Origin of the sequence: Rhodococcus sp. BH4, from assembly GCF_002079265.1 — a bacterium.
Taxonomy (GTDB): Bacteria; Actinomycetota; Actinomycetes; order Mycobacteriales; family Mycobacteriaceae; genus Rhodococcus_F; species Rhodococcus_F qingshengii.
The window spans coordinates 2,260,682-2,722,054 of sequence record NZ_CP014941.1; the positions used below are offsets into that span (position 1 = coordinate 2,260,682).

General features: G+C 62.9%; 440 protein-coding genes, 4 tRNA genes, 1 other RNA gene and 3 pseudogenes (2 of these 448 only partly in view). 293 read left to right on the forward strand and 155 right to left on the reverse strand.

Translation table 11 applies throughout. The annotated features are described in order from the left end of the window. Positions 1–1,149, reverse strand: the 5' portion of a protein-coding gene (gene hglS, locus A0W34_RS10475) for a 2-oxoadipate dioxygenase/decarboxylase (RefSeq protein ID WP_081557646.1). It extends 147 nt beyond the left edge of the window; the window shows 1,149 of its 1,296 coding nt (coding positions 1–1,149); its start codon is at positions 1,147–1,149; its stop codon lies off the left edge, out of view. 30 nt (positions 1,150–1,179) lie between these two features. Here hglS and A0W34_RS10480 point away from each other — a divergent pair, with 30 nt between their 5' ends. Together A0W34_RS10480 and lat are read left to right on the forward strand one after the other, a co-directional pair. Continuing rightward, entirely contained in the window at positions 1,180–1,644 is a 465-nt protein-coding gene (locus tag A0W34_RS10480; RefSeq protein ID WP_003940830.1) for an Lrp/AsnC family transcriptional regulator, read from the forward strand. 65 nt (positions 1,645–1,709) lie between these two features. Then, positions 1,710–3,038 carry an L-lysine 6-transaminase gene (gene lat, locus A0W34_RS10485; protein ID WP_081557647.1) on the forward strand — a complete coding sequence of 443 codons (1,329 nt, stop codon included), beginning with the start codon at positions 1,710–1,712 and terminating at the stop codon, positions 3,036–3,038. On the opposite strand, the gene A0W34_RS10490 is transcribed toward lat, so the two are convergent. From A0W34_RS10490 to uraD, 6 genes are all read right to left on the reverse strand, one after another. Further along, the gene (locus A0W34_RS10490) at positions 3,035–5,743 is read right to left on the reverse strand and encodes a molybdopterin-dependent oxidoreductase (RefSeq protein ID WP_081557648.1); all 2,709 of its coding nucleotides are present in this window, start codon (positions 5,741–5,743) and stop codon (positions 3,035–3,037) included. The two genes, lat and A0W34_RS10490, sit on opposite strands and share 4 nt — an antisense overlap. Beyond that, the gene (locus A0W34_RS10495) at positions 5,740–6,549 is read right to left on the reverse strand and encodes an FAD binding domain-containing protein (RefSeq protein ID WP_081557649.1); all 810 of its coding nucleotides are present in this window, start codon (positions 6,547–6,549) and stop codon (positions 5,740–5,742) included. Before A0W34_RS10495 ends, A0W34_RS10490 begins: the two co-directional genes overlap by 4 nt. Before the next feature lie 7 nt (positions 6,550–6,556). Further along, positions 6,557–7,870, reverse strand: coding sequence for an 8-oxoguanine deaminase (locus A0W34_RS10500; RefSeq protein ID WP_232330049.1), 1,314 nt, complete (start codon positions 7,868–7,870; stop codon positions 6,557–6,559). Between the two features lie 53 nt (positions 7,871–7,923). After that, positions 7,924–8,826, reverse strand: a complete 903-nt coding sequence (gene pucL, locus A0W34_RS10505; protein WP_037129153.1) for a factor-independent urate hydroxylase — start codon at positions 8,824–8,826, stop codon at positions 7,924–7,926. A 64-nt stretch (positions 8,827–8,890) separates the two neighbouring features. Then, a complete protein-coding gene (gene uraH, locus A0W34_RS10510; RefSeq protein ID WP_007727227.1) occupies positions 8,891–9,220 on the reverse strand; it encodes a hydroxyisourate hydrolase in 330 nt (109 codons plus the stop codon). Beyond that, the gene (gene uraD, locus A0W34_RS10515; RefSeq protein ID WP_030535033.1) at positions 9,217–9,735 is read right to left on the reverse strand and encodes a 2-oxo-4-hydroxy-4-carboxy-5-ureidoimidazoline decarboxylase; all 519 of its coding nucleotides are present in this window, start codon (positions 9,733–9,735) and stop codon (positions 9,217–9,219) included. The genes uraH and uraD overlap by 4 nt, the downstream gene beginning before the upstream one ends. 130 nt (positions 9,736–9,865) lie before the next feature. Between uraD and A0W34_RS10520 the strand changes: the two genes are divergently transcribed. Further along, entirely contained in the window at positions 9,866–10,666 is an 801-nt protein-coding gene (locus tag A0W34_RS10520; RefSeq protein ID WP_007727222.1) for a tyrosine-protein phosphatase, read from the forward strand. On the opposite strand, the gene A0W34_RS10525 is transcribed toward A0W34_RS10520, so the two are convergent. From A0W34_RS10525 to A0W34_RS10565, 9 genes are all read right to left on the reverse strand, one after another. After that, entirely contained in the window at positions 10,667–11,029 is a 363-nt protein-coding gene (locus A0W34_RS10525) for a VanZ family protein (protein WP_003940977.1), read from the reverse strand. Next, entirely contained in the window at positions 11,026–11,376 is a 351-nt protein-coding gene (locus tag A0W34_RS10530) for a hypothetical protein (protein WP_003940792.1), read from the reverse strand. The genes A0W34_RS10525 and A0W34_RS10530 overlap by 4 nt, the downstream gene beginning before the upstream one ends. Beyond that, the gene (locus tag A0W34_RS10535) at positions 11,376–11,801 is read right to left on the reverse strand and encodes a DUF1707 SHOCT-like domain-containing protein (RefSeq protein ID WP_003940708.1); all 426 of its coding nucleotides are present in this window, start codon (positions 11,799–11,801) and stop codon (positions 11,376–11,378) included. The genes A0W34_RS10530 and A0W34_RS10535 overlap by 1 nt, the downstream gene beginning before the upstream one ends. A 76-nt stretch (positions 11,802–11,877) precedes the next feature. Further along, a complete protein-coding gene (locus A0W34_RS10540) occupies positions 11,878–13,674 on the reverse strand; it encodes an acetyl/propionyl/methylcrotonyl-CoA carboxylase subunit alpha (protein ID WP_030535031.1) in 1,797 nt (598 codons plus the stop codon). A 138-nt stretch (positions 13,675–13,812) separates the two neighbouring features. Beyond that, positions 13,813–15,213 (reverse strand): condensation domain-containing protein, encoded by a 1,401-nt coding sequence (locus A0W34_RS10545; RefSeq protein WP_042449590.1) that lies wholly within the window; start codon positions 15,211–15,213, stop codon positions 13,813–13,815. A gap of 4 nt (positions 15,214–15,217) precedes the next feature. Next, positions 15,218–15,634 carry a SufE family protein gene (locus A0W34_RS10550; protein WP_003940804.1) on the reverse strand — a complete coding sequence of 139 codons (417 nt, stop codon included), beginning with the start codon at positions 15,632–15,634 and terminating at the stop codon, positions 15,218–15,220. Beyond that, complete coding sequence (locus A0W34_RS10555; RefSeq protein ID WP_003940962.1) at positions 15,631–16,536, reverse strand: sulfurtransferase; 906 nt, start codon at positions 16,534–16,536, stop codon at positions 15,631–15,633. The genes A0W34_RS10550 and A0W34_RS10555 overlap by 4 nt, the downstream gene beginning before the upstream one ends. Positions 16,537–16,654: 118 nt before the next feature. After that, positions 16,655–18,118 carry a condensation domain-containing protein gene (locus A0W34_RS10560; RefSeq protein ID WP_042449587.1) on the reverse strand — a complete coding sequence of 488 codons (1,464 nt, stop codon included), beginning with the start codon at positions 18,116–18,118 and terminating at the stop codon, positions 16,655–16,657. Beyond that, positions 18,118–19,611 carry a condensation domain-containing protein gene (locus A0W34_RS10565; protein ID WP_042449584.1) on the reverse strand — a complete coding sequence of 498 codons (1,494 nt, stop codon included), beginning with the start codon at positions 19,609–19,611 and terminating at the stop codon, positions 18,118–18,120. The genes A0W34_RS10560 and A0W34_RS10565 overlap by 1 nt, the downstream gene beginning before the upstream one ends. Before the next feature lie 150 nt (positions 19,612–19,761). Between A0W34_RS10565 and A0W34_RS10570 the strand changes: the two genes are divergently transcribed. Together A0W34_RS10570 and A0W34_RS10575 are read left to right on the forward strand one after the other, a co-directional pair. Further along, complete coding sequence (locus tag A0W34_RS10570; RefSeq protein WP_081557650.1) at positions 19,762–21,459, forward strand: MFS transporter; 1,698 nt, start codon at positions 19,762–19,764, stop codon at positions 21,457–21,459. A 61-nt stretch (positions 21,460–21,520) separates the two neighbouring features. Beyond that, positions 21,521–22,831, forward strand: coding sequence for an HNH endonuclease signature motif containing protein (locus tag A0W34_RS10575; protein WP_081557651.1), 1,311 nt, complete (start codon positions 21,521–21,523; stop codon positions 22,829–22,831). Between the two features lie 109 nt (positions 22,832–22,940). On the opposite strand, the gene A0W34_RS10580 is transcribed toward A0W34_RS10575, so the two are convergent. From A0W34_RS10580 to A0W34_RS10590, 3 genes are read right to left on the reverse strand one after another with little or no spacing between them, the layout of a single operon-like run. Then, the gene (locus tag A0W34_RS10580) at positions 22,941–23,582 is read right to left on the reverse strand and encodes a Maf family protein (RefSeq protein ID WP_081557652.1); all 642 of its coding nucleotides are present in this window, start codon (positions 23,580–23,582) and stop codon (positions 22,941–22,943) included. Between the two features lie 16 nt (positions 23,583–23,598). After that, positions 23,599–23,940, reverse strand: coding sequence for an acyl-CoA carboxylase subunit epsilon (locus A0W34_RS10585; RefSeq protein WP_007731147.1), 342 nt, complete (start codon positions 23,938–23,940; stop codon positions 23,599–23,601). Further along, the gene (locus tag A0W34_RS10590) at positions 23,937–25,577 is read right to left on the reverse strand and encodes an acyl-CoA carboxylase subunit beta (RefSeq protein WP_003940853.1); all 1,641 of its coding nucleotides are present in this window, start codon (positions 25,575–25,577) and stop codon (positions 23,937–23,939) included. The genes A0W34_RS10585 and A0W34_RS10590 overlap by 4 nt, the downstream gene beginning before the upstream one ends. A 115-nt stretch (positions 25,578–25,692) precedes the next feature. Between A0W34_RS10590 and A0W34_RS10595 the strand changes: the two genes are divergently transcribed. The 5 genes from A0W34_RS10595 to A0W34_RS10615 all read left to right on the forward strand — a co-directional run bounded on the left by A0W34_RS10595 (position 25,693) and on the right by A0W34_RS10615 (position 29,965). Then, complete coding sequence (locus A0W34_RS10595) at positions 25,693–26,547, forward strand: biotin--[acetyl-CoA-carboxylase] ligase (protein WP_081557653.1); 855 nt, start codon at positions 25,693–25,695, stop codon at positions 26,545–26,547. A 118-nt stretch (positions 26,548–26,665) separates the two neighbouring features. Further along, entirely contained in the window at positions 26,666–27,241 is a 576-nt protein-coding gene (locus A0W34_RS10600) for an HdeD family acid-resistance protein (RefSeq protein WP_003941007.1), read from the forward strand. 90 nt (positions 27,242–27,331) lie between these two features. Next, entirely contained in the window at positions 27,332–27,898 is a 567-nt protein-coding gene (locus tag A0W34_RS10605; protein ID WP_003941034.1) for a PH domain-containing protein, read from the forward strand. Positions 27,899–27,935: 37 nt separating this feature from the next. Continuing rightward, entirely contained in the window at positions 27,936–28,616 is a 681-nt protein-coding gene (locus A0W34_RS10610) for a response regulator transcription factor (RefSeq protein WP_081557654.1), read from the forward strand. A gap of 26 nt (positions 28,617–28,642) precedes the next feature. After that, positions 28,643–29,965, forward strand: a complete 1,323-nt coding sequence (locus tag A0W34_RS10615; protein ID WP_003940828.1) for a sensor histidine kinase — start codon at positions 28,643–28,645, stop codon at positions 29,963–29,965. Positions 29,966–29,991: 26 nt separating this feature from the next. Here the strand turns inward: A0W34_RS10615 and A0W34_RS10620 are convergent, their stop codons facing one another. Beyond that, positions 29,992–30,591 carry a GtrA family protein gene (locus A0W34_RS10620; protein WP_081557655.1) on the reverse strand — a complete coding sequence of 200 codons (600 nt, stop codon included), beginning with the start codon at positions 30,589–30,591 and terminating at the stop codon, positions 29,992–29,994. A 191-nt stretch (positions 30,592–30,782) separates the two neighbouring features. Here A0W34_RS10620 and A0W34_RS10625 point away from each other — a divergent pair, with 191 nt between their 5' ends. The 7 genes from A0W34_RS10625 (at position 30,783) to A0W34_RS10655 (ending at position 38,199) form a co-directional block, all read left to right on the forward strand. Next, positions 30,783–31,982, forward strand: a complete 1,200-nt coding sequence (locus tag A0W34_RS10625) for a 5-(carboxyamino)imidazole ribonucleotide synthase (RefSeq protein ID WP_397523929.1) — start codon at positions 30,783–30,785, stop codon at positions 31,980–31,982. Then, complete coding sequence (gene purE, locus A0W34_RS10630) at positions 31,966–32,478, forward strand: 5-(carboxyamino)imidazole ribonucleotide mutase (RefSeq protein WP_039973205.1); 513 nt, start codon at positions 31,966–31,968, stop codon at positions 32,476–32,478. The genes A0W34_RS10625 and purE overlap by 17 nt, the downstream gene beginning before the upstream one ends. A gap of 7 nt (positions 32,479–32,485) precedes the next feature. Beyond that, the gene (locus tag A0W34_RS10635; RefSeq protein WP_081557657.1) at positions 32,486–32,863 is read left to right on the forward strand and encodes a hypothetical protein; all 378 of its coding nucleotides are present in this window, start codon (positions 32,486–32,488) and stop codon (positions 32,861–32,863) included. A gap of 41 nt (positions 32,864–32,904) precedes the next feature. Continuing rightward, positions 32,905–34,092 (forward strand): sensor histidine kinase, encoded by a 1,188-nt coding sequence (locus tag A0W34_RS10640; protein ID WP_081557658.1) that lies wholly within the window; start codon positions 32,905–32,907, stop codon positions 34,090–34,092. A 35-nt stretch (positions 34,093–34,127) separates the two neighbouring features. Continuing rightward, positions 34,128–34,820, forward strand: a complete 693-nt coding sequence (locus A0W34_RS10645; RefSeq protein WP_003940960.1) for a response regulator — start codon at positions 34,128–34,130, stop codon at positions 34,818–34,820. A 134-nt stretch (positions 34,821–34,954) separates the two neighbouring features. Next, on the forward strand, positions 34,955–35,752 hold the full coding sequence (locus A0W34_RS10650; RefSeq protein WP_007731166.1) for an ABC transporter ATP-binding protein: 798 nt from the start codon (positions 34,955–34,957) through the stop codon (positions 35,750–35,752). After that, entirely contained in the window at positions 35,749–38,199 is a 2,451-nt protein-coding gene (locus A0W34_RS10655) for an ABC transporter permease (RefSeq protein ID WP_081557659.1), read from the forward strand. The genes A0W34_RS10650 and A0W34_RS10655 overlap by 4 nt, the downstream gene beginning before the upstream one ends. A gap of 3 nt (positions 38,200–38,202) precedes the next feature. On the opposite strand, the gene A0W34_RS10660 is transcribed toward A0W34_RS10655, so the two are convergent. Both A0W34_RS10660 and A0W34_RS10665 read right to left on the reverse strand, forming a co-directional pair. Next, on the reverse strand, positions 38,203–38,916 hold the full coding sequence (locus A0W34_RS10660) for a TIGR03089 family protein (protein ID WP_081557660.1): 714 nt from the start codon (positions 38,914–38,916) through the stop codon (positions 38,203–38,205). Positions 38,917–38,970: 54 nt separating this feature from the next. Further along, positions 38,971–40,503, reverse strand: coding sequence for an LCP family protein (locus A0W34_RS10665; RefSeq protein ID WP_269616166.1), 1,533 nt, complete (start codon positions 40,501–40,503; stop codon positions 38,971–38,973). A 66-nt stretch (positions 40,504–40,569) separates the two neighbouring features. On the opposite strand from A0W34_RS10665, the gene rfbD reads away from it, so the two are divergent. From rfbD to A0W34_RS10685, 4 genes are read left to right on the forward strand one after another with little or no spacing between them, the layout of a single operon-like run. Beyond that, complete coding sequence (gene rfbD, locus A0W34_RS10670) at positions 40,570–41,409, forward strand: dTDP-4-dehydrorhamnose reductase (RefSeq protein WP_042450118.1); 840 nt, start codon at positions 40,570–40,572, stop codon at positions 41,407–41,409. Between the two features lie 43 nt (positions 41,410–41,452). Beyond that, entirely contained in the window at positions 41,453–42,367 is a 915-nt protein-coding gene (locus A0W34_RS10675) for a glycosyltransferase family 2 protein (protein WP_003940999.1), read from the forward strand. Then, positions 42,364–43,446, forward strand: a complete 1,083-nt coding sequence (locus A0W34_RS10680; RefSeq protein WP_037125580.1) for a sugar phosphate nucleotidyltransferase — start codon at positions 42,364–42,366, stop codon at positions 43,444–43,446. Before A0W34_RS10675 ends, A0W34_RS10680 begins: the two co-directional genes overlap by 4 nt. 32 nt (positions 43,447–43,478) lie before the next feature. Beyond that, the gene (locus A0W34_RS10685) at positions 43,479–44,249 is read left to right on the forward strand and encodes an SGNH/GDSL hydrolase family protein (RefSeq protein WP_003940765.1); all 771 of its coding nucleotides are present in this window, start codon (positions 43,479–43,481) and stop codon (positions 44,247–44,249) included. Here the strand turns inward: A0W34_RS10685 and A0W34_RS10690 are convergent. Genes A0W34_RS10690 through cofD form a run of 3 tightly spaced genes read right to left on the reverse strand, consistent with a single transcriptional unit; the run spans position 44,240 to position 47,179 of the window. Continuing rightward, positions 44,240–44,800, reverse strand: coding sequence for an NUDIX hydrolase (locus A0W34_RS10690; RefSeq protein ID WP_081557661.1), 561 nt, complete (start codon positions 44,798–44,800; stop codon positions 44,240–44,242). The genes A0W34_RS10685 and A0W34_RS10690 overlap by 10 nt on opposite strands. Positions 44,801–44,804: 4 nt before the next feature. Then, the gene (locus A0W34_RS10695) at positions 44,805–46,190 is read right to left on the reverse strand and encodes a coenzyme F420-0:L-glutamate ligase (protein WP_054781918.1); all 1,386 of its coding nucleotides are present in this window, start codon (positions 46,188–46,190) and stop codon (positions 44,805–44,807) included. Continuing rightward, entirely contained in the window at positions 46,187–47,179 is a 993-nt protein-coding gene (gene cofD / locus A0W34_RS10700) for a 2-phospho-L-lactate transferase (protein WP_003940958.1), read from the reverse strand. The genes A0W34_RS10695 and cofD overlap by 4 nt, the downstream gene beginning before the upstream one ends. A 380-nt stretch (positions 47,180–47,559) precedes the next feature. Between cofD and A0W34_RS10705 the strand changes: the two genes are divergently transcribed. After that, the gene (locus tag A0W34_RS10705) at positions 47,560–47,838 is read left to right on the forward strand and encodes a WhiB family transcriptional regulator (RefSeq protein ID WP_020907098.1); all 279 of its coding nucleotides are present in this window, start codon (positions 47,560–47,562) and stop codon (positions 47,836–47,838) included. Positions 47,839–48,013: 175 nt separating this feature from the next. On the opposite strand, the gene A0W34_RS10710 is transcribed toward A0W34_RS10705, so the two are convergent. Next, complete coding sequence (locus tag A0W34_RS10710) at positions 48,014–48,502, reverse strand: metallopeptidase family protein (protein ID WP_003940797.1); 489 nt, start codon at positions 48,500–48,502, stop codon at positions 48,014–48,016. Between the two features lie 79 nt (positions 48,503–48,581). Between A0W34_RS10710 and A0W34_RS10715 the strand changes: the two genes are divergently transcribed. The 18 genes from A0W34_RS10715 to secA all read left to right on the forward strand — a co-directional run bounded on the left by A0W34_RS10715 (position 48,582) and on the right by secA (position 69,083). Then, positions 48,582–48,968 (forward strand): DUF3499 domain-containing protein, encoded by a 387-nt coding sequence (locus A0W34_RS10715; protein ID WP_007731177.1) that lies wholly within the window; start codon positions 48,582–48,584, stop codon positions 48,966–48,968. A 127-nt stretch (positions 48,969–49,095) separates the two neighbouring features. Beyond that, entirely contained in the window at positions 49,096–50,469 is a 1,374-nt protein-coding gene (locus tag A0W34_RS10720; RefSeq protein ID WP_003941022.1) for a phosphomannomutase/phosphoglucomutase, read from the forward strand. A gap of 163 nt (positions 50,470–50,632) precedes the next feature. After that, positions 50,633–51,727 (forward strand): hypothetical protein, encoded by a 1,095-nt coding sequence (locus A0W34_RS10725; RefSeq protein ID WP_064688945.1) that lies wholly within the window; start codon positions 50,633–50,635, stop codon positions 51,725–51,727. Then, positions 51,728–52,960: a mannose-6-phosphate isomerase, class I gene (gene manA / locus A0W34_RS10730; protein ID WP_064688946.1), complete on the forward strand. Its 1,233-nt coding sequence runs from the start codon at positions 51,728–51,730 to the stop codon at positions 52,958–52,960. 8 nt (positions 52,961–52,968) lie between these two features. Continuing rightward, a complete protein-coding gene (locus A0W34_RS10735) occupies positions 52,969–53,928 on the forward strand; it encodes a cation diffusion facilitator family transporter (RefSeq protein WP_064688947.1) in 960 nt (319 codons plus the stop codon). An 86-nt stretch (positions 53,929–54,014) separates the two neighbouring features. Then, the gene (locus A0W34_RS10740) at positions 54,015–55,511 is read left to right on the forward strand and encodes an amino acid permease (protein ID WP_030535015.1); all 1,497 of its coding nucleotides are present in this window, start codon (positions 54,015–54,017) and stop codon (positions 55,509–55,511) included. Between the two features lie 111 nt (positions 55,512–55,622). Next, a complete protein-coding gene (locus A0W34_RS10745) occupies positions 55,623–56,849 on the forward strand; it encodes an alkane 1-monooxygenase (protein ID WP_054781789.1) in 1,227 nt (408 codons plus the stop codon). Then, complete coding sequence (locus A0W34_RS10750; RefSeq protein ID WP_003940827.1) at positions 56,849–57,034, forward strand: rubredoxin; 186 nt, start codon at positions 56,849–56,851, stop codon at positions 57,032–57,034. Before A0W34_RS10745 ends, A0W34_RS10750 begins: the two co-directional genes overlap by 1 nt. Beyond that, positions 57,031–57,213 carry a rubredoxin gene (locus tag A0W34_RS10755; protein ID WP_003940894.1) on the forward strand — a complete coding sequence of 61 codons (183 nt, stop codon included), beginning with the start codon at positions 57,031–57,033 and terminating at the stop codon, positions 57,211–57,213. Before A0W34_RS10750 ends, A0W34_RS10755 begins: the two co-directional genes overlap by 4 nt. A gap of 48 nt (positions 57,214–57,261) precedes the next feature. After that, complete coding sequence (locus A0W34_RS10760; protein ID WP_003941024.1) at positions 57,262–57,903, forward strand: TetR family transcriptional regulator; 642 nt, start codon at positions 57,262–57,264, stop codon at positions 57,901–57,903. A gap of 60 nt (positions 57,904–57,963) precedes the next feature. Continuing rightward, on the forward strand, positions 57,964–59,442 hold the full coding sequence (ahcY, locus tag A0W34_RS10765) for an adenosylhomocysteinase (RefSeq protein ID WP_003940766.1): 1,479 nt from the start codon (positions 57,964–57,966) through the stop codon (positions 59,440–59,442). A gap of 80 nt (positions 59,443–59,522) precedes the next feature. After that, positions 59,523–60,164 carry a dTMP kinase gene (locus tag A0W34_RS10770; RefSeq protein ID WP_007731190.1) on the forward strand — a complete coding sequence of 214 codons (642 nt, stop codon included), beginning with the start codon at positions 59,523–59,525 and terminating at the stop codon, positions 60,162–60,164. Positions 60,165–60,280: 116 nt separating this feature from the next. Beyond that, positions 60,281–60,958 carry an MtrAB system response regulator MtrA gene (gene mtrA, locus A0W34_RS10775; RefSeq protein WP_003941013.1) on the forward strand — a complete coding sequence of 226 codons (678 nt, stop codon included), beginning with the start codon at positions 60,281–60,283 and terminating at the stop codon, positions 60,956–60,958. Beyond that, positions 60,955–62,694 carry an MtrAB system histidine kinase MtrB gene (mtrB, locus tag A0W34_RS10780; protein ID WP_081557662.1) on the forward strand — a complete coding sequence of 580 codons (1,740 nt, stop codon included), beginning with the start codon at positions 60,955–60,957 and terminating at the stop codon, positions 62,692–62,694. Before mtrA ends, mtrB begins: the two co-directional genes overlap by 4 nt. Continuing rightward, positions 62,691–64,469: an MtrAB system accessory lipoprotein LpqB gene (lpqB, locus tag A0W34_RS10785; RefSeq protein WP_081557663.1), complete on the forward strand. Its 1,779-nt coding sequence runs from the start codon at positions 62,691–62,693 to the stop codon at positions 64,467–64,469. Before mtrB ends, lpqB begins: the two co-directional genes overlap by 4 nt. A gap of 51 nt (positions 64,470–64,520) precedes the next feature. Further along, complete coding sequence (locus A0W34_RS10790) at positions 64,521–65,252, forward strand: ComF family protein (protein ID WP_081558788.1); 732 nt, start codon at positions 64,521–64,523, stop codon at positions 65,250–65,252. A gap of 175 nt (positions 65,253–65,427) precedes the next feature. Then, positions 65,428–66,108 (forward strand): ribosome hibernation-promoting factor, HPF/YfiA family, encoded by a 681-nt coding sequence (hpf, locus tag A0W34_RS10795; protein ID WP_003940893.1) that lies wholly within the window; start codon positions 65,428–65,430, stop codon positions 66,106–66,108. A gap of 131 nt (positions 66,109–66,239) precedes the next feature. Further along, complete coding sequence (gene secA, locus A0W34_RS10800) at positions 66,240–69,083, forward strand: preprotein translocase subunit SecA (protein ID WP_081557664.1); 2,844 nt, start codon at positions 66,240–66,242, stop codon at positions 69,081–69,083. A 36-nt stretch (positions 69,084–69,119) separates the two neighbouring features. Here the strand turns inward: secA and A0W34_RS10805 are convergent, their stop codons facing one another. Next, positions 69,120–69,638 (reverse strand): Rv3235 family protein, encoded by a 519-nt coding sequence (locus A0W34_RS10805; protein ID WP_232330014.1) that lies wholly within the window; start codon positions 69,636–69,638, stop codon positions 69,120–69,122. Between the two features lie 130 nt (positions 69,639–69,768). On the opposite strand from A0W34_RS10805, the gene A0W34_RS10810 reads away from it, so the two are divergent. From A0W34_RS10810 to A0W34_RS10835, 6 genes are all read left to right on the forward strand, one after another. After that, entirely contained in the window at positions 69,769–70,194 is a 426-nt protein-coding gene (locus A0W34_RS10810; protein ID WP_081557666.1) for an HAD-IA family hydrolase, read from the forward strand. Continuing rightward, positions 70,188–71,597: a WS/DGAT/MGAT family O-acyltransferase gene (locus A0W34_RS10815; protein WP_007731194.1), complete on the forward strand. Its 1,410-nt coding sequence runs from the start codon at positions 70,188–70,190 to the stop codon at positions 71,595–71,597. Before A0W34_RS10810 ends, A0W34_RS10815 begins: the two co-directional genes overlap by 7 nt. A gap of 23 nt (positions 71,598–71,620) precedes the next feature. Next, on the forward strand, positions 71,621–72,121 hold the full coding sequence (locus A0W34_RS10820; RefSeq protein WP_030535010.1) for a DUF6912 family protein: 501 nt from the start codon (positions 71,621–71,623) through the stop codon (positions 72,119–72,121). Between the two features lie 92 nt (positions 72,122–72,213). Continuing rightward, positions 72,214–73,332 carry a ferredoxin reductase gene (locus A0W34_RS10825; protein ID WP_003940928.1) on the forward strand — a complete coding sequence of 373 codons (1,119 nt, stop codon included), beginning with the start codon at positions 72,214–72,216 and terminating at the stop codon, positions 73,330–73,332. A 24-nt stretch (positions 73,333–73,356) separates the two neighbouring features. Next, positions 73,357–74,619, forward strand: a complete 1,263-nt coding sequence (locus A0W34_RS10830) for a fatty acid desaturase family protein (RefSeq protein WP_003940901.1) — start codon at positions 73,357–73,359, stop codon at positions 74,617–74,619. Between the two features lie 138 nt (positions 74,620–74,757). Next, positions 74,758–75,999, forward strand: coding sequence for a fatty acid desaturase family protein (locus tag A0W34_RS10835; RefSeq protein WP_003940700.1), 1,242 nt, complete (start codon positions 74,758–74,760; stop codon positions 75,997–75,999). Between the two features lie 98 nt (positions 76,000–76,097). Here the strand turns inward: A0W34_RS10835 and rsgA are convergent, their stop codons facing one another. Both rsgA and aroA read right to left on the reverse strand, forming a co-directional pair. Further along, positions 76,098–77,135 (reverse strand): ribosome small subunit-dependent GTPase A, encoded by a 1,038-nt coding sequence (gene rsgA, locus A0W34_RS10840; RefSeq protein WP_007731200.1) that lies wholly within the window; start codon positions 77,133–77,135, stop codon positions 76,098–76,100. Continuing rightward, positions 77,084–78,397, reverse strand: coding sequence for a 3-phosphoshikimate 1-carboxyvinyltransferase (gene aroA / locus A0W34_RS10845; RefSeq protein ID WP_081557667.1), 1,314 nt, complete (start codon positions 78,395–78,397; stop codon positions 77,084–77,086). The genes rsgA and aroA overlap by 52 nt, the downstream gene beginning before the upstream one ends. 49 nt (positions 78,398–78,446) lie before the next feature. Here aroA and A0W34_RS10850 point away from each other — a divergent pair, with 49 nt between their 5' ends. Then, positions 78,447–79,199 carry an SOS response-associated peptidase gene (locus A0W34_RS10850; RefSeq protein WP_007731203.1) on the forward strand — a complete coding sequence of 251 codons (753 nt, stop codon included), beginning with the start codon at positions 78,447–78,449 and terminating at the stop codon, positions 79,197–79,199. Positions 79,200–79,202: 3 nt separating this feature from the next. On the opposite strand, the gene A0W34_RS10855 is transcribed toward A0W34_RS10850, so the two are convergent. Then, a complete protein-coding gene (locus A0W34_RS10855; RefSeq protein ID WP_021332569.1) occupies positions 79,203–79,916 on the reverse strand; it encodes an SIMPL domain-containing protein in 714 nt (237 codons plus the stop codon). 24 nt (positions 79,917–79,940) lie between these two features. After that, entirely contained in the window at positions 79,941–80,435 is a 495-nt protein-coding gene (gene ybaK, locus A0W34_RS10860) for a Cys-tRNA(Pro) deacylase (protein WP_047271686.1), read from the reverse strand. Between the two features lie 207 nt (positions 80,436–80,642). On the opposite strand from ybaK, the gene A0W34_RS10865 reads away from it, so the two are divergent. Both A0W34_RS10865 and rsrA read left to right on the forward strand, forming a co-directional pair. Then, complete coding sequence (locus tag A0W34_RS10865) at positions 80,643–81,341, forward strand: sigma-70 family RNA polymerase sigma factor (RefSeq protein ID WP_042922166.1); 699 nt, start codon at positions 80,643–80,645, stop codon at positions 81,339–81,341. Continuing rightward, complete coding sequence (rsrA, locus tag A0W34_RS10870; protein ID WP_081557668.1) at positions 81,338–81,619, forward strand: mycothiol system anti-sigma-R factor; 282 nt, start codon at positions 81,338–81,340, stop codon at positions 81,617–81,619. The genes A0W34_RS10865 and rsrA overlap by 4 nt, the downstream gene beginning before the upstream one ends. Positions 81,620–81,721: 102 nt before the next feature. Here the strand turns inward: rsrA and A0W34_RS33815 are convergent, their stop codons facing one another. Then, a complete protein-coding gene (locus A0W34_RS33815) occupies positions 81,722–81,796 on the reverse strand; it encodes a 50S ribosomal protein bL37 (protein WP_022597109.1) in 75 nt (24 codons plus the stop codon). Between the two features lie 136 nt (positions 81,797–81,932). Here A0W34_RS33815 and A0W34_RS10875 point away from each other — a divergent pair, with 136 nt between their 5' ends. Continuing rightward, positions 81,933–82,148 (forward strand): biotin/lipoyl-binding carrier protein, encoded by a 216-nt coding sequence (locus A0W34_RS10875; protein ID WP_007731208.1) that lies wholly within the window; start codon positions 81,933–81,935, stop codon positions 82,146–82,148. Between the two features lie 8 nt (positions 82,149–82,156). After that, positions 82,157–83,659 carry a sensor histidine kinase gene (locus A0W34_RS10880; protein WP_003940890.1) on the forward strand — a complete coding sequence of 501 codons (1,503 nt, stop codon included), beginning with the start codon at positions 82,157–82,159 and terminating at the stop codon, positions 83,657–83,659. A 119-nt stretch (positions 83,660–83,778) separates the two neighbouring features. Here the strand turns inward: A0W34_RS10880 and A0W34_RS10885 are convergent, their stop codons facing one another. Both A0W34_RS10885 and A0W34_RS10890 read right to left on the reverse strand, forming a co-directional pair. Beyond that, positions 83,779–84,033, reverse strand: a complete 255-nt coding sequence (locus tag A0W34_RS10885) for a WhiB family transcriptional regulator (protein WP_003940950.1) — start codon at positions 84,031–84,033, stop codon at positions 83,779–83,781. A gap of 255 nt (positions 84,034–84,288) precedes the next feature. Beyond that, on the reverse strand, positions 84,289–85,245 hold the full coding sequence (locus A0W34_RS10890; protein WP_007731209.1) for a diacylglycerol/lipid kinase family protein: 957 nt from the start codon (positions 85,243–85,245) through the stop codon (positions 84,289–84,291). A gap of 41 nt (positions 85,246–85,286) precedes the next feature. On the opposite strand from A0W34_RS10890, the gene A0W34_RS10895 reads away from it, so the two are divergent. Then, on the forward strand, positions 85,287–85,757 hold the full coding sequence (locus A0W34_RS10895; protein WP_019747799.1) for a membrane protein: 471 nt from the start codon (positions 85,287–85,289) through the stop codon (positions 85,755–85,757). A 42-nt stretch (positions 85,758–85,799) separates the two neighbouring features. On the opposite strand, the gene A0W34_RS10900 is transcribed toward A0W34_RS10895, so the two are convergent. After that, positions 85,800–86,279 (reverse strand): GNAT family N-acetyltransferase, encoded by a 480-nt coding sequence (locus A0W34_RS10900; protein ID WP_003940724.1) that lies wholly within the window; start codon positions 86,277–86,279, stop codon positions 85,800–85,802. Between the two features lie 17 nt (positions 86,280–86,296). Then, positions 86,297–86,920, reverse strand: a complete 624-nt coding sequence (locus A0W34_RS10905; RefSeq protein ID WP_080552758.1) for an acid phosphatase — start codon at positions 86,918–86,920, stop codon at positions 86,297–86,299. Between the two features lie 71 nt (positions 86,921–86,991). Between A0W34_RS10905 and A0W34_RS10910 the strand changes: the two genes are divergently transcribed. Continuing rightward, positions 86,992–87,789: a ParA family protein gene (locus tag A0W34_RS10910; RefSeq protein WP_030535000.1), complete on the forward strand. Its 798-nt coding sequence runs from the start codon at positions 86,992–86,994 to the stop codon at positions 87,787–87,789. A 13-nt stretch (positions 87,790–87,802) separates the two neighbouring features. Here A0W34_RS10910 and A0W34_RS10915 read toward each other — a convergent pair whose 3' ends face one another. Both A0W34_RS10915 and A0W34_RS10920 read right to left on the reverse strand, forming a co-directional pair. Further along, on the reverse strand, positions 87,803–89,005 hold the full coding sequence (locus tag A0W34_RS10915) for an Rv3212 family protein (protein WP_030534999.1): 1,203 nt from the start codon (positions 89,003–89,005) through the stop codon (positions 87,803–87,805). Positions 89,006–89,014: 9 nt separating this feature from the next. Next, the gene (locus tag A0W34_RS10920; protein ID WP_081557670.1) at positions 89,015–90,619 is read right to left on the reverse strand and encodes a DEAD/DEAH box helicase; all 1,605 of its coding nucleotides are present in this window, start codon (positions 90,617–90,619) and stop codon (positions 89,015–89,017) included. Between the two features lie 377 nt (positions 90,620–90,996). Between A0W34_RS10920 and A0W34_RS10925 the strand changes: the two genes are divergently transcribed. Further along, positions 90,997–91,692, forward strand: a complete 696-nt coding sequence (locus A0W34_RS10925; protein WP_029255047.1) for a ferritin-like fold-containing protein — start codon at positions 90,997–90,999, stop codon at positions 91,690–91,692. A 107-nt stretch (positions 91,693–91,799) separates the two neighbouring features. Next, positions 91,800–92,030 carry a DUF3107 domain-containing protein gene (locus tag A0W34_RS10930; protein ID WP_003942312.1) on the forward strand — a complete coding sequence of 77 codons (231 nt, stop codon included), beginning with the start codon at positions 91,800–91,802 and terminating at the stop codon, positions 92,028–92,030. A gap of 75 nt (positions 92,031–92,105) precedes the next feature. Here the strand turns inward: A0W34_RS10930 and A0W34_RS10935 are convergent, their stop codons facing one another. Beyond that, entirely contained in the window at positions 92,106–92,777 is a 672-nt protein-coding gene (locus A0W34_RS10935) for a TetR/AcrR family transcriptional regulator (protein WP_003942309.1), read from the reverse strand. Between the two features lie 328 nt (positions 92,778–93,105). Here A0W34_RS10935 and A0W34_RS10940 point away from each other — a divergent pair, with 328 nt between their 5' ends. The 3 genes from A0W34_RS10940 to A0W34_RS10950 are packed head-to-tail and all read left to right on the forward strand — an operon-like array spanning position 93,106 to position 96,287. Then, positions 93,106–94,152 (forward strand): DUF3152 domain-containing protein, encoded by a 1,047-nt coding sequence (locus tag A0W34_RS10940; protein WP_007731223.1) that lies wholly within the window; start codon positions 93,106–93,108, stop codon positions 94,150–94,152. Positions 94,153–94,199: 47 nt separating this feature from the next. Beyond that, a complete protein-coding gene (gene moeZ, locus A0W34_RS10945) occupies positions 94,200–95,387 on the forward strand; it encodes an adenylyltransferase/sulfurtransferase MoeZ (RefSeq protein WP_081557671.1) in 1,188 nt (395 codons plus the stop codon). 45 nt (positions 95,388–95,432) lie between these two features. Beyond that, positions 95,433–96,287: a TIGR02569 family protein gene (locus A0W34_RS10950; protein WP_007731227.1), complete on the forward strand. Its 855-nt coding sequence runs from the start codon at positions 95,433–95,435 to the stop codon at positions 96,285–96,287. On the opposite strand, the gene A0W34_RS10955 is transcribed toward A0W34_RS10950, so the two are convergent. Further along, on the reverse strand, positions 96,284–96,964 hold the full coding sequence (locus A0W34_RS10955) for a FadR/GntR family transcriptional regulator (protein ID WP_003942319.1): 681 nt from the start codon (positions 96,962–96,964) through the stop codon (positions 96,284–96,286). The two genes, A0W34_RS10950 and A0W34_RS10955, sit on opposite strands and share 4 nt — an antisense overlap. A gap of 93 nt (positions 96,965–97,057) precedes the next feature. On the opposite strand from A0W34_RS10955, the gene A0W34_RS10960 reads away from it, so the two are divergent. The 8 genes and pseudogenes from A0W34_RS10960 to A0W34_RS10990 all read left to right on the forward strand — a co-directional run bounded on the left by A0W34_RS10960 (position 97,058) and on the right by A0W34_RS10990 (position 105,373). Continuing rightward, the gene (locus A0W34_RS10960; protein WP_063316627.1) at positions 97,058–98,320 is read left to right on the forward strand and encodes an MFS transporter; all 1,263 of its coding nucleotides are present in this window, start codon (positions 97,058–97,060) and stop codon (positions 98,318–98,320) included. 113 nt (positions 98,321–98,433) lie between these two features. Continuing rightward, positions 98,434–99,834, forward strand: coding sequence for an MFS transporter (locus A0W34_RS10965; protein WP_085989607.1), 1,401 nt, complete (start codon positions 98,434–98,436; stop codon positions 99,832–99,834). Positions 99,835–99,883: 49 nt separating this feature from the next. Continuing rightward, positions 99,884–102,385 carry a nitrite reductase large subunit NirB gene (gene nirB / locus A0W34_RS10970; RefSeq protein WP_081557672.1) on the forward strand — a complete coding sequence of 834 codons (2,502 nt, stop codon included), beginning with the start codon at positions 99,884–99,886 and terminating at the stop codon, positions 102,383–102,385. Between the two features lie 90 nt (positions 102,386–102,475). After that, on the forward strand, positions 102,476–102,889 hold the full coding sequence (nirD, locus tag A0W34_RS10975; protein WP_003942316.1) for a nitrite reductase small subunit NirD: 414 nt from the start codon (positions 102,476–102,478) through the stop codon (positions 102,887–102,889). Then, a complete protein-coding gene (locus A0W34_RS10980) occupies positions 102,886–104,046 on the forward strand; it encodes a uroporphyrinogen-III synthase (protein WP_003942336.1) in 1,161 nt (386 codons plus the stop codon). Before nirD ends, A0W34_RS10980 begins: the two co-directional genes overlap by 4 nt. Then, positions 104,033–104,782, forward strand: coding sequence for a sirohydrochlorin chelatase (locus A0W34_RS10985; RefSeq protein ID WP_037130090.1), 750 nt, complete (start codon positions 104,033–104,035; stop codon positions 104,780–104,782). Before A0W34_RS10980 ends, A0W34_RS10985 begins: the two co-directional genes overlap by 14 nt. Further along, positions 104,727–104,909: pseudogene (locus tag A0W34_RS33405) on the forward strand (maleylpyruvate isomerase N-terminal domain-containing protein); the annotation flags it as partial. The gene A0W34_RS10985 and the pseudogene A0W34_RS33405, both read left to right, overlap by 56 nt. Then, positions 104,858–105,373 carry a maleylpyruvate isomerase N-terminal domain-containing protein gene (locus tag A0W34_RS10990; protein WP_232330015.1) on the forward strand — a complete coding sequence of 172 codons (516 nt, stop codon included), beginning with the start codon at positions 104,858–104,860 and terminating at the stop codon, positions 105,371–105,373. The pseudogene A0W34_RS33405 and the gene A0W34_RS10990, both read left to right, overlap by 52 nt. 35 nt (positions 105,374–105,408) lie before the next feature. Here the strand turns inward: A0W34_RS10990 and A0W34_RS10995 are convergent, their stop codons facing one another. Beyond that, the gene (locus A0W34_RS10995; protein WP_081557673.1) at positions 105,409–106,176 is read right to left on the reverse strand and encodes an 8-oxoguanine DNA glycosylase OGG fold protein; all 768 of its coding nucleotides are present in this window, start codon (positions 106,174–106,176) and stop codon (positions 105,409–105,411) included. 89 nt (positions 106,177–106,265) lie between these two features. Here A0W34_RS10995 and A0W34_RS11000 point away from each other — a divergent pair, with 89 nt between their 5' ends. Together A0W34_RS11000 and A0W34_RS11005 are read left to right on the forward strand one after the other, a co-directional pair. Further along, a complete protein-coding gene (locus tag A0W34_RS11000; RefSeq protein WP_042922177.1) occupies positions 106,266–106,844 on the forward strand; it encodes a hypothetical protein in 579 nt (192 codons plus the stop codon). Further along, positions 106,841–107,185 carry a hypothetical protein gene (locus A0W34_RS11005; protein WP_081557674.1) on the forward strand — a complete coding sequence of 115 codons (345 nt, stop codon included), beginning with the start codon at positions 106,841–106,843 and terminating at the stop codon, positions 107,183–107,185. The genes A0W34_RS11000 and A0W34_RS11005 overlap by 4 nt, the downstream gene beginning before the upstream one ends. A gap of 5 nt (positions 107,186–107,190) precedes the next feature. Here the strand turns inward: A0W34_RS11005 and A0W34_RS11010 are convergent, their stop codons facing one another. Genes A0W34_RS11010 through A0W34_RS11020 form a run of 3 tightly spaced genes read right to left on the reverse strand, consistent with a single transcriptional unit; the run spans position 107,191 to position 110,082 of the window. Further along, positions 107,191–108,936 (reverse strand): NTP transferase domain-containing protein, encoded by a 1,746-nt coding sequence (locus A0W34_RS11010; RefSeq protein WP_058039128.1) that lies wholly within the window; start codon positions 108,934–108,936, stop codon positions 107,191–107,193. 50 nt (positions 108,937–108,986) lie between these two features. Beyond that, positions 108,987–109,283 carry an MGMT family protein gene (locus A0W34_RS11015; RefSeq protein ID WP_003942322.1) on the reverse strand — a complete coding sequence of 99 codons (297 nt, stop codon included), beginning with the start codon at positions 109,281–109,283 and terminating at the stop codon, positions 108,987–108,989. A gap of 10 nt (positions 109,284–109,293) precedes the next feature. After that, positions 109,294–110,082, reverse strand: coding sequence for an alpha/beta hydrolase (locus A0W34_RS11020; protein WP_064688954.1), 789 nt, complete (start codon positions 110,080–110,082; stop codon positions 109,294–109,296). Between the two features lie 52 nt (positions 110,083–110,134). On the opposite strand from A0W34_RS11020, the gene A0W34_RS11025 reads away from it, so the two are divergent. Both A0W34_RS11025 and A0W34_RS11030 read left to right on the forward strand, forming a co-directional pair. After that, positions 110,135–113,497: an ATP-dependent helicase gene (locus A0W34_RS11025; RefSeq protein WP_081557675.1), complete on the forward strand. Its 3,363-nt coding sequence runs from the start codon at positions 110,135–110,137 to the stop codon at positions 113,495–113,497. After that, positions 113,498–116,890, forward strand: coding sequence for an ATP-dependent helicase (locus tag A0W34_RS11030; RefSeq protein ID WP_064688956.1), 3,393 nt, complete (start codon positions 113,498–113,500; stop codon positions 116,888–116,890). Here A0W34_RS11030 and A0W34_RS11035 read toward each other — a convergent pair. Further along, positions 116,887–117,288, reverse strand: a complete 402-nt coding sequence (locus tag A0W34_RS11035; RefSeq protein ID WP_003942341.1) for a DoxX family protein — start codon at positions 117,286–117,288, stop codon at positions 116,887–116,889. The two genes, A0W34_RS11030 and A0W34_RS11035, sit on opposite strands and share 4 nt — an antisense overlap. Before the next feature lie 156 nt (positions 117,289–117,444). Here A0W34_RS11035 and A0W34_RS11040 point away from each other — a divergent pair, with 156 nt between their 5' ends. Both A0W34_RS11040 and nudC read left to right on the forward strand, forming a co-directional pair. Then, the gene (locus A0W34_RS11040) at positions 117,445–118,512 is read left to right on the forward strand and encodes a potassium channel family protein (protein ID WP_003942296.1); all 1,068 of its coding nucleotides are present in this window, start codon (positions 117,445–117,447) and stop codon (positions 118,510–118,512) included. A 38-nt stretch (positions 118,513–118,550) separates the two neighbouring features. Continuing rightward, a complete protein-coding gene (nudC, locus tag A0W34_RS11045) occupies positions 118,551–119,450 on the forward strand; it encodes an NAD(+) diphosphatase (protein ID WP_007731249.1) in 900 nt (299 codons plus the stop codon). A gap of 14 nt (positions 119,451–119,464) precedes the next feature. Here the strand turns inward: nudC and A0W34_RS11050 are convergent, their stop codons facing one another. Beyond that, a complete protein-coding gene (locus tag A0W34_RS11050) occupies positions 119,465–119,722 on the reverse strand; it encodes a mycoredoxin (protein ID WP_003942350.1) in 258 nt (85 codons plus the stop codon). A 103-nt stretch (positions 119,723–119,825) separates the two neighbouring features. On the opposite strand from A0W34_RS11050, the gene A0W34_RS11055 reads away from it, so the two are divergent. Further along, positions 119,826–121,964 (forward strand): ATP-dependent DNA helicase UvrD2, encoded by a 2,139-nt coding sequence (locus A0W34_RS11055; RefSeq protein ID WP_081557676.1) that lies wholly within the window; start codon positions 119,826–119,828, stop codon positions 121,962–121,964. A gap of 513 nt (positions 121,965–122,477) precedes the next feature. Then, positions 122,478–122,801, forward strand: coding sequence for a WhiB family transcriptional regulator (locus tag A0W34_RS11060; RefSeq protein WP_003942321.1), 324 nt, complete (start codon positions 122,478–122,480; stop codon positions 122,799–122,801). A gap of 26 nt (positions 122,802–122,827) precedes the next feature. Here the strand turns inward: A0W34_RS11060 and A0W34_RS11065 are convergent, their stop codons facing one another. The 3 genes from A0W34_RS11065 to A0W34_RS11075 all read right to left on the reverse strand — a co-directional run bounded on the left by A0W34_RS11065 (position 122,828) and on the right by A0W34_RS11075 (position 126,589). After that, the gene (locus tag A0W34_RS11065; protein WP_172403528.1) at positions 122,828–124,171 is read right to left on the reverse strand and encodes an ABC1 kinase family protein; all 1,344 of its coding nucleotides are present in this window, start codon (positions 124,169–124,171) and stop codon (positions 122,828–122,830) included. A 4-nt stretch (positions 124,172–124,175) separates the two neighbouring features. Beyond that, complete coding sequence (locus A0W34_RS11070; protein WP_081557677.1) at positions 124,176–125,090, reverse strand: hypothetical protein; 915 nt, start codon at positions 125,088–125,090, stop codon at positions 124,176–124,178. 98 nt (positions 125,091–125,188) lie between these two features. Further along, entirely contained in the window at positions 125,189–126,589 is a 1,401-nt protein-coding gene (locus tag A0W34_RS11075) for a zinc-dependent metalloprotease (protein ID WP_003942352.1), read from the reverse strand. Between the two features lie 123 nt (positions 126,590–126,712). On the opposite strand from A0W34_RS11075, the gene A0W34_RS11080 reads away from it, so the two are divergent. After that, positions 126,713–127,735: a YlbL family protein gene (locus A0W34_RS11080; RefSeq protein ID WP_058226487.1), complete on the forward strand. Its 1,023-nt coding sequence runs from the start codon at positions 126,713–126,715 to the stop codon at positions 127,733–127,735. 26 nt (positions 127,736–127,761) lie between these two features. Here A0W34_RS11080 and A0W34_RS11085 read toward each other — a convergent pair whose 3' ends face one another. Next, complete coding sequence (locus A0W34_RS11085; RefSeq protein ID WP_081557678.1) at positions 127,762–128,364, reverse strand: PPA1309 family protein; 603 nt, start codon at positions 128,362–128,364, stop codon at positions 127,762–127,764. A gap of 174 nt (positions 128,365–128,538) precedes the next feature. Between A0W34_RS11085 and A0W34_RS11090 the strand changes: the two genes are divergently transcribed. Beyond that, positions 128,539–131,454 carry a UPF0182 family protein gene (locus A0W34_RS11090; protein WP_207623849.1) on the forward strand — a complete coding sequence of 972 codons (2,916 nt, stop codon included), beginning with the start codon at positions 128,539–128,541 and terminating at the stop codon, positions 131,452–131,454. Between the two features lie 89 nt (positions 131,455–131,543). On the opposite strand, the gene A0W34_RS11095 is transcribed toward A0W34_RS11090, so the two are convergent. After that, complete coding sequence (locus tag A0W34_RS11095) at positions 131,544–132,098, reverse strand: transglycosylase family protein (RefSeq protein WP_003942299.1); 555 nt, start codon at positions 132,096–132,098, stop codon at positions 131,544–131,546. A gap of 450 nt (positions 132,099–132,548) precedes the next feature. On the opposite strand from A0W34_RS11095, the gene A0W34_RS11100 reads away from it, so the two are divergent. Further along, positions 132,549–132,622, forward strand: a tRNA-Met gene (locus A0W34_RS11100). 74 nt (positions 132,623–132,696) lie between these two features. Then, a complete protein-coding gene (locus A0W34_RS11105; RefSeq protein ID WP_081557679.1) occupies positions 132,697–133,473 on the forward strand; it encodes an esterase/lipase family protein in 777 nt (258 codons plus the stop codon). A 4-nt stretch (positions 133,474–133,477) separates the two neighbouring features. Here the strand turns inward: A0W34_RS11105 and A0W34_RS11110 are convergent, their stop codons facing one another. Genes A0W34_RS11110 through A0W34_RS11125 form a run of 4 tightly spaced genes read right to left on the reverse strand, consistent with a single transcriptional unit; the run spans position 133,478 to position 136,921 of the window. Beyond that, on the reverse strand, positions 133,478–134,122 hold the full coding sequence (locus A0W34_RS11110) for a GntR family transcriptional regulator (RefSeq protein WP_007731273.1): 645 nt from the start codon (positions 134,120–134,122) through the stop codon (positions 133,478–133,480). Between the two features lie 47 nt (positions 134,123–134,169). After that, positions 134,170–135,240: an isopenicillin N synthase family dioxygenase gene (locus tag A0W34_RS11115; RefSeq protein ID WP_081557680.1), complete on the reverse strand. Its 1,071-nt coding sequence runs from the start codon at positions 135,238–135,240 to the stop codon at positions 134,170–134,172. Further along, complete coding sequence (locus A0W34_RS11120; protein ID WP_007731277.1) at positions 135,237–136,142, reverse strand: ABC transporter permease; 906 nt, start codon at positions 136,140–136,142, stop codon at positions 135,237–135,239. The genes A0W34_RS11115 and A0W34_RS11120 overlap by 4 nt, the downstream gene beginning before the upstream one ends. Then, a complete protein-coding gene (locus tag A0W34_RS11125; RefSeq protein WP_003942349.1) occupies positions 136,139–136,921 on the reverse strand; it encodes an ABC transporter ATP-binding protein in 783 nt (260 codons plus the stop codon). Before A0W34_RS11125 ends, A0W34_RS11120 begins: the two co-directional genes overlap by 4 nt. Positions 136,922–137,172: 251 nt before the next feature. Here A0W34_RS11125 and A0W34_RS11130 point away from each other — a divergent pair, with 251 nt between their 5' ends. The 3 genes from A0W34_RS11130 to A0W34_RS11140 are packed head-to-tail and all read left to right on the forward strand — an operon-like array spanning position 137,173 to position 140,725. Beyond that, on the forward strand, positions 137,173–138,363 hold the full coding sequence (locus A0W34_RS11130) for a nitrate ABC transporter substrate-binding protein (protein ID WP_232330017.1): 1,191 nt from the start codon (positions 137,173–137,175) through the stop codon (positions 138,361–138,363). Between the two features lie 15 nt (positions 138,364–138,378). Then, positions 138,379–139,356 carry an isopenicillin N synthase family dioxygenase gene (locus A0W34_RS11135; protein ID WP_003942293.1) on the forward strand — a complete coding sequence of 326 codons (978 nt, stop codon included), beginning with the start codon at positions 138,379–138,381 and terminating at the stop codon, positions 139,354–139,356. Positions 139,357–139,396: 40 nt separating this feature from the next. Beyond that, positions 139,397–140,725, forward strand: a complete 1,329-nt coding sequence (locus tag A0W34_RS11140; RefSeq protein WP_003942357.1) for an amidohydrolase family protein — start codon at positions 139,397–139,399, stop codon at positions 140,723–140,725. A 6-nt stretch (positions 140,726–140,731) separates the two neighbouring features. Here the strand turns inward: A0W34_RS11140 and A0W34_RS11145 are convergent, their stop codons facing one another. From A0W34_RS11145 to A0W34_RS11155, 3 genes are all read right to left on the reverse strand, one after another. After that, positions 140,732–142,366, reverse strand: a complete 1,635-nt coding sequence (locus A0W34_RS11145) for an acyl-CoA synthetase (RefSeq protein ID WP_003942348.1) — start codon at positions 142,364–142,366, stop codon at positions 140,732–140,734. 156 nt (positions 142,367–142,522) lie between these two features. After that, positions 142,523–143,728: an acyl-CoA dehydrogenase family protein gene (locus A0W34_RS11150; RefSeq protein WP_003942363.1), complete on the reverse strand. Its 1,206-nt coding sequence runs from the start codon at positions 143,726–143,728 to the stop codon at positions 142,523–142,525. A 27-nt stretch (positions 143,729–143,755) separates the two neighbouring features. Beyond that, complete coding sequence (locus A0W34_RS11155; RefSeq protein WP_081558789.1) at positions 143,756–145,204, reverse strand: acyl-CoA dehydrogenase family protein; 1,449 nt, start codon at positions 145,202–145,204, stop codon at positions 143,756–143,758. Positions 145,205–145,307: 103 nt separating this feature from the next. Between A0W34_RS11155 and A0W34_RS11160 the strand changes: the two genes are divergently transcribed. Together A0W34_RS11160 and A0W34_RS11165 are read left to right on the forward strand one after the other, a co-directional pair. Continuing rightward, entirely contained in the window at positions 145,308–146,453 is a 1,146-nt protein-coding gene (locus A0W34_RS11160) for a sensor histidine kinase (RefSeq protein WP_232330018.1), read from the forward strand. Continuing rightward, the gene (locus A0W34_RS11165; RefSeq protein WP_081557682.1) at positions 146,450–147,088 is read left to right on the forward strand and encodes a response regulator; all 639 of its coding nucleotides are present in this window, start codon (positions 146,450–146,452) and stop codon (positions 147,086–147,088) included. The genes A0W34_RS11160 and A0W34_RS11165 overlap by 4 nt, the downstream gene beginning before the upstream one ends. Here the strand turns inward: A0W34_RS11165 and A0W34_RS11170 are convergent. From A0W34_RS11170 to A0W34_RS11180, 3 genes are all read right to left on the reverse strand, one after another. Further along, the gene (locus tag A0W34_RS11170; RefSeq protein ID WP_081557683.1) at positions 147,082–148,614 is read right to left on the reverse strand and encodes a multicopper oxidase family protein; all 1,533 of its coding nucleotides are present in this window, start codon (positions 148,612–148,614) and stop codon (positions 147,082–147,084) included. The two genes, A0W34_RS11165 and A0W34_RS11170, sit on opposite strands and share 7 nt — an antisense overlap. A 136-nt stretch (positions 148,615–148,750) precedes the next feature. Then, complete coding sequence (gene hisN / locus A0W34_RS11175) at positions 148,751–149,533, reverse strand: histidinol-phosphatase (RefSeq protein WP_081557684.1); 783 nt, start codon at positions 149,531–149,533, stop codon at positions 148,751–148,753. 19 nt (positions 149,534–149,552) lie between these two features. Continuing rightward, a complete protein-coding gene (locus A0W34_RS11180) occupies positions 149,553–150,047 on the reverse strand; it encodes a beta-class carbonic anhydrase (protein ID WP_007731285.1) in 495 nt (164 codons plus the stop codon). 109 nt (positions 150,048–150,156) lie between these two features. Between A0W34_RS11180 and prfB the strand changes: the two genes are divergently transcribed. The 7 genes from prfB to A0W34_RS11215 all read left to right on the forward strand — a co-directional run bounded on the left by prfB (position 150,157) and on the right by A0W34_RS11215 (position 155,807). After that, a complete protein-coding gene (gene prfB, locus A0W34_RS11185) occupies positions 150,157–151,263 on the forward strand; it encodes a peptide chain release factor 2 (protein ID WP_003942364.1) in 1,107 nt (368 codons plus the stop codon). A gap of 22 nt (positions 151,264–151,285) precedes the next feature. Beyond that, positions 151,286–152,170 (forward strand): mechanosensitive ion channel family protein, encoded by an 885-nt coding sequence (locus A0W34_RS11190; RefSeq protein ID WP_003942304.1) that lies wholly within the window; start codon positions 151,286–151,288, stop codon positions 152,168–152,170. After that, positions 152,167–152,652, forward strand: a complete 486-nt coding sequence (locus tag A0W34_RS33155) for a hypothetical protein (protein WP_081557685.1) — start codon at positions 152,167–152,169, stop codon at positions 152,650–152,652. Before A0W34_RS11190 ends, A0W34_RS33155 begins: the two co-directional genes overlap by 4 nt. A 71-nt stretch (positions 152,653–152,723) precedes the next feature. Then, positions 152,724–153,404, forward strand: coding sequence for a cell division ATP-binding protein FtsE (gene ftsE, locus A0W34_RS11200; protein ID WP_020969258.1), 681 nt, complete (start codon positions 152,724–152,726; stop codon positions 153,402–153,404). An 81-nt stretch (positions 153,405–153,485) separates the two neighbouring features. After that, positions 153,486–154,391, forward strand: coding sequence for a permease-like cell division protein FtsX (ftsX, locus tag A0W34_RS11205; protein WP_003942367.1), 906 nt, complete (start codon positions 153,486–153,488; stop codon positions 154,389–154,391). A gap of 76 nt (positions 154,392–154,467) precedes the next feature. Then, the gene (gene smpB / locus A0W34_RS11210; protein WP_003942330.1) at positions 154,468–154,941 is read left to right on the forward strand and encodes an SsrA-binding protein SmpB; all 474 of its coding nucleotides are present in this window, start codon (positions 154,468–154,470) and stop codon (positions 154,939–154,941) included. Between the two features lie 8 nt (positions 154,942–154,949). Then, a complete protein-coding gene (locus A0W34_RS11215; protein ID WP_081557686.1) occupies positions 154,950–155,807 on the forward strand; it encodes a DMT family transporter in 858 nt (285 codons plus the stop codon). Positions 155,808–155,843: 36 nt separating this feature from the next. On the opposite strand, the gene A0W34_RS11220 is transcribed toward A0W34_RS11215, so the two are convergent. Then, positions 155,844–156,428, reverse strand: coding sequence for a helix-turn-helix domain-containing protein (locus tag A0W34_RS11220; RefSeq protein ID WP_065455536.1), 585 nt, complete (start codon positions 156,426–156,428; stop codon positions 155,844–155,846). Between the two features lie 65 nt (positions 156,429–156,493). Between A0W34_RS11220 and A0W34_RS11225 the strand changes: the two genes are divergently transcribed. The 3 genes from A0W34_RS11225 to ssrA all read left to right on the forward strand — a co-directional run bounded on the left by A0W34_RS11225 (position 156,494) and on the right by ssrA (position 159,455). Further along, a complete protein-coding gene (locus A0W34_RS11225; protein WP_081558790.1) occupies positions 156,494–157,441 on the forward strand; it encodes an NAD(P)/FAD-dependent oxidoreductase in 948 nt (315 codons plus the stop codon). 20 nt (positions 157,442–157,461) lie between these two features. Further along, the gene (locus A0W34_RS11230) at positions 157,462–159,018 is read left to right on the forward strand and encodes an SDR family oxidoreductase (protein WP_058038581.1); all 1,557 of its coding nucleotides are present in this window, start codon (positions 157,462–157,464) and stop codon (positions 159,016–159,018) included. Positions 159,019–159,084: 66 nt separating this feature from the next. Beyond that, positions 159,085–159,455, forward strand: a transfer-messenger RNA (tmRNA) gene (ssrA, locus tag A0W34_RS11235). 101 nt (positions 159,456–159,556) lie between these two features. Here ssrA and A0W34_RS11240 read toward each other — a convergent pair. The 3 genes from A0W34_RS11240 to A0W34_RS11250 form a co-directional block, all read right to left on the reverse strand. After that, positions 159,557–160,537 (reverse strand): alkaline phosphatase family protein, encoded by a 981-nt coding sequence (locus A0W34_RS11240; protein ID WP_058038582.1) that lies wholly within the window; start codon positions 160,535–160,537, stop codon positions 159,557–159,559. Positions 160,538–160,638: 101 nt separating this feature from the next. Then, on the reverse strand, positions 160,639–161,940 hold the full coding sequence (locus A0W34_RS11245; RefSeq protein WP_081557687.1) for an HNH endonuclease signature motif containing protein: 1,302 nt from the start codon (positions 161,938–161,940) through the stop codon (positions 160,639–160,641). 109 nt (positions 161,941–162,049) lie between these two features. After that, entirely contained in the window at positions 162,050–162,871 is an 822-nt protein-coding gene (locus A0W34_RS11250; protein ID WP_081557688.1) for a GNAT family N-acetyltransferase, read from the reverse strand. Between the two features lie 53 nt (positions 162,872–162,924). Between A0W34_RS11250 and A0W34_RS11255 the strand changes: the two genes are divergently transcribed. From A0W34_RS11255 to A0W34_RS11320, 14 genes are all read left to right on the forward strand, one after another. Beyond that, positions 162,925–163,557 (forward strand): dienelactone hydrolase family protein, encoded by a 633-nt coding sequence (locus tag A0W34_RS11255; RefSeq protein ID WP_063316608.1) that lies wholly within the window; start codon positions 162,925–162,927, stop codon positions 163,555–163,557. Beyond that, positions 163,554–164,834, forward strand: a complete 1,281-nt coding sequence (locus tag A0W34_RS11260) for an NAD(P)/FAD-dependent oxidoreductase (protein ID WP_081557689.1) — start codon at positions 163,554–163,556, stop codon at positions 164,832–164,834. Before A0W34_RS11255 ends, A0W34_RS11260 begins: the two co-directional genes overlap by 4 nt. Then, positions 164,825–165,568, forward strand: coding sequence for a DUF1365 domain-containing protein (locus A0W34_RS11265; protein ID WP_054826108.1), 744 nt, complete (start codon positions 164,825–164,827; stop codon positions 165,566–165,568). The genes A0W34_RS11260 and A0W34_RS11265 overlap by 10 nt, the downstream gene beginning before the upstream one ends. After that, positions 165,565–166,854 (forward strand): SAM-dependent methyltransferase, encoded by a 1,290-nt coding sequence (locus tag A0W34_RS11270; RefSeq protein WP_003942339.1) that lies wholly within the window; start codon positions 165,565–165,567, stop codon positions 166,852–166,854. The genes A0W34_RS11265 and A0W34_RS11270 overlap by 4 nt, the downstream gene beginning before the upstream one ends. Continuing rightward, entirely contained in the window at positions 166,851–168,167 is a 1,317-nt protein-coding gene (locus A0W34_RS11275) for an SAM-dependent methyltransferase (protein WP_081557690.1), read from the forward strand. The genes A0W34_RS11270 and A0W34_RS11275 overlap by 4 nt, the downstream gene beginning before the upstream one ends. Next, positions 168,164–168,967 (forward strand): DUF1295 domain-containing protein, encoded by an 804-nt coding sequence (locus tag A0W34_RS11280; protein ID WP_037130102.1) that lies wholly within the window; start codon positions 168,164–168,166, stop codon positions 168,965–168,967. The genes A0W34_RS11275 and A0W34_RS11280 overlap by 4 nt, the downstream gene beginning before the upstream one ends. 23 nt (positions 168,968–168,990) lie before the next feature. Then, positions 168,991–169,368, forward strand: a complete 378-nt coding sequence (locus A0W34_RS11285) for a fluoride efflux transporter FluC (RefSeq protein WP_058038587.1) — start codon at positions 168,991–168,993, stop codon at positions 169,366–169,368. Continuing rightward, entirely contained in the window at positions 169,365–169,709 is a 345-nt protein-coding gene (crcB, locus tag A0W34_RS11290) for a fluoride efflux transporter CrcB (RefSeq protein ID WP_003942344.1), read from the forward strand. Before A0W34_RS11285 ends, crcB begins: the two co-directional genes overlap by 4 nt. A 97-nt stretch (positions 169,710–169,806) precedes the next feature. After that, entirely contained in the window at positions 169,807–171,444 is a 1,638-nt protein-coding gene (gene pgm / locus A0W34_RS11295; protein ID WP_081557691.1) for a phosphoglucomutase (alpha-D-glucose-1,6-bisphosphate-dependent), read from the forward strand. Between the two features lie 42 nt (positions 171,445–171,486). Beyond that, the gene (locus A0W34_RS11300; RefSeq protein WP_003942326.1) at positions 171,487–172,740 is read left to right on the forward strand and encodes an MFS transporter; all 1,254 of its coding nucleotides are present in this window, start codon (positions 171,487–171,489) and stop codon (positions 172,738–172,740) included. A 25-nt stretch (positions 172,741–172,765) separates the two neighbouring features. After that, the gene (locus A0W34_RS11305) at positions 172,766–173,254 is read left to right on the forward strand and encodes a MauE/DoxX family redox-associated membrane protein (RefSeq protein ID WP_003942318.1); all 489 of its coding nucleotides are present in this window, start codon (positions 172,766–172,768) and stop codon (positions 173,252–173,254) included. 42 nt (positions 173,255–173,296) lie between these two features. Then, positions 173,297–174,040: a DsbA family protein gene (locus A0W34_RS11310; RefSeq protein ID WP_007731305.1), complete on the forward strand. Its 744-nt coding sequence runs from the start codon at positions 173,297–173,299 to the stop codon at positions 174,038–174,040. A gap of 145 nt (positions 174,041–174,185) precedes the next feature. Continuing rightward, positions 174,186–174,258, forward strand: a tRNA-Ala gene (locus A0W34_RS11315). 125 nt (positions 174,259–174,383) lie between these two features. Beyond that, the gene (locus A0W34_RS11320) at positions 174,384–175,427 is read left to right on the forward strand and encodes an NAD(P)/FAD-dependent oxidoreductase (RefSeq protein ID WP_232330019.1); all 1,044 of its coding nucleotides are present in this window, start codon (positions 174,384–174,386) and stop codon (positions 175,425–175,427) included. Between the two features lie 10 nt (positions 175,428–175,437). Here the strand turns inward: A0W34_RS11320 and A0W34_RS11325 are convergent, their stop codons facing one another. After that, positions 175,438–177,972, reverse strand: coding sequence for an alpha/beta fold hydrolase (locus tag A0W34_RS11325; protein ID WP_081557692.1), 2,535 nt, complete (start codon positions 177,970–177,972; stop codon positions 175,438–175,440). Between the two features lie 178 nt (positions 177,973–178,150). Here A0W34_RS11325 and A0W34_RS11330 point away from each other — a divergent pair, with 178 nt between their 5' ends. From A0W34_RS11330 to bluB, 3 genes are all read left to right on the forward strand, one after another. Next, positions 178,151–178,759 carry a lipocalin family protein gene (locus A0W34_RS11330; protein WP_081557693.1) on the forward strand — a complete coding sequence of 203 codons (609 nt, stop codon included), beginning with the start codon at positions 178,151–178,153 and terminating at the stop codon, positions 178,757–178,759. An 81-nt stretch (positions 178,760–178,840) separates the two neighbouring features. Beyond that, positions 178,841–179,893 (forward strand): CobW family GTP-binding protein, encoded by a 1,053-nt coding sequence (locus A0W34_RS11335; protein WP_070162203.1) that lies wholly within the window; start codon positions 178,841–178,843, stop codon positions 179,891–179,893. Further along, a complete protein-coding gene (gene bluB, locus A0W34_RS11340) occupies positions 179,890–180,519 on the forward strand; it encodes a 5,6-dimethylbenzimidazole synthase (RefSeq protein WP_081557694.1) in 630 nt (209 codons plus the stop codon). The genes A0W34_RS11335 and bluB overlap by 4 nt, the downstream gene beginning before the upstream one ends. 14 nt (positions 180,520–180,533) lie before the next feature. Here the strand turns inward: bluB and A0W34_RS11345 are convergent, their stop codons facing one another. From A0W34_RS11345 to A0W34_RS11360, 4 genes are all read right to left on the reverse strand, one after another. Further along, complete coding sequence (locus A0W34_RS11345) at positions 180,534–181,973, reverse strand: DEAD/DEAH box helicase (RefSeq protein ID WP_042450056.1); 1,440 nt, start codon at positions 181,971–181,973, stop codon at positions 180,534–180,536. Positions 181,974–182,201: 228 nt separating this feature from the next. Continuing rightward, a complete protein-coding gene (locus A0W34_RS11350; protein WP_003944730.1) occupies positions 182,202–182,615 on the reverse strand; it encodes a molybdenum cofactor biosynthesis protein MoaE in 414 nt (137 codons plus the stop codon). Then, positions 182,608–183,594: a bifunctional molybdenum cofactor biosynthesis protein MoaC/MoaB gene (gene moaCB / locus A0W34_RS11355; protein ID WP_030534962.1), complete on the reverse strand. Its 987-nt coding sequence runs from the start codon at positions 183,592–183,594 to the stop codon at positions 182,608–182,610. The genes A0W34_RS11350 and moaCB overlap by 8 nt, the downstream gene beginning before the upstream one ends. A gap of 28 nt (positions 183,595–183,622) precedes the next feature. Further along, the gene (locus tag A0W34_RS11360; protein ID WP_081557695.1) at positions 183,623–184,825 is read right to left on the reverse strand and encodes a molybdopterin molybdotransferase MoeA; all 1,203 of its coding nucleotides are present in this window, start codon (positions 184,823–184,825) and stop codon (positions 183,623–183,625) included. Between the two features lie 111 nt (positions 184,826–184,936). On the opposite strand from A0W34_RS11360, the gene moaA reads away from it, so the two are divergent. The 3 genes from moaA to A0W34_RS11375 all read left to right on the forward strand — a co-directional run bounded on the left by moaA (position 184,937) and on the right by A0W34_RS11375 (position 187,315). After that, entirely contained in the window at positions 184,937–185,995 is a 1,059-nt protein-coding gene (moaA, locus tag A0W34_RS11365; RefSeq protein WP_081557696.1) for a GTP 3',8-cyclase MoaA, read from the forward strand. Further along, positions 185,988–186,245, forward strand: coding sequence for a MoaD/ThiS family protein (locus A0W34_RS11370; RefSeq protein ID WP_030534960.1), 258 nt, complete (start codon positions 185,988–185,990; stop codon positions 186,243–186,245). The genes moaA and A0W34_RS11370 overlap by 8 nt, the downstream gene beginning before the upstream one ends. A 314-nt stretch (positions 186,246–186,559) precedes the next feature. Beyond that, on the forward strand, positions 186,560–187,315 hold the full coding sequence (locus A0W34_RS11375; RefSeq protein WP_003944763.1) for a hypothetical protein: 756 nt from the start codon (positions 186,560–186,562) through the stop codon (positions 187,313–187,315). Positions 187,316–187,340: 25 nt separating this feature from the next. On the opposite strand, the gene nadE is transcribed toward A0W34_RS11375, so the two are convergent. Then, positions 187,341–188,165 (reverse strand): ammonia-dependent NAD(+) synthetase, encoded by an 825-nt coding sequence (gene nadE / locus A0W34_RS11380; RefSeq protein WP_003944695.1) that lies wholly within the window; start codon positions 188,163–188,165, stop codon positions 187,341–187,343. A gap of 68 nt (positions 188,166–188,233) precedes the next feature. Between nadE and A0W34_RS11385 the strand changes: the two genes are divergently transcribed. Beyond that, positions 188,234–188,788 (forward strand): nucleosidase, encoded by a 555-nt coding sequence (locus tag A0W34_RS11385; protein WP_003944766.1) that lies wholly within the window; start codon positions 188,234–188,236, stop codon positions 188,786–188,788. Positions 188,789–188,807: 19 nt separating this feature from the next. Here the strand turns inward: A0W34_RS11385 and A0W34_RS11390 are convergent, their stop codons facing one another. Further along, positions 188,808–189,587 (reverse strand): META domain-containing protein, encoded by a 780-nt coding sequence (locus tag A0W34_RS11390; protein WP_058038594.1) that lies wholly within the window; start codon positions 189,585–189,587, stop codon positions 188,808–188,810. Between the two features lie 35 nt (positions 189,588–189,622). Beyond that, a complete protein-coding gene (locus A0W34_RS11395; RefSeq protein WP_003944690.1) occupies positions 189,623–190,222 on the reverse strand; it encodes a TetR/AcrR family transcriptional regulator in 600 nt (199 codons plus the stop codon). Positions 190,223–190,328: 106 nt separating this feature from the next. Between A0W34_RS11395 and A0W34_RS11400 the strand changes: the two genes are divergently transcribed. Then, entirely contained in the window at positions 190,329–190,895 is a 567-nt protein-coding gene (locus A0W34_RS11400) for an NAD(P)H-dependent oxidoreductase (protein ID WP_003944689.1), read from the forward strand. 70 nt (positions 190,896–190,965) lie between these two features. On the opposite strand, the gene A0W34_RS11405 is transcribed toward A0W34_RS11400, so the two are convergent. Continuing rightward, positions 190,966–191,793 (reverse strand): siderophore-interacting protein, encoded by an 828-nt coding sequence (locus A0W34_RS11405; RefSeq protein WP_081557697.1) that lies wholly within the window; start codon positions 191,791–191,793, stop codon positions 190,966–190,968. Between the two features lie 291 nt (positions 191,794–192,084). On the opposite strand from A0W34_RS11405, the gene nrdH reads away from it, so the two are divergent. The 4 genes from nrdH (at position 192,085) to nrdF (ending at position 196,060) form a co-directional block, all read left to right on the forward strand. Continuing rightward, positions 192,085–192,315 carry a glutaredoxin-like protein NrdH gene (nrdH, locus tag A0W34_RS11410; protein WP_003944717.1) on the forward strand — a complete coding sequence of 77 codons (231 nt, stop codon included), beginning with the start codon at positions 192,085–192,087 and terminating at the stop codon, positions 192,313–192,315. An 82-nt stretch (positions 192,316–192,397) separates the two neighbouring features. Next, positions 192,398–192,877 (forward strand): class Ib ribonucleoside-diphosphate reductase assembly flavoprotein NrdI, encoded by a 480-nt coding sequence (gene nrdI, locus A0W34_RS11415; RefSeq protein WP_003944767.1) that lies wholly within the window; start codon positions 192,398–192,400, stop codon positions 192,875–192,877. Further along, positions 192,835–195,018 carry a class 1b ribonucleoside-diphosphate reductase subunit alpha gene (gene nrdE, locus A0W34_RS11420; RefSeq protein WP_003944756.1) on the forward strand — a complete coding sequence of 728 codons (2,184 nt, stop codon included), beginning with the start codon at positions 192,835–192,837 and terminating at the stop codon, positions 195,016–195,018. Before nrdI ends, nrdE begins: the two co-directional genes overlap by 43 nt. A gap of 76 nt (positions 195,019–195,094) precedes the next feature. Further along, a complete protein-coding gene (nrdF, locus tag A0W34_RS11425; RefSeq protein ID WP_003944744.1) occupies positions 195,095–196,060 on the forward strand; it encodes a class 1b ribonucleoside-diphosphate reductase subunit beta in 966 nt (321 codons plus the stop codon). Positions 196,061–196,133: 73 nt separating this feature from the next. Here the strand turns inward: nrdF and A0W34_RS11430 are convergent, their stop codons facing one another. From A0W34_RS11430 to A0W34_RS11440, 3 genes are all read right to left on the reverse strand, one after another. Further along, positions 196,134–196,607 carry an NUDIX hydrolase gene (locus A0W34_RS11430; protein ID WP_081557698.1) on the reverse strand — a complete coding sequence of 158 codons (474 nt, stop codon included), beginning with the start codon at positions 196,605–196,607 and terminating at the stop codon, positions 196,134–196,136. A gap of 66 nt (positions 196,608–196,673) precedes the next feature. Further along, positions 196,674–197,678, reverse strand: coding sequence for an iron-siderophore ABC transporter substrate-binding protein (locus A0W34_RS11435; RefSeq protein ID WP_231783550.1), 1,005 nt, complete (start codon positions 197,676–197,678; stop codon positions 196,674–196,676). 157 nt (positions 197,679–197,835) lie between these two features. Further along, complete coding sequence (locus tag A0W34_RS11440) at positions 197,836–198,831, reverse strand: ABC transporter substrate-binding protein (protein ID WP_081557699.1); 996 nt, start codon at positions 198,829–198,831, stop codon at positions 197,836–197,838. Between the two features lie 349 nt (positions 198,832–199,180). Here A0W34_RS11440 and ctaD point away from each other — a divergent pair, with 349 nt between their 5' ends. From ctaD to yczE, 4 genes are all read left to right on the forward strand, one after another. Beyond that, a complete protein-coding gene (gene ctaD / locus A0W34_RS11445; RefSeq protein WP_020907234.1) occupies positions 199,181–200,971 on the forward strand; it encodes an aa3-type cytochrome oxidase subunit I in 1,791 nt (596 codons plus the stop codon). Positions 200,972–201,087: 116 nt separating this feature from the next. After that, a complete protein-coding gene (gene serB, locus A0W34_RS11450; RefSeq protein WP_003944761.1) occupies positions 201,088–202,308 on the forward strand; it encodes a phosphoserine phosphatase SerB in 1,221 nt (406 codons plus the stop codon). Beyond that, entirely contained in the window at positions 202,305–203,090 is a 786-nt protein-coding gene (locus A0W34_RS11455) for a peptidyl-tRNA hydrolase (RefSeq protein WP_063836273.1), read from the forward strand. The genes serB and A0W34_RS11455 overlap by 4 nt, the downstream gene beginning before the upstream one ends. A 37-nt stretch (positions 203,091–203,127) precedes the next feature. Continuing rightward, entirely contained in the window at positions 203,128–203,922 is a 795-nt protein-coding gene (yczE, locus tag A0W34_RS33410) for a membrane protein YczE (protein ID WP_215515836.1), read from the forward strand. Here the strand turns inward: yczE and glgX are convergent. Further along, a pseudogene (glgX, locus tag A0W34_RS11465) lies at positions 203,835–205,877 on the reverse strand (glycogen debranching protein GlgX); the annotation flags it as partial. The gene yczE and the pseudogene glgX overlap by 88 nt on opposite strands. A gap of 51 nt (positions 205,878–205,928) precedes the next feature. Between glgX and A0W34_RS11470 the strand changes: the two are divergent. From A0W34_RS11470 to A0W34_RS11490, 5 genes are read left to right on the forward strand one after another with little or no spacing between them, the layout of a single operon-like run. Further along, on the forward strand, positions 205,929–206,750 hold the full coding sequence (locus A0W34_RS11470; RefSeq protein WP_003944728.1) for an ABC transporter ATP-binding protein: 822 nt from the start codon (positions 205,929–205,931) through the stop codon (positions 206,748–206,750). Positions 206,751–206,806: 56 nt separating this feature from the next. After that, a complete protein-coding gene (locus A0W34_RS11475; RefSeq protein WP_003944751.1) occupies positions 206,807–207,625 on the forward strand; it encodes an NUDIX hydrolase in 819 nt (272 codons plus the stop codon). Between the two features lie 10 nt (positions 207,626–207,635). Next, on the forward strand, positions 207,636–208,415 hold the full coding sequence (locus A0W34_RS11480) for an enoyl-CoA hydratase/isomerase family protein (protein ID WP_003944701.1): 780 nt from the start codon (positions 207,636–207,638) through the stop codon (positions 208,413–208,415). 53 nt (positions 208,416–208,468) lie between these two features. Next, complete coding sequence (locus tag A0W34_RS11485; RefSeq protein ID WP_003944733.1) at positions 208,469–209,485, forward strand: class I SAM-dependent methyltransferase; 1,017 nt, start codon at positions 208,469–208,471, stop codon at positions 209,483–209,485. A gap of 1 nt (position 209,486) precedes the next feature. After that, a complete protein-coding gene (locus A0W34_RS11490) occupies positions 209,487–210,644 on the forward strand; it encodes a THUMP-like domain-containing protein (protein WP_081557701.1) in 1,158 nt (385 codons plus the stop codon). A 1-nt stretch (position 210,645) separates the two neighbouring features. Here the strand turns inward: A0W34_RS11490 and A0W34_RS11495 are convergent, their stop codons facing one another. Further along, the gene (locus A0W34_RS11495) at positions 210,646–211,953 is read right to left on the reverse strand and encodes an outer membrane protein assembly factor BamB family protein (RefSeq protein WP_081557702.1); all 1,308 of its coding nucleotides are present in this window, start codon (positions 211,951–211,953) and stop codon (positions 210,646–210,648) included. A 137-nt stretch (positions 211,954–212,090) separates the two neighbouring features. Here A0W34_RS11495 and A0W34_RS11500 point away from each other — a divergent pair, with 137 nt between their 5' ends. Together A0W34_RS11500 and A0W34_RS11505 are read left to right on the forward strand one after the other, a co-directional pair. Beyond that, the gene (locus A0W34_RS11500) at positions 212,091–212,855 is read left to right on the forward strand and encodes an acyltransferase (RefSeq protein ID WP_003944741.1); all 765 of its coding nucleotides are present in this window, start codon (positions 212,091–212,093) and stop codon (positions 212,853–212,855) included. A 97-nt stretch (positions 212,856–212,952) separates the two neighbouring features. After that, on the forward strand, positions 212,953–213,588 hold the full coding sequence (locus A0W34_RS11505) for a maleylpyruvate isomerase family mycothiol-dependent enzyme (protein WP_065455553.1): 636 nt from the start codon (positions 212,953–212,955) through the stop codon (positions 213,586–213,588). Positions 213,589–213,598: 10 nt separating this feature from the next. Here A0W34_RS11505 and A0W34_RS11510 read toward each other — a convergent pair whose 3' ends face one another. From A0W34_RS11510 to A0W34_RS11520, 3 genes are read right to left on the reverse strand one after another with little or no spacing between them, the layout of a single operon-like run. Further along, on the reverse strand, positions 213,599–214,843 hold the full coding sequence (locus tag A0W34_RS11510) for a glycosyltransferase family 4 protein (RefSeq protein ID WP_058038602.1): 1,245 nt from the start codon (positions 214,841–214,843) through the stop codon (positions 213,599–213,601). Next, positions 214,840–216,366 carry a 1,4-alpha-glucan branching protein domain-containing protein gene (locus A0W34_RS11515; RefSeq protein ID WP_075835245.1) on the reverse strand — a complete coding sequence of 509 codons (1,527 nt, stop codon included), beginning with the start codon at positions 216,364–216,366 and terminating at the stop codon, positions 214,840–214,842. Before A0W34_RS11515 ends, A0W34_RS11510 begins: the two co-directional genes overlap by 4 nt. Positions 216,367–216,395: 29 nt before the next feature. Further along, a complete protein-coding gene (locus A0W34_RS11520) occupies positions 216,396–217,175 on the reverse strand; it encodes a class I SAM-dependent methyltransferase (protein WP_042451468.1) in 780 nt (259 codons plus the stop codon). Between the two features lie 271 nt (positions 217,176–217,446). Between A0W34_RS11520 and A0W34_RS11525 the strand changes: the two genes are divergently transcribed. The 9 genes from A0W34_RS11525 (at position 217,447) to A0W34_RS11565 (ending at position 227,235) form a co-directional block, all read left to right on the forward strand. Then, entirely contained in the window at positions 217,447–218,247 is an 801-nt protein-coding gene (locus A0W34_RS11525) for an electron transfer flavoprotein subunit beta/FixA family protein (RefSeq protein ID WP_003944754.1), read from the forward strand. 48 nt (positions 218,248–218,295) lie between these two features. Beyond that, positions 218,296–219,252 (forward strand): electron transfer flavoprotein subunit alpha/FixB family protein, encoded by a 957-nt coding sequence (locus A0W34_RS11530; protein ID WP_003944698.1) that lies wholly within the window; start codon positions 218,296–218,298, stop codon positions 219,250–219,252. Positions 219,253–219,387: 135 nt separating this feature from the next. Beyond that, positions 219,388–220,224 (forward strand): GNAT family N-acetyltransferase, encoded by an 837-nt coding sequence (locus tag A0W34_RS11535; RefSeq protein ID WP_003944707.1) that lies wholly within the window; start codon positions 219,388–219,390, stop codon positions 220,222–220,224. After that, positions 220,224–221,123: a lysophospholipid acyltransferase family protein gene (locus tag A0W34_RS11540; protein ID WP_050655131.1), complete on the forward strand. Its 900-nt coding sequence runs from the start codon at positions 220,224–220,226 to the stop codon at positions 221,121–221,123. Before A0W34_RS11535 ends, A0W34_RS11540 begins: the two co-directional genes overlap by 1 nt. Before the next feature lie 52 nt (positions 221,124–221,175). Continuing rightward, positions 221,176–222,405 (forward strand): cysteine desulfurase family protein, encoded by a 1,230-nt coding sequence (locus A0W34_RS11545; RefSeq protein WP_073512980.1) that lies wholly within the window; start codon positions 221,176–221,178, stop codon positions 222,403–222,405. Beyond that, complete coding sequence (mnmA, locus tag A0W34_RS11550; RefSeq protein ID WP_064688982.1) at positions 222,405–223,517, forward strand: tRNA 2-thiouridine(34) synthase MnmA; 1,113 nt, start codon at positions 222,405–222,407, stop codon at positions 223,515–223,517. The genes A0W34_RS11545 and mnmA overlap by 1 nt, the downstream gene beginning before the upstream one ends. Beyond that, positions 223,514–224,536, forward strand: coding sequence for a methionine synthase (locus A0W34_RS11555; RefSeq protein ID WP_081557703.1), 1,023 nt, complete (start codon positions 223,514–223,516; stop codon positions 224,534–224,536). The genes mnmA and A0W34_RS11555 overlap by 4 nt, the downstream gene beginning before the upstream one ends. An 81-nt stretch (positions 224,537–224,617) precedes the next feature. Then, positions 224,618–226,699 carry an NAD-dependent DNA ligase LigA gene (ligA, locus tag A0W34_RS11560; protein ID WP_442971948.1) on the forward strand — a complete coding sequence of 694 codons (2,082 nt, stop codon included), beginning with the start codon at positions 224,618–224,620 and terminating at the stop codon, positions 226,697–226,699. A 47-nt stretch (positions 226,700–226,746) separates the two neighbouring features. Next, positions 226,747–227,235 carry a GNAT family N-acetyltransferase gene (locus A0W34_RS11565; RefSeq protein WP_003944764.1) on the forward strand — a complete coding sequence of 163 codons (489 nt, stop codon included), beginning with the start codon at positions 226,747–226,749 and terminating at the stop codon, positions 227,233–227,235. A 13-nt stretch (positions 227,236–227,248) separates the two neighbouring features. On the opposite strand, the gene A0W34_RS11570 is transcribed toward A0W34_RS11565, so the two are convergent. Further along, positions 227,249–227,899, reverse strand: coding sequence for an amino acid-binding protein (locus A0W34_RS11570; protein WP_003944719.1), 651 nt, complete (start codon positions 227,897–227,899; stop codon positions 227,249–227,251). A gap of 280 nt (positions 227,900–228,179) precedes the next feature. Here A0W34_RS11570 and gatC point away from each other — a divergent pair, with 280 nt between their 5' ends. Beyond that, positions 228,180–228,479, forward strand: a complete 300-nt coding sequence (gene gatC / locus A0W34_RS11575; RefSeq protein ID WP_003944747.1) for an Asp-tRNA(Asn)/Glu-tRNA(Gln) amidotransferase subunit GatC — start codon at positions 228,180–228,182, stop codon at positions 228,477–228,479. Continuing rightward, positions 228,476–229,954, forward strand: coding sequence for an Asp-tRNA(Asn)/Glu-tRNA(Gln) amidotransferase subunit GatA (gene gatA, locus A0W34_RS11580; protein WP_007729384.1), 1,479 nt, complete (start codon positions 228,476–228,478; stop codon positions 229,952–229,954). Before gatC ends, gatA begins: the two co-directional genes overlap by 4 nt. Before the next feature lie 57 nt (positions 229,955–230,011). Here the strand turns inward: gatA and A0W34_RS11585 are convergent, their stop codons facing one another. After that, positions 230,012–231,412: an alpha/beta-hydrolase family protein gene (locus A0W34_RS11585; RefSeq protein ID WP_081557705.1), complete on the reverse strand. Its 1,401-nt coding sequence runs from the start codon at positions 231,410–231,412 to the stop codon at positions 230,012–230,014. Further along, positions 231,409–232,083, reverse strand: a complete 675-nt coding sequence (locus A0W34_RS11590) for a hypothetical protein (RefSeq protein WP_081558791.1) — start codon at positions 232,081–232,083, stop codon at positions 231,409–231,411. The genes A0W34_RS11585 and A0W34_RS11590 overlap by 4 nt, the downstream gene beginning before the upstream one ends. A gap of 164 nt (positions 232,084–232,247) precedes the next feature. Between A0W34_RS11590 and A0W34_RS11595 the strand changes: the two genes are divergently transcribed. The 4 genes from A0W34_RS11595 to gatB all read left to right on the forward strand — a co-directional run bounded on the left by A0W34_RS11595 (position 232,248) and on the right by gatB (position 236,878). Beyond that, a complete protein-coding gene (locus tag A0W34_RS11595) occupies positions 232,248–233,522 on the forward strand; it encodes a sensor histidine kinase (protein WP_081557706.1) in 1,275 nt (424 codons plus the stop codon). A gap of 9 nt (positions 233,523–233,531) precedes the next feature. Next, the gene (locus tag A0W34_RS11600; RefSeq protein ID WP_007729374.1) at positions 233,532–234,194 is read left to right on the forward strand and encodes a response regulator; all 663 of its coding nucleotides are present in this window, start codon (positions 233,532–233,534) and stop codon (positions 234,192–234,194) included. Between the two features lie 115 nt (positions 234,195–234,309). Beyond that, a complete protein-coding gene (locus A0W34_RS11605; RefSeq protein ID WP_019747919.1) occupies positions 234,310–235,341 on the forward strand; it encodes an ATP-dependent 6-phosphofructokinase in 1,032 nt (343 codons plus the stop codon). Positions 235,342–235,366: 25 nt separating this feature from the next. Next, entirely contained in the window at positions 235,367–236,878 is a 1,512-nt protein-coding gene (gatB, locus tag A0W34_RS11610) for an Asp-tRNA(Asn)/Glu-tRNA(Gln) amidotransferase subunit GatB (RefSeq protein WP_007729370.1), read from the forward strand. Positions 236,879–236,966: 88 nt separating this feature from the next. Here gatB and A0W34_RS11615 read toward each other — a convergent pair whose 3' ends face one another. Together A0W34_RS11615 and A0W34_RS11620 are read right to left on the reverse strand one after the other, a co-directional pair. Then, positions 236,967–238,013, reverse strand: a complete 1,047-nt coding sequence (locus A0W34_RS11615) for an NAD(P)-dependent alcohol dehydrogenase (protein ID WP_042447438.1) — start codon at positions 238,011–238,013, stop codon at positions 236,967–236,969. 127 nt (positions 238,014–238,140) lie between these two features. Next, on the reverse strand, positions 238,141–239,271 hold the full coding sequence (locus A0W34_RS11620; protein WP_003944688.1) for a PQQ-dependent sugar dehydrogenase: 1,131 nt from the start codon (positions 239,269–239,271) through the stop codon (positions 238,141–238,143). Between the two features lie 90 nt (positions 239,272–239,361). On the opposite strand from A0W34_RS11620, the gene A0W34_RS11625 reads away from it, so the two are divergent. Then, positions 239,362–240,189 carry a DoxX family protein gene (locus A0W34_RS11625; RefSeq protein WP_003944742.1) on the forward strand — a complete coding sequence of 276 codons (828 nt, stop codon included), beginning with the start codon at positions 239,362–239,364 and terminating at the stop codon, positions 240,187–240,189. 68 nt (positions 240,190–240,257) lie between these two features. On the opposite strand, the gene A0W34_RS11630 is transcribed toward A0W34_RS11625, so the two are convergent. The 3 genes from A0W34_RS11630 to A0W34_RS11640 form a co-directional block, all read right to left on the reverse strand. Further along, entirely contained in the window at positions 240,258–241,793 is a 1,536-nt protein-coding gene (locus tag A0W34_RS11630; protein WP_003944693.1) for an amino acid permease, read from the reverse strand. A 767-nt stretch (positions 241,794–242,560) separates the two neighbouring features. Beyond that, positions 242,561–244,402: a dihydroxy-acid dehydratase gene (ilvD, locus tag A0W34_RS11635; protein WP_007729361.1), complete on the reverse strand. Its 1,842-nt coding sequence runs from the start codon at positions 244,400–244,402 to the stop codon at positions 242,561–242,563. 72 nt (positions 244,403–244,474) lie between these two features. Then, the gene (locus A0W34_RS11640; RefSeq protein WP_081558792.1) at positions 244,475–244,984 is read right to left on the reverse strand and encodes a PH domain-containing protein; all 510 of its coding nucleotides are present in this window, start codon (positions 244,982–244,984) and stop codon (positions 244,475–244,477) included. Positions 244,985–245,250: 266 nt separating this feature from the next. On the opposite strand from A0W34_RS11640, the gene A0W34_RS11645 reads away from it, so the two are divergent. From A0W34_RS11645 to A0W34_RS11690, 10 genes are all read left to right on the forward strand, one after another. Then, positions 245,251–247,191: an acetolactate synthase large subunit gene (locus A0W34_RS11645; RefSeq protein ID WP_037131672.1), complete on the forward strand. Its 1,941-nt coding sequence runs from the start codon at positions 245,251–245,253 to the stop codon at positions 247,189–247,191. Beyond that, positions 247,188–247,691, forward strand: coding sequence for an acetolactate synthase small subunit (gene ilvN, locus A0W34_RS11650; protein WP_003944718.1), 504 nt, complete (start codon positions 247,188–247,190; stop codon positions 247,689–247,691). Before A0W34_RS11645 ends, ilvN begins: the two co-directional genes overlap by 4 nt. Before the next feature lie 53 nt (positions 247,692–247,744). Further along, positions 247,745–248,746, forward strand: a complete 1,002-nt coding sequence (gene ilvC / locus A0W34_RS11655; protein ID WP_030535412.1) for a ketol-acid reductoisomerase — start codon at positions 247,745–247,747, stop codon at positions 248,744–248,746. Between the two features lie 250 nt (positions 248,747–248,996). Then, positions 248,997–250,589 (forward strand): phosphoglycerate dehydrogenase, encoded by a 1,593-nt coding sequence (serA, locus tag A0W34_RS11660; RefSeq protein WP_003944758.1) that lies wholly within the window; start codon positions 248,997–248,999, stop codon positions 250,587–250,589. Between the two features lie 74 nt (positions 250,590–250,663). Continuing rightward, entirely contained in the window at positions 250,664–251,677 is a 1,014-nt protein-coding gene (locus A0W34_RS11665; protein ID WP_003944691.1) for a 3-isopropylmalate dehydrogenase, read from the forward strand. Between the two features lie 84 nt (positions 251,678–251,761). Next, the gene (locus tag A0W34_RS11670; RefSeq protein ID WP_003944722.1) at positions 251,762–252,535 is read left to right on the forward strand and encodes a fumarylacetoacetate hydrolase family protein; all 774 of its coding nucleotides are present in this window, start codon (positions 251,762–251,764) and stop codon (positions 252,533–252,535) included. 391 nt (positions 252,536–252,926) lie between these two features. Beyond that, entirely contained in the window at positions 252,927–254,087 is a 1,161-nt protein-coding gene (locus A0W34_RS11675; RefSeq protein ID WP_081557707.1) for an alkane 1-monooxygenase, read from the forward strand. 73 nt (positions 254,088–254,160) lie between these two features. Beyond that, positions 254,161–255,636: a glutamate--tRNA ligase gene (gltX, locus tag A0W34_RS11680; RefSeq protein ID WP_003944712.1), complete on the forward strand. Its 1,476-nt coding sequence runs from the start codon at positions 254,161–254,163 to the stop codon at positions 255,634–255,636. 156 nt (positions 255,637–255,792) lie between these two features. Next, positions 255,793–255,864, forward strand: a tRNA-Gln gene (locus A0W34_RS11685). 96 nt (positions 255,865–255,960) lie between these two features. Beyond that, positions 255,961–256,033: transfer RNA gene (locus tag A0W34_RS11690), tRNA-Glu, on the forward strand. Positions 256,034–256,172: 139 nt separating this feature from the next. On the opposite strand, the gene A0W34_RS11695 is transcribed toward A0W34_RS11690, so the two are convergent. From A0W34_RS11695 to A0W34_RS11705, 3 genes are all read right to left on the reverse strand, one after another. Next, complete coding sequence (locus A0W34_RS11695; RefSeq protein ID WP_007729345.1) at positions 256,173–256,370, reverse strand: DUF5302 domain-containing protein; 198 nt, start codon at positions 256,368–256,370, stop codon at positions 256,173–256,175. An 83-nt stretch (positions 256,371–256,453) separates the two neighbouring features. After that, complete coding sequence (locus A0W34_RS11700) at positions 256,454–256,957, reverse strand: pyridoxamine 5'-phosphate oxidase family protein (protein ID WP_081557708.1); 504 nt, start codon at positions 256,955–256,957, stop codon at positions 256,454–256,456. A 55-nt stretch (positions 256,958–257,012) separates the two neighbouring features. Then, positions 257,013–257,714: an IclR family transcriptional regulator gene (locus A0W34_RS11705; RefSeq protein WP_007729342.1), complete on the reverse strand. Its 702-nt coding sequence runs from the start codon at positions 257,712–257,714 to the stop codon at positions 257,013–257,015. A 158-nt stretch (positions 257,715–257,872) separates the two neighbouring features. Between A0W34_RS11705 and leuC the strand changes: the two genes are divergently transcribed. From leuC to A0W34_RS11720, 3 genes are all read left to right on the forward strand, one after another. Further along, positions 257,873–259,294 carry a 3-isopropylmalate dehydratase large subunit gene (leuC, locus tag A0W34_RS11710; RefSeq protein ID WP_003944727.1) on the forward strand — a complete coding sequence of 474 codons (1,422 nt, stop codon included), beginning with the start codon at positions 257,873–257,875 and terminating at the stop codon, positions 259,292–259,294. Between the two features lie 28 nt (positions 259,295–259,322). After that, the gene (leuD, locus tag A0W34_RS11715) at positions 259,323–259,931 is read left to right on the forward strand and encodes a 3-isopropylmalate dehydratase small subunit (RefSeq protein ID WP_003944724.1); all 609 of its coding nucleotides are present in this window, start codon (positions 259,323–259,325) and stop codon (positions 259,929–259,931) included. Positions 259,932–260,088: 157 nt separating this feature from the next. Beyond that, the gene (locus tag A0W34_RS11720; protein WP_047271271.1) at positions 260,089–260,775 is read left to right on the forward strand and encodes an HU family DNA-binding protein; all 687 of its coding nucleotides are present in this window, start codon (positions 260,089–260,091) and stop codon (positions 260,773–260,775) included. Between the two features lie 167 nt (positions 260,776–260,942). Here the strand turns inward: A0W34_RS11720 and A0W34_RS11725 are convergent, their stop codons facing one another. The 3 genes from A0W34_RS11725 to cofC are packed head-to-tail and all read right to left on the reverse strand — an operon-like array spanning position 260,943 to position 264,931. Beyond that, a complete protein-coding gene (locus A0W34_RS11725) occupies positions 260,943–261,869 on the reverse strand; it encodes a bifunctional NUDIX hydrolase/histidine phosphatase family protein (protein WP_003942778.1) in 927 nt (308 codons plus the stop codon). A 17-nt stretch (positions 261,870–261,886) separates the two neighbouring features. Continuing rightward, on the reverse strand, positions 261,887–264,130 hold the full coding sequence (locus A0W34_RS11730) for an RNA degradosome polyphosphate kinase (RefSeq protein WP_003942685.1): 2,244 nt from the start codon (positions 264,128–264,130) through the stop codon (positions 261,887–261,889). 51 nt (positions 264,131–264,181) lie between these two features. Next, the gene (cofC, locus tag A0W34_RS11735) at positions 264,182–264,931 is read right to left on the reverse strand and encodes a 2-phospho-L-lactate guanylyltransferase (RefSeq protein WP_080552786.1); all 750 of its coding nucleotides are present in this window, start codon (positions 264,929–264,931) and stop codon (positions 264,182–264,184) included. A 126-nt stretch (positions 264,932–265,057) separates the two neighbouring features. On the opposite strand from cofC, the gene A0W34_RS11740 reads away from it, so the two are divergent. From A0W34_RS11740 to A0W34_RS11750, 3 genes are all read left to right on the forward strand, one after another. Further along, positions 265,058–266,056: an NAD(P)H-dependent glycerol-3-phosphate dehydrogenase gene (locus tag A0W34_RS11740; RefSeq protein ID WP_030535420.1), complete on the forward strand. Its 999-nt coding sequence runs from the start codon at positions 265,058–265,060 to the stop codon at positions 266,054–266,056. After that, complete coding sequence (locus A0W34_RS11745; RefSeq protein ID WP_042925741.1) at positions 266,053–267,204, forward strand: cystathionine gamma-lyase; 1,152 nt, start codon at positions 266,053–266,055, stop codon at positions 267,202–267,204. Before A0W34_RS11740 ends, A0W34_RS11745 begins: the two co-directional genes overlap by 4 nt. Positions 267,205–267,275: 71 nt before the next feature. After that, a complete protein-coding gene (locus A0W34_RS11750) occupies positions 267,276–268,382 on the forward strand; it encodes a D-alanine--D-alanine ligase family protein (RefSeq protein WP_039973089.1) in 1,107 nt (368 codons plus the stop codon). Here the strand turns inward: A0W34_RS11750 and A0W34_RS11755 are convergent, their stop codons facing one another. Then, the gene (locus A0W34_RS11755; RefSeq protein WP_081557709.1) at positions 268,383–269,075 is read right to left on the reverse strand and encodes a DUF3515 domain-containing protein; all 693 of its coding nucleotides are present in this window, start codon (positions 269,073–269,075) and stop codon (positions 268,383–268,385) included. Positions 269,076–269,152: 77 nt separating this feature from the next. Here A0W34_RS11755 and A0W34_RS11760 point away from each other — a divergent pair, with 77 nt between their 5' ends. From A0W34_RS11760 to A0W34_RS11770, 3 genes are read left to right on the forward strand one after another with little or no spacing between them, the layout of a single operon-like run. Beyond that, positions 269,153–270,184, forward strand: coding sequence for a thiamine-phosphate kinase (locus A0W34_RS11760; RefSeq protein WP_081557710.1), 1,032 nt, complete (start codon positions 269,153–269,155; stop codon positions 270,182–270,184). 9 nt (positions 270,185–270,193) lie between these two features. Continuing rightward, on the forward strand, positions 270,194–270,715 hold the full coding sequence (locus tag A0W34_RS11765; protein ID WP_007729328.1) for a gamma carbonic anhydrase family protein: 522 nt from the start codon (positions 270,194–270,196) through the stop codon (positions 270,713–270,715). Beyond that, a complete protein-coding gene (locus A0W34_RS11770) occupies positions 270,715–271,386 on the forward strand; it encodes a uracil-DNA glycosylase (RefSeq protein ID WP_020907272.1) in 672 nt (223 codons plus the stop codon). The genes A0W34_RS11765 and A0W34_RS11770 overlap by 1 nt, the downstream gene beginning before the upstream one ends. Positions 271,387–271,452: 66 nt before the next feature. On the opposite strand, the gene A0W34_RS11775 is transcribed toward A0W34_RS11770, so the two are convergent. Together A0W34_RS11775 and rpmB are read right to left on the reverse strand one after the other, a co-directional pair. Further along, positions 271,453–272,247, reverse strand: coding sequence for an enoyl-CoA hydratase-related protein (locus A0W34_RS11775; RefSeq protein ID WP_003942812.1), 795 nt, complete (start codon positions 272,245–272,247; stop codon positions 271,453–271,455). 131 nt (positions 272,248–272,378) lie between these two features. Beyond that, positions 272,379–272,570, reverse strand: a complete 192-nt coding sequence (rpmB, locus tag A0W34_RS11780) for a 50S ribosomal protein L28 (protein ID WP_003942669.1) — start codon at positions 272,568–272,570, stop codon at positions 272,379–272,381. 333 nt (positions 272,571–272,903) lie between these two features. Between rpmB and A0W34_RS11785 the strand changes: the two genes are divergently transcribed. From A0W34_RS11785 to trmD, 24 genes are all read left to right on the forward strand, one after another. Next, positions 272,904–274,613: a DAK2 domain-containing protein gene (locus tag A0W34_RS11785; RefSeq protein WP_064444393.1), complete on the forward strand. Its 1,710-nt coding sequence runs from the start codon at positions 272,904–272,906 to the stop codon at positions 274,611–274,613. A gap of 73 nt (positions 274,614–274,686) precedes the next feature. Beyond that, positions 274,687–276,948: an ATP-dependent DNA helicase RecG gene (recG, locus tag A0W34_RS11790; RefSeq protein ID WP_003942757.1), complete on the forward strand. Its 2,262-nt coding sequence runs from the start codon at positions 274,687–274,689 to the stop codon at positions 276,946–276,948. Between the two features lie 120 nt (positions 276,949–277,068). Beyond that, positions 277,069–280,473 (forward strand): pyruvate carboxylase, encoded by a 3,405-nt coding sequence (locus A0W34_RS11795; RefSeq protein WP_003942675.1) that lies wholly within the window; start codon positions 277,069–277,071, stop codon positions 280,471–280,473. Further along, positions 280,470–281,036, forward strand: a complete 567-nt coding sequence (gene rsmD, locus A0W34_RS11800) for a 16S rRNA (guanine(966)-N(2))-methyltransferase RsmD (protein WP_030535425.1) — start codon at positions 280,470–280,472, stop codon at positions 281,034–281,036. The genes A0W34_RS11795 and rsmD overlap by 4 nt, the downstream gene beginning before the upstream one ends. Continuing rightward, on the forward strand, positions 281,033–281,527 hold the full coding sequence (coaD, locus tag A0W34_RS11805; RefSeq protein WP_003942776.1) for a pantetheine-phosphate adenylyltransferase: 495 nt from the start codon (positions 281,033–281,035) through the stop codon (positions 281,525–281,527). Before rsmD ends, coaD begins: the two co-directional genes overlap by 4 nt. A 131-nt stretch (positions 281,528–281,658) precedes the next feature. Next, entirely contained in the window at positions 281,659–282,420 is a 762-nt protein-coding gene (locus A0W34_RS11810) for a DivIVA domain-containing protein (protein ID WP_003942696.1), read from the forward strand. A gap of 189 nt (positions 282,421–282,609) precedes the next feature. Then, positions 282,610–283,170: a YceD family protein gene (locus A0W34_RS11815; RefSeq protein ID WP_007729319.1), complete on the forward strand. Its 561-nt coding sequence runs from the start codon at positions 282,610–282,612 to the stop codon at positions 283,168–283,170. Between the two features lie 2 nt (positions 283,171–283,172). Beyond that, a complete protein-coding gene (gene rpmF / locus A0W34_RS11820) occupies positions 283,173–283,355 on the forward strand; it encodes a 50S ribosomal protein L32 (RefSeq protein ID WP_007729318.1) in 183 nt (60 codons plus the stop codon). A 19-nt stretch (positions 283,356–283,374) separates the two neighbouring features. Further along, positions 283,375–284,148: a ribonuclease III gene (gene rnc, locus A0W34_RS11825; protein ID WP_081557711.1), complete on the forward strand. Its 774-nt coding sequence runs from the start codon at positions 283,375–283,377 to the stop codon at positions 284,146–284,148. A gap of 8 nt (positions 284,149–284,156) precedes the next feature. Then, on the forward strand, positions 284,157–285,026 hold the full coding sequence (mutM, locus tag A0W34_RS11830; protein WP_003942752.1) for a bifunctional DNA-formamidopyrimidine glycosylase/DNA-(apurinic or apyrimidinic site) lyase: 870 nt from the start codon (positions 284,157–284,159) through the stop codon (positions 285,024–285,026). A 42-nt stretch (positions 285,027–285,068) separates the two neighbouring features. Continuing rightward, the gene (locus tag A0W34_RS11835) at positions 285,069–285,521 is read left to right on the forward strand and encodes an OsmC family protein (RefSeq protein ID WP_081557712.1); all 453 of its coding nucleotides are present in this window, start codon (positions 285,069–285,071) and stop codon (positions 285,519–285,521) included. Further along, positions 285,521–286,444, forward strand: a complete 924-nt coding sequence (locus tag A0W34_RS11840; RefSeq protein WP_064444395.1) for an SMP-30/gluconolactonase/LRE family protein — start codon at positions 285,521–285,523, stop codon at positions 286,442–286,444. Before A0W34_RS11835 ends, A0W34_RS11840 begins: the two co-directional genes overlap by 1 nt. A gap of 5 nt (positions 286,445–286,449) precedes the next feature. Next, positions 286,450–286,734, forward strand: a complete 285-nt coding sequence (locus A0W34_RS11845; RefSeq protein ID WP_007729313.1) for an acylphosphatase — start codon at positions 286,450–286,452, stop codon at positions 286,732–286,734. 26 nt (positions 286,735–286,760) lie between these two features. Next, complete coding sequence (gene smc, locus A0W34_RS11850) at positions 286,761–290,348, forward strand: chromosome segregation protein SMC (protein ID WP_081557713.1); 3,588 nt, start codon at positions 286,761–286,763, stop codon at positions 290,346–290,348. A gap of 42 nt (positions 290,349–290,390) precedes the next feature. Then, on the forward strand, positions 290,391–291,818 hold the full coding sequence (ftsY, locus tag A0W34_RS11855; protein WP_030535428.1) for a signal recognition particle-docking protein FtsY: 1,428 nt from the start codon (positions 290,391–290,393) through the stop codon (positions 291,816–291,818). Positions 291,819–292,065: 247 nt separating this feature from the next. Continuing rightward, positions 292,066–293,325 carry an ammonium transporter gene (locus A0W34_RS11860; RefSeq protein WP_042450902.1) on the forward strand — a complete coding sequence of 420 codons (1,260 nt, stop codon included), beginning with the start codon at positions 292,066–292,068 and terminating at the stop codon, positions 293,323–293,325. A gap of 56 nt (positions 293,326–293,381) precedes the next feature. After that, positions 293,382–293,720, forward strand: a complete 339-nt coding sequence (locus tag A0W34_RS11865) for a P-II family nitrogen regulator (protein WP_003942772.1) — start codon at positions 293,382–293,384, stop codon at positions 293,718–293,720. Further along, complete coding sequence (locus A0W34_RS11870) at positions 293,710–296,217, forward strand: [protein-PII] uridylyltransferase (RefSeq protein WP_003942689.1); 2,508 nt, start codon at positions 293,710–293,712, stop codon at positions 296,215–296,217. Before A0W34_RS11865 ends, A0W34_RS11870 begins: the two co-directional genes overlap by 11 nt. A 115-nt stretch (positions 296,218–296,332) precedes the next feature. Then, entirely contained in the window at positions 296,333–297,910 is a 1,578-nt protein-coding gene (gene ffh / locus A0W34_RS11875; protein WP_081557714.1) for a signal recognition particle protein, read from the forward strand. Positions 297,911–297,913: 3 nt separating this feature from the next. Beyond that, positions 297,914–298,996 carry an amidohydrolase family protein gene (locus tag A0W34_RS11880; RefSeq protein ID WP_058038619.1) on the forward strand — a complete coding sequence of 361 codons (1,083 nt, stop codon included), beginning with the start codon at positions 297,914–297,916 and terminating at the stop codon, positions 298,994–298,996. 209 nt (positions 298,997–299,205) lie between these two features. Next, a complete protein-coding gene (rpsP, locus tag A0W34_RS11885; protein WP_003942818.1) occupies positions 299,206–299,676 on the forward strand; it encodes a 30S ribosomal protein S16 in 471 nt (156 codons plus the stop codon). Continuing rightward, entirely contained in the window at positions 299,673–299,915 is a 243-nt protein-coding gene (locus tag A0W34_RS11890; protein WP_003939023.1) for an RNA-binding protein, read from the forward strand. Before rpsP ends, A0W34_RS11890 begins: the two co-directional genes overlap by 4 nt. Positions 299,916–299,929: 14 nt before the next feature. Beyond that, a complete protein-coding gene (gene rimM / locus A0W34_RS11895) occupies positions 299,930–300,502 on the forward strand; it encodes a ribosome maturation factor RimM (protein WP_050656639.1) in 573 nt (190 codons plus the stop codon). Between the two features lie 9 nt (positions 300,503–300,511). Further along, the gene (trmD, locus tag A0W34_RS11900; RefSeq protein WP_003942745.1) at positions 300,512–301,216 is read left to right on the forward strand and encodes a tRNA (guanosine(37)-N1)-methyltransferase TrmD; all 705 of its coding nucleotides are present in this window, start codon (positions 300,512–300,514) and stop codon (positions 301,214–301,216) included. Here the strand turns inward: trmD and A0W34_RS11905 are convergent. Continuing rightward, positions 301,213–301,788: a dihydrofolate reductase family protein gene (locus tag A0W34_RS11905; protein ID WP_042450814.1), complete on the reverse strand. Its 576-nt coding sequence runs from the start codon at positions 301,786–301,788 to the stop codon at positions 301,213–301,215. The two genes, trmD and A0W34_RS11905, sit on opposite strands and share 4 nt — an antisense overlap. A gap of 68 nt (positions 301,789–301,856) precedes the next feature. On the opposite strand from A0W34_RS11905, the gene A0W34_RS11910 reads away from it, so the two are divergent. Beyond that, the gene (locus A0W34_RS11910; protein ID WP_042450812.1) at positions 301,857–302,435 is read left to right on the forward strand and encodes a TetR/AcrR family transcriptional regulator; all 579 of its coding nucleotides are present in this window, start codon (positions 301,857–301,859) and stop codon (positions 302,433–302,435) included. Positions 302,436–302,439: 4 nt separating this feature from the next. Here A0W34_RS11910 and A0W34_RS11915 read toward each other — a convergent pair whose 3' ends face one another. Together A0W34_RS11915 and A0W34_RS11920 are read right to left on the reverse strand one after the other, a co-directional pair. Further along, positions 302,440–302,886 carry a GtrA family protein gene (locus A0W34_RS11915; protein WP_058038622.1) on the reverse strand — a complete coding sequence of 149 codons (447 nt, stop codon included), beginning with the start codon at positions 302,884–302,886 and terminating at the stop codon, positions 302,440–302,442. Continuing rightward, the gene (locus A0W34_RS11920; protein ID WP_081558793.1) at positions 302,883–305,081 is read right to left on the reverse strand and encodes a hypothetical protein; all 2,199 of its coding nucleotides are present in this window, start codon (positions 305,079–305,081) and stop codon (positions 302,883–302,885) included. Before A0W34_RS11920 ends, A0W34_RS11915 begins: the two co-directional genes overlap by 4 nt. Positions 305,082–305,253: 172 nt before the next feature. Between A0W34_RS11920 and A0W34_RS11925 the strand changes: the two genes are divergently transcribed. Together A0W34_RS11925 and rffA are read left to right on the forward strand one after the other, a co-directional pair. Continuing rightward, a complete protein-coding gene (locus A0W34_RS11925; RefSeq protein ID WP_003942691.1) occupies positions 305,254–306,240 on the forward strand; it encodes a glycosyltransferase in 987 nt (328 codons plus the stop codon). Continuing rightward, complete coding sequence (gene rffA / locus A0W34_RS11930) at positions 306,230–307,372, forward strand: dTDP-4-amino-4,6-dideoxygalactose transaminase (RefSeq protein WP_003942806.1); 1,143 nt, start codon at positions 306,230–306,232, stop codon at positions 307,370–307,372. The genes A0W34_RS11925 and rffA overlap by 11 nt, the downstream gene beginning before the upstream one ends. Positions 307,373–307,398: 26 nt before the next feature. Here the strand turns inward: rffA and A0W34_RS11935 are convergent, their stop codons facing one another. Continuing rightward, on the reverse strand, positions 307,399–308,385 hold the full coding sequence (locus A0W34_RS11935) for a serine hydrolase (protein ID WP_007729299.1): 987 nt from the start codon (positions 308,383–308,385) through the stop codon (positions 307,399–307,401). 75 nt (positions 308,386–308,460) lie between these two features. On the opposite strand from A0W34_RS11935, the gene A0W34_RS11940 reads away from it, so the two are divergent. From A0W34_RS11940 to A0W34_RS11965, 6 genes are all read left to right on the forward strand, one after another. After that, positions 308,461–310,800 (forward strand): Tex family protein, encoded by a 2,340-nt coding sequence (locus tag A0W34_RS11940; RefSeq protein ID WP_007729297.1) that lies wholly within the window; start codon positions 308,461–308,463, stop codon positions 310,798–310,800. A 104-nt stretch (positions 310,801–310,904) separates the two neighbouring features. Beyond that, positions 310,905–311,792 (forward strand): hypothetical protein, encoded by an 888-nt coding sequence (locus tag A0W34_RS11945; RefSeq protein ID WP_003942742.1) that lies wholly within the window; start codon positions 310,905–310,907, stop codon positions 311,790–311,792. An 89-nt stretch (positions 311,793–311,881) separates the two neighbouring features. Beyond that, positions 311,882–312,223 (forward strand): 50S ribosomal protein L19, encoded by a 342-nt coding sequence (gene rplS, locus A0W34_RS11950; protein ID WP_003942791.1) that lies wholly within the window; start codon positions 311,882–311,884, stop codon positions 312,221–312,223. Positions 312,224–312,278: 55 nt separating this feature from the next. Next, on the forward strand, positions 312,279–313,082 hold the full coding sequence (gene lepB, locus A0W34_RS11955; protein WP_003942787.1) for a signal peptidase I: 804 nt from the start codon (positions 312,279–312,281) through the stop codon (positions 313,080–313,082). 50 nt (positions 313,083–313,132) lie between these two features. Then, the gene (locus A0W34_RS11960; protein ID WP_024487346.1) at positions 313,133–313,813 is read left to right on the forward strand and encodes a ribonuclease HII; all 681 of its coding nucleotides are present in this window, start codon (positions 313,133–313,135) and stop codon (positions 313,811–313,813) included. A gap of 37 nt (positions 313,814–313,850) precedes the next feature. Beyond that, positions 313,851–314,156 carry a DUF2469 domain-containing protein gene (locus A0W34_RS11965; RefSeq protein WP_003942715.1) on the forward strand — a complete coding sequence of 102 codons (306 nt, stop codon included), beginning with the start codon at positions 313,851–313,853 and terminating at the stop codon, positions 314,154–314,156. Between the two features lie 84 nt (positions 314,157–314,240). Here the strand turns inward: A0W34_RS11965 and A0W34_RS11970 are convergent, their stop codons facing one another. The 3 genes from A0W34_RS11970 to A0W34_RS11980 all read right to left on the reverse strand — a co-directional run bounded on the left by A0W34_RS11970 (position 314,241) and on the right by A0W34_RS11980 (position 316,842). Next, a complete protein-coding gene (locus A0W34_RS11970) occupies positions 314,241–315,422 on the reverse strand; it encodes an RtcB family protein (RefSeq protein WP_081557715.1) in 1,182 nt (393 codons plus the stop codon). Positions 315,423–315,519: 97 nt separating this feature from the next. Then, positions 315,520–315,753: a hypothetical protein gene (locus A0W34_RS11975; protein WP_058038626.1), complete on the reverse strand. Its 234-nt coding sequence runs from the start codon at positions 315,751–315,753 to the stop codon at positions 315,520–315,522. A gap of 81 nt (positions 315,754–315,834) precedes the next feature. Further along, positions 315,835–316,842: an iron-siderophore ABC transporter substrate-binding protein gene (locus A0W34_RS11980; RefSeq protein WP_223304440.1), complete on the reverse strand. Its 1,008-nt coding sequence runs from the start codon at positions 316,840–316,842 to the stop codon at positions 315,835–315,837. Positions 316,843–316,985: 143 nt separating this feature from the next. On the opposite strand from A0W34_RS11980, the gene A0W34_RS11985 reads away from it, so the two are divergent. Then, positions 316,986–317,792 carry a helix-turn-helix transcriptional regulator gene (locus A0W34_RS11985; protein ID WP_081557716.1) on the forward strand — a complete coding sequence of 269 codons (807 nt, stop codon included), beginning with the start codon at positions 316,986–316,988 and terminating at the stop codon, positions 317,790–317,792. Between the two features lie 114 nt (positions 317,793–317,906). Here the strand turns inward: A0W34_RS11985 and A0W34_RS11990 are convergent, their stop codons facing one another. Then, positions 317,907–318,641: a hypothetical protein gene (locus tag A0W34_RS11990; protein WP_007734864.1), complete on the reverse strand. Its 735-nt coding sequence runs from the start codon at positions 318,639–318,641 to the stop codon at positions 317,907–317,909. Positions 318,642–319,074: 433 nt separating this feature from the next. Between A0W34_RS11990 and A0W34_RS11995 the strand changes: the two genes are divergently transcribed. Beyond that, positions 319,075–321,507 (forward strand): GmrSD restriction endonuclease domain-containing protein, encoded by a 2,433-nt coding sequence (locus A0W34_RS11995; RefSeq protein ID WP_198035692.1) that lies wholly within the window; start codon positions 319,075–319,077, stop codon positions 321,505–321,507. Positions 321,508–321,779: 272 nt separating this feature from the next. Here the strand turns inward: A0W34_RS11995 and A0W34_RS12000 are convergent, their stop codons facing one another. The 3 genes from A0W34_RS12000 to A0W34_RS12010 all read right to left on the reverse strand — a co-directional run bounded on the left by A0W34_RS12000 (position 321,780) and on the right by A0W34_RS12010 (position 323,529). Then, on the reverse strand, positions 321,780–322,088 hold the full coding sequence (locus tag A0W34_RS12000; protein ID WP_081557717.1) for a hypothetical protein: 309 nt from the start codon (positions 322,086–322,088) through the stop codon (positions 321,780–321,782). 512 nt (positions 322,089–322,600) lie between these two features. Next, positions 322,601–322,867, reverse strand: a complete 267-nt coding sequence (locus tag A0W34_RS12005) for a hypothetical protein (protein WP_081557718.1) — start codon at positions 322,865–322,867, stop codon at positions 322,601–322,603. 14 nt (positions 322,868–322,881) lie between these two features. Further along, a complete protein-coding gene (locus A0W34_RS12010; protein WP_081557719.1) occupies positions 322,882–323,529 on the reverse strand; it encodes a hypothetical protein in 648 nt (215 codons plus the stop codon). 95 nt (positions 323,530–323,624) lie between these two features. Here A0W34_RS12010 and A0W34_RS33735 point away from each other — a divergent pair, with 95 nt between their 5' ends. From A0W34_RS33735 to A0W34_RS12025, 3 genes are all read left to right on the forward strand, one after another. Next, positions 323,625–324,230, forward strand: a complete 606-nt coding sequence (locus tag A0W34_RS33735; RefSeq protein ID WP_081557720.1) for a GIY-YIG nuclease family protein — start codon at positions 323,625–323,627, stop codon at positions 324,228–324,230. 465 nt (positions 324,231–324,695) lie between these two features. Then, positions 324,696–325,046: a hypothetical protein gene (locus tag A0W34_RS12020; protein ID WP_081557721.1), complete on the forward strand. Its 351-nt coding sequence runs from the start codon at positions 324,696–324,698 to the stop codon at positions 325,044–325,046. Between the two features lie 362 nt (positions 325,047–325,408). Continuing rightward, positions 325,409–325,969, forward strand: a complete 561-nt coding sequence (locus A0W34_RS12025; RefSeq protein WP_081557722.1) for a CAP domain-containing protein — start codon at positions 325,409–325,411, stop codon at positions 325,967–325,969. 111 nt (positions 325,970–326,080) lie between these two features. On the opposite strand, the gene A0W34_RS12030 is transcribed toward A0W34_RS12025, so the two are convergent. Beyond that, complete coding sequence (locus A0W34_RS12030; protein ID WP_232330022.1) at positions 326,081–326,503, reverse strand: hypothetical protein; 423 nt, start codon at positions 326,501–326,503, stop codon at positions 326,081–326,083. Between the two features lie 488 nt (positions 326,504–326,991). Here A0W34_RS12030 and A0W34_RS12035 point away from each other — a divergent pair, with 488 nt between their 5' ends. Continuing rightward, on the forward strand, positions 326,992–327,255 hold the full coding sequence (locus A0W34_RS12035; RefSeq protein ID WP_081557724.1) for a hypothetical protein: 264 nt from the start codon (positions 326,992–326,994) through the stop codon (positions 327,253–327,255). A 128-nt stretch (positions 327,256–327,383) separates the two neighbouring features. Continuing rightward, complete coding sequence (locus A0W34_RS32765; protein ID WP_156888920.1) at positions 327,384–328,088, forward strand: hypothetical protein; 705 nt, start codon at positions 327,384–327,386, stop codon at positions 328,086–328,088. Between the two features lie 729 nt (positions 328,089–328,817). Here the strand turns inward: A0W34_RS32765 and A0W34_RS12045 are convergent. Then, complete coding sequence (locus A0W34_RS12045; RefSeq protein WP_165638301.1) at positions 328,818–329,609, reverse strand: transglycosylase domain-containing protein; 792 nt, start codon at positions 329,607–329,609, stop codon at positions 328,818–328,820. Between the two features lie 193 nt (positions 329,610–329,802). Here A0W34_RS12045 and A0W34_RS12050 point away from each other — a divergent pair, with 193 nt between their 5' ends. The 5 genes from A0W34_RS12050 (at position 329,803) to A0W34_RS12070 (ending at position 334,676) form a co-directional block, all read left to right on the forward strand. Next, positions 329,803–330,159, forward strand: a complete 357-nt coding sequence (locus A0W34_RS12050; RefSeq protein ID WP_037130401.1) for a YraN family protein — start codon at positions 329,803–329,805, stop codon at positions 330,157–330,159. Next, positions 330,159–331,667 (forward strand): YifB family Mg chelatase-like AAA ATPase, encoded by a 1,509-nt coding sequence (locus tag A0W34_RS12055; RefSeq protein ID WP_007734866.1) that lies wholly within the window; start codon positions 330,159–330,161, stop codon positions 331,665–331,667. The genes A0W34_RS12050 and A0W34_RS12055 overlap by 1 nt, the downstream gene beginning before the upstream one ends. Then, positions 331,664–332,791, forward strand: a complete 1,128-nt coding sequence (dprA, locus tag A0W34_RS12060; protein WP_063316579.1) for a DNA-processing protein DprA — start codon at positions 331,664–331,666, stop codon at positions 332,789–332,791. The genes A0W34_RS12055 and dprA overlap by 4 nt, the downstream gene beginning before the upstream one ends. A 461-nt stretch (positions 332,792–333,252) precedes the next feature. After that, positions 333,253–333,612, forward strand: coding sequence for a histone-like nucleoid-structuring protein Lsr2 (locus tag A0W34_RS12065; protein ID WP_003942721.1), 360 nt, complete (start codon positions 333,253–333,255; stop codon positions 333,610–333,612). Between the two features lie 293 nt (positions 333,613–333,905). Further along, complete coding sequence (locus tag A0W34_RS12070; RefSeq protein ID WP_030535667.1) at positions 333,906–334,676, forward strand: siderophore-interacting protein; 771 nt, start codon at positions 333,906–333,908, stop codon at positions 334,674–334,676. Here the strand turns inward: A0W34_RS12070 and A0W34_RS12075 are convergent. After that, positions 334,673–335,845, reverse strand: coding sequence for a multidrug effflux MFS transporter (locus A0W34_RS12075; protein ID WP_007734871.1), 1,173 nt, complete (start codon positions 335,843–335,845; stop codon positions 334,673–334,675). The two genes, A0W34_RS12070 and A0W34_RS12075, sit on opposite strands and share 4 nt — an antisense overlap. 84 nt (positions 335,846–335,929) lie before the next feature. Between A0W34_RS12075 and A0W34_RS12080 the strand changes: the two genes are divergently transcribed. Both A0W34_RS12080 and A0W34_RS12085 read left to right on the forward strand, forming a co-directional pair. Next, a complete protein-coding gene (locus tag A0W34_RS12080; protein WP_003942767.1) occupies positions 335,930–336,856 on the forward strand; it encodes a tyrosine recombinase XerC in 927 nt (308 codons plus the stop codon). 123 nt (positions 336,857–336,979) lie between these two features. Next, positions 336,980–338,089, forward strand: coding sequence for a MinD/ParA family ATP-binding protein (locus A0W34_RS12085; RefSeq protein WP_081557727.1), 1,110 nt, complete (start codon positions 336,980–336,982; stop codon positions 338,087–338,089). A 25-nt stretch (positions 338,090–338,114) separates the two neighbouring features. Here A0W34_RS12085 and A0W34_RS12090 read toward each other — a convergent pair whose 3' ends face one another. Continuing rightward, entirely contained in the window at positions 338,115–338,615 is a 501-nt protein-coding gene (locus tag A0W34_RS12090; protein WP_042924423.1) for a M23 family metallopeptidase, read from the reverse strand. Positions 338,616–338,922: 307 nt separating this feature from the next. On the opposite strand from A0W34_RS12090, the gene rpsB reads away from it, so the two are divergent. The 6 genes from rpsB (at position 338,923) to A0W34_RS12120 (ending at position 343,970) form a co-directional block, all read left to right on the forward strand. After that, a complete protein-coding gene (rpsB, locus tag A0W34_RS12095; protein ID WP_003942709.1) occupies positions 338,923–339,780 on the forward strand; it encodes a 30S ribosomal protein S2 in 858 nt (285 codons plus the stop codon). Between the two features lie 152 nt (positions 339,781–339,932). Continuing rightward, positions 339,933–340,760: a translation elongation factor Ts gene (gene tsf / locus A0W34_RS12100; protein ID WP_007734877.1), complete on the forward strand. Its 828-nt coding sequence runs from the start codon at positions 339,933–339,935 to the stop codon at positions 340,758–340,760. Between the two features lie 200 nt (positions 340,761–340,960). Further along, complete coding sequence (pyrH, locus tag A0W34_RS12105; protein WP_003942722.1) at positions 340,961–341,689, forward strand: UMP kinase; 729 nt, start codon at positions 340,961–340,963, stop codon at positions 341,687–341,689. 43 nt (positions 341,690–341,732) lie between these two features. Beyond that, positions 341,733–342,290: a ribosome recycling factor gene (gene frr, locus A0W34_RS12110; protein WP_003942777.1), complete on the forward strand. Its 558-nt coding sequence runs from the start codon at positions 341,733–341,735 to the stop codon at positions 342,288–342,290. 48 nt (positions 342,291–342,338) lie between these two features. Then, positions 342,339–343,235: a phosphatidate cytidylyltransferase gene (locus A0W34_RS12115; RefSeq protein ID WP_003942673.1), complete on the forward strand. Its 897-nt coding sequence runs from the start codon at positions 342,339–342,341 to the stop codon at positions 343,233–343,235. Positions 343,236–343,241: 6 nt separating this feature from the next. After that, the gene (locus A0W34_RS12120) at positions 343,242–343,970 is read left to right on the forward strand and encodes a class I SAM-dependent methyltransferase (protein ID WP_081557728.1); all 729 of its coding nucleotides are present in this window, start codon (positions 343,242–343,244) and stop codon (positions 343,968–343,970) included. Between the two features lie 79 nt (positions 343,971–344,049). Here A0W34_RS12120 and A0W34_RS12125 read toward each other — a convergent pair whose 3' ends face one another. Both A0W34_RS12125 and A0W34_RS12130 read right to left on the reverse strand, forming a co-directional pair. Beyond that, positions 344,050–344,892 carry an HpcH/HpaI aldolase/citrate lyase family protein gene (locus tag A0W34_RS12125; protein WP_030535660.1) on the reverse strand — a complete coding sequence of 281 codons (843 nt, stop codon included), beginning with the start codon at positions 344,890–344,892 and terminating at the stop codon, positions 344,050–344,052. A gap of 95 nt (positions 344,893–344,987) precedes the next feature. Further along, the gene (locus A0W34_RS12130; protein ID WP_073512295.1) at positions 344,988–345,398 is read right to left on the reverse strand and encodes a LapA family protein; all 411 of its coding nucleotides are present in this window, start codon (positions 345,396–345,398) and stop codon (positions 344,988–344,990) included. A 102-nt stretch (positions 345,399–345,500) separates the two neighbouring features. On the opposite strand from A0W34_RS12130, the gene rlmN reads away from it, so the two are divergent. Beyond that, on the forward strand, positions 345,501–346,610 hold the full coding sequence (gene rlmN / locus A0W34_RS12135) for a 23S rRNA (adenine(2503)-C(2))-methyltransferase RlmN (RefSeq protein ID WP_003942816.1): 1,110 nt from the start codon (positions 345,501–345,503) through the stop codon (positions 346,608–346,610). Positions 346,611–346,688: 78 nt separating this feature from the next. Here the strand turns inward: rlmN and A0W34_RS12140 are convergent, their stop codons facing one another. Continuing rightward, positions 346,689–346,958, reverse strand: coding sequence for a DUF2631 domain-containing protein (locus A0W34_RS12140; protein WP_003942762.1), 270 nt, complete (start codon positions 346,956–346,958; stop codon positions 346,689–346,691). 120 nt (positions 346,959–347,078) lie between these two features. Here A0W34_RS12140 and dxr point away from each other — a divergent pair, with 120 nt between their 5' ends. The 5 genes from dxr to A0W34_RS12165 all read left to right on the forward strand — a co-directional run bounded on the left by dxr (position 347,079) and on the right by A0W34_RS12165 (position 353,538). Further along, positions 347,079–348,236 carry a 1-deoxy-D-xylulose-5-phosphate reductoisomerase gene (gene dxr, locus A0W34_RS12145; RefSeq protein ID WP_003942815.1) on the forward strand — a complete coding sequence of 386 codons (1,158 nt, stop codon included), beginning with the start codon at positions 347,079–347,081 and terminating at the stop codon, positions 348,234–348,236. A gap of 7 nt (positions 348,237–348,243) precedes the next feature. Further along, positions 348,244–349,461, forward strand: coding sequence for a M50 family metallopeptidase (locus A0W34_RS12150; RefSeq protein WP_042450803.1), 1,218 nt, complete (start codon positions 348,244–348,246; stop codon positions 349,459–349,461). 87 nt (positions 349,462–349,548) lie between these two features. Next, positions 349,549–350,706 carry a flavodoxin-dependent (E)-4-hydroxy-3-methylbut-2-enyl-diphosphate synthase gene (gene ispG / locus A0W34_RS12155; protein ID WP_007734888.1) on the forward strand — a complete coding sequence of 386 codons (1,158 nt, stop codon included), beginning with the start codon at positions 349,549–349,551 and terminating at the stop codon, positions 350,704–350,706. Positions 350,707–350,817: 111 nt separating this feature from the next. Next, the gene (locus A0W34_RS12160) at positions 350,818–351,654 is read left to right on the forward strand and encodes a GNAT family N-acetyltransferase (RefSeq protein ID WP_003942692.1); all 837 of its coding nucleotides are present in this window, start codon (positions 350,818–350,820) and stop codon (positions 351,652–351,654) included. A 69-nt stretch (positions 351,655–351,723) separates the two neighbouring features. Continuing rightward, a complete protein-coding gene (locus A0W34_RS12165) occupies positions 351,724–353,538 on the forward strand; it encodes a penicillin-binding transpeptidase domain-containing protein (protein ID WP_064688741.1) in 1,815 nt (604 codons plus the stop codon). Positions 353,539–353,542: 4 nt separating this feature from the next. Here the strand turns inward: A0W34_RS12165 and A0W34_RS12170 are convergent, their stop codons facing one another. Further along, entirely contained in the window at positions 353,543–354,352 is an 810-nt protein-coding gene (locus A0W34_RS12170) for a LuxR C-terminal-related transcriptional regulator (protein ID WP_042450799.1), read from the reverse strand. 179 nt (positions 354,353–354,531) lie between these two features. Between A0W34_RS12170 and A0W34_RS12175 the strand changes: the two genes are divergently transcribed. Further along, entirely contained in the window at positions 354,532–356,154 is a 1,623-nt protein-coding gene (locus tag A0W34_RS12175; RefSeq protein ID WP_003942743.1) for an AMP-binding protein, read from the forward strand. A 56-nt stretch (positions 356,155–356,210) separates the two neighbouring features. On the opposite strand, the gene A0W34_RS12180 is transcribed toward A0W34_RS12175, so the two are convergent. From A0W34_RS12180 to A0W34_RS12205, 6 genes are read right to left on the reverse strand one after another with little or no spacing between them, the layout of a single operon-like run. Continuing rightward, positions 356,211–356,996 (reverse strand): ABC transporter permease, encoded by a 786-nt coding sequence (locus tag A0W34_RS12180; protein ID WP_003942733.1) that lies wholly within the window; start codon positions 356,994–356,996, stop codon positions 356,211–356,213. Then, entirely contained in the window at positions 356,971–357,873 is a 903-nt protein-coding gene (locus A0W34_RS12185; RefSeq protein ID WP_081557729.1) for a 2-aminoethylphosphonate ABC transporter permease subunit, read from the reverse strand. The genes A0W34_RS12180 and A0W34_RS12185 overlap by 26 nt, the downstream gene beginning before the upstream one ends. Continuing rightward, positions 357,870–359,045, reverse strand: coding sequence for an ABC transporter ATP-binding protein (locus tag A0W34_RS12190; RefSeq protein WP_063316573.1), 1,176 nt, complete (start codon positions 359,043–359,045; stop codon positions 357,870–357,872). Before A0W34_RS12190 ends, A0W34_RS12185 begins: the two co-directional genes overlap by 4 nt. A 2-nt stretch (positions 359,046–359,047) precedes the next feature. Then, a complete protein-coding gene (locus A0W34_RS12195) occupies positions 359,048–360,097 on the reverse strand; it encodes a 2-aminoethylphosphonate ABC transporter substrate-binding protein (RefSeq protein WP_081557730.1) in 1,050 nt (349 codons plus the stop codon). A 25-nt stretch (positions 360,098–360,122) separates the two neighbouring features. Then, a complete protein-coding gene (locus tag A0W34_RS12200) occupies positions 360,123–360,800 on the reverse strand; it encodes a phosphonatase-like hydrolase (RefSeq protein ID WP_081557731.1) in 678 nt (225 codons plus the stop codon). A 25-nt stretch (positions 360,801–360,825) separates the two neighbouring features. Then, positions 360,826–361,953 carry a TIGR03364 family FAD-dependent oxidoreductase gene (locus A0W34_RS12205; protein WP_007734899.1) on the reverse strand — a complete coding sequence of 376 codons (1,128 nt, stop codon included), beginning with the start codon at positions 361,951–361,953 and terminating at the stop codon, positions 360,826–360,828. A 96-nt stretch (positions 361,954–362,049) separates the two neighbouring features. On the opposite strand from A0W34_RS12205, the gene A0W34_RS12210 reads away from it, so the two are divergent. From A0W34_RS12210 to A0W34_RS12220, 3 genes are read left to right on the forward strand one after another with little or no spacing between them, the layout of a single operon-like run. Then, entirely contained in the window at positions 362,050–362,793 is a 744-nt protein-coding gene (locus A0W34_RS12210) for a GntR family transcriptional regulator (protein WP_042450792.1), read from the forward strand. Positions 362,794–362,798: 5 nt separating this feature from the next. After that, positions 362,799–363,035 (forward strand): hypothetical protein, encoded by a 237-nt coding sequence (locus tag A0W34_RS12215; RefSeq protein WP_156888921.1) that lies wholly within the window; start codon positions 362,799–362,801, stop codon positions 363,033–363,035. A gap of 35 nt (positions 363,036–363,070) precedes the next feature. Further along, positions 363,071–363,394, forward strand: a complete 324-nt coding sequence (locus A0W34_RS12220) for a hypothetical protein (protein ID WP_081557733.1) — start codon at positions 363,071–363,073, stop codon at positions 363,392–363,394. A 20-nt stretch (positions 363,395–363,414) separates the two neighbouring features. Here the strand turns inward: A0W34_RS12220 and A0W34_RS12225 are convergent, their stop codons facing one another. The 8 genes from A0W34_RS12225 to A0W34_RS12255 form a co-directional block, all read right to left on the reverse strand. Continuing rightward, positions 363,415–364,542: an FAD-dependent oxidoreductase gene (locus tag A0W34_RS12225; protein WP_081557734.1), complete on the reverse strand. Its 1,128-nt coding sequence runs from the start codon at positions 364,540–364,542 to the stop codon at positions 363,415–363,417. 9 nt (positions 364,543–364,551) lie between these two features. Beyond that, entirely contained in the window at positions 364,552–364,953 is a 402-nt protein-coding gene (locus A0W34_RS33420; protein ID WP_232330023.1) for a TetR/AcrR family transcriptional regulator C-terminal domain-containing protein, read from the reverse strand. Next, positions 364,947–365,237, reverse strand: a complete 291-nt coding sequence (locus A0W34_RS33425) for a TetR/AcrR family transcriptional regulator (RefSeq protein ID WP_232330024.1) — start codon at positions 365,235–365,237, stop codon at positions 364,947–364,949. Before A0W34_RS33425 ends, A0W34_RS33420 begins: the two co-directional genes overlap by 7 nt. Positions 365,238–365,542: 305 nt before the next feature. Continuing rightward, positions 365,543–366,688, reverse strand: coding sequence for a serine hydrolase domain-containing protein (locus A0W34_RS12235; protein ID WP_081557735.1), 1,146 nt, complete (start codon positions 366,686–366,688; stop codon positions 365,543–365,545). A gap of 126 nt (positions 366,689–366,814) precedes the next feature. Continuing rightward, positions 366,815–367,720 carry a hypothetical protein gene (locus A0W34_RS12240; protein WP_230691733.1) on the reverse strand — a complete coding sequence of 302 codons (906 nt, stop codon included), beginning with the start codon at positions 367,718–367,720 and terminating at the stop codon, positions 366,815–366,817. Positions 367,721–367,846: 126 nt separating this feature from the next. Next, positions 367,847–369,205, reverse strand: a complete 1,359-nt coding sequence (locus A0W34_RS12245) for an L-serine ammonia-lyase (protein WP_081557736.1) — start codon at positions 369,203–369,205, stop codon at positions 367,847–367,849. Continuing rightward, entirely contained in the window at positions 369,202–370,416 is a 1,215-nt protein-coding gene (locus A0W34_RS12250; protein ID WP_047271326.1) for an amidohydrolase, read from the reverse strand. Before A0W34_RS12250 ends, A0W34_RS12245 begins: the two co-directional genes overlap by 4 nt. 52 nt (positions 370,417–370,468) lie before the next feature. Beyond that, complete coding sequence (locus A0W34_RS12255; RefSeq protein WP_081557737.1) at positions 370,469–371,812, reverse strand: DUF3100 domain-containing protein; 1,344 nt, start codon at positions 371,810–371,812, stop codon at positions 370,469–370,471. 136 nt (positions 371,813–371,948) lie between these two features. Between A0W34_RS12255 and A0W34_RS12260 the strand changes: the two genes are divergently transcribed. After that, positions 371,949–372,947 (forward strand): Lrp/AsnC family transcriptional regulator, encoded by a 999-nt coding sequence (locus A0W34_RS12260; RefSeq protein WP_228402203.1) that lies wholly within the window; start codon positions 371,949–371,951, stop codon positions 372,945–372,947. 36 nt (positions 372,948–372,983) lie between these two features. Here the strand turns inward: A0W34_RS12260 and A0W34_RS12265 are convergent, their stop codons facing one another. The 4 genes from A0W34_RS12265 to ppk2 are packed head-to-tail and all read right to left on the reverse strand — an operon-like array spanning position 372,984 to position 379,309. Then, a complete protein-coding gene (locus tag A0W34_RS12265) occupies positions 372,984–373,949 on the reverse strand; it encodes an endonuclease/exonuclease/phosphatase family protein (protein ID WP_081557738.1) in 966 nt (321 codons plus the stop codon). A gap of 48 nt (positions 373,950–373,997) precedes the next feature. Next, entirely contained in the window at positions 373,998–375,692 is a 1,695-nt protein-coding gene (locus A0W34_RS12270) for a SulP family inorganic anion transporter (RefSeq protein WP_050656482.1), read from the reverse strand. 17 nt (positions 375,693–375,709) lie between these two features. After that, positions 375,710–378,451 carry a cation-translocating P-type ATPase gene (locus A0W34_RS12275; protein ID WP_081557739.1) on the reverse strand — a complete coding sequence of 914 codons (2,742 nt, stop codon included), beginning with the start codon at positions 378,449–378,451 and terminating at the stop codon, positions 375,710–375,712. A 27-nt stretch (positions 378,452–378,478) separates the two neighbouring features. After that, positions 378,479–379,309, reverse strand: a complete 831-nt coding sequence (gene ppk2, locus A0W34_RS12280) for a polyphosphate kinase 2 (RefSeq protein ID WP_228402274.1) — start codon at positions 379,307–379,309, stop codon at positions 378,479–378,481. Between the two features lie 191 nt (positions 379,310–379,500). Here ppk2 and A0W34_RS33430 point away from each other — a divergent pair, with 191 nt between their 5' ends. Both A0W34_RS33430 and A0W34_RS12290 read left to right on the forward strand, forming a co-directional pair. Then, positions 379,501–379,752 (forward strand): three-helix bundle dimerization domain-containing protein, encoded by a 252-nt coding sequence (locus A0W34_RS33430; protein WP_007734945.1) that lies wholly within the window; start codon positions 379,501–379,503, stop codon positions 379,750–379,752. Between the two features lie 133 nt (positions 379,753–379,885). After that, positions 379,886–380,263, forward strand: coding sequence for an SHOCT domain-containing protein (locus A0W34_RS12290; RefSeq protein WP_003942794.1), 378 nt, complete (start codon positions 379,886–379,888; stop codon positions 380,261–380,263). Here A0W34_RS12290 and A0W34_RS12295 read toward each other — a convergent pair. Further along, complete coding sequence (locus tag A0W34_RS12295; protein WP_081557740.1) at positions 380,241–381,686, reverse strand: hypothetical protein; 1,446 nt, start codon at positions 381,684–381,686, stop codon at positions 380,241–380,243. The genes A0W34_RS12290 and A0W34_RS12295 overlap by 23 nt on opposite strands. Before the next feature lie 75 nt (positions 381,687–381,761). Beyond that, positions 381,762–382,160, reverse strand: coding sequence for a DUF7144 family membrane protein (locus tag A0W34_RS12300; protein ID WP_007734954.1), 399 nt, complete (start codon positions 382,158–382,160; stop codon positions 381,762–381,764). A 162-nt stretch (positions 382,161–382,322) separates the two neighbouring features. Between A0W34_RS12300 and A0W34_RS33435 the strand changes: the two genes are divergently transcribed. Beyond that, positions 382,323–382,565: a GNAT family N-acetyltransferase gene (locus A0W34_RS33435; protein ID WP_232330025.1), complete on the forward strand. Its 243-nt coding sequence runs from the start codon at positions 382,323–382,325 to the stop codon at positions 382,563–382,565. Positions 382,566–382,577: 12 nt separating this feature from the next. Continuing rightward, positions 382,578–382,916, forward strand: a pseudogene (locus A0W34_RS33440) (GNAT family N-acetyltransferase); the annotation flags it as partial. A 17-nt stretch (positions 382,917–382,933) separates the two neighbouring features. Here the strand turns inward: A0W34_RS33440 and A0W34_RS12310 are convergent. From A0W34_RS12310 to A0W34_RS12325, 4 genes are all read right to left on the reverse strand, one after another. After that, positions 382,934–384,010: an iron-siderophore ABC transporter substrate-binding protein gene (locus A0W34_RS12310; RefSeq protein WP_232330027.1), complete on the reverse strand. Its 1,077-nt coding sequence runs from the start codon at positions 384,008–384,010 to the stop codon at positions 382,934–382,936. A 142-nt stretch (positions 384,011–384,152) separates the two neighbouring features. Beyond that, the gene (locus A0W34_RS12315; RefSeq protein WP_030535637.1) at positions 384,153–384,989 is read right to left on the reverse strand and encodes a helix-turn-helix transcriptional regulator; all 837 of its coding nucleotides are present in this window, start codon (positions 384,987–384,989) and stop codon (positions 384,153–384,155) included. Positions 384,990–385,044: 55 nt separating this feature from the next. Continuing rightward, complete coding sequence (locus A0W34_RS12320; protein ID WP_003942819.1) at positions 385,045–385,371, reverse strand: DMT family transporter; 327 nt, start codon at positions 385,369–385,371, stop codon at positions 385,045–385,047. Next, positions 385,368–385,718: a DMT family transporter gene (locus tag A0W34_RS12325; RefSeq protein ID WP_064073692.1), complete on the reverse strand. Its 351-nt coding sequence runs from the start codon at positions 385,716–385,718 to the stop codon at positions 385,368–385,370. The genes A0W34_RS12320 and A0W34_RS12325 overlap by 4 nt, the downstream gene beginning before the upstream one ends. A gap of 53 nt (positions 385,719–385,771) precedes the next feature. Here A0W34_RS12325 and A0W34_RS12330 point away from each other — a divergent pair, with 53 nt between their 5' ends. The 5 genes from A0W34_RS12330 (at position 385,772) to A0W34_RS12350 (ending at position 390,462) form a co-directional block, all read left to right on the forward strand. Then, positions 385,772–386,491 (forward strand): transglutaminase domain-containing protein, encoded by a 720-nt coding sequence (locus A0W34_RS12330; protein WP_007734968.1) that lies wholly within the window; start codon positions 385,772–385,774, stop codon positions 386,489–386,491. A 29-nt stretch (positions 386,492–386,520) separates the two neighbouring features. Next, on the forward strand, positions 386,521–387,378 hold the full coding sequence (gene map, locus A0W34_RS12335; RefSeq protein ID WP_007734970.1) for a type I methionyl aminopeptidase: 858 nt from the start codon (positions 386,521–386,523) through the stop codon (positions 387,376–387,378). An 8-nt stretch (positions 387,379–387,386) separates the two neighbouring features. Further along, the gene (locus A0W34_RS12340) at positions 387,387–388,898 is read left to right on the forward strand and encodes a cobyric acid synthase (RefSeq protein WP_064688757.1); all 1,512 of its coding nucleotides are present in this window, start codon (positions 387,387–387,389) and stop codon (positions 388,896–388,898) included. Between the two features lie 84 nt (positions 388,899–388,982). Continuing rightward, entirely contained in the window at positions 388,983–389,552 is a 570-nt protein-coding gene (locus A0W34_RS12345; protein ID WP_081557742.1) for an RNA polymerase sigma factor, read from the forward strand. 76 nt (positions 389,553–389,628) lie between these two features. Continuing rightward, positions 389,629–390,462: a GAF and ANTAR domain-containing protein gene (locus tag A0W34_RS12350; RefSeq protein WP_054188597.1), complete on the forward strand. Its 834-nt coding sequence runs from the start codon at positions 389,629–389,631 to the stop codon at positions 390,460–390,462. Here the strand turns inward: A0W34_RS12350 and A0W34_RS12355 are convergent. Next, entirely contained in the window at positions 390,459–390,884 is a 426-nt protein-coding gene (locus A0W34_RS12355) for a DUF6069 family protein (RefSeq protein WP_054188580.1), read from the reverse strand. The two genes, A0W34_RS12350 and A0W34_RS12355, sit on opposite strands and share 4 nt — an antisense overlap. A gap of 88 nt (positions 390,885–390,972) precedes the next feature. Continuing rightward, positions 390,973–391,842: a PhzF family phenazine biosynthesis protein gene (locus A0W34_RS12360; protein WP_232330028.1), complete on the reverse strand. Its 870-nt coding sequence runs from the start codon at positions 391,840–391,842 to the stop codon at positions 390,973–390,975. Between the two features lie 120 nt (positions 391,843–391,962). Between A0W34_RS12360 and A0W34_RS12365 the strand changes: the two genes are divergently transcribed. Both A0W34_RS12365 and A0W34_RS12370 read left to right on the forward strand, forming a co-directional pair. Continuing rightward, complete coding sequence (locus A0W34_RS12365) at positions 391,963–392,424, forward strand: PPOX class F420-dependent oxidoreductase (protein ID WP_081558794.1); 462 nt, start codon at positions 391,963–391,965, stop codon at positions 392,422–392,424. 209 nt (positions 392,425–392,633) lie between these two features. Further along, the gene (locus A0W34_RS12370) at positions 392,634–393,179 is read left to right on the forward strand and encodes an alpha/beta fold hydrolase (protein ID WP_003942671.1); all 546 of its coding nucleotides are present in this window, start codon (positions 392,634–392,636) and stop codon (positions 393,177–393,179) included. A 77-nt stretch (positions 393,180–393,256) separates the two neighbouring features. Here the strand turns inward: A0W34_RS12370 and mtr are convergent, their stop codons facing one another. Both mtr and A0W34_RS12380 read right to left on the reverse strand, forming a co-directional pair. After that, positions 393,257–394,633, reverse strand: coding sequence for a mycothione reductase (mtr, locus tag A0W34_RS12375; RefSeq protein ID WP_042925811.1), 1,377 nt, complete (start codon positions 394,631–394,633; stop codon positions 393,257–393,259). After that, positions 394,630–395,679 carry an alpha/beta hydrolase gene (locus tag A0W34_RS12380; RefSeq protein WP_030535628.1) on the reverse strand — a complete coding sequence of 350 codons (1,050 nt, stop codon included), beginning with the start codon at positions 395,677–395,679 and terminating at the stop codon, positions 394,630–394,632. Before A0W34_RS12380 ends, mtr begins: the two co-directional genes overlap by 4 nt. A gap of 146 nt (positions 395,680–395,825) precedes the next feature. On the opposite strand from A0W34_RS12380, the gene mqo reads away from it, so the two are divergent. The 10 genes from mqo (at position 395,826) to A0W34_RS12430 (ending at position 407,225) form a co-directional block, all read left to right on the forward strand. Continuing rightward, on the forward strand, positions 395,826–397,364 hold the full coding sequence (mqo, locus tag A0W34_RS12385; protein ID WP_003942820.1) for a malate dehydrogenase (quinone): 1,539 nt from the start codon (positions 395,826–395,828) through the stop codon (positions 397,362–397,364). Positions 397,365–397,375: 11 nt separating this feature from the next. Then, on the forward strand, positions 397,376–397,852 hold the full coding sequence (locus A0W34_RS12390; protein ID WP_003942808.1) for a GNAT family N-acetyltransferase: 477 nt from the start codon (positions 397,376–397,378) through the stop codon (positions 397,850–397,852). 224 nt (positions 397,853–398,076) lie between these two features. Then, positions 398,077–400,038 (forward strand): magnesium chelatase subunit D family protein, encoded by a 1,962-nt coding sequence (locus A0W34_RS12395; protein WP_081558795.1) that lies wholly within the window; start codon positions 398,077–398,079, stop codon positions 400,036–400,038. 21 nt (positions 400,039–400,059) lie between these two features. Next, the gene (gene cobO / locus A0W34_RS12400; RefSeq protein ID WP_003942784.1) at positions 400,060–400,674 is read left to right on the forward strand and encodes a cob(I)yrinic acid a,c-diamide adenosyltransferase; all 615 of its coding nucleotides are present in this window, start codon (positions 400,060–400,062) and stop codon (positions 400,672–400,674) included. Beyond that, positions 400,668–402,044, forward strand: a complete 1,377-nt coding sequence (locus A0W34_RS12405; RefSeq protein ID WP_081557744.1) for a cobyrinate a,c-diamide synthase — start codon at positions 400,668–400,670, stop codon at positions 402,042–402,044. Before cobO ends, A0W34_RS12405 begins: the two co-directional genes overlap by 7 nt. Before the next feature lie 13 nt (positions 402,045–402,057). Continuing rightward, positions 402,058–402,441: a cobalamin biosynthesis protein gene (locus tag A0W34_RS12410; RefSeq protein ID WP_007734999.1), complete on the forward strand. Its 384-nt coding sequence runs from the start codon at positions 402,058–402,060 to the stop codon at positions 402,439–402,441. After that, a complete protein-coding gene (gene cobA / locus A0W34_RS12415; protein WP_007735001.1) occupies positions 402,438–403,664 on the forward strand; it encodes a uroporphyrinogen-III C-methyltransferase in 1,227 nt (408 codons plus the stop codon). The genes A0W34_RS12410 and cobA overlap by 4 nt, the downstream gene beginning before the upstream one ends. Positions 403,665–403,675: 11 nt before the next feature. Continuing rightward, on the forward strand, positions 403,676–405,172 hold the full coding sequence (locus A0W34_RS12420; protein ID WP_003942680.1) for an MFS transporter: 1,497 nt from the start codon (positions 403,676–403,678) through the stop codon (positions 405,170–405,172). Between the two features lie 80 nt (positions 405,173–405,252). Then, entirely contained in the window at positions 405,253–405,681 is a 429-nt protein-coding gene (locus tag A0W34_RS12425; protein WP_007735005.1) for a CBS domain-containing protein, read from the forward strand. 35 nt (positions 405,682–405,716) lie between these two features. After that, on the forward strand, positions 405,717–407,225 hold the full coding sequence (locus A0W34_RS12430; protein ID WP_198035694.1) for a protein adenylyltransferase SelO: 1,509 nt from the start codon (positions 405,717–405,719) through the stop codon (positions 407,223–407,225). A gap of 12 nt (positions 407,226–407,237) precedes the next feature. Here the strand turns inward: A0W34_RS12430 and yaaA are convergent, their stop codons facing one another. Next, positions 407,238–407,981, reverse strand: coding sequence for a peroxide stress protein YaaA (gene yaaA, locus A0W34_RS12435; protein WP_081557746.1), 744 nt, complete (start codon positions 407,979–407,981; stop codon positions 407,238–407,240). Positions 407,982–408,036: 55 nt separating this feature from the next. Here yaaA and A0W34_RS12440 point away from each other — a divergent pair, with 55 nt between their 5' ends. From A0W34_RS12440 to A0W34_RS12460, 5 genes are all read left to right on the forward strand, one after another. Then, the gene (locus A0W34_RS12440) at positions 408,037–409,782 is read left to right on the forward strand and encodes a proline--tRNA ligase (protein ID WP_054188575.1); all 1,746 of its coding nucleotides are present in this window, start codon (positions 408,037–408,039) and stop codon (positions 409,780–409,782) included. 79 nt (positions 409,783–409,861) lie between these two features. Next, positions 409,862–410,533 (forward strand): O-methyltransferase, encoded by a 672-nt coding sequence (locus A0W34_RS12445; RefSeq protein ID WP_081557747.1) that lies wholly within the window; start codon positions 409,862–409,864, stop codon positions 410,531–410,533. A gap of 22 nt (positions 410,534–410,555) precedes the next feature. Further along, positions 410,556–411,215 carry a rhomboid-like protein gene (locus tag A0W34_RS12450; RefSeq protein ID WP_021343988.1) on the forward strand — a complete coding sequence of 220 codons (660 nt, stop codon included), beginning with the start codon at positions 410,556–410,558 and terminating at the stop codon, positions 411,213–411,215. Between the two features lie 58 nt (positions 411,216–411,273). Next, the gene (locus A0W34_RS12455) at positions 411,274–413,004 is read left to right on the forward strand and encodes an acyl-CoA dehydrogenase family protein (RefSeq protein ID WP_007735018.1); all 1,731 of its coding nucleotides are present in this window, start codon (positions 411,274–411,276) and stop codon (positions 413,002–413,004) included. Beyond that, positions 413,001–413,780, forward strand: a complete 780-nt coding sequence (locus A0W34_RS12460) for a nuclear transport factor 2 family protein (RefSeq protein WP_081557748.1) — start codon at positions 413,001–413,003, stop codon at positions 413,778–413,780. Before A0W34_RS12455 ends, A0W34_RS12460 begins: the two co-directional genes overlap by 4 nt. 75 nt (positions 413,781–413,855) lie before the next feature. Here the strand turns inward: A0W34_RS12460 and A0W34_RS12465 are convergent, their stop codons facing one another. Beyond that, complete coding sequence (locus A0W34_RS12465) at positions 413,856–414,281, reverse strand: pyridoxamine 5'-phosphate oxidase family protein (protein ID WP_003942732.1); 426 nt, start codon at positions 414,279–414,281, stop codon at positions 413,856–413,858. Positions 414,282–414,440: 159 nt separating this feature from the next. Between A0W34_RS12465 and A0W34_RS12470 the strand changes: the two genes are divergently transcribed. Further along, on the forward strand, positions 414,441–415,736 hold the full coding sequence (locus A0W34_RS12470; RefSeq protein WP_039973469.1) for an MFS transporter: 1,296 nt from the start codon (positions 414,441–414,443) through the stop codon (positions 415,734–415,736). A gap of 91 nt (positions 415,737–415,827) precedes the next feature. Then, the gene (locus A0W34_RS12475) at positions 415,828–416,784 is read left to right on the forward strand and encodes a DMT family transporter (RefSeq protein WP_081558796.1); all 957 of its coding nucleotides are present in this window, start codon (positions 415,828–415,830) and stop codon (positions 416,782–416,784) included. On the opposite strand, the gene A0W34_RS12480 is transcribed toward A0W34_RS12475, so the two are convergent. The 3 genes from A0W34_RS12480 to A0W34_RS12490 form a co-directional block, all read right to left on the reverse strand. Then, positions 416,746–417,579, reverse strand: a complete 834-nt coding sequence (locus A0W34_RS12480) for an SDR family NAD(P)-dependent oxidoreductase (RefSeq protein WP_003942723.1) — start codon at positions 417,577–417,579, stop codon at positions 416,746–416,748. The genes A0W34_RS12475 and A0W34_RS12480 overlap by 39 nt on opposite strands. Beyond that, positions 417,576–418,073: a nuclear transport factor 2 family protein gene (locus tag A0W34_RS12485; RefSeq protein WP_081557749.1), complete on the reverse strand. Its 498-nt coding sequence runs from the start codon at positions 418,071–418,073 to the stop codon at positions 417,576–417,578. The genes A0W34_RS12480 and A0W34_RS12485 overlap by 4 nt, the downstream gene beginning before the upstream one ends. 93 nt (positions 418,074–418,166) lie before the next feature. Beyond that, complete coding sequence (locus A0W34_RS12490; RefSeq protein WP_003942694.1) at positions 418,167–418,802, reverse strand: TetR/AcrR family transcriptional regulator; 636 nt, start codon at positions 418,800–418,802, stop codon at positions 418,167–418,169. Positions 418,803–418,885: 83 nt separating this feature from the next. Here A0W34_RS12490 and A0W34_RS12495 point away from each other — a divergent pair, with 83 nt between their 5' ends. Continuing rightward, the gene (locus A0W34_RS12495; RefSeq protein ID WP_081557750.1) at positions 418,886–420,310 is read left to right on the forward strand and encodes an MFS transporter; all 1,425 of its coding nucleotides are present in this window, start codon (positions 418,886–418,888) and stop codon (positions 420,308–420,310) included. Positions 420,311–420,361: 51 nt separating this feature from the next. Here the strand turns inward: A0W34_RS12495 and A0W34_RS12500 are convergent, their stop codons facing one another. Together A0W34_RS12500 and A0W34_RS12505 are read right to left on the reverse strand one after the other, a co-directional pair. Then, entirely contained in the window at positions 420,362–420,817 is a 456-nt protein-coding gene (locus tag A0W34_RS12500; RefSeq protein ID WP_081557751.1) for a ferritin-like domain-containing protein, read from the reverse strand. Beyond that, positions 420,814–421,263 (reverse strand): hypothetical protein, encoded by a 450-nt coding sequence (locus A0W34_RS12505; protein WP_081558797.1) that lies wholly within the window; start codon positions 421,261–421,263, stop codon positions 420,814–420,816. Before A0W34_RS12505 ends, A0W34_RS12500 begins: the two co-directional genes overlap by 4 nt. 271 nt (positions 421,264–421,534) lie before the next feature. Between A0W34_RS12505 and rimP the strand changes: the two genes are divergently transcribed. The 12 genes from rimP to A0W34_RS12565 all read left to right on the forward strand — a co-directional run bounded on the left by rimP (position 421,535) and on the right by A0W34_RS12565 (position 433,209). Beyond that, the gene (gene rimP, locus A0W34_RS12510) at positions 421,535–422,155 is read left to right on the forward strand and encodes a ribosome maturation factor RimP (protein WP_003942795.1); all 621 of its coding nucleotides are present in this window, start codon (positions 421,535–421,537) and stop codon (positions 422,153–422,155) included. Continuing rightward, entirely contained in the window at positions 422,152–423,183 is a 1,032-nt protein-coding gene (nusA, locus tag A0W34_RS12515; protein ID WP_003942738.1) for a transcription termination factor NusA, read from the forward strand. The genes rimP and nusA overlap by 4 nt, the downstream gene beginning before the upstream one ends. 44 nt (positions 423,184–423,227) lie before the next feature. Then, on the forward strand, positions 423,228–423,578 hold the full coding sequence (locus A0W34_RS12520) for a YlxR family protein (RefSeq protein ID WP_019748063.1): 351 nt from the start codon (positions 423,228–423,230) through the stop codon (positions 423,576–423,578). Between the two features lie 108 nt (positions 423,579–423,686). Then, positions 423,687–426,641 (forward strand): translation initiation factor IF-2, encoded by a 2,955-nt coding sequence (gene infB / locus A0W34_RS12525; RefSeq protein WP_058038656.1) that lies wholly within the window; start codon positions 423,687–423,689, stop codon positions 426,639–426,641. 113 nt (positions 426,642–426,754) lie between these two features. Then, positions 426,755–427,045, forward strand: a complete 291-nt coding sequence (locus tag A0W34_RS12530; RefSeq protein ID WP_003942205.1) for a DUF503 domain-containing protein — start codon at positions 426,755–426,757, stop codon at positions 427,043–427,045. Between the two features lie 266 nt (positions 427,046–427,311). Then, entirely contained in the window at positions 427,312–427,791 is a 480-nt protein-coding gene (gene rbfA / locus A0W34_RS12535) for a 30S ribosome-binding factor RbfA (RefSeq protein ID WP_003942248.1), read from the forward strand. Between the two features lie 12 nt (positions 427,792–427,803). Continuing rightward, positions 427,804–428,796 carry a DHH family phosphoesterase gene (locus A0W34_RS12540; RefSeq protein ID WP_081557752.1) on the forward strand — a complete coding sequence of 331 codons (993 nt, stop codon included), beginning with the start codon at positions 427,804–427,806 and terminating at the stop codon, positions 428,794–428,796. Between the two features lie 10 nt (positions 428,797–428,806). Further along, a complete protein-coding gene (locus A0W34_RS12545) occupies positions 428,807–430,210 on the forward strand; it encodes an MATE family efflux transporter (RefSeq protein WP_232330029.1) in 1,404 nt (467 codons plus the stop codon). Continuing rightward, positions 430,195–431,118 (forward strand): metallophosphoesterase family protein, encoded by a 924-nt coding sequence (locus A0W34_RS12550; RefSeq protein ID WP_007735051.1) that lies wholly within the window; start codon positions 430,195–430,197, stop codon positions 431,116–431,118. The genes A0W34_RS12545 and A0W34_RS12550 overlap by 16 nt, the downstream gene beginning before the upstream one ends. Before the next feature lie 13 nt (positions 431,119–431,131). Beyond that, on the forward strand, positions 431,132–431,791 hold the full coding sequence (locus A0W34_RS12555; protein WP_081557754.1) for a 4'-phosphopantetheinyl transferase family protein: 660 nt from the start codon (positions 431,132–431,134) through the stop codon (positions 431,789–431,791). A gap of 24 nt (positions 431,792–431,815) precedes the next feature. Then, the gene (truB, locus tag A0W34_RS12560; RefSeq protein ID WP_020907442.1) at positions 431,816–432,736 is read left to right on the forward strand and encodes a tRNA pseudouridine(55) synthase TruB; all 921 of its coding nucleotides are present in this window, start codon (positions 431,816–431,818) and stop codon (positions 432,734–432,736) included. Next, complete coding sequence (locus tag A0W34_RS12565) at positions 432,733–433,209, forward strand: GNAT family N-acetyltransferase (protein ID WP_030535608.1); 477 nt, start codon at positions 432,733–432,735, stop codon at positions 433,207–433,209. The genes truB and A0W34_RS12565 overlap by 4 nt, the downstream gene beginning before the upstream one ends. A gap of 9 nt (positions 433,210–433,218) precedes the next feature. On the opposite strand, the gene A0W34_RS12570 is transcribed toward A0W34_RS12565, so the two are convergent. Next, positions 433,219–433,965, reverse strand: a complete 747-nt coding sequence (locus tag A0W34_RS12570; RefSeq protein ID WP_030535607.1) for a metal-dependent transcriptional regulator — start codon at positions 433,963–433,965, stop codon at positions 433,219–433,221. A 117-nt stretch (positions 433,966–434,082) separates the two neighbouring features. Between A0W34_RS12570 and A0W34_RS12575 the strand changes: the two genes are divergently transcribed. The 23 genes from A0W34_RS12575 to A0W34_RS12680 all read left to right on the forward strand — a co-directional run bounded on the left by A0W34_RS12575 (position 434,083) and on the right by A0W34_RS12680 (position 459,035). Next, positions 434,083–435,063 (forward strand): bifunctional riboflavin kinase/FAD synthetase, encoded by a 981-nt coding sequence (locus A0W34_RS12575; RefSeq protein ID WP_003942148.1) that lies wholly within the window; start codon positions 434,083–434,085, stop codon positions 435,061–435,063. A gap of 158 nt (positions 435,064–435,221) precedes the next feature. Further along, positions 435,222–435,491 (forward strand): 30S ribosomal protein S15, encoded by a 270-nt coding sequence (rpsO, locus tag A0W34_RS12580; protein ID WP_007735061.1) that lies wholly within the window; start codon positions 435,222–435,224, stop codon positions 435,489–435,491. A 466-nt stretch (positions 435,492–435,957) separates the two neighbouring features. Beyond that, the gene (locus A0W34_RS12585; protein ID WP_003942275.1) at positions 435,958–438,228 is read left to right on the forward strand and encodes a polyribonucleotide nucleotidyltransferase; all 2,271 of its coding nucleotides are present in this window, start codon (positions 435,958–435,960) and stop codon (positions 438,226–438,228) included. Between the two features lie 127 nt (positions 438,229–438,355). Then, positions 438,356–439,714 carry a M16 family metallopeptidase gene (locus A0W34_RS12590; RefSeq protein ID WP_003942169.1) on the forward strand — a complete coding sequence of 453 codons (1,359 nt, stop codon included), beginning with the start codon at positions 438,356–438,358 and terminating at the stop codon, positions 439,712–439,714. 28 nt (positions 439,715–439,742) lie between these two features. Next, complete coding sequence (locus tag A0W34_RS12595; RefSeq protein WP_007735068.1) at positions 439,743–440,855, forward strand: alcohol dehydrogenase catalytic domain-containing protein; 1,113 nt, start codon at positions 439,743–439,745, stop codon at positions 440,853–440,855. A 181-nt stretch (positions 440,856–441,036) separates the two neighbouring features. Then, entirely contained in the window at positions 441,037–442,731 is a 1,695-nt protein-coding gene (locus A0W34_RS12600) for a cutinase family protein (protein WP_007735070.1), read from the forward strand. A 159-nt stretch (positions 442,732–442,890) separates the two neighbouring features. After that, the gene (gene hypA, locus A0W34_RS12605; RefSeq protein WP_073512368.1) at positions 442,891–443,220 is read left to right on the forward strand and encodes a hydrogenase maturation nickel metallochaperone HypA; all 330 of its coding nucleotides are present in this window, start codon (positions 442,891–442,893) and stop codon (positions 443,218–443,220) included. Between the two features lie 2 nt (positions 443,221–443,222). Continuing rightward, positions 443,223–444,023 carry a hydrogenase nickel incorporation protein HypB gene (gene hypB, locus A0W34_RS12610; protein ID WP_081557755.1) on the forward strand — a complete coding sequence of 267 codons (801 nt, stop codon included), beginning with the start codon at positions 443,223–443,225 and terminating at the stop codon, positions 444,021–444,023. A 181-nt stretch (positions 444,024–444,204) separates the two neighbouring features. Continuing rightward, positions 444,205–445,320 (forward strand): NiFe hydrogenase small subunit, encoded by a 1,116-nt coding sequence (locus A0W34_RS12615; RefSeq protein ID WP_007735073.1) that lies wholly within the window; start codon positions 444,205–444,207, stop codon positions 445,318–445,320. A 54-nt stretch (positions 445,321–445,374) separates the two neighbouring features. After that, a complete protein-coding gene (locus A0W34_RS12620; RefSeq protein WP_007735075.1) occupies positions 445,375–447,168 on the forward strand; it encodes a nickel-dependent hydrogenase large subunit in 1,794 nt (597 codons plus the stop codon). A 3-nt stretch (positions 447,169–447,171) separates the two neighbouring features. Further along, the gene (locus A0W34_RS12625) at positions 447,172–448,074 is read left to right on the forward strand and encodes a NifU family protein (protein ID WP_030535602.1); all 903 of its coding nucleotides are present in this window, start codon (positions 447,172–447,174) and stop codon (positions 448,072–448,074) included. 19 nt (positions 448,075–448,093) lie between these two features. Continuing rightward, positions 448,094–448,714 (forward strand): DUF5947 family protein, encoded by a 621-nt coding sequence (locus A0W34_RS12630; RefSeq protein WP_168798986.1) that lies wholly within the window; start codon positions 448,094–448,096, stop codon positions 448,712–448,714. Next, complete coding sequence (locus A0W34_RS12635) at positions 448,711–449,349, forward strand: DUF6084 family protein (protein ID WP_007735081.1); 639 nt, start codon at positions 448,711–448,713, stop codon at positions 449,347–449,349. The genes A0W34_RS12630 and A0W34_RS12635 overlap by 4 nt, the downstream gene beginning before the upstream one ends. Next, complete coding sequence (locus A0W34_RS12640) at positions 449,346–450,707, forward strand: hypothetical protein (RefSeq protein WP_064444499.1); 1,362 nt, start codon at positions 449,346–449,348, stop codon at positions 450,705–450,707. Before A0W34_RS12635 ends, A0W34_RS12640 begins: the two co-directional genes overlap by 4 nt. 48 nt (positions 450,708–450,755) lie before the next feature. After that, entirely contained in the window at positions 450,756–450,875 is a 120-nt protein-coding gene (locus A0W34_RS33820) for a DUF6893 family small protein (protein ID WP_003942178.1), read from the forward strand. A gap of 6 nt (positions 450,876–450,881) precedes the next feature. Further along, entirely contained in the window at positions 450,882–451,376 is a 495-nt protein-coding gene (locus A0W34_RS12645) for a hydrogenase maturation protease (protein ID WP_081557756.1), read from the forward strand. Between the two features lie 3 nt (positions 451,377–451,379). Then, a complete protein-coding gene (locus tag A0W34_RS12650; RefSeq protein ID WP_007735086.1) occupies positions 451,380–451,667 on the forward strand; it encodes a HypC/HybG/HupF family hydrogenase formation chaperone in 288 nt (95 codons plus the stop codon). Next, the gene (hypF, locus tag A0W34_RS12655; protein WP_081557757.1) at positions 451,664–453,952 is read left to right on the forward strand and encodes a carbamoyltransferase HypF; all 2,289 of its coding nucleotides are present in this window, start codon (positions 451,664–451,666) and stop codon (positions 453,950–453,952) included. Before A0W34_RS12650 ends, hypF begins: the two co-directional genes overlap by 4 nt. Positions 453,953–453,968: 16 nt before the next feature. Further along, the gene (locus tag A0W34_RS12660) at positions 453,969–454,268 is read left to right on the forward strand and encodes a HypC/HybG/HupF family hydrogenase formation chaperone (protein WP_003942168.1); all 300 of its coding nucleotides are present in this window, start codon (positions 453,969–453,971) and stop codon (positions 454,266–454,268) included. Beyond that, positions 454,265–455,377 carry a hydrogenase formation protein HypD gene (gene hypD / locus A0W34_RS12665; protein WP_081557758.1) on the forward strand — a complete coding sequence of 371 codons (1,113 nt, stop codon included), beginning with the start codon at positions 454,265–454,267 and terminating at the stop codon, positions 455,375–455,377. The genes A0W34_RS12660 and hypD overlap by 4 nt, the downstream gene beginning before the upstream one ends. Then, entirely contained in the window at positions 455,367–456,437 is a 1,071-nt protein-coding gene (gene hypE, locus A0W34_RS12670; protein ID WP_064688775.1) for a hydrogenase expression/formation protein HypE, read from the forward strand. The genes hypD and hypE overlap by 11 nt, the downstream gene beginning before the upstream one ends. Then, positions 456,437–457,186, forward strand: a complete 750-nt coding sequence (locus A0W34_RS12675; RefSeq protein WP_042922579.1) for a DUF6390 family protein — start codon at positions 456,437–456,439, stop codon at positions 457,184–457,186. The genes hypE and A0W34_RS12675 overlap by 1 nt, the downstream gene beginning before the upstream one ends. A 31-nt stretch (positions 457,187–457,217) precedes the next feature. Beyond that, on the forward strand, positions 457,218–459,035 hold the full coding sequence (locus A0W34_RS12680) for an ABC transporter ATP-binding protein/permease (RefSeq protein WP_081557759.1): 1,818 nt from the start codon (positions 457,218–457,220) through the stop codon (positions 459,033–459,035). 82 nt (positions 459,036–459,117) lie between these two features. Here A0W34_RS12680 and A0W34_RS12685 read toward each other — a convergent pair whose 3' ends face one another. Next, positions 459,118–461,373: the 3' portion of a LuxR C-terminal-related transcriptional regulator gene (locus tag A0W34_RS12685; protein WP_081558799.1), read on the reverse strand. The gene runs 150 nt beyond the window's last position; 2,256 of the gene's 2,406 nt are visible here — the last part of the coding sequence; the start codon falls outside the window, past its right edge; the stop codon is at positions 459,118–459,120.

The following is a 461,373-nucleotide window of genomic DNA, read 5'->3' on the forward strand; positions in this document are numbered from 1 at the left end:
GCCGGGCGCATCGGAAACGAATCCGGTCACGGAATCGAGATTGGATGCGAAGATCCCGGCCGCGGAGGCAGGTAGGAAGTCCTCGTAGACGATCGGGTCGCGGACGACAACAGTTCCTTCGGTTCGGAACGTGAAGTACGCCAACCCCGCGGCATCGAGTTCGCTTTCGGAGTGCGGAAATTCGCTGTCCCAATCGGCGTCCTCGGGCGTGGCGATCAGTCGGTCGTAGATCGCTCGCCCGCTGCGGGTCAACGCGATTCCGCGTGCCTCCACCTCGCCGAATCTGACGCGGACGGGCTCAGTGGTGACCGATCCGTCGTGCTGACGGAAGAGTCTGTCTTCGGCCAATGCACGAAACGACGTCTGCCGCAGAAGTAGTGGTGGTCCGCTCCATCTCGGCGGGCCTTGGATGCGGTCGATCATGGTGATACCGCGCTCGGTCATGCGGCGGTACAACTCGTCGATGTCGAGCACTCGCGGGGTGAGGTGATTGACGTGGGTCGAGCCCTGCCCCGCAATGTCTGCAGCGACAGGCGAGATTGCGGCGAGTTCGCGGTACCAGCCCGCGTCGATGGGATCGGTGCCGAGCCGAAACGCCGAGGTCGCTGCATCGACGAACTGTGTCGCCTCGGGCTCCGTCAGGCCGCCCTCGCGACTCGATTGACGTGCCCACTGCAGAAGTTCGGGAGAGAACAGGGTCCGGCGACGCAGAAACCCGGTGATCCGACGCTCGAGGTCGGTGTCGAAGAACCTGGAATCGGAACTGGTCAGCACCGAGGTGAAAACGCGGAACGGGTTCCGGGCGAGTTCGGCGGGATCGGTGGGGCGAAATGCCGTCGAGACAACGGGAATGGGGGAGTCGGTGAGCCGGAGGTCGTAATAGCCGACCGGAAACATACCGAATCCGCCGAAGACGGTGGCTACGTCACGTAGTTCGTCGAGAGTCCCCAGTCTGATGGCGCCGTGACGCTCGGCGCTGACTCTCGCCAGGCTGCCCAGGCGCTCCGCAGAATCCGGATGTTCGGCGGCAAAATCACGGTTCACCTGCATCGTTACATCTACCAAGGTGTTGTAAGCGGGGACCTCGTCGCCATACATCTTGGCGAGGGCCGCTGCGAACCGTGCACGTAGCTCCCAGGTTTCAACCATACGAATGTCCGATTGCGTTAGCCTGCGCAGGTGCGAGAAACAGAAACCAGTGACGTTGCCGGTGTTCCGGTCGACGAAACCGATCGACTCTTGATGCGTGAATTGGTCTTGGACGGCCGTGCCACTCTCGCGAGTCTTGCTGAAAAGGCTGGACTCTCGATCTCCGCAGTCCAGTCGCGAGTGCGTCGTTTGGAATCTCGCAAGGTGATCCGTGGGTACTCCGCGAAGATCGATCCGGAGGCACTCGGTCACAATCTGTCCGCATTTGTCGCCATCACTCCTCTCGATCCCTCGCAGCCCGACGATGCGCCTGCCCGCTTGCGTCATCTGCCGGCGGTCGTCTCGTGTCACTCGGTAGCCGGGAGCGAAAGCTACGTCCTCCTGGTCCGGGTGGCGTCACCTCGGGCGTTGGAGCGATTGCTGCAGGAGATCCGTACGGCAGCCAACGTCAACACACGAAGCACCATCATCCTACAAACTTTTTACGACGAATGACGCTTGTTCAATAACTTTTACGGTCCTCTATCGACACTCCCGGAAAATTGACATAGCCTTCGCGTATGAGTACTGCAATGCGAGACTTCGGTGACAGTGCGCTCTTTCCGGTCTACGACGTGTTGAAGGCCAGCATCCTCGTCGACGGATTCGATCTGATTCTCGACGTCGAAGGGTCGCGGGGTTCCTATCTCCGTGACCTGCGAGACGGAACCGAGTATCTGGACATGTTCGGTTTCTTCGGCTCTTCGGCCCTGGGTATGAATCACCCTGCGATCACAGGCGACGAGGAGTTTCAACAGGAGTTGGCTGTCGTGGCCTCCAACAAGCCGAGTAACTCCGACATCTACACCGAACCCATGGCGCGCTTCGTTGCGGCTTTCGCTCGGGTACTGGGGGATTCGGCACTCCCACACTTGTTCTTCGTCGACGGCGGAGCCCTGGCGGTGGAAAATGCACTCAAGGTTGCCTTCGACTGGAAGAGTCGGTGGAACGAAAGCCGTGGGTTGTCAGCAGATCTGGGGACAAAGGTCCTGCACCTGACCGAGGCTTTTCACGGCCGCAGTGGCTACACGTTGTCGCTCACCAACACCGAACCGGGCAAGGTCGCGCGATTCCCCAAGTTCGACTGGCCACGTATCGACTCGCCGTACCTGGCAGACGGCCGCGATGTCGAAGCTGCGGAGAGGCAAGCTCTCGATCAAGCGCGCCGAGCTTTCGCCGACAACCCCGACGACATTGCCTGTTTCATCGCCGAGCCGATCCAGGGCGAGGGCGGCGACCATCACCTCAGGCCGGAATTTCTGCAGGCGATGCAGGAGTTGTGCCACGAAAACGACGCCCTCTTCATTCTCGACGAAGTACAGACCGGTTGCGGAATCACCGGAACTGCCTGGGCCTACCAACAATTGGGTCTGAGTCCGGATGTGGTGGCGTTCGGCAAGAAAACGCAGGTGTGCGGAATCATGGCCGGCGGGCGCGTGGATGAAGTGCATGACAACGTGTTTCACGTCAGTTCTCGGATCAATTCGACGTGGGGTGGCAACCTCACCGACATGGTTCGTGCCCGGCGGATACTCGAAGTCGTCGAGCAGGACCGACTGATCGACCGCGTGCGATTCACGGGTGCGCATCTCCTTGCCCGGTTGACCGAAGTCTGCGGGCGGTACGCGGCGGCAACCGAGCCGCGCGGTCGTGGCCTCATGTGCGCGATCACTCTGGAAGACAGTGACCTTCGCGATCGCGTCGTACAGCGACTGCGAGAAGACGAGCACGTGATGATACTGCCCACCGGGAAGAGGGGAATCAGATTCCGGCCCGCGCTGACGGTGACCACCAGTGAGCTGGACGACGCGGTCGACGCGGTCGAGCGCGTGCTCGCACGCGAGACCTAGGGCCTCTGTAGCTGTTCCCACACTCGATCCGGTGTCATCGGTGTGGAGTACATACGCACTCCACACGCGTTGGCAATCGCGTTTGCCAACGCCGGTGCTACAGGATTGAAGGGGGCCTCACTCATCGATTTCGCGCCGAAAGGCCCGAGCTTGTCGTACGTGTCGGCAAACAGTACTTCGGTGATCGGCAGATCCCCGATCTGGGGAACGTGATAATTGCGCAACTGCGGATTGATCACCCGACCTTCTTCGATGACGATCTCCTCCGACAGCGCAGCGCCGAGCGCTTGTCCCACACCGCCTTCCACCTGCCCTCGCAGTTGTGCCGGGTTCATGACGGTGCCGGCATCGGCGGCCTGAACCGACTGCAGGATCTTCACCCGGCCGGTGTTCGTGTCGACGGCAACGCGAAAACCGTGAACGTTGAACGAGACCGAGCGCGGTGTACCGTCGTGGCGACCGTCAGCGGCGAGCGGGCCACCTTCGAGTAGCGTCGCGAAATCGAGGCAACCGTGGGACGTTTCGACACCGTCCGGCGAAAGGTCGTCGATCTGCGCGCCGCGACCGCTCGATCGCACCGCACGGGTCAGTATTCGCTCGCGAAGGCGCTCGCAGGCGATCAGGAGCGCCTTGCCGGCGACCACCGTTCCCGTCGACCCGAATGCTCCGGTGTCGTATCCGCCGGCATCGGTGTCGGATTGAACAATCGTGATGCGATCGACTGTCGTCCGCAATTCGGTGGCCGCGATCTGTTGGTGAATCGTAGTGGTTCCGTTGCCGAACTCAGCGGTGCCGATGTTCACGACGTACCGACCGTCGGCCTCGAGTGCGACGGTGGTGTCGGAGAAGTGACCACGCGGCGGGATCGTCGCGATCATGGCAATTGCCATGCCCCGACCGATCTGCCAACGCGACCCTGCCGGTGCAGCCTCTCCGCGTCCGCTCGACAGTGCACTGTCGACGAGGTCGATGCACTGGTCCAGTCCGTAGCTGCCGAATTCGAGATCACCGTCTTCGACGTGCCAGTCGACAAAATCGTCTCCGGGAACGACGACGTTTCGCCGCCGAAACTCGAAGGGGTCCATGCCGAGACGATCAGCGAGCTGATCCATGGCCGATTCGACGGCGAAGATGATCTGGCCGAGCCCGTAACCACGAAAGGCCCCGGACGGAACGTTGTTCGTGTAGACCGCTTCGGCGTCGACGCGTTTGGTTGCAGCGCGATAGACCGCCATGGATTCGGCGCACCCATGGAACATGACTCCGATCGAATGGTTCCCGTACGCCCCCGCGTCGGAAAGCACGTCGATAGCGAGCGCAGTGAGAGTTCCGTCGGCGTCGGCGCCCGCACGCACCGATACTCGCATCGGATGCCGTGACGGTGCGATGGTGAACTGATCGCTTCGGCTGAACTCGTAGGCTACGGGCTTGCCGGTCTTCAAGACGGCCAGTGCGACCAGATCCTCGGTGAGTAGTTCCTGCTTCCCGCCGAAACCCCCGCCTACCCGTTTTGCGAACACCCGGATTCGGCTGCGATCGAGATCGAAGATGTGGGCCAATTCGTCCCGAACCAGAAACGGCACCTGTGTGCTGCTTCTGATGACGAGACGGCCCTCCTCGTCGAGCCACCCCACTGCGCCGTGAGTTTCCAAGGCCACGTGCTGGACTCGCGCAGTTTTCCACGTACCTTCGACGACTGCAGTCGCATCCGCGAGCGCACGGTCCAGATCGCCGACGCCATCGTGAAGCGCGGCAACCACGTTGCGGGGGGCCTCGGCGATCCGCGAGCTCTCGTCCTTGTCGCCGTGCAGGAGTGGAGCGCCGGGGGAACGCGCCAGATCTGGTTCGAATACCGCGTCGCGTACCTCGTAGTCGACTTCGATCAGCGAGAGTGCACGTTCCGCCTGCGTCGGGGTTTCGGCGATGACCGCGGCTACGCGCTGGCCGCGGAAACGGAGGGTGCTGTCGAACACGCGCGTGTCGTCCGGATCGTCGTTGCGGTCCTCGTGCCGGGCGGTCGAGAACAGCACGTCCGGACTGTCATGAAAAGTGAGGACCGCGGCGACGCCCGGCGCCGCTTCGGCTGCTGCCGTGTCTATCCGCGTTATGTGTGCGTGTGCGTGCGGACTGCCGAGTACTGCGACGTGAAGCAGGTCGACCGGCTTCTCACCCGGGGAGAAGTCCATGGTGTACTGCTCGGTTCCCGTGACGATGCGTGCGGACGCCGGGGCTGCGATCGAACGCCCCTGAGCCCCGCCTATTTTGGCGGTCTCCGTATTGGATGTACCGGCGAGAGCGTCACGAATGGACCGATAACCGGTGCAGCGGCACAGGTTACCTTTCATCGAGCACGCGAGATCGGATTTTTGCTCGACCGACAACGCTGATGCGGTGACTACCATTCCCGCTGTACAGAAACCGCATTGGAATCCGCCCGCGTCCACGAATGCCTGTTGAATGGGGTGAAGTTTCTCCGGTGTTCCGAGACCGGAGGCGGTGACGACGTCGCGGCCGTCGATGCGATGGGCGGGAAATATGCACGAATGGGTGGGGTGTCCGTCGACCAGCACCGAGCAGGCGCCGCAGTCTCCGGCATCGCACCCCTTCTTGACGGAGTTCGCTCCGTGCTCGCGGAGGAAGGTTCGCAGGCACTGTCCTGGGCGGGGCTGGTCGTCGCACGGAACTCCGTCCACCGAGTACTTCATTCCAGTTCACCTCGGATTTCTTCGGCAAGAAGCTCGGTCATCGCCTTCCGCCACGGCGCAGTTCCATGGACATCGGTGAAGTAGGCGTCTTCCGGAATCCTGCTGCGCAACGCATCCGCAAGTGCAGTGGCGTCGGGGAGTTCGTCGAATTTGAGAGCGTACGGACGGCGGGTCGCGGCGGTGATCGCCAGCGTGAAACCGTCGGCGCCGCAGCGTCCGGCCACGGCTACGGCCGATCGCCCGAGTGACGTCTGAGCCAGCTTTCGCATCGCGGTACGTGCAGTCAATGCATGCACGGGAATCCGGATACTGCGGATGATCTCGCCGGACCTGAGTACGTTTCGAGAATCGTCGATAACGAAATCGACTACGGGGAACGAGTATTCGGTACCATCCGGACGCCAGATCGTCAGTTCGGCGTCGAGAGCGGTACACAGAGTCGTCACCGCTCCGGCCGGGAAGGAGAGCGCGATGTTGCCGCCGACTGTCGCGTATCGCAACACCTTCCACGATGCGAGCAGTGCGTCAGCGCAGTGTTGGAACAGCGCTGCGGCGCGCCAGGATGCGGGAAGTTCGGCGCGGCACAGTTCCTCGATGGTGCAGGTGGCCGCGATCTCGAGACCGAGATCGCCGACCGCCACAGCTTCCCAGTCGAAGCCCGCAAGGTCGACAAGGGTGGTCAGGTGCGGCTGCGGTTCCGAGTACAGCCAGGTGCCGCCACCGATGAACCCGATGCCGGGTGACGCACAGGGGAGTTCGGCGCGGGTCCGCGGCACCAGAACTTCGTCGACGCTGTGCAGGTCCATCGCGACCTCAAGCCTTTCCGAGTAGATCGCGGTGTGCGCGTGCGACAGCCGAGGCCACGACGTCCTCGTCGACGGTGGTGACTCGTCCGTCGGCAACTACGATTCGCCCGTTGACGAGCAGTAACTTCAGCGGGGGAGTCGAGCCGAGTACGAGCGCCGCCACCGGATCGGTGATGCCGGCATGCGCGACGGTGTCGAGTTTCCACACCGCCAGGTCGGCAAGTTTTCCGACCTCGATCGATCCGATTTCGCCCTCGCGGCCCAGAACTCGTGCGCCGGCGATCGTTCCCAATTCCAAGGCTTTTCGCACCGTCATCGTCTGCGGTCCGCCCTTCGCGCGAGCAAACAGAAGTGCATGACGAGACTCCTCGATCAGGCTGCAAGCTTCATTGCTCGCCGCGCCGTCCACGCCGAGCCCCACGGTGACCCCGCCGTTCACCAGATCGGCGGCACGGGCGATACCGGCTCCCAGGCGCGCATTGGAGGTCGGGCAGTGCGCCGCCGCAGTTCCGGTTCGCGCCATCGTCTCGATACCGGCGTCGTCGAGATGGACTGCGTGGGCGTACCAGACGTCCGGGCCCACCCAGCCGACTCGTTCCATGTATTCGACCGGCGTGCAACCGAAATGCTCGCGGCAGAATCTCTCCTCGTCCAGTGTCTCGGCCAGATGCGTGTGCATACGCACGCCGTTTTCGCGGGCCAGCATCGCGGACTCGCGGAGCAATGCCTCCGTCACCGAGAAGGGTGAGCAGGGAGCTACCGCGATCTGCAGCATCGATCCGGGATTCGGGTCGTGCCAACGGTCGATCACCGACTGCGTGCCGGTCAGGATGTCATCGAGTTTTTCCACGACGTGATCCGGTGGCAGGCCGCCGGAACTCTGGCCGAGATCCATCGACCCACGACAGGGGTGGAATCGAAGGCCGACCTGCGCAGCCGCGGTGATCTCGGCCTCGAAAACGTCGCCGGCGTCGCGGGCAACGACGTAGTGGTGGTCGGTGGTGGTCGTACATCCGGTTTTCGCCAACCACGTGAGGCCGCCGGTGGCCGCCACGTGGACGGCGTCGGCGTCGATACCTGCCCAGACGGGGTACAGGGTGGTCAGCCACTCGAAAAGCGTCGAGTCCGCGGCCAGGCCTCGGGTGATCCATTGGTAGAGATGATGATGTGTGTTGACCAGACCCGGCGTGATCAGGCAACCACTCCCGTCGATCACTTGCGCACCCGGGTATTCGGGTGGCGTTCCGGCGCCGACGTCGACGATCTTGTTGCCCGAGATCACCACATAGCCGTCGGAGTACTCGGAGCGGTCGCCGTCCATCGTGACCACATGAGCGCCCGCCACGACGAGTGTTGCCCCGAGAGCTGATTCGGTCACGACAACCAACCGGCGTAGGTGGTCCACGACGGTCCCGCGTCTGGTGCGTCGGATCGGCTGACCGCAGCTTGGATCAGGCCGTACGGACGATCCGCAGCGTGGAACACCTCGTTGTCGTTCTCCACTCCGAAGCGGCCGAGTGCATATTCGAAATGATGCTTGTTGGGTGCGGACAGTCGAACCTCCGCGATGATCGGGAATTCCTCGAGGATTGCCTTGCCGATGTGGAAGAGCGTCTGCTGCAGGGCAAGTGAATGTACCTGTGCGAACTGCTTGACGATCTGTGCCTTGATGCCCGCGTAGACCGATTCCCAGTCGACGTCGGTGGTGACGAATCGCCACTGGGCGACCAACGTCGTCGCCATGACGCGGTCGTCGGTCGGCTCGAGAACGGTGTACGGATCTTCGAGAAAACCGGAGAACTCACTACCGGTCGATTTGAGGATCACCAGGTCCTTCAAGCCGCCGATCACCCATGTCCCGGTATCGGAGATGGTGATCGACGCCGTCCGAACTTCCTGACCCTTCCGAATCCAGGTGTAGTCGTGCTCGCTGCCGTCGACAATCGCACGCTCCCAGGCGTATTCCTCGATCTCGATCCGCGCGCCACTGACCGGTTCGATGTCGTCGACGAAATGACGGGCGAGTTCGAGTCCGTACGTCTCGATCGAGATCAGACCCTTTTCCTTGGCGTAGGAGTAGGCCGTTTGTTTCTGCGTGTCGGTCGGCAGAACCTTCGATTGATCACCGGTGAGGTACGCGTCGGCGAAATCTCCACGCAGGCAGGTGGAGACGTTGATGTCGTGAATTTCGTGACGGGGGGTGTCTCGATAGATTCGGACTACTCGATTTTCCGCTTTGCCGTACTGGTGACCCGATAGTTCGATCGATCCGCTCAACCGTTCGGTGTTCGTACTGCCGGTTGTGATGTTGCCGGTCGTGATGTTTTCGGTAGTCACGTGTTCAGCTCCCGCGATAGGTGGAATAAGCAAAGGGAGACAGCAACAGTGGGACGTGATAGCCCCGTGCCGTGTCGTCCACCCGGAAGGTCACTGTCACTTCCGGGTAGAAGTTTTCTTGTCCGTTGGTCTCGAAATACGTTCCGGTGTCGAAAGTCAGGGTGTAGTGACCGGCGGTCAGGCCACCGGGAGCAAGTTCGGGGATGCGGCCGTCGGAGTCGGTCTCCGCAGTGGTGACGGAGGCGCCGTCTCGATCACGAAGTTCGACGCGAATCCCCGCCGCGGGGTTGCCCGTCGTCGCGTCGAGAACGTGCGTGCTGAGGGTCTTGCTCATGCTGTGCCTCCGGCGAGTGCATCGATCAGACGGGCGAGTCTGATCCGATTGATGGCGGCCAATTCGGTTCGAAGCACGGAACGCTCGGTCGCCGGGTCGTTTCGGAGACGACCTCGAAGGATGTCGAGGAGCTCCGTTCCAGATTTCCCCGACGCGCAGACCAGGTAAACATGGCCGAATGTCTCTTCGTACTCGGCGTTCTTCCGTCGAAGTTCCGCGAGTACGTCTTCTGTCGCCGACGAGACTCCCGACTGTTCACGGGTAGAGGCCGCGCTCTCGCTTCGCTCACCGATTCGTGGGTGGCCGGAGAGAGCGTCGTCGATCTCGGACTCGGGAAGCTCGGCCAGCACCGCATCTGCTTTGTCGAACAGAGCTTCCAGATCGGCGAACGGGCGAGACGAGGCGATTTCCTGTGCCCACACGGCGGAATGGCAACACTCGAGCAGCGCCGCGACTGCCTGGTGGTCACCGAGCGCATCGAAGGCTCCGAGACCACTGGAATTCGTTGTAGGCATGTCCACAGGATTACTTGAGCATGTTACGGATCTGTAGCGCAGCAATTACGGGAGATGATGTGTCTCGATCTTATTTCTCCGGCTGCTCTTCCCCGATCACGGTTTCTCGGCGACCGATACATTCTCAGGTATGACCGATACTCCGAAGCTGTCTTCCGTCGTACCGTCCCTGGCGAACCTCCGAGACATCGGTGGCCCCGAATCGAGCTTCGGTGGCACCGTCCGCACCGGGAGCGTGTTTCGTTCCACCGATCTGGCATCGCTCAGTGCGGACGGCGCACAGACCCTCGCCGATCTGGGCATCGTCACGATCTACGATCTGCGCACCGAATCCGAACGCGAGACGGCACCGGATCTGACGCCGGACGGTATCCGAGAAATCGGCCTGGACGTATTGGCGGACAAGCAGTATCGCGCCATTCCGGCTCAGATGCAGCAGATGATCGCCGACCCGGCGTTTGCTGCCGAAGCGTTGGGCAGCGGCCAGGCGCTCGAGTACTTTCAGGGAAGTTACCGCGATTTCGTGACCTTGCCGAGTGCGGTCGCGTCGTACCGGCAACTGTTCGTCGACTTGGCGCAGCCGCCCAGCTCGCCGGCACTCATTCACTGCACCACGGGCAAGGATCGCACGGGTTGGGCAGCGGCCGCGTTACTGCTGTTCCTGGGTGCCTCCGAGGACGCGGTCTTCGCGGACTACCTCGAAACCAACAAGATTTTGTTGCCGATGTTCGCGCCGCTCCTCGAGCGATTCGAGGCCAAGGGGATCGACCCGACCCTGCTCGAGGGTGTCCTCGGTGTCAGGCGCGAGTACCTGGAGGCGTCGATGGCAGAGCTCGCGCAGGTACACGGATCCATCGAGGCCTACTTCACCGACGGCTTGAAGATCGACGCGTCGACCCAGGACCAATTGCGGAGCAACCTGCTCAGCTGATCAGGACCTGCTCGGCTCGTCTCGGCGGGAAGTTCGTCGCCTCGTCAAGAGGCTGACGATACCGATCCCGATGGCGATGCCGAGCAGGTCGGCGCTGCCGTCCCAGATCGAACCGGAACGCGAAATGGGCAGCGCTGCTTGAAGAACCTCGGACGTCGCGGCAAAGATCAACAACCACACAGCCGTGAGCCACACCGGGATCCGCGCGTGCAACGAGGTGATCGCCAATACCGCGAACATCAGCGTGTGAGTGATCTTGTCGGTGTTCTCCGGGCTCGAGGGCACGGTGGAACCCGGGGAGAAGAGCATGATCAGGGCAATGACCACGGCGATCGCCAACGGCCAGTATCGGTTGTTCTTCAATTCGTCTGCCCCTCGACGACGACGAGTCCGAGTGCACCTTCGGCGAATCTGGTGACGGCGTCGGCGGCCGTCGTGAGCGCCTCGGTGTGCCCGTCGCGGGCCCAGCCGGTGAGCAGGGCGGTGGAGTCGAGAGGCGTCAGAACGACCTCGGCGAGAAGCTCACCGGTGTTGGGTTGGCACACTGCCCAGGAGTAGACGCTGTTTTCGTGCCACTGAGCGCTTCGCTGACTCACGTAATCGGGGTCGGTGATACCACCATCGGCAAGGGCGGGGCGGTCGTCCACACGCTCGTCTGCGCGTAGTGCGCGTAGATACCAGCCGCCTGCGTTGATCTCGATCGGCTCCATCAGTCGGAGTCCCGCTCGCGGCGGCGCTTGGCTTTGCGTTCCCGGTCGGTACCGAACAGCAGTGCACCGGCCAGGGGAATCGCGAGGAACCACAACCAGGTGCCGGTGACGAAGAACAGGATCACCGCGAGAATCGGGACGACGGCCATGACGCGACCGGACCAGTCGGGGTTGAAGCCTCGCTCCGCCGGTGCGTCGGGAGGCGTCACCATCGACAGGGGAGCGGTGCCGGGGGCTTGGTAGTTGCCCGGAAGATCGGCGAACACCGGAACGAGTTCACTGCGAGTTGTTGCGGCACTGACGATTCCGCTTCTCTCGTCGAACTCGGTGACGGTGAGGCGGCCTGCGGCGAAGTGCTCGCTCAGGAGATCGAGTGCCTGCTCGCGTTCTGCAGTGCCGATGCGAATGTCGGGGACGTCAGCCATCGTTACAGCCTACTCAAACGACTGTGCGCCTCTCCGGTAGTGGGGACTACCGGAAAGGCGCACGGGGCCGGAGGCCCTACTTCAGTTCTGCGAGAACCGTTCCCTGCGTGATTGCTGCACCCGGCTCGACGGAGAGTCCGGTGACGACACCGGCCTTGTGGGCGTTGACGGGGTTTTCCATCTTCATGGCTTCGAGAACGGCGATCAGATCGCCTTCTGCGACTTCCTGGCCTTCGGTCACTGCAACCTTGACGACGGTGCCCTGCATCGGAGCCGTGACAGCGTCACCCGATGCTGCACCTCCGCCGGCGCCGCCGCGCTTGCGCGCCTTCGGCTTCTTGCGGATCGCACCGGAGGCAGCGCCGCCGCCGTTGCCGAGCGAGAACTGGCCCGGGAGGGAAACCTCGACGCGACGTCCACCGACCTCGACGACGACGTTCTGACGCGGCAGAGCCTCGTCCTCGTCGTCTACGGGAGCACCGGCGCCTGCGTACGGCTCGATGGGGTTGACCCAGTCGGTTTCGATCCACTTGGTGTAGATGTCGAACTTCTCGCCGTCACCGATGAACGCCGGGTTCTCGACGATGTGGCGGTGGAACGGGAGAACGGTCGCGAGGCCGTCGATCTCGAACTCGGCCAGAGCGCGCGATGCCCGCTGGAGGGCTTCTTCGCGGGTGGCGCCGGTGACGATGAGCTTGGCGAGCATGGAGTCGAACTGTCCGCCGATGACGTCGCCGGCAACGACACCGGAATCGACGCGAACGCCGGGGCCCGTGGGCTCACGGTAGACGGAGACCGGGCCGGGGGCAGGCATGAAGCCGCGGCCGGCGTCTTCGCCGTTGATGCGGAACTCGAAGGAGTGTCCACGCGGGGTGGGATCTTCCTTGATGGAGAGTTCTTCGCCGTTGGCGATGAGGAACTGCTGACGCACGAGGTCGATGCCCGCGGTCTCTTCCGTGACGGGGTGCTCGACCTGCAGGCGGGTGTTGACCTCGAGGAAGGAGATGGTGTCGCCCTGAACCAGGTACTCGACCGTTCCGGCGCCGTAGTAGCCGGCTTCCTTGCAGATGGCCTTGGCGGATGCGTGGATGCGTGCACGCTGGTCGTCCGTCAGGAAGGGAGCGGGAGCCTCTTCGACGAGCTTCTGGAAGCGACGCTGCAGCGAGCAGTCGCGGGTACCGGCGACGACGACGTTGCCGTGCTGGTCGGCGATGACCTGAGCCTCGACGTGGCGGGCCTTGTCCAGGTACTGCTCGACGAAGCACTCGCCGCGACCGAAGGCTGCGATGGCCTCACGGGTGGCCGACTCGAACAGCTCGGGGATTTCCTCGATGGTCTGGGCGACCTTCATGCCGCGTCCACCGCCACCGAAGGCAGCCTTGATCGCAACCGGGACGCCGTATTCCTTGGCGAATGCGACGACCTCGTCGGCGCCCTTGACGGGATCCTTGGTGCCGGCTGCCATCGGCGCCTTCGCGCGTTCTGCGATATGGCGTGCTGTGACCTTGTCGCCGAGGTCGCGGATGGACTGCGGTGACGGACCGATCCAGATGAGGTTCGCGTCGATGACGGCCTGGGCGAAGTCGGCGTTCTCGGAGAGGAAACCGTAGCCGGGGTGGATGGCGTCGGCGCCGGACTTCTTGGCTGCGTCGAGGATCTTGTCGAACACGAGGTAGGACTCGGCGGACGTCTGTCCACCGAGGGCAAATGCCTCGTCTGCGAGCTTCACGAACTGCGCGTCTGCATCGGGCTCGGCGTAAACGGCAACGCTGCCGTAGCCGGCATCCTTGGCCGCCCGGATGACCCGTACCGCGATTTCACCGCGGTTCGCGACAAGCACCTTCGTAATGTGCGCGCTGGCATGACTGGGCACTGAGCCTCCTGTGGTTCGCATAGTCTGTCTCCGCGGTGTATTCCTCTGGGATTTCACCATCGGGGGATTGGCATCACTTCGGAGTGTATGCATCGCTTCGGCGCTGGTTGTAACCGGATCGCTAAAGCCCACTCCGGCTTAGGAAACGGTTTCGAAAACTACCGATGAGTAGCTGTCGGAGGCGGCGGCGTCCGGTTCGGTGACGATTTCTTCGATGGTCCGGCGCAGTGCGGCCACGTAGGCGTGAACCGCGGCGTTCGCCGTCTCGTTGCCTGGGTACCTGACCGCGAGGTTGAGTCCCTGGGGTGTGCGGTTGATCCAGATGTAGACGTCGTGCGTATATGCCTTGCTTCGAAGTGCTCTGGCGTTCCATTCGGGCCACTGTGCGGCTTCGGGCACGAAGCGAACGTCCATGTAGGACACGACGAATCGCGGTCGGATCGGGGTTTCGAGGTGCTCACCGATCCGATCGAACGGGACAGCTGCGGCAGGCTTGACCGAAGCGATGGATTCGGCGGCGCGTGTCGCGAGGTCGCCGAACGAACAGTCCGATCCAACGGCGAACTCGACCGGGCACAGTCCGACGAACCAGCCGAGCGCACCCGCCCACTCCTGAGCGCTGCGGGTGTGAACCGGCGTCACGACCTCGAATCGATCGGATCCGGCGACTTCGCGACCTACAGCGGCAAGTCCGCCGAGAAGTCCGGCGAAGTACCCCACGCCGGTGGCTGCACACGTCGAACTGAAGGCCTTGGACTGGTCGGCGTCGAGCAGCCAGGTCGACAGGCCGTTCTGAGAATCGGTTCCACGGTCACCGATCGGTAGCGGGAACTGGGGTAGACCGTCCGTGCCGAGAGCCTTTCGCCAGATCTCGACCGCAGCCTTCTCGGCTTCCATGTCGGCCATCTGCTCGCGTTCGACGGCACCGAAATCGACGTAGCTGCCCACCGGAAACAGATTTGCAGCACTACCGGTCGAGGCCTCGCGGTACAGAGCTGCGATCTCGTGAGCGACCAGCACGATCGAGAACCCGTCGATGATCGAGTGGTCCGCCGCGAAGAACACGGTGAACGGACCGTCGCCACCGCGGGGCGTCAACGTCGCGAAGACGTACGACGGCCAACTGTGCGGGGACGCGTAATCGTCGAACAGGCGGTGAAGGTGGTCGAAGTTGTCCTGGCTGGACGCGTCGTAGCCGTGGCTGACGACCCCGATGTCGATTCCGCCGAGCGGGACCGTGTGCCGGGTGATCTCGCCGCTCGAGGGTTCGAGGACGGTATGCGAGCGCAGAACTTCGTGACGGTCGATCCACCGGCCGAGAGCGACTCGGAACGCATCGACGTCGAGCGGGCCGGAAATCTCGAAAGCTGTTCCCAGCCAAGACTTGTCGCCTGCGCCTGCAGCGGAACGGTTGAGATGTGCCTCGTGAATGTAGGAGACGGGCCGCGGATCCGGAACCCAGGGCCCGGTTGCGCACGGCAACCATTCGACGAGTGCGCCGGCCGGAATCGCATAGTCGGCCAGTTCGGTGAACTCCATGTTTTCAGCCCCGCAAGTGCCGCTTGATGCGCGCGAGCATGGCCGACATTCCGCGCAGACGGAGCGGGCTCACGGCTTCTGCGAGACCGAGCGCCGAATAGAAGTCGTCGGGTACACCGAGGATCTCGTCGGCGCTGTGGCCGTCGAGCCCCTGCGCGAGGATCGATGCGAAACCACGCGTCGTGGGAGCCTCGGGGGGAGCGCTGAAGTACAGACGGACGTTGTCGCGATCCGAATCGTCGACCGAGAGGAAGAGCGGCGACTGACATTCGGGGACCGGCTCCATCGCGCTCTGCTCGAGCTCCGCCGGCAACGGCGGCAGCTCTCGGCTGAACTCGAGAAGAAGGGTGAGCTTGTCCGAGGCGCCGACGGCCGCAAAGTCGTCGACGATCTCGGCCAGAGCCGAAGGAAGAGCGCTCATGACGCCGATACAGAGGACGGAACGGCGCCGGGCTCTTCGCCCTGGACGATCGGGACGCGCACGGCATTGCCCCACTCGGTCCACGAACCGTCGTAGTTACGAACGTTCGGGTAGCCGAGAAGATGAGTCAACACGAACCAGGTGTGACTGGAACGCTCACCGATGCGGCAGTACGCGACGATGTTGTCGTCGGCCGACAGGTCGCCGTAGATCTCGCCGAGTTCGGTACGGGTGCGGAAGCGGCTGTCCGGTGCCGCTGCCTTCGCCCACGGGATGCTGAGCGCGCTGGGAATGTGTCCACCACGCAACGCACCCTCTTCGGGGTAGTCGGGCATGTGGGTGCGCTCGCCGGTGTACTCCTGCGGAGATCGCACGTCGATGAGCGGCCCGTCGCCCAAGTGCGCGAGAACGTCGTCCTTGAATGCGCGGATGGGAGCGTCGTTGCGCTCGACGACCGGGTAATCGGTCGACGTGATGTCGGGAACGTCGAAAGCGGTGTCGCGGTTCTCGGCGATCCACGCATCGCGGCCACCGTCGAGAAGACGGACGTCCTCGTGGCCGAAAAGAGTGAAGACCCACAGTGCGTAGGCCGCCCACCAGTTGCTCTTGTCGCCGTAGATGACCACGGTGTCGTCGCGGCCGATGCCCTTGCGGTTCATCAACTCTGCGAACTTCGCACCGTCGATGTAGTCGCGGGTGACCGGATCGTTGAGGTCGAGATGCCAGTCGATCTTCACGGCTCCGGGGATGTGGCCGACGTCGTACAACAACACGTCTTCGTCGGATTCGACAACCTTGAGGCCCGGCGCACCGAGATTCGCCGAGAGCCATTCCGTCGAGACCAACCGGTCGGGATGCGCGAACTCGGCAAACGCGGTTGAGGGATCGGGGGCAACGGGCACGGGCGTACTCCTGAAGACGAATCGTTCGGTTCGAACACGGACTTGATCGATTCTATGCGCTGTGCGCAAGGTGAGACGCCCGGAAGCAGGTTCTGCCTGCTCGTGCCCGTTGCCGACCCTAAATCCTCGGTGTTCCTGCTCCGACGCTCGAATCTCTCAATTGTTCGGTGACACTTCCGATCGGCGTCACGCCCCGGGCGCAGACTTCTCTCAGAATCCGGTCGAGTTCGGTGAGGAAATTCACCATGGTTTCGTTTGCCGTCTCGGTATCGGGAAAGCGTGAACGCAGCGAGAGACCACGGTTCGTTCGCGAAATCCAGAACTGGGCATCGTCGGCGACCGTCACATTGCTGATGTGATGGGCGTTGAGGAGATCATGATCGTCTGTGCCGGGTAGTTTGCGGTAATCGATGTACGACACCATGAAGACGTCGGTGCGCGTGCGTCGAATCTTGTCGCCCAAAGCATCTCGAACCTGGGCCATGGTGACGCCCTCGAGCGTCAACGCAACTCGGAACGACGCGTGCGTATGTGCAAGGGATGCACCGAAATCCGCGTCGGGAGTGATCTGGACCGTGATCGGCGCGCTGGTGGTGAGCCAGCCGATCGCGTCGGCCCACCGCGGATCTTTGCGAATGTGAAGCGGAAATTGCAGCGGAAGCGTCGACTGGCCGGTGTACGAGTGGACGGAAAGTCCCATCGCAGTGAGGATTCCGGTGAACACGCTACCGCCGGCGGATAGGCAGATCTCGTCGAACGTCGCAGTCAATTCCTCGTCGAGCAGCACGCGCACATCGGCGCCCTGCGGCGCGGGCTTTCCGCCCTCGACGCCGAGATCCAAGGGGAAACTCGGTGATGTGCCACCGCAGATCTCGTAGAACCTTGCCCACTCTCGGATTCGAGGGTCGTTGTCGACGGGAAGCAGAGCGTCTGCCTCCAGTTCGCAGTACCGCACGAAACTTCCCGGGTCACCCAGTCGGCTCATCACTGCGTCGACGGCCTCGTGGTCGGTCAGGTCGGGTAGGGCGATCAGTCCCTCGTAGATCTGTCGCAGTTCCCCGAGAGCGATGACCAACGAGTAGCCGTCGACGAGTGTGTGATCGAACGCGCTCAGGACCGTGTAATGCTCTTCGCGTTCGACCGTGGCAAACGTGTATGCAGGGAAGGTCAGTGGATCGCATACCGTCGTGAATCGCTTCTTGAGATGCGCTCGGAGGTCTTCGGTCGAATCGAATTTCAGAGGTTCCGAAGTCTCGATGTGTGTGCCGTCTGGATCGAGTCCCATTCGGGTGGTGGTGAACTCGCCCACCTCGAATCCTGTGTGCAGAGTGTCATGGCGACTGATGAACAGGCGCAGCGCGAGATCGAGTGCAGGCCGATTCAGTTCTCCGGGAAGGTCGAATGCGGCTGCCATCCACACACTCCGGCCCATGCCGTGTGTTCGCGCAGTCTCGAGGTGAAAATGCTGGTTGTACGACGGTGGTACTTCCGACTCGGTGACGGCGCCGTCCGCGGGCTGGAGCGACCATTCGGTGACGATTCCGGGGTCGAGTCCGTATCGATCGATCGAGGTGACATGCATCAGGCCACTCCCTCTGGTGCCACGAACGAGTAGTCGCCTTGAGCTGCAACAGTTTTGATGATCTTCGAGACATGCTCGGCGAAGCGGGTGGCCGATTCGTGGGCAATGGGGGTGTCGGGGTGAGACACGGCGATCCAGGTTCCGGTGTGCATCCGGTTGATCCACATCGACGCGATCTGAGTCTCTTTGCCGCCGACGATTCCCGTTGCCTTCGTCTCGGCGTAACTGTATGGATCCGGCATGCGTCGGCCGTCGATGTACGAGACGATCGGCGGCGGGGTGAGCGTCTTCGACAGTCCGCCGGGTGCGGAATCCGACTCGGCCAAGCTCGACAGAACCAGATCGATGACCTGCTGCACAGAGACATCGAGGAGTGCCTTGCCGTCGTGGTACCCCTGCTGCCCGAGCTTTGCCAACTCGGTGAAGCGTCGCTTGTCGTCGACGTCGATGCCGACCGGGATCAGGTTGATGTACCAGCCCTGCGCAAACGAGTCGGCCTCGGTTCGTGTGCTGACCGGCGAGAGGGCGATGTACTTGTCGCGTCCGGCGAGTTCGAATTCCGCAATCGCGAGCGCGGTGAACATTCCGCCGATGAAGTTGGCGCCGTTGGCTTTACAAACCGCACCGAACTTCTCGCACTCGATATCGTCGGCCAGGTCGAAGCGTGAACCGATAGCCGGTTTGGGCGCGTCTTCGGCCCCGAGCGGGAGCGGAAATCCGGGGAACGAGCCGCCGCTGCGCATGAGGTAACCGAGCCACTGGTGCACTTCGGGTGACTGCATCGTCAGTTCGGTTGTTCGCTCGCGTTCGACGCGACCGAACTGTGCGTAACTTCCGGCCGGCCCGAGCTCGGGATGCGACCCGGTCGTTTCCGCGGCGTAGAGCTGACGCAATTCTGCGTACATCAGCACCATCGAGTTCATGTCCGAATGGGCGTGGTCGACTGCATGGAACAGGGTGAAGCTCGGATCGGCTTCGAGGTCGGCATGGTGGTGCTCGACGGCACCGAACACGAAGGCCGGCCACTGCAGCGCGCTGGTTTCGGTGGCGAACTTGGTCGCGACGAGCGCGCGGATCGCCTCGGATTCGGAGACGTCGTCGCCCACGCGGTACTCGAGTTCGATGCTTTCGACCGGCACCACGTGTCGACGGACCTCGAACGAGGTGTCCGCAGCGTCGGTGGTTGCTTCGTCGAACGAGAACCAGCTGTGCAGCGTGTCGTGGCGACGGATGTAGCGCTGAAGGGCTCGCGTCATGGCGTCGCGGTCCAGTGTTCCTGCAAAATCGAAGGCGATACCGATCCACGGAGACTGCGGATCGCCCTTCTCCGCGGTGACGCGGGCGCGTCGCAGGTGGCGATCCTGCATCGTGGTCGGGGGTAGTTCTCGGTCGATCTCGGCTTCGGCGGCTCGTTGAGCGGAAGCATGCGTGACGCCCCATTCGATTACCCGCCCAGGAAGCGGGTGCCAATGGGTGATCAAGTTCAGATCCATCGAGTAGAACTCCTGCGTGTGTCGTCGAGAAGCCTGCTCTGAAAATGGGCAGACGACGAACTATCCCATCTGGGGGACTGAATTGTCCGAAATACTACAATCTAAACAAGAACAGGTTCTAGAAGCGTTGTGTTCGATTAGGATCATTCGGTGCTTCCGGACCCTTTAGGTGACGCTGTCGGCGCCGACCACAAGGGCGGGCGGCGAGCTGGTTCTCTGACGCCCTGGCTCGGGTTGGCGACGAGTCTGGCGGCGGCATTCATGCAATTGCTCGACGCGACCATCGTCAACGTCGCGCTTCCGAGTATCGCCGTCGATCTTCAAGCAGGCGTATCGGCGCAGTTGCTCATGGTCAGCGTGTACATCCTGGCTTTCGCGTGTTCGTTGATCACTGCAGCGCGGCTGGGGGACCTGTTCGGCCGTAGAGTTGTTTTTCTGACCGCCCTGTCCATATTCGTGGTTGCCTCGTTGCTGTGCGGGCTCGCGCAGAGCGCGACGATGTTGATCGTCTTCCGGGGTCTGCAAGGATTGGCGGCCGGTTCGATGTCCGCCCAGACGTTCGCCATCATCTCGGGTCTGTTTCCGAAGGCCAGGCATCCGCGAGTCTTCGGGATCTACGGTGCGACCATCGGGCTCGCAACGGTCAGCGGGCCTCTGATCGGCGGGCTGCTGATCGAGTGGAATCTGTTCGACTGGGGCTGGCGCCTGATCTTCTTCGTCAACATCCCGATCGGCATCGCCGCCTTGATTCTCGGATATTTCCATCTCGTCGATGCTCGCGCTGAGCATGTGCGCTCACTGGACCTCATCGGCGCCGCACTGTCATCACTGGCGCTGTTCCTGCTGATCCTTCCCCTGGCCGAGGGAAGGGCGCGCGGATGGCCCACAGGTCTTGTCGTAATGCTCGCGATGTCGGCGCCGGTGGCAGTGGCGTTTGTGCTCTACGAATCGCGTTTGGCGAAACGAGGCGGCGATCCGGTCCTTCGTCTCGAGCTTTTCCGCGACCGAGCCTTCACAATCGGCGCGGTTCTTGCGTTCGTTTTCTTCGGAACCCTGACTTCCTTGATCTTCACCATCAGTCTCACCCTTCAGTTCGGCTTCGGGTTCTCCGCATTGCGAGCGGGCGTCATGACGCTGCCGTGGGCCGTCGGAATGGGCGTGGCGGCGGTTCTCTCATCGGCGGTGTACCGGATGCTCGGAAACCGTGTTCTGATCCTGGGGATGGTCGTCTTTGCCGGCTCGCTGATCGCGCTGTCGATCATCCTCGAACGCGAAGGAACCGATCCACGCTGGCTCGCGCTCGCCGGTCCGCTGCTTCTCGGGGGCGCAGGTCTCGGACTGTTCGTGGCACCACTGCAAACCGCGATCCTTGCGACGGTCGAACCCGCGCACGCGGGTTCGGTGTCGGGACTGCTTCCTACCGTTCAGCAGGTTGGCAGCTCCATCGGACTGGCCTTGATCGGAGTGGTGTTCTTCTCGCTCGTCGCGGGGCAAGCTCCGCAAGCAGTGCAGGGGGAGCGACCCGAGTACGTTGCGAACCTTGAAGCTGCCGGCGTTGGTCCCGGCCTGATCGACATCGCCGAAAAGGCCTATGTCGATTGCGCGACAAGCCAATTGGCATCCGGAACACCGATGGAGGTGGCGCCGGAATGTCGCCGGGACGGCTCCGCCGGTGCCGGGGGTCAATCCGTTCAGGTGGCAGTTGATGCCGCGTACGCATCGACTCGCGCGGCGGCCGGCGAAGCATTTCTCGAAGCGCAGCGCCGTGTGCTCGCGATCATCGCAGCAATTGCGCTCGGTATCGGATTGGCGTCGACTGCTCTGCCGCGGGTCAATTCGCCGGTCTGAAAATTGCCCTTGACTCGAACAGGTGTTCGACTACCCTGTGTGCAGGGGATCGGGGGATTCAATGAGTGTCTTGTTGTCGGACGTGGTGTCTGGTTCTGCGGTGGGGTTACGCGGACGGTTGTGGCAGTTGTCTGCTGCGGAGTTGCGTGCTGCTGCTGTCGAGGCGAGTGCGGAGATTCTGCGCCTCGAGGCGGTTCGTGTGTCTGTGGTGGACGAGTTGTCGTTGCGGCCGGATGATCAGGTGATTGCGAGCCGCGGGGTGGGGTCCTGGTTGGCGGCTAACACGATGCTGCAGGTTCGGGACGGGAAGAAGATCGCCGCGTTGGGTGCGGCTTTGCGGCCGTTTCCGGCGGTGGCTGCTCGGTTCGATGGCGGGGATTGCTCGTTCGATCATGCTGTGTTGATCGTGGCGTTCTGTGAGTCACCGCCGAAGGGGATGCCGGAGGAGGCGCTCCCTCGCTGTATCGATTTGTTGCTCGCTGCTGCGTCGGGTGTGGAGGCCACGACCACGAAGGTGCGGAACGTGATCGCGACGTTGGAGCGGTTGTTCGAATCGGATGAGATTCCGCCCGCTGAAGATGTCGATCTCAATGAGTTGCGGATCGCGTCGACGCTCAATGGTCGGGTGGTGGTGCGTGGGGATTTCGATGCCCTCACCGGGGAAATGTTGCTGTCGGCGTTGTCGAATCTGACGATGCCGACCCCGGCACCGGACGGGACTCCCGATGCTCGGTCGGCGGCGAAGCGGACTGCGGATGGGTTCACCGAACTGATCCGGCGTTATCTCGATTGCGCCAAGACCGGTACCGATGGTGGTCAGCGTCCGCATGTGAACGTGCACATCAATGCTCGTGATTTGGCTGAGCATCGGGATTGTGCCGCACAGTCTTCGGATTCGGGTGATGACGGCTCACTGGAGCTGTCCGATCTTGATGTCGGGCACATGCCCTGGCTGGGACCGCTGTCGGTGTCGCAGACCAGGCTTCTCGGGTGTGATTGTTTCCTCTCCACCGTCCTGCTCGACGATCACGGCGCGCCGCTCGATGCGAAACCAGGGAAGAGGTTGGTCACCGCCGAACAGCGAGTGGCGTTGATTGCCCGAGACAGAGGCTGTGCGTTCCCGGGTTGCACATGTGTACCGGCGTGGACCGATGCGCACCATATCCGGCACTGGGCGAACGGCGGCCCGACGGTGATGAACAACCTGGTCCTGCTGTGCCGTTCGCACCACCGGTTGATGCACCGGAAATCAGGGTTCGTCGGGAAATGGGATATCCGTATCGGTGTCGACAACAAACCGTGGTTCATTCCGCCGCCCTCGATCGACCCGCAGCAGCAACCGAGGCCGGCGAACACCACCTTCAAAACCTGAAGGGTCAAACCTTTTCGGTGACAACAAAAACGACCAGCTTCGCATCGGCATGGACCCGATGCGGGGCTGGTCAGTGGTGCTTGGAGAAAACGTGCTTGGAGAAAACGCGTCAGAAGATGCTCTGCGTGCGCCAGAGATCCGAGACGGAAACCCCGACACGCTCGAGAAGTGTTCGTACCAAAGGTAATCCGATACCGATGACACTCGAGGGATCACCCTCGATCCTCTCCACGAACCAGCCGCCGAGACTGTCGAGCGTGAATGCTCCGGCGACTTGGAGCGGCTCGCCCGTTGCCAGGTATGCCTCGAGATCCTCGGTGGACGGTTGCGCGAAATGAACCACTGTTGCGCTGTGATCCGAGGCCATGCGGACGATGCGGCCGTCGGCGACGCGTAGGACACAGTGCCCGGTCAAGAGAGTGGCGCTGCGTCCGGCCATTGCGGCCCATCGCTTTCGGGCGATATCGACGCTGCCCGGCTTGCCTTGAAGTTGCCCGTCGATCAGGAGCATCGAATCGCACCCGACAACGACTACGTCGGTGAGATTGTCGGCGGCGAGGCCGGAGACGATTTCGGCGGCCTTGGCCTCCGCCAGCACCGTCACGACTTTTTCGGGGGCGGCGTCGGGTCCGAGGTTGTCGGCGATCTTGTCCTCGTCGACGCCGGAGACACGCACAAGCGGCGAAACCCCGGCCGCCCGCAGAACTGCGAGGCGAGCCGGGGACGCTGAAGCTAGAACCAGTTGAGTCACGTCAGCAGAGTGATCGTCAGCTGCGACGGATCGCGGGGTTCAGGTACGCGTACGGCGAGAACGGCGCACGCGTGCGGTGGAACTGAGTCGGATCGCCCCAGGTCTCCGCGGGAACGTTCGACTCGGGAGCTTGACCGCTGCCGGCAGCCGCAGCAAGCACGCTGACCAGTGCCGCGATCTCGACGTCGGTGGGCGAACCCTTGACGATCTTGATGACCGACGCGTCGGAGGTCGACGTCTCGGTCAGCTCCGTGAGCGAAGCATCCGTCGCGGTTCCCTCGACGACCGCACCGTTGGTCGGTGCAGTCTCCGCCAGTGCGACATCTTCGCTGAGAATGTCCTCGGTGGTTGCGGTCATAGGGGAATGTTCCCATGCTTCTTGGGCGGAAGGGAAACGGCCTTGCGCTCGAGCAGTCGCAATGCGGAAACGATCTGCCCGCGGGTGTGCGACGGAGGAATGACAGCGTCGACGTATCCGCGCTCAGCGGCGACGTACGGGTTGACGAGGGTGTCCTCGTACTCGTTCTGCAGCTTGAGGCGCAATGCATCGACGTCTTCGCCGTTCTTCGCGGCTTCGAGAAGCTGCTTGCGGTAGACGAATCCGACTGCTCCGGATGCACCCATGACGGCGATCTGAGCGGTCGGCCATGCCAGGTTCACATCGGCGCCCATGTGCTTGGAGCCCATGACGTCGTACGCTCCGCCGTACGCCTTGCGGGTGATGACCGTGATTTTGCCGACCGTTGCTTCTCCGTATGCGTAGAGGAGCTTCGCGCCGCGGCGGATGATGCCGTTGTATTCCTGCTCGGTTCCGGGGAGGAAGCCGGGAACGTCGACGAGGGTGATGATCGGGACGTTGAACGCGTCGCAGGTACGCACGAAGCGAGCGGCCTTCTCCGAGGCGTCGATGTCGAGGCAGCCCGCGAACTGGGTGGGCTGGTTGGCGACGATGCCGACCGAGCGTCCGTCGACGCGACCGAAACCGACGATGATGTTCATCGCGCGCTCGGCCTGGACCTCGAGGAACTCGTCGTCGTCGAGGATGCGACGAATGACCTCGTGCATGTCGTACGGCTGGTTGGCCGAGTCCGGGATGAGGGTGTCGAGTTCGATGTCCTCGGCGGTCAGGCTGTCTTCGATCGAACCGACGATGGGGTCGGTGATCTCGCCGCGGGGAGCTGCTGCCTGGTTGTTGGACGGCAGGTAGCTGAGCAGGTCCTTGACGTAGTCGAGTGCGTCCTGCTCGCCGGAAGCGACGTAGTGGGCGACGCCGGACTTGACCATGTGGGTGCGAGCGCCGCCGAGGTCTTCCATCGTGACGTCTTCACCGGTGACCGTCTTGATGACGTCGGGGCCGGTGACGAACATCTGGGAGGTCTCGTCGACCATCACGACGAAGTCGGTCAGTGCGGGGGAGTACACGTGGCCGCCGGCGGCGGGTCCCATGATCAGTGAGATCTGGGGGATGACACCCGAGGCCTGGACGTTGCGGTGGAAGATCTCGCCGTAGAGGCCGAGCGAGACGACGCCTTCCTGAATGCGCGCGCCTGCACCTTCGTTGATGCCGACGAGGGGCCGTCCGGTGCGGATCGCGAGGTCCATGACCTTGACGATCTTCTCACCGTAGATTTCGCCGAGCGATCCGCCGAAAACGGTGGCGTCCTGTGAGAAGACACAGACGTCGCGGCCGTCGATGGTGCCGTAACCGGTGACGACGCCGTCGCCGACCGGGCGGTTGTCAGCGAGACCGAAGTTCACACTTCGGTGCCGTGCCAGTGCGTCGAGTTCGACGAAGGAGCCCTCGTCGAGGAGGGCGGTGATGCGCTCGCGGGCGGTCAGCTTGCCTTTGGCGTGCACCTTGTCGATGGCGGCTTCGCCGCTCGGTGCCTGCGCCTGGGCTTGGCGATTCCGCAGGTCCGCGAGCTTTCCCGCGGTCGTGTGGATATCGGGTGCGGCCGCCGCCTCCGGCGCGTTCGGCTCTTGGACAGTGGTCATGGACGTGAGCTTAACGAGAGTGCGTGGGGGGCTTCGAAGGCAGGTCCGATTGTCGCTGTCTTGCAGGCTCAAGCTACTGACCAGTACATTCTCGCCGTCGTCATAGGCTGGGGCTATGTGGACCGACTTGAACCGACCGCCCCTCGACGGCAATGCCCTACGACGCGCACTCGTGCGCAGTGACAACGACGACGCGCGCGTTTTCTGGAACCGCCTCGACGTTGTCGAGGAGACCGGTTCGACGAACGCGGATCTCCTTGCGCGAGCGGCAGATCCGGATGCCGACCGTCACGTTCTGATCGCCGAATATCAGGCGAGTGCCCGTGGCCGTCATTCGCGCACGTGGGTGAGTCCGCCGCAAGCGCAGATCTCGATGTCGGTTCTGCTGTCGATGCCCGGAATGAATCTCGCGGACATGGGTTGGCTCCCGCTATTGTCGGGAATCGCGGTCGTCGACGCGCTGCGCAACGTGGCCGAAGTGCCCGCAGAACTCAAGTGGCCGAACGACGTTCTCATCGGTGACAAGAAGGTCGCCGGCATTCTGGCCGAGGTGGCGAGGACGGCGCCCGATCCCGCGGTGGTGGTGGGGATCGGGCTGAACGTGAGCCTCGGCGTCGAGGAGCTGCCCGTCCCGACCGCTACGTCACTGCTGATCGAAGAAGCATCGACTGTCGACCGCGACACTCTCGTTCGCGCAATCGCCCGTGAATTGGCGATTCAATTCCGTGCTTGGGAATCGTCGAAATGGGATACATCTGTGTTGGCTGCCGAATACCGGCAGCGCTGCGGGACGCTGGGCAAACGAGTCCGCGCGGTCTTGCCGGGCGACAAGGAGGTGTTCGGTATCGCGACCGACGTCGACACTTCCGGACGCGTCGTCATCGAAATCGAGGGAACAGATGGGGAGACCTTTGCGGTCGCAGCAGGTGATATCACGCACCTTCGCGCCGCCCCGGTCACCGAATCGTGAACGTTGCCGGATTTTCTGGCACCAAAGTGCTAATTTTTGGCCCGGACCGGTTTTCGAACCAACCGTCCGTCCTTCATTTCACTCAACTGCGGGATTTACCGAGCTGCCTAGGGGCGTCATGACCACACCGATCGTTGTTCCGACCGAAGCCGAGACGGCCGAGAGCGCTCGCCGCGTACTCACCGGCGTGACGGTGCTGCTCGGTGTCCTCACATTGGGACTGGGTATCGCGGTACTCGCGTGGCCGGATGCCACCCTGTTCGTGGTCGCGGTTGTCATTGCGATCCAGCTGTTCGGATTCGGAATCGTCCAGATCATCCGTTCGTTCGCGGACGTGACGGCTTCGGGTGGAACTCGCACGCTCGTCGCGATCTCCGGCGCGTTGGCAGTGCTCCTCGGATTCCTGGTTCTCCGTAGCCCTTTGCAGACGGTGGTTCTGATCGCGTTGGTGATCGGTGCCTGGTGGGTATTCCGTGGCGTTCTCGATCTGGTCGACGCGGCGTCCGGGCACACCGTCGATCGCGGTCTGTCGATCGTGCTCGGAGTCATCAGCATCGTCGCGGGTGCAATCGTCCTTCTGCAGCCCGAACTCTCGCTCGACGTCTTCCGCATCGTGGTCGGCGTGTGGATGGTGCTGTACGGCATCATCATCGTCGTGACCCCGTTGGTGCTGCGAAAGATCGCGCAGCCCTGAGCGTTGCCCTGAAGGCGGGTGTGCCTGAAAGTCGGTGTGCCTGAAAGTCGGTATGCCTGAAAGTCGGTGCGGGGTGGCAGACTTCCCGTCATGGGATATCCCGAAGACGCCCTCGCTCAGGACGAGGAACTGATACTGCATCGCCATCCTCATTGGAAGATGTTGGTGCTTCCGGCGCTGACGTTCGTGCTTGCGACGGCCGTCGCCGGGTTCTTGTTGGGCCTCGCACAGACGAGATTGGACGGCACGGCTCGCACCGTGTCGTCCATTGCCGTCGGAATCATCTGGCTCGGTGTCGTGGCCTGGCGGTCGGTTGCGCCCTTCACGGTTTGGAAGTTCACGCATTTCATCGTCACCGATCGGCGAGTGCTCATCCGCCACGGAGTGCTCACGCACACGGGTATCGACATTCCCATGGGACGGATCAGCAATGTTCAGTTCCGTCACGGCCTGATCGATCGAATGCTCAAGACCGGAACTCTGGTCATCGCATCTGCCAGTGACGATCCGCTCGAGTTCGACGACATTCCTGACGTCGAGCACGTTCACGCCCTGCTGTATCACCAGGTTTTCGATTCCATGCAGCAGCCACCATCGCAGGCACCGCAGTGGCCGTCAGGTGAAAACGACGACCCGAATGATCGAAATGGCTGGTAATCAACGTGCAAAGGCGTGTTGTCCGTAGTCTGTTCGTGTGACTGCCGTATTGCTAGCCGAAGACGACGAGGCCATTGCTGCACCCCTTTCCCGCGCCTTGGGGCGTGAAGGGTATTCGGTGACGGTCGAACCGACCGGACCCGCTGCGTTGCAGCAGGCGCTCGAAGGTGATTTCGACCTGTTGATTCTCGATCTCGGCCTTCCGGGCATGGACGGCCTCGAGGTCTGCCGACAGATTCGTGCGCATCGCACCTCGCTCGCCGTGCTGATGTTGACCGCCAGGACCGACGAAGTCGACTTCGTGGTCGGGTTGGACGCGGGCGCCGACGACTACGTCAGCAAGCCGTTTCGTCTCGCCGAGTTGATGGCACGTGTGCGAGCACTCCTGCGTCGCCACGGTGGCCGCGAGGACACGATCGTCGAGGTCGGTGGCATCAGGCTCGAGCCCGCGGCACGACGCGTACTCGTCAACGGCTCCGAAATCGCCTTGGCCAACAAGGAATACGAGCTTCTGCGGGTCCTCCTCGAGCGCGCCGGGGAAGTGGTCTCGCGCGATACGATCCTTCGTGAGGTGTGGGGCGACGTCGAGCTTCGTGGATCGAAGACGCTCGACATGCACATGTCGTGGCTGCGCCGCAAGATCGGCGACGAGGGCCCCGCCGTGGAACGCAGGATTGCCACCGTCCGCGGTGTCGGTTTCCGAATCAACACCGACTAACTTCTCGAGAATCAGGAACTGCCGGCATGCGGCGTCGCATATTGCAGTCGATTCTCGCTGTCGTGATCATGACGGCGTTGCTCCTGGGGGTTCCGCTGATCTACACGGCGTGGCTCTGGGTGGAGGACGTGACGCGAAGTGATCTCCGGGTGCGCCTCGACCGGATGGCCGCTGAGGTCATCGCGCAAGAGGGGACGAACGGACTCGTCGAAGGTGCGTTGAACACCGATTCGCTCAAGGTTCTCACCCCGAACGACGGGCGCCTCGTCGTCGTGTATCCGACCGTCGTCGACGGCGCCGCACGCGTCGACGTCGGTGAGGCGACGGTCAAGAACGCACTCGTCGAATCGCTCGCGATGGGAACGTCCGGCTCGTTGCGTCTCGAGGTGCCGTCGGAGAACCTGCGCACCCAGCAGAAGCAGGCGGTGATGGCTGTCGGCGTGCTCGTGCTTCTGTCCATCACGGCAGGCACCGTGGTTGCTGTGGTCACTGCGCGTCGGCTTGCCGATCCGCTGCAGGATGTGGCCGACCGGGCGGCGCGCCTCGCCGAAGGCGACTTCCGGCCGGATCCTCGTCGGCACGACATCCCCGAACTCGACCGCGTGTCCGACGTCCTCGATGCGGCAACCGTGGAGATTTCGGTGCGGCTGCAACGAGAGCGCGCGCTGGTTGCGGATGTCTCGCATCAACTGCGCAGTCGACTGACTGCAGTGCGGCTGCGCCTGGACGAGTTGTCCGTTCACGAAGATCCTGACGTCGTGAACGAGGCCGAGGAAGCCATGGCGCAAGTGGACAGGCTCACCGACGGAATCGACGACCTGATTCGCTCGTCGCGCACCAGTGGGTCATCGGCGAGTCTGGTGTCGGTAGTCGGCGAGCTGGAACAGGTGACTCGCGACTGGCAGGCTCAGTTCGACGGAGAGGGACGCAGGCTGCGCCTACGCGGCGATCGCACGGTGATGGCTGCGACCACAGGTTCGCGTCTGCGTGAAGCTGTTTCCGTTCTGGTCGACAATTCGTTCGAACACGGTGAAGGCACGTGCACGGTGTCGGTGCGATTGATCGACGGTACGGGTCGCAGTTCGTCTCGCCGTGACTCGATGGTGTGCGTCGAGGTCACCGACGAAGGCTCCGGTGTGGAGAACGATCTGGCGCCGCACATCTTCGACAGAGGATTTTCGGGGGCGGGGTCCACCGGCGTCGGGTTGGCGCTCGCACGTGCACTGATCGAAGCCGACGGGGGCCGACTGGAACTGCAGAGGCGTAAGCCTGCCTTGTTCGCCGTCTTCCTGCCGGTGGCCAACACGGCGCCGACCGCGGACGTCGTTCCGCGCCGCGAACCGCGCTGACCGAAAGGCCGGCGCAGACGGAAAACTCAGGAGTGCCCGAGCTCCTCTTCGGCGTCAGGAATTACCGGCTCAGGCGCTGTGGTTTCGGATAACGCTGTGGTTTCGGGCAACCCTGTGGTGTCGGACAGTTCGAGCGGTTCCGGATTCTCGTCGGGAAACACGAACTTGCGGAAGGCCCAGAATCGGAACGCCATCTGCAGCAGGTTGCCGATGACATATGCACTGATGAAGTCGGCGATGTTCTCCGTCGCCAGGCTGACTTCGGGTACGCGCAGGTTGAAGACGTAACTGGAGATGTACAGCGGGATGAAGCTGATGACGACACCGATGGCGCTGATGATGAAGAACAGCGCAGCTTCGTGCGCTGGTTCACGGCCACCACGGTTCTTGAACGACCACTCGCGGTTGAGAATGTACGACGCGATCACCGCGACGACGCCGGCGATGATCTTGGCCGTGATCGGCTTGGATTCGAGGATCGACAGCTTGAGTGTGTAGAAGATGCCCGAGTCGATGAGGAAGGTCGTTCCGCCGACGATCGCGAATTTGATCAGCTCGCTGTGACGCAGAGCGATGTCACGAAACGGTTGGGGTATGCGGGCAATGACCCCGTCGACAAATGGCACAACAGATGAGTTTACGAAACGAAACCGCGTTACCACCAATTTGCCGCGGATTCATCAGCAGAATCACAGATTGGGAACGCTGAATGAACGGGCGAACGCGGCACATGACAACATAGAGAGCCGTGACCGGCAACAACGATCCCGCGCAGATCCCCGCCCGCCCGACCACCCCTCGACCGGCAAAAGCATCCATGCCCGTCGTCACCATGATCGGTGGCGGACAGTTGGCCAGGATGACTCACCAGGCGGCGGTGGCCCTGGGCCAGACGCTCCGAGTGCTCTCCGGGACTTCGGACGAGCCGGCAGCTCAGGTCAGCCCCGACGTCGTGCTCGGCAGCCACACCGACCTCGATGCTCTCCGCCGTGCAGCGGTCGGTTCCAATGCACTGACCTTCGACCACGAGCACGTGCCGACCGAGCACCTCGAGGTTCTTGTTGCCGAAGGCGTGAACGTTCAGCCGCCGCCGCAGGCTCTGATCTTCGCTCAGGACAAACTGCTCATGCGTCGCAAACTTGCCGAACTGGGCGCACCCGTACCCGCGTACGCCGAAGTGACGTGGGCGGAAGACGTCGTGCGTTTCGGCTCCGAACACGGTTGGCCGCTCGTCATCAAGGCAACACGCGGAGGCTACGACGGCCGCGGCGTCTGGATCACCGACGATCAGGACGAAGCAGAAGCCATCGTCACCGAGCAGCTGAACAAGGGTGTTCCGCTGATCGTCGAGGAAATGGTCTCGATGCGTCGGGAACTGTCCGCCATGGTCGCGCGGTCGCCGTTCGGCCAGGGCGCTACGTGGCCGGTCGTAGAGACCGTTCAGCGCAACGGCCAGTGCGCCGTCGTGATCGCACCTGCTCCCGCCCTTTCGAGTGCCGTTGCAGAGGAAGCCGAACAATTGGCGTTGCGCATCGCGTCCGAGCTCGGTGTTGTCGGCTCGATGGCCGTCGAACTCTTCGAGACGACTGACGGCACTCTCGTGGTCAACGAGCTGGCCATGCGCCCGCACAACTCCGGTCACTGGACGATGGACGGCGCACGCACCTCTCAGTTCGAACAGCATCTGCGTGCAGTTCTCGACTACCCGCTCGGCGACACCTCGCCGATCGCGCCGGTCACGGTGATGGCAAACGTTCTCGGTGCGCCGGAAGCGCCCGAGATGACGATGGACGAGCGCGTCCATCACCTGTTCGCGCGGATGCCTGACGCGAAGATCCACCTGTACGGCAAGGGTGAGCGCAAGGATCGCAAGATCGGACACGTCAACATCGTGGGCGGCGCCGGATCCATCGACGATCCGAATTACGTTGCCGCAGTTCGGGAACGCGCCGAGCGCGCAGCACATTGGCTTTCGTACGCAGTTTGGACCGACGGATGGGATGTACACGGTGAGTGAGAGCGCGCAGGTCGGCCTGATCATGGGCAGCGATTCGGATTGGCCGACCATGGAAGCTGCAGCCGAAGCTTTGGCCGAGTTCGGAATCCGCTTCGAGGTCGGTGTCGTCTCGGCGCACCGCACGCCTCAGCGGATGCTCGACTACGCCAAGGAAGCTTCCGGCCGCGGAATCAAGGTCATCATCGCCGGTGCCGGTGGCGCCGCGCATCTTCCGGGCATGGTTGCCTCGGCCACGCCGTTGCCCGTCATCGGTGTTCCGGTGCCGCTCAAGTACCTCGACGGTATGGATTCGCTGCTTTCGATCGTCCAGATGCCGGCCGGCGTCCCGGTGGCGACGGTCTCGATCGGTGGCGCTCGCAACGCCGGTCTGCTGGCTGCTCGGATTCTCGGTGCTTCGGATCCCGCACTGCAGCAGCGGATGGTGGCGTTCCAGGAGAGCCTCGAGTCGATGGTGCTCGACAAGGACAAGGCGCTCCGCGAAAAACTGCTGGGCTGATCTTCTCGTGTGTGCACGACGCGGGCTGCCGCTGATCCGAGCGAGTCGGGGCAGCGCGCAGTCCGCATTCGTCACCCGCGTCGCCCTGTTCTACGCCGGGATTCTCCGCGCGGACATCCGCTTCGACGACGAGTCCGGGATCTTCGTCGCTTCCGGGCTGCGCAGCGGGTTCGCCAGAGGGGGAACAACTCTCGGTGGTGTGTATCTCACGCGGCGAAACACGACGCGATCCGTCCTTCGCCACGAGGCAGTCCACGCGGACCAATGGGCCAGGTACGGAATCATATACGGGTTGTTGTACCTCCGTGAGGAACTGCGTCACAGGGGGCCGCGGAACCGATTCGAAATCGAGGCCGGTCTCGAAGACGGCGGTTACCGCGCCTGAGTTGAAGTTGCCGAAGCTGAGTAAAAGCTACTGTTGGCTGCATGGCTCGTTTTCCGACTAGTGAGCGCTTCGTCCGTTGGAGCGCGGATCATGCTCGCGGTGTGGACATCTGCATTGCGACGGTTGCCGCACTGTTCAGCGTTGTCGTGGCGGTCGAGGCGAGTCCGCTGGCGGTGTTCATCTCGCTGGGTATGACCGTTCCGTTGGTTTGGCGACGCTCGCGCCCCGAACTCTCCGGCATGGTGATCGCAGGATTCGCGGTTCTACACGTGATCTTCATCGGCAACACACTGCTCGCATCGGCCGTTGTCGTACCCATCTCCCTGTACGCGCTGGCCGCCTATGGTGCTCGGTGGAGTTCACTCACCGGCCTGGTGCTTGCGTTGCTCGGCTCGATTGCCGGGACTGTTCGATACTTCGGCTACGACGGAATCCCGGTGTCCTCGCAGGTCATGCAGTCCGTGGCTGTCATGATCTTCATGCTCGCGGTCTGGGCGTTCGGTGATTTGCGTCGAGTTCGCACCAAACAATTGGAAGGTCTGACCGAGCGCGCACGGTTGCTCGAACTCGAGCGTGCGCAGGAAGCGGAAATCGCGACGATCAGCGAACGCTCGCGGATTGCGCGCGAGATGCACGACATCGTCGCGCATTCGTTGACCGTTGTCATCGCTCAGGCCGACGGTGGACGCTACAGCGCGGCCAAGGATCCTCAGGCTGCAATTCAGGCACTCGAAACAATTGCCTCCACCGGCCGCCAAGCGTTGACCGACATGCGATCGCTGCTGTCCGTCCTGCGTGAGGACACGCCCCGTGATTTCTCGGTGATCCCGGGCGCCGGCGACATCGACAGTCTCTTCCACGAGTTACGCAGCAGCGGACTCGACATCGCCGTCAGCGTGACCGGGGAACCACGCGAACTCTCTGCGGGTGCGGGGTTGACTGCGTATCGCATCGTGCAGGAATCGCTGACGAACGTTCTCAAACATGCGGGGCCTGGAGCACAGGCGAGCGTCGAGATGACATGGGCTGAAACCGAACTCGTTCTCGGTATCACCGACGACGGACGAGGCGGCAGCGCCGCGCTGGTCGAATCGTCACCAGGCGGACAGGGACTGATCGGAATGGCCGAGCGAGCCAAGCTGCACGGAGGCAAAGTGACCGCCGGACCGAAATCAGGCGGCGGATACAGCGTCCGGGCCGTCTTGCCGTACGAACGAACGTCTGGGTAGGTCTTGAAACGTCCGAAGGTCTTAAGGTGAGTGGCATGGACGAACACGTGGCTCCGATCGCAGTGGCACTGATCGACGATCAGCAGCTGGTCCGCGCAGGTTTTCGAATGGTCATCGACTCACAGCCGGATCTGTCGGTGGTTGTCGAGGCTTCGGACGGTCAGCAGGCGCTGACCGAGTTGGCCGCCCGTCATGTCGACGTCGTTCTGATGGATGTCCAGATGCCGAAGATGGACGGCATCGAGGCGACTCGTCGGCTCCTGGCCGACCCCGATGCGCCGAAGGTCGTGGTGCTCACCACCTTCGACAACGACGAGTACGTGATGTCGGCTATCCGGGCGGGCGCCAGTGGTTTCCTGCTCAAGGACGTGCCACCGGAGCAGTTGCTCGACGCCATCCGCACCGTGCACCGCGGGGACGCGGTGATCGAAGCCCGGGCCACTCGGCGACTGCTTCAGCACGTCGGGCCACTCCTGGAAGGCTCGGCGCCCGAAGCGCAGTTGCCCGAAGAGTTGACGCCGCGCGAGGTCGAGGTGCTCGAAGCCATGGCGTACGGGCTGTCGAATTCGGAGATCGCTGCGAAATTCCACGTCTCCGAGACGACAGTGAAAACCCATGTCGGACGGGTTCTTTCGAAGACTCATTCTCGTGATCGTGTACAGGCAGTCGTCTTCGCCTTCCAGATCGGACTTGTCCGGCGCGCAGATCTCCTCGGCACCGAGGGCTGACACGCCGCCCTGTCCAGTCCTACCCCGGGATGACACCGGGCTCTCCAAGATCGCCCCGCACTCCGACGCGGAGAAAACTTGCGCTGCAATAACGTCGATTCCGTCATAGCGAGAAGCTTTACGGAGGGCAAAAAATGCATGCGCACACCACGACGGAACCAGCCGCAGTGCCGGCGATCACTGCCCGCGGTGTCACCAAGGTGTACGGCACCGGTGAGACCACGGTTCACGCGCTCGGCGGAGTCGACGTGGACTTCGGTCGCGAGCGGTTCACCGCGATCATGGGCCCGTCCGGCTCCGGAAAGTCGACGCTCATGCACTGCCTGGCCGGACTCGACACGGTCTCGGGTGGGCAGGTTTTCCTGGGCGACACCGAAGTCACGAAACTCGGCGACACGGAGCTCACCGAACTGCGACGCGAGCGGATCGGATTCGTCTTCCAAGCGTTCAACCTGCTACCGGTGCTCACTGCTCGGGAGAACATGCTGCTGCCGATGAAGCTGGCAGGTAGTGAACCCTCGTCCGAGTGGATGGACGAGGTGATCGGAAAGCTGGGCCTGTCGCAGCGCCTCGACCACCTGCCGCACGAGTTGTCCGGCGGTCAGCAGCAACGTGTAGCTGTCGCCCGTGCATTACTGCCCCAGCCCGACGTGATCTTTGCCGACGAGCCTACCGGCAACCTGGATTCCCGTTCCGGGACAGAGGTTCTGGGACTCTTGCGCACCAGTGTCCGGGAGACCGGTCAGACGGTCGTGATGGTGACACACGATCCGGTGGCGGCGTCGTACGCGGATCGAGTCGTGTTGATCGCGGACGGGCGTATAGCCGGAGAGATCGACCATCCCACCGTCGACTCGGTGATCGGTGCCATGCGAGCTCTCGGTGCCGACGACCTGGCCGATGTTCCTGCAGTTTCGGGTGCACTGCGATGAGAGGTCTGGCTTTTGCGCAGGCGCGGGCACATGCCGGGCGCTATGTGGCGTCGATACTCGCGGTGGTGATCGCCGTCGGATACATCGTCGCGACTTTGACCTTGAGCTCGACGGTCGACGCGAGTGTGAGCAAATCACTTGCGACGCAATACGAAACCACAGATGTCGTCGCGTCCGGTCCAGGCGTGACAGAAGCACAGCTGAGCGCGGTTCCGGGCGTCTCGGCGGTGGCCGACGACGTGTCGACGTATGTTCGTGTCGACTCCGAGGCAAAGGGCGCGTCCTACGGGGATGCGCTCTCGATTGCCGACAATCCCGAATTGCGTTGGGAGAAGGTGTCGGAGGGATCGATTCCGGCCGGTCTGGGGCAGGTGTTGGTGAGCGCGGACTCCGGGATACCGATCGGTGCCCGAATCACAGTCACGGCACGGGATTCGACGGTCGGTGCCGCCGCACCCACCGCGGAGGTAGTGGGACTGGTCGACCTCTCCGGTTCGGCGCAACGACTGGGCGGGATCAAGATATTCACCACCGCCGAGCAGGTGAGCGCGTGGGCCGGTGACAGTGCCGAACGTGAGTTCCGTGTCGCCGGTGACGGTTCACGCTCTCAGCAAGAACTCGTGGATTCGATCTCGAGCGCGTTGCCCGCGGACTCCACCGTGCTGACCGGCGACGAAGCCACAGACAACGCCGCAGCCGAATACATGGGCGGCACCAAGATCCTCAGCACGGTGTTGCTCGCCTTCGGCGCCATCGCCGTTGTTGTTGCCGCGCTGGTGATCGCCAATACATTTGCCGTGCTGCTCGCGGCGCGCACTCAGGAACTTGCGTTGCTGCGATGCGTCGGCGCCACGGCCAAACAGGTTCGCCGGAGCATTCGCAGTGAAGCCGCGGCGGTCGGCGTGATCGCCTCGGTGATCGGCGTCGGACTGGGTGTCGGACTTGCCTGGGCAATCGGTCGCGTAGCAACGGCCGCAGATGTGCCGGTTCCTCTTTCGTCACTGAGCGTCACCCCGGTGACCGTGCTCGTCGGTCTTGCCGTCGGCATCGTGATGACGATGCTCGCTGCATCTGCGCCCGGGCGGGCGGCAACGAGGCTCTCCCCGCTGGCAGCACTGCAGCCGATGGAGTCCAAGCCCGAGAGCGTTCAGGTATCGGTGGTGCGCCGGGTTCTCGGCGTCGTGATCCTGCTCGCGGGCATCGCGATGACCGTCCTGGGAGTGACGAATCAGCAGGTGCCGGCCGCAACCGCCGGTGGATTGTTCTCGTTCCTGGGGATCGCGGCACTGTCCGGTCGAATCGTGCCTGCACTGATCAATGCGGCCGGCGGAGTGTTGGCGAGACTGATCGGTCCGGTGGGAAGCCTGGCAGCAGGCAACGCCGGTCGGAACCCACGCCGCACGTCGGCGACGGCCACCGCATTGTTGATCGGTGTGGCCTTGACGAGCACGCTCGTCGTGGGAATCGCGACGGTCAAGGAAGCCGCACCCGCGGCGATGGACAGTCAATTCCCCGTCGACGTCATGGTGAGCAGTTCCGGTTCGGCACCGCTTCCCGCAGGGTTGGGCACAGACATCGCCGCGGTCAACGGTGTCGGCGCGGTGAGCGGTCTGGACAAGGCCGAACTGACGATCGACGGGCGCGGTTCGTTGGCCGGATTCGGCGTCGACGCTGCTCGGGTGAAAGATGTTCTGCGTACCGAGATCTCGGTACCCGCGGCCGGTCAGTTGGTGCTCTCGCCCGCTGACCTGACCGAATACAAGCTCTCGGCGGGCGATACGGCGACGGTGCGTGGGGATCGCGGCGTCGTGAACGTCAGCGTGGTCGAGGGCGTGAAAGGTCAACCAGCACTACTGGATCGAGGCGATCTCGGTGCAGCGGCCACCGCGCCGACCACCGATTCGTACTGGGTAAGGCTGGGGACGGATACTGACGAACAGGCTTTGGCCGCCACCGACCGCATCACGGAACTGGCACGCCAGGAAGCGCCGGGCAGCGATGTTCAGGGCATGACCGAGATGCGTTCAGCTCTCGATTCGATCCTCGACACCATGCTCATGGTGGTTGCCGGATTGCTGTCGGTAGCGGTGTTGATCGCTTTGATCGGCGTCGGAAACACCATGGCACTGTCCGTTCTCGAACGGCGCCGCGAATCCGGACTGCTTCGCGCACTCGGACTGACCAAGAAGGGAATTCGAGCCATGTTGATCTGGGAAGCACTGCTGGTGGCAGGAGTCGCATCGGTGATCGGAGTGCTGTTCGGGATGGTGTTCGGTGTAGCCGGTACCGCATCGGTTTTCGGGATCGAGGACGTCGCCCTCAGCGCAGTGCCGTGGGTGCAGTTGGTAGCCATCGTGTTGATCGGCGGAATCTGCGGTGTGATCGCGTCACTGCTCCCCGCTAGGCGGGCGGGGCTGGTGTCACCGGTGACAGCTCTCGCGAGCTAGCGTTCAGAACTGTTTCGTGACCTTCTCGGTGCCCACTCGGCGCGCGGTAGCTTCCGCGTCCGGGTGGGCCACCTGCACGAGTGAGGCGCCCGCGGCGAGAACTGCCAGAAGCCCGTCGATCAATTCGTCTGCCGTGTCCCACGTGCGACTGGAGAGGACACGATCCGTCGACACCAATTCGACGTTCTTCGCCGATGCCCGTGCCGCGTCGATCGTGTCCGCTACGGACCGGCCTTCGAGCGCCGAACCGGCTCCGGCGCTACGGAACTGGTCGCCGTGCACACGGATGGAGGTTGCGTAGTCGGCGACGCCGAGCGGAAGATCGCTCAAACCTTTGCCGAACGCGTCGAGTGAGAGTGCGGCTACCTCCGGTACGTCCGCAACATCGTCCAGTCGGTCGGCAGTGACAAAAGCCAGTTCGGCGGCGGCGTCGGGGGAGAGGACCACCTCACCGCCTGCCCACCACACACCCAGCAAGACGGCGACGCTCTGCCAGTGCGCGGGAAGCAGCACGGCAACTTTGCTGCCGGGCTCGAGGGCGAACTCGTCGCGGACCATATTCGCTGTCTTTGCCGCCCAGTTGGCCAGAGTGCTCGCAGACAATTCGATGCGCTCGCCGGTGGCGTCGTCGTAGTAGGTCACGCGAGGGCCGGCCGGGTCGGCAGCCAGGATCGGTCCGAGGAGGGCGTCGGTCAGGTTGTCTACAGGCGAAGGCACGTCGTCAGCTTACGCAGCCGTTCAGTTCACACCGCTTTCAGTTCACACAGTTTTTCAGTTCACACAGCGCGGGCCGTTGGAGGCCGCGTCGATCGGCGGGCCGGGAGGGGCGGGAGTGGGGCTGGTCTCGGTGGTGCTCGACGATTCAGTCGTGCTTGTCGCTCCTTCGGACGGGGATACCGCGTCCGCGGACTGCGGGCCGCTGTAGTCCTCGGCAATGACAACCCGAACCTTGCCCGAGGACAATGACGAATCCGCCTTGACCGTAAGACCGCCGAGTGCCTCGGCGACCGCGAGTGCTGCGTCGTCGTCCGCGGACTTTGCGAACACCGTCGATTCGGTGACGTCGGAGCCGGTGTTGTTGCCGACCTGACCCTGCTTGTACCCGAGGGCACTCAACGCTTCGGAAACCCCGCTGGCCAACCCTGCGATGTCACTGGCGTTTGCGACGTCGACCGTGATCGAGGACGCATTCACCGTGGTCGGTGCTTCGGAGGTCTCCTCCGAGTCCTCGCTGTCGGCGCCGACCAATCCCGCGATGTACTTCTTGACGGCCTTGGGATCGACCTTGACGATGGACTCGCCGTAATCGGTCATGCCGTTGATGTCGAGAACGGGAATTGTCTCGAATTGCACCTTGCCGCCGGCCAGATTCTGCAACTGCTTGGCGAACTCGATGATGTCCCAGTCGTCGTCGATCACGACGGAACGCTGGACAGCCGAGGTCAGCTGACTGAGCTTGCCGGGGTCACTGAGGGTTTTTGCGCTGAGTACCTTGCTGACGAGAGAAGCCATGAACACCTGCTGGCGAACGATCCGGTCCAGGTCGCCGCGAGGAAGGTCGTGTCGTTGTCGCACGAAGCTCAGCGCGTCGGCGCCGTCGAGTGTCTGTTTCCCGGCCGCGAAATTGGCTCCGGACATCGGTTCGTCTACCGGCGCGTTGAGGCACACGTCGACTCCGCCCACTGCGTTGGTCAGCAGGACGAATCCGAGTAGTCCGACTTCGGCGTAGTGATCGACGGTGATGCCGGTCAGATTCGCCACCGCTCCGATGAGCGCGGTCCGGCCGGCTTCCGTCGACTTCTTGTCTGCGTCGCTGTCGGACGACCCGTTGTTGACCAACTTCAGCCGTTCGGTTTCCTTGGTGGCACCGAACGCGGCGTTGATCTTCGACATACCGATACCCGGGACGTTGACGTACGCGTCGCGGGGAATCGAGATCGCGGTCGCGGAACTCCCGTCGTTGGGGACGCGGATCAAGATGATGGTGTCGGTATTGGACGCAACTTCCTCACCTGCGCGCAACGAGTCGAGCTCGCTTTGTGAGAGCGGGTTGCCGTGCGCGTCCGTTCGACTGTCCGTTCCCACCATCAGAATGTCGATGGCGCCGTCCTTGCCGCCACCGAGGCCGAGTCCGCTGGCAGTGGCAAGGCTGTTTCTCAACGAGTCCACACCCCGCCATGCGAACCCGGTGACCAGCAGTACGAGCACGGACAGCACCGCGACCGCTATGCGAGCCGGGCTCGTCTTGGTCCGAATCGGCGCAGGTCGTGGACGCGCGCGGCGCTGCGGTTGCTGGTGGGACACCCCTTCAGGTTACTGGTCCGATGCTCGGCCGCGGGTACCTCGACGCGGCGTGCCAGACTCAACCGTGTGACGAATATCCTGCTCACCGGCGCCCGAGGGCAGCTCGGAACACGTATCGATGCTCTCGCAACGTCGGCGGGTCACACTGTGACGGCCGTCGGTTCCCGCGAGCTCGACATCACCGACAGCCGCGCGGTCGACGACTTCGTCTCGCCTGATTCGGTGCTGATCAACTGCGCTGCGTACACGGCCGTCGATGCTGCCGAGACCGACCAGGAGGCGGCGAGGGCGGTCAACGAGATCGGACCGCGGAATCTCGCGCAAGCCTGTGCGCGGGTGGGTTCGCGGTTGATCCACGTTTCGACGGACTACGTCTTTCCGGGCGATGCAAGCTCGCCATACGACGTCGATGCACCGACCGGTCCCGCGACGGTCTACGGCCGAACCAAACTGGACGGCGAGATCGCTGTTCGAGAGTCGGGGGCTGACGCGGCCGTTGTCCGTACCGCGTGGGTGTATTCCGGTGTCGGCACGGATTTTGTCGCCACGATGAGAAGGCTCGAAGCCGAACGCGAATTCGTGAACGTCGTGGACGACCAGATCGGGTCACCCACGTACAGCGTCGATCTGGCCGGCGGCATCGTCGAACTCGCGCTGCTGGACTTCACGGGTGCGTCGACATTCCACGTGACGAACGGCGGGCAAGCAAGTTGGTACGAGTTGGCGCGAGCTGTTTTCGAGGAGATCGGAGCAGACCCTGCTCGGGTGCGCCCGTGCAGTAGTGCGGAGTTCGTACGCCCTGCCCCGCGCCCGGCATATTCGGTCTTGTCCGAGCGCGCGTGGGTTACCGCGGGAATGACGCCGCTGCGTCCGTGGCGAGAGGCTCTGCACGCCGCTCTGGCGTGAGCATTGTTCGGGACAGTGGCCGCGGACGGCTAGGCTGACCGGCGTGAGTCCCAAGCTGGCCGTGGTAACGGTGACCTACTCGCCAGGCGAGCATCTCGAGAATTTCTTGAGCACGCTCGCTGTGGCGACGACAGAAAAACCCCAGGTCATCATGGCCGACAATGGGTCGACCGATGGTGCCCCCGAGGCCGCCGATGCCAAGTACGAGCATGTCCGTCTGCTTCGAACCGGCGGAAACATCGGGTACGGGGGAGCGATAAATCGGGCTGTAGCGGAGATCGATTCGTCGATCGAATTCGTCGTGATTTCCAACCCGGACGTCCAATGGGCACCCGGTTCACTCGACGAATTGGTGGCTGCGGCAAATCGGTGGCCAAGGGCCGGTGCACTGGGGCCGAAGGTCCTCGAACCGGACGGCAGTGTCTATCCGTCGGCGCGAACGGTGCCCGACATCACCTCGGGCGTCGGGCACGCGTTGCTCGGTACCGTATGGCCGAAGAACCCGTGGACTGCTCGTTACCGTCAGGAGAACGAGGCCGTCACCGAGCGTGCAGTGGGGTGGCTTTCCGGGTCGTGCCTGCTGGTGCGACGCGACGCCTTCGACACCATCTCAGGTTTCGACTCTCGTTACTTCATGTACATGGAGGACGTGGACTTCGGTGACCGCCTCGGAAAAGCCGGGTGGCTCAACGTATTCGTCCCCTCGGCCGTCGTCACCCATGCCAAAGGCCATGCGGCAGGACGTCATCCGGAACTGATGTTGCCTGCCCATCATCGCAGTGCGTACCAGTTCCAGGCTGATCGCCATCCGCACTGGTGGCAGGCTCCGCTACGACTTGCCTTGCGCGGTGGCCTCGCGGTGCGATCCAAGATCGCCGTAGCTTCTGCAGTTCGCGAGCGCGCTCGCACCGACAACTCGACCGACAACCCATCAGTTTCGAACCACGGGGGAAAATGATGTCCGATCCGAATCCGACCGACGCCGTAATCCTGGTAGGCGGCAAAGGCACTCGGCTGCGTCCGCTGACGCTGTCGGCACCCAAGCCGATGCTTCCGACCGCCGGCCTGCCGTTCCTGACGCACCTGCTCGCCCGCATCGAGGCAGCCGGAATCAAGCACGTCGTGCTCGGAACGTCCTTCAAGGCAGAGGTATTCGAGGACTACTTCGGCGACGGCTCCAAGATGGGCCTCGAGATCGACTACGTCTTCGAGACCGAACCGCTGGGCACCGGTGGCGGAATCCGCAACGTTCTGCCGAAGTTGCGCGGTGACAACGTCATGGTGTTCAACGGCGACGTGCTCGGTGGCACCGATCTGAACGGCATTCTCGAGACCCACGAGAAGACGGACGCCGACGTGACCCTGCATCTGGTTCGTGTGGGAGACCCGCGAGCATTCGGTTGTGTTCCGACCGACGAGGACGGACGAGTCTCGGCATTCCTGGAGAAGACTCAGGATCCGCCGACGGATCAGATCAACGCCGGCTGCTACGTCTTCAAGCGCGAGATCATCGAACAGATCCCCGAAGGACGACCGGTATCGGTCGAGCGCGAGGTGTTCCCGAATCTCCTGGCCGAGGGCAAGCGGGTGTTCGGCCACGTCGACTCGTCGTACTGGCGTGACATGGGAACCCCCGAGGACTTCGTTCGCGGTTCCGCCGACCTGGTGCGAGGTATCGCACCTTCGCCGGCTCTCGAAGGTCCGCGCGGCGAGTCGCTGGTTCACCCCGGAGCCGGAATCGCGCCGGGCGCTGTTCTGATCGGCGGCACGGTTGTCGGTCGAGGCGCAGAAGTTGGTGCAGGCGCTCGCCTCGACGGTGCAATTCTCTTCGACGGCGCCGTTGTGGAAGCCGGGGCGGTGGTCGAACGATCGATCCTCGGATTCGGCGTCCGTATCGGACCCCGAGCGCTGGTCCGCGACGCTGTCATCGGAGACGGCGCGGACATCGGTGCGCGGTGTGAATTGTTGCGCGGCGCACGCGTGTGGCCGGGGGTGACGCTGCCGGACGGTGGCGTGCGCTTCAGCACAGATGTGTGATCGTTAGCTGACCTACTGGAATACTGGCGGGTATGACTTCTCTTCCGAGCCGTTACGTTGCCCTCGGTGACTCGTTCACCGAGGGCGTCGGCGACGCCGACGAACGATTCCCCAACGGACTGCGCGGGTGGGCAGACCGAGTGGCCGAGCAGCTGGCGGTGAACAATCCCGACTTCCGCTACGCCAACCTGGCGATTCGTGGTCGCCTACTCGGACCGATCATCGACGAGCAGTTGGAACCCGCTCTGGCGTTGAAGCCCGATCTGGTGACCATCTACGCCGGCGGAAACGACATGATGCGTCCGAAGCTCGACATCGATGCGATGGTCGCCCGCTACGATTCGGCAATCGGTCAGCTCACTGCATCCGGCGCTCGGGTTCTGATGTTCACCGCGTACGACACCGGATGGTCCGCCTTCTTCGGCAAGCTCCGCGGACGTCTGGCGATCTACAACGAGCTTGTTCGCGAGGTGGCCGACCGCCACGACGCGACCCTCGTCGACTTCTGGCGATTCTCCGAATATCAGGACCTTCGGATGTGGGACTGGGATCGCCTCCACATGTCGCCCTCCGGGCACGAGAACATGGCGACGCGTGTGCTCGACGTGCTCGGCGTCGAACACGGATTGACCCCGCCCGATCTCGGGCCTGCGCCGGTTCTCACGAAAGCCGAAACTCGTCGCGAGGATCGTCAATGGGCGCGAGAGTTCTTGGTGCCGTGGGTAGCTCGGCGCGTGAAGGGAACATCTTCGGGCGACGGCGTGAGCGCCAAGCAGCCCCAGCTTTCTCCGATTCAGTCCTGATTCTTGCGCTGACGGGCGAGCGCGACCAGGTGGTCGATGGTCTCGCGTTCCGCTGTAGGTGGGAGCGCGTCCACCGGCCACCATCTGAGGTCGGTGGACTCTGCGCTGCGGACGATATGTGAATTGTCCGGCGCCACAACAAGAAACCGTAGATCGAGATGGCGAGTCGGTACTCCGAGTGAGCACGTGATCGGATGCGTGTGGGCGGAGAGTAGGTCCGCGTCTATCCGAACGTCGTGAATTCCGGACTCCTCGCGAGCTTCCCGCAATGCCGCATCTACCACCGTCTCGTCGTCGGTCTCGCAGTGGCCGCCGAGCTGAATCCACCTGCCCACCTTGGGATGCAGGGTCAGCAAGACGTGGCAGCCACTCTCGTCGAGAACGAGAGACGACGCGGTGATGTGTCCCGGTGCGTGGCGACGAAGGCAGCCGTCCGGAGCCGAATCGAGGAACGCGAGCATCGTGTGCCGCAATGATTCGTCCGCTTCGGAGGACGTCTCCCAGCCCTCCAGGACGCCCTTGGCGGAGGCGTGCAGCGATTCGGCTGACATGGACCTACAGCTCCACCAACGCGTCCCCGGGGGCGGAGACAGAGCGCGGAGTCAGTGGTTCGAGGGGGTGCCCGATTGCGATGGCACCGAGTGGCTGCCAATCCGCCGGGAGATCGAGTTGTTCGCGTACGAGATCGGCGGCGAAGATCGTCGATCCGATCCAGCAGCTTCCCACGCCGCGGGTGGCCAACGAGACCAGCAGTCCCTGCACTGCCGCGCCGGCGGCGACCGTGAACATCGTCGACTCCGCCGCGGTTCGTCCGGCATCCGGATAACTGTGTGCGCCATCGGGCACGCAGAAGGGAATGACGACCTCGGGGGCGTCGAACAGGATGTTTCCGCGGGCAACCCGGGCCTCGACGGATTCGTCACTGCGACCGTCGGCGCGAAGATCGGCGGCCCACTTCTCGCGCATCTGCTCGAGAAGAGCCGTGCGGACCGACTCCGTGCGTAGCCACACGAATCGAACCGGTCTCGTGTGGTGCGGTGCGGGAGCGGTGAGTGCCTCGGCGATCGAGCTGCGAATGATCTCCGCGTCGACGGGATCACTTGCGAACTGTCGGACCGATCGACGCAACAGCAGCGCCTGGCCACGGCCCATCGCCGTAGCTTCCTCGGTGCCCAGCCAGAACAGATCGTCCGGGCCGCGGCGAATCAGATCCTGGCCACTCGAACCGTCGTCCTCGAACCGAAGCCCACGAACGACGGCGATGGGAACGCCGCCCAGCTTGCCCTTGACCAAGTCGCCCGCAGCGGCGATTTCGTCCGCGATCGCGATCTCGGTGACGATCAGATCGTTGCCCTGACTGTCCTGTGCTCCGAGGTAGCCGTGCAGGACCGGAATGCCGGAGGAACCGATTGCGGCGTCGGTCTGCCCGTTGCGCCACGCACGACCCATCGTGTCGGTGACGACGACGGCGACGGACTTGCCCGTGCTCTCGAGAATTCGGGCGCGCAGACCCGCAGCGCTCGCATCCGGATCCACGGGGAGTAGCGCCAATTCGGCACCGTCGACGTTGGAGCCGTCGATGCCCGATGCGGCCTGCACGATTCCGAGTTTGTTCTCGGTGATCAGAGTGCGGCCCTTGCGTGCCACGACGCGGACGGCTTCCTGATCCACCAGGAGGCGTCGTGCCGCGTCGCGCTCTTCCGGATCGGTCGGTGAGGAAACGATGCGACCCTCGACTTTGGAGAACACCTTGCTCGTGACGACAACGACGTCGCCGCTCTCGAGCCACGGCGTCGCGTCGACGACAGCTGTGGCCAAGTCGTCTCCGGGCCGGAACTCGGGAAGCCCGAGCACGGGAATGACTTCGATTGCGGCGCCGGGGGAGTGATCACCGGGAGAGTGATTTCTGTCGCGGCTTGCTTCGGTTCCGGGCTCGGTCACAGTTCGACTCCGGCGATCTCGAAAGCCGTGCGAACCATTTTGGCGGTCTCTTCGGGGGACGTCATCAAAAGTGGGATGCTTCGCACGTCCACCCCGTCGATGTCGGCCGTGTCACCTTCGTCGACGAGCCAGCCGTCGAGAATGCCGTTGATCGAACGAGCTCCGTAGTGGCGACCGATCGCCTCCGAAGTCGTCTCGACCCCGATCACCTCGAGGCACTCGTCAGCCATGCCGCGCAACGGTTTTCCGCCGATGACGGGGGAGAGGCCGACAACCTTGGCCGCGGTTGTTCGCAGGGCACCGCGAATGCCGGGCACCGCGAGGATTGCGCCGACGCTCACGACGGGATTGGACGGTGCGATCAGCACGATGTCGGCACCGTCGATCGCCTCGACCACCCCTGGCGCGGGCTTGGCCTGCTCGGCGCCGACGTGAGCGAAGCTGTGCGTTTCCACCTGTGCCCGATGGCGTACCCACCACTCCTGGAAATGAATCGCCTTCTGCTCACCGTCTTCCGGATCGGTGATCACGACGTGTGTTTCGCTGCGGTCGTCGCTCACGGGAAGCAGTGCGACACCGGGATTCCAGCGATTGCACAACGCTTCGGTGATCGCGGACAACGGATATCCCGTGCGGAGCATCTGGCTGCGAATCAAATGCGTTGCGATATCGCGATCTCCGAGGCCGAACCAGTCCGGCTTCGCGCCGTACGCGGCGAGTTCTTCTTTCGCATTCCAGGTTTCGCCGGCGTGCCCCCACCCGCGTTCGGTGTCGATGCCGCCGCCGAGTGTGTACATACAAGTGTCCAGATCGGGGCAGATGCGCAGACCGTGCATCCACACGTCGTCCCCGACGTTGACGACGGCCGTGATGCGATGTGGGCCTTCGTATTTCTCGAGGGATTCACCACCGGCGATTCCGAGCGCGTTTTGAACACCTTGAAGGAAACGGGCCCCGCCGACGCCGCCAACCAATACAGTCACGTTCACGACAACAGAGCCTAGGCGGTCGGCGCGTCGTCGTGTCTGGCGGGCAGAAGGTCCCGTCAATTGAGGGCCGGAATACTAATGGATTCATCTCGTTTAGCTTGACCGCGACACGCTGGACGTGTGTAATCTCAAATGTGTCATTCCAACCGCTACTTGTGAGTTCACTTGCAGCGGGGCCAATTTCGAACACAGTTTCGAACGGTCGACGGGGTGGGGTTGAAGATGGAGTGAAAATTCTGCGCTATTACAGGTGAGGAGGCGGAACGATGCCCAATGAAAATGTCGAGATCAGTTCTCTCGCAATGACAGTAAGCGACGAACCGCAGACCGATTCCCGAGCAGGCGCAGCAGAAGGTGCCTGCAGCAGTGAGTTCGACGGTATGAGTACTCGGCCAGTGCTGAGTCTCGTCACCGGCTTCGAAGAATTGTTCGACACCATCGAGGATCAGTGGCAGGAGCGTGCTCTCTGCGCGCAGACCGATCCCGAAGCGTTCTTTCCTGAAAAGGGAGGATCGACGAGGGAAGCAAAACGGATCTGCCTCGGTTGTGAAGTTCGTGACGAGTGCCTCGAGTACGCGCTCGCGAACGACGAACGGTTCGGAATCTGGGGAGGGTTGTCCGAGCGCGAGCGTCGGCGACTCAAGCGGGGGATCATCTGATCTGCTGCTGAATCGGTTCTGTCAGCGTCGGGGCTGACGGGCGGTCTTCGAAAGTCTGACCTGCAACGGGGAATTGCAGGTCAAGCAACGACTGTTTTGTTCTTCGTGTGGATTTACTTCTTCGTGTGACATCAGTTTTTTCGTCTGACAGTGCGTCAGTCCTCGTCGGGCAGTATCAGTCCTCGTCGGGCAGCGTGGGGTCGATGACCTGTGGGTCGACGCCCAGATACGTGCCGACTTGATGGACCAACACGTCGTGCACCAGATCCGTGAGTTCTTCCGGATCCTTCGCTCGCTGCTCCAATGGGCGGCGAAACAGCACAATTCTTGCGCGAGTCGTATTTCCGTGACGGTCGATTCCGGCCGGAATCAGTCGTGACAGTGGAACCGGGCCGTCTGCGATGACCTCCGGCGGCCATGTGACGGACTCCGGATCGTGCGCGTGAATCTTCGGAACTTCGTCCACTGCGATGTCGAGTTTCGTCAGCCGGTCGTGCCATGCGAGGTCGACGGGAGAGAAGGCGTCGAGCACCAGGAGATCGAACTTCTCCGCGCGGGTACGCCTGGCGGGCACCTCCGGGGGAAGTAGCGGTCCGCGCAGGCCACGGCCGTGTCGCTCGATGGAACGAGTAGTGACCGAGCGTCGGCGGCGGGCTTGTGGCATGGCGCCAGATTACGACAGGAGAAACTGCTCGGTGTGTCCGAGTAGGTTCCGGACGTGGGGAGGGCTAGGCTCCGTACCTGTGAGATCTCTGCGTCGCTGCTGCCGCCCCGGGTGCAAGAACCCCGCCGTCGCGACGCTTACGTATGTCTACTCGGACTCCACTGCGGTTGTCGGGCCGCTGGCAACCGTCGCCGAGCCCCATTCATGGGATTTGTGTGACACTCACGGCTCTCGAATCACCGCCCCCAAGGGGTGGGAACTCGTCCGCCACGAAGGCGGATTCGCGTCGAGTACTCCCGACGAAGACGATCTGACCGCTTTGGCTGAAGCTGTACGTGAGGCCGGTCTCGGAGATCGCAGCAAGTCCAACGTCGATGCAGATGAGGACATACGTCCCGCAGCTCCGAGTACTGCCCGTACAGGGCGTCGTGGACACCTACGCGTTCTGCCCGACCCGTCCAACTGACGCGAGATTCGTCGCCGTAGACGCTAGGCTCGACCGAGTACTTCCACACCCGAGTACTGCGAATCTCCGGACGCCATGCGCCCGGACGTTCCCGTCTGTGAGGGTGCATGCACAAGGAGAGTTTTCAGTGGGGCGAACAGCCGAGTCGGTTGCTGCAATCATCAAGGCGTACGACGTACGCGGTGTGGTCGGTGAGCAGATCGACGAAGATTTTGTCCGCGACGTCGGTGCGTCGTTCGCCCGCCTGGTCCGCGACGAGGCCGGCGCCGCCACGACGGTTGTGATCGGCTACGACATGCGCGCATCGTCGCCCACACTGTCTTCGGCTTTCGGTGACGGCGTGCTTGCTCAAGGGCTCGACGTCGTCTACATCGGATTGGCGTCGACCGACGAGCTCTACTTTGCATCCGGTTTGCTGAACTGCCCGGGCGCGATGTTCACGGCGAGCCACAATCCCGCCAAGTACAACGGCATCAAGATGTGTCGGGCCGGCGCCAAGCCGGTCGGTCAGGACACCGGCCTCGCAGTCATCTCCGCCGAGGTCGTCTCGGGTGTTCCCGCGTACGACGGACCGGCAGGCACCGCCAGCACCAAGGACGTCCTCGAGGAATACGCGAGCTACCTCCGCGGATTGGTCGACCTGGCGGCGTTGCGCCCGCTGAAGGTCGCAGTCGATGCAGGCAACGGTATGGGCGGCCATACCGCGCCGGCCGTATTCGGGCCGATGCCCCTCGACGTCCTGCCGCTCTACTTCGAGCTCGACGGCACGTTCCCCAACCACGAAGCCAATCCGCTCGATCCGGCCAACCTCGTCGACCTGCAGGCCTACGTGCGCGAAACCGGAGCGGACATCGGCTTGGCGTTCGACGGTGACGCGGACCGTTGCTTCGTCGTAGACGAGAAGGGCGACCCGGTCTCGCCGTCCGCGGTGACGGCACTTGTCGCCAAGCGCGAACTCGCGAAGGAACCGGGCGCGTCGATCATCCACAACCTGATCACGTCACGGGCAGTGCCCGAACTGGTCGAAGAACTCGGCGGCGTCGCTATTCGTACCCGAGTCGGCCACTCGTTCATCAAGCAGGAGATGGCCGAGACCGGTGCCGTGTTCGGCGGCGAGCACTCCGCTCACTACTACTTCCGCGACTTCTGGGGCGCCGACTCCGGCATGCTCGCGGCGCTGCACGTACTCGCCGCACTGGGCGAGCAGGATCGTCCGCTCTCCGAGTTGATGGCGGAGTACACCCGCTACGCGGCCTCGGGCGAGATCAACTCCACCGTGGCTGACGCGGCAGATCGTACGGCCGCTGTACTGGCGGCATTTGCCGACCGCACCGAGTCGGTGGATCGCCTCGACGGTGTCACGGTCAGTCTCGAGGGAAATGCCTGGTTCAACTTGCGCGCGTCCAACACCGAACCACTGCTGCGACTCAACGTCGAAGCACCCACGTCCGCCGATGTCGACGCATTGGTGAACGAAATTCTGGCGATCGTCCGGGCTTGAATCCGAGTCTGATCGGTTTGTCGGTGAGCCGAAGCCCTGGGATAGTTGGGGGACCATCTCAGGAACCACGGCCTCGGGAACGAGGGCTTTGCCACCACGGACCGCGTGGAGCTGGAATGCTGGATGGTGCGGGAACTGCCAACGGAGAAGGGGGTGCGGTGAGATGACAGCGCCGATGCCGCTTCTCGACCTCGACGACAGCGAGGGTTTGTCAGCTGCCGATTCGGAAGGGCTACTGCGGTCTGTAGCCATGGGCGGCGCACAGATTCGGGCCACCGCGTCGGCCGTCGGTGAGGGTGTGATCTCCCGATTGGCCGGTCTGCGTCCGCGCAGCGTCGTACTCATCGCCGGCGCGGGTGGCGCCCGGCACGGAGCCAGGATCGCGCTTGCTCTCGTCGGAGATTCGGTCGGTTGCCCGCTCCTCGTACTCGACCGGACGCCGTCGTGGGCCGGGCCGTTGGACGTGATCGTCGTCGCCGGTGACGATGCCGGTGATCCACGCCTCGTCGAATCCGTTGACAGTGCCGTACGCCGCGGCGCCGAGGTTGTTGTCGCCGTTCCCGACGAGGGGCCCATGCGAGCCGTGGCGGCCGGGCGCACCATGCCCTTGCCGCCGCGGCTCTACGCTTCGCCCCGGCACACGATGACGCGGTTCCTCGCCGTCTTCCTCGCGGTTGCCGCCGAGATCGAGGGCAAGGGATCGATCGAGGACCGTTCGGCGGTGCTCGGTCGAATCGCCGACGCAGTTGATGCGGAGGCGCTGCGGGACGGACCGGCCAACGAGGTATTCCACAACCCGGCCAAGTCGTTGGCCACCAGGATGAGCGGCCGGCGAGTCGTTCTGTGTGGAAGTGGTTCCGTGACAACAGCACTCGCAGAGTTCTCGAGCGTTGCGCTGATGAGCTCCGGCCTGAACGCCGCTGCCGCCGAGATGTCCGAGGTGATTCGTTCGGCGCGTGCACTGTTCGCGCCGGACGCAGCTTCACGTGATTCGGTGTTCCACGACCCCTTCTTTCACGATCCGCAACTCGACGGCGCGCTGCCGACCCCGCCGGTGCGGGCGTTCGTCTTCGCGACCGAATCCACGCGCGGGGAGGCGAGGCGCCGGATGGACGCACTGGCTGACGCCGACCTGGTGGTTGCGGCAGACGAAGACCAGACCAACGTGGTCATATCGGAGATGGAGCAGGTATTCGTGTTGGCGTCTCGAGTAGACATGGCCGCGGCGTACGTGCAGTTGACAGGCGGTGCGAAGTAAGTGCGTGAACTCGAAGGTGCACTTCGTTCTTACGCGTGGGGCTCGCGAACGGCAATTGCCGAACTACGCGGTCTTTCGACTCCGTCGAATCATCCCGAAGCGGAATTGTGGTTGGGCGCGCACCCGGGTGACCCGGCGCGCGTGATCACCGAATCCGGAAGCGAGTCGTTGCTCGAGGTCCTGCACCGCGAACCCGAACGCGAACTCGGCCGTGAGAACCTCGAGGCATTCGGTGAGCGACTCCCATTCCTGCTCAAGCTGCTTGCGGCGGAAGAACCGCTGTCGCTTCAAGCGCACCCCAGCGCCGTTCAAGCCGACGAGGGTTTTCGTCGTGAGAACGCACTCGGCGTTCCCATGGAATCGCCGATTCGCAACTACAAGGACGGCAGCCACAAGCCCGAACTCGTTGTCGCGCTCAGCAGATTCGAAGCGCTTGCCGGATTCCGCGAGCCGACGCGGACTGTCAAACTGCTGCGCGCTCTGGCCGTCGACGAGTTGGAGCCGTACATCGGTCTGCTCGAAGGCCAACCCGATTCCGACGGACTGCGGGCGTTGTTCACGACATGGATCACGCTGCCGTCCACGGTGCTCGGGACCTTGCTCCCTGCCGTACTTGCCGGGTGCATCACCTACGTCGCGCACCACGACGCCGAATTCGTGACCGAGATCCGCACCGCGCTGGAATTGAGCGAGGCGTACCCCGGCGACGCCGGTGTTCTGGCGGCACTGCTGCTCAACCGCGTCACCCTCGAGCCCGGCCAAGGACTGTTTCTCGCTGCCGGCAATCTCCACGCGTATCTCCATGGACTCGCGGTCGAGATCATGGCCAACTCCGACAACGTTCTGCGTGGTGGGCTGACACCGAAGCACGTCGACGTGCCCGAATTGCTGAGGGTTCTGGACTTCGTCGGGGCCGATATCGAAGTGCTCGATCCGGCCCCGTCATCTGGATCAGGTCAGTCAGGATCAGGTAGATACGAGTACGTCACGCCGGCGCCCGAATTTCGTTTGACGCGTCTGGAGTTCGACGCTAATTCCACGGACATCGTCGTCGACGCTTCAGGCCCGCGGATTCTGATCTGCACCGACGGCGCGGTCACTGCGACGTGCGGCACTGACACTCTCTACCTCGATCGAGGCCGAGCGGCGTGGATCGCTGCCGACGAGCCTGCGATACACCTGAGCACACGGACCCCGACTGCGCAGGTTTTCAGTGCCGTAGTCGGAAACTAGGAGACATTGTGTCGGCTCATGGTGGCAAGAAGGCAATTCTGGCGGCCCTCGGAGCCAATGCCGGAATTGCCGTAGCCAAGTTCGCCGGATTCTTGATCACCGGATCGTCGTCGATGCTCGCCGAATCGGTGCACTCGGTGGCCGACACGTCCAATCAGGGTTTGCTGCTCCTGGGGCAGAAGAAGGCAGAACGTGACGCGGATCAACTGCACCCGTTCGGCTACGGGCGCAACCGATACTTCTATTCGTTCGTCGTTGCACTGGTGCTCTTCACCCTCGGTTCGCTGTTCGCGATTTACGAGGGCATTCACAAGATTCAGCATCCGGAAGAACTCAATTCGGCTTTCGTGGCAATCGCGATCCTGTTCATCGCGATCTGCCTGGAGGGCTACAGCTTCCGGACCGCAGCGAAGGAATCACGACCGCTCAAGGGAAATGCGTCGTGGTGGAACTTCATCCGAACCTCTCGTAGCCCGGAACTCCCGGTTGTGCTGCTCGAGGACACCGGCGCATTGATCGGTCTCGTCCTTGCACTCGGCGGCGTCGGTCTCACGATGGTGACCGGAAATCCGGTCTTCGACGGCATCGGAACTCTGTGCATCGGTGTCCTGCTCGGCATCATCGCGGTCATTCTGATCATCGAAATGCAGTCGCTGCTGATCGGTGAGGGCGCAACGGCGGTGGAGACCGAACTGATCCTCAACGCCCTGGTCGACGGAACTCGTATCGAACGCGTCATTCATTGCAAGACGCAGTACCTCGGTCCCGAGGAGATCCTTGTTGCTGCCAAGGTTGCGGTGCCGATCGGATCGACGATCTCGGACGTGGCGACGGCGATCGACGAGGCCGAGTCTCGCGTGCGCGCTGCAGTGCCTGCGGCGCGGGTGATCTACCTCGAGCCGGACCTGGATCGTCTCAGCGCAGGAGATCGCCCTGAAACAGATCTACAGGCTCCCGACAAACCCTGAACAAAGCTGCGCCTGCAGGCTTAGGCTGATGCCATCTCTCTACTTGCCCATGGTGGGACCTGCTGGTCCCCAGCAAGGAGGCGGCAATGGCTGTCAAGGACGAGCAGGCCGGATCTGGACGGTCGAAGCTGTTTCGAACCAAATCGATCGAGCAGTCCATCAAGGACACCGACGAGCCGGAAACCAAACTCCGGAAAGAACTGAACTCGTGGGATCTCACGGTGTTCGGTGTCGCAGTCGTCATCGGTGCGGGCATCTTCACACTCACGGCTCGGACGGCGGGAAATGTCGCCGGGCCGTCGGTCTCGCTCGCGTTCGTCATTGCCGCCATCGCCTGCGGACTGGCAGCGCTGTGTTACGCCGAATTCGCGTCGACGGTCCCGGTTGCCGGTAGCGCGTACACGTTCTCGTACGCGACGTTCGGCGAATTCGTCGCCTGGATCATCGGCTGGGATCTCATCCTCGAATTCGCCTTGGCGTCTTCGGTGGTCGCCAAAGGCTGGTCGCTGTACCTCGGCGAAGTGATGGGCTCACGCAGCCCGATCGTCGAGTTGGGGCCGATATCCTTCGACTGGGGTGCGGTGCTGGTGATCGCTGTCATCACGATCCTGCTCGCGACCGGCACAAAACTCTCGTCGAGGGTGTCACTGGTGATCACGGCGATCAAGGTCGCGGTGGTGTTGCTGGTGATCATCGTCGGTCTGTTCTACATCGACACCGACAACTACTCGCCGTACATTCCGCCGTCGGAGCCGGGCTCGACGGGCGAGGGCATCCACCAGTCGTTGTTCTCGTACGTGACCGGGGCCGGTGGCAGCACGTTCGGGTGGTACGGATTGCTCGCGGCAGCCAGTCTGGTGTTCTTCGCGTTCATCGGCTTCGATGTCGTCGCCACGACGGCGGAGGAGGCGAAGGAGCCGCAGAAGGCGCTGCCACGCGGCATCCTGGGTTCTCTCCTGATCGTCACGGTTCTGTACGTGGCGGTGACACTGGTGCTGACGGGGATGGTGAAATACACCGAGCTCGAGGGCGATACCTCCAACCTGGCAACGGCATTCGCTTTCCACGACATCACGTGGGCGAAAAACGTCATCTCGTTCGGCGCTTTGGCCGGTCTCACGACAGTGGTGATGGTGCTGATGCTCGGGCAGACCAGGGTGCTCTTCGCGATGGCACGCGACGGTCTGATGCCACGACGCCTGGCACCGACCGGCAAGCACGGAACCCCTGTGCGGATCACGATCTTGGTCGGCGTCGTGGTCGCGGTGCTCGCCGGCGTTTTTCCGATCGGCACCCTCGAGGAAATGGTCAACATCGGCACACTGTTCGCTTTTGTTCTCGTCTCGATCGGGGTTCTCGTGCTCCGTCGGACGCGTCCCGACCTACCTCGCGGATTCAGGGTGCCGCTGGTCCCGCTGGTCCCGATTCTGGCCGTCCTCGCGTGTCTGTGGCTGATGTTCAACCTGTCGGTGGAGACCTGGATGAGGTTCGTGGTCTGGATGGCCCTCGGCGTTGTCATCTATTTTGCCTACAGCAGACAGCATTCGATGATCGGGAAGCGTGAACGCGGCGAAATCGAGTAGATGTACAAAGTTTATGATTTGTCTATCACTTGTACAAAATCAGTAGTACTGTCTACCTCATAGTGAACTGACTCACAGTTTTCGGGTCGGTCCGAATCGAGGAGGTAGACCGTGTCGACGCACGTGGACTCGCAATCCGGCCAGACGCTCCCGCCCGAGCAGTGGCGTGACAAGAAGAGATACCTCTGGCTGCTCGGCCTCGTGCCGCCGACGGCGGTCTTCATCGCCGTCGGATTGGTCGCGTTGTTCAACAGTCTCGGATGGAATGCGGTCTCGCCGGTGTGGTGGTGGATCGGGCCGCTTCTCGTCTACATCCTGCTCCCGATCCTCGACGTCTTCTTCGGCCCGGACGGCGAGAATCCGCCGGACGAAGTGATGGAGCGCCTCGAGAACGACAAGTACTACCGGTATTGCACCTACATCTACATACCGTTCCAGTTGGTCAGCCTGGTCCTGGCCTGCTACCTCTGGTCGGCGACCGATCTGTCCTGGCTCGGAATCGACGGGGGACTTGGGCTGATCTCCAAGATCGGTCTGGCGATCAGTATCGGTTGTGTCGCAGGAATCGGGATCAACACCGCACACGAGCTCGGTCACAAGAAGGACGATCTCGAACGCTGGTTGTCGAAGATCACTCTGGCGCAGTCGTTTTACGGCCACTTCTACATCGAGCACAATCGTGGACACCACGTGCGCGTCGCCACGCCCGAGGATCCGGCGTCGTCTCGCTTCGGTGAGAGCTTCTGGACCTTCCTGCCGCGCAGTGTGTGGGGATCTCTGCGCTCGTCGTGGTCCCTGGAAAAGGCCAGACTCGATCGACTGGGTAAGAAGCCGTGGACAATTCGCAACGACGTCCTGCATTCGTGGTTGATGTCCGTCGTACTGTTCGGTGTCCTCGTCGCCGTCTTCGGCCTCTCGGTACTGCCGTTCCTGGTGCTGCAGGCCGTGTTCGGATTCTGTCTGCTCGAAACCGTCAACTACCTCGAACATTACGGACTGAAGCGTCGTCGTCTGGACAGCGGGCGGTACGAGCGTGCAGCACCGGAGCACAGTTGGAACAGTGATCACATCTGCACCAACATCTTCCTGTATCACCTCCAGCGTCACAGCGATCATCACGCGAACCCGACGCGTCGTTATCAGACGCTTCGAAGCATGGACGGTGCGCCCAACCTGCCCAGTGGGTACGCGAGCATGATCATCCTCGCCTACGTTCCACCGCTGTGGCGAAAAGTGATGGATCCCAAAGTCCTTGCGCACTACGGCGGCGACATCACCCGCGTCAACGTTCAGCCGTCCAAGCGTGATCGCATCCTTGCTCGGTACGGAGCAGCGTGATGAGCAGCTATCGATGCCCGGTGTGTGAATACGTCTACGACGAATCGAAGGGTGCACCACGAGAAGGGTTTCCGGCGGGCACGCCGTGGGATGCCGTGCCGGACGACTGGTGCTGTCCGGACTGCGGCGTGAGGGAAAAGCTGGACTTCGAGCCGATGCCGGCAACGGCGGGGAGTGAATCATGAACGACTACAAGCTGTATCAGTGCGCGCAATGCGGCTTCGAGTACGACGAGGCGGTCGGCTGGCCGGAGGACGGTATCGAACCGGGCACTCGCTGGGACGACATTCCCGAAGACTGGAGTTGCCCGGACTGCGGGGCGGCGAAGAGCGACTTCTTCATGGTTGAGGTCGAACGACGGTGAGATGCGTCGGCGTCGAACGGACCTAGGTGCGGCGGTAGTGTCGTCACCATGACTTCGACGCCCACTCGTCTGCCGCAGAAAGAAGCGTCGCGCCTGCTGCTGCGTACGTCGGTGCTCGATTCGATGCGTGAGTTGTTGACCGAGCGCGACTGGTCCGAGGTGACGCTGACGGTTCTGGCCAAGCATGCCGGTGTGAGTCGTCAGACGCTCTACAACGAGTTCGGCTCGAGGCAAGGGCTTGCCGAGGCGTACGCGCTTCGCCTTGCTGACGGCTTCGTCGACGCGGTGGACGAGGCCATGGTGGCGAACGACGGACGTGCAGTCGAGGCATTGACGGCGGGTTTCGGATCGTTTTTCGCCTCCAGTGCAACCGACCCGTTGGTGATCTCTCTGCTCACCGGTGAGGCCAAGCCGGACCTGCTTCGCCTGATCACCACCGACAGTGCGGTCATCATCGAGCGCGCGTCGTCGCGGCTTGCGGAGAGTTTCCAGCGAGGGTGGATTCAGGCGTCACCCGCCGACGCCGGAATTCTGGCCAGGGCGATTGCGCGTCTCGGGCTGAGCTACATTTCGATGCCGCCGGAGTCCGAGGCTTCGGTGGCGGAGGATCTGGGCATACTGCTCGGGCCGTTCATCGACGTGGCGCGCGAGGGCCGCGCAGTAGAGGGGCGGGCGGGAGAGGGCGTCTAACCGATAGCCTGGTACACCGATAGGCTTGTGCAGAGTATGCACGTCAACCAGGAGAGGCAGATGACGACCTCAGTTTCAACAACGCCCGTGGCCGAGAGCCGTAACGGCATCGACTTCAAAGTTGCAGATCTTTCGCTCGCGGAGTTCGGTCGCAAGGAAATCCGTCTGGCAGAGCACGAGATGCCCGGCCTCATGGCGCTTCGTCGCGAATACGCAGAGGTGTTGCCGCTCAAGGGCGCTCGCGTTTCCGGCTCGCTGCACATGACCATTCAGACCGCGGTGCTGATCGAGACGCTGACCGCGCTCGGCGCCGAGGTCCGCTGGGCTTCATGCAACATCTTCTCCACGCAGGATCACGCTGCCGCCGCCATCGTCGTCGGTCCGCACGGCACCCCGGAAGAGCCCAAGGGCGTTCCGGTTTTCGCCTGGAAGGGTGAAACCCTCGAAGAGTACTGGTGGGCAGCCGAGCAGATGCTGACCTGGCCGGGTGAGCCTGCCAACATGATTCTCGACGATGGCGGCGACGCCACCATGCTGGTGCTCAAGGGCGCACAGTTCGAGAAGGCCGGCGTCGTCCCGCCGACGGACGACGACCAGGATTCCGACGAGTACAAGGTCTTCCTTGCACTTCTGCGTCAGTCCCTCGAGTCCGACAAGGGCAAGTGGACGGCAATCGCCGAGTCCGTCCAGGGCGTCACCGAGGAGACCACGACGGGCGTTCTGCGCCTGTACCAGGTTGCCGCTGCCGGTGAACTCACGTTCCCCGCTATCAACGTCAACGACTCGGTCACCAAGAGCAAGTTCGACAACAAGTACGGCACGCGCCACTCGCTGCTCGACGGCATCAACCGCGGCACCGACGTTCTGATCGGCGGCAAGGCTGCGCTGGTCTGCGGTTACGGAGACGTCGGCAAGGGTTGTGCCGAGGCACTTCGCGGCCAGGGCGCTCGCGTCGCGGTCACCGAGGTCGACCCCATCAACGCCCTGCAGGCGCTCATGGACGGCTTCGAGGTCAAGACAGTCGAGCAGGCCATCGGCTGGGCCGACATCGTGATCACGTCCACCGGTAACAAGGACATCATCACGTTCGAGCACATGAAGGCCATGAAGCATCAGGCCATCCTGGGCAACATCGGTCACTTCGACAACGAGATCGACATGGCCGGCCTCGAGAAGTCCGGCGACGTCACGCGGATCAACATCAAGCCGCAGGTCGACGAGTTCACGTTCGCCGACGGCCACTCGATCATCGTGCTGTCCGAAGGCCGCCTGCTCAACCTCGGCAACGCGACGGGCCACCCGTCGTTCGTGATGAGCAACAGCTTCTCCAACCAGGTCATCGCGCAGATCGAACTGTGGACGAAGCCGGACGAGTACGACAACGAGGTCTACCGCCTCCCGAAGCACCTCGACGAGAAGGTCGCCAAGATCCACGTCGAGGCACTCGGTGGCACGCTGACCAAGCTCACGAAGGATCAGGCAGAGTACATCGGCGTCGACGTCGAAGGCCCGTACAAGCCCGAGCACTACCGCTACTGACCCGGTGATTCGTCGCTGAGGATGTAGCGTCCGCCGTCCCCCGGTCTGCGCAAGCAAGCCGGGGGATAGGCTTGTCCGCCGTGGGAACACTGGTGGCATTGGAAGGCCTCGACGGCGCTGGAAAGCGAACGTTGATCGGCAAAGTGGAGAGCGAACTCCGCCGCGGCGGCACGTCGATCGCGACTCTGGATTTTCCGCGGTACGGGAAGTCGATCCACGCAGATCTTGCTGCCGAGGCACTCAAAGGATCGCACGGAGACCTGGCTGAATCCGTGAACGCGATGGCAGTCCTGTTCGCCCTGGACCGCGCGGGTGCGGCGGATCGGATCTCGGACCTGTTGTCCGCCAACGACATTGTTCTCCTCGACCGCTACGTGGCGTCCAACGCCGCCTACAACGCGGCGCGCGCGCATCAGGGCGTGGACGGCGAGATGGTCGCCTGGGTCCGTGAATTGGAGTTGGGTCGACTCGCTCTTCCCGCTCCCGATCTGCAGTTGTACCTCGACGTGCCGGTAGCTCTGGCCGAGCAGCGTGCCCGCTCGCGTGAGGCCGAGGACGCGTCGCGTCAGCTCGACGCCTACGAGCGCGACGGCGGCCTGCAGGCCAGAACCGGTGAGCTTTACAAGCAGTTGGCAGCGACGGACTGGGTCTCGCCCTGGTGGATCGTGGGGCCGGAGACGGACCCGGGCGAACTGGCGCGCAGGCTCGCGGATTTCGCGTGATCGGTCACCCTTGCGGCCGGGATTCGAACTTTCCGGCACAGTAGAGGGAAAGACGCGGCACGCCGCACGGCCTCGTAACGGTCTGATTCATCGCTCCGAGATGCAACGATAGGGATATGAAACCAAGGATTCTGGTTGTCGACGACGACACGGCACTCGCCGAGATGCTCACGATCGTGCTGCGTGGTGAGGGTTTCGATCCCTACGTGGTAGGCGACGGAACCCTGGCGCTCGCGGCAGTGCGTGAGACCCGGCCCGACCTCGTCCTGCTCGATCTCATGCTTCCCGGAATGAACGGGATCGACGTATGCCGAGTTCTGCGTGCGGATTCCGGCGTGCCCATCGTGATGTTGACGGCCAAGACCGACACCGTCGACGTCGTACTCGGCCTCGAATCCGGCGCGGACGACTACATCATGAAGCCGTTCAAGCCGAAGGAGCTGGTGGCGCGGGTGCGTGCTCGCCTGCGCCGTACGGAAGAGGAGCCGGCCGAACTGCTGAGCATCGCCGACATCGTGATCGACGTTCCGGCACACAAGGTCAGCCGCGGCAGCGAGCAGATCTCGCTCACACCACTCGAATTCGACCTGCTGGTCGCATTGGCGCGCAAGCCGCGCCAGGTGTTCACCCGTGAAGTCCTCCTCGAGCAGGTGTGGGGATACCGCCACGCCGCCGACACCCGCCTGGTGAACGTGCACGTTCAGCGTTTGCGCGCCAAGGTCGAAACTGATCCCGAGAATCCCGAAGTGGTTCTGACGGTCAGGGGGGTCGGCTACAAGGCCGGACCGCCGTGAGCGGAGTTTCCAGGTGGCGTCGTCGTCTCAACCGACGGCTGACGCCATTTCTGCGGTGGTGTCACTCGATGAGCAACACCCTCGCGCACACGTGGCGACGCTCGCTCCAATTGCGAGTGGTCGTCTCGACTTTGACGTTGTCCTTGATCGTCATCGTCATTCTCGGTGTCGTGCTGACCAGCCAGATCACCGATCGGCTGTTGGAAACGAAGATCACCGCGGCGACCGAGGAAATGGACCGAGCCCGCGGCATCGTCGAAGACCAACTCGCGGGCGTCGACGATTCGACGGCGCTCAACGTTCAATTGGAAAGCGCTGCATCCGGACTGACCAGCCGTCGAAACCAGACCTCGGGCCAGGCCTCCGGGTCGGCCGGCACCTTCGACCCGGTGCTCATCGTGCCAGGGGACGGGCCGCGCCAGCCGACGAGTTCGGGACCGGTCGATCAGATCCCCGACAACCTTCGCGAGTTCGTCAAACGCGGCCAGATCAGTTACCAATTCGCGACGGTGTCCAACCCGAACGGTTACTCCGGACCCGCGCTGATCATCGGTAGCCCCACCGCGTCGTCGATATCGGGACTCGAGCTGTATCTGATCTTCCCGCTCGCCAGCGAAGACCGAAGTCTGTCTCTTGTTCGAAGCACCCTGCTGATCGGTGGAGCTGTGTTGCTGGTGCTCTTGGCGGCGATTTCGCTGTTGGTTGCCAGACAGGTCGTGCTTCCCATCCGATCGGCCTCACGAATCGCAGTGCGTTTCGCAGACGGCCGACTCAAGGAACGAATGCCGGTCCGCGGCGAGGACGACATGGCGCGCCTGGCCATGTCCTTCAACGAGATGGCCGAGAGTCTGTCCAAACAGATCACCCAGCTGGAGGAGTTCGGCAGTCTCCAGAAACGCTTCACCTCCGATGTCAGCCATGAACTCCGCACACCTCTGACCACGGTCCGGATGGCCGCCGACCTGATCTACGACGGCAGCGAGAACCTCGACCCGATGCTGCGTCGGTCGTCGGAACTGCTTGTCGCCGAACTGGACAGGTTCGAAGGGCTACTGGCGGACCTCCTCGAGATCTCCCGTCACGACGCCGGTGTCGCGGAACTTGCGTCCGAACAACTCGACGTCCGTATGTGTGCGCGAGCGGCGGTTTCCACGGTTCGCCATCTCGCCCGCGAATCCGGCACCGAACTGATCGTGGACATGCCCGACGAGCCGGTCATGGCAGATGTCGATCCGCGCCGCGTCGAATGCATCCTGCGAAATCTCCTTGCCAACGCCATCGACCACGGTGAGGGGAAGCCGATTCTGCTTCGCCTTCGCGCCGACGACAATGCCCTCGCCTTCATCGTCCGCGACAGTGGCGTCGGGTTGCGTCCGGGCGAGGAGAAGTTGGTCTTCAACCGGTTCTGGCGATCGGACCCGTCCCGCGTGCGCCGCAGTGGCGGCACCGGACTCGGCCTCGCGATCAGTGTCGAAGACGCGAATCTGCACGACGGCAAGCTCGAGGCCTGGGGCGAACCGGGAGTCGGAGCCTGCTTCCGGCTGACGCTCTCGCGCACCCGTGGCAAGAAAGTCGTGTCGAGTCCGCTGCCACTCAAGCCGACGACCACCAAATTCGTCCGCACGCCGAGCGAAGCCGACATCGTCGCCGATACCGTCGGCGAGGTCACATCGTCCCTGCCGACTCCGCGCGAAACTGACTCACGGAACGAGTCCAACGGTGGGGATCGATCATGATCGGAACCCGCCGTCGTCTGGGACTTCTCGCAACAACCCTGAGCGTTCTGTTGCTGACCGGTGCATGCGCGAGTTTGCCGGAGTCCTCGTCGCCACAAGCAATCGGAACTCTGGCGACAGCCGTGCCCGGAACCTCCGTCGAATCACCGGCATCGGGGCGAGAGCCGGACCTGCTGGTACGTGACTTCGTCAAGGCGAGTACCGATCCGTCTAACCGGCACGCCGCAGCCCGTCAGTACCTGACCAAGGACGCGTCGGCGCGTTGGGACGATGCGGCAAGTGCTGTCATCGTCGACAAGGTCGATGTGCTCTCGGTTTCTCGAACCAGCACCGAAGCCGTCTACACGATTCGTGTGAACAAGGTCGGTCGCCTCGACCCGGGAGGACTGTACGTTCCCGAAGAGGGCAGCTTCGAAGCGAGGATGACCCTGGCGTTGACCGACGGCGAATGGCGGATCAGTGATCTGCCTCCCGGCGTGATCATGGAGCGTCCGCAGTTCCTCGGCGCTTACCAGCGGAAGTCGTTGTTCTTCCTCGACCCCACCAGCCAGACGGTCGTCCCCGATCTTCGCTGGATCTCCGGCGGGCAGGACCAGGTGGCGGCTCAGCTGATCGGTCTGATGATCGACGGACCGAAGGCAGCGCTGGCGCCGGCTGTGCGAAACGAACTGGGCAATGGCGTGTCGGTGATCGGTCCGATCACCAAGGCCGACGGTAAGCCGGGACAGGTCGGAGTCGGTCTCGGTGGTGTGCGCATCAACTTCCGCCTTGACAACCCGATGGATGCTGCTACTCGCGGTTTGTTTGCAGCACAGGTCATTTGGACGCTCGCCAACGCCGATGTGGCAGGGCCGTACGTTCTGGAGATCGACGGCGAACCGCTGGACGCGGCTCATGCCGACGGCTGGACCACCGCCGACGTCGCATCCACCAACCCACTGGCCACCACGAGTGCAACCGTCGGACTGCATGCACTGCGCAACGGTTCACTGGTGAGTGTCACCGAGCAAGAGGCGACTCCGGTGCCCGGTTTCGCGGGCAATGCGGGCAACCTCACGGCGGCTGCTCTCTCACGGGACGGCAAGTTGGTGGCAGCCGTCGCGGACACCGCTCGGCCGGATCCCGGCACAAGATTCGACTTGTCGCTCGGGACATACGGCGAAGGGTCCGTTCCGGTACTCGAAGGCAGCGCCATCACCAGACCCTCGTGGGAGCTGGACAACAACGCGGTCTGGACGACTGTGAACGGCAATACCGTCGTTCGGGTCGTCCGTGAACCAGGCACCGGCCGGGTGTCGGTCACCAACGTCGACGTCGGGGCCCTGACGTCGGTCGGTTCCACGATCTCGGAACTGCGTCTGTCGCGGGACGGCGTGCGAGCGGCGATGATCATCGACGGCAAGGTCTACCTGGCTGTGGTCGTGCGCACCGCCAGCGGGGTCTACGCCCTGACGAGTCCACGCGCAGTGGCGTCCGGCTTGGGCAGTACCGCGCTCTCACTCGACTGGAGCAACAGCGACACCATCGTGATCGCGCGCAGTGGAGCCGACATACCGGTCGTCCAGGTCGCGATCGACGGCTCACGAATGGACGCGCTGCCGAGTGGAAACCTGACCGCTCCCGTCACCTCCGTGGATGCATCGCCGACCACCGAGTACGTCGCCGACGCGCGTGCGGTGTTCCAACTGAACAACAACGACCCCGCCGGGGATCGCCGCTGGCGTGAGGTGACCGTGCTGACCGGACAGAAGGCGATTCCGGTTCTGCCTGGCTGACGCCTCTGCGCTCTGGTGAATGTCTGCGCTCTGGTGAATGTCTGCGCTCTGATGCATGTCGGTGCTCAGGTTCATGATTTGGCCATGGGGGACAAGAAATTCGGTGCCGGTCTGCTCGACCTGCTGTTGCCACGCGAGTGTGGTGGGTGTGGCCGCTCGGGGACTCTGTGGTGCGGTGAGTGCGCGGAACTGCTGCGCGATCATCCGCTTCAACTGAGTCCGCGCGTGGATCCGGGCGTGCCCGTCTGGGCACTCGGCCGCTACGACGGCCCCAGGCGGCGCAGTGTGATCGAGATGAAGGAACGGGGTCGTCGGGACCTCGCGATGCCTCTGGGGATCGCTGTGGCCGACGCGTTGGCCACTCTGGAACGGTGGGGCGAGCTCGGCAGCGGGGGTCGTCCGCCGATCGTGCTGGTGCCGGCTCCCACGCGCGCCCGAGCGGCGCGATCTCGCGGGGGTGATCCGGTTCGCCGGATAGCCGAAAGTATGCGCGGAAAGCGGGAAATTGGTTCTGTCGCGGGTCGTCCGGTACGTGTCTGTCCGATTCTCCGGATGACGCGAGGTGTACGTGACTCGGTGGGACTGTCCGCGGCCGACCGGGTGACCAACGTGAACGGTCATGTGTCTCTCGACACCACTGCGATCTCTTCGATTGCCGGGGACAGTGACATCGTCCTGCTCGACGACGTCCTCACCACGGGAGCGACTGCGGCAGAGTCGGTTCGGGCCCTCTCGCTCAGTGGGATTCGGACAACTCTCGTGCTTGTCCTTGCAGGGGCTTAGATGAATTTCGTTGGAACAGTGGCACTCGCGCGCGTTACGTACTAGCGTCGGCGGCACACCCGAAAATACTGGTAGGAGGTGGTACTTCGATACTGGTGCCGGGCGGATCCCCTCTCGGTACTTGCAGAATTTGCCGCCGCCCACCGTGGGGCGGGGCCGTAATTGGGAGGTACGAGTGACGACCCCTTCGCAAGCCTCGTTTTTCATCGAGGACGCCACCATCGAGCGTTCCGAGAATGCCGCAGCTCCGAGATCCGACGTCGTAGTCAAGGGACGAAATGTCGAGATCCCCGATCACTTCCGAATCTACGTTTCGGAAAAGCTGGCGCGACTCGAACACTTCGACCCCTCCATATTCCACTTCGACGTGGAACTCCAACATGAACGCAACCGACGACAGGCCAAGAGTTGCCAGCGCGTCGAGATCACCGCTCGAGGTAAAGGCCCGGTGGCCCGAGCCGAAGCGTCCGCAGACAGCTTCTACGCCGCCTTCGAATCGGTGATCGACAAGCTCGAGAGTCGCCTCCGTCGAACCAAGGACCGCAAGAAGGTCCATTACGGCGACAAGCGACCGGTGTCCGTCGCGGAGGCAACCGCCTCCCTCGTCGACGCAGACTCACTCGGAGTCACACCGGACATTTCGCTGAACGGTCAAGAGCCGGACGAGTACGACGGCCCGGGACGCGTGGTCCGCACGAAGGATCACCCGGCCGAGCCGATGACCATCGACGACGCTCTCTACGAGATGGAACTGGTCGGACACGACTTCTTTCTCTTCCATGACAAGGAGTCGGACAAGCCGTCCGTCGTCTACCGTCGTCACGCTTTCGACTACGGATTGATCCGCCTGACATGACCCAATCGGTGGTGGGTTTGCTCGCTCGCCGCCGGTAGCGCCTACCATGGAATCCGGCCGGAGTTTTCGGACCCCGGCCGGATTTTCAGTGTGTGACCCCCTGTCGCCGAAGATTGAGGACGAAGAAGACTGTGCCGTCGCTGTCGCTATCGAAGCTGCTCCGTGTTGGTGAAGGTCGCATGGTCAAGCGGCTCAAGCACATCGCCGAGCATGTGGAATCTCTGTCGCCCGATGTCGAAGGCCTGACAGACGAGGAACTCAAAGCCAAGACCACCGAGTTCCGTGAGCGCTATGCCGCCGGGGAAACTCTCGACGAGTTGCTGCCCGAGGCTTTCTCCGTGGCCCGTGAGACGTCGTGGCGCGTGATCAATCAGAAGCACTTCCACGTGCAGATCATGGGTGGCGCGGCCCTGCACTTCGGCAACGTCGCCGAGATGAAGACCGGTGAGGGCAAGACTCTGACGTCGGTTCTTCCGGCTTATCTCAACGCGATCGCGGGTGACGGCGTCCACGTGGTCACCACCAACGACTACCTTGCCAAGCGCGACTCCGAGTGGATGGGCCGCGTTCACCGCGCCCTCGGCCTCGAGACCAGTGTGATTCTCTCGGGCATGACGCCGGCCGAGCGCCGCGTCGCCTACGCAGCCGACATCACGTACGGCACCAACAACGAGTTCGGCTTCGACTACCTGCGCGACAACATGACGCACTCGCTGGACGACCTGGTCCAGCGTGGCCATGCGTTTGCCATCGTGGACGAGGTCGACTCGATCCTCATCGACGAAGCCCGAACCCCGCTCATCATCTCGGGCCCGGCCGACGGCTCCAGCAAGTGGTACAGCGAGTTCGCGCGCATCGCGCCGCTGCTGAAGAAGGACGTTCACTACGAGGTCGACATCCGCAAGCGCACCATCGGTGTGCACGAGGCGGGCGTCGAACTGGTCGAGGACCAGCTCGGTATCGACAACCTGTACGAAGCCGCGAATTCGCCGCTGGTGAGCTACTTGAACAACGCGATCAAGGCCAAGGAGCTCTACACCAAGGACAAGGACTACATCGTCCGCGACGGTGAGGTCATCATCGTCGACGAGTTCACCGGCCGCGTGCTGGTCGGCCGCCGCTACAACGAGGGCATGCACCAGGCGATCGAGGCCAAGGAGAAGGTGGAGATCAAGGCGGAGAACCAGACCCTTGCCACCATCACCCTGCAGAACTACTTCCGTCTGTACGACAAGTTGTCGGGCATGACGGGTACCGCCGAGACGGAAGCTGCCGAGCTTCACCAGACTTACACGCTCGGTGTGATCCCGATCCCGACCAACCGTCCGATGGTCCGAGTCGACAACGGTGACCTCATCTACAAGACCGAGGAAGCCAAGTTCGACGCGGTGGTCGACGACGTCGTCGAGCGCCACGAGAACGGCCAGCCCGTCCTGATCGGTACCACCAGCGTCGAGCGCTCGGAGTACCTGTCCAAGCAGTTCACCAAGCGCGGCGTTGCCCACAACGTCCTCAACGCCAAGTTCCACGAGAAGGAAGCGACCATCATCGCCGAGGCCGGTCGCTCCGGCGCGGTCACCGTCGCGACCAACATGGCCGGCCGCGGTACCGACGTCGTGCTCGGTGGTAACCCGGACATCATCGCGGACATCGCGCTGCGCAAGAAGGGCCTCGACCCGGTCACGACGCCGGACGAGTACGAGGCAGCTTGGGACGCAGTCCTGGACGAGGTCAAGGCTGAGGTCAAGGCAGACGCCGAGAAGGTCCGCGATGCCGGCGGCCTGTACGTCCTGGGCACCGAGCGTCACGAATCGCGCCGAATCGACAACCAGTTGCGTGGTCGTTCCGGACGTCAGGGTGATCCCGGCGAATCGCGGTTCTACCTCTCGCTCGGTGACGAGCTCATGCGCCGTTTCAACGGTTCGGCACTCGAGTCGATCATGACGCGCCTGAACCTGCCCGACGACGTCCCGATCGAAGCCAAAATGGTCTCGAAGGCCATCAAGAGCGCTCAGACCCAGGTGGAGCAGCAGAACTTCGAAATTCGCAAGAATGTCCTCAAGTACGACGAGGTCATGAACCAGCAGCGAACGGTCATCTACAAGGAGCGCCGCCAGATCCTCGAGGGTGAGGACATGGAAGGCCAGGTCGAGCAGATGATCACTGACGTGGTCACCGCCTACGTCGACGGTGCCACCGCCGAGGGATACGTCGAGGACTGGGATCTCGAGCAGCTGTGGACTGCGCTGAAGACGCTGTACCCGGTCGGCATCGATCACAAGACGTTGGCAGGGGAGGACGGCGCAGGCATCAACAGTGACCTGAGCCGTGACGACCTGCGAACCGCTTTGCTCGAAGACGCCCACGCGGCGTACAAGAAGCGCGAAGCCGAGATCGATGCGATCGCCGGCGAAAACGGTATGCGTGAACTCGAGCGTCGTGTCTTCCTCTCGGTCCTGGACCGTAAGTGGCGTGAGCATCTCTACGAGATGGATTACCTCAAGGAGGGAATCGGTCTGCGTGCGATGGCCCAGCGCGATCCGCTGGTCGAGTACCAGCGCGAGGGTTACGACATGTTCATCGGCATGCTCGACGGATTGAAGGAAGAGTCCGTCGGATTCCTCTTCAACCTGCAGGTCGAGGCAGCTCCGGCGCAGCCCGCAAGTGGAATTTCCGTCACCGCGGGCTCTGCCGCCGCGGCGTCCGCCACGGCGCCCAAGCCGCTCCCCACGCAGGAGGCTGCGGCCAGGACAGCCGGAACTGCCGCCCCGACGGCGTTGCGCGCCAAGGGACTTGACGACGAAGGTCCGTCGCGTCTGACGTACACCGGCCCGGACGAGGACGGCAAGGCAAAGGCAACACGTGACTCGGCTGCCGACGCCGGCGACGGTGCCGCCTCTCGTCGCGAACGTCGTGAAGCCGCACGGACGCAGTCGAAGAGCAATCGAGCTCCGAAGTCCAAGCGCAAGCGCTGAGGTATTAGCGCAGTCAGTACTCGGCAGGCTGGACGGTCACACCACGTGTAGTGCGGTGACCGTCCAGCCTGTTTCGTCTGTGTGGTCGATCCGGCCTGCGACGGCAAAAGTCTGCGTGCCTCGTGTGTACGTCGCACAGACTTCGGCGGTACTCTCCGACACTGCTTGAACGTGGGTGCGGTGAACGGCCGCGCCGCCCAGCTTCCGGGCCGAGAAATCCGAAGTGTAAAGTCTCGCAACAACTTCCAGGACGGACGGCGTCAACACGCCCTTGAGTTGCCGTGGATTTCGTCGTCGGTCGACGGTTTCGAGAACCAGACGTAGTGATCGGTTCCAGAAGATGTCGGCACCTACCAGCCGCGGTTCCGGAGCGTGAGTGAACCCGGTACTGGGCGACGTTCCGTTGTGTGGCGTCTTTCGCGGGCGACGCAGCATCCGGTCTGTTCGGCACTGCGTTCGGTCTGGCCGGCACTGTGGCTGAGACAGCACGACGGTATGCGGGTGAGGCTCGAATTGCGGCGCCGGCTCGAGAACGATCTTGCAGTCCTGCTCCATGACATCCCCCCGGATGATCCTGCGTCCGAGACAGCTGTCTCGGACTTCGCTCCCCCGAGCGATGGTGAGAAGCATGACACGAATCGCTCGAGATGTCGCCGTGATCACCATCGCGACTTAGGGTGATGGCGTGCGGGGACTTCTGTTGGATGTCGGTGGCGTGCTGTTCGGTCCGGGATCGGATCTCGACGGCTTGAGCGCGGTCGTGCGCGCGGTGAAGGCCCGCGGAATCGTGACGGGAATCGTCAGCAACGATCCCGGCGGCGCCAGTGCTCAGTGGTTGCGGGATCTCGGCGACGGGGTCTTGGTCGACGACGTGATCTTGTCCGGTGATGTCGAGATGGCAAAGCCCGACGCCGAGATCTATCTGTTGGCAGCGAGTCGTTTGGGCGTCGAGCCGGAGGATTTCGTTTTCGTGGATGATCTCGAAACCAACGTCCGGGCGGCGGTGGCCGTCGGGATGGTCGGGGTCCATCACGTCGGCTCGGAATCGACCATCGAGGAGTTGTCGATTCTGTTCGATCTCGGCGAAGGAGGGGACACGAAGCCATGGTGAACAGACTGACGACTCAGGATGCCGCTTTCTACTTCCTCGAAGCCGGGACGACGCCGATGCATGTCGGCTCGTTGGGGATCTTCAGGCAACTGCGAAACGGGATCGATCACGAGGAATTGCTTCGACTGGTCGAAGAGCGGCTCGGATCGGTTCCGCGTTACCGCCAGCGAGTGCGTGAGGTGGCGTTCGGTCTGGCCCGCCCGGTATGGGTGGACGACTCGGATTTCGACATCACTTATCACGTTCGCCGATCTGCTCTGCCCAAACCGGGTTCCGACGAACAGCTGATGGATCTGATCGCGCGGCTGACGTCGAGACCACTCGACAGCACGAGGCCGTTGTGGGAGATGTACCTGGTCGAGGGGCTGACCAGAAACAGATTTGCCATCTTCACGAAGTCTCATTCGTCGTTGGTGGACGGCGAGGCGGCTCCAGAGATCAGTCAGGTGATCTTCGATCCGGAGAAGAATCGAGCGCCAGGCCCCGAAGAATTGTGGATGCCCGCCAGGCCGCCGAGCGATACCAGCTTGTTGGTCAGTGCACTGGCGGATCTCGTGACGAGCCCGGGGGAGGGGATCGCACGGGCGCGTGCAGCGTTCAACGACGTGACCACGTCCGTCACCGAGGCTGTGAGTGCACTCGGGAAACTCGCGGAAGTGGTTCGAACGGCGACGCAGGTAGCCCCGTCGAGCCCGCTCAACGCCACCATTTCGCGCAATCGACGCCTTGCGGTGGCCAAGACGTCTCTGGAGGACTATCGACGCATTCGTGCGCGGTACGGGTGCGAGATCAACGACGTGATTCTGACCGTCATCGCAGGTGCGATGCGGAACTGGTTGCTCTCGCGCGGTGAACCGGTGACCGAGGCGACCATCGTGCGAGCGATGGTGCCCATGTCGGTCTACACCGACGGCCCGGAGAGTCCTGACGTCGACGATCCGCAAGCGCCCGGACATGTTTCCTCGTTCCTCATCGACCTGCCTGTCGGTGAACCCAACGCGGTGGTTCGGCTCTCGCACGTGGCCCATGCGACGGAGGCATTCGCGCGTCAGGGTCGGCGGGTCACCGCGCAGACGATGGTGCGAATGTCCGGGTTTGCGCCGGCGACGCTGCATGCGATGAGCTCCCGCGCGGCCAGTAGTCTGTCGCAGCGAATGTTCAACTTGATGATCACCAATGCGCCAGGGCCGCAATTTCCGCTTTACCTCGGTGGTGCTCGGATGCTCGAGATGTATCCCGTGTCGCCACTGCTCAAGAATCAGACACTCAGCATCGCCCTGACGTCGTACGACGGAAATGTCTACTACGGTTTGAATGCCGACCGTGACGCGATGTCGGACGTCGACGTCGTTCGTTCGCTGATCTTCGAGTCACTCGAGGAATTGACGGATGCGAGTCGGTGACGAACGAGCATGAAGGTGGTCTCATGAGGGTGTACGTACCGGCGACGGTCGAGATTTTGCAGCAGTTGGTCGCAGATCAGGAGTTCGACCCTATGAGCCGGACGGCTTTTGCGGTCACCCCGACTCTGCGTGAGTCGTACGCGGCGGGGGACGACGACGAGTTGGCCGAGGTCGCCATGGGTGAGGCTGCGCGTGCGTCGCTGCGACTGATCGCCGGAACCGAGGGTGACGTCACCTTCCGGCGTGCTGTCGTTGCCGCCGACGTCGACGATGCCGATGTGAAGTTACGGCCCGATCTCGACGATTCGGTAGTCCGATTGGCGGGTCCTGTCACGATGGCTCAGGTTGCATCTGTGCATGTCGACCTCGAACAGGCAGAATCGGACATCGAGCGCGCTGCTGGCATAGTCGACGCGGCGGATCTCGGTGACGCCGATGCCGAGTTCACGCTCGGTGACGCGGAGGACCACGAGTTGGCGTGGTACGCCGCGCAGGAGTTGCCGTTCTTGCTCGACCTGCTGTGAATGTGCTTACCGTGAAGTAACCTACGGTACCGTAACCTGATAACCTACGGTACCGTAGGCAGTGGGTTCGGAAGGTGAGAGGTGGAGGTCTGATGGGTCTGAAGGACTGGATCGAGGCACCGGCAGCGTCGGTAGTTCCGGCAGCGCGGTCGAAGCTCAATCTGCTTCGCGGTGCGGCGGCTCGGCTGACCACACCATTGCTTCCCGACGACTATCTTCACCTCGCGAATCCGTTGTGGTCCGCGCGCGAGCTGCGTGGTCAGATCGTCGAAGTCCGGCCCGAGACCACGGACTCGGCGACCATCGTCATCAAGCCGGGTTGGGGATTCGACTTCAACTACCAGCCAGGGCAGTACATCGGCATCGGTCTGCATATCGACGGCCGTTGGCATTGGCGGTCGTACTCACTTACCTCGCCTCCCAACTGGGAGAACAAGCGCATTTCCATCGCGGTCAAGGCCATGCCCGAGGGCTTTCTCTCGAGCCACCTCGTCAGCGGGGCCGTGCCGTCGGGAACCATCGTTCGACTGGCCACGCCTTCGGGCAACTTCGCGTTGCCGGATCCGCCACCGGAGAAGATCCTGTTCATCACTGCCGGCAGTGGCATCACTCCGGTCATGGGCATGTTGCGGACGATGAACCGGCGCGGTCAATTGCCCGACGTCATGCACATCCACTCGGCTCCGACGGAATCCGACGTGATGTTCGCCGACGAACTCACAGCACTGCACGCCGAGCACGAGGACTTCGTGAGCCACGTTCAACTCACGCGACGTGACGGAAAGTTCAAACTCAGTTCTCTCGACACGGTCTGCCCCGACTGGCGCGAGCGCCACACCTGGGCGTGCGGACCCCTCCCGTTGCTCGATGAGCTCGAAGACGTCTGGAAGGCGGAAGGCATCGAGGATCGACTCCACATGGAGCGGTTCGCCGTATCGCGCATCGACGCTTCGGCCGACGGTGGCACGGTCACGTTCGAGAAGTCGGGTAAGACGATCACCGTCGACGGTGCGACGACGCTTCTGGAGGCAGGCGAGCAGTCCGGTGCCTTGATGCCGTTCGGTTGCCGCATGGGCATCTGCCAGACGTGTGTCGTACCTCTCGTTGCCGGCCACGCGATCGATCTACGCTCGGGGAAACAGCACGCGGAGGGCGAGCGCATCCAGACGTGCATCTCCGCCGCCGCCGGCGACTGTACGCTGGACGCATAGCTTCTAGGCACACGGAGGACCACGGTGGCCATCACCGATATCAAAGAGTTTTCGCACCTCACCGAGGCCGATGTCGAAGCTCTCGGACGTGAACTCGATCAGATTCGACTCGACATCGAAGACTCTCGTGGGATCCGGGACGCCCGCTACATTCGTCGCGTCATTCGCGTCCAGCGGGCGTTGGAGCTCGGCGGGCGTATCGCATTGTTCGGCAGTCGGTACCGACCGGCATGGTTGGTCGGCACGACCCTGCTGAGCCTGTCGAAGATCATCGAGAACATGGAGCTCGGGCATAACGTCATGCACGGGCAATGGGACTGGATGAACGATCCCGAGATTCACTCCGTCTCGTGGGAGTGGGATCAGACCGGTCCTTCCGAGCATTGGAAGCGCGCCCACAACTACCAGCACCACACGTACACCAACGTCGTCGGTATGGACGAGGATCTCGGTTTCGGGATTCTGCGTATGACTCGTGACGAGCCGTGGAAGCCGATCAACCTCTTCCAGCCGATCGCCAACGTGATCTTGGCGGCCACGTTCGAGTGGGGCATCGCGCTGCACGACCTCACGGCGGCAGCCGAGTTGGAGGGCGCGGAAAAGGGGCAGCTGAACTCGCAGGCGAACAAAGACTTCGCGCGCAAGATATTTCGTCAGGTGGGCAAGGACTTCATCTTGTTCCCGGCGCTGACGGGTCCGGCGTGGAAGTCGACCATGTCGGCCAATGCGACCGCGAACCTCGTGCGCAACCTGTGGGCGTACGTCGTCATCTTCTGTGGCCACTTCCCGGACGGTGCCGAGAAGTTCACTGTTGCCGAATTCGAGCAGGAGACTCGTCACGAGTGGTACCTGCGCCAGATGCTCGGTAGTGCAAACTTCAATTCCGGCAAGCTCATGGGACTCATGAGCGGCAATCTGAGCTACCAGATCGAGCACCACGTGTTTCCTGATCTGCCGAGTAACCGCTATCCCGAAATCGCTGTGAAGATGCGTGCATTGTGCGAGAAGTTCGATCTCCCGTACACCACCGGCTCGCTCTTCAAGCAGTATCTTCTGGCTCTGCGCACCATCCACAAGTTGGCTTTGCCGGACAAGTGGCTGACCGCAACCTCGGACAATGCTCCGGAAACGTCTTCGGAACTGCGGTTCCGCGACTCGGGATTCCGGGACGCAGCCATGGCGATGGTCGAGGACCTTCGTACCGATCCGATCACCGGTAAGCGTCTCGGTTTGCTGACCGCACTCAAGTCGCAGGCCCGTTCCCGCATGCCGAAGCGCCGGAAGTGATATAGGTTACATCGGGAAAAACCTAACCTACGGTGCCGTAAGTTACGCTACAGTAGGTGCAGTTGATCTGAACGATTCGAATCGATGATCGTTCTGCACTTACTACTTTGCGCCTAACTCACTGCTAGGAGGCTTTCCATGGCGATTGCAGATGTCAAGGAATACGCACATCTCACGGACGCCGACATCGAAGCGCTCGGCCGCGAACTCGACGCGATTCGTCGCGACATCGAGGAGTCGCGCGGCGAGAAGGATGCGCGATACGTGCGCAACGTCATTCGTCTGCAGCGTTCGCTCGAAATCGGCGGCCGCGCAGTGCTTTTCGCCAGCCGTCGTCGTCCGGCGTGGCTCGCCGGAGTTGGCCTGCTGACGCTCTCGAAGATCATCGAGAACATGGAACTCGGGCACAACGTGATGCACGGGCAGTGGGACTGGATGAACGACCCGGAGATCCACTCCACCTCGTGGGAGTGGGACGTCACCGGCCCGTCTGCGCACTGGAAGCAGACCCACAACTACCTGCATCACAAGTACACCAACGTCCTCGGAATGGACGACGACGTCGGATACGGACTCCTCCGCGTCACCCGCGATCAGCGCTGGAAGCCCTTCAACGCCGGCAACCTGGTCTACAACACGCTGCTCGCGCTGTTCTTCGAGTACGGCATCGCCGCTCAGCACCTCGAGCTCGGCAAGGTGGCCAAGGGCCGCGCCGACAAGGAAGAGACGCAGCGCAAGCTCCGTGAGGTCGGCGAGAAGATCGGCAAGCAGGTCCTGCGCGACTACGTCATCTACCCGGCCATCACCGGCCCGGCGTGGAAGAGCACATTGTCGGCCAACTTCACCGCCAACACTCTGCGGAACGTGTGGACCAACGCGGTCATCTTCTGCGGCCACTTCCCGGACGGTGCCGAGAAGTTCACCAAGGAAGACATCGACAAGGAAACGCAGGCTCAGTGGTACCTGCGTCAGATGCTCGGCAGCGCCAACATCGAGGGCAGCGCGCTCATGGACTTCATGACGGGCAACCTGAGCTACCAGATCGAGCACCACCTGTTCCCCGATCTGCCCAGCAACCGCTACAAGGACATCGCGGTCACGGTGCGTCAGCTCGCGGACAAGTACGACTTGCCGTACACGACCGGCCCGCTTGCCGTGCAGTACGCCAAGTCCTGGCGAACCATCGCCAAGCTGTCGCTGCCCAACAAGTACCTCAAGGACACCGTCGACAATGCGCCCGAGACGGCGTCGGAGCGGATGTTCGACGGCGAACTGACCTCGACTGTCGATCCCGTGACCGGGCGTCGCAGTGGCCTCAAGAGCGCCATCGCACGTAAGCGCAAGAGCGGAAAGCTGCGCAGCCTCCTCGGCCTGCGCTGATCGTCGACTGCGCTGACCGTAGACAGCAAGCGGCCCGACACCATTCGATGGTGTCGGGCCGCTTTGCTGTTCTCGCCCGGAACGTCGCTCGGGGGCGCTCAGTACTGATCGTTGGACTTGATCGCTTCCAGCAGTTGTCGCACAGCGACGACGCGTCGAGCTGATTTGCCCTCCAACAGGTCGAGCTTGCATTCGGGATCTGCCGGCGGTCCGAGGTGCGTGCATCCGCGCGGGCAATCCTCGATCGCCGCAGCGAGATCCGAGAACGCCGCCACTACGTTCTCGGGCGAGATGTGCGCCAGACCGAACGAACGGATGCCCGGGGTGTCGATCACCCAGCCGCCACCGGCGAGAGGGAGTGCCACCGATTGCGTTGACGTGTGCCGGCCCTTCCCGACTCCGGATACGATGCCGACCGCTCGATTGGCATCGGGGACAAGGCGATTGACCAGTGTCGACTTTCCGACGCCGGAATGTCCGATCAGGGCGGTCAACTTGTGCTCGAGGATCTGCGTCAGTTCGTCCAGGGGATCGTCGCGACCGGCGACGACCACTTGGATGTCGAGGTCGGCGAACGTGCTCGCGAATTCCTCCGGCGGTTCGAGGTCGCTCTTGGTCAGGCAGACGATCGGCGTCAGGCCACCCACGTAGGCGGCGACCAGTGCGCGCTCGACGAAGCCGGTGCGCGGTGGGGGATCGGCGAGTGCCACGACGATGAGAAGCTGCTCCGCGTTCGCGACGACGATGCGTTCGAAGGGATCGGTGTCGTCGGCGGTCCTTCGCAGAACCGTCGAACGCTCGGAGACCCGGACGATGCGCGCAAGGGTGTCGGTTTTGCCCGACAGATCGCCGACTATGTCCACCTGATCGCCGACGACGATGGGGGTTCGGCCAAGTTCGCGGGCGCGCATCGTGACGATCAGCCGGTCGGGATCGCCGCCGAGGACGCAACCCCAACGGCCACGATCCTTCGACACCACCATCCCCGATTCGGCCGAGAGATGTTCGGGCCGAGTCTTCGTACGGGGGCGGGATCCGCGCCCGGGGCGTACCCGGACGTCGGACTCGTCGTACTGCCGCGGACTCAGAAGCTTGCCTTCGGTGTCGCCGGCGAACTCTCGAGCATGTCGATCCACATGTTCTCGAAGCCCGGCAGTGTCTTGGCTGTGGTTCCGACATCGTCGACCTCGACACCGTCGACGACCAGGCCGATGATGGCGCCGGCTGTTGCCATGCGGTGGTCGGCATACGAGAGCCATTGTCCGCCATGGAGTTCCGCGGGAACGATCGTCAGGCCGTCATCGGTTTCGGTGACGGAGCCGCCGAGTTTGTTGATCTCGTCGGCGAGGGCGGCGAGACGGTCTGTCTCGTGCCCGCGCAGGTGCGCGATTCCTCGTAGATGCGAGGTGCCCTCGGCGAGAGCGGCCAGGGCCGCCACGGTGGGGGTCAGCTCTCCCACGTCGTGGAGGTCGATGTCGATGCCGCGCAGTTTCTCCGGGCCGCGGACGGTCAGGACACCATCGGCGAGAGTGACGTCGGCCCCCATCGAGGCGAGGATCCCGCGGATCGCGTCGCCGGGTTGCGTCGTCGACGACGGCCACATCGGGACGCTGACGGTTCCGCCGGTCACTGCGGCAGCGGCCAGGAACGGTGTGGCGTTGGAGAGATCGGGTTCGATCGCCCAGTCCACGGCGCGCACCGGCCCCGGTGCCACACGCCAGGTGTCCGCGTCACCGCCCGTGGCTGGCGTCGTCACGGAAACTCCGGCCTCGCGGAGCATCTCGACGGTCATGTCGATGTGTGGCATGGACGGGACGGGCTTGCCGTCGTGGTGAACGGTGACACCCTCTTCGAACGCAGTAGCCGAGAGCAGGAGACCGGAGACGAACTGCGACGAACCGGATGCGTCGATGGTGACCGTCCCGCCGCGTAGGGATCCGGTTCCGGTGACGGTGAACGGGAGTGCGTCACCCTCGATCCGAGCGCCGAGACCGCGCAGTGCTTCCAAGATGGTGCCGAGCGGTCGTGTGCGTGCTTGCTCGTCGCCGTCGAAGTGGACGATGCCGTCGGCCATCGCGGCGAGTGGCGGCAGGAAGCGCATCACGGTGCCGGCCAGGCCGCAGTCGACCTCGCCGCCGCGCAGGGGTCCAGGGGTGATGCGAAGCGTGGTCGCATCACCGGCTTCCGCGACGCCGATGCCGAGGTCACGCAGAGCTGCGATCATCAGGTCGGCGTCACGGCTGCGGAGTGCACCGGTGATCGTGGACGGGCCATCCGCAAGTGCGGCCAGAATCAGAGCTCGATTGGTGATGGACTTGGATCCGGGCAGCGTCACCACTGCATCGACGGGTGCTTGGGCCCTCGGGGCGCTCCACAGACTCAGACTCACATGGTCCATCTTCTCTCATCGGTGGGGGAATGGTCGAAACCGTGCCACCCTGGGTGTCATGTGCGGAAGGTATGCGACCACAGCGGACCCGGCCACCCTGGCGGTGGAACTCGACGCGCTCGACGAGACCGACCACTCGGCGCCCGTCGAAGCCGATTACAACGTGGCCCCCACGACCGAGGTGTTGACCGTCGTCGAACGCCACGATCGGGAGAACCCCGACAGCGATCCGGCCAAGAGGATTCGGCGGATGCGGTGGGGATTGGTGCCGTCGTGGACCAAGGAACTGGGCAAAGGCCCGGTCCTGTTCAACGCCCGCGCCGACTCGCTGGCGGAGAAGCCGGCGTTTCGGACCGCCTTCAAGTTCAAGCGTTGCCTGGTCCCCATGGACGGGTGGTACGAGTGGCAGACCGAGGCCACCGGCGGGAAGAAGGCAGCGAAGATTCCTTACTACATGCACCCCGACGACGGATCACGGCTGTTCATGGCGGGCGTGTGGTCTGCCTGGCGGGACCCGAGGGTCGAGAACGCGAGCCCCGTTCTGAGCTGCTCGATCGTCACGGTCGACTCTCTCGGTCACCTCGAGCAGGTTCACGACCGCATGCCCCTCGCCCTGCCTCGTGACCGCTGGGAGGCGTGGCTCGATCCCGACAACACCGTCGATTCGGCTCTGCTCGAACCGGTACCGGACCTCTTCGAGCGGATCGACGTCGATCGAGTCCGGCCGCTGGTCAACAGTGTCAAGAACAACGGGCACGAGTTGATCGAGCCGGACGTCGACCGTGCCGGCGAGCAGATCAGCCTGCTCTAGCAGTCAGCCGAGAGCCCAGGTGACGGTCACTTCGAACGAGACCTGCTGGGTTCCCGGGGCGAGAACCATGTCGGACATCGAGGCGTCGGGAGCGCGCATGGTCTGACCGCCACTCGTGTCGTGTGCCTCGGTGATGGTCACGACGTTTTCGAGCGACGTCCCGGACAGATCCGCGTACTGCTCGGCACGGTTCTTCGCGTCCTCGAAGGCACGGGTGCGAGCGTCGGCCAGAAGCTGAGAGTCGTCGTCGATGGCGAAGGCGACGTTACCGAGCCGTGCCGCGTTTCCGCCCGCCGCGATGCCGGCGTCCAGGACAGAAGAGGCCTTGTCGAGATCGCGGACGACGATTCGTACCGAGTTGGTCGCCCGGTAGCCGGTCACGTTGCCGCCGACGAACGGTCCGCCGCTGGCGTCGTACTGCGGCTGGACGGACAGATCGCTTGTCTGCACGTCCTCGGGGGCAACCCCGGCGGCGACTATCGCGTCGATCATCTGACGGGCCTTGTCATTCGCCTCCGAGACCGCTCCCGATACATCCGGGGCAACCACCTCGATGCCGATGTCGGCATTGAGGATGTCCGGCGCCCCGCGGACCTGCCCTGATCCGACTACCGTGACTTCCTTGGCGGCATTGTCCGAACTCCCGCAGGCCGTCAGCGAGACGGTGAGGGCTGCCGCTGCAGCGGTCAGTGCAAGAGTTTTCAGGTGTGGTCGCATGGTGAGACCGTAGCGACCGGATACTCAGCCCGCCGTGATTTGCGCCGTGACCGCGCCACTGAGCTGCGTGAGGTCCGTCGGAGCCAGCTCGATTTCGAGCCCGCGTCGGCCGGCGCTGCAGAGAATGCGGTCCCAGTCGAGCGCCGACGCATCGATCACTGTCGGCAGTTTCTTGCGCTGGCCGAGCGGTGAGATACCGCCGAAGACGTAGCCGCTCGAGCGCTCGGCTTCGGCGCGATCGGCCATGACGGCTTTGCTCGCACCGAGGGCAGCGGCTGCAGCTTTGAGCGAGAGCTTGTCCGGGACCGGCAGGACCGCGACGGCGAGCTTGCCGGTGTCGAGTTTGACGACCAAGGTCTTGAAGATCTGGGCGGCCTCGACGCCTGTCGACTCTGCCAGTGCAGTGACCGCCTCGTCGCCGAAAGATTCGGCGCGAGGATCGTGGTCGTAGCTGTGGACGCGGTGCGGTGTCTTCGACTTGTCGAGAAGTACGGTCGCAGGGGTCGCTGTTCCGGCCATGTGGAACACCCTATGTGGATCGCCGACAGGTGCATTCGACCAGGCCGGGAACAGAGTCGCTGACTCCCGTGTTGGTACCAGTTGATGAAACTTGTCCCGAGAAGCGAAGGAGCGACCGTGCTGGCTGTGTGTGAGCCACCACCGGCCCGTGGGTCGGATCTTCAGTTGGCGGTAACCTTGATCCCTACGGCTAGTGAAGGGATCAGAGTGCTGGAACACGACCGGCCCAAGGACGAACCGTCAGGGGTAGCTGAACCTATCGACGGCGCAGTGTCCGAAACGCCCGAAACTGCGGATGAGTTGATTGCCCGGTTCGAGCGCGACGCGCTCCCGCTGCTCGACCAGTTGTACGGCGCTGCCCTGCGCATGACGCGGAATCCGGCTGATGCCGAGGATCTCGTGCAGGAGACGTACGTCAAGGCGTACACCGCTTTCCGTTCGTTCCGTGCCGGTACCAACCTGAAAGCCTGGCTGTACCGGATTCTCACGAACACCTACATCAACTCGTACCGCAAGAAGCAGCGCCAACCCGCGCAGTATCCGACGGACGAGATCACCGACTGGCAGTTGGCCGCCACCGCCGAGCACACTTCGACGGGGCTGCGATCGGCCGAGGTGGAGGCGCTCGACGCGTTGCCTGACGACGACATCAAGGCGGCGCTGCAGTCGCTTCCCGAGGAATTCCGTATGGCCGTGTACTACGCCGATGTCGAAGGATTCCCGTACAAGGAGATCGCGGAGATCATGGGCACACCCATCGGAACGGTGATGTCGCGACTGCACCGTGGTCGCAAGCAATTGCGTGGTCTTTTGGCCGATGTCGCAAAAGACCGGGGATTCAATCGGGACGGCGCGGTCGACACAGCCACAGTCGCAGCCACCGAGACGGAAGGTGTCACACGATGAGTGAGCAGGACGAATTCGAAAGGCTCGACTGCTCGGCAGTCATCGCCGACGTCTGGTTGATGCTCGACGGTGAATGCGACGATTCAAGTCGTGCTCGCCTGCAGCGTCATATCGACGATTGTGGATCGTGCCTCGAGGCCTACGGGATCGAAGAGAAGGTCAAGAGCCTGATCAACCGTAAGTGCGGCGGAGACCATGCGCCGGAAAGCCTGCGTCAGAGGCTCACCGTCGAGTTGCGTCGGACCATCGTCATAGCGACTACCGAAACCGACAGCTAGCCCGTCAGCGAAGATCTGAGCGGCAGCAGTCGTAAGGCAGTAACGCCGAGGGGCGGGGAAGCAATGCTTCCCCGCCCCTCGGACGTTTTGTTGCGCTACATGTCAGGCGTTTGGACGCTTGCCATGGTTAGCGGCGTTGCCCTTACGGCTGCGCTTCTTACGACCACGCTTACCCATGATTGGTCTCCCTTCTGTTTCTTTCGCGTCATTGTTTCACGCCGATGCCGGTGTGGTTCCATTGGCAGGTCGATCGAGTGATCCGTCGACGTATTTTCGTGGTCAGAGTGCAGTTCCGACAGAAGTGAGGTTCACGATGGCAGAAGACGTGCGCGCCGAGATGGTTTCGACGGTCTACCAGGTCGTCGTGAGCGAGGGAGACGTCGTTGCGGACGGCGACACCCTGGTCATCCTCGAATCCATGAAGATGGAGATTCCCGTCCTGGCCGAGGTTCCGGGAACGGTGACGACGGTGGGCGTCAAGGTCGGCGACGTGATTCAGCAAGGCGATCTGATCGCCGTGATCTCCTAAGCCGGACGATGTCCACTCTCAGTGACCTCCTCGCCGAACACACCGATCTTCCCGGTGCGGCGGTCGACCATCTCCAGCGCGTCGTGGGGGAGTGGCAACTGCTCGCCGACCTCTCCTTTGCCGACGTTCTCTTGTGGGTGGGCACCGAATCGGAGAAGAACCGATCCGAGGGGACGGTCATCTGCGTCGCGCATTGCCGGCCGACAACGGCATCGACGGCTTTTCCGGAGGATGCGGTCGGAACGGTCGTTTCCGAGTCCGAGCACCCGCAGGTTCTTCGCGCTCTCGTGGAGGGCCGCGTCGTGCGCGGGGAAGACGAGACGTGGCGTGAAGGAATGCCGCCGCGTCGGGAAGCCGTTCCGGTGCGTCTGGACGGGCGAGTCATCGCTGTTCTGAGCCGCGACACCAACCTGTCGCACCAGCGAGCGCAGAGTCCGCTCGAACTCGCGTATCTCGATTGCGCCGAAGACCTGTGTCAGATGATCAGCGACGGAACCTTCCCGATCCGAGAATCGCGCTCCGACACGAACTCGAGCCCACGTGCGGGCGACGGCTTCATCCGCCTCGACACCGAAGGCACAGTCGTCTATGCCAGCCCGAACGCCCTCTCGGCCTATCACCGGATGGGTCTGAGCTCGGATCTGGTGGGCCAAGACCTCGCGGCACTGACCCGTTCGTTGGTCACCGACCCGTTCGAGTCTCAGGAAGCTGCGGGATACATCCGAGATACGTTGGCGGACAAGCCCGGTCGCCGTATGGAGATCGAGGCGCGCGGGGCAACCGTTCTGCTGCGGGCCCTGGTTCTCAAGCCTGGCGGCCGGCATGTCGGTGCTGCGGTCGTCGTCCGCGACGTCACCGAGGTCAAGCGTCGTGATCGCGCTCTGCTGAGCAAGGACGCAACCATCCGCGAGATTCACCATCGAGTGAAGAACAATCTGCAAACCGTCGCGGCGCTTCTGCGTCTACAGGCCAGGCGAACCGGCAACGACGAAGCGCGACAAGCGTTGACAGAGTCGGTGAGACGCGTGACGTCCATCGCCCTCGTTCACGACACCTTGTCGATGTCGGTGGACGAAGAGGTGGATCTCGACGAGGTGATCGACCGGTTGGTTCCCATGCTCTCCGATGTCGCGGGAGTAGGTGTGCCGGTGACGATTCGGCGTGAGGGCAGTTTCGGAGTGTTCTCCGCCGAGCGCGCCACCCCGCTGGTCATGGTGCTGACGGAGTTGGTGCAGAACGCGATCGAGCACGCTTTCGATCCGGGTGTGACCGGCACGGTCACACTCAGTGCCGAGCGTTCTGCACGCTGGTTGGACGTGATCATCCACGACAACGGGCGCGGCCTGCCGGAGAACTTCGACCTCGAGAAATCCGATCGCCTCGGACTCCAGATCGTGCGGACTCTGCTGGGAGCCGAGCTCGGTGGCTCGCTCGGACTGCACCCGGGAAGCGGAGGCGGTACCGACGCGGTTCTGCGTGTGCCGCTCGGTAGACGTTCTGCGCGTTACTGATTCGAGCCGCGTTAGCGATTCGAGCAGACAAAAAGCCCGGCACCATGTGGTGCCGGGCTGTCGTCTTCGACTGTGCAGAGGGGCTGTTCTCCGCCGCGAGTCGAACGTCTCGGTTCTACCTAGACGGAAGTGCGTGCACGGGTACGTGCGTTACGACGCTTGAGTGCGCGACGCTCGTCTTCGCTCATTCCGCCCCAGACGCCTGCATCCTGGCCGGACTCGAGAGCCCACGACAGGCACTCGGCGGTGACGGGGCAGCGGTTGCAGACAACCTTGGCATCAGCGATCTGAGCGAGGGCCGGTCCACTGTTTCCCACAGGGAAGAACAGTTCGGGATCCTCGTCGCGACAGATTGCGTTGTGGCGCCAGTCCATCTTTTTTCGCTCCTTAATTGGGTGTGTATTCACACCATTTGGTACCAATGAGTTTGTGTGTGCGTCATCAATGTTTCCGCACTGTTACTTGTGAATGCTTTCACGAACTCGCGGTATGTCAATAGGTTTGAACGGGTTCGTGGGCCAACTCACTAATTTGTGACACACCTGACGGCCACCTGGGCGTCACCGGCATTTTACCCGATTTCGACCTTTTGGCACCAGAGTTTTTGCAGGTCAAACGTGTTGCCTGACTCACGTCGTAATCGGTGCGAACACTTCCAGTGCATCCGGGACCGAGGTGAATTCGACCTTTTCACGAAGTCCGATGTAGTCGCCGTCCATCTGGAGTCCGATCGGTCGCGACGATTCGATGGTGATTGTCGGGACGTCGTCGGTGCGTAAGAGGACCTTCGATTTCGGCTCCGCGCCGCGTGCGAGTAGTTGCCGCACAACCCGCAGGGACGGCAGAACTTTGGTGCTCGTCATGGCGAAGATGCCGAGTCCACTGTCGAAGGTCGTTCCCGGATTGGTGTGGACGGGACGCTCTTCCAGATATGTCCACGGGCTCGAGTTCGAGACGAATGCGTAGTGGACTCCGGAGACGGGATCCTGATCGGGAAGGTGGACGGTCAGCGCTGGTTCGGCTCGCTTGGCACGGAAGAACGCCGCGATCGCGGTTCGGACATACCGGGCGGGTGTGGCGGCGTCACCGTTCTTACGGCTGGCGTCGACGGCCTCGCACACATCGGCGTCGAGGCCCATTCCGGCGTTGAACGTGAACCAACGGTTGTCGCAGTGTGCGAGCCCGATTCGGCGCCTGGTCCGTTCGGAGAGGAGGTCGACGAGTTGGTTCGTGGCGTCGATCGGGTCGGCGGCAATACCGAGTGAGCGCGCGAAAACGTTTGCCGAGCCTCCCGGGACGACAGCGATCGTCGGGATCGGACCGACCGGAACCGATTTCATCGACGCGGGATGCGGTGACCCGAGCAGTCCGTTGACCACTTCGTTGACCGTTCCGTCGCCACCGTGGACGATCACCGAGCCGAAGCCGTCTTCGTGGGCTTCGCGCGCCAGTTCGGCAGCATGACCCCGATGTGTGGTGTGCGCCACAGTAAGTCGCACCCGACTCTCGAGGGCGTGTGCCAACAGGTCACGACCGGCAGCGGTGGTGGAGGTGGCATTGGGATTGACGATCAGCAGTGCGCGCACGGGGCATGAGCCTATCCGGTGTCGTGTTCTAGGCTGGCCTCGTGCCGAATACCGCCAGTCCGAACGCCCTGCCCAAGACAGTCACATGGGCAGGTGCCCTCGTGACGCTTCAAGGGCTGGTTGCCGCCGGGTTCGCGATCGTCGCAGTGATTCGCGGTGCAACCGGCCACGATCAGAGCGTCACCAACGGATACGGATTTGCCGCCTGGGTCGCGATCCTCGGCGGCGCGGTGTTGGCTGCCGGTATCGCTTTGCTGACGGGCCGCCGGTGGGGCCGGGCAATCGCCGTCGTCGCGCAGTTGCTGCTCCTGCCGGTCGCCTGGTCGCTCCTGACCGATTCGCATCAGGTGCCACTCGGCATCGTTCTGGGTGTCGTCGTTCTCGGCGCTCTGGGCTGCCTGTTCTCGGCTCCGACGTCTCGATGGATGGCAGCGGAGTACGGAGCGTACGCAGACGAGGTCTCGCCGGAAGAGGGGCGCCCGGACGAGACCGAAGAGCCGCGGGACAAGTAGGACGGAACGCCTACGCTGCTTCAGACCTACTCAGCTTCCGCTCTACTCAGCTTCGGCGGCGAGAGCTCCGAGGTGAGTACCGGTCAGGCGATACGTGGTCCACTCCGTCTTCGCGTCGGCGCCGAGTGACTCGTAGAACTTGATCGAGGGGGTGTTCCAGTTGAGCACCGACCAGGACAGCCGGGTGTAGTCGTTGTCGGTGCACTCCTTGGCGAGTGCGGCCAGAAGAGCCTTCCCGTGGCCTGATCCGCGCTGACTGGGCTTGACGTAGAGGTCTTCGAGGTAGATGCCGTGAGCGCCGTCCCACGTCGAGAAATTGCGAAACCACAACGCCATGCCGACGACGTCGTCGGCCGAATTCACAGCGACGTGCGCGAAGGCCGTCGCGGCCGGCCCGAACAACGCCTCGCCGATCTGTTCCGCCTTCACGGTGCACTCGTCGAGGGCCTTCTGGTAGTCGGCCAACTCGTAGATCATGTCGGTGATCGGCTGGACGTCTGCGGGCGTGGCGCGTCGGATCATAAGGAGAATCTTAGGCCTCAAGCCTCGACGAGCGGCGGCACGTTGTGATGGACGAGGTGGGTGGCGCCGTGCTCGTAACCGAGAACCGAGTATGCGCCGGGGGACAAGGCGAAACGCTTTCCTTCCGTCACCGGGAGCTCGAGCCAGCGGGCGATGAGTGCGCGTGAGAAGTGGCCGTGCCCGATCAGGATCACGTCGCGTTCGGGTAGTTGTGAACGCACCATCGACAGCACCATGTCGGTGCGGGCGTGGATCTGATCGGCCTGCTCGCCGCCGGGGCACGGGTGCGTCCAGACGGTCCAATCGGGCACAGTTGCGCGGATCTCGGGCGTCGTGAGGCCTTCGTAGTCGCCGTAGTCCCATTCGGACAGTGCGTCCCAGGTTCGCTCTTCCGGCAGGCCGGCGAGATCGCCCGTCAACTGTGCGCGCAGCCGCGGACTCGTCAGAATCATGGGGTTCCGGAGGTCGAGGGTTCGCAAGCGATTTCCGGTCGCGGTTGCCTGCATCTCGCCGAGCGGAGTCAGCGGAACCTCGGTCCGGCCCGTGTGTTTCCCGGTGCGTGCCCACTCGGTTTCACCGTGTCGCATGAGTACGACGCGAGCACCGAGGGGGATCGACGAGGGGGCGGACTGGGACGTCATGTCGACCATCATTGCAGGCTGCCTCGCGTGTGTAGCTCGCCTCCTGGCGCGAAGTGCGCAAGGATCTACGTGTGACGACGGTTCTCGCAGTGGCGAATCAAAAGGGCGGCGTGGCTAAAACCACCACCGTCGCTTCTCTCGGTGCGGCTTTGTCCGCGCTCGGACAACGAGTTCTGGTGGTGGATCTCGACCCGCAGGGCTGCCTGACGTTCTCGCTCGGACACAACCCGGATCGCCTCGAGCGTTCGGTCAACGAGGTCCTGGCAGGTGATCTCGACGCGGTCGACGCCGTGCTGAAGACGGACGACGGTATGGATCTCCTGCCGGCCACGATCGATCTCGCGGGCGCCGAAGCGCTGCTCCTGATGCGACCCGGTCGAGAGTTCGCGCTCAAGCGGGCGCTGTCTCCGCTCCTGGGCTCTTACGACGTCATCATCATCGACTGCCCACCGTCGTTGGGTGTGCTCACACTCAACGGATTGACTGCGGCGCAGTCGGTTCTGGTTCCACTACAATGCGAAACCCTCGCACACCGCGGCGTCGGACAGCTGCTGCGTACGGTTCGTGAAGTCCAAGCCATCACCAACCCGGATCTTGTTCTGCTCGGCGCACTTCCGACTCTGTACGACGCTCGAACCACGCACAGTCGCGACGTGCTCGCCGACGTCAGCGACCGCTACTCCCTGGCCGTTCTGGCGCCTCCGATCCCACGCACCGTCAAGTTCGCCGAGGCGTCCGCGTCGGGTGCGACGGTCCTCGCCGGACGAAAGAACAAGGGCGCGGATGCCTATCGAGAACTCGCCGACAATCTCGTAAAGCATTGGGCTGGAAACGAAGTCGTGACTTTCGCGCCGGAACTGGCGATCTGAGGAAGGTGAGCTTCTAGCGCAGCGCGAACAAGGTATCGCCGCGCTGTTCCAGAATCGTCTCGCCCGCACTGGCGAGCACGATCGGCGTCGCCGTCTCACCGCGGTCGACTGCGATCATGCGCTGCACCGCTCCGTCCGACGGACTGACGGCTGCAATGCCGCCCGGAACGGGGATGAGCATCTGACCGGCAACCATGCTTCCGGGTCCTGACGTTCCGTTGACGATCCACGTCGGAGCCAGATCGCTCAGGCGCAGGTTGACGGTCTGCGAGCCGGTCCACCACGTGATCGAAGCCTTGTCGGCGTGGGTGCGGGCGCCTTCGGTCACCGTTCCCTCGATCGGATAGTCGACGATCGGATTGCCGGATCCGTCGAAAATGGTGATGCGAGAAACGGTTCCGTTGGCTGCGGGGAGATAGACCGCCGTCTTTTCGCCGGCCACGGCCAGCAGGCGGGCGCCCTCGGAGTCGAGGAGAATCGCGGATCCGTACTCTTCGGGTTCCTGGGCGTCCTTGGGTGCGGGATTCATCACCGTCAACCTGTTGGAGGCTTCACCGGGGCAGCGTTCGAGTACCGAGACTCGGTTGGCGCTCGACGCAGCGTCGAGCAGCGTGCATCCGGTGCGGGGTTGCTTGTTGGGGTTGACCTTCGCGTCGACCCGGCCGTACTCGAGGGTTCGGACGAGGTCCGAGCGCCACAGCTCCATTCGCTCACTGCCGCGCGAAATCAGGTAGGTGCCGTCCGCTGAAAGGCTGACCGCGGAATCGGCGTCGCTGTTGCGCTGGTCCTTTCGGGCGCCGGTGTCGGCGACCAGTGACGTGACCTGAGAGCAACCGCGATCATCCTGATAGACGCTGACGACGCGATCCCACGAACCGATCGCGCCGCACAGCGGAATGTTGCGCGCGTATCGCCACACTTCTTCGCCCGTTGCCGGATCGCGGCCGATCACCTCGGAGCCGTCGGCGGTGACGACGGCATTTCCGACGGTGATCGGTGCCGTCGAGTCGGCACTGGGAGATTCCCACGTCTGCTTCAGGATGTCGGGTAACAACACCGACGTCGACAGAGGTGGGAGTGGAGATTCGGCGGTGACCGAGGTGGTTCCGCGCGCATCACTGCGCAACCACACAACGGTCACCGCCACGATTACGGCCAGCGCGATTGCCAGCGCACCGATCACATCTGAGCGAGTACGCCTTTCGGGAGCCAGCACATCGGCAGCTTACTCTGCGGCGCCTGCCGTCGCGGAAGCCGCGGGGCGACGACGCCGACGGCGACGCGGCTTGGCCGCTCCGTCTTCGTCCGAGTTCTCGGCAGCGGTTGCCGCGGGTGCCGAAGGGGGAGCTGTGGTGGCGCCGGCGGTGGTGGACGTCGCAGCGTCGGTCGAAGCGCCGGCGCGGGTGCGGCGACGGGTCCGGTTGCGGCGGGGAGCGGCCTTCTCTTCGTTGCCGTCCGAGTCGGTCGACTTCGGCGCGTCTGCTCTGTCCGTTGCTGCTTTGTCCGTTGCTGCCTTCTCAGGGGCGGCCTTGGCCTTGCGAACAGTGCCCTTGGCATCGGCCGGAATGGACAACTCTTCGTAGAGGTGCGGCGAGCTGGAGTAGGTCTCGACCGGGTCGGGGATTCCGAGGCTCAGTGCCTTGTCGATGAGCTGCCAGCGAGGGATGTCGTCCCAGTCGACCAGCGTGACGGCGATGCCGGTGCGTCCGGCGCGGCCGGTACGACCGATGCGGTGGACGTAGGTCTTCTCGTCCTCGGGGCACTGGTAGTTGATGACGTGGGTGACATCGTCGATGTCGATACCGCGGGCAGCGACGTCGGTGGCGACCAGAACGTCGACCTTGCCGTTACGGAAGCCCTTCAGCGCCTTTTCACGGGCGATCTGGCCGAGGTCACCGTGGACGGCACCGACGGAGAAGCCGCGCTCGGCGAGATCGTCGGCGACTTTCTGGGCTGTGCGCTTGGTGCGGGTGAAGATCATCGTCGCGCCGCGGCCTTCGGCCTGCAGGACGCGGGCGACCATCTCGGCCTTGTCGAGCGCGTGTGCACGGTAGATGTGCTGGCTGGTGCGATCGTGCACCGCGGAGGATTCGGCCTCTTCGGCGCGGATGTGCGTCGGCTGCGTCAGGAAGGTACGAGCCAGGGTGATGATCGGGCCGGGCATCGTCGCGGAGAAGAGCATCGTCTGACGCTTGTCGGGGACCATGCCCATGAGGCGTTCGATGTCGGGGAGGAATCCCAGGTCGAGCATTTCGTCGGCCTCGTCGAGGACGAGAACGCCCACCTTGCCCAGGATCAGGTGCGACTGGTTGGCGAGGTCGAGCAGGCGACCCGGGGTGCCGACGACAACGTCGACGCCCTTCTGGAGTGCCGAGATCTGCGCCTCGTACGGACGGCCGCCGTAGATGGGCAGAACCTGGAGACCGCGGTCGCCGACTCGGAGGTACTTGCTGGCGTTCTCGAGGTCGCGGGCAACCTGGATGCACAGCTCGCGGGTGGGAACGATGATCAGAGCGCGGGGCGTGCCGTCGAGAACAGCCGTGCCGTTCTCGGCGGTGACGATGCGATGCAGGAGCGGGACGCCGAAACCGAAGGTCTTGCCCATTCCGGTGCGGGCCTGACCGATGAGGTCGTCACCGGCGAGAGCCAACGGAAGGGTGAGTTCCTGGATGGCGAAGGTGCGCTCGATGCCGATCTCGTTCAGTGCGCGGACGATTTCGTCGCGGACACCGAGTTCGGCGAAGCTCGGGGGTACATGGGTGTCGTCGAGCTGGACGGAAACGGTGTTCTCGGTTGCTTCGTCTTCGTGGTCGACAGTGATCTTGCTCAGGGGACTAGCCTTTCCTCGTGGCGGTACGCACGCACAAGGTAAGGGGCCAGGCCGTAAGTCGGCCGATGTCGATGCCCTCTTTTTCTTCGGTCATGCCTACGCCTCAGCACTGAATTCCACTCGGACGAATTCGAACCGTCCGGAGATCTCGGCGAAGCGGGCGACAACCGTCGATGCAGGTGCGCGCACATTATCGGTGGGGTTCGTGTGAATACAGCCGTCCCGGCTAACCAAATGGCCCGGGGGAACTGGCGAACTCCCAAGACCATTGTAGCTGCACGTTGTCCGTCCCTCGCGATGACATGTCGAAGATCACCGAATCGGACATGCGGTCCTTGCCGGTCGCGTCGGCCGTCGAAGCACTACAGTTCGTAGTCATGGGCGCACACGATCTTGATGCTTCGACGGACGCTGGAACCGGAGGCCGAGTCGCTTCCGATCACCCTGGCGTAATCGATTTGTTTGCCGTTCTCGCGTATGGCGAGATTTCGGCGTTCTACCGTTTGGCGGAGGACGCACAAATGGCACCGGACCTGCGAGGCAAGGTGGCGTTCGCCAGCATGGCCGCCGCCGAGATGGACCACTTCGAGACTCTGGAAACGGCGTTGACGGAACGTGGCCACGAGATCTTCGCCGTCATGGACCCGTTCGTTCGAGCTCTCGACAACTACCACGCGTCGACGACACCGTCGACGTGGCTGGAATCGCTCGTGAAGGCGTACGTCGGCGACGGAATCGCTGCCGACTTCTATCGCGAGATCGGGCACTCTCTCCCGGCGGATGTCGCGGAAATCGTAGAGGACGTGCTGTCCCAGACGGGCCACTCGGAGTTCGTGGTGCTCGAGGTGAAGGCAGCAGTGGAGGCCAGTACTCGCGCCAAGGACCGGTTGATGCTCTGGGGACGCCGTCTTCTGGGCGAAGCAATCACGCAGGCGCAGTTCGTGCTGGCGCAGCGTGAGGATCTCACCGATCTGGTGATCTCCGCCTCCGGCGACCTCAACGGAGTTGTCGCGTTGTTCGACGGCATGCAGGCAAAGCATGCCGAGCGGATGGCGATTCTCGGACTCGTCTAGGTGCCTGTTCGCTCTGGGCACAGCGTGCAGAGGAGCGTGGGCGGTCGTTGCTGCATTAGCCTTGCGTCGACAACGGATGTAATTCACGAACAGTTCGGAGGTTGACCGTGGAGGTCAAGATCGGTGTAATCGACAGCCCGCGTGAGCTCATCGTCAACAGCGAACAGACCCCTGACGAGGTCGAGACACTGGTCGCGGCTGTCCTCGGTGGCCGCGAGCCGGTTCTGGCTCTCGTCGACGACAAGGGCCGCAAGTTCCTGGTGCAGGCTTCTCGTGTGGCGTACGTGGAGATCGGTCCGTCCGATATCCGCAAGGTCGGATTCGCGCCTACCGTCTGACGCGTAGCTGTAACAGCAGAATGGGCGGGCAGTCGTGAGACTGCCCGCCCATTCTCGTTCGGGTTCGGGTTCCGGTTACTTCGTTTCGGCTTGCAGCGGCACGTGTGAGAGACCGCCCCACGCGAGGGTCACGGTGATTTCCACGGCTTCTTCCTTCGGGATCGGCCGCGCGGCCTCGAGCCAGTACCGCGCAGTGAACTGGCTGGCACCGACAAGACCGACCGCAAGGATGCGCGCACGGTACGGATCGAGTCCGGAATCCTGACTCACCAGGTCGAACACGGCGTCGACGCAGGCTTCGGTGGCTTGTTCGACGCGTGTCTGGACCTGAGGTTCGCCCATGATGTCGGACTCGAACACCAGGCGGAAGCCCTGGGAGTCGTTGTCGACGAAGTCGAAGAACGCCTGGACCGCGGCGCGGACACGCTGTTTGTTGTCCGTCGTCGATCGCAGGGCCTGGCGTACACCCGAGATGAGGCTGTCGACGTAACTCTGCAGGACTGCGACGTACAGTTCGAGTTTGCCTGGGAAATGTTGGTACAGAACTGGCTTGCTGACACCGGCACATTCGGCGATCTCGTCCATGCCGGCCGAGTGGTACCCGTTCGCAACGAATACCTCACTTGCAGCTGCGAGGAGCTGGAGGCGGCGCGCATCGCGGGGGAGGCGGGTGCTGCGACGTGTTCCGGCAGGCTTGCCAGCCGTTGTACCGCGATCGGAGTCAGTCCGATCCGCGAGTTCTGTCATGTCGCTTCCAATCTGAGCAAAAGTAATTCGGTCGGCGCGCGGATCCGCGAGTCGCGTGTGCGTACCCGCCAGTATCCTCCGTCACACCGGTCGTAGCCGAATGAACGATACCGTGTGTCGCCCGGGCGAGTCGCGCGTGCCTCGGTGAGCGAGACCAGCGGTCTTTCTCGTTACAGGACGGGCTGCCATGACACGCCAGGACCAGCAAGTTTCGGTCAGCCCGGGCGAGCGACTTGCCGTGTGTGAGATTCTGGACGACGTGACTGACCCAGGGGGACCGCGCATGCGTGGACGAACTACGCAGAACCCTGAACGTGAGGAACGTCGAATGCGTAGCGGAACTGGAGCGCCTCGCGACGAACGTCGGCCGGAGGTGCCGGATGATCGTGCCTACGGCGAACGCGACTATCGCGGCATTTCCTCCCATCAGCCTTTGCGCGCCCAATGGGATCCGACCAAACGAGAAGTGGGCCGAACCCCGCGTAATCCGCGACCGGACCGGGCAGCGCGAAAGCAGAGCAAGCTCGGGCGCTTCGTCTCGACCTACGGTTGGCGGGCCTACGCGATTCCGGTTCTCGTGGTGCTCACCATTCTTGTGATCGTCGATGCGGTGCGGCCGGACGCCACAGACTCCGCGAGCAAGACGTCGGCCACCGCCGACCTCGCGCACAGCACTGACGGAACCGACGTCATCGGTGCCCCACCGGCCGGAGACGGAACTTTTGCCTCGTCGATACCGTCCGGTGCCCTTCCCGACGGTGGTCCGTTCACCGTCGCGGGGGGTGGAACGTGGCACGTCGTACCAGGTACGACGGGCAAGGTCGGACAGGGAACCGAACGCGAGTTCACGTACACGGTCGAGATCGAGGACGGCGTCGACACGACCGGCTTCGGCGGAGACGAATCGTACGGACGCATGGTCGACCAGACACTGGCCAATCCGAAGAGTTGGACCAACGATCCCAAGGTCGCGTTCCGGCGCGTCGACGCCGGCGAGCCGGACTTCCGGATCTCCTTGACCTCACAGATGACGATCCGCGAAGGCTGTGGATACGAAATCGAACTCGAAGGATCCTGCTACAACCCGAGCATGGACCGAGTCCTGCTCAACGAACCGCGATGGGTGCGAGGCGCCATTTCGTTCCAGGGCGACATCGGCTCGTATCGGCAGTATCAGATCAATCACGAGGTCGGCCATGCCATCGGATACGCCGCTCATCAGCCGTGCGAGACCGAAGGTGGACTCGCACCGATCATGATGCAGCAGACCTTCGGAACCGCGAACAACGACATCGCTAGGCTTGATCCCGAGGGCGTCGTTCCGATGAACGGACTCACGTGCCGCTTCAATCCGTGGCCGTACCCCCGAGCGTGACCGGATCGAGAATCCCTGATCTCGTCTTGAACTAGGAGTGTTTCGCGGTGTCTGCAACACCCGTCGTATTGCCACCACTGGTGGAGCCGGCAGCCGAGTTGAGCCGGGAGGAAGTTGCCAGATACAGCCGGCACCTGATCATCCCGAACGTAGGCATGACCGGTCAGAAGCGGCTCAAGAATGCACGAGTCCTGTTCATCGGCGCCGGTGGATTGGGTTCACCGGCACTGCTCTATCTCGCGGCCGCAGGAGTGGGCACCATCGGGATCGTCGAGTTCGACGAGGTCGACATGTCGAACCTGCAGCGTCAGGTGATTCACGGACGCTCCGACGTCGGACGCCCGAAGGCGCTCAGCGCGAAGGAGTCGATTCTCGAAATCAACGAGCACGTCGACGTCCGGTTGCACGAGTTCCGCCTGGACAACTCCAACGCGGTCGAACTGTTCTCCGAGTACGACCTGATCCTGGACGGTACGGACAACTTCGCGACGCGGTACCTCGTCAACGATGCTGCCGTCATCGCGGGAAAGCCGTACGTGTGGGGCTCGATCTACCGCTTCGAAGGGCAGGTCTCGGTCTTCTGGGAAGACGCCCCGGACGGCGCGGGACTGAACTATCGCGATCTTTACCCGGAGGCGCCGCCGCCAGGCATGGTCCCCTCGTGCGCCGAGGGTGGTGTGCTCGGAGTCCTGCCTGCGACCGTCGGTTCGATCATGGCGACCGAGGCGGTCAAGCTCGTCACGGGGATCGGCGAACCGCTTCTCGGACGCCTGATGATCTACGACGCACTTGCGATGACGTTCCGGACGATCCGCCTTCAGCGTGATCCGACCCGCGTGCCGGTCACCGCCTTGATCGACTACGACGCGTTCTGCGGTGTCGTGTCCGAAGAGGCGAGTGCCGCTGCTGTCGGTTCGACGATCACGGCGCCCGAACTGGAGGCCATGATCGGCGAGGGACGGTCGATCGAGCTGGTCGACGTACGAGAACCGGTTGAATGGGACATCATGCATCTGCCGGGGGCCGTGCTGATCCCGAAGGACCGCATCCTGTCCGGTGAAGCTCTGGCGACGTTGCCGCAGAACAAGCAGATAGTGCTGTACTGCAAAACCGGCATTCGTTCCGCCGAGGCATTGGCATTTCTCAAGAACGCCGGTTTCTCCGACGCGGTCCACGTTCAAGGCGGCGCGATCGCCTGGGCGAACCAGGTGGATGCGAGTCTGCCGGTCTACTAGGCGCGCCTCGCGGGAGGCGGCGCCGCGCACCGGTAGCGTTGGGGTGTGAGCACAGGCCAACCTCCCCAGCACGTGTGCTCCACCTTCGGCCTCCGTGAAGTCGATCCCATCCCACTCGGTGCGGATTGGGACGGCGGGTGGCTGTGTGGAGACGTCGTCCTTTCAGCAGTCGCGGATCATGCCCGCGCAGCGTGGTCGGCGAAGGTGCGAGAGAACCTCGAAGTCGACGGCGTTCGGCTGGCTCGACCGGTGCGTTCGACCGACGGTCGTTACGTCGTCTCGGGCTGGCGTGCCGACACCTTCATCGTCGGATCGCCGGAACCACGTCACGACGAAGTGGTCTCGATGTCCTGCCGACTGCATGCGGCGACGGCCTCGCTCGAGCGCCCGCGCTTCCTTGCGCAACCGCCCGTGCCGCCGTGGGCCGAGGTCGACGTATTCGTCGCCGCTGATCGCGCGGCCTGGGAAACGGTTCCGCTGAGGATCGCGAAGGGCGTCGAGCAACTCGAGACGCCCACTCCTGACGGTCGCAAAAGTCTGGAACTGATCGCCGGGCTCGCTACTTTGCGTAAGCCGGTGCAGAGCCCGGACCAGCTCGTGCACGGCGATCTGTTCGGGACAGTGCTGTTCTCGGGCAGTATGGCGCCCGGAATCACCGACATCACGCCGTATTGGCGGCCGGCTGCGTGGGCCGCCGCCGTCGCTGTGGTCGACGCGATCTCGTGGGGCGGTGCCGACGAGGCACTGGTCGGCCGGTGGGAAGATCTCCCCGAGTGGCCGCAGATGCTTCTACGTGCGGTGATGTTCCGCTTGGCAGTTCATGTTCTGCATCCTCGCTCGACGGCGGACGCGTTCCCGGGGTTGGCCCGTACGTCCGACATCGTGCGCTTGCTGCTCTAGATCGGGGCGCCGGTACCGAAGTCCGAGACCAGGCCCTCGAACAACTCGCGTGCGGCGTTCGAGGCGGCCACGGTGTTCCCGTCGACGACAGCGTTGACGAGGTTCGCGTGCTGCGAGTGGAATCCCTCGCCGGTCGCGTCGATGTGTTGTTGGATCGTGGTCTCGATTACCGGAAGCAGGGAGTCGTAGAACTCCAGGTAGACCTCGTTGTGGCTGGCCGCGACGATTGCTCGGTGCAGTGCGACGTCCGCGGTGGTGGCGGCGTCGACGTCCTGACCCTCCCACGAAGCGGTGCGAAGCTCGAGTAGCCGCGTCAGTTCGGCGATGTCGTCTTCGGTTCGCCGTGCGGCGGCGAGGGTGGCCGCGGTGATGTCGAGTGCGCGCCGTAGTTCGAGTACATCCCGCTGGTGGGCACCGGCAAAGTAGTTGCCGAGAGTGCCACCGAGGTCGGAGACGGCAACGACGTAGGTGCCAGATCCTTGACGACGTTCCAGCATTCCGGCGTGAACGAGCGCCTGGACCGCCTCGCGCACGGTATTGCGACCGGTGCCGGTCAACTCCGACAGTTCCGGTTCGGTGGGGATTTTGGAACCGATCGGCCAGGTTCCGCTCCGGATCTCGTTGCGGAGTTGTTCGGTGACCTGCGAGATGAGACTTGCGCGTCGAACGGGTTGCACGTGGTTGTTTCCTCGGGTCCGGGTAAGTGGTGTGAATGTGACGTTAGATTACCGCGCTTGTGCGAGTTCGTCCGGTCATCCTATGATTTGCCGGTGACTGCTCAACTGGAGAGAACCGAAACCCGCTCGTTGGTACAAGGCCGTGTGCTCGTCTTCGCAGCGATTGCGATGTCTGCGCTCGTACTTCGACTTGCGGTGACCTCGTTCTCGCCCTTGGCGGCCGAGATTCGCGACGAGATCGGCTTCTCCGCCTCGATCGTCGGTGTCTTCGGCATGGTTCCGACCGCAATGTTCGCCATCTTCGGTCTCGTCACTCCCGCCATCGCGAAACGTATCGGGCTCGAGCGGACGGCCCTCGTCGCGATGCTCATGGCCGGCGTCGGAATGCTGTTGCGCGCCATGATGTCTCAGACATGGTCGTTGCTGGCCCTCTCGGCTCTGGCGCTGGCAGGCATGGGAATCGGCAATGTCGTGATCCCGCCGTTGGTCAAGCGGTACTTCTCGGATCGCCTCGCCACCATGAGTTCGGTCTACATCGTGGCCGTGCAGATCGGCACCATCGTTCCGGCGTTCGTCGCAGTCCCGGTTGCCGACGCCTTCGGGTGGCGGTTCTCGATCGGCTGGTGGTCCGCCTTCGGCTTCGCCGCAGCAGTGCCGTGGTTGATCACCCTCGCTCGCTCGCGCAAGGCTCGCGCGAACGAAGCCGGGTCCGTCGAGAATGCATCGGATTCGGTTGCGGCAGTGGCAGAACAGCCACGCGGTCAGGTCTGGCGTTCTCCCGTGGCCTGGGGGATGGCCGGCATGTTCGGCATGACCTCACTGATCACGTATTCGATGTTCACGTGGATTCCCTCGATCCTTCGTGACGCCGGAGCCAGTGATGCCTTCGGCGGAACGATGGTCGGAATGTTCTCGGTGATCGGGCTCGTCGCAGCTTTCGGTGCACCGACGCTGTGCGCCCGCATGGCCAATCCCTTCCCTGTCGTGATCGCGTGTGCCGTCTGCTACCTGGTCGGCATGGGCGGGTTGTACTTTGCCCCGATGGCGGCGCCGGTCGTGTGGGTTGTCGTCCTGGGCCTCGGTCCGAGCACGTTCCCGATGTCGCTCACGCTGATCAACCTGCGTACTCGTTCGCACATCGGTTCCTCGGCACTGTCCGGCTTCACCCAGGGCATCGGCTACTCCGTTGCCTGCCTCGGTCCGCTCCTGTTCGGCGTTTTCCACGACGTGTCCGGTGGATACGCTGCGCCGTTCGGCCTGCTCGTCGTCGCTGTGATCGTGGTGCTCCTGGGCGCCTACCAGGCATGCAAGCCTCGGATGCTCGAGGATTCCTGGCACGCACCTGCGAAAAACTAGCTCACACCCGGTCTTGTTACCGGGTGAGGATCAATTGACTTCGCGGTCATCGCACGCAGCACCGGCGCAATAACCGTTTTCTACCTTTGGGTCTCCAACATATTCAGGAGGCCCTGGTGAGTCATTACATCGAGCATTGGGATGCAGAGGACGTCGACGCCTGGGAATCCGGCGGCAAGGACATCGCGAAGCGGAACCTGATCTGGTCAGTGGTAGCCGAACACGTCGGCTTCTCGATCTGGTCGATCTGGTCCGTGATGGTGTTGTTCATGCCGACGGATATCTACGGCATCGACGCGGCCGGAAAGTTCTTCCTCGTCGCAGTGCCCACGCTTGTCGGGTCGGTCCTCCGCATTCCATACACGGTTGCCACCGCACGGTTCGGCGGTCGTAACTGGACCGTCATGAGTGCGCTGTTCCTCTTCGTACCAACACTTCTCACGCTCTACCTGATGATGAACCCGGGTGCGTCGTACACCACGTTCATGTTGGTAGCGGCCACTGCAGGTATCGGCGGCGGCAACTTCGCGTCGTCGATGACCAACATCAATGCCTTCTACCCGCAACGCCTCAAGGGGTGGGCGCTCGGTCTCAATGCCGGCGGCGGCAACATCGGTGTACCGATGATCCAGCTGATCGGTCTGCTGGTGATCGCCACCGTCGGTAACCGTGCTCCGTGGATCGTGTGCGCTGTCTATCTCGTGTTCATTGCGGCCGCTGCCGTCGGTGCCGCGCTGTTCATGGACAACCTGGGCAACCAGAAGTCGGACCTGCGCTCGATGGCCAAGGCACTCAAGTTCTCCGAGTCGTGGGTGATCAGCTTCCTGTACATCGGTACGTTCGGTTCCTTCATCGGATTCAGCTTCGCCTTCGGTCAGGTTCTGCAGATCAACTTCCTCGCCGGCGGTGCCACTCCGGCCGCGGCCGCGCTGCATGCAGCACAGATCGCCTTCATCGGCCCTCTCCTCGGTTCGATCGCTCGCCCCCTCGGCGGCAAACTGGCCGACCGGATCGGCGGCGGCAAGATCACCATGTGGACGTTTGTCGCCATGGCATTTGCAGCATCGATACTCGTGACGGCCGGAACGATGGACGACAACACCGCCGGCGTCGCCAGCGCCGGAATCATGGTGACATTCGTTCTCGGATTCATCGCTCTGTTCCTGCTCTCCGGCATCGGAAACGGATCCGTCTACAAGATGATCCCGGCGATCTTCGAGGCGAAGGCTCAGAGCTTCGACCACATGGATCGAAGCGAGAAGGCGACGTGGTCGCGCAGTATCTCCGGCGCTCTCATCGGATTTGCCGGTGCGGTAGGCGGTTTGGGCGGCGTCGGCATCAACCTGGTGCTGCGCGCGTCGTACAGCAGCCCCGCGAAGTCGGCGACCATGGCCTTCTGGGTGTTCCTGGCCTTCTACATCGCCTGCATCGCAGTCACCTGGTTCGTCTTCCTGCGCAAGCCGTCGACGCTGACCACAGACGTCGACGAGGCGAAGGTCGCAGTCACGGCGTGAGCGGTCCGCGGAATCTCAGAACTATCTCGTACCTCAGGAAGTAGGCGTCATGAGCAAGTCGGTTGTTGTCATCGGACACGGAATGGTCGGACACCGATTCGTCGAGGCACTGCGTTCGCGCGACGAAGCGAACAACTGGTCGGTGACCGTACTCTGCGACGAGCAGTACGCAGCGTACGACCGAGTCGGGCTGTCCTCGTACGTCGGAGCGTGGGACCCCAAGGAACTGGCACTGGCCGGCAACGATTACGTCGGCGACAGCCTGGTCGACCTCCGTGTGGGGGAGGGCGCGCTCGCGATCGACAAAGATGCACGCACGGTCACGACGACAACCGGCGAGACGATCTCCTACGACGCTCTGGTGATGGCGACCGGTTCGTATCCGTTCGTGCCTCCCGTACCGGGGCACGACGGCGACGGATGTTTTGTCTACCGCACCCTCGACGACCTCGACGGTATCCGGGCCGCCGCCGAGAAGGCTGGTCCTGGCGCTGTCGGCGTCGTGGTGGGCGGAGGTTTGCTTGGACTCGAGGCCGCAAATGCTCTCTCGCTCATGGGGATGACGGCACACGTCGTCGAGCACAATGCGCGATTGATGCCGATGCAGGTCGACGAGGGTGGCGGCGCACTGCTCGCTCGCCTCGTCACCGAACTCGGGCTCACTGTCCACACCGGAGTCGGGACGGCGGGAATTTCGCAGGCCGACAACGGAATTGTGGTCGAACTCTCCGACGGCTCCACTATCGACGCGTCGCTGCTCGTCTTCTCCGCCGGAGTACGTCCGCGTGATCAGCTGGCCCGCGACGCGGGCATCGCAGTGGGGGAGCGCGGTGGCATTCTGACCGACCTCGGCTGCGTGACTTCGGACGAGAACATCTATGCCGTCGGCGAATGTGCTGCGGTGGAAGGCCGTTGCTACGGTCTGGTCGCTCCCGGTTACACGACGGCGGAGATCGTGGCCGATCGTCTGCTCGGCGGCGCCGCGGATTTCCCGGGCGCGGACATGTCCACCAAGCTCAAGCTCATGGGCGTCGACGTCGCCAGTTTCGGTGACGCGATGGCGACCTCACCGGGCGCCCTCGAAGTCGTCCTCAGCGACGCGTCCAAGGGGACGTACGCAAAGCTCGTGGTCTCCGACGACGCGAAGATCCTGCTCGGCGGCATTCTTGTCGGTGACGCATCGGCCTACGCGTCGCTGCGCCCGCTGGTCGGTCGCGAACTACCCGGTGACCCGGCGACATTGATCTCGCCTGCGGGGGAGAAGCCGGGTGCAGGCTCGCTGCCCGACGACGCCGAGGTGTGCTCGTGCAACGCCGTGACGAAGGGAGCCATCTGCGGTGCAATCGCAGCCGGCGCATGCGACATCGCTTCGGTGAAGGCGTGCACCAGCGCCGGAACCACTTGTGGCGGTTGCCTTCCCACCGTGAAGCAGCTGCTGGCCGATTCCGGCGTTGTGATGTCGAAGGCACTGTGCGAACATTTCGCGCAGTCGCGGGCCGAGTTGTTCCAGATCGTCCAGTCGACGCAGACCAGAACCTTCTCGGCGCTGATCGCCAAGTACGGCAAGGGCGCCGGTTGCGACATCTGCAAGCCCGTAGTCGCTTCGATTCTGGCATCGACGGACTCCGATCACATCCTGCACCGCCAGCAGGCGTCGTTGCAGGACACCAACGATCACTTCCTCGCGAACATCCAGAAGAACGGTACGTACTCCGTGGTACCTCGGATGCCGGGCGGCGAGGTCACGGGTGAGCAACTCATCGTCATCGGAGAAGTGGCGCGAGACTTCGGCTTGTACACGAAGGTGACCGGCGGTCAGCGCATCGACTTGTTCGGTGCCCGCGTCGAACAGTTGCCCGCGATCTGGAAGCGCCTCGTCGACGCCGGGATGGAATCGGGTCAGGCGTACGGCAAGTCCCTCCGGACGGTCAAGAGTTGCGTCGGTTCGAGTTGGTGCCGCTACGGTGTCCAGGATTCGGTGGGTATGGCCGTCGACCTCGAGAATCGCTACCGCGGTCTGCGTTCGCCGCACAAGATCAAGTTCGGCGTCTCGGGTTGCGCCCGTGAATGTGCCGAAGCGCGCGGCAAGGACGTCGGCGTCATCGCGACGGAGAACGGTTGGAATCTGTATGTGGGCGGTAACGGCGGACAGTCGCCCAAACACGCTCAGCTGCTTGCCGGCGGCCTCGACGACGCGACCTTGGTCAAGTACATCGACCGCTACCTCATGTTCTACATCCGTACTGCCGATCGCCTCCAGCGCACGGCGCCGTGGGTCGAATCACTCGAAGGCGGACTCGATCACCTCAAGGCCGTGATTTGTGAAGACAGCCTGGGTATCGGCGAGGAACTCGAGGCACTGATGGCCAAGCACGTCGAGGGTTACCAGGACGAATGGGCCGGTGTGCTGGGTGATCCGGAGAAATTGTCGAGGTTCGTCTCGTTCGTCAACGCACCGGAAGAAGCCGACCCGACGGTTGTGTTCGACGAGACCGGAGTGCGCAAGGTTCCGGTCCTGATGGGCATGCCGAGCATCCCCACGCGCCGGTAATAGTCGCGTAACCCGTGGGAAACACGGGATCCGTAGAAACGTAGACAAGAACCCGCGCGACGTTGTCGCCGGATCGACAGGAGGACTTCGATGAGTGTCATCGATGCGCAGATCGCCAAGCTGGATTCGGATCGACTCGAATGGACGTCGGCCTGCCCGCTGAGCCATCTGATCCCTGGACGCGGAGTTGCCGTGCTTCTTCGCGGCGGCGAGCAGGTGGCGCTGTTCCTACTCGAGGACGGCACACTCCGGGCTGTCAGCAACTTCGATCCGTACGGCCGCGCCGCGGTGATGTCTCGCGGACTCGTCGGCGACCGGGACGGTGAGCCGATCGTGGTCTCGCCACTGCTCAAGCAGGCGTTCTCGCTGGTCGACGGCCGGGCGCTGGACGACTCGTCGGTTGCGCTGCCGGTGTACGGCGTTCGCGTGTGGGCTGGAGTCGTTCAGGTACACAGCCTGCAGATGCAGGGCGTTCGCTCGACTGTCGCCGATGCAGTCTCGTGAGTGACGACATGCCGTTGGCTGGATTCACGGTAGGTATCACTGCTTCGCGCCGCGCCGAGGAGTTCGCGACCTTGCTGACTCGTCGGGGAGCGGATGTCGTTCACGCTCCGGCGATTCGAATCATTCCGTTGGCCGACGACCGTGAGCTCGAAAGGGTGACACAGCAGATCATCTCGGATCCTCCCGAGGTGGTCGTCGCCACCACCGGGATCGGATTCCGGGGTTGGCTGGAAGCAGCCGACGGGTGGGGTGAGGCGGAAAATCTCGGATCCGCGTTGGGCTCGGCTCGTCTGCTCGCGCGCGGACCGAAGGCCAAGGGAGCAATCCGCGCGGCCGACCTTCGTGAGGAATGGTCACCGGCATCCGAGTCTTCCGCCGAGGTGCTCGAACATCTTCTGGCAGAAGGTGTCTCGGGAAAGCGGATCGCTGTACAACTGCATGGTGCGACCACCGAGTGGGAGCCGATTCCCGACTTCTGTCAGGTGTTGCGCGAAGCTGGCGCCGAGGTCATCGCGGTGCCCGTCTATCGATGGGAACCGCCGGAGGATCCGACGCTGCTCGACCGGATGATCGACGCCATCGCGTCAGCCGGAATCGACGCCGTCAGTTTCACCAGTGCACCGGCCGTAGCCTCGATGTTGATGCGAGCCGACAAGACCGGGGATCTCGGCGACATTCTCGACGCGATGCGGGGTCCGGTGGCGGCAATGTGCGTCGGCCCGGTCACCTCGGCGCCGCTCGAAGCCTTGAATGTACCGACCACAGCCCCGGCGCGGGCACGTCTGGGCGCGCTCGCGAGACACATCGTCGACGAACTCCCGCAGCGAGCCAACAAGATTCAAGCCGGCGAACACGAAATCAGCATTCGCGGCGGTTGCGTAGTCGTGGACGGTGAAGTGAAGCAATTGCCGCCGGCTGCGATGTCGTTGATCCGCACTCTCGGTGCCAGCCCCGGTCGAGTCGTCTCCCGCGACGAACTGCTGGCTTCTCTTCCCGGCGGCGGCGGCGACACCCATGCCGTCGAGACCGCCGTCGCCCGATTGCGCGCGTGCCTCGGCGCGCCCAAAGCCGTTCAGACGGTGGTCAAGCGGGGCTATCGACTTGCCCTCGACCCCGGCGACTACGTACAGAATCCAGGTGACTATGCAACGCGATGACGATGTCCTCGTCCTGGTAGCTCATGGCACGCGTAGTGCACGTGGCGTGGAAATGGTTGCCGCACTGGCCGACGCCGTCGGCACGCGCGTCGGACGCACGCGCGTTGCCTTTGTCGATGTGCTCGGTCCGTCACCTTCGGAAGTCCTCCGGGACACTCCGGGGCGAGCGATTCTCGTACCGGCCTTCTTGGCGTCCGGCTACCACGTTCACACCGATGTTCGACGCGAAGTGGCGATCAGTGAGCACTCGGCTGTGAGTGTGACGCCGGCACTCGGACCCGATCCGGCGCTTGCACGCGTGTTGCTTCGGCGCTTGACCGAAGCGGGGTGGAATCCGGGTGACGCGACAGTGCTTGCTGCCGCCGGGTCGTCCGATGCGCGGGCGCTGCGAGACGTCGAGCGTGCTGCGCTGATGCTTGCCGAAGCGGCGGGGACTCGTGTCGACATCGGGTACATCGCGACCGGGGAGCCGAAGGTAGCCGATGTTGTTGCAGCAGCACGCGTTCGCGGCGCGAAGCGAGTTTTTGTCGCCTCGTACCTCCTCGCGCACGGGCTGTTCCACGAAAGGTTGCACGCTGCAGGAGCCGATGGTGTGACCGAACCGCTCGGCGTCGATCCGGGAGTGGTGGACCTTGTCGTGAATCGGTATGAGAGTGCGCGAAGGGAACTAGTATCGCTGCATGACGTCTCACTCCGTAACGCCGACGTATGCCGACCTGGTCGCAGCAGTTCGTGAATCCGACGTCAAGGCACAGGCTCTCATCGGTGCACTGACCGAAGAGCAGGCGCGGGAGCCCTCCGGGCTCCCCGGGTGGAGTCGGGGACACGTCGTGACGCACATGTCGCGCAACGCCGACGCGCTGGGCAGATTTGTTGCCGGCGTGCAGGGCGGCGAATCGGGGGAGATGTATCCAGGGGGCCGGATGCGCGCAATGCTGCAATCGAAGAGGGCGCAGATCGCCCGGCTGAATTGTTGGCCCTCGACTACCGCTTCTCGGGAACGAGGCTGGTCGACGCGTTGTGCGAGATCCCGACAGATCGACTGGACACACCGGTGCCGTGGCGCAAACCTGTGACGGCATTCGATCTACCGATCCTGCGCTGGAACGAGATCGAGATTCACCTGATGGACCTCGACATCGGTTACACCTGCCACGACTGGCCTGCCGAGTTCGTGGAATTCACTCTCGCCAGTCAGTTGGGCGCACTCGAGACGGCGGTCCCGGGTGTACGAGTGCCGTCGCTGTCCGACGCGGAGACCTTGGCCTGGTTGGTCGGGAGGCCGACGAGGGTGGGGCTGCCGACTCTCCCTGCCTGGCCGTTCTGAGATGCAGCCGTTCTGAGATGCAGCCGTTCTGAGAGTTAGAACAGGGTGGGGGCGCTCACGTCGTTGCGTGCTTGGGCCAATCGCGCACTCCACCTTTTCACCAACCACATCTCGACGATCTCGGGTTGGGTGCCGGCGGCATAGGCCCAGCTGTCGAGAAGTTCGCAGTACCGGCGGTAGCGACGCGTCGTGAAGCCGGTGACGGAAGGATCCTCGAGCCAGCCCTCGTGGATGAGCGTCGAGACTCCGTACTGGTCGATCATCTGAGCGCGTCGGCCTTCGTCCTGTACGCCCACTGCCCACATGAAAGCGGCCATCAGCGATACCCCGACACCGGGGGTGAGTGGCCACCCGGACCAGGTGTCGCGCCGGACGACGGGCATCGACTTGTTTTTCGAGCAGTGATCGAGAATGGCTGTGATCTGGGTCAGCGGATCCTCGTCCTCGCGGTGATGGGGATTGAAGACGTTGGGGAACCGCCGTGTGAACCGTCGGCTCTCGTGCGAGCCCTGCCAGGCCGCGCAGAGAAACAGTAGTCCGAGGCCGTCGTGCTGGGCGACAACGAGATCGCTCGACGGGCGAAGGTCGTTGCGTTGAACGATGACTCGGCCTTCGGTGATCACTTTGCCGTCGAGATCACGCCCGCGCAGGCTGATGGTGTGGCCGGCGTCCTTCAGGTGGGCGTTCCACCAATCCAGGTCGACGGTGGCTTCGTCGTCGAGGACGTGCAGTGGAAAGGTGCGGGAGCGGCACCACTCGACCAATGCGTCCGGCGGTTCGAATCCTTCGTCGACACGATTCATGGCGCGATGATCCCACGAGTCGCCGACAGTAATTCGTGCGACGCGCAGTCCACCGGGATGGAACCGGACACTCGCGGTACGCTCCGCTCATGAAATTCGCGTCCTCGCAGGTGCGGTCGGCGCTGTGGACGGTAGCCATCGCTTTGGCGGCCACGAGTCTGAGCGGATGTATCGGTGCCGTCGATCGGATGGATTTCGACAATCAGATGCGCGAACGTGGCGGTGGGATGACGTCGGAGTTGGTGCGAGGCGGGTTCGACAGCCTCGCACATAGATACGGCGTCGACGCGGTATCGGTGACCAGCATCGACATCAGCCCGATCGAGACGCTCGGAGTCACCGTTCGAGACCCCGGGAAGCCGACCCAGCTCGACAGATTCTCTTTCGACGGAGTCATTCTCGGCGAGCCGAGCCCCGTGCAAGTCAGTGTCACCGACGATCTCGATGCACGATCGTTCACGCTGGATCAAGTGCCGGCATTGACGAACCTCGAGAAGTTGGTCGACGACGCGCTGGAGAACAGCGGTGTCGACGACGGCGAAGTCACCGGGATCTCGGTCAGTCGCACCGAGGCGATTCGCGCATCCGTGATGGTGGAATCTCCACGCTCGCGGGCGCTGGTGGTCTTCGAGCCTGACGGAACTCCCTTCCTGGTGCACCCGCTGTGAGCCGCCGTATCGCTCCGTTGCTGATCTCCGTAGTGGTGATCGTGGTCGTGGGAATCTTTGCTGCACTACTGTCTTCGGTGATCTGGCCAGGACAGGTCGCTCATTTGGCGCCGATTTTCTGTGAAGCTCCCACATCGAGCGCGATGGTCGTCTCGGATACCTTTTCCGACGGCGACGGTACGTCCACCAATTTCACGCTGTACTGCGTCGGATCGCGCGGTCAGACCGTTGATGCCGGGTGGCTGCTGCCGTTCTTGGTGCTGTGGGGCGTGTATTCGCTGGTGCTTGCGACAGTGGTCGGCGTGGTCGGGGTCAACCGGCGTAGGCGCCCAAACGACTGACCCGATCAGCGTGGGAGGACAACCACTTCGGCGACGGCATCGTCTTCCGCGTGTGGCGGAACGAGTGCAAACGCGGAGCGCCCGATCAACCCCGCCAGGTGTGCGGTACGTACAGACGGTTCGGCGCGCCAGCGACCGTCGGCGGATTGTGTGACCGGCAGTAGGCGTACCGCATCGGAAGTCACCGCAGCGGCGTTCTCGATGATGCCGAGCAGTCGCGGTGGTGTGTCGCTTCCCGTCAAGGCGGCCACGACGGTGGGCAGCATCGTCAACAGGGTGGTCACTGCGGCGTACGGGTTGCCGGGGAGGCCGAGAACCACCCGACCACTGGGCAGGACAGCCGTTATCTGAGATCCGCCCGGGCGCGAGGCGACTCGCCCGACAATCGTGCGAGCGCCGAGTCGATCGAGCGCACTGCGCATTTCGTCGGCAGCGCCGCCGCCCGTGGCACCAATGACAACAAGCAGGTCCTGTTCAGTCGCATCCGCCAGTACACGCTCGAAACTGTCGGCCGTGTCCCTCAGGTGCGAATCCGCCACGCACCGTACGCCGTTGCTTTCCAGTAGGTAGGGGAGAATCCCACCGACGGAGTCGCGGGTCTGACCTTCACGCAGTGGACCGGTCCGCCGGATCTCGTCGCCGGTGACTATCACGCGTGCCCGTACCGGACCACGGACGAGGGCGTCGAACACTTCACCGCTGGCAGCTGCGGAGACCACCGCCGGAGTCACCGCGGTACCAGTCGGGGCGATCGTGAATCCGGTGGTCCAATCTTCCCCTCGTGGTCGAGCGTCGTTGCGGTGCGGCGCATCCGGCAGTCTCCGTACCATCCGAGATGGCTCGTCGACGGACAGATACTCGTCACGAATCACCGAGGTGGCGCCGAGGGGCAGGTGTGCTCCCGTGGCAATGCGAATCGCTTCGCCTTCACCGAGTTCGAGTTGCCCGTCGGCGCCCGCGATACGGATCTCGGTGCGGATTCGCCAGGGACCCTCGCCGGAGACGGCGTACCCGTCCATCGCCGAGACATCGGATCGAGGAAGATCACCCAGGGCGACGAGAGGCTGCGCGAGCGTTGCTCCGAGACTGTCGGCGAGGGCGGCCCGGTGTGGTGACAATGCTGTCAGTGAGTTCCTGACGGCGGCGCGGGCTTGCTCGATCGTCAGGCGCGGATGGTTTCGCGCGCGGTCGATGTCCGCCGGTGTGTCGCAGTCAGTGGTACCAGTGACACGCAGCGTCGAGAACGGTTCGGTGACAATCGCTTTCATAGGTTGATTCTCCAACCCCGAACTCTCCCGCAATGTGGACAGGCGTTGCCGGAGCTCGCGAAATGTCCACGCGGAGAGCAGGAATTGGGTTCGGTTGTTCTCGTCCACGGCACACGTCACCGGACTGTCCGTCGACGTGGCAGCTATCAAAGCGTCGACTGATACGGCCTCGATGTGCGGCAGATCGGACGCCAGGACCACCACCACGGCGTCGTCGGGTAACCGGGTCGCAGACAATCCGGCCCAGATCGCCTCGACAGGGCCGGCTCCGGCCGGAGTTTCCTGAGTTTGAGTGATGCCAGGATCAAGTTCAGGGCGATGTGGACCGACCACGACGACGGCGTCCAGATGCGCCGTCGCTGAAAGCGCGATGTCGAGGAGCCTGCGGCCGTGAACGAGCAGGCCGGGTTTGTCGACACCACCCATTCGGGTCCCGCGACCACCCGCCAGAATGAGGGCGGCTGTCGGCGGCGTGACGGTCATACCTCCATGCTGCCCCATCGCCCGCGTCACGACGACCGGTGACACGTGAATCAGAAGTGATACCGAGCTTTCTTCAGGTCGATCCGACCGTCCTTGATCGGCACGCCTTCGAGTTCGAGCTTGGCGATCTGACGATGAGCCAGGTGCGCCGACGGTTTGCCGGAGGCGCCGAGAACCCGATGCCACGGCAGGTCGGCAGAGTCCGTTCGCATGATCCAACCGACCGTGCGAGCACTGGAAAGTCCTGCAGCATCAGCGATATCGCCGTACGTCGCCACGAAACCGGCCGGAATCGACGCGATGAGGCGCCGTACCTCTTCGATCTGCTCTTCGGTGGTGGCTGCCATGTCGGTTCCTTCAGAGCATGCTGCGAACGAGGGCGGCGACTTCGTCGGCCCGCACGTGCGGGACCATGTGGTCACAGTCGAATTCGACACCGGTCAGATTTTCACCGAGGTGCTCGGTGAGCGCTGCCCGGAACTCGTCGGTGACGTACGGCGGTTGGACCTTCATCGCCTGAACCAGCACGGTTGGCATCGACGACGGAGGCAGCACGATCGGGCGAGCGAGTTCGCCCCACCCGGTCACGATCGCGGGTGTGGACAGGCGCCAGTTGACGCGTCCGTTGCCCAGTTCGATCAGGTGTTCAGCCATCTCGACGTCGAGGTCCTGGGTGGGAACCTCACCCCACGAGCCGTGAATCTTCTCGGAGTAGGCCTCTGCCGCATCGGTGTAATCCGGTGAGCCGATTGTGAGTTCGGCCACTTCCTGCATGAAAGTCGGATCCAACCCGATCGCCGGGTCGAGCAGGACGAGCCCACGAATGCGTTCCGGTGCGGTGGCCGCGAGGTGCAGCGCCAGCATTCCGCCGAAAGAATGCGCGACGATCACCACCGGTCCGGTGGCATGTTCGTCGAGCGTCTCCAGCAGGCTCGCCACGTGGGATTCGATGTTCCACGGAGGAGCCCAGGTGGAACGCCCGTGACCGCGTAGATCCGGCGAGATCCAGCGCGCTTCGGGCAGTTGGTTCTCGGCCATCGACTGCCAACGTCGGCCGTGACCGGTCAGACCGTGCAGCGAAAGGATCTCCGGTGCCCCGACGGGTCCGTAGAGATACGTATGGAGTGCAGGCACGAGGTCAATCATGCCGGAAGCAGGCGATGTGTGAGTTGTCGGTGCGCTCTGGTGGAATGCCTGGGTGAGTGAGACGGCAACACGCAGCAAGGTCACCATCCCGCGGGCGCGGTTGGTGCACCGAACTGCGCCGTCTCCGATACCCCGAACATGGGACGAAGGGACGGCCCGGCTGTTCGCGCCGCCGTCCGAGGATCCTTTCCAACTCGCGTTCGGCCCTGTTTCATTCGGCTCGGGGGCCGCCTGGAGTCCCTGGCAGGTACTCGGCAGCCCCGGAACGGGCAAGACGTCCCTTCTCGTGGATCTGGCAGTGCAGAAGATCTCCGGTGGCGAAGATCCTGAATCGGTCCTGGTGCTCACCCAGTCGCGCCGGGCAGCGACGCAGGTCCGCGAGCAGATCACGGCCGGGTTGCTCGGGTACGAACAAGAACGCGGACCGCAGGCAACTCGTGAGCCGTTGGTCCGCACCGTTCACTCGTACGCCTTTGCCGTACTCCGGCTTCAAGCCGCAGCGCACGGCAACGCGCCGCCACGCCTGATCACCGGCGCCGAGCAGGACTCGGTGCTCCGAGAGATGTTGCGCGGCGACATAGAAGACGGTGCGCTCCGGTGGCCGGAGCGCCTGCGACCCGCATTGGGTTTGAACGGCTTTGCCGTCGAACTTCGAGATCTGATGCTGCGAGCGAACGAGCGCGGACTCGGTCCCGAAGATCTGGTCAAGCTCGGCAAGAAGCGTGGCCGTCCGGAGTGGGTGGCGGCCGGGCGGTTCGCCGAGGCCTACGAGCAAGGCGTGCTGCTACGCGGCAGTGTCGGTGTCGAGGCTCCGGAGGCGACGGCGCCGGCACTCGACGCGGCCGAGTTGATCGGTGCGGCATTGACCGCGTTCGCCACCGATCCCGAATTGCTTCGCTCCGAGCGCGCTCGGATCCGGCACCTACTCGTCGACGACGCACAACATCTGGATCCGCAGGCGGCGCAACTGGTTCGGCTGATCGGAACCGCAACTGCGGGCACGGTCATCGCCGGTGATCCCGATCAGTCGGTCTTCGGGTTCCGCGGTGCGGATTCGGCGTTCCTACTCGGACTCGCCGAGCGCGGAGACGAGCGCCAGATCGTCCTGCCCACCACGTTTCGCAACAACGCCGACGTCGCGTCGATCGCGGCGAAGATCGCTGCGCGGCTGCCCGGCAACCTCGCTCATCGCATCGCGGTTCCATCCGATCTCACCGATGAGGACCCGGGGCGGGCGTCGGTGCGGGTTCTCGGTACGACGGCCAAAGAAGCGGCAGTCGTCGCAGATACCTTGCGCCGGGCGCATCTGCTGGACGGGATTGCTTGGTCCGACATGGCCGTCATCGTTCGGTCGGTCCCGCGCACTCTCGCCCCTCTCCGGCGAGCCCTGCTCGCGGCCGGGGTACCCGTCACGACCGCTGCCACCGAATTGCCGCTGGCCAGGCAACACGGAGTGTCCGGCCTGCTGCTGGTCCTTCGGGCGCTCGGCGGCGATCAGTTCACCGGCGACGACGCGCTTGCCCTGATGGCCGGTCCCATCGGCGGCGCCGAGCCGGTCACCCTGCGCCGGTTGCGTCGTGGCCTGCGCCGGGTCGAGTTGGCATCGGGAAGTGATCGGGACTCCTCGGAGTTGTTGCGGCTCATTCTGATCGACGAGAATCGTGCGCAGTCCAAGCGCCTCATGGGCAAGTTGACAGACGTCGAAGCTGCGGCACTCAATCGCGTGCTGTCGGTCCTTCGCAAGGCCCGAGTGCCTCTCGAGCGAGGTCTCGGGGTCGAAGAAGTTCTGTGGGCAGCATGGCAGGCGACGGGGCTGGAACGACGCTGGGCGGCTGCGTCGGCGCGCGGCGGACCTATCGGCTCACAGGCCGATCGAGACCTCGACGCAGTCGTCGCACTTTTCGACGCGGCCGCCAACTACGTCGACCGGTTGCCGCGTTCGCAACTCGCCGGTTTCGTCGACTACTTGACCAGCCAGGAGATACCGACCGACTCGCGGAGCCGATCGGTCATCACTCCCGACGCCGTCACCGTGGTCAGCGCTCACGCCGCGGCGGGTCGCGAATGGGCGGTCGTGGCGGTGGCGGGTGTGCAGGAGGGGCTCTGGCCGAGTTTGCGGGCACGCGGATCGCTACTGCGTACCGAAGCGCTGATCGACCTGGTCAACGGAGTCTCCGACGGCAGTGACTCGGCTGCCGAACGACTCTCGCGAACCGCACCGCTTCTGGCCGAAGAACGCAGGTTGTTCCTGGTTGCCTGTAGCCGTGCTCGTCGCCGTCTGCTGATCACCGCAGTCGAATCGGCTTCGGGGGACACCGACTTGGTGCCTTCGCGGTTCGTGGACGAATTGATCCGTGGTGACGCGTACTCGGACGATCCGTCCTCCGATCTCGACGTCGTTGCACCCGAGACCGGGGATACCCGGGTTCTGTCGCTGCCTGCACTGGTCGCACAGCTTCGCAGCGTCGTGTGTGATCCCGACATCGCGCATTTCGACCCCGAGAAGCATTCCCGGGCCGCTCGCCAGTTGGCACGTCTGGCTGCTGCCGGGGTACGCGGCGCGCACCCGGATCAGTGGTACGGCACAGCCGAGCCGAGTACCGCTGCTCCCATGTGGCAGCCCGAGGACGGACCGGTTTCACTATCGCCGTCCACCATCGAGCTTCTCGAAACATGCCCTCTTCGATGGGTGTTCGAGCGTCATGGCGGCAGCGACGGAGACAACACTCATGCGATCGCCGGTACGCTGGTCCATACCTTGGTGCAGGCATTGGCCGGCCGGATTCCACCGGATCAAGTCGAGAAGGCACTCGAAAATGCCTGGGAATCCATCGATCTGGGATCGCAGTGGTACTCGCGCCGCGAACTCAATCGAACTCGGGAGATGCTGGCGACGTTCACCGCCTGGATGAACGCAACTCGCGGCGAACTGACTGAAGTCGGCGTCGAGGTCGCGGTCGAGGGGGTCCTCGAACCACGTGAGGAGGGAGCGCCTGCGGTCAAGCTTCGTGGCCGGATCGACCGGCTCGAGCGCGACACCGAAGGCCGTCCGGTGGTTGTCGACGTCAAGACTGCGCGAAACCCTGTCAGCAACGAGGCCGCGCAATCTCACGCGCAGTTGGCGGCGTACCAGGTCGCAGCGGCCGAAGGTGCGATTGCCGGCGAACCGGCCACACAACCCGGCGGTGCACGCCTGGTATTCGTGGCCAAGTCCAACAAGAAAGACGGTGCGGCGCAGCGAGTTCAGCCGCCGCTGACGGCCGAAGCCGTCGAGATGTGGCGAGACGTCATCCACAACGCAGCGGCAGCGACCCAAGGGCCGCAGTATCTGGCCAGGGTCAACGACGGATGTAGACATTGCCCGGTGCGCTCGAGTTGCCCGGCACACGACGAGGGACGACAGGTGAGTAACTAAGTGGCTGCCGCGACGCAGAAGGCACGCCGACCGAAGATCGATCCTGTCGACCTGGCGGTCGCGCTCGGTCAACACCCGCCGACGCCGGAACAGGCGGCAGTCATCGCCGCACCGCTCGGTCCGACATTGGTCGTCGCCGGTGCCGGTGCCGGTAAGACCGAGACGATGGCTGCTCGCGTCGTGTGGCTGGTGGCCAACGGCTTCGTCGATCCCGAGGCCGTTCTCGGATTGACCTTCACGCGCAAAGCGGCACAACAGCTCACGTCGCGAATCCGCAAGCGCTTGGCGCGACTGGCGGGTTCGGACGTTTTGCGGGCACTCGACCCGACCGGCGGAGTGCGTTCCCGGATTCTGGCCGGGGAACCCGAAGTCAGTACCTACCATGCTTACGCGGGACGGTTGCTGTCCGAGCACGGACTGCTGTTGCCGATCGAACCCTCGGCGACGCTGTTGTCCGAGACCGAACTGTGGCAGGTTGCGCACCGCGTCGTGAGCGGCTGGGACAGTGATCTGGACACCGACAAGAATCCGGGGTCCATCACCGAAACCGTTCTGGCCCTTGCCGGTCAGTTGGCGGAGCACCTGGTCGACCCCGAGCAGTTGCTCGAGGCTCACACCGAGTTGGACAAGCTGATTCACACTCTGCCCGCCGGTCCGAAACAGCGGGGTGGGCCGAGCAAAGAGCTGTTGAATTACCTTGATGTGCAACACAAACGCATCGAGCTACTGCCCCTCGTTGCCCGGCTGGGTGAGACGCTGCGGCGTGAAGGCGCATTGGATTTCGGCAGCCAGATGTCGCTGTCGGCCCGTGTCGCCTCCGAACATCCCGAGGTCGGGCAAACCGAGCGTGAGCGCTTTCGGGTAGTTCTTCTCGACGAGTACCAGGACACCGGTCACGCTCAGCGAGTGTTGTTGTCCTCGTTGTTCGGCGGGGGAGCCGACGGCCGGTTGGCGCTGACAGCCGTCGGCGATCCGATGCAGTCGATCTACGGTTGGCGAGGCGCGTCGGCGGCCAACCTGCCACGGTTTGCAACCGACTTCCCGCTTGCCAACGGAAAGCCGGCTCCGACGCTCGAACTGCTCACCAGTTGGCGTAACCCGCCGGAGGCTCTCGAACTGGCAAACCTGTCGTCGGCACCGTTGCGCCGACGCGGTGTGGCCGTCAGCACACTTCGTGCGCGGCCGGGAGCCGTCGCCGGAGACGTTCGACTGGCGCTGCTCGGAGACGTCGAACAGGAACGTCAGTGGGTTGCGGAGAAGATCGCCGAAGAATACGAGGCGGCACGTGCCGAAGACCGCCCGACGCCCACGGCAGCGGTGTTGATCCGCCGCAACGCCGATGCTGCCCCGCTGGCCGAGGCTTTGCGGTCCAAAGGTCTGCCAGTCGAAGTGGTCGGACTCGGTGGGCTCCTGCACACACCCGAGGTGGCGGACGTGATCGCCATGCTCCGAGTGGTCGCCGATCCGCTGGCGGGCAGCGCCGCCGTTCGGCTGCTCACCGGAGCGAGATGGCAGATCGGCGCGAAGGACCTCGCCGCACTCTCGCAACGCTCCCGCGAACTTGCCATCTCCGCCGGATACGGAACAGCGGGTGCGGTCACCGACGCCGAGGCGCTCACCTCGGCAGTTCAGGACGCGCTGCCGGGGGAGAACGCCGAGCAAGCAGGATTGGTCGATTCGATCTCCGATCCAGGACCGGCAGAACGTTATTCAGCTCTCGGGTACACACGCATCAACGCGATAGCGGCAGAGTTGGCGTCGTTGCGCGAACGTATCGGCCAGCCGCTCACCGAACTGGTGGCGGAGGTCGAGCGGGTGCTCGGTATCGGAATCGAGGCAGGCGCGCGAACCCGAGTCGGTGTCGTCGGGACCGCGGGCCGCGAGCATCTCGACGCATTTGCCGACGTCGTCGCCAATTACGCGACGCGTCCAACAGCCAATCTGCCCGGGATGCTCGCATTCTTCGCGGCCGCCGAACAGATCGAAAAGGGCCTCACTCCGGGCGAAGTGGAGGTGGCGCCGGATCGCGTGCAGATCTTGACCGTGCACTCGGCGAAGGGGCTCGAATGGGAAGTAGTGGCGATCCCGCATGTCAGCGACGGGGTGTTCCCCTCGTCCACCGCGTCCGGATCGTGGCTCGGGGCGCTCGCCGAACTGCCACCGTCGTTGCGTGGTGACCGGGCGGTCGACGCGGATTCGGCCGACGGAGTTCCGGTGCTCGACCTCGAGGAGCTCTACAACCGCAAGGACCTCGAGAACGCGATCACGGCGCACAAGAAGGCCTTGTCCAACCGCCGACTGGACGAGGACCGGCGACTGTTCTACGTCGCGCTGACCAGAACCGAACGGGCGCTGTTCATCTCAGCGCATCACTGGGCGGAATCCGGTTCGGAACCGAAGGGGCCTTCGGAGTTCCTGGACGAGCTGCATCAGATGGTCACGGCCGAAAACGATGCCGGTGAAGAAGACTCACGCGGTGCGATCGGCGTCGTGGAGGAATGGGCGCCTGCACCGGAACCCGACACCGAGAACCCGTTGGCCTCCACACCCCGTACGGCGCAGTGGCCGCCGGATCCGCTGGGTGCGCGGCGCGGCGCGGTCGAGGCCGGAGCCGCAAGCGTCCTGTCCGCACTTGCATCGCTGCCGCAAGACAGCCAAGAGGCGGAAGAACCGGAGGACGATCCGGAGAACTGGGCCTCGGACGTCGACGTGCTCTTGGCCGAGCGCGAAGCCCGGGCAAACGCGCGTGCCGAAGTGATTCTCCCGGCGCAGCTTTCGGTGACTCAGCTCGTCGACCTCAAGGCAGATCCGGATGAACTCGCGGCACGGCTGCGTAGACCACTGCCGTACCCACCGAACCCGCTCGCTCGGCGCGGCACGGCTTTTCACGCCTGGATCGAGCGAAGGTTCGGTGCGACCCGACTGTTGGATCTCGACGAACTACCCGGCGCCGCGGATACCGGCGCGGGTCCCGAGACCGATCTGGTGAAACTTCAGGATGCGTTCCTGCGGTCCCCGTGGGCCAATCGCAGCCCGATCGAAGTGGAAGTTCCTTTCGAAACATCCATTGCCGGAACGGTTTTACGGGGTCGCATCGACGCTGTGTTCGCCGATCCCGACGGCGGATGGACGGTGATCGACTGGAAGACCGGTGCCGAACCGTCGGCCGCCAACGAGGACGCTGTTGTGATGCAGTTGGCCGCGTATCGGGTGGCCTGGGCCGAATTGATGTCAGCCAGAGCCCGTTCGGCGGGGCGCAACGAACAGTTTCCGGCCGACAAGGTCCGGGCGGCGTTTCACTACGTTCGATCGGGTCGCACCATCGCACCCGAGAACCTGCCGGACGGTGAGGCTCTCGCTCGCCTCATCCGAACGGCAGGCGCGCAAGATTAGCTTGCGTTTCGACGAGCCTTGAGTGCTTCGGTCACCAGCGGAACCTGCAGGGGAAGACGTGCGATCGAACCGATCTTCTGCGGTGTGGACGTCTTCGGGCTTCGGCACCAGTCGATCGCCATCTGGATGTTGGCGGGGAACACGGCAACAAAGAGCGCGGCGGCAAGACCCGCGCCGAGCTTGCGGGTCTTCGGCACGGCCAAGGCAGCGCCGATCGCCAGTTCCGCGACGCCGGACACCTGGGTGTAGGTGCGGGCCTGTCCGGGAAGTTGGCGGGGAACGGTGCTGTCGAAGAAGGAAGGCGCCACGAAATGCATGGTGCCGGCGCCGAGAAGGAGGGCCGACAAACGAAGAGCGGCCGCTTGGCTGGGAGTGGACGTCGAACCGGTGAAAGGCATTTGCCCAGCCTGCCTCACGGTGGACCTTCTTGCCACTACCGGCGCCACGACCCGCGCGCTATTCGGCGCCCGAGTTCCGAAGTCGATCTTCGAGGGTTACGCTGCCTGCCGATGTCCGTGTAGGTATTTCGTAAGTTCGAGTGAGAGAGTCGATGTATGGCCGGTAAGCTCCGGGCGCGTTTGACCAGGTCGGAAGCATTGACCGATCAGCCTGACTTCGCCCTTGTCGGGGTGCTGCGCATTCCCCAGCTACAGACAAGTCCGGCGCGGGCCATCTACAAGCGAGTTCTCATCGCGTTGGGTGCTCTCGGCGCCGCCGTGTTGATCGTGTACATCGATCGTGCGGGATACCGGGACGCACAGGACAACGAGCTGTCGCTGCTCGACTGCATTTACTATGCGACGGTTTCGCTCTCGACCACCGGCTACGGCGATATCACTCCGTTCACGCCGTCGGCGCGCCTGGTCAACGTCCTGTTGATCACGCCACTTCGGATCTTCTTCTTGATCGTGTTGGTCGGAACCACACTTTCAGCTCTGACCGAGAGTTCGCGTCAGGCGTTCAAAATTCAGCGTTGGAGGCAGCACGTGCGTAATCACACCGTCGTCGTCGGATACGGGACCAAGGGGCGGACGGCAATCGAAGCAATGCTCGGTGACGGTGTACCGGCGTCGGAGATCGTGGTCGTGGACACCGATCAGACCGTCCTCGATTCGGCGGCGAGCAAAGGCCTGGTGACGGTATTCGGTTCGGCGACGAAATCGGACGTACTTCGGTTGGCAGGTGCGCAGAATGCGTCGTCGATCATCGTGGCAACCAACCGTGACGACACCGCAGTGCTCGTGACGCTGACAGCCCGCGAAATCGCGCCGAAAGCCAAGATCGCCGCAGCCATCCGTGAAGCCGACAACGCGCATCTTCTGCGTCAGTCCGGCGCAGACTCCGTCGTCGTGTCCTCGGAGACGGCGGGTCGACTCCTCGGCATCGCGACCACGACGCCGACCGTCGTGGAGATGATCGAAGACCTGCTGACTCCGGAGGCCGGATTCGCGATTGCCGAGCGTGCCGTCGAGCGCGACGAGGTCGGCGGCTCTCCGCGTCATCTCTCCGACATCGTGCTCGGGGTCGTTCGCGACGGCCGTCTGGTTCGCGTCGGTTCGCCCGAGGTGGACGCCGTCGAGGAGAACGATCGACTGCTCTACATTCGCCGCGTCACGAACTGAGTGTTACCGAGCTTCGTGCGCGCAGTAATGTCGTGAGCGTGAACGACTTCCAGCTGACCGAAACACCTCTGCTCTCACGCTCGAGCGTCGGCCGCGCCGAGGAATTGCGGTCTGACGCCGCTGCACTGACGACGGGTTGGGCGGACGCACTGCTCCTCCGTGTGAATTCACGGGGTCAGGTCAAGGTGTCGCCGGAAGGTCAATTGGTCTTCGCCGAGGCAACCGAGTTGGGGCCCGAACCGGTGCGCGGCGCGGTGTTCCTGGGAATTCGGGAGAATCGCCACGTCTGGGCGGTGCGGGTGTCGCTGCTGGCGGGCACTTTGTCTGAATTGCGGATGCTCGGCGGAACACTCGACGACGCGGACGCCGGCTTGTTGACCGGTGCGGTCGCGATTCTCAACTGGCACGACAGTGCCGGATTCAGCGCTATCGACGGCGCACCGAGTGAACCCACGATGTCCGGCTGGTCACGCATTTCCACGTCCACCGGCCACGAGGAGTTTCCCCGAACGGATCCGGCGGTCATCTGCCTGGTGCACGACGGCGGCGATCGAGTTCTACTCGCGCGTCAGCCGACCTGGCCGCAGCGCCGTTTCTCGATTCTCGCGGGATTCGTCGAGGCCGGGGAGTCACTCGAAACGTGTGTTGTCCGCGAGATCAAGGAAGAAGTCGGTATCGACGTGCACAGCGTTCGATACCTCGGGAGCCAGCCCTGGCCGTTCCCTCGCTCGGTGATGTTGGGCTTCGCCGCAATCGGCGACCCCGCCGCTCCGCTGCTGTTCGCGGACGGCGAGATCGCCGAGGGCACCTGGTTCACGAAGGACGAGGTGCGCGCCGCTCTCGAACTCGGCGACTGGGGTTCGGAAGCGGACGCGCCACTGCTGCTGCCCGGGTCGATCTCCATCGCTCGCGGAATGCTCGAGAGCTGGGTCAAGTAGCAGCCGGAGGAGGTCTACAGACCCAGAGCCTGCTTGACCTGGTTGAGCGACGGGTTGGTCGCAACGCTGCCGTCGCCGTACTTCACGGTCGGAACGACGTGATTGCCACCGTTGACGCTGCCGACGAAATCGGCTGCTGCCGGATCGTTCTCGATGTCGATCTCGGTGTACTCGATCCCCGACGCGTTGAGCTGCGTCTTGAGGCGACGGCAGTAGCCGCACCACGTGGTCGAGTAGATGGTCAGGGCAGGCGCATTTTCGGTAGAAGTCACGGCCGATATAACACCACGACCGAGAGCGTTGTTCCGTATCGGCCCGTGTTCTCTTGCCCACATACCGTCGGGCGCGGCGAATGGAGTGTCGGAACGTCCTGCCATGATGGTCCCCATGCCTGCGGACACCGGACTGGATCCAGAACAATCGGCCGCCGTGCTCGCGCCACGCGGCCCGGTATGTGTCCTCGCGGGCGCTGGAACAGGCAAAACCCGCACCATCACGCGCCGGATCGCTCATCTGGTTGCCGACGGTCACGTGTCGGCCGGTCAGGTGCTTGCCGTGACGTTCACCGCTCGTGCGGCCGGGGAAATGCGTGGACGTCTCCGTGAGCTGGGCGTCGGCGGGAGTGGGCCGCAGGTGCAGGCTCGAACTTTTCACGCTGCTGCTCTCCGTCAACTGAAGTACTTCTGGCCGCAGGTTGTCGGCGACACGCCGTGGCGTCTGCTGGACCGAAAGTTCGCGGTTGTCAGCAGTGCCGCAGCCCGGGTGGGATTGTCCACCAGCACGGAAAGCGTCCGCGACCTCGCCAGTGAAATCGAGTGGTCGAAGGCGTCGCTGATCGCGCCGGAGGATTACCCACGCGCGATCGCCAAGATTCGCCGTGAGGCACCGGTCGATGCCACCAAGGTGGCCCAGGTGTATGCCGCATACGAAGAGCTGAAAGCACGCGGCCAGGACGGCATGCTGCTTGATTTCGACGATCTCCTACTGCACACGGCGGCAGCTCTCGAAGAGCATTCGACAGTCGCCGACGAGTTCCGCGAGCGGTATCGCTGCTTCGTCGTGGACGAGTATCAGGACGTCACCCCACTTCAGCAGCGTGTGCTCGACGCCTGGCTGGGCGACCGAGACGATCTGACCGTGGTGGGCGATGCGAATCAGACCATCTACTCCTTCACCGGAGCCACCCCCAACTATCTGTTGGACTTCTCCCGGAAATTCCCCGAAGCGACCGTCGTTCGGCTCGAACGGGATTACCGCTCCACCCCTGAGGTCGTGTCGTTGGCGAACCGCGTGATCGGTGCCGCGCGCGGGCGGATCGCCGGGACGCGTCTGCAGCTGATCGGGCAACGCGCTCCGGGGCCTGAGCCGGAGTTCATGGAGTTCGACGACGAGCCGGCCGAAGCACTCGGCGTTGCGCGGGCGATCAAACGGCTGATCGCGGCAGGCACCCCTGCGGCCGAGATCGCTGTTCTGTACCGGATCAATGCTCAGTCGGAGGCGCACGAGCAGGCCCTGACGAAGCTGGGCATTCCGTTCCAGGTGCGCGGTGGAGAGGGCTTCTTCACTCGCACCGAGGTACGTCAGGCGGTGGCAGCGCTGCGTCAGGCTGCTGGACGCGACGACCTCCCCGAAGGTGCAGACAACGGCGAAGCGCTGGTCTCACTCGTCCGCGCTGTGCTCGCGCCGCTCGGCCTGACCAACGACGAGCCTTCGGGTACTCAGGCACGCGAGCGCTGGGCGTCGCTCTCGGCTCTCGTGGCGCTCACCGAAGAACAACTTGTCCACGAACCTGAACTGACGCTCACCGGGCTTCTACAGGAGCTCACGGCCCGAGCCGAGGCGCGGCACCCACCGACCGTGCAAGGTGTGACGCTGGCCTCCCTCCACGCGGCCAAGGGGCTCGAATGGGATGCGGTGTTCCTGGTCGGCCTCAACGACGGCACCCTGCCTATCCAACACGTTCTCGGCGACGCCAATTCGGGCGCCGACGACGTCGCGGTGGAGGAGGAGCGTCGGCTTCTCTACGTGGGGGTTACTCGCGCTCGCGAGCATCTGCAGCTGTCGTGGGCATTGGCCCGCAATGAGGGTGGACGCAAGTCCCGTCGCCGGTCGAGGTTCCTCAACGGGCTCATCCCCGAGGACTCGCCGGCTTCGCGCGTCGCCGCGCCGTCGTCGGGGAACAAGAAGCGTCCGCGCTGCCGCGTCTGCGGGAAACCGTTGATCGGGACGTCGGCGACCATGCTCGGGCGCTGCGAAAAATGCCCGTCCAATGTCGACCTGGAATTGCTCGAGCACCTCAAGGCCTGGCGTCTGGACAAGTCCAGAGAACTCAAAGTTCCGGCCTATGTCGTCTTCAGTGACAACACACTGATGGCTATTGCCGAACAACGACCACAAGATAATCGTGGACTGGTTTCGATCCCTGGAATCGGTCCGAAGAAACTCGACAACTTCGGGGAAGACGTACTAGCTGTCATTCGCGGTGAACTGCGAGCGGCAACACTCGATATCTGACAACACATCCGAATCGACAACGGTGAGTTACATAACCGCAGGTCAAAAATAGGTTGTGCAGATTCGGCAGATTCTCTACTCTGGTTTTCAGTGTTACGGGGCAACCTGTGCGCAGAAACTATCCGGACCGACACGAAATGGAGGTGGCAAAAAAATGACGAACTTGATCTCTTACGAAGCGTGCGCAAGCGCAAAGTTCGCTGTTGCCGCCCCCATGCTGCCGCGTGCAGCGGGATGGGCGCAGCATGCGCTCCGCCTGCGCCCTCAAGCAGCAGCAAAGAAAGCAGCTGTCGAGTCCGTGTTCTTAAGCCATCGAGGTATTTCTCGGTAGGACACATCCGTTCACTTACGGCCACGGACCCGCAGCCCCTGCGGACCGTGGCCTTTGTGTTGGATAGCCCTCTTCATCTGGTTTCCGACTCGGCTCAGGTTCGCACCCATCGAACCCATATCGTGCGACACAGTTTCGCATCCGAGCACTAGGAGACCGAGTTGTCTGCCCAGACAATCCGCGTGGAATCCGAAAACTCCACCACTGCAGTAACTTCCACCGACGTCACTTCGGCTGCAGTCACGTTCATCGAGGTCGCGTCCACCCGCCGCGACCTGCCGTGCCGGGCATCCAACCCCGATCTCTGGTTCGCCGAAGCTCCGGCCGAACTCGAGCAGGCCAAGGCACTGTGCGCGCAGTGCCCCATCCGTTCCCGTTGTCTCAGTGCGGCTCTCGACCGCGCCGAGCCATGGGGGGTGTGGGGCGGCGAGATCCTCGATCAGGGGGCCGTCATAGCGCGCAAGAGACCGAGAGGGCGCCCACGCAAGCAACTTGTGTGCGCGTGAGAGCCCTATTCGGCGGAGCCGGTGTCTTAGTCGGCGGAGCCGGTGTCATCCAGAACCGGCTCCGCGAACCCTGGCAACCAACGAGTCAGGATTTCCATGTACGGGGCATATGCGTCCAACTGGGCGCATATGCCGACCGAACCGAGAAGAACACGGAAGATCATCAAATACTCGGCCGGAAGGTTGAGTGCACGGGCCGTTCGGAACTGCGCACTGTTGAAGTCAGTGGCGGTTCCGGCGGCCTTTTGCAGCCATGCCCGAGTGAAGTGAAATGACTCGGTCTGGATCGGGTCGGTGAAGGGTCGCAGGTAATCCGCGATCTCCTTGTCGGTCACCGTGCGTCCGGGGATCACGAAACCGTTGGCGCGCAACAACTCCGTCAACTCGTCGAATTGTTCCTCGACAGCCAAGCGCACCATCGTGCCGAGAACCCGTGGCAGTCCGTTCGGGAACGGCGCAGCAGCACCGAAGTCGATGACGCCGAGTCGGCCGTCCTCGAGAAGCATGAAATTGCCGGGGTGCGGGTCACAGTGGAGCAATCCGACACGGGCCGGAGACGCGAAGTGGAATTCGGCGAGTAGTGCACCGGCCGCATTGCGCTGCTCCGGCGTTCCACTCTCGATGATTCTGGTCAACGGGGTTGCCGTCATCCATTCGGTCACGACCACTTTCGGCGCGCTCGCCACGACGTGCGGGATCACGAATTGGGGATCTCCGTCGAACTCTTTGGCAAAAGCTCGCTGATTGTTCGCCTCGATCCGATAGTCGAGTTCTTCCTCCGTGCGCGCGGTGAACTCCTCGATCACGGGCCGTACGTCGACACCGGGCATGACCGAACCGAAGAGACCGGCAAATCTGCCCAGGGTCTTGAGATCGGCGCGTAGAGCTTCGTCGGCGCCGGGGTACTGAACTTTCACGGCTACGTCGCGGCCGTCCGCCCAGACGGCTCGGTGAACCTGCCCGATGCTTGCCGACGCGGTCGGTTCATCGTCGAACGACTGGAATCGGTCGCGCCACTTGGTTCCGAGTTGCTGGTCGAGCATCTTGTGTACTTGCTTGGTCGGCAGCGGCGGGGCGGCGGCCTGGAGCTTGTTCAGCGACTCGCGGTATGGCTCGGCGAATTCCTCCGGAATTGCCGCCTCCATGACGCTGAGCGCTTGGCCCAGCTTCATCGCGCCGCCCTTGAGTTCGCCCAGCACCGCGAACAGTTGCTCGGCCGCCTTCGCGCTCAACTGCGCGTCGATCTCGCCTTTGTCGCCGCCGGCGAGCTTGCGTCCGAAGCCCATGGCGGCGCGACCGGCCATCCCCAGGGGGATGCTCGCGAGTTTGGCAGTACGGGCAGAACTCTTGCGTGGGATCTCGGACACCACACCATCATGTCTGACTGGGGCGTCCTTTGCCCGAAACAGGTGCCAGGTATTGGCAACTGCAGGATATTTGCCGAGGCCAGCGCCTGGTTGTGATCCGATACGGACGGAGCGCGATCTCGAGCGTCGACGACAGACTCGCCGCATGCGTCGCCGCTGTCTCCGATAATGCGGAGTCGATCTCGGCCAGGGCCAGCGCGACACTTGCATGGATCATCGCCGATTCCGCGTGGCCGGCGCTGCCGAGTAGCTGCGCGGACAGATGAAGCCAATGAGGGTCGAGTTCGGATCGGAGGATGTCGGCGCACCGCAGGCAACTCGACTGACCAGGCAGGACAAGAGGACCGACCACACCGTTGCCGTCGCGGATGCGGACGGAAAGGTGGGGGAATCCACAGCGAACGAGATCGCTGACCAGACGAGGATCAGTCACGACGTCGTCGCTCAGGACCACCAGTTGTTCGTTCCACGTGCGCACGACGTCGGTGTTGCGATACCCGCGCGAGCGACGCGTGCTGACCCCGCCGGTGACGAGTGCGCGCTCGATGGCGTCAGAGAGCGGACCGACACCGTGAATCCGGACCGTCGCGGTGCTTCTGCGGGCAGTGTGGACGAAACCGGAATCGGCGAGTTGCTCGAGCAATTCCTCCGTCACGGATGTGGGAATCCCGCGCCTCGACGCTTCCCAGAGGATGTTTGCGCGGGATCTCGAGCCGTCCATTTTGCGCAGGATCGACTTCACCGCGCGATCGTCGACCCCGACAGGCAGAGTCAGCAGGATGGCACGTCCGGGGGTCCATCCCAGCTGCAGTCGACCGTCCGGGCGCGACAGAACAGCGATCCGCGGGTCCCATCGGGGTCCCGCGGATCGCTGTGAAGTGCTGTCTTGTCTGGTGTCGTCGTGTGTGTGACCGGTCATCATTCGATGCTGGCACGACGGGCCCTCGGCGAGTCCACGTCAGCGGCAGTTATCCACAGGCAGTCATCGCGGCTGATCTGCGAAAATGTGTCGAGAAGAGATTACTTCTCTTCGTCGTCCTCGCGGGTCTTGTCCATCGCTTCCTCGGCCGCACGCTCTTTTGCCACTACGGCTTCGAGCTGGGCTATCGGGTCGTCGAAATTACCGGCTTCGCCGGCGCCGAGGACACGGGCGACAAATCCGTCCGGTGCGTCGAGATCGCTCGAATCGGGCATCAGGTCGGGATGCGACCAGACGCCGTCGCGAACGTCCATACCGGCTTCCGCAGTGAGCTTCTGCCACAACCCGGCCGCTTCGCGGACCTTGCGAGGACGAAGTTCTAGTCCGACCAGCGTCGCAAAGGTCTGTTCGGCGGGGCCGCCGGTAGCGCGGCGACGCCGCAACGTCTCACTCATCGCGGCAACACCAGGCAGTCGCTCGCCGAGTGCGGCGGTGACGACCGTCTCCACCCAACCCTCGACCAGCGCAAGCAGAGTCTCGAGACGTTCGAGAGCGGCTTTCTGCTCCGGTGTGTTCTGCGGCTCGAACGTGCCCTGCTGCATCAGCGCTTCGAGCTTGCTCGGATCGGTGAGAGCGGATGGATCGAGGTCCTTGGCGAATTCTTCCATCGCCGAGAAGTCCATGGTGATTCCGCGGGCGTATTCCTCCACTGTCGCGAGAACACGCTGGCGCAGCCACGGAACGTGACTGTAAAGACGCTGATGAGCGGCTTCCCGCGCGGCGAGGAACACCAGAACTTCCTGATGCGGCTGTTCGAGACCCTCACTGAAAGCCTGAACCGCAGCCGGGAGAAGGGCCGCGGTGCCTTCGGGGCCGAGGGGCAGGCCGATGTCAGTGGAGGAGAGCACCTCGGTGGACAGTTGGCCGAGTGCCTGGCCCAATTGCGAGCCGAACGCGAGTCCGCCCATCTGCCCGAGCATGCCCAGCATCGGGCCAGCCATCTGCTGTGCTTCGGCCGGAAGTCCTTGGACCCACATGCCCGCTACCTTCTCGGCCACCGGATCACAGAGTCGCTTCCACGTGTCGATCGTGTTGTCGAGCCAGTCGTTCGGAGTCCACGCAAGAGTGCGGCTCGCTCCGGCAGGGAGCGTTGTCGCGGCGTCCAGCCACATCTCGGCCAGGTGCGCGGCGTCGGCGATCGCCTTGACGTTGCCCTCGGTGATCGGTGTGACCGATCCGATCTGTTGGCGTGCCAGCTTCTTGGCGATGTCGTAGTTGACCGGGCCGGACGTACCGCCCTGGCCCATCGACGAGCCCATTCCGCTCAGCATCTGCCCGAACTGGGTGAGCATCTGGCCGAGCTGAGCCGGATCGAATCCCTCACCGCCCGCGCCGAACCCGAACGGCATGTCACCACCCCCGAACGGATTGCCACCCGCCGCGTTCTTGTCGCGATCGGGATCGTCGTCGGAGTTGGAGAAGCCGAACGGCATATTGCTCATACCTCAACGGTACAAGGCTCGAGCGGTCGGAGTCGCCCTCCGAGTCACGCTGACGGCGAACACGCACGGCGCTCAGGCGGTGCGATCGGTGCTCCGGAGCCTTCGCGCTTTACTCTGGATCAGGTGAATCGACGGATAGTGACGCTCTTGGCCGCACTCGCACCCATCGTCGTGTTGGGAGTCGTCGGAACAATGGTCACTGTTCCTTATGTCGCACTCGGTCCGGGCCCCACCTTCAACACGCTCGGCGACGTCGACGGTAAGCCCGTCGTCGACATCCAAGGGACCGAGGTCGATCCCACCGACGGCAACCTCAACATGACAACGGTGTCGGTTCGCGACGGCCTCAACATCTTCGAAGCGTTCGGACTGTGGGCGAGTGGCAGCAACGGACTCGTCCCTCGCTCGGAGATCTATCCACCCGAGAAGTCGAAGGAAGAGATTCAGCAGGCCAACACCGCCGACTTCCAGCAGTCCGAGGACAGTGCCGAGTTGGCGGCACTGCACTTTCTCGGCAAGCCGGTGTCACTGACTGTTTCGAAGGTGACCCCGGACGGTCCCGCTGCGGGTGCCCTGCAAGAAGGCGACGTCCTGGTCAAGATCGGCGACACTCCGGTAACCACCATCACCGGCGTTCAGGACACGGTCGGTGCGATCGCGCCCGGCACCGCGATCGACGTCACCGTCCTACGTGAGGGTGTGGAGACCGTGGTGCCGGTCACCGTCGGGGCGCGGCCCAACAAGCCCGAATCGGGTTACCTCGGCGTCACACCCAACGAGGTCCCGGACGTTCCCTTCACCGTGCAGTTCAATCTCGCCGACATCGGCGGTCCTTCTGCCGGACTGATGTTCACACTGGCCTTGGTCGACAAGCTGACTCCGGGGGAGCTCAACGGTGGAAAGTTCGTGGCCGGAACGGGCACCATCGACTCCGACGGCGAGGTCGGTCCGATCGGCGGCATCAGGTACAAGTTGATCGCCGCGTCCGAAGCCGGTGCTGAGACCTTCCTCGTGCCGGCCCAGAACTGTGACGAGGCGAAACAGAATGCGCCGGACGGGCTTCGACTCGTCAAGGTCGACAACCTGCCCGGCGCAGTGGACTCACTCGAGAGCCTCAACACGGGCGGCGACGCACCCCGCTGCTGAAGGCTGCCTGGCCGCCGACGACTATGTCAGTCTTCTTCGACCTCGTCGAGCGTCGCGTACAGGGCGTGCACGAGGTGAGGTGCAAGACCGTCGTAGGTGAGCAGTTCCAAGTCACCGTACGGATCCGCATCCTCGTCGGGACGCATCTGTAGGAGCGACAGCGAGGGACCGTCACGGAGCACTCCGACGAACAGTCGAGCCTCGCGTCGATCGGGATGCGCGTTGGCCGTCAGTCGCGCGACCTCGTCCGCAGCATGCTGATCGGTCAATACCGGCGCCGTGGCGTGATCGAGATCCGATTCCGCCTCGGGCGGCAGGACGACGATCTCCTGCACCAGGATGCAACCCTGCACGGACTCGGGCCAATGCGTCGTCGCCAGGAACTCGTCGAGTGCCCGTGAACCGCCGATGATGTCCTCGGGAAGCGATTCCTGTTCGATCGGTGTGTATTCGGCGCCCTCGGCGAGTTGGTCGAGCAGTCCGGGTTCGGCCGCGGCGAGTATCTCGGTGGGTACCAACGCGTACAGCTTCGGCGGTTGATCCCAGCCTTCGGCGTCGATGTGGTCGACAACTTCATGAACGCACCGGGCGAGGGCACTCGGTGATCTGCTCATATTCTCTTCACTCACGCCTTCATCCTCCCACCTTCTGTCCGGCTCCCCGCTCTCCGTGTTGTCAACCCGTGACCGTTGTTACGTAGAGTGGTCGGAAACGGCCAAGTCCACTCGGGCGTGGCCGCAGTGATCGATGCAATCGGTTGCGACGCCACGGCGTCGCCAAATCTTGGAGCGTGGCACGTGGGCATGCGGCCCCCCGCAGGTTTACCCTCTCTGTCCAGACGCAGTCGAATCTTGTTGGTGGTGGCTGTCGTAGTGGCGGCCTTGCTGCTCGTGGGGCCGCGACTGATCGGCATGTACACGGACTGGTTGTGGTTCGGCGAAGTCGGCTTCCGCGGTGTCTTCACCAAGGTTCTGCTGACGCGATTCGTGCTCTTCCTGGTCGTCGGAATTGTCGTCGGCGCCATCGTGTGGCTCGCGATGCTTCTCGCGTACCGCGCACGCCCGGTGTTCGTCCCGGTCTCCGGACCCAATGATCCGATCGCGCGCTACCGCACCACCGTCATGTCGCGTCTTCGTCTTTTCGGCGTGATCATTCCGGTAGCGATCGGCATCCTGTCCGGTCTCATCGCACAGGCCAACTGGGTCACTATCCAGTTGTTCCTCAACGGCCAGGCTTTCGGGATCACCGATCCTCAGTTCAACTTGGACGTCGGCTTCTACACGTTCGATCTGCCGTTCTACCGTTTCGTTCTGAATTGGTTGTTCGTCTCGATTCTGCTTGCCTTCGTGGCAAACCTGGTCACCCACTACGTTTTCGGTGGGATCAAGTTGGCCGGGCGCAATGGGACGTTCACCACGGCCGCTCGTATTCAGCTGGCTGTCATCGCCGGCACCTTTGTGCTTCTCAAGGCGGTGGCGTACTGGTTTGATCGGTACTCGTTGATGTCGAGTAGTCGTAAGGAACCGACGTTCACCGGCCCGGGCTTCACCGACATCAATGCGGTCCTGCCGGCGAAGCTCATTCTGTTGTCCATTGCGGTCATCTGCGCCTTGGCGTTCTTCGCCTCGATCTTCACGCGGGATCTTCGGATACCGGCCATGGCAGTCGCTCTACTGGTTCTTTCGTCGGTCCTCGTCGGTGCCGTCTACCCGATGATCGTCGAGCAGTTCTCCGTCAAGCCCAATGCGGCGCAGAAGGAGAGCACGTACATCGAACGAAACATCGAAGCGACCCGTCAGGCGTACGGGATCACGGAAGAAAACGTCGACTACGTCGACTATCCGGGAATTGGCACCAAGCAGCCCCAGGACGTTCCGGCAGACCGGACCACGATCGCGAACACACGCCTGTTGGATCCGACCATTCTGTCGCCGACGTTCACCGCTCAGCGTCAGCTCAAGAACTTCTACGGGTTCCCGCAGACGCTCAACGTCGATCGTTACGAACAAGACGGCCAGTTGCGCGACTTCGTTGTCGCCGCGCGTGAGCTGTCGCCGAACAACCTTTCCGGCAACCAGACGGACTGGATCAACAAGCACACGGTCTACACGCACGGCAACGGTTTCGTCGCCGCCCAGGCCAACGAAGTCACGGCCGTGCAGGGCGACAGTCAGAACAACACCGGTGGCTACCCGATCTACTCGGTGAGCGACCTGACGACCACGCCCGAGAACGAGAATCTCAAGGTGGACAATCCTCGTTCGTACTACGGCGAGGTGATCAGTCAGTCGGACGCCGATTACTCGATCGTCGGTTCTGTCGACGGCGAGGGACCTCGTGAGTACGACACCGACACCTCGAAGTACACCTACACAGGTTCGGGTGGCGTTTCGATCGGCAACTGGTTCAACCGTCTTGCATTCGCGGCGAAGTACACCGAGCGCAACATCCTGTTCTCGAGTGCAATCGGCTCGAACTCCAAGATCATCTTCAAGCGTGATCCGAAGGAAAGAGTCGAGGAGGTCGCGCCTTGGCTGACGACCGACGGCGCTGCTTACCCCGCAGTGGTCGACGGCAAGATGCAGTGGATCATCGACGGCTACACCACCGCCCAGGACTACCCGTACGCGCAGCGCAGTTCGCTCGACGGGTTGGTCGAGGACAGTATCGACCAGACGACCGGGCGCCTCATTCCGCGTCAGGAGTTCTCCTACATCCGTAACTCCGTGAAGGCCACGGTCGACGCCTACGACGGCACGGTCACGCTGTACCAGGTCGACGAGCAGGATCCGGTTCTGAAGGCATGGATGGGAGTCTTCCCGAACACGGTGAAGCCGAAGAGCGAAATCTCGGACGACCTGCAGGCGCACTTCCGGTACCCAGAGGACATGTTCAAGGTCCAGCGAGAGATGCTGGCGAAGTACCACGTCGACGATCCGAGTGAGTTCTTCACCAACAATGCGTTCTGGTCGGTTCCGAGCGATCCGACGATCGACACGTCGGCCAACCAGCCGCCGTACTACGTGCTGGTGGGCGACAAGGACACCGCGAAGGCGGATTTCCGTCTGACCAGTCCAATGGTCGGGTTCAGTCGTGAGTTGCTGTCGGCCTACATCTCGGTGGCGAACGACAAGGAGAACTACGGCAAGTTCACGGTGCTGCAGTTGCCGACCGATACGCAGACTCAGGGTCCACAGCAGGCTCAGTCTGCGATGACGTCGGATTCGCGTGTTGCTTCGGAAGTGTCACTGCTCAAGCAGTCGAACAAGATTCAGTACGGAAACTTGCTGACTCTGCCGATTGCCGAGGGCGGAATCCTCTATGTCGAGCCTTTGTACTCGCAGCGAAACTCGCAGAACGCGTTCCCTCAGTTGGCGCGTGTATTGGTGAGCTTCAGCGACACCAACGGCATTCGGATCGGTTATGCACCGACCGTCTCCGAGGCGATCAGTCAGATTTGGCCGGGCGCAGGTTCGGCAGCGACGGTCACCCAGCCGGCACCCGATCCGGATACCGGAGCGCAACCGGAAACGCCGACAACTCCGACGGCACCGGCCCCGCCGGCTTCTTCGGATGACGTCACGAAGGCGCTGGCCGAGGTCAATTCGGCAATGGCGGCATTGAAGTCGGCGCAACAGAGCGGTGACTTCACCAGCTACGGTGCTGCGCTCGACCGCCTGCAGAAGGCTGTTGACGCGTACCAGGCGCTGCCGAGGTAAGCGGCGTCAGTTCATGGATAGCAGAAGGCCCACCATCCGATCGGATGGTGGGCCTTCTTGTGTGCTCAGGTGAAGCTGTACGAGCTGAATCAGCGCAGTGCTGCAACGATCGGTGCGTTGGCATCGGAGAGCTGCTGGAACTGTGCGGCGAAGCCGTACTGGCCGGCGAGGTCACGAGCGGTGTCGTAAGCCTGCTGTGCGGCGGGCTTGAGCTCGGCCGGGATCTCGATGGCGGGAGCAACTGCGGGTGCCTCGGCGACGGGAGCCGGTGCTGCGGCGGGAGCTTCTTCGACTGCAGGCTCGCTCGCGACGGTCAGACGCTGGCCGCAGACGGGCCATGCGCCGGGGCCCTGGCTCTGCAGGGTGTTCTCGGCGACGCGGATCTGCTCTTCCTTGGAAGCGTTGGCGGGCGAGCCGGTGCCACCGTTGGCGGTCCAGGTGCTCTGCGAGAACTGCAGGCCGCCGTAGTAGCCGTTTCCGGTGTTGATGTTCCAGTCGCCACCGCTCTCGCACTGTGCGACGCCGTCCCAGTTGTGGGTGGCTGCGGAAGCGGTGCCGGTGCTCATGGTGAGGGGCACTGCGACAAGTGCGCCGGCTACTGCCAATGTGCCGAATGCACGCTTGCTGATGCTGGTGTACGTCATGTCGGGGTAAATCCTCTCCGCGCTTGCTGACATCGGCGGGCCTGCGGGTCGGCGATGATGCTGACTTTCCCGGGCGCTTGTCTCTCCGTGTCTCTGCCCCTCGAAGGTTTCGGGGGTTCCGATCCCGCGGGGCAGAGTGGAGCAGCGGCGGGTCGGCGTTCGCCCGGTTGATTCGGGCCGGGACCGACCGTACGGGAGCGTCGAACGAGGGTCGATTCGCAATTTTCCGGACTGTCTGGTCTGCTCTCGACCCAAAATTTTAGCGTTTGTGCTGGTAGAGCCTTTCCGATGCCGTTTCGACGTACGTTCGTTACATGCTTGTTATGTGTTGATGCTCACGGGCATTTTGTGAACCCAGTCACCCGATTCTTCGACTTTCAGGCGTGTATTTCGCTCCAGCGCAGGCGATTTGCGTTCCGTTCACCTGCTCGTGTAACTTTGTCCATGCATCGCGGGGTGGAGCAGCTCGGTAGCTCGCTGGGCTCATAACCCAGAGGTCGCAGGTTCAAATCCTGTCCCCGCTACTAGAAAAGGACCGCCGCACTGGATTCCAGTGCGGCGGTCCTTTTTTTGTGCGCAGCCGTCGTAGGGTGGCGACGTGCGACTCTCGAAGATTCTTTTGGCGATGGCGGTGACTACTTCGCTGGTGACCACCGCTCTGGCGTTCTCGGCAGGAAGCGCTGCCGCCGGTGGGCGGATCACCGATGCGAAGCGCGTGGTCTTCATCGTTCCGGGGCAGCAGCTCTACAACTCGGGAGAAACGCACCAGGCGACCTACCGCGCCCTCGACAAGGCACTGAGCGCTGCGGGCTACGAGACACACTTCGTCGACGCACCCGGCAAGATGATTGCGGCCGACGCCGAGCTGATTGCCGATTCGATTCGCTCCTACGCTGCCGGCGCTGACTCCGTCGGGGTGATCGCGCACAGTGCGGGTGGACTGTGCTCCCGGTACTATGCGAAGTTCCTCGGTGGCTCCGAAGTAGTGGATTCATTCGTCGCCATCGGTGCGCCACAGTACGGTAGCCCCGGTGGCTGCGTACAAGGCCCTGCCGACGGTTACGACACCTGCATGTTCTCCGAAGTTCTCACCAAGCTCAATGCCGGTGAGGACACTCCTGGATCTGCCTACTATTCGGTGGTGCAGAGTTCGGGCGAGTGGGCGGACGGTCGGTTGGACGGGGGCCAGTGCCGGGTGTACGTCGATGGCGTTCCCGGGGCCGGAACCGGAGGAGACCACCTCACCGAGCTCGAGCATCCAGAGGTCATCTCGGGAGCGATCAGCGCTTTGGGGCGCGACTGTGTCGGTACGTTCGTGGACGAGAACGACGGCGACATCACCTGGCCTGACACGCTGTTTCCGTCATTTCGGTAAAGCTTCAGGTCCGGGTTGTTCGGACGAGTAGCCCGGCTACGTGTGCGCTCGCGGCAGTCCTCGCCCCCAAGGCGTCACCCGATTCGATGGCCGCGACTATACGAGCGTGCTCGGTGACAGCGATCCGCCGATTGAGCTCGAGGCTCCACATGTCCGAACGGTAGAGATGTGACTGTCCGTCCAGACGATGCAGGGCTTCGCTGAGTGGGTGATTGCATGCAGTCTCACGAATCAAGGTGTGGAACTCGAGGTCGAGCTTCGAATCCCGACGCTGATCCGGCGGGCTCTCGAGAAGTTCGCGTTGCACCTGCACCATCTTGTTCAGCTGTGACACGGTTTCGTGCGTGGCATTGGCCGTCGCGTTGAACGCCGCGAGACCGTCGAGTACCTCACGCACCTCGAAGACCGCGCGCAGAGACTCCGCGTCCAGCGAATCGACTTTTGCACCCGCGTTCCGTGTGTGGACGGCGATGCCCTCGTAGATCAACTGCTGCACGGCCTCGCGGACCGGCGTTCGACTGACATTGAGCTTGCTCGCCAGCGCGGGAACACTCAGTGGTGTCCCCGGCGCCAGCTCGCCCGAAAAGATCAGTTCGCGAAGCGTCTCGTGCACGGACTCGGTGAGTAAAGCTCGTTCGGTGGTGGTCATCTTGTCCTCACTTCGATCCTGCACGATGTCGACGGTACCCGGGAGCGTTATCCAGCGGCGCGCACCCGGTCAGCGCTGCGACTGTCGACGTCGGGCGCCGTCGCGCCTTTCAGTCCGGCCACTTTGGCCGCGATGTTCTCAGCGATCGTGATCGGCGGGTATCCCACTTCGCCCGGTGTGAGAGTCCCTGGCAGTGCTTCGATGACGGCGTCGTAGTTCCCGTCGAAAAAGAATGCGGCAGAGCGACGTCGGATGATCTGACCATCGACGATAGGTGGGTCGACTCGGTGCACTGTCGAGCGCCATCGGTCGTTCGTCCAGCGTGCCATCGCGTCGCCGAGGTTGATCAAGAGTGCGCCGTCGTCAGGTTGGACGTCGTGCCATACGCCGTCGGCACTCAGAACTTGAAGGCCCGGAACTTGATCTGCCCACAGGATGGTCAAGATTCCGAAGTCGGTGTGAGCGCCCATTCCCGTCATGTCGCCGGAGATGCGGATCTCGCCCTCGGGCAGTGCGTAGTTGTTCATCTTCATCGCGTCGATCGAATGGTCGAGCATCGAATCGAAGTACCCGGGCTGCAATCCGAGAGCGTCGGTAAAGGCGCACATCAGGATTCGTGCCAAGCCCTGGGCATGACGGAAATACTCTTCGATTGCCGGTCGGAATCCGGGCGCGGCCACGGGCCAGGTGTTGGCGGCGTAGCTGGACTCGGGTAGGTCGACGCCCGGATAGTCGCTCACCTCTGTGCCCACGACTATTGCTTCGTAGAAATCGTTCATCTGGTTCGCGGCGGCGACGCCCAGGCTCATGCTGAGTGATTCCGATTTCGGTGGTGAGTAGCCGCGGTTCTCGGACGAGGGACGGCGATAGTTGTTCTTCACCGTCAGTGGGAGAGCAAAGAACTCGTCGAGAGCGTCGGCCAGTCCTTCGGTCGCCGATCGTGGAATGCTGTGTCCGACAATCTGTATGAATCCGACCTCCCGGCACGCGCGATCGAGTTGAGCTGCCACTTCCGCACAGGCAGTGCTGTTGGTGGCGTTTGCAACCGCTGCCTCGCCGCGGAGGTACGGGCTGATATCGATCGTAGGAATTTCGAAGACAGGAGTTTCGTGGGTCATTTAAAGTCCTTGCGGCCGGACGTGTGCCACTTACCGACGAGCACACGTGAGAGGAATCCAAAGGCAGAGAAGACGAGGACACCGAACACCGACGCGATCACGATCGCGGCGATCAGATCCTCGGACTGAAGGCGGCTTCGGTAGACGTCGAGCAGCGTTCCGATCCCGGGTTGTCCTTTGGCGAAGAACATGTCGCCGATGATGGCACCGACGACAACAAGGCCGGAGGCGGTGCGGATGCCGGTGAGAATAGCCGGCATTGCCGCTCGCAGTTCGAGTTTCACCAATCGATCCCAACGGGACGCGCGGCCGAGGGTGAAGAGTTCGTGCAGTCCGCGATCGACCGATTGCAATCCGAAGTGTGTGTTGGTGATGATCGGGAAGGCTGCGATGAGAACACACACCAGGGTACGCGCGGTCATACCGTAGCCGAACCAAAGCCCGATGAGGGGGACGATGGCGAGGATGGGAATGACCTGCAGCACAACGGCATAGGGATAGACGATCCGCTCGATCCACTTGGCCTGGCTCATCAGCACGCCGGTTCCGACGCCGACTGCCACCGCGACGACGAAGCCGACCAGTGCTACCTGTGCCGTCACTGCGAGGGCTTCGAGCATGGGAGAGAGGTGTTTCCAGTCGAGTAGCGACTTTGTCAGTACTTGACTCGGCGGCGGAAGGAGAAATCGACGTTCCGGGGAGAGAACGAGGTAGCTGACGATCGACCACGCTGCGACCGCGCCGGCAAGTGAGAGCAGCGGATAGAGCAGGAAGGTGCCGAGCGCTCTCATTCGCGAGGGCCGTCCGGGCTGTGACTGTGCTCGCGCGGCGGTCGCAGAATCAGTGCGAACGGCGGAATTGCGTGCGGTGGTGCCCTGTTGCACTGCAAGGACTTCGGTCATCGTGAGCTCCCATGGAGACTGGCCGAGATCTCGGCGACGTGTTCGGTGTATCGGGCGTCGTAGCGCAGTTCCGGGCTACGCGGGTACGGGAAATCGATGTCCACGACCGAATGGATTCGTCCGGGCCGGGCGGTCATGACGACCACCTTGTTTGCGAGGTACACGGCCTCGGATACCGAGTGCGTGATGAACATCGAGGTGAACCCCTTGTCGGTGTAGAGCCTTTGCAGCTCTACCTGCATCTCCAGTCGTGTCATCTCGTCGAGAGCACCGAAAGGTTCGTCGAGCAGCATCACAGCAGGTGCGAGGGTGAGCGCTCGCGCCAACGAGACACGCATCTTCATTCCGCCCGACAACGCGTTGGGCAGTTGTTTCGCAAAGTCCGCCAGGCCCACTGCGCGAATTGCCTCGTCGGCGCGCAACTTTCGGGCTGCTTTGTCGCCGCCACCGAGTTCGGCGGACAATTCGACGTTGGCCTGCACGGTTCGCCAGGGGAGGAGAGTCGGCTCCTGGAAGATGAAGCCAACTGATTCGGTGTCGAGGGCAACCGCGCCGCTGGTCGGTCGCTCGAGGCCGGCCGCCATGCGCAACAAAGTCGACTTGCCGCAGCCGGAGGGTCCGACCACGGCGACGAAGTCTCCTCGCTCCACGTTCAGATCGATGCCGTCCAGCGCGACAGTGCCGGTATCGAACTTCTTGACGACATCGGAAAAGACCATCTGCATCGGTGCGGTGAGCTTGCGAGCGTCGGCATCCTGCATCGTGTTCGCGAGTTCCATCTGAGCCTCCGGTTCAATAATGCATGCAAAAGTTCTTCAAGATGTATGAACCATCTTGAATTGCATGTATGTCGCCTAGATTGCTGAATGTAAATGTGAGGTGACATTGCAGGTGAAGCGAGAATCCTGGCGCGCGTTACCTGATGGAAACAACTAGTCGATTGCATGTAATCCATGTGCTGCAGAGTGTGCACATCGGATCATCCTTCCTGGTTCGCCCACATCCCAATTGTTTTCACGAAGGAGACGCTGTGTATTCAAATCGCAAGGTGCATTCCAATCGCAGAAGTGTGGGAGCGGCCGGCGCGGCACTGGCCATGTGTGCAGCCATCGGATTGACTGCGTGCAGCTCCAGTGGGGCTGAGACGGCCAAGGCTGAATCTCTCGAACCAGCTGCCGAGGCTCAGAACCTAGCGGGTCTCTGTCCGGAAAACGTTGTGGTTCAACTCCAATGGCAGCCGCAGTCGGATATGGGAGCGCTCTTCGAGATGCTTGGTCCCGGCTATTCGGTCGACACCGACGACAAGTCCGTCAGCGGGACTCTTGTCGCCGGAGGGAAGGACACCGGAGTCGACTTGACCTTGCGGGCCGGGGGACCGGCAATCGGGTTCCAATCCGTCAGCTCCCAGATGTACGTCGACGATTCGATCACTCTCGGCTTGGTGCACGGCGATCAGGTGATCGCGGCAGCGGCAAGTCAGCCCGTCGTGGCCGTCACGCCATTGCTCAAGTACAGCCCGGCAATCCTCATGTGGGACAAAGAGTCTCATCCGGAATGGGCGAGTGTTGCCGATATCGGCAAGTCCGACGCGAGTGTCGTCGTTTCCAAGGAGCAACTGTTTCCGCAGTGGCTCGTGGCGAAAGGCCTACTGAAGCAGTCTCAGCTCGACACGAGCTACGACGGAGCTCCCTCGCGATTTGTCGGTGACCCGACCATCGCTCAGCAAGGATTCGCGAATTCGGAACCGTACACGTACGAGAAGGAGACGCCGGCGTGGGACAAGCCGGTTTCCTATGACCTGCTGAAAGATTCGGGTTTCGACATCTACGCGTCCAATGTTTCCGTTCGTGCCGACAAGGTCGAGACACTCTCCCCGTGTTTGAGCAAGCTGGTTCCGATCATTCAGCAGGCCACCGCGGACTACATCACAGCGCCGGATACGGCGAATGCTGCCATTGTCGACGTCGTCTCGCAGGACGTGTCGTTCTCTCCCTACACCGAGGGTGAAGCAGCGTTCAGTGCCCAACTCTTGAAAGAGAAGGGCCTGATCGCGAACGAGGCGGACGGATCCGTCGGCACGTTCGACATGACGCGAGTCGCTCACACCGTCGAAGAACTGAAGCCCATCCTGAACGCCGGGGGTGCGGCGATACCGCAGTCATTGACTGCAGAAGCGATCTACACCGACAAGTTCACCGATCGGTCCATCGGAATCCGCTGAAGGAGCTGACAGCAAATGACGTACGACATGACAGAACTCAACCGCGAGACCCGCATGGGTGGCCTGGGCACGGAGACCACCGACCGCGAGGTCCGAAGAATCGATCTCTCGGATTTCGAGAACCGGCGCAGCGAGATCGCCGAGGAGTTGTGGTCGGCAGCGACCGACATCGGATTCTTCCAAATCGTCAATCACGGGATCGATCTGGACCAGGTCCGCGAGGCTTTCGCGGCGGCCGAGCGATTCTTTGCACTGCCCACTGAGGTCAAAGCGCAGTATCCGCTCAAGAAGGGTTTCAACTCCGGCTGGGAGAGCATGACGCAGGTGCGTCCGTCCATCGGAACACCTGATCAGAAAGAGTCCTATCAGGTGACCCGCCCGCATATGGGTGATCTGTGGCCCACTGCAGACGAATTGGGCGGATTCCGCGAAACGATCCTGGACTTCGAAGCCAAGTGCTGGGGCATTGCGATGGACCTGTTGTCGTGCTTCGCCGAGAAGCTGGGATTCGAACGAGACTTCTTCACCAGGGCACATGACCCGTCGGTGGACACCTACCAGAGCACGCTGCGACTACTCCACTACTTCCCCCTTGCCGCCGACGCAGATGTCGAAGGGATGTGGCGTGCCGGAGCACACACCGATTTCGATTGCCTGACATTGCTTTTCCAGCGTGACGGCCAGGGCGGCTTGCAACTGTGCCCGGGCAAGGAGATGGACACCCAGGAATGGACGTCGGTGGTGCCGGCTGAGGAAGCAATCACCTGCAACATCGGCGACATGCTGATGAGATGGAGTGATGACGTCCTGCCGTCGAATTTTCATCGAGTCAAGAGTCCCGGAGTCACCGACTATCGGGGAGCCCGCTACAGCCTCGCGTTCTTCGCTCAGGCGAACCGCGACGTGACCATCGAGGGGCCGGCGGGCAAGTACCCGCCGATCACTGCCGAGGACTACATCGACCAGCGAGTACGCGCGAACTTCGCGCGTTGATCCGTATCCGTTCCGTCACACACTTTCAGGAGAACTGGCGATGACTACCGCGCCCAAGAACATGACCGACGCGATCATCCGGGACGTGACGTTGTACAGCGGCGGGCAATGGCTGACCGGCCACGACGTCGTCGTCTCGAATGGGGTGGTCGAATCGATCGAGAAGTCGACCGGCACCGCCACACCTGGAAGTGTGGACGGATCGGGGGCGTATCTGATCCCTGGCTTCGTCAACACCCATACGCACCTTCAGCAGTCACTGATGCGTGGGATCGCCGAAGGGACACCGCTTCTCGAATGGCTACTCGCGGTCGCAGAAGAGTCGGTTCAGATCACGCCGGAGCGCGCATACACGGCCACTGTCGCAGCCTCGCTGGAGGCATTGCGCAGCGGTACGACCACCCTGGTCGAACACATGTGGCCGCACCCGTCCAGCGAGGTTCACGATGCCGTGATCCGGGCGTTGCACGACACCGGGATTCGTGCGGTGCTGGGACGCGGAACCGCAGACCGGGCGGACAAGACGAGGAAGTGGGGCTTCGATCCGCGGCTCATGCAACCACTCGGAGACGTTCTCGCACATACGGATCAGATGATGCGGGACGTCGCCGGTTCCCGCATTGACGTGGCAGTCGCGGTACCGAACCCGCGTTCGCTGACCCCGGAGGGGATGTCGGAAGTGCGTGAGTTCGCGCAGGCTCGCGACCTGACGGTCTCGATTCACCTGCTCGAGACGCAGACCGACAACACGATGTGTACCGAACACGCGGGCATGAACGCGGTCGACTACCTGGATTCCCATGGGTTCTTGTGGGACCGGGTGCTGGCGGTCCACTGCGTCGAACTCGACGACCGTGGTCAGAAGGTGCTGGCGGAGCGCGGCGTCGGAGTGTCGTACAACCCCGTCAGCAACATGCGCCTCGGTAGCGGAATCGCGCCCGTCCCGAGTTTCCTCGACGCGGGGATCGCGGTGGGGTTGGGTGTGGACGGCGCAGCCAGCAACGATACTCAGGACATGCTCGAGACGCTGCGCACCGGCGCCTATGTGCAGCGAGCCGCGCGCGGCCGTGCCGACCTGCTCGGTTTCGAAGCCATGATCGACATCGCATCCGGCGGTGCAAACGCAGCACTCGGTCTGCCGGCCAGGTCCGGCGGGATCTCCGTGGGCGATCCCGCCGACCTCACCATGATTCGGTTCGAACGCGACTTCGGTTGCCTCCCGGTGCGAGATCCGGGCGCGTCCATTCTCACGACGGGTAGTCGTCAGATAGTGGACACGGTGTTGGTTGCGGGCGAGGTCGTACTCCGCGACGGGCACTCCACTCGCGTCGACGAGGCGGAATTGATCCGCACGCTCAGCGCTTTGTGACTGTGCTCAGTCTTCGCTGATCTCCATCTCGATCAGGACGCGGCGCAACAGCTTTCCGGTGGCGTTGCGGGGAAGTTCGTCGATGAAGACGATCTCGCGGGGAACCTTGTAGCGCGCGAGATTCGACCGGACGTGATCCTTCAGCTCGTCGGAGTTCTGGTCGGCGCCGTGGGCGACGACGACAAAAGCTCGCAGGCGGTGCCCGAAGTCGGCGTCCTCGACTCCGATGACTGCCGCTTCCAAGACGTCCTCTCGATCGGCGAGCAGGTTCTCGACTTCGAGCGGGTAGACGTTCTCGCCACCGGAGACGATCATGTCGTCGTCGCGGCCGTCGACGAAGAGGAGGCCGTTGGCGTCGAAGTGTCCGACGTCGCCGGTCGAAAGAAGTCCGTCGATACGTTCCTTGTCGCGCCCGTCGGTGTATCCCTCGAAGCTCAGCCCGCTGGCGACGAAGATCCTGCCGATCGTGTGTGGGGTGGTGATCTTCTTGTTGTTCTCGTCGAACAGTTCGACGTGACAGGTCACCGGAGCGCGGCCCGCGGTTCCCGGCGCAATGGTCAGATCCTCGGGAGTTGCGACCGTGGCCACTGCGACCTCGGTGGATCCGTACAGGTTGTAGAGGACGTATCCGAACGAGGCCGTGACTCGCTTGCACAGATCGGGTGAGAGTGACGAACCTGCCGAGAAGATGATCTTCAGGTTCGACGTGTCGTACTTGGACAGCACGTCGGGACCGAGGTCGATGATGCGAGTGAGCATCGTCGGGACCACGACCAGACTGTCGCACTTGTACTGGGCGACGAGCTTGATCGTGTTCTCCGGATCGAACTTTCGATGCATGACGACGGTCTGGCCGAGCGCCAACGCGAGAGCGAACTGCGAGACACCGGTTCCGTGGAAGGCGGGGGCCGCCATCATCATGGTCTGTCCGCGGCGCAATGGCACGCGGTCGAGGAACTGCGCCGACGCGAGAGGGGAGGTGTGGCCACGCGGCGCACCCTTGGGAGTTCCTGTGGTGCCGCTGGTGAGGAGGACGAAGCCACCGTTCTTCTCGGGTGCCGGCACCGACGACGTGGTGCGTCCGGCGATGGCCTCGTCGAGAGTGGCTGCCGTGGAACCGTCAGCGGCCGTGCCCTCTGGCCAGGAACGATAGACGACGACGTCGTCCGGCAACGCATCGGCGATGTCCGCGAACTCGTCGTCGTAGACGAAGGCGACCACCTTCTCCCGCGCGGCGACGTCCACGAGTTGGGGCCGAGCGAAGCCCGTGTTCATGAGAACGAGCTTCGTTCCGTTCTTCGCTGCCGCCAGCATGGTCAGGACCAAGCCTCGATGGTTACGGCACATCGCACCCATGACGGAGTCGGAGGTGATGCCGTCGGCCTGCCACGCCCGGACCAACGCGTTGCTCTGACGCTCGAGCTCGGCATAGGTGATGGGGCCGCGCTCGTCGATGATCGCCACCGCGTCGTAGCCGTTCTCGGCGTGTGCATGGACCGGCCCGGCAAAGGGTCCGTACTTGTCCACGGCTGCAATGGATTTGAGTCCGCGATCGAGGCGAGGGAACGGGACGAGTCCGGCTCGGAACATGACCCCCGCCGCGCCGATGGTGTCAGTGACCTTGGTGACCAATCCGGGCATACGTGAACCTCTTCCGAGCGTCGTTGTAGGACTGATTACACACTAATGCGCAATCAGGTTTCGGTGGTGAAGTTTCACGATGGCGACCGAGCACTCCGCCCCGCCACCTCGAAAGGTGGCGGGGCGGAGTGTTTCGGGATCTGGTCCGTGCGACCGTCACTTCAGTTCGGCGGACGACTTTCCGAGTAGACGGCGTGCGACGATCAGCTGCTGGATCTGCTGGGTGCCCTCGAAGATGTCGAGAATCTTCGAGTCGCGGCCCCACTTCTCGAGCAACGGGCGCTGCGAGTAGCCGTAAGTGCCGGCCAACTCGACTGCCTTGAGCGTCACGTCGGTGCCGGTGCGGCCGGCCTTCGCCTTGGACATGGACGCTTCGAGCGAGTTCGGCTTCTTGTTGTCGGCCATCCACGCCGCGCGCAGAGACAGCAGGTACGCGGCCTCCCAGTCGGCTTCCAAACGGATGAACTCGGCTGCAGCTGCATGCTGGTTGTAGACCGGTGTGTCGTAGGAGATCTCGACACCGGCTTCGGTCAGGATGCCGCGCAGTTCTTCGAGAGCTGCGCGTCCGACGCCGACGGCCATGGCTGCAACGAGGGGCCGGGTGTTGTCGAACGTCTGCATGACGCCGGCAAAGCCCTGCTCCACGTTGACCTCCGGGCTGCCGAGGATGTTGTCCGCGGGAATGCGGCAATCCTGGAGCAGGAGTACTGCGGTGTCGGAGGCCTTGATGCCCAGCTTGTGCTCGAGGCGGGCAACGCTCAGGCCCGGTGCGTCACGCGGAACGACGAACGATTTAATGGCCGCTCGGCCCTTCGACTTGTCGACCGACGCCCACACGACGATGTGCGTCGAACGCTCACCGGCGGTGACGAAGATCTTCTCGCCGTTGAGAACCCACTCGTCGCCGTCGAGAACGGCGGTGGTGGTCACTGCGGCGGAGTCGGAACCGAAGCTCGGTTCGGTGATGGCCATCGAGGCCCACACCTTGCCGAAACGTTCGAGCTGTTCGTCGGTTGACACTGCGGCGATCGCGGCGTTGCCGAGCCCCTGGTAGGGGATCGAGAGCATGAGTCCGACGTCGCCCCAAGACGTTTCGAGCGAGTTGAGGAGCGCAGACATGTTGCCGCCGTTGGCGTTGCCACCCTTGGCGCTCGCGTCGGACCGTCCGCCGCTGGCACCGCCGATGTCTCCACCGGAATCGGAGAGGCCTTCGACCATGGCGGCCATGGTGTCGAGCTCGACGGGGTACTCGTGCTCAGCGAGATCGTACTTACGTGAAATGGGTCGGAAGATCTGCGCCGCGACCTGATGTGCCTGGTTCGCTGATGCTTTGAGCTTCTTGGGAAGTTCGAGGTTGATCATCGTGGTTCTCCTGGAAGTTCAGCGGCGTCAGATGAGGACGATGCCCTCGGCAACGCCGATGGCACGGAGGTCGCGGTACCAGCGCTCGACCGGGTGTTCCTTGGTGAACCCGTGTCCACCGAGGAGTTGCACACCGTCGAGGCCGATCTGCATGCCCTTCTCGGAAGCCAGCTTCCGGGCCAGAGCGGATTCGCGAGCGAAGGACAAGCCCTGCTCGGCGCGTGAAGCGCCCCGAAGCGTGACCAGGCGCAGTCCGTCGAGTTCGATGCCGATGTTGGCGACCATGAAGGCAACCGCCTGGCGGTGGCTGATCGGCTCGCCGAACGCTTCGCGCTCGTTGACGTACGGAATCACGTAGTCGAGAACTGCCTGGCTGGTTCCGACGGCCATGGACGCCCAACCGAGGCGAGCCAGGCGAATCGCGTCGGCGTATTCGGCCTTGCGCTGCTCGGCGTCACCGTCGCCGAGCAGTGCGGACTCCGACACAGCGACGTCGGTGAGGATCAGGCGACCCAGACCGGCGGCGCGCAGACCCATGCTGGGATCTGCTTCGACGACGAGTCCCTTGGTGTCGGATTCGACGATGAAGAAGGACGGCTTGCCGTCGAGTTCTGCGGCGATGACGAAGAGTTCGGACGTAGCGGCGGCGGGCACCAAGCTCTTGACGCCGTTGAGCTTGTAGCCGCTGGGGGAGCGCACTGCCTTGGTCTGCAGGGCAAACGGATCGAACAGTGCGCGTGGTTCGTTGACCACCACTGCTGCGCCGGGGACCTGCTCGCCGGTGAAGGCCGGAAGGTAGGTCTTCTGCTGCGCGTCGGTGCCCCACTGCGTCAGTGCGACTGCCACACCGCTCGGTGCGAGGATCGGAAGTGCAAGTCCCATGTCTCCGTGCGCAAGTGCCTCGGCAACAAGAGAATTGGTGACTGCGCCGCGATCGGCGGCTGCTCCGTCGAGTTCTTCGGGAACGTTGATCAGCGTGATGCCGAGCTCGGCCGCGCGCTTGGAGAGATCGGCGGGGGCCTGCGCTGCGCCGTCGGCGTCGTGCGCTGCGGGACGCAGGATCTCGGCCGCGAACTCGCGCACGGTCTCGACGATCATCTTCTGGTCGTCGTCGGGGGTCAGATCGAAGTAGTCGGCGTTCTTGCTCGGGTTGTCGGGCAGGCGCTTGGGTGCGCCGTTGCCCGAGACCTTCTGGAATCCTCGAGTGGCGGCACCCAGGGTTTTGAAGCCCGTCTTGGTGCCCTCGTAGGTCACGCGATCGATGGTCTGACGCAGATTGAACTTCTCGGCCAGTTCCGAACCGGTGATCTTGGTAAGCACACGCATGGCTGCGCCCATGGCGTCGCGTTTGATCGGGTTCAGGCCGACGGCGGACGTGTCGCGGGGCGCACCCTTGGCGCCGCCGCGCTGCGCGCCCGATTCGCTGCGCTGAGCGCTCCTGTCGGGGGCAACACTGTCTTGCTTGGTCATGATCACCAGCTGTTTCTCGGTGTTGGGGCGTTGGACGATCCTTATCTTACTCATCAGTAAGGTCTGTTGTCGAGAAACCGCGAAATGATGCGCGTCATAGGCTCGAGGGGTGAACCGGACAGAGGTGCCAGATCGGATACAGCGGTACGTGCGCTACACGCCGTTGGTGGTGGTCCCGTGCCTGTTGATCGCCAGCACGTATCCGGGGGAGTATCGAGTTCCCCTCACCTACTGGATTCTGTCGATGCTGTCGGCGCTCGCCTTCGCTGTCGGCCGTCGATGGCCGGTCTTCGCGTCCCTGGTCATCTCGGCGCTCGCCGTTCCGATGTTCGTCGCCGACGCCTGGGGGCTGTCCGAGCTTGTTCCGTATCTCGGGGCGGTCGCCGTCGTCGACGTCACGATGCGGGCCGAGCGTAGAGAAATGGTTGCCGTATCGGCAGCAGGATGGTGCGGTTCGGTGCTCGCGGGGATCTGGTTCGAATCTCACGAAGCGTTCTGGTCTGTCACGACGGCTGTGAAAGTGCTTGCGTACGTGGGGTTGCCACTGCTGCTCGGGCTGTATCTACGCTCGCAGCGTGAATTGGCCGCGAACAATCTTGCGCAGACCCGCGCTGCGGAGCGCAGTGCGCTCGCCCGCGAACTGCACGACCTGGTTGCGCACCACATGGCATCGATCGTCCTGAGAATCGGCGTGGCTCAACATGTCTTGGCGCCCCAGGACGAGGCCGTGCGTGAGGTCCTCGCGGATGTGCGTGGGACTGCGTCCGATGCGCTGGCCGATATCCGTCGCCTCCTGGTCGCACTTCGTGATCCTTCGCTCGGTGAGGTCGCTCTGGTCGAGCCGGATGCCGTCGAGGCGGAAATCGAGGCGGCGATAGATCGTGTGCGTGCGGCGGGTTTCGAGGTGCAGGCAGTCTTCGATGCCCAGGAGAATGTCGAGTCAGGCGCAGCCGATCTCGACGCGATCGGGAGGCTGACGTTGTTGCGGGTGATTCAGGAATCACTGACCAACGTCATGAAGCATGGCGACAAGAAGGGGCTGGTATCGGTCTCGGTCGGTCGCGAAGACAACCGGGTGCATGTCAGGGTTGTCAACGACGTCGAGGGATCGCCTCGGAGTGCAGGTCATGGCCTGGTGGGAATGCGGGAGCGTGCGGAGTTGGTCGGCGGCGAGATGACCGCGGGCACCAACAGTGACGGGAAATGGGAAGTGCACGTGAGTATTCCACTCGTTGTCTCGGGCGATGTCTCGTGATCAGCGTGCTGATCGTCGACGACCAGCGACTTGTGCGCGCCGGTTTGCGGATGCTGTGCGCGGCAGCCGAGGACATGACCGTGGCCGGTGAGGCGTCGAACGGCGTCGAGGCGATAGCGCTCGCTGCAGAATTGGATCCCGACGTGATTCTGATGGACTTGAGAATGCCCGGGCTGGACGGGATCGGCGCCACGCAGCAGATCGTCAAGGCCGGTCGTCGAGCGCGCATCCTCGTGCTGACCACCTTCGACGACGACGATCATCTGTATCCCGCACTCGCCGCGGGGGCTTCGGGATTCTTCGTCAAGGACACCGAACCCGCCGAGTTGCTCGGTGCCATTCGGCGGATCGCCGAGGGCGAGATGGTGTTCACTCCGGAACTTCTCCGCCGCGTTGTGGATCGAGCGGTGATCGGTGGTATCGCAGACACTGCTGCGACGGAGAAGGTTCCGTTGACCGATCGCGAATCGCAGGTCCTCGCGCTGGTGGCAGAAGGGAAGAGCAATCAGGAGATCGCGGACACGCTGCATCTCGGTGTGACCACGGTGAAGACGCACGTGGCGAACCTGATGTCGAAGACCGGTTGCGACAATCGGGTTCGCCTCGCCGTGTACCACTTGCAGAACTTTCAGTGACCGGAGTGCGAACCAGGCATCGGCATGTCCATCGGCATGTCCATCTGCATCGGAGCCGCCTTCTGTCCCGGTTCGAGGACGAGGAATTGGCCCATCATCCCTTGGTCCTCGTGCATCAGCAGGTGGCAGTGGAACATGTACGGGAAGGTGGGATCGGTGTACTCGGACCACTGCAGTGCGACGCGAACCCTGCTGCCCGGCGGTGTGTAGACGGTGTCCTTGAGTCCGCGCAAGTGCGGCGGGGGAGTGCGACCGTCGACGTCGAGGATCTGGAACTGGACGTCGTGGACATGGAAATTGTGTGGCCAGTTGTCCTTGTTGGTGATCGTCCACACCTCGGTCGCGCCGACCTCGGCCTCGAAGTCGATGCGGTTCATGTCCATTCGTTGCCCGTTGATCATGTACCACTGCAGATCGAAGGTTCGGGAAACGCTTGCCTTCGACGGATCCAGACGCGGCAGTACGGCCAACTGCGCCGGGAGAGTCGACCGTGACGCGCGGCTGGCAACGCCCCGCAGTTCGAGGATGTCGAAGCGGTCGTTCATGCCGAAGTTCTCGGCGTCGGAGGAACTCACGCCACCGCCGTCCTCGATCGGGAACGACACCAGTGTGGTCGTCGCACCGGGGTCGACGCGAACCACGATCTCGGCTCGTTCGCCGGGGCTGAGCTGAATCCGCTTGATCGCAATAGGTGATTCGAGCAGTCCGCCGTCGGTGGCAATCAGATCGAACGTGCGGTCGTCGGGGAACCCCAGGTTGTAGAGACGGCCGGAAGAGCCGTTCAGAATGCGTAACCGGACGACCCCGGTGGTGACGTCGAGGTAGGCGTCGGAGATGCCGTTGGTGACGATCGTGTCGCCGAGCAGGCCTATGTCGGTCGGATCCGATTCGTCGAAGCTGCCGTCGGCGAGGAATCGACGATCCTGGATGATCAGCGGAACATCGTCGACACCATAGGTTTTGGGGATGTCCAACGCCCGCGTGTCGGCGTCGTCGATCAGGAACAGTCCGGCGAGACCGCGCTGCACGTGCCGTTCGGTGGATCCGTGCGGGTGTGGGTGATACCAGAGCGTCGACGCCGACTGGCCGATCGTCCACGCCGGTTCCCAGCGTCCGCCGGCTTCGATGGTCTGGTGCGGGCCGCCGTCGTATCGGGCGGGCAGATGCATGCCGTGCCAATGGACGGTCGTGGGCTCTGCCAGTGTGTTGTCGATCGTGAATGCGACAGATTCTCCGCGTTCGGCGCGGACGGTCGGCCCCAGAATGGATCCGTTGAAACCCCAAGTGTCGGTGAGTTTTCCCGCGACGATCTCGGTGGTCCCGGCACCGGCACGAAGTGTGAAGTGGCGAACACCGGCGTCGTCGACGGTGGATTCGGCAAGCGGCGGAATCGGTAGCGGACGCGAAGTTCCGGCCACCGCCAACGTGGCGCTCTTCGCTGCCGGGTCGGCGCCGCAGCCCACCGCGAGCCCGAGGGGCGCTGCGGCCAGACCGAACAGAATCGTGCGCCTGGAAATCCGGTTCATCGTTCTCCTGGAAGTAGTGCGTGATCAACTACTTCCAGTCAACGGGCCGAGATGTCGTGCCGAATCCTGCCGGCGGGCCTGTCGGAACTCCTCCCTCGGACCCTTGCGGCGGGTGGGATGTTCTGGTACTCGGGTGTTACCGCAGGCGGGCCAGAACGTCTTCGTGCAGCAGTCCGTTGGTGGCGACCGCGCTGCCGCCGTGCGGACCTGCGCCGCCGTCCAGATCGGTGAACGCGCCGCCGGCCTCACGGACCAATACGTCGAGCGCTGCCAGATCCCACAGGGAAACCTCGGGTTCGGCAGCAATGTCGACGGCGCCTTCGGCCACGAGGCAGTAGGAGAAGAAGTCCCCGTAACCGCGCACGCGCCAGACGTCGTCGGTGAGTTCGACGAACTGATCGCGAATTCCGCGGTCCTTCCACCCCGAGAGGCTCGAGAAGCTCAGGCTCGCTGACTCGCTGCGATCGACGGCGGATACCTGGATCGCCCGCGCATCACTGTCCCCGAAGGAAGTATGTGCACCCAAACCTGTTGCAGCCCACCATCGCCGATTCAGTGCAGGTGCGCTCACGACGCCGATGACCGGGACGCCGTCCTCGAGCAAGCTGATCAGCGTGGCCCACACCGGTACGTTGCGGACGAAGTTCTTGGTCCCGTCGATGGGGTCGACCACCCACTGTCTGCCCTCGAAGACTGCGTCGCCGCCGAATTCCTCGCCGAGTACGGAATCCGCAGGACGATGCTCACCGAGCATCGCGCGCACTGCTCGCTCGACAGCCAGATCGGCGTCGGAGACGGGGGTGAGGTCCGGCTTGTCGTCCACTCGAAGGTCGAGGGCGCCGAAGCGGGCGCGAGTGATCGCGTCAGCCTCGTCGGCGATACGGAGGGCGAGTGCGAGGTCGGATGCGCGATCGGTCACGGGTACACAACCTACCGGCTCAATCGGGGAGGACCTCGTTCAGCTTTCCGGTTGCGACGTCGAAGACGAATCCGCGTAGGGAGGTCGTCGCGGTGACGAACGGACTGTTCTCGATGCGCTTCAACGACTGACGGACGTCCTCGTCGATGTCGGGAAACGATTCGGCAGCCCAATTTGGTTTGATGCCGATCTCGTCCTGGATGGATCGCTTGAAGTCGTCGTCGGTGAACGTCAGCATTCCGCAGTCGGTGTGGTGGATGAGGATGATCTCGGTAGTTCCCAGCAGACGCTGGCTGATGGCCAGGGATCGGATCTCGTCGTCGGTGACGACTCCACCCGCATTGCGGATGACGTGCGATTCGCCTTCCTTGATTCCCAGCACCCGATAGACGTCGATGCGGGCGTCCATGCAGGCGAGTACGGCGACGTGTTTGCTGGGTGGGAGGGGGAGCGGTCCGGTGAACTGCTCGGCGTAGGCGGCGTTGTTCTGCAGGTATTCGTCGGTGACAGTCATCGTTCCAGTAGGTTCCCTCGGAGCGAGGTTGGCAAGGCTTCCAGTCCCGGTGATCCCAATACGTGACGGGCGGCAGGGCCGAGGTCGGCACCCGGTAGCCTTGAGAACCGTGCATCCCGACGTAATTGCAGACCTGAACGCCCTCGACACCACCCTTCGCACCTGCGAATCGGTTGTGGACGTCGAGGAGCTGCGCCGACGCATCGACGAGCTCGAGCACCAGGCAGCCGACCCGGGTCTGTGGAACGACCAGGAACACGCCCAGCAGGTCACGAGCCAGCTCTCCCACGCGCAGGCCGAGCTGCGCCGGATCGTGGCACTACGCGAGCGACTCGACGAGATGCCGATCCTCTACGAACTGGCAGAAGACGAAGGCCCCGACGCGGTGGCCGACGCCGACGCCGAGCGCGCGAGCCTGCGAGACGACATCGCGGCGATGGAAGTCAAGACCATGCTCTCGGGCGAGTACGACGAGCGCGACGCGCTCATCAACATCCGCTCCGGTGCCGGCGGTATCGACGCTGCAGACTGGGCCGAGATGCTCATGCGTATGTACATCCGCTGGGCGGAGAAGCACGACTACGGCGTCGAGGTCTACGACACGTCGTACGCCGAAGAAGCCGGACTCAAGAGCGCGACGTTCGCGATCAAAGGCCCGTACACGTACGGCACGTTGTCCGTCGAGATGGGCACCCACCGGCTCGTTCGCATCAGCCCCTTCGACAACCAGGGGCGTCGTCAGACGTCGTTCGCCGAGGTCGAGGTACTGCCGGTCGTCGAGACGACCGACCACATCGAGATCAACGAGAACGACATCCGCGTCGACGTCTACCGCTCGTCCGGTCCCGGCGGCCAGTCGGTCAACACGACGGACTCCGCCGTTCGACTCACGCACATCCCGACGGGAATCGTCGTCACCTGTCAGAACGAGAAGTCGCAGCTCCAGAACAAGGTGTCGGCGATGCGCGTCCTGCAGGCAAAACTGCTCGCGGTCAAGCGTCAGGAAGAGCGCGCCGAGATGGATGCGCTCAAGGGCGACAGCGGCAGCTCGTGGGGCAACCAGATGCGCTCCTATGTTCTGCATCCGTACCAGATGGTCAAGGACCTGCGTACCGAGTACGAGGTCAACAACCCGTCGGCAGTGCTCGACGGCGACATCGACGGGTTCCTCGAGGCCGGCATCCGCTGGCGCATGAGCGAGAACCAGTCCGCATAGCGTTCGGATACCGAAAGGCACGATGACTTTACTTCGACCTGGGCAGAACCTGCTCGATTGGCTTCAAACCACCGGTTTGTCCGTCCTCATGACCGTGCTCGGGGCGATGATTCTCGCCCGGTTGGTCAGTTGGGGAGGCAACAAGGTCACCGACCAGATCGACTCCAACTATCAGTTGGGCGATGCGCTGGTTCGTTCCGAGGCGACCAAGCATCGTCACTCGGTCGCGCAGGTCATCACCTGGGTGGTCATCACGTTCATCTACGTGATCGCGACGCTGAAGGTTCTCGACCAACTGAACCTGCCGATCGGAAGTCTCGTCGCGCCGGCGACCGTTCTCGGTGCGGCGCTCGGTTTCGGTGCACAGCGCGTCGTGCAGGACATTCTTGCCGGTTTCTTCATCATCACCGAACGTCAGTACGGCTTCGGTGACACCGTCCGGCTTGCGATCACCGGCTCCTCCGACGACGCCGAAGGTGTCATCGAGGACGTGACCCTGCGCGTGACGCGGATGCGAAACTCCGACGGCGAGGTCATCACCGTTCCCAACGGCCAGATCGTGAAAGCGACCAACCTGTCCAAGGATTGGGCACGCGCCGTCATCGACGTTCCGGTTCCGGCGACCGCCGATCTCACCCGGGTCAACGAGGTGCTTCGCCAGGTCGGAGTCGACGCGATGGCCGACCGCGGACTCAAGAAACTGCTGCTCGACGAGCCCACGGTCATGGGCGTCGAAAGCCTGGAGGTCGATCAGGTCAACGTGCGGATGGTCGCGCGCACACTCCCTGGCAAACAGTTCCAGGTCGGACGCGCTCTTCGCGTCCGCGTCGCCGCAGCGCTGCGACGTCAGGGGATCACGGTGTCACCGGATCTGCACACCGTACGGACCGAGGAGGCGAGCGAATGACCGATCAGGAACCGCGCCGCGGACTCGACCGACTGTTTCACCTGGACTGGCTCCCGTCCCGGATTTTCGGCGGCCGGATGCGAACCTCTACCTTCATTCTCATCGTGGCGTGGATATTGACGTATCTGTTGCATACGTATCTCAATCCTGAGGACCCGACCGCAGTGACACCACCGCCCAGCGTGGACACGTCGCAGACCGAGCCTTACGTCGCGCCCTCGGTCAAACCGTCGACGACGACCCCCGTGCCGTCCTCGAGCGAGCCGACGACTACGTCCGAGACCCAGTCTCCGGAATCGAGCACGGGCAGCTCAGGTTCTCCGACGCCGACTTCGGGTCCCGCGCCTGCGCCGGGCAACGCCGAACAGTCCGCGACCACGGTGCCGACCACTCCGGCGACGACGACCGTTCCCCAACCTGGCGCGGCGATGCAGGCACCGACGTCGGTGCCGCAGTCACCCGCGACCACCGGTACCGGATAAGGACGAGGGTGCTCGCGCGTGGCGCCAAGGTCACCGTTAGATAACGGCTAGACTGGCTAGTTGTGATCAGCATGAAGAATGTGTCGAAGTCCTACAAGGCCTCCACCAGGCCGGCGCTCGACAAGGTCAGTGTGGAGGTGGAGAAGGGGGAGTTCGTCTTCCTCATCGGCCCCTCCGGCTCCGGCAAGTCGACGTTCATGCGGTTGCTGCTCAAGATGGAGTCGCCCACGTCCGGCGACATCGAGGTCGCGGATTTCCACGTCAACAAGTTGGCGGCCCGCCGCGTGCCGAAGCTTCGCCAGAGCATGGGCTGTGTGTTCCAGGACTTCCGCTTGCTTCAGCAGAAGACGGTCTCCGAGAACGTGGCCTTTGCATTGGAAGTCATCGGCAAGCCCCGCAACGTCATCGCGCGCACTGTGCCCGAGGTTCTCGACATGGTCGGTCTGGCCGGCAAAGCCGATCGACTGCCCACCGAACTTTCCGGCGGTGAGCAGCAGCGCGTCGCCATCGCCCGCGCATTCGTGAACCGCCCTCTCGTGCTGCTCGCCGACGAGCCCACCGGCAACCTGGACCCCGAAACGAGCCAGGACATCATGCTGCTGCTCGAGCGGATCAACCGCACCGGCACCACCGTCGTGATGGCGACCCACGATCACCACATCGTCGACTCCATGCGTCGACGCGTCATCGAACTCGATCTCGGCAAGGTGACCAGAGACGAAGCGCGGGGTGTGTACGGCGTCGGCAGGTAGCGCCGACTACGACCACACGTCCCGTACGCCCACCGGTTGTCGTGAAACAACCGGCCTCTCGAAAAGGAATCGGATTCCCCGATGCGCGCCAGCTTTATTTTCAGCGAAGTCCTGACCGGCCTACGCCGCAACATCACGATGACCATCGCCATGATCTTGACGACGGCGATCTCCCTCGGACTCTTCGGCGGCGGTCTGCTGGTCGTGCAGATGGCAGGCAAGACCCAGCAGATCTTCCTCGAACGCGTCGAGGTGCAGATCTTCCTGACCGACGACATCTCTTCGGCCGATCCCGGTTGCGAGCAGGAGATCTGCAGTTCGTTGCGCAAGGAACTCGAGCAGACTCCGTCCGTCGTCGCGGTTCAGTACCTCAACCGCGAAGACGCCGTGAAGGACGCCACCGAGCGCGTGTTCAAGGACCAGCCCGAACTGGCAGCGCTGGTGAGCCCCGACAGCTTCCCGGCGTCGTTCAAGGTCAAGCTCAGTGACCCGGAGCGGTTCGGCGTCATCAACGACACCTTCGGTTCGAGGCCCGGCGTCGAGAGTGTGCTCAATCAGCGCGAGTTGGTGGACCGACTGTTCAGCGTGCTCGGTGGAGTGCGCAACGCAGCGTTCGCGATCGCGATCGTCCAGGCGATAGCGGCCATCCTGCTCATCGCCAACATGGTCCAGATCGCCGCGTTCACGCGTCGTACCGAGGTCAACATCATGCGGTTGGTCGGCGCGACGCGTTGGTACACCCAGCTTCCGTTCCTCCTCGAAGCCGTCGTGGCGGCCTTGATCGGTGCGGTGCTCGCCATTGCCGGGCTGTTCACGGCGAAGAACGTCTTCATCGACGGGGTCCTGTCCGACGTCTACGAAGCAAACATCGTGGCGCGGATATCCAACAGTGACGTGCTGTTCGTCTCGCCGATCCTCGTACTTGCCGGTGTCGGAATGGCCGCGGTGACGGCGTACGTGACGCTGCGTCTGTACGTCCGCGAATAATCGGTTTGCACGAGCTTCTATGCTGGAACAGCAAGAACCATTCGACAGCAAGACAGCGGACTGAGAGGCCCGGACAGTGAAGGAAAAGGGCCGCAAGGTCATTGCGACCAATCGCAAAGCACGCCACAACTACACGATCATCGACACCTACGAGGCCGGTATCGCTCTCGTCGGGACCGAGGTCAAGAGTCTGCGTGAAGGCAAGGCGTCGCTCGTCGACGCGTTCGCCACGGTGGACAACGGCGAAGTGTGGTTGCGCTCGTTGCACATTCCGGAGTACACGCAAGGCACGTGGAACAACCATTCGCCACGTCGTACCCGAAAGCTCCTGCTGCACAAGCGTGAAATCGAGCACCTCGTCGGCAAGACCCGCGAGGGAAACCAGACGCTGGTCCCGCTGTCGATGTACTTCAACGACGGCAAGGTCAAGGTCGAACTCGCACTGGCAAAGGGTAAGCAGGACTACGACAAGCGCCAGGACATGGCCAAGCGCACCGCCGAGCGCGAGGTGACCCGCGAGCTCGGTCGTCGTATCAAGGGCATGCGCTGACCTCCATCCTGCTTGCCCTCGTGGCGGCAGTTGCCTACGGAGTCAGCGACTTCGTCGGGGGAGTTGCGTCACGACGAGTTGCCGCACTGCGTGTGGTGATCGTCTCGTATCCACTCTCGCTCGTCATCGTTCTGATCGCAGCACCTTTCGTATCCGGGACGCTGACGCCGAACGGTCTGATCTGGGGTGCGATCGCGGGCGTCACGAGTGGTCTGGCGGTCTGGTGGTTCTATCTCGCGCTGGCAACCGGCCCCATGTCGGTGGTCTCGCCGCTGACAGCTGTTCTGGTGGCGGGCATTCCGGTGCTCGTCGGCTTCGCTTTCGGTGAGCGGCCGGGGTTGATCGCGTACCTGGGTATTGCCGTCGCGCTGGTCGCCGTCGTCCTGGTCAGCCGCGAGTCGCCTGACGACACCGCGGGTGAGGTTGCCGGCGGAATCGCCCTCCGCTTCACCAGACAAGTGGCTCTTCTGACCGTCGGAAGCGGTGGCGCATTTGCACTCTCGTTCATCGCACTTCACCAGATCGGCGAGGGCAGCGGGCTGTGGGCGTTGGCCGTATCTCGAGGTGCCGCGACCGTCGTGGTGTGGTTGGTCGCGCTGGCGGCCGGTCACTTCGTTCTCCCACGAGGCGAGCCACTCAAGCTCGCGGTGTACGTCAGCGTCCTCGACGTCGTCGCGAACGGGACGATGATCTACGCCTTCCAAGGCGGAATGCTCTCACTGGTCAGCGTGATCGGTTCGCTGTATCCGGCTGCGACGGTTCTGCTCGCCATGGTGATGCTGGGCGAGCGGGTAAGCCGCGTGCAACAAGCGGGAATGCTGTTGGCGCTGGCGGCAGTCGGCATGATTGCCGTCGCGGGCGCCTAGATTTTTTCGAGTTCCAGCGTTTTCAGTCCTAGCGTTTCAGCCGCGTCTGTCGGCCGGCGCTGCGCGTAGGTGAACCCGCTCGCCTTGTTTTCCGAAGAGGCTGATCGCCTCGGCCGGCCGGCCGTCGGCAGCACTGATGCGGTGCGGGATGTGCGTGTCGAACTCGGCGGCCTCGCCTGCGCCCATGATGAAATCCCGATCGCCGAGTTGGAGTCGGATGCGCCCGGACAGAACGTAGACCCACTCGTAGCCCTCGTGGGATCCCGGTTCGCGATCGTCGTCGGTGGGCGAGATGATCATCTTGTAGGCCTGCAGATTGCCGGGTTGACTGGTCAGCGGAATGACCGTCATACATCCGACCGTTCGAGGTTCTTCTCGAACGCGGGGGTCCTTGATCTTGCTGTTCACCAGGTCGTCCAACGGGACGCCGTGTGCCTTGGCAATCGGCAGCAGCAACTCCAAGTTGGCTCGGCGAGTACCGGATTCGAGTCTCGACAGTGTGCTGACGCTGATGTCGGTGGCCTCCGACAAATCGGCCAGGGTCATCCCGGACTGTTGGCGCAACGCACGTAGGCGAGGGCCGATGCCGGCTAGTACGGCTTCGAACGATGGTTCGGTCATGCACTCATTTTGCCAAAGTGGCAACAGTGTTTGTCAAGACTGCGTTCTCTTGTCATTCTGGATTCATGACGCAGAACTCATTCGACGTAGCAGTAATCGGAGCCGGTGCGGCAGGCCTCAACGCCGCACTCATTCTCGGTCAGGCACGCAGGTCCGTGATCGTCTTCGACAACGGATCGCCACGGAACGCGGCCGCCGACCACATGAACGGATTCCTCTCCCGTGACGGCATGAACCCGGCAGAATTGTTGACCATCGGCCGAGGTGAGGTCCGCAAATTCGGCGGCGAGTTCCATGACGGCACCGTTGTCTCCGTGACACGGGACGGCGAGAAATTCTCGGTAGAACTGGCTGGCGGCAGCAAGATTCAGGTGCGCAAGGTGCTTGTTTCGACGGGTCTGACGGACCGCCTACCGGTAGAACTCGAAGTCTTCGGCGAGCGTTGGGGCCGCGATGTGTTGCACTGCCCGTACTGCCACGGGTACGGCGTGCGTGATCAGCCGCTCGGCGTGATCGCCAAGAGCGCGGAATTTGCGATGCACCAGGCGCTCATGGTTCGCCAGTGGTCCGATGACGTGGTTCTCTTCCTTCATCGCATCACCGAACTGAGTTCCGAAGATCGGGAAAAGCTTGCGGCTCGCGGTATTTCGATCGTCGAGGGTGAGGTTGCCGGTCCCGTCGTCGAGGATGATCGGTTGGTGGGCGTGCGGTTGGCCGACGGCAGTGTGGTCGCGCGTTCGGCGGTCTTCGTCGGTGGCGCCCTCACGATGGACCCCAACGATGCGATCTTGCGCGCATTCGGTGCGCAGCGCGCCGAGACGATGATGGGCGATTTCGTCACAGTCGACATGATGGGGGTCACAAGCGTGCCCGGCGTGTTCGCCGCGGGCAATGTCGTGGACCCGGGTGCCCAGGTCATCATGGCCGCAGCCGCCGGGGCGAAGGCCGGAGCGGGGATCAACATGATGTTGACCAACGACGACCTCGGGGTTGCACTCGCGCTTCGCAGTTGAATTGTGCGTAGCGTGGGGTGATGGACGCAGTGAGAGTGTTGATCACGGGTGCGACCGGATACATCGGCGGACGTCTTGCCCCTCGCCTGGTCGAAGAGGGTCATCGAGTTCGAGTGGTGGTGCGCAGCCCGGAGAAACTACGCGATGTTCCCTGGCACGATTCCGTGGAGATCAAGCGCGGGGATCTGACCGACAGTGCCACCCTCTCAGGTGTTTTCGATGATATCGACGTGGTCTACTACCTCGTTCACGCCATGGGTGGGGGAGGGTCGTTCTCGGATATCGACAAGCGAAGCGCGGAGAACGTCGCCGCCGCTGCCCGCGATGCGGGGGTGCGACGGATCGTCTACCTGGGCGGGCTTCATCCCTCCGACCGAGAGTTGTCGACTCACTTGCAGTCCCGGCTCGAAGTCGGTCGGATCCTGCTCGACTCCGAGGTTCCGACGGTTGTGTTCCAAGCTGGAGTGGTGATCGGATCGGGTTCGGCGTCCTTCGAAATGGTGCGCCACTTGACCAATCGGCTTCCGGTGATGACCACACCCAAGTGGGTGCACAACAACATTCAGCCGATCGCGGTGCGTGACGTACTCCACTATTTGATTGCAGCCGCGGCGACGACGCCGGAGGTCAACCGCGCCTTCGACATCGGTGGGCCGGATGTCATGCAGTACGGCGAAATGATGAACACCTACGCCGACGTCGCTGGATTGGTACGCCGACGCATCCTCGTCCTGCCCGTCCTCACCCCGCGTCTGGCAGGTCACTGGGTGGGATTGGTCACGCCGATCCCACGAGGTTTGGCGATGCCCCTGATCGAATCCCTGCAGAACGACGCGGTGATGCACAATCACGACATCGACGGCTTCATCCCGCCTCCCGCCGAGGGCCTCACGCCGTATCGAGAAGCGGTGCGACTGGCACTTCGAAAGATCGACACCGGTGAGGTGGAGACGGCGTGGTCCGGTGCAACGATCGCGGGCGCTCCATCCGATCCTCTTCCATCCGACCCGGATTGGGCCGGCGAAGCGGTCTACGTCGATCATCGCGAACGTGACTGCGCGGCGGATCCGAAAACCCTCTGGTCGGTGGTCGAGTCGATCGGCGGCGAGAACGGTTGGTATTCATTCCCTTTGGCGTGGGCCATTCGGGGGTGGATGGACCGCGCGGTCGGTGGTGTCGGACTGCGCCGGGGCAGGCGGGATCCACGCCGGCTCAACACGGGCGAAGCCCTGGACTTTTGGAGGGTCGAAGAAATCGATCGAGGCAAGTTGCTCCGATTGCGCGCCGAGATGAAGGTCCCGGGCGGAGCATGGTTGGAGTTGCGAGTATCAGAAGGCCCAGCCGGTGCCGACGGACGGCCGGTGGGTTCCCACCTCGATCAACGCGCGGTCTTCTTCCCTCGCGGGCTCGCGGGTCGGGCGTACTGGTATGCGATCCTGCCTTTCCACGGAGTCGTCTTCCAGGGGATGATCACCAACATCACCGGTGCCGCCGAGCGTGAGATGGCTGCAGTGCAGGAAACGGCTGGGGTGCAGGAATCAGCTGGGGCGAAGGACACGGAAAGTGCCGCCGATTAATTGGTATGACTTCCGAACTTCGGCGCGTTATAGTGAATAGACCCACGAAAGACGCGGGGCACACACGGGGCTGAACGGTTTCGACTGCGTGTGTTGAGTTAGGGGAAGCGTGTCGGTGCAGGCAAGAGACCACCGTAAGCGTCGCTGCAAACCTATAAGCGCCGATTCCAATCAGCGCGACTACGCTCTCGCTGCCTAAGTAGCGAAGCGTGTCTGTCAGCCCGGGGTTGCCCTCGACCCGGTTCCTGGCATCAGCTAGAGGGCTTTACTGTTCGGCTCGGTCACGGAGTCGGATGGGACATCAAACAGTGACTGGGATCGTCATCCTAGCTTGTTCGCGAGACTGGGAGATCCAAGTAGAGACTTAGCGAACTGCACACGGAGAAGCCCTAGCGATTCAACGTAGGACCCGGGTTCAATTCCCGGCAGCTCCACAACAGGTCGGGCCGGAGAGCACACGCTCTCCGGCCCGACCTTTTTGTTGCCTTGCTGCTGTTTTGTTGCGGCGCTTTGCTGCCGCGCTCGGGACTTCTTGCGATCAGGAGCCGAAGAATCCCAGGTCGACCGAGCCGACGAAGCCGGGAGCTTCCTTGGCCAGCGGCTTGCCGTCCAAATCGGTAGGCAATGCAACGCCCAGGCTCTGGAGGATTGTCGGGGTGATGTCGGCGATCGTGTACGAGTCTGTGTTCTTACCGGCCGCGTATCCCGAGCCGCGTGCTATGACGAATGTCGTTGCTTCCGCGGGTGTCTGACCGCCGTGCCCGCCGGTGGGCTTGTGCCCATGATCCGCAGTGACCAGTACGGTCCACTTCTCACCGGTCTTTGCTGCGCGCTGATCGACGGCATCGACAATCTTGCCCACCTGAGCATCGACCGAGGCGATGGACTCTTCGTACGCAGCGCCGTTGGTGCCGCCGCTATGTCCCGCGCCGTCCACCTGATCGAGTTGGGTGAAGATCAGGTCAGGTCCCTTGTCTGTGATGTCGCGGGCGACGGCGTCTGCCGTCGCAGCGTCGGTGGCCGCTCCGGAACCTGCATCGGCCGTGGTGACGACAACGTCGGCTTTCGGTGTCCCACTGGAGGCGATGTTGTCGATGCCGCCCCAGGTGGAGATCGATTCGGTGAGGAGGGAGGGCTTTGCTGTTTCCAGCCGGGTGAAGACGCTCGGGTAGAGGTCGAAGCGGGCGCCCGCGTACGTGTTGTCCTTGACTCCGTGCTTGGTATCCCAGACTCCGGTCAGGATGGTCGACCACGACGGTCCGGAGATGGTGGTGTGGCCGAGGATGGAAGATTCTCCGCTGGTTCCTTCGGCGATCAGCTTCTGGAGGCGGGGAGCGTCGGCGGTCTTGATGTGGCTGAGCATAGTGCCGTCGAGGCCGATGACAACTGTCTTCTCGGCGGCCGACGGATTGAGGTCGGACGATCCGGGAATTGCTGCAGCAGTTGCAGTTCCGGCAGCAACAGCGCCGGCGAGGAGGAGTGTGATAGCGGCTGAGGTGCGTGCGATTTTCTTGGTCACGCTAAGCATCTTGCGATAGGACTAGACCAATTGCACTACCTGGATGTGAGGGTTGTCCTGTTGTTCACGGCAGATTCAGATTGGACTAGACCAATGTTTCCTCAGGCGGCCCAACCGTCGAGGATGACGCTGACCGCGTGATCGAGGTGAAGGGGCTCGCCGTCCCATCTTGGGATGATCGCGTCGTCGGGTATGTCTCCGCGCAGTAGGCCATCAGCGAATCCCTCGGTCGGTGGTGCTGGGTCGATGACGTCACCATTGGCGTAAAGGAACTCGAACTTCTGCTCGCCGAGAGCAGTGATCGTGAACTGGCCGTCATGCAGCGCGCGGTGGCAGGTGCCGCACAGCATGATCAGATTGTCCAAGTCCGTATTTCCGCCGCGTCCCCAGAATTTCACGTGATGTGCGTGTAAGAAGCGAGTCCGCCCGCAACCCGGTGTGCGGCAAGATCCGTCGCGGTAATTCAATGCCAGCATTTGTTTGGCGCTGACGACGCGGGTCCTTCGGCCCAGATTCAAAACGCATCCCTCCTTTGTCGTTCCCAGGCGAAGTTTCGCGTTGCAGAGCACTTCCTCGGCGGCACTTTGGGGGAGCGCGGGTCCACTCGGTACACGGACGGTGTTCGCTTCGTGAAAGAACACAACTTCGTTCGCGGCGGCCTTGGACGTGCGGTCTGTGACTGCGGCGGTGGCGAGCTCTGCCATCGCGACGAGTCCTGGTCCGATATTTCCGGCCGGGTTCTTTGTAGCCTTCTCGTCGACAGGGCGGATGGCAGCGGTTCGGGTGCGTTCACGTTCCGCCGCCGCCAATGCTGCGAGGATTCGGGCGCCGTCCTGTGCGGGCAGGCGTCCTTTGATGACAAACTCGCCCGTATCAGAGTCCCAATGCCAGCGGACCTGAAGATGTTCGGGCGCTTTGCTTTTGCCGGATTCATTGTCGGTTGCTTTACGCAGACCTGCGGCGAGACGATCGATCTGGGCTGCGGGCGCCTCGCATCCGAACCGAACCATCTGCTTTTCGTTTGACGGCGTGGTGACCCGGGTGAGTGCGCGAACCTTCGAGTAGGACAGCCGGCCTTGCTCGAAGGCCTTCCGCATCTCGGGCAAAGGTCGGAGCGCTTTGGCGACGCGAACATATTCCCTGCCGGTGTGCAGGCTCATTCCACATTTCCACGACAGCCAGTGGGCGCATGAATGCAGTCCAGGGCCGGACCAGCCGCGGTCTTCGTCGAACTTCGACAGGAGGGTGAGGAATCGAGCCGTGGCCGCGGCGATCTGGCCGGCGAGAGCGCAGATTTCGGAGCCGAGTTGCTCTACGTCGCTTCGGGTGGAACCCTGCGTTTCTTCATTGATCAGTGCTGCGGTATCGGTCAGTTCTGCGGTATCGGTCAGTTCTGCGTTCATCGTTGCCCCCGGCGCGTGTCCGACATTGTTTCGAATGTACGTTCGATAATAGATGCCAGTACCGACACACATCCGTGGATGAGGACGGAAAGCGTCCCCGCGGGGACGTCTAACCGCTGCCGATCGAGTACTCGGCGTAGGTACCGACATCCTCGAAGCCAGCGTTTCGATAGAGCTGTGCGCCGTCGCTGGACGCCTGAAGTACAGCGGTTCGGGCACCTCGCTCGCGGGCGATGTCGAGTGCGGCAAGGGTGACCGCCGAGCCGAATCCGCGTCGGCGCGCCGTTTCGAGTGTGACGACCCCATACAGTCCGGCGACGTCGGCGGCAAAATGGACCTCGGCTCCGGCGACAGGCTGGGAGTTCGCGTATCCCACGACAAACGAACTCCGCGAGCGCTCATCGAGGATGTCATCGGCGGTGTCTTCGAAGAAACGTATTACTGCGGTTGAGGGCGGCGACCAATTGGCGGCCATCACGGCGGCGTAGTCGGCGAGCTGCGAACGAGTCGTCACTCGCTGAACGCACAGTTCTGAGACAGGCGTTGGGCGTGGGACGACGTTCAAGTCTGCCGTCATCGCTCTTTCTTCCTCGGAGTGCACGCAGCCGAGGGCTGACAAGCGAGCGCCGAGGTCAGAGGGCTTGTCGCGCGGACCTGTCCACCAGGAGAACGGACGACCGGTTGCTCGAAGCCACGCGAGTACGTCGAGTAGTCGTCGGTCTTCTTCCGGGCCTTCAGCAGCAGGTACAGCGAAGCGCGCACCAGCGATGATGTTGAAAGTGTCGTCGGTGAGGCCGCTGTCTGCGACGACAACATCTGCAGAGACCGTGACCGATCCCGTCGGCAAGTGTTCATGCAGGTGGCAGGCATGGGATACCAAGTTGGCGTCCATGGCGTCGAGGACATCGCCGACGAGTGCTTCACGATTCACAAAAGAAATTCTACGAACCCCATCCAAATGGTTTTCGGCTCCGAATGCCGTGTATGACGCCCAACCGACGGCAACAGCAGGACGGTGACCAGCACCTGGTGGTGCTAGTGCTGCCTGGAGGAAAGGTATCGAGCCATCGCCCGGCTCGCGCCTGGCATCTGTCCAACCTTCGGATGTGCCCGTTCACCGCTCAGCTTCGCCTCTCCGGTGTCAAGGCGGTGCAGGCTCGCTATCGAGTCCGAGGTTGGAACGGTGCCGAGCGCAGTCCGGTCGCCGACGCCCGCGCCGCACTCGACGCGATAACGAAACGTAATTCACAAGCTCAGGTGATCCTGCTGGGGCACTCGATGGGCGGACGGGTCGCCGCCGAACTATGTGGCGATCCGGCGGTGGTCGGTGTGGTCGCGCTGGCGCCGTGGTGGCCCGATGGAACGTCGGTGAATCTGCGTTCGGACACACCACTGTCAGTCCTTCACGGCACGGCTGACTCCTGGACCGATCCGGAGGTGTCGCGGCGAAAGGTCGACGAACTGCAGGCGTCGGGTAAGAGCGCTGAATGGATCGGCATCGACGGCGCAGGCCACTTCATGCTCCGTCGGGCGGCGACTTGGCATCGCCTCGTCGCGGATGCAATCGCAGGAATGAGTCGCGGGGTAGCCGCAACAAAGATGGGAGAACGACGATGAGTTCCGACAATCGCAAGGTGGCCGTCGTCGGTAGTGGTGTCGCAGGTCTGACAGCGGCGTGGGTGCTCAGTAAGGACAGTGACGTCACCCTCTACGAAGCGGATTCACGGCTCGGCGGGCACGCGGACACCCATTCGGTCACCGACCCGGAAGGGCGAAGCCTCGCCATCGACACGGGGTTCATCGTCCACAACGATCGCACCTATCCGACATTGTTGCGATTGTTCGCAGAACTAGATGTGCCTACGCAGGAATCCGATATGAGCATGTCGGTCAGGTGTGGGGGGTGCGGGCTCGAGTACTCGGGAGGCCAAGGGTTGCGCGGCGTTCTCCCGACGCCGGGGCTGCTGGTGAACGGCAGTTTTCTGTCGATGTTGATGGAGGTCAAGCGCTTCCACCGCCGTGCCCGCGCATTGCTCGACAACACGGATCCGTCGGCACCTGACCAGACACTTGGGGTGTTTCTGCGCAGCGGCCGGTTCTCCGACTACTTCACCGCTCACTTCATGACTCCGCTCGTGTCGGCAGTCTGGTCGTGTGATCCCGGCTCGGCGCTGAAATATCCCGCGCGGTACCTGTTCTCGTTCCTCGATCACCACGGAATGCTGAGCGTCACTGGATCGCCGACCTGGCGAACAGTCACCGGTGGATCGGGCGAATACGTTCGTCTCGTCGCCAAAAGTATCGGGGATATCCGACTCAACACGCCGGTGCGCGCAATCCACCGGTTCGACGATCGCGTCGACATTCGTGACGGCGACGACCAGATCCAGACCTTCGACGCAGCCGTGGTCGCAACGCATCCGCAGCAAGCGCTGAAGATTTTGGCGGATCCGACGCCTGTCGAATCCCAGGTCCTCGGTGCAATGCCGTACTCCGTCAACCACACCCAACTTCACACGGACGAAAATGTGCTGCCCGGCAACACCAATGCGCGCGCGTCGTGGAACTACTACATCCCTGAATGCAACGCGAAGCCGGATCACGTTCTGGTCAGCTACGACATGACGAGGTTGCAGCGGCTGCCGGAGACCGGCCGGCGCTACCTGGTGACGTTGGGGGGAGACGAAATGGTGGCCCCGGAGTCGGTGATCGATCAGATGACCTACGAGCATCCGCAGTACACACCCACCTCCGTCGCCGCTCAAGCGCGGCTTCCTGAGCTGGACTCGGACGTACTCGCGTTTGCCGGCGCATACCACGGATGGGGCTTCCACGAGGACGGTGCACTCTCTGGCCTGCGCGCCGCCGAACGCGTCGGAGGTCGGTGGCCGTGACTACTCCCATCACGCCGTCCATCGTTCATACGAGCATCCGGCACGTACGAACGGAGCCGCTGCACAACGAGTTCGAGTACCGAAGCTACAGCTGGCTCGTCGACGTCGACGATTTGCCCGAGCTTCCGAAGGCTTTGCGGCCCTTGGCGAAGTTCGACGCCGGGGATCACCTCGGCGACCCCACTCGATCGATTCGTGCCAACGTCGAGACTTTTCTGGCAACCAACGGATTGGAGTTCGCCGGCGGTCGCATCCTCATGCTTGCGAACGCGCGTGTGTTCGGCCATGTATTCAACCCGCTGAGTGTGTTCTGGTGTCTGAACGACGACGGCAGTCAGCGGTGCGTCGTTGCCGAGGTTCACAACACCTACGGCGAGCGGCACTGCTACCTGCTCGAAACCGACGAACGTGGCGCGGTTCGCACGTCCAAAGAGTTCTACGTATCTCCGTTCAACGATCTGGACGGCGAGTACCGGATGCGACTTCCGCTACCCGACACCGCGCTCGCGCTCTCGATAGTTCTGGCCCGTGACGGCAAGGCGCCCTTCGTGGCCACGGTGTCCGGTCGTTGTGTGCCGGCGACGACGCGCGAGATCGTGCGCAGTGCGCTCGCCATCCCGCTGGCTCCGCTCCGAGTCGCCGCGCAGATCAGATTTCAAGGAATCCGGCTGTGGGCCAGGCGCTTACCCATCGTTCCCCGACCGCAACATCACCCGCAGGAGGCAGTGCAATGACCACAACCACTCTCGGCACCGAACCTTCCGCTCACACGATCGAAACCGAGCGGTGGCCTGGCGTCGCCACCGTGCCGAGCGGGCTCAAAGTGCGGGTTGCATCACCGGTTGCCCGCGCCCTGTTCCACAAGGCGGTCGCACGTTTGCCGCTGCGTGTCCAGATGCCCAACGGTGAGTTCTCCGGTGGCGGTAGCCCCGATTCGCCGTTGATGGTCATTCACCGCCCAGACGACTTCGCTGCTCGTGTGGGGGACAGTGGTTTGATCGGATTCGGCGAGTCTTACATGGCGGGCGATTGGGAAGCATCCGACCTCACTGCGGTCCTGGAAGTCTTCGCCTCCCGCGTGGCGACGCTCATTCCCGACTTCCTGCAGCGGCTACGAGGCCTCTACATTCCGAAGCAGCCTCGCAGTGAACGGAATTCGACGCAGAACACGCGCTCGAACATCTCCCGGCACTACGACCTCTCGAACGAGATGTTCGAACTGTTCCTCGACGACACCATGACGTATTCCAGTGCCCTCTTCGAGGATCTGTCGGTAGGGGCGACCCCATCGTGGGACGTGCTCGCAGCGGCGCAGCATCGGAAGATCGATCGACTGCTGGATGGCGCAGGTGTCGGACCCGGTTCGCGAGTGCTCGAAATCGGCACAGGCTGGGGAGAATTGGCGATCCGAGCTGCCCAACGGGGAGCGACGGTGCGCTCGGTGACACTTTCGGTCGAACAGCAGGAATTGGCAGCGAAGCGGATAAGCGCTGCGGGACTGGCAGATCGCGTTCAGGTCGACCTTCTCGACTATCGGCAGGTACAGGGGGAGTACGACGCCGTTGTGTCGGTCGAGATGATCGAGGCCGTCGGCCACCAGTACTGGGGAAGCTACTTCCAGACGATCGACGCCCTGCTGGCGCCGGGTGGGCGCGCGGCGATCCAAGCCATCACGATGCCGCACGATCGAATGCTCGCGACCCGCAACACCTACACCTGGGTGCACAAGTACATCTTCCCCGGCGGATTTCTCCCGTCGGTGCGGGCGATCGAGGACGTCACCGAGCGCATGACAACCCTGCGGGTGCGTGAGCGGATGTCGATGGGCGATCACTACGCGCAGACGTTGCGACTGTGGGACGAGCGATTCAGCGCTCGCACCGACGAGGCGTCCGCGCTCGGGTTCGACGCAGTGTTCGCGCGCATGTGGCATTTCTATCTCTGCTACTCCGAGGCGGGGTTTCGGTCGGGGTATCTCGACGTCCAGCAAATTGTTCTCGATCGGAGGAACCAGCGATGACTGCCACAGTGGATCGAACGACACAAGGTACCGGCGTTGCGGGTCGTCTCTCGGACATCCTCAGTCCACTTGTCGGCGGCGAACTTCCGGTGCGGTTGACTGCATGGGACGGCAGCACGGCAGGTCCGGAAGATGCTCCGAAAGTGACGCTCTACAGCCCGAACGTTTTGCGACGCTTGCTCTGGAATCCCGGCGAGTTGGGGGCTGCGCAGGCATATGTTCTCGGTGAACTCGACGTCGAGGGCGATCTAGGCGATGCACTCACATACGTGTGGAAGGTGTCTGCCGAGCGGGGGCTCGGGTCGATTACCCCGACACCCTCGCTTGTCCTGGCCGTGGTCAAGGCTGCGCGATCCTTCGGTGCTTTCGGGAGACCTTTGGCTCCGCCGGCGTCGCAGGCTCAGGTGAAGGGGCGCCTGCACAGCCTCGCCCGCGACCGCGAGGCGATCGGGCACCACTACGATTTGTCGAACGATTTCTACCAATTGATCCTCGATGAGAACATGGCGTACTCCTCGGGCTATTGGACTTCCGATGCACCGGACTACACGCTCGAAGACTCACAGACAGACAAGCTGGACCTGGTGTGCCGCAAGGTCGGTCTCGATCGAGCGCGAGGCTTGCGGTTTCTCGATGTCGGCTGTGGTTGGGGCTCGCTCAGCCTGCATGCAGCGCGGGAGTACGGCGCCAGGGTTGTCGGAATCACGATCTCGGCGGAGCAGAAGGCTTTTGTCGACGCGAAGGTCCGCGCGCTCGGTTTGGAAGACTGGGTCGAGATTCGCCTCCAAGATTATCGAGAGATTCCAGACGGTCCCTTCGATGCGGTCGCGTCCATCGAGATGGGTGAGCACGTCGGTGAGGACAACTATCCGACGTACGTGAAAGCGCTCCACGACAATGTTATTGCCGGTGGCCGTGTGCTGATTCAGCAGATGTCCCGCACTGGCCCGCACCCCGGGGGAGGTCCGTTCATCGAGTCGTTCATCGCGCCGGACATGTACATGCGGCCCGTCGGTCGCACTGTTGCGATGATCGAGGAAGGTGGACTCGAAGTGCGGGACGTCCACGCCCTGCGTGAGCACTACGTGCGGACCGTCGACGCGTGGGTCGAGACCTTCGAATCGAACTGGGATCGCGTCGTGGAACTCGTAGGTGTCGAAGTCGCCCGGGTGTGGCGTCTCTACCTCGTCGGCGGAGGGATGGCATTTCGGGACGGCAGGATGGGCGTCGATCAGATTCTGTCGGTCCGGCCGCACGGTGATGGTCGATCGGGTATGGAACCGGTACGGCCGCAGTGGGTGTCGCGGCGATGAACGGATTCGACTGGGGCGCGTTCGGAGTGGTCACACTCACGAGTCTGCTGGCGATCGCCGTCGGAATGGCGGTGACAGCCACGATCGGTGTACGGATCGGGCGCCACAACGTTGTCGACGTGTCATGGGGCGCCGGCTTCGTTCTGATCGCGCTCGTGTCCGCGATAGTGGGAACCGGCGACCTCTGGCGCCGGTTGCTGATGCTTGCGCTCGTGGCGATCTGGGGTCTGCGGTTGGCGACGCACATGGCGATTCGATCGCGTGGCAAAGGTGAAGACCCGCGGTACGAAGAAATGCTCGGACGAGCGACGGGTAATCGAACGCTGTATGCGATCCGCAAGATCTATCTCACGCAGGGGATTTCGTTGTGGTTCGTCTCCCTGCCGATCCAGGTCGCAGCAGTGTCGAACGGCAGCTTCGGACTTCTTGTCGTACTCGGAATCGCGCTGTGGATTGTCGGCGTCACGTTCGAGACGGTCGGCGACCGACAGATGGAGGAGTTCAAATCCGATCCGGGCAGCCGTGGCCACATCATGGATCAAGGTTTGTGGGCATGGACGCGGCATCCCAACTATTTCGGCGACGCGTGTGTCTGGTGGGGGATCTTCCTCGTCTCGGCGTCCGTGTGGCCGGGGGTGTTGACCGTCCTCTCACCGATCGCCATGACGTACTTCCTGGTCTTCGCCACCGGAGCGCGGTTGCTCGAGCGACACATGGAACAGCGTCCGGGCTATCGCGAGTATCAGCAGCGGACAAGTTACTTCATTCCTCGCCCGCCGAAAGCCCGCTCCGGGACGTAGGCTCTTTCGGGTGAGGCCAGAGCATGGGTGATCTGAAACTGCCGGCTGCGGTATGCGCGGTTGCCGTCGGCGGAGGGTTGGGCGCGCTCAGCCGCTACGGTCTGGGGGAGCTCTTTCCCCACATCTGGACGACGCTGGTCATCAACGTCGTCGGCTCGTTCGTTCTCGGTGTTCTCGCGGCCCTGCTCGTGCACAACAAGGTTGGGTACCTCTTTCTCGGCACGGGCTTCTGCGGCGGCTTCACCACCTTCTCGTCCTTCGCGGTTCACGCCGTGACGGAGAGTCCGTGGCGATCGATTCTATATGTTCTCGGGACGTTGCTTCCCGCGATCCTCGCTGCAGCACTGGGCAAAGGGCTCGGTGAACGCTGGATCCGCGCGCGGGACGGAGCGTCGGCATGACAGTTCTCCTGGTGGCGCTCGGCGGCGGCGCTGGTGCGAGTGGCCGGTACCTGTTGGCGCGGTATGTGCCCGCGTACAAGGGATTTCCGGCTGCGACGTTCGCCGCGAACGTGATCGGCTGCTTCCTCCTTGGATTGTTCACCGGGGCAGCTCTTTCCACCGAGATGGCCGCACTTCTGGCGACCGGCTTCTGCGGCGGCTTGTCCACCTATTCGACATTCGCGACCGAGAACGTCGGGATGATCGAGAGGCGCCAGACGGCGCTTTCTCTGATCTACATCGTCCTCAGTCTGATCGTGGGACTGTCCGCTGCGTGGTTGGGAATCCAGATCACGGATTGACGGATCCGGCGCCGAGCGTGCACGCCACGCGGCCAGGGTAGACAATTGTCCACAGTCGCGTCGACACAGTGGTCGACCACCGGGCCGAGGGGGATTCGTGGCGCACGAACGAGCAGGACAAGTGGCTCTGCCAGAGGATCTGATCAATGTTCCTCATCTGGTCACCGCGTATTACACGCGCACTCCGGATCCTGAGAACCCGATGCAGCAGGTACTTTTCGGCACTTCAGGACATCGCGGTTCCAGTCTCGACTCGGCGTTCAACGAAGCTCATATCCTGGCGACAACCCAGGCGATCGTCGAGTACCGCGCTTCGCAGGGAATCGACGGCCCGCTGTTCATCGGCCGGGACACACATGCGCTCTCGGAGCCGGCCTGGCTGTCGGCCTTGGAGGTCCTGGTCGCCAACGACGTCGTCGTCCTCGTCGATTCACGCGACGCCTACACTCCCACCCCGGCTGTCAGTCACGCGATCTTGCGATACAACTCGACGGGTCCGGAGGCCAAAGCCGACGGCATCGTCGTGACACCGTCACACAATCCGCCTCGTGACGGTGGCTTCAAATACAACCCGCCGCACGGCGGGCCCGCGGACACGGATGCGACGTCGGTTATCGCCGATCGAGCGAACGAGCTACTGCGCAAGGGGCTTTCCGGGGTACGGCGTGTGACGGCGGCACAAGCGCTGGACCGCGTCGAACGCTACGACTTCCTCCGCTACTACGTCGAAGACCTCCCCAGTGTCCTCAACCTCGACGCGATCCGCGATGCCGGAATCACGATCGGTGCAGACCCCCTCGGCGGGGCAAGCGTCGACTACTGGGGCGCGATTGCCGAAACTCACCGACTCGACCTCGAAGTGGTGAATCCTCTCGTCGATCCGACCTGGCGGTTCATGACGCTCGATACGGACGGCAAGATCCGCATGGACTGCTCGTCGCCCGACGCGATGGCGTCGCTGATCGGGATTCGGGATCGCTACGACATCGCGACCGGAAACGATGCGGACTCCGACCGCCACGGCATCGTCACTCCCGACGGCGGTTTGATGAACCCGAATCACTATCTGGCCGTTGCCATCGAGTACCTGTTCGCGAACCGGCCAGGTTGGGGCGCAGATACCAAGGTCGGCAAGACCCTCGTGAGTTCCTCGATGATCGACCGTGTCGTGAGCAGCCTGGGCCGCGAATTGCTCGAGGTTCCGGTCGGGTTCAAGTGGTTCGTTCCCGGATTGCTCGACGGGTCTGTGGGATTCGGCGGCGAGGAAAGCGCCGGCGCGTCCTTCCTCCGACACGACGGTTCCGTCTGGACGACGGACAAGGACGGCATCATCCTTGCGTTGCTCGCGTCGGAAATCACCGCGGTGACGGGAAAGTCTCCGTCAGCGCACTACGCCGCGTTGGCCGAGAAGTTCGGGAGCCCGGCGTACGCACGTATCGATGCGCCCGCGACACGCGCACAGAAGGCAGTCTTGGCAAAACTGTCTCCCGACCAGGTGAGTGCAACCGAGCTGGCGGGTGAACCGATCACCGCGACACTGACTGCCGCGCCCGGAAACGGCGCGGCGATCGGTGGTCTCAAGGTGACGACGGAGAACGCATGGTTTGCAGCGAGGCCGTCCGGCACGGAGGACGTGTACAAGATCTATGCCGAGTCGATGAAGGGCGCCGATCATCTGGCTCAGGTTCAGGCAGCGGCCAAGGACTTGGTGTCCAGCGTCTTGGAGGCGAACTAGCCCGCGGACCGCTCATGTCGCCCGGCTAGAATTCCGGGCGACATGAAAACTCGTGCAGCCAAGCTGCCACAGGAAATTTGGGTACTGGTCGCCGCCAGCTTCGTCATCGCCCTCGGATTCGGGTTGGTCGCCCCGGCACTACCTCAGTTCGCGCGCAGCTTCGACGTATCGGTCACCGCCGCCACGATCGTGATCTCGTCTTTCGCGTTCATGCGGTTGGTGTTCGCGCCGATGAGCGGCACTTTGGTACAGAAACTCGGTGAGCGGCCGGTCTACATCGTCGGCCTTCTCATCGTCGCGGTCTCGACCGGTGCGTGCGCTTTCGCGGGGGAGTACTGGCAACTTCTGCTGTTCCGGTCGTTGGGCGGCATCGGGTCGACCATGTTCACGGTGTCGGCCCTCGGGCTGATCATTCGCATGTCACCGTCGGACAGTCGCGGCCGCGTGTCGGGTCTGTACGCGACAAGCTTTCTCATGGGATCGATCGGCGGCCCGCTGGTCGGCGGTGCGCTGTTGCAGTTCGGTCTGCGGATGCCGTTCATCATCTACGCAATTGCGTTGGTGATCGCCGCGCTCGTTGTCTTCGTGAGCCTGCGTGGATCTCATTTGGCGTCACCGGACAAGGCTGTCGATGTGAAGTCGATGACTCTCACAGAAGGCCTCCAGTCTCCGGTGTACCGGGCAGCGCTCGGATCGAACCTCGCCTTCGGTGGCGTGATCTTCGGAGTTCGCGTTGCCATGGTTCCCCTGTTCGTCGTCGAGTTCCTCGGCCGAGACCCCTCGATTGCGGCCTACGCCCTGACGATCTTCGCCGTCGGCAATGCGTTGGTGTTGATCGTCTCCGGACGACTCTCGGACCGCTTCGGACGCAAGCCCTTTGTCGTGAGCGGCCTACTCATCTGCGGTCTGGGAACCATCGCAATGGGATTCACCGACAACCTCGTGGTGTTCTTCGCCATTGCCGCAGTGACTGGTGTCGGCTCCGGCCTCATGAGTCCGGCCCAGCAGGCCGCGGTTGCCGATGTTGTCGGATCGACGGCCCGAGGCGGACCCGTTCTGGCGGTATTCCAGATGATGTCCGACATCGGTGGGGTAGTGGCGCCGATTTGTGCCGGACTGATCGCCCAGCATGTGTCGTACTCGGCGGCCTTCGCGGTGATGGGAGCCGTAGTAGTCGTGTCGGCGACGGGGTGGTTGTTCGTCCCGTCGCGAACGAAGCCTGTCGAATCCGTTGTAGAAGATCTGACTGATGTGACGGTGCTAACGGATACTCCTGCGCGGACAAACCTGGACTGACCGGGCATTCTGTACTCTCGATCGGGTGGCAATTCGCATCGTGAGTCTTGTGGCCCGATTGGGTTTGGCGGCCGTCTGGCTGATTTCCGGGGGACTCAAGTTCTTTGATCCCGTTCAGACGAAGATCGCGGTGCGCGCCTATCAACTATTGCCCGAGTCACTGGTGGGTCCGGTGGCGACGGCTCTTCCCCTGGTCGAAATAGTCCTGGGCCTGCTGATCCTCGTCGGGTTGGCGGTGCGAGCATCCGCTGCAGTCTCGGTGGTCATCCTCACGGTTCTCATTGCGGTGATCATTTCGGTGTGGGCCAGGGGATTGTCCATCGACTGCGGATGTTTCGGCGGCGGAGGTGCAGCCGACGTCGGCGCTTGGGACTATTCGAAGGAGATTCTCCGCGACCTGGGCTTCTTGGCACTTGCCGTCTGGCTGCTCGTGTTCCCGCGTTCGCCACTCGCGTTGGGGCCCGGATCACGCGCGGCGTTCTCAGTGGATACTCAGTCTTCAGTGGCAAGGTAAGCAATCGGTAAATCGTTTCGACGCACGAAGGACTGCATCAGCGTGAGCACCAAGAGCAGCAAGAACAAATACTCTCCGGAACCGGTCTCGAGCCGCTCCACCTACATCATCGGTGGCCTCGCGGTGCTCGTGATCGCGGCCCTCGTCATCGGCGGTGTCTTGTGGACGAACAGCAAGAACAAGCCCCAGAACGACGGTTACGGCTCCGTGCAGAGTTCCGAAGTTGCCGTCACGGTGCAGGACAACGGAGTGGTGCTGCTCGGCAAGCCCTCCGCCGCGACAACCATTGATCTCTTCGAGGATCCGCTGTGCCCGGCCTGTGCTGCTCTCGAACACCTCAGTGGCCAGGCTCTCGCGGCCGCCGTCGACAACGGTGACGTCGCCGTGCGGTACCACATGCTGAACTTCCTCAACCGGGCCTCGGGCAGCGGTGACTACTCCACACGGGCCGGCGCCGCTCTGCTCTGCGTCGCTCAGGGTGGTGACGCGATTGCGTACTCCGCATTCCACAACAAGCTTTTCGCGACCGACACGCAGCCGGCCGAGGGCGGCAGCAGCGACCACACCAACGACGACCTCGCCCAGATCGCTCGTGATGCGGGCGCATCCGAGGACGTGGCAACCTGCATCTCTTCCGGTACCAACGTCGAAGCCGCCGCGGCCAATGCCGCAGCCGCCAGCCAGGCGCTCAAGGATGTCGGGTCGAACGGGACGCCCACGGTAGTGGCGAACGGCAAGATCGTTGACACGGGCAGCAGCGACTGGGTTTCCAAGCTTTCCTCCTGAGCTGAAGCGGCCGCTCCGACGAGGAGCGGCCGCTTCGCTCTGACCAGGCGATTTGTTGCCCAGGAGTCAAGTGGTGTAACTTTCTTCCAGCAAGCGGAAAGCAGAACAGCCGCTGCGAGTTCGACTGTTAGAGCGAACTGAATACGGGGCTATGGCGCAGCTGGTAGCGCACCACACTGGCAGTGTGGGGGTCAGGGGTTCGAGTCCCCTTAGCTCCACCCGAACAAATGCTCTGCACCAATCGGTGCAGAGCATTTGTTGTTTTCGTGCGCAATACTGTCCGCTGTGAGGCCTGATCGGCCCGTGCATCTCGGTACGGAGACCAGCGGCGGAATGGGAAATCGTGCGCGCACACGTGGTGGTGATCGGTGCAGGATATGCGGGCGCCATGGCAGCGAAGCGGCTCCATCAGATGATCGCGGCTGGCTACGACGCGACGGTCTCGTTCGACAGGGCGCTACCGCGTGCGGCACACCAAGTCTTCGGAGAGGTGACGACGATCGAGGCGGGGCTCGGCAGGCTTACCCTCGACGACGGCAGTGTGCTCGACTACGACTATCTGGTCTACGCAGTCGGAAGTGGGCAGTTACCCAGCACTATCGGCGGGGCGGCGGAGCACGGGTTCAGCGTCTCCGAATTCGAGGACGCGGTTCGCCTCGAATCCAGACTGGCGACACTCGACGGGAAGGCTACGGTCTGCGTTGTCGGCGGCGGTCTCACCGGAATCGAGACTGCCGCAGAATTGGCTGAGCAGCGAAGCAGCCGAATCACTTTGGTGACCGGAGGAATCGTGGCCCCGGATCTGTCAGAGCGTGCGCGATCTGCAATTCTCAGAACATTGACCGATCTTGGGGTCGACATCGTCACCGAATCCCGGGTGACGCGGATCGACGGTTCGTCCTGCGAGCTTGCGGGAGGCGCACGGGTGGAGGCAGATTGCACGATTCTCGCGACAGAATTCGGGGTCCCCGATCTGGCGCGCCGAAGTGGCCTTCCCGTCGACGGTCTCGGTCGTCTGAAGGTCGACGACCGACTCGAATGCTCGTCCCACCCCAACATCGTCGGTGCGGGTGATGCGGTCGCAGTCGGTGATCTTTTACTGAGGATGAGTTGTCAGGCTGCGATTCCCTTGGGAGTCCATGCGGCCGAGACGATCCTGCATCGACTCGAAGGTTCCGCGCCGCGCCCGGTGGCTCCGAAGTTCGCAGGCCGGTGCATCAGTCTCGGGAGGCGGCGAGGTGTGTTCCAGCGGACCACTCGTGTCGACAACGCAACGGGCATGTTCGTCGCAGGCAGGGCGGGTGCGTTCGTCAAGGAACGAGTGTGTTCGTCGACGACCGACTGGGCCCTCACTCCGCGCCGCTCTTTCTTCTACAGCTGGACATGAGGAGCGCTGGTCACGCTCGATCACAGACTCGATCGATGATCGCCGCAGTCTTGCGGACGTACGGTTGGCGGACGACGTCTTCGTGGCACGCGTCGACGTCGTCGAAATCCAGTGAGCCCGTGGCAATGAGTGACCAGATCTCGCGTCCACGGTTGTTGGTGGCCCCACGGATCACGGTGACGGGCGCGGCGCATGCTCGTATTCGATGCTTCCGGAGCGCCTGGCCTCCGATGTAGAGGAACACGGTCCACTGGGTGGCCGGCGGGTACTGCAGAATGCCGGCGAACAGCGTGCGGATCCACATGGCCGCGACGGTGCGTCTGGTCGGCTTCCAGCGGGCATTGGTGGATGGTTGTGGTGCAAGGTCGACGATCGACGGATCCAAAGTGATGCCCGCTCGACCAGCCAGTCGTGCGGCAGCCTCGGTGGAGATTCTGGTGTCGAGAACGGTGACGTGTTCGACAGTGTCACCTGACTCGGACAGCTGTGCCGCCATTTCCAGCGCCACGTAGCCGCCGTACGAGTATCCGGCGAGGAGGTATGGCCCGGTGGGCTGAATCTTCTTGATTTCGAAAATGAAACGGCGGGCGCTTGCTTTCACCGACCGGTCGGGTAGTCCGCGAGATTCGAAGCCGTGTGGCTGAAGTGCGTAAACCGGCCGATCGGTGTGCAGCGCTTTCGACAAGGTGGACAGCGTCGTCGATGGGCACCCCGCTCCGTTCATGATGAACAGCGGTCGCCCGGAGCCTTCGAGCTTCAGTGGCACCATCGTGTTGTGACAGACGCGATCATCGGGATCGATTCTGCGCCGATCCACCAGCGCTGCAAGGTCTTTGACGGTACTGGCGGCCGCGAACTCCGCCGCCGTGATCCGGATCCGGAACATGTCGTGAATCTTTGCCACCACTTCGGTTGAAGCAAGCGAATCGCCGCCGAGTTCGAAGAAGTCGTCCTCACGGTCGATGGAGTCGATACCGAGAATCGACTCCCAGATCGAGGACAACCACAATTCGGCGGGCCCGGCGAGAGTCGGTGGAGTGGACCGCACCTCGACGGAGGGCAGCGCTGTTCGATCGACCTTTCCTCTTTCGTTGCGGGGCAACGCCGGCATCAGAACAAAATGTCGGGGGAGCATCCAGGCCGGCAGATATGTCGCCAATTCGCGCCGCATCTCGGCGCCCGACCGTGCCATCACGGCTTTGGTCAGGACCACGTAGGCGACGATCTCCGGTCGATCGTTCTCGAGGACGACGGCCACGAAAACATCGGCGACGCCGGGAATTCGACGAATATGCGCCTCGACTTCCATCGGTTCCACCAGATAGCCCCGAATCTTGACGGCGTCGTCGACGCGTCCCCGCAGTTGCAGTTCTCCGCGTTCGTCGATGCGGCCCCGGTCACCGGTCCGGTAGATGCTCACTCCGTCGCCCAGGCGCGTGAATCGTGTTGCAGTTCGATCCGGGTCGCCGTGGTATCCGTCGGCAAGATCACTGGAGACAACCTGAATCTCTCCGATCTCTCCGTCGGGGAGAGGCACGCCGTTCACATCGACGATCTGTACGTCCTTGCCGTCGCGAGCACGTCCGGCCGGTACCACTCCGACGGGTAGTTCGGAATGTGGTGGGAACACGTTGTACGCGACGACACCGGTCTCGGTGGTGGCCAGCCAGTTGACGTACGTGACGCGAGCGAAGCCGTGACTGCGATGGCGCGCGTAGTCCTCGCCGTGAACTGCTTCCCCGTACGTTACGACGACGCGTAGGGAACCGATCGAATCATCATTTGCTGCATCGCAATCGAGATCCGACCACGCCCGCAGAAAGGACGGCGCACAGTGCGTGGTCGTGATCGAATTCTCGATCAGCCAGTCGTCGATTCCCGAGACGCCGTCGATACGTGGATCCCAGCAGAAGACCGTGACTCCGTTCATCAGGCCCATGATCAGGGCCGTGATTCCGGCTCCGAAACTGACGGGCAACAGGTTCCCGATGTGATCATCGGGTCGCAGGTCGATTGCTGCGGCAAGTTCGTCGGCCTTGTTCAGGCACATGGAGTGGCTCAACACGACTCCCTTGGGTGCCCCGCTGGTGCCTGACGTGAACGCGATCATGGCAGGGTCGGAACTCGATGGTTCCAACGCGCTGTCGAATCTGAAGCCCGTCGCAGCAGACTCGTCGAGTATCGACTGCAGCGCGACGGCGCCCGAGGTGCTCATGATGTGCGCTCGGCGGGCCTCGGGGAGTTGTGGGTCGATCATGACCAAGGGCCGACCGGAAATCAGAGTGGCGAGGATGGCGGGCACCGACTCGGCCGTTGGTTCGAGATCGACCGCAACCGGGCGTGCCCCGTGTGACCCACGTAGGCGAAGTTCGCGGGCCAATGCGTCGGTCCGGAGTTCGAGTTCGGCGAAAGTGATCCGGTCGCGCGGAGTCACGACGGCAACGGCGTCGTGCTGCATAGAGGTGACGCGGCGCCACCTCGACTCGATCGTCTCGTCGATGACTGCATAGCGAGTGCGTTCTAGACCTAAGTCGACAACCTTCATCACAGTAGCTCCGTCCGACTTTCAGCTATCTTTTAGCAAAGACTACATAAGGTTTGTGAAGTAGGTCCATAACAAACCAAAAGTAGTTTTACATACCGCCCCATCCTCCAGTCCGTCAGCTCCGAATGTCTTGAGGAACCAATGCCGATCGAGCGTTGTGCAGACGAGGAGCAGTGACATGAAGTGGTCGGGGCGAAGTGCGATTGCGATTGCGATTGCGGGAGTGTGCGCCGCAGTGACGATGTTTTCGGGAACCGCGCAGGCGAGCCCAATCTGGGAACCCTTGCAGCCGGTGGCGAACCTGGACGTCGCGCGCTACGTAGGGGAATGGAACCAGGTGGCGGCGATTCCTCAGCCCTTCAGCCTCGCGTGCGCGAAGGACACCCGGGCGAGTTACGGGATCGTCGATTCGTCGAACGTGAGCGTGAAGAACACGTGTACGACGTGGACCGGTCAAGCCAACGAGATCGTCGGGAATGCCCGAGTTACCGATCCAGCAACGGGTGCCCAGTTGCATGTGAGCTTCCCCGGGGTGCCCTCACAGGAAAGCTTGGACGGCCCACCCAACTACATCGTCACCTACATTGCCGATGACTATTCATGGGCACTGGTGGGCGATCCGCTCAGGCTTTCCGGGTTCGTGCTCTCACGGTCGGCGGTCGTCGACGCGGCAGGCTGGAGTGAGATCCGCCGGGTCGCCGAATCCCGTGGATACAACGCATGCACGATCCTGACGTCACCGACCACCGAGGGCACGTCGGACATCCGTCCGCTCTGCACGGTGTGAGTCTGCTGTCAGCGTGAACCTTCCGGAGCCACACTCCACTACGATCACTGATCGGTACGTGTGGTTTCGGAAGGTTGTGTGGTGGCGAAGAAGCAGATTCCCGTAATAGTCGTCGCAGGCTTTCTCGGTTCGGGCAAGACGACGCTGCTCAACCATCTTCTGCGTAACAACGACGGTGTACGCATCGGCGTGATCGTCAACGACTTCGGCTCCGTCAACATCGACTCGATGATGGTCGCCGGTCAGGTCGATTCGATGGTCTCTCTCAGCAACGGCTGTTTGTGCTGCGCTGTCGACGTCTCGGACATGGACGAGATGCTGAACAAGTTGGCGCACCGGCAGTCCGGGATCGACGTGATCGTCATCGAGGCCAGCGGGCTTGCCGAGCCGCGGAACATGATTCGACTCGTCCTCGGAAGTGAGAACCCGTCTGTCGTCTACGGCGGCCTGGTGGTCCTGGTCGACGGAGCCAATTTCTCCACCGTTCGCCGCGAACATCCCGAGCTCGATCAACATGTCCGCCTGGCAGACCTGGTGGTAGTCAACAAGATCGACAGCGTTCCGGTCGCCGAACGCGAGCGATTCACGGCCGAAATTCGTAAGTTGAATCCGCGAGCGCCGATGGTGGAAACCTCGCACTCGCGGATAGACCCCGCTCTGTTGTTCGATACCGGCGAGGTGACCCCTCCGGCTCCGGGCGATCAACTGAGCCTCGACGAACTCCTGCGCGACGGGCACGACGACGATCACGAGGACGGCTCGTGTCACCACGATCACCTGCACCACCGCTACGAATCGGTTGATTTCGCATCGGAGACGCCTCTCGATGCCAGGGCTCTGACGCACTTTCTCGAGAATCAGCCGTCGGGTGTTTACCGCATCAAGGGCTTCGTGAACTTCGAGATTCCGGGCTACACAGGAAAATTCGAGATCCAATCGGTGGGTGATCATGTCCGGATCACGCCGCTGCGATGGAAGTCGGGCGAACCTCGAACCACGCAACTGGTTGTGATCGGTACCGGGATGGATTCGGGGGCGGTCGGCAGCGCGCTCCGCGCCTGCGTGCGCGAAGAAACGGTCGAACCGCACCCCGACGCCATGCTGGGATTGCACCGCTATACCGTCGGGGCGTGAGTGAATCAGCTGTATCCGTGTACGAAGCGATTCGGCGACGGCGAGACGTTCGCGCCGAGTTCTCGGGAGAGATCGTCCCCGACGAAACTCTGATGCGCATTCTCGACGCCGCCCATCGCGCGCCGAGCGTGGGAAACACGCAACCGTGGGATTTTGTCGTCGTTCGTAATCCGGAGACGCTCGACACCTTCGCGGCACACGTCGCCGATGCCCGGGTGAAATTCGCGCAGTCCTTGCCCGAGGATCGCCGCTCGACGTTCGACCCCATCAAGATCGAGGGAATTGCCGAGAGTGGTACCGGCATCGTCGTCACTTACGACCCGTCGCGCGGTGGCCCGAACATCCTCGGCCGTCATACCGTCGACGACACCGGGCTGTTCTCGGCGGTGCTGGCAATTCAGAATTTGTGGCTCGCCGCGGTAGCCGAGGAGATCGGCATCGGCTGGGTTTCGTTCTACGACGAGAAGTACCTCACCGAACTCATGTGCATTCCGTCACCCGTTCGCCCCATTGCCTGGCTGTGCGTCGGGAAGGTGACCGAGTTTCAACAGGTTCCGGATCTCGAACGCTTCGGATGGCGACAGCGCCGGCCATTGGCCGACGCTGTCCATTACGAAACCTATTGAGTTGTACCGGTGGCCTAGCGTGCGGGACGGCCACCGGTGGAGCCTGCGGTGCGAGCGCCGCCGCCGGTGCGGGGACGGCGAGCGCCACCACCGGCATGTTCCTGACGGGCAGCTCCGCCGGTGCGAGCACCGCGTGACTGACCGCCCTGTCCGGAGCGAGCCTGACCCGAACGTGCTGCGCCGCCGCGTCCACCCTGGCCGGCGGGACGCTGCCCGCGTCCACCGTTCGGCTGGGCAGGAGCCTTCGGAGCCGGCGTGACGTGCGGTGCGATGTCGCCGACCAACTTGACGACGTGCTCGGAGTTGGCAGTCGAACGGACCGGGGTCACCTTGATGGCTGCCTTGCGCATGAGGATCGCAAGATCCTTACGCTGCTCGGGCAGAACCACGGTGACCACGTCGCCGGCGCTGCCTGCGCGAGCGGTGCGACCACTGCGGTGCAGGTAAGCCTTGTGCTCGGCCGGCGGATCGACGTGGACGACCAACTCGACGTCGTCGACGTGGACGCCACGCGCTGCGACGTCGGTGGCGACGAGGACGCGCGCTTCACCGGCGGAGAATGCCGCCAGGTTACGGTCGCGAGCAGCCTGCGAGAGGTTGCCGTGAAGGTCAACGGACGGGATGCCCGACTCGGTGAGCTGGCGAGCCAACTTGCGAGCCTGGTGCTTGGTGCGCATGAACAGGATGCGACGACCGGTACCGGAAGCGAGCTTCTCGACCAGAGCCTTCTTGGCTTCGACGCCGTCGACGTCGAACACGTGGTGCGTCATTGCGGCGACGGGGGAGTTGGCCTCGTCGACCGAATGCATGACCTCGTTCTTGAGGAAACGCTTGACGAGCTTGTCGACGCCGTTGTCCAGCGTTGCCGAGAACAGTAGACGCTGCCCGTCCTGCGGGGTGGACGAGAGGATGCGGGTGACGACGGGCAGGAAGCCGAGGTCGGCCATGTGGTCGGCCTCGTCGAGCACGGTGATCTCGACGGCGTCGAGACTGACGAACTTCTGCTTCATGAGGTCTTCGAGGCGACCGGGGCAGGCGACGACGATGTCGACTCCGGCCTTGAGAGCCTGAACCTGGCGGTGCTGCGAGACACCACCGAAGATCGTGGTCACGCGCAAGTCGTATGCGGCGGCCAACGGTTCGAGGGTTGCGGTGATCTGGGTGGCGAGCTCACGCGTCGGTGCGAGCACCAGGCCGAGCGGTCGACCCGGACGACGCTTTCCTCCGGACAGTTCGCCGGCGAGGCGGGAGACCATGGGGATGGAGAACGCGAGGGTCTTGCCGCTTCCGGTCTTTCCGCGGCCCAGTACGTCGCGCCCCGAGAGAGTGTCGGGGAGGGTGTCGATCTGGATCGGGAACGGAGAAGTGATTCCGCCGTCTTCGAGAGCTTTCACCAGCGGTGCGCGCACACCGAGGGCTGCGAAGGTGGTAGCGGGCGTAGAGATGTCAGACAAGTGTGTTCAGAGCCTTTCGGGCACGTGTTCGTGCCCGGATGCCGACACGGGAATTAACCGGTCGAACAATCAAGCACAGTGGTGGCGGCGCTGCCGGTCGGCAGGCTTCTTCGCCGTAAGAAGAGCGGGTGCATTGAGCACTCAGCAAGAAAATTTGCGTTCTACGACGCTGGATGCCCGATTTCAGGCACCTAGTGATGGCAACTCTACCTTCCCGGAGCGTTCGACCTACAACCCGACCCATTCGGAGACGCCGTTCGCGAAGTGTTGCCGCTTCCAGATCGGTACCTCGTGCTTGATGCGCTCCACCAGTTCGGCGCACGCGGCAAACGCCTCCGCTCGATGCGGCGCGGCGACGGCGGCGACCAGTGCGAGGTCGCCGATCTCGAGGTGACCGACGCGATGGATCGCGGCAACCGGCAGGCCGGTCGAGGCCGCAACCTCTTGGCAGCACGTCTCGAGGAAGCGTTCGGCATCCGGATGCGCTTGGTACTCCAACGCCGAAACCGCTTGACCTCCATCGTGATTGCGCACCGTTCCCGTGAACACCACAACAGCGCCGTTCTTCGGACCGGCAACGGCGGCGTCGACGGTGTCTGCGTGAATCGGTTGCTCGGAGATCCGAGCCAGTAGCTCACTCATCGTGCGCTCCTCCGCCTGCGACCTGCGCGAGCAGGTGATCGATGATGGGTTCGAGGACGGCGAGACCGTCCTTCACTCCACCGGGAGAACCCGGAAGATTGACGATGACCGTCGTACTTGTGAGACCTGCCACACCACGGCTCAGCGACGCGTGCGGTGTCTTCTCGAGGCCCTTGGTCCGGATCGCTTCTGCGACGCCGGGCAACTCACGGGTCAAGACTGCCCGGGTAGCTTCCGGGGTGGCATCCGTGGGGGAAGCCCCGGTGCCGCCGGTACTGATGACGAGTGACGGGGAGCCCTCCTTGGCGTCAGCGATGCCCGCCGCGATGTCTGCGTCGGCGTACACAAGCGGTCCACGTACCTCGAAGTCCCGTTCACGTAGCCAGGTCGCGATCGTGGGTCCGGTGGTGTCGGGTCTGGTGCCGTTCGCACCGCCGGTGGAAGCCACGAGGACGGTCGCGGACCGTGCCGAGGTGAAGGTGTGCGCCGGAGCTGTCTGTGCGTTCTGAGTGTCGCGGGTCCAATGTCCGCGTTTACCACCGTCTTTGGTGAGCAGACGAACACCGTTCATGGTAGCTCCGGGGTCCACCGCTTTGACCATGTCGTGCAAGGTCAGGCCGGCTACCGCGACGGCGGTGAGTGCTTCCATCTCGACGCCGGTCTGTCCGCGAGTCTTCGCCGTCGCCTCGACGGTGATCGATGTTTCGGTGAACCCGAATTCCACCTTGACCGACGAGAGCGCGAGTTGATGACACAGCGGGATCAGTTCGGAGGTCTTCTTCGCACCGGCGATTCCGGCGATGCGCGCGGTGGTGAGGACATCAGCCTTGGGCATGCCGTCGGCGCGGACGAGGCGAACTACCTCGGCGGTCGTGACGAGTTCGCCGGCGGCGACGGCGATACGCGTCGTCTCGGCCTTGGCGCTGACGTCGACCATGCGCGCTCGGCCCTCGCTGTCGACGTGTGTCAATTCGGTCATCAGTGTCCTTTGAATCAGATCGAGTGAATCAGATCGAGGAAGTCGAGAGCGGGACGACGTCGACGAGATCGCCCGCGCCGAGCTCGGTCACGGCGGCGGGGATGTCGATCAGGACGTCGGCCCACGCCATGGCTGCAACAAGGTGCGATCCGGGTCCGGCAACGAGTTCGATTCCGTCCGCAGTTCTGCGTGCCCGCAGGAACTGCCGCTTGCCGTCCACCGAACGCAGCGGTGCAGTCAACGGGAGTCGCTCGCGCGGGATCTCGGGCAGGCCCGCGGCCCGGCGCAGTTCGCCCCGTGCGAAGACCTCGAAGGAGACCATCGTGCTCACCGGGTTGCCCGGGAAGCTCAGTACCGGCACTTCGTTCACCACTGCAGTGCCTTGCGGACCGCCCGGCTGCATTGCGACGTGGCCGAAGTGTGCTCCCAGAGGCGTGAGAGTTTCCTTCACCACCTCGAAGTCGCCCATGGACACTCCGCCGGAGGTGAACACCAGATCAGCGACCGAGGTTGCGTACGAGAGCAATTCGCGGAACTCGGCGGGGTCGTCGCTGCTTCGGGCGACGGATACGACATCGGCGCCGTTGGCTTCGGCCAATGTTGCCAAAGCTGGACCGTTGGAATCGTAGATCTCACCGGGTTCGAGAGTTGTTCCGGCACTTTTCAGTTCGGCGCCCGTCGTAATTATCGCGACCCGTGGCTTCGTGTAGGTGTCGAGCGAGGCCAGGCCCACAGCACTCAGCGCGGCGATATGGCGAGGTTCCAAGTGCGTTCCGGCCGTGACCAGTAGCATTCCGGCGGTGATGTCGCTGCCACGTTCGCGTACGAATTCGCCTACCGACCTGCCCCGTTCGATCGTGACGACGTGCTCGGTGACACCCGTTGTGTCCTCGACCGGAACAACGGCGTCGGCACCCTCGGGAAGCGGAGCACCGGTCATGATGCGAAATGCCGATCCTGGAAGGTGTTTCGGTTGTTTTCCGCTTCCAGCGGCGATCACGCCTCGAACCGTCAGTGTGGTCGGAACCGAGGCCACAGAAGCAGCATCGACGGCATACCCGTCCATCTGCGAGTTGCGGAAGAGTGGCAGGTCTACCGGTGATGCGATATCCGAGCAAGTTATGCGCCCCAACGCTTCTGCCGTCGGAACTGCCGTCGGAGAGAGGGTGTGCAGGCCGGTGAGCAATCCGGAGATGTGCGACGCGTGTTCCTCGACCGAACGCGCGCTCATGACAGTAACCTCGACAACCTCGACATGTTTTGATCCTAGGCGGTGTGGTCCGTCCGACACACGGAGTACGGCTTTCGGTCATACTGGAGCAATACGGAAGTTGGTGAAGTGATGACAGTGGTCTCGATGGGAATTCCCACCGTGCGGTTCGACGCTGCCTCCCTCGCCGGTCGTCCCGAGACGGATCTCCTGGTCGACAGGTTCGGGCGTGTTGCCAGAGATCTGCGAGTCTCGATCACCGAGAAGTGTTCACTTCGTTGCACGTATTGCATGCCGGAGGAAGGCTTGCCGGCCATCGCTGCGGAAGATCTTCTGAGTGCCGACGAGATCATTCGAGTGGTCGGAATCGGCGTCGAGCGGGTCGGTATTCGTGAAGTGAGATTCACCGGCGGGGAACCGTTGATGCGTAGTGACCTCGAAAAGATCATCGCGGGGTGTGCCGCTCGCGTGCCAGGAATTCCACTTTCCATGACTACCAACGCCGTTGGGCTCGAACATCGTGCGGCGAAGTTGGCTGCAGCTGGTTTGACTCGCATCAATGTTTCCCTGGATTCGGTTGATCGCGCCCATTTCGCTGAATTGACGCGTCGAGACAGGTTGCCGTCCGTTCTCGCGGGAATTCGAGCGGCAGCTGCGGCCGGGCTCGCGCCACTGAAGATCAATGCGGTGCTGATGCGTGAAACGCTCCACGGCGCGGCGGATCTTTTTCAGTGGTGCCTCGAAGCCGGCGTCGAATTGCGCTTTATCGAGCAAATGCCTCTGGACGCAGACCATGCATGGGCACGCGAGAACATGGTGACCGCGGCTGAATTGTTGTCCGTTTTGGGAAGCCGTTTCGAATTGGAAGCAATCGGCCGTGAAGATCCGTCGGCTCCTGCCGAAGAATGGCGTGTCGACGGGACCACGATGACGGTAGGGATCATCGCTTCCGTGACCCGCTCGTTCTGCAGTGAATGCGATCGGACGCGAATGACCGCAGAGGGAACAATTCGGTCATGTCTGTTCAGTGACCGTGAAGTTGATCTGCGTGCCGCGCTCAGGGCCGGAGCAAGTGACGACGAACTAGCGGATTTGTGGCGCGGTGCGATGTGGAACAAGTGGGCTGGGCACGGCATCGACGCCGCGGACTTCGTTCCGCCGGAAAGAAGTATGGGAGCGATCGGTGGCTGATCCGCATTCGATCTCGGTTCGTTACTTTGCTGCTGCAGCGGATGTATCCGGTTGCCGTAGCGAGGTAGTCGCCATTTCGCCCGACAACACACTTGCCGAGTTGGTGGCGGTGCTGGTCGGGCGATACGGACAGGAGATGGAGCGAGTGCTGTCGGTCTCGGCTTTCCTCGTCGGTGACGAGTTGACCCGCGACGTCTCTCGAGCCTCCGGTAGCGCTGTCGATATTCTTCCGCCTTTCGCTGGAGGCTAGTCCGAGAATTGCCGGCGTAGCTATTTGTGGGCTGCCGACGTATTGTCCTTTTTCGGTTTGCCGGTCCAAATATTTATATCTTGATCACTCCAGCTCAAGTGGCATCTATCTCCGTTTTTTCCATTGTTGGTCAATTGTCCAGCATTGGTCGTTTTGTTTAGTTTCTCCTACTTTTGGGGGAGCGAATGCACTTCGAATTGCCAAGGTGAATTGTCATCTGTTTGGATGACAAAAGAAATAACTTCGCTGTTGGTAATTGTCGACATGTGTTAATTTTGGCGCAATTCCACTCGGGATATGTGAAAGGTATTTCAATGTCGATTAATTCCACGCGCCGTGTCGGAGTCGTCGTAGCACTCCTCGGGGCAGCTGCACTCACCGCTCCGGCAATTGCTACTGCGCTTCCGTCCACCGGTTCTCTCGGCTCTTCTGCGCCGGAAGCCTCCTGCTCGACCCTGTCCACCGAAGCGACGCCGAACGGGTGGGGCATCCCGTTCACCGACGAGAAGGATCAGACCGCGTCGTACTCGGCCGACAACGTTCTCGACAAGGACGGTTCACTGAAGCTGGCCGTTGACGGTACCGGCGATCGTTCGGTTTCCTACCATTCGGCCGGCGGTATCAAGCTGTCCGACGCAGTCGGCAAGGCGATCGGCTTTGCCGAGCGCGCCGCCACGCCGACTGCGGCATTCCAGCTCCGCCTCACCGGAACCACCGGCGGAAAGTTCGAGAACGGATTCACCACCCTGGTGTGGGTCCCGGGACCCGACGCGACGCCGACGGCTGACGGCGGCGTTCACGCGGATCTCCAGAAGGGCGTGTGGTGGAGCACTCAGAACATCGACGGCGCCAAGGACCGCGTGTCAGTGCCTTTGGCTGACATCGTCGCCGCGAACCCGAACGCGGTAGTCGACCACTACGGCGTCAGCGTGGGCACCGGTTCCGCCGCCACGTCGACGCTGGTCGATGCAGTGCAGTTCAACGGATGCACCACCAACTTCGCGAAGAAGGATCCGGCTTCGGGAACGGGTTCGCTGGGCGACGTCTTCGGCAGCCTGTTCGGTAGCTAGTCGCTGGTAAGAGCTCTGGTAGGAGTTACTTCCACCAGTCATCGAGGGGTGTGACCGGCACCGTGCGCTTGTGACGAGTGTTGGTGAACATCTTCTCGAGCTTCTCGGCTACCTCGGAGGAAACGTCCTTTCCTTCGAGGTAGTCGTCTATCTGTGAGTACGTGACGCCGAGGGCAACTTCGTCGGGTAGCGCGGGTCGGTCGTCCTCGAGGTCGGCGGTCGGCACCTTGCGCCACGTGCTCTCGGGTGCGCCCAATTCCTGCAGCAATGCAGCGCCCTGGCGTTTGCTCAAGCCGGTGAGCGGCGTGATGTCGACACCGCCGTCGCCGAATTTCGTGAAGAAGCCGGTAATCGCTTCTGCGGCGTGGTCGGTACCGATCACGAGGTAGCCGAGCTGACCGGCAATCGCATACTGAATGACCATTCGTTCGCGCGCCTTGATGTTGCCACGGACGAAGTCGCGTAGTTCGCCGTTCCCCAACGCCTCGGAGGCCTCACGGGCCGTGGCGTCGGCGCCAGGCTTGACGTTGACCGTGAGAGAGCGGTCCGGCTTGATGAAGCCGAGCGCGATCTGAGCGTCGGATTCGTCGGCCTGCGCGCCGTAGGGGAGTCGAACGGCGACGAACTCGGCCTCGTGGCCTTCTTCACGAAGTTCCGTGACCGCGCGTTGGGCGAGGGCTCCGGCGAGCGTGCTGTCCTGACCGCCGCTGATTCCCAGAACGAACCCTTTGGCGGGGGTCGAGCGCACGTAGTCCTTCAGGAACTGGACTCGCGCGCGAACCTCCGCTGCGGCGTCGATTGTCGGCTTTGTGCCGAGTTCTTCGATGATGCTTTCACGCAGTGTGGCCATGAATGGACTCTAGCGATGTGAGCAGGCGCGTGCAGTGCCACCGTATCCGGGGCGGTACGGTCGCGCACATGAGTGCGAACAACGTTCTGGTGGTCAGTGCGACGAAGTCGGAAGCGGCATACGTGCCGCAAGGATACGAACTGCTGATCACGGGGATTGGAAAGGTCAGTGCTGCAACAGCAGTCGCCTCTGCTCTCGCGCGGTACGAGCGGGATGATCTGCCGCTGGTCGTCAACATCGGGACAGCCGGTGCGCTGCACGCGCACCACGGCGGCCTCTATGTTCCCGGCGTCGTCATCAATCACGACATCAGCAGCACCGCGATCCGAGCGCTGGGGCACGACGTCGCGGACCGTTTGGTGCTCGCCGGCGGTGACGACTCGGTGTTGGCGACCGGCGACGCATTCATCGCCGACGCTGCAACCCGGGACGCCCTTGCGCAGCGAGCCGATCTGGTCGACATGGAGGGGTTTGCCATCGCATTCGCCGCGCAGGCTGCGGGTGCTACCTGCCGACTCGTCAAACACGTCAGCGATCACGCGGACGACTCGGCCTTGGACTGGCCCGCGATGATCGATGCCAGCGCCCGCGAGTTGGGGCGCTGGCTGCTCGACAACGTCTGATCGAGCCTGCAGCGTCTGGTCAAGCCTGCGCAGTCAGTATCAATCCGGTGTCGTCGGGCTTGCGCAGGGTCAGCGTGTCGGCGTCGACGGTGTAGCTCACTTCGCCGTCGAGCACCGCCAGGATCTGGCGCTCGATGTCCATGTTCTCCTCGGGGCAAGCCATACGCGTGGTTGCCATCGGCGTGAACGTGACTGTGGTGTCGGACGTCTGGGCGCTTCCGGTCATGCGATTGCATCCGGTGCTCCCGCTGACCGAACCGTCTGCGGCAATCGTCAGTTCGGGAGCTGACGTCTCCAGAGCCAGGCTCGTACTGATCGCATCGGGACTGATGAGGGACGTGACAGTCCACGTCGTGCCCTGCAGCGGTCGATCCGGCGTGACGATTTTCTTGTCCTGCAGGGTGACTGTGTCGTCCTTCGATGTCAGGACGAGGGTGTCGCCGTCGAGGCTCCACGCCGGCGCAGCGGTCAGCAATGTTGTTGTCCAGGAGTCGGATTCGGCGATGCCGGGAGGGCAGCCCATCATGGTCGACGCCATGGTGCCGGTGGTCAGCGTGCCGTCGGTGAACTCGACCGAACCGTTTGCCGTGTTGCATCCGGCGCTCGCGGACACTCGACCGGCCTGGCTGAAGTCGAGAGTCAGCGGGCCGCCGCCGGGAATTTGTGTTCCATCCACGGAGGTCGAGATGAACACACGACCGGAGGGATCCGTCTTGTCTTCGGGGGTGTCGGACGAAGCGGAGCAACCGCTTACCGCGGCGATGGTCAGGAGGCCGATGACGGCTGCAGCGATGCGCATGGGCTCACATTAAGTGGTGGGACGGATCGGGGGAGTCAACATCGAGTAACGCGCCGGGCAAGGTCTTCCCAGCCGGCGGCCAGACGCTCGGTGGTCATCCCGAGATCGCGCACCTGATGAAGGACGAGCGACGCTTCGAGTGGTGCCAACAGTGCTGAAGCGAGCAGATCGAGGTCGCCCTCGACGCCGGCTCCTCGAAGAAGCCCGATGACGTGAGCGATGCCGAGAGCCCGGGCCGGACCGCCAAAGCGGTATTCAGGAGCGTTTTCCGCCGCTCGGAGGACTTCGCCCTGTACTTCCACCATGGCAATCCGGGCTCGTCCGAACGCGATGAGGCGCTCGATCGGCGGCGCGCCCGGACCCAACGGTGGGGGGCCGAACATGAATGCCTGCTGCAGTTCTCGCTCGGTGTGATCGAGCAGTGCCTGCATCAGTCCCGATCGATTGCCGAAGCGCCGAAAAACTGTGCCCTTGCCCACACCGGCCCGGCACGCGACAGCGTCCATCGTCACCGCGTCGACACCTCGCTCGGCAACGAGGAGGGCTGCGGCGTCGAGCAGAAGTACGCGGTTACGTGCTGCGTCACCGCGCTCGACCGGCGCGGCGCCGATCTGGGGGAGGGGGATTGCGCTCACGGGATCAGGTTACAGGGCCGGGGAATGTAAGTGGACCGCGGTCCGTTTAGTTGATATAACTTTCAACCGGAGCCACCAACCGCACCACTCTCGAAGGAAACTCGCTATGTCACAGACCAATGTTCTCGTTCTCGTCGGCAGCCTGCGCGCCGGATCCGTCAACCGCCAGCTTGCCGAGACGGCTGTGTCCGCCGCACCCGAGGGTGCAACGCTGACGGTCTTCGAAGGCCTCGCCGACGTCCCCTTCTACAACGAAGACATCGACGTCGAGGGTGCTTCCATTCCCGCTGTCGACGCACTGCGCGCCGCTGCGAGCGACGCTGACGCGTTCCTGCTCGTCACCCCCGAATACAACGGCACCATCCCCGCAGTTCTGAAGAACGCCATCGACTGGATCTCGCGTCCGTACGGTGTCGGTGCAGTCAAGGACAAGGCTGTCGCAGTCATCAGCGCTTCGCCCAGTGGCAACGGCGCCAAGTGGGCACACGAAGACACCACCAAGGCAGTCCGCATCGCCGGCGGCAAGGTCGTCGAGGACACCGCACTGAGCATCGGTGGAACCGGCGCACTGTTCGGTGAGCTGCACCCGCGTGAGAACGCAGAGGTGCTCGCTCAGGTCTCCAAGGTCGTCTCCGACCTCGTCGACGCCGGCAAGCAGCTCGTCAACGCGTAATCCGTTTCACGAGTGAGGGCCATGCCGGAAGGTATGGCCCTCACTCGTATGCGAGTCACGCCCATATGCGCTAAAGCCCTTCGCGTTCCATCGCGTCGTCGACGGCGTCGCGAACCGACTCGAAATCCTTGCCGGCCATCATCGCTTCGCCCATCGCGGCGTCGATACGGTCGGCGACGACGGCGTACCGACGCTCCCAGTTCTCCTTGTCCTCCCGCCAGTAACCCATCACGTGCATGCGGGGTGCCGGGATTTCCCATGTTCGACGCAGATGGGCGCGGATGCGTCTGGCGGTCGCGGCCTCGACTGCACACCAGATGTAGCCCTCGCCGGGAGGCAGGGCAGCGCCGGCCAATTCGGCGAGCAGCGAGTCCGATTCCTCGATCCATCGGTAGTGAGCGTCGGCGCGCGTCGTGAACGTCTGCTGTTCGCTCGGCGCGGGTACCTGCGCGATGACGTGGATCGGTAGACCGTCGGGTGCTTCTTCGAGAATTCGCCCGATCGCGGGCAGAGCGGCGTGATCGGCGACCATCAGCAGCCAGTCGCAACCTGCCGGCGGCGTGAACCACCCGCTCGCCGTCGAGAGGTGAACGGTCTCGCCCGGTTGCGCAGTCGCGGCCCAGAGTGCCGCGCCGCCGTGGCCGTGGAGAACGAAGTCGATCTCCAGCTCGTTCTTCGACGGCTGCCAGCGCCGGACCGTGTAACTGCGGGCGTGAGGGGGAATGAGAGGGAATCTGACGAGCACCCGTTCGTCCGGGCTACCACTCGTCTCGAAGTCGCTCAGGCCCTCCCCACCGAAGGTGATTCTGCGCATCAACGGTGTCACCTGCTGTGTTCTCGTCACGGTTGCCTGGTGGCGTGGAGCCTCGTCCTTCGGGGGTGTTTCCACGACGCTCATGGTAGGTCCGTGGCGCGGCTCCGAGAGGCCGGCGAGCAAAAAAATAAACTGTGACGCGCGACACGCCGACGCGCCGGGAAATGAAGGCGCTGAACAGGGGCGACCTGGGAATTCCAACGATGTGACTCACAACATCTCGCGTTATGTGTTTCTGTCGGCCACTAGGTGTAGTGTCTTGAGCACTGAGAGACCACAACGCGGAACGCTTCGAGCGAGACTCCGGCAATCGGTCGTATCGGTGCTGAACATCACTACATCGGCCTTTGTTGGCTAAGCGAAAGAGGGACTCTCATGAGCATCACCGTCTACACCAAGCCCGCTTGCGTTCAGTGCAATGCCACCTACCGCGCCCTGGACAAGGCCGGTCTCGAATACAACGTCATCGACATCACCGAGGATGCCGAAGCCCGCGACTACGTCATGGCTCTCGGGTACCTCCAGGCACCCATCGTGGTTGCCGGTGAAGATCACTGGTCGGGCTTCCGTCCCGATCGCATCAAGACCCTGACCGTCGCTGCTTGAAGCGCCGCAGTGTCGGCGGTGGACACCTCCGCCGACACATCTGAGTAGTTCCGGGCACCGTACAAGAAAATGGTGACAACCGATGACTTCGCTGGTCTATTTTTCCAGCGTGTCGGAGAACACCCACCGATTCGTTCAACGTCTCGGCCTGCCTGCGACACGTATACCTATCCATGACCGTGACGGCTCATTTCGTGTAGACGAGCCCTATGTGCTGATTCTGCCCACCTATGGTGGCGGGGTCACCGTGACAGGGCGCGACACCAGTTATGTACCGAAGCCGGTCATTCGTTTTTTGAACAATCCACACAACAGGTCGTTGATCAGAGCAGTGATCGCGGCGGGAAACACCAATTTCGGTGAGTCCTTTTGCTATGCAGGAAACATCATTTCCCAGAAATGCCACGTTCCTTTTCTGTACCGGTTCGAACTCATGGGCACTGCCGAGGACGTCGACCGGGTACGAGAAGGCTTGGGGGAGTTCTGGAATCATCTCGAAACAGAGAAGGAGCACGGGCAGTGGCGCCAACCATCACTGACACGATCGCGGCAGGAAGCGTAGAGCGTGATGCGCGCGGCGGCGATTCCACCAACGGTCTCGACTACCACGCACTCAACGCCATGCTCAACCTGTACGGCGCCAACGGTGAGATCCAGTTCGAGATGGATGTCGCTGCAGCCCGTCAGTACTTCTTGCAGCACGTCAACCAGAACACCGTGTTCTTCCACAACCTCGACGAGAAGCTGGACTACCTCGTCGAGGAAAACTATTACGAGCCCGAGGTTCTCGATCAGTACTCACGTACTTTCGTGAAGTTCCTGATCGATCACGCGTACGCCAAGAAGTTCCGCTTCCCGACGTTCCTGGGTGCATTCAAGTACTACACCTCGTACACGCTCAAGACCTTCGACGGTAAGCGCTACCTCGAGCGTTTCGAAGATCGTGTCTGCATGGTTGCGCTCACCCTGGCCGCAGGCAACGAAGACCTGGCCGTCGAACTCGTCGACGAGATCATCGCCGGACGCTTCCAGCCCGCCACCCCGACGTTCCTGAACTCGGGCAAGAAGCAGCGCGGTGAGCCCGTGTCCTGCTTCCTGCTTCGTATCGAAGACAACATGGAGTCCATCGGTCGCTCCATCAACTCGGCACTGCAGCTGTCCAAGCGCGGTGGCGGAGTTGCCTTGCTGCTCACCAACGTTCGTGAGCACGGCGCACCGATCAAGAAGATCGAGAACCAGAGTTCGGGTGTCATCCCGATCATGAAGCTTCTCGAGGACTCGTTCTCCTACGCCAACCAGTTGGGTGCGCGTCAGGGCGCCGGTGCTGTGTACCTGCATGCGCACCACCCCGACATCTACCGGTTCCTCGACACCAAGCGTGAGAACGCCGACGAGAAGATCCGTATCAAGACGCTCTCACTCGGCGTCGTGATCCCGGACATCACGTTCGAACTGGCGAAGAAGAACGAGGACATGTACTTGTTCTCGCCGTACGACGTCGAGCGCATCTACGGAGTTCCGTTCTCCGACATCAACGTCTCCGAGAAGTACTACGAGATGGTCGACGACAAGCGAATTCGCAAGTCCAAGATCAAAGCTCGCGAGTTCTTCCAGACCGTCGCCGAATTGCAGTTCGAATCGGGCTACCCCTACATCATGTTCGAGGACACGGTGAACCGGGCGAACCCGATCGAGGGCAAGATCACGCACTCGAACCTGTGCTCGGAGATCCTGCAGGTTTCGACGCCTTCACTGTTCAACGACGACCTGTCCTACTCGAAGGTCGGCAAGGACATCTCCTGCAACCTGGGTTCGCTGAACATCGCGAAGACCATGGACTCGCCCGACTTCGCCAAGACCATCGAAGTGTCGATCCGCGGATTGACGGCGGTGTCCGATCAGACGCACATCTACTCGGTGCCGTCGATCGAGCAGGGCAACAACGACTCTCACGCCATCGGCCTCGGTCAGATGAACCTGCACGGATACCTTGCTCGTGAGCGGATCTTCTACGGCAGCGAAGAAGGCATCGACTTCACGAACATCTACTTCTACACCGTGCTCTTCCACGCACTGCGTGCGTCGAACAAGATCGCCATCGAGCGCGGCTCGTACTTTAAGGGTTTCCCGGAGTCGAAGTACGCCTCGGGTGAATTCTTCGACAAGTACACCGATCAGGCTTGGGAGCCGGCAACCGACAAGGTTCGCGGACTCTTCGCCGATGCGAAGCTGCACATCCCCACTCAGGACGACTGGCGTGAGCTGAAGGCTTCGGTTCAGAAGCACGGTATCTACAACCAGAACCTTCAGGCCGTCCCGCCGACCGGCTCGATCTCGTACATCAACTACTCCACCAGCTCCATCCACCCGGTGGCGTCGAAGATCGAGATCCGCAAGGAAGGCAAGATCGGCCGCGTCTACTACCCGGCGCCCTACCTGACCAACGACAACCTGGAGTACTACCAGGATGCCTACGAAATCGGGTACGAGAAGATCGTCGACACCTATGCTGCCGCAACGCAACACGTCGACCAGGGCCTGTCGCTGACGCTGTTCTTCAAGGACACCGCAACCACTCGCGACATCAACAAGGCGCAGATCTACGCGTGGCGTAAGGGCATCAAGACGCTGTACTACATCCGTCTGCGTCAGATGGCACTCGAAGGCACCGAGGTCGAGGGCTGCGTTTCCTGCATGCTGTAAAGGGCTCCGCCCCCGTGCGCCTTTTCGGTAGTGGTTACTACCGAAAAGGCGCACAACCGAACGAAGTGAGGAACTAATGGTCAAGCTGGTCAGTCGCGTTTCCGCCATCAACTGGAATCGCGTCCAGGACGAGAAGGACGCCGAGGTATGGGATCGCCTCGTCAGCAACTTCTGGCTGCCCGAAAAGGTGCCGGTCTCCAACGACATCCCGTCCTGGGGAACGCTGACCGCGCAGGAGCAGCAGCTCACCATGCGCGTCTTCACGGGCCTGACGCTGCTCGACACCATCCAGGGAACGGTCGGCGCCGTCAGCCTCATCCCGGACGCGATCACTCCCCACGAAGAAGCGGTGTACACCAACATCGCCTTCATGGAATCGGTGCACGCGAAGAGCTACAGCTCGATCTTCTCGACGCTGTGCTCCACCCCCGACATCGACGACGCGTTCCGCTGGTCGGAGGAGAACCCCAACCTGCAGCGCAAGGCGCAGATCGTTCTCGACTACTACAACGGCGAGTCGCCGCTCAAGCGCAAGGTCGCATCGACGCTCCTCGAGAGCTTCCTCTTCTACTCCGGCTTCTACCTGCCGATGTACTGGTCCTCGCGAGCCAAGCTCACCAACACCGCAGACCTCATCCGCCTCATCATCCGCGACGAGGCCGTGCACGGGTACTACATCGGCTACAAGTACCAGAAGGGCCTCGAACAGCTCACCGAGGCCGAGCGTGAAGAGCTCAAGAACTACACGTTCGAGTTGCTCTTCGAGCTCTACGAGAACGAGGTCGACTACACCCAGGACCTCTACGACGGCGTCGGTCTGACCGAGGATGTCAAGAAGTTCTTGCGCTACAACGCCAACAAGGCGCTCAACAATCTCGGCTACGAAGGCCTCTTCCCGAAGGACGAGACGGACGTCAATCCGGCTATCCTGTCGGCACTTTCACCGAATGCGGACGAGAATCACGACTTCTTCTCCGGCTCGGGTAGCTCCTACGTCATCGGCAAGGCCGTCAACACCGAAGACGACGACTGGGATTTCTAGAGAGCGACCTACACGCCGAAGCCCGACTCCTGCACACGCGGGAATCGGGCTTCGGCCGTGTATTGAGAGCGGGCTAGCGCTGAAACCACGCTTCCGGCTTGTCCAGCAACGCTTTTGCGAGGCGCAGACGCGAGGTTTCCGTCATGTCCGAAGGCAGTGCGCTCGGCGCGAACCACGCGACCTCGAGGTTTTCGTCGTCCGCCACGTGTGCATCTCCGCCGGTCCACCTGGCCAGGAAACACACGTCGAGGTACTGAGTCACGTCGCCGTTGGGGTACGTAATGGGATCTGTGACATCGACACTCGTGATCCGAACCAATTCGGCGTCGACGCCGGTTTCTTCCTTCGCCTCGCGCACCGCCGCCGCCGACGGTTCCTCCCCAGGCTCGAGAACGCCGGACACGACGGCCCACTGACCGTTGTCGGCGCGGCGGGTGAGCAGGACCCGACCGTCGTCGTCGCGGATCACGACGCTCACTCCGGACAGCCAGAGCGGCGCATGACCGACCTTCTCGCGCAAAGCGACAATGAATTCCGGGATCGGCATGATCAGAACCCGACCGTCACAGTTGTGGCGAGCCGCCTCGAATGTGGGAGTTGTGGTTCGTTCCGGTCAGCTCGCATATCCGTTCAAGGTTCCCTTCAAGTCCGCCAATACGGCACGGGCAGCAGTCATCCCGTTTCCGTTCCAGATGTCGTCTTCCGCTACGAACACACGTCGGTCTGTGGCAGCGGCGAGGTCCTGCCACTGGTCGCTCTTCATGATCTCGGTGCCGTAGGTACGGCCGTTCGGCCCGTCGAAGAGGACGTAGATCAAGTCCCCTTCGGCGGCGCTGAGATCGTCGGCCGGAATCGGTGCCGTGGTCGCATCGGTCAATCGCTGCGCCGGTGGGCGCCGGACGCCGACGTCGCTGAGGATCTGTCCGGCGAAGGATGCAGGGCCCTCGATCTGCAGGTCCTTCGAACCGAACCGAACCACTGATGCCTGCGTCTGCGATGCATTCAATGCGTCGCCGAGCTGCACGACGTCCTGCTGGTAGCGGTCCAGCTCCGTCGCAGCCGCGGACGAACGGCCCAGTGCCTGGCCGGCGAGGGCGAACTGCGCTTTCCAGTACACGGGATCCGAGCCCGCGAACACGGTGGGGGCGATGGCGTCGAGTTGCCCGTACAAGCCGTCGGACGCCGGACTGGACCCGAGGATCAAGTCCGGCGCGGCGGCCTTCACTGCGTTGACGTCAGGCGCGCTCACGGGGCCGACACTCGGAATCTCCGAGATGCCGAAACCCAGGTACGACGGTTGAGGCGAGTCGACACCGGTTGCGGCGCCCACTACCCGCTCCCACAGACCGAGGGCGCACACGGCGTCCATCGAGACACTGTCGAGGACCACGATCCGTTGGGGATCGGAAGGAACCTCGGTTTCACCCGCAGTGTGTACGACTCGACGCTTCACCCCGGGGCCCGCTCCCGGGTCGGCTTGCGTCGGCGTCGGGCACGCGGTGGCGGTGTCGCGTTCGATGCCCATCACGCCGGCACCGGCGATCGACGTAGTGGTCCGGACGATGGTGCTCGCCGGATCGTCCGACGAGTCGGACGAGCAACCACCGAGGACGAGCATCGTGGCGGCGATCCCCAGGATCGAGACACGACGAACGGACGTGCAGGCGGTCGTGCGTGAGAGAACAGACGTGCGTGAGAGAACAGACGTGCGTGAGAGAACAGACAAGTCGACGGCTTCCTGTGTGAGCGGGCGCCGTTCAGGTTAGCTGTTCGACTCAGCTGTTCTGCTTGTCCACCTCGAACGTGTCCGAGAGGTCGTCGAGGATCATGTGGGCGCCCTGGATGCTGACCGGCGACATCCAACGTGAATCGTCCACGTCGACCTTGCGTCCTCGAAGCGTCTGCCACAGCGGGCTCTCGAGGAACGGCTTCGCAGCTTCGGCGCTCTTGCCCTCGGCGTCCTGCCAGGTGCTGATGAAGATGACGTCCGCGTCGGCTTCGTTGATCAGCTCGGGGCTGATCTTCATCATGATGTTGCCGGCATCGGCGGGGTCAGGTCCCTGGTTGTCCGGGCGCTTCAATCCGGCGTCCTGAAGAACGATGCCGCTGAACGAGGTGGTGCGGTAGAGACGTGCGGTCGGTTCACCGGCGAACCGGACTACCGAGATGACCGGGTTGTTCGCCTTCTCGTTGATTTCCTTGCCGACGGCAGCCGCGCGTGTTTCGTATTCGGTGATCTTCGCCTCGGCCAGCGATTCCTTGCCCAGCGCTTCACCGACTACGCGGATGTTGTCCTTCCACGTCGGACCGGTCGTCTGGGTGAAGACGGTGGGCGCGATTGCGGAGAGCTGCTCGTAGTTCTTCCCGTCGCGGACCTCGGCGGAGATGATGAGGTCCGGCTGCAGTGCGGCGATCTTCTCGAGGCTTGCACTGCTGACCGTGCCGACCGTGACGGCGTCCGCGGCGAATTCCTCCCGCGAGGATCCGAGGTAGTCGGGCAGACCGGGCTCGCGGTAGTCGACGTAGCCGACGAGCGGGGATTCGAGGAGAAGGACGGCGTCGGTGAAGCTGTTGTCGAGCGCGACGATCCGCTGGGGTGCTGCCGGGATTTCGGTGCTTCCACGGAAGTGTTCGATCGTGCGGGGGAATGCGCCCGACTCGGTCGAGGTGGTGGTTGCAGCGGGCTCGTCGTTACTCGAGCAGGCTGGAACGACCAAGGCGATCGAGGCTGCGACGGCTACCAGCGCGGCGCGGCGGGGAAAGAATTTCACTGAATACTCCTGAGGTGAGTTAGGCGAGGGTGACCTTATCAGTGGAGGAGATGGCCGAAAACGGACACCGACCGAATTCTTCGACGCGCACGACACGCCGATTCGGAAGTGGGTTCGGACTCCCGGGGGAACATAAACCGCAGGTCGTTCGTTCGGTGCCGTGAAAAACGGATGCTCGAGTACGACGCAGAGTAGGACCGGGTCGCGGTGCCTCGGAGTCACGGTCTACGATTCGATGAGCGCAAGCCAGAAGCCGTTGTCCGCAGCCCGGGCGACGGACCCTGCGGGCGCAACCAAGGGCTCTTTGACGGAGTCTGCGGAGCGACCAAAGGCACATTCAGGAGGATCAGTGACTGCCGTAGCGCCCCAGCCAGTCCCCACGATAGCGCCGGCCAGGCCTTACCCGCCGCGGCAGGGACCCAAGGGCTCATTCATTTTCAAGATGATCACGACCACCGATCCCAAGGTGCTCGGAATCATGTACTTGGCGACTTCCATCGCCTTCTTCCTCATCGGTGGCCTCATGGCACTGATGATGCGTGCCGAACTTGCTGTACCCGGCATGCAGTTCCTTTCCAACGAACAGTTCAACCAGCTGTTCACCATGCACGGCACGATCATGCTGCTGCTGTACGCGACCCCGATCGTCTTCGGCTTCGCGAACTACATTCTTCCGCTCCAGATCGGTGCACCCGACGTCGCGTTCCCGCGCCTGAACGCGTTCAGCTACTGGCTGTACCTGTTCGGTGCGATCATCACGACGGCCGGATTCGTCACGCCCGGTGGCGCAGCAGACTTCGGTTGGACGGCATACACGCCGCTGACCAGCGCGCTGCACAGCCCCGGCGTCGGCGCCGACCTGTGGGTCCTGGGTCTGGCCGTCGCCGGCCTCGGCACCATCCTCGGTGGCGTCAACATGGTCACCACCGTGATCTGCCTGCGCGCACCCGGTATGACCATGTTCCGCATGCCGATCTTCACCTGGAACATCTTCATCACCAGCATCCTGATCCTGCTGGCGTTCCCGCTGCTGACCGCTGCATTCATGGGCTTGTTCGTCGACCGCCATCTCGGTGGGCACATCTTCGACCCGGCAACGGGCGGTGTGCTCCTGTGGCAGCACCTGTTCTGGTTCTTCGGTCACCCCGAGGTGTACATCATCGCGCTGCCGTTCTTCGGCATCGTCTCGGAGATCTTCCCGGTCTTCAGCCGTAAGCCGATCTTCGGCTACAGCGGCCTGGTGTACGCAACGTTGGCCATCGCCGCTCTGTCGATCGCAGTGTGGGCCCACCACATGTACGCAACCGGCGCTGTTCTCCTGCCGTACTTCTCGTTCATGACGTTCCTGATCGCTGTGCCGACAGGTGTGAAGATCTTCAACTGGATCGGCACGATGTGGAAGGGGCAGTTGACCTTCGAATCGCCGATGTTGTTCTCGATCGGCTTCCTGATCACCTTCCTTTTCGGTGGTCTGTCGGGTGTCATCCTCGCGAGCCCGCCGCTCGACTTCCACGTCACCGACAGCTACTTCGTCGTCGCCCACTTCCACTACGTGGTCTTCGGCACGGTCGTGTTCGCCACGTACGCCGGTATCTACTTCTGGTTCCCGAAGATGACCGGTCGCATGATGGACGAGCGTCTCGGCAAGTGGCACTTCTGGACCACGTTCGTCGGTTTCCACGGCACGTTCCTCGTTCAGCACTGGCTCGGTGCCGAAGGTATGCCGCGTCGTTACGCCGACTACCTGCCCTCGGACGGGTTCACGGTTCTGAACTCGGTGTCCACGATCTTTGCCTTCGTACTCGGTGCCTCGACGCTTCCGTTCATCTGGAACGTTTTCAAGAGCTACCGCTACGGCGAGGTGGTCACCGTCGACGATCCGTGGGGTTACGGAAACTCGCTGGAGTGGGCAACCACCTGCCCGCCGCCGCGTCACAACTTCACCGAGTTGCCGCGCATCCGTAGCGAGCGTCCGGCGTTCGAGCTGCACTACCCGCACATGGTGGAGCGGATGCGCGCGGAAGCGCACGTCGGCCCCGGCCACGGCGGGAAGAACGCCAGCACCGTGCTCGAAGATGCTCGTCACGAGCCGCTCACGGTCGGGGACGAAGGCGACCCCGGAACCGACAGCCGCTCCTGAGCGAAGTAACACACTGAAGTAATCAGCGAAGGCCCCGCCCGAGTAACGGGTGGGGCCTTTCGCTTGGCACAATAGTGACGATCAAGACGCGAACGAAGAAACGATCGGAGTTTTCGGTGGGTGCCTCTGACACCACTGTTCTGGTGACTGTGACCGGGCCGGACCGCCCTGGCGTCACCTCGGTACTGTTCGCGGCGCTGTCGCGGCACGATGTGCGTCTACTCGACGTGGAGCAGGTGGTGATTCGAGGTCGACTGACACTCGGTGTCATGGTTGCCTGCCCGAACGATCCCGAAGCGCTTCAGGAAGAACTCGAACAGGCGATGGCGACGGTCGGAATGAACGTCGACATCGAAATCGGTGCCGATCCCGGACGGCCCGCGGTGTCCACCCACGCGGTCGTTGTTCTCGGTAGCCCGGTCAATGCTCGCGCAATGCGATCGGTTGCACGCGAACTCGCGAAGCAGGGCGCAAACATCGATTCCATCCGTGGTGTCGCCGACTATCCGGTCACCGGCCTCGAACTCAGCGTCAGCGCGGCCGATACGGCGGACGGCGACGCGAAGCTGCGCACCGGACTCGCCGAGGTCGCCGCTCTCGAAAACGTCGACATCGCGGTCGAGCGCGCAGGTCTCGCTCGCCGGGCCAAGCGTCTGATCGTGTTCGACGTGGACTCGACGCTCGTCCAGGGCGAGGTCATCGAGATGCTCGCCGCGAAGGCCGGCGTCGAGGACGAGGTCCGCGCCGTCACCGAAGCTGCGATGCGCGGCGAGATCGACTTCACCGAATCACTGCACCAGCGTGTGGCGACACTCGCCGGTCTCGACGCCTCCGTCATCGACGAGGTGGCAGAGAGCATCGAACTGACGCCGGGTGCGCGAACCACGATTCGCACCCTGCGCCGTCTCGGATTCCACTGCGGCGTGGTGTCGGGTGGCTTCCGGCAGGTCATCGAAGGCCTCGCACACGAACTCGAACTGGACTTCGTGCACGCCAACACCCTCGAAATCGTCGACGGCAAGCTGACCGGACGTGTGATCGGTGAAATCGTCGACCGCGCCGCGAAGGCCGTTGCGCTGCGCAAGTTCGCCGATCAGGTCGGTGTGCCGATGGAACAGACCGTCGCCGTCGGTGACGGTGCCAACGACATCGACATGCTCAACGCCGCGGGCCTGGGCGTGGCGTTCAACGCCAAGCCTGCGTTGCGGGAGGTCGCAGATGCTGCGTTGTCGCATCCCTTCCTCGACGCTGTGCTGTTCATTCTCGGTGTGACCCGCGACGAGGTCGAGGCTGCGGACGCCGTCGACGGTGGCGTGCGACGCGTACCGATTCCATGAGTTCCGATCCAGCATTCAGTTCCGATCCAGCTGTGATGTCCGGCCCCGATTCGCGCTGGCGCGAGCGCCACGCGGTGCTGGCCGCTGGGTACGGAGGGCGAGACGATCCCGCGGATCCGGCGCTGGTGTTGGCGATGCCGATCGTTCTGCACATTCCGAAGGCAGACCCGCCCAAGCGCACCGCACTGCTCGAGGCTGCGGCAACGGCGGCTGTGGCGCTGTGTCTGGACGAACGCGTCGGGTTCACCGAAGACGGGGAACCCGGCCCCTGGCACGAGGACTATTCGGCGTGGGTGGGTGCCCGGATTCGGAAGGTGTCTCGTCGAGCGCGAGGAGCGCAGTGGCTCGCCGCGCAGGAGGTACCGGGAATCACCGTCGATGTGGATGGCGCGCAGGCGCGGGCTCTGGTTCCCGGGCCGGTCGGAGAACTGGACCCGCGAATCAAGAAGTTGCAGATCGGTGGGACCGATCTCGAGCACGACGAGCCTGGCCCGCCGGAGCCTGGTCTTCCGGTGCTGTGGATCGACTCGGCGCTCGAGATGACGGTTGGCAAGGCGTCGGCACAGGTCGGGCATGCCTCGATGTTGTTGGCGGCGGCCATGTCCGAGAAACAGTGCTGGGCCTGGGCGCAGAACGACTTTCGCTGCTCGGTGCGCGACGCGAGCCCGGAACAGTGGGCCGAAGCAGTAGTTCGGCTGAAGAAGTCGGAGGCCGTCGCGGTTCGTGACGCTGGTTTCACGGAAGTGGCACCAGGCTCCATGACAGTCATCGCGGTTCCGTAGAGACGCAACCGACCAGTCCAGTATCGGCAACTTGGCTATGGATGAACAGTCCAGTGGCCATCAAGATGGTCGGGTGTTGATACGGAGATTCGCCTCGCTGTTCGTTGGTCTGTGGTTGTACGGCTTCTCGATGGCCATGATGATCACAGCCGGTCTTGGTCTGGATCCCTGGGATGTGTTCCATCAGGGCGTGGCCGAGCATGTTTCGCTCAGTTTCGGCGTGATCACTGCGATTACCGGTGCGGTGGTACTGCTGCTCTGGATTCCGATCCGTCAGCGGCCGGGATTCGGAACGGTCGCCAATGTCGTTGTAATTGCCATCTCGGTGGATACCTCACTGGCCTTCTTGCCGGTCTTTGATTCCATGCCAGTTCGAGCCATGATCATGGTCGCGGGAATCCTCCTCAACGGACTGGCCAGCGTTCTCTACATCGGCGCGGGCATGGGGCCGGGCCCCCGCGACGGATTGATGACCGGACTGGTCGCTCGCACAGGTCTGTCGGTCAGGCTCGTGCGTACCAGCATCGAGATCGCGGTCCTCACGACCGGATGGCTCCTCGGTGGAACCGTCGGCGTCGGAACAGTGTTGTACGCCTTCGGGATCGGACCGACCATTCAATTCCTCATCAAGGTGCTGCCGGATTCCATGACAGCAGCGGTGACCGGAGGACGTGTCACGGAACGTAAGGCCAAGACCGTGGGGCCGGTCAGCGAAATCTCGGTGCCGACGGGAACTTCGGCCGTGGAGGCAGGTTCTCCGGTGGGTGAAGCCGAATCGAACGATGCAGTCAAGGTGCCGTCGAACCATTCCGGAGTGCCGACGGTGACCTGAACCGGTCCACCGGAATGCAGGATCAGGAGCCAACTGTCGTCACCGAGTGGGCGCCCGGTTCGAGTGTGAGACCGAACGTCGGCTCCGTCGATCCAGGCCTGCAGCGTTCGGTGACTCTCGTCGTACCATGCGGTGTCGTCGAACTCGACGCCGGCAGCGTCGAACCAGACGAGGTCCGGGTGCTCCAGTCTTCTTCTGCCTTCGAAGAATTCGGGCTGACGCAACGCCGGTGCCGCTCGGCGTAATCCGAACGCTCGGGAGACGAACTGCACCAACGACTGATCGGCCGCCGTCCAGTCCAGGGCCCACGAATCGGCTGGGGAGGCAAGTGTGGGAACACAATACGCGTTGTTGTTTCCGCCGAGACTGTGGCCGAACTCGTCTCCGGCGGTGAGCATCGGTGTGCCTGTCGACAGCACGAGCGTGGCCAGTAGCGCCCGTACATGACGTGCCCTGGCGTCCTGAATCTCGGGATCGGTGCTCGGGCCTTCGATTCCGTGGTTGAACGAATCGTTGTGATCGGCGCCGTCACGATTGTCTTCACCGTTGGCTTCGTTGTGCTTGTGGTTGTACGCGACCAGATCGGCGGCGGTGAACCCGTCGTGCGCTGTGACGAAGTTGATCGACGCCCAGGGGCGACGGCCGCTGCCGGCAAAGATGTCCTCGGAACCGGCGAGGCGCGACGCGACCTTCCGGACGCTGGATCCGCCGTTCCAGAACTGGCGAATGGTGCTGCGGTACTTGTCGTTCCATTCGGACCACTGGAGTCCGAAGTTTCCGACCTGGTAACCGTCGGCCGTCGCATCCCACGGTTCGGCGATGAGCTTGCACCGAGTCAGTACCGGATCGGAGGAGATGGCGGACAGGATGGACGCCCGCTGGTCGAAGCCTCCGCCGCGCGGCCTACCCAACGCGCTCGCAAGATCGAATCGGAAGCCGTCGACACCCATTTCGGTGGCCCAGTAACGGAGGCTGTCGGTGATCATGCGGACGGCGATGGGGGAGCAGGCGTCGACCGTGTTGCCGCACCCGGTCAGGTCGATGTCGCGGCCGTCGCCGTCGAGAAGGTAATAGCCGGGGCCGTCCAAACCTCGCCAGCTGACACTGATTCCGTCGACACTCTGCTCGCAGGTGTGGTTGTAGACGACGTCGAGGACGACCTCGATGCCTGCCGCGTGTAGTGCGTCGACCATGATCCGGAACTCGGTGACTTCGCCGCCCGGAGTTGCCGCGTATCCGGGATGCGGGGCGAAGTACGACGCCGTCGAGTATCCCCAGTGGTTGCGCATCCCTCGCTCGCGGACGCTGTGTTCGGTCAGAAATGCCTGTACGGGAAGCAGTTCCACGGCAGTGACGCCGAGTGAGACGAGGTGATCGATCACGGCCGGTGCCGTCAGGCCGAGGTACGTTCCGCGGTGGGCGGCGGGTACTCCTGGATGACTGGCGGTGTACGCGCCCACATGCAGTTCGTAGATGACGCTTTCCTCCCACGGCGTCTCGAGGCGGGCTCCGGCGGGCGCGAGGCCGGGAGTCACCACGGACAGCGGCACGTGGCCGAGCGAGTCGACCGTCGACGGGTCGCCGAAGGGATCGTCGGCGTACGACAGGAGGGCACGGTGATCACCGAGATCCCCCTCGATGCGGCGCGCCCACGGATCGACGAGCAGCTTGTGTGGATTAAGTCTCAGCCCGGCGCGCGGATTCCACGGGCCGGACGCCCGAATTCCGTAACGCTGCCCCGCACCGATCCCGGAGATGATTCCGTGCCAGATTCCGTACGTGTGTTGCCGAAGTTCGACGCGATCTTCGTTTCCGTCCTGGTCGATCAGGCAGATCTGGACGCTCGACGCAGCTGGGGCGTGGACCGCGAACTGGGTTCCGGAGTCCACGATGTGGGCGCCGAGTGGGAACGGAGACCCGGGCGTCGGGGTGTGAGTTTCGATGAGAGGCGACACGCAAGATGATCCTGCCGTGAACGGCCGGAGAATGTGCGGGAAGATGTTCGGGTGCCGCTACCTGATCCAGATCTGCTCATCGATTTCGACAACGTACTCATCCGTCGGGGAGGGTCCACTCTCGTGGGGCCCGTCACCTGGAAAGTGGAGCTGGACGAGCGATGGGTGGTGCTCGGACCCAACGGTGCCGGCAAGACCTCGCTGCTGCGTATCGCGGCCGGTGAGACTTTCCCGACCAGTGGTTCTGCCCACCTCCTTGGCGAAGTTCTCGGCAAGGTCGACGTCAACGAGTTGCGCCCGCGAATCGGTTTGTCCTCGTCGTCGTTGGCGAACCGCGTGCCCGGCGACGAGAAGGTCAGCGACCTCGTCGTGTCGGCGGGCTATGCCGTTCTCGGTCGGTGGCGCGAGGAGTACGAATCCATGGACACCTCGCGCGCTGTGGAGATGCTCGAAAGCCTCGGCGCCGAGCACCTGGCGGATCGGACGTACGGGACGCTTTCCGAAGGCGAGCGCAAGCGCGTCCTCATCGCGCGAGCCTTGATGACCGATCCCGAACTTCTTCTCCTGGACGAGCCCGCCGCCGGGCTCGATCTCGGTGGACGTGAGGAACTTGTGGCTAGACTCGCCGAACTGGCTGCCGATCCGGACGCCCCGGCTACCGTTCTGATCACCCATCACGTCGAGGAAATCCCGCCGGGATTCACCCACGCACTCCTTCTCAAGGAAGGGGAGGTCGTCTCTCAGGGCCTTCTGGACGACGTCATCACCGCCGAAAATCTGAGCGCGGCATTCAGCCAGTCCATCAGCCTCGACAAGGCGGACGGCCGATACTTCGCGCGCCGCGCGAGGCCGTCCGGAGCTCATCGCGCGTGAGCTTCAGTGGGACCTGAAATGCGGCCCAGATCACAGATCGCGTAGGTTCGCGAAGCATGGCTAACGAGAATGCAAACGCTGTCCCCGAGCCCAAGGATGCGTCGACCGTCATCTTGGTGCGCGATGCCGAATCCGGTATCGAGATCTTCCTGCTTCAACGAGTACAGGGGATGGCGTTTGCCGGGGGCATGACGGTATTCCCCGGCGGCGGCGTCGACAAGTCCGATGCGACGGCCGAGGTCGAGTGGGCCGGACCGTCGGTCGAGTGGTGGGCCGAGCGGTTCAGCACGGATGTTGCTCGGGCGAAGGCTCTCGTCTTGGCTGCGGTGCGGGAAACTTTCGAGGAGTGCGGTGTCCTGCTGGCCGGCCCCACGGCTGACACGGTCGTCGCGGACACGGCCGGCTATGCACAGGACCGAGTAGCTCTCGAAAAGCACGAGCTGTCGTTCAGCGATTTCCTGAAGAAGGAGAACCTGGTCCTGCGCACGGATCTGCTGCGGCCGTGGGCGAACTGGATTACGCCGGTGGGCGAGACCCGCCGCTACGACACGCGCTTCTTCGTCGCAGCGTCACCGACCGGACAGATCGCGGACGGCGTCACCTCCGAGGCCGCCGAGGTTCGTTGGCAGAGCCCGCAGGACGCGCTGGCGCACTGGCGGGAGGGTGGCAGCATCCTGTTGCCGCCGACGTGGAGTCAGCTGACCGAATTGGCCAAGTTCAGTTCGGTGGCGGAGATACTCGCAGCCGAGCCGGAGATTCCCGTCATCCTGCCTACGTTGATCACCGACGAGGAAACGCTGCGCGTCGAGTTCCCGAACCAGGACGGTTACTACGTCGCCGGGCCGCATCCGTGGTCGGTCAAGGCGGCAAAGTAACCTCTCGACCATGGCTGAATTTGTGACTCTCGAGGTTTCCGAAGGCATCGGCACCATCCGTCTGGCGCGTCCGCCCATGAACGCTCTGAACCGTCAGGTTCAGGACGAGTTGGCTGCTGCCGCACACGCTGCGACCGTCGACAAGGCAGTCAAGGCCGTCATCGTCTACGGCGGCGAGAAAGTCTTCGCAGCAGGTGCCGACGTCAAGGAAATGGCCGAGATGGATTACGGCCAGATCCGTGACGCGATCGGTGGCATGCAGGCCGGGCTCGGCGCCGTGGCGTCCATCCCGAAGCCGACCGTTGCCGCGATCACCGGATACGCACTCGGTGGTGGACTCGAAGTTGCACTCTCGGCCGATCGCCGGATCGTCGGAGACAACGCCAAGCTCGGAGTTCCGGAGATTCTGCTCGGAATCATTCCCGGTGGCGGCGGAACGCAGCGTCTGGCTCGTCTGATCGGTCCGGCCAAGGCCAAGGATCTGGTCTTCACCGGCCGTTTCGTCGGGGCTGACGAGGCGTTGGCCATCGGTTTGGTCGACGAGGTCGTCGCTCCCGACGACGTGTACACCGCGGCCCGGACATGGGCCTCGCAGTTCGTCGGGGGAGCGTCACGTGCGTTGGCTGCTGCCAAGGCGGCCATCGACGAGGGTCTGAACACCGACCTGGAATCCGGGCTCAAGATCGAGCAGCATCTGTTCGCCGGATTGTTCGCGACCAAGGATCAGGCGATCGGCATGGAGTCGTTCATCGCCAACGGTCCGGGCAAGGCCGAGTTCACGGGCGAGTAGGCTCCCCTAAACTAGAACTTGTTCATCTCTTACCAGCGAGTAGGATAGCCGCCATGACAGCCAGCCCGAATGACGACGCAACCGTCACGCCGCCCGCCGCTACCGACACCTCGGTAGTCGACCCCGCGCCGCGGCCGCACGCCACGGCCGAAGAGGTCGAGGCCGCTCGTAAGGACACCAAGCTCGCCCAGGTGCTCTACCACGACTGGGAAGCCGAAACCTACGACGACAAGTGGTCCATCTCGTACGACGAGCGCTGCATCGACTACGCACGTGGTCGTTTCGACGCCGTCGCGGGCGATCAGCCGCTCCCGTACGAGCGCGCGCTCGAACTCGGTTGCGGCACCGGATTCTTCCTCCTGAACCTGATGCAGGGTGGAGTCGCCAAGACCGGTTCGGTCACCGACCTCTCGCCCGGCATGGTCAAGGTCGCACTGCGCAATGCCGAAAGCCTCGGCCTTCCGGTCGACGGCCGTGTTGCCGATGCCGAGACCATTCCGTACGAGGACAACACCTTCGACCTGGTGGTCGGCCACGCCGTGCTGCACCACATTCCGGACGTCGAGAAGTCGCTGCGTGAGGTCCTTCGTGTCCTCAAGCCCGGCGGACGTTTCGTCTTCGCCGGTGAGCCCACCACTGTCGGCAACTTCTACGCTCGCTGGCTCGGCCGCGCGACGTGGGAAGCAACCACGCGCGTGACCAAGCTGCCGTTCCTCGCAGACTGGCGTCGCCCGCAAGAGGAACTCGACGAGTCTTCTCGTGCAGCAGCTCTCGAGGCTGTCGTCGACATCCACACGTTCGACCCCACCGACCTCGAGAACATGGCGAAGTCTGCGGGCGCCGATCAGGTCCACGCTGCCACCGAGGAATTCGCCGCGGCGCTTCTCGGCTGGCCTGTCCGTACTTTCGAAGCGGCTGTTCCGCCGGAGAAGCTCGGTTGGGGCTGGGGGCGTTTCGCTTTCGGTGGTTGGAAGACACTCAGCTGGGTCGACGAGAAGGTGCTCCGCCACGTCGTTCCTCGCGGATTCTTCTACAACGTCATGATCACCGGCGTGAAGCCCGGCAACTGAATTGGGTTATGACTTCACCCTCGGCGACGTCGACTATCTCGGAAGTGATTCCGGCGTAGCTGCCTTGGCCGAGGTGGATCAGCTCGAACTGTCCACGCGTACGCGTCTGGCCGACATCGGCCGGGCGCGTACGCGTTTCGGTGATCACATGCCTGCGCTCGTGGACACCGTCCTGCTTCGACGTAAAGCCGCCGCCAAACTGCCGGGCAGTGAGCAATGGTTGTTCACGGACGACGCGATGCAACAAGCCACTCCCGGCGTTGTCGCGGCCCACCGCGCGCAGCGTCTGATCGGGCGCGACGTCCACGACGTGACGTGCTCCATCGGCGCCGAACTGCATGCCTTGACCGGAATTGCGCATCGCGTGATCGGCAGCGACATCGATTCCGTTCGCCTGGCGATGGCACAGCGCAATGTGCCGAGCGCAGCGTTGCTGCGGGCCGACGCGCTCCGCCCGACGACACGCGAGACCGTCGTGCTGGCAGACCCCGCACGGCGATCGGGCGGTCGCCGCACTCACGATCCGGCAGCGTTGATGCCACCTCTACCGGACCTCATCGAGGCGTACTCCGGCCGTGATCTCGCGGTGAAGTGTGCTCCCGGACTCGATTTCGACAATCTGGGCTGGGACGGGGAAGTCGAGGTCGTCTCGCTCGACGGCGGCGTCAAGGAAGCCTGCCTGTGGTCGACGGGGCTGGCCGAGTCCGGCGTCACGCGTCGAGCTTCGGTGCTTCGCTCCGACGGGAGCGGGTGGGCGATCACCGACGCCGAGGACGACGTGATTCCGGAGCAAGCGCCGGGGGAGTGGATCATCGACCCGGACGGAGCGGTAGTGCGCGCGGGCCTCGTGCGCCACTACGCGGCCAGACACGGCCTCTGGCAGCTCGATCCACGCATCGCTTATCTGACCGGTGACAGCGTCCCTGAGGGAGTTCGCGGATTCCGGATCCTCGAGCAGATCAAGTACTCCGAGAAACTGCTCAAACAGACACTGTCCAAGCGGGACTGCGGTGTGGCCGAAATCCTGGTGCGAGGAGTCGACGTGGACCCGGCAGTGCTGCGTCCACGGCTCAAGCTCAAGGGCTCGCTTGCGCTGAGCGTCGTGATCGTACGGATCGGGCGATCGGCGTCGGCCTTCATCTGTGAGGCATCCCGCTAGCTCACTTGAAGACGAACAGCTCACCGATTGCGCTGGGCGTCAACACTTCGCCCTTGGGTCCGATCGAGGTGCCGACGGTGAAGCCGACCGCGCCAGGCAACGTGTCCTGATCCACCGTCTCACCGGTTTCGGTGTCGAAGGTGATCAGGCTCAGTCCGTTCTCACCCTCGCGTACGACGGTGTATCCGGTGTTGCCGGCGGTCTGCGCCGGAACACCCAGCTGCAGAAGGTCCTTACGCTCCCAGACCAGTTCGGCATGATCTCCCTCGTCGCGCACGGCAAGGAGATGCCCCTTGTCGCCGCCGGCGGGAATGATCAAACCGTCGTCGGACGTCGAGGCACTACCGGCCGAGTTGAAGCCGATGTCGTAACTCCACCTGGTGTCACCGGTTTCGGCGTTCACTGCCCAGAGAGATCCGTTGTTGTCGGTGGCGTAGACGGTCTTGCCGTCCTTCGACAGGTCCGGGCTCGACGCCGTTCCACCGGGAAGCGCGTCGGTGGACCACTCGCGGGTGATGGACGGATTGTCGCCGCCCGTGTACTTCATGGCGACCAGATCGGCTGCCCGAGAACTGGGTCCGTAGAAGGTGAAGTAGAACTTGCCGGTGCCCAGGTCCACTGCCGGGGTATTGGCCACCGGGCAGCCGGACGTGCCGAGGAAGCACTCGCTCAAACCCTTGTTGTCGGGAATGAGTTCTGCATTCGCGCCCTGGTCGATCGACGGCGGCGGGATCAGGTCGAACGACGGAACCACTTTTGCGCCGGTCTGCGGGTTGAGCACGTTGATCTGACCCAATTGGGTGATGAACAACAGGTTTCCGTCGCCGGTGAACTGTGACGAGAGAGGAGTGCCCACAACGAGCGTGCGCCAACGCAATTGACCAGTCTCGGTGAAGGACATCATCGCGCCGCTCTCGCCGACGTAGACATTGGTGGCAGTGTCGACGATGGGCGTCGAGGCGACTACTCCGTCGTTGAGTCGAGCGCACCACTTCTTGCGACCCGAATCCATCTGGAACGAGAAGAGATTGCAGCCGTTCTCGGTGCGGGCGGTGACGAAGCTCTGGCCGTTCGCGGCCACCGAGGCGTACGCGGCAACCGGACCGCCGAGAGGGCGTGACCATGCGAACTCGACATTGCGTGATCCGGTGACCGGGCTCGTGTCGCTGTTGCGGGCGTCGGCATGCATGGCCGGCCAACCCGCCGACGCGTACCGGTCCACCCGTCCGTCGTCGCTGCCGCAACCGGCGATCAGGGCCGCAGCGATCGCCGTCGACACCATCACGGACGACCGTAGGACCCGCCGCATCACAATCTCCCTGCCTTCACTTGATCAAGAGCCCTCGGTAACTGCACAAGCCCGGACCAGAGACTATCCCGACCGGGGCAACGTGACGGGGCACACCCCGAGGGTCGGTGAGTCGGCCCCACGTAGGCTGAACACTCATGACGAGCATGTGGGGCGCACCGTTGCGCACTCGATGGCGGGGATCACGCCGAGGCGACAGCGATCAGGCCAAGTTCTTGACGGTCGATTCCCTCAAATGGGTTCTGGCGAACAAGGCGTACACACCCTGGTATCTGGTGCGGTACTACCGTCTCGCCAAGTTCAAGATGGCCAACCCGCACGTGATCCTGCGCGGCATGGTGTTCCTCGGCAAGAACGTCGAAATCCATTCCACCCCCGACCTGTCCCGCCTCGAGATCGGGCGCTGGGTGCACATCGGTGACGGCAACGCGATCCGCTGCCACGAAGGCTCGCTGCGCATCGGCGACAAGGTCGTCTTCGGCAAGGACAACGTCGTCAACACGTACCTCGACATCGAAATCGGTGCGTCGACGCTCGTAGCCGACTGGTGCTACATCTGCGACTTCGACCACCGCATGGACGACATCAACACACCGATCAAGGACCAGGGCATCGTCAAGGGCCCCGTCCGTATCGGCCCGGACACGTGGGTGGCAGCGAAGGTCACCGTGTTGCGAAATACCCGCGTCGGACGCGGTTGTGTCCTCGGGGCGCACGCCGTCGTCAAAGGCGACATCCCGGACTACAGCATCGCGGTCGGCTCGCCCGCGAAGGCGGTCAAGAACCGCAAGTCCGATTGGGAAGCCGGCGCTGCCGATCGTGCAAAGTACATCGCGGCGCTCGAGGACATCGCACGCAAGAAGGCTGCTGCGGACGCTGCCGACGCGTCGTCGACGTCGTAGCTCACTTTTTGGCAGAACCAGCGATTACTTTCGGCGCCGCCACCGGTCTGTATCGGTATCGGCGCCGAAAGTCTGCGCCGGTGAAAGGAGTGCCGACATGAGCGAACAGACACCCGAATGGGTCGTGGCGCAGCGCCGCGAACTGGTGGGATTTCTCGAAGGCCTGAGCACGGAGCAGTGGAACGCGCCGACCCTGTGCGAGGGGTGGCGGGTCCGCGAAGTGATCGCGCACATCACCATGCCCTACCGATACTCGGCGCCGCGATTCGTCGTGGAAATGGTCAAGTCACGCGGAAACTTCAACAAGATGTCGAACCGGCGAGCGCTCGCCGATGCGTCCGAAGTCGGTGAGCGACAACTGCTTGCCTCGCTTCGCGACAACGTTGCACACCCGTGGAAGCCTCCAGGCGGCGGCTTCGAGGGTGCGCTCTCGCACGACGTGATCCACGGTCAGGACATTCGCGTGGCACTCGGCGACGACTACGTGGTGCCCGAAGACCGGCTCACTCGCGTGCTCAGCGGACTCTCGCCCAAAACCCTGAAGTATTTCGGGACGGACCTCGACGGCGCTCGGCTGCGCGCCGACGACCGAGACTGGACGTACGGTGCCGGCGCCGAGGTTCACGGGGCGGCGCAGGATCTCCTGCTCGTGCTGTGCGGCCGGATGATGCCACCAGGCCATCTGCTCGGGGATGCGAGTTCTCGTTTCACCGCGCCCCTCCCGACCCGCTGAGGTCAGCGCGTCAGCGACCAGGGAGCGGCCGCTCGGGAATCTGTGGCCGTGCCAACGGCTGCCGCACCCGACGCTTCGCGCCCGCGTAGACGTGAGCAGTCTCCTCGGCGACCTGATGCCAGTCGAAGTCCGATGTCAGGCGTGCGCGGGCGGCCACTGCCCGTTCCTGCGCCCCGGCGGGATCGTCGAGTACCTCGCGGACAGCCGAGGTGAGCCCGGCGATGTCGCCCGGTTGGAAGGACATCCCCGTCACCCCGTCGACGACGGCTTCGCCCAGTCCGCCTGCGGTGGACGTGATCAGCGGAGTGCCGGCCGCCGCCGCTTCGAGGGCGATGATTCCGAACGGCTCGTAGCGCGACGGCAGGACGATGGCGTCCGCTCCGTGCAGCCAGCTGAGCAGTTCCGTGTGATCGAGGTTGCCGAGAAAGTCCACCGCCCGCGCGACGCGATGCGTGCGTGCCTGTTGGTAGAGCCAGGTGAACTGGGTGCCTTCGCCCGCGATCGCGAGGGTCGTGCCGGGGTGGCTACGACGGATTCGGGGGAGTGCTGCGATGGCGTCCTGCACGCCCTTCTCGTATTCCAGGCGGCCGACGAAGAGGAGTTTCGGCGGTCCGGATCGCGGTCCACGTTCGCGAAAGTTCCACGTGGTCAGGTCGATTCCGTTGCGGATGACGGTGATCGGCGGCAGCGTCGGGCCGTAGAGCTCGGTCACTTCTTCCTGCATGGACGCCGAACAAGTTATGAGAGAGTCGGATTCGTTTGCCAGCCACCACTCGACGGAGTGGACCTGGCGGTTGATGCGTCCGGAGATCCAGCCGCTGTGGCGACCCGCCTCGGTGGCGTGAAGTGTGGAAACCAGTGGGACATCATAGAATTCGGCCAGGGCGATCGCCGGATGTGCGACCAGCCAGTCGTGCGCGTGCACGACGTCGGGCTGCCAGCCCTCGCCCACTCCTGGCTTGTGCAGCGCCATCCCGGCACGGACCATCGCGTGACCCATCGCGAGGGTCCACGCGAGCATGTCCTCGCCGAAGACGAAGTGCGCGGGGTCCTCGGCCACTGCGACGACAAGGACGCCCTCGGAAATGTGCGTGATCGTCGGGTGCGTCGACGCATCCGTGCCGGAGGGGCGACGCGAGAGAACGACGACCTCGTGGCCTGCAGCCGCCAACTCGGTGGCGAGATGGTGGACGTGTCGGCCGAGGCCGCCGACGACGACCGGTGGGTACTCCCACGAGACGATGAGAATTTTCACGACGGACTCAGTTCTGTGTCAGGTAGACGGCGAGCATCCAGTCCCGGGAACAACCCGTCGGCGCGATTCCAGCCTTCGGCGAGTCGCTCGGCGACGGCATCGCGGCCGGAAACCAGCGCTTCGGAGATTTCCCTGGTCGCATGGGCGTGCTTGTGCGCACGTTCGCGGGCGTACCCCGCGGCAGAATCCTTGCTCACCATGAATGCCCAATCGCTCGAAACTGTCATCAGTGTCTCGCGAAGTATCTGATCGTTGACGCGGTTTCGCAGTTCCGGTCGTCCGGGTGCGTTGTCGCGTCCGCGAGACTTGTCCACGGTGCCGAGCGCGGTCTCCACCACTTCGGAGTTCAGTTGCACCAGGTCGGACACCTGATCGCCAGCCCAGACACGCCAGTCCTTACCCGATCCCCAGGACGAATCCTCGAGTTGAACGGGTTCGCCGACGTATCCCGATGCCTTGGCGTCGGCGAGGGTGCCGACGCGAATTCCGGCCTCGGGAAGCGCGCGCAGGAGTTTTTCGAGCCACTGCGGACCTTCGTGCCACCAGTGCCCGAACAGTTCGGTGTCGAAAGCTGCGACCACGAGGGCGTCGCGGCCGATGCGGGTGGATTCACTGCGCAGACGCGCCCGAACGGTTTCGACGAAGTCGGCAACATGCTTGTCGACGGCGGCCGCAGCGAGTTCGGGGTCGTACGGCAACTTGTCGGCGGAGTCGACGGTCCGTCCGGTGACTCGCGACGGCTTGAGACCCGTCTCGTGGTCGTAGGTGTGGAAGTCGCGGTAGGCGGCGTGACCCGGATATCCGGACTTGGGGGACCAGACCCGGTAGCTGACCTGCAGGTCGCGGCCGAATGCAACCACGTCGGATTCTCGAACCGGGCGGCCGAGGGACGTGTCGCCGCGCAAGGCGGGGCCGTCGACCATGAAGTGGGTGACGCCCGCTTCGGCGTACCCGCGCTCCATGCCCGGGGTGTACCCGCACTCAGGTCCCCAGATCCCGGTCGGAGTGTGATTCCACCGGGCATGCGCGTCGGCGAGACCTTCGCGGAGGGAGAACGCCCGCAAGCGAGGATCGAGCAGCGGTTGGAACGGGTGGGCCAGCGGCCCGCCGAGAAGCTCGAAGGCCTCGCGATCGATGAGGTCGCGGAACACCGGTGAGGCGCCGTGCTGCCAGTGAGTCTCGAAATCTGCGAGAGCGGCAGCTGACGCCCGGTGTTCGCGCGCGCCGAGTTCGCGGTGCGCCGCGTCCGGCATGCCGGCAGCCTCGTGGGCGCGGATCTGCCAGTTGCCGAGCCAGTGATGCATCCCGGCGAGGCAGTGGGGATCGTCCAACTGGGCCGCGAGTACGGGCGTGATTCCCAGCGTCAGCAGGTGCGATCGGCCCTCGTCGGCCAGGCGTCGTAGCGCGGCGGCGAGCGGAATGTACGACGCAGCCCAGGACTGGTAGATCCATTCCTCGCCGACGGGCCATCTGCCGTGGTTGGCGAGCCACGGCAGATGGGAGTGCAGAACCAGGGCGAACATCCCCGGTTCGGTGACGGGTGTTGCGTTACTCACTCGCCGGTTTCCTTCACGGCAATAGCGACGAGGTCGAGGCTGTCGTCGATGTCGGGTTCGCTGATGCTGAAGTCGTCGACGGTGATGCCCTCGACGTCGCGGGTGAGATCTTCCGGCCAGGGCTCGCCGGCCAACGCGCGGTCGATCTGCGCATTGATGAACGATCCGCCGTGCTTGGCGTCGAGTTCCTTCAGGCGCGAACCGTGGTGGACGCCGGTCATCAACTGAACGCGGAATCCGGCGTCTTCGAGCAATTCGGTCATTTCGGAGGCGTTGAGCTCACGAGTGTGGAAAGGGTTGAGCGGCGTGTCGCGGCCGGGGGAGAAGGTGATCCGGTTGGGGGTGCTGATGAGAAGTTCACCGCCGGGAGCGAGAACTCGGAAGCATTCGCGCAGGAACTGACCCTGATCCCACAGGTGCTCGATCACCTGGAAATTGACGACGACGTCAACCGAGTTGTCCGCCAGTGGAAGCTCGGCGAGGTTGCCGTGGAGCATCTCGACGCGGGGGTAGCGGGCACGGACGTGCTCGACCGCGGAGATGTCGTAGTCGAGGCCGGTAACCTTTGTTGCGACGTCCGCAATCATGTTGGCGCCGTAGCCTTCTCCGGAACCGGCCTCGAGGACTCGGCGGTCCGTGCAGCGCTCCAGAAGTGCGCGGTACACCACTTCGTGGCGTCGGAACCAGTAGTTCTCCTCGGGGATTCCTGGCACGGTTCGTTCGCCCGTCAAGGGCAGGGGTGCGTCCTCGTGGTTGCTGACACTCGTTTCACTCACCCGTGCGAGATTAGTGCCATCCGAGTAGAACGTGTTCGCCGTGGTCCAGATCACTGCTGTCAATTCCTGTTCGTGCCGTTATGGTGGACGAGGTTCCACGTTAAGTTACCCACCGGTAACTTAACGTGGGGTAATCTAACGCACAGCCGACGTGAACCGAGAAATTCGCCCGTAGGGAGACCTGTCGGACTCTCTTTTCGGACGCTCGGACTGCGCGAGCACCACAGACGATTTATCAGGTGAATTACACACAGGAGGTCGACGAAGACCCATGACGAATATCGTTGTTTTGATCAAGCAGGTCCCCGACACATGGTCCGAGCGCAAGCTGACCGACGGCGACTACACGCTTGACCGTGAAGCCGCCGACGCAGTCCTCGACGAGATCAACGAGCGCTCCGTCGAAGAAGCACTCCTCATCAAGGAAGCTCAGGGCGGTGAGGTAACGGTGCTGTCCGCAGGTCCCGACCGCGCCACCGACGCTATCCGCAAGGCTCTGTCGATGGGCGCCGACAAGGCCGTCCACATCAACGACCCGGCACTGCACGGCTCCGACGCGATCCAGACCGCATGGACGCTCGCTGCTGCTCTCGGACAGATCACCTTCGAGAACGACGAGCCTGCCGACCTGATCATCGCCGGCAACGAGGCCACCGACGGCCGCGTCGGCGCTGTTCCGGCCATCATCGCCGAGTACCTGGGCATCCCGCAGCTCACGCAGCTGCGCAAGGTCGTCGTCGCCGACGGCAAGATCACCGGTGAGCGCGAGACCGACGAGGGCGTCTTCGGCCTCGAGGCTTCGCTGCCCGCGATCGTCTCGGTCACCGAGAAGATCAACGAGCCGCGCTTCCCGTCCTTCAAGGGCATCATGGCCGCGAAGAAGAAGGAAGTTCTCGTCTACACGCTGGCCGACCTCGGAGTCGACCCGGAGACCGTCGGAGTTGCCAACGCCGGCACCACCGTGACGTCCTCCACCCCCAAGCCCCCCCGTACCGCTGGTGAGCGCATCGTCGACGAGGGAGACGGTGGCACCAAGATTGCCGCGTACCTCGTCAGCAACAAGGTCATCTGATCGCGCCCTTCTAGACATCCAGCAGAAGAACTCAGGGAGAGTTAAGTCATGGCAGAAGTACTTGTGCTCGTAGAGCACGCAGAGGGTGCGCTGAAGAAGGTCAGCACCGAACTCATCACCGCTGCACGCGCACTCGGTGAGCCGTCGGCAGTTGTCGCCGGCCCCGCGGGCACCGCAGCAAAGCTCGCCGACGCTCTGGCAGCAGCCGGCGCCGAGAAGATCTACGTCGCCGAGTCCGACGACATCGACGGCTACCTCGTCACCCCCAAGGTCGACGTTCTCGCCGCTCTGGTCGAGTCCACCAGCCCGGCAGCAGTCATCACCGCAGCCGGCACCGAGGGCAAAGAGGTTGCCGGTCGTCTGGCCGCACGTCTGGGCTCCGGATTGCTGACCGACGTCATCGAGATCAAGGCTGACGGCACCGGCGTCCACTCCATCTTCGGTGGCGCGTTCACCGTCGAGGCCAAGGCCAACGGCGACGTTCCGGTCTACTCGGTTCGTCCGGGCGCAGTCGAGGCTGCTCCGCAGGCCGGCGCAGGCGAGCAGATCACCGTCGAGGTTCCGGCCCAGGACGAGAGTGCCGTCAAGGTCACCTCGCGTGAGCCCATCGTCGGCGGCGACCGCCCGGAGCTCACCGAGGCGTCGGTTGTCGTCTCCGGTGGACGTGGTGTCGGCAGCGCGGACAAGTTCTCCGTCGTCGAAGAGTTGGCCGACTCCCTCGGCGCTGCAGTCGGTGCTTCGCGTGCCGCTGTGGACTCGGGTTACTACCCCGGACAGTTCCAGGTCGGTCAGACCGGTAAGACGGTCTCGCCGCAGCTGTACATCGCGCTCGGCATTTCCGGTGCCATCCAGCACCGTGCCGGCATGCAGACGTCCAAGACCATCGTCGCGGTCAACAAGGACGAAGAGGCACCCATCTTCGAGATCGCCGACTTCGGCATCGTGGGCGACCTGTTCAACGTCGCACCGCAGCTCACCGAAGCTGTGAAGTCCCACAAGGGCTGAAAAGCGCAAACTGCTGTGCGCCTTTATCAACCCCCCGCGGTTGATAAAGGCGCACAGTGCTTTATTCACCCGGCCTGCATCGGCATGTCACTTCGTCGATACCGAGACGCCGTTCGCGCTCGATAAACCTTGCGCATGACAATTACGTCAGTCCTTCGCTCCGCGAGTGACAATCTCGGCCGTGAGGTCGCCCAGCCGAGATATTCCCTGATCGTCTCCTCCGACCGCGAGCATCGTGTCGCTGCGCAGCGCCTTCGATACCGAGTGTTCGCCTCCGAGCCAGGCTTCTCCCTCCCCGCTTCGGCCGGGGTGTTCGAACTCGACGCCGACGCCTTCGACGAATTCTGTGATCATCTTCTCGTTCGCGACAACATCACCGAGGAGTACGTCGGCTGCTACCGAATGCTGCCGCCGGATTCCGCTGCGGCGGCCGGTGGGTATTACACCGCAACGGAATTCGACATCTCCGCGCTCGATCCGGTGGCGAACAGGATCGTCGAAATGGGTCGCGCGTGCGTCGATCCCGCTCACCGCACCGGATCCGTCCTGAGCCTGATGTGGTCGGGCATCCTGCACTATCTCGAATTGACCGGATACGAGTGGGTGATGGGCTGCGTCTCCGTGCCCGTCTTGCCGAGCCCCGATTCAATTGCCGGCGCCGATGTCCGCGGCGTCCGTGACTTCGTGATGAACAAGCACGCCAGTCCGGGGTCGCGGCGGGTGATCCCACGAAACCCGGTGGTCCTCGGGGGTCTGACGCTCGACGAGATCGCCGCACCGGAACGCGTGACGATGCCACCGTTGCTCCGTGGTTACTTGCGGATGGGCGCGATGATCTGCGGGGAACCTGCTCACGATCCCGAGTTCGGTGTGGCCGATTTTGTTGCGCTGCAAGGCCTTCACTCCGCCAACAAGCGGTACCTCGAACGGCTGCGATCGGCGGCCGCCGCACACGAGTCGGGGATCGGCTGATGACCGCGGCGGTGCCGTACTGGGTGCCGACGAGCCCCTGCGGCGACGGGTGCCTACCCGCGGACGCACCCGGTGTGTCGAGTATCACCGTGATGGCCCGCGGGGTCATGGTCGGTGCCGCACTGTTGACTGCGCCTGTGCTTTCGGCCGGCTGGCTCCTCCCGCGCACCTGGCGTACTGAGATGCAACGCGGATACTCGCGCGCGTTGCTTCGTTGTCTGGGGATGAAGCTGACGGTCGACGACCAGCGGTTGGGGCGCGCGGAACCTGACGGGGTCATGGTTGTCGCCGGTCACGTGTCCTGGACCGACGTCCTCGTCGCGAGCGCCGTTGCTCCGGCCAACTTCGTCGCCCGCGCCGACCTGCTCGACTGGGCAGTGCTCGGCGGTCTCGCGCGCCGGATGCGCGTCGTCCCCATCGACCGCGCTCGCCTGCGTGAACTCCCCGGAACCGTCGACGTCGTTCGCGAACGCCTGCAGCGAGGTGTCCGGGTGATGGTGTTCCCCGAGGGAACGACCTGGTGCGGGCGGGCGTACGGCGGTTTTCGTCCGGCGATGTTCCAAGCAGCCGTCGACGCCGAATGCCCGGTTCAGCCGATGGCGATCCGCTACGAGAACGCCGACGGTTCCCTGTGCACCGGACCCTGCTTTGTCGGCACCGAAACGATCGGTCAGTCCATCCGTCGGATCCTGCGTCAGAAGAACGTCGAGGTGAAGGTCAGGCTGGCTCCGCTCGAGGAGGCAGGGGAGTGTCGAGCCGATCTCGCGCAGCGATGCGAGAGAGCCGTACGCGGCGTCGACATCATCGATCTGGCAGCTCACGACATCTTCGACCCCGCACCGGAACTCGTGACACAAGCCATGGGACAAATCGATCCTTCCCCGGCGATGAGCGCTTAGCCTGCTGAGCGAGGCTGGTCGAACTCTCGTGCTGGGCTATCCTTGTCAAGCCATGACTCTGCCTGCACACAGTGCCCACGCCGGATTTCCGGTGTACCTCGATCATGCCGCCACGACTCCGATGTCGGCAGCCGCTATCGAGGCGATGACCGATACCTTCAAAACCGTGGGCAACGCGTCCTCGCTGCACGGCTCCGGCCGTGCGGCCCGGCGCCGCGTCGAGGAATCGCGCGAATCGATCGCCGCCAGCCTGGGTGCGCGGCCGTCGGAGGTCATCTTCACCTCCGGAGGCACCGAGAGCGACAATCTCGCGGTCAAGGGCATCTACTGGGCTCGCCGTGACGCAGACCCGCGACGCACTCGCATCCTGGCCAGCTCCGTCGAGCATCATGCTGTGCTCGACGCCGTCGAGTGGCTCGAGCAGCACGAGGGCGCGCGCGTGACGTGGTTGCCGGTCGACGAGAACGGTGTCGTCGACCCGCAGACCTTGCGTGACGAGCTTTCCGTCCACGCCGACGAGGTAGCACTCGTGACGGTGATGTGGGCCAACAACGAGGTCGGCTCGATCATGCCGATCGTGGAGTTGGCGGAGATTTCGGCTGAGTTCGAGATTCCGATGCACAGCGACGCGGTTCAGGCAGTTGCACAATTGCCGGTCGATTTCGCGGCGAGCAAATTGGCCGCGCTGAGCATCGCGGCGCACAAGTTCGGTGGTCCGCACGGCGTCGGCGCGCTTCTGCTCGGACGCCAGGTTCCCTGTGTGCCGCTCCTTCACGGCGGCGGACACGAACGTGATCTGCGTTCGGGGACGCCGGACACCGCGGGAGTTGTCGGGATGGCTGCGGCGCTGCGCGCGAATGTCGCGAACTTCGATTCGAGCACAAGGGAATTGGCGAAGCTGCGTGACCGTTTGATCGACGGGGTCCTGGAGATCCTTCCCGAGTCGGTGCTCAACGGCCCGACCGGTTCCGATCGGCTTCCCGGTAACGCGCACTTCACCTTCCCCGGTTGCGAGGGCGATTCGTTGCTGATGCTGCTCGACGCTGCCGGTATCGAATGTTCCACCGGTTCGGCCTGCACCGCCGGTGTGGCCAGGGCCAGCCACGTCTTGATTGCGATGGGCGTCGAATCGCCCGTCGCGCGTGGCTCACTGAGATTTTCGCTCGGACATACGTCGAGTGTCACCGATGTGGACGCGCTCATCGCGGCGCTTCCACAAGTAGTAGAGCGCGCTCGGGCCGCCGGTCTTGCCGGTGCCGGTTCGCGTGGAGGGGATCGCTGATGCGAGTACTCGCAGCCATGAGCGGAGGTGTCGACTCCGCTGTCGCCGCCGCCCGCGCTGTCGCCGCCGGACACGACGTCGTCGGCGTTCATCTTGCGTTGTCCACGGCGCCGGGCGCATTGCGGACGGGTTCGCGTGGATGCTGCTCGAAGGAAGATGCGGGCGACGCCAGGCGCGCCGCCGACGTTCTCGGAATACCCTTCTACGTCTGGGATTTCGCCGATCGCTTCAAGGAAGACGTGATCGACGACTTCGTGGCGTCGTACGCAGCGGGTGAGACCCCCAATCCGTGCCTGCGCTGCAACGAGAAGATCAAGTTCACCGCACTCGCCGACCGTGCAGTCGCTCTCGGCTTCGACGCCGTGGCGACCGGTCATTACGCGCGCCTCGAAGACGGCGTCCTGCGCCGGGCGGTCGACGCGGACAAGGACCAGTCGTATGTCCTCGGTGTGCTGACGGCTGATCAGCTTTCGCGAGCGATGTTCCCGATCGGTGACACACCGAAAGAACAGATCCGCGAGGAAGCCGCCGAGCGCGGTCTGGCTGTGGCGAACAAGCCTGACAGCCACGACATCTGCTTCATCCCGACCGGCGATACCCGAGCATTCCTGGGTGCGCGCATCGGCGTTCGTCCGGGAAGCGTCGTCGATGCCGATTCGGGTGAGGTCCTCGCTGCACACGACGGCGTACACGGCTTCACGATCGGACAGCGCAAGGGTCTCGGCGTCGAAGGTCCGGCGGGTGACGGCCGTCCGCGGTACGTGACCGCGATCGAGCCCGAAACCGGAACGGTCCGAGTGGGTTCGGCCAAGAATCTCGACGTCTGGGCCATCTCGGCGCAGCGTGCGATCTGGACCTCGGGCCAGGCGCCGGAGGGCCCCGTCGAATGCATGGTGCAGGTTCGTGCGCACGGTGGACTGGCGCAGGCCGTTGCGGAGGCCGTCGACGACGGTACTTCAAGCGGCGGTATCTCGATCTCGTTGCGCGAACCACTGACCGGCGTCGCAAAGGGACAGGCCGTCGTGTTGTATCGCCCCGACCGCGAACTGGGTGACCAGGTCCTCGGCAGTGGCACCATCTCGGGTACCGAATCCGAGCCGAACACACTGTGACGCAGCAGGTTTCCATCGGTGGTCTCGTCACCGGAATCGGATCCTGGCCGGGCACGGATGCCCGCGAAAGTGCCGCAACCATCCTCGGCGAGCTGGGTGGTTTCCCGCATCTGGTGGAGTTGCCGAGCCGCGGACTCGGCGCTGACATGGTCGGCCGGGCGGGGGCAATTCTGGTCGATATCAACCTCGACGCCTCGACCCGTGCCTATCGAGTCGTGCCTCGGAGGGGCAATGTCGCGAAGCGAGCCGAGGACTTTCTGAATCAGGATCTCGACGCGCTCGAGGAAGCCTGGGAGTCAGCGCGCTTGGTCGGCGAAGACCACGTCGTCAAGCTCCAAGTCGCCGGCCCGCTGACACTCGGCGCCGAGATCGAAGTCGCAAACGGTTCGCGAGTTCTCGTCGACCGCGGTGCGCTCCGCGACGTCGCAGAATCACTCGGTGAGGGTCTCGCGCGTCATGCGGCCGAGGTCACTCGCCGCACCGGCGCCGCAGTGGTGATTCAGTTGGACGAGCCGCAGATCGCGGCAGTTCTGGCCGGTTCGCTGCCTGGGCGCACCAAGATGGAGAGCGTTCCGGCACTGCCGGAACCCGAGGCACTCGCCGTACTCGACTCGACGATCAGCGGTTGCGGACTGCCCACAATCGTCCACAGTTGCGGCACAGACATGCCGTGGGATCTACTGAGGCGAAGCCAGGCGTTCGGCGTGAGCTTCGACATGTCGCTCATCGGCTCACGCGATCTCGACGGTATCGGCCAGTTGTTCGACGCCGGCAAGGAATTGGCGCTCGGTCTGGTTCCGTCCGTGGAGCCGGAAAAGCCGGTGACGTGGAAAGAGTGTGCGATGCCCGCCGTCACACTGGTAGATCGTCTCTGCTTCTCTCGTGAACTCCTGCAGACCCAGGTCGCGGTCACTCCGCGTTGCGGTCTTTCGGGTGCGAACCTCGACTGGGCTCGTGCCGCCCTTCGGCTGTGTACAGACGTCGGCAAGGCATTGGTGGACGATCCGTCGGCGTTCTAGTGTGTGCGTTCAGATGTGGAGTCGTGTGGTGTGTCGGTGTGAACCGATAATCTTCTAGCTGTGACTGAAACCGCGGATGCAATGCAGCCAGCGCCCAACGAGGCGCGCGAGCAGTGGACGGAGCTGGCCGAAGAGGTACGCCAGCATCAGTTCCGCTACTACGTTCGTGATGCGCCCGTCATTTCGGACGGTGCATTCGACACATTGCTCGGGCAGCTCAATGCTCTCGAAGAGCAGTACCCGGATCTGCGAACTCCCGACTCTCCGACGCAACTCGTCGGTGGCGGATTCGCGACGGACTTCACGTCCGTCGACCACCTCGAGCGGATGCTCAGCCTCGACAACGTCTTCGACGAGTCGGAGCTCCGAGCATGGATCGCCAAGGTAGAGCAGGAAACCGGGCCGGAACTGCACTATCTCTGTGAAGTGAAAATCGATGGTGTCGCCCTCAATCTCGTCTACGAGAACGGCAAACTCGTTCGTGCCGCAACCCGCGGTGACGGTCGTACGGGCGAGCTGGTCACGCTCAACGCTCTGACGATCAACGACATCCCGGAGCGCCTTACCGCCACGGACGAGTACCCGATTCCGAGCCTGCTCGAGGTGCGTGGCGAGGTGTTCTTCCGCCTCGAGGACTTCGCAGCACTCAATGCCTCCCTGGTGGAGGAGGGGAAGGCGCCGTTCGCCAATCCGCGCAACTCCGCGGCGGGCTCCCTGCGTCAGAAGAATCCTGCCGTCACCGCGCGTCGCCGCCTCGGAATGATCTGCCACGGGTTCGGGCGCATGGAAGGTTTCGAGCCGGCCTCGCAGTACGACGCCTACGTGGCCCTCGCCGCCTGGGGTCTGCCGGTGTCCACGCACACCTCACGGGTGGTCGGCGCCGACGCCGTGGTCGAGAAGATGAAGTACTGGGGAGAGCACCGCCACGACGTCGAGCACGAGATCGACGGATTGGTGGTCAAGGTAGACGAGATGTCGTTACATCGACGTCTGGGCACCACGTCGCGCGCACCACGGTGGGCTATCGCGTACAAGTACCCGCCGGAAGAGGTCACGACCAAGCTCCTCGACATCCGGGTCAGTGTCGGACGTACGGGTCGTGTGACGCCGTTCGCGTACATGGAACCCGTCACGGTGGCGGGTTCCACTGTGTCCTTGGCCACGCTGCACAACGGCTCGGAGGTCAAGCGCAAGGGTGTGCTGATCGGCGACACCGTGGTGTTGCGCAAGGCCGGAGACGTCATCCCCGAGGTTCTCGGTCCCGTGGCAGACGTTCGTGACGGTACCGAGCGCGAGTTCGTCATGCCGACGCATTGTCCCGAGTGCGGCACGTTGTTGGCACCCGCGAAAGAGAGCGACGTCGACGTGCGATGCCCCAATCAGCAGTACTGCCCGGCGCAGTTGCGCGAGCGCGTGTTCCACGTCTCGGGGCGCGGTGCATTCGACATCGAGGTGCTCGGTTACGAGGCCGCGACCGGGCTGTTGGAGGCGAAGGTCATCGGCGACGAGGGCGATCTTTTCTCACTCGACGCCGAGAAACTGATCGAAGTTCCGATCTTCCGCACCAATGCGGGATCCCTGTCCGCCAACGGAAAACGCTTGCTGGCCAACCTGGATTCGGCCAAGGACAAGCCGCTGTGGAGAGTGCTTGTGGCACTGTCGATTCGGCACGTCGGCCCCACTGCCGCGAGGGCGTTGGCCGGCGAATTCGGCTCGCTGCAACGCATTCGGGAAGCCTCGGTCGACGAGTTGGCTGCAGTCGACGGCGTCGGATCGACTATCGCCGCCGCCGTCGTGGAGTGGTTCTCCGTCGACTGGCACCAGCAGATCGTCGACAAGTGGGCGTCGGCCGGAGTACGCATGGAGGACGAACGCGACGATTCGATTCCGCGCAATCTCGAGGGCCTCTCGATCGTCGTCACCGGTTCGCTCGAGACCTACTCACGTGATCAGGCGAAGGAAGCGATTCTGGTGCGCGGCGGCAAGGCGGCAGGGTCGGTCTCGAAGAAGACTGCGTTTGTCGTCGTCGGTGAAGCACCCGGTTCCAAGCACGACAAGGCGGTCGAATTGGGTGTGCCGGTGCTCGACGAAGACGGCTTTCGGCGGTTGCTCGAAGATGGCCCGGATGCGGTCGCTCCCACCGATTTGGACGAACCAGAGTGACTTTGTCCGATTTCTGAGATTGGTGTGCTGGGTGCGATAGTGACGCCATGATCGAGATTCGTGAAGTTCTACCGGCTGAGTTCGAGACCGTCGGGGAGCTGACTGTGCAGTCGTACGTGGGTGGCGGATTTGTCGCCGGCGGATCGCCGTACGCGGAGCGCCTGCGAGACACCGCAACTCGGGTGGAGCAGGGCCGGGTGCTGGTTGCGGTTCTCGGTGACGAAGTCGTGGGCTCGTTGACGATCGCAGAACCCGGCACGCCCTTCGCGGATGTTGCGCAGAAGGGCGAACTCGAGTTCCGCATGCTCGCAGTCTCGCCGCAAGCTCGGGGATCGGGCGCCGGAACCGCATTGGTTCGCGCAGTGATCGCCGAAGCCTACGACCGCGGCGATCACTCGGTGGTCATCTCGACGCAGCCCGAGATGGTCGATGCCCGTCGTATCTACGACCGCAACGGTTTCGTCCCCGATCCCGAGCGGGCGTGGGAGCCGATTCGCGGTATGGAACTGACCGTCATGGTTCGCGGCCTGGCCTGATCAGCCAGCCTGGTCAACCCAGTACCGTCGCCACGATTCCTGCGAGGTAGCCGAGGCGGGCTATCTCCGAAGGGCGGAATTCGGGCCCACCGGGACGACCGAGCATGAGGACTCGATTGCCGGAGCCGAGAGGTGCGGCAGCGAGGCTGGTGTTCATGTCGCGCCATACGTCCGGAACCCAGTCGGCCTCGCCGTCGAGGGCGGTGGGCTTGTCCAGTGGCATCCACGGAATGTCGGTGGCGTGGGTTTCCGGCGCGCCGGCGCTACCGACGACGCGGTACGCACCGTGCTTGCCGATGTCCGCGACGACGCACCAGCCGACTCGCAGTACACGCGGCGCGCCGTCGACGAGGACCTGTAGTCGATCGTTTCGGGCCGTCGCAACGGAATCTATGAGTTCGAGCTCACGGTGAGTGTCGAGAATCCCGGCGTAGGGGCGGATCGAATCGACCAGCACGTCCGGTAGATGCTCGGCAGCGGTGATCAAGGTGTCGGGCAGCGCGCCCGGTTCGACGTCGACCACGAGGTCGTCGATGGCAAAACCGTCACCTCGTTCCACGACGTCGAGGGAGAGGATGTCTGCGCCCACGGATCCGAGAGCTACGGCGAGCGCGCCGAGGCTGCCTGGTCGATCGGGCAGTTGGACGCGAAGCAGGTACGACACGTGCGTGCCTTTCGCTGATCGGTTCTCGCCCGGATCACGTCGACCCGGGCCTGACTCATCTTTGCACTTGCCCAACCTGCGATGGTGGGCGCCGCGGCGGCGTCACGCCAGATGCACATGCTTGTCACACGAGCGAAACACACTGCGGGCTTTCGGCGTGGCGATCGACACAGTGAGCGTGCTCGTCGTTCGATACAGCGGGCGTGCTTACAGGTCTGTCGCGGCGAGCAACTAGGCTGGACCGGCAATGTTCACGTCCTCTTCCGAAAGGGGCCCCGCGGTGCCTGCCATCTCCCGTGACGAGGTCGCGCACCTCGCGCGGCTGTCCAGACTCGCCCTGTCCGATGCCGAACTCGACGAGTTCGCCGGTCAGTTGGATTCGATTCTCAACCACGTCAAGGTGGTCACCGAGGTTGCGGCCGACGACGTCCCGCCCATGGCGAATCCCAATGCCGTCACCAACGTGACGCGCCCCGACGTGATCGTGCCCGGGTTGACCCCCGAGCAGGCATTGTCCGGAGCACCCGCAGTCGAACAGGATCGCTTTGCGGTTCCGCAGATCCTTGGAGAGGGCGAATGACCGATCTGACCACGCTGGACGCCGCTGAGCTTGCCGGCAAGATCCACTCGCGTGAGGTGTCCTCCGTAGAGGTCACGCAGGCGCATCTCGACCGCATCGCGGCCGTCGACACCGAGTACCACGCCTTCCTGCACGTTGCAGGCGAACAGGCTCTCGAAGCCGCCGCAGCAGTGGACAACTCGCTCGCAGGCGGAAACGAACCAGCTTCGGCACTCGCCGGCGTTCCGATCGCGTTGAAGGACATCTTCACCACGACGGACATGCCGACCACCTGTGCGTCGAAAATTCTCGAAGGCTGGGTCGCGCCGTACGACGCGACTCTGACCTCCAAGCTGCGCGCTGCCGGCATCCCGATCCTCGGCAAGACGAACCTCGACGAGTTCGCGATGGGCTCTTCGACCGAGAACTCGGCCTTCGGCCCGACGCGTAACCCGTGGGACGTCACCCGCATCCCCGGTGGCTCGGGCGGCGGTAGCGCAGCGGCGCTCGCGTCCCGTCAGGCCCCGCTGGCCATCGGCACTGACACCGGCGGTTCGATCCGTCAGCCCGCTGCGGTCACCGCGACGGTCGGAACCAAGCCGACGTACGGAACTGTCTCACGCTTCGGACTCGTCGCGTGCGCGTCCTCGCTCGATCAGGGCGGTCCCTGTGGCCGCACCGTGCTCGACACCGCTCTGCTGCACGAGGTCATCGCCGGGCACGATCCGCGTGACTCCACGTCCATCGACGCCCCCGTGCGTCCGGTGGTCGCTGCGGCACGTGAAGGTGCAGCCGGCGACCTGCGCGGCGTCAAAGTCGGTGTGGTCAAGGAACTTCACTCCGACAGCTACCAGCCCGGCGTCATCGCTTCCTTCGACGCTGCTGTCGAGCAACTCAAGGCTTTGGGCGCCGAAGTTGTCGAGGTTTCGTGCCCGAGCTTCGAGCATGCGCTCGCGTCGTACTACCTGGTGCTGCCCAGTGAGGTCTCGTCCAACCTGGCTCGCTTCGACGCCATGCGCTACGGACTGCGTGTCGACGACGGCAACATGAGTGCCGACCAGGTCATGGCGGCAACCCGCGCTGCCGGTTTCGGTCCGGAGGTCAAGCGCCGCATCATGATCGGCACCTACGCACTGTCCTCGGGCTACTACGACGCCTACTACGGTTCGGCGCTCAAGGTTCGTACGCTCATCGCGCGCGATTTCGACAAGGCCTACGAGAAGGTGGACGTACTGGTCTCGCCGACCAGCCCGTTCACGCCGTGGAAGTTGGGGGAGAAGGTCGGCGATCCGTTGGCCATGTACCTCTCGGACCTGTGCACGTTGCCGACCAACCTGGCCGGACACTGCGCGATGTCGGTGCCCTCGGGCCTGTCCGCGGACGACAACCTGCCGGTGGGCTTGCAGATCATGGCGCCCGCCATGGCTGACGAGCGCCTCTACCGTGTCGGTGCGGCCTACGAAGCAGCTCGCGGCCCGATCGCGACTGCAGTCTGACCTGTTTGCTGTGCGCCTTTATCAACCCCCCGCGGTTAATAAAGGCGCACAGCAGTTTCAGGAGCAAGTTCTCAGGGCCGTCCCCTGATCGGTTCCGTAGCGATGGCCGTGACCGGCGGGGACACCGAGCGAACCGAGCATGTCGACCGTGGTCTGCAAGAACATGACACCCGGGATCCACTGCGGGATCGGTGCATCTTGCACGGCACGGCTCAGATCCGGTTTCTGTGTCGCGAGGGCAGGCGACCACCACACCACCGGGTCGGAAGTGTTCGCGAGGACGGTTGCGCCGTCCGTTCGTGTCGCGCCGGCCGGGGGACCGGCCCACAACACGTCGCACGCGGTGGTGGGACTGCCCTCGGACAAAGCCTCGGTCAGTGCGGCGCTGCCGCCGACGGCGCCGAGGCTCTGTCCGTAGAGGAACAGGTCCGGTCGATCCTCGGCGGGCATAGCGGCAATGTGGCTGCCGACGGCGGTGAACAGAGCGGTTGCCGATTCTTCGGCGTCGTCGCGGCTGAACAGGAATGTCGCCCAACTGGGTGCGTCGGAGTATTGCTGCCCGACTATTGCGACGTCGCCGCCGAACCGTTGCTCGATACCGTCGACTGCATGCGTGTCGATCCACCCCGATCCGGTCGGAACGGCCACTACGACGCTGTTGCGGGCAAAGCCGCCGACGCGATCGAGTTCGCTCACCGCGAGAGCGGCACGTGATGCAGTGTCGGGTGCCGAATCCAAACCGGCGTAGACACGCACCGAGTCTTCGCCTGCTGCGACGAATTTGCGTCCCTCCGCCCCCATCGACGTCCACGAGATGAGAGATTCGGGGCTGCCTGTCGCGGAGGCCGAAAGTGGCTGTGTCAGAGCAGTGTCGATGTACGCGTTGGACTTGTCGAACGAATCGGCGAGGCCGTTCCACACGACGGGACCGACTACCAACTGCACCCCGAGAACACCCATGACCAGTGCGCCGACGCTCCGCGCGAAACCCATCCACCGCAGCGCCTTCGAAATTCCGATCCCGATGCCCCAGAGACCAAGTGCGGTCAGTGCTGCAATGCAACCCGCCTCCGCCCAGTGGAGAAGTCCGGCAGACGGTGCGCCCATCGCCGCTCGCAACGAGTTCTGCCAACCGGCGGCGGCGAACATCGCAACTGCGGTGCCGGCAGTCGACAACCCGAACGCGGTGATGCGCCAATGACGTTCGTCGAATCGGGCCTTGACCCGGTCGGGGACGAGCCGACGGGCTACCGCGGAGAACGCCCACGTCGCCAGTAGTCCGGCCGCGACGAGCAGACCGCTGAACACCCCTTGTAGTACGGCTGATCGCGGCAGGAGTCCGGGAGCCAGCGAGATGGCGGACATCGCTGCCACGGCGACGCTCGTGGACACGCGGGGGAGTGCGAGCGCCCCGACTCGGGCGAGGACGGGGGTCCGTGACGCATTCAGAACGCTCATGCTGCAATCGCTTTCGGGGAGTAGGAGAACTCGTTCGACGGGTCGAGGCGCCGCGATCGCATCAGGGTGAAGCCGAAGGCGGAGACTGCCAGAACACCGGCCGTGCCGTAACCGAATCCCGATTCCGCGACCGGCGTCAGATAGCTTTGGCGCCAGGAGTTTCCGTTCACAGCCGTGACGGCTACATCGGCCATCGCGAAGCAATACCCTCGTGAGAGAAAGGACGTGCGGTCTTCACACGCGGCATGCATTCGCTGGTCGAGCTGACCGTCGAGGACCTGACGTGCCCACGGCCCCAGTTCCGTTCCGTGCGAATGCGCGTAGCGGAGTAGGTCGTAGCCGAGATCGTGCGCTTTGCAGGCCGAGTCGAATTCGTCGGGAAGTGGGACCGGCGACGAGCAGTCGCCGTGGGGATTGGCGAGGTATCCGTCGACGACGGCGGGGGTGTAACCGGCGAATGCCGCAAAGTCCGCCGGGATGCTGGTCGCAGCGTCAGCGGCATCCGCAGTAGTCACGGTGGCGATCGCCCTGGATGCGTTCGAATTCTCGGTGCGCGGCGACTGGGCTCCGCCCGCTCCGGCAGTGACCGTGATCGCTGCCGTTGCAGCCAGCGCCAGGGCCGCCCAGGTGCCGGCGCTTCGAGAGATGTCTTTCACCCGTGTGATCCGCATGCCGTTCACGCTATGAACGGACAATCCTGGCGGTCATCGCTCTGTGGAGGGGTTCTCCGACGCGCATTCGGGTGAGAATTCCCTCCCCTGTGATACCTCGGAGGTAGGGGGATCTCACTCTGCAGTATGAGGACTTTCGGGGTTCGCCTTCATAGGCTTGACGAGTGATCAAGGTCCGTAGGAAGAACAAGGGTGCACCGGATGTGCCCGCGCCGACATACGCCACCGCCGGGTCGATGCTGTCCGGCCTCGACGGGGCGGTCGTTCATTCGGAGAAAGTTCGTCGGGCAACCAGTTTCGTGGCCCGCGGTCAGTTCTGGAACATCGTCATCGTAGCGATCACTCTGATCCTCTATTCGATTGCCTGGCCGACACTGCAACTGACGCATCATGTTTCGCCGCCGATCATGCCCTTCGTCGCCGCCTTGGCTGCATTTCCGTTCGTCCTGATCCGGATCAACGCTCCGTTGGGGTGGGCGGTGTCGGCGGTCTCGGCGTTGATCATCCCGTTGGTGTTCGACAACACTCCCGGTTACGACTACCCGTGGCAGGTCGTCCACATCATCGTGCTGATGTCGTTGCTGGCCGCAGTGAGTCTGCGGGCGCCCATTCAGGTTGTCGGTGTCGCCTGGATCGCCACGGTGCTGCTCTTCCTCGGCAACGCCCCGGGAAGCGACGGCGCCGGTTGGGCTGTCGGGCTGAGTGCCCTGGTCGTCTTCTGCCTGTTGATCCGCTGGTTGGTCCTCTCGCGCCGCCAGTTGGCCAAGCAGGAGGAAGTCAGTGAACTCGAACGCACTCGACGCACGATCCTCGAGGAGAAGGCGCGGATCGCCCGCGACTTGCACGACATCGTGGCCCACCACATGTCGATGGTGGTCGTGCAAGCTCAGAGTGCGCCGTACGGACTCGATGCAGTCACTCCGGAGATCCGAACCGAATTCGAATCGATAAGTGAGACAGGGCGAGCAGCGCTCAACGAGATCCGCGGCCTCCTCGGAGTCCTGCGCAGCGACGGGGACACCGTGGTGACGGCTCCACAACCGGGCGTCGACCAGTTGGACGAACTGTTGCTCGGCAGTACCCGTGCCGGTTTGCCGGTATCGTGGCGAGTCGACGGCGATCGAGCGTCGGTCTCGGAATCCACGGGCCTTGCGCTCTACCGGATCATTCAGGAGTCGATCACCAACGCGGCCAGGCATTCGCCAGGCGGACCCATCGAGGTCGCCGTGGCCTTCGGTCCGCAATCGGTGAGCGCGCTCGTGAACAACGGACCTTCGCCATTGGGTGGCAATCAGCACTCGGCGTCGGAAACCACTGGTGGCAACGGAATCCGCGGAATGCGTGAGCGGGCTTCGGCGGTGGGCGGCATGCTGTTGGCAAACCGGCGCGAGGACGGAGGGTTCGAGGTCCGGGCCGAGTTGCCGTCGATGCCCGCCTAGGCTGTCCGAGTGCCCATCACAGTATTCATCGCAGACGACCAGGCGATGGTTCGACAAGGGTTCGGAGCCCTACTCTCCGCCCAGCCCGACATCAGCGTGATCGGCGATGCGCCGGACGGCAAGATCGCCGTCGCCGAGGTCGCGCGATTGCGTCCGGATGTGGTCTTGATGGATGTTCGCATGCCCGAGATGAACGGACTCGACGCTGCCCGCCAGATTCTGTCCGCCGGATGGGAACCGCCGGTGCGAGTCCTCATGCTCACCACTTTCGACATCGACGACTACGTCTACGAGGCCCTGAGCGTCGGAGCGAGCGGGTTCATGCTCAAGGACGCACCGGCTGAGGAACTGATTCGGGCGGTACGCGTCGTTGCCGAAGGGCAGGCCTTGCTGGCGCCGACGGTGACTCGGCGTCTGATTGCCGATGTGACCAGCCGGCGGGCGGCCCCGCGCGCACGGCCCGCAGCGCTGGACGCCCTGACCCCGCGTGAGCGCGAGGTCCTCGAACTGATCGCCCGCGGATTGTCCAACGTCGAGATCGCCGAGCGGCTGTTCGTCGCCGAGCAGACCGTCAAGACCCATGTCGGGAAGGTGCTGTCGAAGCTCGATCTGCGCGATCGCGCCCAGGCAGTCGTGTTGGCGTACGAAAGCGGGCTCGTCACGCCGGGTTAGTGGCCCCGTGCGGCGCGGCGTTGCGGCTCGGCAACGCCGCTATCCTGCGGCAATACGGTGACTGGGGGAAGATGGACACCAAGATCCACAATCCGGTCACGAGAGGTGCTGCACTATGCGAATCGGAATCCTCACGGGCGGCGGCGACTGCCCGGGCTTGAACGCGGTCATCCGCGCCGTTGTACGTACGTCGGCCGGTCGTTACGGCAGTACCGTGGTCGGATTCCGGGACGGCTGGCGAGGATTGCTCGAGGACCGCAAGGTCCCGCTCGACTCCGATGACCGCATCAACCGCATCCTCACCCGCGGTGGCACGATCCTCGGCACCGCTCGCGTGAACCCCGACAAACTCCGTGCGGGCCTCGATCAGATCAAGCAGACTCTCGACGACAACGGGATCGACGTCCTGATCCCGATCGGCGGCGAAGGCACTCTCACCGCGGCCAGTTGGCTTTCCGAGAGCGGCGTACCCGTGATCGGTGTGCCCAAGACGATCGACAACGACATCGATTGCACTGACGTGACTTTCGGTTTCGACACCGCCTTGGCTGTCGCCACCGACGCCATCGACAGGCTCCACACAACCGCCGAATCGCACCAGCGCGTCATGCTCGTCGAGGTCATGGGCCGGCATGCGGGCTGGATCGCGCTGCAGGCCGGACTGGCGTCGGGGGCACACCTGACTCTGGTTCCGGAACAGCCGTTCGACGTCGACGAGGTGTGCGCGATGGTCAAGAAGCGCTTCCAGCGTGGCGACTCCCACTTCATCTGCGTCGTGGCTGAAGGTGCGATGCCCGATCCCGCGTCGATGACCCTGCGCGAAGGTGGCATAGACGAGTTCGGCCACAAGATCTTCACCGGTGTCGCGCAGCAGCTCGGAAACGAGATCGAGCGCCGGATCGGCAAGGAAGTTCGCACCACCGTCCTCGGGCACATTCAGCGCGGTGGCACCCCGACGCCGCACGACCGCATCCTCGCCACTCGCTTCGGCGTTCATGCCACCGACGCAGCTCACCGCGGAGATTTCGGTCAGATGGTCGCGTTGCACGGAACGTCCATCGACCTCGTTCCGCTCGCCGAGGCGACCCGCAAACTCAAGACGGTGCCCAAGGAGCGCTACGAGGAGGCAGCCGCATTCTTCGGCTGAGCCGCAGACGCATAAACTGATCACCATGACTGCTGTCGATGCGCCCGACATCCTCGATTACGACGAAGTACTGACCAAGTACGAGCCTGTGATGGGTATGGAGGTGCACGTAGAACTCGGCACCGCGACCAAGATGTTCTGCCCGTGCCCCACCGAGTTCGGTGCCGAACCCAATACCCAGGTGTGCCCGGTCTGTCTGGGCATGCCCGGTTCGTTGCCGGTGGTGAACGCAGCCGCTGTCGAGTCCGCGATCCGGATCGGCCTTGCGCTCAACTGCTCCATCACGCCGTGGGGCCGATTCGCACGCAAGAACTACTTCTACCCGGATCAGCCGAAGAACTACCAGATCTCCCAGTACGACGAGCCGATCGCAACCGAGGGTTACCTCGACGTGATCCTCGACGACGGCACGACGTGGCGCGTCGAGATCGAGCGCGCCCACATGGAGGAGGACACCGGTAAGTCCCTCCACGTGGGTGGCGCTACCGGTCGTATCCACGGTGCCAGCCATTCGCTGCTCGACTACAACCGTGCGGGCGTTCCCTTGGTGGAGATCGTCACCAAGACCATCCACGGTGCCGGTGAGCGCGCCCCCGAGGTTGCTCGCGCGTATGTCACGGCGCTTCGTGATCTGCTGAAGTCCCTCGACGTCTCCGACGTCCGCATGGATCAGGGATCGATGCGCTGCGACGCCAACATCTCCCTCATGCCGATCGGTTCCACCGAACTGGGGACCCGCACCGAGACCAAGAACGTCAACTCCCTCAAGAGCGTCGAGGTCGCAGTTCGCTACGAAATGCGCCGTCAGGCAGCAGTTCTCGACGCCGGCGGCGAGGTCATCCAGGAGACCCGCCATTTCCAGGAAGGCGACGGCACCACCGCCGCGGGACGCCGGAAGGAGACGGCCGAGGACTACCGCTACTTCCCGGAACCGGATCTCGAGCCCGTCGCTCCGAGCGCCGAGTGGGTCGAAGAACTGCGCGGTACCTTGCCGGAGCTTCCCTGGATTCGCCGTGCGCGGATCCAGAAGGACTGGGGAATCTCCGACGAAGTCATGCGCGACCTCGTCAACGCCGGTGCCATCGATCTGGTGATCGCGACCACCGAGGCCGGTGCTTCGCCCGAGGCAGCGCGCTCCTGGTGGCTGTCCTACCTGTCACAGCAGGCGAACACCCGTGGCGTCGAACTCGGCGCTCTGCCGATCACCCCGGCGCAGGTTGCCCAGGTCGTAGCTCTCATCGACAGCGGCAAGCTCAACAACAAAGTGGCTCGCCAGGTCGTCGATCACGTCCTCGACGGCGAGGGTGACCCGGAGCAGGTTGTCGCAGCCCACCCGGAGTTGGTCGTCGAACGTGACGAAACCAAGCTCAAGGCAGCCGTCGACGAAGCGCTCGCAGCGAACCCCGACATCGCGGACAAGATTCGCAGTGGCAAGGTGCAGGCCGCCGGAAAGATCGTCGGCGACGTCATGAAGGCCACTCGTGGACAGGCAGACGCGGCTCGTGTGAAGGAACTTGTCATCGAGGCGTGCAGCTAGCGCACACTGAATTTCTGACACTGATGCCCGGCCGAATCGAATTCGGCCGGGCATCAGTGTTTTTCGCTGTCGTTTTGCCGCTGTCGGTCTACAGACCAGGGACCACAACCGCGCGGCCGCTGAGCGTTCCGGCGGCCAGTCGTCGATACGCTTCGGCGCCGTTGTCGAGACTGAAGGTCTCCACCGCGATGTCGAAGATGCCGGCGTGCGCCAGGTCGATCAATTCGATCAGCTCGTTGCGGGCACCCCAGTACGGAACTGTCACCGAAGCCTCGTAAGGACTTTGGAAGAACCCGACTTTGGCATGGGCCTGCCCGTCGCCGATCCCGACGATCGTGACGTCCGATCCGACGCCGGCGACAGCCATCGCGGTGTCGATGGTGGGCTGATAGCCGACGAAGTCGAGAACCAGTGCGGCGCCCTGACTTCCGGTGATCCTGCGGACGTTCTCGGCCGCGTCCTTGTCGGACAGAACCACTTCGTGAGCGCCTACCTTGGTTGCCAGTTCGAGCTTGTCCGCGCTCACGTCGAGTGCGATGACGGTTGCTGCCGAGAGGTGGCGGAGGAGTTGGATGGCGACATGGCCGAGACCGCCGGTACCGATGACGACGGCGTACGAGCCACCGCGAAGTTTCGGCAGTGAACGCTTGATCGCGTGATACGGAGTCAGACCGGCGTCGGTCAGCGGCACCGTCTTGACCGGATCGAGGTCGCCGATCGGGACGAGGTGGCGAGGTGAATCGACGATCATGAATTCGGCCAACGCGCCGGGTGCACCGAGACCAGGAGGATTGATGCCGAGTTCTTTTGCTCGAGAACAGTAGTTTTCGAGTCCTTGCGAGCAGTGCCAACAGCTGCCACAGCCCCAGGGGCCGTAGACGACGACATTGGTTCCGATGTCGAGCCCTTCGACGCCCTCGCCGACGGCGGCGACCCGGCCGGCGCCCTCGTGGCCGAGCGTGAGAGGAAGGCCGTAGGTGTACTGCTCCTCGGGCAGGCTCATGATGAAGTCGTCCGAGTGGCAGACGCCGGCAGCGGTGACTTCCAGGAGCACTTCACCTGGACCGGGCTCGGGTTTGGGAATCTCCGTGAGTTCGGGTTCTGCGCCGATTCTCGTGTACTGGATTGCCTTCATACCGACTCCTTTGTCGTGGTTGGGCCAACCGGTCCTGGCAAATGCGTGGTGTTTAGCCCCGCTAACAAAAGAGTACGCATCTGTGCATGTTCGGTCACGGGATCCGTGACCGAACAGACATGGCGGCTCAGTCGATCCCGCCGCTGCCACTCGGCATCGGGATCTTGACCACCTTGTCGTCGTTCGGACCCGGCTCGCCCGCGGTTTTGTTTATCGTGCTCGCCCACATCAAACCGTCGGATCCGAGTGCCAAACCGCCCAGCTGGCCGTACGTGTCTTTCGCCACTGCCGACGGCGCGGTCGTGACGGCACCTGTTCCTGGATCTGCGGCCAGCGCCGAGATCGCTTTGCCGGCCCCCAGCGCGACAGCTACCACTCCCTGCGCCGCGATGCACCCGCCGACTCCGGGTCGGTCGGGCCACGTCCACGCGGGGGATGTCACCGTGCCGTCGGCGCCGACGCGTTGGAGGCGATCCTCGAGAGTGGTTCGGTCCGTGACCCACGTCGCGATTCCCGGATCGACGCACACGCCGCCGCCGTTTCCGATTCCGGACAGAACAACTTCCGGGCGAGGCGGCGCAGCGTTGGGTGTCAGCGATCGGACCCGCAAGAGTTTCCCCGCCAACGAGGCGGGATCCTGAGCAACCGCGGGGTTTCCGGTATCGCCTGTCAGAACCATGAGCTGGTCCGGGGCCGCGAACTCCAGTGACCCGCCGTTGCCGCTCGCGCCGCGCGGGATTCCACCGAGTACTTCCTTGGCGGTGTCACCCGGAGCGATGCGGACCACCCGGTTGTCCGTTCCGGTGGTGACGTAGGCATAGATCAGGTTGTCTTCGACAAACGTGGGGGAGAGTGCGATGTCGAGCAGGCCGCCGTCACCGCTGCCGTCGACGTCGATCTTGGCTACCTCGACCGGTGTCGTGTTGGGAGCTACCTGCATGATCCGGCCGGTCCGCCGTTCGGCAACCAGTCCGGAGTTCCCGTCCGGGAGTGTGACGAGCCCACCCGTGGTGTCGAGACAGGTTGCGATCACGGCGGTGTCGGCATCCTGACACGGTCCGAGGGGGCCGGTCCGCGGCGCCGGCGGCGTGGTCGACGGCGGCGGGTTCTCCGGCTGCACTTCCGCGCTGGCCTGGTTGGTCGGTTCGGGTGTGAACGGCGAGGCAGTCGATTCGTCGAAGTCGGCGCAACCTGCGAGCAACGATGTCCCGAGCACCAGCGCCAGTGCGCCCAGCGCTGCATGCCTACCCGTAGTCATGCCCAAGACGTTACGTAATGCACGGCAGATGCCGCCACGCCGGACCAAGGTTCCCCGTCGAGTTCGTGAATCGGTCATAGGCTCACCTACGTGACTGACGAGCGAAAAGATCCCAGCGAGTTGTCGGATGCGGACAAGCCGACGGGCAATGTGTCCAGTCCGTATGATTCGCCCACCGAACAATTTCCGACGGTGAGCGCCAAGAATCCGTTGCCGCGGACCGACGACGATCTCGATTTCGGTTCCACGAACGCCAACTCCCTGACCGAACAGATACCGACATACCGAGCACCTGGCGCGGATCAGCCGACCGTGGCTCTCGAGCGTGAGACGGCGTACGACGCTCCGATCGCCGCCGTCCCCACCGCCGAAGCCGTGGCAGGTACAACTGAGTCTCCGCGGGGCCGAGGCACTCTCGACCTCGGGTTGCTTGCACTGCGATTGGCCGTCGGTGGAACTGCGTTGGTGCACGGTCTGCAGAAGTTGACCGGTATCTGGAACGGGCCGGGGCTGAACGGGTTCGAGTCGATGCTGGCGGACGCCGGGTTCCAGCAGGCGAAGTGGATGGCGATACTCGGCGCCGTCGGTGAAGTCGCAGGTGGCGCCCTCCTGATCCTCGGGTTGCTGACTCCCGTTGCGGCAGCGTCGGTTCTGGCGGTGATGATCAATGCGTGGGCGCTGCGTCAGGCGAGCGCACCCGGCCTGGAGTACTTCGCCCCGGCCGGGACCGAGTACGAGATGCTGCTCGGAATCTGTGCGGGCGTCATCATTTTGACGGGACCAGGTCGTATTGCGCTCGACGGTCGTCGTGGCTGGGCAACTCGTCCGTTTATCGGATCGCTCGTGGTTTTGATCCTCGGTATCGCTGCCGGCGTCTGCACCTGGATCTTCCTGAACGGTGCCAATCCGCTCATCTGAAACTCGCGCCGTCGAACAAACGAACCGCCGCTCTCCGAATCGGAGAGCGGCGGTTCGTTTGTGAAGGATCAGTCCTTGACGAGTACCGGGTCGGCGTTCGCGGACGGGATGGCCGTTCCGTCCTTGAGCTTGCGACCGAGGACCGACTTGCGGTGACCGTAGGCGAAGTACACGAGCACACCGATGGCCATCCAGACGAGGAACCGGATCCAGGTCTCGACCGAGAGGTTGAGCATCAGCCAACCGCAGGCGAGCACGGCGACGATCGGAACGAACGGCACCAGCGGGACGCGGAATCCGCGCGGCAGGTCGGGGCGGGTGCGGCGAAGGACGATGACACCGACACAAACCAGGACGAAGGCGAACAGCGTTCCGATGTTGACCATCTCTTCGAGCGTGCCCATGGGGAAGAACGCTGCCAGGACGGCAACGATGCCACCGACGATCAACGTGATGCGCATCGGGATGCCCTTGGCGTTGGTCTTGGCCAGGCTGCGCGGCATGAGGCCGTCACGGGACATGGCGAAGAGGACGCGGGTCTGGCCGAGCATCATGACCATGACAACTGTCGTGAGGCCGGCCAGGCCACCGAAGTTGATGGCGGTTTGTGCCCAACCAATGCCGTTGGCCTCGAATGCGGTTGCGAGGGTGGCGCTGGAATCGCCGACCAACGGACTGCCGTCCTTGAGTTCGGTGTACTTGACCATGCCGGTCAGTACGAGTGTGACGGCAACGTAGAGAACCGTGACGATGGCGAGCGAGCCGAAGATTCCTCGCGGCAACGACTTCTGCGGGTTCTTGGTTTCCTCGGCGGTGGTGGCGACGACGTCGAAACCGATGAAGGCAAAGAACACGAGGCTGGCGGCTGCGAGCAATCCGTAAGCGCCGTAGCTACTTCCGCCTGCGCCGGTCAGCCAGGAGAACAAGGTCTGATGGATTCCGCTTGCAGAACTCTCGGTTCCTTCGGACGGCGGGATGAAGGGGGAGTAGTTCTCCTTCTTGATGTAGAACGCGCCCACGACGATGACGAGCAGGACTACTGCGATCTTGATCGCGGTGATGATCGCGGAGACTCGCGAGGAAACCTTGGTGCCGATCGCGAGGATCAGCGTGATCGCGCCGATGATGAGCAGAGCGCCCCAGTCGAAGCTGATCGAACCGATGTGGGCGGTGGTGCTTCCGCTGGCCCCGATGACGTTGCCGAGGTACAGCGACCAGCCCTTGCCGACGACGGCGGAGGCGAGAGCGAACTCGAGAATGAGGTCCCAGCCGATGATCCAGGCGGCGAACTCCCCGAACGTGGCGTAGGAGAACGTGTATGCGCTGCCTGCGACGGGGACGGTGGAGGCGAACTCCGCGTAACACAGCGCGGCGAGGCCACAGGCGATGGCAGCGAGAACGAATGCCAGTGAAATGGAGGGTCCTGCGACATTGCCTGCGGTTCGAGCAGTCAGCGTGAAGATGCCTGCGCCGATGACGACGGCGACTCCGAATACCGTGAGGTCCTTCGCGGTCAGTTCCTTCTTGAGCTTTGTCTCAGGCTCGTCGGTGTCCGCGATCGATTGCTCGACGGATTTGGTGCGCCATATGCCGACTCCGGGCATGTATTGCTCCTTGGTTGTTTCCCGTCGACCTTGTGGGTGACGGGCGGTGGCTGACTGTCGTCGTTGTGATGTGCGTCTCAGCGACCTGATGAGGGAACCACTGGTGAGCGCCGTGTGCAAGTCGGCTCGCTCGAACTGACCGAAATGATCACCTGACTGAAAGTCATCCCCCCTCATGTATCTGAATTGATCAGCTGGTGTCTGAAACCCTACGTCCAAGTGAATTCGCTCACGAGCCGGACGCGCGATTCGGTCTGAAATGTCTGATAGCTCATATCGTTCCGTTGGTGCTCCGCGTGTCGCCCGACTATTCGGTACCTGTCGGTCGGTCTTGCTGTCGATGAGTTGCACTGTCGCTGTGCCGGCACGTCCCATTTCACCCGTACGGGGCGACAGGCGAGAGGACCACCGCGTACCTGGATCCGATCGAGCGTCGATCACGCGTCGTGGCAGAGTGTGTCGGCGACGGGATGGTCGGATTGGGTTGTGGTTCAAGCTCATACAGCACCGGAGGAAGTATGGCGTGTTCGGACGCAGTCGGTCCCGCGTTCTTCTCCGAGGTGACATGAACCCGACTCTGTCGACCCTCTGCCGTGGCCCGTTGGCGAGCATTCTCGTGGAGCTGAGTTGGTTGCCGCACGTCCGACTGCCCGAAAACCTTGTGTGACTGTCACATCGGCTACGCGCGTCTCGAGCCGCACGCACGCTTACAGAAAAGATCCCCGGCCGAAAGGCGGCCGGGGATCTTTTTCGATTCGTGGCAGAACTTACGGAACGTAGCGAACCGCGCCCTTGTCGGCGGACGTTGCCAGAGCGGCGTAGGCGCGCAGTGCTGTCGTCACGGTGCGCTGACGATCGACCGGCTGCCACGGGCGCTCCGAGGCCTCCATCTTCGCGCGTCGCTCGGCGAGGACGTCGTCGTCGACCAGGATCTCGAGCGTGCGCGAGGCGACGTCGATGCGAACCTGATCGCCGTTCTGGACGAGACCGATGATTCCGCCTGCAGCAGCCTCGGGGGAGATGTGACCGATGGACAGCCCGGAAGTTCCGCCCGAGAAACGACCGTCGGTGATCAGTGCGCATTCCTTACCGAGGCCTGCGCCCTTGAGGAAGGCAGTGGGGTGCAGCATTTCCTGCATGCCGGGGCCGCCCTTGGGGCCTTCGTAGCGCACGACGAGAACGTCGCCGGCCTTGATCTTCTTCTGCAAGATGACCGAGACGGCTTCTTCTTGGGATTCGACGACGAGCGCCGGGCCCTGGAAGGAGAACAGTTCCTCGTCGATGCCGGCCGTCTTGAGGATTGCGCCGTCGAGTGCGATGTTGCCGCGCAGGACAACCAAGCCGCCTTCGACGGTGTAGGCGTTCTCGACGTCGCGGATACAGCCGCCGGCCGCATCGGTGTCGAGGGCAGACCAACGGTTGTCCGTGGAGAACGGTTCGATGGTGCGCACGCCGCCGGGAGCCGCGTGGAAGAGTTCGATTGCCTCGTCGGTTGCCTTGCCGGAGCGGATGTCCCAGTCGTCGAGCCACTGGTCGAAGCTCTTGGTGTGCACGGTGGACACGTCGGTTTCGAGGAGTCCGCCGCGGCGAAGCTCACCGAGCAGGGCGGGGATTCCGCCGGCGCGGTGGACGTCTTCCATGTGGTAGTCCGAGTTGGGAGAGACCTTGGACAGGCACGGAACCTTTCGGCTGATCGCGTCGATGGTGTCGAGGTCGAAGTCGACCTCGCCTTCCTGCGCCGCAGCCAGCGTGTGCAGGACGGTGTTGGTGGAACCGCCCATGGCGACGTCGAGAGCCATCGCGTTGCGGAACGCTGCCGGGGTCGCGATGTTGCGTGGCAGCACCGACTCGTCGCCGTCGCGGTAGTACTTGAGGGCAGCCTCGACCACGGTGGTGCCCGCACGAGAGAAGAGTGCGTGACGAGCCTTGTGAGTTGCCAGCGTGGAGCCGTTGCCCGGCAATGCGAGGCCGAGGGCCTCCGTCAGGCAGTTCATGGAATTGGCGGTGAACATTCCGGAGCAGGACCCGCATGTCGGGCACGCGCTGCGCTCGACCTCGTCGAGGCCTTCGTCCGACACGGCATCGTTGGCAGAGGCGGAGATCGCGGTGATGAGGTCGGTGGGGGCTTGGGCCACGCCGCCGACGACCACTGCTTTACCGGCCTCCATCGGACCACCGGAGACGAAGACGGTCGGGATGTTGAGGCGCATTGCAGCGTTGAGCATGCCGGGAGTGATCTTGTCGCAGTTGGAGATACACACCAGTGCGTCGGCTGTGTGGGCGTTTGCCATGTACTCGACCGAGTCGGCGATGATCTCGCGGCTCGGGAGCGAGTAGAGCATTCCGCCGTGGCCCATTGCGATGCCGTCGTCGACTGCGATGGTGTGGAACTCACGAGCGACGCCGCCGGCCGCACTGATGGCCTCGGCAACGATCTCGCCCACGTTCTTGAGATGCACGTGGCCGGGTACGAACTGGGTGTACGAGTTCGCTACGGCGACGATCGGCTTTCCGAAGTCGGAATCCGTCATTCCTGTGGCGCGCCACAGGGATCGGGCTCCGGCAGCATTACGTCCGATGGTGGTGGTGCGTGACCTCAACGGGGGCATGGGCGTGTTCCTTATGTGATCGTTGCTGGTCCACTCAAATAGAAGCGAGGGCCTTTCAACGCTACTCGCGTGCTACGGGCGCTTCTCTTCGGGCTGGTCCTGTGTGTTCTCGGCGAGCTCGGATTCTGCTTCTGCTTCTGCAGCTGCTTCTTCCTTGGCGGCGAAGGCTTCTGCGGCAGATGCATAGGGATCGGTGATGCGGCCGCCGCTGGCGATCGCGATCTCGGGAAGCCTGACGAAGCTGACCGCAGGCAGGGTCACCTCGGTTCCGTCGGTGAGTTCCGCGCGCGCCCAACTCCGCTTCGGGAAGCGGAAACCCTTGACGTCGTCCCAGGCGAGGGTGCGCTTGGAGAACGTCGAGCGGACCTCGAGGCCGTCAGGGCTGACGGTGGTGCGCAGTCGCGCGACGAGATAGACGGCGATGATCGGAAGGATCAGCAACCAGCTGAAGGCGACGGGCCACCCGAAAATCGGGAAGCTGACCGCGAACAGAAGGAACGCGCACGCCATGTAAGCGAGCTGCGAAATGCGGATGACGTGCCGAAGTGGTTTCGGCGTGTGGGATGATTGAGCCGGTGGCACGGGCTGCTGCGAAGTTGACACCTCTACATCTTCGCATTGCAGCCGATGTATCTCAGATTCTGGGACGGTCGACTCACCAAGTTTGCCGTTCGCGACTAGCGCCTCTACTGTCGAGTGCGTGAAACAGAATGAGTTGCTCGTAATCGGCCGGCGCGTCGTCGCCTGAGTCGATTTTTCAACTCACCAGATAACGACGCGCCACCCTCGCTCAGCAGATGCTGACGGGGGTTTTTTGTTGCCCGGAGCCAGAATCAGAGGATTTCCCAGTGAGCGCACCAACAGCACGGCCTCAACCCACGCCGCGCAAGTCAGGGACACCGAGCCCGACAACCGCGGCTGCCGCAACCCAGACGGCCAACCGTCGCCAGCTCCCGCCTGAGCGGGTAACCGGCGCGCAGTCTGTGGTTCGAGCCCTCGAAGAGCTCGAGGTCGACACGGTATTCGGCATTCCCGGCGGTGCCGTGCTCCCGGTTTACGACCCACTCTTCGATTCGGTCAAGGTTCGCCACGTGCTCGTGCGCCACGAGCAGGGTGCAGGCCACGCTGCCACCGGTTACGCCCAGGCGACCGGCAAGGTCGGCGTCTGCATGGCTACCTCGGGTCCCGGTGCGACCAACCTGGTCACGCCACTGGCCGACGCGCAGATGGACTCCGTTCCGATCGTGGCGATCACCGGACAGGTGGCGCGCTCGCTGATCGGTACCGACGGCTTCCAGGAAGCCGACATCTCAGGCATCACCATGCCGGTCACCAAGCACAACTTCCTGATCACCGACGCGATCGACATCCCGCGCATCATGGCCGAGGCCTTCTACCTCGCGGCCAGCGGTCGCCCCGGCGCCGTCCTGGTCGATATCCCCAAGGACATCCTGCAGTCGCAGACCACGTTCTCGTGGCCGCCGGAGATGCGTCTGCCGGGCTACCGCCCGGTGACCAAGCCGCACGGCAAGCAGGTTCGTGAAGCTGCACGTCTGATCGCCGACGCCAAGTCGCCGGTTCTGTACGTCGGTGGCGGCGTCATCAAGTCCGACTCCTCGCCGGAGCTGCTCGAATTGGCCGAGCTGACCGGTATCCCCGTCGTCACCACGCTGATGGCCCGCGGCGCGTTCCCGGACAGCCACGACCTCAACTGCGGTATGCCGGGAATGCACGGCACCGTTGCTGCGGTCGCCGCTCTGCAGCGCAGCGATCTCCTGATCACCCTCGGTGCGCGTTTCGACGACCGCGTCACGGGTCAGCTGGATTCCTTCGCGCCCGATGCCAAGGTCATCCACGCCGACATCGATCCGGCCGAGATCGGCAAGAACCGCTACGCGGACGTTCCGATCGTGGGCGACTGCAAAGAGGTCATCACCGAACTCATCGAGGCGATTCGCGCCGACATGGCCACGGGCACCACGTTCGATCTCTCGGAGTGGTGGGCGTACCTGAACGACATCCGTCGTACGTACCCGCTGAGCTACGACCGTCCCACCGACGGTCAGCTGAGCCCGGAGTACGTGATCCAGACCGTCGGCAAGCTCGCCGGACCGGATGCCATCTACTGCGCCGGCGTCGGTCAGCATCAGATGTGGGCCGCGCAGTTCGTCGGTTACGAGAAGCCGCGCACGTGGCTCAACTCGGGCGGACTCGGCACCATGGGGTACGCGGTTCCCGCAGCCATGGGTGCCAAGATGGGCATGCCCGACACCGAGGTGTGGGCGATCGACGGCGACGGCTGCTTCCAGATGACCAATCAGGAACTCGCAACCTGTGCCCTCGAAGGTATCCCGATCAAGGTTGCCCTCATCAACAACGGCAACCTCGGCATGGTGCGTCAGTGGCAGACACTCTTCTACGAAGAGCGCTACTCCAACACCAACCTCGGAACGCACGGCGCCATCCGCATCCCGGACTTTGTGAAGCTCGCAGAAGCATTGGGCTGCCACGGAATTCGTGTCGAGCGTGAAGAAGATGTCGAGGCTGCGATCCGTGAGGCGCAGTCCATCAACGACAAGCCTGTCGTGATCGACTTCATCGTCACTGCCGACGCACAGGTGTGGCCGATGGTCGCTGCCGGAACGAGCAACGACGAAATCATGGCGGCCCGGGGCATCCGGCCGCTGTTCGACGACGACGAGGCAGTTGCCGAGCCCGCCGTCATCCACGAAGCCATGTCACGCGAGCAAGCCGGACCCGCCGCGGGCACAGGGGAGGATCAGAAGTGAGCACCAGTCACACCCTCAGTGTTCTCGTCGAGGACAAGCCAGGCGTGCTGGCTCGCGTCTCCGCACTTTTCTCCCGCCGCGGATTCAACATCGAATCCCTTGCGGTGGGCGGAACCGAGATCCCCGAGATCTCACGTATGACCATCGTCGTCACGGTCGACGAGTTCCCTCTCGAGCAGGTGACGAAGCAGCTCAACAAGCTGATCAACGTCATCAAGATCGTCGAGCAGGACGGTGAAGCATCCGTCGCTCGCGAGCTCGTGCTCATCAAGGTGCGCGCTGATGCAAGCGTGCGCACGCAGGTCATCGAAACGGTGAACCTGTTCCGCGCCAAGGTGATCGACGTCTCTCCGGAGTCCGTCACCATCGAGGCGACCGGTACTCGGTCCAAGCTGGATGCACTGCTGCGGATGCTTGATCCGTACGGTATCCGGGAGATCGTTCAGTCCGGGGTCGTGGCAGTCGGTCGAGGGCCGAAGTCGATCACGGCCACCCGCTAGTACTTTTAGACACGTAAAAATCCAAGGAGAGGTTGAGAACTGTGGCAGTCGAGATGTTCTACGACGACGATGCCGATCTGTCGATCATTCAGGGCCGCAAGGTTGCTGTGATCGGCTACGGAAGCCAGGGCCACGCCCATTCGCTGAGCCTGCGTGACTCGGGCGTCGATGTGCGCATCGGCCTCAAGGAAGGCTCGAAGTCGCGTGAGAAGGCTGAAGAGCAGGGGCTGACGGTCGGTACGCCGGCAGAGGTTTCCGAGTGGGCCGACGTCATCATGGTGCTCGCACCTGACACCGCTCAGGCGAGCATTTTCACCAATGACATCGAGCCGAACCTCAAGGACGGCGACGCGCTGTTCTTCGGTCACGGCCTGAACATTCACTTCGACCTGATCAAGGCTCCGGAGTTCGTCACCGTCGGCATGGTCGCCCCCAAGGGCCCCGGCCACCTGGTGCGTCGTCAGTTCGTCGACGGCAAGGGCGTTCCCGCGCTCATCGCCATCGACCAGGATCCCAAGGGTGAAGGCCAGGCTCTTGCTCTGTCCTACGCCAAGGGCATCGGCGGAACCCGCGCAGGCGTCATCAAGACCACGTTCAAGGAAGAGACCGAGACGGACCTCTTCGGCGAGCAGGCCGTGCTCTGCGGCGGCACCGAGGAACTGGTCAAGACCGGTTTCGAGGTCATGGTCGAGGCCGGCTACGCACCCGAGATGGCGTACTTCGAGGTTCTGCACGAGCTCAAGCTCATCGTCGACCTCATGTACGAGGGTGGCATCGCCCGCATGAACTACTCGGTGTCCGACACCGCTGAGTTCGGTGGATACCTCTCCGGCCCGCGCGTCATCGACGCCGACACCAAGGAGCGCATGAAGGCGATCCTGGCCGACATCCAGTCCGGCGAGTTCACCCGTCGTCTGGTTGCCAACGTCGAGAACGGCAACACCGAGCTCGAGGGCCTGCGCAAGGCCAACGCCGAGCACCCCATCGAGGTCACCGGCAAGAAGCTGCGCGACCTGATGAGCTGGGTCGATCGTCCGATCACCGAAACCGCGTAATTCGCAGTTTCACGCTCCACGTCTCCACTGGCCTGATGCCGCGCCGGTTCAATTACGTTGAACCAGCGCGGCATTGGGCCGGAGTCGTTTTCCGGGTCGTCTGAGTCCGGATTCATATTCCGTCGAGAATTTGCCCGCGAAAGTGTCCACTATGTGGTATTGCCTACCGCGTTGTGGATTCCAAGTGAGCGCGCACTAAACTATCGGTGGTTAAACCACCTTCACACCCACCTAATCAGGGAGTTTGCACGTGAGCCAGCCTGGCCGTCCCGTTGTTCTGATCGCCGACAAGCTCGCGCCGTCCACAGTCGAGGCGCTCGGTGACGGTGTGGAGGTGCGTTGGGTCGACGGACCCGACCGCCCGGCGCTGCTCGCCGCGGTACCCGAGGCCGACGCGATTCTCGTCCGTTCCGCCACTACCGTCGACGCCGAGGTTCTGGCTGCCGGCACCAAGCTGAAGATCATCGGCCGCGCCGGTGTCGGCCTGGACAACGTCGAGATCCCCGCAGCCACCGAGCGCGGCGTGATGGTCGTCAACGCACCGACCTCCAACATTCACTCCGCTGCCGAGCACGCTGTCGCGCTCCTCATGTCGACCGCTCGCCAGATTCCCGCAGCAGACAAGACTCTGCGTGAGAACACCTGGAAGCGAAGCAAGTTCAACGGTGTCGAGATCCTCGGCAAGACCGTCGGAGTCGTCGGACTCGGCCGCATCGGCCAGCTCTTCGCGCAGCGTCTCGCTGCGTTCGAGACCACGATCATCGCGTACGACCCCTACCTGCCCGCAGCGCGCGCAGCGCAGCTCGGCATCGAACTGGTCACCATCGACGAGCTCGTCGAGCGTGCCGACTTCATCTCCGTGCACCTGCCCAAGACCAAGGAAACGGCCGGCCTGATCAACGCCGAGCGCCTCGCCAAGGCCAAGGACGGCGTCATCATCGTCAACGCCGCTCGCGGTGGTCTGATCGACGAAGATGCGCTCTACGACGCACTCGTCTCCGGCAAGGTCCGAGGCGCCGGTCTCGACGTGTTCAGCACCGAGCCGTGCACCGATTCCAAGCTTTTCGAGCTCGACAACGTCGTTGTCACCCCGCACCTCGGAGCATCGACGTCCGAGGCTCAGGACCGCGCAGGTATCGACGTGGCCAAGAGTGTTCTCCTCGCTCTGGCAGGCGAATTCGTTCCCGAGGCTGTCAACGTCTCCGGCGGCCCCGTGGGCGAAGAAGTTGCTCCGTGGCTCGAGCTCGTCCGCAAGCTCGGTCTCCTCGCTGCGACGTTGTCGCCCGAAGCTGTGCAGACCGTGCAGGTTGTCGCCACCGGCGAGCTGTCTGCCGAAACCGTCGACATCCTCGGCCTGGCTGCACTGCGCGGCGTGTTCTCCGCCAGCAGCGATGAGGCTGTCACGTTCGTCAACGCTCCGGCACTGGCCGAGCAGCGCGGCGTGACCGTGTCGGTCGAGAAGCACTCGGAGGCTCTTGCTCACCGCAGCGCGGTCGAGGTGCGTGCAGTTGCCGCCGACGGCACGGTCACGTCGGTCACGGGCGCACTCACCGGTCTGCAGCAGGTCGAGAAGATCGTCAACATCAACGGACGCAGCTTCGACCTGCGCGCCGAGGGCCACAACATCGTCGTTCACTACAGCGATCGCCCGGGCGTTCTCGGTGTCCTCGGCACCGTCCTCGGAAACGCGGGCGTCGACATCCTCGCAGCAGCACTGAGCCAGGATGCCGAAGGCGAAGGCGCAACTGTCATCTTGCGCGTCGATCGCGTCGTCGGTGACGCCGAGGTCGAGGCAATCGTCTCGCAGCTCGACGCTCGCGTCGCCCAGGTCGACCTTTCCTGATTGTTTTTGCTGTGCGCCTTTATCAACCGCCCGCGGTTGATAAAGGCGCACAGTTCTACTGAGATGAGGACTCCATGAAGCTTGCGGTCATTCCGGGTGACGGAATCGGCGTCGAGGTCACTGCCGAGGCGCTCAAGGTGCTCGGCAAGTTGGTTCCGGATCTGGAAACCACCGAATACGATCTCGGTGCCCGTCGCTACAACGCCACCGGCGAGTTGCTCCCGGCGGACGAGCTGGACCAGATTCGTCAGCACGACGCAATTCTGTTGGGCGCCATCGGTGATCCGCGGATCGTCGCACCCGGCATCCTCGAGCGTGGTCTGCTGCTGAACATGCGCTTCCAGCTCGATCATCACGTGAATCTTCGCCCCGCACAGCTGTATCCGGGTGCGCTGTCGCCGTTGGCGGCGCAGCCGGAGATCGACTTCGTCGTGGTTCGTGAAGGCACCGAGGGTCCGTACACCGGAAACGGTGGAGCGATCCGCGTCGGCACCGATCACGAGATCGCAACCGAGGTGTCGATCAATACCTGGTTCGGTGCCGAGCGCGTGGTGCGTTACGCATTTGCCTTGGCGCAGACCCGGTCCAAGCACCTCACCTTGATTCACAAGACCAACGTGCTCTCCAACGCGGGCGCAATCTGGACGCGTGCAATCGAGACCGTCGGTGCCGAGTTCCCGGACGTCGAAACCGCGTACTGCCACATCGACGCGGCCACGATCTACATGGTCACCGACCCGTCGCGCTTCGACGTGATCGTCACGGACAACCTCTTCGGTGACATCATCACCGACCTCGCCGGCGCCGTAACCGGTGGCATCGGTTTGGCCGCAAGCGGAAACATCGATGCCTCGGGTACCAACCCGTCGATGTTCGAGCCCGTTCACGGCAGTGCTCCGGACATCGCCGGCAAGGGAATCGCTGATCCCACCGCCGCGATCCTCTCGGCCGCACTGCTTCTTCGCCATCTCGGACGCGAGGACGACGCCGCTCGGGTCGAGGCTGTGGTCGCTGCCGACCTGGCTACCCGCGGCGAAGGTCCCATCTCCACAACGGAGATCGGCGACCGGATCACTGCAGCGCTGTAAGGAATTCTTTCACGAGATTGACGCGCGTGAGCCTTTCGGCTTGCGCGCGTCAGTCGTTTCCGGCACCCCGATAGACTGGCCGGCATGCGTCTTGGTCGAATTGCCAGTCCCGATGGTGTTGCGTTCGTCAGTATCGAAGGTGAAGAGGATGCCCTCGTCGCCAAGGAAATTGCGGAGCACCCGTTCGGGAACCCCACATTTACCGGCCGAAGTTGGCCGCTCGCCGATGTCCGTCTGCTGGCTCCGATTCTCGCCAGCAAGGTGATCTGCATCGGCAAGAATTATGCAGATCACATCGCGGAGATGGGCGGAGAGGCTCCCGCGGACCCCGTGATCTTCCTCAAGCCCAACACGTCCATAGTTGGCCCGGGTGCCCCGATCGTCTTGCCTCCCACCTCGAACGAGGTGCACTTCGAGGGTGAACTCGCGGTCGTCATCGGTCAACCGTGCAAGGACGTTCCGGCGGCGAAGGCGTTGAGCGTGGTCCTCGGTTACACGATCGCCAACGACGTGTCGGCGCGAGATCATCAGCGTCACGACGGGCAGTGGACGCGCGCGAAGGGCCACGACACTTTCTGCCCACTCGGCCCCTGGATCGAAACCAGTCTGGATGCGTCCGACGTCGACATCAAGACCGAGGTGAACGGTCAGGTCAAGCAGGACAGCAGCACGGCTTTTCTCCTCCACGACATTCCGAAGATCATCGAGTGGATCTCGGCGGTGATGACTCTCTTGCCTGGCGACGTCATCCTCACCGGCACCCCCGCCGGAGTAGGCCCGATCGTCGACGGCGATTCCGTGTCGGTCACGGTCTCGGGGATCGGCACTCTCACGAACCCGGTGACCGCCAAGAGCTGATCCTGACCCGGTTCGTTCAGTCACGCGACTACGGAGGCCCCATCCAACCGGATGGGGCCTCCGTCGTGGTGTGAGGTCGAGAGGTGTCTGTCGCAGAAAAGTTGCAAGATGGTAACTATCGCCATTGGGGTGATCGGGATTGCCTACCGACTCGAAGAAATCAGGCTCCGGGACTGACCTGCGGGTTTCATGACCCAGGCGAAGCTTCGCTTCTGATCCTCCTGGCGTTATGTCGGATTTGGCCAGGTTGGGAGAGTTCGCCCCACGGTTTGCTGTCGCGGCCCGTAACAGACCAAATTCCCTGAAATGTAACGCTGAGCAGTAGGGTGACCGATAACTGGATAGAAGCCGATGGGGCAATCGAGTGGATTGCGCAGAAACGTGGTGATACATGACGACCTTCGCGGAAGCCTCCCGGACAGCGGCAGGGCAAGCGCGGAACGGGCAGCGGCCGGTGTGGCGAGACAAGAAGCGCTACCTGTGGCCACTGGGTTTGCTGGTTCCTCTCAGCCCGTTCGCTGCGTGGTTCCTGGTCGACAAATTCAGTCTCGGGCTCTTCTGGGCCATCGGGGCGTGGCTGATCGTCATCGTCATTCCCCTGATCGATCTCCTGGCGGGCGAGGACGGTAACAGCCCACCGGACGAAGCGATCCCTGAATTGCAAGAGGATCGTTTCTACCGCTGGTGCACGTACTTGTTCCTGCCCCTCCAATACGTCGGGCTGGTGTTCGTCGCGTGGTGTTGGGTGAACGCGCCGATGGCGGCGGGGGAGAAGTTCGCGCTCGCGATGACTGCCGGCGTGGTTGCCGGTGTGGGGATCAACGCGGCGCATGAATTGGGGCACAAGAGTGAGAAGCTCGAGAAGTGGCTCGCGAAAGTAGCGCTCGCGCAGTCCTTCTACGGCCATTTCTACGTCGAACACAACCATGGTCACCACGTCCGCGTCGCGACGCCGGAGGATCCGGCCAGCTCGCGGTACAAGGAAAACTTCTGGTTCTTCTTGCCTCGCAGCGTCATCGGCGGCCTGCGCTCGGGATGGCGGATCGAAAGCGCTCGTCTGAGGCGTCAGGGGAGACGGACGTGGAGTTACCGCAACAACATCCTGAACGCGTGGGCGATGAGTGTGGTTCTGTTCGGCAGTCTGATCGCCGCGTTCGGCTGGGAAATTGCGCCGTGGCTCGCCGTTCAGGCAATTGCAGGCTTCACGTTCCTCGAGACCGCCAACTATCTCGAGCACTACGGCTTGCTACGTGTGAAGCGGCCTGACGGCTCGTACGTCCGGTGCTCGCCCGAGGACAGCTGGAACAGCGACCACGTCGTCAGCAATCTGTTCCTCTATCAACTTCAGCGTCACAGCGACCATCACGCGAATCCGCGTCTGCGGTACCAGAGCCTGCGAAGTGCGGCCGAAGCGCCGCAACTTCCAGCGGGTTACGCAGTCATGATCGTCTGCGCGTGGGTGCCGCCGCTGTGGCGAAAGGTCATGGACAAGCGACTGCTGGCCTACTACGACGGCGACATGACACGCATCAACGTCCTGCCGGGTAAGTGATCGGCCGGATGGAGGAAGCGCTGCCGGACTAACCTGTAGTACGACCATCCATCATCGCCGAGCCAAGTGAGCCATGACCAACAGTGAAGTACGCGTCCGTTTCTGTCCGTCACCCACCGGAACCCCGCACGTGGGTTTGGTGCGCACCGCCTTGTTCAACTGGGCATTCGCACGACACCACGGCGGCACATTCGTGTTCCGTATCGAAGACACCGATGCGCAGCGCGACAGTGAAGAGTCCTACCAGGCCATCCTCGACGCCCTCCGCTGGTTGGGGCTCAATTGGGACGAAGGCCCGGAGGTCGGTGGGCCGCACGCACCGTATCGCCAGTCCGAGCGTCGCGACCTGCATCTCGACGTTGTTGCCAAGTTGCTGGCCGCGGGCGAGGCCTACGAGTCCTACTCGACCAACGAGGAGGTCGAAGCGCGACACAAGGCGGCCGGACGCGATCCGAAGCTCGGATACGACAACTTCGATCGCGAGCTCAGCGACGAGCAGCGCGCTGCCTACATCGCCGAGGGGCGCAAGCCCGTCGTCCGCCTCCGGATGCCCGATCACGATCTGACCTGGAACGACCTGGTGCGGGGCGAGACCACGTTCAAGGCAGGCACCGTTCCGGACTTCGCGCTGACTCGCGGCAACGGCATTCCGCTGTACACCTTGGTCAACCCGGTCGACGACGCGTTGATGAAGATCACCCATGTACTGCGCGGCGAAGATCTGCTGTCCTCGACTCCGCGTCAGCTCGCGTTGTACGAGGCATTGATTCGTATCGGTGTCGCCGATTTCACACCGTCGTTCGGGCACTTGCCTTTCGTGATGGGTCAGGGCAACAAGAAGCTTTCCAAGCGCGATCCCGAGTCCAACCTCTTCATCCACCGCGATCGGGGCTTCATTCCCGAGGGATTGCTGAACTACTTGGCTCTGCTCGGGTGGAGCATCGCCGACGATCACGATGTCTTCTCGCTCGACGAGATGGTTGCGGCCTTCGACGTCTCCAAGGTCAACTCCAATCCTGCCCGCTTCGACCAGAAGAAGGCCGACGCGATCAATGCCGAGCACATTCGTCTGCTCGAGCCGGCCGACTTCGCCGGTCGTCTGAAGTCGTTCCTGGTGGAGCACGGACACATCGGCGCCGACGTCGACGAAGCGACGTTCACTGTTGCGGCGGACCTCGTGCAGACGCGCATCGTCGTCCTATCCGACGCGTGGGATCTGCTGAAATTCCTGTTCGTCGACGAGGCGTCGTTTGCTCTCGATCCGGCCGCGGCGGCAAAGAACCTGAAGGAAGATGCCGGTCCGGTTCTGGACGCGTCTCTTGCGGCGCTCGATGCCATCTCAGAGTGGTCGGCGGCCAGTATCGAGGAAGCACTCAAGAAGGCCCTCATCGAGGATCTGGAGCTCAAACCGCGTAAGGCCTTCGCTCCGGTTCGGGTCGCGATCACGGGCTCTCACATCAGCCCTCCGCTGTACGAGTCGATGGAATTGCTCGGTCGTGAGGTCTCCCTCGCTCGGTTGCGCGCCGGTAGGGCAGCGGTAACCGCCTAGATCGGACGGTCTTCCGGCCGAAAATGAAGCAAAAACCTCCTGTGACCATACGATTTGGTATTTGGGGCAGGGGTACTGGTAATCTTCTTTTCGGCCGGAGACGAGCCGCCGAGCACAACAGCGAAGCGGATCGGGCAAGGCTGGTGAGCAAGACCTTGGGGTATGGTGTAATTGGCAACACAGCGGTTTCTGGTACCGCCATTCTAGGTTCGAGTCCTGGTACCCCAGCGGAAATCCGGTCGATTTTGTGGCCGGACTCAGACAAGCTAAGCTTGCTGAGCATCCAAGAGCAAGACTGAAATACCACGTTTAAAAGCGTGTCCTGGCCCCGTCGTCTAGCGGCCTAGGACGCCGCCCTCTCAAGGCGGTAGCGCGGGTTCGAATCCCGTCGGGGCTACAAAGGAAAGACCCTCCGATCATTGATCGGGGGGTCTTTTCGTATGTGCGGGAAATGTTTCCGGCGATGCGAAAAACGATCACCCCCAGTCGAATTCGACTGGGGGTGATCGTCATCTCACTCTGTTGTCCGCGATCGGTTATCCGCTCTTACGGCGGAACTCTCGCTTGTGATCGGCCGGGCCATGCGTGTTGTGGACCTTGGACTGTCCGTCGCGATGGTCGGTCGATTTGGCGTTCTGATGATTCTTCCGTTCGAGGGCCTCACGGAACTTTCGTTTGGTTTCCTCCGATTGGGATTCGGGTTCGGACGGGGTGTTGCTGTCGAGATCGCTCATATGCTCACTCCTTGTTGTTGGGCCTGTTGGTGAAACTACGCCGGCCCGAATTCGATTGCTCGTGATTTTTCCGCTCACGAATCTCAGGGCTGCGGCGGCGGTGCGGTAGAGCCGGAAAGAGGCATCGCAGGCATCCCGAGCTTGCGGTGATCCCACGAACGAGTTCGATCGGGAACGAACCGTATCGCGACGCGCTTGTGGAGCATCGCGTCGACGGCCGGGCGGAGATCGTCGGTGTACGGGCCCGTGTATCGCTCCCAGACGCTGATTCCCACAGCGAAGAGGGCTTCCGGATCTTCGACGATGACCCCGGTACCCTCCATTGAGACTCCTCGGAGCGTGTCGTACGTCTGACCGTCTTCGATCAGGACGGACATACGGGCGTCCCGGCGAAGGTTGACGGCCTTCTGCGACTTGGCTTTGGTCTCGAACCAGATTTCGCCGTCGACTATCGCGAACCACATCGCGATCAGGTGAGGCATTCCGTCGGCGCTCAACGTCGCCATCGTTGCCGTACGGCTCTTTTCGACGAAGCTCGAGATTTCGGCCTCGGTCATCGTGATCTGACTACGCTGCTTTCCTGCCATGGTCGCGTCGTACTCCTACGTGCTCGAGGATCTGAAGGCCTTACTGTGTCACGAATTACAGACGCTTGTGGAGCGCTTCGGCAGCTGCGAGAAGGTCCGCCGCCCAGCGGGCTCCCGGTCGTCTACCCATCCGATCGATGGGGCCGGAGACCGAAATCGCGGCAATGACAGCGCCTGCCGAGTCTCGGACGGGAGCCGCGACGCTGGCGACACCGGGCTCACGTTCGGCCGCGCTCTGTGCCCAGCCGCGCCGGCGAACCTCGAGGAGCACTCGTTCGCCGAACGACGCATCGGCGAGGACGGTCCGTTGGGTTTGTGGATCTGCCCATGCGAGAAGGACCTTGGCGCCGGATCCGGCGTTCATCGGCAGTCGGGCTCCGACGAGCACCGTGTCACGCAGGCCGGTCGGTGGTTCCATCGACGCGACGCAGATGCGTTGTGTGCCTTCGCGACGGTACAGCTGGACGCTTTCGCCGGTGATTTCGCGAAGGCGGGGGAGGATGAGTCCGGCCGCAGCAATGAGTGGATCATTAGCGGTGGCAGCGAGTTCGGCGAGTCCGGGCCCTGGGCACCACTGACCGTCCGAGTCGCGAGTGAGGAGTCGATGGACTTCGAGACCGACGGCGAGTCTATGGGCGGTCGCGCGCGGCAAACCGGTTCGTGCACAGAGTTCGGTGAGGCTGCACGGTTCCTCAGCTACTGCATGAAGCACGCCCATTGCTTTGTCCAGGACGCCGATGCCGCTATGCTGTCTCATAGGTCGATACCAGTTTCTCGCATAGTGGGATGCTACCGCATTTCCTGGAGGGATAGCGCATTTCCTCGGGACAGTCTGCATCTGCTGTGAAGGCTGGGGACCTACTTCACGCGCGGCGGGCCAGCCCGTAGTCCGCCGACGCGAGGCTACGTACAGAGGTGGAAGACATGGCACAGAAAGCACGCACTCTCGCCGAGAAGGTGTGGGACGACCACGTTGTCGTGAAAGGGGAGGGGCAGGATCCCGACCTCATCTACATCGATCTCCACCTCGTTCACGAAGTGACGAGCCCCCAGGCATTCGACGGACTTCGCCTGGCGGGACGCCAGTTGCGCCGTCCCGACCTGACGATTGCCACCGAGGACCACAACGTTCCGACGATCGACATCGACAAGCCGATCGCAGATCCTGTGTCCAAGACTCAGGTCGACACCTTGCGCCGAAATTGCGAGGAGTTCGGAGTTCGCTTGCACCGCATGGGCGATCTCGACCAAGGCATCGTGCATGTGGTCGGACCGCAGCTCGGCCTGACGCAGCCCGGAACCACCGTGGTGTGCGGCGACAGTCATACGTCGACGCACGGCGCATTCGGTGCGCTCGCAATGGGAATCGGCACCAGCGAGGTCGAGCATGTGATGGCAACGCAGACATTGTCGTTGCGCCCCTTCAAGACCATGGCGATCACGGTCGACGGCGAGCTGCCTCCCGGCGTCACGAGCAAGGACTTGATCCTCGCAGTCATCGCCAAGATCGGCACCGGCGGCGGCCAGGGCTACGTACTGGAGTACCGCGGCGAGGCCATTCGCAAACTGTCGATGGAAGCTCGTATGACCATCTGCAACATGTCGATCGAGGCCGGAGCCCGCGCGGGCATGATCGCACCGGACGAGACCACTTACGAGTTCATCAAGGGCCGTCCGCATGCACCGTCCGGCGCAGAGTGGGACGAAGCCGTCGCCGCGTGGGAGTTGCTCAAGACCGACGAGGGCGCGGAATTCGACAACGAGGTTCACATCGACGCAAGCGCATTGACGCCTTTCGTCACGTGGGGAACCAATCCGGGACAGGGTGCGCCGCTCGGCGACCGTGTGCCTGATCCCGAACTGATCGTCGACGAGAGCGAGCGTCAGGCAGCCGAGAAGGCGCTCACCTACATGGGTCTCGACGCCGGTATGCCGCTTCGGGATGTTTCTGTCGACACCGTGTTCGTCGGTTCGTGCACCAACGGACGCATCGAAGACCTGCGCGCAGTGGCGGAGGTGCTCGAGGGTCGCCATGTGGCAGAGGGCGTTCGGATGCTCATCGTTCCCGGCTCGATGCGGGTGCGGGCTCAAGCCGAAAGCGAAGGTCTCGGTGAAATCTTCACAGCGGCAGGGGCTGAATGGCGCCAGGCCGGTTGCTCGATGTGCTTGGGAATGAACCCTGACCAGCTTGCTCCCGGCGAGCGTTCGGCATCGACGTCCAACCGGAATTTCGAAGGCCGACAGGGTAAAGGCGGCCGGACCCATCTGGTTTCCCCGCTCGTCGCGGCTGCCACGGCGGTCCGCGGAACGCTCTCGGCACCGGCCGATCTGGTCTGACCCACTTACCATCTCGAGGAGAATTTCGATGGAATCCTTTACCACGCACAAGGGTATCGGCGTCCCGCTGCGACGCTCGAATGTCGATACCGACCAGATCATCCCTGCCGTGTACCTGAAACGGGTGACGCGCACCGGATTCGAGGACGGGCTGTTCGCAGGCTGGCGTACCGACCCCAACTTCATTCTCAATCTGGCTCCGTACGACAAGGGAAGTGTCCTCGTGGCCGGTCCCGATTTCGGCACGGGTTCTTCGCGTGAGCATGCCGTGTGGGCTCTCTCCGACTTCGGATTTCGGGTCGTCATCGCTTCCCGGTTCGCCGACATCTTCCGCGGAAACGCCGGAAAAGCCGGTCTCGTAGCGGCACAGGTCGAGCAGAGCGACGTCGAATTGCTCTGGAAGTTGCTCGAAGAGCAGCCCGGACTGGAATTGACAGTAGATCTCGAGAATCGGACCGTCAGCGCCGGAACTACGGTGGTGCCGTTCAATATTGACGACTACACACGGTGGCGTCTGCTGGAGGGTCTCGACGACATCGGACTGACATTGCGGCAGGTAGACGCGATTTCCGAGTTCGAAAAGTCAAGGCCTTCATGGAAACCGACTACCCTTCCAGCCCGAATTTCGCAGGGCTGAACCGAAATCCGCAACTCCGCGCGGGAAGAGAAATAGGTCACCATTTCGCAGTCACGTTGAATGAGAATTGGCGTGGCACATAGACTCTTGCCGTTATCAGGTTTACCGTGGTTCTCAGTCGGTCCGACGGTGGACCACAATTAGCGGAGGAATTTCAATGAACAAGGCAGAGCTCATCGATGTTCTGACTGAAAAGCTGGGTTCGGACAGGCGCACAGCGACCGACGCAGTGGAGCACGTCGTGGACACCATCGTCCGCGCCGTCCACCGTGGCGAGAGCGTGACCATCACCGGCTTCGGAGTCTTCGAGCAGCGTCGTCGTGCAGCACGTGTTGCACGCAACCCGCGTACGGGCGAGACCGTCAAGGTCAAGCCGACGTCGGTTCCGGCTTTCCGTCCGGGTGCGCAGTTCAAGGCTGTTATCGCTGGTGGACAGAAGCTTCCGGCCACCGGCCCGGCAGTCAAGCGTGGCGTAGCAGCACCGGCCACCAAGGCTGCAGCCAAGAAGGCTGCTGCCAAGAAGACCGCAGCCAAGAAGGCTCCGGCCAAGAAGGCTCCGGCCAAGACCGCAGCCAAGAAGACGGTTGCCGCGAAGGCTCCCGCCAAGAAGGCTCCGGCCAAGACCGCAGCCAAGAAGACGGTTGCCACCAAGGCTCCCGCCAAGAAGGCTCCGGCCAAGACCGCAGCCAAGAAGACGGTTGCCACCAAGGCTCCCGCCAAGAAGGCTCCGGCCAAGACCGCAGCCAAGGCTCCGGCCAAGAAGGCTCCGGCCAAGAAGGCTCCCGCCAAGACCGCAGCCAAGAAGGCTCCGGCCAAGAAGGCTCCGGCCAAGCGCGCAAAGTAGTCGCGTTCGGGTGAAAAACCCGATGCCGTAAGACAAAGAGGTGCAGCCGCGGATCAGATCCGCGGCTGCACCTCTTTTTTGCTGTCTGGGAGAAGTGTGAATTCTCCTGTGTTTCAGTGCTTTGCAAAACTACCGAATCGAGCTGAGTGTCGGTTGGTCCAAATCCCTCAGGAGTTGGCGACTTTGGGGAGCGGGCTGTCGAGGTGATCCGCGGCGACGAGACGGCCGTCGAGGAACGAGAGCACCCAAGTGCTCGCCTTACGGTTGCGCGCCGAGGGCAGTGTTATACCGGCCGTATCAGCCCACCAGCGCATTAAATCGGGGATGACGCCTCCTTGGCTGCAGATTACGGGAGTGCCCTCCAGCGCGGCGATCTGCAGCGCACGTGCCCTGGCGGCGTCGGGATCGGCCTCGTAACCTTCTTCGGTCAGAAGAGGTTCCGTCGAAATCTCGACACCCAATGCTTCCGCCAATGGCATCACAGTGTCGATGCAGCGCGTACGGTCAGCCGCGAAAACCGAATCGGCTCCGAAGATTTTCAGCTGTTCGACCAAGGCGGCGGATTGCTCTTTGCCCTTGGCGTCGAGTGGACGCACATTGTCGTCGCCCTTGTATCGCTTACGGCTCCCAGCTTTTGCGTGGCGGACGAGTAATACCGTTTTCGTGTCAGGCCGAAGGGAAACGAAGCGGCGAAGAATCATTCGATCCATCGGGTAGGAAAGATGATCGGCTACCTCGGTGACCGGAAGCCAATAGAGAACATCCACTTCGCTATTCGGCCCGAAATCTCCGTCCACTGCTTCGGCCGACCAGTATTCGACCCGTTTGAGTTTGCGATGTCCCGGGATCGGGTACGTCACGCCACCGAGGTGCCTTCCGAAACGTCCGGTGATCGAGGTCTCTTCGCGGACCTCCCGAACTGCTGCGGTCAAGAAGGTCTCGCCGGGATCGAGCTTTCCTTTGGGGAATGACCAGTCGTCGTACTTCGGTCGATGTACGACGGCGATCTCGATGGCGGAAGGATCCTGAGGAGCCTTCCGCCACAGAACCGCGCCTGCGGCAAAGATGTTGGCTTTGACCGGCTTGTCGCTCATTGTGTGATCCGAGCCCGTCAAGACCCGCTGGCGGTGCGGCTGCGCATCAACGACTGTTGATGCTCACGTACGTCCTCACCGCGTTCGGGGGCAGCGACCCAACTCCCGTCCGGATGCAGTACCCAGCAGCGAGTTCGGGGATCGAGCGCGGAGTCGAAGATGTCACCGAGTTGCTTCGACAGTTTCGGGTCCTTGACCTGCACCATGACCTCGACGCGGCGATCGAGGTTGCGGTGCATCATGTCTGCGCTGCCGATCCAGAATTCGTCGGCCGAGCGGAAATGGAACATTCGCGAGTGTTCGAGGAAGCGTCCGAGAATGGAACGTACTTCGATGTTTTCGCTGAGGCCGGGAACGCCCGGCTTGAGCGCGCAGATTCCGCGGACCACGATCTCGACGGGGATACCGGCCTTGGACGCGCGGTACAACGCGTCGATGACCTGCTCGTCGACCAATGCGTTGGCTTTCAAGCGGATACCGGCATCGCGGCCTGCAAGCTTGTGAGCGATCTCGTTGTCGATCCGCTCGATGATCCCGCGGCGAACCCCGTACGGCGCAACGAGAAGGTTGCGGTAGCTCGTCTTTCGGGAGTATCCGGTCAGCGAGTTGAAGAGGTCGGTGAGGTCAGCACCGATCTCCGGTGCTGCGGTGAGCAATCCGACGTCCTCGTACATGCGCGCGGTCTTCGGGTTGTAGTTGCCCGTGCCGATGTGGCAGTAACGACGAATGGTCGAGCCCTCTCGTCTGACGACGAGGCACGTCTTGCAGTGAGTCTTGAGACCGACGAGACCGTAGACGACGTGAACGCCGGCCTGCTCGAGTTTGCGTGCCCACTTGATGTTGGCCTGCTCGTCGAAGCGGGCCTTGATCTCCACCAGCGCGACAACCTGCTTGCCCGCTTCGGCGGCGTCGATCAGTGCATTGACGATGGGGGAGTCGCCGGAAGTGCGGTACAGGGTCTGCTTGATCGCGAGCACCTGCGGGTCGGCGGCGGCCTGTTCGATGAAGCGTTGAACGCTTGTGGAAAACGAGTCGTATGGGTGGTGGACGAGCACGTCGCCTTCGCGCAGGGTCGAGAACACGCTCTTCGGAGTCTCGCGTTCACCGAACGCCGGATGCGTCGCCGGGACGAACGGAGCGTCTTTGAGAGCGGGGCGGTCGACGGCGTAAACCTGCCAGAGGCAGGACAAGTCGAGGAGACCGGAAACCTCGATCACGTCGGCCGGATCGACGTCGAGTTCACGCAGAAGCAGTTCGAGCATGTGCTCGGTCATGTCGTCGGCAACTTCGAGGCGAACGGGTGAACCGAAACGACGACGCGCCAATTCACGTTCGAGTGCCTGCAGCAGATCCTCGTCCCGATCTTCTTCGACCTCGAAATCGGCGTTGCGTGTGATTCGGAAAGCGTGATGTTCGACGATTTCCATTCCGGGGAACAGCACGTCCAGATGAGCCGAAATCAGTTCTTCCATCGGGAGGAAAGAATCGATGGTGGACGAAGATGTCGTGCTCTTGACTCGCACGAACCGGCCGACGTTGTCGGGAACCTTGACGCGAGCGAAGTGTTCGCCGCGGGTGACGGAGTCCTTCACCGTCACGGCGAGGTTGAGGCTCAGTCCGCTGATGTAGGGGAACGGGTGAGCGTGATCGACTGCCAACGGCGTCAGGACCGGGAAGACCTGCTCGTGGAAATGCGCCGAGAGTCGGCCGTGATCGTCGGCGCTGAGGTCGGCCCATCGAACGATTGAAATGCCTTCTGCCGCCAGGGCAGGGCGGACCGAGTCGAGAAACACGTGCGCGTGCTTGTCGGCGAGTTCCTGGGTGCGACGCGCGATGAGCGCCAATTGTTCGCGTGGGGAGAGGCCGTCGGCGGACCTGACCGACAGTCCCGTCTCGTCGCGGCGCTTGAGTCCGGCGACCCGGACCATGAAAAATTCGTCGAGATTGGAAGCGAAGATGGCGAGGAACTTTGCGCGTTCGAGCAACGGCAGTGACTCGTCGGCGGCCAATGCGAGAACACGGGCATTGAAATCGAGCCAGCTGAGTTCGCGGTTGAGGTAACGATCCTCGGGAAGTCCGACGAGCAATTCGGGTAGCTCTGCCTTGGTAGCTGCAGGGGGAGCGCCCGGGATGTTGGTGGCGACCGCGACGGCCTGAGATCGCGGCGAGGTGGCCGCGCCGTTCTCGTGCCGGCCGGAGCTGTGGTCTCCGTCCGACTGGTCTTCGGAAATACGGTTTTCGAGTGCTTCGCCATTGCTCACTCGTCGATCATCCCCCACAATCGCGCGGTCCGACAATCGATGAAAGAAAATTCATCGACTGTTCGACGGCGTGGCCTTGAGTCTGGTCAACGAAGCCGATGTCGCGGGGCCTACTCCCAGTGCTCGCACAGTGCCGAGATCGGCATGGGTGTCGACGTCGGTGCGCAGTCCCGGCCATTGGCCGTTGAGTGGACGAGCACCTGAATTGGCATGTCCAAGTGCGGATTCCGGCCCGAACCGAGGGTCGAGCGCGCTTTCGCCGCACGCAAACAATGCGGAAGTGCCGGTGCCGTGGTGATCGACGACGACTGAACGTCCGCCGCTTCGGGCCGCGGCCACGGCCTCCGTCAGTTCGCTCGGTTGCATGGCGGGCAAGTCGGCTTGCAGCACAACGAGGTCGACCACTCCGCGCTTGGCTCGGATATCGGCGGCCGCTGCACTCAACGCCGCGTTGAGGGTTTCCTCCGTGCGCGGTGTTGCGCCGTTGGTTCGGGCGCCGTCGGGAGCTGGATCGGCGTAGACCGTCACGCCGACGGAATATGCAAGGGCGGCAACGGTGGGGTCTGGGGTGACCACTGTGACGCTGTCGATGGCCGAGACGGCTGCAACTGTGGCGAGGGTGTCGTGAAGCATGGCCAACACGAGGTCTGCACGCGCGTCCGAGTCGAGTTCGCCCGCGAGGCGGGACTTGGCCGATCTCAAGGACTTGACGGCCACTATCGCATGCATGGGGCGTTCGATCTCCGTGCGCGCATGCGGTGTCTCCACGGCGTGTGGGTACGGGGGTTCCGCGCTGTCCATCCCTCGATCTTGCCAGTCATCACGCTCGGTGTCCGCGGCTGCCCACCGCAGTGCACCACAGGCGATACTCTGTGCAGACGATTTTTCTGGCGGCGACCCGCTTCGCCGGGTAGACGGGGTGAGCGTGTGAGTAAGGCAGCTGTATTGGGCGCAGGTTCGTGGGGAACGGCGTTGGCGAAGGTGATGGCCGAGGCCGGAACCGACGTGACGATGTGGGCCAGGCGTGAAGAGGTCGCGAAGCGCATCGACACCACGCACGAGAACAGCGACTATCTGCCAGGCATTGCTTTGCCTTCGTCGATTCGCGCGACCCACCACCACGAGGAGGCGATGGCAGGTGCTGACTTCATCGTGCTGGCGGTTCCCTCGCAGTCGCTACGAGCAAACCTGGAGCAGTGGAAAGGCTCGATCGGACCCGATGCGACTCTGCTGAGTCTGGCCAAGGGAATCGAGACCGGGACGCTCATGCGCATGAGCCAGGTCATCGTGTCGGTGACCGGCGTGGAACCGGGGCGCGTCGCGGTGCTCTCGGGCCCGAACCTTGCACACGAGATCGCCGGCGGGCAGCCCGCGGCGACGGTGATCGCCTGTTCGGATTCCTCGCGTGCCCTCGCTCTCCAGGATGCTTGTGCTACCGGCTATTTCAGGCCGTACACCAACTCCGACGTCATCGGATGCGAGATCGGTGGTGCGTGTAAGAACGTGATCGCGCTGGCCTGCGGCATGGCCGCCGGCAGTGGATTCGGCGACAACACGGTTGCCAGCATCATCACCCGTGGGCTCGCCGAGACGATTCGTCTCGGCGTTGCGCTCGGCGCCAAGGCGTCGACTCTTGCAGGCTTGGCGGGTGTCGGTGACCTGGTAGCGACATGCACGTCCGAGTTGTCGCGAAACCGGACGTTCGGAGAGCGGCTCGGACGAGGCGGGTCGATGGAGTCGGCACAGAAGGCAACCAACGGTCAGGTCGCCGAGGGCGTGAAGTCGTGCACGTCGGTACGCGCACTCGCTGCCGGATACGACGTGGAGATGCCGTTGACCGACGCGGTCCACCGGGTGTGCCACGAAGGCATGGCCGTCAGCGATGCGATCGGTCAGTTGCTCGGACGCCGGACGAAGCCGGAATGAGTGAAATCGGTGTGGGTCGCTTCGAGGATTACGGGGATTCGACGCGCAGCGTGAGCGCCGTCGCGCGCGAACACGCCGCGGGTCAGCCCATGCAACTGGGCCCGATATTCGCTGCGCCGTACCAACTTTCGGCGGACGAAGGTTCCGAGTCCGATACCTATGCACGTGCATCGAACCCGGGTTGGCGCGGACTCGAATCCGCGCTCGCGGCGCTCGAGAGAGCGGACCACGCCCTCGTCATGGGATCGGGGATGTCCGCGATCACCGCTACCTTGCGCAGCGTCCTCGTCGCGGGGGATACCGTCGTCGTGCCCTCGGACGGGTATTACCAAGTGCGGTTGTACGCGAACGAGCGCCTCGCGCCGTTGGGAATCACCGTTCGCGAGGTTTCGACTCTGCAGATGGGCGACGCGAGCTTCGTAGATCTGCTCGACGCGTCACCGGGCCGCGTGGTCGTCGTCGCCGAGACGCCGTCCAACCCGGTGCTGGACGTGGTCGACCTTCGCGTGCTCGCCGACGTGTGCCACCGTTCGGGTGCGCTGCTGATCGTCGACAACACGACCGCGACACCGCTGGGTCAGCGCCCGCTCGAATTGGGTGCCGACGTCGTGGTGGCCAGCGGTACCAAGGCTCTCAGCGGGCACAGTGACCTCCTGATGGGTTACGTCGCCACCTCCGATACGGCGGTGAGTCGGCAAATCGAGCGTGAGCGACTTCTCTCGGGAACGGTGCTCGGCCCCTTCGAGACGTGGCTTGCGCACCGGAGTCTCGGCACGGCAGGCCTGCGATTCGGGCGTCAGTGCGACAACGCGCTGGCGCTTGCCGAGATGTTGGTGGATCACAAAGCAGTCCGGTCCGTTCGTTACCCCGGCCTTCGCGGTGACCCGTCCTATGCAACGGCATCCGGTCAGATGAATCGATTCGGTGGATTGGTGAGCGTCGAGTTGGATTCGGCTCAGGCATTCCACTCGTTCGTCGAAGCGAGCGCTCTCGTCACGGCTGCTACCAGCTTCGGCGGGATCCACACGACGGCGGATCGCCGTGCGCGCTGGGGCGATCCGGTCAGTGCGGGGTTTGTCCGAATCGCTTGTGGCATCGAGGACACCGCCGATCTCCTGGCCGACATCGAGCGCGCACTCGACGCGTAAACGGGCCGGGTCGACGAAATCGGTCCGGCCCGATCGCGTGCCGCAGTCGATTCGGCGGTACGGTTTGACGCGTGAACAGCAGTCGTACCCGCGTGGCCGTGATCTTCGGTGGCCGGAGCAATGAGCATTCAGTGTCCTGTGTTTCCGCCGGAAGCGTCCTGAGCAACCTCGACCCCGATCGGTACGACGTCGTACCGATCGGCATCACTGTCGACGGTTCCTGGGTGCTCGGTTCGAGCGACCCCAGTTCCCTCGCGATCAGCGGGCGCGCGCTGCCGTCGGTCGACAAAGACGGAACGTCGGTGGTCCTCAGCGCGGACCCCACCCGCGAGGGCGAGGTCATCTCCTTCGACGGCTCCGACGCCGGTGCTGTGCTCGCGTCGGTCGACGTCGTGTTCCCCGTTCTTCATGGGGCTTACGGCGAAGACGGCACGATCCAGGGTCTGCTCGAACTTGCCGGGGTTCCGTACGTCGGACCCGGAGTTCTGGCCAGCGCCGCCGGCATGGACAAAGAGTTCACGAAGAAGCTTCTTGCTGCTGAAGGACTTCCCGTCGGAGTGCAGGTCGTGCTTCGACCGGGAACCGCAACGCTGACCGAAGAGCAGAAGGCGGAATTGGGCCTTCCGGTTTTCGTCAAGCCCGCTCGTGGAGGCTCGTCCATCGGCATCACTCGGGTGAGCAATTGGGACGGTCTGGACGGGGCGATCGCTCATGCACGCCTGCATGATCCCAAGGTGATCGTCGAAGGCGCGATCATCGGCCGCGAGGTGGAATGCGGCGTCCTCGAATTCCCGAACGGCGACGTCAAGGCGAGTGTGGTCGCCGAGATCCGGATGCCGGATTCCGACGCCGATTCGGACGCGTTCTACGACTTCGACACCAAGTACCTCGACGACGTCTGTGAATTCGACATCCCCGCGAAACTCGACGAGTCGGTGAGCGACCAGATTCGAGAGCTTGCTGTCCGCGCGTTCAAGGCACTCGATTGCCAGGGACTCTCGCGGGTCGATTTCTTCGTCACGGCTGACGGCCCGGTGATCAACGAGATCAACACGATGCCCGGGTTCACTTCCATCTCGATGTACCCGAAGATGTGGAACGCCACCGGAATCGATTACCGCACTTTGATTTCGACTCTGGTCGACACCGCCATCGCTCGCGGCACCGGCCTTCGCTGATCAGGGAACCGCGACCGGCGCCGGGTCGAGAGGCTTCTGTTCGAGGGTCGCCGTGATGGTGTCGGAGATTTCCTGAATCGGCGTCGGACCGGTCCCGTCGGGGATCGTGATACCGATGTATTCACCGCGGTCTACGGCAAACCAAGTGCTCGCCGCCAAACCGATGTCGGTTCCCGAGACCTGGAACCACTGGACACCGTTCACGACCTGTAGTGCTGCAGCCTGGTCGAACTCGGACGGACGGTCGAGTCCGCAGCGCAAGACGATCGGCTCTCCTTCGCTGCGCTGCCACGCTGCCGCACCGGCCGGAGCAGGTTCTACCAATTCGGCTTTCGTGAAGTCGTCGATCTCCTCGGGGAGCGCGCCGAGAAGGGAAACGCAGGCCGGCGACTCCGCTGCCGGTGCCGGTACGGGTCCCAATGCAACCGGCGAGAGTTCAGGGTTGTTTCCCGCGACGACGGCCGCGATCACTACTCCGACGATCAGGGCTACCGGGAGTGCGATGGCGGTGGCGATCAGCGCCGGACTGCGGCGCTCTGACGGATCGTCGTCGCCGTCGGGGTCGATGTCGGCGTTGTCTGCGGTGGAGGTGTTTTCTGCCATGCTCAGTTCTTCGCTCGGGTCCTGGTCCAGTCGATCAGCGGTCTTGTCACTTCTGAGAGCATGTCGGTGAATCGGTAGGATTGCCGACACACGCGTGAGCTTGCAGAAGCATTCACGACCACAGCTAGAAGGTACCGCAGGCCGCTTACGAGCGAATTGCGTCGGCATTGGAGAGACTCATCGCATCATCGGAGTTCACTGCATCATCGGAGTTCGGGTCGGAGCCCACTGTCGAGCAGGTGGGGGAGTTCGACGTGATCGCGCGATCACTTCTCGGCCGAATCCAACCGGTCACCACTGAATTGGGGCCGGGTGACGATGCCGCCATCGTGACTTCCGGAGACGGCCGTGTGGTTGTCTCGTCCGACATGTTGGTCGAAGGTCGACATTTCCGAATGGATTGGTCTTCACCACGCGACATCGGCCGGAAGGCAGTGGCACAGAACGCTGCTGATGTGGTCTCGATGGGAGCGCGGCCGACGGCCTTCACGGTGTCTCTGGGGTGCCCGTCTTCGACACCCGTCGACGTGGTCGACGCAATCTCCGCGGGAATCTGGGACGCGGCAACCGATCTGGGCGCCGGTGTGGTCGGCGGTGACCTGGTCCAGTCACCGGTGATCGTGGTGTCGGTGACCGTGCTCGGCGATCTCGGTGGCCGTGCGGCAGTTCTGCGTTCGGGAGCAAAGATCGGTGACAAGATCGCGGTCGCCGGGTGGTTCGGTTGCTCGGCCGCAGGGTTGGCACTACTGCTCGACGAAGCCGTGCTCCTCGACAAGCCCGCAAGCTTTCCAGATTTGCTTGCCTCTCATCGTGTTCCGAATCCGCCGTATCAATCGGCATGGGACGCCGCAGAATCAGCACATTCCATGACGGACGTGTCCGACGGATTGATCGCGGACCTTCGACATCTCGCAGAGGCCTCGCACGTGCGGTTCGACATCTTCTCGGCTGCGGTTCCGACCTCACCGGATGTCGCATCGGCGGCCGAGGCGCTCGACGTCGATCCGCTGGACTGGATCCTCTCCGGTGGTGAAGATCACGGATTTGCAGCAACTTTCGGGCCTGAGGTCGAGATTCCGTCGGGTTGGATCGTGATCGGTGAGGTTGCCGCCGGTTCGGGCGTGAGCGTCGACGGTTCGCTTCGCGAGAGCGGCGGGGGCTGGCACAGCTTTTCGACCACCGGTACCACCGCGGTATAGGTTGCTTTCATGGCTGTATACGCACTTGGAGACAGAGTTCCGGACATTCATCCGGACGCATACGTCCACCCGGACGCGGTGGTGATCGGCGCCGTGACTCTCGCAGCGGGTACCTCGATCTGGCCGCAAGCGGTATTGCGTGGTGACTACGGAACCATTTCGGTGGGAATCGGATCGAACATCCAGGACGGAACCGTCATCCATTGCACCGCCATCGATGCGACTGTCATCGGTTCCGGTTGCGTCGTGGGCCACAACGCGCACATCGAGGGATCGACCATCGAGGACCATTGCCTGATCGCGTCGGGGTCAGTTGTTCTCAACGGAACGGTGATCGGGACGGGGTCGATCGTCGCCGCGGGTGCGGTGGTGGCCAACAAGATGCAGGTTCCCCCGCGCAGCATGGCACTCGGTGTGCCCGCCAAGGTCCGTGCGGGATACGAAGTTCCGCTCGGCCACCTCGACGGAAACGTCAAGATGTACGCAGCCAATGCGGCGTACTACCGCGACGCGTTGCGCAGGCTCGACTGATGGCGCCGCTTGCAGAGATCGTCGATCCAGGGTGGGCGCGGGCACTCGAACCGGTCTCGGAGCAGATCTCCGCGATGGGTAAGTTCTTGCGCGAAGAGATCGCTGCGGGACGGGAGTATCTGCCTGCGGGAGAGAACGTCTTGCGTGCATTCACGAATCCGTTCGACGACGTTCGGGTGCTCATCGTCGGTCAAGACCCCTATCCGACGCCCGGTCATGCTGTCGGGTTGAGCTTTTCGGTTGCCCCGGACGTGCGGCCGGTTCCGCGAAGTCTCGGTAATATCTACAAGGAGTATCACCAGGATCTCGGGTTGCCGATACCGCCGAACGGCGATCTGACGCCGTGGTCGAAACAAGGTGTGCTGCTTCTCAATCGCGTACTCACCGTGCAGCCGGGTCAAGCCGCTTCTCATCGTAAGAAGGGCTGGGAGCCGGTGACCGAGCAGGCTATCCGCGCTTTGGTGGCGCGGTCGTCACCGATGGTGGCGATCTTGTGGGGTCGTGACGCGGCCACTCTCGCGCCGATGCTGGGCGACACACCGATCATCGAATCAGCGCACCCGTCACCGCTTTCGGCTTCGCGCGGGTTCTTCGGTTCGCGCCCGTTCAGTCGTGCGAACGAACTCTTGACCGGACTCGGAGCTGACCCGGTGGACTGGAATCTGGGCTGATCGAACGGTGTCTGCACGAACCGGCCTGCCGAACGTCGAGTCGCGACGTTCGGCACGGCAGTTCGACTAGGCCTGCTTTGCGGAAGTGAAATCGGGCCGACGCTTGTCGACGAACGCGTCGACGCCCTCGCGTCCGATCGGGCTGTTCGCTGCGATGGCGATGGACGCGGCTTCGGCGTCGAGTTGCTCGGCGAGCGAGTTCGTCCGCGACGAACGCAGCAGTGCTTTGATTCCCGAGTACGACGTACTCGGTCCGTTGGCCAAAGCGCGGGCGAGGCGAGCTGCCTCTTCCTGGACCTCGTCGTCGCCGACGAGTCGGGTGAGGATCCCCAGGCGGACGGCTTCGTCGCCACCGATCACCGAATCGTTGAGAAGAATCTCGCGAGCGCGTGCCACGCCGACGATGCGTGGAAGCGTCCACGACATTCCGCCGTCCGGGGTGAAACCGATGGAGGGGTACGCGGGGCGAAGCTTGGTGCCGGTGCCGCCGATTGCGACGTCGGCGAGGCAGACCAGGCTCATTCCGGCGCCGGCGGCCCATCCGTGGACCCCGGCCACCACTGGAGCGGTCGCAGCGTCGAGCGCGCGAACGAACACGTGGAAGACGCGGGCAACCTCGGCGACGTACTCGCCGCGGTCAGGGGCTGCGGCGAACGCACGGACGTTGCCGCCGGCACAGAAGTTTGCGCCTTCGCCGACCAGAAGGATGCTCCCGATGTCGTTTCCGACTGTCTCGAGCGCCTGCGCGCCCTGAACCAGTCCTTCGTCGTCGAGGGAGGTGCCGTTGGCGGCGGTGGAAATGGTGATGCGGAGTACGCCCTCGTCGAGGGTCACTTTGCTCAGGTCATCGATGGAAGTCACTCAACGCACATTACGGGTGTCCGACAGCCATACGAAACACGGGGACACATAGATACAGCCACATAGATACAGCTCTGCCCCCGTCACCGAAGTGACGGGGGCAGAGCCTGCAATAGTTTGTGCTCGGGCAATCAGCCCCGAGCGACCTTGCCTGCCTTCAGGCAGGAGGTGCACACGTTGACCTTACGGGTGTTACCCGGGGCAACCTCGGTACGAACAGACTGAATGTTCGGGTTCCAGCGACGATTGGTACGCCGGTGCGAGTGCGAGACCGACTTACCGAAGCCGGGCCCCTTGGCGCATACGTCGCAGACGGCAGCCATAGTCGCGAACTCCTTGTTAGAAATGAATATTGAAGTGGTTACCCTACACGGTAGGGCAGCCAGAATTACAATCCGAATATACTCGACTTCGAACCGATCCTTGACCGCTCACTGTGCAGCCGAACGTGAAAACAGTCAATCAGCAACAAACAAAGTGCAGCATTATTTCGTGTAGCCCGTTCGAGGCAACCGTGTAAGAGTAACCGCTTCCGGCCCGAATGGCCAAACCGCCCGGTAATGACGGTTGCGCAGAAGCGTCGGACTACCCTCGACTGCACCGATCACCGATCTCTTTTTCATCGTCAGTCTTTCCATCGTCGAGGGGAACCGTCAGTGGGGGAAGTGCAACGCGTCGCCGAAGAAGCGGAATCCGTCGCGGACGGACGTCTGCTGCGGCGCTGGGCCCGCCGGGCGGTCGACAGCCTCCAGAAACGTCGCGGTGAGATCAACAGCCTCAACGTCTTTCCCATCCCTGATTCGGATACCGGCACCAATCTGCTGTTCACGATGCGGGCTGCACTCGATTCCGCCGAGACGATCGAGGACGACGTCCGCAGTGCGGGCCGCGTCGCCAACGCTCTGGCTCGGGGCGCCGTGTCCGGTGCTCGCGGTAATTCCGGAGTGATCCTCTCCCAGGTGATCCGGGGCATCGCCGAGAGCGTTCAAGGTGAGCACATCGACGGCCGAAGCTTCGCGAACTCGCTGACCACGGCGACGACGCTGGCCTCTCGGGCTGTCTCCGATCTGGTGGAAGGCACCATCGTCACGGTATTGCGCGCATCGGGAGAAGCAGCGCAGGAGTGCGTCGACACCAGGACACCGAGCGGCGAGGATCTTGCATCCGTGGTTGCCGCCGCTGCCGACGCCGCTGCGGTCGCACTGAACAAGACGCCGGAGCAACTGGACGTTCTCGCGTCCGCCGGGGTGGTCGATGCCGGGGGATTCGGTCTGGTTCTGATCCTCGACGCCTTTGTCGAGGTGCTGACCGGGAAGCCGCAGGTTCGCGAAGATCTGGGGACGCCGGACCCGAGGTCGAGCGCAGTTGTCGACGTCAGCGCATTCGATCACGATTGGGCTCACAAGAGCCCGATCGAATGTGGTGATCACTCGGAACAGGATTTCGAGGTCATGTACCTCGTCGACGACTCCGACGACGATCGCATGACGGCGCTGCGCACGCGGCTGTCCGTCCTCGGAGATTCGACGGTCATCGTCAGCGACGGTTTCGGCGGCTGGTCGGTGCACGTGCATTGCTGCGATGCCGGTGCAGCCGTGGAAGCCGGCCTCGAGGCCGGGAAGGTGCACGGTATTCGCATCAGCAGTTTTCTCGTCGACGAACGCGACCAGTTGGTGGCACGGGCGGAGAGGCGATTCCCCGGGGCCGGCGCGCGCGGCGTACTGGCCGTCGTTGCCGGTGACAGCGCGGCGGCGTTGTTCGAGAGTGAGGGTGCGACGGTTCTTCGGTGCGACGATGCGCCGGTGACACGCGCACAACTGCTCGGCCGCATTCGTCAGATGGAACGCAGCGAGGTTCTGGTGCTGCCGAACGGCGCCTTGACGGCTCAGGAACTCGTCGCAGTCAGTGCCGCTGCACGCGATCCGCTTCACCAGGTTCTGCTGCTGTCGACATCGTCGATGGTCCAGGGCTTGGCAGCACTTGCCGTTCACGACCCTCAGCGCAACGTCGCCGACGACGGCTTCACGATGTCCGAGGCGGCGGCCGCCACGCGCTGGGGATCGTTGCGGATCGCGGTCGAGCGTTCGCTGACCTACGTCGGGACATGTGATCCGGGTGACGCGATCGGTCTGATGGGGCACGAGGTGGTGCTCATCGGTCCCGACGTCGCGGAGTCGAGTGCGCGACTGGTCGACCTCGCGCTCGGATCCGGCGGCGAACTCGTGACCCTACTCATGGGCGCCGACGCGCCGGACGACCTGGCCGGGCAGCTCGAGGCGCACGTCGTCGCGCACCACCCGGGCGTCGACGTGCTCGTCTATCAGGGTGATCAGCCGGGTGACCTGTTCCAGTTGGGTGTGGAGTGATCGAACCTGGTCTGTCGGTGACTGCTGATATACGAACACATGTGCTTACCGCGACACTGTGCTGGAGGAACTGATGGCGACGCTCGCCGACCCACTCGATCGGCTGCTGGGAAAGAAGACCGCGGACGCGCTCGACGAGGCGTTCGAGATCCGCACCGTCGAGGACCTGCTGCGTCACTACCCACACCGGTACGCGTCGGCAGGCAAGGAACTCGCCGAGAAGGAGCCGCCCGAGGGTGAGCACATCACCATCATCGCGCGGGTGGCGTCGGCCGCCGTCGTGAAGATGAAGAACCGTCCGGGGCAGATGTTGCGAGTATCGCTGGCGACTGATTCGCAGACCGTCGACGTCACGTTCTTCAACCCGCAGAAGGTGCGGCACGTCATCAAGCCCGGCGTTCGGGCGATGTTCTCCGGGACGGTGAAGTACTTCCGCGGCAAGTGGTCTCTCACTCATCCGAGCTACCTGATTCTCCCGGAACCTCGTGTCGGCGAAGAGGATTCGGTAGTTCCGCTTGCATCCATCAAGGGAGCCGGTGACCTTGCGGGCCTGGCTCGCGCAAATCAGGATCCCGGCGCCGAACTCGATCTGTCCGTCTTCGACCGCGCGTTGATCCCGCTGTACCCGGCGACCCGCGAGGTCGAGAGCTGGACCATCATGCGGTGCGTGCGGCAAGTGCTCGACCAACTCGATCCGATCGAGGAGCCGTTGCCCGCCGAGACTCGGGCCGAGCACGGATTCATCGGTTTGGACGAGGCGCTGCGCACCGTTCACCTGCCAGATACCAAGGAAGACATCGAACGAGCACAGGATCGTCTGCGTTTCGACGAGGCGCTGTCTCTGCAGTTGGTCCTCGCGATGCGTCGTCACGACAATTCCGAGCGTGTGGCTCCGGCCTGCGCTCCGGTCGCCGGCGGGATCGCGGACCAGTTCGAGGAGATGCTCCCGTTCACTCTGACGGAGGGACAGCAAGCAGTCGCGGAGGAGATCTCCACCGACCTTGCCCGCCCACACCCGATGAGCCGCCTTCTTCAGGGCGAGGTCGGGTCAGGCAAGACGATCGTGGCTCTGCGCGCGATGCTGCAGGTCGTCGATGCGGGTTATCAGTGCGCGTTGCTCGCACCCACCGAGGTCCTGGCAAATCAGCACGCGCGATCACTGCGCAAGATGATGGGCTCGCTGGCTGCAGGTGGTGAACTCGGTTCTGCCGAACATTCCACCCGTATCGCCCTTCTTACCGGCTCGCTGCCTGTCGCTGCGAAGCGCGCAGCGCTGCTCGAAGCCGTGACCGGCGACGCCGGGATCGTCATCGGTACCCATGCGCTCATTCAGGACAACGTCGAGTTCTTCAACCTCGGCATGGTTGTCGTCGACGAGCAACACCGCTTCGGCGTCGAGCAACGTGATCAGTTGCGATCACGTGCCCGTGAAGGACTGAGTCCGCATCTGCTGGTGATGACGGCAACGCCGATTCCGCGAACCATCGCCATGACCGTGCTCGGCGACCTCGAGGTCTCGACCCTGCGAGAGCTTCCACGTGGGCGAACCCCGATCAAGAGCAGTGTCGTGCCCGCGAAGCAGAAGCCGCAGTGGGTCGATCGCGCATGGGAACGAATCCGTGAGGACGTCGCCGACGGCCGTCAGGCGTATGTCGTGTGCTCGCGGATCGGTGACGGCGAGCAGGGTGCAGGCGAAGATCAGTTCACCGAGGAGAAGCAGCCCGAGACCAAGTCGGCGGTCGACGTCTTCGAAGAGCTGTCGAGTGGTCCGCTGGCCGATCTGCGAGTCGGGTTGCTGCACGGTCGACTGCCTTCCGACGAAAAGGACGTGGTGATGAGCGCGTTCAACGTCGGTGACATCGACGTCCTCGTCTGTACGACCGTTGTCGAAGTCGGTGTCGACGTTCCGAATGCGACGGTGATGGTGATCGTCGACGCCGAGCGGTTCGGCGTCAGTCAGCTCCATCAGTTGCGTGGCCGCGTCGGTCGAGGGAAACACCAGGGACTGTGCATCCTCGTCACCGGAAGCAATCCCGGGGGGCCGGCGTACGAGCGGCTCTCGGCGGTGGCAGCGACCAACGACGGGTTCGAACTGGCTCAACTCGACCTCGCGACCAGACGTGAAGGAGACATCCTCGGTGCGGCGCAGTCGGGCACAACCTCGAATCTGCGGCTGCTTTCCCTCATGGCCCATGGAGACATCCTCGAGTCCGCCAGGGAGTTCGCTCAGGGAATCGTCGACTCCGATCCGTCGCTCGACGGTCATCCCGCCCTCGCTTCCATGGTGACCGCTGCCCTGGACTCCGACCGGATCGAGTACCTCGAGAAGTCGTGAAGGGTATGACGACAAGCTGAAATCGAATAGCACGAGGACCGCCGGGTTGGTTTCTCGATTCAGTCCGAAATATGAGACTCCGCATGTAGACGCAAGATGAAATCGGGGTAGTTTTCTCGAATGTTCTCCAAAGTGCTCGTCGCGAACCGCGGCGAAATTGCGATCCGTGCCTTCCGCGCCGCCTACGAACTAGGTGCCGGAACCGTCGCGGTGTTCCCGTACGAGGATCGGAATTCGATCCACCGTCTCAAGGCAGACGAGAGCTACCAGATCGGGGAGAAGGGTCACCCCGTTCGCGCGTATCTCTCGGTCGAGGAAATCGTCGCCGCCGCCAAGAGCGCCGGAGCCGACGCCATCTACCCCGGTTACGGCTTCCTCTCCGAGAACCCGGACTTGTCGGCGGCGTGTGCCGAGGCAGGCATCAAGTTCGTCGGCCCGTCCGCCGAGATCCTCGAGTTGACCGGAAACAAGGCTCGGGCCATCGCAGCGGCAAAGGCCGCCGGTCTCCCGGTGCTCGCGTCTTCGGAGCCGTCAGCGGACATCGACGAGTTGCTCGCAGCCGCCGAGGACATGACCTTCCCGCTCTTCGTCAAGGCTGTCGCAGGCGGCGGTGGGCGCGGAATGCGCCGCGTTGCGGAGCGCTCACAGCTCAAGGAATCGATCGAAGCCGCAGCACGCGAAGCGGAATCGGCCTTCGGCGATTCGACGGTCTTCCTCGAGCAGGCCGTCATCGACCCCCGGCACATCGAAGTGCAGATCCTCGCCGACGAGCAGGGCAACGTCATCCACCTCTTCGAGCGTGACTGCTCGCTGCAACGTCGCCACCAGAAGGTGATCGAGCTCGCTCCGGCGCCCAATCTCTCGGAAGAGTTGCGCGCCAAGATCTGTGCCGACGCCGTCGCCTTCGCGAAGGAGATCGGATACACGTGCGCGGGCACCGTCGAGTTCCTTCTCGACAAGCGCGGCAACCACGTCTTCATCGAGATGAACCCGCGAATTCAGGTCGAGCACACCGTCACCGAAGAAGTGACGGACGTGGACCTGGTCCAGTCGCAGCTCAAGATCGCGTCCGGTTCGACGCTTGCAGAACTTGGTCTGTCACAGGAGACGATCAAGCTTCGCGGCGCGGCGCTGCAGTGCCGCATCACGACCGAGGATCCGGCAAACGGATTCCGCCCGGACACCGGCCGTATCACCGCGTACCGCACCCCGGGCGGAGCCGGTATCCGCTTGGACGGTGGCGCCACACTCGGCGCCGAGGTCGGAGCGTACTTCGATTCCATGCTGGTCAAACTCACTTGTCGCGGTCGCGACCTCGAAGCCGCTGTGGCGCGAGCTCGCCGCGCGGTCACCGAGTTCCGCATTCGTGGTGTCTCGACCAACATTCCGTTCCTGCAGGCGGTTCTCGACGACCCGGACTTCCGGGCCGGACGCGTGACAACCTCCTTCATCGAGGAACGTCCTCAGTTGCTGACTCTGCGTTCTTCGGCAGACCGCGGCACGAAGATCCTGACCTACCTCGCGGATGTGACTGTCAACAAGCCGCACGGGGAGCGTCCCTCGGCGGTGTACCCGCAGGACAAGCTGCCCAAGATCGATCTTTCGACACCCCCTCCTGCCGGTAGCCGTCAGCGCCTGCTCGAACTCGGACCCGAAGGTTTCGCGAAGGCACTGCGTGAGCAGAAGGCCGTCGGCGTCACCGACACCACCTTCCGTGACGCGCACCAGTCGTTGTTGGCCACGCGAGTTCGAACCAGCGGACTGCTCGGAGTTGCCGGGCACGTTGCGCGGTTGACGCCGGAACTGCTCTCGATCGAAGCCTGGGGCGGCGCGACCTACGATGTGGGACTTCGCTTCCTGCACGAGGATCCGTGGTACCGGCTTGCCGCATTGCGCGAGGCGATTCCCAACATCTGCCTCCAGATGCTTCTTCGCGGTCGAAACACGGTGGGCTACACGCCGTATCCCGAAAAGGTCACGCGCGCATTCGTTCAGGAAGCCACCGACACCGGCATCGACATCTTCCGAATCTTCGACGCGCTCAACAACGTCGACCAGATGCGCCCTGCCATCGACGCGGTGCGTGAGACCGGAACGGCCCTCGCCGAGGTGGCGTTGAGCTACACCGGCGATCTGTCGGATCCGAACGAAACGCTGTACACGCTCGACTACTACCTGAAGTTGGCAGAAGAGATCGTCGATGCGGGCGCTCACGTGCTCGCGATCAAGGACATGGCGGGCCTGCTGCGCGCTCCGGCGGCCACCAAGCTCGTGACGGCGCTACGCAGCAACTTCGATCTTCCGGTTCACGTCCACACGCATGACACCCCCGGTGGACAGTTGGCCACGTATTTCGCCGCGTGGCAGGCGGGCGCCGACGCAGTCGACGGTGCTTCGGCGGCACTGGCCGGAACCACCAGTCAGCCTGCGCTCTCGGCCATCGTTGCCGCCGCTGCGCACTCCGAGTTCGACACCGGACTGAACCTGCAGAACGTGTGCGACCTCGAACCGTACTGGGAGGCGCTGCGAAAGGTGTACGCGCCGTTCGAATCCGGACTGCCGGCGCCGACGGGACGTGTGTACACGCACGAGATTCCGGGCGGCCAGCTCTCCAATCTCCGGACCCAGGCCGTTGCTCTCGGTCTCGGCGACCGGTTCGAAGAGGTCGAAGCCAAGTACGCCGACGCGGACCGCATGCTCGGGCATCTCGTGAAGGTGACGCCGTCGTCGAAGGTCGTCGGCGACCTCGCCCTCCACCTTGTCGGCGCCGGCGTGCCTTCGGAGGAGTTTGCCGCAGATCCGGCGAAGTTCGACATTCCCGACTCCGTGGTGGGCTTCCTGCGCGGTGAACTCGGTACGCCTCCCGGTGGTTGGCCGGAACCGTTCCGCAGCAAGGCACTCGAAGGACGTGGCCAGGCCAAGCCCGAAGCGACGTTGTCCGCTGAGGACGAGGTGCTGCTCGAGGGCTCGTCGAAGGACCGTCAGGCGACGCTGAACCGTCTGCTGTTCCCCGGCCCGACAAAGGAATTCCTCGAACACCGCGAGAAGTACGGTGACACGTCGCGGCTTTCGGCGAACCAGTTCTTCTACGGTTTGCGGCGCGGCGACGAGCACCGGGTCGAGTTGGCTCCCGGCGTGGAACTGATCATCGGTCTCGAGGCGATCTCCGAGCCCGACGAGCGCGGCTACCGCACTGTCATGTGCATCCTGAACGGCCAGCTGCGCCCGGTCTCGATCCGCGATCGCTCCATTGCCAGTGACGTACCGGTGGCGGAGAAGGCCGACAAGAACAACCCGGGCCACGTGGCTGCACCGTTCGCGGGCGTCGTGACGCTCGCGGTGAAGGAAGGCCAGAAGATCGAGGCCGGCGACACCGTGGCCACGATCGAAGCAATGAAGATGGAAGCGGCGATCACCTCGCCGCGCGCCGGCGTCGTCTCTCGGATCGCGATCAGCGCCGTCCAACAGGTCGAGGGCGGAGACCTGCTGGTAGTCGTCTCGACGGGGGAGAGCGCCGCAGAGTGACACGCATCATCTCGGGACTCGCGGGCGGTCGACGCCTGCGAGTCCCGCCGAGCGGCACCCGTCCGACGTCGGATCGGGTTCGTGAGGCGCTGTTCAGTGCTCTCGAAGCGCGCATCGATCTCGAAGGGTGCGCGGTTCTCGACCTCTTTGCGGGTTCGGGTGCTCTCGGCCTCGAGGCGCTCTCGCGGGGAGCCGAGCACGTTGTTCTCGTGGAATCGGATGCCAAGGCTGCTGCCGTCATCAAGGCGAACATCGGCACTGTCGCGTTGCCTGGGGCGACGGTTCGCGCCGCTCCGGTTGCGGCCGTGGTCTCGGGTCCGAGCGCGCGTGAATACGACATCGTGATCGCGGACCCACCGTATGCGGTGACCGACGAGGCCGTCGTGTCCATGCTCACCGATCTGCAGGCCAACAAATGGGTGGGGGAGGGCACGATCGTGGTACTCGAACGATCGTCGCGCTCGCCGGAGACCGTGTGGCCTCAGGGCTACGAGCCGATCAAGGCCAAGAACTACGGTGAAGCCCGCATCGAGCTGGCCACCTGCTACGGTCTGGACTCATGACTGGCGCCGTCTGCCCCGGATCCTTCGACCCTGTGACCAACGGTCACCTCGACGTAATCGGAAGAGTTGCTGCGCAATTCGACGAGGTCGTGGTCACCGTGCTGATCAACAAGAGCAAGCGTGGCATGTTCACGATCGACGAGCGGATCGAGATGCTCGAAGACGCGACGAGTCACCTGCCCAACGTTCGCGTCACGTCGTGGCACGGATTGTTGGTCGACTACGCGAAACAAGAAGGCCTCAGCGCGATCGTCAAGGGTCTGCGCGGCGCGAACGACTTCGATTACGAGCTGCAGATGGCTCAGATGAATCAGAAGCTCACGGGCGTCGACACACTGTTCGTCGCCACGAATCCGACGTACAGCTACCTGTCGAGTTCTCTGGTGAAGGAAGTCGCGACTTTCGGCGGCGACGTCTCCGACATGTTGCCGGCCAAAGTGCATTCTCGGCTACTCGCACGTATCGCCGAGCGAGCAGCCGAAAACAGCTGATCCCCGACACACCGACCACGACGACACCCCGTTGGCCGTTCTTCCGGCAAACTTGGACAGGAACGGGCACAGGTCCGAGTGGACCGGTGACGATGTGGGCCGATTTCGGCCGGTAGAGATTGGGGTTGCTTGTGTACCGCGTATTCGAGGCACTGGACGAACTGGTCGCAATTGTCGAAGAGGCGCGCGGTGTTCCCATGACCGCAGGGTGTGTTGTGCCTCGCGGTGACGTACTCGAGCTACTCGACGACGTCCGGGACGCAATTCCGAGCGAGCTGGACGACGCTCAGGACGTCCTCGATCATCGCGACAAATTGGTCGGTGACGCGCGAGCAAACGCCGAGAAGACGGTCAGCAGCGCCAATGCCGAGGCAACCTCGACTGTGGAGAACGCACGCGACGACGCCGACCGGATTCTGTCCGATGCCAAGGCTCAGGCCGATCGCATGGTTGCCGAAGCGCGTGCGCACGCCGATCAGTTGGTCGAGGACGCCGAAGCAGAAGCGGAACGGACCGTCACCGACGGCCGTCGTGAGTACGAGGCCGTCACCGGACGGGCGCGTGCCGAGGCCGATCGGATGATCGAGTCCGGCCAGGCCTCGTACGAACATTCGGTGGCGGAGGGAACGGCGGAGCAGGCTCGTCTGGTGTCGCAGACCGAGGTTGTCCAGTCAGCTCACGCGGAATCCGCGCGAGTGATCGACGCCGCTCATGCCGAGTCCGACAGGATGCGTTCGGAGTGTGACCTGTACGTGGACACCAAGTTGGCCGAGTTCGAAGAGTTCCTCACCGGAACGGTTCGATCGGTCGGGCGTGGTCGTCAACAGCTTCGAACGGGTTCGGGGGTTCCCGACTACCAGGACGACGATCGTCGTTCCGAGCGGCGCCGATAGAGCAGACAAGTCAGTCGAGGGTGGGTCGTCCGATATGGGGCGGCCCACTTTTTCGTGGATCGAATTGGGATTTGCCTTGTAGCTGCCGTATTGTGGAGTGGTTGCCCATACCAGTTTCAACAGTTAGGTGAGTTCTCTTTGTCAACGCATCGTCGTAGCTCGTCGCATCAGTCAAGTGATGCGGGATTTTTGCTGGACACGGTCAAGCTCGGTCGTCGTCCAGGGTCGATGCGTACCGTCGAGAGAACAATTCAGTCCCCGAACCGTATCGGTCTCGATCTGATCGCGATCGAAGCGGGCGCGGACATAGATCTCGATCTTCGTCTCGAAGCGGTGTCCGAAGGCGTTCTCGTCACCGGAAACGTGCACGCACCCACCAAGGGTGAATGCTCGCGGTGCCTTGAACCTTTCACCGACACCGTGGACATCTATCTCACGGAGCTGTTCGCTTACCCGGACAGCACCACCGAGGAGACGACGGAAGAGGGAGAGGTCTACGCGGTCGAAGACGACGAAATCGACCTCGAACCGGTCATCGTCGATGCAGTCGGGCTGGCGCTTCCGCTCCAGCCTCTGTGCAGTGACGATTGCCTGGGATTGTGCTCAGAATGTGGCATTCGCCTGGCGATTGCGGAATCTGGGCATGGGCATGACATACTTGATCCTCGCTGGGCTGGTCTCGCGGCCAAATTTGGCGTGGAATCAAACACCAGCGAAAATCTTGTGATCACCGAAGCCGAGGAGAAGTAGAAGTGGCTGTCCCCAAGCGCAAAATGTCGCGATCCAACACGCGGTCGCGTCGTAGCCAGTGGAAGACCACTGTGCCCACCCTCGTTACCTGCCCCAACCGTGGCTGTGGCGAGCAGACCCTTCCCCACATCGCATGCCCGTCATGCGGTACTTACAAGGGCCGCCAGGTAACCGCTGCTGTCTAGTTCTCCCCGGAGAAAGACTATGACGAGCGAAAATACAGTTTCAGCCGCCGGCGGCGAGGGCAATCAAGACAAGCTCCTCGCCGCTGTCGGCGTAGATATAGAGCCCGGTCTTCTGACCCTGGCTCTCACGCACCGCTCGTACGCGTACGAGAACGGCGGACTGCCCACGAACGAGCGCCTCGAGTTCCTCGGGGATTCCGTTCTCGGCGTCACGGTGACCGAAAATCTCTACCTGTCCCACCCGGACAAATCCGAAGGTGATCTGGCGAAGATCCGTGCCAGCGTGGTCAACATGCATGCACTCGCCGAGGTTGCCAGGACTCTGGGTGAAGGTGGACTCGGAGCACACCTGCTGCTGGGTAAGGGCGAGGAAATGACGGGCGGCCGTGACAAGCCGTCCATTCTCGCCGACGGTATGGAGTCGATTCTCGGCGCCATCCACCTGCAGCACGGCATCGAGACTGCGCGACGCGTCGTCCTCGATCTGTTCGACGATCTACTCACTCGCGCACCGCTTCTGGGCGCGGGTCTGGATTGGAAGACGAGTCTGCAGGAACTGACCGCAGAACACGGTGCCGGAGTTCCCGTTTACGAGATCACCGCCACCGGACCCGATCACGACAAGGAATTCACGGCCACCGTTCTCATCAGTGGCAAACCCTTGGGTGTCGGTGTCGGTCGTTCCAAGAAGGAAGCCGAGCAGAAGGCAGCAAGTTCGGCATGGAAGACGATGTCGGAGAATGCCGCTGCTACCGCAGTCGCTGCTGACGACACGCCTGATCTTGCCGGCTGAGTTCACTCTTGCCTGAGCTTCCCGAAGTCGAAGTCGTTCGCCGCGGCCTACAGTCTCATGCTGTAGGTGCGGCGATCGAGGCCGTCGAGGTACTCCATCCCCGCGCGATCAGGCGCCACATTCTCGGTTCCGAGGACTTGATCGGCCAACTCACCGGGCAGACCATCGCTTCGGCAGAGCGTCGCGGCAAGTACCTGTGGCTGGTTCTCGAGCCTGCCGGTGTCGGACTGGTGGTTCATCTCGGGATGAGCGGACAGATGCTGGTCCAACCCCCGACAGTCGACTGGGAAAAGCACCTACGCATTCGGTTGGCCCTCGATTCCGGGGCCGATCTTCGATTCGTCGATCAGCGGACCTTCGGTGGCTGGTCGATTTCACCCCTCGTCGAGGTCGACGGAACGATGCTGCCCGAGTCGGTGGCGCACATCGCTCGCGATCCCATGGATGCGGCGTTCGATCTCGAATCCGTCGTGAAAGTCCTGCGGGGCAAGCACACCGAGATCAAGCGCGCGATTCTCGACCAGACGGTGGTCTCCGGAATCGGAAACATCTACGCCGACGAATCATTGTGGCGCGCCAAGATTCACGGCAACCGTATCGCCGAAACGCTTACCAGGCCCAAACTTCGAGAACTGTTGACCGCGGCACACTCGGTGATGGGTGAAGCGCTCGATCAGGGCGGTACGTCCTTCGACGCGCTGTACGTGAACGTCAACGGGGAATCGGGCTACTTCGACCGGTCGCTGTCGGCGTACGGGCAGGAAAATCTCCCGTGCCCGCGATGCGGCGCGCCGATCAAGCGTGAGAAGTTCATGAATCGATCGTCGTTCAGTTGCCCGCGGTGCCAGCCGACCCCGAGGGCACGGCGAATCGCCTAGGTCTCCCGCTCCTTCGGTTCGGCGGAGTGGCAAGATTGCGTCATGGCTGAACAGACTCCCGACACCACTGCAACCGCCCCGGCTCACACGGAGCTTTGGGTCGAACGAACCGGAACCCGCCTCTACACCGGCAAGAGTTCGCGCGGCGCAGAGGTTCTCATCGGCTCCGAATCGGTGTCAGGAGTCTTCACGCCCGGCGAACTCCTCAAAATTGCACTGGCCGCATGCACCGGGATGAGCTCCGACTTCCCGATCTCGCGCCGGCTCGGTGACAACTACGACGCGACGGTCCGAGTGTCCGGAGCCGCCGATCGTGAAAACGAGGTCTACCCGCAGCTCGACGAGGTTCTCGAGCTCGATCTCAGCGAGTTGGATGCCGAGGCACAGCAGCGCCTCATCACTCTCGTCGAGCGTTCCGTGGACAAGGTATGCACGGTCGGGCGCACTCTCAAGGCCGGAACCAAGGTCACTCTGTCGTTCGACACGGAAGCCTGATGTTCCGCGCCGGCAGCGTTGTCGCTGCGATCGCACTGGGTTCCGTTGTGGCGCTGAGTGCTCCGGCGCAGGCCTCGGTCCCGGCCGACGGCTCGGCCGGTAGTTGCGGCACATGGACGTCGAGCGTCGTGACGACTGGTGCCGGAATGCTCGAGAACCTCGAATTCGACGGCAACGGATCGATGGTGTTGTCGCAGTCGGCTCTGATCGGGCCGGGTGCACTGCTGAAAGTGGCGCCGGACGGAACACGGACAACTTTGGTCGGTGACGTCACCGGACCTGGCGGTCTGGTCGCGCGTGAGGGATCCGTGTACTTCACCACGGGCAACTCGACTGTCTCGGGACTGTTCGGAATCGCCGACGGCAGCCTCCGCAAGGTCGACGTCGCAGACGGGTCGGTGACAACGATCGCCGACGGTCTGGTGATGCCGAACGGGCTTGTGCAGCTGGACGATAACCGTTTCCTCACTGCCCGCACACTCACCAGGCCGGGGCTCACGGTCGTCAACAGTGACGGAAGCAGTTCGATCGTTCGTGAAGACCTCGGCACCGTCGACGGCCTCGCACGCTCCGGTTCGACGATCTACGTGAGCACGACCTTCGACATGGTCACCGCCGTCCACATCCTCGACGCAAACGATCTGGGCGGGCCGGTGCGAACGATCACGCTCCCCGGGTTCGGTCCGGCAAACATGGCGGACGATCTGACCGTCGGACCGGACGGCGCGTTGTACGTCGCATTCAATGCAGGCGGCAAAGTTGTTCGCGTCGATCCGGATTCGGGATCTTCGTGTGAGATCGCCTCGGGTCTGCCGTTCACATCTGCGGTCAAGTTCGGCGCCGGACCGGGCTGGGATCCCAACGCGCTCTACACCACCGGATTCCTGGGTGACGTTCACCGTCTCGAACGTGTGGCGGGCTGAGCGTCATGGCTGAAGCAGCGCCTGTGCGGTTGACGGCGTGGGTTCACGGATACGTTCAAGGCGTCGGGTTCCGGTGGTGGACCAGGGCCCGCGCTCTCGAACTCGGATTGATCGGATATGCGTCCAATCAGCGTGACGGTCGAGTGCTCGTCGTGGCGGAAGGCCAACGCACGCAGCTCGAGCGATTGGTGGAGCTGCTGCGCTCCGGCACTACCCCGGGCACGGTGGATCTCGTGGTCGACAGCTGGGACACCGCCAGGGGCGACCTGACAGGGTTCGTCGAACGCTGACCGGTTTGGCGGTAAAGTTTCCTCCCATGCACCTCAAGAGTCTGACACTCAAGGGATTCAAATCCTTTGCGTCGGCAACGACTCTTCGGTTCGAGCCGGGAATTACCTGTGTGGTCGGCCCGAACGGCTCGGGTAAATCCAACGTCGTCGATGCGTTGGCCTGGGTGATGGGCGAGCAGGGCGCCAAGGCCCTGCGCGGCGGCAAGATGGAAGATGTCATCTTTGCCGGCACCTCCGGCCGCGCGCCGCTGGGCCGCGCCGAGGTGACCTTGACCATCGACAACGCCGACGGGGCGCTCCCGATCGAGTACTCCGAGGTGTCGATCACGCGCCGCATGTTCCGCGACGGCGCGGGGGAGTACGAGATCAACGGCTCGTCCTGCCGTCTGATGGACGTCCAGGAACTGCTCAGCGACTCCGGCATCGGCCGCGAAATGCATGTCATCGTCGGGCAGGGACGGCTCGCCGCGATCCTCGAATCCCGTCCCGAAGATCGACGCGCCTTCATCGAAGAAGCCGCGGGAGTCCTCAAACATCGCCGCCGCAAGGAAAAAGCGGTGCGCAAACTCGATTCCATGCAGGCCAATCTCGCTCGCCTCAGTGACCTCACCGCGGAACTGCGTCGGCAACTCAAACCGCTGGGACGCCAAGCCGAGGTTGCTCGGCGAGCACAGACGGTCCAGGCTGACCTGCGTGATGCAAAGATGCGTCTGGCCGCTGACGATCTGGTGACCCGTCGAAACCAGTTGAACGACCAGGCACAGGACGAGAAAGCGGCCCGTGAACAGCACAACCAGGTGGCGGCTGCGCTCGACGAGGCCAACCTCGAACTCGGGCGCCAGGAGCAAGCTCTCGCTCGTCTGACTCCGGGATCGGAAGCCGCTGCGCAGAGTTGGTTCCAGCTTTCCGCGCTTGCCGAACGCGTGAACGCCACTGTGCGCATCGCCCGCGAGCGTGCGCGTCATCTCGACTCCGAACCCGTCGGCAACCGCGGCCAGGACCCGGACGAGATGGAGGCGCGCGCCGAACGTCTTGCTGCCGAGGAGGCCGAACTCCTCGAAGGCGTCGAAATCGCGCGAGCGGCCTCGGAAGCTGCTCGGGACCAGCTCGCAGCCACCGAAGATGCTGCAGCAGAAGCGGAACGGGCGCACATGGCGGAAGTTCGTGCCGTCGCCGACCGCCGTGAAGGTCTTGCTCGACTCTCCGGTCAGGTCGACACTCTGCGTACCCGCGTCGAATCCGTCGACGCGGAAGTGTCTCGGCTGACCGAGGCGATCGACGAGGCTCGTCTGCGTGGCGATGCCGCACAGGCCGAGTTCGACACGGTGCAAGAAAGCATCGGGGACCTCGACGCCGGTGAAGTCGGCCTCGATACCAATCACGAACGCGCCATCGAGGCTCTCGAGATGATCGACGCGCGCGTCGAAGAGCTTCGTGAGGAAGAAAAAACGAGCGGGCAACGCATCGCTTCGCTCCGGGCGCGCATCGAGGCACTGTCGATGGGTTTGCAGCGCAAGGACGGTGGCGGCTGGCTGCTCGAACACCGCGGCGACGACGGCATCACCTCGCTGGTCGGATTGATTCACGTCGAACCCGGCTACGAGGCCGCGATCGCTGCCGCGATGGGGCCGGCGGCGGACGCCGTCGTGGCGCAGTCGCTGGACTCTGCTCGTTCCGCTGTCACAGCACTGGCCGATCAGGACGGTGGACGTGCATCACTGATCGTGAGCGGTGAACCGGCGATCAAGCGCGAGGCCGAGATCGCGCCGGGTAGTCGTCCGGCCGTCGACGTCATCGACTGCCCTGACGAGTTGCGTGCCGGATTGACCGCCATCCTCGATGGCGTCGTCCTGGTCGAGACTCTCGATGACGCGATTCGAGTTGTTGCTGACCACAAGGGAATTCGCGCAGTGACGCGTTCCGGCGATCTGCACGGTTCGGGGTGGATGATCGGTGGCTCGGATCGGCAACCGAGCACGCTCGAGGTGCAGGCGGCGATCGACGCGTCAGCAGCGGAACTGGCGGCAACGGAGAGCCGATCCGAGGAACTCGACGCGGCGCTGTCCGGCGCTCTGGCCGAACAGGCCGCTCGACGCGAGACCGCGGAGCAAACTTTGGCCGCGCTCAACGAGTCGGACGCTGCCATGTCCGCCATCTACGAGCAGTTGGGCAGATTGGGGCAGGCAGCACGAGTCGCCCACGCGGAATCCGAGCGGTTGACCGCCCAGCGAGTGCGTGCCGAGGAGGGCCGCGGTGAGTCGCTGACAAAGCTCGCGGATCTGGAGGAACGTCTGCGCGTCGCCGAAACCGACGGCAGTGCACCGGGACACGGTGCGGAATCGACCGCTGCCGATCGCGAAATGGCCGCAGCAGCGCTCGCCGAAGTGCGCATCGTCGAAATGGATGCTCGCCTTGCCGTGCGCACCGCCGAAGAGCGTGCGGAATCCGTACGCGGAAAGGCTGATTCGCTTCGCCGCGCCGCGGCCGCCGAACGAGAAGCGCGGATCCGCGCCGAACGGGCTCTGCGCGCCAGGGCGCACGCTGCGGAGGTCGCAGCTGCCGTGGCCGAATCGGGACAGCGTGTGGCGGCCGAACTCGAGACCGTCGTCGCCGCGGCTCTTGCTCACCGTGACGAGTTGGCTCGGGCCCGCACCGAGTGCACGGCCAAGCTGGATCAGGTCCGCGAGACAGTCCGAGCACTGACCGGACAACTCGCTTCGCTCACCGACGCCGTCCACCGCGACGAGGTAGCGAAGGCACAGGCAGCGCTGCGCATCGAACAACTCGAGGAGTCGATCCTCGATCAGTACGGTATCGGCCTCGACGATCTGATCGCCGAGTACGGGCCCGAGGTCGAACTGCCGCCGACCGCTCTCGAAATCGAGGAGTACGAGCAGGCCAAGGAGCGTGGGGAGCAGGTCACCGCCCCCGCTCCGCTTCCGTACGACCGCGCGACTCAGGAACGGCGCGCCAAGCGGGCCGAGAAGGACCTCGCCACCCTCGGCAAGGTCAATCCGCTGGCGCTCGAGGAATTCGCAGCTCTCGAGGAGCGGTACACCTTCCTCTCCACTCAGCTCGAGGACGTCAAGACCGCACGCAAGGACCTTCTTGCTGTGGTCGCAGACGTCGACGCACGAATTCTGCAGGTGTTCACCGAGGCCTATGCCGACGTCGAGCGTGAGTTCGTGGGAGTGTTCGAGAAATTGTTTCCCGGGGGAGAAGGGCGGCTGGTCCTCACCGATCCCTCGGACATGCTCACCACCGGCATCGAAGTCGAGGCGCGTCCGCCCGGTAAGAAGGTCAAACGGTTGTCGTTGCTGTCGGGCGGCGAGAAGTCGTTGACCGCGGTGGCCATGCTGGTCGCGATCTTCCGGGCACGCCCGTCCCCGTTCTACGTGATGGACGAAGTCGAGGCGGCGTTGGACGACACCAACCTGCGGCGGCTGATCGGACTCTTCGAACAATTGCGGGAGAAGTCGCAGTTGATCGTGATCACTCACCAGAAACCGACGATGGAAATCGCCGATGCGTTGTACGGCGTCAGCATGCGCGGCGACGGCATCACCACCGTGATTTCGCAGCGACTTCGCGGTCAAGACATGGCCTCGACGTAAGCCCTGCTCACTTTCCGGGTCGGAGCCTGAAACAATGGGCCGGTGACTACCCAGGCTTGGATCATCATCGCGGCTGTAGCGGCCGTACTACTCGTCGTTCTCGTTGCCGGATTCCTGCGCTACCGCAAGGGGCAGGTATCGCTGAAGGCGCCCGAGACGAAGCCGGAGCTCGGCGCCCCCGAGAAGGACAAGTCAGGCGGCTACAAGGCCGGTGGCGGGTTCAACTTCAGTCAGGGGTCGACGGCAACGGCGCCACCTCCGGTGGTTCCGACGCCGCCGGTCGCCGAGATGCCGCCCGTCGTCGAAGAACCTGTCGTCGAAAAACCGATCGTCGAAGAACCGGTTGCGGAGAAGCCGGCCGTTGTCGAGGAGCCGGTTGTCGAAGAACCCGCTGTTGTCGAGGAACCGGTTGTCGAAGAGCCGGTAATCGAAAAGCCGGTCGTAGAAGAACCAGCGGTAGCAGAACCTGTTGTCGAAGAACCTGTCGTTCCCGAACCTGTCGTCGTTCCCGCGCCAGTCGAGCCTGCACCGCGCGTGCTGGACGAGATCGACCCGACCGAGGGTCGGTTGGACCGACTGCGCGGGCGCCTTTCCCGCTCGCAGTCAGCAGTCGGCAAGAGCTTGCTGGGTCTGCTCGGTGGCGGCGATCTGGACGAGGACTCGTGGGAAGAAGTCGAGGACACCCTCCTCATCGCGGACCTCGGCTCCGCGACCACGGAAAAAGTCGTCACGAAGCTTCGTGAGCAGATGGCGGCCCGCAGCGTCCGGACCGAGGCTGCCGCCCGCGCCCTTCTGCGCGAGGTGTTGATCGCCGAACTGCGTCCCGAACTGGACCGCTCCATCCGCGCATTGCCGCACGATGATCACCCGGCTGTTCTGCTCGTCGTCGGCGTCAACGGGACCGGCAAGACAACCACCACCGGCAAGCTGGCTCGCGTGCTCGTCGCCGACGGTCGTCGCGTCGTGCTCGGTGCCGCGGACACGTTCCGCGCCGCCGCCGCCGATCAGCTCCAGACGTGGGCCGAGCGTGTCGGCGCTGAAGTTGTTCGTGGCAAGGAGGGTGGCGATCCCGCTGCGATTGCCTTCGACGCGGTCTCACGGGGCATCGCGGACGGCGTCGACGTGGTCCTGATCGACACCGCCGGCCGTCTGCACACCAAGACCGGTCTGATGGACGAGCTCGGCAAGGTCAAGCGGGTTATCGAGAAGAAGGCCTCGGTCGACGACGTTCTGCTGGTTCTCGATGCGACGGTCGGCCAGAACGGATTGGCGCAGGCTCGAGTGTTCGCGGAGGTCGTGGACATCACCGGCGTCGTACTGACCAAGCTGGACGGAACCGCCAAGGGCGGAATCGTCTTCCAGGTTCAGCATGAACTGGGTGTGCCGGTGAAGTTGGTCGGCCTCGGTGAAGGTGCCGACGACCTGGCGCCGTTCGAGCCGGGTGCGTTCGTCGACGCCCTCCTGGGCTGACGCCCCCGTGCGCCTTTTTGGTAGCGCGAACTACCAAAAAGGCGCACAGGGTCGGTAGAACCCCCTGGCGAAACCTGTTTGCAACAAAGTTGGGCAATTGGTTCACGTCTGCGAAACGCGACAGCGCCATGGACGAAACACCAGCCCAGCACTCTTCTCCTTAACGACGTGCTGCCCGGCACGTGCGACTAGGAGGTAGTAAGTGAGTACCGACGATTTGTTGGCGAACTCCGGTAACGCCGCATGGATGCTGATGGCTGCATCTCTGGTCTTGCTGATGACACCCGGCCTCGCTTTCTTCTACGGCGGGATGTCTCGGTCCAAGTCCGTCCTGAACATGATGATGATGTCCTTCGGGGCCATGGCCGTCATCGGCGTCATCTACGTTCTGTGGGGATGGTCGATGTCCTACGGCACCGAGAACATCGGGGGCATTTTTGCCAACCCGTTCGAGTTCTTCGGCCTCAAGAACAGCATCACCGATGCTGACGGCAACTTCATCGCCGGCGCCTGGGGCTACCCCAACGTCATCGACATCGCGTTCCAGGTGACATTCGCGATCATCACCACCGCCCTCATCAGTGGTGCCCTGGCCGAGCGGGTCAAGTTCGGCACCTGGCTCCTGTTCTCGGGTATCTGGGTCACCGTCGTCTACTTCCCGCTCGCACACATGGTGTGGGGCGGCGGACTCCTCTCGGGTTCCGAGGACGGCATCGCGGCAAAGCTCTTCGGCACCACGGTCAACGACGACGGAGTCACCGTCGCCAACGTCGCTCCGATCGACTTCGCCGGTGGCACAGTCGTTCACATCAACGCGGGTATGGCCGGTCTGGTCCTCGCACTCATCGTCGGCAAGCGTCTCGGCTTCGGCAAGACCGCCTTCCGTCCGCACAACCTGCCCTTCGTGATGCTCGGCGCCGCACTCCTCTGGTTCGGTTGGTTCGGCTTCAACGCCGGCTCGGCATTCGCCGCCGACGGTAACGCCGGTCTCGCCTGGGTCAACACGACCACCGCGACGTGTGCCGCAGTCCTGGCCTGGCTCGCTACCGAGCGTATTCGTGACGGCCACGCCACCAGCCTCGGCGCAGCTTCCGGTGCGGTCGCCGGTCTGGTCGCCATCACCCCTGCTGCCGGTGCGCTCAACCCGGTCGGTTCCATCTTCCTCGGCGCAGTAGCCGGCATCCTGTCCGCTCTCGCTGTCGGCCTGAAGTTCCGCTTCGGCTTCGACGACTCGCTCGACGTCGTCGGTGTTCACCTTGTCTCCGGCCTGTGGGGCACGATCGGTATCGGATTCTTCGGCACCGCAACCGGCCTCTTCTACGGCGGCGACTACAAGCAACTGGTGGTTCAGATCGTGATCGCACTCGCAGCACTCGTCTTCACCGGCGTTCTGACGACGATCATCGGCTTCGCACTCAAGCCCCTGGGCTGGCGAATCTCGGCCGAGGACGAGGCACGCGGCATCGACGAGACCGAACACGCAGAGACCGCATACGACCTCGCGTGATCAGCACGTGATTAAAGTGAATTCAGGCACTTCAGAGTTTGGAAAGGGATGAGCACATGAAGCTGATCACAGCAATCGTCAAGCCGTTCACGCTCGAGGACGTCAAGACCGGACTCGAGCAGGCCGGAGTGCTGGGTATGACAGTCAGCGAAGTTCAGGGCTACGGCCGACAGAAGGGCCACACCGAGGTGTACCGAGGCGCGGAGTACTCCGTGGACTTCGTACCCAAGGTCCGGGTCGAGGTCGTCGTCGACGACGCGGCCGTGGACAAGGTGGTCGAGGTGATCGTCGAGGCCGCTCGAACCGGCAAGATCGGTGACGGCAAGGTGTGGGTTTCGCCAGTCGAGTCGGTCATCCGGGTTCGCACCGGGGAACGCGGTGGCGATGCACTCTGACCCGAAAGGGTCCGAGAACTTCGGCCCTGGTTCCGTCGCGAAAGCGACGGGGCCAGGGCCGGTCTCGTCAGGGGGATCCGACGAAGCTGCGGACCTGGCCCGCGCACGCAAGGCCCTACTCACCGGAGGCGTCAAGAACAGGAGGCTCGACGCCCCCGCGCTGCGACATGCACTGGTCGATCTGCACGAATTCTGGTTGACCACCAAGGGGACCGAACTGGGCATCAAACCGGATTGTGGGTTTGCCATCGTCGCCGTGGGTGGTCTCGGCCGACGCGAACTGCTGCCGTATTCCGATCTCGATCTGATTCTGCTGCATGACGACATGGACCCAGCAGTCGTGGCCCAGGTCGCGGACAGCCTGTGGTACCCGCTGTGGGACGCGCACATCAAACTCGACCACAGCGTGCGGACGCTTCCGCAGGCGCTTCAGGTTGCGGCCACCGACATGACGGCAGCACTCGGAATGCTCGAAGCACGCCACATCGCCGGCGACGTGGAGCTGAGCAACTTGTTGATCAGTGGTGTCCGACGACAGTGGCGCATGGACATCCGCAGCCGATTCGACGAATTGATCACCCAGACCCGTACGAGGTGGGAGCGCAGCGGCGAGATCGCCCATCGCGCCGAACCGGATCTCAAGAGCGGTCGTGGCGGGCTGCGTGACGTCCAACTGCTCAACGCCCTGTCCATCGCGCAATTGACCGACGGGATGCCGGGGCTGGGACCCAACTCGCCCGGCGGCGGTCTGGCACTTGCGCACAGGCGGTTGCTCGACGTGCGCACCGAACTTCACCGCGTTGCCGGTCGCGCCCGCGACCAACTGCGAGCACAGGACGCCGACGAGATCGGTGCGGCGCTACGGATCGGTGATCGATTCGATCTGGCCCGCCTTCTCAGCGAATCGGCGCGCACCATCAGCTATTCGGTCGACGTCGGTATCCGTACCGCCGGAAACTCCTTGCCCCGGCGTGGTTTGTCGCGGCTGCGTCGCGCGCCGGTGCGGCGGCCACTGGACGAGGGCGTCGTCGAGCATGCCGGCGAAGTAGTTCTGGCGCGCGATGCGAGACCGAAGAAGGATCCCGGTCTGGTGATGCGGGTCGCGGCAGCGGCGGCCACCAACGGCATGCCGATCTCCGCGTCGACGCTCAATCGCTTGGCAGACAATGCCCCCGAACTGCGTGAGCCGTGGCCGAAAAATGCAGTCAACGATCTCTTGGTCGTGCTGGGTTCCGGATCGCGTGCGGTTCCGGTGATCGAGGCGATGGACCGGACCGGGCTCTGGGGTCGACTCCTGCCGGAGTGGGGGACCATTCGCGATCTTCCGCCGCGCGACGCCGTCCACACGTGGACGGTGGATCGGCACCTGGTCGAAACCGCCGCGTATGCAAGCGGATTCACCACTCGCGTCGCTCGGCCGGATCTGCTCATGCTCGGTGCGTTGATCCACGACATCGGGAAGGGGCGAGGGGGAGACCACAGCGTCGTCGGTGCCGAATTGGCCACCGCGATCGGAAATCGCTTGGGACTCTGGCCTTCCGACGTCGCGACGTTGACGGCGATGGTGCGATACCACTTGCTGTTGCCGGAAACCGCCACCCGTCGCGACCTCGACGATCCGGCAACCGTGCAGCGAGTGGTCGACGCACTCGAGGGAGACGGGACCCTTCTCGATCTCCTGCATTCGTTGGCGGAAGCGGATTCGCTGGCCACCGGGCCTGGTGTCTGGGGCGACTGGAAGTCGTCGTTGATCGGCGAGCTGGTGCGTCGTTGTCGTTTGCTGATGGCAGGGGAGGAGCTCCCCCAACCCGATCCACTCGCTCCCGAGCAATTGGCCATCGCCGAGGAGGGCGGGGTTCACGTCTCGCTCGTTCCGGCCGAGAATGCGCACACCTACGTCGTGACCGTCATCGCGCCCGACGCTCCCGGGCTGCTGTCTCGGGCTGCCGGAGTTCTGGCGCTGCAGTCGTTGCGGGTGCATTCCGCATCGCTGGGGTCGCATGCAGGTTCGGCGGTCAACTCGTTTGTCGTGACGCCGAGGTTCGGCACACCCCCGCAGGCGGTGCTGCTCCGGCAGGAATTGATCCGGGCTTCGGCCGGTGAACTGAATTTGCTCGAACTTCTCGACGCGAAGGACGAGGAGGCACGGGCAGAGCAGTGGGACGACCCGATCCAGACCAACAAGGATTCCGCGGTTCCGGTGCTCTATGCGCAGGCGCCACCGCGGGTCATCTGGTTCGACGCGCCCGGTGACGGTCAGGCGATCCTCGAATTGCGTACCGAGGACCGCGTCGGCCTGCTCTGCCGACTGGCCGCAGCACTCGAACACAGTGGAGCCGACATCCGGTGGGCGAAGGTCGCCACCTTGGGTTCCTCGGTGGTCGACGCGTTCTGCCTCGACTTCGGTGAGGCCGATACCCGCGCGGCGCGAGAGCGCGTCGAGGAGGCGGTGCTGGCGGTGGTTCCGGTGCCACAACCCAAGAAGAAAGAGGATTGACGGACCGGTTTCGGCAGTTACGCCCGCATCGGCTGGGATCGGTGCGGGCGTAGCGGCTAGGCTGGTGCCCGAGAATATCCACGGCTAACTCGCACGACCTTCAGGAGCGCACTCGGTGTTCGAATCCCTTTCCGACAGATTGACCGGATCTCTCAAGGATCTGCGTGGCAAGGGTCGTCTGTCCGGCGCCGACATCGACGCTACGGCCCGCGAGATCCGCCTTGCCCTGCTCGAGGCCGACGTAGCGCTTCCCGTAGTGCGCAGCTTCATCGCCAAGATCAAGGAACGCGCCAAGGGCGCCGAGGTCTCGGGTGCACTGAACCCGGCTCAGCAGGTCGTCAAGATCGTCAACGAAGAGCTTGTCGAGGTTCTCGGCGGCGAAACTCGTCGACTGCAGTTCGCCAAGACTCCGCCGACGGTCATCATGTTGGCCGGTCTGCAGGGTTCCGGTAAGACCACGCTGGCCGGAAAGTTGGCCAAGTGGCTCAAGGATCAGGGGCACACGCCCCTCCTCGTCGCCTGTGACCTTCAGCGTCCCGGCGCCGTCACTCAGCTTCAGATCGTCGGTGAGCGTGCGGGCGCGGCAGTCTTCGCGCCGCATCCCGGTACCTCCATCGGCGGCGGCGAGAACGCACTGGGCGTGTCCGCAGCCGACCCCGTCGAGGTCGCCCGCGCCGGCGTCGAAGAAGCACGCAACAAGCATTACGACGTCGTGATCGTCGACACCGCCGGTCGCCTCGGTATCGACTCGGAGCTGATGGCGCAGGCCGCCGGTATCCGTGACGCCGTCAACCCGGACGAGACCATCTTCGTCCTCGACGCCATGATCGGTCAGGACGCGGTCAGCACGGCCGACGCGTTCCGTGAGGGAGTCGGCATCACCGGTGTCGTCCTCACCAAGCTCGACGGCGACGCCCGCGGTGGTGCCGCGCTGAGCGTCCGCGAGGTCACCGGCCAGCCGATCCTCTTCGCGTCCACCGGCGAGAAGCTCGAAGACTTCGACGTCTTCCATCCCGATCGCATGGCCAGCCGGATCCTCGGTATGGGCGATGTCCTGAGCCTCATCGAGCAGGCCGAGCAGGTTTTCGACGCCGATCAGGCCGAAGCGACCGCAGCGAAGATCGGTTCCGGTCAGCTCACCCTCGAAGACTTCCTCGATCAGATGATGGCCGTCCGCAAGATGGGCCCGATCGGCAACCTCCTCGGTATGTTGCCGGGTGCCGGCGGCATGAAGGACGCGCTGGCCAACGTCGACGAGAAGCAACTCGATCGCATTCAGGCCATCATCCGCGGTATGACGCCGGCCGAGCGCGACGATCCGAAGATCATCAACGCCTCACGCAGACTGCGCATCGCGAACGGTTCGGGCGTCAAGGTTTCCGACGTCAACCAGTTGGTGGACCGTTTCTTCGAAGCCCGCAAGATGATGGCTGCCATGGCCGGCCGTATGGGTATGCCCGGCGCGCGTAAGCAGGTTCGCAGCAAGAGGGGCAAGAAGGGCAAGAAGGGCGGCAAGGGCCCGACGCAGCCCAAGATGCGCGGAGGATTCCCCGGCATGGGCGGATTCCCGGGTATGCCCGGCGGAATGCCGGCCGGTATGCCCGACCTGTCGAACATGCCCAAGGGTCTCGATCAGTTGCCGCCCGGACTGGAAGGCATCGATCTCTCCCAGCTCAAGCTGCCCAAGAAGTAGTCGGTGGCTGCGCTTCATCTGCGGGGTATCGGTCTGCCCGATGCCGAGCCGATCGAATTGTGGATCGTCGACGGGCTGATCTCCTTCGAGCCGGTGTCCGGTGCGGAGACGATCGTCGAATCGGGTTGGATCACACCGGGTCTCGTGGATGCGCACTGTCACGTCGGTATCCGCTACGGCGGTGGCGGCGGCGAAACCGTCGACGGCTTGCTGGGGCAGGCGAAGACCGAACGTGACGCGGGCGTGCTGTTGCTTCGTGACGCCGGATCGCCGGTCGACACCAGGTTCATCGACGAGCGCCTCGATCTGCCGCGGATCATTCGCGCAGGCCAGCACATCGCAGCACCGAAGCGGTACATCCCGGGCCTGCCGGTCGACCTGGACGACGAATCTCAGTTGCCGGCCGAGGTGGTGCGTCAGGCACGCGCCGGTGACGGTTGGGTCAAGCTCGTCGGGGACTGGATCGATCGTTCCATCGGTGACCTCGCCCCGTTGTGGAGCGACGAGATTCTGGTCGAGGCCATCGCTGCCGCCCATGCCGAAGGCGCAAGGGTCACCGCTCACGTCTTTGCCGAGGATGCTCTGCCCGGCCTGATCAACGCCGGCATCGACTGCATCGAGCACGGCACCGGATTGACGGACGCAACCATCGAGTTGATGGTCGCTCACGGCACGGCCTTGGTTCCGACGCTGATCAACATCGCAACTTTCCCCGAGATCGCGGACTCCGCCACGCGGTATCCGATCTACGCGGCGCACATGCGGGATCTGCATGCTCGTCGACATCGGACGATCGGTGCCGCTCACGAGGCCGGGATTCCGATCTATGCCGGAACGGATGCCGGCGGATCGATCAGGCACGGGCGGATCGCCGACGAGATCGCCGAACTCGAAGTTGCCGGTTTGACGGCGCATCAGGCGCTGGGCGCAGGCTGCTGGGACGCGCGGAGTTGGTTGGGTGCGCAGGGGATCGAAGAAGGAGCGCCCGCCGACCTGGTGGTTTATTCCGAAGATCCGCGCGGAAACCCCGATGTGCTCGCGAAGCCGATGCGTGTGATCCTCCGCGGAACCCCCGTGAGCGGTTAGGGAGTCCCCGCTCTCTCGAAGCGCGCACAGGGTGGTTTCCGAACGAGCCCACCCATCTGGCACAATGGACCATTGTTCGTCGCAACCGGTTACGTACCGCTGCGACGGTCACAGGATAGAGGCAAAACCGGGCTCACAAATCGTGTGGGTCGCTGAATTGCACGTGACATGCGCAGCACTGTTGTGCGCGCTGAAGGAGAACTGCAGCTGTGGCTGTCAAAATCAAGCTCACCCGCCTCGGCAAGATCCGCAACGCTCAGTACCGCGTTGTCATCGCCGACTCGCGCACCCGTCGTGACGGCCGTGCGATCGAGACCATCGGCAAGTACCACCCCAAGGAAGAGCCCTCGCTGATCGACATCGATTCCGAGCGCGCTCAGTACTGGCTGTCCGTGGGCGCACAGCCCACCGAGCCCGTCGAGGCACTCCTCAAGATCACCGGTGACTGGCAGAAGTTCAAGGGCCTGCCGGGCACCGAAGGCACCCTGCGCGTCAAGGAAGCCAAGCCCACCAAGCTCGAGCTCTTCCAGGCTGCGCTCGCGCAGGCCGAGAACGAGCCGGTTGCAGAAGCAATCACCCCCAAGAAGAAGAAGGCTGCAAAGGCTGACGAGGCCAAGGCAGAAGACACCGCGGCTGACGCCGAGGCTCCCGCTGCAGACGCCGAGGCTGCTGACAAGTGAGTGCCGTCGTCGCTGATGCGGTAGAGCATCTCGTGCGTGGCATCGTCGCCAATCCCGACGATGTGCGTGTCGAGCTGATCACCGGACGTCGGGGACGGACCGTCGAGGTGCACGTGCACCCCGACGATCTCGGCAAGGTCATCGGTCGGGGTGGTCGCACGGCGACCGCTCTGCGGACCTTGGTCTCCGGCATCGGTGGCCGCGGTATCCGTGTTGATGTCGTCGACACCGATCAGTAGACGGCAGTAAACAGGTGGAACTCGTAGTCGGTCGTGTCGCGAAGTCGCATGGCATCAAAGGTGAATTGGTAGTCGAGGTTCGTACAGACGAGCCCGAGGATCGTTTTGCCGTAGGTTCCGTGCTGCGTGGGCGCAAGCCGCGCGAGTCCACACTGAAGTCGTACACAGTGGAAGCCGCCCGGGATCATTCCGGGCGGCTTCTGCTGCGCCTGGAAGGCGTCAGTGACCGTGGCGACGCAGATGCGTTGCGCGGCACACTGTTTGTCATCGACAGTTCCGAACTCGAGCCTTCGGATGATCCGGACGAGTTCTACGATCACGAACTCGAAGGACTGAAGGTCGTCCTCACGGACGGCACCGAGATCGGTTCGGTCATCGAGGTATTGCATTCCGCCGCAGGTGAATTGCTATCGATTCGCCGCGCCGGTGAGACGTCCGGTGAATTGCTGATCCCGTTTGTCGCAGCCATCGTCACCTCGGTGTCGATCGCCGACGGCGTCGTGGTGATCGAGCCCCCCGAGGGACTGCTCGACCCGGACTTCGGTGACAAGTCGAACAGCGACAATTCGAACGCCGACAGCGACTGATCGCTTGTCATGCGTCTCGATGTAGTCACCATCTTTCCCGAGTATCTCGAACCGCTTCGTGCTGCCTTGCTGGGCAAGGCAATCGAACGCGGCTTGATCTCGGTCGACGTCCACGATCTGCGGTCGTGGACCCATGACGTACACAAAGCCGTCGACGATTCCCCGTACGGCGGCGGACCCGGCATGGTCATGAAACCCACCGTCTGGGGCCCGGCACTGGACGACGTGATCGGGCGCTCCGATTCTTCCGGCCCCGATGATGCCGAGACCATTCTGGTGGTGCCCACTCCCGCCGGCGTTCCGTTCACCCAGGAGACCGCGCACCGCTGGTCCAACGCCAAGCACCTCGTCTTCGCCTGCGGCCGATACGAAGGTATCGATCAACGGGTTTTCGACGACGCCGCCAAGCGGGTCAGAGTCGAAGAAGTCAGCATCGGCGATTACGTCCTGATCGGCGGCGAAGCAGCGGTGCTGGTGATGGTCGAGGCTGTCGTGCGACTGATGCCCGGCGTTCTCGGCAATCAGCTTTCACACCAAGAGGATTCGTTTTCCGACGGCCTTCTCGAAGGGCCCAGTTACACTCGCCCCGCCGTGTGGCGTGATCTCGAGGTCCCGCCTGTTCTGCTTTCCGGAGATCACGCGAAGATCAAGGCGTGGCGCCATGAGCAGTCGCTGCAGCGCACGGCCGAGCGTCGACCGGATCTTCTTCCTTAGGTATTTCGCTTCAACCAGGTGATGCTTGCGCCGTCGTCGAGCGATTCGGTTGCAGTCGGTGTGAACGGTGTCGGCTCGAAGTTACCTCTGATCATCGGTATGCCTGCGCCGGCGACTACCGGGTACCTCTTGATGATCAACTCGTCGATCTCCGGTAGTAGTTCGCCGGCGAGAGTTCCGCCGCCACACAGCCAGATATCTTGTCCTTCTTCCTCTTTGAGGGATCTGACTACCCCAAGCGGGTCGGCGCGAACGATGGTGACGGGGGGATCCTCGGCGTCAGGGATGGTTGTGGAGACGACGAACTGACGCAGGTGCGCGAAGGGGCTTTTCACTCCGGCGGCCAGCCCGGGCTCGTAGGAGCCGCGGCCCATGACGACCGTGTCGAAGGTCCTGTTGGGCGCGTCCTCGATTCCGAGAGCGGGCCGCACATGCGTTGGCACGGTTTCAGGATATCGATCGCATATCCAGGCCGTGATCTGTTCGGAGACCGGGAGGAAGTCGAATTCGCCACCAGGCCCCGCGATGTATCCGTCGAGGGAGGCTCCCACGTAGTACACAAGCTTTCGCATAACGCGCTCCCTTCGTAGTACTATGTTTGTAGTGGTTTAATTTAGGGTTGTGTCAGGAGTGATGTCAAGTGCGAAAGAACCCGGAACGCCGGCTTGCCCTGATCGACGCGGCAATCGAGGTGTTGGCCCGAGAGGGTGCTCGAGGCTTGACGTTTCGAGCCGTCGACGCCCAGGCAGCAGTGCCGAACGGGACAGCGTCGAACTACTTCTCCAATCGCGACGACCTGCTCACTCAAGCGGGTGGCCGGATCTACGAGCGACTGATTCCGGAGGACCTCGAAGGGATGATCGATCCCGTCAACGGCACCGATCGTGAGCGCCTGGTGACGCTCATGCTCGACGTGGTCGAGCGCGTCACCTCGTTCGGAACGGGTTTCCTCGCGCTCATGGAGTTGCGACTGGAGGCGACGCGTCGACCGGACCTGCGAGCGGTGCTGACCGTCCGCATCCGAGAAGACTTCGATCTGAACGTAGCCAATCATCTGGCGTCGGGCGTGCCGGGTGATGCGATGACCGTTCGCCTGCTCTATTTGTCGCTGAACTGGCTCGCACTGGATCGACTCACATTGCCGGACCTGTTCGGAGAGGAAGATATTCGGACGATCGTCGAGGCGGCGGTGGATCGAGCGTTACCCCGCGAATCGTAGAAGGTCAGTGTCGTTCGGCAGGTTTGCGGCGGAACGAGAAGTATCGATGACCGAAGAAGCTCATACCGGCGACGATCAGCATGACAACCGCCTGGGCGGGAAGCGGCGGGGCATGCAGAATCGACACCGCGATTGTTCCGAGTATCAGATTCAGCACCAGGCCACCGGAATTGACGACGATGAACGCTCCCAGGTCGCGTGCCACATGTCCGCGGACGCGGAAAACGAGAGTCCGATGCAGAACGAAAGCGATGAGGACGCTGATGGAGTACGCGCCGATCACAGCCACTTGATACAGATCCTTGTTGTCGAGGATCAGTGTCCAGATCACGAAGAGCACGTATCCGATCGCCGTATTAGCCACTCCGACAATGGCAAATGCGATGGGTTGATGCTTGACCACCCGAAGCAGTGGGCCGGGGTTCTCGGGTGATGCGATGTCTTCGGTCATGAAGACTCGGTTTTCACGGTGTTGATCCCGTCCTTGCGTCGGGTCCGCAGATGCATCCACTCGAGCACGCCGAGTCCGAGGACTCCGGCGACCATCGAAGCGCCGCCGACCTTCCATCCCGGGGGACGCCACGTCAGGACAAGCTCTGCGTCCTTCGTCCCGGCGGGAATGTCCACGGTGACAAAGGACTTCGCGACGACGTCGATCGGGACAGGCTGACCGTCGATGCTCGCCCGATATCCGGGCCAGCCGAGCCGTGCGAACACAACCTTGCCGCCGGTCTCCGAACTGACACGAAGGGTGCTCGACATGTTCGATTCCGCGGTCGAAACAGCTTCGACGCCACGGGTATCGGCGATGCGGCCGTTTCGTGTCGAGACGGGGCCGTCGACGCGTTCGAGCACGGAGATGTAGTTCTCGTGACCGGGGTAGTCCACCCATGTCCACCCGTCGGGAGCCGGGTTCTTGCGTGCATCGGGGTAGAGAGCGTTCTGAAGTACGACGCGGTCCACGTTCATCAGGTCGACGATGGTGCGGCCGGTGGTGGGTTCGACGGTGAATGCGCGCCGAAAGGCGTCGGGGCAGACGCTCATGTCCCAGCGCATGCAGAGCAGATCACCGAAGTAGAAGTGCCCGTTGGGGGTGTAGCCGCTGGTGTAGGTCAGTTCGAGGTCTTTGGGGTAGTTGCCGAAAGCCAGGGAACCGTACGCTCCGTCGAGGGTTTTGTCCCCGGGTGCGATGAGTGCACGGTCGCCCAGTTGCAGTGTCGTGCCTTCGAAGTCGGGGAAGGCCTCTTTCATCTCCGAGCGGGATTCGGGCAGGTTCCAGCTCATCGGGGTTGGTTGCGCGGCCCGAACCTGGGCGTAGGCGATGGGGGAGACCGCGACGATCGCTACGAGGCATGCGAAAGCAGTGCCCTTGGTACGGCCGAGCCAGACCATCGCGGCGCCGAGTGCGGCAACGAGCAGGGCTGAGATCACATGCCATTTCGCGAGCCCGGGAGCTGCCGAGGCTGACCGAATCAGAAGCAGGCCCACGAGGATTCCCGCTGCAACGCAGCGCCCGCGCAACTTGTCGGTCGTGGCGTAACGCCCGAGCAGGATGCACACCAGAAGCAGGAGTCCGATGGCCACCATCGGAAGTACGCGCGCGGGCCACCGCAGTGGGCCGATCGTGCTCGGCCCGGCAGTCCACATGAGGACGGCGACCGTGAAGATCCCGACGGCGGTCAATTCGCGTGCCGCGGCGCGTGCCTTGCCCCAGTCGATGAATGCCAGGGCGGGTATGAGGAACCAGGCGATGTAGACCATGGGCATGGTCTGGATGTATCCCCACCACGAGGTGAACGCGGGCATCGTGCTCGGCAGGCTCGCGTTCAGCGATTCCGACCACGGGACGGCGAGGAATGCATCGTTCTTGACTTCGGATGCACCGCGCCAGGTGACGTCCGCGGTGAGCAGGCTCGGCAGATACGTCGCGAGACCGGCCAGAGCGGCACACGCGGACACCGCCAGAAGCCGCAGTGACGGCAGCCAACGCCGCTGATAGACAACTTCGCCGATTGCGACCGCGCCGATCATCAAGCCGGATTCGACTGCGGGGAAAACATATTGGACCGACATCGCGAGATACAAGAACACGAAGGTCGGGATCGGACCGCTCTTACCTCGGGCGTAGCGGATTGCCGACGCCCACGCCTGAACCATCCAGGCAGTGCCGGTGAAGGCAGTCATCCAACTGGCCGAGTCGAAGAACAGCAGGAAACCGGTGAACGGAATCGAGACGCCGGCGACGGCAGCCCACGTGGGCTTCGAGCCGTACTCGAGGCAGATCCGATAGACGCCGAGTGCAAGGATGATCGCGAAGATCAACTTCACGATCGTCGCGTACAACGCCAGGTTGTCGAAGGACGGTGCGATCAGGTCGATCAGGAGTTGCGGTGGATTGAGAAGGCCTGCTTCCTCGATCGCGTAGTTGCCCGCCATCCAGTTCTCGGGGACGAGCACCGGGAGGTGTCCTTCTCGCAGACTGCGGCCGAGCATGACCCACAGCGGCGCGTATTGGGACTCGGTGTCGTCGGTGTAGAAGTGACGAGCATTCGCGAGCACCACGGCCAGATAACCGGCGATGACACCGATCGCCGTGACGGCGCCCCACTTGTACACGTCTGCCCGGGCGAGAGTGCGAGTTTCCACCACGAGTTCCAGACCTTAACAGGGCAGGTGGGGCGTACGGAGACGCGAGCGCGTCACGCGCCGCCGGCATCCGAAGTCAAGACATCTCTGCGTGTTAAAGTTCGCGACGGTGTGGGCCCGATCGTGCCTGTCTCTCGGCGCCAGTCGAGCCCCCTGAAGGGAGTGGAAGCGAGTGCACTCGATTTCCGTCGTAGTGCCCGTTTATCAGGGCGAAAAGACGATCACGGCGCTCGTCGAGGAGTTGGACGGCCTGGGCACACCGAGTGCGACGCCCGGTGGTGCGCAGTTCTCCGTCGACGAGATCGTGCTGGTTCACGACAACGGCCCGGACCGCTCCGACGTCGTGTTACTCGAATTGGAGCGCCGTTTCGAGCAGGTGCGTGTCGTGTGGCTCAGCCGCAACTACGGCCAGGACGCGGCGACCATCGCCGGCATGGCCGCTGCAACTGGACAGTGGATCGTGACGATGGACGAGGACGGCCAGCACGACCCGGTGCACATCGGGGCTTTCCTCGACACCGCGCTGACGGAGCGATCCGATCTCGTGTATTCCAAACCCACGAACACACGCCCGCACGGATTCTTGCGGAACCTGACCTCGCGCGGCGCAAAGATCGTCTTGGCGACGGTATTCGCGTTCCCTGATTCGACGAGATTCGAAAGTTATCGCCTGATCCGCGGTGACATCGGCCGACAGTTGGCCGGCGTCGCGGCCAACGGCGTGTATCTGGACGTTGCGCTGACGTGGGTTGTCGGTAACACGGCCACGGCGCCGGTGACACTTCGAGCCGAAGGCCGCGAAGAATCCGGGTACAACTACCGCCGTTTGTTCTCGTTGTTCTGGAAGATGGTGTTGTGTAGCGGAACACGCGGTCTGCGGCTGGTCAGCCTGCTCGGAGTCACCCTGGCGTCGGCCGGCGTGATCATGGCCGCGGTGATCTTCATCGGGGCCATGACCGGCGACAACAATGATCCCGAAGGATGGGCGTCGATCATCATGGCGCTGCTGGTCTGTTCGGGTGCGATTCTGTTCTCGCTCGGGCTCATTGCCGAATATCTCGGTGTGGCACTGCACGTCCTTGTCGGAAAGCCGCTGTATCTGACTGTCGACTCCCCGCGGCCCGGAACCTCGATCGATCGGCGTAGTCGTGAGCACTGATCGCATCATCTTCTCCCGCCCCTATCGGGCATCGAACGAATTGTCGAATCTGGCAACGGTTCTGGAGTCCGACCACATTCACGGTGACGGACGTTTCACCAAGTCCGCGACTGCAGCGCTCAAGGCGATCACCGGATCCACGCATGCTCTGCTGACCACCTCGTGCACGCATGCACTCGAATTGGGTGCGCTGCTGCTCGAATTGGGCCCGGGCGACGAGGTAATAGTTCCGAGCTTCGCGTTCAGTTCGGCGGCGACCGCCGTCGCGTTGCGCGGGGCCACTGTTGTTTTCGTCGACATCGATCCGAGTACCGGCAACATCGACCCGGCGTGCGTCGCGGCGGCGATCACCGAACGCACCAAAGCTGTACTGGTCATGCATTACGGCGGAGTCGCCGCGGACATGGAACCTCTCCTCGACCTCGCGGAACTCCACGGCGTTGCGTTGATCGAAGACAACGCTCACGGACTCGGCGGAAAGTGGCGCGGGCGCTCGCTCGGCACCATCGGAACTATCGGAACGCAGAGTTTTCACGACACCAAGAACGTTCACTGCGGTGAGGGCGGCGCGCTGTTGCTCTCCGACGATCAGTTGATGACTCGCGCCGAAATCATCCGTGAGAAGGGGACCGACCGTGCGCGTTTCCTGCGCGGGCAGGTCGACAAGTATTCGTGGCAGGACATCGGGTCGAGTTATCTGCCCAGTGAACTCAATGCCGCCGTCCTCGACGCACAACTCTCCGAGTTCGACGCGATTCAGGCGGCCAGGCATCGCGTCTGGGATGCCTACAGCGTGAGTCTGGGCGAGTGGGCGGCCGCGAACGGTGTCGTGCCCATGGCGGTGCCCGATGATCGCGAGCACACTGCGCACCTGTTCTATCTCAAGATGCCGACCGAAGAGAGCCGTGACGGCTTGATTCGGCACCTTGCCGGTGACGGAATCGTGGCGCCGTTCCACTACGTTCCGCTCGATACGAGTGCGGCCGGTGTGCGCTACGGACGAACACCGCAGCCGTGCGTGCGTAGTGCCGAGTTCTCCGCGTCGATCCTTCGACTGCCGCTGTGGCCCATGCTCACGTTCGAACAACAGGACCGTGTCATCGGTTCGGTGCTCGAGTACAAGCAGGCTTGAGGACGAACACGACCGCGTGGATCGAATCAGGGCCCGGAAGCTTCGGGCATCGCCGAATCCGCGGTCGTGGATGCCGCTGCCCAGTCGTCGATGCTTCCGCTCGGGAAGAGAATCTGCGTGACGCCGGTGACCGTGTCGCGTGCGTGCAGTGCACTTTCGTCGTCGACGGCATCGGTGAACGAGGTGTCGGGATAGAAGCTGTCCTCATCCGTGTACTGGACGTCTTCTCGCGAACCGATCGCGATGATGTATCGGTTGTCGTCACCGACGATGCCGGTGGACAGATGGATCCACTTGTCCTCGACACAGCACATCCAGCCCTGTTTGACTCCTATGACGGGCTCGCCGAACAAGGCCTCGGGCAGGCCGAATCTCTGGTCGTAACCGTCGGTTCCTTCGGGAGTGGATTGCCGCAGGTACTCGACGAACTGCTCGACCCGTTCAGGTCCGAGTTGATCGGAGTCGTCGAGGACACCGCTGTAGAAGGTGACCAGGTCACGTGTCGTGGTCTCGGTGTTCCACCACATTCCGTCCCAGGGCGGCGTCGTCGCGGTCAGTGCGTAACGCTCGGCGACGCGGGTGATCACCTCTTGGCCGCCGACCTCGTCCCACAGGAGGTTGGCTGCGGTGTCGTCGGAGGATTCGAGCATCGCCGCCATGAGGGTGCGATCGTCGTCCGTGATGGGTCGCTCACCGCGCGCATCCTGATGAAGTAGATCCTCGGCGATGAAAAGTTTTGCCACCGAGGCTGTTTCGATCTGCTGGTCACCGGCGACGTCGAGGTACTTGTCCGAGGAGCGGTCGAGGATGGCGATGGAGACGTCCGCACCACGCCCGAGCGCAGCTACCTGAGCCTGTCCCAGACGGCCGTCGAGGGTCTCGGCTACCGGAACATTGGTGTCGGGAAAGGCGGGGGTCTGCATCGGATCATCCGGGTTCTGTCCACCGCTGCACGAAGCCGCAAAAGTAACTGCGGCCACCATTGCGGCAATCCGGACGTACCGCGTACTCATTTGTTTCCCCCGGTAGCCCTGACACGGCACTGTTGCCGATCTTCTTGTCTCAGGATAGCGGTAGGGTCGGATCTCGTGATTCTCAAGACCGTGAACCAGCGCATTGCCGAGGAACTCGACGTCCGCGAAGGCCAGGTTGCAGCAGCAGTCGACCTTCTCGACGGCGGAGCCACGGTGCCCTTCATCGCCCGGTACCGCAAGGAAGTCACCGGCACGCTCGACGACGCCCAGCTGCGACTCCTGGACGAGCGGCTGCGGTATCTCCGCGAGCTCGACGACCGTCGTGACGCCGTGCTCACGGAGATCGACTCTCAGGGCAAACTCGACGATCAACTGCGCGGTCAGATCATGCTGGCCGAGACGAAAGCGCGGCTGGAGGACATCTACCTCCCCTTCAAGCCGAAGCGGCGCACCAAGGCGCAGATCGCCCGCGAGGCCGGCCACGAGCCCGTCGCCGATGCTCTCATCGGAGATCCCACCACCGATCCCGCGAAGTATTCGGACGAGCAGCTCGACGGTGCCCGGTCGATCCTCGTCGAGCGCTTCGCCGAGGACGCCGATCTGGTCGGTGAATTGCGTGAGCTGATGTGGAATCGCGGCCAGGTCGTCTCCTCGGTCCGCAAAGGCAAGGAAACCGATGGCTCGAAGTTTGCTGACTACTTCGAGTTCTCGGAACCGTTCTCCAAATTGCCCTCGCACCGCATCCTCGCCGTCCTGCGCGGCGAGAAGGAAGAAGTGCTGTCGCTCAACATGGCGGCAGACACCGAAGAACTCGCGCCGGGGGAGCGCACGGTCTACGAAGGCCGCATCGCGTCGCGGTTCGAGATCGCCGACCGTGGTCGGGCCGCCGACGGGTGGCTTCTCGACACCGTCAAGTGGGCGTGGAAGACGAAGTTCGCCGTCACGCTCGGTATCGACACTCGGATGCGTCTGCGGCAGTCGGCCGAAAAGGACGCCGTCGACGTCTTCGCCACCAACCTCAAGGATCTACTCCTCGCAGCTCCCGCCGGCGCCCGACCCACCATGGGACTCGACCCCGGATTCCGCACCGGAACGAAGGTTGCCGTCGTCGACGGAACCGGCAAAGTTGTTGCCTACGAGACGATTTACCCGCACCAGCCGCAGAACAAGTGGGACGCGGCTCTCGCGACGCTTGCCGGACTGGTCGCCGAACACGGCGTCGAACTGATCGCCATCGGCAACGGCACGGCCTCACGCGAGACCGACACGCTCGCTACCGAACTGATCAAGAAGACCGGCGCGCCCAACCTGACCAAGATCGTCGTCTCCGAGGCAGGCGCATCGGTGTACTCGGCTTCGGCCTACGCGTCGCAGGAACTTCCCGACCTCGACGTCTCGATTCGCGGTGCGGTGTCCATTGCGCGTCGCTTGCAGGATCCGTTGGCGGAGTTGGTCAAGATCGATCCCAAGTCCATCGGCGTCGGTCAGTACCAGCACGACATCACCGAATCGCTGCTCTCGCGTTCCCTCGACGCCGTCGTCGAGGATGCCGTCAACTCGGTCGGCGTCGACGTCAACACCGCGTCCGTGCCGCTGCTTGCTCGGGTGTCCGGAATTGCAGGATCCCTTGCAGAGAGTATCGTCGCGCATCGGGACCAGAACGGTCCGTTCAAATCCCGCAAGGGTCTCAAGGATGTCTCCCGCCTGGGACCCAAGGCATTCGAGCAGTGCGCAGGCTTCCTGCGGATCACCGACGGCGACGACCCTCTCGACGCGTCGAGCGTCCACCCGGAGGCATATCCGGTGGTTCGCAAGATCGTCGCGAGTGCAGGCGGGGACGTGCGCACCGTGATCGGAAACTCGCAGGCACTTCGATCGGTCAAGGCGTCCGACTACGTCGACGAGCGATTCGGTCTACCGACCGTCACCGACATCATCTCCGAGTTGGAGAAGCCGGGACGAGATCCACGACCCGAATTCAAGACCGCAACCTTTGCCGCAGGTATCGAGAAGGTCGCGCATCTCAAGCCCGGCATGACCCTCGAAGGCGTGGTCACCAACGTCGCAGCCTTCGGTGCCTTCGTCGACATCGGAGTTCATCAGGACGGTCTGGTTCACGTCTCGGCGATGTCACACAACTTCGTCAAGGACCCACGCGAGGTCGTCAAGTCAGGTGACGTCGTCAAGGTGAAGGTCCTCGAAGTGGACGAGGCACGCCAACGCATCGGGCTGACGCTTCGTCTCGACGACGAGGTGGGAGCGCCCCGCAAGTCCGAAGGCCAGCGAGGTGGGCAACCCCAGCGTCAGGGCCAGCCGCAGGGCCAGCGTCAGGGGCAGGGTCAGCAACGAGGAAATGGCGGACGCCAGGGCGGACGCGAGCAGCGACCGGACAACCGCGCGCCTGCTGCCGGGTCGATGGCCGACGCTCTGCGCAAGGCGGGCTTCGGCAAGTAAATCCGTCCGCCGGGTTTTCGAAGTCCGTATCGTCACAATCGAGTCGGTTGGCGGTATGAATCCGATCAGGGTCGGATCATGAATTCGGTGAAGGGAGGACAGTGATGCGGGAGTGGCTCGAGCGCGAGATCATCGCCCATGGCCGATTGCCGTTGCTGTTCTTCCTGCTCGGGTTCCTGTCCGCCTTCCTTTTCATCCGCCTCAGCGTCCGGATGATTCGCGCGCAAGTGAAATGGTGGCCGGGCAACATCGCGCCCGGAGGCCAGCATGTGCATCACGTCGTGTTCGGTGTGATCGCCATGATGATCTCCGGTGGTGCGTTGATCGCGGTCTACGTCGATGGTTCGCAGACCACCGGTGCCGTCCTGGCGGCGATCTTCGGTATGGGTGCGGCGTTGGTGCTCGACGAGTTCGCACTGATCTTCTATCTGAAGGACGTGTACTGGTCCGAACAAGGTCGGACCTCGGTGGATGCGGTCTTCGTCGCGATCGCCGTGACCGGTCTGGTGCTGCTGGGTTTCCGCCCGCTCGAACTTCTCGACGTCGCCGGATTCCGTGAAGAACGCGATCCGTGGATCAAATTGGTCTTCGTTTTCGTCGCGTTGATCAACTTCGCCTTGGCAGCCATCGTGATTCTCAAAGGGAAGATCTGGACGGGGCTCGTCGGCCTGTTCGTTTTCCCGTTGCTGGTAATCGGAGCGGTCCGCCTGAGCCGGCCGGGTGCACCGTGGGCTCGCTGGCGGTACACGCGCAAGCCGAAACGGATGAACCGCGCGCTCGAACGCGAACGGAAATGGCGTCGGCCCGTCATCCGGGCCAAGATCTACGTCCAGGATCTGATAGCCGGATCGCCGAGCGTCGAACATGCGATGACCGCGGCCGAGCAGGAACTGGACCACACCATCCACGCAGCTCCGCCGCCACCGATTTCCCCGCTGGTATCCGCGTCTGGCACAATGGACGGGTTGCCTGGACCAGGCAGCAGCACTTGATCTGGGCACGAACCAGACGAGCGCCGTTTCGGGAGACCGAAACGCGTGCCGCTCGGTTCCTCTGCTCCTGCGAAATACAAGGATGACATATGAACACCCTGGACTTCCTGGACAAAAAGTCGCTCCGCGACGACATCCCCGAGTTCCGTCCCGGCGACACGCTCAACGTGAACGTCAAGGTTATCGAAGGCTCCAAGGAGCGCGTGCAGGTCTTCAAGGGCGTCGTTATTCGTCGCCAGGGCGGCGGCGTTCGCGAGACCTTCACCGTCCGTAAGGTCTCCTTCGGCGTCGGCGTCGAGCGCACCTTCCCGGTTCACAGCCCCACGCTGGCCTCCATCGAGGTTCTGACCCGCGGTGACGTCCGTCGCGCCAAGCTGTACTACCTCCGTGAGCTTCGTGGCAAGAAGGCGAAGATCAAGGAAAAGCGCTGATCTTTCCGATGAGCCCGGCATCGCGTACGCGCGGTGTCGGGCTAATCTGGTTTCTGTGGCAGATTCTTCGAAGGAGCAGGCATTGTCGTCCGGACCCGAGAATCACGAGGGATCAAGCGGTTCCGCGGAACCGACCTCACATCGGCCGCAGAAGAAACAGCGATCGTTTCTGCGAGAACTCCCTGTTCTGATCGGCGTAGCGCTGGTACTCAGCATCGTCCTTCAGGCATTTGTCTTCAGAGTTTTTCTCATCCCATCCGAGTCGATGGAACCGACACTGCACGGCTGTGCGGGATGTACCGGTGACCGCATCGTGGTGGAGAAGATCGGATACCGCTTCGGCGATCCGGAACCCGGCGACGTCGTCGTCTTCAAGGGACCCGATTCGTGGAACACGAAATATGTGTCCAATCGGTCCGACAACGTTGTCGTCCGCGGTATTCAAGAGGTCGGTTCGTGGGTCGGCCTCGTTCCGCCGGACGAGAACGACTTGGTCAAGCGAGTGATCGCTACCGGCGGCCAGACCGTCGAATGCTGTGACGATCAGGGCCGAGTCCTGGTCGACGGCAAGCCGCTCGACGAGCCGTACATCAAGATGGATTTCCCGTTCACTCCGGGAACGCAAACGTGTGACACCGAATTGAAGTCGGGCCGCTGCTTCGGACCGATCACCGTTCCCGAGGGCCACGTGTGGGTCATGGGTGACAACCGCAGCAATTCCGCCGACTCGCGCTACCACGTCGACGACGAGTTCCAGGGAACCGTCCCGATCGACAACATCATCGGTCAAGCTCGTTTCATCGTTCTTCCCCCGTCGCGAATGGGCGGCATCGATGCGCCTGATATTCAGGGCAACTGAGTTGTCGGACCGCACACATGGATTCGCGTAGTTCCGAGTAGGCAGAGACAGTGAGTAGTTGGCCCCCTCGCGTTGTCATTCGCAGATCGGCAGGTCTGCGGACGATGGAGTCTGCGTTGGCGCGAACCGGACTCGGTCCGGTGGCCGGCGTCGACGAGGCCGGGCGCGGAGCGTGCGCTGGTCCACTTGTCATTGCAGCGTGTGTCCTGGCGCCGAAACCGCAAGCAGCCCTCGCGCGGCTCGACGATTCGAAGAAGCTGACCGAACGTGCGCGCGAGGAGCTTTTCCCGGCGATCAAGCGCTTGGCGTTGGCGTGGAGTGTCATCTCTGTTCCCGCTGCGGAAGTCGATCAGATCGGCATCCACGTCGCCAACATCGAGGGGATGCGACGAGCAGTTGCGGGCCTCGACCTCGAACCGGGCTACGTTCTCACCGACGGATTCCGGGTTCCGGGTCTGACGGCTCCGTCGCTACCGGTCATCGGCGGTGACGGCGCCGCTGCATGCATCGCCGCGGCGAGCGTTCTCGCGAAGGTGACCCGAGATCGTGTGATGACCGAGATGGACGACACTCATCCGGGATACGGCTTCGCGATTCACAAGGGATACAGCACGCCACTGCACATGGACGCACTCGACGAGCTGGGGCCGTGCCCTGAGCACCGCATGACCTATGCCAACGTGGTGGCTGCGGGAGTCCGGTTGGAACAACGCGCGGGCCGTACGGGATGATGGACGTTCAGACGAACTGGGAGGACTGGCTAAACCGATGAGTGCCGAGGATCTCGAGAAGTACGAAACCGAGATGGAGCTGTCGCTCTACCGTGAATACCGGGACATCGTCGGACAGTTCTCCTACGTCGTGGAGACCGAACGACGTTTCTACCTGGCCAACACGGTCGAGTTGCTGCCCCACAATTCAGACGGGGAGATCTACTTCGAGCTGCGGATGTCCGACGCCTGGGTGTGGGACATGTACCGCCCGGCGCGATTCGTGAAATACGTACGCGTCGTGACCTTCAAGGACGTCAACATCGAAGAGCTGGACAAGCCGGATCTGCGCCTTCCTGACTGATCTGCGCTTGCCGGACTGATCTCGACAACGAAGTGCCCCGCCGATATCGGCGGGGCACTTCGTATTTCGCGGAGTTGTGCGGGGTCAGTTGCCCTTGACGTTCACAATCTGACGCAGCGTGTGTCGAATCTCGACCAAGTCCTTCGCGTCGTCCATCACGACGTCGATGTCCTTGTACGCACCCGGGATCTCGTCGAGGAACGCCGCGGAACGCTTGTATTCGATGCCGACCATTGCCTTGTCGAGATCTTCGATGGTGAAGGTCTTGCGTGCCTGGTTACGTCCGTACACCCGACCCGCGCCGTGGGGGCTGGACTTGAACGACGGTACGTTTCCCTTCCCGACGACGACGTAACTCGCCGTCCCCATCGAGCCGGGGATGAGCCCGGGCGTGCCCTCGTCTGCCTTGATCGCACCCTTACGGCTCAGCCACACACCCCTGCCCATGTGGAACTCCTTCTGGGTGAAGTTGTGGTGGCAGTTGATCCGCTCGACTTCGTCGATGATCGCGGGCTTGCCGTCTCCCATGAAATGCGCGAAGTCCTTCACGACGCGGTCCATCATCTCTTCGCGGTTGAGCAAAGCGAAGTGCTGAGCCCAGTTGAGATCGGTGATGTACGAGTCGAATTCGGGTGTCTTCTCGACCAGGTAGGCAAGATCCGGATCGGGAAGGTTGATGTACCACCGCTCGCACAAGTCCTTGGCGATCTTGATGTGATGCTGCGCGAGCTTGTTTCCGATACCGCGGCTGCCCGAGTGCAGGAACAGCCAGACGCCGTCGCTTTCATCGAGTGTCACCTCGATGAAGTGGTTACCAGAGCCCAGCGTTCCGAGCTGAAACCTCCAGTTGTTCTTGAACTTGTCGTAGAAGGCCAGGCGATCGCCCGCCATTGCCTCGAGTTCTGCGATGCGGATTTTCGCCGTGTCGCTCAGCGTCTTGTTGTAGACACCTGCCGAGAGCGGAACGGAGCGTTCGATGCTGTGGCGAAGTACGCTCAGGTCGCGGCCTTGAAGGTTGCGTGCGTTGAACTGGGTTTTGACCGCGATCATTCCGCAGCCGATATCGACTCCGACGGCGGCGGGCATGATTGCGCCTTCCGTCGGAATGACCGAACCCACCGTCGCTCCCGCACCGAGGTGCGCATCCGGCATAAGCGCCAGATGTGGACGGACAAAAGGCATCTGGGACGTACGCAGCGCTTGCTCGCGAGTGTTCTCGTCGAGTATCGATGCCCAGTTCCACAACCTCTTGGTGATCTTCTCCATCAGATTTCTCCCACATAGTTCACAGCCGAACCGATCGGTCCGGTGTGTCGTGCAGGAATGACCATGCGCTCGGTCAGTGGTTGTGTGCAACCCCTTTTCAGGTTCGCAGGCCGTCTGCGAGTTCGTAGATTCGTCCGACGTACTTCTCCTGGAAGGCTTTTCGGGCAGCATCTGCCTGTTGCCGTGCGCCCATCTGGGAGTAGAGGTACTCGAGATGAACCAAACTCTCGCCGATGTCGACGCGTCGCTGGTCGAGAACCGTCAGCTCGTCGACCAGTCGAGCCAGATCGAGTCGTGCAAGATCCAGCGCTGTCTCCGGTACCTCGTCCATGGTGATCCTCGATGTCCGTGAGTGCTTCCTGACCCCGAGGCTAACACTCTTCGAACATATTTTCGATACCTGCCCTGTTGTTTACTTCGACAACGTGGCTGTCAGTTGGTCGATGGCATACGGAATGCTCAGGACGGTATTGCCGGACATCGCCGCGCCGACGGGTGGATCTGCGGTGTACCGCACGACTATCGCATTTCCGCTCTTCACGGCGGGTAGTCGCTGGTAGAGCGTGTTGTCGGCGAGGGCCTTCTCTCCCTCCGGATCGGCCATCACGATCAAACGATCAACGGGTTCGAGGATGTCGTATCGCTCGTTCGGCAGCCAGTCGCCGAACTGGTCGCCGACGAATGCGTCGACCGTCGCAGGGAGGGTGAACCCGAGTGACGAGAGGAAAATGCCGCGTGGGTCGTGCGACGAGAACACGTATCCCTCGGGAGTGTCGAGGTTGACGATCGTTGCGGTTTGCCCGGCGAACTCCGGGTGTGCAGCGCGAGCGGCGGCAAACGCGTTTTCGGTATCCGTGATCAGTTGCTGAGCTTGTGGTCCTTTGCCGAGGGCGCGCCCGGCGGTGAGCGTCATGTCGGTCCACGGCGTTGTGTACGCGTCGTAGTCCTTGCTCTGCGCGACAGTCGGCGCAATCGAGGTCAGCTTCTTGTAGGTTTCCGTGTCGATGTCGGCGTACAGCGCGAGGATCAGATCTGGTGCGAGGTAGGCGATTTGCTCGAAGTTGAAGTCTCCGCCGCTGTTGATGTAGGTCGGAGTCTTTCCCTTCCAGTAGTCCTCCGTCCACGGCCAGCTTTCATCCAGGCCGGAGCCCCACCATTCGGCCATTCCGACGGGTTCAACTCCCAGGGCAAGCAGTGGTTCGTGATCGGTGTATCCGAGTGTGACGACGCGCTGTGGTGCGGCGTCGATTGTCGTCGAACCCAGTGCGTGCTCAATCGTCACGGGGAATGCGTCGTTGGTCTGGAGCGCTGATGCGGTGTCGACGCCTTGCGAGGTTCCACAGGCGGTCGAGAACCCGATGATCGCGGCCGTCGTGAATAAGGCGGCGAGGATTCGGGTGCTACGTGAGGGCACGTGCATGCTCCTTCGGGGTGGTGGGCGAATGATCTGAGTTCCGCATGAAGTAATGAACTGGTAGCGCCGGCAATAAAGTGAGGCTAACCTTTGCGGAATCGTCGGTCCATCCTTCCGGATGGACTCGGATACGCTCAGAAAGACGCAAAATGTCCACTATCGAGTACTCGACTCGCCCAAAGTCCTTGCTAGCGCTGCCCGATAGTCGCGGACGGACATTCAAAGATTTTCAGGTCTACACCAACGTCGTGGAGGCCGTGACCGCGTACGGGGCTCACCGCCACCCGGAGCATCAGATCGCCTGGATGAGTGAAGGGACGATACAGATTGCTGCCGGGGGCAACGTGTGGCACCTGCACAGCGAGCACTTGGTCTGGTTGCCGGGCACCGTTCTCCACGACATGACGCTTCTGTCGGCGGGATGCATGATCGCGGCCTATGCGCGTCCGGATCTACGCCCTGGCGGGCCCAGGTGGACTCAGCCACTGGTTCTCGAAGTCGATGCTCTGTCCGCTCAATTGCTCCGCCATCTCGCAGATCGGACCATCGACGATGCTCGGCGGTTGATGAGTCAGGAGTTGCTCTACGACATTCTTGCTGCCGCGCCCGAACGGCACGACGTCCTCGCGGTTCCTCGCAATGCTGCGGCGAGTTCGGTTTCTGCCCGCATCCTTGCCGATCCGGCAGACTCGCGAACATTAGGGGAGTGGGCGGGTGAACTCGGGGTCAGTTCCAAGACTTTGATGCGTGCCTTTGTCGCCGATACCGGGATTACCTTCGGACAGTGGAGGACTCGCGCCCGAATGTATGCGTCGCTCGAGATGCTCGCGCGGGGTGAGGGTGTCAACGACGTTGCCCCGCAGGTGGGTTACCGAACCAGTAGCGGGTTCATCGCCGCATTTCGGGAAACCTTCGGTACGACGCCGGCCCGGTACGGCGGAAAGCTGACGCGGTGATTTGCTGATGATTTCTTGAACTCGGTTGACGGCAAAGCTTTGTTCGGCAACGTAGAAATGGGCCGAGCTACCAGCATGTGCTGGTGGCTCGGCCCATTTCTAATTCGAACTGAGTCAGCTCATGTTGCCGAGCACATTGCCCAGGACACCGCTGATGACATTGGTCATCGACCCCTGCGGATCGGTGAGGGAACCGAATACCTGGCCCGATCCGGAGTTGAGTGAGCCGAAGCCCATGTCCTCGAGGCTTCCGGCGCCCGCCTCGACGGGGTTCGGCTGCCGGATGGTGACGCACACGCCCATCGGATTGATGTTCCAGTCGCCCGCCGCCAGCACAATGTTGGTGCCGGCGCCGCTGTCGAGCTGAGAGCCGACAACTGCGTTATCGGGAACCTTGTAGGTGGTCTCCAATGCGATGATGCCGCCACCAGCAGTGGTCCATCCGCCGCCCTTTGCCACCACGGAGTTGTTGCCGACGACGACGGTCTTGGTGACGTCGTCCCACTTCTGGTCGCCGATAAGCCATTTGACGTTCAGGCGAGCCTTGACCAGCTGGAATCCTGCCGGGTGGAAATCGCGGATCTGATTGACGAGTGCTCCCGAACCGGAAACCTTTGTCAGGTAGGTGACCGTCTGTCCCGGGGCGACCTTGCCGTCGCCGACAACCTCCTTGCTGACGGTGTACGGCGTCCCGAGGGAACCGGCCCAACTGTCGGTGACCGACTGGTTGAGCGCGCATGCCGGTGCTGCTTGCGCCACCGAGGCTCCAAGTCCAACAGTGACGCCGGCGGCGATGAGAACGAGGGATGTAGTGGTTGCTACTGCGTGGCGAAGTGAGCGGCGGGCCATGTAGAACTCCATTCGGCGGGGTGCGTGACGGTTTGAGCAAAACTGTAACTAGTTCTACTGGACTTTCGTCCAAATTGTGAGGATTTCAGAAAATTGTGGGGGTCTTGCCGAATTCCGCAGGCTCTGGGTTGTCAACAGGTCGTCCGGCTGAGGGCAAGCGGGGGTAGCGATGGCCACGGGAACAGATGGTGGTTTGCTGCACAGTCCTAAGCCGAGTCGGTTTAAAAGTGATACCTGAGAGGCTGTCGCCCGATCAGGGAGCGTGAACCGGTCCGGCTTGCTCTCCTCGCGTCGAGGTATTACCGGCCAAGTTGCCCGAACTTGTCTGCGGTGGCAGGCATGATGCCCCAAGGAATATTGGCCGCGTCACTACCCAGGATTGGTGGCGCCTAGTGTCCGTCGACGCGACGAGCGGCGTAGAGAAGGAATATTGATGGAGACCACCGTACTCACCCCGCAGCAGGTGTTCTTCCTCCCTCAGCATCTGATGGTGCCGCTCTTTCAGCGCCCGTACGTGTGGGAGGAGATGGACCAGTGGCAGCCGCTGTGGCGGGACATCGCAAGATTGGCAGAGTTGCGCTACCGCGATCCCTATAGCGGTGCGCAACACTTCCTGGGGGCAGTGGTGTTGCAGGCCAACGACGTGGCCCACGGATCGACGCCGACGAAGAACGTGATCGATGGGCAGCAGCGGCTTACTAGCCTCCAGCTACTCATCGATGCCACTGCTGCGGTCCTGAGTGAGCTCGGGGTCGACAGCCTCGCGAGGCAGCTTGATGACCTCACCCACAACAGGTCCTATGACGCTGCTGTCGAGCCGACGTTGAAACTGCTGCACACCAACCGCGATCGGGATGCGTTCGTGGAGGTAATGAATGCTGAGCCCCCGGTAGATTACGCCGACCTCACGCACTCGGGTTCGTTAATCGTTGGCGCGCACAGGTACTTCTGCCAGACGGTCGCCGGATGGCTTGCAGATTCAGCCGGCGAAGTGGACCAAGCGCGTGCCGGTGCGCTGGTGCACGTTCTCTCCAAAGGGCTTCAGATCGTGGTTATCGACTTGAAGGCGCAGGAGAACTCCCAGGAGATATTCGAAACGCTCAATGCTCGCGGCACCCCGTTGACTGCTGCTGACTTGATCAAGAACTTCGTGTTCCAACGGCTGGAAGCAGAGGGCGTCGACACTGCGAAGGCATACGCCGAGGACTGGCCTTTTGAGACGGCGTTCTGGGAGGCAGATGTCAGCGTCGGCCGGGTGACGATGAGTCGCGGCTCTCTGTTCCTTGGTCAGTGGCTCGCGGCTCGGCTGGGCGAGGAGATCTCGCCGAAGCAGACGTTCAGCCGCTTCAAGCACCATGTCGACTACGAGGCGAACACGAAGATGAGCGATCTGCTCGCCACCATTAAGACCCAGGCCAGAATGTATCAGCAGTGGACATTGGGGGCCGCGGACACCAGCCGGATCCTGTCGGTCCCCGAGCGCGCCGTATACCGGATGCAGTGTGCTGGGATGGAACTCCTCAAGCCGGTTCTAATTTGGGTCCACGACCCTGCGCTCGACATACCGCAGGGCGTAGCCGACAAGGTGATTGGTTATTTCGAATCGTGGGTGATCCGACGCCAGTTGCTCCGATTAACGACAGCCCAGCTGGGTGCGGTCGTCTCCGACGTCATCCATACCCATCGAACCGCTCCGCCCGCTGAGCTCGGGCAACGCGTCAGTGCGCACCTCGCACGTCTGTCAGTTGCTTCGACGTACTGGCCGGGCGACGAAGAACTCCGGGGACATCTGCGCACCGAGCAGGTCTATCGCCGCTTCCAACGGCCCCGGCTGCGGATGTATCTGGAGGCCATCGAGGACAGCCTTCGTGCCCGCCACGGATACCCGGCCATGCCTCGGCAGAACAATCCGATCGAGCATGTTCTCCCGCAGAAGTGGCAGACGCATTGGCCTGTCAGCGGGCTCGAAGCGGAGGTTGCCCGTAGTGAGCACGTCCACCGGCTCGGCAATCTAACCTTGCTCTCGAAGAGCCTCAATAGCAGCGTTTCGAACGGTCCTTGGACTGGCGAGAAGGGAAAGCGGTCCCGAATCGTCGAACATGACGTCTTTCTGATCAACCGCAGCTTCCTCGACGCGCAGTCATGGGACGAGAACGCTGTCGACGCTCGCACCGAGTCCATGATTGGCGCGCTGCTCATCACCTGGCCCGTACCTGATGGGCACACGGGGAAGATCGACGATCCAGATATCAAGAGTCAGACTTGGGTGGAGATCAAACATCTCGTCGCTGCTGGAATTCTTGAGCCCGGCACAGTCATTCGACCGAAAGGTGCGAGCGACGTCGTCGCTCGGATTACCGATCAGGCGCACATCGAAATCGGTGGTCAAATATTCGAGAGCCCCTCGGCTGCAGCGCGTCACGTTCGTGAAGGCAGGCACACGAACGGTTGGAGGTACTGGCAACTCGACGACGGTCGTAGCCTCTTCGACGTGCGAGCCGAGTTCAGGGGAGATCAGGCGGACAACCAAGCCGGATTCGACTGGTCACCATTGCATCAGATCCTCGAGCAACTCCCCGAGGGGCGCTGGACCTCCTACGGTGAGCTTGCCGATGCGATCGGTACCGCCCCGCAGCCGCTCGGCAATCACATCGTCAACTGTCGCCATTGCGTCAACGGCTGGCGCGTCTTAACCTTTGACGGCCGGATCGCACCGGCATTCCGGTGGAACGATTCAGACGATGATCGTGACCCCGTCGACGTCCTACAACATGAGGGCATCGCCTTCGCCAAGGGCAAGGCCGCTGCTGAGCGACAGCTCGGGAGCGAGGATCTCGCTGCCTTGGCGCAGGCCCGGACCGTTTGAAGATCCTAGACTTGACGCCATTGTCGAGGACTTCGCCATAGTCACGGCGCGAAACAGACATCTAATCAGCTTAGGTACCTCGCCGATATGCTCGAAGCTACCGATGCTGTTCACCTGAAGAGTTCGAGGATAGGGAGAACGCATGAATAGATCGCCATCTTCAGTGCCTCCGGCTACAGCGATCAGGCCATCAAGTGCGCCAACCAGGTGAACATCTTGCTGATGACCTACGACCCGCTCGGCGCAGTAGAAGGCGTGAACCAACCGGCGAATCAGTTCCTAGCGACGGTGACCACAGTGCCGACTACGTATAGTCCTTCTACCGACTGGCGACTTGTCGGCATCGTGGTCTTCATCTTGATCGTGGTGACGACCGCGATCGTCGTGAGGAGTCCCGCGAGTCCCTGTAGGCACAGCGCTATCGTGGCGATGCGGGCTTTAACTCCTATTGCACGTCCGAGAGATTCGATGACATCGATGTCGGTATCGGCGCAGATCCGCCGCACTCCGACATACACCATGCGTCGTTGCGGCTGACGAAGTTGCGAAGAGTCTCGGTTGTCGCCGCACTGGACCGCCACGTGGAGTTTTGAGCAAAGATCCGTAAGGCGATGACGAAGAGGGCCATGGCGACCAGAAGCACCACGACGGCGACCGGACTCGTCACTTTGGCGCCCTGGTCAGTCCGCTGACTAGGAAGGTTAGCCCAAAGATGAAGGAAACTAGAGCCCCACTCGATGCAACAATTGTGGACCCGCGATCTTCAATTCTTTTTCGGGCCTCGAACTCAGTCATTTTACGCTCAGCGATATATGCGCACAGCGTCTCGTAACCATCGTCAGTCATTCAGCGTTTGCGACGTGTCTCAGACTGCGGCGGCTTGCTGTTGTAATAGCTGGGTGTGTCGGTGTTCTATGACGACCGAACTGATGTGTGCGACTTTTTAGGTGCCAACGGAATCATGGCTTTGCGGGTTTCTCGGCGGGATCGGTCGATTTGCGACGCTCGGGCTGAATCACGAACTCGATAGGAAGCTCACTCGGTATCTCAATGTCATCGGCGAAGAATCGGTAGGCGGCCTTCTTTTGTAGATTCATTCCTGCTTCGTTCGCATCGTTGGTCTTGCGTAGAGCTTCTTCCCAGTCGTTGTCTTGGTCAGCCGTGGTAAAGCACTTCGCTGCTCTTGCATGTTCTTAAACACGCTCGACACCGCCTTGACGAGTTCGGGAGTGGTGATCTGGAACATCGCAGTGCGGACAGTCATCATGCAGTCGTTCACCGTGCCCAGCAGTGCCATCTGACTGGTCTCGTTTCGGATGATCATCTGGACTGTGTATCGAGTCTTGTCGGGATCGGACATAGTCTTCGAATTCCCTAGGTCCTCAGTGATGCCGTCGCTGGTTTCGAGTACACGGACTGGTTGTAAACGCCGGCGATGAACTTGCCGAGAGCGCCGAGTATTGCCTGAGCGGAGTTGTACTCGCGCTGGCGAACCTCCTCACGCTGCCGGTCGTTGGATTCTTTTGCGATCCGGGTGACGTCTGCCTCGTAGCGAGCCTTCTGGGTGTTCATCTGTTCACGGTGCCGTTCTCCAGCCGCTTCAGCGTCGCGCTCGTTTTGAGCTTCGGCGGCGTCAAGTTGGACCTTCAATCGTTTCTCAGCAGCATCGATTTCTTCCTGGTGCCGCCGAGCTGTGAGGGCAGCCTCGTCCTTCGCCCGCTGTTCGGCTTCCCGTGCCTGGCCGTTGGCCTGCACAGCCAACCAGACCGACGCGAGGGCAAGAGCCGTGGCACCAACTGCACTGGCCCATGCTCCAGCCGATGCAGCCTTGGTCTCGCTCTCGTTTTCTCCGGCAATCCAGCCGAACAGTGTGAATCCAAGCAATCCGGCCGCCACTGCGAGCACGATTCCGATGACCCCGCCGAGTATTGCACGGACCCACGGCACCCGAGATATGTCAATCGGTTCGAGGTCATTCGACTTCCGCAAGTCGGGGTCTTTGTCGACGTTCTCAAGGGTCACCCGCTGATTTAAGCAGATCCGACCGATCGTCCTTCACTGTCAGACAACTATGCGAACATCCTCGCTATGAACCTGACCCCACCACTGGCGCTGCCATGGAGGAAAGCACCCTTTACCTGGCAGCGTCCCCCCACACTCGCGCTCAGGTTCTAACAACTCCGTGCCCCGTGCCGGCCACTCCAGGTTCCTACGGCTGGTGGTTCCGAGAGTTGCCCGCTGAGATCAACACGTCAGGGTGTGCGAAGAAGGACGGGCTGACCTTGCTGTATCCGGGGATCAGCCCATCAGCACTTCTCGTTAATGGGAAAGCTCCGAGCAAGCAGACTCTTCGGACTCGGATCAAGACTCACTACAGGGGCAATGCCGCAGGTTCGACGTTGCGGCTGGCTCTCGGGTGCTTAATGTCGGATCAACTGGGGGTCGAGCTGCGTCTGGTTGGTTCAGGCAAACGGCTGACGTTCGTTGCAGGCGAGAAGGTGCTGTCCGAGTGGATGGCTGAGAACGCGTTGGTCTCGTGGGTTCTGAACCCCGAGCCTTGGGTATTGGAGCACCAGCTCATCTCAAGCCTGGACGGTTCTTTTAACTTGGATGCCAACGCGCACAACAGTTTCTTCCCAACTCTGAAGGCTGCGCGACAGTCGGCACGCGATCGGGCGCGGGAATTGCCAGTGGTGCCGAACCCTGGAGTTGGCGGTAAGTAGCTCATCCATCGTGCTTTGTCCGAGATGTAACGATTTCATGATGCTCTACGACTTCGTGGTGAGAATCGTTCATTTAAAGAGGGGGATCGGCTATGGGCAAGGTCGTTGTAGTGGTGCTAGGAATGCTTCTGCTCTTCTGGATGGTCGGTTCCTGTTCGGAAGATGAAACAGACGATTCACCTGGAGGTGGATACACCAGGGGAGTCACATACAGCGAAGATGAATGCCTTGTGCTGAGGTTCATCATGCTTGACGATTCAGAAAGTGCTTCGCGTCAGAGTTCAGCTGCGGCGGACTACGCGAGCTATTGCTGAACGAGTGCAGTCACTCCTGGCCTGTGGTCATTCGTCTATTGTGCAGGGTAACGCACGAGTTTTCCACAGGCCAGGATAGCTTCGCTATTGCGTTTTTGATTAGTTTGGCTCAAAGTTATTTGCATAGTAAATAAGCAGGAATCAATTCAATATGCGTTCATACGATCAACCTAATAAGAACCGCCGCGGCCTCGTAGTCTTTCTACCATTAATCGTCGCCTCCGTCGCCTCCGTCGCCGTCGCAGCCTTCAATCAAAAGACCGACCAACCAACTGGCCTCATAGTTCCGACTGAAACCTCGACACCAGCACCCGCGCAACAGAAGTCTTGGCGCAAGGTCATCGAGCTGTCCGGCTCGACAAGCAAGCACAATGACATCTTTCAGCTGAACAGCTCCAAGCAACGGATCACTTACACAGTGAACGGTGAGTACAGCCCGTTCGTGAACATCTATGTGATGACAGAGGGTAAGTCCCTCGACAAGAACGGCGGAATCCCTTAGGTCGCCATGGCTCCAGTATGTGGAGATACGCTGATGTACAAGGCATCTGGCGGCTACTACCTCGATGTTTCGGGGAATGGTGAGTGGACGGTGATCGTCGAGGAAGAGATCTAGGATGGGGACTTTTCCACAAACCCTCACAGTCGGACCTTTGCAATTCCGTATCTGCGGCGTCACTTACGACGGTGTCTATGGTCGTGCGTACTACGCCACCGTTAGTATTGAGTATCGCACTGACGAAGTCTCGGTCGTCGGTAGCGCTGCGGCGATAGACGCCGCACTTACTGTCAAAGGTAGTGGTCAATCAATGGATGATGCTGAGGTAGCAGCACTCGCTGAGATCAGCGCCTTGAGGGTAAGTCATGAAGTCTGGAAGCTTCAAATTCACACTCCGCCCACTCGACATCGTTGCGTTAATCATGCTGATCGGCGGAATCGGATTCGTAGGGATCTTGAATCTCGCTGGGGTGTTCACGGTCCACAGAACCGGACCAACGCTAGTTGAACCCGCCGCCGTCTCTACCGACGAAGTTATCCCGAATCCCCTCGAATCCTTGGTCAACGCCGAGCGAACCAAAGCAGGAAAACAACCCTTCACAACAAATGAAACGCTCAGATCGAGTGCGTGCGCCAAAGCGGATCACATGCTCGCACAGGACTATTGGGCGCATACCTCACCAGATGGCGTGACTTCCTGGACCTTCATCGAGAAGGCCGGCTACCGCTACACAACTGCGGGGGAGAACCTTGCGAAGTCATACCCCGACGATGCGAGTCTTGTTGCTGCCTGGATGAACAGTCCATCTCACCGAGAGTACGTACTTGGAGACTTCAAAGACCAAGGGATCTGCCAGAAGACTGCCACATTGCAAGGGAAGACGACGACGGTGACTGTGCAGCATGTTGGAGTGCGGTCACGCTGAAGCCTCTTGTGTACTAGATCAAATCTGCAATGTGTACGAACCCAGGTTGTTAGCCGTAAAGCCGTAGGAGATCGTTAAATACGCTCCTACGGCTTTTTGGCGGCCAGGTCGTTACGAGCGTTTTGCCATAGCCCGAGCCACTGTGAATGAGGTGACGCAGAGCGCAGCGCCACAGAGTAGGACGACCCAGAGGCCCCATCCGATCGAGGGTCCGATGGTCGATCGCAAGACAGTGGTTTCTTGGTTGGAGAGGTTCGCCGCGTCGACAATTGCGATGACAAGGGTGATTGCGCCTAGTGCAGGGGCAACCCACCGGTCGCCGAACTTGGCCTTGCCTCCCCTGGAAAGAATGCTGAAGAGTGCGATTGCCGCGATGACGCCGAGGATCATGGTCAACATGCCATCGCCGTCGATCCCTGCCTTCGAGAAGTTGAGGAAGGTCGCCCATGGTCCGAGACTGCCGACCACTATCCCGACGCACGCCAGTAGACCCGCGATCATGTTGGGCATGTAATTGGTAGGCAGTGCAGACAACACCGCTGCCTGCCCGACTGGGGGGACACCCGCGAAGTGTGGCGCCGGTGTTGGTTGCTGGATTTGTGGAGGAGGTTGTTGGTTACGGGCCCGCCATGCTTCCGCTGATGCCGGCTCGCGATTAGGCGGGCGATAGGGTTGATTAGTCATAGTGCCGTTTCTCTCAGTGCAGTGATTCGATAGAACTTGGAATGGATTGTAAAGCGCGTTCGTTTTCCAGGGACCAGAGTTGAAGTAAATAGGGAACCCGAGCGTTATTCGTAAAACTTCAACCTGAAAGTCGATATGTGTGGTAGTGACTAAATCGTCTCGCTGTCGTACGTTAAGAACATATGGGTAACCAACCAATCATGATCCGGCGCAGTCTCTTTGGTCTAGTTGGGCTGATTCTGGTTGGCCTTCTGATTGCTTGATTCATCTACGGTCTGGCGTGCTTCCTCCGCACTCAGAATCCACGGGACACGACACCGATTGCGATCCTCCAGTTGATGGAAGTAGTCGTCCTGATCTCCATAGCGGTAACGGCCATCGTCTACAACCTGCACTCCATGACGCTCAACGAGAGCGGCGTGATGATCAAGAACTGGGGGAGTCTGTTCTTCAGCAGCGAGACACACTGCGATTGGAATGAGATCGAAGACCTCAGCGTGCAGCGAGGGGGGCTGTTGGCGTTCGTTGGTGGTTACGGCAATTCTAATCCAGACAGCAGGCACCGAGACGAACCTTCGTTTCAACTACTGCCCACGTCCTGAGTACTGGCGTGACTACGTCGACCAACGCAGCGAGGCGTCGCCTCAGCTAGTTCAGAGTGTCTCGTAATCACGTTTGTCGGTTATGCCCTACTGTTTGACGACCAGACTTACTGCAAGGAGAAACCGACGTGGGATATCCCGCACCGCCAGGCGGACAGCAGCCTTTTCAACAACCATCACGTAACAACACTCCGCTGTTCATTGCGTTGGGTGTCTGTCTTGTGGTGATAGTGGCGCTTGCCGTTGTCGTGGTGGCGCTTACTCGCGGCAATACGGATGCGAGTCAGGCGGTATCTGCGCCTTCTTCATCGAACCAGGTTTTACCGGGGGCGAATGCAACACCTGGCTCAGTAACCGAAGTGGTGGAGACAACCGAGCCTCCATCAACGACGGCGGTGTCTGGTGCGGGTCTCTTTGACAAGCAGCAAGTGTCGCCAGGGATGTGCGAGTCCAACGGCGTCTGTCGAATCGCTAGTCCTAGTGGCAATTTCATGTGCTATATCACCCCGGACAGTGCGCACTGTTCAGCCCCACAAGGCGAGCCGCTCGTCACTGGATTGCTTGTCCCTCTAGATGGTGGATCGGATAGAGAGATTCCAGCCACGTCAATCTCCGTAGACAAGACAGGGAAGACCTCGGTCTACGCGATCACCGCTGGCGTATCGAAGATGGAAACCCGTGATCAGTTGCAGCCATACATCTTCCCGTACGGCAGCCAGATTCAGGTGCTGGGTTTCACGTGCGCAATGGATGCTGATACCGGGGTTAGCTGCCGCAATGATTCGACCGATACAGGGTTCTCGGTGACACGCCAGGGATACACGTTCTTCTGAGCGTTCCAAGATTTCATATCTAGTAGGGAGTGCAGTGTTGCGTAGGTCAACTGGCTACAGGTTCGCCGCGTCATTTGCGTTGATCGGATTGGCACTTGCGTCTGGGGTGGCTTGTTCATCCGATCAGGATGAAAACTCTGGCGTAAACCGATCCTGGCCGAACGGAATTGAGCGCGCTCCGGTGCCAGAAGACGGCGACGAGGGATTCGTTGACGCGAATGTGCGGGACTATCGAGAATCAGGCGTCTACCCGCGTGCGCGTGCACACGTCAGCTACGTTGCCGACTCCACCGATCCGGTCGTGATGCAAAATCTCGCAAAAGCTTGTATCCAGCACTATCTCCCCGACTTTCCAGGTGTTGATTGTCGGGTGTACCCAACCCAGGCTGACTTCGAAGTATTGCCCCCAGGAGCGGAAGAGATTCCAGTTGAGGATCTTTTGCGGCCGTGTTTCAGCGTTTTCGGCTACATTCCGCCGTCTGGAGGCGACTACAACTTCGTTCCCTTCGACGGAACTGGACCTCTCCCTCCCGAGTGCCCTAGCGCGGGGTGAACCTCAGCGGAATCCGTCTGAGATCAATCGCTCAGCAACGCTGTCAGGCATGGTCGAGCAAGAATCTTCGCCGCGATCTTCCGCGTGGTCGAGTGCGGAGTCGGGAATCCCCACGGTTGCAACCGTGCCTTCCCATCCACCAAGCGCAGCTATCGAACCAGGGTTGAACCTCGCGGCTATGTCCACCTTCTCAATCGCGAGCTGATCAGCATCGGGCCCGAGGTAGATCCCGCCGTCTGCTTCCCGTTCGATGTATGCGGGTAGAGGGAGTCTCCCGATAGTTGGTTGGCGTTGTACTCACTCATGAACCAAGGCGGGGTGTTGAAGTAGTACCAACTCGCAGCACAGACCCCGTAAAGGTCAGAACTGAACTGTGTGTAGTTGAGGTACAGCTCCAAGATCCGCTGGTCTGACATCGAGTAGCTGAACTCGGTCGCCATAATTGCTTCGAGTCCCTTACGGATAGCACTACGTCCAGGCCAGAGGAAGATGTTCTTCACCAACTGCTGGAGGATGGTTGATCCACCTACTCCAGCATTGCCGTCCATGTATTCCCTTGCCTTAGAGGTCAAGTCGCTGATCTCAAACCCACCAGCTCGCATACCAAGTCGCTGATCTTCGTGAGCGATTACTGCTGCAATCATGTATCGGCTGATGTGGTCGAGATCGACGTACTGATAAACGATCGGGCCTTCGTCTTGCACCATGAACGATGTCCGAGGTGGCGTGAACCATCGGTGTAAGAGGGTCATCATCTCCGAAAGCACTAGGGGAGTGAGCATTACGAGCGCAACGTATATCGTCCATCGACGCCAGCGGGGGCGATGCCTGCGGGTGGCCGGCAGGTGTTCCGGCTCGTAGATCTCGTACTCGGGTTCCGGTGTGTGTACCCGCTGAGACTCGGGGAGCAGATCGTCGAGGGAGAGTCCCCGTGACCTGTCGAAAGCTGTGGTGTTGGCGGTATCCATGGGTGGCCTCCCAATTCTCTGGAAAATCACGCACGGGACAAATAGCCAGTGCATGTTGAGTTTGTCCACAGGTTCTGAGTTGTCAACAGGTTGTTTTCGGATGGCTTGGTTTTGTGGTGGTGGGTTGAGGGTGGTGGTTGGGACGCGCTTCGTATGGGGCGGGCGCGCGGTCGTGTGAGTGGTGGGGGCTGCGATGGCGAGGAATATGGCGTTGGGGGCTCGGGGCGAGGATGTGGCTGTCGAGTTCCTGATCGATGCGGGTTTGGAGATTGTCGAACGCAATTGGCGTTGTCGGTACGGCGAGTTGGATGTTGTTGCGACGTCCGGTGATCGGATTGTGTTCGTGGAGGTGAAGACTCGGTCGGGTGTCGGGTACGGGAGTCCGGCGGAGTCGGTGACGTTCGCGAAGCAGCGTCGGATTCGGGTGTTGGCGATGCAGTGGCTCACTGATTCGGGTCGGTCGTGGTCGAGGGTGCGTTTTGATGTGGTGGCGGTGTTGATCGGTCGCGACGGTGTGCCTTCGGTCGAGCATTTTGTGGATGCGTTCTGATGGCGTTGGGGCGGGCGCATTCTGTTGCGGTCAGTGGTGTGGACGGGCAGATCGTGGAGATCGAGGCGGATATCGGGCGCGGGTTGCCTGCGGTGCATTTGGTGGGGCTGCCTGATACGGCGTTGCACGAGTCGCGTGATCGGATTCGAGCGGCGGTGACCAATTCTGGTGAGGAGTGGCCGGACAGCAAGGTGATTTTGGCGTTGTCGCCGGCGACGTTGCCGAAGGTGGGCAGTGTTTACGATTTGGCGTTGTCGTTGTCGGTTCTCGATGCGGCGAAGAAGTTGCCGCGGAAGTTGTTGCGGGAGACTGTGTTTTTGGGGGAGTTGGCGCTCGACGGTCGTTTGCGGACGGTGCGTGGTGTGTTGCCTGCGGTGCTTGCGGCGAAGCGGGCGGGGTGGGGGACTGTGGTGGTTCCGGCTCGGGCGTTGGCTGAGGCGGGCTTGGTGAAGGGGATCGAGGTGCTGGGCGCTGACGATCTGTCCGCGGTGATCGGGTGGTTGCGTGGGGAGTTGGCGCTTGCTGTTCCTGATGTTTTCGAGCGTGCTGGTGTGGTGGCGGTGCGGGATTTGAGTGAGGTTGTCGGGCAGACGGATGCTCGGTGGGCGATCGAGGTTGCTGCGGCGGGTGCGCATCATTTGATGTTGACGGGTCCGCCGGGGATCGGGAAAACGATGTTGGCGCAGAGGCTTCCGGGGATTCTTCCGCCGTTGACGGAGGGGGAGTCGTTGGAGGTGACGGCGATTCATTCGGTGGCGGGGGTGTTGCCGGAGGATCGGCCGTTGATCGATATGCCGCCTTTCATTGCGCCGCATCACAGTTCGTCGGTCAGTTCGCTGGTGGGTGGTGGTAGTGGGATGGCTCGTCCTGGTGCGGTCAGCCGCGCCCATCGCGGCGTGCTGTTTCTCGACGAATGTGCCGAGATCGGGGTGAAGGTGCTCGAAGCGCTACGCACACCACTCGAAGACGGGGAAGTGCGAATCGCCCGGCGGGACGGAGTTGCCCGGTACCCGGCGCGGTTCCAGCTGATCCTGGCCGCGAATCCGTGCCCATGCGCGCCGCCGCGAGACGCGGACTGCGTCTGCGCACCCGCGGCGCGTCGCCGTTACCTGGGGAAATTGTCTGGCCCGTTGTTGGACCGAGTCGACATCAGGGTCCGGATGCAGGCGGTAGCAACCGGAGCGCTGATCGACGAAGTGGGGGAAAGCACCAGCGATGTTCGTGCGCGCGTGGCGGCAGCTCGAGACACTGCGGCCCAGCGGTGGAGTGAGTACGGGTGGCGGACCAACGCGGAGGTACCAGGGCCGGCGTTGAGACAGAAGTTCAGACTCTCGCGTGCGGCGCTGGCGCCGGTGGAACGGGCGCTACGTAAAGGGGTGATCACAGCTCGAGGGGCGGACCGAGCGTTGCGGGTTGCCTGGAGTGTCGCCGATCTGGCAGGTGAGGCGATGCCCGGACCAGATCAAGTTGTCACCGCACTCGACTTCCGCGACAGGGGATTCCAATGACTGCACACGACCCACGACTACTTGCCTGGGCATATCTGTCCCGCGTCGTGCAAGGGCCCAGCGCGTATATGTCCATGTTGATCGACGAGCTCGGGGTCGAAGAAACTGCGAGGGCGGTTCGCAACGGCGATCTGCCACCCGCGATCGAGGAGAAGACGCGAGCCCGCGCTCACATCGACACAGCCCAACGAGACCTCGACCTGATGGAGGCGATGGGTGGCAGACTCGTAACACCGAACTGCGCCGATTGGCCGGCGTGGCGAATGCTTTCCTTTGACGGACTCGATCCCTCCGGGGGTGAGACGGCACCATTTGTGTTGTGGGTGTTGGGGTCCGGGGATTTGGTTGATCTGACCGAGAGATCGGTTGGAATTGTGGGCACGCGGGCATCTACTGCGTACGGCGAACACGTCACGGCAGAGATTGCCGGTGACCTGGCTGTCGACGGGTGGACCGTGATTTCCGGGGCGGCCTTCGGTATCGACGGGGCCGCGCACCGCGCTGCATTGGGCGTAGGTGGAACCACACTGGCTGTCTTGGCCTGTGGGGTCGATCGAGCGTATCCGTCAGGGCATGCGCGACTACTCAAACAGATAGCGAGTTCGGGTGCAGTGATAAGTGAATATCCACCGGGCACAACACCTGCAAAGTTCCGGTTTCTGGCAAGGAATCGACTGGTAGCTGCGTTGTCGGACGGAGTAGTGGTGGTCGAGGCGGGTTGGCGCAGTGGTGCACGCAATACCGCCAATTGGGCTCGGAAGTTAGGCCGTCCCGTGATGGCGGTGCCCGGACCGGTTACCTCGGCATCGTCGACCGGATGCCACCGGATGATCCGAGAAGGTGAAGCGCAACTCGTGTCCAATGCCGTGGATGTAGTCGAAGCGTCAGGCCCATTTGGTGTCGGGGATTCCGCGGAGGATGCGGCCGCGACGCGTGACATCGACGCATTGCGAGGCAATTCTCGATTGGTATACGAAGCATTGCCGGGAACGGGGTCTCGCAGTACGCGTGAGTTGTCCGAGGAATCGGGATTGCTCATAGCTCAGGTTCGTGCCACTCTTCCTCTGCTCGAACTGGAGGGATTTGCAAGTTCTGATTCGAGTGGTTGGTTTCGGACGCGGTAGTACGTGAACTACTTCTGCGCCCGTCAGACCATGCGTGGCGATGCTCACTAATCGTTTGCGAAGACCGTGAATCGGCAATACCCGCAGCGCATCGGAAATGGCACGTCAGGGCTATTTTTCACGAATTTGCTCGACTGTGTGCAATGTAATTCTCGATGCGTTTCGCCGACCCGACCTGCAAGTTCGACGGGTCTCAGGAAAGCCTCAGGTCAATGTGCATGGAAGTCCGATTAGTCTGGATCACGATGACGGCGGGCATTGATTGACACCCGGCATCCGAGGGATGAATGTGCAGAATTTTCAGGGTCGTGTTCGGTCGAGGCAATGCCGCTAACCCGCTGCTAATTCGGACCATTGAGTCTGTTCGGAAACGGTGAAGGCTTTCGAACTTCTTTTGTTCATCAACGCTCTATCTGTGTATTGTGAAGGAGAATTGAATCGATCATTGAAAGAGGAGTGCAATGGCTGAGAAGCTGATTCGGCAACTCATCGACGACCTTGATGGTAAGCCGATTGACGATGGATTCGGTGATCGAATTGAGTTCTCTTACCAGGGAACGGATTACGTGATCGATCTGCGCGCCACCAATGCAGAGAAGTTCGACGCTGCGGTGAAGCCGTTCGTCGAGGCTGCTGCGAAGGTGAGCGGGAAGCGCGGCAAGAAGGCTCAGGCTGCATCTCCGCAGGCCACATCAGGTTCCGGACGCTCCAAGGAGACGCTCCAGGCCATCCGTGACTGGGCAGGTAAGAACGGTTACGAAGTTGCTCCGCGTGGGCGTATCAAAGCGGAAATCATCGACGCTTTCGACGCTGCACACTAGATTGAATTAAATACACCTCTGGCTCTCGGCGAACTCGCCGGGAGCCAGAGGTGTATTTTACTGTTGCTTTGCCGAGTTCTCGGACAGCTTTGTCCGACAGGTCGTCCGTGTGAAGCAGATCAAATAATTCGTCTAAACAGCACCGAATTTACCCAGCAGATTGGTCGGTTTCTTTCGCTCTGTACAAAGGTCGACAGAGCGCTGTGTGGAGTCGCCGGCGAGGTATTTCGCCCTCGTGCTGCAATTGTCGTGTACATTAGTTAGGTAACACTAACTTTCGGAAGGATCTTTCTGTGGCCAAGCCGACAACTGCATTGACGGTTCTGCGGACCGAACAATTGACCCCCCATATGGTACGAGTGTTTCTCGGGGGACCAGGCTTCGAGTCGTTCACTCCCAGCGAATACAGCGATTCCTATGTAAAGATCGAATTCGGCACTCCTGATCAGCCGACACTGCGCACCTACACGATTCGTTCGTACGATCTTGATGCCAAAGAGATTGCAATCGATTTTGTCGTCCACGGCGACATGGGTGTCGCAGGTCCGTGGGCCGCGTCAGTTCAGCCGGGCGCTGAGATTACTCTGCGGGGACCTGGTGGCGCGTTTTTGCCGTCACCAACCGCTGATTGGTATCTCTTCGTCGGAGACGAGACCGCAATACCCGCTATTTCCGCGTCGATAGCGCGATTGGCGCCGAATGCGGTCGGCTACGCCGTTGTCGAAGTCGGGGGACCGGAAGACGAAATCGCGCTCGATGCCCCAGAAGGTATTGCCGTGACCTGGCTACATCGCGGGGCATCGTCCGATGCGGTCGGCGAAGAATTAGCGGGCGACAACGCTCCGGTTGTCGCCGCGGTCAAGGCACTCGAATGGTTGCCGGGCGAACCGCACGTGTTCATTCACGGTGAAGCACAAGCCGTCATGCACAACCTCCGACCGTACATTCGCAAGGAACGAAATGTCCCGGCGTCGGCTGCTTCTATTTCCGGCTATTGGCGTCGTGGTCGCACCGAAGAGGGCTTCCGGGTCTGGAAGTCCGAACTCGCCGCGGCCGAAAACTAACTCGCGGCGGCCGTGCCGCGAGTCAGCAACACGAGCGCAACGGCCGCGAGAACTCCGAAGGTGGGAATTGCGATTGCCATCGGAACTGCCGTGTCTTCTCCCGCAATTCCCACCAACGGCGAAACCAGCGCCGCCAAGCCGAACTGGCCCGCTCCCATCAGCGCTGAACCGGTCCCGGCCGCGTTGGTGACCTCTCCTTGGGCGAGAGCGGTCGCATTGCCCATGATGAACCCGATGCTCGAAATTGCCACGAACAGTGGGACCAAGATCAACCAGGTATTCGTGGAACTGAAAACCACGCTGGTGCAGAACAATACGGCGCCGCCCATGAGGAGTAGGCACACCCCGAAACGCAGCAGCGTGCGTGCTCCGACGCGACCGAGCAGGCGAGTGGTGATCATCGCTGCCGTGACCATTCCGGTGGCGTTCACTGCGAACGCGATCGAGAATTGTGACGGACTCAGCCCGAGAACGTTTTGAACGACGAACGGTGACGCGGAGATGTACGCGAACAAGGCGCCGAATCCGAAGACGAATGCGAGCGCATATCCGAGGTAGTGCCGATTGCGGACCACGTATCGCAGATTCGAGATCAGGGCCTTCAATCCGCCGCCGTGGCGTCGCTCGGGCGGAAGTGTCTCGGGAACGAGCAAAACGACACCAGCCACCATTACAGCGCCCGCGACCGCCAGGACCCAGAAGATCCCGCGCCACCCGACGGGGCCGAGAAGTGCGCCGCCGATCAGTGGCGCGACCACGGGAGCGATACCGCCGATGATCATCATGATGCTGAAGAGCTTCGCTGCGTCGTCGCCGCGCGCTCGGTCGGCAATACAAGCGCGGGCAAGAACGATGGCAGCGCCTCCACTCAAGCCCTGGACGAGTCGTGCACCGATGAGAAACTCGATGTTCGGCGCCACCGCGCATGCCGCGCCGCTCAGTGCCGTGATGATTGTCGCGGCCAGCAGTATTCGTCGCCTGCCAAGTCCGTCGGAGATCGGACCGATGATCAGCTGGCCGATTCCGAGGCCTGCCATGAAGGTGGTCAGCGTGAGCTGCACGCTGGCCGCAGTAGTGTCGAGTGCATCCGCCATCAACGGTAGGCCGGGCAGGTACATGTCGATGGACAGTGGAGCGATTGCGGAAATCAGTGCCAGTACGCACAACATCTTCAGAGGAATTGCTCGATTCACCGATCAACCCTATCGGCGAGGGAGCTTGCAGTTTCAATCGCGGCGAGCGAGCGTGTGTTCATGACTGACGCATTGCCGGCGAGCTTGAGCGTTCACCTCGATGCGTATGCCGAGCACCTCCGACTGAGCCGAGGCCGGTCGGAACACACGATCCGCGCCTACGTCGGTGACGCGCGGGCATTGCTGACCCATTTCTCCGCGGGTTCGGAGAATGCAGATCTCGACCGCCTCGACCTAAGTGTCATGCGTTCGTGGTTGGCCGCCCAGAATGCCGTAGGAACAGCCCGTACGACGGTAGCTCGACGGGCTTCTTCGGCGCGTGGGTTCACTGCGTGGCTCGCGCAGACCGGACGCATTTCCGTCGACCCGGGCACACGTCTGGCGGCTCCACCAGCTCGCCGGACGCTGCCGACGGTGCTGCGTCAGAGCCAGGCCCTCGACGCAATGGATGCGGCGGAAAGCGGTGCGCAGCAACAAGAGCCGCTCGCCCTGCGAGACCGACTCATCGTGGAATTGTTGTACTCCACCGGAATTCGCGTCGGCGAGTTGTGTGGACTGGACGTCGAGTCGGTCGATGCCGATCGACGTTTGCTTCGTGTTCTCGGCAAGGGGAACAAGGAGCGGTCGGTGCCATACGGCCTGCCCGCAGAATCGGCACTGAACGGCTGGCTGGAGCACGGACGACCCGCGCTGTGTTCGGATCGGTCCGGGCGAGCGTTGCTCCTCGGAGTTCGAGGCGGCCGGCTCGATCAGCGTCAGGCGCGTTCGGTGGTCCACGAAACCATGGCTGCAATTCCTGGGGCTCCCGACATGGGTCCGCACGGGCTTCGGCACTCGGCTGCGACACATTTGCTGGAGGGTGGTGCGGACCTTCGTGTGGTCCAAGAACTCCTCGGTCATGCGAGTTTGGCGACCACTCAGCTGTACACGCACGTGTCGGTCGAACGGCTTCGATCCGTCCACGATCAGGCCCATCCGCGCGCCTGATTTGTGGAGCGACGCGAGTTCTCGGCCGGTATTTGGTAGCGTCGCAGCTCAGAAGAGTGAACAATCGGCAAAGTTCGATCGTCGTATCGAGACACTCGATTACATGCGATATCCGGGGGATTCGTGAACCGCCAAGATGTGAAGCACCTGCCGAACAGCGGCCAACCAGCCTGGCTGTCCGAATCGCCGCAACCGGCTCCCGAGCCGGCGCCGACGCCGGAGCCTGTGGCGCGACTGCAAGAGGTCTGGTCCACGCCACCGCCACCGCCGAGCCAACAGCAGGTGACAAACCAGGATCTGGTTGCCGAAGCTTTACTGAAACGCCCGAAACGGACGCCGCGTGGCGGCTGGCGTAGGGGATTGCATCGTGCGACCGGAGGTGTGGTCAATCTGGGGGATTCGACCAACGAACAGCGCAACCGTGCACTGGCCGCCCGAATCGAGCAGCCGATCCGCAACGACTACCGAGTCGCTCTGCTCTCGCTCAAAGGGGGAGTGGGCAAGACGACTGTCACGGTCGGACTCGGCGCGACGTTTGCTTCGCTGCGTGGTGACTGCGTCGTGGCGGTTGACGCCAATCCCGATTTCGGGACTTTGGCACAACGTGTTCCGCTGCAGACCAATTCGACAGTGCGCGATCTGATTGCTGCTAGACCGGACATAAAGAGCTATTCGGACGTTCGAGTGCACACATCCCAGTCGTCGAGTCGTCTCGAGGTGCTGGCGAGTGAGCAGGATCCGGCGATTTCGGAGGCATTCAGCGAGGCCGACTATCGCCAGGTCATCGACATCTTGCAGGTCTACTACAACATCATCCTCACTGATTGCGGTACCGGGATCATGCACTCGGCGATGAACGGCGTTCTGGATCTTGCCAATTCGTTGGTTCTGGTCAGTTCGCCGGCAATCGACGGAGCGCGCAGTGCGGCGGCAACGCTCGATTGGCTTCAGTTGCACGGATACGGCCATCTGGTCGAGCGGACCGTCGTCGTCATCAGCGCCGCCCGACCAGGGTCGAGCGTCATCGACATGGACGCGTTGGTGGACTATTTCATGCGTCGATGCCGCGCCGTCGAGGTCATTCCTTTCGACGAGCATCTCGCGGAGGGGTCGGTGATGGACCTCGAATTGATGCGACCGGCCACCAGACGAGCGTTCATGGAACTGGCAGCGATGGTGGCCGACGACTTCGCGGACGCTGTGGGTCGGCACGCCGTCTCCGAGTGGCACTGATTCTGCGACCGATTTCTGCGACCGATCAGCCTCCTTTCAATGGCTTGAGCCTGAGCGGTTGCGACCGAACCAGTCCGAGTGGATCGAGATACTCGCGTCCTCTGCGCAAGCCCCAGTGCAAACATGCTTCGACAGCGCACCCTTCGTGCCCGGTTTCAAGGGTTCCGATCACTGACCTGGCTGCGACGCGTTCACCTGTGCGAACGACTGCGGTGACGGGTTCGTAGGTCGTGCGTAGGCCGCCGGAATGATCTATCGACACCGTCGGCTTTCCGGCGACCACTCCCGCGAACACCACGATGCCGTCGCCGGCCGCGAGGACGGATTGGCCGGCGCTGCCGCCGAGATCGACCCCGCGATGACCCGGCAGCCAGTTCTCGGCCGGTTTGTCGAAAGCGCGTTCCACGTGCGGCCGAGGAGCGAGCGGCCAGTCGAATCGCGTGTCTGCTGACGCCGTGCCTACGGCGACACAGCAGGAGATCACGGCAAATACCACGCCTCGTCGAGCTCCGCGCAAGATCGTCATTCCTTGATCTTGCGTGGAGTAGCGCACGCTTCAATGCAGATCAGACGGGTAATCCACAAGGTAGCCGCCGATCCACAACCGCCGGTTCGGTCTGTTGCTACCGGGGTGGTTATGGCATCGGGGGACGAGGACGTACACTTGTCGAGCGGTCTGTGCTCGCACAGTCCGACTTCGCGCGCCCGCGCACGTTTTCCGGCCTCGGCTGGTCCTGGTTCTCACGAAACAGGTCCGACGGCCGTGCGGGTGCCAGGGCAGGGATCACCCGATCGCCTGCATCAACCGGATTGAAAGTTTGAGGTACACAGCCATGGCTGTCGTAACCATGAAGCAGATGCTCGATAGTGGAACCCACTTCGGACATCAGACCCGTCGCTGGAACCCGAAGATGAAGCGATTCATCTTGACCGACCGCAACGGCATCTACATCATCGACCTCCAGCAGACGCTGACGTACATCGACAAGGCGTACGAGTTCGTCAAGGAGACCGTTGCCCACGGCGGCACCGTTCTCTTCGTCGGTACCAAGAAGCAGGCGCAGGAGTCCATCGCTTCCGAAGCGACTCGCGTCGGAATGCCCTACGTCAACCAGCGTTGGCTCGGCGGCATGCTCACCAACTTCACCACCGTTCACAAGCGTCTGCTTCGCCTCAAGGAGCTCGAGGCAATGGAGCAGACCGGTGGATTCGAAGGTCGCACCAAGAAGGAAATCCTCATGCTCACGCGTGAGATGACCAAGCTGGATCGCACCCTCGGTGGTATCCGCGACATGGCCAAGGTTCCTTCCGCGGTGTGGATCGTCGACACCAACAAGGAGCACCTGGCAGTTGCCGAGGCTCGCAAGCTGAACATCCCGGTCATCGCGATCCTGGACACCAACTGCGACCCCGACCTCGTCGACTACCCGATCCCGGGCAACGACGACGCCATCCGTTCCGCAGCACTGCTGACCAAGGTTGTCGCTTCCGCGGTTGCCGAAGGTGTGCAGGCACGTGCAGGACTGAGCGCCGACAAGGACGCGAAGCCCGAAGCCGGCGCAGGCGAGCCCCTCGCCGAGTGGGAGCAGGAACTGCTCTCGCAGGCAGCTCCGGCCGCAGAGGCTGAGGCAGCTCCGGCTGCAGAGGCTGAGGCAGCCCCCGCCGCAGAGGCACCGGCCACCGAGGCCTGATTCGTTGAAACCGGCCCTGACCAAGAGTTCTTTTGGTCAGGGCCGTTTCACCGTTAGGCCCGAGCACCACCGTCAGGCCGTGCTTCACCGTTAGGCCGTGCTTCACCGTTAGTCCTAGGTCCGAAACAGACACATGAGGAGGCTCGCTAATCATGGCGAACTACACCGCCGCTGACGTCAAGCGGCTCCGTGAGCTCACCGGCTCCGGAATGATGGCATGTAAGAACGCACTCGCAGATGCAGACGGCGATTTCGACAAGGCCGTCGAGCAGCTGCGCATCAAGGGCGCGAAGGATGTCGGAAAGCGCGCAGAGCGCACCACCGCTGAGGGTCTCGTCGTCGCCAAGGACGGCGTCATGATCGAGATCAACTGCGAGACCGACTTCGTCGCCAAGAACGACGAGTTCATCAAGCTGGCCGACGAGATCGTGACCGTCGCTGCTGCTGGTAAGCCTGCTGACCTCGACGCTCTCAAGGCGCTCGAGCTCGACGGCAAGACCATCGACACCGTCATTGCGGAGCAGTCCGCGAAGATCGGTGAGAAGCTCGAACTGAGCCGCGTCGCTTCCTTCGACGGCCCCGTTGCCGTTTACCTGCACAAGCGCAGCTCCGACTTGCCGCCCGCTGTCGGCGTTCTCGTCGAGTACACCGGTGAAGGCGATGCTGCTGCTGAGGCCGCTCGCGGCGCTGCAATGCAGGTCGCAGCACTCAAGGCGAAGTACGTCACGCGTGACGAGGTTCCCGAGGAGATCGTCGCTTCCGAGCGTCACATCGCCGAAGAGACCGCCCGCGCAGAAGGCAAGCCCGAGCAGGCACTGCCGAAGATCATCGAAGGCCGCGTCAACGGTTACTTCAAGGACGTCGTTCTGACCGAGCAGTCTTCGGTCACGGACTCCAAGAAGACCGTCAAGGCGATCCTCGACGAGGCAGGCGTGACCATCAAGCGCTTCGTGCGTTTCGAGGTCGGCGCCTCCGCTTAATTCGGAGCCCGCACACATGGACCCCGCCTGAAGAGCATTTGCTCTACCGGCGGGGTCTACGTGTACCTGGGGCCTCCGATGAGGCAGGATGAGAGTGCCTCGGGACGAGTCCCGGGGGCTTTCCTATGCCGCGGTGTCCGATTCGGCGGCAGAAGAAGAATGAAGGACCTACAAGGTCTTGTATCGAACTGAGGAGAACAATGTCCGAACCAGCCAACGAACGTCCAGGATTCAAGCGGGTCCTGCTCAAACTCGGCGGCGAAATGTTCGGAGGCGGCAAAGTCGGTCTCGATCCCGACGTGGTCACCAAGGTGGCTGAGCAGATCGCAGAGGTCGTTCGATCGGGCGTACAGGTTGCAGTGGTCATCGGCGGCGGAAACTTCTTCCGCGGAGCGGAACTGCAGCAGCGTGGCCTCGATCGCGCGCGCTCCGACTACATGGGCATGCTAGGCACCGTCATGAACTGCCTCGCTCTGCAGGATTTCCTGGAGAAGGCGGGCGTCGATTCTCGCGTGCAGACGGCCATCACCATGGGCCAGGTCGCCGAGCCGTACCTCCCCCTTCGCGCACGCAGGCACCTCGAGAAGGGGCGCGTAGTCATCTTCGGTGCCGGGATGGGTATGCCCTACTTCTCGACTGACACCACTGCTGCGCAGCGCGCGCTGGAGATCGGTGCCGAGGTAGTGCTGATGGCCAAGGCTGTCGACGGCGTCTACTCGGCCGACCCGCGTCTCGATCCGGACGCGACAATGTACGAACAGATCACGCACCGTGAGGTCATCGAACGTGAGCTCAAGGTCGCGGACGCGACGGCATTCAGCCTGTGCATGGACAACTCGATGCCGATGATGGTGTTCAACCTCCTCACCGAAGGAAACATCGCTCGCGCGGTGTCCGGTGAGAAGATCGGCACCCTGATCAAGTCGTGAGTGACACCCAAAAAATGATGCAGAACAACATGGAGGAACAGCCGTGATCGATGAAGCGCTCTTCGAGGCAGAAGAGAAGATGGAAAAGGCTGTCACGGTAGCCAAGGACGATCTCGGCTCGGTTCGCACCGGACGCGCGAACCCCGGTATGTTCTCGCGCATCGTGATCGACTACTACGGTTCGATCACGCCGATCACGCAGCTCGCGAGCATCAACGTCCCCGAGGCCCGCATGGTCATCGTCAAGCCGTACGAGGCTTCGCAGCTCAACGCGATCGAGACGGCGATCCGCAACTCGGATCTCGGTGTGAACCCGTCCAACGACGGCAGCATCATCCGCATTTCGGTTCCGCAGCTCACGGAAGAGCGTCGACGTGAACTGGTGAAGCAGGCCAAGTCCAAGGGCGAGGATTCGAAGGTCACGCTGCGCAACATCCGCCGCAAGGCGATGGACGAACTCGGCCGGATCCAGAAGGACGGTGAAGCCGGCGAGGACGAGGTCGGTCGCGCAGAGAAAGAACTCGACAAGACCACGGCGAAGTACGTGCACACGGTCGAGGAACTCGTCAAGCACAAGGAAGCAGAGTTGATGGAGGTATAGCCTCCTCATTTGCAGTGTTTGTCGTCGGGAGTAGATCAGGGAGTTTGGGTGCACGCACAAGAGGGAACCGCCGGTGGTCCCGTCACGGACGGGCCTACGGGCGGCGCTGAGGGCGCGCAACCGCCGAAGTCGAAGGCGGGCAGGAACCTACCTGCCGCCATCGGCGTCGGAGCTGGCCTCGGCGCCTTGGTCATCGGCACTTTGATCTTCTTGCCCCCGGGATGGATCGCTGTCGTCGCGATCGCGATGTTCATCGCGACGTGGGAGGTCACCACGCGGCTTCGTGAAGCCGACATCGAGGTGCCGCGAATTCCGCTTCTCGTCGGCGGGCAAGCCACGATCTGGCTCGGCTGGCCGTGGGGACCGGTCGGGGTGCTCAGCGGATTCACCGCAACCGTCCTGGTGTGCATGGTGTGGCGGTTGTTCGACCACGGGCTCAAAGCGACCCCGAAGAACTTCCTGCGAGACACCTCCATCACGGTGTTCGTTCTGGCGTGGATCCCGCTGTTGGCGTCATTCGGTGCGTTGATGGTGCTCGAAGACGACGGCCCCGGTCGCGTCTTCGTCTTGATGATCGGTGTCGTGTGCTCCGACATCGGCGGCTACGCGGCTGGAGTGCTGTTCGGGAAGCATCCGATGGTGCCCGCTGTGAGCCCGAAGAAGTCCTGGGAGGGATTCGTCGGATCCCTCATTTTCTGCGTCATCGGCAGTTTGCTTTCGGTGACGTTGATCCTCGACGCGAATTCGATGATCGGCGTCCTGCTCGGTGTCGTCCTGGTGGTAGTCGCGACGGTCGGCGACCTGATCGAATCGCAGATCAAGCGTGAACTCGGCATCAAGGACATGGGAACCTTGCTTCCCGGCCACGGCGGAATCATGGACCGCCTGGATTCACTCCTGCCGTCGGCATTTGTCACCTGGCTGATTCTGTACGCACTCGTCTGATTTCTCGTGCGTGATTTCTTCTCAGGCCGTTCCAAGCCGATCCCCAGTCCGAACATCTGGCATTGGCCGGACGTGTACGAAATCGAGAACCGTGCGCAGGACGTCGACGGTTCCCTCTGGGCCGCGATGCGAGCCCAGGTCGACTGGTCTGGACGCGATGTCGTCGATGTCGGCTGTGGGGCGGGGTTCCATCTACCGGAGTTCGCTCGTACTGCCCGTCGTGTTGTCGGAGTGGAGCCGCACGCACCGCTGGTGAAGGCCGCGCGGGAACGAACCCGCGATTCGGCGTCGATCGACGTAGTCCAGGGTTCAGCAGAGTCGACGGGTCTGGTGGATGCTTCAGTCGATCTCGTCCATGCCCGTACGGCGTACTTCTTCGGAAAAGGCTGCGGCCCGGGAATTCGTGAAGCAATGCGCATCCTGAGGCCCGGGGGAGCCCTGCTGATCGTGGATCTCGATGTGAGCGCCGCCCCGTACGGGGAGTGGATGAGGGCGGATCTGCCCAAATACGATCCCGCGGCGGTCGAAGCGTTCTTCGAGGCTCAAGGATTCTCGCTCACGCGCGTCGAGACCCGGTGGGAGTTCGAGAATCGAGACGATATGCGGCGGGTACTCGGAATCGAGTTCACCGAGAAGACTGCCGAGCGTGCGTTCTCGCAAGTAACGGGATTGGGCTTCACGGTGCGATACCGGATCCATGTTCGGTCCAAACCACGATCACTCGAACTTGCGTGAAGGCGGGCTCAAAAGACGAACGTCAGGCGCTCCGACTTGAGCGCCTGACGTTTTCTGCACCGATTCAGTAGTAAAAAAATCAGTGATCGGTGGGGATGTGGAACAGGGTGGCGAGCTTGTGAATCTTCTTCGCCTTGGCGAGCTTGGGCAAGTCGCTGCCGTCGCGCACGCGTGAGCCGTCTTCGCCGAGATCGTCGATGACATTCTGAGCCCAGATCGCGTCGGCTACAGAGGGACTCAGTCCTGCGTTGACGGGGGCAGTCTGCGCGGTGGTCATGCAGAGTTTGCCGGCCATGCCGAGTGACAAGGTGATCGCACAGTCTCGGGCGAGCAGATCCAGATCGGGGCCGAGCGTGGGACCGTCGATCGGCGGAGCGATGCGTGCCGCGCGGCTGGCGATGGTGAGCCGCGAACGCGGGTACGACATCGACGTGGGGGAGTCGTCCATCCCAGTGTCGCGCCGGAAGTCGCCGCTGCCGAATGCGAGACGGAAGATGCCGTCAGTGCGTGCGATCTCGGGCGCAGCCTCGAGTCCCACCGCGGATTCGACGAGAGCAAGAATCTTGGTGCCGTCGGGAAGTCGCTCGGCCGTGGCGTCGGCCTGCTGACCGCTTTCGGTCTTTGCGAGCATGACACCCTCGAGTCCGGGGAGGCCCGCGAGTACGGCCAGATCCTCTTCCCAGAACGGTGTCGTGGCGTCGTTGATCCGAACCCAGGCGTGATTGTGTTCGCTCAGGAATGCGGCGACATCGCGGCGGGCAGCTGGTTTGTTGGGTGCGGTGACGGCATCCTCGAGGTCGAGAATGACGGCGTCGGCCGCACTCGCGAGTGCGGCGTCGAAGGTGTCCGGTTTGGACGCGGGGACGAGGAGCCAGGATCTTGCCTGCTGCGGGGCAATTCGCGAGGTCACAGGTCTCTCCATGTGAGTAGTCACATCAGGGCCTTTCCGGTGATTTCCACGACATCAATGATGCCTGCTGGCCCATCGATCGACCCAATTGCGTAACTAGATTTCAGTCACATCTGCCGCTTCGCTGCGCGCCGGATCTGAATGATGCGAACGCCGCCTGCCAACGCCATGATCAATGCGCCCGCGATGGCGGAAAGCAGGATCGTGATTCCGAGCGGAAAGTCGATCTGCCAGGCGAGGATCTTGACGGAGACGCTCTCGAGGTTCTGCAGGATGAACACCAGCAGTAAGATCAACACGATTGCACCTATGACCAGGCCAACCCAGGTCGTGGCGGCTCTGGTTCGGTCGGTGACCGACGTTCCGGTCGGCACCGGTTCAGGCGTCGGTGTCGGTTCCGGATCGTGTTTTTCCACTGCCTTGTTCTCGTCCACCTTCGGAAGTTCCGGATCGGGGCCGAAACCGTCGGCTGGGCCGTACACGGGGGAATTCGACGGATCCTCTGGTGTGGTTGACATGACATGATCATCACTCAACCTGCGCGAAGTTGCACGGGTAATCCGGCCACAATCGGGTGGCAGTGGGGTAGCACCCCAAAACAATGGGACAATGGTGTAACTATGGCTGCCTCTCTTCCCCTCGTTTTCACTGCACCCAAGCGCGGAATGCCTCCACGGCACCTCGCCGATCTCGATTCCGCCGAGCGCAAAGAAGCGGTGAAAGAGCTCGGCCTTCCGGCTTTCCGGGCCGATCAGCTGGCGCGTCAGTACTACGCGCGGCTGGAAGCCGATCCGGAGAAGATGACCGATCTCCCCGCATCGGTGCGCGAGAAGGTGGGGGAGTCGCTGTTCCCGACCTTGTTGACCCCGATCAAGCACCTCGCGTGCGATTCGGGCGACACTCGCAAGACCCTGTGGAAGGCACATGACGGAACGCTGCTCGAAAGCGTCTTGATGCGCTATCCCGACCGGGCAACACTTTGCATCTCGAGTCAGGCAGGCTGCGGAATGGCCTGCCCGTTCTGTGCGACGGGTCAGGGCGGCCTCGACCGCAACCTCTCGACCGCCGAGATCGTCGATCAGGTTCGCGAGGCAGCGGCCGCCATGCGCGACGGTGAAGTCGCCGGCGGCCCCGGACGCCTCTCGAACGTCGTGTTCATGGGTATGGGCGAGCCTTTGGCGAACTACAAGCGTGTGGTGGCAGCGGTACGACGGATCACCTCGCCTGCACCCGACGGCCTCGGCCTGTCTCAGCGGTCCGTCACGGTCTCGACCGTCGGCCTCGCTCCCGCTATCCGCAAGCTCGCTGACGAAGGCCTGAGCGTCACGCTGGCGGTATCGCTGCACACACCGGACGACGAACTGCGCGACACTCTTGTCCCGGTCAACAATCGCTGGTCAGTGTCGGAGGTACTTCAGGCTGCCCGGTACTACGCAGACAAGACCGGTCGCCGTGTGTCCATCGAGTACGCGATGATCAAGAACGTCAACGATCAGCCGTGGCGCGCGGACATGCTGGGCAAGAAGCTGAAGAAAGCACTTGGCGGGTTGGTGCACGTCAACCTGATTCCGCTCAACCCGACTCCGGGCAGCGAGTGGGACGCGAGCCCCAAGGACGTCGAGCGTGAGTTCGTGCGTCGGGTCATCGCCCAGGGCGTCTCGTGCACGGTGCGCGATACGCGCGGTCAGGAAATCGCCGCAGCCTGTGGCCAGCTGGCAGCCGAGAACTGAAACGTTCCAGGCCTGAAACACGTAAAGAGAAGGCCTCCACGAACTTTCGTTCGTGGAGGCCTTCTCTTTGTCAGGTTTCTAGCGCGGGCGGCGACGGATGACGATGTCGCGGACCAGAATGAAGATCATCAATCCGGCGGTGCCGATGAGCCACAGATCCTCGACCTTGCCGTGATGGTTTCCGATCATCATCAGAAGCAGGAATATTGCGAAGAACCATCCGAGGAAACGGAAAAACTTGAGTCCTTCACCACTCCACCCCCATGCGGCAGAGGGAACCTCGGCCTCATCGACGTGCGAGACCACGACGGGGGCGCTGGACTTGACGTCCAACTGGGTATCGGCCACGGTCGATCCTCCTGCTCATTCGGTTGCACTACTGCCCAATATGGTGACATACGACTGCCTGTCGTACGTAGTTGGGCGTCGATAAGGTTGTTCTCAGGTGTTATCAGGAACAATGGGCGAGTGCAGGAAACCACACGTACCCGCGTCCTCCTCCTCGGCAGTACCGGTTCGATCGGTACCCAAGCGCTGGAGGTCATCGCTGCCAACCCCGACCGTTTCGAAGTAGTCGGTCTTGCAGCGGGCGGCAACAACGTCGAGTTGTTGGCCGAACAGATTCGTGCAACCGGCGTCACGGACGTCGCCGTCGCCGATCCTGCAGCGGCATCGGCGCTGGAATCGGTAACCGCCCGTTCGGGACCGAGCGCCGTGACAGAACTGGTTCGGGACAGCGGTGCCGATGTTGTCCTCAATGCGCTCGTCGGTTCGTTGGGACTCGAACCGACACTGGCGGCTTTGAACTCGGGAGCGCGCCTGGCGCTGGCGAACAAGGAATCGCTTGTCGCCGGCGGAGCGCTGGTGACGAAAGCCGCCGCCCCCGGTCAGATCGTGCCGGTCGACTCGGAGCATTCGGCGCTTGCCCAGTGCCTACGTGGTGGAACAGGCGACGAGGTGGCCCGGTTGGTTCTCACCGCTTCGGGTGGGCCGTTCCGTGGCTGGAGCGCCGAGGATCTCGAAAGTGTGAATCCGGCTCAGGCAGGTGCGCACCCCACCTGGTCGATGGGCCCCATGAACACCCTCAACTCGGCAACTCTGGTCAACAAGGGCCTCGAGTTGATCGAGACGAACCTGCTGTTCGGGATCGACTACGACCGCATCGACGTCACCGTGCATCCGCAGTCGATCGTGCATTCCATGGTGACCTTCTTCGACGGATCGACGCTGGCACAGGCGAGTCCACCGGACATGAAGCTCCCGATTGCTCTCGCTCTCGGCTGGCCGGACCGCATCGAAGGTGCGGCGTCGGCATGCGACTTCACCACCGCCTCCACCTGGGAATTCGAGCCGCTCGATTCGTCGGTGTTCCCCGCCGTCGATCTGGCGCGAAGCGCAGGCAAATCCGGAGGTTGCTTCACCGCGATCTACAACGCGGCCAACGAAGTGGCGGCTCAGGCATTCCTCGACGGTGTCATTTCCTTCCCGGCGATCGTCCGCACGGTGGCTGCTGTTCTCGACGATGCAGGTCAATGGTCCGCAGAACCGGTTACCGTGGACGACGTTCTGGCCGCAGACGGCTGGGCACGCACACGAGCGCGTCAGCTCGTGAAGCAGGAGGGCTAGAGCTTTCATGGTTTTTGCACTGGGCGTAGTGCTGTTTGCCCTCGGCATCGGCGTGTCCATCGCCCTGCACGAAGCCGGTCACATGTGGACGGCCAAGGCTTTGGGAATGAAGGTTCGCCGCTACTACATCGGCTTCGGACCGAAGATCTTCTCGTTCCGTCGAGGTGAGACCGAGTACGGCCTCAAGGCGCTGCCGCTGGGCGGATTCTGCGACATCGCGGGCATGACGGCCCTCGACGAGATGACGCCTGAAGAAGAGCCGCACGCGATGTACAAGAAGGCGGCGTGGAAGCGCGTCGTCGTCATGTCCGGCGGTATCGCGATGAACTTCATTCTCGGGTTCCTCCTGATCTACGCATTGCTCCTCGGTTGGGGTCGAACCAGTACGGAGCCGGCACCGCCTGTTGTCAAGGGCGTGACGTGTGTTGCTCCGACGCAGCTCGGACAGGATCAGGGGTGGAAACTCGCGGATTGCACCGGTACCGGCCCGGCGGAGGCAGCCGGAATTGCTGCCGGCGATCGGATCGTCGCGGTGGACGGTCAACCGACGGACACTTTCGCCAAGGTTTCCGCGGCGATCCGCGACAAGTCCGGGACAGTCACGCTCACAGTCGAGCGCGGCGACGAGACTGTCCAAGTTCCGGTCGACGTATCGCCGGTTGAGCGTTACGTAGCCAAAGACGGCAGCACAACGCCGGAACTGGCAAAGGTAGGCGCTGTCGGAATTGAGGGTGTCAGCAATCTGATCGAGTACAACGCGCTCACTGCTGTTCCGGCGGCCTTCGACTTCACCGGCCAGATCATGGTCGACTCGGTAAAGGCGTTGGCTGACATTCCGTCGAAGGTGGGGGCTCTGTGGGAGTCGATCACGGGCGGCGAACGCGCCCAGGACACACCGATCAGCGTGGTTGGTGCCAGCGTGATCGGTGGCGAGGCCGCAGATCGAGCCGAGTGGCCGATGTTCGTCGGACTGCTCGCATCGATCAACTTCTTCCTCGGTGTTTTCAACATCCTGCCGCTGTTGCCGCTCGACGGCGGTCACATCGCGGTGGTCTTCTACGAGAAGATCCGTGATTGGTTCCGCGCCCGCCGAGGCTTGATTCCCGGCGGCCCGGTCGACTACACCAGACTCCTTCCGATTACTTACGTATTCATCGTGATCGGTGGCGCGTTCATGTTGCTGACACTCACGGCTGACATCGTCAATCCGATCAAGATCTTCTGACCGTGTGAGAAGGGTGACGGTTGCCGCGCGGTAGTGCGGCGATCGCCCGGCTAAACTTGCAGTGAAGCTATGAAAGAAGGCACAGACGTGACCATCCCTATCGGACTGGGAATGCCCTCGGCACCCGCAGCGATTCTTGCTCCTCGACGCAAGACACGGCAGCTGCAGGTCGGCACGGTAGGTGTGGGCAGCGATTTCCCCATCTCGGTGCAGTCCATGTGCACCACGAAGACGCACGACGTCAATGCAACGCTGCAGCAGATCGCGGAACTGACCGCGTCCGGTTGCGACATCGTTCGTGTCGCTTGCCCGCGTCAGGAAGACGCGGACGCGTTGTCGATCATTGCGAAGAAGAGCCAGATCCCGGTGATCGCCGACATCCACTTCCAGCCGCGCTACATCTTCGCGGCAATCGATGCGGGATGCGCTGCGGTGCGCGTCAATCCGGGCAACATCAAGGAATTCGACGGCCGTGTCAAAGAGGTGGCCAAGGCTGCCGGTGACGCAGGCATTCCGATCCGTATCGGTGTCAACGCGGGATCGCTCGATCCTCGGTTGATGGAGAAGTACGGCAAGGCGACGCCCGAAGCGTTGGTCGAGTCCGCGCTGTGGGAGGCCGGGTTGTTCGAAGAGCACGGCTTCGGTGACATCAAGATCTCCGTCAAGCACAACGATCCGGTGATCATGGTCGAGGCTTACCGCCAACTCGCCGCCAAATGCGATTACCCGTTGCACCTCGGCGTCACGGAGGCGGGGCCGGCGTTTCAGGGCACGATCAAGTCCGCGGTCGCCTTCGGTGCGCTGCTCGCGGAGGGTATCGGCGACACGATCCGGGTTTCGCTCTCGGCCCCGCCGGCCGAGGAAATCAAGGTCGGTAACCAGATTCTGCAGTCTCTGAACCTGCGTCCCCGCAAGCTCGAGATCGTCTCTTGCCCCTCGTGTGGCCGTGCACAGGTCGATGTCTACACGCTTGCCGACGAGGTCTCCGCCGGCCTCGAAGGCATGGAGATTCCGCTGCGCGTGGCAGTCATGGGTTGCGTCGTGAACGGACCGGGTGAAGCGCGTGAGGCCGACCTCGGTGTGGCGTCCGGCAACGGCAAGGGCCAGATCTTCGTCAAGGGCAAGGTCATCAAGACGGTGCCCGAGGCGCAGATCGTCGAGACGTTGATCGAAGAGGCGATGAAAATTGCCGAAAGCATGGAGGGTGACGCTTCGGAGGGTGCGCCGGTCGTTACCGTGAGTTGAGTGATTGCCGGATGAATCTTCCCCGTCGGTGTCAGGTTCGTGGCAATCTGAGTGCATCATGATCGGGTAGTGATATTCGTGGACGCGCAGTCGAGTCGAGGGGGTTGACGGATGCTCAAACTCCTCGGAGCCAAGCAGGTCGGAAGTCGAGATCTCGAAGACGTCCGACGGGTACTCGACGCCGATCCGGTGGCGGCCTGCATGATTGCCGCGCGCGTCGAAGAATGCGGCGTCGACCCACGAATGATTCACGGCGAGCTGTGGAGTCGAGGCGGGCCGTTGTCCTCACTGTGCTTTGCCGGGGCGAATCTGGTTCCGCTTCGAGGCGATCCGGATGACATTCGGGCATTCGCCGACCGTGCCTGTCGGATTCCGCGCATGTGCTCGTCGGTGGTCGGCCGCGCCGAATTGGCGTTGCCGCTGTGGGAGATGCTCGAGCTCGATTGGGGAACTGCGCGGGAGGTTCGCCCCGAACAGCCGTTGCTCGCGGTTTCCGAGCCGTTGGCGTGTCCGTCGGATCCGCTGGTCCGGCAGGTTCGCTCGGACGAACTCGAGATCTATCTGCCTGCCGCGATCGCGATGTTCATCGAAGAGGTCGGAGTCGACCCGCGTGCCAACGACGGTGGGCGCGGATACCGGCACCGTGTCGCTAGCCTGATCGCCGCTGGTCGAGCGTGGGCGCACATCGAGGACGGCCAGGTCGTTTTCAAGGCGGAGGTCGGTTCGATGTCTGCTCGCTGTGGCCAGATCCAGGGTGTGTGGGTCAACCCGGAATTTCGTGGGCAGGGCTTCGGCGTGACCGGTACAGCGGCTGTAGCGGAGTCGATCATGGCGACCGGTCGCATTGCGAGCCTGTACGTCAACAGCTTCAATACGATTGCGCGGTCGACCTATTCGCGGGTGGGGTTCCGACAGGTCGCGACCTTCTCGACGGTGCTGCTCGACTGACCGTACAAGCTGCGTGCAATGGTCGCGCCTACGCTGGGTGGAGCATTTGTCGCCCTACTATGGGGCTCGATGAACACTCGGCATTTCTCTCGTAGTCGCTCGGCCCAACTGTTGGCCTCCTGTACCGTGATTTTCTTGGCGGTGGGGATCAGTTCGTGTACTCCGAAACCTGCCGGCCCCGAGCCCGTCGCGCAGCAGTTCCTGAGTGCGTTCGGTGACAGGGATATCGACGAGGCAGCAAAACTGACGGACCGGCCTGATTCCGCGGGTCCTGTATTGAGTGACACCTGGGATGCGCTCCAGGCCGAGTCGATGACTGCCGAGACCACGTCGGTGAAGATGAACGGTGACACTGCGACGGTCGGCTACACCTACGAGTGGCACCTTCCGAAAGACCGCGTGTGGACGTACGACGGCGAGCTGCAGATGGGACGCAAGGACGGCGACTGGTCCGTCCGGTGGAGTTCGACGGACGTTCATCCGCGCCTCGGTGACAAGCAGACGATGTCGTTGCGGGCAACCGCGGCGCCGCGAGCGCGGGTCAACGAGCATTCAGGCACGGATGTCCTGGTGCCGGGAATCGTCTACCGAGTGAAGTTCGATCGCTCGAAGAGCAACGACATCATCGGTTCCGCGAACAGTCTCGCAAGTGTTCTCGGTCGGTTCGATTCTTCGCTGACGGGTCAATCGATCGCCGAATCCTCGACGGCCGTCAAGGGCGACTATCTGGTGACCCGCCTGCGCAGTGACGACTACGACCAGGTATCGGCGCAACTGGGAGCCATCTCGGGAGTATCGGTATCGGACGAATCGGATCTCGTGTCGACCGACCCGGAGTTCGCGCCTGACCTTCTCGGGCAGATCAAGAAGACGATCATCGACGAGGTCGACGGCAAAGCCGGCTGGAGTGTCGTCACGGTCAACCAGAACGGCGTCGACACCGATGTGCTGACCGAGACTGCGCCGCAACCTGTTCCGTCGTTCAGTATCAGTTTGGACCGCAACATTCAGATCGCTGCTCAGCGTGCCGTGAACGTGAACAAGGATCAGGCGATGATGGTGGTCATCGAACCGTCGAGTGGGGCGATCCTGGCTGTCGCACAGAACAAGGCAGCAGACCGCGACGGACCGGTCGCGACGATGGGTCAGTACCCGCCCGGTTCGACGTTCAAGATCATCACGGCAGGCGCGGCAATTTCGACCGGTCAGGCGACCCCCGACACGATGGTGCCATGTCCTGGCCGGATCGAGATCGGTGAGCGCAGCGTCCCCAACTACAACGAGTTCTCACTCGGCACGGTGCCGATGGCAACGGCCTTCGCGCGTTCGTGCAACACGTCCTTCGCCAAGCTGGCCAGCGAGATGCAACCAGACACGTTGACCACTGCCGCAGCGCAGTTCGGCATCGGCCAGGACTACAACGTGGTGGGATTGCCGATCGATTCCGGTTCGGTGCCGCCGGCGTCGGACCTGGTGCAGCGGACCGAAGACGGGTTCGGTCAGGGAAAGGTCGTGGTCAGTCCGTTCGGAATGGCGATGGCAGCGGCGACGGTCGCGAACGGTTCGACTCCGGTGCCGCAACTGATTTCAGGGCGCGAAACCACCATCGACGGTGAGCGCCCGGCGATCTCGCCCGCCATGGTCGACGGCCTGCGCGGCATGATGCGACTCGTGGTCACCAGCGGTACTGCAGAACGCGTCGAAGATCAGGGTGAGGTGTACGGCAAGACCGGTGAAGCCGAGGTCGAAGGGGGATCGCACGCGTGGTTCGTCGGCTATCGCGGGAACCTGGCCTTCGCGACTCTGGTTGTGCGGGGCGGAAGTTCGGACAACGCCGTCGCAGTCACCCGTGACATGCTCACCGCCCTGCCTGAAGGCTACTGACCCGTCAGGGGAGCAGTCCCAACCGCCGGGCGGTCACCACGGCTTCGTGGCGTGAGCTCGCGTCCAGCTTTCCCATCGCGCTTCGCAGATAGCTCTTGACTGTTTCAGGGCGAAGGGAAAGCCGTTGGCCGGCTTCGATGTTGGTGCAGCCGAGTGCGACCTGAGAGAGAACATCCACTTCACGCGGGGTGAGCGTGACGTCGGATTCGGCGTCGGCGGTAGGACGCAGCAGGTTGGCCAAACGCTGGGAGAGTCCGCGGAGTTTGGTCTGCAAGTCGGTGTCGGTGACGGTCTGGGCGACACTGCGTAGTTCGGCGTGGACTCCGCGGATCTCTTCCGAAGACATACCGTCGGCGGTAGTCGCGGCGGCGGCCTGCAGTAGTTGCAGGCGACGATCGACTTCGTCGCGGATGGCGAACTCCATCCCGAGACGCCGGGATGCGCCGACCATGACGTCTGCTGTTCGGTCACCCAACGGAGCGGAATCGCGGATCGCGGCGTAGAGCACAGCGCGCGATTTTCCCGAAACCATGACCGGAACGGCGATGATCGAATGCAGGCCCTCGCTGAGAACAGGACGGTCGAAGTGATGAGTGATGGACTGCGAATTGCCGTAATCGTTGACGGTGATCGGTGAACCCTGGGCTACGACGCGTCCGCCCATGCCCGAGCGCGGCGGGATGGCCAAGCCCTTGAGGTTGTTGGTGCGGGTGCCGACGAATTCGCTCAGGTGCAGGGTTCCGTCCTGGACCTCGCCTCCGAACAGCACGGGAACAACGCCCTGAGCTGCGATTGTTCGGAGTTCACCTCGCATTGCGTCCCCGTCGCGGGGGCGCAGAAGTGACGAAGCATGTCGGTTCACGCAGGTACCCCTTTCTGGGGGTAGTGAAGTTCTCTTGTGAGCTAGATCATAGGGGGTGAACAGTACGTATGACGAGCCGCCAAACGTAACCGGTCGGGCCAACCATACGACGATCGATAAGGAGCAAGTTGATGAGCACCGATCCCACCGCACGGGTGCGCGAGCTGCTGGACCAGTACGACACCCCGCATGCCAGCGCCGCAGAATTGCTCTGCGATCGGCATCCCGCGGATGGCGTTGCATTCACCGTCGTCGAGGCAGACCTTAGCTCGGTGGACCTCACTTACGGTCATCTACGTGAGCAGTCGGCGCGTTTCGCGGCAGCTCTGGCCGACCTCGGAGTCGAGCCGGGTGACAACGTCGCGACCTTGATGGGTAAGTCTGCGGACCTGGTGGTCGCGCTCCTCGGTATCTGGCGCCGCGGAGCGGTCCACGTGCCCTTGTTCACGGCGTTCGCTTCGCCGGCCATCGCTTTCCGCTTGACGGCCAGCGGCGCGAAGGTGGTCATTTCCGACGCCAATCAGCTCGAGAAGCTCGCGCCGGGAGAGGACATCCCCGCCGACGCAGCATGGCAGGTCATCGTCGCGGGCGGCGCGGCCGGTGACGAGTTGGACTTCGACGCACTTGTCGCAGCTCAGGATGCCGAAGACCCGAAGGGCGCTGCTCAGGCAGTCGGCGGCAACGCACCGATGGTGCAGTTGTTCACCAGTGGCACCACGGGAACACCCAAGGGCGTGCCGGTTCCGGTGCGCGCGCTCGCCTCGTTCCACGCATACCAGGAGTTCGGCCTCGACGTCCGAGAGGACGACGTGTTCTGGAACGCCGCAGACCCGGGCTGGGCGTACGGGCTGTACTACGCGTTGCTCGGCCCGCTTGCCGCCGGCACGCGAAGCTTGCTGCTGCACGCCGGATTCTCCGCGCCGCTGACGTGGCAGATCATCGAGAAGTTCGGTGTCACCAATTTTGCCGCCGCTCCGACTGTCTACCGCAGTCTGCGTGCCGACAAGGCTCCCGTTCCGGAAGGCATCTCGCTGCGCCGCGCTTCCTCGGCCGGTGAGCCCTTGACTCCGGATGTTGTTGCGTGGTCGAAGAACTCGTTGGGCGTCGAGGTCCGTGATCACTACGGCCAGACCGAGCACGGCATGTTCATCGTCAACGCCTGGGCCGACGGACTTCGCGACGATGTCCGTCCCGGATCCATGGGTCGTCCGTTGCCGGGTTGGTCTGCCGCTGTGCTGGAAGACAATTCGGATGACATTGCACCGGCCCGCACTCAGGGCCGCGTGGCGATCGATACTCACAACAGCCCGTTGATGTGGTTCACCGGGTACGTCGATGCGCCGGAGAAGACGAAGCAGCGATTCAGCGAAGACGGCCGCTGGTACATCACCGGTGATGCGGGAATGACGGACGAGGACGGATTCTTCTTCTTCTCCTCGCGCGACGACGACGTCATCATCATGGCGGGCTACCGCATCGGTCCCTTCGACGTCGAGAGCGTGCTGGTCATGCACGAGCACGTCATCGAGGCCGCCGTGGTGGGCATGCCCGACGAGTTGCGTGGTGAGGTTCTCGAGGCGTTCGTCGTTCTTCGCGAAGGTGTCGACGGTGACGACGAACTCGAGAAGGAACTGCAAACCCTGGTGAAGAAGAAGTTTGCAGCGCACGCATACCCACGCACGGTGCACTTTGTTCCGAACCTGCCCAAGACCCCGAGTGGCAAGGTTCAGCGGTACATCTTGAGGAAGGGATAAACCCCTGCTGTGCGCCTTTATTAACCCCCGGCGGTTAATAAAGGCGCACAGCAAGGTCAGCGCCGACGAATTCTGCCGACCACCATGAGGGCGACCAGGGTGACTGCGAGCAGCAGTGTCGTATTTGCTGCGGCAAGAAATACCTGGCCACGGTCGGTGAGTCCGAAGATGCTAACCGGCAAGGTCTTCCATGTCGCCGGGTAGACCATGACCGTTGCGCCCAGCTCACCCATCGACAGTGCGATGGAAAGCCCGGCGGCCGCACCCAACGCTGGGAGCAGCAGCGGTAGCGTTACCCGTGTCAGCACCCGCACCGGGCCGGCGCCGAGTGATTCGGCAGCTTGACGGTAGGCGGGATCGAGCCGTTCGAGCGCGGCCGATACGGAACTGAAGGCAAAGGCGAGCACCAAAACCGTGTGAGCGAGAATCACGATCCACTTGGTGCCGCCGAGCAGTAGCGGGCGCTCGTTGAAAGTGATGAGCAGACCCAAGCCGATCGCGACCGACGGAACCGCAATCGGTAAATGGAATACGGCATCGGTGATGCGCCGCAGCCACATCGGTGCCTCACGCGAGGCCAGCGCGGCCCACGTTCCTACGATCAATGCCAATGCCCCCGCGATGAATGCAGTCTGCAAACTGACGATCAGGCTGGCGAAGTTCTCGTCGGACAGCGCCGTGGAGAAGTTCTTGCCGCCGAGATTCGACGGAAGTGGACCGGTCCACGATCCGGCCAAGGCAGCCGCGACGACGGTGGCGATGGGCGCGACGAAAACCACCGCGACGACCAGGGTGAAGAATCCGAGTACGAGGGCCCTAGAGCTCCGTGTCCACAGCAGCACGGCTGCCTCCCATCAATCTGTTGAAGGTGAATCGGTAGAGGCAGTACAGGCCGAGTGAGAGTGCGACCTGGACCGTCGCGATCACTGCCGCGCCGGGCAAGTCGAAGGTGACAATGCCGCGGGTGTAGATGAGGACCGGCAGAGTTACGACGTCTTTAGCCCCGGTGAAGAGCACGATGCCGAATTCATTCAGCGTCATCAGAAGCACGAGCGATCCACCGGCCAGGAGGGCCGGCCACGCTTCCGGCATCACCACCTGTCGCAGAACTCGGACGGGTGACGCGCCGAGACTGGCTGCCACGTCGAGTTGTTCACGCGGAATCTGGGTGAACGCTGCCAATAGCGGACGCACGACAAAGGGTGTGAAGAAAGTGATTTCGGCCGCGATCACACCGAACGGAGTGTTGAGGAAATTCAGTGGGCCGCTCGCATCGCCGGTGATGCGGACGATCAAGGCGTTGACGGCGCCGGCTGTCCCGTACAGGAACGTGAACGCCAGCGTGATCAGGAAAGACGGCAGGGCGAGCACCGTGTCGATCAATCGCCCCACCACCTTGGATCCGGCGAACGGAACGAAGGCAAGCACCAAGGCGAGGAAGGTTCCCAGGATCAGGCAACCCAGGGTCGACGCCACGGCGATTTGGATGGTCCGCCAGAGCGCGGTTCTGAACAGTTCCGAACCGAGCACCGAAGACCACGTGGACAACCCGGTGCCATCTGCGGTGCTCAGAGATTCCGTGAGGACACGTGCGGTGGGATAGACAGCAAACACGAGGACAAGAAGCAGTGGTGGCAGCGTCCAGCCGATCCGGCGCCACGCGATCGGGTCTTTGTGCTGGGGCGCAGCGGTTTCGGGGCGTTCCAGGGTTGTCGTCATGGGTGGCGATCCGCCGGAACCAGGACACTGCCGTCCGTGGGCAGGACGACGCCCACTTCGGTGTCGACCGGTCGTTCGTCGTGCCCTGGAACATCCGCGTCGACGCGGACATCGTCGAGGCCACGTACAGCCAGCGTCAGACGCGTCGTGGAACCGCGCCAGACGCTCGAGACGATGCGCGCCGGGAATGATCCTCGTGCGCCGAGGCCGGTTACGGCTACCGCGTGTGGACGAACACACAGGTAGGCGTCCATGTCGGACTCCCATTCGATGTGCCCGATCTCGGGCTGCGGGGCGTGAGCAGTGAACGGCGTGCCACCGATCGAGACCAGCGCGGAGGTGCCGATGACGCGTGTGACGGTGCAGGGCAGCAGGTTGGCACCCCCGAGGAACGCCGCGGTGAAGCTGGACGGCGGACGTTTCCACAAGGCCTCAGCGGTGTCGATGTCCGCGAGTCTGGCGTTGCGCATCACTGCGATTCGGTCTGCGAGCGCCAGGGCTTCACTCTGATCGTGCGTCACATAGAGCATGGCTGTGTCAGGTAGTGCTGCGCGCAGTCTCGCCAGTTCGCCGAGCATGCTCTCGCGAAGTTGAGCATCCAGGGCGGCCAACGGTTCGTCGAGGAGGAGTACTCCAGGGCGAATTGCCAACGCTCGGGCAATGGCGATTCGCTGCTGTTGACCGCCGGAAAGTTCACGGGGAAGCCGCTTTCCGTACGCCGACATCCCGACCATGTCGAGGGCTTCGGCCACGCGAGGGCCGATCTCCGACCGCGGCACGCGATGGGCTCGGAGTCCGAAGGCTACGTTTTCGGATACTCGCATGTGCGGGAAGAGAGCGTACGACTGAACGACGACGCCGATACCGCGTTGTGCGGGAGGCAGATTGGTGATGTCTCGGGTGCCGAGCTTGACGGAACCGGACGTGGGGCGGACAAATCCCGCGAGGGCCTTCAGGGCGGTCGACTTGCCGGATCCACTGGGCCCCAGCAGTGCCACAGTTTCACCGGGTGCCACTCGCAGATTGAAATCGACGAGTGCATGGGTTGCGGTCTTCCCGCGGCCGTAGGCGACGTTGACGCGATCGAAGGTGATGGCCGGAGCAGAATGTTCGATCGCTCCGTGAACACCGACGGTCTCGGGGAGCGTCCGCCCCAGTCTGGTTCTTGCCATGATCAGCTCCCGGTGGCTTTCTGGTAAGCGGCGATGTCGGCGTCGAGCGAGCTGAGGACGTCGTTCCAGTTCGGGGTCCACACGTTGACGCCCTGCAGAACTCCGGAAGGCGTGTTCTTGTCGGTGGATTCACCGGCAGCGCTTCGGACGTCCTCGCGGACCGATACGCCGAGTGCATCGGTGGCGACGGTCTTCTGGGATTCTTCGGAGAGCAGGAACTCCATCAACTTCTTGGCTTGTTCGCTGCTCGGTGCGCTCTTGGCGAGGCCCATCACGTAGGGCAGTGCAATGGTGGTGCGAGTGCCGTCGGCTCCAGCGGGGAAGAAGATGTCGAACTTCGATCCGTCGTCGGCGATGGAGGCGAGGTTCATCTGGACGTCACCGTTGGCGACCAGCAGCTCTCCGTTACTGACCTTGGGCTGGAGCTTTCCGGTGGAAGACGAGGGTCCGACGTTGTTGGCCTGGAGCTTTCCGAGGTAGTCGAGTGCTCCTTCCTTACCCATCAGGTGCTGGAGCAGCAAGAGCACCGCGGTGCCGTCGCCGGCCTGGCCGGGCGTGGAGTACTGCAACTTGCCCTTGAACTGGGCAGTGAGCAGATCGTCCCAAGATTGTGGGGCGGGTGATGCAGTCGGATTGGCGATGAACGAGAGGTAATTCTCGACGACGGGCACGTACTTGCCGGCGTCGTCCTTGTCTCCGGCAGGAACGGCGGAGGTGTCGATTCCGCTGGGCTCGAGCAGACCTTGGGCGTCGGCCTTCTGGATGAACGGGGGCAGCGTAATGATCACGTCTGCCTGTGGGTTGGACTGCTCCTTTTCGACGCGGGAGACGACCTCGCCGGATCCGGCTTCCACGAGGTTGACGGCGATACCGGTCTGCGCGGTGAAGGCGTCGAATCTTCCCTTGTACCAACCGGACAGACCGTCGGCGCTGTAGACGGTGACGGTGTCGGTATCTGATCCGGCAGCAGTGCCGGTGCCACCGCAGGCAGTGGTGAACGAAAGGACGGACACGGCGAGAGCGGCCGCAGCGATGCTCGGGCGTAGACGCATGACGATTCCTTTTTCGGAGGTGAGATCAGGAGTGGGTGAGGAGTTCGGCGAACTCCTTCACTGACGGGACGATGTGGGTGGCTCCGGCGTCGCGAAGCTGTTGCTCGTCGTGTGCGCCGGTCAGAGTTCCGGCGACGATGGATGCGCCGGAACGAATGCCGCTGAGCACGTCGTTGGACGTGTCGCCGAGTACGGCGATCTGGTGGACGTCGTCGATCGAAAGTTTGAGCAGGGCAGTCAGAATCAGGTCCGGGTACGGTCGACCGCGACCGGCCTCGACGGGGGAGAGGGTGAGATCGGCGAGGGTTTTCCAGCCGAGCGCGACGAGGAGTTTGTCCTGGGTCGATCGGCTGAACCCGGTGGTCAAGGCAACTTTGATGCCGGCCTCGCGCAAAGTGGTGATGGCTTTCTCGGCGCCGGGGATCGGTTCGGCCAGGCCCTGGTCGATGAGGGAGTCGTACGTGGTTTCGAAGGCGGCGTTCGCGGCCTGGGCGCGGTCTTCGTCACCGAAGATCGCCCGGAACACGACGATCTTCGACTGGCCCATCGTGTCGAGGACGTACTGGCGAGCGGCGTCGGCTTCCGGGCCTTCGGCGGGCAGTCCGCCGGCTTCAGCGGCGGCAGCGAAGGCGCGAAGAACCAGTCCGTCGTCGGCGACGGTGGTGCCGGCCATGTCGAGAACGGCAAGGGTGATCGGAGACATGAGAAGTCTTTCTTGTCGGAGAGATTCAGAGACCGAGCTGGTCGGCGGTTTGTTCCGCCAGTGCCGGGCCGAGCGTCATACCGCGGCCACCGGGGCCGGCAACCACCCAGACGTTGTCGGCGGCTTGTGCGCGGTGAACAAGTTGTGAGGGGTCGATGCACTGGCTGTAGACGCCCGCCCAACGCTTGACGATTGGCGGAAGATCGCGTCCCAGAAGTGTTTCCACGACTCCGGACAGATGGCGATAGGGCGCCTCGTCGACATCGAAGTCGAAGGGTTCCTCGTATTCGTGGGTGTCGCCGATGGTCAGCCCGCCGTGCAAGCGCTGCACGCACAGGAGTTGCATGCGGTGCTCCTCGGCAGTCGGTTCCTGCGGCTGTACTGTACGGAGGTGATCGAGGGCAGATCCGGCGAAACCCGGGTAGTAACGGAAGCTGTCACCGTCAGCGATTGCGGTGGTGAGCTTTTCGCCGAGTGGGGCGCTCTGCATCATCTGCAGGCGCACACGGCGCAACGGGAGATCGCCGGCGAGATCGCGAGCCAATCCGCCGAGTGTTGCTCCGGGGCAGACGATCACGAGATCGGCGTCGAAGCTGCGACCGTGGTCGTCGCGGATGTGTGCGCCGGAGGTGGTCGTCGTGATCTCGCGGGCTTCCGTTCCGGCGTGGAAGGTGTAACGGCCGGTGGATTCGAGGTAAGAACGGATGGCGGGGAGCGCTTGCCGTGACTCGACAGCGGCGTCCAGCGTGCAGTGCAGTCCGCCGAGAAACTTGCCCCGGAGCGCGGGGTTGACGACGCGAACGGCGTCGGGATCCAGAAGCGCGAACCCTCGGTTGTCGGCGTCCGGCCGAGAGAACGCTTCCTGCGCGACCGCGACCTCCTCCTCGGTGCGCATGAGGGTGATGGAGCCGGCTGGGCGGTATCCGACGCCGGGGACACGGGCGGCAAGGTCTGCCCACAGTTCGCGCGAGCGCAGCGCAGCTTCGAGTTCGTGCGGGGCTCGCCCGGATACCCAGACGAGGCCGAAGTTCCGTACCGTGGCACCGCGGGCTTCGGGCTCACGTTCGAGATGGATGACGTCGTGTCCCCGACGGATTGCCTCGTCGGCGTGCGCCGTTCCGAGGATCCCTCCGCCCACAATCAAAATTCGCATGTAGAGATAGTGACGTTTGGTCTAGACCAATAGGGGGAATCGAGACGAACTCCAGGTTAACAATTGGTATAGACCGAATTCTTGTACGCTTGCGCCATGAATCAGCAGACGTCCACCGGGCCGGGGACCTCGAGCGTCGTGATCGAACCGGAGTTGAAGTACTACCGGGTGCGCACCGAGATCGAGACCATTCTCAGTGGGCTCGAGGAGGGCGACGCCGTCCCGTCCGAGCGGGAATTGGCGGCGCGGTTCACAGTCGCTCGCGAGACGGTCCGTCAAGCGCTTCGTGATCTTCTTGTCGAAGGGCGAATCGAGCGGCGGGGGCGGGGCACTGTCGTCGCGAGTCCGAAGTTGGTTCAGCCGCTATCGATTCGTTCCTATACCGAAGGTGCTCTGAGCGCTGGGCGAGTACCCAGTCGTAAGGTTGTGACCTTCGAACGAATGTCGGCCGACGACGGTCTCGCCACGGAATTGGGTATCGAACCAGGTGACAGCGTCGTTCACCTCGAGCGTGTTCTCTTCGCCGACGGAGAGAAGATCGGACTCGAATCAACGTTCCTGCCGGACAGCAGGTTCGGTGAGATGCTCGACGCTTTCGATGCGACGACGTCGCTGTACGCGGCTATCCGTTCCATCGGCGTGGTCTTTGCCTCCGCAACCGAACGGATCGAGACGGTGCTCGCTTCACCGCGGGAGGCAACCCTCGTCGAGTCCACCACCTCGATGCCGATGCTTCTATTGCACCGGACCTCCGTCGATCCGGAGGGTGTGCCGATCGAGCGGGTTCGCTCGCTCTACCGCGGCGACCGCATTGCCTTCTTGACGACGTTGCGGGAGTGATGGCCGTGGACGACGCAGGCGACATCACACTCGCGAGTTATGAGGCCGGTGCGAATCTTTATGCAGCTAGACCGTATGTCATGGGGGAGGCGATGGTCCGGTACCTTGCCCGGATCGCCAAGCTGGTGGACGGAGGGACGATTCTGGAACTCGGCAGTGGTCCCGGCCGTGATGCCGAGTACCTCGAATCTCTCGGAGTATGGTGGCGCGCACTGACGGCGCACTCGCCTTCGTGGAAATGATGAGGGCAGAGGGTTTTACAGCTGAGGTTCTCGACATGCGAACTGGGCAGTTCAACGGAACGTACGATGCCGTGGTGGCAAATGCAGTCCTGCTTCATTTGCGACGCGACGAGTTCGAATTCGTCGCGAGAAAGTCGCGAGGTGTAGTCGGGGCAGAGGGAATTTTTGCGTTCACGGTCAAGAGGGGCGACGGAACCAGTTGGAGCAAAGCGAAATTGGGGTTGCCGCGCCACTTCACATTTTGGCAGGAGGACCAACTTCGTCAGGTGCTCGGCAGAAGCGGGTGGGAAACTTTGTCAATCGACGCCGTGGTCGGTCCCACTGCCGATTGGTTGCATGTCATTGCACGGGCGAACTGACAATCAGGCAACGGCTCCGGTCACGCGTGTGAGGTGAACATGTCCACGAGCCCCTGGGGTGCGTTCTCGCCGAAGCACATGTCCAGTCCATCAGCGGACTGTTGTGCCGATGCGGCGCTGCGTGGGAATAGGCGCTCTTCGTAGACAGCTAGCCCTTCCTCCGTGCTGCTGTGCGACGCGATCGCCTGGCCGAGTTCCGCGCCGTCGAGCATTGCCAGGTTCGCGCCCTCTCCGGCAAACGGCGACATGACGTGGGCCGCGTCCCCGAGCAGAGTGACCCCGGGACTACGGCTCCAACTGTGGCCGATGGGAAGGGCATGGATGGGGCGAGGGGTCAGCGAGCTGTCGGCTTCGACGATCAGTGAACGCAGTGACTCGTCCCAGTCCGAGAAGTGTTCCAGCAGAACCTTCTTCGCGATGTGATCGTCGGAGAAGTCGACACTCGCTGACCAGTTCTCGGGAACTCGCAGGGCGGCGTAGATGTGCAGACTGTTGTCGGTCTCACGGTGGGCTAGGAAGCCCTTGTCGGCACTGAGCGCGAACATCATTCCGCCGCCGACTGTTTCAGCGGCCTTCGCGTGCTGGTTGTCGGCGTCGTGAAGGTCGAACTCCACGAAAGATATTCCGGTGTACGCAGGAGTGTCGTTTGAAACCAATGGACGGATTTTCGACCACGCACCGTCGGCGCCGACCAGGAGATCGGTGGTGAAGTGGGTTCCATCCGCGAGGTGAACTTCGTGTCGACCATCCGGCAACGGATGAGCACTGCGGACCTTGGCTCCCCAGTGGATTGTTTCCTTCGGAATTGAGCTGAGCAGTAGGTCACGCAGCTGGCCGCGGTCGATTTCCGGGCGGTCGCCGCCTCCGGTGTCCTGCTCGCTCAGGTGCACGACGGCATTTCGATCGAGGACGCGTGTCTCTTCCCCGCCTTGATGGACGAGGCCGCGGAACTCCTCATAGAGGCCGGCGGCACGAAGCGCGATCTGACCCGAGTCTTCGTGGATGTCGAGCATCCCGCCTTGAGTTCTGGCTGTCGGTCCGGATTCGAGATCGAATACCGCCGAATCGATTCCGCGGAGATGGAGGACTCGGGTGAGGGTGAGGCCGCCGAGGCCGGCGCCGATGATTGCGATGGGGTAGTGGTTCATGGTGGGTTCCTAAGAAGTGAGTGGGGTGTTCTCGATGCCGGTGATGAGCGTGCGGAATCCCCAGGAGAGGCGCGCCGAGGGTTCACCGGCAAGTAGAGCTGTTGCATGTCTTGCGACGAGTGGGTGCGTCTGCGGGTTTGCGTTCTGGATTGCGTCGGTCAACGCGCTCCATCGGGCATCCGCGTCGGCGGAATTGTTCGGCGCCGAGTGTTCGGCAGCAGTGGACGTCGCGTACTGCAGTAGCAAGTCCACGCCCCACGCGGCCTGACCTGGAGGGACTTCGCCTTCGTCGAGCAATGCCAGCAGGCGCTCGAGCAGGCGCACGTAGTGAACTCCGCTGGGCCGGGAAACGAGAGCCGACTGGGCGAGACCGGGATGATCGAACAGCACGGCCGTGTACGAGGTCAACACCCGTTCAAGGCGAGCTTGCCAAGTGCCGGAGGAATTTCGGCGAGGTCCACGACTCCGAGGAGTTCGTCGAGAACCGCGGCATGCAGTTCGACTGTGTTGCGCACGTACACATACATCGATGCCGGCCCGGTGTCGAGTTCGAGGGCGAGTCGACGCATCGTCAATTTCTGCAAGCCCTCCGACCGCAAGATTTCCACCGCGGTACTGACGATGCCCTCGCGTGTCAGAGCGGGTTTGGCCGGACGATTGCGACGGCTCGACGTACCTGTTGGCTGAGTGGGCATGATTTCACCGTACACGAACATGTTCGTAACGAACATGTTCGTTAGATCACGCACTGAACGTCCACCCTGTGCGGAGCCATATCGGGAGCGGTGGGTTACATGCCTGAACCGCCGGAGAGCATTGCGATCGTCAGTAGGATGCCACCCACAATCCCCACGAGCGGGCTGTCGCTGTCGAGAAGCCAGTCGTTCAACGATCCCATGAGTGCCTCTTTCGGGTTTCGATCTGTCGACGGTCGAGCCTATCGACAGATCGAAACCCGAGATGTCACTTTCGTCCGAATTGTCGATCGGACCCGAGGTGATCAGCCGTAGACGTTGCCCGGGCTGATCAACTTGGTGATCGGCACCATCAAAGCGCTGGTCAGGTCGGTCTCTCCGTCGATGTCGGTGTTGATGAAGACGACCAGGGTGGTGTCCTTCTCGGGCAGGTAGACCGAGACTGTTTTGTAGCCGGGCAGGCTTCCGTTGTGACCGATCCAGCCGCCGCTGTTGAACAATCCGAGTCCGTACCCGGAGTTGTCGTCCCCTTCGCCCAGGGGCTCGGTGTGCAGGCGCTGCTTCTGAGTGTCGTCGGCGAGGAGATCGCCCTTGGCCAAGGCCGGAACCCAGATGCGCATGTCGTCCAACGACGAGATCATTGCGCCCGCGGCGCCTCCCCACGACGGGTTCCAGTCCGTTGCTGCGGTCACGGATTCGTCGAGTGTTTGGTTGGTGTATCCCTGTGCGTGGGGGTTCGGGAACGCGTTGGTGGTGGGAAAGCTGGTGTGCTCCAGTCCGAGTGGTGTGGTGATCTTGGTGTCGATGACGTCCGACAGTGTTGAGCCGGTGACCTTCTCGATGACCATGCCGAGCAGAAGGGTGTTGGTATTCGAGTAGTCGACAGTGGTTCCTGGTCGAATTTGGAGTGGGAGGTCCTTGACGTATCCGAAGAGCTCTTCGGATGTGAATGATCGGCGAGGGTCGGAAAGAACATCCATGACAAACTGTTCGGACGTCGTGTAGGCCACGAGGCCGCTGCGCATCCCCGCCAGCTGGCGCAGGCTGATCGCATCGCCTTCCATGACGCCGTCGACGTACTTGGAGATCGGATCATCGAGACCGATCTTTCCCTCGTCGACCAATTGCAGCAGGGCGGTCACGGTAAATGTTTTGGTGACGCTACCGATCCGGTGGTAGAAGTCGGTTTCCATCGGCGCTTTGGTTGCCGTATCCGAGACTCCTGCAACCTTGACGTAGTTGCCGTCGGGCCCCCAAATGCCCACCATCGCACCGGGAATCCCGGTCGAATTCACCGCTGCGTCGACGATCGAATCGAGCTGGTCGGTGATGGTCGAGTCCATGATCTTGTCGGATGTGTCTGTGGATTTGTCCGTGCTGCAGCTGATTACAGCTCCAACCATGGCGCTGCACAGGCCGACAAGCAGGATGCGTCTTGCTCCGGTTTTCATGAGTCGAACTCTGCCTGCCCGAGGGCACTCACACATCGACCCCGGGTACGGCAGACGCAGTCCCCAGGTACCTCCTCAACCGGTACCGGGGGACTACGGAACCCTGGCCTGAACCCTTGACTTGGGTCAGAGTCCGCCGTTGAAGAACGCCGCCAGCGCGGGTGCCGGGTCTGCCGCGGTGCCCATATTTGCTACGCCGACAACGATCAATCCCAGCGTGAACAGTGCAGCGAGAAGACCGATCGACCCCGACACGAATCTCGTCCGTCGCTCGGATCGCGCCGTTCTCGCGAAGCGTGCCCACACGACCACAGTCACGATCAGTGATATTGCTGCCGCGATCAGCGCGATCACCGCCATGGCCAAGTGATACCGCGCGAAGTCGCTGATCATCAGTTCGAGGACAGGGCTTTGCTGGTTTCCGGTGCCCGTCGACTGAGCGAGCTGTTGGCGGACCTGCCCGACAGTGTCGCCAGGTGCCCCATCCGCCTGGGCCACGGGCAACATCGAGATCAGCGAAGAGAAGGGTGCAACGACACCTTGGATATTTGCCATCACGAGTACCGAGGAAAACATCGCGAGGAGCGTGACCAGCCCTCCCGCCGAGACGAATGCGAGTTTCTTTCCAGCCGTCAGAGGGCCGGCGTTCACGAACGACGCCTTGAGCATCCGGCCGAGTGCGAGCAGAACCGTCAGCAGGATTACCGCGATCACGGCCTTGGCCACGTGGTACCGCAGCCAGTAGTCGACAGCGGACTCCAAGCTCGGCGAGAAGGCTTGGACACCGGAACTCCAGTATTCGACGAACGCGGCGCGGACCGTCTCGACGAGTTCTCCCTGGTCTGCGTACCCATCACCCGGCCTACTCGTCAGCATGCCCGGGGCGAGAACGAAGGCAGCGGAGAAACCGGCGACCAACGCGATCAACGCGGCGATCTTGCGACCGGAGGACTGCGTCGAGCGCGACGGCCCCGCAGTGTTGTGCCGTGAAGAATTGTGCAGTGGGATTCCTCCAGCGTGATGAGCGATCATCTGGTCACCGTCCACAAAGTCATGTCACCGAGTGTAGAAATCGGTACACCGGACTTCATCGTTCGAGAGGATGATATTTCCGGCGACGGCGTCCGCCCGCCCTCGCCGCTGCCGTCGACATCCTCCTCAGCACTCGACGACATTGACGGCGAGCCCGCCTTCACTGGTTTCCTTGTAACGCACGGACATGTCGTTTCCGGTTTGGCGCATGGTTTCGATGACGATATCGAGGCTCACCACATGCGTCCCGTCACCGAGGTATGCGAGCTGAGCTGCGGTGACTGCAGTCGAGGCGGCTACGGCATTTCGTTCGATGCATGGGATTTGGACCAGGCCACCAACCGGATCGCAGGTCAGCCCCAGATGGTGTTCCATGGCAATCTCAGCTGCATTCTCGATTTGTCGTGGCGATCCGCCCATGACAGCGCACAAGCCGGCTGCCGCCATCGCGCAGGCAGCTCCGACCTCGCCTTGGCACCCCGCCTCCGCGCCCGAGATCGAGGCATTCGCCTTGATGATCGATCCGATTGCGGCAGCGGTGAGGAGAAAGGTTCGAACGTCGTGAACACCGGCGCCCGCCGCACGTATGTGGTGGTATAGCACTGCCGGCACGATGCCTGCGGCACCGTTCGTCGGAGCCGTTACCACGCGGCCACCTGCTGCATTTTCTTCGTTGACCGCCATGGCGTAGACGGTCAGCCACTCGCGTGAGGAGGGTGCGCAGTTACGTTGTTCCAGTTGAATGTTCGCAGACCGTGCTCTTCGGCGAACTCCGAGACGCCCGGGCAATACACCTTCGGTCTGGGTGCCGCGTTCGATGCATGCGCGCATCGCGGACCAGATCGCGTCGATGCCGGTCAATGCCCGATCCTGGCCGTGTATCGCGATTTCGTCCGACAGTGCCAGTTCGGCGATAGTTCCGGAGCCGCATTCCGCCAGTAGCTCTTTCGCGGTTCGATAGCGTGAGTTGATCGAATGCGCGCTTGCTTGCGTCTCCGTTCCGGCACGCAGTACGAATCCGCCACCGATCGACAGATATGTACTCGTACAGACGATTTCGCGACCGCTGAAGGCGGTCAGTGTCATCGAGTTGGGGTGCCCGTGACGGCGAACGAGCGGCTCGAACACCATGTCCTCGTGAGTGAACACAACGTGCCCGAGTGAGCCGCCGACGAGCTTCACCGATCCGCCGTCCGAGAGCTCGGCCCAACGCCCGTGAACGTCGTTCGGCTCGCACGTTTCAGGATCCAACCCACGAAGTCCCGCGATCACCGCGTCGGGAGTGCAGTGCCCTATTCCGGTGGCGGCGAGAGAGCCGTGCAGATTGCAGCGAATTCGGTCGACCGACGCGGTCAAGCCGGCGTCGGAGAGCTCGCCGACAAAAGTGCGGGCGGCTCGCATCGGACCGACCGTGTGTGAACTGGAGGGCCCGATGCCGATGGAGAAGAATTCGAGCGCGGAAACATAGACGCCGGTGGTGCTCATTCGGCGCTCGTGACGGTAGTCGCTCCTGACTCGCGCTGGGCCGCAATCGTCAGGAGGTTGGAGCGCGAGTCCCCGGTGGCGGCTCGGATCACAGTGCGTGCCATTGCAATTGCTCCGTGCAGAACAGCTTCGTCGCCCGCTGCGGAGCGGGCATCAGCGGCAAACTCGATCGTGTGAGGAACTCCGGTAACGCCGCGTAACGCGATCATCGGGTGGATCGAGGGAACCACCTTCGACACATTGCCCATGTCTGTCGAGCCGCCGGTCAGGGGAGTTCGGGCGGCCGCGGTGCGGCCCAGGCTCGCGATCTCCTCGTCCCAGATCGTCGCCAGCACGCGATGTTGAACAAGCTCCTCGTAGCGCGGTTCGGCGCGTTCGGTCGACCAGGAGCAGTCGCTGGCCACAGCTGCGCCCTCGAAGCAGGAGAGCATACGACGCTTGGCGTCCAACAGCACGTCGAGTTCTGCGGCCCGAACTTCCGCTCGCACCAACGTCGAGGCCGGAATGATGTTTGTTGCTTCGCCGCCGTGCTCGACATAGGCGTTGAGCCTGACGTCGGACGGAAGTTGTTGACGGAGAAGTCCGATGGCGACCAAGGCGATCGTGGCGGCGTCGCCTGCGTTGATGCCCTTGTGTGGCGCAGCGGCCGCGTGTGCGGCTCTTCCGGTGTAGGTCACGTCGAACCGGTCGACTGCCTGCGTTCCGGTGACGGTGCAGCTGACGTCTTCACCTGCAGCGCCGTGGACCATGATCGACATCGCCGCCCCCTCCCATGCGCCACGTTCGAGCAGCAAGACTTTCCCGCCGCCATGTTCTTCGGCCGGCGTACCGAGAAGGACGACGGTCAGACCGTGTTCCTCCGCGACCTCTCCGAGCGCGATCGCTGCTCCCAGTCCGGCAGCGGCGATGACATTGTGTCCACACGCATGACCGATGTCGGGAAGGGCGTCGTACTCGGCGCAGACGACGACGCGGAAGGGGCCGGAGCCCCGCACCGCTTCGAATGCCGTCTCGAGGCCGTAGGCGGCGCGAGTAACCGTGAAGCCGGCTTCCTGTGCGGCGTCCGCCAAGAGGGCGGATGCCCGATGCTCTTCGAATGCCAGCTCTGGGTGAGCATGGATCGTGTGGCTGACATCGATGAGGCGTGATGCCCACTTCTCGATCGTGCTCGAAACCGAGTCTGTGCGGGTGCGGGTGTCAGCGATGGACATGGGTATTGGTTCCTTTCAACATCTTTGGTTCTCAGCGTTTTCGGGTGCAGTTCTAGTGCCAGAGGCCCAGCGCGAACTCCGCGACGACCACGGAAAGTAGGTAAGAGGCGAGGATCGCGACGATTCCGACGGGCACGATCTTCCAGCCGATCGTCTTGAGCAAGGGAAGGTCCTTGCCGAGGCTGAGACCTGCGACAGTCAAGGTGAGGGTGCAGATCGAGAGAAAGTCGACAGTCCCGACGGTGCTCGAGACGAAATCACCGATGGGGGACCACGGTGTTGTCGCCAAGGCGCCGATGGTGATGATTGCGATCATCGCCGCGATCTTGCCGCGGGTCAGGCGGGCCACGCCGACGCCCAGGAGCAACAATCCGGTGAGGATCAAGTAACCGACGATGATCGATCGAGATACGCCACCCGCTGCGATCGAGGAGACGATGACCCCACCGACGAACAGAATCGGAACGATCGTGGTCAGCGGCACGGTGACGCTCGGCGCAACCGCTCGTGGGGCAGTGTCGGCTTTCCGTTCGCTGGTCGTCTTCGAGCGCTTGGTGAGGGCGCCGTAGATTCGATCAGCAAGGGGGAGTGCGACATACATGCCGACATACACGCCGAGGAGGCCGGTGATGATGTTGGATGTGGCCGCCACGGCGAGTACCTGGTCGGCCATCTCGGGGTGCGCCGAAACGACGCTGGCGGCAGCGGCAGCCATCATCGAGCCGGATCCGACGCCGGCACCCATCGCCAATGCGAGGGGGTCGAAGATGTTGAAGGATGTAGCCAGTGACGCAATCAGGCTGATCAGCACGGCACCGAACAGAGTGCCGAAAACGTACATCGACAGGACTCCACGGTACTGGTCGGAATCGGGGCCGTAGCGTTCGCTGACCATCGCGAAGGAGCCCTCGCGGTCGATGGAGAAGGTTGCTCCGACGGTGGCCGGCCCCATCCGAAGGAGTACCGCCAGCGGGAGTGCGAGAGCGATAGTGCCGAACAAGTGCCCCAATTCCTGCAGTAGCAGTGCGGGGCCCGCCTCGAACAACAATTGGATGTTCGGGCCGATGGTGAAAGACAACCTTGCACAAAGCAAGAGAACAGCCAGGCCCATGATTGCCGAGGCTGCAGCCTGAAGGTCGAGGCCGAGTGGTTTCCACTTCTGGCTCGAGACGACACCGCCGGCAATCAGTCCCCACACCATGGGCAGGATCGTGATGGCGGCAGCGCCGACGGGAATCACTGCGGGGCCGATCAGTTGCGCGCCTGCCGCAAGCGCGAGGAGCAGAATCGCCACGATCCACAGCCGTGGCGACCTCAAGGCGAAAATGATCTTTTGCGTCGGGGTTTGATCGCTGACCGGAGAATCGTCATGCGAGACAGGGAATGCTTCGGTCATGTCGGTGTCTTTCTCGAGGGGGCGAACGAACGCAAGAAGTAAGCGTTCTCGAGGCTCAGGATTTGGTGGACTATTGATGTCATGAAGTTAGGATCGACGCGTTTCGATCCTGTTTCGGTGCAGCATTCTTTTGAAAGTGAGGTCCTCGGTGCAGGATCAGATGCTCAAGGACGACGATCTTCGGCTGTTGAACGCACTGCAGATCAGGCCGCGAGCGTCGTGGTCCGAGCTTTCACGCGCGATCGGTTCCGACCCGGTCACCCTGACCAGGCGTTGGGAGCGTCTGCACTCGCAAGGAATAGCGTGGATCGCTGCGTACCGTGGTGGACCCATCGTGTCGGCGACCGCACTTCTCGAGATCGAATGCGCACCGGCACAGACCATGAGCGTTGCCGAACAGATCGCGCACGATCCCGAAGTTCTCACAGTCGATCTCACAACCGGCAATCGGGATCTGCTCGTCACGCTCACCTGCACTGACCTCGATCAATTGTCCAGGTACGTGTTGGAGCGAACACAATCCCTGCCGATGATCACCGCGATGCGAACTCAGATCGTGTCCTCGGCGAACTCCGACGCGAGGAACTGGCGTCTACGTGCTCTCGATGCGGAAGAAATTGCCGCGCTCGAGTCGGCCCCGGCGGGAAAGATTCGTGGTGTACGCGCCGGCGAAGAGGAACAGTCGCAGCTGTTCGACATTCTTTCTCGCGAACCACGTGTCACCGTCTCGGCACTCGCTGCGGCCCTCGGAGTCACGCCGGCTCGCGCTGGGGCGCTCCTTTCTCACGAGCTGTCGACGGGGCGACTGGTCGTCCGCACGGAGATTGCTCGGCCCTACTCCGGCTGGCCGGTCTACGCCTGGTACTTCTTACGTCTCGACGGGCGAAAGGAGGCAATTGCTCAGCGTCTTTCGCACCTGCGTGAGGCGAGGCTTGTTGCTTCTACGATCGGCAGCTACGACATCGCATTGGCGGTGTGGCTGCGCTCGATCGACGACGTGCAGCGTCTGGAAGGTTATCTCGCCGAACAGTTTCCGGGCGTATCCGTGGTGGACCGGTCGATCGTCCTGCGTACGCCGCATCACCTGCATCGGACGATCGATGTGTCGGGTCGAAGCATGCCGAAGCACGGGTGATCCGCAACGCGTTCGCTCGGGTCGGGTGCTCTCCGACTAGTTGGGGATCGCCACGTCGACGATCAAGCCGAAGTGATCGGAACCTTCGATCTCGATCCGCTCGAGTGACTTCGCCTGACCGCCCCGCAGAAGTACATGGTCGATGCCGACGATCGCGGGAAATTTCTTGTCCGCCGGATAGGTGCGCACGATGCCTACTCCCAATTGGTCTGCGGCATCGGAGTAGCCGACATCGAGGAGGTCACGGAATTGCTTGTGCGTGAATGTGGTGTTGAAGTCGCCACTGACGATGACGGTTTCCTCGGCGGCAGCAGCGTCGAGCGCGTTTCGCAAAGTGCTCAGCTCGGCAGTCCACACGTCGGGCGGGGTCACGTACGCCGGTCCGGGGTGAACCGCCAGAAGGGTGAACGAAGTTGAGAAGCCCACTTCGGCAATAAGATTGGTCGGTCCGAATCCGTTCAATTCCCGAGTTTCCGTCAGCGGATAACGGCTGTAAATACCGGCGCCACCCCCGCCGGCCTCGTCCGGTACCAAGTAGTGATGCGGCAGCAGTTGCTCGAGTCCTTGATCTCTGAGAGAGCCTTCGAGTGATGTGGTCAGTTCCTGAACCGTCAGGACGTCGACTGCCTTCTCGCGCACCGTCGCAGTCAAACTGGCGGGATCTGCCTGCCCGAAGAGAAGGTTTGCTTGCATTACGCGCAGAGTCGGCCCGTCGATTTCGGAACTGTTTGCCACATACAGTGGACTGATCACCGACGCGCCCACCGCAATCAGTACCACCGAGATCGCCAGCAGGATCCAGCGGCGAAAGACCAGGCATATCAGGGACGCTGCGAGTGTGACCGCAAGCAGTATCGGGACGAAGGAGGCCACGGCGATCAACGGGTTGATCGGCTTGGTGGAGTACAACGCGATCAGCGCGACAACGCCGACGGCGATACCGCCCACGCCGGCGACCTGAGCGATACGGCGTGCCGGAACATTGTCCGTCGTGAATCCCATACCAAACGGTACCCAATGCAGCCACGGCTCCCGACTGCCTGGCGTTTGTCAGTCGTCGGTTCGGGTGCGGAATGCGTTCACGGCGGCTTCGACGGTCGGGTAGAAGTGCGTCGAATCGAATCGATCCCCGACTCCGAATCGGATGAGTCGATCCTTGATCGGACCTTTCATCTCTGCGAATGCCAACCGAATTCCTTTGCCTTCGAGGAATGTATCCAGATCGACGAGTTCGTCGACTGCCGTTGTATCGAGTCCGGTGATCGGTTCGGCGGCTATAACCACCCAGTCGACCGGATCTGGCGCCTTGGCGACGACGGAGCGAACGTACTCGTCGAAGATCTCGCCGTTCGCGAAAAACAGTGGCGCGTCAAACCTCACCAACACCAGGCCGGGGATGCGATGCCCATCTGGATGGCGTTCGATGTCGTGGAATCCGGCGGGTTCGCCCGTCTCGACGAGTTCGGTTCGATGTGGCTGCCATACCTGCGCGATGACCGCTGCGAAGGACAGTCCGATCGCTACAAGGATGCCTTGTAGCACACCGACCAGGGCGACGCCCAGAAACGCCGCGACGGCGAGGCCGAATTCCACGGTGCTCATGCGCCACATGCGGACCATGCCGCCCACGTCGATCAGTGCACACGCGGCGACGATGACGACGGCGGCCAGTGTTGCATCGGGCAGATATGCCGTGAGTCCGGGAGCGACGAGGACGAACACCAGGACCGCGAGCGCCCCGACGACGCCGGCCAATTGTGTGTGCGCCCCACTCTGTTCGGCTACCGGAGTTCGTGACCCGCTCGCCGAGATCGGAAACCCGCCGAACAGCCCGCCGGCCACGTTCGCGACACCGATCGCCTTCATTTCGGTACTGCCGTTCACGTCCTCGCCGTGGCGGGCGGCGAAGGTGCGCGAGAGAACGCCGGTGTCGGCGAAGGCAATCAATGCGATACCGGCGGCGGGCCCGATCAGATGGCCGACGTCCTGCCAGGTGACTCCACCGACGGAAGGGAGGGGGAGTCCTTCCGGCAGTGCGCCGACCATGCCGATGTCATCGGTGAGACCGGCGGCAGCGGACAAGACTATGGCCGCGACAACGGCCACCAGAACGCCGGGAACAACAGGTACCCAGAGCCGGAAGGCGACTATGACGACTAGCGAACCGACACCGATGGCGGCAGCGAGGGGGTCGACGTCGCCACCCACCAGGGCCTTTGAGATCCCGCCGATTTCACCGAGTAGACCGGACGCGTCGACGGAGAATCCGAGCAGCTTGGGAATCTGACCAACTACGACGACGAGTGCAATGGCATTGAGGTATCCGAGACGGATCGGTTTCGAGAGGAGTTCGGTCACGAAGCCGAGACGAAGGAATCCGCCGATCACGAGGATGAGTCCGACAAGAATGGCGAGAACACCGGCTAGTGCAAGCGCATTCTCCGAATCGCCGACCACTGCCAGCGGTATGACCGCGGCGGCAATCAGCGGCGCCAGTGACGAATCAGGTCCGAGTACAAGGATTTTCGAGGGCCCGACTACCGCGTACGCGAGCAAAGGCACGATGGTGGCGTACAGCCCGGCGTACGCAGGCAACCCGGCGGCCTCGGCGTAGCCCATGCCTGCCGGGATGAGCAGGGCAGTCAAGACGAGTCCGGCAGTGACGTCTGTTCGCAACCACTCGCGGCGATACCCACGGGCAGTCGCGACGCCCGGTAGCCGACCTAGACTCTCCGCCCACATCATCGTTTGATTGTCCTCCCTCAGTGGAGCGAACGGGCGCGCTCGGGGGCAACCGCGGTGGTCGCAGGGAGGGGCGCAGGTGCCTGTGCGAGGCGGCGGCGTCGAATTGCCTTGTCCAACTCGACGACAACCGGGATGATCAGCGACCAACCCAGGCAGGCGAGCCACTGGGCGCCGGTCAGTGAGGTTGTCATGAGGAGGTCCTGGAGGACGCCCGCCTCGACGGCGAATACGGTCACGACCGTGGGGATCGTCAAGATCTTGATGGCACCGAGAACCGGTGGAACCACGCCGGACTCGGGATCACGCCGCATGGTAAGCCCCGCGAGAATCGAACCGAGAGAGAGCACTACGAATGCTGTGGTCATGGGAACATTCGCCTCGGAAGTACTCATTTCACCGGGTGCGAGAAGCATCGCCGCGAGTGTCACGGCAAATTGCAGGACACCGTACGCGAGCCACTGAGCGACTGCGCTTCGATGTGCGATCGGCATCTTGGGATCGCGCGGAGGCTTGTTCATCAGATCCGGTGGCGGCGGGTCGAGCATGATCACGGCGACGGGGAACAGTGTGATGAAGAAGTGCTGGAACAGCACCATCAGTGGCGTCAGTGCCACACCCTCGTTGATGTTGAAGATGCTCGCAGCGAGGAAGAGGAGAACCAAGGAGAAGAGTTTCGACATCTGGTACCGGATGTATGAGACGATTTTCCCGTAGATGTTGCGGCCCAGAGTGATCGCGGTGATGAGGGTGCCGAAGTTGTCGTCGGTGAGCACCATCTTGCCCGCCTGTTTGGTCACCTCACTGCCCGAGCCCATGGCGACGCCGATGTCTGCCTTCTTCAACGCGGCGGCGTCGTTGACCGCGTCTCCGGTCATCGCGACGACGGCGCCACCGCTCTGCATGACATCGACCAAGCGAAGTTTGTCCTGCGGAGTGACGCGGCCGAACACGTGCAGGTTCGGCAACGCGGTCGACAGTTCTTCATCGGTCATCGCTTGCAACTCGCCTCCGCCCACCGAGCCCGGGCCGAGTCCGAGTTCGGCACCGATCGCTGCGGCGGTGATGGCATGGTCGCCGGTGATCATGCGGACCTCGATGCCGGCCCGGTGTGCGGTGCGCACCGAATCGACCGCCTCCGGACGCAGCGGGTCGATGATGCCTGCCATACCGACAAACGTCAGGTCCTCGACAAAGGACATGGGGTCGGCCACGACAGCGTCTTCCCGTCCGTCGAGGCGTCTGACCGCGAATGCCAGCACCCGAAGACCCTTTTCGGACATGGACTGATTTGCTGCCGTGAGTTCGTCTCGGACTTCCTCGATCGGGACCTGCCGACGGCCGGGGAGAAAGGCCGAAGAACACCGAGTGAGGACGACATCGGGTCCGCCTTTGACCAATCCGACGAACTGACTTACGCCGTCGACTTCGAGGTGGTGGTACGTGGCCATGAACTTGTACGCGGAATCGAACGGAACCGTCGCCACCCGCGGGTAGGTCCGTCTGGTGAGTGGGGCGTCGGCACCGATCTTTGCCGCGAGCACCACGAGCGCGGCCTCGGTCGGGTCGCCGACAACTTCCCCGGAATCGGAAACCGTTGCATCGCTGTCGAGACACAGTCCGTATGCGAGAAGGGTGAAGTCGGGTGGTGCCTCGCCGGCAACCTGCGTGATCCTTCCCGCTTTGGCGTAGCCTTCGCCGTCGACCGTGTACCAACGGCCGTGGACGTACAGCGATCGGACGGTCATCTGGTTCATGGTCAGCGTGCCGGTCTTGTCCGAGTTGATTGCACTGGTCGCGCCGAGTGTTTCGACGTCGGTCAGGTTCTTCACGACGGCCTTGGCGTCGGCCAGTTGACGGGCACCGTAGGCCAGCATCGCCTGGACGAATGTTGGCAGGCCGGTCGGAATCGCGGACACTCCCATTGCGATACCAAGGAGCAGAAGCGTAGTCAGGTCCTGCCCACGAAGGAGCCCGATGACGACGATGACGATCACTGCCGTCCACGCGATGATTCCGAGAAGTTTGGTGAGAGAGTCCAATTCACGTTGAAGTGGCGACTTGCCAGGGGCGACCGCCGACAACATCGACGCGATCTGGCCTATCTGCGTCTGCATCCCGGTCTCGGTGACCACCATGGTCGCCGTGCCGCGGGTGACCGAGGTGTTCTGGAAGACCAGATTGCTGCGGTCTCCGAGCGGAATATCCGCGTTGTTCAGCGTATTCGGGTCCTTCGGTATCGGCGCGCTTTCCCCGGTCAATGCGGCTTCCTGCGTCTCCAGGGTGGTGGTGGCGAGCAACCGTCCGTCGGCAGCGATGATGTCTCCTGCCTCGACTTGGACGATGTCACCCGGCACCAGTTCGGTAGCGTCGAGTTGAATCAGGTTCCCGTCACGAATGACCCGTGCTTGGGGCGTCTGCATCTTGGCGAGGGCGTCGACGCTGGCCCGTGCCTTCAACTCCTGTCGAGTTCCGAGGACGATGTTGAGCACGACGAGCACCGCCACCACGATTGCTGTCGGCACTTCACCGATGGCGATGCTGACCGCGGCCACGGCGACGAGCATCAAGTTCATCGGATCTTTCAGCTGCAACAGCGCGATCGACCACGTCGACGGCGGTGGCGTCGAGGTGATTTCGTTCGACCCGTAGCGTCGTCGCCGTTGGTCGGCCTCATCCGACTGCAGTCCGCGCTCCGGGTCCGACTGCAGTACGGACACGACTGATTCGCCACTCTGCGCATGCCACGGCGTGGGGCTCATGACCGCACATCCTTTCCTTGGCGATCGTCAATACCGGGTCGGAATCCAGTGCAGCGGTTGTTTGGGCGTCTGGTAGCCGTGAGCCTTCTGCCGTTTCGGCAGGGTGATGTCCGTGGATTGCACGGGCTCGTAGGGGATCTGACTCAGAATGTGGCTGATGATGTTGAGTCGTCCGCGTTTCTTGTCATTGTTGTTTGCGACATACCATGGCGCCCAGCCGGTGTCGGTGAAGCGAAACATCTCGTCGCGGGCACGCGAGTAGTCGTACCAATGACTGAACGACTTCAGATCGAGATTCGACAGCTTCCAGATCTTTCGAGGGTCGTCGATCCGGCTCTGCAGACGTAAGAGCTGCTGTTCTTCGCTGACCTCGAGCCAGTACTTGAGCAGAATGACTCCCGATTCGACGATCGCGCGTTCGACGGTCGGAATGAGCTGGAGAAATTGATGTGCTTGTTCTTCGGTGCAAAAGCCCATTACTCGTTCTACACCGGCACGGTTGTACCAACTTCGGTCGAAGATGACGATCTCACCGGCAGCCGGAAGATGCGGGACGTAGCGCTGGACGTACATCTGCGAATGCTCTCGCTCGGTCGGGGCGGGTAACGCAACGACCCGGAACACTCGCGGACTCACTCGCTCGGTGATGGCTTTGATGACACCGCCCTTCCCCGCGGTATCTCGACCTTCGAATACGATGCAGACCTTGGCTCCAGACGATTTGACCCACTCCTGCAAAGCCACGAGTTCGCCGTGCAACGGCTTGAGTTTGCGGCGGTACACCTTGTTCTTCATCGGCTTTTCTGCCACGGGCGGCGCGTCGTCGGTAAGGGTCGACGGGGTGTCGTCGTGAAGAATCCGAGCGTTCTTTCCCACTTCCACTCCCTGGCATCATGAGCGCAACGCGAGCGCGCGGGGAACCGTCCGCCCTTATGTGTATGCCCCATATTCGGTGAACCTATTCTCTTCGCAATCGAGACCCGAATCGTGTTGTTTTCGAACCCTTTCCGAGTCTTGACGTGCTCGGCTGGACGGACGACCATTAATGGATGACTGGCGACGAAGAGTTGCTCCACGTCGAGCGGGTGATCACTCGCCTGATTTCCCGCTATCCCGCCGTTCCTCCACCGGAGATCGAAAACAGAGTGCGAACAATTCACCAGCGTTTTGCGGGATGTCGGATCCGCGACTTCGTGCCTCTTCTGGTCGAAAAGGCGGCCAGACAAGAGATCTCGGATCGGAGAATCGTGATTCCGATAATGGATGAGCGGTCGGCGAGTCTGAACTCTCTCGAGCTGTAGCCGGAACGGGGATCGTCGGCGCATACTGAAATGACCTTGGACCAGGGAGTTCTGGCCGAATGCAGGAGCTCAGGCGCGGAACGTCAGCCTCCCGAACTCCTGATGTGTAAAACCGAGTACAGGGAGCGTTGACATGGAAGGCTTCTGGGAATTCTTCTGGTTCATCTTCGTCTGCTTTGCCTTTGTGGCGTACTTGAGCGTGTTGTTCTCGATCATCACCGACTTGTTCCGTGATCACGAGACTTCAGGCTGGGCCAAGGCGTTGTGGATGATATTCCTCTTCGTCATTCCATTCCTGTCCGCGATGATCTACGTGGTCGTCAAGAATGACGGAATGACGAGGCGGTCGATGGAAGCCGCTCAACAGCACATACACGCGCAGAGTGATTACATTCGAAAGGTCGCCGGGAAATCGCCGACTCAGCAGATCGCCGACGCCAGAGAGCTTCTCGACTCAGGCGCGATCAACGAAGAGGAATTCCAGGCCATCAAGGCAAAGGCGCTGGCGTAGTTTTCGTATCTTCTGCCCCGGGCCTGGCGTCGTCGGTTCCGCCGTCGTCAGGCGCGGCGTCCTGCGCGGCGGCGCGTGCGGGACGAACCAATACTTCCAGTGCGACGAGAGCAACGAGCGCAATGACGACGATCCAACCAACGACCAATCCGGTGGGGTAGCGCCAGAAGAGCAGCAACAGTGCGGCGATGCCGATGATGGCACAGCGCAGTGGGATACGAAGCTGATTGGCCCACCGCTCCACCTGATTCGGCGTTCGGCCGCTTGCAGAATGCCGGACGAAGTCCAACGCCTGCCCGTAGCCTCGACGAACGGCGATCGCCGACGACGACCCACCGATCAGGTAGGCGCCGAGCCCCACCACCACACCGAGGAGCGCAACCGCGCGAAGGCTCGTCCGAAGCGGAACCAGAACTGTGTCGATGACAGCGGTGGCGGCGTCTGGCGAGAGGATATCGGTAGGGACACTGTCGAGGTAGATTGCACGTCCGATCAGAATTCCGATCGCAAGAACAAGCATTCCCAACGCAATCGACAGACCGACCAGGGACAGCGTACGAAGCCTGCGACCGGTTGGCGCAACGGCGACAGCGGCTGCTGCGCAAGCGATTCCCAACCACGGCAGCACCGCCGAGACCTTGTCGAGTGCCGAGACGGCTCGCTGCGCCTTCACCAGCTCGGGGGACTGGAAGAGAACAAACTCCTTGTCCACGGACGGGATTTTGTCTGCGAAAGCGAAGCCGCGGTCGGTCAGCGCCGTTTTCACCCGGTCGATGATCGTGCTCAGTGAAATGCTGACCGTTCCGCTCTGGTCGACCTCGACCGAGTCGGGTCCGTAGTTTCCGGTCATGACGGCGACGAGGGAGTTGTGCGCCGCTCGGTTCGCCTGAATCCAAAGGTCTTCGAACTGCTGCGTCCGAACGAGCGAGGCCACTGTGTCGTGGACGAAACTCTTCGCCTGGCCGGCGATCACCGGTGCCAAACCCACCAACGCCTGGTCCACGCGAGGGGCGTTGGCTTCGAGATTCGACACGTCCGTCAATGCTGTGAGTGCCTCGGTGGTGAGCCCTTCGACGTCGACGCGATCGAAGATCTCGTCCGTGACTTGATTCGTGATCTCCGCTTGCACGGCTGGATTCTCACCCAGTGGCGCTACCGTGCTGACGTAGCGGTCCGTGTCGAGGATCTGACTACGTACGAAGCGGGTGGTTACCGACAAGACTGCGAGCAGTGCGACCAGCACCAGCAGGATTGTCACCGCCGTCCACCGCAGCCCATGTCGAGGTGGTCGGGAGACTTTCTCGACGGTCGTTTCGCGGGCGCTGGGAGTCTGCTCGCGAAGTGTTGCTACCTCTTCGCGCAACCGGGCTAGTTCGGCACGTTCGTCCTCCTGGAGTGGTCCGTCGCTCGTGCCGTTTGCCATGATGGTCCTCCCGGGACGGAAACTACTGGCGCACAGTTGAAATGCTGAACTGCGAAGATGATTCGGCGGGTGACCTCAGATGACCTCGGGATTCCAGGTCGCGACGGCCCAGATGACGAATACGTCGAGCGCGATGATGATGATCGACCACCACGGCGAGTGGGGTAGCCACAGGAAATTCGCGAGGATCGACAGAGAACAGATGACTATCGCGCCTACCCGTGCCCACGTCGCGCCGGTGAAGAGCATGATTCCGACAGCGGTGACGAGCACACCGAGTACGAGGTGGATCCATCCCCACGAAGTGAGGTCGAATTGGTACGTGTATTCCGGGCCGACGACTGTCACGTCGTCCTCCGATATCGCCGAGATGCCTTGGAGGATTTCGAGCACGCCGACTGTGATGAGGAGAACGGCTCCGCCCAGCGCGCTTCCTTTTGCCACACCCTGCTTTACCAGTGAATCCTCGGACATGACCGCCCCTAGATTTCAAGCGCGAAATAGCCTGGCATATTTCCCTGTCCCGACCTTTTACGGTGGTGAAGTAGCCCGTCGGAGGGCAAATCAAACATTGAGCGCTGCACAACATTGCGATATTCATTCGCCTACGAATTCGAAAGAACCTACCGTGACGGCATGGATATGGCGGACGTAGGTGTGGCGATGAGGCCTGCACCGGGTGTGATCCGGACGGACCGGCTGGTGCTCCGTACCTACCGCCCAGGCGATCACCGGGATCTTCTCACCTTCTACGGGCGCAGCGACGTATGCCGGTATTTGCTCAACGAACCCTGGAGTCTCGCGGAGGCTCGAGAGGCCGTGCAGACCAGAATGTCTCGCCGCGACCTGGCATCGGGCGCGGTGGCACTTGTTGTCTAGTACGGGGGCCGGGTTGTCGGAAGCGTGAGTGCTTGGCGAGTCGAAGAATCTGATTGCACAGCCGAAGTCGAGCACACCGCCGAACTCGGGTGGGCATTTTCGCCCGAGTTCGGCGGCCGAGGATTCGCGACGGAAGCAGTGACCGCTCTGATCGACCTCGCGTTCGCGACACCCCGATTGCGCCGCGTGGTCGCGCGAATGGATTCGAGAAACGAATCCTCGGCGCGACTCGCGCAGCGGATCGGTATGAGGCGAGAGGGACATTTTCGGCAGAACGCGTGGATCAAGAACGAGTGGACCGACACCGTGGTTTTCGCGACACTTCGCGGTGAGTGGCCTTCAGTTGCTTGATCAGACCGAGCGGGCTGCTATTTTGCGACCAGTTCGGTCAACTGTGGCACGAGTTCGTCGGTCGCCCACGGAACACTCAGAAGGCTGACGTACATTGTCGCCGCAGTCAGGCGATTGTCGGTGATCCACAGGTCCTTGCCGTTGGCGATGACCGGCCACCGCGAGAACAGAGTGTTGGCCAATGTGCTGTCGACTTCCGACTGATCGCTTGCCCAACCGAGATACACGTCGGTGTCGATCGTGTCGAGCTTTTCCATACTGATGCCGAAAAGGAACGAGTCGCCGGCAAAGTTCTTGGCGCCGTTCACCACGTCGGGAGCGACTGTGAGCCCGAGGTTTTCGACAAACTGGACGCGCGGATCGTCCGGACCGTAGATGGCGGTTTCGGTTTCTCCTTCACGGATGTAGGAACCGAAGGCGAAAGTGACTCCGTTGAATTCGGGATGACTCGCCTTCGATTCCTGGACCGATTCCTCAACCGACTTGATCAGCGCCGCGGTCTGAGCGGGACGCCCGAGTGCCTTGCCGACATCGGTGGCGAGGTTTTGCCACGAGCTGGGCTGATACGGCTTGGTGTCGTACGGGAGGGTCGGGGCGATCGAGCTCAGGCGCTGGTAATCCTGCTCGGAGAAGCCCGAGTACGGGGCAAGAATCAGATCAGGCGCGGCATTGAGAATCTGCTCGAACAGTAGCTCGCCGCTGTCGGAGTAGTACGGCGCAGGCGTGGGCAGCGTCTGGCCCGACTTTTCGAGTTCGGCGCGGGTCCACGGCAGGAACCCGTCGGCGTCGCCGGCCCAAGAGTCCTTCTGCATCGCGATCGGAGTGACACCCAGGGCGATGACCGTGTCTGCCGCTGCGGAATCGAGGGTGAGGATCCGTGTCGGCTCCTTGTCGATGGTGGTCCCGCCGAAAGCGTGCTTGATCGTCACGGGATAGGCGCCGTCCTCGACGGTGGATGCCGATGAATTGTTTTCCTGGGCGTCCGATGACGACTGTGTGCAGGCGGTCAGAGGCAGTGCCGCCGCCAGCATGAGCGCAACAACGATTCGTCGCCTCCGCTGGGGACGAATTCTCTGACGGGCAGATCTGAACACGCGAAACTCCTCGGGATTGATCAGGGAAGTGCTTGCACGACTCAGCGCAGTACGCACGTGAGAGCAGGCTTACCTAAGTGAATGTAGGGCGCGTGCGTGTAGCGAAGGGGCCAGCCGATGTCGACAACAGGTCAGGCTCGAGTCAGTTGACAGCGGCGAGCGCATTGCCGGGGGTGTAGCCGACCGTCTTGCGAAAAGCGGCGATGAAGGAACTCGACGTCCCGTAACCGACACGGCGGCTGACGGCGTTCACACTCATTCCGGTCCCGAGCATGCCGAGGGCCGTGCTCATACGAACCAGAGTGCGCCACTGCGCAAAGCTCAAGGCGAGTTCCGCGGCAAAAATCCGGGTGACCGTACGTCGGCTGAGATTGAGAACGTGAGCCCACTGATCGAGTGATCGATCGTCGGCGGGATCCGACAGCACTTTGTCGACGAGCATCCGTAGCCGCGGATCTCGGGGGATCGGTACGTCGAAGTGAGGTGCCGATGCCGGGGTGAGGAGATCGACACAAACCTGCTGTGCCCGAAGGCGTTGTTCTGCAGGCATTCCGGTGTGGGCGAGGTGTATCAGAAGTGCCCGGGCTGCCTCACTCAGTGTCACGATGCACGGTTCGTTCCAGGCGGGAGTCCACAGCTCGGGGGTGAAGAGCGTGGCGCGGAATGCGACGTGGGGATTTGCCTGACCTTCGTGGAGGACCCCGCGGGGGATCCACAGGCCGACGCCGGGCGTGACGGTCCAGAGTTGATTGTCGATGATCATGTTGACGACACCGCGGTCGGACCAGATCAGTTCGTGCTCGACGTGAGCGTGCTCTGGCCACCGGGTGATGTGGTCGGTCTCGACGATGTACGTCGTGAGTTGGAACGGCGCCGGGACGGCGCGCGCCATCGGAGTGTGGCGGTCGGATTCCCGTAAGTGGGAATCGTCGTCCAGCTGTGGACCGTCGGCGATTTCACGAAGGGCAGGGATCAGCACCGTGGACTACCTCCAGAGCAAAGTTAGGTAAACCTTACACTGATGTGTGTAGCGATCAGTGACTCGCACCGAGTTCGATGAGAAGCACGCCTGCCGCGATGAGGCCGATCCCGACCATCATGAGCCTGGTCAGCGGTTCGCGAAAGAGAATGCGGGATGCGATTGCCGTCAACGCCACTCCACATGCGGTCCAGATTCCGTAGGCGACGCCGATGGTGAGGCCCGCGTCGAGCGCGAGGGTCAGGAAGGCGAAAGCGGCGAGATACCCCACGGTGACAACCGCGAGCCATCGTTTGTCGCTGCCGTCCTGCGACGCCATCCGTAGTGACAACGTCGCGGTGACCTCGGAAATAATTGCAGCGATCAGAAATACGAAGGTCATGCTGGGTCCGCCGGCCCGCTGTCGGCGGCAGCCTGAGAGCCGAGTTCGACGCACAGCACTCCGCCGATGACCAGTGCAATCCCGATGCCCATGGTGGCCGTCAGAGGATCTCCGAAAAGGAAAGTTGCGAATACTGCGGTCAGGACAACTCCGGTTGCGCCCCAGATTCCGTATGCAACACCGAGTCCCATGCCCTCCCGCAGGACGAACGACAAGGCGGTGAATGCTGCGAGATATCCGCCGACGACCACGATGTACCAAGCCGGGTGATCGAGGGCGGCGCGCAACGACAGCGTCGCAGACACCTCGGTGAGGATCGCGGTGATCAACAACAGCCATTTCTTCACGGTTGGGATTCTGTCAGGCTCCACCGATTCCGGTCGCGCACTACGGTTGAGACATGACGTGCGTACTGCTCGGTGGAATCCGCAAAGGTGACATCCGCCACGACGCGTCGGGTGGCGATGTGGCCGCAACTCCGATCCTCGACTGGGGCCACGACGACGTGGCCCGCCTCTACGAGGACATTGCAGAAGGTGCGATCCAGTCGGCGCAGGAGTTCCTGGTGTCGGCGCATCGCAGCGTCGCTGCAAATATTCGGCCGGTGTACGGCCTCGACGACCGGCAACCCGTCTCGGTGACATTGAGTCGAGAGCGCGGATCCTGCAGTCAGAGACTGGCTATCGTCGAAGCGTTGGCTCGCCGCCGAGGTATCGCCACCCGAGTTCGCGGTCTCGTACTTCGTGGGGAGTTCTGGTACCCAAGATTTCGGCGTCTACATGCGGTGATTCCGAAGTCAGTGCTGCTGGCGTGGCCGGAATTTCTGGTCGACGGACGCTGGCAGGACATCTCCGAGATCGTTTCACCTGCGGTGGTCTCAGCGCTCGAACCGTTCACGAACACCGGCGAGGAGACACTGTTCGACGCGATCGGACGCGCTCCGATCAGTTGGGGCAAGTCTGTTTCGTGTGATTGCTTGGACTTCTCCGAATTCGTCGACCGCGATCTGGGCACCTTCGAATCTCGCGACGTGCTCTTCGAGGAATTCGGACAGACGATGTCGACCCCCGTCAGAATTCTCGTCGACCCGGTTTTCCGGAACTGGAGTGCATCCGGCTGACGCGCGACGCGAGGTCTAGGCTGTTCTGCATGTCTGTGCGTACCCCATTGGTCCCTGGAACCGTCTCTCCCGTCCTCGCTGTGCCCTCGAAGATCGAGCGGCCCGAGTACGCGTGGAAGCCGACCGCCAAAGAGGGCAACGAGCCCTGGGTTCAGACGCCGGAAACGATCGAGGCGATGCGCATCGCCAGCAAGATCGCTGCAGGCGCGCTGCAGGAAGCCGGCAAGGCTGTCGCTCCCGGTGTCACGACCGACGAACTCGACCGCATCGCACACGAGTTCATGCTCGACCACGGTGCATACCCGTCGACGTTGGGCTACAAGAGCTTTCCCAAGTCGTGCTGTACGTCTCTCAACGAGGTGATCTGCCACGGAATCCCCGACTCGACTGTGATCCAGGACGGCGACATCGTCAATATCGACGTCACCGCGTACATCAACGGGGTACACGGCGACACCAATGCGACATTCCTCGCCGGTGACGTGTCCGAAGAGAACCGCTTGCTCGTCGAGCGCACACACGAGGCAACGATGCGGGCCATCAAAGCCGTCAAGCCCGGCCGCGCGCTCAACGTGATCGGACGTGTCATCGAGTCCTACGCCCATCGGTTCGGGTACGGCGTCGTCCGGGACTTCACCGGACACGGAATCGGCGAGACCTTCCACAACGGCCTCGTGATCCTGCACTACGACGAGCCCGCGGTCGAGACGATCATCGAACCGGGCATGGTCTTCACGATCGAACCGATGATCAACCTCGGTGGTATCGACTACGAGATCTGGGAGGACGGTTGGACCGTCGTCACCAAGGACCGTAAGTGGACGGCGCAGTTCGAGCACACCTTGGTGGTCACCGAGACCGGTGCAGAGATTCTCACCCTGCCTTGAGTTCGGAGATGCGCGGCGCTCTGCTGGTAGCCGGCACTACTTCCGACGCAGGCAAGAGCGTTCTTGTGGCCGGATTGTGTCGCATGTTGGCGCGTCGAGGCGTCCGAGTGGCGCCGTTCAAGGCGCAGAACATGTCGAACAACTCCGTGGTCACGCTGGACGGCGGAGAGATCGGCCGTGCGCAGGCACTTCAGGCGCGTGCATGCGGTCTGGAGCCGAGTGTTCGATTCAATCCGGTGCTGCTCAAGCCTGGAAGTGACCGCACGTCGCAATTGGTTGTTCGGGGCAAGGCGATGACCACAGTGGGTGCTCGCGACTACATGCAGCATCGGCAGTGGCTTCGCGCCGTCGTGGCCGAAGATCTCGAATCGCTTCGATCCGAGTTCGACGTCGTGATCTGTGAAGGCGCCGGTTCACCGGCCGAAATCAACTTGCGCGCAACGGATCTTGCCAACATGGGATTGGCTGAGGCTGCGCGGATTCCGGTCGTCGTCGTCGGTGACATCGATCGCGGCGGCGTCCTGGCCCATCTGTTCGGGACCGTTGCTGTGCTCTCGCCCAGCGACCAGGCATTGATCGCGGGATTTGTGATCAACAAATTCCGCGGTGACGTTGCACTGTTGGAACCCGGACTGGAACAACTGCGCAGCCTCACCGGTCGACCCACTCTCGGAGTGATCCCGTTTGCCGACGATCTTTGGCTCGACGCCGAGGATTCGCTTGGCGTCACCGGCAATGCCCCGGTAGGGCGCCCGGGCCCACCCGTCGGTTCGGCCTGGCTCACCGTTGCTGCGGTTCGGCTCCCGCGCATCTCCAACTCCACGGACGTCGAGGCACTGGCATGTGAACCGGGCGTGGCAGTTTCGTGGGTGACCGATCCGTCGCGAATTCGCGACGCGGACCTCGTGGTGATCCCCGGTAGTAAGTCCACCGTGAGTGACCTCGAGTGGTTGCGAAGTACCGGCCTGGCCGACGAGATCGTCGCGCGAGCAGGTCGCGGGCAAGCAGTCCTGGGAATCTGCGGCGGTTACCAGATGCTGGGTAATTCCATCGTCGACGACGTCGAATCAGGATCAGGGACCACCGCGGGACTGGGTCTGCTGGACCTCGATGTCGAGTTCGCTCCGGACAAGGTGCTGGCGCAGATGACCGGTACGGCAGACGGTATCTCGGTGTCCGGGTACGAGATTCATCACGGACGCGTCGTGCGCAACGGGGACCTCCCATTGCTGGCGGACTCGAGCGGTATGCCGGAAGGCAGTGTGCGAGGGCCTGTTCGAGGGACACACTGGCACGGTCTCCTGGAAAGTGACGACTTTCGGCGCAGCCTGCTGCGTGAGCTCGCGGTTCCCGGTTTTGTTGCTGCACCCGACACCGCGGTTGCCGCGGTGCGAGAACAACAACTCGACCTTCTCGCTGATCTCGTCGAGCAGCACCTCGATCAGGATCTACTCGAGAAACTGATCAACGGTGGGGCGCCTATCGGGCTTCCCGTCATTGCCTCCGCACTCGAAGCCTGAGAGCGCTCCCGCGGGCGTCGACGTGGACGCGGTAGAATAGCCAGGCCTCACTCCCGCGACGGCTCCCTAGTAGGAGTGTGCGCGGTGACAGATCAATTCGACGGCTTGCTGACCGACTTCAGTGACGAGGTGCTGGTCGACTCGGCAATGCTCGGCGATCACGCGGCCTTCGACGTCATCGTCCGCCGATACGGCCCGCACTTGTATCGATTTGCCCGTCGACTGCTCGCGAGCGAGAGTGACGTCGACGACATCGTCCAGGAAACCTGCGTCGCTGCGTGGCGCCAACTTCCGGGGTTTCAGCGGCGCTCGAGCGCCAAGACCTGGTTGTTCGCGATCTGTTCTCGCAAGATCTCGGATTTCTATCGAAAAGTCGGCTCCTGCGCCGCCGATCTGGACGAACTCCGGGAAGAAGCTGATCCCCGTTTGCGTGATCCGAGCGAAGAAGTCTGCGGCACAGCATTTCTCGACGCCCTGGAATCCGAACTCGATCGCCTGCCACTGCGTCAGCGTGCTGCCTGGGTCTTGCGAGAAGTGGAGGGCATGACGTATCCGCAGATCGCTGTTGTCCTGGAACTGAGTCCGGACGCGGTTCGTGGCCAGCACACTCGGGCGAGGCGGAATCTCGGTGTCGCACTCGATCGATGGCGATGACGACTCGGCGGTTTGCCGGGGTCTGTCACCGAACTCACTCTCCTTGGTGCCCGTGAAACTGGAAGAATGCTTCGTCGTGGATACCGCTTTCGACCCCAGAGGCTTCGACCCGAGAACCGAGGATTCGGTGCCGTCGGTACTGCCGGACGATGCGACGGCAACTGGTGCTGACGTCGCCGTCGAGGCTGCGGAAACTCGGCTGACGGCACGTGCGGTCAGAGAGTTGCTGGCAGCGCTCGGGGGAAGTATCGGCGACGAGGACGAACTCGTGGTTCTGCTCCAGCGCGCCGTCGAAATCGCGAACGACGCCATCGACGGCGCCGACAGCATCGGCGTCACCATCGATCTTGCCGGGCAGACCTACACCGCCGTTCATACCGATTCGCGGACCCTGCGCGTCGACATCGAGCAATACGACGCCGGCGACGGACCATGTCTGCACGCGGCTCGAACCGGTGAAACCGTAGTCGTCGATGCCGAGACCAGCGCAGAACGCTGGCCGCGGTTCGCGGCTGCCGCGAAGGACGAAGGGATCAAGTCCTTTCTCGCGGCGCCGCTCTTCACGCCGGATCAGCGACTCGGTTCGTTCAACCTGTACGGACGTGCCCCAGCGGCCTTCGACAGCGTCGATGCGGAAGTCATGGAGATTCTCACGACAACAGTCTCACGCGCGATCGGAGACTTCTCCCGTTTCAAATCTGCCAAGGCGGTAGCTGACGCCTTGCAACGCGCGCTCGAGACTCGGGCGCCGATCGAACAGGCCAAAGGCATGCTGATGGCCATCCATCGGATCGATGCCGACACCGCATTTCACATGCTGCGCAGGCAGTCTCAGACCACGAACACCAAGTTGCGTGACGTGGCAGCCGAGATCGTCGAGACGTATTCCGCGCCGCCCACCGCGGTCTAGTTCGACGGAGACCGACGTACGGCCTCGAGCGCGACGACCACGCTCGCGGCGACAACCACGTGCATCAGCGCGAGCGTGACCGTGCTGGCGGCGTCGAAGTCCGCGGCAATGGTCAAAGCGATGGTGCCGAGCGCCACGACTGCACCCACGATCTGGGCGATGCGGATGATCGGCTCCCACTTCAGTGAGATCAACATTGCGAGCGACAAACCGACCAGCAGTGGCACCACCGTCAATGTGATGACCCCACCAGGCGCGACGCTCGCCGGCTTTCCCTGATCTGTCATCTCGAAGGATCCGCCCAATGCGAGGCCGATCAACCACAGGATCAGATTGACGACAAGAGCAATTACCGTGGCGCCGAGTACGGCACGTGGCTTGGTGAGGTGGAGGTTGTGTGCGGTTGACGTGATTGCAGACATGGTGTTCTCCCGGCTCGATGCGATGGTCTTGTGACGTCGCTCTGGTGAATAGACCCGCCGGCGGGGAGAAACTCATCGCTGAGGTTGACTATTGCCCGTCGACGACGGGCACTGCGGTGCCGGTGACCGAGATACCGCCGTCGACTGGGATGTCGACTTCGAGCACACTGGGACGCCCGACGTGTCGGCCCTGGTGGATGGTGATCCGCCGCGGAGTGGCCGCGGGTTCGAGTTTGCGCAGGTAACCGCCGGTCGATGCCGCTGCGGACCCGGTTGCGGGATCCTCGACGATGTTTCCCACCGGAAACAGATTTCGGGCTTCGAAGGTGTTGTCGTCGAGGGGATGCAGGATCGTCACCGTGCCGGCCCACCCCTGCGCGTCCATCAGAATTCGCATTGCGGATGGATCGAAGGTGAACTCGTCGAATGTCGACTGATCACGAAGTACGACGATCGGGTGAGTGTTGCCGGCGTACGAAAGCATTGCGGGATACCGCGCGTCGAGCGCAGACGAATCGACGCCGATGAGCCCGAGCAGCGCTGTCAGCACGGCGTGATCGATCGGCGAGACCGACGGTTCGACGCTGGTGAAGGTCGCGGTGGACCTTCCGTCCTCGTCGGTCGCCGTGTCGATGGATACCGGTCCGATCGGTGTTTCGAATGTGAAGGTTCCCTCACCGTCTCGCTCGGTGAGAGCGATGGCCGTCGCAATAGTGGCATGACCGCAGAACGGTACTTCGGCGATAGGGGAGAAGTACCGGATCCGGCTGTGGCGCGGGTTGCCTCCGAGTACCGGTTCGATGAGGAACGCCGTCTCGGCATACCCGACTTCGGCTGCAACAGATTGTAATTCGGAGTCGTCGAGTCCACGCGCGTCGAGCACTACGCCGGCCGGATTACCGCCGGCCGGATCCGAACTGAACGCAGTCAGCCGGAGGATGTCGTGAGAAGTTGCCATGTCGACCATCTTTGTCCGCTGTCGTCCATCGGGGGAAGAGACATCGCGCGATTGCGGTCCGCGATCTTCGAACTGGACTGCCTCCGGAACAACCGGCCGCACGGCGTCGTTGGTGCAGACATGAGCAATGACACAGACACCGACGACGCGTTGTTCGCACTCGTGGCCGAGGGAAAACAAGGTGTGTTGGCAACCGTCAAGCGTGACGGCCGCCCACAGTTGTCCAACATCATTTACCGCTGGGACGTCGAGTCGAAGACGGCTTCCGTGTCCGTCACAGCTGATCGCGCCAAGAGTAAAAATGCGATCCGCGATCCGCGGGTTTCCCTTCACGTCAGCGCGCCCGACTTCTGGAGCTACGCCGTGATCGAAGGACTTGCCGAGGTGACACCCGCAGCGGCCGATCCTCACGACGAAGTGTCTGACGCACTGGTCGAGCTGTACCGGGACATCAGCGGCCAGGAGCATCCCGATTGGGAGGAGTACCGCGAAGCGATGGTGGCAGAGCGTCGGCAGATCCTCACGGTGCGCGCGGATCACGTCTACGGAATGACGAGGCTCCCCAAGCCGTCCGGTACCTAGACCCGCGCCCCACTGGAGTTCGGCCCACCCCCACTTTCGAGCGAACGGTACGTCCGTCGCCTCAGATGCGCCGAAAGCCACTTTCGCTCCGAGTGGAGGCGGTACAGAGCGAACAATTCGGGCTCGTAGCGGCGCGTGAATGTATGAGTGGTCATACTTCTGTCGACTCCAGGGTCCTCCACTGTGTGGATCGCGTACCGTTTCCAGACATGGAATTGACTCGAGTAGCGGTGGGCAGTGGTTCGTGCACCGTTCGGATCGACGGGCCGGTCAGCAAGCATGCGGTACTCCTGCTTCCCGGCAAGGGCGACCCCGTCGACTTGTACGACGATGTGTGTGAGCGACTGCACCATTCGGATCTGCGGACCGTCGCGGTGGAATCGATCGAGAATCTCGACGAGACCTCGGCAGTGGTACTTCTGGACGAGTTGAACATCGCCTGGGTGAACCTGGTCGGTCACCGGGAGGGCGCCGATCTCGCGTGGCTGTTGGCTGCACGTCAGTTCGGCCGCTTCGCGAGTTTGATCGCCGTGGACCGTGGACATCCGTCGGCCAGCGATATTGCCGGCGTACCGCCGGTCGAGGTTCCGACCACCGTAGTCGTGGGCAGTGGAGGTCGGGCCATCGCCGACGCCAGCGGTCGTTTCGTGTACTCCGACTTCCGCGTGACGGAACTTCCGGGTGTCGACGACGTCGTCAAGTCGGCACCGGCCGAACTCGCAACCGAGATCGTGCTGCGTACCAGCCCCTGGTGAAACTCTGACCGACGAAAAGGCGGGCACTCCCATTGCGAGGAGTGCCCGCTTTTTCGGCGTCATAAGGGCTGCGGGGCTCAGATGTCGAGGCCGAGCAGCGCGTTCTCGACCACTTCGGCCAGGGCCGGGTGGATCCAGTACTGGCCGCGCGCCATGTCCTGAGCTGACAAACCGAAGCTCATCGCCTGAATGAGCGGCTGGATGACGGTCGGAGCCTGAGTGCCCATGACGTGGGCACCGAGGATGCGTCCGGTGCCGCGCTCGGCGATCACCTTGCAGATGCCCTCCTGATCCTCCATCGCCCAGCCGTACGCGACGTCGCCGTAAGCCTGCACCTTGACGGTGATGTCGAGTCCGGCGTCGCGAGCCTGCTTCTCCGTCATTCCGACGTCGGCGATCTGCGGGTCGGTGAACACGGCTGCCGGTACGAAGCGGTGATCGGTGCTGCGAAGCCCGGACGTGTCCTTCCACGCGTCCTGGAGCAGGTTGTGCTGAACAACGCGCGCTTCATGGTTGGCGACGTGCTTGAGCTGGTACGGCGAAGAGACGTCACCGAGTGCGAATACGCCCTCGGCGGTGGTGCGTTGGTATTCGTCGACCACGATCGAGCCCTTGTCGTCGAGTTCGACGCCGGCCTTGTCGAGACCGAGTAGGTCACCGTTCGGCTGACGACCCACCGCGACGAGGAGAACGTCACCGGAAACGACTGTGCCATTTGCCAGTTCGACGGCGATGTTGTCGCCATCGCCGCGTACCGACGTGAGGGGGGAGCCTAGATGGACGTCCCACTTCTGTTCGGCCAACTCGGTGAAGCGCTCGGAGATCTCGTCGTCGAGGTGCCGCAGCAGTCGCTGGCTGCGACCGATGATCGACACGCGAGAACCCAACGCGGAGAACACGTGTGCGAACTCGGTGGCGATGAATCCGGAGCCGACGATCACGAGGTGCTCGGGAAGTTCGGGCAGTCGCATGATGTCTTCGTTGGTGTAGTACTTCACACCGCTCGACGCGATCTCGTCCGGGATGATCGGACGCGAACCGGCTGCGATGACCACCTGGTCAGCGGTGATCGTCTCGCCGGTTCCGGTGTCGATCGTCTTGTCGCCGGTGAACGTGGCGTGGCCGCGGTAGACGGTGGTGTTGGGACTGTCTTCGCTGCGGTACCGCTCACCACCTGCAGAAATGGGATCGATGCGGCCGAAGACACGCTTGACGATGTCGGACCAACGAACGCCGTCGAGCGTGGCGTCGACGCCATACTTCTCGGCAGTGGTGACGGTGCGTGCCACCTCGGCGGCGTAGACGAACATCTTGGTCGGGATACACCCGACATTGAGGCACGTTCCGCCGAAGGTGCCCTCTTCGAGGATTGCGATCTTCTTGCCGTCGAACCGCTCGTCTGGCAGCGAGTTTCCGGATCCGCTGCCGATGATTGCAAGGTCGTAGTGCGTCACTGCGCGATCTCCTGTGTGTTGCTTGCTGTGCTTGCCGAATTTTCTGCGGCCGGCGTGAGGTGGCCGTCGAGCCACTCCAACCACAGGTCGAGTTCGGAAAAGGCTGTGGCCAAGGGCTTCTCGGTCGAAAGGAACACGTCGTGACGGGCGCCGTCGATCGGGACTATGGTGGTGCGATCGCCGAGGCAACCGGCCCAACGTGCGATCTGCTTGACGTCGAGCACGGAATCGGCGAGGTCGACGCTCGGGTTGTACGCCTTCGCGAACTGTGACTTCTTCGAGCGCAGAATCAGCGCGGGCACTCCGATGTCGAGGCCGCGGTGAAGTTTTGCGTGACCCGCTCGGACGGCCCGCATCCAGCCGAAGGTAACGGGGCAGCCGGCCAGTGGCTTCCAGTCGAGGTTGTAATCCCAGACGCCGTTGGCCGAAACATGAAGACTGGAACCGTAAGTCGGTAGCCCAGTTCCCGGGATCACCGTCTTCGCCGATACCCGTCCGAGCGCATCGATCGCCGTAGTACCGACGTTGCGCACCACTGAGGGACCCTGAAGGTCGAACCAGGGGCTGTTGAGTACCAGCCCGCAGATTCCGGCGCCGTCGCTGCCACCGGGCTTGCGCTGCAAACGGTTCAGCCAGAGCGGAACGATCAGACCGCCGGTGGAGTGCGCCATGAGCAGCACCTCGCTGCCCTCGGTCTCGCTGCGGACGATGCGCAGCGCTTCGTTCAGTTCGGCGTCGTAGAGCGCAAGGTCGGAGACGTAATGAGCTGTGTGCCCCGGTTTGAGGGAGCGGCCGCACTTACGCAGGTCGAGTGCGAAGAAGGCGTAACCCTGCTCGGCAAAGTGCTCGGCGAGGTGCTTCTGGAAGAAGTAATCGGTGAAGCCGTGCACGTACAAAACGGCACGGTGTGTCTTCACCGCCTCCTTCTGCGGTTGGTAGCGGACCAGTGTTGCGTCCACCTCGCCTTCGCCGTCCGGATCCGTTCCGAGCGGGATCGTCAGCTGCTGATATCCGTCACCGAGGACGTCTGGAACCCAAGTAGTCACAAATCACAATCTAATCGTCGTTTCGAGTGCGCGTTGTAGAGCACAATTGGGGGTGGTGAACCGCGCGTGTACGCACGGGTAACCTATTCGGCGTAACACAGCAGGCGGATGCGCGCACGGCTAATGACAAGGAAGTCGATTCTCCAGTGTCGAATCAGAACGCGGTAGAGACGAAGACGGATGTAGTGCTCGTGGGCGCAGGCATCATGAGCGCCACGCTGGGTGCATTGCTGCGCCAGCTGCAGCCCGATTGGTCGATCTCGACCTTCGAGCGGCTCGATGCCGTCGCAGCCGAGAGCAGCGACCCCTGGAACAACGCGGGAACCGGTCACTCAGCCCTGTGTGAGCTCAATTACACACCTGAGAACTCGGACGGCACGGTCGACATCAAGAAGGCCGTCAACGTCAACGAGCAGTTCCAGGTGTCACGCCAGTTCTGGGCACACGCGGTAGAGCAGGGCGTCCTGACACAGCCCAAGGAATTCATCAACCCCATCGCGCACGTGAGCTTCGTTCACGGTGAGGCCAACGCCAAGTACCTCCGTGCTCGTTACGACGCACTTGCCGGCCACACGCTCTTCCGCGGTATGGAGTACATCGACGATCCGGCCGAGTTCAGCAAGCGTTTGCCGCTCATGGCCAAGGGACGCGACTTCTCCGATCCCATCGCCCTGAACTGGAGCCAGGACGGCACCGACGTCGATTTCGGAGCGCTCACCAAGCAGCTCATCGGCTACATCGGCAAGACCGGCGGCAAGATGTACTTCGGCCACGAGGTCACCAACCTGACCCAGAACTCGGACAAGTCCTGGACCGTCAAGGTCACCAACCGTCGCACCGGTGAAAAGCGCACCGTTCGCTCGCGCTTCGTGTTCGTCGGTGCCGGTGGCGGCGCCCTGCACCTGCTGCAGAAGTCGGGCATCAAGGAAGCCAAGGGCTTCGGTGGCTTCCCGGTCAGCGGTGCCTTCCTGCGATGCACCAACCCCGAACTCATCGACCAGCACAGCGCCAAGGTCTACGGCAAGGCTGCCGTCGGCGCCCCGCCCATGTCGGTGCCTCACCTGGACACCCGTGTCATCGGCAACAAGCCGGGTCTGCTGTTCGGTCCCTACGCTGGTTGGTCGCCGAAGTTCCTCAAGCAGGGTCGCGTCACGGACCTGCCCGGCTCGGTCAAGCCGAACAACATCCTCTCGATGCTCGGTGTCGGTGTCAGCGAGCTCGGCCTGGTCAAGTACCTGGTCAGCGAGCTTGCCAAGAACGAAGCCGGTCGCATCTGGGATCTGCGTGAGTTCGCGCCCAAGGCGCAGGCCCAGGACTGGGAACTCATCACCGCGGGCCAGCGCGTCCAGGTGATCCGCCGTGCCAAGGGCAAGGGTGGTGTCCTCGAATTCGGTACCGCTGTGGTCGCCGCTGAGGACGGTTCCATCGCCGGCCTGCTCGGTGCTTCGCCCGGTGCGTCCACGGCCGTCCCGGCGATGCTGGACGTACTCGAGCGCTGCTTCCCGACCGAGTTCCAGGGTTGGAAGGGCAAGCTCCGCGAGATGGTTCCGTCCATCGGCGTCAAGCTCACCGACAACGAAGGCCTGTTCAACCAGGTCTGGGATTGGTCCTCGAAGGTTCTCGAGCTCGATTCCGCCGGTGCTTCCGAATCGGCTCCGGTCGCGGATACCGCCGCGACTGTGTGATAGTCCAACCCATGACGGCAACAGCAGCTTTGAAGCGTTCATGGGCACTCGATCTCGACAACAAGACGTTCTACGAGTTGTTGAAGCTTCGAGTGGAGGTCTTTGTCGTCGAGCAGGCTTGCCCGTATCCCGAGTTGGACGGGCGGGACCTGCTGACGGAAACACGCCACTTTTGGCTCGAGCAGGACGGCCAGGTGGTGTGCACGCTCCGGCTGCTCGAAGAGCACGACGACGGAAACAAGAGCTTCCGAATCGGACGCCTGTGCACGTCGCGTCAGGCTCGCGGCCAGGGCCACACGACCCGCCTCCTGCAGGCCGCACTGGCCGAGGTCGGCGAAGCGCCGTGTCGGATCAACGCCCAGACCTACTTGGTCGAGATGTACGCCAAGCACGGATTCAAGGCTGACGGCGAAGAGTTCATCGAAGACGGCATCCCGCACACCCCGATGCGTCGTGGTGGGGGAGAGCCTTTCGTGGCCGTCAGCTAGTTTGTCGGAGAATTGACCCTGGTCGGCTCGTGGGAAAGCGAGCCGACTAGGGTTTTTTCGATACCGAATGTTCGCGGGGAAGTCCTGTTCGATCCAGGCGCGGTCCCGCCACTGTGAAAGATCTCTCCTCTACCGATAAACCGGGAGATCTCAGCCAGGTTGCCGCGACATTCGAGTGCAGCCAAATTCTCGGCGAGGAAACCGAGAGGTGGAGGGATATCGACGTGCGAAGTGAAGAAGATCGACCAGTGGCGGGCTTCCCGTTCAGTGCTGTGGTCGGCCAGGATCAATTGCGATTGGCGCTGATCCTGTGTGCGGTGCATCCAGGGATCGGCGGGGTCCTGGTTCGCGGTGAGAAGGGAACTGCCAAGTCGACGGTCGTGCGCGCGCTGACTGCGCTGCTGCCCGCGGTCGACGACGCCGGAACGACACGACCGGCCCGCTTGGTCGAACTGCCCGTGGGCGCCACCGAAGACCGGGTGATCGGTTCGATCGACTTGGAGAAGGTTCTGCGTGACGGTGAGCGCGCATTCCAACCTGGACTGCTCGCCGCCGCTCACCAGGGTGTTCTGTACGTCGACGAGGTGAATCTGCTTCACGACCACCTGGTCGACGTGCTTCTCGACGCCGCGGCGATGGGTCGGGTTCACATCGAGCGTGACGGCATCTCCCATTCGCATCCGGCCAAGTTCGTACTCGTCGGCACGATGAATCCCGAAGAGGGAGAACTGCGTCCGCAACTTCTGGACCGTTTCGGTCTGGCTGTCGACGTCGCCGCTTCCCGCGACGTCGACATTCGCATGGAAGTGGTGCGTCGCCGACTCGACTACGAGCGTGACCCCGATGCATTTGTCGCTCGGTACGTATCCGCCGATGAGGAGTTGGCGTCCGAAATCCTCACGGCGCGTGAGAAATTGGACTCGGTCAAGCTGAGCAACCGCGAACTGCGTCGTATCGCCTCGCTGTGTGCGTCGTTCGACGTCGACGGTATGCGCGCGGACTTGGTGCTGGCGCGCACCGCGACGGCCCACGCTGCCTGGCGCGGCGACAGTGAAGTCACTGCGGAAGACGTACGAGTAGCGGCGGAACTGACGCTGCCGCATCGCCGCCGCCGCGATCCGTTCGACGAGCCCGGCTTGGATCAGCAGCAGTTGGACGATGCGCTCGAGCAGGCTGATCAGGATGCTCAGTCGCAGGTAGAGGACGACGCGCGCGACGGAGAGCCCGAACCTCCCGAAAATCACGAAGACCGTGGCCCGGAAGATGGCGGCTCCGATGACGGCGGTCCCGGACACGAAGGGCCGGACGACGACGGGCCTGACGACGACGGCCCGGACGACCCTGACGGACCTGGTGGGGGAGTACGCGCCACCGATCGCCCCTCGGCTCCACCGGCCGGCGAATTCAAGGCCAAGCTCCTCGAAGTTCCGGGAGTCGGTGAAGGTGCACCGGGACGACGCTCGCGGTCCATGTCGTCCCGTGGACGAGTTGTGCGGTCCACGCGGGAGCGTGGGCACGGATTGCATCTGACGAGCACGGTCTTTGCCGCAGCCGAGTCTCAAGTTGCCCGTGGTCGCACTGCTGGACGGTTGCGGCTGGCACCCGCTGATCTCCGCGGCGCGATACGTGAAGGGCGAGAAGGCAATCTGATCGTCTTCGTTGTCGACGCGTCGGGGTCGATGGCAGCACGCGACCGCCTCTCCGCGGTCACCGGTGCGGTTGTCTCGTTGCTCCGCGACGCCTATCAGCGCCGCGACAAGGTCGCCGTCATCACCGTCCGTGGTCGTGAAGCGGAGCTCGTACTGCCGCCGACATCTTCGGTGGACATCGCTGTCCGTCGCTTGCAGTCGATGCGTACCGGCGGCAAATCCCCACTCGCAGAGGGATTCCTGCGTGCTCGCGAAGTGGTTCTGCGTGAACGACTTCGTGACCCGCAGCGTCGCGCCCTCGTCGTCACACTCACCGACGGCCGGGCTACCGGCGGCAAGGACGCGCTGCACCGCGCCCGCGTCGCCGCGCATCTTCTCGCCGACGCGTCCGTCGCGTCCATCGTCGTCGACTGCGAGACCGGCCTCGTGCGTCTGGGGCTGGCGGCCGAGTTGGCGCGAGAACTACGTGGCGGATACGTCCGCCTGGCCGAATTGTCAGCGCAGCAGGTCGCGGGTGTCGTCCGCGCCGCAGCCTAGATCCCAGCTCAGGAGTTCACGATGCCCAAGGGTGTTCCCGAGACAGTCCCCGACGACGGTCTGACCACGCGTCAGCGTCGTAACGCGCCGGTACTTGCCGTGCACACCGGCCCGGGAAAGGGTAAGTCCACCGCCGCTTTCGGCATGGCGCTGCGTGCCTGGAATCAGGGGTTCGACATCGGCGTGTTCCAGTTCGTGAAGAGTGCCAAGTGGAAGGTCGGAGAGGAAGCCGCGTTCCGCGCGCTCGGAAACCTGCACGACGAAACCGGCGTCGGTGGGCCGGTGCAGTGGCACAAGATGGGCGAAGGTTGGTCATGGACACGCAAGGCCGGTAGCGAGGAAGATCATGCTGCTGCCGCTGCGGAGGGTTGGCAGGAGATCGCGAGAAGGCTTGCGAGCGAGGAACATCGATTCTATGTCCTCGACGAGTTCACCTATCCGCTCAAGTGGGGCTGGGTCGACGTCGACGAGGTCGTGCAGACACTGCGCGATCGTCCGGGCAACCAGCACGTTGTCATCACGGGACGCGACGCCCCGCAGGCGTTGATCGACGCCGCCGACCTCGTGACCGAGATGACCAAGATCAAGCACCCGATGGATGCCGGCCGAAAGGGCCAACGGGGCATCGAATGGTAAGTCCTTCCACTCCGGCCGTGGTGATCGCTGCTCCTGCCTCGGGTAGCGGAAAGACCACGGTGGCAACGGGATTGATCGGCGCGCTGCGACGGTCCGGTAGCAGCGTTGCACCCTTCAAGGTGGGGCCGGACTACATCGACCCGGGTTATCACGGACTCGCGGCAGGGCGGCCCGGACGCAACCTCGACACTGTTCTGGTGGGCCCGGATCGCATCGGACCGCTCTACCGGCATGGAACCGCTGGTTGCGACATCGCCGTGGTCGAAGGCGTCATGGGTCTGTTCGACGGGAAGATCGACGAGGCAAACTCGCAGCCGTCGGCGGAGGGATCGACGGCGCAGGTCGCGTCGATCCTCGGTTCGCCGGTAGTCCTCGTGATCGACGCCCGTGGGCACAGTCAGAGTCTGGCCGCCGTACTCCACGGCTTCGCGACCTACGACGCAGGTGTGCGCATCGGCGGCGTCATTCTCAATCGCGTCGGGAGCGCTCGTCACGAGCAGGTGTTGCGTCATGCGTGCGACAAGGTCGGCGTCGCAGTGCTCGGAGTTGTGCCACGGTTGACGGAACTCGAAGTTCCCTCCCGGCACCTCGGCCTGATTCCGGCGGCCGAGCACGGCGCCGCCGCTGTGGCCGCAGTGGACGCGATGTCCGACTTGATTGCCTCGCACGTCGATCTGGGTGCTGTTCGCGCACTGGCCGCCTCGAACGTGAGTGCAGCTGCATGGGATCCGGTTGCCGAGGTCGGCGCCCACGCAGAGTCTCGGCCTGTGGTTGCCATGGCGGGTGGCCCTGCCTTCACCTTCGGCTATGCCGAGCACCGGGAGCTGTTGACTGCCGCCCGCGCGGACGTGCAGGTGTTCGACCCGTTGCGGGACGAGCTTCCTGCGGGAACTGCCGCTCTGGTCCTTCCCGGTGGCTTCCCGGAAGAACACGCGGTAGACCTTGCGGCCAATACCGTTCTGCTGCAGCAGGTTCGCGATCTGGCGGACGGCGGTGCACCGATCCATGCAGAGTGTGCGGGACTGCTCTACCTCGCTCGCAGCTTGGACGGTCACAGCATGGCCGGTGTGGTCGGAGTGGATGCGACGTTCGGGAAACGCCTGACCCTCGGGTACCGCGAAGCAGTCGCGATCAGCGACTCCAGCCTCTTCGAAGCAGGCTCCCGCGTCACCGGTCACGAGTTCCACCGAACGTCTCTCGTCTCGGCAGACGCGGACGGTTGCGGAAGTGCGTGGGGGTGGCGGCCCTGGGACGGCGGCAGTGTCCGCGAAGGATTTGTTCGCGGCGGCGTCCACGCGTCGTATCTCCACACTCATCCGGTGGGGCAGCCCGAATCGATCGCGAAGTTCGTCGATGCCGCACGGGGATGACCTCTGTATAGGCGTGGGATTCACGACGAGTGTCACCGCGAAGAACATCGTCGCTGCGGTGAAGGCTGTGCCCGCGGCGCAAGGGAAGATCGTGGTACTCGCCACTGTGGCGGCAAAAGCTGAGTCTTCGGCTCTTCTGACAGCGGCCCATGAACTGAACGTCCCGATTGTGAGTTTCGCCCCGGACGTACTTGCGCGAGTTCAAGTTCCGTCACCATCGCCTCGCGTCGAGAACGCCGTCGGAACGGCAAGCGTCGCGGAAGCGGCTGCGATCCTCGCGTCCGGGGGCGGCCGACTTGTGCTGGCCAAGACTGCCAGGGATGGAGTGACCGTGGCCGCGGCCCGTAAAGTTCCCTCCAGCTTGACCAATTCTGACAACGAAACGGAGTGCGAGTGAGCGAGTCCACCGCAGACGAGACCAACTACCTGGTCGGCCTCAACCTGACCGATCGACGCGTGGTCGTGTTCGGTGGCGGCACTGTGGCTCAGCGCCGACTCGGACTGCTGGTCGCCTCTGGTGCCCGCGTTCACGTCATCAGTCGCGCGTTCACTCCAGCCGTCGAAGGTATGGCCACTGCCGGTCAGATCACGGTCGAAGAGCGCCCGTACGCCGACGGCGACCTCGAAGGTGCGTGGTACGCCATCGCCTCGACCGACGAGCCGGAAACCAATGCGGCGATCGTCGCCGAAGCGGAGCGTCGCCACATCTTCTGCGTGCGCGCCGACAACGCGAAGCACGGCACCGCCGTCACTCCCGCCAGCGCCGAGTACGACGGTATGAGCATCGGAATTCTGGCGGGCGGCGATCACCGTCGTTCGGCAGCCGTCCGCACCGCCGTCGTCGAAGGTCTTCAGTCGGGCGTGCTCGCCGATACGGCCGAGCCTGCCGCTGCGGGTGTTGCTCTCGTCGGTGGTGGCCCCGGTGATCCCGATCTGATCACCGTGCGCGGACGCCGTTTGCTCGCCCGCGCCGACGTCGTCGTGGCCGACCGATTGGCTCCGCCGGAGTTGCTCGCCGAACTGGGTCCGGACGTAGAGGTGATCGACGCCGCGAAGATCCCGTACGGCCGTGCCATGGCTCAGGAGGCCATCAACGCCGCGCTGATCGACAACGCGAAGGCAGGCAAGTTCGTGGTCCGCCTCAAGGGCGGGGACCCGTACGTCTTCGGACGGGGATACGAAGAACTCGAAGCGTGTGCCGCTGCCGGCGTTCCGGTGACCGTAGTGCCCGGAATCACGAGCGCGATCTCGGTCCCGTCGGCCGCAGGCATCCCGGTCACCCACCGCGGCGTCACCCACGAGTTCGTCGTCGTCAGTGGGCACGTGGCTCCGGATCATCCGGATTCGCTGGTCGACTGGTCGGCGCTGGCCAAGTTGCGCGGCACGATCGTGCTGCTCATGGCGGTCGAGCGCATCGATCAGTTCGCGAAGGCACTCGTCGACGGTGGACGCCCGGCAACCACGCCGGTCACCGTCATCCAAGAGGGCACGCTGCGCACTCAGCGTGAACTTCGGGCCGATCTGGCGACCGTTGCTCAGCGCGTCAAGGACGAGGAGATCAAGCCTCCGGCGATCATCGTGATCGGGCCGGTCGCGGGCTTTTCCGTCGACGCTGGGTAACGTGAAGTCTTGTGTCTGATTCCCCAACATCTGAAACCGCTTCGGCGAATGCCCCGGTAGCGACTCGAGTCATCGGGCTCGCCATCATCGTCCTGAGTGGTTTGCAGATGATGGTGGTGCTCGACGGCACCGTCGCGAACCTCGCGCTGGCGCCATTGCAGGCAGACCTCGGGCTGAGCGACAGTGGTCGCAACTGGGTGTTGACCTCGTACGCGCTTGCGTTTGGTGGGCTCATGCTCCTCGGTGGTCGGCTCGGCGACGCGTTCGGACGCAAGAAGATGTTCATCGCGGGAGTCTCGCTGTTCACGGTGGCGTCGTTGCTCTGTGGACTCGCCCTGAACGAGGGCATGTTGATCGCAGCGCGGGCGCTTCAAGGTGTCGGCGCAGCCGTGGCGTCGCCCACTGCCTTCGCCCTTGTTGCCACGACTTTCGCCGCGGGTCCGGCTCGTAATCAGGCCATCGCGATTTTTGCCGCCATGACGGGCGTCGGATCGATCGCCGGTCTGATCATCGGCGGCGCATTGACCGAGGTGTCGTGGCGTCTGATCTTCCTCATCAACGTCCCGATCGGCATCGCGCTCGTCGGCATGGCGTTCCGCGCCCTTCGCGAGACGAATCAGACGCGTCTGGCTTTGGATGTCCCCGGCGCGATCCTCGCGACCCTCGGTTGTACCGGTGTTGTTTTTGCTCTCACCGAAGGCCCGGAAATGGGATGGGGGAGCATCGCCGTCATCGGTGCATTGGCGGCCGGATTGGTCGCCCTCGCCGCCTTCCTCTTTGTCGAGCGAACTGCAGACAACCCGCTCTTGCCCTTCTCGTTGTTCGCCGATCGCAACCGTGTCGCGACGTTCCTCGCCATCTTCTTCGTCGGTGGCGCGATGTTCAGCATGACGGCCTTCGTCGCACTGTTCGTGCAGGACATCATGCAGTATTCGCCGTTGCGTGCCGGTATCGCGTTCATTCCGTTCGCGTTCGGATTGGGCGCCGCCGCGTCGGTTGCTTCCAAGCTCGCCGTGAAGGTTCAACCCCGCTGGCTGGTCCTCACCGGCGTCGTGATCATGATCGTCGGACTCCTCTACGGCTCTACTCTCGATTCCGACTCCACCTACCTGGCCAACTTGTTCGTGCCCGTGATCGGGATCGGATTCGGTATCGGCCTCGCGATGGTGCCCTTGCCACTGTGCGCGATCGCCGGTGTCCCGGAGACCGAGATCGGCCCGCTGACCGCAATCTCCCAAGTTGCCCAGACGCTCGGTGGACCATTGGCGCTGTCGGTGATCGGTGCAATGGCGACGTCCAAGACGCTCTCGCTCGGCGGCACTTCGGGCAAGGCAGCGGACATGAATCCGGCGCAATTGATCGCACTCGGAGAGGGGTACACCTTCGCACTTGTGGGCTGCGCGGTCTGCGCCGTGTTCGCCGGTATCGCGGCGCTGTGCATCAGGTTCACACCTTCTCAGGTAGCCCAGGCTCAGGCTGCGGAGAAGGCAGCTCAGGGAATCGCCTGATCAGTCCTGTTTTTCCGCTTCGCTAGCCGATACGATCGTTGCAGGACGTGCCGAGAGTCTCGACGGATCGGGGTGCCGTGATGCGGATCGCGGACATATTGCGAAACAAGGGCAACAGCATCGTCACGATCGACGCCCACACGACGGTCAACGGGCTGCTGTGCGATCTTGCCCGCCACAACATCGGAGCCATGGTGGTGGTCGACGACGACGCGGTGGTCGGCATCATCTCCGAACGCGATGTCGTTCGACGCCTGCACGAGCGTGGCCCGGACCTTCTCGGGATCCAGGTTTCCGAGGTCATGACCGCTCTGATGTACACGTGCGTTCCGGCAGACGCGGTGGACAGCATTGCCGCGATCATGACCGAGCGTCGAATCCGGCATCTGCCGGTGATCGAGGACGGCAACCTCCTCGGCATCGTCAGTATCGGTGACGTGGTGAAGAGCCGCATCGACGAGCTCAAGAGCGAACGCGATCAGCTCGAGTCGTACATCGATCAGGGCTGATCGATAGGTTGTCGCACGGTGACTACTCTCGTGTGATGGCCGCATTCCAGGAATCCACAGCAGACACGGTCACCATCGTGGCCGGCCTCGAGAGCACGTTCGCCGACGAACTCGGCGCTCTGACGGTGCCGTGGCAAGGTGCTGCCGCCCCTGACCCGCAGTTGCTCGTGGTGAACAAGCAGCTGGCTGCGTCGTTGAGATTGGACGTAGCAGCGCTGCGAAGTGTGGACGGGATCGGCGTCCTGTCCGGCTCGACGGTGCCGGTCGGGGCCACGCCGGTGGCGATGGCGTATGCGGGTCATCAGTTCGGTGGGTACGCACCGATTCTCGGGGACGGTCGGGCGTTGTTGCTCGGAGAACTCGTCAGCAGTGACGGGCAGCGAGTGGACTTGCATCTGAAAGGCTCCGGGCGCACACCGTTCTCTCGGGGCGGCGACGGGTACGCGGTCGTAGGGCCGATGCTGCGTGAATATCTGGTCAGTGAGGCGATGTATGCCCTCGGTGTCCCCACTACGCGCGCGCTGTCGGTGGTGGCGACGGGCCGAGACGTTCGCCGCAACGGCGCAGAACCCGGTGCCGTGCTTGCACGGATCGCGTCGAGTCACCTACGCGTTGGGACCTTCGAGTTCGCGGCCCGGCAGGGCGAGGTCTTGCAGCCGCTCACCGACTACGCGATCGCCCGGCACTACCCGGAGCTGACCGAACTTCCGTCAACGGGTACACACAATCGCTATCTGAGGTTCCTCGAGGCGGTCGTCGAGGCGCAGGCGTCACTGGTGGCGAGGTGGATGCTCATCGGTTTCGTGCACGGGGTCATGAACACCGACAACACGACAATTTCGGGAGAGACCATCGATTACGGTCCGTGCGCCTTCCTCGACGCATTCGATCCGGCGGCAGTGTTCAGCTCGATCGACCACGGGGGCCGCTATGCGTTCGGCAATCAGCCCGCTGTACTGAAGTGGAATCTGGCGCGCTTGGCAGAAACACTGTTGCCGCTGATCGATTCCGCACCCGACAATGCGATTTCCGCGGCGTCGGCAGTTCTCGAGACCTTCGACGAGCGCTACGAGGGACACTATGCGGCCGGTCTCGCGGCAAAGATCGGTCTGGCCCAGCCGTTTGTCGATCGGGCGCTCGTCGACGATCTGCTGACGTTGTTGGCGGAACACGGAGCTGATTGGACAGGCAGTTTCCGCGCACTCGCGGACGAATTGCGCGGAAATTCGGCGCCTCTCGACCAACTCGTGCCACGGGAGCACATCGCGCCCTGGTTGCAGCGGTGGCAGGGAGCCCTGACCGAAAACGGACAAGGGGCCGCGGAGACCGCGAGCGCGATGGATCGCGTCAACCCGCTGTACATTCCGCGTAATCATCGGCTCGACGCTGCCCTGCGCGCCGCGACCGACGGCGACCTCGCTCCATTCGAGAAGCTGCTGGAGGTTGTCACGCATCCATTCGACCGACGCGACGAGTGGGCTGACTACACCGAGGCGGCTCCGCGGTCTTTCAGCGAGACGTTCCAAACCTTCTGCGGCACTTGACAGACGAAGCCATCAATCCGTCAGGATGATCAGTTCACGCTCCGACGCGATTTCCACCCGCAGGCCGGCCTTCGACGCCACCCGCGCGACACCCTTGATGTCGGTCGGTTCGGCGCGCGAGACCACCAGCGCACGGGCGAGCAGACCCTTGTGGTGCTTGTTGAAATGACTGACCACCGTGCGACTGCCGTCCGGCTTCTCGGTGAGGACCGTTGCGATCAAGGCGTCCGGAACAGGTCCGAGGTCTTGGTAGGTGCCGGATCGTAGATCGATGACAAGGCCGTCGGCTTCGGCGGCCAGGGCCTTCGGCAGCTCCGGCTTCCACAGCGAGCGCAGCGTCCCCATCCCCGGCAGCTTGGACCCGCCAGAGAGGCGGTAGGCGGGGATCAGATCTCCTGCGCGGACAGCACCGAACAGAGCGGAACCAATGGCGATCCGATCGAGCGCCTTCGCCTTCTGGGCGCGGGTGAACGACTTTGCGTCGAGGGCGTCGAAGAGCACGCCGGTGTAGCGCTGTAGTGCGGGCCGCGTCGCGGACACCCACAGCTTGGCATTGCGCTCCACTTCGTCTGCTTGCGTCGGGCCGAGCCCGAGCGCTGAGCACGACGCCTCGACGTCAGCGGCCAGATCGACCAGCGTCTGAACCAGCAATTCGCGCGTTTCGGTCAACTGGGGCATCGACAGTTCGGCCAGATCGAGGGGCGCATCCTTGCCGCCGTCGGACTTGGTTTCTGAGGGAGGCAGCAGTACAAGCACGCTGTAACCGTACCGAGGCCCGCTCGGCCGACTGCGGCGACTATCCTTACACCTCGTGATTACCCGTCTGTCCCACCTGTTCCTGCGTACCCTGCGTGACGATCCCTCGGACGCCGAAGTTGCCAGCCACAAACTGCTGGTTCGTGCCGGCTACGTGCGTCGTATCGCTCCAGGCGTCTACTCGTGGTTGCCGCTGGGATTGCGGGTGCTGCGCGAGGTAGAGCGTGTCGTCCGTGAAGAAATGAATGCAATTGGCGGACAGGAAATCCTGCTGCCTGCGCTGCTCCCGCGCGATCCCTACGAAGCGTCGAACCGCTGGACCGAGTACGGCCCCAACCTGTTCCGCCTCAAGGACCGCAAGGGCAACGACTACATGCTCGGCCCGACCCACGAGGAGCTCTTTGCTCTGACGGTCAAGGGTGAGTACAACTCCTACAAGGACTTCCCGGTCACCCTGTACCAGGTGCAGACCAAGTACCGCGACGAAGAGCGTCCGCGTGCCGGCATTCTGCGTGGCCGCGAGTTCCTCATGAAGGATTCCTACTCCTTCGACCTGACCGACGAAGGCCTGACGGAGTCGTACCAGGCGCATCGCGGCGCCTACGAGAAGATCTTCACGCGTCTGGGCGTCAAGTACGTCATCGTCTCGGCCACCTCCGGTGCGATGGGCGGCAGCGCGTCCGAGGAGTTCCTTGCCGAGAGCGAGATCGGCGAAGACACCTACGTCCGCTGCCTCGAATCCGGCTACGCCGCCAACGTCGAGGCCGTCAAGACTGTCGTTCCCGACTCGATTCCGTTTGACGGGCTGCCCGAAGCCAAGGTGTACGACACCGCGAACACACCCACCATCGACACCCTGGTGGACTGGGCGAACGGCGCTGATCTCGGCCGTACCGTGACCGCCGCCGACACTCTCAAGAACATCATGGTCAAGACCCGCCTGCCCGGCGGCGAATGGGAACTTCTCGGCATCGGCATCCCCGGCGACCGTGAGGTCGACGAAAAGCGCCTCGAGGCTTCGCTGGAGCCGGCCGAGTTCGTGATGATCACCGAGACCGACTTCAAGAACAACCCGTTCCTGGCCAAGGGTTATATCGGCCCGAAGGCGCTGCAGGCCAACGGAGTTCGCTACCTTGTCGACCCGCGCGTCGTCGACGGCACCAGCTGGATCACCGGCGCCGACGAAGACGGCAAGCACGTGGTCGGCCTCGTTGCCGGTCGCGACTTCACCCCTGACGGAACCATCGAAGCCGCCGAGGTTCGTGACGGCGACGCCTCTCCCGATGGAGCCGGCACGCTGGTCTCGGCTCGCGGTATCGAGATCGGGCACGTTTTCCAGCTCGGCCGCAAGTACACCGACGTCTTCACCGTCGACGTCCTCGCCGAGAACGGCAAGCCCGTCCGCCCGACCATGGGTTCGTACGGCGTCGGCGTCTCGCGTCTGGTGGCCGTCATTGCCGAGCAGCATCACGACGAAAAGGGCCTGCGCTGGCCTGCCGAGGTTTCACCGGCCGACGTCTACCTCGTCATCGCGAACAAGGACGAGACCGCGCGCGAAGGCGCCGAAGGCCTCGCCGCGCAACTCGACCGTGCCGGACTCGAAGTAATCCTCGACGACCGCAAGGCATCGCCGGGCGTGAAGTTCAAGGACTCCGAGCTGATCGGCGTTCCACTGATCGTTGTCGTCGGACGCGGTTGGGCCGACGGCAAGGTCGAAATTCGCGACCGCTTCACCGGCGAGAGCCGTGAGATCGACGCCGACTCGGCGATCGAGGAGATCATCAGCGCAGTTCGCGGCTGATTCGAATAGTCGTCTGGGCCGCCGCAGCCACCTTCCGAGGTGTCTGCGGCGGCCCTTCTTTTCTGCCACAATCGTGGCTATGGAACGCGAACCGGATTGGGCAGAAGTCGACGGTTACCTTGTCTCCACGTTGGTAGGTGAAGATCCGATTCTCGACGCGGCACTCGCCGCCAACTCCGAGGCCGGTCTCCCGCCCATCGACGTGGCGCCGAACCAGGGCAAGCTCCTCAATCTTCTGGCGCGAATGTGCCTGGCGCGCAATGTTCTCGAGATCGGAACGCTCGGCGGATACAGCACGATCTGGCTCGCTCGCGCGGTCGGCCCCTCGGGCCAGGTCATCACGCTGGAATTCGATCCCACCCATGCGGATGTCGCTCGGGCGAATATCGAGCGCGCCGGCTTGGCTGACCGTGTCGACGTCCGTGTCGGGGCCGCGCTCGACAGCCTCCCGTCGATCGCGAAGGAAGAGTTGGGACCTTTCGACTTGGTCTTCATCGACGCCGACAAGGAGAACAACACCGAGTACGTGCGGTGGGCGTTGGCCCTTTCGCATCCCGGAACCGTCATCATCGTGGACAACGTGGTGCGTGGGGGACATGTGTCCAACCCGGATATCGACGACGAGCGCGTCAAAGCGAGTCGAGCGGTGTTGGAGATGATCGCGGCCGAGCCGAAACTCGACGGCACCGCCATTCAAACCGTGGGTTCGAAGGGATGGGACGGGTTTGCCGTTGCAGTAGTGAACGAGTGAGCGCAGACTCGAAGCGGTGAGGATGCTGGGGGCAGCAAAGGCGGCATGGCGATGGGTGCGCAGTGCTCCCGGTACCTACGTCTGGTTGCTGGCCCTGCTGTTCACCACGCTCTTCCTTCGGCATCTGCCCGACAATGTCGAGGAGCGTTTTCTCGGCAAGCGCTCGACCAATCTGCATCACCTGGCCGAAGACCCGCTGCGAGTCCTGTTCTCGAGTGCCTTCTGGCTCGAAGGTGGCGGTTGGTTGGGATACCTGGTTCTCTTCACCATCTTTCATGCAACGGCTGAGCGTTGGCTCGGGACGTGGCGGTGGCTGTGTGTTGTCGTCATCGCCCACGTCGGAGCCACGTACATCAGCGAAGGTGTTCTGTACGAAGGTATTCGGCACGGATACGTGGCGGAGTCGGCGGTCAACACTCTCGACGTGGGTGTGAGCTACGGTCTGGCCGGCATCATGGGGATTCTGGTGTACCGCATCGTCGATCCGTGGCGATACGTCTATCTCGCGGGGCTGTTGCTCTTCTACGGTGTACCTCTGATTTTCGCCACCAATTTCACCGCCATCGGCCACATGTCTGCGTTGTTGCTCGGGTTGGCGTGCTACCCGATCACGCGTGCTCGGGCGGGCACGTGGAATCCGATGGACCTGTGGCATTCGCGAAGAATCGCAGGTCTTCCATGAATCGCACCGCGGAAAGTTACCCGCTGGTAGTTTAGCGTCATCGACGAAAGGTAATGACGTGTCTGGCACCGATGGATTGCTCTTCAACCCCCATACTTACGACCCCGCTCAGTTCGATCCGGAGACCCGCCGTTTGCTGCGAGCCACCATCGAATGGTTCGAGAGCCGCGGCAAGAAGCAACTTCTTCAGGACGACCTCGACGCCGTGTGGGTCTCCGACTTTCTCGAATTCGTCGGCAAGGAGAAGTTGTTCGCGACGTTCCAGACTCCGGCGGCATTCGCCGACGGTGACGAGAACCGTCGTTGGGACGGTGCCCGCAACGCAGCTCTGAGCGAGATCTTCGGTTTCTACGGGCTGGCGTACTGGTACGCCTGGCAGGTCACGATCCTCGGACTCGGACCGATCTGGATGAGTGACAACGACGCTGCGAAGAAGCGTGCAGCGCAGGAACTTGCCGACGGTGGTGTCATGGCGTTCGGGCTGTCCGAGCGCGACCACGGCGCCGACGTGTACTCCACCGACATGCTCCTCACTCCCACCGACGGCGACGTCGCCTTCCGCGCGAGCGGCGAGAAGTACTACATCGGAAACGGCAACGTAGCCGGAATGGTGTCTGTGTTCGGGCGTCGTACCGACGTCGAGGGCCCCGAAGGCTACGTGTTCTTTGTCGCCGACAGTGCACATCCGAACTATCAGCTAGTGGACAACGTCCTGCGCGGGCAGATGTATGTCAGCAATTTCCGCCTCGACGATTACCCGGTGCGCGAGGAAGACATTCTGCACACCGGCGTCGCCGCATTCGAGGCCGCGCTCAACACGGTCAACGTCGGAAAGTTCAACCTCTGCACCGGCTCCATCGGCATCACCGAGCATGCGTTCTTCGAGGCAATCACTCACGCGCAGAATCGAATTCTGTACGGCAATCCCGTCACGGATTTCGCCCACGTTCGCGCCGCCTTCGTCGACGCGTACTCACGTCTGATCGCGATGAAGCAGTTCAGTGCGCGGGCGGTCGACTACTTCCGCAGCGCCAGCCTCGAGGACCGTCGCTACCTGCTGTTCAATCCCATGACCAAGGCCAAGGTCACCTCGGAAGGTGAGAAGGTGGTCGGGTTGCTGCACGATGTGATCGCAGCCAAGGGATACGAGAAGTCCACGTACTTCCGCGAGGCAGCGCAGATGATCGGCACGCTGCCCAAGCTCGAGGGCACCGTCCACGTCAACGTCGGCCTGATTCTCAAGTTCTTGCCGAACTATCTGTTCAACTCGGCGCAGTTCCCGGAGATCGTCACGCGCGACGACGCCGCCGACGACGAGTTCTTCTGGAACCAGGGGCCTACCCGCGGCGCTGCGAAGATTCAGTTCCACGAGTGGAAGCCCGTCTACGAGAAGCACTCTTCGATTCCGAACGTCGCCCGTTTTTACGAGCAGGCGATCGCGCTCACCGAATTGCTCACTGCTGCAGCGCCGGACGCACAGCAGCAGAAGGATCTCGATTTCATGCTCAACGTCGGGCACCTGTTCTCTCTCGTCGTCTACGGTCATCTGATTCTCGAACAGGCCGAGATCAGCGGGCTCGACGCCGACGTTGTCGATCAGATCTTCGACTTCCAGATTCGTGACTTCTCGGGATACGCGATCGCACTGCACGGAAAGCCGTCGTCGACACCCGAGCAGCAGAAGTGGGCCCTGGCCGCGGTGCGGAAGCCTGTTGTCGACAGTGAACGCTTCGACCGGGTGTGGCAGCAGGTCAAGGCGTACGACGGTGCATACGAGATGCGCGCATGACCGCGCCGGTGACGCGCGAGCAGTTGATGGCCGTCGTGGAGGGATCCCCGAAAGCCGTCGGCGCGCATGACCGCTCGACCTGGGTGGCCCTGTTTGCCGGCGACGGACAGGTCAACGACCCTGTAGGTTCACGTCCGCACAACGGTCAGGCGGCGATCGAGAGTTTCTACGACACGTTCATCGCCCCCAATTCGATCACCTTCCATGTCGAGCGCGACATCGTGTGCGGCCGGACGGTGTGGCGCGATCTGGGCCTCGCTACCGAGATGTCGACCGGAGTCGTTCTCGACGTTCCGATGCACTTGCGCTACGACTTGGTGGGGGAGCCCGATTCCTTGCGGATCGGAACCCTCTACGCGCATTGGGAATTGGCGACGATGTTGAGCCAGCTCGCGACTGCTGGTGTGGCGGGGGTGAAGGCGGCCGCGAAGTTGACGCCGCAGTTGCTCTCGAACCAGGGGATCGGCGGGGCGCTCGGGTTCTCGCGCGGCATCTTCGGCGTCGGAGACAAAGGCAAGAAGGCAGCGTCGCGGTTCCTCGATGCGGCCGCTGTCGGCCGAACGCCGCCGGTACCCGTCGAGCTTCCGGCGGGGACGCAGTTGTCCAACGCTGATGTCAACGCTCTGCTCACCGGCGTGACGAAGAGCAAGATGCTGGTTGCCGGTCGCACCGTGACGGCGAGCGTCATCGTGTGCGGGGAACCGGCCATCGCATTATTCGGCTTCGAGGCGAGCGGTCATCGACTCAATCGGGTGCGTTTCTTCACCGAGAGCTGACATAGAGCCCTCCACATGCAGGTCAGGCTCGGCGCGCCACTCCGGCGCGCCGAGCCTTCGCTTTTCTGAGAATTGTCAGATCGCCCCGAGATCCGCAGACAGCCAGTGCTGCGGATTCATGTAGATCGCTACCTGTTCGCCCAACTGCGATCGCGCGAATTCGAGATACCCGTCGACCTTGTCCGGAGCCAGGTAACGCCGCGAGACTTCGACCAGCATCTCGTCGGTGCCCGGAACGATCTTGTCGACGGATCCGCTGACGCTGACGTAACGGATTGTCGGATCGAGCCTTTCGGCCATCAACGAGAAATGCCCGGCCGACTCGATGAGTCGTGCCTTTCGCGAATCCTTGCCCGTGAGGATCCATGGTTTGCCACCGGGTGAGTACAGGTACCAGATCGGGACGGTCAACGGACCGCGCTCGGTGCCGTCCGCCACGGACAGCGCCCCGATGTGGGGTTCGGCCAGGAACTGTTCACGCTCATTTTCGGAGAGTGCCATTCCTCGAGATTACCGCGACGTTTGACATGGCGTTGTGACTCCGTACACAATCGATGTGCTCATTATGAACAGGCGTTCGCAATGCGAACACGTTTCGATCCGAACTACTGGATCCCAACCGGTCGCGAACGCCCACAAGCAGTGAATGTCGAGGATCCGATGACCGCACCGCATACGCAGTCCAGTTCAATCACCGGTTCGCCTGGGGCGCGTGCCGCAATGTGGGTAGCACCGTTGTGTTGGATCGCTGTGCTTCTGGACGGATTCGACCTGGTCGTACTCGGCGCGGTCATTCCTTCGCTTCTCGACTACGACGCGTGGGGTTTGAGTACCGGCACGATCACGATGATCTCGACCTTCGGGCTCATCGGCATGACCATCGGCGCCCTCGTCATCGGCACTCTCACCGACGTCATCGGTCGACGCCGCGCGCTGCTGTACGCCGTTGCCGCATTCTCGATTCTGACTCTGTTGTGCGCAATTGCGCCCAATCCGTTCATCTTCGGGCTGCTGCGCTTCTTTGCCGGTGTGGGGCTGGGTGGCGCGCTACCGACGGCATTGGCTCTGGTCAACGAATTCTCGAAGAAACAAGGCGGTGGATCTGCGTCGACCATGCTGATGACCGGCTACCACGTCGGCGCCGTTGCCACCGCAGCGCTGGCGCTCGTCGTGATCGAACCTTTCGGTTGGCGAGCGATGTTCGTTGTCGGCGCACTTCCTGCCGTCGCCCTGATTCCACTCATGTTGCGGTATCTGCCGGAATCCCCGTCGTACCTTCTCGCTCACGGAAAGCGTGCCGAAGCCGAGGAAATCGCTGCCCGTTACGGAGTCGAACTCGAGATTGCGCCCACGTCCGAAGTTGAGCGCGCCGAAGCCGCCAATCCCGTTCGCGCACTGTTCTCTTCGAAGTTCCTGCGCAACAGCATCGCCATCTGGATCACCAGTTTCATGGGCTTGCTGCTCGTCTACGGATTGAACACGTGGCTTCCGACGATCATGCGTGAGGCCGGTTACAACCTCGGGGCGTCGTTGACGTTCCTTCTGATCCTCAATGCCGGCGCCGTCGTCGGACTCTTGATCGCCGGGGGCGTCGCGAACAAGATCGGCCCGCGGACTGCAGCCATCGTGTGGTTCGCCGGAGCTGCACTGTTCCTGGCGCTTTTGAGTGTGAAGGTGTCGTTCGGAATCTACGTGATGGTCTTCCTCGCCGGATGCTTCGTGTTCAGTGCGCAGGTACTGGTCTACGCCTTCACGAGCGCCAATCACCCACCTCAGATTCGCGCGACCGCGCTCGGATGGTCGGCAGGTGTCGGCCGGGTCGGTGCGATCTGTGGCCCGATCCTGGGCGGAGTCCTCCTGGGTGCGGGTTACGCCGTGCCGTGGGGCTTCTACGCTTTCGCGCTCGTCGGACTGCTCGGAGCAATTTCGATCTCCTGCACACGGGTGCGCACCTGAAATACCAGTTTTGCTGGTTGGCGTGCTACTGCTATCGTAAAACATGAGTATGAAGAGTAGCGCTATCGTCTCGCCGCAGGAACCGCTACCGATGCCATCGTCTCGATCCGGTTTGTGGTGGGGCTTGCTCGGTGTGCTGGCGTTCTCGTTCACCGTTCCGCTCACGAGGGTCGCCGTCGCGGATCTCGACCCCCTGTTCGTCGGTGCGGGCCGCGCTGTCGTTGCCGGGGCCCTTGCGATTGTGATGCTGTCGGTTACTCGCGCGACGCTTCCGACGCTTCGGCAGTGGTTGCGCATCGCACTCGTGACTGTTGGTGCGGTACTGGGGTTTTCACTGTTCACCACGTTTGCGTTGCAGACATCGCCGGCGAGTCACGCGGCAGTCGTGATCGGGCTACTTCCCGCTGCGACCGCGGTATTTGCGGTCGTCCGAGGAAAAGAGCGTCCCAGTAAGGGATTCTGGTGGGCAAGCGCCGCCGGCGCGGTATCGGTCGTAGGGTTCGTGGCGATTGCAAACGGCGGACTCGGCTCGTTTCATCTCGCTGATCTTCTTCTGTTCGCCGCGGTGGTGTGTGCAGCGCTGGCATATTCGGAAGGTGCGTTGCTGGCCCGCGAGATCGGGTCGTGGCAGACGATTGCCTGGGCATTGATTCTCGGACTGCCGGTCACGATTGCGTTGACGGTGGCGTCCATGGCCCAGGCTCCGGCCTCTGCCGATGTGAATTCGTGGCTTTCGTTTGCCTACCTGGGATGCGTGAGTATGTTTCTCGGGTTCTTTCCTTGGTACCGGGGTCTGGCGATCGGTCCCATTTCCACTGTGAGCCAAACACAGTTGGTTCAACCGGTGCTCAGCATTGCCTGGTCGGCGCTGATACTCGGTGAGACGTTGTCACCCTCGATCGTGGCCGGCGGTGTCGTCGTCATCGGGTGTGCCTGGCTTGCCCTGAAGGCGCGAGTGGCAGCGCCGCGTGCTGTGCCGGCACGCGACGCGACCACTGCTACTGATGAATCAGAAAAGCGGGCCGCCACCGAAGGCACTGCGGTGTGACGCCGGTTGTTTCCCGTTGGCGTCGGTGATTCCGTACTCGACGGCCGTCTCGGCGGTGATCAGTGTGTGACCGCTGCGCGCGTTCACTTCTGGATCGTTGGCCAATGCAGTGATGACTTGGCCGACGAATTCCGGGGTTTCGGCCTCGGCCAGTGAGAAGCCTTCGAAGCTCTCGATCCCACTCGCCTCCATCCGCTCGTTGCGGATCAACCCGAGCCAGAAGGAAAGTGCGGTGACGCCGGTCCCCTTCAATTCGACAGCCATGTCCGCGGCCATCTTGTCCAAACCTGCCTTCGACATCCCGTACAGCACAGAGTGCAGGTACCCGCGGGTGCCGAACGACGAGATGTTGCCGATCACTCCACTGCCCCGGGGAACCATCAACTTCGCCGCTTCCACCGAAGCAACGTAGTGGGCGCGCAGTCCGATTCCGATCAGCGAATCCCAATCGTCGATCGGCCTCTTCCAGAACGGATCGGCGAAGCCTGCATAACCCGCCGGGTTTGCCCAGACGTTGTTGACCAGAAGATCGAGGCGGCCTGACTGTTCCTCGGCGATGCGGGCAAACAGGTCGACGATCTGTTGATCGTCGGCGTGATCGCACTGCACGGCAATGCCGTGACCACCGCGCTCGGTGATCTCGGCTGCGGTGCGATCGAGTGGGCCGTCGTCGCCGACGGTTCCTCGGGCCGTCACGTACACCGTCCATCCGTCGCTTCCCAGCGCGAGGGCAATGCCCTTGCCGACGCTCCGGCTGGCACCGGTTACGAGCGCAACTTTTCCGTTCGTCGTCATCGCGGCCCACCCAACGAACCCTCGGCGATGTCAGCGTCCGGGGACAGGGGAGTGGTGATCGACCACGTCTCCGTGAAATGGCATTGACTCATTTTCCACATACCGTCCTCGATCACGTACTTGTCGTCGTATTCGCCGGTCATCAACTTCTCGGTGCGCCCGACGGTGTCGATCTGGCGGAACTGCAGAGCCCATCGCCCCACCGCCGACGTCTCCGAGGTCAGTGTGATGTCGGGATGCAATCCGTGATGCATGTCGAGGACCGCGTACCGGCCGTCGACCTTGCGAAGAGCGATCTTCTCGAAGATGTCCGCCATCGGCCCCGCGTCGTCGAAGGCGCCGAGGCGTCCGTAGTCGATCGACGCTCCGGAACGGATGAAGCTGTTGCGGAACCGAACTGGATCCTTGGCGTCACATGCTCGCCAGTAGCCGTGCTTGAGCTTCTTGATTTCCTCGATCTGTTCGAGCGCGTCGAGGCGTTGTGCGAGATCCAACGTCGGTCCTTTTCGTCTGGGTTTCCCGGAGACATGTCGGATCGACTGTAGGGTGTCCTCAGTCACATGTGTGTAGTTTTTCCCAGTGACCGGTCAGGAATCGGTGTCGGTTTCGCTCGAGGATTCGTCGCCGGTGAGCGTGATCGCAGTCGAGTCGCTGAAGACGCTGCCCCAGAGCTCGCCGAGGGCTGGATCTTCTTCGGCGTGTTCGGGCGCCATCATTGCGAGCAGATTGTTGATCAGCATCCCGTTCGCGATGAACAAACGCGCTTGCTCGGGCGTGCAACCGGTGCGCTCGCGCAGCAAGGTGTAGATGCCGGACATGGCGTTCCGGGAGACGGCGGCGACATCATCGGTGCTGGTGGCGAAGCCGTGCAACATGACAAGCAGTAGGTCTCGGTCGAGAACCAGCTCGCCGTAGGCGGATCCGAGTTCGGCCCAGAACTGCGGATTGCTCGGATCGATCGTGACCGTATCCAATTTGTCGTTGAAGGTGCGGACGATTTCGTCGAGCGCGCGCGTGAACACTGCGTGGAACAAATCTGCCTTGGTTCCGAACATGCGCACGACGTAGGGCTGCGAGACACCGGCTTCCTTGGCGACGGCGTCCGTACTGGTCCCCGAGTATCCACCCTTTGCGAATGCTCGCGTTGCCGCGGCAAGGACCAACGCGCGACGTTCCGGTGCGCTCATCCTGCGGGTACGTGGTTCAGCTGCACCGATCGACATGTTGACACGTTATCACCGGATAGCTTAGTTTCGACTTAAGTAATCATCCGATGCCTTAAGGCACCTTCACTCGAGGAATCACGATGACCGTTTTGACGAAGTCCGGATCGGACGCCGCATCCGGGTCGGAAAGCAGTGGAGGACGTAAGGTTCCGATCGCGATAGCGATGGTTGCTGCCTCTCTGCCCATGTTCATGGCCACCCTCGACAACCTCGTGATGACGAGCGCGCTGCCGGTGATCGAGAAGGAGCTGAATGCGTCCGTCGGGCAACTTCAGTGGTTCATGAATGCGTACACGCTCTGCTTTGCGACGCTGATGCTTTCGGCGACGACGCTCGGCGATCGGTGGGGGCGCCGCAAGATGTTCGTGTTCGGGATCGGGCTGTTCACGGCGGCGTCGATTGCTTCGGCGTTGTCGACGACACCAAGCCTGCTCATCGCGGCCCGAGCCTTTCAGGGCGCCGGCGCTGCCGCGATCATGCCGCTCTCACTCACTCTCCTCGTGGCAGCGGTACCGGAAGCCAAGCGTGCCATGGCAATCGGCGTGTGGGGTGGCGTCTCCGGCCTGGGGATCGCGATGGGTCCGGTGGTCGGTGGAGCGGTAGTCGACGGGTTCTCGTGGCAGGGGATCTTCTGGATCAACGTGCCGGTTGCGATCGTCGCTGTTCCTCTCGCGATGTATGCGTTGCGTGAATCGACCGGTCGCACACAACCTCTCGACCTTCCCGGTGTCGCACTCGCCGGACTCGGTGTGTTCCTGGCGGTGTGGGGGATCGTTCACGGCAACGACGACGGCTGGGGATCGCTTGGAGTAGTTGCGTCGTTGGTCGGTTCCGCAGTCGCGTTGGCACTGTTCGTTTTTCGCGAGATGAAGACCTCGCATCCGGTCATGCCCCTACGTCTGTTCCGCTCACGCAGCTTCTCGATGGCGAACGTCATCGGCTTGACCTTCTCGATCGGAATCTTCGGGGCGGTGTTCCTGCTCTCGCAGTACCTCCAGATCGTGATGGGCTACAGCCCGTTCCAAGCAGGCCTGCGGACGCTTCCGTGGACGGCAGCGCCGATGATCTTCGCGCCTCTCGCCGGTTTTCTGGCGCCGAAGGTCGGGCTCCGTTCGCTTCTGCTGACCGGTCTGTTGCTCCAGGCCGGAGCACTGTTCTGGTTGGCAGCGTTGATCGGTCCCGACGTGACGTACGGGTCGCTGGTTCCGGCTCTACTGATGGCGGGAACCGGTATGGGCCTGACCTTCGCGCCGAGCTCGACGGCGGTACTCGTCGACATGGACGAGCCTGATCACGGAACGGCCAGTTCGACCAACTCGACGCTTCGTGAGATCGGTGTTGCATTGGGAATCGCGGTTCTCACTGCGGTCTTCCTTGCCGCCGGCGGTGCCCTCACGCCACTCGGTTACGGAGATGCGCTGACACCTGCACTGCGCGTCGGCGGTTGCTTCGTATTGGTTGCGGTTGTCGCGGCGTGGTTCGTGCCCTCGCATCGCAAGGCCTGAGCCGCTGTGCGCCTTTATTAACCGCCGGCGGTTAATAAAGGCGCACAGCAGTTACGAAGTCGGGTCCCCCGGGAACGCTGAGGTGGCCGGAGCGGTTCCCAGCGCGGACCGCCATCCGGCGCCGCGGATCGCCGCATCGGTCAGGCCGTCGATTCCGAACGTGCGGAGTTGGTCGGTATCGACCTGTTCGACGAATGCCCGGTAGGTCACGGCGGTGTCGGATTCGATCTGTGCTGCCAGCTGTGCCGCGGAAACGGCGTCCGTCACCGGAAACGGGACTTCGTAGGCTGCCGCGGCTGTCGGCGGGGTCACGCCCGCGTCGGTCGACAGGACAACCAGCGCATCACGTCGTGCGCGGTGCGCTGCTGTGTGCGTGGCAACCTCGTTGACACGGGCAGGATTCGAAAACGCGGCAACCACTCCGTAAGCGAAGATCGCGGCATTCTCTGATTCGATTGCGGTCAGCAAGGCAGAACTCTCGGATCGACGGGTGTGCGAAGTGATCACGGAAGCAACACCGCAACCTGAGTCGAGCACGACGCGCTGATCGAACCGAGCAGGCCCGCGCGATAGCCGGACATCGTCCGAGCGAGATCCGCGGCACTGCGCGCCGAATCGGCCAGCGAGGTACTCAAGGTTTCGACGCCCGTAGGAGCGTTTGCGACCGAGGTCGACGGGGGCGCTGTGGTCGCAGAGGCGCCGCTGCCCGCTGCTCGCGCAATCTCGGCGTCGAGTTCGAGTGCATGCGCTGTGCGTTCGGCGCTGATCGTGGTCAGTGATGCCGACTTGTCCGGTGCGAGTGCGATGGCGGCGGTTGCGGCTGCCGCGTCGGAGCGGGCTCGATCGGCCTGGGCCGTCAGCTGGTCGACTTCTGCAGCCGCCTCCGCTGTGCCGTTGTCGGTGCAGGCGGTCAACGAGAAGGCAGCAGCGCCCAACGCTGCTGTTCCCGTCATCTTGAGCGCACTCCGCCGGGAGAGTGGGGTAGTAGTCATGGGCGTCAGCACCAGTCCATCGTGCCAGGTGGTCGGCCGATCGTTCGAATCCGCGGCACGTGTTCAAGTGTGACGTGCGTCGGGCACTCTGGTCACGGAGACGCGCAATGAGCGGTACTCTTGGATGCTTGCAGCATGTGGCACCTGGTGTCTTTTCATGCTCGCAGCCGCCCACGTCGACAGTCGACACAAGTCGGACAATCGACGACAACTGAAATGAGGAGTTCGCGAGATGCCGGTGCCATCCAGGGAGAGGGTGATCGAGCTGATCTCCGAACTCGTGCACGCCCAGGGTTATGACGTCGAAGACGTTGTCGTGACCAGTGCGGGCAAGCACAGCGCGGTGCGCATCATGGTCGACAGCGATGCCGGGATCGAGCTCGATGCCGCCGCGGAGATCAGCAGACTCGTTTCGGAACTTTTCGACACCCTCGAGGAAATCGGTGAAACGCCGTACACCCTCGAGGTGACCTCTCCGGGAATCGATCGCCCACTGACGCTCGATCGTCACTGGCGTCGGGCTCGCGGACGTAAAGCGCGAATCGATCTGGCCGGCGAGACCGTGGTGGGCCGTATCGGAACGTTGAACGACGATTCCGTGGCAGTTGTCATCGGTGGCCGTGGCGGACTGACCGTGCGCGAGATTGCACTGGGCGACGTTCAGAAGGCTGTAGTTCAGGTGGAGTTCTCGAAGCCCAGTGAGGCGGAGTTGGAACTCGCGGGCGGCATCCCGGAGGGGCGCGCAGTTCCCTCCGATGCGGTTGACCTCACCGAGGACTCGGGCGTGGACAGTGTCGAAGACGACGAAGCAGAATTAGAAGACGTAGAAAACGAAGAAGGGTTCGACAAGTGAATATCGACATTGCAGCGTTGCGAGCGATCGAAGCCGAAAAAGGTGTCTCGATCGAAACTGTGATCGCCACGATCCAGACCGCGCTGCTGACGGCGTACCGCCACACCGAGGGGCACAAGCAGAACGCTCGGATCGATGTCAACATCAAGACCGGTTCGGTGCGAGTGATGGCGCACGACACCGATGCCGACGGCAACATGATCGGTGAGGAGTGGGACGACACTCCCGAGGGATTCGGACGCATCGCGGCCACCACCGCACGCCAGGTCATCCTGCAGCGTCTGCGCGACGCCGAGCACGAGCGCAGTTTCGGTGAGTTCTCGACCCATGAGGGTGAAATCGTCGGCGGTGTCATTCAGCGTGACACGCGTGCGAATTCCCGCGGAATGGTCGTCGTCCGAATCGGCAGCGAATCCAATGGCGCCGAAGGATTGTTGCCGCCTGCAGAACAGGTTCCCGGCGAGAACTACGAGCACGGTGAGCGCATCAAGTGCTACGTCGTCGGGGTTGCTCGCGGAGCCCGCGGCCCACAGATCACCCTCTCGCGGACCCACCCGAACCTGGTTCGCAAGTTGTTCGCACTCGAGGTTCCAGAGATCGCGGACGGCAGCGTCGAGATCATCAACGTCGCGCGCGAAGCGGGACATCGTTCCAAGATCGCCGTTGCCTCACGTGTGCAGGGGCTCAACGCAAAGGGTGCATGCATCGGCCCGATGGGTCAGCGCGTCCGCAACGTCATGAGCGAACTCGCGGGGGAGAAGATCGACATCATCGACTTCGACGAAGATCCCGCGACGTTTGTGGGCAACGCACTTTCCCCGTCGAAAGTGGTCTCCGTCACTGTCGTCGATCCCGAGGCTCGTGCGGCCCGTGTCATCGTGCCCGATTTCCAGCTTTCGTTGGCCATCGGAAAAGAGGGTCAAAATGCCCGTCTGGCTGCGCGGTTGACGGGATGGCGTATCGACATTCGTAGCGATGCGGCACCCGTTGGCGACGCGTCCGACCGGCCCGCCACGTCCAACGGATAACGGTGGAATGCAGTGATCGAGACGGTTCGGCGGTAGAGTGGACAATGGTTCGACGTGAGTCCTCGGATTCTGCGCGCGTGAAACCCGGTTCGCCGGTCAGAACGTGTGTGGGATGCAGGGAACAAGGGTCGGCTGTCGATCTGTTGAGGGTCGTGGTTGGTGAGCAGGGGCCGGAGGGTTCCCCGCTCGTCCCCGACGTATCGCGAAGACTCCCCGGTCGAGGTGCATGGCTGCACCTGGATCCGAGTTGTCTGAGCCTGGCAGAGCGGCGCCGAGCATTCAGCAGAGCACTGCGAGTGTCCGGAAATCTGGACACGTCCGCTGTCGACCAGCTGGTCGACGCAGTTCACACAAAAGCAGTACCTCTCGAGAAGAACAGGCACAAGCACTCATGAGCACACCGTGAAGCACCAACGATGAACGTCCATCGGCGATAACCCGAGGTCGTGCGGGACCCACATCTGTGGGATGCCTCCTGCTCGACCTCATCAGTGAGGAGAGCAGTGGCAGGCAAGGCCCGCGTGCACGAGTTGGCTAAAGAACTCGGTGTCACCAGCAAGGAACTACTCGCAACGCTCAAGGAGCAAGGCGAGTTCGTGAAGTCTGCGTCATCCACAGTGGAGGCGCCCGTCGCCCGTCGTCTGCGGGAGTCATTCCCGTCGGCAGGCGGAGCAGAAACCAAGTCCGAGACCGGCGCAGCCGCTCCGGCGGCTCGCCCCGCGGCAAAGCCCGGCGCACCGTCGCCGTCGGCTGCAAAGCCTGGCGCACCGCGTCCCGGCCCCAAGCCGGCCGCACCCGCACCGGCTGCTCCCGCAGCTCCGGCCCCGGCAGCCCCCGCGGCTCCCGCAGCCGCTGCTCCGGCAGCACCGTCAGCGCCGTCAGCGCCGGTCCCCACACCGACGTTCAACGCTCCGAAACCAGCACAGCCGGCACGTCCGGCTCCGGCTGCTCCCGCAGCGTCGGCACCGGCAGCCCCCGCGGCTCCGGCCGCACCGTCCACCGGCGCGAAGCCCGGCGGACCGCGTCCGGGACCGAAGGCACCTCGCGTCGGTAACAACCCGTACTCCTCGGCACCCGCCGAGCGTCCGGCACCTCGTCCGGCTCCCGGCGCACCGCGTCCGGGCGCAGGTCAGGGCGGTTCTCGTCCGGCTCCGGGTCAGGGCGGTCCCCGTCCGGCTCCCGGTCAGGGTGGACCTCGTCCGGCTCCGGGTCAGGGCGGCCCCCGTCCGGCTCCCGGCCAGGGTGGACCCCGTCCGCCTGCAGGTCAGGGCGGACCCCGTCCCAGCCCCGGCTCCATGCCTCCTCGCCCGAACCCGGGTGCAATGCCTGCTCGTTCCGCTCGTCCCGCGCCCGGTGGCGGCGGACGTCCGGGTCGTCCCGGTGGCGCTCCCGGTGGTCGTCCGGGTGGCGGCGGCGGTGGATACCGCGGTGGCGGCGCTCCCGGCGCCGGTGCCGGTGCAGGTGCTCCCGGTGGAGCAGCTCCGGCCGGTGGATTCCGCGGTCGTCCCGGCGGCGGTGGCCGTCCCGGTCAGCGCGGCGCAGCGGCAGGTGCATTCGGTCGTCCCGGCGGAGCAGTTCGCCGTGGACGTAAGTCGAAGCGGGCGAAGCGCGCCGAGTACGAAAGCATGCAGGCTCCCGCAGTCGGCGGCGTCAGGCTGCCACGCGGCAACGGCGAGACCATCCGTCTCGCTCGCGGCGCATCTCTGTCGGACTTCGCGGACAAGATCGATGCGAACCCCGCAGCACTCGTGCAGGCGTTGTTCAACCTCGGTGAGATGGTCACGGCAACTCAGTCGGTCAACGACGAGACGCTGGAGCTGCTCGGCGGCGAAATGAACTACGTCGTGCAGGTCGTCAGCCCGGAGGACGAGGATCGCGAGCTGCTCGACAGCTTCGACCTCACCTACGGCGAGGACGCCGGCGGAGAAGAGGACCTCGAGTCCCGTCCGCCTGTGGTCACCGTCATGGGCCACGTCGACCACGGTAAGACCCGTCTGCTCGACGTGATCCGTAAGGCGAATGTCCGTGAGGGCGAAGCCGGCGGCATCACGCAGCACATCGGTGCCTACCAGGTGCTGACCGAGCTCGAGGGCAACGAGCGTCTCGTGACGTTCATCGACACCCCCGGTCACGAGGCCTTCACGGCCATGCGTGCTCGTGGTGCCAAGGCCACCGACCTCGCGATCCTTGTTGTCGCAGCCGACGACGGCGTCATGCCGCAGACGGTGGAAGCGATCAACCACGCCCAGGCGGCCGACGTGCCGATCGTGGTCGCGGTGAACAAGATCGACAAGGAAGGCGCGAACCCGGACAAGATCCGGCAGCAGCTCACCGAGTACGGACTGGTGGCCGAGGAATACGGCGGAGACACCATGTTCGTCGACATCTCGGCGAAGCAGGGTCTCAACATCGACGCACTGCTCGAAGCAGTGCTGTTGACGGCCGACGCTTCCCTGGATCTGCGCGCCAACCCGGACATGGACGCTCAGGGTGTTGCCATCGAGGCGCACCTCGACCGTGGCCGCGGCCCCGTCGCTACCGTGCTCATTCAGCGCGGAACGCTGCGGGTCGGCGACTCGATCGTTGCCGGCGATGCTTACGGCCGCGTCCGCCGCATGGTGGACGAGCACGGTCAGGACGTCCACGAGGCACTGCCTTCACGTCCGGTCCAGGTCATCGGCTTCACATCGGTCCCCGGTGCAGGCGACAACCTGCTCGTGGTCGACGAGGACCGTATCGCTCGTCAGATCGCGGACCGTCGCAACGCACGTAAGCGCAACGCGCTTGCAGCGAAGAGTCGTAAGCGCATCAGCCTCGACGATCTCGATGCAGCTCTGAAGGAACATTCACAGCTGAACTTGATCCTCAAGGGTGACAACTCGGGAACCGTGGAGGCCCTCGAAGAGGCTCTCCTCGGAATTCCGATCGACGACGAGGTGCAGTTGCGTGTCATCGACCGCGGTGTCGGTGGCATCACGGAGACCAACGTCAACCTGGCTGCTGCGTCCAACGCGATCATCATCGGCTTCAACGTCCGCGCCGAAGGCAAGGCAACGGAGCTGGCGAACCGCGAGGGCGTCGACATTCGCTACTACTCGGTGATCTACCAGGCCATCGACGAGGTCGAGAAGGCACTCAAGGGTCTGCTCAAGCCGGTGTACGAAGAGGTCGAGCTGGGCAAGGCAGAGATCCGCGCCATGTTCCGTTCGTCCAAGATCGGCAACATTGCCGGTTGCTTGGTCACGTCGGGCAGCATCCGTCGCAACGCCAAGGCACGTCTCATCCGCGACAGCAAGGTCATTGCCGAGACGGTCACCATCTCCTCGCTCAAGCGGGAGAAGGAAGACGCTACCGAGGTTCGCGAAGGCTACGAATGTGGTTTGACCGTTACCTATTCCGATATCAAGATCGGTGACGTTCTCGAGTGCTACGAGCTTCGCGAGAAGCCGCGCGACTGATTATGTCGACACGGGCGTTGGGGCGGACGCACGTGGGTACTAGCTGACATGGACTCTCTCGGACTTGAACATACAAGTCCGAGAGAGTCCATTCGGCTCTGTCTAGGGGGAAAATGTTTGTAGGGGCACTGGAGTTCGACATCCTTTTCGGCGATGTCCACTCACTCAAGGAAAAGCGTTCGATGCTGTCGCCGATCCTGACGGAACTCCGTCGATTCGGTGTGAGTGCAGCGGAGGCGGGGGAGCAGGGACGCCTGCGTCGTGCGCTCGTGGGCGTCGGTGTGGTCAGTTCGTCCGTCGATCACCTGCACGATGTTCTCGATCATTGTGAGCGAGCGGTCGCTGAGCGTCCGGAGATTCAGTTGCTGGCTGTGCGAAGGCGAATTTTCGGCCCGGAAGACTGAGCGTCACCGATCTGTGTCGCTTAGCCACTCTTCCAGACGCCGTAACGAATCGAGTTCGTCGGCAAGGGATTCGGTGGCTTCGGGACCAACTGTGGCGGTGTTTGTGCTCACGCTCGACACATGCGACAACTGACCTCTACCGATGGTGATTTGGTTGCCGGGTAGCCGATGGACGAGACTGTTGTCGGTAATAATTCTTGTTAACCAGAACTTTGATCGATCGAGTCACCTCGATTCGAGTGGCCAGGTAGAGGAGACTGACAGTCATGGTAGATCCAGCCCGGGCACGCAAGTTGGCAAAGCGTATCGGAACCATCGTCGCGACGGCGATCGATCACGAGATCAAGGATCCGCGACTCGCATTCGTGACCATCACGGACACCAAGGTCACCAACGATCTGCACGACGCGACGGTGTACTACACAGTCATGGGCGAGAAGGTCGATTCCGCACCCGATGTGGAAGCCGCCGCCGCAGGTCTCGAGAAGGCCAAGGGTGTTCTGCGCTCGAAGGTTGGTGCCGGAACCGGAGTTCGCTTCACACCGACTCTGACGTTTGTCGCCGATACCGTTCCCGACACCGCGCGTCATATGGAAGAACTGCTGGCCCGTGCCAAGGCCGCCGACGACGAGGTCGCCAAGGCGCGTGAGAATGCACAGCCGGCCGGAGATGCAGATCCGTACAAGGAGCCGCGAGTGGCTTCGGACGAAGACGAGGCGTCGCCAGATGTTCGTGAAGCCGACTGACGCGCACCGAGAATGACGATCACCGCACTTTCGGACGTCGACCCCTGCGAGGCGAAGTTCGCTCAGGTGGCCGAGGTTCTCGAATCGGCACACACGGTGACAATTCTCTGCCATGTGCAGCCGGATGCGGACACGATCGGCAGCGGACTTGCGCTCGGTCTCGTTCTCGAGCGTCGGGGAGTTTCGGTGCAGGTCGCGTTCAGTCGGCCGTCGGCGCTGCCCGAGTCGATGCGCGATTTCCCCGGTCTCCACTTGCTCGTGGCGCCCACTGATGTTCGGGAAAGTGTCGATGTACTGGTGACGGTGGATGTCGGCAGCGAGGGCCGTCTCGGTGAGTTGTCGAGTCGACTCGCCGGCGCGAATCGCACGATCGTCCTTGATCACCATCGCTCCAATTCCGAATTCGGAAGTATCAACGTCGTCGACGAAACCGCTGCTTCGACGACGGCGCTCATCGCACGATTCTTCGATGCGTGGGGAGTCGCGATCGATCGCGATATCGCGCACTGTCTCTATGCCGGACTGGTCACCGACACCGGCTCCTTCCGGTGGGGAGGTCCGCTTCCGCACGTGCTCGCGGCGCGTTTGCTGGCGACCGGCATCGACGGCGACGCGATTGCGCGAAAGCTGCTCGACACCCATCCGTTCGGGTGGTTGCCGATGCTGGCTTCGGTACTCGGGTCCGCGGTGCTGGTCCCGGAAGCCGCGGACGGCCGTGGGCTGGTGTACGCGGTGATCCGACGCAGTGACATCGGCGATCTTCGCTCCGAGGAGATCGAGAGCGTCGTCGATATCGTGCGGACTACTTCGGAAGCCGAAGTTGCCGCCGTACTCAAAGAGTCGGTTTCCGGAAGCTGGTCGATCTCGTTGCGTGCAAAGTCGGCGATCGACGTGTCGGCGGTCGCTGAAAGTCTTGGTGGCGGCGGGCACCGGCTGTCGGCCGGATATACGTCGACCACTTCCAGCGACGAGATTGTTGCCGCGCTCGTCGCGGCACTCGGCTGAATCCGCGGCATTGAGCGAATCTGACGCCACCTCGGCGGGATCTTCGGCAGCTGATTTCGACGTCACTGGGCGTCGAATCTTTTCCCTGGCGTTTCCGGCACTCGGGGTACTGGCGGCCGAACCCCTCTATCTGTTGTTCGACATCGCCGTGGTCGGCCGACTCGGGGCGCTTCCGCTGGCCGGATTGGCAGTCGGTGGTCTGATCCTGTCGTTGGTGAGTACGCAGCTGACCTTCTTGTCGTACGGCACCACGGCGCGGGCCGCACGGCTTCACGGGGCGGGCCGCGAGCGCGACGCGGTGGGCGAGGGTGTTCAGGCGACCTGGCTGGCGGCCGCGATCGGCTTGGTCTTGGTCGTGATCGTGCAGGTGATCGCCGGCCCGCTGACTTCGGCGGTGGCCGGGACTCCCGACATCGCCGCGGCTGCGGAAAGTTGGCTCCGGATAGCGGTGTTGGGTGTTCCGCTCATCCTGGTGGCCCTGGCCGGCAACGGCTGGATGCGCGGGGTTCAGAACACGGTGCGACCGCTGCGGTTCGTCCTTGTCGGCCTGGGTATTTCGGCGGTGTTGTGTCCGATTCTGGTGCATGGCTTGCTCGGTGCTCCGCGTCTGGAACTCGAAGGATCAGCTGTTGCGAATCTGGTGGGCCAGAGTGTTTCGGGTGTGCTGTTCGCCTGGGCGCTCTTTCGTGAACCGGTTTCGGCTCGACCACATTTTGCGACCATGCGGGCGCAGATGCTGATGGGCCGTGACCTGATTCTGCGCAGCCTCGCATTCCAAGCGTGTTTCGTTTCCGCGGCTGCAGTGGCGTCGAGGTTCGGTGCGGCTGTAGTCGGTGCACACCAAGTCGTCCTCCAACTGTGGAACCTGGTTTCGCTCCTTCTCGATTCCTTGGCGATCGCAGCTCAGACGCTGATCGGAGCGGCGCTCGGCGGTGGATTCGCAGCCGCGGCGAAAAGGATGACCTGGCGGATCACCGCATGGTCGACGGTATTTGCCGTGGTGCTCGCGATCTTCTTCGCCGCCGGCCACTCCGTGATCCCCGGACTTTTCACGTCCGACGCCGAGGTGCTCGGTCAGATGTCGATCGCATGGTGGTTCTTCGTCGCGATCATGCCGGTGGCGGGAATCGTCTTCGCACTCGACGGTGTTCTACTCGGCGCCGGGGACGTGGTGTTTCTGCGCAACGCGACCATGCTCTGCGCAGTTCTCGGGTTTCTGCCCGCGATCTGGCTCTCTCTCGCCTACGACTGGGGGCTCGCCGGAATTTGGGCAGGGCTTACCGTGTTCGTAGTACTTCGGATGGTCGCGGTGTCGTGGCGAGCGTTTTCCGGCAAGTGGGCAGTGACAGGTCCGGCGACGGCGAAGCGCGGAAGTTCAACTGAGGAAGCAGAGGGATCGTGGCAGCAAAGCTGATGGCGGTGAGCGACATTCATGTCGGTCACAACGGCAACAAGCCGATGACGGAGGAACTGTTTCCGGATTCGCCTGACGACTGGCTCATTCTCGCCGGAGATGTTTCCGAGAAAACTGACGACATTCGGTGGGCGTTGAAGCTCCTTCGCAGCCGATTCGCAAAGGTCATCTGGATTCCGGGCAACCACGAACTGTGGACGACCGCCAAGGATCCGGTTCAGATTCACGGAGCGCCGCGCTACGAGTACCTGGTCAACATGTGCCGCGAACTCGACGTCATCACACCCGAGGACCCGTTCCCGGTGTGGGAGGGAGACGAGGGACCGGTCACGGTCGTCCCGATGTTTCTTCTCTACGACTACTCCTTCCTGCCGGAAGGTGCGCGAGACAAGGAACACGGGCTCGAGATCGCGCGTGACAAGAACGTCGTCGCCACCGACGAGTTCCTACTCTCACCGCAGCCGTATGCCACGCGCGACGCATGGTGCCGGGCGAGGATCGAGTACACCCAGGCGCGGTTGGATGCGCTTCCCGAAGGCACAAGAACCGTTCTCGTGAACCATTTCCCGATGGTCCGGCAGCCGACGGACGTACTCATGTATCCGGAGTTCGCACTGTGGTGCGGAACCACCGCGACCGCCGACTGGCACGTGAAGTACAACGCGGTGTGCTCGGTGTACGGGCACCTGCACATCCCTCGAACCACGTACTACGACGGCGTCCGCTTCGAGGAAGTCTCACTCGGATACCCGCGCGAGTGGCGTCGGCGTGGACTGCCGGAGAAGTTGTTGCGTCAGATTCTTCCCGTTCCGGAGTACCCGCCGGGAACGCTCAACAAGTGGGGTGGCCACTTCAAGGTCACGCCGGAGCAGGAAGCCGAAGTCGAGCGCATGCGCGCCGCACGCTGAGAGGTATCGCTACGTGATCGAACAGATTCTTCCCGGTGGAGTTGCGACGGCCGAGGCCTTCGTCGATCCGCCCGGTCTGGTTCCGCACCCCAGTGAGGAAGCGTTGATCGGCCGCGCGGTCGAGAAGCGTCGTCGTGAGTTCGTGACCACCCGGCACCTTGCGCGTCAGGCGATGGGCAAGCTCGGTGTTCCGTCTGCCGCTGTCATGCGCGGTGAGCGTGGTGCGCCGCTCTGGCCGCAGGGAGTGGTCGGGAGCCTCGCCCATTGCGACGGCTACCGCGGCGCTGTCCTGGCGTACTCCATGCAGGTCCGCTCACTCGGTATCGACGCCGAACCGCACGGCCCGCTGCCGGACGGGGTATTGCCCGCGGTCAGCATCGAGGCGGAACGAACGTGGTTGGACACTCAGGAAACCGGCGGTCCGGTGCACTGGGATCGAGTGCTCTTCTGCGCGAAGGAAGCCACGTACAAGGCGTGGTTTCCGCTCACCGGGCGCTGGTTGGGTTTCGAGGACGCCCACATCACGTTCGAGGCGAAGTCGGAAACGTCCGGCACTTTCAACTCGCGTCTGCTGGTCCCCGGTGAGGCGACGTCCGGTCCGCCGCTCACCTCTTTCGACGGCAGGTGGTTGGTGTCGGACGGACTCATCCTGACGGCAATTTCGGTGCAGTGAGCGCGACTGGCAGAATCGGCACACGTGTCAGCTCGTGAAAAGCCTTCCTCCGGTCTTGTCGGCGCCGGAATTCTGATTGTCGACAAAGAGGCGGGTATCACCAGCCACGACGTGGTCGCTCGGTGCCGCAAGTTGTTGAACACCCGGAAGGTGGGACACGCCGGGACGCTGGATCCCATGGCGACCGGTGTTCTCGTTCTCGGCGTCGAGCGTGCGACCAAGTTGCTCGGACTCCTGGCGCTGACAACCAAGGCGTACTCGGCGACTATTCGCCTCGGGGCAGCGACGGACACGGACGATGCCGAGGGGGAGGTCCTGACCTCCGCAGACGCTTCGCAGGTGACGGACGCGGAGATCGCGGCGATCGTGGCCACGCTGACCGGGGACATCAAGCAGATCCCGGCAAGCGTGAGCGCTATCAAGGTGGACGGTCAGCGCGCACATGCTCTGGTGCGTGCGGGAGAAACCGTCGAGCTGGCGCCGCGTCCGGTAACGGTGTCGACTTTCGAGGTTCTGGCTCGGCGAGATGTCCCGGGTGGCTTCGTCGATCTGGACGTCGACGTGGAGTGCTCGTCCGGTACGTACATCCGCTCGCTTGCCCGCGACCTCGGTCGTGAATTGGGCGTCGGCGGTCATTTGACGGCATTGCGCCGCACCCGCGTCGGGCCGTTCACTCTCGAACATGCGCGCACGCTCGAAGATCTCGCGGATCAGCCGGGTGTGAGCCTCGACATCGATCAGGCCGCGCAGACGGCTTTTCCGCATCGGCAGATCACGGCGGAGGAAGCCGAGGCGATCAGCCAGGGGCGCTGGCTCGAGCCGATCGGGATGAAGGGGATCTGTGCGGCGATCGATCCCACCGGTCACACGATTGCGCTTCTGCAGGAGAAGGGTCGACGCGCCAGTTCGGTGATGGTCGTGCGACCGGCGACGCTTCGCGGGTGATCGTCCGCGAGCGTGTCGACGGCGACCTCGACGGTTGCGTCGATGCGCTGGCACAGGTCCACGAGTGCGACGGATATCCGAACACGTGGCCGCAGAACCCGCACCGCTGGCTCAGTTCGCCCACGGTGGTGAAGGCGTGGGTCGGTGAGAGCGACGGTCGTGTTGTCGGTCATGTGGCCGTCGACAGCGAGGTCGCAGGTGCGCCCACAACCGCGGGATCGATAGCCGTGTCGCGATTGTTCGTTCATCCTGGCTCACGTGGAAACGGCCTCAGCGATGCGCTACTCGATGCCGTGACGGATTTCGCAGCCGAGAGTCGGTTGGAACTGGTGCTCGACGTCGTCGACGACGCTCTGCCGGCGATCGCACTGTACGAGCGTCGAGGGTGGGTGTACGTCGACGAGAGGCTCGCCGACTGGACCCGGACCGACGGCGTCCGGCCCGTGGAACGCCGATACCGACTGCCGCTTTGACTACCTCGGCTAGACGAGCCAAATTGCTTGAGCGACTGGACTTCCCAAGTCGATGGTGTTGGGGCTGTCGCCGAGTCGAACGGACACTGTCCCGGCGAAATCGCGGCGCTCCTCGACGGTGATCTCGACATCGAGACTGACGCCGACGGAATCGAAGTACCGGAGCATTTCGGGATCGGAATCGGAGATCCGGGCAACGCGGCCCCGCTCACCGTTGGCGAAGTCGCTGAGCTGGCGGGCCGGGGGAGTCGGCACCGAACCGTCGGTGGCGGGAATGGGATCACCGTGCGGGTCACGTTCGGGGAAGCCCAGTTTGGCGTCCATCCGCGAGATCATCAGATCGGAAACGGCGTGTTCGAGGACTTCGGCCTCGTCGTGGACTTCGTCCCAGCCGTATCCGAGTTCCTGAACCAGATAGGTCTCGATCAACCGGTGGCGCCGGACCATGGAGACGGCGGCGGCGCGGCCGCTGTCGGTCAGGGCGATGGATCCGTAGCGGGCGTGATCGACCAGGCCCTGGTCCGAGAGTTTGCGGATCGCCTCGGACACCGTCGAGGCCGAGACGCTCATTTTCTCGGACAGGAGCTTGGTGGAAACCCGCTCGTGGGACCACTCCTGGATAGTCCAGATGACCTTGAGGTAGTCCTGGGCCACCGACGAGAGTGCGAGCGTGTCGATTGCCGCGTCGTGCGCCGAAGTGCTGTCGCCATCCGACGTCGATGATGCTTCCGAGGTTCCGGTCTTGTGAGCTGCCACAACGCTTAGCTTAGGCTACGAAATCCGGAACTTCCGTACGTGAGCGGCAGCACAGCGGTGATTCGCTGGGCGGGTCCGAACGTGACCCGCCGCCGGTGGACCCGTAGGCTGCCAATCGTGCTGAGATGGCGTGGTCTCGACGAAGTTCCGGCCGATTGGGGTCGTTGTGTGCTCACTATCGGTGTGTTCGACGGTGTGCATCGTGGGCATGCCCAATTGATAGCGAGAGCGGTTACCGCTGCCCGCAAACGTGGTGTTCCGAGCGTGTTGATGACGTTCGACCCGCATCCCATGGAGGTTGTGCGGCCGGGTAGTCATCCAGCCCAGTTGACGACGCTGCAACGGCGTGCGGAATTGGCTCAGGATCTGGGCATCGACGTGTTCTGCGTGATGCCGTTCACCGCTGATTTCATGAAGCTGACGCCGGAGCGCTACGTCCACGAGATTCTCGTCGAACGTCTACATGTCGCCGAGGTCGTGGTGGGGGACAACTTCACCTTCGGCAAGAAGGCGCTCGGCAATGTCGATCTTCTTCGTGAAATGGGCGCTCGCTTCGGCTTTGCCGTCGACGGCGTCCAGCTGCTCGCCGAGCATGCGGTGACGTTCTCGTCGACCTACATCCGCTCGTGCGTCGACGCAGGCGACATGGAAGCGGCTACCGAAGCTCTGGGCCGTCCACATCGTGTCGAAGGTGTGGTCGTCCACGGTGACAAGCGTGGACGCGAGTTGGGGTTCCCGACGGCCAACGTTGCACCGCCGATGTTTTCGGCGATTCCGGCCGACGGCGTGTACGCGGCGTGGTTCACGGTGCTTGGTGCCGGCGAGGAACTCGGAACCGTCGTTCCCGGTCGCCGATACCAAGCCGCGGTGTCTGTGGGTACCAATCCGACCTTCTCCGGCCGGACCCGAACCGTCGAGGCATACGTTCTCGACACCGAAGCAGACCTGTACGGACAACACGTCGCGGTCGACCTGGTTTCGCGGATTCGCGGTATGGAGAAGTTCGACTCGATCGAGTCGCTCATCACGGCAATGAACCGAGATGTCGAACGCGCACGCCGGATTCTGAGTGAGGATGCAGAACGCAGCGTCGGTTGAGTTCCTCCTGTGTCAGTGGCGGCCGCCACATTCGCTCCAGGTGGGCGAGAGCGCCTCATTGCTGCTGGTAGGATCTTCTCTCGGTGCGTGCTGCGGTTTGCGGTGGCCGCGCCCGATCTAGTTCCTTTCACGCAAACGTCATCACAGGAGTGAATCAAGTGGCATTGACCACGGAAGAAAAGAAGGCCGTTCTCGGCGAGTACGGCTTGCACGAGACCGACACGGGATCGCCTGAAGCTCAGGTGGCAATGCTCACCAAGCGCATCACCGATCTCACCGAGCACCTCAAGACCCACAAGCATGACCACCACTCGCGTCGTGGACTGCTCTTGATGGTCGGTCGCCGTCGTCGTCTGCTGAAGTACGTGGCAAAGACCGACGTCGCTCGCTACCGCACGCTCATCGAGCGTCTCGGCCTGCGTCGCTAGATTTTTCTCACGACGCTGATCGAAAGCAACACGGCATGCTTCGGTTTGCCGAACACTCCGTCAGCCGGCGAAGCCACGCATATACTGGGCTTCGCTGGCTTTCGGCGTTAGCTGCCGCAAGGCAGTTTCCGCTGTCGGCGCTATGCACAGTTGTCTATGCGCAGTTGTTTATGCGCAGTTGTTTATGCGCAGTTGTGCAGTACGCAGCCAGCACACCGTATGCACCAGAGAACGTGGTGTCGGTTGTCGGTAGTGGTTCTCCGGACCGGGCAAGAGCCCGAAAGCTCCGGCGGACTTCGATCGACGGCCGCCCGAACGTCGTGACGTCCCGAAGCAGAAATCGCTCGCATCGCAAGGAGCGTCTGCAATTCAAGAGGGGGACGTCCCTCGGTGCGCAGTTTCCACCAGGAGGGTGGAAACGCCCGCGCGGGTACGGCGAAGACGAGAGGGAAGTGAAGAGAAAAGAATGACAGAGAATTCCGTAGTAGAGGTCGACGAAGGCGTGTTCGAATCCACCGCCGTGATCGACAACGGGTCCTTCGGTACCCGCACCATCCGTTTCGAGACCGGACGCCTTGCTCAGCAGGCCGCCGGCGCCGTCGTTGCTTACCTGGACGACGAGACCATGCTGCTGTCCGCCACGAGCGCCAGCAAGCACCCCAAGGAGCACTTCGACTTCTTCCCCCTGACGGTGGACGTCGAAGAGCGTATGTACGCAGCGGGCCGCATCCCCGGTTCGTTCTTCCGTCGTGAGGGACGCCCCTCCACCGACGCGATCCTGACTTGCCGCCTCATCGACCGGCCGCTGCGCCCGTCCTTCGTCGACGGTCTCCGTAACGAGATCCAGGTCGTCGTCACGGTCATGAGCCTCAACCCGCAGGATCTGTACGACGTCGTGGCCATCAACGCCGCTTCCGCGTCGACGCAGATCGCGGGCCTGCCGTTCTCCGGACCCGTCGGTGGCGTTCGCGTTGCACTCATCGTCTCGGACGAGAACAAGACCGGCCAGTGGGTTGCATTCCCGACGGTCGATCAGCTCGAGAACGCCGTCTTCGACATGGTCGTCGCCGGCCGCGTCGTTTCCGGTAGCGGTGACAACGCCGACGTCGCGATCATGATGGTCGAGGCCGAGGCCACCGACAACGTCATCGCGAAGATCGCCGACGGCGCTCAGGCACCGACCGAGGCCATTGTCGCCGAGGGCCTCGAGGCCGCCAAGCCGTTCATCGCACGCCTGTGCGCTGCACAGGCAGCACTTGCATCCAAGGCTGCAAAGCCCACGGGTGACTACCCGGTCTTCCCGGCGTACCAGGACGACGTTTTTGCTGCCGTCGAGGCTGCTGCGTCCGAAAAGCTCAATGCCGCACTGACAATCGCCGGCAAGCAGGAACGCGACGACAAGACCGACGAGGTCAAGGTCGAGGTTCTCGAGCAGGTTGCACCCAACTTCGAAGGCCGCGAGAAGGAACTGGGAGCAGCGTTCCGCTCGCTCACCAAGAAGCTGGTTCGCCAGCGCATCCTGCGCGATCAGTTCCGCATCGACGGCCGCGGCGTCACGGACATCCGTTCGCTGTCCGCCGAGGTTGCGATCATCCCGCGCGCACACGGCTCCGCACTGTTCGAGCGTGGCGAGACCCAGATCCTGGGTGTGACCACTCTCGACATGGTGAAGATGGCTCAGCAGGTCGACTCGCTCGGTCCCGAGACCACCAAGCGCTACATGCATCATTACAACTTCCCGCCGTACTCCACCGGTGAGACGGGCCGCGTCGGTTCGCCGAAGCGTCGCGAAATCGGTCACGGTGCACTCGCCGAGCGCGCTCTCATGCCGGTTCTGCCCAGCGTCGAAGAGTTCCCTTACGCGATTCGCCAGGTCTCCGAGGCTCTGAGCTCCAACGGTTCCACCTCGATGGGCTCGGTGTGCGCGTCCACGCTCGCACTGCTCAACGCCGGTGTGCCGCTTCGCGCTCCGGTTGCCGGTATCGCCATGGGTCTGGTTTCCGACCAGGTCGACGGCGAAACCCGCTACGTCGCGCTGACCGACATCCTCGGCGCCGAAGACGCCTTCGGCGACATGGACTTCAAGGTCGCAGGTACCAAGGACTTCGTCACGGCCCTGCAGCTGGACACGAAGCTCGACGGCATCCCGTCGCAGGTCCTTGCCGGTGCACTCTCGCAGGCCAAGGACGCACGGACCACGATCCTCGAGGTCATGGCGGAAGCCATCGACACCCCGGACGAGATGAGCCCGTTCGCTCCCCGCGTGACGGCCATCAAGGTCCCCGTCGACAAGATCGGTGAGGTCATCGGCCCCAAGGGCAAGATGATCAACTCCATCACCGAGCAGACCGGTGCCAACATCTCCATCGAAGACGACGGCACCGTGTTCGTCGGCGCCACCGATGGACCGTCTGCACAGGCCGCGATCGACATGATCAACGCCATTGCCAACCCGCAGCTCCCCAAGGTCGGCGAGCGGTTCCTGGGCACGGTCGTCAAGACCACCGCCTTCGGTGCCTTCGTTTCGCTCCTGCCGGGACGCGACGGACTGGTGCACATCTCGAAGCTGGGCAGCGGTAAGCGCATTGCCAAGGTCGAAGACGTGGTCAACGTCGGATCCAAGATCCGCGTCGAGATCGCCGACATCGATGCTCGCGGCAAGATCTCGCTGATCCCGGTCGAAGAGGGCAACGACGAGGCTGCCGCTCCGGCCGCCGACGAGGCTGCTTCCGAGTAGATCTCACTTCGTACTCTGATGCGGCCCCGCGCGGATTTCCGTGCGGGGCCGCATCTGTACTGTCTGTAGACACAGAGCCTGTAGATACCTGATTGACCACTTGCACCGAGGACTGCTGAACCTTTTCATGGCAAAGACCACTCCCAACACCACGCGCAGCCGCAGCGCTGTGCTGAAATCGCCGATCGATGCGACTCCCGAATCCGGAGTACAGCGCACGGTCCTTCCCGGCGGCCTGCGCGTCGTCACCGAGTTCATTCCCGGTGTGCGTTCCGCCTCCGTCGGTGTGTGGGTCGGAGTCGGCTCGCGCGACGAGCAGCCGAGTGTGGCCGGTGCCGCGCATTTTCTCGAGCACCTGCTGTTCAAGTCGACGCCGTCACGGACGGCGTTGGACATCGCGCAGGTCATGGATGGTGTGGGCGGCGAACTCAATGCATTCACGTCGAAGGAACACACCTGTTTCTACGCGCACGTGATCGACGACGACCTTCCGATGGCGGTTGACCTTGTCGCCGACGTCGTGCTGCGAGGGCGTTGCAGAACCGCGGACGTCGATGTCGAGCGGCAAGTAGTGCTCGAAGAGATCGCGATGCGTGACGACGATCCGGAAGACTTGCTCGGCGACGCGTTCCTGACCGCGTTGTTCGGCGATCATCCTGTCGGCCGTCCGATCATCGGTAGCGTCGAATCGATCGAGTCGATGTCGCGCAATCAGTTGCATTCCTTCCATGTTCGGCGTTACACACCGCAGCGGATGGTGCTGGCCGTAGCGGGAAACGTCGACCACAAGCAGGTTGTGACGCTCGCTCGCCGTGCATTTGCCGGACATCTCGAGCGCGGGGTCAAGCCGGCGCCGCGGCGCGAAGGCACTCTGCGTTTGCGAACGATGCCTGAACTGAGCTTGACCCACCGCGACAGCGAGCAGGTCCACCTTGCGCTCGGGGTACGCGCGTTCGGCCGGCACGAGGGCCATCGCTGGGCGCTGTCGGTGCTCAACGCCGCAGTGGGCGGTGGGCTGAGTTCTCGTCTGTTCCAAGAGATTCGGGAGAAGCGCGGGCTGGCGTACTCCGTCTATTCCGGCGTCGACACCTTCGCGGACACCGGAGCGTTCTCCGTGTATGCAGGTTGCCAGCCGGAGAACCTCGGGGAGGTTGCCACGGTTATCCGCGAGGTACTCGCGAACGTGGCGACGGACGGAATCACCGATGCCGAGATCGCCCGCGCCAAGGGATCGCTGCGCGGCGGATTGGTTCTGGCACTGGAAGATTCAGGCTCACGCATGAACCGTATCGGTCGCAGCGAACTGAACTACGGCAACCATCGCAGTGTTGCGCAGACGCTCGCGACCATCGACGCAGTCACCTCCGAAGAGGTGCTCGAGGTGGCGCAGGTGCTCTTGACGAGGCCGTTTGCAGCCGCCGTCGTGGGTCCGTACAAGCGGGTTCGTGACCTCCCCGCGTCGGTACGCGGGATCGTGGGCAAGTAGTTCGAACTATCGAAATCGGGGTGTGCAGTTGAAGATCCGTGGTGCAGTGCTCGAAGAGATCGGCCGGAAGCGTCCCTTCGCAGAGTCGACTCCGATTTCGATTTCGGAACTCGACCTCGAATCCCCGGGCCCGGGTGAGATCCTGGTCAAGATCGAAGCTGCCGGGCTTTGTCACTCCGACCTCTCCGTGGTCGACGGCAATCGGGTACGACCCGTGCCGATGTTGTTGGGCCATGAGGCGGCAGGTCGAATCATCGAACTCGGCGACGGAGTTGATTCGTTGTCGGTGGGCACCCGCGTCGTGATGACTTTTCTTCCGCGGTGCGGTGAATGTGCGGGATGCGCCACTGACGGCCGGATGCCTTGCACGGTGGGTAGCGCTGCCAACAACGACGGCAGTTTGCTCGGTGGCGCGCATCGACTGCGGCGCTCCGGCGAGAACGTCAAACATCATCTCGGTGTTTCGGGTTTCGCGACGCATGCTGTGGTCAACGCCAAGTCGGTTGTTCCCGTCGACGACGACATCCCGGCCGAAATTGCAGCCGTACTCGGTTGTGCGGTGTTGACCGGTGGGGGAGCGCTCCTCAACGCGGCGAAGCCTCGCCCGGCAGACACCGTGATGGTGGTCGGCTTGGGTGGCGTCGGGATGGCCGCAATCCTGACGGCGAGGGCACTCGGGGTCGAGAACGTCATCGGTGTCGACGCACTGGAATCCAAGCTGGCTCAGGCGCTGGAACTGGGCGCGACCGAGGTCTTCACACCGTCCGGCCTGTCCGAGAGTGGCGTTCGCGCAGACATCGTCGTCGAGGCCGCGGGAAATGCTCGGGCCTTCGAGACAGCGGTGGCTGCGACGGCAGCGGGTGGCACGACCGTCACGGTCGGGTTGCCGGCGCCTGACGCGCGCTCGTCGATCTCACCTCTCGGACTGGTCGCCGAAGCGCGGACCATTATCGGCAGCTACCTGGGATCTGCGGTCCCGTCCCGCGACATCCCGATCTACGCGCAGTTGTGGCGCGACGGGAAGCTGCCGGTCGAGAAGCTCATTTCCTCGCGAATCGAATTGGCCGACATCAATTCGGGTATGGACGAACTCGCCGACGGAAAAGCAATCCGACAGGTCATTATCTTCGACGCGGAGTAGGAGCACGTCGGTGTTATGCAGCGGAAATGAGGCGTTTGCGCCCCCGATTCCCTCCCGAGTCGCCACGGAAAATCGTTACCCGTTGTAACGCTCCTCTCGTACTGGACGACTACTCGAATGACGTTGCGTGACGCCCCGGGGGTCGGTCGTACGTTTTCCAAAAGTTGATTGGGGAGAAGATATGCCGGTTCGTGGGTTCTTTTCGCGACATCGAATACTGGCGGGTGCAGTAGCGCCCGCAGCGCTCGGCGTGGCCGCACTGGTCGCGGTTGCGGTCGCTGTGGACTCTCCGGAGTCACGCACGATCGAGACACAATTGACGTCGTCGGTCACCGAGTGTCACGACATGGTCAGCATCGCGGTTGCCGGTCGACACGACACACCGGACGCTTCGACGGTGAAGATGTTGCTGGGAGCCGACGGGAAGCCGCTGCCGGCCGCCCTGTCCGGTGACTACAAGAGTGAACGCGTCGACCAGGTGATCAACCCGGCAGGCTCCGTCAACGCGAACAAGCCCGGCTCGTACGCGGCTGTGTACATCGCGTACCCGGCCAACATGGCGTCCTACGAGGATGCCGTCGCTGCCGGCGCTGCAAATACGCAGTCCGTGATGAGTGCCATCGCCAAGGAATGCCCGAAGACTCAGTTCTCGATCGTCGGGTACAGCGAAGGCGCCGATGTGGTGCGTCGCGTCGCGATGGACATCGGTACGCAGGAGAACAACGAGTTCGGGGTCGACCCGGACAAGGTTGTCGGTGTGGTCATGCTGGCGGATGCAGGCCGTGAAGCGGGCGACGGCACGTTCCTCGGTGCCACGAATCCGTTCACGAACCCGGATAACTTCAATACGAAGTACCAGAACGGCACCTCCGCGACACCTGGCGAAGGTGTACTCCCCGGCACTGCCGGAGGTTTCGGCAAGCTGAACGGCAAGGTCGCGTCCTTCTGCTCGGACGGTGACTTCACCTGCTCGGCTCCCAGCAACATCTCTCTGTTGATCTTGGCGGCAAATGTCGGTCGGCAGTTGAACATCGACCAACTCGAAGCGCAGGGTCTGAACCCGGCCACCGGTCAGGACGTCGCGGTGGTGTTCGGCCAGATCGTCTTCGAGGCGTTCGCAGACATTTCGTCCAATCCCAACTGGATGCAGAGTGACGAGACATTCCTTCAGGTGATGCTCAAGGTCTCGGATCCGGAGTACAAGCCCGGAAAAACACCCGCGCCGGCGCCGGTAGCCGAGGGCGAGACGGTGTCCACCGACAAGGTGTCTCCGCTGGCATATCTGCCGCAGAAGCTTTTCAAGGAGATTGTCGGTCTGATTGCTACCAACCAGAACACGATTCCCGTGATCTTGAGCGACCCCTACCAGCAGACACTCGCTCCAGACGTCGGACACCACTTCGATTACTGGCGAGATGCGGATGCGGCCAACGGCAAGCCGTTGACTTCAGCTGAGTACGCAGCGGCCTGGCTCACCTACCTCGCCCAGCAGGCGAAGGAAGGAAAGCCCGTCGACACAACTGCGAAGCCGACCCCGGAACAGATCAGTGCTGCTGTCGATGCCTACATGGCTGACGGCAATGCTGAGGGCGACGCCGCGGTGGCTGAAGGCACCGGAACCGGTCAGGCACCGGCCGGGACCACTGGCTCCACGGGATCTGCTGGAGCGCCCGCAACCACGTCACAGGTGCCTGCGGCAGGATCGGCGTCGGTCACATCGGGAGCGGTTGCCACTCCGACGGGTTCGGCGGCAGTGACGCCGACGTCGACAGTTCCGACCACACCGGTAGCGGGAACGGATGCAACGACGGCGCCCCCGACTACGACAGTGACGTCGACGACCACGACGACGAAGGTGCCGGTTCCGAACCCGTAATCCTTCGCGCCGGCGTTCGTCACACGAATAACGCTGTCACAGGCTGCGATCCGCAATAGTTGCGGATCGCAGCCTGTTTTCGTGTACGGGTTACGCACAGAGACCGTTGGTGCTTATCGTGGAAGGGAGGTTTCCGGATCACGAATCGTGGGTTTCACCGTGCACGAGCTGTCCATTGCGCAGAGTGTGGTCGAAGCCGTGTGTGAGCGTGCCGGCGAGCGACGAGTATCGAGCGTGCGGCTTGAAGTGGGGCAACTCTGCGCGGTGGTTCCACACTCTCTGCTGTTCTGCTTCGACGTCGTCACCGCGGGTACTCACGCCGAAGGTGCCAGCTTGCACATCGATGAGATTGCAACCAGCGCGCGATGCAAAAGCTGCGGCGTGATGTTCTCGCCGCCCGACATGTTCTTGCTGTGTGAATGCGGCAGTGCTGATGTCGAGGTGCTTGCCGGCCGAGAGTTACGGATCCTGTCGATGGAAGTGAGCTGAGCATGTGCGCGACGTGTGGGTGCGGGGACACCACAGGACCTCGGGTGTCGGTAGTCGCAGACGGAGAACACGAGCAGGAACACGACGATCATGGGCACGGTCACGAGCATGACCATGAGCACGGCCACCCCGACCACACCGTGATTCTCGAGCAGCAGGTGCTCGCCAAGAACGACGGCATTGCGGTTCACAATCGTCAGTGGATGCGGAGCCGCCGAATCACGGCGCTCAACATCATGAGTTCCCCCGGCGCGGGGAAGACGACATTGCTGGCGCGAACCATCCGGGAGCTCGGATGTCAGCGACCGATAGCCGTGATCGAAGGTGACCAGGAAACCCGGCTCGACGCCGAGCGGATCCGAGAGACCGGCGCGTCGGTGGTGCAGGTGAATACCGGGGCCGGATGTCACCTCGATGCCGCGATGATCGACCGCGCACTGCGCGCCTTGGATCCCGCTGAAGAATCGCTGCTTCTGATCGAAAACGTCGGAAACCTGGTGTGCCCCGCGCTCTTCGACCTCGGCGAGGAAGGCAAGGTTGTCCTAATTTCGACGCCGGAGGGGGCAGACAAGCCGAAAAAGTACCCACACATCTTCGCTGTCGCGGACCTCGTGGTGATCAACAAGATCGACTTGCTCCCGTACGTCGAGTTCGACGTCGATGCCTGCGTCGAGCAGGCGAGAATACTCAATCCTGCTGTGCGCGTTGTTGTTTTGTCTGCCACGACAGGTGAGGGCATGGGCGAGTGGTACGAGTGGATCGGTAGTCGTTCGGCGATTTCTCCGGTGGCCGTTGACAACTGATCTGCTCGGGTAGTTAATGAAATGAGTGGGTGCCACGCAAGTGGGCCGAGGTTCGACTCCGGTGGCGTCAGCGTTTCGGTGCCGCGGCAATTCGAGACCACAGAGTCTTGAGGCCATAGCGTGTCAGGCCAGTCGCGGCGCTGAGAGTCAAGGCGCAAGTGCACCCGTGAAAGCGGCTGACATGGACACACAAAAATCGACTGCTGGCACCACGGCGGAACCTGCCTCCGAAAGCGCAGCTACCCCCGCAAGCGCAGCGGCCAAAGCGGAAGAAACTCTGATCCACGTGCTGTGGATCAATGCCGGTCTCAGTTGCGACGGAGATTCGGTGGCGCTCACTGCAGCCACGCAACCCAGTATCGAGGAGATCGCGCTCGGCGCCTTGCCCGGCCTGCCGCAGGTAGCGGTTCATTGGCCGCTCATCGACTTCGAATGCGGACCGCAGGGTGGCGCTGACGATTTCCTGGAGTGGTTTTGGAAAGCCGACCGCGGAGAACTGGAACCCTTTGTTCTTGTCGTCGAAGGATCGATACCGAACGAGAAACTTCACGACGAGGGGTATTGGTGCGGCTTCGGGAACAATCGCGAAACCGGCCAACCGGTCACCACGAGCGAATGGCTCGACAAGCTGGCACCGAAAGCCACTGCGGTAGTTGCTGTCGGCACGTGTGCGACATACGGCGGAATACATGCGATGGCCGGCAATCCGACCGGTGCGATGGGTGTGCCGGACTATCTCGGGTGGACCTGGAAATCGAAGGCGGGCATCCCGATCGTCTGCGTTCCAGGGTGTCCCATTCAGCCGGACAACCTCTCCGAGACCCTGACCTACCTTCTGTACATGGCCACTGATCAGGCGCCGATGATTCCCTTGGACGAATCCCTGCGCCCGCAGTGGCTTTTCGGTGCCACCGTACACGAGGGCTGTGACCGTGGTGGGTACTACGAGCAGGGTGAGTTCGCGACGGAGTACGGGTCACCGAAGTGCATCGTCAAACTCGGATGTTGGGGACCGGTCGTGAAATGCAATGTCCCCAAACGTGGTTGGATCAACGGAGTCGGCGGGTGTCCTAATGTCGGCGGGATCTGCATCGGGTGCACGATGCCGGGATTCCCCGACAAGTTCATGCCGTTCATGGATGAACCACCTGGCGGCAAACTCTCCACCAATGCGGTGGGAATGTACGGGTCCGTGATCCACAGTCTGCGCCGGATCACCGGTCACACGTTGGACAAGGAACCGCACTGGCGCGAGCGCGGGTCGAAGTTGCTCACCGGTGCAACGCGTACGTGGTGACCGACCGGATACATTCAAATCAGTTCGTGAGCAACGTCTCTGGGAGGCACTGCAATGACGGCCATCGTTCCCGAACCCACCTCGACTGCGGACCGCGACGGTCTCGTCGAGATGGCGTGGGACCCCATCACCCGAATCGTCGGCAGTCTGGGCATCTACACCAAGATCGACTTCGCCAATCGCGAAGTGGTGGAGTGCCACAGCACGTCGTCGATTTTTCGTGGGTATTCCCTGTTCATGAAGGGGAAGGACCCGCGCGACGCGCATTTCATCACCAGTCGTATCTGCGGCATCTGCGGTGACAATCACGCCACATGCTCGTGCTACGCACAGAACATGGCGTACGGCGTCAAGCCGCCGCATCTGGGCGAGTGGATCGTCAATCTCGGCGAGGCCGCCGAGTACATGTTCGACCACAACATCTTTCAGGAGAATCTTGTCGCCGTCGACTACTGCGAGAAGATGGTCTCCGAGACGAATCCCGGTGTGCTGGCGCAGGCAGAGAACACGCGCTGCCCGCACGAGGAGCAGCACGGGTATCGCACCATCGCGGACATCATGCGGACTCTCAATCCGTTCACGGGTGAGTTCTATCGCGAAGCGTTGCAAGTCTCGCGTTCGACTCGCGAAATGTTCTGCTTGATGGAGGGCAGGCACGTTCACCCGTCGACGCTCTATCCCGGCGGCGTCGGCACCGTCGCGACGATCGAACTGATGACGGACTACATGTCGCGGCTGATGCGGTACGTCGAATTCATGAAGAAGGTCGTGCCGATGCACGACGACCTGTTCGACTTCTTCTACCAGGCGATGCCTGGTTACGAAAAGGTTGGCCTGCGGCGGACCCTGCTGGGTTGTTGGGGATCGTTCCAAGACCCCGAGTACTGCAATTTCTCCTACAAGGACATGACCGACTGGGGCCGGAAGATGTTTGTCACTCCCGGTGTGGTTGTCGACGGAAAGTTGGTCACCACGGATCTGGTGGACATCAACCTCGGTATCCGAATCATGCTGGGCTCCTCGTATTACGAGGACTGGAGTGATCAGGAGATGTTCGTCAAAACCGATCCGCTGGGTAACCCGGTCGATCGCAGGCACCCGTGGAATCAGCACACCAACCCCCACCCGCAGAAGCGGAACCTCGAGGACAAGTACAGCTGGGTCATGTCACCGCGATGGTTCGACGGAAAAGACAACCTTGCTCTGGACACGGGCGGGGGAGCATTGGCTCGTCTGTGGAGCACCGCTCTGGCCGGCCTGGTCGACATCGGATACCTGGAGTCGACCGGACACAGTGTGAAGATCAATCTTCCGAAAACAGCACTGAAGGGTCCTGTCTCGCTCGAGTGGAAGATTCCCGAACATGGCAGCAATACCCTCGAAAGAAACCGCGCGCGAACGTATTTCCAGGCATACGCAGCCGCGGCTGCCCTTCATTTCGCCGAGAAGGCGCTTGTCGAGATCCGGGCCGGCCGGACCAAGACGTGGGAGTCGTTCGAGGTCCCGGACGAGGGTATCGGTTGCGGATTCACCGAAGCCGTCCGCGGAGTTCTCTCACACCACATGGTGATTCGTGACGGAAAAATCGCGAACTATCACCCGTACCCACCGACACCGTGGAATGCGAGCCCGCGCGACAGCTACGGAACCCCCGGTCCGTACGAGGATGCCGTGCAGGGTCAGCCGATCTTCGAGGAGAACGATCGAGACCACTTCAAGGGCATCGACATCATGCGGACCGTGCGTAGTTTCGATCCCTGCCTGCCGTGTGGTGTTCACATGTATCTCGGCGGTGGCAAGACCCTGGAGAAGTTGCACTCTCCGACGCAGTCCGTGACCGGGGAGTGATCGATGGAGCAATCGGCCGACTACTGGCGCGGAGCAGGTGAGCGCATCGAGACGTTGTTGCAGGCCAACGCCGGCGCAGGCCCGGTGGCGAGAGATCGCGCCGAGCAACTGGTGCGTGAGGTCGTGCAGTTGTACGGCGCAGCACTCGAACGCACCGTCGCTCTGGCAGATCCGGCCACGATGGATGCGATGGTTCGCGACGATCTGGTGTCCAGCCTGCTACTGGTGCACGGACTTCACCCGCACGACGTGGAGACCCGCGTCCGCACTGCGCTCGACAGCGTGCGTCCGTACCTCGGTTCGCACGGAGGCGACGTCGAACTGATCGAGGTGGCGGACGGCGTGGTGCGACTACGGCTTCTCGGAAGCTGTAACAGTTGCCCTTCGTCCTCGGTGACCCTCGAAACCGCGGTCCAGGACGCGGTGCAGGCGGCGGCACCCGAGACCACCGGAATCGACGTCGAAACACCGGATTCGCACGAGCTGAAGTCGGGTGTGATTTCGGTCGAGTCCCTGTTCTCGCACGTTCACGCCGACGGGGGAGGTACGCACTGGGTGGAGGTCCCCGAATTCGCCGAAGTCGAGGTGGGAGAGGTCGCGGGCTTCCGCGTGTCGGGCACCGATCTGTTGGTCTGCCGCTCCGGTGACGATCTGTACGCGTATCGCGACCATTGCCCGGTGTGTGAGCACTCGATGGCGGGGGCTGTGCTCGAACGCATGATGGGCCGTCCTGCCCGAGACGCCGCTGTCCTCACCTGTCCGACGTGCTCTGCCCACTTCAGTGTGTACGGGGCGGGAGCGCGGGTGGGCACCGGCTCCGAGCACCTGGCGCCTGTGCCGGTGCTGATTCGCGACGGAGTGCTCTCGGTCGCGCTTGCTGACGAGTCTGTGATACCGGTGACCTAGCCGTGAACGCAGCCCCGTCATGAAAGTCACTGTGGGAGAGGTGCTCACACGAATCGCCTCGTCGCGTGTCGTTCCGACCGGACCGAGGTGTGAGATGTGTGCGGCGGGCATAGGCGACGAACACCAGCACGTCGTGGACGTACAGGTCCGGAGCCTGATGTGCGTGTGCCGACCGTGCTATCTACTCTTTGCACCGGTCGACGCGGACCTTCGATACAAAGCGGTTCCCGATCGGTACCTCGAGTTTCCGGACTTCGACCTCGGCCCTGGCCGGTGGGAGTCTCTGGAAATCCCCGTCGGCCTGGCATTCTTCTTCCGCAACTCACTCCTCGACAAGTACATAGTCTTCTATCCGGGACCGGCCGGAGCTACCGAATCCGAGTTGCCCATCGACTCGTTCGAGACTGTGCTCGAGGAGAATCCGGGGCTCACGCAGATGCGGGCCGACGTCGAGGCGTTGATCGTGTCGGTGCCCACGTCAGGACAATCGCCGAGATGCTTCGTTGTTCCCATCGACGCCTGTTACGAACTGGTGGGACGATTGCGCACCGTGTGGCGCGGATTCGACGGTGGCCAGGATGCCGCACGCGCAGTGGACGAGTTCTTCGGGCGCGTCGAGGCGCGAAGCAGGTCGGCATGACTGTTCTCGACTTCTCGATCGACAACATGGAGGTGGAACCGTACGCGGTTACGCCGAATCTGACGGTGAGATTGAGAATGTCGGAATCCACCGGCACGACCGTCCGTGCGGTGGCTCTGCGCGCGCAGGTACGAATCGAACCACACCGCCGACCGTACTCCGACGCCGAAGGCGAAGGTCTGCGCGATCTCTTCGGTCCGCGGGAGCGTTGGTCGAGTACGCTGCGCACCTTCCTGTGGATGGAATGTTCCACGGTCGTTCAAGGATTCACCGGAACAACGGTCGCGGCCTTGCCCATGGCGTGTACGTACGACTTCTCGGTGACGGCGTCGAAGTACATGCACGCACTCGGAGACGGAACGATTCCGATCGTGGTTCTACTGAGCGGCACGGTATTCACCGACGGACCGCGTGGTTTCTCCGTGCAGCAGATCCCGTGGGACAGATCTGCTGCCTACGAATTGCCGGTCGACGTGTGGAAACAGCTGATGGCTGCGCATTATCCGGCGTCTGGTTGGGTACGCCTCGACCATGAGACGATTGCCGATCTCGTGCGGTTCAAGGCAGCGCACGGCCTCACGGACCTCGATTCAGCCGTGCGGCAGTTGCTGACGGCGAGCCAGGTGCCGCGATGACTCGAACGGGGATGGATCACGACGTTCGGGCCGTGGCCGACGCCGTCCTGTACGAGGGATATCTTCTCTATCCCTACCGGGCCGGCTCGGCGAAGAATCAATCCCGTTGGCAGTTCGGGGTTCTCGGACCGCCCGGCGCCGCCGAGGTCGGAGTCGGCGAGGAACCGTCGATGTCCGCGCAATGTCTGCTCGGCGAATTCGAGCGGAACGGCGTCGAAGTTTCTGCGACTGTGAGATTTCTGCACCACCAGTCGCGGACGGTTGAACGACTCGGCGCCGGCGGGGCGTGGATCCCGGTCGATCGGTTGGTAGTCGGCGAGCGGGAGTCGATCTCGTGGGACGAAGCCACCGAGTCCGAGATCGTGTTGGGTCCGTGGGGTCTGGACGAACTCGAGGCCGGCGTCGAAGAAACCTTCTGTGCGGCCGGAGTTGTCGAAGGAGAGACTTTGTCGGACTCTCGGGGCAGGGTGGTCGGACGGATCGTTCGGACACGGCTTCCGGTGAATGGCCTCTTGGCAGTGAGCGCCTCCGCCGGGGACGGACGCACGGTGATTTCCGTGACGATCATGAACGCCACGAGCGTCGACGCACGGGACAAGGGCACGGCCACCGCGCAATCGATGCTGGGGACTCACGTCATTGTGAACTGCACAGGCTCGAGGTTCCTGTCGTTGTTCGAAGAAGCAGATCACTCGGAGCAGTTGCGGCAAAATCGCTGTTATCCGGTGCTTGCGGGGACCGAGGACCCCACTCACCCTGGCACATCTCCCACCGTTCTGGTGTCACCGATCATCCTGTACGACTTTCCCGAGATTGCGCCGCAGAGCGAGGGATCTCTCTTCGACTCGACCGAGATCGACGAAATTCTCACCCTGAGAATCCTTGCCATGACCGACGAGGAAAAGGCGCGGGCGCGAGCTACCGACTCCAGAGCTGCCGACATCATCGACCGATGTGAGCGATTGACGGACGACGATCTAGCCGGCCTGCACGGTGTGCTGCGAAATCCGCACGCCGGTTCTGATCTGATACCCGAGGTGCCTGACGGTGTGGACTGGTGGACCCCGGAAGCCGACACCAGTGTCCAACCACGCACCGACGCAGTTCTGATCAACGGCGTCCGTGTCTCTGGTGGAAGTACGGTTCGGCTCCACCCCTCACGCCGCGCTGATGCTCAGGACCTGTTCTTCGACGGCCGGATCGCCCACGTCGCCACCATTCATGAAGACGTGGACGGCGACATTCATGTTGGGGTGACACTGTTGGACGATCCGGCCGCCGATCTGCACAACTGGTACGGCCGCTACCTGTACTTCGCGCCGGACGAGATAGAGCCGATGCCGCGCGACAGCGCGTGACGTACTCACAGCTATCGAACTTCACAGCTATCGAGAGGAGAACTCGCCATGAGGAGCATGGGATTGCTGTCGACGGCACTTCTCGGCGCCACCGCGATCGCAGCCGCGATCGTCCTGGTGGTGTCGATGCCGGACATCCAGCGCTATCTGCGAATGCGAAAGATGTAAAGCGCTGTGCGCGTGCTGATTGCAGGTGTCGGAAACCTTTTTCTCGAAGACGACGGATTCGGCCCCGAAGTTGTTCGGGCGCTGCAGCATGAGAATCTCCCATCGGGAGCTCACCTGGTCGACTACGGGATTCGGGGCGTGCATCTGGCGTACGACTTGTTGGAGTCGTGGGACGCCCTGGTCCTGATCGATGCCTTACCGGCGACCGGAGTCCCGGGCAAGCTCGCGATCATCGAAGTGGAACCCGAAAGTGAAGGCCCGCAAGGAGGTTTCGACGCGCACTCGATGCATCCGAGTTCGGTGTTTGCCAGCCTGCAGGCCCTCGGCGGAACACTCCCGCGGACGTTCGTGGTGGGGGCACATGCGAAATCGATCGGCGACGGAATCGGATTGAGTGCGGAGATGCGTGATTCGGTAAGGCAAGCCGCTTCTGCGGTGCTGGCACTCGTCCGGTCCATCGACGTGGACTGTGATGCCACCACACTGGGGCCGGAGGTGTGAGTCATGTGTCTGGGGATTCCGGGACGGGTACGCGAACTACTGGACGGATACGGAGGTCAACTCGCTCTCGTCGACGTGGAGGGGGCACCACGCAAGGTCAACATCGGAATGCTCGACGAAGGCACCGTCACGGCAGGTGACTGGGTGGTGATCCACATGGGCTTTGCAGTCGAGAAGGTCGACGAGCAGGGAGCTCGCCACGCTCGGGCCGGCCTCGAACTGATGGGCCGTGGTGGCCACGACGGTGAGGTAGTCGACTCCGATACTGGTAACGGTGAGGTCGGGACATGAAGATCGCCTGCCGTGTCATCGTTCGTGGCGTAGTCCAGGGGGTGGGCTTCCGGCCGTTCGTCCATGCGACCGCCACCGAACTGGGACTGTCGGGTTCGGTGGGAAATTCTGCTCTCGGTGTCGTGATCGACGTCGAAGGCGACGGAGAGACAATCGATGCATTTGTCGCTCGGGTGCGAAACCGCCCCCCACCGCTGGCACGGGTGGAGTCGGTGGAGCGCGAGGACTCGCGGCCGGTTGGTCGTGAGGGGTTTTGCATAGTCGAGACGGATGCGGGGTCGGTCGGGCGAACCTTGGCGCCGGCGGATGTCGGGATCTGCGACGACTGCCTCCGGGAACTGACTGATCCGAGCGATCGGCGATATCGTCATCCATTCATCACCTGCACCAACTGCGGTCCGCGATTCACGATCATCGAATCGCTACCCTACGACCGGGCCGCTACGACGATGAAGCGATTCCCGTTGTGCGCGAACTGTGCGGCGGAGTACGTGGATCCCGCCGACCGCCGGTTTCATGCGCAACCGATTGCCTGCCCGCAGTGCGGTCCAACGCTATCGTTCGTGGAAGGGGACGCGCCCGCCGTGACCGGTGAGGGTGCACTGCTACGAGCCCGATCCCTACTGCGAGACGGGAAGATTCTTGCTGTCAAGGGAATCGGAGGATTTCACCTGGCTTGTGATGCCCGCGACGACCGCGCGGTTCACGAGTTGCGTGAACGCAAGCATCGAGCAAGCAAGCCGTTGGCGGTGATGGTGCGCGATGTGCCAGAAGCCAGAGAGTTGGGTGTGGTCGGTGATGCCGAGGCTGATGCCATGTCCTCGCGCGAGCGCCCGATTATGCTGGTTGCCAAAGCGTCTGGATACGCGCTTTCCCCCTTGATTGCCCCCGGCATTCCGGATATCGGAATCATGCTGGCCTACAACCCGATTCAGCATCTTCTTCTGGGTTTGGCCGGAGAAGAGGCGGGCCCAGCGGTGTTGGTCATGACATCGGCGAACATCGGCGGTGAGCCGATTCTGTACTCCGACAACGATCTCGAACGATTGGGTGACCTGGCCGACGGGGTATTGACCCACAACCGTCCGATCTTGGTGCCGTGTGACGACTCGGTGATGCGAATAGTCGGCAGTGGAAGACAGTTGCTTCGACGCTCGCGCGGATATGCTCCGCTGCCTGTCACCGCGCCGTTCGACGTACCGCCTACCTTGGCGGTCGGGGCCGACCTGAAGAACACCTTCTGTCTTGCCGAGGACGGATATGTGTGGCCGAGTCAGCACATCGGAGACATGGGCGACCTCGCTGTCATCGACAGTTTTGCTGCGTCGGAGAGTCACTTCGAATCGATCACGGGGGTGGTGCCGCACCAGATCGCCTGTGACGAGCATCCGCGGTATCGCTCGTCCTCGTGGGCTCGCAGTCGTAGTGGTGACCGACCGGTGCGCATCGTCGGGCATCACCACGCACATGTGGCTTCCGTGATGGGGGAGAACGGCCGGGACGGGAGCGAACCAGTTCTCGGAATAGCGTTCGACGGCACCGGCTACGGGGCGGACGGCGCAGTGTGGGGAGGGGAACTACTGCTGGCGACGTACAAGGGTTATCGCCGTCTCGCGCATCTTGGATACGTACTGCTGCCCGGGGGCGATGCCGGAGTGGAACGGCCGTACCGAATGGCGCTCGCCCACCTGTGGCATGCCGGGTTGGACTGGGAATCCGACCTCGCGCCCGTGGCAGCCTGTCCGCCCCGAGAGCAGTCGGTCCTACTTCACCAGATGGAAACCGGTTTCGGGTGCGTTGACACCTCCAGCATGGGACGGTTGTTCGACGCAGTCTCCTCGCTGACCGGGGTCCGACAGAGGGTCGACTACGAAGCGCAGGCCGCCATCGAGTTGGAGGGGGTGTCGAGGGGAGTCGACAGCGCCGGTTCGCGGTACACCTTCGATTGGACGCAGTCGGACGACGATTCGTGGACAGCAGATCCGCGGTCGGTCATTCGGGCTGTTGTCCGCGATCTCCGGGAGAAGTTGCCCGCTGAAGTGATCGGCGCCCGTTTCCACGAATCCGTAGCGCACCTGGTGCTCGAGTGGGCAATTCGTGGCCGGGAACTGGCGGGAGTGGACGAGGTAGTACTCACCGGAGGTGTCTTTCAGAACCCTCTACTGCTCGTTCGGGCGTGTGATCTGCTCTCAGACGCTGGATTCACGCCGTTGACAGGACTGGAGTTGCCGCCGAACGACGGCGGTCTCGCCTACGGCCAAGTGCTGGTGGGGAGTTCGTCATGAGGTCAGGAGTTGTGTCATGTGCCTAGCCGTACCGGGACGTATCGAGTCCCTGGAGGAACGCGACGGAACGACGATGTCGGTGGTGAACTTCGGTGGCGTCCGAAAAGAAGTGTGCCTCGAGTACATTCCGGGCGCCCAAGTCGGCGAGTACGTCGTGGTGCACGTCGGATTTGCCATCCAGCGACTCGACGAGGAATCCGCTCGCAGCACGCTGGCGGAATTCGAGCACCTCGGCGTACTCGAAGAGGAATTCGGTGACGGGTTCGAAAGGGCTGCCCGGGCCGCGGGGATCGAACCGAAGGAGACGGAATCATGAAATATCTGGACGAGTTCTCCGATCCGGAACTGGCCGGCAAACTGCTGGATCAGATCCGTGCGCTGGCCACACGGCGATGGGCGATCATGGAAGTGTGTGGTGGTCAGACACATTCGATCATCAGACACGGCATCGATCAATTACTTCCCCAACAGATCGAGATGATCCACGGACCCGGATGCCCGGTCTGTGTCACCCCGCTCGAGATCATCGACAAAGCTCTCGACATCGCGGCAAGACCCGATGTCATTTTCTGCTCCTTCGGGGACATGTTGCGAGTTCCGGGGAGTTCGTCGGATCTGTTCCGCATCAAGAGCGCCGGCGGTGACGTGCGGGTGGTGTACTCACCGTTGGATGCACTGACTATCGCCAAGGAGAATCCGGACCGGCAAGTGGTGTTCTTCGGGATCGGATTCGAGACCACCGCGCCGGCCAACGCCATGACCGTCTATCAGGCCAATCGCCTGGGTATCGAGAACTTCTCGCTACTCGTCTCGCACGTTCTGGTCCCGCCGGCGATGGCCGCGATCATGGATTCGCCAGAGTGCCGCGTGCAGGCATTTCTGGCGGCCGGGCATGTATGCAGTGTGATGGGAACGTCGGAGTACCCGGCGCTGGCCGAGAAGTACAAGGTCCCGATCGTCGTCACCGGATTCGAGCCGCTGGATCTGCTGGAGGGCATCAGAAAGACGGTGCTGCAGTTGGAATCGGGTCGATACGAGGTCGAAAATGCTTACGCCCGTGCCGTCACCGCGCAGGGCAACACCGCAGCGAAAGCGATGCTCGAGGATGTGTTCGCCGTGTCGGACCGGACGTGGCGCGGCATCGGATCGATCCCGGACAGCGGTTGGCAGCTGGCACCGAAGTATGCGTATTTTGATGCCGAAGAGCGTTTTTCGGTGACCGAAATCCATACCGACGAGTCGAGCGTCTGCCGTTCCGGAGAAGTGTTGCAAGGTTTGATCAAGCCACACGAGTGCAGTGCCTTCGGGAAGGAATGCACTCCGCGGAATCCGCTCGGTGCCACGATGGTGTCGTCCGAGGGGGCGTGCGCCGCGTACTACCTGTACCGGCGCCTGGAACTTCAGGAGGCGGGTCATGCCGGCTGAGGAGACCGCTGTAGTGGACTTGTCGGCGTGGGTCTGCCCACTGCCGCTGCGTGATTCGCCGAACATCGTCATGGGGCACGGCGGTGGAGGAGCGATGTCCGCCGAGCTCATCGAGCACCTGTTCCTGCCCTCGTTCGGAAGCGCTGCCGATGCAGAACTCGGTGACTCGGCCGTATTCGACGTCGGCGGGGTGCGGCTCGCGTTCTCGACCGACTCGTATGTCGTCAAACCCATGGTGTTTCCCGGCGGAACGATCGGCGATCTCGCTGTCAACGGAACGGTGAACGACCTGGCGATGGTGGGAGCGCAGCCATTGGTGATGTCGACGGCATTCATCCTGGAAGAAGGGACGGCGCTGACCGACATCGCGGGAATCGCGAAGGCGCTCGGTGAGGCCGCGCACGTTGCCGGCGTTCGGCTGGTGACAGGTGATACCAAGGTCGTCGATGCCGGTCACGGCGACGGAGTCTTCATCAACACCGCAGGAATCGGGATTGTCGCAGACGGGGTGGACATCAGCCCCACTCGCGCACAAGTGGGTGACGTCGTGATCGTCAGCGGCGACATCGGCGTTCACGGCGTGGCCGTGATGAGTTGTCGCGAAGGTCTCGAATTCGGGACCGAAGTGCGCAGTGATTGTGCGGCCCTGAACGGCGTGGTGGCCGACATGATTGCCACCGGCGTCGACATCCACGTCCTGCGCGACCCTACGCGGGGCGGAGTCGCCGCGACCCTCAACGAGATCGCTCAGGCGTCGAACATCGGGGTTGCGCTGGTGGAGCGAGATCTGCCGATTCCCGCGGACGTGCGCGACGCCTGTGGGCTACTCGGCTTGGATCCGTTGTACGTCGCAAACGAGGGCAAGTTGATCGCTTTCGTTCCACGCGAAGATGCCGCCCTGGTTCTGGAAGCGATGCACGGCAATCCACTGAGTGTGGGAGCCGCCGTGATCGGGGAGTGTGTGGCCGAACATCGCACCATGGTGGTGGCGCGCACGGCATTGGGAGGCAATCGGGTAGTGGATCTGCCGGCAGGTGAACAACTCCCGCGGATCTGCTGATGACTGCCGTCGGTATGAACGGGCCGGCATTGTTTGCCCGCTACGCGTATCCGCCGAACGAGTTGGGTTACTGCGGACCCGACGATCCTTCAGTGCTGCTTCGTCTGGCCAGCGGCAACTCGGGCAGCGGCGACCGTGATCGCGCTCGTCAATTCGACGGTGCGTGGCCGTACCTCGAGGCATTGGCTGTAGGAGCGGGCATCGACGACCCTCTGGATTCGCGAGTGATCGAAGCCTATTGGGTGGGAGGTGATCTCCTCGACTCTCTCGATTCGGGGAAGTTGTTGCAGCACCTGAGAAAAGCATTCGGTGAACGCGAGAACACCGGGTTCCTCCCCGTCCTCGGGGGTCGGGACCGCGCGCTCGCGCACCACAGTTTTCACGTATTTCTGGTGTATCCGTGGGTCAAGCTTCTTCGGAAGCGCGGTGCGGTCCCACTGTCCGTCCTCCAGAACTGCCGGATCAGATGGGGAGTGGTCGAGGACGTCGGCGAGGAGCATGCATTGGTGGTTTCGTCCCCGCTCGAGTTCGACGGTGAGCAACTCGCACGCGGCCGACCGGCAACGCAGAGAGTGCGGTGGAGGGTCGAGGGCAACGCGCTTGCGGCGATGCCCGTCCCCGGCGCTGTGGTGACGATGCACTGGGATTGGGTGTGCGACAGGATAACGGCAGAGCAATCACGTGCATTGGATGCCGCGGAAGACTCGGGATTGCGGATCGCGAACCGAATGCTGTCGACCGATATGTGATCGTCAGTTCCCCTCCAGGACGGAGGCTACGGTGAATTGGGGTAGCGCGGTAACGGACAGCGCACTGTGGTTGGCAGAGGCATATGCGATCACGGTAGCGGTTCTCGTCGTCACCGCGCTGCTGCTAGCTCGGTATACCCGCTGGGGCAACCAGTTTCGGCGAATGGCTTGGCCCTACTTCGATCCCCGGCGCACCGTCATTCCGCTGTCGATTCTCGCGTTACTGCTGCTGCTCACGATATTCGGTGTCCGCGTGACGGTGTTGTTCTCGTACTGGTACAAGGATTTCTACGACGCCATTCAGAACCTCGACGAAACCGCTTTCTGGCACTACCTGCGAGTGTTCGCGATATTGGCCGCAGTCCACGTCGCTAGCTCACTCGTCGTCTACCTGGTGGGCCAAACACTGGATATCAATTGGCGCAGTTGGCTCAATGACACATTGACCGACGATTGGCTCGACGGCCGCGCCTACTATCGCGGAAACTTCCTGGAGAACCCCGTCGACAATCCGGACCAACGTATTCAGGCAGACATCACCGCATTCGCGACGTCGTCCCGCACGTTGTCCATGGGCGCCGTCGCCGCAATGGTCTCGATCGTCAGCTTCACCAAGATCCTGTGGGATCTGTCCGGGCCGTTGACTGTTTTCGGTGCCGAGATTCCGCGAGCGATGATCTTTCTCGTCTACATCTACGTGTTGGTGACCACGGCACTCGCATTCTGGATCGGCCGGCCTTTGATCATGCTGAACTTCTTGAACGAGAAACTCGGCGCCACCTTCCGGTACGCGTTGGTTCGACTACGGGAGTACGGCGAAAGCATCGCCTTCTATCGCGGAGAGAACGTCGAACGACGCACGCTCGGACTACGTTTTGCTGCAGTGATCCGCAATATGTGGGCGATCGTCTTCCGGACGCTCAAGTTCAGTGGCTTCAATCTGGCAGTGGATCAGACAGCGGTGGTGTTTCCGTTTCTGGTCCAGGGATCTCGATTGTTCAGCGGGCAGATCACTTTCGGCGACGTGATGCAAACTGCTCAAGCATTCGGCCAGGTGCACAATTCGTTGTCGTTCTTTCGAGAGTCCTATAGCGATTTTGCAAGTTTCCGGGCCACACTGATTCGTTTGACCGGGCTCGCCGATGCCGATCGTCGTGCCCGCGCACTTCCCGTGCTCGACGCGTTCTCCGCTGGCAGTCATTTGGTTGTTCGGGGACTCGACGTGCGCACGCCGGTTGGTGAGGCGTTGATCTCCGAACTCGACATGTCACTGGGGCCCGGCGATGCACTGCTGGTGAAGGGTCCGTCGGGTAGCGGCAAAACCACGCTGCTCCGCAGCATCGCGCAGTTGTGGCCGTACACAAACGGTTCCGTGACCACCCCGGTCGGAGACGTCCTGTTCCTCTCACAACGGCCATACCTACCATTGGGTTCTCTGCGCGCGGGTTTGGCATATCCGGACCAGTTGCCCTCAGGTCAGCCGAACACCGGGCGCTCGGACTTCGACGACCGCAGGCTCCACGACGCGCTCGCCGAGGTGCATCTCGCACATTTGATCGGTCGGCTCGACGAGCCGGCTGATTGGACTCGAATTCTGTCGCCGGGCGAACAACAACGGTTGGCGTTCGCCCGAGTCCTCCTGATCCGACCGCGAACCGCATTTCTCGACGAGGCGACATCCGGAATCGACGAAGGCCTCGAGTACACGCTCTACGACATCCTTCGCCGTGAACTGCCCGACAGCATCATTGTCAGCGTCGGGCATCGCAGCACCCTCGACGTTTTTCACAATCGACAACTCGAACTGCGCGGTGCGGGACACTGGACTCTCGCTGATCACGAAGGCTGAGCAAACTTTCGACGGTCGGATTCTTGCGACAGGATTCGGCCGGGTTACCCGCCGCGCCGCGATCGATCGAAGACACCGACCGTCACGAGGTCGAAGGGTTGCGGAAGTCGTTTGTGTGCTGGAGCACCCAGGCCGCAATCCTGGTGCGCGAGTCGTACCCCAGTTTGTTCAGTATGTGATCGACGTGGCCGTCGACAGTGCACTGAGAAATGACCAGCTTGTCCGCGATTGCTCGGTTGGTCAGGCCCTGTGCGACGAGTTCGGCCACCTGCTGCTCCCGCGGAGTCAGCACTTCGTCAGCCGCCGATTTCGGTGATCCACCGGGCGGTTGCTCTCTCAGCGCGCGGGCCGCTGCGTCGTCGAGAGTCAGAGCTCGTCCATGATCGAATGCTGTTTGAAACACCCTGTCTCCGATCCGGTTACGAGCCTCGGTTACGCTGTTTTCGTGGTACGGGACCATGCTCCTGAAGGTGTCCATCGGGCTGCCCGTGGCGGTGAACAGCGTGTCGGCAGCTCCCATCAGTGTGGCTGCCAGCTTTGCGTCCCGGTCGACAAGCGTCCACGCGATTTCCTCGAGGCACCATGCACATCCGAACTGGTTACCCAGCCCTCGAAGCAATCGGAGAGAATCTTCGAGTAGCTCGATACCGCGAGCGTGGTTGCCATGACGCCACAGGGCGGATCCGTAGTCCGACATCGTCATCGACCGCCACAAGATTTCGCCGCGCGATTCGGTGAGGGCCAACTCCTCCTCGTAAATGCTTGCAGCCCGGTCGGTTTCGCCGAGTGCGTCGACGACGAAGGCGAACCAGTAGAGCGCGGGTACCAGACGGGCGATGTCGTCGTTTGCCCGGAATGCTGCGACAGCCTGCTCCAGGTACTCGGCGCCGCGCACGAGATCGCCGTCGGCGACCGCGACGAATCCGAGCGTGTACCGCGCCAGTATGCGACCGTCGTCGTTCCGCTGCATCTCGGCCTGTCGCCGAGCCTCTTCGGCAATGCTTGTCGCCGAAGCGATATCTCGTTGGAGGGCTGCCAGCAGTGCGCCTGTCGCGGCGGCCTCGACTACCGCCTCACCGAGAGTGCCCTCGGTCAGTTCGGGCACCTCGGCCAGGGCGCGACCCAACCAGTAGCGACCTTCGTTGAATCGACCACGTGCAAGCCAGTAATCATGCAAGGCACTTGCGGTACGCAATGTGGCTTCGACCGAGTCGGGTTCGGTCAGACCGAATTCCAACGCGGTGCGCACGTTGGGTAAGTCGCGGTCGATCCGCGTCATCCAATCGATTTGGTGCGGCCCCGTCCAGTCGACTCCGGCGCGGAAGACGAGTTGCCTGAACCACTCACTGTGCCTGCGCTGCAGCGAGACCCACTCGTCGACTGACACCAGTTCACGCCCGTAGTCGCGAAGAGTCTCGAGTAGGCGGTAGCGGACGTACGAGCCGTTTTGTTCACGGATGAGGATCGACTTGTCGACAAGGGACATCACGAGATCGCCCAAGTCGTCGTTCTGTGCTTCGTCGGCGAGAATTCCTTCGACGGACCCGAGATCGAAGCTACCCGCAAATACGCTCGAGTTCGCCCACAACGACTTCTCCGGCGGCGTACACAGATCGAAGCTCCAGTCGATACTCTGTGCAAGCGTTTGTTGACGCGCTGGAGCGTTCCGGCTGCCCCGCGTCAGCAGTTGGAAGCGGTCGTCGAGTTTTTGCAGGATCTGATCGACCGACATCGCCCTCAGTCGGGCAGCCGCCAACTCGATCGGCAGCGGTAGTCCTTCCAACCGGCGGACGATCTTCTCCACAGCCGCGCTGTTCTCGCTGGTGATGCGGAAGTCCGTCACGGAGGAACGTGCCCGCTGCTCGAACAGCATCATCGCATCACCATCGCGGGTGTCGGTTGGCGACGGCGCCTCGTTGGGAAATCGCAGAGGCGGTACCCGTAATACCATCTCGCCGGGAATGTCGAGCGGTTCTCGGCTGGTCGCCAGAAGTGCCAATCGGGCACAGCACCGGAGAAGTTCGGCGGCGGTGTCGGCAACCCAGCCGATGAGGTGTTCGCAATTGTCCAGAACAAGCAGGACACGTTCGTCGACGAGACGGCCGATCAGTACCGATCGCGGTGACCGCGTAGATCGGTCTTGTACTCCGAGTGCGGCAAGAATCGTCTGATCGAGAAGTGCCGGCTCCCGCAGTTCGCTGAAGTCGACGAACCAGACGCCCCCGGGGAACGCACGGGAGGAATCATCGGCGGCACGGAGCGCCAAGCGGGTTTTGCCGACCCCACCCAGGCCCGTAAGGGTCACAAGCCGGTAGTCCGACAGCAGGCGTCGGACTTC

Excerpts from the sequence above, each read along its gene's own strand:
- A0W34_RS11605 (WP_019747919.1), top strand. The coding sequence starts at position 234,310 with ATGCGAATCGGAATCCTCACGGGCGGCGGCGACTGCCCGGGCTTGAAC.
- A0W34_RS11565 (WP_003944764.1), top strand. The coding sequence starts at position 226,747 with ATGATCGAGATTCGTGAAGTTCTACCGGCTGAGTTCGAGACCGTCGGG.
- gatB (WP_007729370.1), top strand. The coding sequence starts at position 235,367 with ATGACTGCTGTCGATGCGCCCGACATCCTCGATTACGACGAAGTACTG.
- A0W34_RS11120 (WP_007731277.1), bottom strand. The coding sequence starts at position 136,142 with ATGACCGAAGTCCTTGCAGTGCAACAGGGCACCACCGCACGCAATTCC.
- A0W34_RS12430 (WP_198035694.1), top strand. The coding sequence starts at position 405,717 with ATGGCCGCATTCCAGGAATCCACAGCAGACACGGTCACCATCGTGGCC.
- A0W34_RS10655 (WP_081557659.1), top strand. The coding sequence starts at position 35,749 with ATGAGAGGTCTGGCTTTTGCGCAGGCGCGGGCACATGCCGGGCGCTAT.
- A0W34_RS11360 (WP_081557695.1), bottom strand. The coding sequence starts at position 184,825 with ATGAGCGCGCGTTCGGTCGAGGAACACGCGTCGCACATCTCCGGATTG.
- A0W34_RS11350 (WP_003944730.1), bottom strand. The coding sequence starts at position 182,615 with ATGAGTGAGCTACTGGCTCGGATCTCCGAGCAACCGATTCACGCAGAC.
- A0W34_RS11475 (WP_003944751.1), top strand. The coding sequence starts at position 206,807 with ATGGCTAACGAGAATGCAAACGCTGTCCCCGAGCCCAAGGATGCGTCG.
- A0W34_RS12475 (WP_081558796.1), top strand. The coding sequence starts at position 415,828 with ATGCCATCGTCTCGATCCGGTTTGTGGTGGGGCTTGCTCGGTGTGCTG.
- A0W34_RS10490 (WP_081557648.1), bottom strand. The coding sequence starts at position 5,743 with ATGAAGTACTCGGTGGACGGAGTTCCGTGCGACGACCAGCCCCGCCCA.
- A0W34_RS33735 (WP_081557720.1), top strand. The coding sequence starts at position 323,625 with ATGGAGGAAAGCACCCTTTACCTGGCAGCGTCCCCCCACACTCGCGCT.
- A0W34_RS10750 (WP_003940827.1), top strand. The coding sequence starts at position 56,849 with ATGAGCAGCTATCGATGCCCGGTGTGTGAATACGTCTACGACGAATCG.
- A0W34_RS11435 (WP_231783550.1), bottom strand. The coding sequence starts at position 197,678 with ATGCTCGTCCTCGGTGGTTGCTCGTCCGACTCGTCGGACGATCCGGCG.
- A0W34_RS10615 (WP_003940828.1), top strand. The coding sequence starts at position 28,643 with ATGCGGCGTCGCATATTGCAGTCGATTCTCGCTGTCGTGATCATGACG.
- A0W34_RS10905 (WP_080552758.1), bottom strand. The coding sequence starts at position 86,920 with ATGACGTCCCAGTCCGCCCCCTCGTCGATCCCCCTCGGTGCTCGCGTC.
- A0W34_RS12210 (WP_042450792.1), top strand. The coding sequence starts at position 362,050 with ATGAATCAGCAGACGTCCACCGGGCCGGGGACCTCGAGCGTCGTGATC.
- A0W34_RS10880 (WP_003940890.1), top strand. The coding sequence starts at position 82,157 with ATGTCCACTCTCAGTGACCTCCTCGCCGAACACACCGATCTTCCCGGT.
- A0W34_RS11095 (WP_003942299.1), bottom strand. The coding sequence starts at position 132,098 with ATGACGTACACCAGCATCAGCAAGCGTGCATTCGGCACATTGGCAGTA.
- A0W34_RS11945 (WP_003942742.1), top strand. The coding sequence starts at position 310,905 with ATGCGGGAGTGGCTCGAGCGCGAGATCATCGCCCATGGCCGATTGCCG.
- A0W34_RS12480 (WP_003942723.1), bottom strand. The coding sequence starts at position 417,579 with ATGACGACGAACGGAAAAGTTGCGCTCGTAACCGGTGCCAGCCGGAGC.
- A0W34_RS12445 (WP_081557747.1), top strand. The coding sequence starts at position 409,862 with ATGGAACGCGAACCGGATTGGGCAGAAGTCGACGGTTACCTTGTCTCC.
- A0W34_RS12020 (WP_081557721.1), top strand. The coding sequence starts at position 324,696 with ATGCGTTCATACGATCAACCTAATAAGAACCGCCGCGGCCTCGTAGTC.
- rimP (WP_003942795.1), top strand. The coding sequence starts at position 421,535 with ATGCCGGTGCCATCCAGGGAGAGGGTGATCGAGCTGATCTCCGAACTC.
- A0W34_RS11870 (WP_003942689.1), top strand. The coding sequence starts at position 293,710 with ATGCACTCTGACCCGAAAGGGTCCGAGAACTTCGGCCCTGGTTCCGTC.
- A0W34_RS10740 (WP_030535015.1), top strand. The coding sequence starts at position 54,015 with ATGGCTGTCAAGGACGAGCAGGCCGGATCTGGACGGTCGAAGCTGTTT.
- A0W34_RS11325 (WP_081557692.1), bottom strand. The coding sequence starts at position 177,972 with ATGAAGGTTGTCGACTTAGGTCTAGAACGCACTCGCTATGCAGTCATC.
- A0W34_RS11965 (WP_003942715.1), top strand. The coding sequence starts at position 313,851 with ATGAGTGCCGAGGATCTCGAGAAGTACGAAACCGAGATGGAGCTGTCG.
- moaCB (WP_030534962.1), bottom strand. The coding sequence starts at position 183,594 with ATGACCGAATTGACACACGTCGACAGCGAGGGCCGAGCGCGCATGGTC.
- yczE (WP_215515836.1), top strand. The coding sequence starts at position 203,128 with ATGGATGAACAGTCCAGTGGCCATCAAGATGGTCGGGTGTTGATACGG.
- ahcY (WP_003940766.1), top strand. The coding sequence starts at position 57,964 with ATGACGACCTCAGTTTCAACAACGCCCGTGGCCGAGAGCCGTAACGGC.
- A0W34_RS12175 (WP_003942743.1), top strand. The coding sequence starts at position 354,532 with ATGAGCACCGATCCCACCGCACGGGTGCGCGAGCTGCTGGACCAGTAC.
- A0W34_RS12640 (WP_064444499.1), top strand. The coding sequence starts at position 449,346 with ATGACTCGAACGGGGATGGATCACGACGTTCGGGCCGTGGCCGACGCC.
- A0W34_RS10900 (WP_003940724.1), bottom strand. The coding sequence starts at position 86,279 with ATGATCCGACGCGCCACGCCCGCAGACGTCCAGCCGATCACCGACATG.
- A0W34_RS10815 (WP_007731194.1), top strand. The coding sequence starts at position 70,188 with ATGGTGAACAGACTGACGACTCAGGATGCCGCTTTCTACTTCCTCGAA.
- A0W34_RS11700 (WP_081557708.1), bottom strand. The coding sequence starts at position 256,957 with ATGGCAGGAAAGCAGCGTAGTCAGATCACGATGACCGAGGCCGAAATC.
- lpqB (WP_081557663.1), top strand. The coding sequence starts at position 62,691 with ATGATCGGAACCCGCCGTCGTCTGGGACTTCTCGCAACAACCCTGAGC.
- A0W34_RS11535 (WP_003944707.1), top strand. The coding sequence starts at position 219,388 with ATGACAATTACGTCAGTCCTTCGCTCCGCGAGTGACAATCTCGGCCGT.
- A0W34_RS12160 (WP_003942692.1), top strand. The coding sequence starts at position 350,818 with ATGCTCAAACTCCTCGGAGCCAAGCAGGTCGGAAGTCGAGATCTCGAA.
- A0W34_RS12185 (WP_081557729.1), bottom strand. The coding sequence starts at position 357,873 with ATGACGACAACCCTGGAACGCCCCGAAACCGCTGCGCCCCAGCACAAA.
- A0W34_RS11905 (WP_042450814.1), bottom strand. The coding sequence starts at position 301,788 with ATGCGAAAGCTTGTGTACTACGTGGGAGCCTCCCTCGACGGATACATC.
- trmD (WP_003942745.1), top strand. The coding sequence starts at position 300,512 with ATGCGTCTCGATGTAGTCACCATCTTTCCCGAGTATCTCGAACCGCTT.
- A0W34_RS11390 (WP_058038594.1), bottom strand. The coding sequence starts at position 189,587 with ATGCGCATCGCTGCAGCCGTCATCGGCCTCCTGACCATCGCCGCGGTA.
- A0W34_RS11285 (WP_058038587.1), top strand. The coding sequence starts at position 168,991 with ATGGGTGATCTGAAACTGCCGGCTGCGGTATGCGCGGTTGCCGTCGGC.
- A0W34_RS10995 (WP_081557673.1), bottom strand. The coding sequence starts at position 106,176 with ATGAATCGTGTCGACGAAGGATTCGAACCGCCGGACGCATTGGTCGAG.
- A0W34_RS11125 (WP_003942349.1), bottom strand. The coding sequence starts at position 136,921 with ATGGAACTCGCGAACACGATGCAGGATGCCGACGCTCGCAAGCTCACC.
- A0W34_RS11115 (WP_081557680.1), bottom strand. The coding sequence starts at position 135,240 with ATGACCCACGAAACTCCTGTCTTCGAAATTCCTACGATCGATATCAGC.
- recG (WP_003942757.1), top strand. The coding sequence starts at position 274,687 with ATGGCGACGCTCGCCGACCCACTCGATCGGCTGCTGGGAAAGAAGACC.
- A0W34_RS12425 (WP_007735005.1), top strand. The coding sequence starts at position 405,253 with ATGCGGATCGCGGACATATTGCGAAACAAGGGCAACAGCATCGTCACG.
- A0W34_RS11375 (WP_003944763.1), top strand. The coding sequence starts at position 186,560 with ATGTCGATTAATTCCACGCGCCGTGTCGGAGTCGTCGTAGCACTCCTC.
- A0W34_RS11485 (WP_003944733.1), top strand. The coding sequence starts at position 208,469 with ATGACAGCCAGCCCGAATGACGACGCAACCGTCACGCCGCCCGCCGCT.
- A0W34_RS12620 (WP_007735075.1), top strand. The coding sequence starts at position 445,375 with ATGACGGCCATCGTTCCCGAACCCACCTCGACTGCGGACCGCGACGGT.
- A0W34_RS11505 (WP_065455553.1), top strand. The coding sequence starts at position 212,953 with ATGAGCGAACAGACACCCGAATGGGTCGTGGCGCAGCGCCGCGAACTG.
- A0W34_RS10535 (WP_003940708.1), bottom strand. The coding sequence starts at position 11,801 with ATGGCTGACGTCCCCGACATTCGCATCGGCACTGCAGAACGCGAGCAG.
- A0W34_RS11720 (WP_047271271.1), top strand. The coding sequence starts at position 260,089 with ATGAACAAGGCAGAGCTCATCGATGTTCTGACTGAAAAGCTGGGTTCG.
- A0W34_RS33430 (WP_007734945.1), top strand. The coding sequence starts at position 379,501 with ATGACTGGCGACGAAGAGTTGCTCCACGTCGAGCGGGTGATCACTCGC.
- A0W34_RS11170 (WP_081557683.1), bottom strand. The coding sequence starts at position 148,614 with ATGAACCGGATTTCCAGGCGCACGATTCTGTTCGGTCTGGCCGCAGCG.
- nrdH (WP_003944717.1), top strand. The coding sequence starts at position 192,085 with ATGAGCATCACCGTCTACACCAAGCCCGCTTGCGTTCAGTGCAATGCC.
- rpsB (WP_003942709.1), top strand. The coding sequence starts at position 338,923 with ATGGCTGTCGTAACCATGAAGCAGATGCTCGATAGTGGAACCCACTTC.
- A0W34_RS11140 (WP_003942357.1), top strand. The coding sequence starts at position 139,397 with ATGACTACCGCGCCCAAGAACATGACCGACGCGATCATCCGGGACGTG.
- A0W34_RS10985 (WP_037130090.1), top strand. The coding sequence starts at position 104,033 with ATGCAACGCGATGACGATGTCCTCGTCCTGGTAGCTCATGGCACGCGT.
- A0W34_RS11245 (WP_081557687.1), bottom strand. The coding sequence starts at position 161,940 with ATGAACGCAGAACTGACCGATACCGCAGAACTGACCGATACCGCAGCA.
- A0W34_RS11075 (WP_003942352.1), bottom strand. The coding sequence starts at position 126,589 with ATGAGCAATATGCCGTTCGGCTTCTCCAACTCCGACGACGATCCCGAT.
- A0W34_RS11525 (WP_003944754.1), top strand. The coding sequence starts at position 217,447 with ATGACGAATATCGTTGTTTTGATCAAGCAGGTCCCCGACACATGGTCC.
- A0W34_RS10850 (WP_007731203.1), top strand. The coding sequence starts at position 78,447 with ATGTGCGGAAGGTATGCGACCACAGCGGACCCGGCCACCCTGGCGGTG.
- A0W34_RS11745 (WP_042925741.1), top strand. The coding sequence starts at position 266,053 with ATGAGTGAAATCGGTGTGGGTCGCTTCGAGGATTACGGGGATTCGACG.
- A0W34_RS12300 (WP_007734954.1), bottom strand. The coding sequence starts at position 382,160 with ATGTCCGAGGATTCACTGGTAAAGCAGGGTGTGGCAAAAGGAAGCGCG.
- ilvD (WP_007729361.1), bottom strand. The coding sequence starts at position 244,402 with ATGCCCCCGTTGAGGTCACGCACCACCACCATCGGACGTAATGCTGCC.
- hypF (WP_081557757.1), top strand. The coding sequence starts at position 451,664 with ATGAAGATCGCCTGCCGTGTCATCGTTCGTGGCGTAGTCCAGGGGGTG.
- A0W34_RS11860 (WP_042450902.1), top strand. The coding sequence starts at position 292,066 with ATGCTGATGGCTGCATCTCTGGTCTTGCTGATGACACCCGGCCTCGCT.
- tsf (WP_007734877.1), top strand. The coding sequence starts at position 339,933 with ATGGCGAACTACACCGCCGCTGACGTCAAGCGGCTCCGTGAGCTCACC.
- A0W34_RS11675 (WP_081557707.1), top strand. The coding sequence starts at position 252,927 with ATGACGACCTTCGCGGAAGCCTCCCGGACAGCGGCAGGGCAAGCGCGG.
- A0W34_RS10705 (WP_020907098.1), top strand. The coding sequence starts at position 47,560 with ATGAGTACTCGGCCAGTGCTGAGTCTCGTCACCGGCTTCGAAGAATTG.
- A0W34_RS10560 (WP_042449587.1), bottom strand. The coding sequence starts at position 18,118 with ATGCATGTCACCTCGATCGATCGATACGGACTCGACCCCGGAATCGTC.
- A0W34_RS11145 (WP_003942348.1), bottom strand. The coding sequence starts at position 142,366 with ATGCCCGGATTGGTCACCAAGGTCACTGACACCATCGGCGCGGCGGGG.
- A0W34_RS12065 (WP_003942721.1), top strand. The coding sequence starts at position 333,253 with ATGGCTGAGAAGCTGATTCGGCAACTCATCGACGACCTTGATGGTAAG.
- A0W34_RS11000 (WP_042922177.1), top strand. The coding sequence starts at position 106,266 with ATGAAATTCGCGTCCTCGCAGGTGCGGTCGGCGCTGTGGACGGTAGCC.
- A0W34_RS10825 (WP_003940928.1), top strand. The coding sequence starts at position 72,214 with ATGGGTCTGAAGGACTGGATCGAGGCACCGGCAGCGTCGGTAGTTCCG.
- A0W34_RS10590 (WP_003940853.1), bottom strand. The coding sequence starts at position 25,577 with ATGACCACTGTCCAAGAGCCGAACGCGCCGGAGGCGGCGGCCGCACCC.
- A0W34_RS11190 (WP_003942304.1), top strand. The coding sequence starts at position 151,286 with ATGACTTTACTTCGACCTGGGCAGAACCTGCTCGATTGGCTTCAAACC.
- A0W34_RS11040 (WP_003942296.1), top strand. The coding sequence starts at position 117,445 with ATGGCCGGTAAGCTCCGGGCGCGTTTGACCAGGTCGGAAGCATTGACC.
- A0W34_RS10650 (WP_007731166.1), top strand. The coding sequence starts at position 34,955 with ATGCATGCGCACACCACGACGGAACCAGCCGCAGTGCCGGCGATCACT.
- hypB (WP_081557755.1), top strand. The coding sequence starts at position 443,223 with ATGTGCGCGACGTGTGGGTGCGGGGACACCACAGGACCTCGGGTGTCG.
- A0W34_RS12170 (WP_042450799.1), bottom strand. The coding sequence starts at position 354,352 with ATGCGAGGTGAACTCCGAACAATCGCAGCTCAGGGCGTTGTTCCCGTG.
- A0W34_RS11300 (WP_003942326.1), top strand. The coding sequence starts at position 171,487 with ATGAAAACTCGTGCAGCCAAGCTGCCACAGGAAATTTGGGTACTGGTC.
- A0W34_RS12200 (WP_081557731.1), bottom strand. The coding sequence starts at position 360,800 with ATGTCTCCGATCACCCTTGCCGTTCTCGACATGGCCGGCACCACCGTC.
- A0W34_RS11405 (WP_081557697.1), bottom strand. The coding sequence starts at position 191,793 with ATGAGCGTCGTGGAAACACCCCCGAAGGACGAGGCTCCACGCCACCAG.
- A0W34_RS12615 (WP_007735073.1), top strand. The coding sequence starts at position 444,205 with ATGGACACACAAAAATCGACTGCTGGCACCACGGCGGAACCTGCCTCC.
- A0W34_RS11275 (WP_081557690.1), top strand. The coding sequence starts at position 166,851 with ATGACTGCCACAGTGGATCGAACGACACAAGGTACCGGCGTTGCGGGT.
- A0W34_RS11480 (WP_003944701.1), top strand. The coding sequence starts at position 207,636 with ATGGCTGAATTTGTGACTCTCGAGGTTTCCGAAGGCATCGGCACCATC.
- A0W34_RS10940 (WP_007731223.1), top strand. The coding sequence starts at position 93,106 with ATGCGTAGCGGAACTGGAGCGCCTCGCGACGAACGTCGGCCGGAGGTG.
- A0W34_RS11585 (WP_081557705.1), bottom strand. The coding sequence starts at position 231,412 with ATGAGCGTTCTGAATGCGTCACGGACCCCCGTCCTCGCCCGAGTCGGG.
- A0W34_RS12045 (WP_165638301.1), bottom strand. The coding sequence starts at position 329,609 with ATGGATACCGCCAACACCACAGCTTTCGACAGGTCACGGGGACTCTCC.
- smc (WP_081557713.1), top strand. The coding sequence starts at position 286,761 with ATGCACCTCAAGAGTCTGACACTCAAGGGATTCAAATCCTTTGCGTCG.
- A0W34_RS12630 (WP_168798986.1), top strand. The coding sequence starts at position 448,094 with ATGAAAGTCACTGTGGGAGAGGTGCTCACACGAATCGCCTCGTCGCGT.
- A0W34_RS10565 (WP_042449584.1), bottom strand. The coding sequence starts at position 19,611 with ATGGATCTGAACTTGATCACCCATTGGCACCCGCTTCCTGGGCGGGTA.
- A0W34_RS10500 (WP_232330049.1), bottom strand. The coding sequence starts at position 7,870 with ATGGACGGCGACCGCTCCGAGTACTCCGACGGCTATGTGGTGATCTCG.
- uraD (WP_030535033.1), bottom strand. The coding sequence starts at position 9,735 with ATGCCTACAACGAATTCCAGTGGTCTCGGAGCCTTCGATGCGCTCGGT.
- gatA (WP_007729384.1), top strand. The coding sequence starts at position 228,476 with ATGACCGATCTGACCACGCTGGACGCCGCTGAGCTTGCCGGCAAGATC.
- A0W34_RS11540 (WP_050655131.1), top strand. The coding sequence starts at position 220,224 with ATGACCGCGGCGGTGCCGTACTGGGTGCCGACGAGCCCCTGCGGCGAC.
- A0W34_RS33425 (WP_232330024.1), bottom strand. The coding sequence starts at position 365,237 with ATGCCCACTCAGCCAACAGGTACGTCGAGCCGTCGCAATCGTCCGGCC.
- A0W34_RS11985 (WP_081557716.1), top strand. The coding sequence starts at position 316,986 with ATGTCCACTATCGAGTACTCGACTCGCCCAAAGTCCTTGCTAGCGCTG.
- A0W34_RS11865 (WP_003942772.1), top strand. The coding sequence starts at position 293,382 with ATGAAGCTGATCACAGCAATCGTCAAGCCGTTCACGCTCGAGGACGTC.
- A0W34_RS10575 (WP_081557651.1), top strand. The coding sequence starts at position 21,521 with ATGAGTGTCTTGTTGTCGGACGTGGTGTCTGGTTCTGCGGTGGGGTTA.
- A0W34_RS10545 (WP_042449590.1), bottom strand. The coding sequence starts at position 15,213 with ATGGAGTTCACCGAACTGGCCGACTATGCGATTCCGGCCGGCGCACTC.
- hypD (WP_081557758.1), top strand. The coding sequence starts at position 454,265 with ATGAAATATCTGGACGAGTTCTCCGATCCGGAACTGGCCGGCAAACTG.
- A0W34_RS11270 (WP_003942339.1), top strand. The coding sequence starts at position 165,565 with ATGACCACAACCACTCTCGGCACCGAACCTTCCGCTCACACGATCGAA.
- A0W34_RS12270 (WP_050656482.1), bottom strand. The coding sequence starts at position 375,692 with ATGATGTGGGCGGAGAGTCTAGGTCGGCTACCGGGCGTCGCGACTGCC.
- A0W34_RS11070 (WP_081557677.1), bottom strand. The coding sequence starts at position 125,090 with ATGATGACCGGTCACACACACGACGACACCAGACAAGACAGCACTTCA.
- A0W34_RS12490 (WP_003942694.1), bottom strand. The coding sequence starts at position 418,802 with ATGTCGATCGGTGCAGCTGAACCACGTACCCGCAGGATGAGCGCACCG.
- hypE (WP_064688775.1), top strand. The coding sequence starts at position 455,367 with ATGCCGGCTGAGGAGACCGCTGTAGTGGACTTGTCGGCGTGGGTCTGC.
- A0W34_RS12625 (WP_030535602.1), top strand. The coding sequence starts at position 447,172 with ATGGAGCAATCGGCCGACTACTGGCGCGGAGCAGGTGAGCGCATCGAG.
- A0W34_RS12225 (WP_081557734.1), bottom strand. The coding sequence starts at position 364,542 with ATGAACCACTACCCCATCGCAATCATCGGCGCCGGCCTCGGCGGCCTC.
- A0W34_RS11220 (WP_065455536.1), bottom strand. The coding sequence starts at position 156,428 with ATGACCGAACCATCGTTCGAAGCCGTACTAGCCGGCATCGGCCCTCGC.
- A0W34_RS33435 (WP_232330025.1), top strand. The coding sequence starts at position 382,323 with ATGGATATGGCGGACGTAGGTGTGGCGATGAGGCCTGCACCGGGTGTG.
- A0W34_RS11835 (WP_081557712.1), top strand. The coding sequence starts at position 285,069 with ATGGCTGAACAGACTCCCGACACCACTGCAACCGCCCCGGCTCACACG.
- A0W34_RS12355 (WP_054188580.1), bottom strand. The coding sequence starts at position 390,884 with ATGTCTGCAATCACGTCAACCGCACACAACCTCCACCTCACCAAGCCA.
- A0W34_RS10600 (WP_003941007.1), top strand. The coding sequence starts at position 26,666 with ATGACCACACCGATCGTTGTTCCGACCGAAGCCGAGACGGCCGAGAGC.
- A0W34_RS12635 (WP_007735081.1), top strand. The coding sequence starts at position 448,711 with ATGACTGTTCTCGACTTCTCGATCGACAACATGGAGGTGGAACCGTAC.
- A0W34_RS11035 (WP_003942341.1), bottom strand. The coding sequence starts at position 117,288 with ATGCCTTTCACCGGTTCGACGTCCACTCCCAGCCAAGCGGCCGCTCTT.
- A0W34_RS10760 (WP_003941024.1), top strand. The coding sequence starts at position 57,262 with ATGACTTCGACGCCCACTCGTCTGCCGCAGAAAGAAGCGTCGCGCCTG.
- A0W34_RS12340 (WP_064688757.1), top strand. The coding sequence starts at position 387,387 with ATGCGCGGCGCTCTGCTGGTAGCCGGCACTACTTCCGACGCAGGCAAG.
- A0W34_RS12190 (WP_063316573.1), bottom strand. The coding sequence starts at position 359,045 with ATGGCAAGAACCAGACTGGGGCGGACGCTCCCCGAGACCGTCGGTGTT.
- pyrH (WP_003942722.1), top strand. The coding sequence starts at position 340,961 with ATGTCCGAACCAGCCAACGAACGTCCAGGATTCAAGCGGGTCCTGCTC.
- A0W34_RS10710 (WP_003940797.1), bottom strand. The coding sequence starts at position 48,502 with ATGCCACAAGCCCGCCGCCGACGCTCGGTCACTACTCGTTCCATCGAG.
- A0W34_RS12275 (WP_081557739.1), bottom strand. The coding sequence starts at position 378,451 with ATGAGCCCCACGCCGTGGCATGCGCAGAGTGGCGAATCAGTCGTGTCC.
- A0W34_RS12240 (WP_230691733.1), bottom strand. The coding sequence starts at position 367,720 with ATGATCGCTCATCACGCTGGAGGAATCCCACTGCACAATTCTTCACGG.
- A0W34_RS12505 (WP_081558797.1), bottom strand. The coding sequence starts at position 421,263 with ATGACGGGAACAGCAGCGTTGGGCGCTGCTGCCTTCTCGTTGACCGCC.
- nirD (WP_003942316.1), top strand. The coding sequence starts at position 102,476 with ATGAGTGTCATCGATGCGCAGATCGCCAAGCTGGATTCGGATCGACTC.
- A0W34_RS10585 (WP_007731147.1), bottom strand. The coding sequence starts at position 23,940 with ATGACCGCAACCACCGAGGACATTCTCAGCGAAGATGTCGCACTGGCG.
- A0W34_RS11495 (WP_081557702.1), bottom strand. The coding sequence starts at position 211,953 with ATGCGGCGGGTCCTACGGTCGTCCGTGATGGTGTCGACGGCGATCGCT.
- crcB (WP_003942344.1), top strand. The coding sequence starts at position 169,365 with ATGACAGTTCTCCTGGTGGCGCTCGGCGGCGGCGCTGGTGCGAGTGGC.
- A0W34_RS12295 (WP_081557740.1), bottom strand. The coding sequence starts at position 381,686 with ATGGCAAACGGCACGAGCGACGGACCACTCCAGGAGGACGAACGTGCC.
- A0W34_RS11630 (WP_003944693.1), bottom strand. The coding sequence starts at position 241,793 with ATGCCCGGAGTCGGCATATGGCGCACCAAATCCGTCGAGCAATCGATC.
- A0W34_RS33155 (WP_081557685.1), top strand. The coding sequence starts at position 152,167 with ATGACCGATCAGGAACCGCGCCGCGGACTCGACCGACTGTTTCACCTG.
- A0W34_RS10855 (WP_021332569.1), bottom strand. The coding sequence starts at position 79,916 with ATGCGACCACACCTGAAAACTCTTGCACTGACCGCTGCAGCGGCAGCC.
- A0W34_RS12265 (WP_081557738.1), bottom strand. The coding sequence starts at position 373,949 with ATGGGATTCACGACGGACAATGTTCCGGCACGCCGTATCGCTCAGGTC.
- A0W34_RS10605 (WP_003941034.1), top strand. The coding sequence starts at position 27,332 with ATGGGATATCCCGAAGACGCCCTCGCTCAGGACGAGGAACTGATACTG.
- moaA (WP_081557696.1), top strand. The coding sequence starts at position 184,937 with ATGACAGTGGTCTCGATGGGAATTCCCACCGTGCGGTTCGACGCTGCC.
- A0W34_RS11430 (WP_081557698.1), bottom strand. The coding sequence starts at position 196,607 with ATGCCGATCCCGGAATTCATTGTCGCTTTGCGCGAGAAGGTCGGTCAT.
- map (WP_007734970.1), top strand. The coding sequence starts at position 386,521 with ATGTCTGTGCGTACCCCATTGGTCCCTGGAACCGTCTCTCCCGTCCTC.
- ftsX (WP_003942367.1), top strand. The coding sequence starts at position 153,486 with ATGCGCGCCAGCTTTATTTTCAGCGAAGTCCTGACCGGCCTACGCCGC.
- A0W34_RS11795 (WP_003942675.1), top strand. The coding sequence starts at position 277,069 with ATGTTCTCCAAAGTGCTCGTCGCGAACCGCGGCGAAATTGCGATCCGT.
- A0W34_RS10690 (WP_081557661.1), bottom strand. The coding sequence starts at position 44,800 with ATGTCAGCCGAATCGCTGCACGCCTCCGCCAAGGGCGTCCTGGAGGGC.
- ybaK (WP_047271686.1), bottom strand. The coding sequence starts at position 80,435 with ATGGCCGGAACAGCGACCCCTGCGACCGTACTTCTCGACAAGTCGAAG.
- rbfA (WP_003942248.1), top strand. The coding sequence starts at position 427,312 with ATGGTAGATCCAGCCCGGGCACGCAAGTTGGCAAAGCGTATCGGAACC.
- A0W34_RS12125 (WP_030535660.1), bottom strand. The coding sequence starts at position 344,892 with ATGGAGAGACCTGTGACCTCGCGAATTGCCCCGCAGCAGGCAAGATCC.
- A0W34_RS12470 (WP_039973469.1), top strand. The coding sequence starts at position 414,441 with ATGACCGCACCGCATACGCAGTCCAGTTCAATCACCGGTTCGCCTGGG.
- A0W34_RS12150 (WP_042450803.1), top strand. The coding sequence starts at position 348,244 with ATGGTTTTTGCACTGGGCGTAGTGCTGTTTGCCCTCGGCATCGGCGTG.
- A0W34_RS10625 (WP_397523929.1), top strand. The coding sequence starts at position 30,783 with ATGCCCGTCGTCACCATGATCGGTGGCGGACAGTTGGCCAGGATGACT.
- nrdI (WP_003944767.1), top strand. The coding sequence starts at position 192,398 with ATGACTTCGCTGGTCTATTTTTCCAGCGTGTCGGAGAACACCCACCGA.
- A0W34_RS12585 (WP_003942275.1), top strand. The coding sequence starts at position 435,958 with ATGACAGAGAATTCCGTAGTAGAGGTCGACGAAGGCGTGTTCGAATCC.
- rnc (WP_081557711.1), top strand. The coding sequence starts at position 283,375 with ATGACGAGCGAAAATACAGTTTCAGCCGCCGGCGGCGAGGGCAATCAA.
- A0W34_RS12255 (WP_081557737.1), bottom strand. The coding sequence starts at position 371,812 with ATGACCGAAGCATTCCCTGTCTCGCATGACGATTCTCCGGTCAGCGAT.
- A0W34_RS12460 (WP_081557748.1), top strand. The coding sequence starts at position 413,001 with ATGACCGCGCCGGTGACGCGCGAGCAGTTGATGGCCGTCGTGGAGGGA.
- A0W34_RS12370 (WP_003942671.1), top strand. The coding sequence starts at position 392,634 with ATGGAATTGACTCGAGTAGCGGTGGGCAGTGGTTCGTGCACCGTTCGG.
- A0W34_RS11230 (WP_058038581.1), top strand. The coding sequence starts at position 157,462 with ATGGACGCAGTGAGAGTGTTGATCACGGGTGCGACCGGATACATCGGC.
- gltX (WP_003944712.1), top strand. The coding sequence starts at position 254,161 with ATGACCAACAGTGAAGTACGCGTCCGTTTCTGTCCGTCACCCACCGGA.
- A0W34_RS11010 (WP_058039128.1), bottom strand. The coding sequence starts at position 108,936 with ATGACCGTCACGCCGCCGACAGCCGCCCTCATTCTGGCGGGTGGTCGC.
- A0W34_RS12195 (WP_081557730.1), bottom strand. The coding sequence starts at position 360,097 with ATGCGTCTACGCCCGAGCATCGCTGCGGCCGCTCTCGCCGTGTCCGTC.
- A0W34_RS11135 (WP_003942293.1), top strand. The coding sequence starts at position 138,379 with ATGACGTACGACATGACAGAACTCAACCGCGAGACCCGCATGGGTGGC.
- A0W34_RS10820 (WP_030535010.1), top strand. The coding sequence starts at position 71,621 with ATGAGGGTGTACGTACCGGCGACGGTCGAGATTTTGCAGCAGTTGGTC.
- A0W34_RS12390 (WP_003942808.1), top strand. The coding sequence starts at position 397,376 with ATGACGGCAACAGCAGCTTTGAAGCGTTCATGGGCACTCGATCTCGAC.
- A0W34_RS11500 (WP_003944741.1), top strand. The coding sequence starts at position 212,091 with ATGACGAGCATGTGGGGCGCACCGTTGCGCACTCGATGGCGGGGATCA.
- leuD (WP_003944724.1), top strand. The coding sequence starts at position 259,323 with ATGGAATCCTTTACCACGCACAAGGGTATCGGCGTCCCGCTGCGACGC.
- A0W34_RS10925 (WP_029255047.1), top strand. The coding sequence starts at position 90,997 with ATGGGCGCACACGATCTTGATGCTTCGACGGACGCTGGAACCGGAGGC.
- A0W34_RS12540 (WP_081557752.1), top strand. The coding sequence starts at position 427,804 with ATGACGATCACCGCACTTTCGGACGTCGACCCCTGCGAGGCGAAGTTC.
- A0W34_RS11990 (WP_007734864.1), bottom strand. The coding sequence starts at position 318,641 with ATGGCCCGCCGCTCACTTCGCCACGCAGTAGCAACCACTACATCCCTC.
- A0W34_RS12405 (WP_081557744.1), top strand. The coding sequence starts at position 400,668 with ATGGTAAGTCCTTCCACTCCGGCCGTGGTGATCGCTGCTCCTGCCTCG.
- rpmB (WP_003942669.1), bottom strand. The coding sequence starts at position 272,570 with ATGGCTGCCGTCTGCGACGTATGCGCCAAGGGGCCCGGCTTCGGTAAG.
- coaD (WP_003942776.1), top strand. The coding sequence starts at position 281,033 with ATGACTGGCGCCGTCTGCCCCGGATCCTTCGACCCTGTGACCAACGGT.
- A0W34_RS11695 (WP_007729345.1), bottom strand. The coding sequence starts at position 256,370 with ATGAGCGATCTCGACAGCAACACCCCGTCCGAACCCGAATCCCAATCG.
- A0W34_RS11670 (WP_003944722.1), top strand. The coding sequence starts at position 251,762 with ATGCGTCTTGGTCGAATTGCCAGTCCCGATGGTGTTGCGTTCGTCAGT.
- nadE (WP_003944695.1), bottom strand. The coding sequence starts at position 188,165 with ATGGCCACACTGCGTGAAAGCATCATCGAAGAACTCGGCACAAAGCCG.
- A0W34_RS11330 (WP_081557693.1), top strand. The coding sequence starts at position 178,151 with ATGAAGTGGTCGGGGCGAAGTGCGATTGCGATTGCGATTGCGGGAGTG.
- lat (WP_081557647.1), top strand. The coding sequence starts at position 1,710 with ATGAGTACTGCAATGCGAGACTTCGGTGACAGTGCGCTCTTTCCGGTC.
- A0W34_RS33820 (WP_003942178.1), top strand. The coding sequence starts at position 450,756 with ATGAGGAGCATGGGATTGCTGTCGACGGCACTTCTCGGCGCCACCGCG.
- A0W34_RS10645 (WP_003940960.1), top strand. The coding sequence starts at position 34,128 with ATGGACGAACACGTGGCTCCGATCGCAGTGGCACTGATCGACGATCAG.
- A0W34_RS11180 (WP_007731285.1), bottom strand. The coding sequence starts at position 150,047 with ATGACTGTCACCGACGAATACCTGCAGAACAACGCCGCCTACGCCGAG.
- aroA (WP_081557667.1), bottom strand. The coding sequence starts at position 78,397 with ATGGACCATGTGAGTCTGAGTCTGTGGAGCGCCCCGAGGGCCCAAGCA.
- A0W34_RS11385 (WP_003944766.1), top strand. The coding sequence starts at position 188,234 with ATGAGTGCGAACAACGTTCTGGTGGTCAGTGCGACGAAGTCGGAAGCG.
- A0W34_RS11255 (WP_063316608.1), top strand. The coding sequence starts at position 162,925 with ATGACGCCCAACCGACGGCAACAGCAGGACGGTGACCAGCACCTGGTG.
- A0W34_RS10550 (WP_003940804.1), bottom strand. The coding sequence starts at position 15,634 with ATGAGCGCTCTTCCTTCGGCTCTGGCCGAGATCGTCGACGACTTTGCG.
- A0W34_RS12530 (WP_003942205.1), top strand. The coding sequence starts at position 426,755 with ATGTTTGTAGGGGCACTGGAGTTCGACATCCTTTTCGGCGATGTCCAC.
- A0W34_RS10595 (WP_081557653.1), top strand. The coding sequence starts at position 25,693 with ATGTGGACCGACTTGAACCGACCGCCCCTCGACGGCAATGCCCTACGA.
- A0W34_RS11015 (WP_003942322.1), bottom strand. The coding sequence starts at position 109,283 with ATGGCAGCCACCACCGAAGAGCAGATCGAAGAGGTACGGCGCCTCATC.
- A0W34_RS11770 (WP_020907272.1), top strand. The coding sequence starts at position 270,715 with ATGGCGCCGCTTGCAGAGATCGTCGATCCAGGGTGGGCGCGGGCACTC.
- A0W34_RS11515 (WP_075835245.1), bottom strand. The coding sequence starts at position 216,366 with ATGTTCGCCCTGGTTCTGCACTCCCATCTGCCGTGGCTCGCCAACCAC.
- rlmN (WP_003942816.1), top strand. The coding sequence starts at position 345,501 with ATGGCTGCCTCTCTTCCCCTCGTTTTCACTGCACCCAAGCGCGGAATG.
- A0W34_RS12025 (WP_081557722.1), top strand. The coding sequence starts at position 325,409 with ATGAAGTCTGGAAGCTTCAAATTCACACTCCGCCCACTCGACATCGTT.
- A0W34_RS11055 (WP_081557676.1), top strand. The coding sequence starts at position 119,826 with ATGATGGTCCCCATGCCTGCGGACACCGGACTGGATCCAGAACAATCG.
- A0W34_RS12590 (WP_003942169.1), top strand. The coding sequence starts at position 438,356 with ATGGCAAAGACCACTCCCAACACCACGCGCAGCCGCAGCGCTGTGCTG.
- A0W34_RS12290 (WP_003942794.1), top strand. The coding sequence starts at position 379,886 with ATGGAAGGCTTCTGGGAATTCTTCTGGTTCATCTTCGTCTGCTTTGCC.
- A0W34_RS12205 (WP_007734899.1), bottom strand. The coding sequence starts at position 361,953 with ATGCGAATTTTGATTGTGGGCGGAGGGATCCTCGGAACGGCGCACGCC.
- A0W34_RS11530 (WP_003944698.1), top strand. The coding sequence starts at position 218,296 with ATGGCAGAAGTACTTGTGCTCGTAGAGCACGCAGAGGGTGCGCTGAAG.
- A0W34_RS12220 (WP_081557733.1), top strand. The coding sequence starts at position 363,071 with ATGCGAACTGGGCAGTTCAACGGAACGTACGATGCCGTGGTGGCAAAT.
- A0W34_RS12245 (WP_081557736.1), bottom strand. The coding sequence starts at position 369,205 with ATGAGCACCACCGGCGTCTATGTTTCCGCGCTCGAATTCTTCTCCATC.
- A0W34_RS12320 (WP_003942819.1), bottom strand. The coding sequence starts at position 385,371 with ATGACCTTCGTATTTCTGATCGCTGCAATTATTTCCGAGGTCACCGCG.
- A0W34_RS10875 (WP_007731208.1), top strand. The coding sequence starts at position 81,933 with ATGGCAGAAGACGTGCGCGCCGAGATGGTTTCGACGGTCTACCAGGTC.
- A0W34_RS10640 (WP_081557658.1), top strand. The coding sequence starts at position 32,905 with ATGGCTCGTTTTCCGACTAGTGAGCGCTTCGTCCGTTGGAGCGCGGAT.
- A0W34_RS11620 (WP_003944688.1), bottom strand. The coding sequence starts at position 239,271 with ATGACTACGGGTAGGCATGCAGCGCTGGGCGCACTGGCGCTGGTGCTC.
- A0W34_RS11665 (WP_003944691.1), top strand. The coding sequence starts at position 250,664 with ATGAAGCTTGCGGTCATTCCGGGTGACGGAATCGGCGTCGAGGTCACT.
- cofC (WP_080552786.1), bottom strand. The coding sequence starts at position 264,931 with ATGGACAGCGCGGAACCCCCGTACCCACACGCCGTGGAGACACCGCAT.
- A0W34_RS11280 (WP_037130102.1), top strand. The coding sequence starts at position 168,164 with ATGAACGGATTCGACTGGGGCGCGTTCGGAGTGGTCACACTCACGAGT.
- A0W34_RS10520 (WP_007727222.1), top strand. The coding sequence starts at position 9,866 with ATGACCGATACTCCGAAGCTGTCTTCCGTCGTACCGTCCCTGGCGAAC.
- A0W34_RS12075 (WP_007734871.1), bottom strand. The coding sequence starts at position 335,845 with ATGTTGTGCGTACTGGCACTGATTTCCGCAATCGCTCCACTGTCCATC.
- mnmA (WP_064688982.1), top strand. The coding sequence starts at position 222,405 with ATGCGAGTACTCGCAGCCATGAGCGGAGGTGTCGACTCCGCTGTCGCC.
- dprA (WP_063316579.1), top strand. The coding sequence starts at position 331,664 with ATGACTGCACACGACCCACGACTACTTGCCTGGGCATATCTGTCCCGC.
- A0W34_RS12250 (WP_047271326.1), bottom strand. The coding sequence starts at position 370,416 with ATGTCCATCGCTGACACCCGCACCCGCACAGACTCGGTTTCGAGCACG.
- ligA (WP_442971948.1), top strand. The coding sequence starts at position 224,618 with ATGCAGCCAGCGCCCAACGAGGCGCGCGAGCAGTGGACGGAGCTGGCC.
- A0W34_RS12050 (WP_037130401.1), top strand. The coding sequence starts at position 329,803 with ATGGCGAGGAATATGGCGTTGGGGGCTCGGGGCGAGGATGTGGCTGTC.
- A0W34_RS12650 (WP_007735086.1), top strand. The coding sequence starts at position 451,380 with ATGTGTCTGGGGATTCCGGGACGGGTACGCGAACTACTGGACGGATAC.
- ilvC (WP_030535412.1), top strand. The coding sequence starts at position 247,745 with ATGTTCTACGACGACGATGCCGATCTGTCGATCATTCAGGGCCGCAAG.
- A0W34_RS11260 (WP_081557689.1), top strand. The coding sequence starts at position 163,554 with ATGAGTTCCGACAATCGCAAGGTGGCCGTCGTCGGTAGTGGTGTCGCA.
- A0W34_RS11995 (WP_198035692.1), top strand. The coding sequence starts at position 319,075 with ATGGAGACCACCGTACTCACCCCGCAGCAGGTGTTCTTCCTCCCTCAG.
- A0W34_RS11455 (WP_063836273.1), top strand. The coding sequence starts at position 202,305 with ATGAGTTCCGATCCAGCATTCAGTTCCGATCCAGCTGTGATGTCCGGC.
- A0W34_RS12360 (WP_232330028.1), bottom strand. The coding sequence starts at position 391,842 with ATGGCAACTTCTCACGACATCCTCCGGCTGACTGCGTTCAGTTCGGAT.
- purE (WP_039973205.1), top strand. The coding sequence starts at position 31,966 with ATGTACACGGTGAGTGAGAGCGCGCAGGTCGGCCTGATCATGGGCAGC.
- A0W34_RS12450 (WP_021343988.1), top strand. The coding sequence starts at position 410,556 with ATGCTGGGGGCAGCAAAGGCGGCATGGCGATGGGTGCGCAGTGCTCCC.
- A0W34_RS11090 (WP_207623849.1), top strand. The coding sequence starts at position 128,539 with ATGCGGCCCCCCGCAGGTTTACCCTCTCTGTCCAGACGCAGTCGAATC.
- A0W34_RS11975 (WP_058038626.1), bottom strand. The coding sequence starts at position 315,753 with ATGGACGAGGTACCGGAGACAGCGCTGGATCTTGCACGACTCGATCTG.
- ftsE (WP_020969258.1), top strand. The coding sequence starts at position 152,724 with ATGAAGAATGTGTCGAAGTCCTACAAGGCCTCCACCAGGCCGGCGCTC.
- A0W34_RS10935 (WP_003942309.1), bottom strand. The coding sequence starts at position 92,777 with ATGACAGAACTCGCGGATCGGACTGACTCCGATCGCGGTACAACGGCT.
- A0W34_RS11840 (WP_064444395.1), top strand. The coding sequence starts at position 285,521 with ATGTTCCGCGCCGGCAGCGTTGTCGCTGCGATCGCACTGGGTTCCGTT.
- A0W34_RS10680 (WP_037125580.1), top strand. The coding sequence starts at position 42,364 with ATGATGTCCGATCCGAATCCGACCGACGCCGTAATCCTGGTAGGCGGC.
- A0W34_RS12165 (WP_064688741.1), top strand. The coding sequence starts at position 351,724 with ATGAACACTCGGCATTTCTCTCGTAGTCGCTCGGCCCAACTGTTGGCC.
- A0W34_RS11545 (WP_073512980.1), top strand. The coding sequence starts at position 221,176 with ATGACTCTGCCTGCACACAGTGCCCACGCCGGATTTCCGGTGTACCTC.
- A0W34_RS12465 (WP_003942732.1), bottom strand. The coding sequence starts at position 414,281 with ATGGCACTCTCCGAAAATGAGCGTGAACAGTTCCTGGCCGAACCCCAC.
- A0W34_RS11400 (WP_003944689.1), top strand. The coding sequence starts at position 190,329 with ATGTCACAGACCAATGTTCTCGTTCTCGTCGGCAGCCTGCGCGCCGGA.
- A0W34_RS11725 (WP_003942778.1), bottom strand. The coding sequence starts at position 261,869 with ATGAGCGACAAGCCGGTCAAAGCCAACATCTTTGCCGCAGGCGCGGTT.
- A0W34_RS11110 (WP_007731273.1), bottom strand. The coding sequence starts at position 134,122 with ATGACCACCACCGAACGAGCTTTACTCACCGAGTCCGTGCACGAGACG.
- A0W34_RS10530 (WP_003940792.1), bottom strand. The coding sequence starts at position 11,376 with ATGGAGCCGATCGAGATCAACGCAGGCGGCTGGTATCTACGCGCACTA.
- A0W34_RS12675 (WP_042922579.1), top strand. The coding sequence starts at position 456,437 with ATGACTGCCGTCGGTATGAACGGGCCGGCATTGTTTGCCCGCTACGCG.
- A0W34_RS11615 (WP_042447438.1), bottom strand. The coding sequence starts at position 238,013 with ATGAAGGCAATCCAGTACACGAGAATCGGCGCAGAACCCGAACTCACG.
- A0W34_RS11935 (WP_007729299.1), bottom strand. The coding sequence starts at position 308,385 with ATGAGTACGCGGTACGTCCGGATTGCCGCAATGGTGGCCGCAGTTACT.
- A0W34_RS12495 (WP_081557750.1), top strand. The coding sequence starts at position 418,886 with ATGACCGTTTTGACGAAGTCCGGATCGGACGCCGCATCCGGGTCGGAA.
- A0W34_RS11765 (WP_007729328.1), top strand. The coding sequence starts at position 270,194 with ATGGCTGTATACGCACTTGGAGACAGAGTTCCGGACATTCATCCGGAC.
- A0W34_RS10685 (WP_003940765.1), top strand. The coding sequence starts at position 43,479 with ATGACTTCTCTTCCGAGCCGTTACGTTGCCCTCGGTGACTCGTTCACC.
- A0W34_RS12520 (WP_019748063.1), top strand. The coding sequence starts at position 423,228 with ATGGTTCGACGTGAGTCCTCGGATTCTGCGCGCGTGAAACCCGGTTCG.
- A0W34_RS11845 (WP_007729313.1), top strand. The coding sequence starts at position 286,450 with ATGGCTGAAGCAGCGCCTGTGCGGTTGACGGCGTGGGTTCACGGATAC.
- A0W34_RS12090 (WP_042924423.1), bottom strand. The coding sequence starts at position 338,615 with ATGACGATCTTGCGCGGAGCTCGACGAGGCGTGGTATTTGCCGTGATC.
- A0W34_RS11970 (WP_081557715.1), bottom strand. The coding sequence starts at position 315,422 with ATGGAGAAGATCACCAAGAGGTTGTGGAACTGGGCATCGATACTCGAC.
- A0W34_RS10495 (WP_081557649.1), bottom strand. The coding sequence starts at position 6,549 with ATGGACCTGCACAGCGTCGACGAAGTTCTGGTGCCGCGGACCCGCGCC.
- A0W34_RS12130 (WP_073512295.1), bottom strand. The coding sequence starts at position 345,398 with ATGTCAACCACACCAGAGGATCCGTCGAATTCCCCCGTGTACGGCCCA.
- A0W34_RS10755 (WP_003940894.1), top strand. The coding sequence starts at position 57,031 with ATGAACGACTACAAGCTGTATCAGTGCGCGCAATGCGGCTTCGAGTAC.
- A0W34_RS12055 (WP_007734866.1), top strand. The coding sequence starts at position 330,159 with ATGGCGTTGGGGCGGGCGCATTCTGTTGCGGTCAGTGGTGTGGACGGG.
- A0W34_RS12600 (WP_007735070.1), top strand. The coding sequence starts at position 441,037 with ATGCCGGTTCGTGGGTTCTTTTCGCGACATCGAATACTGGCGGGTGCA.
- cobO (WP_003942784.1), top strand. The coding sequence starts at position 400,060 with ATGCCCAAGGGTGTTCCCGAGACAGTCCCCGACGACGGTCTGACCACG.
- A0W34_RS11915 (WP_058038622.1), bottom strand. The coding sequence starts at position 302,886 with ATGACCGAAGACATCGCATCACCCGAGAACCCCGGCCCACTGCTTCGG.
- A0W34_RS12235 (WP_081557735.1), bottom strand. The coding sequence starts at position 366,688 with ATGAAAACCGGAGCAAGACGCATCCTGCTTGTCGGCCTGTGCAGCGCC.
- A0W34_RS10805 (WP_232330014.1), bottom strand. The coding sequence starts at position 69,638 with ATGGAGCAGGACTGCAAGATCGTTCTCGAGCCGGCGCCGCAATTCGAG.
- A0W34_RS12005 (WP_081557718.1), bottom strand. The coding sequence starts at position 322,867 with ATGTCCGATCCCGACAAGACTCGATACACAGTCCAGATGATCATCCGA.
- A0W34_RS12660 (WP_003942168.1), top strand. The coding sequence starts at position 453,969 with ATGTGCCTAGCCGTACCGGGACGTATCGAGTCCCTGGAGGAACGCGAC.
- A0W34_RS11225 (WP_081558790.1), top strand. The coding sequence starts at position 156,494 with ATGACGCAGAACTCATTCGACGTAGCAGTAATCGGAGCCGGTGCGGCA.
- A0W34_RS10790 (WP_081558788.1), top strand. The coding sequence starts at position 64,521 with ATGCATGTCGGTGCTCAGGTTCATGATTTGGCCATGGGGGACAAGAAA.
- uraH (WP_007727227.1), bottom strand. The coding sequence starts at position 9,220 with ATGAGCAAGACCCTCAGCACGCACGTTCTCGACGCGACGACGGGCAAC.
- rplS (WP_003942791.1), top strand. The coding sequence starts at position 311,882 with ATGAACACCCTGGACTTCCTGGACAAAAAGTCGCTCCGCGACGACATC.
- A0W34_RS11705 (WP_007729342.1), bottom strand. The coding sequence starts at position 257,714 with ATGAGACAGCATAGCGGCATCGGCGTCCTGGACAAAGCAATGGGCGTG.
- A0W34_RS10835 (WP_003940700.1), top strand. The coding sequence starts at position 74,758 with ATGGCGATTGCAGATGTCAAGGAATACGCACATCTCACGGACGCCGAC.
- nrdF (WP_003944744.1), top strand. The coding sequence starts at position 195,095 with ATGGTCAAGCTGGTCAGTCGCGTTTCCGCCATCAACTGGAATCGCGTC.
- A0W34_RS12080 (WP_003942767.1), top strand. The coding sequence starts at position 335,930 with ATGACTGACGCATTGCCGGCGAGCTTGAGCGTTCACCTCGATGCGTAT.
- nirB (WP_081557672.1), top strand. The coding sequence starts at position 99,884 with ATGAGCAAGTCGGTTGTTGTCATCGGACACGGAATGGTCGGACACCGA.
- A0W34_RS11020 (WP_064688954.1), bottom strand. The coding sequence starts at position 110,082 with ATGATTGACCTCGTGCCTGCACTCCATACGTATCTCTACGGACCCGTC.
- A0W34_RS11590 (WP_081558791.1), bottom strand. The coding sequence starts at position 232,083 with ATGCGGATCACACGGGTGAAAGACATCTCTCGAAGCGCCGGCACCTGG.
- A0W34_RS10725 (WP_064688945.1), top strand. The coding sequence starts at position 50,633 with ATGACAGCGCCGATGCCGCTTCTCGACCTCGACGACAGCGAGGGTTTG.
- A0W34_RS12365 (WP_081558794.1), top strand. The coding sequence starts at position 391,963 with ATGAGCAATGACACAGACACCGACGACGCGTTGTTCGCACTCGTGGCC.
- rsrA (WP_081557668.1), top strand. The coding sequence starts at position 81,338 with ATGAGTGAGCAGGACGAATTCGAAAGGCTCGACTGCTCGGCAGTCATC.
- A0W34_RS10885 (WP_003940950.1), bottom strand. The coding sequence starts at position 84,033 with ATGGACTGGCGCCACAACGCAATCTGTCGCGACGAGGATCCCGAACTG.
- A0W34_RS11980 (WP_223304440.1), bottom strand. The coding sequence starts at position 316,842 with ATGCACGTGCCCTCACGTAGCACCCGAATCCTCGCCGCCTTATTCACG.
- mtrA (WP_003941013.1), top strand. The coding sequence starts at position 60,281 with ATGAAACCAAGGATTCTGGTTGTCGACGACGACACGGCACTCGCCGAG.
- A0W34_RS12330 (WP_007734968.1), top strand. The coding sequence starts at position 385,772 with ATGACGTGCGTACTGCTCGGTGGAATCCGCAAAGGTGACATCCGCCAC.
- A0W34_RS11150 (WP_003942363.1), bottom strand. The coding sequence starts at position 143,728 with ATGATCAACCTCGAACTTCCCAAGAAGCTCAAAGCATCAGCGAACCAG.
- A0W34_RS12035 (WP_081557724.1), top strand. The coding sequence starts at position 326,992 with ATGGAAGTAGTCGTCCTGATCTCCATAGCGGTAACGGCCATCGTCTAC.